Annotated in this window: 414 protein-coding genes, 6 tRNA genes, 3 rRNA genes, 1 other RNA gene and 1 pseudogene (2 of these 425 running past the window's edge); 198 read left to right on the top strand and 227 right to left on the bottom strand. The window is 49.6% G+C overall.

Annotation, left to right across the window (positions count from 1 at the left end):
• Positions 1 to 661 carry the 3' portion of a hypothetical protein gene (locus tag FEK30_RS03790; protein ID WP_065711545.1) on the top strand. The gene continues 323 nt to the left of window position 1, outside the view, so only the last 661 of its 984 coding nucleotides appear in the window; the start codon falls outside the window, past its left edge; it ends in the stop codon at positions 659 to 661.
• Here FEK30_RS03790 and nagA read toward each other — a convergent pair.
• Positions 658 to 1821 (bottom strand): N-acetylglucosamine-6-phosphate deacetylase, encoded by a 1164-nt coding sequence (nagA, locus tag FEK30_RS03785; protein WP_138071893.1) that lies wholly within the window; start codon positions 1819 to 1821, stop codon positions 658 to 660. The genes FEK30_RS03790 and nagA overlap by 4 nt on opposite strands.
• A 22-nt stretch (positions 1822 to 1843) precedes the next feature.
• Between nagA and purE the strand changes: the two genes are divergently transcribed.
• Positions 1844 to 2368, top strand: coding sequence for a 5-(carboxyamino)imidazole ribonucleotide mutase (purE, locus tag FEK30_RS03780; RefSeq protein WP_138071891.1), 525 nt, complete (start codon positions 1844 to 1846; stop codon positions 2366 to 2368).
• A 41-nt stretch (positions 2369 to 2409) separates the two neighbouring features.
• Positions 2410 to 2634, top strand: a complete 225-nt coding sequence (locus FEK30_RS03775; RefSeq protein WP_138071889.1) for a hypothetical protein — start codon at positions 2410 to 2412, stop codon at positions 2632 to 2634.
• 10 nt (positions 2635 to 2644) lie between these two features.
• Here FEK30_RS03775 and FEK30_RS03770 read toward each other — a convergent pair whose 3' ends face one another.
• From FEK30_RS03770 to FEK30_RS03750, 5 genes are all read right to left on the bottom strand, one after another.
• Complete coding sequence (locus tag FEK30_RS03770; RefSeq protein WP_255447940.1) at positions 2645 to 3346, bottom strand: YkvA family protein; 702 nt, start codon at positions 3344 to 3346, stop codon at positions 2645 to 2647.
• 40 nt (positions 3347 to 3386) lie between these two features.
• Entirely contained in the window at positions 3387 to 4121 is a 735-nt protein-coding gene (locus FEK30_RS03765) for an ABC transporter ATP-binding protein (RefSeq protein ID WP_062436324.1), read from the bottom strand.
• 107 nt (positions 4122 to 4228) lie between these two features.
• Positions 4229 to 4588 (bottom strand): phage holin family protein, encoded by a 360-nt coding sequence (locus FEK30_RS03760; protein ID WP_138071887.1) that lies wholly within the window; start codon positions 4586 to 4588, stop codon positions 4229 to 4231.
• Between the two features lie 80 nt (positions 4589 to 4668).
• Entirely contained in the window at positions 4669 to 5427 is a 759-nt protein-coding gene (locus FEK30_RS03755) for a hypothetical protein (protein ID WP_138071885.1), read from the bottom strand.
• 193 nt (positions 5428 to 5620) lie between these two features.
• On the bottom strand, positions 5621 to 7210 hold the full coding sequence (locus FEK30_RS03750; protein ID WP_065717201.1) for a glycoside hydrolase family 57 protein: 1590 nt from the start codon (positions 7208 to 7210) through the stop codon (positions 5621 to 5623).
• 271 nt (positions 7211 to 7481) lie between these two features.
• On the opposite strand from FEK30_RS03750, the gene FEK30_RS03745 reads away from it, so the two are divergent.
• On the top strand, positions 7482 to 8669 hold the full coding sequence (locus tag FEK30_RS03745) for a histidine kinase (protein WP_138073735.1): 1188 nt from the start codon (positions 7482 to 7484) through the stop codon (positions 8667 to 8669).
• Here FEK30_RS03745 and patD read toward each other — a convergent pair.
• Positions 8635 to 9006: a heterocyst frequency control protein PatD gene (patD, locus tag FEK30_RS03740; protein WP_138071883.1), complete on the bottom strand. Its 372-nt coding sequence runs from the start codon at positions 9004 to 9006 to the stop codon at positions 8635 to 8637. The two genes, FEK30_RS03745 and patD, sit on opposite strands and share 35 nt — an antisense overlap.
• A 307-nt stretch (positions 9007 to 9313) precedes the next feature.
• Here patD and FEK30_RS03735 point away from each other — a divergent pair, with 307 nt between their 5' ends.
• Both FEK30_RS03735 and FEK30_RS03730 read left to right on the top strand, forming a co-directional pair.
• A complete protein-coding gene (locus FEK30_RS03735) occupies positions 9314 to 11581 on the top strand; it encodes a RelA/SpoT family protein (RefSeq protein ID WP_138071881.1) in 2268 nt (755 codons plus the stop codon).
• A 119-nt stretch (positions 11582 to 11700) separates the two neighbouring features.
• Positions 11701 to 12771, top strand: a complete 1071-nt coding sequence (locus FEK30_RS03730) for a GGDEF domain-containing response regulator (RefSeq protein WP_138071879.1) — start codon at positions 11701 to 11703, stop codon at positions 12769 to 12771.
• Here the strand turns inward: FEK30_RS03730 and FEK30_RS03725 are convergent.
• The 4 genes from FEK30_RS03725 to FEK30_RS03710 all read right to left on the bottom strand — a co-directional run bounded on the left by FEK30_RS03725 (position 12749) and on the right by FEK30_RS03710 (position 18160).
• Positions 12749 to 13615, bottom strand: a complete 867-nt coding sequence (locus FEK30_RS03725) for an NAD(P)-dependent oxidoreductase (RefSeq protein ID WP_138071877.1) — start codon at positions 13613 to 13615, stop codon at positions 12749 to 12751. The two genes, FEK30_RS03730 and FEK30_RS03725, sit on opposite strands and share 23 nt — an antisense overlap.
• Positions 13616 to 13873: 258 nt before the next feature.
• Positions 13874 to 15631, bottom strand: coding sequence for an iron uptake porin (locus FEK30_RS03720; protein ID WP_138071875.1), 1758 nt, complete (start codon positions 15629 to 15631; stop codon positions 13874 to 13876).
• Positions 15632 to 15937: 306 nt separating this feature from the next.
• On the bottom strand, positions 15938 to 16216 hold the full coding sequence (locus FEK30_RS03715; protein WP_012308399.1) for a 4a-hydroxytetrahydrobiopterin dehydratase: 279 nt from the start codon (positions 16214 to 16216) through the stop codon (positions 15938 to 15940).
• A 558-nt stretch (positions 16217 to 16774) separates the two neighbouring features.
• Positions 16775 to 18160 carry a TldD/PmbA family protein gene (locus tag FEK30_RS03710; RefSeq protein ID WP_138071873.1) on the bottom strand — a complete coding sequence of 462 codons (1386 nt, stop codon included), beginning with the start codon at positions 18158 to 18160 and terminating at the stop codon, positions 16775 to 16777.
• 235 nt (positions 18161 to 18395) lie between these two features.
• Between FEK30_RS03710 and FEK30_RS03705 the strand changes: the two genes are divergently transcribed.
• From FEK30_RS03705 to frp, 3 genes are all read left to right on the top strand, one after another.
• The gene (locus FEK30_RS03705) at positions 18396 to 19358 is read left to right on the top strand and encodes an orange carotenoid protein N-terminal domain-containing protein (protein WP_138071871.1); all 963 of its coding nucleotides are present in this window, start codon (positions 18396 to 18398) and stop codon (positions 19356 to 19358) included.
• Between the two features lie 111 nt (positions 19359 to 19469).
• Positions 19470 to 20183, top strand: a complete 714-nt coding sequence (locus FEK30_RS03700) for a fatty acid desaturase (RefSeq protein WP_138071869.1) — start codon at positions 19470 to 19472, stop codon at positions 20181 to 20183.
• Positions 20184 to 20393: 210 nt separating this feature from the next.
• Positions 20394 to 20720 (top strand): fluorescence recovery protein, encoded by a 327-nt coding sequence (gene frp / locus FEK30_RS03695; protein WP_041444047.1) that lies wholly within the window; start codon positions 20394 to 20396, stop codon positions 20718 to 20720.
• Here the strand turns inward: frp and FEK30_RS03690 are convergent.
• The 3 genes from FEK30_RS03690 to FEK30_RS03680 form a co-directional block, all read right to left on the bottom strand.
• On the bottom strand, positions 20712 to 21665 hold the full coding sequence (locus tag FEK30_RS03690; RefSeq protein ID WP_138071867.1) for a ribonuclease Z: 954 nt from the start codon (positions 21663 to 21665) through the stop codon (positions 20712 to 20714). The two genes, frp and FEK30_RS03690, sit on opposite strands and share 9 nt — an antisense overlap.
• A gap of 230 nt (positions 21666 to 21895) precedes the next feature.
• Positions 21896 to 23095 (bottom strand): argininosuccinate synthase, encoded by a 1200-nt coding sequence (locus FEK30_RS03685; protein WP_030007671.1) that lies wholly within the window; start codon positions 23093 to 23095, stop codon positions 21896 to 21898.
• A gap of 181 nt (positions 23096 to 23276) precedes the next feature.
• On the bottom strand, positions 23277 to 23663 hold the full coding sequence (locus tag FEK30_RS03680; protein WP_138071865.1) for an endonuclease domain-containing protein: 387 nt from the start codon (positions 23661 to 23663) through the stop codon (positions 23277 to 23279).
• A gap of 368 nt (positions 23664 to 24031) precedes the next feature.
• Here FEK30_RS03680 and FEK30_RS03675 point away from each other — a divergent pair, with 368 nt between their 5' ends.
• Together FEK30_RS03675 and FEK30_RS03670 are read left to right on the top strand one after the other, a co-directional pair.
• On the top strand, positions 24032 to 24634 hold the full coding sequence (locus FEK30_RS03675) for a type IV pilin-like G/H family protein (protein ID WP_138071863.1): 603 nt from the start codon (positions 24032 to 24034) through the stop codon (positions 24632 to 24634).
• Positions 24635 to 24929: 295 nt separating this feature from the next.
• Positions 24930 to 25514, top strand: a complete 585-nt coding sequence (locus FEK30_RS03670; protein ID WP_138071861.1) for a type IV pilin protein — start codon at positions 24930 to 24932, stop codon at positions 25512 to 25514.
• Positions 25515 to 25526: 12 nt separating this feature from the next.
• Here the strand turns inward: FEK30_RS03670 and FEK30_RS03665 are convergent, their stop codons facing one another.
• Positions 25527 to 26813 (bottom strand): proton extrusion protein PcxA, encoded by a 1287-nt coding sequence (locus FEK30_RS03665; RefSeq protein ID WP_138071859.1) that lies wholly within the window; start codon positions 26811 to 26813, stop codon positions 25527 to 25529.
• A 207-nt stretch (positions 26814 to 27020) separates the two neighbouring features.
• Here FEK30_RS03665 and FEK30_RS03660 point away from each other — a divergent pair, with 207 nt between their 5' ends.
• From FEK30_RS03660 to FEK30_RS03640, 5 genes are all read left to right on the top strand, one after another.
• Positions 27021 to 29138 carry a hypothetical protein gene (locus tag FEK30_RS03660; protein WP_255447934.1) on the top strand — a complete coding sequence of 706 codons (2118 nt, stop codon included), beginning with the start codon at positions 27021 to 27023 and terminating at the stop codon, positions 29136 to 29138.
• A 306-nt stretch (positions 29139 to 29444) separates the two neighbouring features.
• On the top strand, positions 29445 to 31205 hold the full coding sequence (ilvB, locus tag FEK30_RS03655; protein ID WP_138071857.1) for a biosynthetic-type acetolactate synthase large subunit: 1761 nt from the start codon (positions 29445 to 29447) through the stop codon (positions 31203 to 31205).
• A 75-nt stretch (positions 31206 to 31280) separates the two neighbouring features.
• Entirely contained in the window at positions 31281 to 31556 is a 276-nt protein-coding gene (locus FEK30_RS03650; protein ID WP_138071854.1) for a BrnT family toxin, read from the top strand.
• Positions 31519 to 31794, top strand: a complete 276-nt coding sequence (locus FEK30_RS03645; RefSeq protein ID WP_138071852.1) for a BrnA antitoxin family protein — start codon at positions 31519 to 31521, stop codon at positions 31792 to 31794. Before FEK30_RS03650 ends, FEK30_RS03645 begins: the two co-directional genes overlap by 38 nt.
• A gap of 126 nt (positions 31795 to 31920) precedes the next feature.
• Positions 31921 to 33354, top strand: a complete 1434-nt coding sequence (locus tag FEK30_RS03640; RefSeq protein WP_138071850.1) for an FAD-binding domain-containing protein — start codon at positions 31921 to 31923, stop codon at positions 33352 to 33354.
• On the opposite strand, the gene FEK30_RS03635 is transcribed toward FEK30_RS03640, so the two are convergent.
• Positions 33351 to 34133 (bottom strand): photosystem II electron transport protein, Sll1252 family, encoded by a 783-nt coding sequence (locus tag FEK30_RS03635; protein ID WP_138071848.1) that lies wholly within the window; start codon positions 34131 to 34133, stop codon positions 33351 to 33353. The two genes, FEK30_RS03640 and FEK30_RS03635, sit on opposite strands and share 4 nt — an antisense overlap.
• 179 nt (positions 34134 to 34312) lie before the next feature.
• On the opposite strand from FEK30_RS03635, the gene ftsY reads away from it, so the two are divergent.
• Positions 34313 to 35932, top strand: coding sequence for a signal recognition particle-docking protein FtsY (ftsY, locus tag FEK30_RS03630; RefSeq protein ID WP_220094736.1), 1620 nt, complete (start codon positions 34313 to 34315; stop codon positions 35930 to 35932).
• 124 nt (positions 35933 to 36056) lie between these two features.
• Here ftsY and FEK30_RS03625 read toward each other — a convergent pair whose 3' ends face one another.
• Positions 36057 to 36401, bottom strand: a complete 345-nt coding sequence (locus FEK30_RS03625; protein ID WP_099240093.1) for a hypothetical protein — start codon at positions 36399 to 36401, stop codon at positions 36057 to 36059.
• A gap of 40 nt (positions 36402 to 36441) precedes the next feature.
• On the opposite strand from FEK30_RS03625, the gene FEK30_RS03620 reads away from it, so the two are divergent.
• Complete coding sequence (locus FEK30_RS03620; RefSeq protein WP_138071846.1) at positions 36442 to 37359, top strand: histone deacetylase family protein; 918 nt, start codon at positions 36442 to 36444, stop codon at positions 37357 to 37359.
• On the opposite strand, the gene FEK30_RS03615 is transcribed toward FEK30_RS03620, so the two are convergent.
• A complete protein-coding gene (locus tag FEK30_RS03615; protein ID WP_138073732.1) occupies positions 37353 to 38492 on the bottom strand; it encodes an anhydro-N-acetylmuramic acid kinase in 1140 nt (379 codons plus the stop codon). The genes FEK30_RS03620 and FEK30_RS03615 overlap by 7 nt on opposite strands.
• Positions 38493 to 38632: 140 nt before the next feature.
• Here FEK30_RS03615 and FEK30_RS03610 point away from each other — a divergent pair, with 140 nt between their 5' ends.
• From FEK30_RS03610 to FEK30_RS03580, 7 genes are all read left to right on the top strand, one after another.
• Positions 38633 to 40384 (top strand): ABC transporter ATP-binding protein, encoded by a 1752-nt coding sequence (locus FEK30_RS03610; RefSeq protein ID WP_138071844.1) that lies wholly within the window; start codon positions 38633 to 38635, stop codon positions 40382 to 40384.
• A gap of 415 nt (positions 40385 to 40799) precedes the next feature.
• Positions 40800 to 42288 (top strand): 16S ribosomal RNA (locus FEK30_RS03605).
• Between the two features lie 121 nt (positions 42289 to 42409).
• Positions 42410 to 42483 (top strand) — tRNA-Ile (locus FEK30_RS03600).
• A 39-nt stretch (positions 42484 to 42522) separates the two neighbouring features.
• Positions 42523 to 42598: transfer RNA gene (locus FEK30_RS03595), tRNA-Ala, on the top strand.
• Between the two features lie 205 nt (positions 42599 to 42803).
• A 23S ribosomal RNA gene (locus FEK30_RS03590) occupies positions 42804 to 45615 on the top strand.
• Between the two features lie 79 nt (positions 45616 to 45694).
• Positions 45695 to 45812: ribosomal RNA gene (gene rrf, locus FEK30_RS03585) — 5S ribosomal RNA — on the top strand.
• The 16S, 23S and 5S rRNA genes sit together here with 2 tRNA genes alongside, the layout of an rRNA operon.
• A gap of 191 nt (positions 45813 to 46003) precedes the next feature.
• Entirely contained in the window at positions 46004 to 46441 is a 438-nt protein-coding gene (locus tag FEK30_RS03580; protein ID WP_030008239.1) for a PPC domain-containing protein, read from the top strand.
• Here the strand turns inward: FEK30_RS03580 and cobS are convergent.
• A complete protein-coding gene (gene cobS / locus FEK30_RS03575) occupies positions 46421 to 47209 on the bottom strand; it encodes an adenosylcobinamide-GDP ribazoletransferase (RefSeq protein ID WP_138071842.1) in 789 nt (262 codons plus the stop codon). The genes FEK30_RS03580 and cobS overlap by 21 nt on opposite strands.
• Before the next feature lie 304 nt (positions 47210 to 47513).
• Here cobS and FEK30_RS03570 point away from each other — a divergent pair, with 304 nt between their 5' ends.
• The 3 genes from FEK30_RS03570 (at position 47514) to FEK30_RS03560 (ending at position 49351) form a co-directional block, all read left to right on the top strand.
• Positions 47514 to 47969 (top strand): hypothetical protein, encoded by a 456-nt coding sequence (locus FEK30_RS03570; protein ID WP_030008237.1) that lies wholly within the window; start codon positions 47514 to 47516, stop codon positions 47967 to 47969.
• A gap of 81 nt (positions 47970 to 48050) precedes the next feature.
• On the top strand, positions 48051 to 49187 hold the full coding sequence (gene tgt, locus FEK30_RS03565; RefSeq protein WP_138071840.1) for a tRNA guanosine(34) transglycosylase Tgt: 1137 nt from the start codon (positions 48051 to 48053) through the stop codon (positions 49185 to 49187).
• Positions 49188 to 49213: 26 nt separating this feature from the next.
• Entirely contained in the window at positions 49214 to 49351 is a 138-nt protein-coding gene (locus tag FEK30_RS03560) for a photosystem II reaction center protein K (protein ID WP_012308371.1), read from the top strand.
• Between the two features lie 100 nt (positions 49352 to 49451).
• Here the strand turns inward: FEK30_RS03560 and FEK30_RS03555 are convergent, their stop codons facing one another.
• Together FEK30_RS03555 and FEK30_RS03550 are read right to left on the bottom strand one after the other, a co-directional pair.
• On the bottom strand, positions 49452 to 50012 hold the full coding sequence (locus tag FEK30_RS03555) for a glutathione S-transferase family protein (RefSeq protein ID WP_138071838.1): 561 nt from the start codon (positions 50010 to 50012) through the stop codon (positions 49452 to 49454).
• A gap of 42 nt (positions 50013 to 50054) precedes the next feature.
• Positions 50055 to 50519 carry a hypothetical protein gene (locus FEK30_RS03550; RefSeq protein ID WP_030008234.1) on the bottom strand — a complete coding sequence of 155 codons (465 nt, stop codon included), beginning with the start codon at positions 50517 to 50519 and terminating at the stop codon, positions 50055 to 50057.
• A 203-nt stretch (positions 50520 to 50722) separates the two neighbouring features.
• Between FEK30_RS03550 and FEK30_RS03545 the strand changes: the two genes are divergently transcribed.
• From FEK30_RS03545 to FEK30_RS03535, 3 genes are all read left to right on the top strand, one after another.
• Positions 50723 to 51433 carry a hypothetical protein gene (locus FEK30_RS03545; protein ID WP_138071836.1) on the top strand — a complete coding sequence of 237 codons (711 nt, stop codon included), beginning with the start codon at positions 50723 to 50725 and terminating at the stop codon, positions 51431 to 51433.
• A 148-nt stretch (positions 51434 to 51581) separates the two neighbouring features.
• Complete coding sequence (locus FEK30_RS03540; protein ID WP_138071834.1) at positions 51582 to 52547, top strand: tyrosine-type recombinase/integrase; 966 nt, start codon at positions 51582 to 51584, stop codon at positions 52545 to 52547.
• 115 nt (positions 52548 to 52662) lie between these two features.
• Positions 52663 to 53505: a tetratricopeptide repeat protein gene (locus FEK30_RS03535; protein ID WP_065711483.1), complete on the top strand. Its 843-nt coding sequence runs from the start codon at positions 52663 to 52665 to the stop codon at positions 53503 to 53505.
• Positions 53506 to 53550: 45 nt separating this feature from the next.
• On the opposite strand, the gene ald is transcribed toward FEK30_RS03535, so the two are convergent.
• Positions 53551 to 54639, bottom strand: coding sequence for an alanine dehydrogenase (gene ald, locus FEK30_RS03530; protein ID WP_138071832.1), 1089 nt, complete (start codon positions 54637 to 54639; stop codon positions 53551 to 53553).
• A 233-nt stretch (positions 54640 to 54872) separates the two neighbouring features.
• On the opposite strand from ald, the gene FEK30_RS03525 reads away from it, so the two are divergent.
• The 5 genes from FEK30_RS03525 to FEK30_RS03500 all read left to right on the top strand — a co-directional run bounded on the left by FEK30_RS03525 (position 54873) and on the right by FEK30_RS03500 (position 60666).
• On the top strand, positions 54873 to 56420 hold the full coding sequence (locus tag FEK30_RS03525) for a bifunctional aminoglycoside phosphotransferase/ATP-binding protein (RefSeq protein WP_138071830.1): 1548 nt from the start codon (positions 54873 to 54875) through the stop codon (positions 56418 to 56420).
• Positions 56421 to 56607: 187 nt separating this feature from the next.
• A complete protein-coding gene (locus tag FEK30_RS03520; RefSeq protein WP_030008230.1) occupies positions 56608 to 56808 on the top strand; it encodes a hypothetical protein in 201 nt (66 codons plus the stop codon).
• A 111-nt stretch (positions 56809 to 56919) separates the two neighbouring features.
• Entirely contained in the window at positions 56920 to 57444 is a 525-nt protein-coding gene (locus FEK30_RS03515) for a phycobiliprotein lyase (protein WP_255447933.1), read from the top strand.
• A gap of 170 nt (positions 57445 to 57614) precedes the next feature.
• Positions 57615 to 58979 (top strand): NAD-dependent succinate-semialdehyde dehydrogenase, encoded by a 1365-nt coding sequence (locus tag FEK30_RS03505; protein ID WP_138071828.1) that lies wholly within the window; start codon positions 57615 to 57617, stop codon positions 58977 to 58979.
• A gap of 49 nt (positions 58980 to 59028) precedes the next feature.
• Positions 59029 to 60666, top strand: coding sequence for an acetolactate synthase large subunit (locus tag FEK30_RS03500; RefSeq protein ID WP_030007761.1), 1638 nt, complete (start codon positions 59029 to 59031; stop codon positions 60664 to 60666).
• Here FEK30_RS03500 and cobA read toward each other — a convergent pair.
• Together cobA and FEK30_RS16710 are read right to left on the bottom strand one after the other, a co-directional pair.
• Positions 60649 to 61419, bottom strand: a complete 771-nt coding sequence (cobA, locus tag FEK30_RS03495) for a uroporphyrinogen-III C-methyltransferase (protein WP_223209948.1) — start codon at positions 61417 to 61419, stop codon at positions 60649 to 60651. The genes FEK30_RS03500 and cobA overlap by 18 nt on opposite strands.
• A gap of 239 nt (positions 61420 to 61658) precedes the next feature.
• Positions 61659 to 61799 (bottom strand): hypothetical protein, encoded by a 141-nt coding sequence (locus FEK30_RS16710; RefSeq protein ID WP_012308359.1) that lies wholly within the window; start codon positions 61797 to 61799, stop codon positions 61659 to 61661.
• 178 nt (positions 61800 to 61977) lie between these two features.
• On the opposite strand from FEK30_RS16710, the gene gshA reads away from it, so the two are divergent.
• The 5 genes from gshA to FEK30_RS03470 all read left to right on the top strand — a co-directional run bounded on the left by gshA (position 61978) and on the right by FEK30_RS03470 (position 67468).
• On the top strand, positions 61978 to 63123 hold the full coding sequence (gene gshA / locus FEK30_RS03490) for a glutamate--cysteine ligase (RefSeq protein WP_138071826.1): 1146 nt from the start codon (positions 61978 to 61980) through the stop codon (positions 63121 to 63123).
• A gap of 56 nt (positions 63124 to 63179) precedes the next feature.
• Positions 63180 to 63635 carry a tRNA (cytidine(34)-2'-O)-methyltransferase gene (locus FEK30_RS03485; protein WP_065717169.1) on the top strand — a complete coding sequence of 152 codons (456 nt, stop codon included), beginning with the start codon at positions 63180 to 63182 and terminating at the stop codon, positions 63633 to 63635.
• A 749-nt stretch (positions 63636 to 64384) separates the two neighbouring features.
• Complete coding sequence (locus FEK30_RS03480) at positions 64385 to 66346, top strand: LysM peptidoglycan-binding domain-containing M23 family metallopeptidase (RefSeq protein WP_138071824.1); 1962 nt, start codon at positions 64385 to 64387, stop codon at positions 66344 to 66346.
• Positions 66347 to 66491: 145 nt separating this feature from the next.
• Entirely contained in the window at positions 66492 to 67229 is a 738-nt protein-coding gene (locus FEK30_RS03475) for a dienelactone hydrolase family protein (protein WP_138071822.1), read from the top strand.
• 23 nt (positions 67230 to 67252) lie between these two features.
• Positions 67253 to 67468, top strand: coding sequence for an RNA-binding S4 domain-containing protein (locus FEK30_RS03470; protein ID WP_138071820.1), 216 nt, complete (start codon positions 67253 to 67255; stop codon positions 67466 to 67468).
• A 16-nt stretch (positions 67469 to 67484) separates the two neighbouring features.
• Here FEK30_RS03470 and FEK30_RS03465 read toward each other — a convergent pair whose 3' ends face one another.
• The 7 genes from FEK30_RS03465 to FEK30_RS03435 form a co-directional block, all read right to left on the bottom strand.
• Entirely contained in the window at positions 67485 to 68729 is a 1245-nt protein-coding gene (locus FEK30_RS03465; RefSeq protein ID WP_138073730.1) for a vWA domain-containing protein, read from the bottom strand.
• A 138-nt stretch (positions 68730 to 68867) separates the two neighbouring features.
• A complete protein-coding gene (locus FEK30_RS03460; RefSeq protein WP_138071818.1) occupies positions 68868 to 70526 on the bottom strand; it encodes an EAL domain-containing protein in 1659 nt (552 codons plus the stop codon).
• 142 nt (positions 70527 to 70668) lie between these two features.
• Positions 70669 to 71319 carry a cupin domain-containing protein gene (locus tag FEK30_RS03455; RefSeq protein WP_138071816.1) on the bottom strand — a complete coding sequence of 217 codons (651 nt, stop codon included), beginning with the start codon at positions 71317 to 71319 and terminating at the stop codon, positions 70669 to 70671.
• A gap of 4 nt (positions 71320 to 71323) precedes the next feature.
• Entirely contained in the window at positions 71324 to 72535 is a 1212-nt protein-coding gene (locus FEK30_RS03450) for a M20 metallopeptidase family protein (protein WP_138071814.1), read from the bottom strand.
• A gap of 92 nt (positions 72536 to 72627) precedes the next feature.
• Complete coding sequence (locus FEK30_RS03445) at positions 72628 to 72915, bottom strand: TMEM165/GDT1 family protein (protein WP_138073729.1); 288 nt, start codon at positions 72913 to 72915, stop codon at positions 72628 to 72630.
• A gap of 79 nt (positions 72916 to 72994) precedes the next feature.
• On the bottom strand, positions 72995 to 73312 hold the full coding sequence (locus FEK30_RS03440; RefSeq protein WP_012308349.1) for a TMEM165/GDT1 family protein: 318 nt from the start codon (positions 73310 to 73312) through the stop codon (positions 72995 to 72997).
• Positions 73313 to 73401: 89 nt separating this feature from the next.
• Entirely contained in the window at positions 73402 to 73626 is a 225-nt protein-coding gene (locus FEK30_RS03435; protein ID WP_138071812.1) for a hypothetical protein, read from the bottom strand.
• A gap of 53 nt (positions 73627 to 73679) precedes the next feature.
• Between FEK30_RS03435 and FEK30_RS03430 the strand changes: the two genes are divergently transcribed.
• Positions 73680 to 74723, top strand: a complete 1044-nt coding sequence (locus tag FEK30_RS03430) for a fatty acid desaturase (protein WP_138071810.1) — start codon at positions 73680 to 73682, stop codon at positions 74721 to 74723.
• A 205-nt stretch (positions 74724 to 74928) separates the two neighbouring features.
• Here FEK30_RS03430 and FEK30_RS03425 read toward each other — a convergent pair whose 3' ends face one another.
• Positions 74929 to 76383, bottom strand: a complete 1455-nt coding sequence (locus FEK30_RS03425; protein ID WP_138071808.1) for an ammonium transporter — start codon at positions 76381 to 76383, stop codon at positions 74929 to 74931.
• A 296-nt stretch (positions 76384 to 76679) separates the two neighbouring features.
• Between FEK30_RS03425 and FEK30_RS03420 the strand changes: the two genes are divergently transcribed.
• Both FEK30_RS03420 and FEK30_RS03415 read left to right on the top strand, forming a co-directional pair.
• Complete coding sequence (locus FEK30_RS03420; protein ID WP_030007748.1) at positions 76680 to 77297, top strand: PleD family two-component system response regulator; 618 nt, start codon at positions 76680 to 76682, stop codon at positions 77295 to 77297.
• A gap of 63 nt (positions 77298 to 77360) precedes the next feature.
• Entirely contained in the window at positions 77361 to 77843 is a 483-nt protein-coding gene (locus FEK30_RS03415) for a GNAT family N-acetyltransferase (protein ID WP_138071806.1), read from the top strand.
• A 123-nt stretch (positions 77844 to 77966) separates the two neighbouring features.
• Here FEK30_RS03415 and FEK30_RS03410 read toward each other — a convergent pair whose 3' ends face one another.
• The 6 genes from FEK30_RS03410 to FEK30_RS03385 form a co-directional block, all read right to left on the bottom strand.
• Positions 77967 to 79964, bottom strand: a complete 1998-nt coding sequence (locus FEK30_RS03410; protein ID WP_339374193.1) for an iron uptake porin — start codon at positions 79962 to 79964, stop codon at positions 77967 to 77969.
• Between the two features lie 267 nt (positions 79965 to 80231).
• A complete protein-coding gene (locus FEK30_RS03405; protein WP_138071802.1) occupies positions 80232 to 81149 on the bottom strand; it encodes a hypothetical protein in 918 nt (305 codons plus the stop codon).
• Positions 81150 to 81321: 172 nt separating this feature from the next.
• Positions 81322 to 81846 carry an NAD(P)H-quinone oxidoreductase subunit J gene (locus FEK30_RS03400; protein ID WP_012308342.1) on the bottom strand — a complete coding sequence of 175 codons (525 nt, stop codon included), beginning with the start codon at positions 81844 to 81846 and terminating at the stop codon, positions 81322 to 81324.
• A gap of 3 nt (positions 81847 to 81849) precedes the next feature.
• Positions 81850 to 82581 carry a photosynthetic/respiratory NAD(P)H-quinone oxidoreductase subunit K gene (gene ndhK / locus FEK30_RS03395; protein WP_012308341.1) on the bottom strand — a complete coding sequence of 244 codons (732 nt, stop codon included), beginning with the start codon at positions 82579 to 82581 and terminating at the stop codon, positions 81850 to 81852.
• Positions 82572 to 82934: a photosynthetic/respiratory NAD(P)H-quinone oxidoreductase subunit C gene (gene ndhC / locus FEK30_RS03390; RefSeq protein ID WP_012308340.1), complete on the bottom strand. Its 363-nt coding sequence runs from the start codon at positions 82932 to 82934 to the stop codon at positions 82572 to 82574. The genes ndhK and ndhC overlap by 10 nt, the downstream gene beginning before the upstream one ends.
• Positions 82935 to 83157: 223 nt before the next feature.
• Entirely contained in the window at positions 83158 to 83472 is a 315-nt protein-coding gene (locus FEK30_RS03385; RefSeq protein ID WP_012308339.1) for a GIY-YIG nuclease family protein, read from the bottom strand.
• 69 nt (positions 83473 to 83541) lie between these two features.
• Here FEK30_RS03385 and FEK30_RS03380 point away from each other — a divergent pair, with 69 nt between their 5' ends.
• Positions 83542 to 83772, top strand: coding sequence for a hypothetical protein (locus FEK30_RS03380; protein ID WP_138071800.1), 231 nt, complete (start codon positions 83542 to 83544; stop codon positions 83770 to 83772).
• A 70-nt stretch (positions 83773 to 83842) separates the two neighbouring features.
• The gene (locus tag FEK30_RS03375; RefSeq protein ID WP_138071798.1) at positions 83843 to 85243 is read left to right on the top strand and encodes an ABC transporter substrate-binding protein; all 1401 of its coding nucleotides are present in this window, start codon (positions 83843 to 83845) and stop codon (positions 85241 to 85243) included.
• On the opposite strand, the gene selD is transcribed toward FEK30_RS03375, so the two are convergent.
• A complete protein-coding gene (gene selD, locus FEK30_RS03370; protein WP_138071796.1) occupies positions 85240 to 87435 on the bottom strand; it encodes a selenide, water dikinase SelD in 2196 nt (731 codons plus the stop codon). The two genes, FEK30_RS03375 and selD, sit on opposite strands and share 4 nt — an antisense overlap.
• Positions 87436 to 87545: 110 nt before the next feature.
• Between selD and FEK30_RS03365 the strand changes: the two genes are divergently transcribed.
• Both FEK30_RS03365 and FEK30_RS03360 read left to right on the top strand, forming a co-directional pair.
• Positions 87546 to 87995 (top strand): hypothetical protein, encoded by a 450-nt coding sequence (locus tag FEK30_RS03365; RefSeq protein WP_065711463.1) that lies wholly within the window; start codon positions 87546 to 87548, stop codon positions 87993 to 87995.
• Positions 87996 to 88051: 56 nt separating this feature from the next.
• Positions 88052 to 88549: a YchJ family protein gene (locus tag FEK30_RS03360; protein ID WP_255448007.1), complete on the top strand. Its 498-nt coding sequence runs from the start codon at positions 88052 to 88054 to the stop codon at positions 88547 to 88549.
• On the opposite strand, the gene mutY is transcribed toward FEK30_RS03360, so the two are convergent.
• From mutY to FEK30_RS03345, 3 genes are all read right to left on the bottom strand, one after another.
• Complete coding sequence (gene mutY, locus FEK30_RS03355) at positions 88546 to 89595, bottom strand: A/G-specific adenine glycosylase (RefSeq protein ID WP_138073728.1); 1050 nt, start codon at positions 89593 to 89595, stop codon at positions 88546 to 88548. The genes FEK30_RS03360 and mutY overlap by 4 nt on opposite strands.
• Positions 89596 to 89662: 67 nt before the next feature.
• Positions 89663 to 89735: transfer RNA gene (locus FEK30_RS03350), tRNA-Glu, on the bottom strand.
• A 116-nt stretch (positions 89736 to 89851) separates the two neighbouring features.
• Complete coding sequence (locus tag FEK30_RS03345) at positions 89852 to 90841, bottom strand: methyltransferase domain-containing protein (RefSeq protein ID WP_138071792.1); 990 nt, start codon at positions 90839 to 90841, stop codon at positions 89852 to 89854.
• A 238-nt stretch (positions 90842 to 91079) separates the two neighbouring features.
• Here FEK30_RS03345 and FEK30_RS03340 point away from each other — a divergent pair, with 238 nt between their 5' ends.
• Together FEK30_RS03340 and FEK30_RS03335 are read left to right on the top strand one after the other, a co-directional pair.
• Positions 91080 to 92177 carry a mechanosensitive ion channel family protein gene (locus FEK30_RS03340; protein WP_138071790.1) on the top strand — a complete coding sequence of 366 codons (1098 nt, stop codon included), beginning with the start codon at positions 91080 to 91082 and terminating at the stop codon, positions 92175 to 92177.
• A gap of 127 nt (positions 92178 to 92304) precedes the next feature.
• Positions 92305 to 93504: a glutathione S-transferase family protein gene (locus FEK30_RS03335; protein ID WP_138071788.1), complete on the top strand. Its 1200-nt coding sequence runs from the start codon at positions 92305 to 92307 to the stop codon at positions 93502 to 93504.
• On the opposite strand, the gene FEK30_RS03330 is transcribed toward FEK30_RS03335, so the two are convergent.
• From FEK30_RS03330 to FEK30_RS03310, 5 genes are all read right to left on the bottom strand, one after another.
• Positions 93501 to 95432: a S9 family peptidase gene (locus tag FEK30_RS03330; protein ID WP_138071786.1), complete on the bottom strand. Its 1932-nt coding sequence runs from the start codon at positions 95430 to 95432 to the stop codon at positions 93501 to 93503. The two genes, FEK30_RS03335 and FEK30_RS03330, sit on opposite strands and share 4 nt — an antisense overlap.
• A gap of 69 nt (positions 95433 to 95501) precedes the next feature.
• Positions 95502 to 97118, bottom strand: coding sequence for a protein kinase domain-containing protein (locus FEK30_RS03325; protein WP_138071784.1), 1617 nt, complete (start codon positions 97116 to 97118; stop codon positions 95502 to 95504).
• A gap of 172 nt (positions 97119 to 97290) precedes the next feature.
• Positions 97291 to 97731 (bottom strand): hypothetical protein, encoded by a 441-nt coding sequence (locus FEK30_RS03320; protein WP_065711458.1) that lies wholly within the window; start codon positions 97729 to 97731, stop codon positions 97291 to 97293.
• Positions 97728 to 99680 (bottom strand): FHA domain-containing protein, encoded by a 1953-nt coding sequence (locus FEK30_RS03315; protein WP_138071782.1) that lies wholly within the window; start codon positions 99678 to 99680, stop codon positions 97728 to 97730. The genes FEK30_RS03320 and FEK30_RS03315 overlap by 4 nt, the downstream gene beginning before the upstream one ends.
• 33 nt (positions 99681 to 99713) lie before the next feature.
• Positions 99714 to 100241 carry an FHA domain-containing protein gene (locus tag FEK30_RS03310; RefSeq protein WP_062436206.1) on the bottom strand — a complete coding sequence of 176 codons (528 nt, stop codon included), beginning with the start codon at positions 100239 to 100241 and terminating at the stop codon, positions 99714 to 99716.
• 408 nt (positions 100242 to 100649) lie between these two features.
• On the opposite strand from FEK30_RS03310, the gene FEK30_RS03305 reads away from it, so the two are divergent.
• The 3 genes from FEK30_RS03305 to FEK30_RS03295 all read left to right on the top strand — a co-directional run bounded on the left by FEK30_RS03305 (position 100650) and on the right by FEK30_RS03295 (position 103133).
• On the top strand, positions 100650 to 101150 hold the full coding sequence (locus FEK30_RS03305; RefSeq protein ID WP_065717150.1) for a pentapeptide repeat-containing protein: 501 nt from the start codon (positions 100650 to 100652) through the stop codon (positions 101148 to 101150).
• Between the two features lie 149 nt (positions 101151 to 101299).
• Positions 101300 to 101938 carry a cofactor assembly of complex C subunit B gene (locus FEK30_RS03300; protein ID WP_030007730.1) on the top strand — a complete coding sequence of 213 codons (639 nt, stop codon included), beginning with the start codon at positions 101300 to 101302 and terminating at the stop codon, positions 101936 to 101938.
• Positions 101939 to 102473: 535 nt separating this feature from the next.
• A complete protein-coding gene (locus FEK30_RS03295; RefSeq protein WP_138073727.1) occupies positions 102474 to 103133 on the top strand; it encodes an ABC transporter ATP-binding protein in 660 nt (219 codons plus the stop codon).
• Here FEK30_RS03295 and bioD read toward each other — a convergent pair.
• Entirely contained in the window at positions 103087 to 103800 is a 714-nt protein-coding gene (gene bioD, locus FEK30_RS03290) for a dethiobiotin synthase (protein WP_138071780.1), read from the bottom strand. The two genes, FEK30_RS03295 and bioD, sit on opposite strands and share 47 nt — an antisense overlap.
• Before the next feature lie 279 nt (positions 103801 to 104079).
• Here bioD and FEK30_RS03285 point away from each other — a divergent pair, with 279 nt between their 5' ends.
• Together FEK30_RS03285 and FEK30_RS03280 are read left to right on the top strand one after the other, a co-directional pair.
• Positions 104080 to 105072 carry a ribose-phosphate pyrophosphokinase gene (locus FEK30_RS03285; protein WP_012308319.1) on the top strand — a complete coding sequence of 331 codons (993 nt, stop codon included), beginning with the start codon at positions 104080 to 104082 and terminating at the stop codon, positions 105070 to 105072.
• A 165-nt stretch (positions 105073 to 105237) separates the two neighbouring features.
• On the top strand, positions 105238 to 106536 hold the full coding sequence (locus FEK30_RS03280) for a TldD/PmbA family protein (protein WP_062436707.1): 1299 nt from the start codon (positions 105238 to 105240) through the stop codon (positions 106534 to 106536).
• Positions 106537 to 106550: 14 nt separating this feature from the next.
• Here FEK30_RS03280 and FEK30_RS03275 read toward each other — a convergent pair whose 3' ends face one another.
• The gene (locus FEK30_RS03275) at positions 106551 to 107822 is read right to left on the bottom strand and encodes an RNA-guided endonuclease InsQ/TnpB family protein (protein ID WP_138071778.1); all 1272 of its coding nucleotides are present in this window, start codon (positions 107820 to 107822) and stop codon (positions 106551 to 106553) included.
• 117 nt (positions 107823 to 107939) lie between these two features.
• Between FEK30_RS03275 and FEK30_RS03270 the strand changes: the two genes are divergently transcribed.
• From FEK30_RS03270 to FEK30_RS03255, 4 genes are all read left to right on the top strand, one after another.
• Entirely contained in the window at positions 107940 to 108677 is a 738-nt protein-coding gene (locus FEK30_RS03270; protein ID WP_065711453.1) for a DUF3153 domain-containing protein, read from the top strand.
• Between the two features lie 52 nt (positions 108678 to 108729).
• Positions 108730 to 109524: an ABC transporter ATP-binding protein gene (locus FEK30_RS03265; protein WP_030007725.1), complete on the top strand. Its 795-nt coding sequence runs from the start codon at positions 108730 to 108732 to the stop codon at positions 109522 to 109524.
• 57 nt (positions 109525 to 109581) lie between these two features.
• Positions 109582 to 110835 carry an MlaD family protein gene (locus FEK30_RS03260; RefSeq protein ID WP_012308313.1) on the top strand — a complete coding sequence of 418 codons (1254 nt, stop codon included), beginning with the start codon at positions 109582 to 109584 and terminating at the stop codon, positions 110833 to 110835.
• A 127-nt stretch (positions 110836 to 110962) separates the two neighbouring features.
• Positions 110963 to 111044 (top strand) — tRNA-Leu (locus FEK30_RS03255).
• Between the two features lie 59 nt (positions 111045 to 111103).
• On the opposite strand, the gene FEK30_RS03250 is transcribed toward FEK30_RS03255, so the two are convergent.
• The gene (locus tag FEK30_RS03250) at positions 111104 to 112000 is read right to left on the bottom strand and encodes a LysR family transcriptional regulator (protein WP_138071776.1); all 897 of its coding nucleotides are present in this window, start codon (positions 111998 to 112000) and stop codon (positions 111104 to 111106) included.
• 122 nt (positions 112001 to 112122) lie between these two features.
• Here FEK30_RS03250 and FEK30_RS03245 point away from each other — a divergent pair, with 122 nt between their 5' ends.
• From FEK30_RS03245 to FEK30_RS03205, 9 genes are all read left to right on the top strand, one after another.
• Positions 112123 to 112824: a pirin family protein gene (locus FEK30_RS03245; RefSeq protein WP_138071774.1), complete on the top strand. Its 702-nt coding sequence runs from the start codon at positions 112123 to 112125 to the stop codon at positions 112822 to 112824.
• A gap of 44 nt (positions 112825 to 112868) precedes the next feature.
• Positions 112869 to 113105, top strand: coding sequence for a CDGSH iron-sulfur domain-containing protein (locus FEK30_RS03240; protein ID WP_065711449.1), 237 nt, complete (start codon positions 112869 to 112871; stop codon positions 113103 to 113105).
• A 544-nt stretch (positions 113106 to 113649) separates the two neighbouring features.
• Positions 113650 to 116553 (top strand): NERD domain-containing protein, encoded by a 2904-nt coding sequence (locus FEK30_RS03235; protein WP_138071772.1) that lies wholly within the window; start codon positions 113650 to 113652, stop codon positions 116551 to 116553.
• A complete protein-coding gene (locus tag FEK30_RS03230) occupies positions 116553 to 118094 on the top strand; it encodes a tetratricopeptide repeat protein (protein WP_138071770.1) in 1542 nt (513 codons plus the stop codon). The genes FEK30_RS03235 and FEK30_RS03230 overlap by 1 nt, the downstream gene beginning before the upstream one ends.
• A gap of 144 nt (positions 118095 to 118238) precedes the next feature.
• A complete protein-coding gene (locus FEK30_RS03225; protein WP_138071768.1) occupies positions 118239 to 118538 on the top strand; it encodes a hypothetical protein in 300 nt (99 codons plus the stop codon).
• The gene (coaE, locus tag FEK30_RS03220; protein ID WP_138071766.1) at positions 118525 to 119139 is read left to right on the top strand and encodes a dephospho-CoA kinase; all 615 of its coding nucleotides are present in this window, start codon (positions 118525 to 118527) and stop codon (positions 119137 to 119139) included. The genes FEK30_RS03225 and coaE overlap by 14 nt, the downstream gene beginning before the upstream one ends.
• 36 nt (positions 119140 to 119175) lie before the next feature.
• On the top strand, positions 119176 to 119385 hold the full coding sequence (locus tag FEK30_RS03215) for a hypothetical protein (RefSeq protein ID WP_012308307.1): 210 nt from the start codon (positions 119176 to 119178) through the stop codon (positions 119383 to 119385).
• Between the two features lie 71 nt (positions 119386 to 119456).
• Positions 119457 to 120332 carry a hypothetical protein gene (locus FEK30_RS03210; RefSeq protein ID WP_138071764.1) on the top strand — a complete coding sequence of 292 codons (876 nt, stop codon included), beginning with the start codon at positions 119457 to 119459 and terminating at the stop codon, positions 120330 to 120332.
• Positions 120333 to 120403: 71 nt separating this feature from the next.
• Positions 120404 to 121417, top strand: coding sequence for a VOC family protein (locus tag FEK30_RS03205; protein ID WP_138071762.1), 1014 nt, complete (start codon positions 120404 to 120406; stop codon positions 121415 to 121417).
• 17 nt (positions 121418 to 121434) lie between these two features.
• Here FEK30_RS03205 and mnmA read toward each other — a convergent pair whose 3' ends face one another.
• From mnmA to FEK30_RS03170, 7 genes are all read right to left on the bottom strand, one after another.
• Positions 121435 to 122496 (bottom strand): tRNA 2-thiouridine(34) synthase MnmA, encoded by a 1062-nt coding sequence (mnmA, locus tag FEK30_RS03200; RefSeq protein WP_138071760.1) that lies wholly within the window; start codon positions 122494 to 122496, stop codon positions 121435 to 121437.
• Positions 122497 to 122647: 151 nt separating this feature from the next.
• Positions 122648 to 123802: an LPS export ABC transporter periplasmic protein LptC gene (gene lptC / locus FEK30_RS03195; protein ID WP_255447932.1), complete on the bottom strand. Its 1155-nt coding sequence runs from the start codon at positions 123800 to 123802 to the stop codon at positions 122648 to 122650.
• Positions 123803 to 123811: 9 nt separating this feature from the next.
• Positions 123812 to 124426, bottom strand: a complete 615-nt coding sequence (locus FEK30_RS03190) for a LabA-like NYN domain-containing protein (protein WP_012308301.1) — start codon at positions 124424 to 124426, stop codon at positions 123812 to 123814.
• 167 nt (positions 124427 to 124593) lie between these two features.
• Positions 124594 to 126186: a methionine--tRNA ligase gene (gene metG, locus FEK30_RS03185; RefSeq protein ID WP_138071758.1), complete on the bottom strand. Its 1593-nt coding sequence runs from the start codon at positions 126184 to 126186 to the stop codon at positions 124594 to 124596.
• Between the two features lie 146 nt (positions 126187 to 126332).
• Complete coding sequence (locus tag FEK30_RS03180) at positions 126333 to 126764, bottom strand: YggT family protein (RefSeq protein ID WP_012308299.1); 432 nt, start codon at positions 126762 to 126764, stop codon at positions 126333 to 126335.
• A 186-nt stretch (positions 126765 to 126950) separates the two neighbouring features.
• A complete protein-coding gene (ilvN, locus tag FEK30_RS03175) occupies positions 126951 to 127469 on the bottom strand; it encodes an acetolactate synthase small subunit (protein WP_012308298.1) in 519 nt (172 codons plus the stop codon).
• A gap of 53 nt (positions 127470 to 127522) precedes the next feature.
• Positions 127523 to 128431 (bottom strand): alpha/beta fold hydrolase, encoded by a 909-nt coding sequence (locus FEK30_RS03170; RefSeq protein WP_138073725.1) that lies wholly within the window; start codon positions 128429 to 128431, stop codon positions 127523 to 127525.
• 208 nt (positions 128432 to 128639) lie between these two features.
• On the opposite strand from FEK30_RS03170, the gene infC reads away from it, so the two are divergent.
• The 3 genes from infC (at position 128640) to FEK30_RS03155 (ending at position 132084) form a co-directional block, all read left to right on the top strand.
• Positions 128640 to 129176 carry a translation initiation factor IF-3 gene (infC, locus tag FEK30_RS03165; RefSeq protein WP_012308296.1) on the top strand — a complete coding sequence of 179 codons (537 nt, stop codon included), beginning with the start codon at positions 128640 to 128642 and terminating at the stop codon, positions 129174 to 129176.
• A 230-nt stretch (positions 129177 to 129406) separates the two neighbouring features.
• Complete coding sequence (locus tag FEK30_RS03160) at positions 129407 to 131395, top strand: serine/threonine phosphatase (protein ID WP_138071756.1); 1989 nt, start codon at positions 129407 to 129409, stop codon at positions 131393 to 131395.
• A gap of 5 nt (positions 131396 to 131400) precedes the next feature.
• Entirely contained in the window at positions 131401 to 132084 is a 684-nt protein-coding gene (locus tag FEK30_RS03155; RefSeq protein WP_065711438.1) for a TIGR04283 family arsenosugar biosynthesis glycosyltransferase, read from the top strand.
• 6 nt (positions 132085 to 132090) lie between these two features.
• Here FEK30_RS03155 and FEK30_RS03150 read toward each other — a convergent pair whose 3' ends face one another.
• Positions 132091 to 133359: a hypothetical protein gene (locus FEK30_RS03150; protein ID WP_138071754.1), complete on the bottom strand. Its 1269-nt coding sequence runs from the start codon at positions 133357 to 133359 to the stop codon at positions 132091 to 132093.
• Positions 133360 to 133532: 173 nt separating this feature from the next.
• Between FEK30_RS03150 and FEK30_RS16705 the strand changes: the two genes are divergently transcribed.
• Together FEK30_RS16705 and gap are read left to right on the top strand one after the other, a co-directional pair.
• Complete coding sequence (locus FEK30_RS16705; protein WP_168191112.1) at positions 133533 to 133688, top strand: hypothetical protein; 156 nt, start codon at positions 133533 to 133535, stop codon at positions 133686 to 133688.
• Positions 133689 to 133792: 104 nt separating this feature from the next.
• Positions 133793 to 134836: a type I glyceraldehyde-3-phosphate dehydrogenase gene (gap, locus tag FEK30_RS03145; protein WP_138071752.1), complete on the top strand. Its 1044-nt coding sequence runs from the start codon at positions 133793 to 133795 to the stop codon at positions 134834 to 134836.
• A gap of 108 nt (positions 134837 to 134944) precedes the next feature.
• On the opposite strand, the gene FEK30_RS03140 is transcribed toward gap, so the two are convergent.
• Both FEK30_RS03140 and FEK30_RS03135 read right to left on the bottom strand, forming a co-directional pair.
• Positions 134945 to 135943 (bottom strand): SPFH domain-containing protein, encoded by a 999-nt coding sequence (locus FEK30_RS03140; protein ID WP_012308290.1) that lies wholly within the window; start codon positions 135941 to 135943, stop codon positions 134945 to 134947.
• Between the two features lie 191 nt (positions 135944 to 136134).
• Positions 136135 to 136701: a thylakoid membrane photosystem I accumulation factor gene (locus FEK30_RS03135; RefSeq protein WP_168191159.1), complete on the bottom strand. Its 567-nt coding sequence runs from the start codon at positions 136699 to 136701 to the stop codon at positions 136135 to 136137.
• 171 nt (positions 136702 to 136872) lie between these two features.
• Between FEK30_RS03135 and FEK30_RS03130 the strand changes: the two genes are divergently transcribed.
• Positions 136873 to 137799, top strand: a complete 927-nt coding sequence (locus FEK30_RS03130; RefSeq protein ID WP_138071750.1) for a type II secretion system F family protein — start codon at positions 136873 to 136875, stop codon at positions 137797 to 137799.
• A gap of 55 nt (positions 137800 to 137854) precedes the next feature.
• Here the strand turns inward: FEK30_RS03130 and FEK30_RS03125 are convergent, their stop codons facing one another.
• The gene (locus FEK30_RS03125) at positions 137855 to 139192 is read right to left on the bottom strand and encodes a UDP-N-acetylmuramoyl-tripeptide--D-alanyl-D-alanine ligase (protein WP_255447931.1); all 1338 of its coding nucleotides are present in this window, start codon (positions 139190 to 139192) and stop codon (positions 137855 to 137857) included.
• Positions 139193 to 139580: 388 nt separating this feature from the next.
• On the opposite strand from FEK30_RS03125, the gene FEK30_RS03120 reads away from it, so the two are divergent.
• Positions 139581 to 140882 carry a Sll1247 family protein gene (locus FEK30_RS03120; protein WP_030007381.1) on the top strand — a complete coding sequence of 434 codons (1302 nt, stop codon included), beginning with the start codon at positions 139581 to 139583 and terminating at the stop codon, positions 140880 to 140882.
• A 12-nt stretch (positions 140883 to 140894) separates the two neighbouring features.
• On the opposite strand, the gene FEK30_RS03115 is transcribed toward FEK30_RS03120, so the two are convergent.
• Positions 140895 to 141452: a universal stress protein gene (locus FEK30_RS03115; RefSeq protein WP_138071746.1), complete on the bottom strand. Its 558-nt coding sequence runs from the start codon at positions 141450 to 141452 to the stop codon at positions 140895 to 140897.
• A 94-nt stretch (positions 141453 to 141546) separates the two neighbouring features.
• The gene (locus FEK30_RS03110) at positions 141547 to 143265 is read right to left on the bottom strand and encodes an ABC-ATPase domain-containing protein (RefSeq protein ID WP_138071744.1); all 1719 of its coding nucleotides are present in this window, start codon (positions 143263 to 143265) and stop codon (positions 141547 to 141549) included.
• Between the two features lie 181 nt (positions 143266 to 143446).
• On the opposite strand from FEK30_RS03110, the gene FEK30_RS03105 reads away from it, so the two are divergent.
• Positions 143447 to 143899: an EVE domain-containing protein gene (locus FEK30_RS03105; RefSeq protein ID WP_030007384.1), complete on the top strand. Its 453-nt coding sequence runs from the start codon at positions 143447 to 143449 to the stop codon at positions 143897 to 143899.
• 100 nt (positions 143900 to 143999) lie between these two features.
• On the opposite strand, the gene FEK30_RS03100 is transcribed toward FEK30_RS03105, so the two are convergent.
• From FEK30_RS03100 to FEK30_RS03055, 10 genes are all read right to left on the bottom strand, one after another.
• Positions 144000 to 144818, bottom strand: coding sequence for a hypothetical protein (locus tag FEK30_RS03100; RefSeq protein ID WP_138071742.1), 819 nt, complete (start codon positions 144816 to 144818; stop codon positions 144000 to 144002).
• A 121-nt stretch (positions 144819 to 144939) separates the two neighbouring features.
• Positions 144940 to 146100, bottom strand: a complete 1161-nt coding sequence (locus tag FEK30_RS03095) for a TonB family protein (protein WP_138071740.1) — start codon at positions 146098 to 146100, stop codon at positions 144940 to 144942.
• Between the two features lie 6 nt (positions 146101 to 146106).
• On the bottom strand, positions 146107 to 147324 hold the full coding sequence (locus FEK30_RS03090; RefSeq protein WP_138071738.1) for a hypothetical protein: 1218 nt from the start codon (positions 147322 to 147324) through the stop codon (positions 146107 to 146109).
• Positions 147317 to 150640, bottom strand: coding sequence for an nSTAND1 domain-containing NTPase (locus FEK30_RS03085; RefSeq protein WP_138071736.1), 3324 nt, complete (start codon positions 150638 to 150640; stop codon positions 147317 to 147319). The genes FEK30_RS03090 and FEK30_RS03085 overlap by 8 nt, the downstream gene beginning before the upstream one ends.
• Positions 150606 to 151610, bottom strand: coding sequence for a DUF1822 family protein (locus FEK30_RS03080; protein WP_138071734.1), 1005 nt, complete (start codon positions 151608 to 151610; stop codon positions 150606 to 150608). Before FEK30_RS03080 ends, FEK30_RS03085 begins: the two co-directional genes overlap by 35 nt.
• 34 nt (positions 151611 to 151644) lie before the next feature.
• Positions 151645 to 153063, bottom strand: coding sequence for a hypothetical protein (locus FEK30_RS03075; RefSeq protein ID WP_138071732.1), 1419 nt, complete (start codon positions 153061 to 153063; stop codon positions 151645 to 151647).
• Between the two features lie 389 nt (positions 153064 to 153452).
• Entirely contained in the window at positions 153453 to 153866 is a 414-nt protein-coding gene (locus tag FEK30_RS03070; RefSeq protein ID WP_012308275.1) for a hypothetical protein, read from the bottom strand.
• A 41-nt stretch (positions 153867 to 153907) separates the two neighbouring features.
• The gene (locus FEK30_RS03065; protein WP_138071730.1) at positions 153908 to 154336 is read right to left on the bottom strand and encodes a hypothetical protein; all 429 of its coding nucleotides are present in this window, start codon (positions 154334 to 154336) and stop codon (positions 153908 to 153910) included.
• Between the two features lie 86 nt (positions 154337 to 154422).
• Positions 154423 to 154902, bottom strand: coding sequence for a hypothetical protein (locus FEK30_RS03060; protein WP_012308273.1), 480 nt, complete (start codon positions 154900 to 154902; stop codon positions 154423 to 154425).
• Positions 154903 to 155000: 98 nt separating this feature from the next.
• Positions 155001 to 156635, bottom strand: a complete 1635-nt coding sequence (locus FEK30_RS03055; RefSeq protein WP_138071728.1) for a hypothetical protein — start codon at positions 156633 to 156635, stop codon at positions 155001 to 155003.
• Positions 156636 to 156715: 80 nt separating this feature from the next.
• Here FEK30_RS03055 and FEK30_RS03050 point away from each other — a divergent pair, with 80 nt between their 5' ends.
• The 8 genes from FEK30_RS03050 (at position 156716) to FEK30_RS03015 (ending at position 162439) form a co-directional block, all read left to right on the top strand.
• Positions 156716 to 157225, top strand: a complete 510-nt coding sequence (locus tag FEK30_RS03050) for a 2Fe-2S iron-sulfur cluster-binding protein (RefSeq protein ID WP_138071726.1) — start codon at positions 156716 to 156718, stop codon at positions 157223 to 157225.
• Between the two features lie 390 nt (positions 157226 to 157615).
• Positions 157616 to 158431: an ANTAR domain-containing protein gene (locus FEK30_RS03045; RefSeq protein ID WP_138071724.1), complete on the top strand. Its 816-nt coding sequence runs from the start codon at positions 157616 to 157618 to the stop codon at positions 158429 to 158431.
• Between the two features lie 23 nt (positions 158432 to 158454).
• Complete coding sequence (locus FEK30_RS03040) at positions 158455 to 158967, top strand: 2Fe-2S iron-sulfur cluster-binding protein (protein WP_030007395.1); 513 nt, start codon at positions 158455 to 158457, stop codon at positions 158965 to 158967.
• 65 nt (positions 158968 to 159032) lie between these two features.
• The gene (locus tag FEK30_RS03035; RefSeq protein WP_030007396.1) at positions 159033 to 159740 is read left to right on the top strand and encodes a V4R domain-containing protein; all 708 of its coding nucleotides are present in this window, start codon (positions 159033 to 159035) and stop codon (positions 159738 to 159740) included.
• Between the two features lie 29 nt (positions 159741 to 159769).
• Positions 159770 to 160252 carry a hypothetical protein gene (locus FEK30_RS03030; RefSeq protein WP_065717118.1) on the top strand — a complete coding sequence of 161 codons (483 nt, stop codon included), beginning with the start codon at positions 159770 to 159772 and terminating at the stop codon, positions 160250 to 160252.
• Positions 160253 to 160386: 134 nt separating this feature from the next.
• A complete protein-coding gene (locus FEK30_RS03025) occupies positions 160387 to 160857 on the top strand; it encodes a globin family protein (protein ID WP_030007398.1) in 471 nt (156 codons plus the stop codon).
• A 2-nt stretch (positions 160858 to 160859) separates the two neighbouring features.
• Positions 160860 to 161537, top strand: coding sequence for a hypothetical protein (locus tag FEK30_RS03020; RefSeq protein WP_012308265.1), 678 nt, complete (start codon positions 160860 to 160862; stop codon positions 161535 to 161537).
• 98 nt (positions 161538 to 161635) lie between these two features.
• Positions 161636 to 162439, top strand: a complete 804-nt coding sequence (locus FEK30_RS03015; protein ID WP_138071722.1) for an alpha/beta fold hydrolase — start codon at positions 161636 to 161638, stop codon at positions 162437 to 162439.
• A gap of 48 nt (positions 162440 to 162487) precedes the next feature.
• On the opposite strand, the gene FEK30_RS03010 is transcribed toward FEK30_RS03015, so the two are convergent.
• Positions 162488 to 163066 carry a GAF domain-containing protein gene (locus tag FEK30_RS03010; protein ID WP_138073724.1) on the bottom strand — a complete coding sequence of 193 codons (579 nt, stop codon included), beginning with the start codon at positions 163064 to 163066 and terminating at the stop codon, positions 162488 to 162490.
• A 496-nt stretch (positions 163067 to 163562) separates the two neighbouring features.
• On the opposite strand from FEK30_RS03010, the gene FEK30_RS03005 reads away from it, so the two are divergent.
• The 3 genes from FEK30_RS03005 (at position 163563) to FEK30_RS02995 (ending at position 166647) form a co-directional block, all read left to right on the top strand.
• A complete protein-coding gene (locus FEK30_RS03005) occupies positions 163563 to 165107 on the top strand; it encodes a DASH family cryptochrome (RefSeq protein WP_138071720.1) in 1545 nt (514 codons plus the stop codon).
• Positions 165108 to 165193: 86 nt separating this feature from the next.
• A tRNA-Val gene (locus FEK30_RS03000) sits at positions 165194 to 165265 on the top strand.
• Between the two features lie 380 nt (positions 165266 to 165645).
• Positions 165646 to 166647, top strand: a complete 1002-nt coding sequence (locus FEK30_RS02995) for a phosphoribulokinase (RefSeq protein WP_012308260.1) — start codon at positions 165646 to 165648, stop codon at positions 166645 to 166647.
• Positions 166648 to 166732: 85 nt separating this feature from the next.
• Here FEK30_RS02995 and bfr (FEK30_RS02990) read toward each other — a convergent pair whose 3' ends face one another.
• Positions 166733 to 167200, bottom strand: coding sequence for a bacterioferritin (gene bfr, locus FEK30_RS02990; RefSeq protein ID WP_012308259.1), 468 nt, complete (start codon positions 167198 to 167200; stop codon positions 166733 to 166735).
• A gap of 67 nt (positions 167201 to 167267) precedes the next feature.
• On the bottom strand, positions 167268 to 167732 hold the full coding sequence (gene bfr, locus FEK30_RS02985; protein ID WP_099239611.1) for a bacterioferritin: 465 nt from the start codon (positions 167730 to 167732) through the stop codon (positions 167268 to 167270).
• A 226-nt stretch (positions 167733 to 167958) separates the two neighbouring features.
• Between bfr (FEK30_RS02985) and FEK30_RS02980 the strand changes: the two genes are divergently transcribed.
• The 6 genes from FEK30_RS02980 to FEK30_RS02960 all read left to right on the top strand — a co-directional run bounded on the left by FEK30_RS02980 (position 167959) and on the right by FEK30_RS02960 (position 172705).
• The gene (locus FEK30_RS02980) at positions 167959 to 168162 is read left to right on the top strand and encodes a (2Fe-2S)-binding protein (protein WP_012308257.1); all 204 of its coding nucleotides are present in this window, start codon (positions 167959 to 167961) and stop codon (positions 168160 to 168162) included.
• A gap of 177 nt (positions 168163 to 168339) precedes the next feature.
• The gene (locus FEK30_RS02975; protein WP_138071718.1) at positions 168340 to 169347 is read left to right on the top strand and encodes a multicopper oxidase domain-containing protein; all 1008 of its coding nucleotides are present in this window, start codon (positions 168340 to 168342) and stop codon (positions 169345 to 169347) included.
• Positions 169348 to 169426: 79 nt separating this feature from the next.
• Complete coding sequence (locus tag FEK30_RS02970) at positions 169427 to 170251, top strand: 4-helix bundle domain-containing protein (protein WP_138071716.1); 825 nt, start codon at positions 169427 to 169429, stop codon at positions 170249 to 170251.
• Between the two features lie 74 nt (positions 170252 to 170325).
• Positions 170326 to 170985, top strand: a complete 660-nt coding sequence (locus FEK30_RS02965) for a Fe2+-dependent dioxygenase (protein WP_138071714.1) — start codon at positions 170326 to 170328, stop codon at positions 170983 to 170985.
• A 113-nt stretch (positions 170986 to 171098) separates the two neighbouring features.
• Positions 171099 to 171263 carry a hypothetical protein gene (locus FEK30_RS16700; RefSeq protein ID WP_168191111.1) on the top strand — a complete coding sequence of 55 codons (165 nt, stop codon included), beginning with the start codon at positions 171099 to 171101 and terminating at the stop codon, positions 171261 to 171263.
• A gap of 665 nt (positions 171264 to 171928) precedes the next feature.
• Complete coding sequence (locus FEK30_RS02960; RefSeq protein ID WP_138071712.1) at positions 171929 to 172705, top strand: hypothetical protein; 777 nt, start codon at positions 171929 to 171931, stop codon at positions 172703 to 172705.
• 109 nt (positions 172706 to 172814) lie between these two features.
• Here FEK30_RS02960 and FEK30_RS02955 read toward each other — a convergent pair whose 3' ends face one another.
• The 4 genes from FEK30_RS02955 to purB form a co-directional block, all read right to left on the bottom strand.
• Positions 172815 to 173384 carry a tetratricopeptide repeat protein gene (locus tag FEK30_RS02955; RefSeq protein WP_138071710.1) on the bottom strand — a complete coding sequence of 190 codons (570 nt, stop codon included), beginning with the start codon at positions 173382 to 173384 and terminating at the stop codon, positions 172815 to 172817.
• Positions 173385 to 173559: 175 nt separating this feature from the next.
• The gene (locus tag FEK30_RS02950) at positions 173560 to 174705 is read right to left on the bottom strand and encodes a CobW family GTP-binding protein (RefSeq protein ID WP_012308250.1); all 1146 of its coding nucleotides are present in this window, start codon (positions 174703 to 174705) and stop codon (positions 173560 to 173562) included.
• A gap of 179 nt (positions 174706 to 174884) precedes the next feature.
• Positions 174885 to 175583, bottom strand: coding sequence for an EAL domain-containing protein (locus FEK30_RS02945; RefSeq protein ID WP_255447930.1), 699 nt, complete (start codon positions 175581 to 175583; stop codon positions 174885 to 174887).
• 231 nt (positions 175584 to 175814) lie between these two features.
• On the bottom strand, positions 175815 to 177110 hold the full coding sequence (gene purB, locus FEK30_RS02940; RefSeq protein WP_012308248.1) for an adenylosuccinate lyase: 1296 nt from the start codon (positions 177108 to 177110) through the stop codon (positions 175815 to 175817).
• Between the two features lie 267 nt (positions 177111 to 177377).
• On the opposite strand from purB, the gene FEK30_RS02935 reads away from it, so the two are divergent.
• Positions 177378 to 177722: a hypothetical protein gene (locus FEK30_RS02935; protein WP_138071706.1), complete on the top strand. Its 345-nt coding sequence runs from the start codon at positions 177378 to 177380 to the stop codon at positions 177720 to 177722.
• 24 nt (positions 177723 to 177746) lie between these two features.
• On the opposite strand, the gene FEK30_RS02930 is transcribed toward FEK30_RS02935, so the two are convergent.
• From FEK30_RS02930 to FEK30_RS02900, 7 genes are all read right to left on the bottom strand, one after another.
• Entirely contained in the window at positions 177747 to 177965 is a 219-nt protein-coding gene (locus FEK30_RS02930) for a hypothetical protein (protein ID WP_030007410.1), read from the bottom strand.
• Between the two features lie 64 nt (positions 177966 to 178029).
• On the bottom strand, positions 178030 to 178746 hold the full coding sequence (locus tag FEK30_RS02925) for an OB-fold-containig protein (RefSeq protein ID WP_138071704.1): 717 nt from the start codon (positions 178744 to 178746) through the stop codon (positions 178030 to 178032).
• Positions 178747 to 178847: 101 nt separating this feature from the next.
• Positions 178848 to 179033, bottom strand: a complete 186-nt coding sequence (locus FEK30_RS02920; RefSeq protein WP_012308243.1) for a PCP reductase family protein — start codon at positions 179031 to 179033, stop codon at positions 178848 to 178850.
• A gap of 239 nt (positions 179034 to 179272) precedes the next feature.
• Entirely contained in the window at positions 179273 to 179569 is a 297-nt protein-coding gene (locus tag FEK30_RS02915; protein WP_138071702.1) for a DUF4926 domain-containing protein, read from the bottom strand.
• Between the two features lie 5 nt (positions 179570 to 179574).
• Positions 179575 to 179913, bottom strand: coding sequence for a DUF6883 domain-containing protein (locus tag FEK30_RS02910; RefSeq protein WP_138071700.1), 339 nt, complete (start codon positions 179911 to 179913; stop codon positions 179575 to 179577).
• 16 nt (positions 179914 to 179929) lie between these two features.
• Entirely contained in the window at positions 179930 to 181951 is a 2022-nt protein-coding gene (gene ligA, locus FEK30_RS02905) for an NAD-dependent DNA ligase LigA (protein ID WP_138071698.1), read from the bottom strand.
• Between the two features lie 54 nt (positions 181952 to 182005).
• Positions 182006 to 182902 (bottom strand): tetratricopeptide repeat protein, encoded by an 897-nt coding sequence (locus tag FEK30_RS02900; RefSeq protein ID WP_255447929.1) that lies wholly within the window; start codon positions 182900 to 182902, stop codon positions 182006 to 182008.
• A 298-nt stretch (positions 182903 to 183200) separates the two neighbouring features.
• Here FEK30_RS02900 and patR point away from each other — a divergent pair, with 298 nt between their 5' ends.
• Positions 183201 to 184001 (top strand): heterocyst master regulator PatR, encoded by an 801-nt coding sequence (gene patR / locus FEK30_RS02895; RefSeq protein ID WP_255447928.1) that lies wholly within the window; start codon positions 183201 to 183203, stop codon positions 183999 to 184001.
• An 18-nt stretch (positions 184002 to 184019) separates the two neighbouring features.
• On the opposite strand, the gene FEK30_RS02890 is transcribed toward patR, so the two are convergent.
• A complete protein-coding gene (locus FEK30_RS02890; RefSeq protein ID WP_138071694.1) occupies positions 184020 to 188312 on the bottom strand; it encodes a PAS domain-containing protein in 4293 nt (1430 codons plus the stop codon).
• A gap of 111 nt (positions 188313 to 188423) precedes the next feature.
• On the opposite strand from FEK30_RS02890, the gene FEK30_RS02885 reads away from it, so the two are divergent.
• From FEK30_RS02885 to FEK30_RS02870, 4 genes are read left to right on the top strand one after another with little or no spacing between them, the layout of a single operon-like run.
• Positions 188424 to 189206 (top strand): peroxiredoxin-like family protein, encoded by a 783-nt coding sequence (locus tag FEK30_RS02885; RefSeq protein ID WP_138071692.1) that lies wholly within the window; start codon positions 188424 to 188426, stop codon positions 189204 to 189206.
• Positions 189207 to 190118, top strand: coding sequence for an o-succinylbenzoate synthase (locus tag FEK30_RS02880; protein ID WP_138071690.1), 912 nt, complete (start codon positions 189207 to 189209; stop codon positions 190116 to 190118).
• A gap of 42 nt (positions 190119 to 190160) precedes the next feature.
• Positions 190161 to 190364, top strand: coding sequence for a RelB antitoxin-like protein (locus FEK30_RS02875; RefSeq protein WP_223209935.1), 204 nt, complete (start codon positions 190161 to 190163; stop codon positions 190362 to 190364).
• Complete coding sequence (locus FEK30_RS02870) at positions 190345 to 190605, top strand: type II toxin-antitoxin system RelE family toxin (protein WP_030007420.1); 261 nt, start codon at positions 190345 to 190347, stop codon at positions 190603 to 190605. Before FEK30_RS02875 ends, FEK30_RS02870 begins: the two co-directional genes overlap by 20 nt.
• Before the next feature lie 28 nt (positions 190606 to 190633).
• Here FEK30_RS02870 and FEK30_RS02865 read toward each other — a convergent pair whose 3' ends face one another.
• A complete protein-coding gene (locus FEK30_RS02865) occupies positions 190634 to 191281 on the bottom strand; it encodes a hypothetical protein (RefSeq protein WP_168191110.1) in 648 nt (215 codons plus the stop codon).
• A 132-nt stretch (positions 191282 to 191413) separates the two neighbouring features.
• Here FEK30_RS02865 and FEK30_RS02860 point away from each other — a divergent pair, with 132 nt between their 5' ends.
• Together FEK30_RS02860 and FEK30_RS02855 are read left to right on the top strand one after the other, a co-directional pair.
• The gene (locus FEK30_RS02860) at positions 191414 to 192613 is read left to right on the top strand and encodes a Coenzyme F420 hydrogenase/dehydrogenase, beta subunit C-terminal domain (RefSeq protein ID WP_168191109.1); all 1200 of its coding nucleotides are present in this window, start codon (positions 191414 to 191416) and stop codon (positions 192611 to 192613) included.
• 84 nt (positions 192614 to 192697) lie between these two features.
• Complete coding sequence (locus FEK30_RS02855) at positions 192698 to 193156, top strand: SRPBCC family protein (protein WP_012308232.1); 459 nt, start codon at positions 192698 to 192700, stop codon at positions 193154 to 193156.
• 36 nt (positions 193157 to 193192) lie between these two features.
• On the opposite strand, the gene FEK30_RS02850 is transcribed toward FEK30_RS02855, so the two are convergent.
• Together FEK30_RS02850 and FEK30_RS02845 are read right to left on the bottom strand one after the other, a co-directional pair.
• Positions 193193 to 193654 carry a hypothetical protein gene (locus tag FEK30_RS02850; RefSeq protein ID WP_138071684.1) on the bottom strand — a complete coding sequence of 154 codons (462 nt, stop codon included), beginning with the start codon at positions 193652 to 193654 and terminating at the stop codon, positions 193193 to 193195.
• 52 nt (positions 193655 to 193706) lie between these two features.
• Positions 193707 to 194582 carry a nucleotide exchange factor GrpE gene (locus FEK30_RS02845; RefSeq protein WP_255447927.1) on the bottom strand — a complete coding sequence of 292 codons (876 nt, stop codon included), beginning with the start codon at positions 194580 to 194582 and terminating at the stop codon, positions 193707 to 193709.
• Between the two features lie 186 nt (positions 194583 to 194768).
• On the opposite strand from FEK30_RS02845, the gene FEK30_RS02840 reads away from it, so the two are divergent.
• Positions 194769 to 195569, top strand: a complete 801-nt coding sequence (locus FEK30_RS02840; protein ID WP_138071680.1) for an ABC transporter permease — start codon at positions 194769 to 194771, stop codon at positions 195567 to 195569.
• 35 nt (positions 195570 to 195604) lie between these two features.
• On the opposite strand, the gene glmU is transcribed toward FEK30_RS02840, so the two are convergent.
• Positions 195605 to 196954 carry a bifunctional UDP-N-acetylglucosamine diphosphorylase/glucosamine-1-phosphate N-acetyltransferase GlmU gene (gene glmU, locus FEK30_RS02835; RefSeq protein ID WP_062436083.1) on the bottom strand — a complete coding sequence of 450 codons (1350 nt, stop codon included), beginning with the start codon at positions 196952 to 196954 and terminating at the stop codon, positions 195605 to 195607.
• Between the two features lie 175 nt (positions 196955 to 197129).
• Between glmU and FEK30_RS02830 the strand changes: the two genes are divergently transcribed.
• Complete coding sequence (locus FEK30_RS02830; protein ID WP_138071678.1) at positions 197130 to 198203, top strand: DUF3326 domain-containing protein; 1074 nt, start codon at positions 197130 to 197132, stop codon at positions 198201 to 198203.
• 13 nt (positions 198204 to 198216) lie between these two features.
• The gene (locus FEK30_RS02825) at positions 198217 to 198798 is read left to right on the top strand and encodes a CPBP family intramembrane glutamic endopeptidase (RefSeq protein WP_181445676.1); all 582 of its coding nucleotides are present in this window, start codon (positions 198217 to 198219) and stop codon (positions 198796 to 198798) included.
• Positions 198799 to 198837: 39 nt separating this feature from the next.
• Here the strand turns inward: FEK30_RS02825 and ssrS are convergent.
• The 5 genes from ssrS to sbcC all read right to left on the bottom strand — a co-directional run bounded on the left by ssrS (position 198838) and on the right by sbcC (position 208378).
• Positions 198838 to 199020, bottom strand: a non-coding RNA gene (gene ssrS / locus FEK30_RS02820) — 6S RNA.
• Between the two features lie 36 nt (positions 199021 to 199056).
• Positions 199057 to 199623, bottom strand: coding sequence for a hypothetical protein (locus FEK30_RS02815; protein ID WP_138071674.1), 567 nt, complete (start codon positions 199621 to 199623; stop codon positions 199057 to 199059).
• A 139-nt stretch (positions 199624 to 199762) separates the two neighbouring features.
• A complete protein-coding gene (locus tag FEK30_RS02810; RefSeq protein WP_138071672.1) occupies positions 199763 to 202090 on the bottom strand; it encodes a nitrite/sulfite reductase in 2328 nt (775 codons plus the stop codon).
• Between the two features lie 159 nt (positions 202091 to 202249).
• Positions 202250 to 205288 (bottom strand): efflux RND transporter permease subunit, encoded by a 3039-nt coding sequence (locus FEK30_RS02805; protein ID WP_138071670.1) that lies wholly within the window; start codon positions 205286 to 205288, stop codon positions 202250 to 202252.
• A 66-nt stretch (positions 205289 to 205354) separates the two neighbouring features.
• Complete coding sequence (sbcC, locus tag FEK30_RS02800; RefSeq protein ID WP_138073722.1) at positions 205355 to 208378, bottom strand: exonuclease subunit SbcC; 3024 nt, start codon at positions 208376 to 208378, stop codon at positions 205355 to 205357.
• 195 nt (positions 208379 to 208573) lie between these two features.
• On the opposite strand from sbcC, the gene FEK30_RS02795 reads away from it, so the two are divergent.
• Positions 208574 to 209335: a pentapeptide repeat-containing protein gene (locus FEK30_RS02795; RefSeq protein WP_138071668.1), complete on the top strand. Its 762-nt coding sequence runs from the start codon at positions 208574 to 208576 to the stop codon at positions 209333 to 209335.
• 212 nt (positions 209336 to 209547) lie between these two features.
• On the opposite strand, the gene FEK30_RS02790 is transcribed toward FEK30_RS02795, so the two are convergent.
• From FEK30_RS02790 to FEK30_RS02770, 5 genes are all read right to left on the bottom strand, one after another.
• Positions 209548 to 210468: an NAD(+) kinase gene (locus tag FEK30_RS02790; protein WP_012308220.1), complete on the bottom strand. Its 921-nt coding sequence runs from the start codon at positions 210466 to 210468 to the stop codon at positions 209548 to 209550.
• 7 nt (positions 210469 to 210475) lie between these two features.
• Complete coding sequence (locus tag FEK30_RS02785) at positions 210476 to 211075, bottom strand: hypothetical protein (RefSeq protein ID WP_138071666.1); 600 nt, start codon at positions 211073 to 211075, stop codon at positions 210476 to 210478.
• Between the two features lie 16 nt (positions 211076 to 211091).
• Positions 211092 to 212234 (bottom strand): citrate synthase, encoded by a 1143-nt coding sequence (locus FEK30_RS02780; protein ID WP_012308218.1) that lies wholly within the window; start codon positions 212232 to 212234, stop codon positions 211092 to 211094.
• A gap of 82 nt (positions 212235 to 212316) precedes the next feature.
• Positions 212317 to 212814, bottom strand: coding sequence for a phosphohistidine phosphatase SixA (gene sixA / locus FEK30_RS02775; RefSeq protein ID WP_012308217.1), 498 nt, complete (start codon positions 212812 to 212814; stop codon positions 212317 to 212319).
• A 216-nt stretch (positions 212815 to 213030) separates the two neighbouring features.
• Entirely contained in the window at positions 213031 to 213147 is a 117-nt protein-coding gene (locus FEK30_RS02770) for a photosystem I reaction center subunit VIII (RefSeq protein ID WP_012308216.1), read from the bottom strand.
• 247 nt (positions 213148 to 213394) lie between these two features.
• On the opposite strand from FEK30_RS02770, the gene FEK30_RS02765 reads away from it, so the two are divergent.
• On the top strand, positions 213395 to 213853 hold the full coding sequence (locus FEK30_RS02765; protein ID WP_030007435.1) for a photosystem I reaction center subunit XI: 459 nt from the start codon (positions 213395 to 213397) through the stop codon (positions 213851 to 213853).
• A gap of 327 nt (positions 213854 to 214180) precedes the next feature.
• A complete protein-coding gene (gene psb32 / locus FEK30_RS02760; RefSeq protein WP_065711392.1) occupies positions 214181 to 214879 on the top strand; it encodes a photosystem II repair protein Psb32 in 699 nt (232 codons plus the stop codon).
• A 3-nt stretch (positions 214880 to 214882) separates the two neighbouring features.
• On the opposite strand, the gene FEK30_RS02755 is transcribed toward psb32, so the two are convergent.
• A complete protein-coding gene (locus tag FEK30_RS02755) occupies positions 214883 to 215356 on the bottom strand; it encodes a TspO/MBR family protein (RefSeq protein WP_138071664.1) in 474 nt (157 codons plus the stop codon).
• An 81-nt stretch (positions 215357 to 215437) separates the two neighbouring features.
• Here FEK30_RS02755 and FEK30_RS02750 point away from each other — a divergent pair, with 81 nt between their 5' ends.
• A complete protein-coding gene (locus FEK30_RS02750) occupies positions 215438 to 216760 on the top strand; it encodes a hypothetical protein (RefSeq protein ID WP_138071662.1) in 1323 nt (440 codons plus the stop codon).
• Between the two features lie 7 nt (positions 216761 to 216767).
• Here FEK30_RS02750 and FEK30_RS02745 read toward each other — a convergent pair whose 3' ends face one another.
• From FEK30_RS02745 to FEK30_RS02725, 5 genes are all read right to left on the bottom strand, one after another.
• Positions 216768 to 217889, bottom strand: a complete 1122-nt coding sequence (locus tag FEK30_RS02745; protein WP_065717093.1) for a CARDB domain-containing protein — start codon at positions 217887 to 217889, stop codon at positions 216768 to 216770.
• A gap of 41 nt (positions 217890 to 217930) precedes the next feature.
• Positions 217931 to 218947 (bottom strand): hypothetical protein, encoded by a 1017-nt coding sequence (locus tag FEK30_RS02740; RefSeq protein ID WP_138071660.1) that lies wholly within the window; start codon positions 218945 to 218947, stop codon positions 217931 to 217933.
• A 682-nt stretch (positions 218948 to 219629) separates the two neighbouring features.
• On the bottom strand, positions 219630 to 220916 hold the full coding sequence (gene proA, locus FEK30_RS02735) for a glutamate-5-semialdehyde dehydrogenase (RefSeq protein ID WP_138071658.1): 1287 nt from the start codon (positions 220914 to 220916) through the stop codon (positions 219630 to 219632).
• Positions 220917 to 221042: 126 nt separating this feature from the next.
• The gene (locus tag FEK30_RS02730) at positions 221043 to 221378 is read right to left on the bottom strand and encodes a carbon dioxide-concentrating mechanism protein CcmK (protein WP_062436058.1); all 336 of its coding nucleotides are present in this window, start codon (positions 221376 to 221378) and stop codon (positions 221043 to 221045) included.
• Between the two features lie 108 nt (positions 221379 to 221486).
• The gene (locus FEK30_RS02725) at positions 221487 to 221795 is read right to left on the bottom strand and encodes a carbon dioxide-concentrating mechanism protein CcmK (RefSeq protein WP_062436057.1); all 309 of its coding nucleotides are present in this window, start codon (positions 221793 to 221795) and stop codon (positions 221487 to 221489) included.
• 84 nt (positions 221796 to 221879) lie between these two features.
• Here FEK30_RS02725 and FEK30_RS02720 point away from each other — a divergent pair, with 84 nt between their 5' ends.
• From FEK30_RS02720 to FEK30_RS02700, 5 genes are all read left to right on the top strand, one after another.
• The gene (locus tag FEK30_RS02720) at positions 221880 to 222632 is read left to right on the top strand and encodes a serine/threonine protein kinase (RefSeq protein ID WP_138071656.1); all 753 of its coding nucleotides are present in this window, start codon (positions 221880 to 221882) and stop codon (positions 222630 to 222632) included.
• A 69-nt stretch (positions 222633 to 222701) separates the two neighbouring features.
• Positions 222702 to 225014: a heavy metal translocating P-type ATPase gene (locus tag FEK30_RS02715; protein WP_138071654.1), complete on the top strand. Its 2313-nt coding sequence runs from the start codon at positions 222702 to 222704 to the stop codon at positions 225012 to 225014.
• Between the two features lie 136 nt (positions 225015 to 225150).
• The gene (locus tag FEK30_RS02710) at positions 225151 to 225474 is read left to right on the top strand and encodes a serine hydrolase (protein ID WP_232321387.1); all 324 of its coding nucleotides are present in this window, start codon (positions 225151 to 225153) and stop codon (positions 225472 to 225474) included.
• Positions 225475 to 225815: 341 nt separating this feature from the next.
• Positions 225816 to 227039, top strand: coding sequence for an RNA-guided endonuclease InsQ/TnpB family protein (locus FEK30_RS02705; RefSeq protein WP_138071652.1), 1224 nt, complete (start codon positions 225816 to 225818; stop codon positions 227037 to 227039).
• A gap of 30 nt (positions 227040 to 227069) precedes the next feature.
• The gene (locus tag FEK30_RS02700) at positions 227070 to 227513 is read left to right on the top strand and encodes a serine hydrolase (protein WP_255447925.1); all 444 of its coding nucleotides are present in this window, start codon (positions 227070 to 227072) and stop codon (positions 227511 to 227513) included.
• A 204-nt stretch (positions 227514 to 227717) separates the two neighbouring features.
• Here the strand turns inward: FEK30_RS02700 and FEK30_RS02695 are convergent, their stop codons facing one another.
• Both FEK30_RS02695 and FEK30_RS02690 read right to left on the bottom strand, forming a co-directional pair.
• Positions 227718 to 228440: a hypothetical protein gene (locus FEK30_RS02695; protein WP_065711382.1), complete on the bottom strand. Its 723-nt coding sequence runs from the start codon at positions 228438 to 228440 to the stop codon at positions 227718 to 227720.
• A 228-nt stretch (positions 228441 to 228668) separates the two neighbouring features.
• Positions 228669 to 230027, bottom strand: coding sequence for an aromatic ring-hydroxylating dioxygenase subunit alpha (locus FEK30_RS02690; RefSeq protein WP_138071650.1), 1359 nt, complete (start codon positions 230025 to 230027; stop codon positions 228669 to 228671).
• Between the two features lie 175 nt (positions 230028 to 230202).
• Here FEK30_RS02690 and FEK30_RS02685 point away from each other — a divergent pair, with 175 nt between their 5' ends.
• The 3 genes from FEK30_RS02685 (at position 230203) to FEK30_RS02675 (ending at position 233556) form a co-directional block, all read left to right on the top strand.
• Positions 230203 to 231045, top strand: a complete 843-nt coding sequence (locus FEK30_RS02685) for a prohibitin family protein (protein ID WP_012308201.1) — start codon at positions 230203 to 230205, stop codon at positions 231043 to 231045.
• Between the two features lie 347 nt (positions 231046 to 231392).
• Positions 231393 to 232640: an S-layer homology domain-containing protein gene (locus FEK30_RS02680; protein ID WP_255447924.1), complete on the top strand. Its 1248-nt coding sequence runs from the start codon at positions 231393 to 231395 to the stop codon at positions 232638 to 232640.
• Between the two features lie 88 nt (positions 232641 to 232728).
• Entirely contained in the window at positions 232729 to 233556 is an 828-nt protein-coding gene (locus FEK30_RS02675) for a prepilin peptidase (RefSeq protein ID WP_138071646.1), read from the top strand.
• 130 nt (positions 233557 to 233686) lie between these two features.
• Here FEK30_RS02675 and FEK30_RS02670 read toward each other — a convergent pair whose 3' ends face one another.
• Positions 233687 to 234316, bottom strand: a complete 630-nt coding sequence (locus tag FEK30_RS02670; RefSeq protein ID WP_138071644.1) for a hypothetical protein — start codon at positions 234314 to 234316, stop codon at positions 233687 to 233689.
• A gap of 276 nt (positions 234317 to 234592) precedes the next feature.
• Between FEK30_RS02670 and FEK30_RS02665 the strand changes: the two genes are divergently transcribed.
• The 6 genes from FEK30_RS02665 (at position 234593) to FEK30_RS02640 (ending at position 244705) form a co-directional block, all read left to right on the top strand.
• Positions 234593 to 236260 (top strand): ABC1 kinase family protein, encoded by a 1668-nt coding sequence (locus FEK30_RS02665; RefSeq protein ID WP_138071642.1) that lies wholly within the window; start codon positions 234593 to 234595, stop codon positions 236258 to 236260.
• 489 nt (positions 236261 to 236749) lie between these two features.
• Positions 236750 to 237874, top strand: coding sequence for a response regulator (locus FEK30_RS02660; RefSeq protein WP_012308197.1), 1125 nt, complete (start codon positions 236750 to 236752; stop codon positions 237872 to 237874).
• Between the two features lie 77 nt (positions 237875 to 237951).
• Positions 237952 to 238317: a response regulator gene (locus FEK30_RS02655; protein WP_012308196.1), complete on the top strand. Its 366-nt coding sequence runs from the start codon at positions 237952 to 237954 to the stop codon at positions 238315 to 238317.
• A 39-nt stretch (positions 238318 to 238356) separates the two neighbouring features.
• The gene (locus FEK30_RS02650; protein ID WP_138071640.1) at positions 238357 to 238857 is read left to right on the top strand and encodes a chemotaxis protein CheW; all 501 of its coding nucleotides are present in this window, start codon (positions 238357 to 238359) and stop codon (positions 238855 to 238857) included.
• A gap of 42 nt (positions 238858 to 238899) precedes the next feature.
• Positions 238900 to 241905: a methyl-accepting chemotaxis protein gene (locus FEK30_RS02645; RefSeq protein ID WP_255447923.1), complete on the top strand. Its 3006-nt coding sequence runs from the start codon at positions 238900 to 238902 to the stop codon at positions 241903 to 241905.
• Positions 241906 to 241951: 46 nt separating this feature from the next.
• Positions 241952 to 244705, top strand: a complete 2754-nt coding sequence (locus FEK30_RS02640) for a hybrid sensor histidine kinase/response regulator (RefSeq protein ID WP_138071636.1) — start codon at positions 241952 to 241954, stop codon at positions 244703 to 244705.
• A gap of 13 nt (positions 244706 to 244718) precedes the next feature.
• Here FEK30_RS02640 and FEK30_RS02635 read toward each other — a convergent pair whose 3' ends face one another.
• The 5 genes from FEK30_RS02635 to FEK30_RS02615 form a co-directional block, all read right to left on the bottom strand.
• Positions 244719 to 247478, bottom strand: a complete 2760-nt coding sequence (locus FEK30_RS02635) for a carboxypeptidase-like regulatory domain-containing protein (RefSeq protein ID WP_138071634.1) — start codon at positions 247476 to 247478, stop codon at positions 244719 to 244721.
• A gap of 164 nt (positions 247479 to 247642) precedes the next feature.
• The gene (locus FEK30_RS02630; protein ID WP_138071632.1) at positions 247643 to 248446 is read right to left on the bottom strand and encodes a fimbrial biogenesis chaperone; all 804 of its coding nucleotides are present in this window, start codon (positions 248444 to 248446) and stop codon (positions 247643 to 247645) included.
• 95 nt (positions 248447 to 248541) lie between these two features.
• Positions 248542 to 249561 carry a hypothetical protein gene (locus tag FEK30_RS02625; protein WP_138071630.1) on the bottom strand — a complete coding sequence of 340 codons (1020 nt, stop codon included), beginning with the start codon at positions 249559 to 249561 and terminating at the stop codon, positions 248542 to 248544.
• 144 nt (positions 249562 to 249705) lie between these two features.
• Positions 249706 to 250290 carry a hypothetical protein gene (locus tag FEK30_RS02620; RefSeq protein WP_138071628.1) on the bottom strand — a complete coding sequence of 195 codons (585 nt, stop codon included), beginning with the start codon at positions 250288 to 250290 and terminating at the stop codon, positions 249706 to 249708.
• 1080 nt (positions 250291 to 251370) lie between these two features.
• A complete protein-coding gene (locus tag FEK30_RS02615; RefSeq protein ID WP_138071626.1) occupies positions 251371 to 251928 on the bottom strand; it encodes a J domain-containing protein in 558 nt (185 codons plus the stop codon).
• Positions 251929 to 252077: 149 nt separating this feature from the next.
• Between FEK30_RS02615 and FEK30_RS02610 the strand changes: the two genes are divergently transcribed.
• The 3 genes from FEK30_RS02610 (at position 252078) to FEK30_RS02600 (ending at position 255119) form a co-directional block, all read left to right on the top strand.
• Positions 252078 to 252335, top strand: coding sequence for a MoaD/ThiS family protein (locus FEK30_RS02610; RefSeq protein ID WP_012308187.1), 258 nt, complete (start codon positions 252078 to 252080; stop codon positions 252333 to 252335).
• Between the two features lie 98 nt (positions 252336 to 252433).
• Entirely contained in the window at positions 252434 to 253081 is a 648-nt protein-coding gene (pdxH, locus tag FEK30_RS02605) for a pyridoxamine 5'-phosphate oxidase (RefSeq protein ID WP_138071624.1), read from the top strand.
• A 64-nt stretch (positions 253082 to 253145) separates the two neighbouring features.
• A complete protein-coding gene (locus FEK30_RS02600; RefSeq protein WP_138071622.1) occupies positions 253146 to 255119 on the top strand; it encodes a bifunctional aldolase/short-chain dehydrogenase in 1974 nt (657 codons plus the stop codon).
• A gap of 70 nt (positions 255120 to 255189) precedes the next feature.
• On the opposite strand, the gene hemH is transcribed toward FEK30_RS02600, so the two are convergent.
• From hemH to FEK30_RS02585, 3 genes are all read right to left on the bottom strand, one after another.
• The gene (hemH, locus tag FEK30_RS02595; protein ID WP_138071620.1) at positions 255190 to 256350 is read right to left on the bottom strand and encodes a ferrochelatase; all 1161 of its coding nucleotides are present in this window, start codon (positions 256348 to 256350) and stop codon (positions 255190 to 255192) included.
• A 160-nt stretch (positions 256351 to 256510) separates the two neighbouring features.
• Positions 256511 to 259093: a bifunctional diguanylate cyclase/phosphodiesterase gene (locus FEK30_RS02590; protein ID WP_138071618.1), complete on the bottom strand. Its 2583-nt coding sequence runs from the start codon at positions 259091 to 259093 to the stop codon at positions 256511 to 256513.
• A gap of 144 nt (positions 259094 to 259237) precedes the next feature.
• Positions 259238 to 259675: an NfeD family protein gene (locus FEK30_RS02585; RefSeq protein ID WP_138071616.1), complete on the bottom strand. Its 438-nt coding sequence runs from the start codon at positions 259673 to 259675 to the stop codon at positions 259238 to 259240.
• Positions 259676 to 259821: 146 nt separating this feature from the next.
• Between FEK30_RS02585 and FEK30_RS02580 the strand changes: the two genes are divergently transcribed.
• The gene (locus tag FEK30_RS02580) at positions 259822 to 261627 is read left to right on the top strand and encodes a protein phosphatase 2C domain-containing protein (protein ID WP_138071614.1); all 1806 of its coding nucleotides are present in this window, start codon (positions 259822 to 259824) and stop codon (positions 261625 to 261627) included.
• On the opposite strand, the gene murG is transcribed toward FEK30_RS02580, so the two are convergent.
• Entirely contained in the window at positions 261611 to 262660 is a 1050-nt protein-coding gene (gene murG / locus FEK30_RS02575; RefSeq protein ID WP_138073721.1) for an undecaprenyldiphospho-muramoylpentapeptide beta-N-acetylglucosaminyltransferase, read from the bottom strand. The two genes, FEK30_RS02580 and murG, sit on opposite strands and share 17 nt — an antisense overlap.
• A 107-nt stretch (positions 262661 to 262767) precedes the next feature.
• Between murG and FEK30_RS02570 the strand changes: the two genes are divergently transcribed.
• Positions 262768 to 263574, top strand: a complete 807-nt coding sequence (locus FEK30_RS02570) for a DUF8623 domain-containing protein (RefSeq protein WP_138071612.1) — start codon at positions 262768 to 262770, stop codon at positions 263572 to 263574.
• A 76-nt stretch (positions 263575 to 263650) separates the two neighbouring features.
• Here the strand turns inward: FEK30_RS02570 and FEK30_RS02565 are convergent, their stop codons facing one another.
• From FEK30_RS02565 to FEK30_RS02530, 8 genes are all read right to left on the bottom strand, one after another.
• Positions 263651 to 264109: a phosphate-starvation-inducible PsiE family protein gene (locus FEK30_RS02565; protein ID WP_030007941.1), complete on the bottom strand. Its 459-nt coding sequence runs from the start codon at positions 264107 to 264109 to the stop codon at positions 263651 to 263653.
• A 72-nt stretch (positions 264110 to 264181) separates the two neighbouring features.
• Positions 264182 to 266581: an endonuclease MutS2 gene (locus FEK30_RS02560; RefSeq protein ID WP_138071609.1), complete on the bottom strand. Its 2400-nt coding sequence runs from the start codon at positions 266579 to 266581 to the stop codon at positions 264182 to 264184.
• 67 nt (positions 266582 to 266648) lie between these two features.
• Positions 266649 to 268334, bottom strand: a complete 1686-nt coding sequence (locus FEK30_RS02555; RefSeq protein WP_138071607.1) for a mechanosensitive ion channel family protein — start codon at positions 268332 to 268334, stop codon at positions 266649 to 266651.
• 69 nt (positions 268335 to 268403) lie between these two features.
• Entirely contained in the window at positions 268404 to 268892 is a 489-nt protein-coding gene (locus FEK30_RS02550) for a hypothetical protein (RefSeq protein ID WP_138071605.1), read from the bottom strand.
• 165 nt (positions 268893 to 269057) lie between these two features.
• Positions 269058 to 269648, bottom strand: a complete 591-nt coding sequence (locus FEK30_RS02545) for a TIGR02466 family protein (RefSeq protein ID WP_138071603.1) — start codon at positions 269646 to 269648, stop codon at positions 269058 to 269060.
• A gap of 180 nt (positions 269649 to 269828) precedes the next feature.
• Positions 269829 to 270284, bottom strand: a complete 456-nt coding sequence (locus FEK30_RS02540; protein ID WP_138071601.1) for a hypothetical protein — start codon at positions 270282 to 270284, stop codon at positions 269829 to 269831.
• A 496-nt stretch (positions 270285 to 270780) separates the two neighbouring features.
• A complete protein-coding gene (locus FEK30_RS02535; protein ID WP_138071599.1) occupies positions 270781 to 273240 on the bottom strand; it encodes a hypothetical protein in 2460 nt (819 codons plus the stop codon).
• 481 nt (positions 273241 to 273721) lie between these two features.
• The gene (locus FEK30_RS02530) at positions 273722 to 275269 is read right to left on the bottom strand and encodes a M16 family metallopeptidase (RefSeq protein WP_138071597.1); all 1548 of its coding nucleotides are present in this window, start codon (positions 275267 to 275269) and stop codon (positions 273722 to 273724) included.
• A 199-nt stretch (positions 275270 to 275468) separates the two neighbouring features.
• Here FEK30_RS02530 and FEK30_RS02525 point away from each other — a divergent pair, with 199 nt between their 5' ends.
• Both FEK30_RS02525 and FEK30_RS02520 read left to right on the top strand, forming a co-directional pair.
• A complete protein-coding gene (locus tag FEK30_RS02525) occupies positions 275469 to 275810 on the top strand; it encodes a hypothetical protein (protein WP_030007807.1) in 342 nt (113 codons plus the stop codon).
• Positions 275811 to 275839: 29 nt separating this feature from the next.
• Entirely contained in the window at positions 275840 to 277642 is a 1803-nt protein-coding gene (locus FEK30_RS02520; protein ID WP_138071595.1) for a GAF domain-containing sensor histidine kinase, read from the top strand.
• Between the two features lie 33 nt (positions 277643 to 277675).
• On the opposite strand, the gene FEK30_RS02515 is transcribed toward FEK30_RS02520, so the two are convergent.
• Together FEK30_RS02515 and FEK30_RS02510 are read right to left on the bottom strand one after the other, a co-directional pair.
• Positions 277676 to 278524, bottom strand: a complete 849-nt coding sequence (locus FEK30_RS02515; protein ID WP_255447922.1) for a mechanosensitive ion channel family protein — start codon at positions 278522 to 278524, stop codon at positions 277676 to 277678.
• Between the two features lie 24 nt (positions 278525 to 278548).
• Entirely contained in the window at positions 278549 to 279781 is a 1233-nt protein-coding gene (locus FEK30_RS02510) for a MarR family transcriptional regulator (protein WP_138071591.1), read from the bottom strand.
• A 280-nt stretch (positions 279782 to 280061) separates the two neighbouring features.
• Between FEK30_RS02510 and FEK30_RS02505 the strand changes: the two genes are divergently transcribed.
• Positions 280062 to 285794, top strand: coding sequence for an alpha-2-macroglobulin family protein (locus FEK30_RS02505; RefSeq protein WP_138071589.1), 5733 nt, complete (start codon positions 280062 to 280064; stop codon positions 285792 to 285794).
• Here FEK30_RS02505 and FEK30_RS02500 read toward each other — a convergent pair.
• Positions 285791 to 287566: a R3H domain-containing nucleic acid-binding protein gene (locus FEK30_RS02500; RefSeq protein WP_138071587.1), complete on the bottom strand. Its 1776-nt coding sequence runs from the start codon at positions 287564 to 287566 to the stop codon at positions 285791 to 285793. The genes FEK30_RS02505 and FEK30_RS02500 overlap by 4 nt on opposite strands.
• Positions 287563 to 288627: a circadian clock protein LdpA gene (gene ldpA, locus FEK30_RS02495; RefSeq protein ID WP_138073720.1), complete on the bottom strand. Its 1065-nt coding sequence runs from the start codon at positions 288625 to 288627 to the stop codon at positions 287563 to 287565. Before ldpA ends, FEK30_RS02500 begins: the two co-directional genes overlap by 4 nt.
• 138 nt (positions 288628 to 288765) lie before the next feature.
• Here ldpA and FEK30_RS02490 point away from each other — a divergent pair, with 138 nt between their 5' ends.
• Positions 288766 to 290493 carry a succinate dehydrogenase/fumarate reductase flavoprotein subunit gene (locus FEK30_RS02490; RefSeq protein WP_138071585.1) on the top strand — a complete coding sequence of 576 codons (1728 nt, stop codon included), beginning with the start codon at positions 288766 to 288768 and terminating at the stop codon, positions 290491 to 290493.
• A gap of 75 nt (positions 290494 to 290568) precedes the next feature.
• On the opposite strand, the gene FEK30_RS02485 is transcribed toward FEK30_RS02490, so the two are convergent.
• Together FEK30_RS02485 and FEK30_RS02480 are read right to left on the bottom strand one after the other, a co-directional pair.
• Positions 290569 to 292113, bottom strand: a complete 1545-nt coding sequence (locus FEK30_RS02485) for a peptide ligase PGM1-related protein (RefSeq protein WP_138071583.1) — start codon at positions 292111 to 292113, stop codon at positions 290569 to 290571.
• Between the two features lie 86 nt (positions 292114 to 292199).
• On the bottom strand, positions 292200 to 292406 hold the full coding sequence (locus FEK30_RS02480) for a DUF751 family protein (RefSeq protein ID WP_138071581.1): 207 nt from the start codon (positions 292404 to 292406) through the stop codon (positions 292200 to 292202).
• A 156-nt stretch (positions 292407 to 292562) separates the two neighbouring features.
• On the opposite strand from FEK30_RS02480, the gene FEK30_RS02475 reads away from it, so the two are divergent.
• Together FEK30_RS02475 and gmd are read left to right on the top strand one after the other, a co-directional pair.
• Positions 292563 to 293453, top strand: coding sequence for a branched-chain amino acid ABC transporter permease (locus FEK30_RS02475; RefSeq protein ID WP_138071579.1), 891 nt, complete (start codon positions 292563 to 292565; stop codon positions 293451 to 293453).
• A 76-nt stretch (positions 293454 to 293529) separates the two neighbouring features.
• Positions 293530 to 294609, top strand: coding sequence for a GDP-mannose 4,6-dehydratase (gene gmd / locus FEK30_RS02470; RefSeq protein ID WP_138071577.1), 1080 nt, complete (start codon positions 293530 to 293532; stop codon positions 294607 to 294609).
• On the opposite strand, the gene FEK30_RS02465 is transcribed toward gmd, so the two are convergent.
• Entirely contained in the window at positions 294606 to 294932 is a 327-nt protein-coding gene (locus FEK30_RS02465; protein ID WP_012308159.1) for an ArsR/SmtB family transcription factor, read from the bottom strand. The two genes, gmd and FEK30_RS02465, sit on opposite strands and share 4 nt — an antisense overlap.
• Before the next feature lie 102 nt (positions 294933 to 295034).
• Between FEK30_RS02465 and FEK30_RS02460 the strand changes: the two genes are divergently transcribed.
• Positions 295035 to 295205, top strand: a complete 171-nt coding sequence (locus FEK30_RS02460; protein ID WP_012308158.1) for a metallothionein — start codon at positions 295035 to 295037, stop codon at positions 295203 to 295205.
• A 100-nt stretch (positions 295206 to 295305) separates the two neighbouring features.
• Here the strand turns inward: FEK30_RS02460 and FEK30_RS02455 are convergent, their stop codons facing one another.
• Both FEK30_RS02455 and folK read right to left on the bottom strand, forming a co-directional pair.
• A complete protein-coding gene (locus FEK30_RS02455; RefSeq protein WP_138071575.1) occupies positions 295306 to 296118 on the bottom strand; it encodes a tetratricopeptide repeat protein in 813 nt (270 codons plus the stop codon).
• Between the two features lie 86 nt (positions 296119 to 296204).
• Positions 296205 to 296720: a 2-amino-4-hydroxy-6-hydroxymethyldihydropteridine diphosphokinase gene (folK, locus tag FEK30_RS02450; protein ID WP_255447920.1), complete on the bottom strand. Its 516-nt coding sequence runs from the start codon at positions 296718 to 296720 to the stop codon at positions 296205 to 296207.
• 139 nt (positions 296721 to 296859) lie between these two features.
• Here folK and FEK30_RS02445 point away from each other — a divergent pair, with 139 nt between their 5' ends.
• The 5 genes from FEK30_RS02445 (at position 296860) to FEK30_RS02425 (ending at position 302123) form a co-directional block, all read left to right on the top strand.
• Positions 296860 to 298194: a histidine phosphatase family protein gene (locus tag FEK30_RS02445; RefSeq protein ID WP_138071571.1), complete on the top strand. Its 1335-nt coding sequence runs from the start codon at positions 296860 to 296862 to the stop codon at positions 298192 to 298194.
• An 83-nt stretch (positions 298195 to 298277) separates the two neighbouring features.
• A complete protein-coding gene (fabD, locus tag FEK30_RS02440; protein WP_138071569.1) occupies positions 298278 to 299156 on the top strand; it encodes an ACP S-malonyltransferase in 879 nt (292 codons plus the stop codon).
• 38 nt (positions 299157 to 299194) lie between these two features.
• Positions 299195 to 299827 carry a transaldolase family protein gene (locus tag FEK30_RS02435; RefSeq protein ID WP_138071567.1) on the top strand — a complete coding sequence of 211 codons (633 nt, stop codon included), beginning with the start codon at positions 299195 to 299197 and terminating at the stop codon, positions 299825 to 299827.
• A 69-nt stretch (positions 299828 to 299896) separates the two neighbouring features.
• Complete coding sequence (locus FEK30_RS02430) at positions 299897 to 301321, top strand: folate/biopterin family MFS transporter (protein ID WP_138071565.1); 1425 nt, start codon at positions 299897 to 299899, stop codon at positions 301319 to 301321.
• A gap of 142 nt (positions 301322 to 301463) precedes the next feature.
• Positions 301464 to 302123 carry a M23 family metallopeptidase gene (locus FEK30_RS02425; RefSeq protein WP_030007788.1) on the top strand — a complete coding sequence of 220 codons (660 nt, stop codon included), beginning with the start codon at positions 301464 to 301466 and terminating at the stop codon, positions 302121 to 302123.
• A 13-nt stretch (positions 302124 to 302136) separates the two neighbouring features.
• Here the strand turns inward: FEK30_RS02425 and FEK30_RS02420 are convergent, their stop codons facing one another.
• The 3 genes from FEK30_RS02420 to FEK30_RS02410 are packed head-to-tail and all read right to left on the bottom strand — an operon-like array spanning position 302137 to position 305236.
• Entirely contained in the window at positions 302137 to 303024 is an 888-nt protein-coding gene (locus FEK30_RS02420; RefSeq protein WP_168191108.1) for an ATP adenylyltransferase family protein, read from the bottom strand.
• Positions 303025 to 303066: 42 nt separating this feature from the next.
• On the bottom strand, positions 303067 to 304293 hold the full coding sequence (locus tag FEK30_RS02415) for an ABC transporter ATP-binding protein (RefSeq protein WP_138071561.1): 1227 nt from the start codon (positions 304291 to 304293) through the stop codon (positions 303067 to 303069).
• Positions 304294 to 304351: 58 nt separating this feature from the next.
• A complete protein-coding gene (locus FEK30_RS02410) occupies positions 304352 to 305236 on the bottom strand; it encodes a tetratricopeptide repeat protein (protein ID WP_138071559.1) in 885 nt (294 codons plus the stop codon).
• Between the two features lie 171 nt (positions 305237 to 305407).
• Here FEK30_RS02410 and FEK30_RS02405 point away from each other — a divergent pair, with 171 nt between their 5' ends.
• Positions 305408 to 306832, top strand: coding sequence for an efflux RND transporter periplasmic adaptor subunit (locus FEK30_RS02405; protein ID WP_012308147.1), 1425 nt, complete (start codon positions 305408 to 305410; stop codon positions 306830 to 306832).
• Between the two features lie 8 nt (positions 306833 to 306840).
• On the opposite strand, the gene FEK30_RS02400 is transcribed toward FEK30_RS02405, so the two are convergent.
• The 5 genes from FEK30_RS02400 to FEK30_RS02380 all read right to left on the bottom strand — a co-directional run bounded on the left by FEK30_RS02400 (position 306841) and on the right by FEK30_RS02380 (position 311907).
• On the bottom strand, positions 306841 to 308070 hold the full coding sequence (locus FEK30_RS02400) for a zinc ribbon domain-containing protein (protein WP_138071557.1): 1230 nt from the start codon (positions 308068 to 308070) through the stop codon (positions 306841 to 306843).
• 108 nt (positions 308071 to 308178) lie between these two features.
• On the bottom strand, positions 308179 to 309198 hold the full coding sequence (locus tag FEK30_RS02395) for an ABC transporter permease (RefSeq protein WP_030007783.1): 1020 nt from the start codon (positions 309196 to 309198) through the stop codon (positions 308179 to 308181).
• Positions 309199 to 309229: 31 nt separating this feature from the next.
• The gene (locus tag FEK30_RS02390; protein ID WP_030007782.1) at positions 309230 to 309748 is read right to left on the bottom strand and encodes an adenine phosphoribosyltransferase; all 519 of its coding nucleotides are present in this window, start codon (positions 309746 to 309748) and stop codon (positions 309230 to 309232) included.
• Positions 309749 to 309849: 101 nt separating this feature from the next.
• Positions 309850 to 310224, bottom strand: a complete 375-nt coding sequence (locus FEK30_RS02385) for a (2Fe-2S) ferredoxin domain-containing protein (protein ID WP_181445675.1) — start codon at positions 310222 to 310224, stop codon at positions 309850 to 309852.
• Positions 310225 to 310326: 102 nt separating this feature from the next.
• Positions 310327 to 311907, bottom strand: coding sequence for an NAD(P)H-quinone oxidoreductase subunit N (locus FEK30_RS02380; RefSeq protein WP_062435973.1), 1581 nt, complete (start codon positions 311905 to 311907; stop codon positions 310327 to 310329).
• Between the two features lie 79 nt (positions 311908 to 311986).
• Between FEK30_RS02380 and FEK30_RS02375 the strand changes: the two genes are divergently transcribed.
• The 3 genes from FEK30_RS02375 to FEK30_RS02365 all read left to right on the top strand — a co-directional run bounded on the left by FEK30_RS02375 (position 311987) and on the right by FEK30_RS02365 (position 316549).
• Positions 311987 to 312211, top strand: a complete 225-nt coding sequence (locus FEK30_RS02375; RefSeq protein ID WP_138071555.1) for a hypothetical protein — start codon at positions 311987 to 311989, stop codon at positions 312209 to 312211.
• 130 nt (positions 312212 to 312341) lie between these two features.
• A complete protein-coding gene (topA, locus tag FEK30_RS02370; protein ID WP_065717054.1) occupies positions 312342 to 314984 on the top strand; it encodes a type I DNA topoisomerase in 2643 nt (880 codons plus the stop codon).
• On the top strand, positions 314981 to 316549 hold the full coding sequence (locus FEK30_RS02365) for an ArnT family glycosyltransferase (RefSeq protein WP_138071553.1): 1569 nt from the start codon (positions 314981 to 314983) through the stop codon (positions 316547 to 316549). The genes topA and FEK30_RS02365 overlap by 4 nt, the downstream gene beginning before the upstream one ends.
• A 48-nt stretch (positions 316550 to 316597) precedes the next feature.
• On the opposite strand, the gene FEK30_RS02360 is transcribed toward FEK30_RS02365, so the two are convergent.
• The 3 genes from FEK30_RS02360 to rnc all read right to left on the bottom strand — a co-directional run bounded on the left by FEK30_RS02360 (position 316598) and on the right by rnc (position 319649).
• Positions 316598 to 316987, bottom strand: a complete 390-nt coding sequence (locus FEK30_RS02360; RefSeq protein WP_030007777.1) for a hypothetical protein — start codon at positions 316985 to 316987, stop codon at positions 316598 to 316600.
• 35 nt (positions 316988 to 317022) lie between these two features.
• Positions 317023 to 318744: an ABC1 kinase family protein gene (locus FEK30_RS02355; protein WP_138071551.1), complete on the bottom strand. Its 1722-nt coding sequence runs from the start codon at positions 318742 to 318744 to the stop codon at positions 317023 to 317025.
• Between the two features lie 128 nt (positions 318745 to 318872).
• The gene (gene rnc / locus FEK30_RS02350) at positions 318873 to 319649 is read right to left on the bottom strand and encodes a ribonuclease III (RefSeq protein ID WP_138071549.1); all 777 of its coding nucleotides are present in this window, start codon (positions 319647 to 319649) and stop codon (positions 318873 to 318875) included.
• Positions 319650 to 319835: 186 nt separating this feature from the next.
• On the opposite strand from rnc, the gene FEK30_RS02345 reads away from it, so the two are divergent.
• Complete coding sequence (locus tag FEK30_RS02345) at positions 319836 to 321020, top strand: NAD(P)H-quinone oxidoreductase subunit H (RefSeq protein WP_012308136.1); 1185 nt, start codon at positions 319836 to 319838, stop codon at positions 321018 to 321020.
• A 94-nt stretch (positions 321021 to 321114) separates the two neighbouring features.
• The gene (locus FEK30_RS02340) at positions 321115 to 321750 is read left to right on the top strand and encodes an alpha/beta hydrolase (protein WP_138071547.1); all 636 of its coding nucleotides are present in this window, start codon (positions 321115 to 321117) and stop codon (positions 321748 to 321750) included.
• Here FEK30_RS02340 and FEK30_RS02335 read toward each other — a convergent pair.
• Positions 321747 to 322766: a DMT family transporter gene (locus tag FEK30_RS02335; protein ID WP_138071545.1), complete on the bottom strand. Its 1020-nt coding sequence runs from the start codon at positions 322764 to 322766 to the stop codon at positions 321747 to 321749. The genes FEK30_RS02340 and FEK30_RS02335 overlap by 4 nt on opposite strands.
• Before the next feature lie 242 nt (positions 322767 to 323008).
• Between FEK30_RS02335 and sppA the strand changes: the two genes are divergently transcribed.
• From sppA to FEK30_RS02320, 3 genes are all read left to right on the top strand, one after another.
• Positions 323009 to 323827 carry a signal peptide peptidase SppA gene (gene sppA, locus FEK30_RS02330; protein ID WP_012308133.1) on the top strand — a complete coding sequence of 273 codons (819 nt, stop codon included), beginning with the start codon at positions 323009 to 323011 and terminating at the stop codon, positions 323825 to 323827.
• Between the two features lie 15 nt (positions 323828 to 323842).
• Positions 323843 to 324256 (top strand): chorismate mutase, encoded by a 414-nt coding sequence (gene aroH / locus FEK30_RS02325; protein ID WP_065711329.1) that lies wholly within the window; start codon positions 323843 to 323845, stop codon positions 324254 to 324256.
• Between the two features lie 76 nt (positions 324257 to 324332).
• Positions 324333 to 324893: a Uma2 family endonuclease gene (locus tag FEK30_RS02320; RefSeq protein ID WP_138071543.1), complete on the top strand. Its 561-nt coding sequence runs from the start codon at positions 324333 to 324335 to the stop codon at positions 324891 to 324893.
• A 93-nt stretch (positions 324894 to 324986) separates the two neighbouring features.
• Here the strand turns inward: FEK30_RS02320 and FEK30_RS02315 are convergent, their stop codons facing one another.
• Positions 324987 to 326240 carry an RNA-guided endonuclease InsQ/TnpB family protein gene (locus FEK30_RS02315; RefSeq protein WP_138071541.1) on the bottom strand — a complete coding sequence of 418 codons (1254 nt, stop codon included), beginning with the start codon at positions 326238 to 326240 and terminating at the stop codon, positions 324987 to 324989.
• Positions 326241 to 326616: 376 nt separating this feature from the next.
• Here FEK30_RS02315 and gatB point away from each other — a divergent pair, with 376 nt between their 5' ends.
• A complete protein-coding gene (gene gatB, locus FEK30_RS02310; protein ID WP_030007769.1) occupies positions 326617 to 328107 on the top strand; it encodes an Asp-tRNA(Asn)/Glu-tRNA(Gln) amidotransferase subunit GatB in 1491 nt (496 codons plus the stop codon).
• Positions 328108 to 328237: 130 nt separating this feature from the next.
• Here the strand turns inward: gatB and FEK30_RS02305 are convergent, their stop codons facing one another.
• Positions 328238 to 328555 carry a DUF7734 family protein gene (locus FEK30_RS02305; protein WP_012308130.1) on the bottom strand — a complete coding sequence of 106 codons (318 nt, stop codon included), beginning with the start codon at positions 328553 to 328555 and terminating at the stop codon, positions 328238 to 328240.
• 120 nt (positions 328556 to 328675) lie between these two features.
• Between FEK30_RS02305 and FEK30_RS02300 the strand changes: the two genes are divergently transcribed.
• Complete coding sequence (locus FEK30_RS02300; protein WP_138071539.1) at positions 328676 to 329869, top strand: response regulator; 1194 nt, start codon at positions 328676 to 328678, stop codon at positions 329867 to 329869.
• A gap of 100 nt (positions 329870 to 329969) precedes the next feature.
• On the opposite strand, the gene psb27 is transcribed toward FEK30_RS02300, so the two are convergent.
• From psb27 to FEK30_RS02230, 15 genes and pseudogenes are all read right to left on the bottom strand, one after another.
• Positions 329970 to 330509 (bottom strand): photosystem II protein Psb27, encoded by a 540-nt coding sequence (gene psb27 / locus FEK30_RS02295; RefSeq protein WP_071884935.1) that lies wholly within the window; start codon positions 330507 to 330509, stop codon positions 329970 to 329972.
• Positions 330481 to 330993, bottom strand: coding sequence for a hypothetical protein (locus tag FEK30_RS02290; RefSeq protein ID WP_138071537.1), 513 nt, complete (start codon positions 330991 to 330993; stop codon positions 330481 to 330483). The genes psb27 and FEK30_RS02290 overlap by 29 nt, the downstream gene beginning before the upstream one ends.
• A 144-nt stretch (positions 330994 to 331137) precedes the next feature.
• Positions 331138 to 332406 carry a hypothetical protein gene (locus FEK30_RS02285; RefSeq protein ID WP_138071535.1) on the bottom strand — a complete coding sequence of 423 codons (1269 nt, stop codon included), beginning with the start codon at positions 332404 to 332406 and terminating at the stop codon, positions 331138 to 331140.
• A gap of 257 nt (positions 332407 to 332663) precedes the next feature.
• Positions 332664 to 332873 carry a hypothetical protein gene (locus tag FEK30_RS02280; RefSeq protein WP_181445674.1) on the bottom strand — a complete coding sequence of 70 codons (210 nt, stop codon included), beginning with the start codon at positions 332871 to 332873 and terminating at the stop codon, positions 332664 to 332666.
• 24 nt (positions 332874 to 332897) lie between these two features.
• A pseudogene (locus FEK30_RS02275) lies at positions 332898 to 333230 on the bottom strand (HEPN domain-containing protein); the annotation flags it as partial.
• Positions 333231 to 333270: 40 nt separating this feature from the next.
• On the bottom strand, positions 333271 to 333612 hold the full coding sequence (locus FEK30_RS02270) for a nucleotidyltransferase domain-containing protein (protein WP_138071533.1): 342 nt from the start codon (positions 333610 to 333612) through the stop codon (positions 333271 to 333273).
• Positions 333613 to 333692: 80 nt separating this feature from the next.
• Entirely contained in the window at positions 333693 to 334172 is a 480-nt protein-coding gene (gene panD / locus FEK30_RS02265) for an aspartate 1-decarboxylase (protein ID WP_138071531.1), read from the bottom strand.
• A gap of 125 nt (positions 334173 to 334297) precedes the next feature.
• A complete protein-coding gene (gene hisH / locus FEK30_RS02260; protein ID WP_138071529.1) occupies positions 334298 to 334924 on the bottom strand; it encodes an imidazole glycerol phosphate synthase subunit HisH in 627 nt (208 codons plus the stop codon).
• Between the two features lie 90 nt (positions 334925 to 335014).
• A complete protein-coding gene (locus tag FEK30_RS02255) occupies positions 335015 to 335566 on the bottom strand; it encodes a DUF4340 domain-containing protein (RefSeq protein ID WP_138071527.1) in 552 nt (183 codons plus the stop codon).
• Positions 335567 to 335574: 8 nt separating this feature from the next.
• A complete protein-coding gene (gene aroQ / locus FEK30_RS02250; protein WP_168191107.1) occupies positions 335575 to 336021 on the bottom strand; it encodes a type II 3-dehydroquinate dehydratase in 447 nt (148 codons plus the stop codon).
• 58 nt (positions 336022 to 336079) lie between these two features.
• Positions 336080 to 336223 carry a hypothetical protein gene (locus FEK30_RS16695; RefSeq protein WP_156785477.1) on the bottom strand — a complete coding sequence of 48 codons (144 nt, stop codon included), beginning with the start codon at positions 336221 to 336223 and terminating at the stop codon, positions 336080 to 336082.
• 185 nt (positions 336224 to 336408) lie between these two features.
• On the bottom strand, positions 336409 to 337668 hold the full coding sequence (locus FEK30_RS02245; protein ID WP_138071525.1) for a competence/damage-inducible protein A: 1260 nt from the start codon (positions 337666 to 337668) through the stop codon (positions 336409 to 336411).
• 63 nt (positions 337669 to 337731) lie between these two features.
• Positions 337732 to 337804: transfer RNA gene (locus tag FEK30_RS02240), tRNA-Thr, on the bottom strand.
• Positions 337805 to 337862: 58 nt separating this feature from the next.
• Positions 337863 to 338507, bottom strand: a complete 645-nt coding sequence (locus FEK30_RS02235) for a response regulator transcription factor (protein ID WP_030007607.1) — start codon at positions 338505 to 338507, stop codon at positions 337863 to 337865.
• 63 nt (positions 338508 to 338570) lie between these two features.
• Positions 338571 to 338987, bottom strand: a complete 417-nt coding sequence (locus FEK30_RS02230; RefSeq protein ID WP_012308118.1) for a (2Fe-2S) ferredoxin domain-containing protein — start codon at positions 338985 to 338987, stop codon at positions 338571 to 338573.
• Between the two features lie 121 nt (positions 338988 to 339108).
• On the opposite strand from FEK30_RS02230, the gene FEK30_RS02225 reads away from it, so the two are divergent.
• Complete coding sequence (locus tag FEK30_RS02225) at positions 339109 to 339849, top strand: DUF561 domain-containing protein (RefSeq protein ID WP_138071523.1); 741 nt, start codon at positions 339109 to 339111, stop codon at positions 339847 to 339849.
• 90 nt (positions 339850 to 339939) lie between these two features.
• On the opposite strand, the gene FEK30_RS02220 is transcribed toward FEK30_RS02225, so the two are convergent.
• Positions 339940 to 340128 carry a hypothetical protein gene (locus tag FEK30_RS02220; protein ID WP_030007610.1) on the bottom strand — a complete coding sequence of 63 codons (189 nt, stop codon included), beginning with the start codon at positions 340126 to 340128 and terminating at the stop codon, positions 339940 to 339942.
• Between the two features lie 352 nt (positions 340129 to 340480).
• Here FEK30_RS02220 and FEK30_RS02215 point away from each other — a divergent pair, with 352 nt between their 5' ends.
• From FEK30_RS02215 to argB, 4 genes are all read left to right on the top strand, one after another.
• Positions 340481 to 341707, top strand: a complete 1227-nt coding sequence (locus FEK30_RS02215) for a bifunctional sterol desaturase/short chain dehydrogenase (protein ID WP_138071521.1) — start codon at positions 340481 to 340483, stop codon at positions 341705 to 341707.
• Between the two features lie 3 nt (positions 341708 to 341710).
• The gene (locus tag FEK30_RS02210; RefSeq protein WP_012308114.1) at positions 341711 to 341920 is read left to right on the top strand and encodes a lipopolysaccharide assembly protein LapA domain-containing protein; all 210 of its coding nucleotides are present in this window, start codon (positions 341711 to 341713) and stop codon (positions 341918 to 341920) included.
• A 56-nt stretch (positions 341921 to 341976) separates the two neighbouring features.
• Positions 341977 to 342537, top strand: a complete 561-nt coding sequence (locus FEK30_RS02205) for a shikimate kinase (protein ID WP_012308113.1) — start codon at positions 341977 to 341979, stop codon at positions 342535 to 342537.
• Between the two features lie 135 nt (positions 342538 to 342672).
• Positions 342673 to 343584: an acetylglutamate kinase gene (gene argB / locus FEK30_RS02200; protein WP_012308112.1), complete on the top strand. Its 912-nt coding sequence runs from the start codon at positions 342673 to 342675 to the stop codon at positions 343582 to 343584.
• Here the strand turns inward: argB and FEK30_RS02195 are convergent.
• Positions 343581 to 344762: an RtcB family protein gene (locus FEK30_RS02195; RefSeq protein WP_138071519.1), complete on the bottom strand. Its 1182-nt coding sequence runs from the start codon at positions 344760 to 344762 to the stop codon at positions 343581 to 343583. The genes argB and FEK30_RS02195 overlap by 4 nt on opposite strands.
• Before the next feature lie 194 nt (positions 344763 to 344956).
• Between FEK30_RS02195 and FEK30_RS02190 the strand changes: the two genes are divergently transcribed.
• Positions 344957 to 346498, top strand: coding sequence for a pentapeptide repeat-containing protein (locus FEK30_RS02190; protein ID WP_138071518.1), 1542 nt, complete (start codon positions 344957 to 344959; stop codon positions 346496 to 346498).
• Here the strand turns inward: FEK30_RS02190 and FEK30_RS02185 are convergent.
• Positions 346495 to 350142, bottom strand: coding sequence for a hydantoinase B/oxoprolinase family protein (locus tag FEK30_RS02185; RefSeq protein WP_138071516.1), 3648 nt, complete (start codon positions 350140 to 350142; stop codon positions 346495 to 346497). The genes FEK30_RS02190 and FEK30_RS02185 overlap by 4 nt on opposite strands.
• 600 nt (positions 350143 to 350742) lie before the next feature.
• Here FEK30_RS02185 and FEK30_RS17200 point away from each other — a divergent pair.
• Positions 350743 to 351537, top strand: coding sequence for a YadA C-terminal domain-containing protein (locus FEK30_RS17200; RefSeq protein ID WP_138071514.1), 795 nt, complete (start codon positions 350743 to 350745; stop codon positions 351535 to 351537).
• A 126-nt stretch (positions 351538 to 351663) separates the two neighbouring features.
• Positions 351664 to 353586: a glycosyltransferase gene (locus FEK30_RS02175; protein ID WP_138071512.1), complete on the top strand. Its 1923-nt coding sequence runs from the start codon at positions 351664 to 351666 to the stop codon at positions 353584 to 353586.
• Between the two features lie 91 nt (positions 353587 to 353677).
• Here the strand turns inward: FEK30_RS02175 and FEK30_RS02170 are convergent, their stop codons facing one another.
• On the bottom strand, positions 353678 to 353887 hold the full coding sequence (locus FEK30_RS02170) for a ferredoxin-thioredoxin reductase variable chain (protein WP_012308107.1): 210 nt from the start codon (positions 353885 to 353887) through the stop codon (positions 353678 to 353680).
• A 231-nt stretch (positions 353888 to 354118) separates the two neighbouring features.
• On the opposite strand from FEK30_RS02170, the gene FEK30_RS02165 reads away from it, so the two are divergent.
• Positions 354119 to 356092: a flotillin family protein gene (locus tag FEK30_RS02165; RefSeq protein WP_138071510.1), complete on the top strand. Its 1974-nt coding sequence runs from the start codon at positions 354119 to 354121 to the stop codon at positions 356090 to 356092.
• Positions 356093 to 356197: 105 nt separating this feature from the next.
• Positions 356198 to 357403, top strand: a complete 1206-nt coding sequence (locus FEK30_RS02160; RefSeq protein WP_138071508.1) for an S-layer homology domain-containing protein — start codon at positions 356198 to 356200, stop codon at positions 357401 to 357403.
• A gap of 67 nt (positions 357404 to 357470) precedes the next feature.
• On the opposite strand, the gene FEK30_RS02155 is transcribed toward FEK30_RS02160, so the two are convergent.
• Both FEK30_RS02155 and FEK30_RS02150 read right to left on the bottom strand, forming a co-directional pair.
• Positions 357471 to 358193: a biliverdin-producing heme oxygenase gene (locus FEK30_RS02155; RefSeq protein ID WP_012308104.1), complete on the bottom strand. Its 723-nt coding sequence runs from the start codon at positions 358191 to 358193 to the stop codon at positions 357471 to 357473.
• A 493-nt stretch (positions 358194 to 358686) separates the two neighbouring features.
• On the bottom strand, positions 358687 to 359778 hold the full coding sequence (locus FEK30_RS02150) for a Fe(3+) ABC transporter substrate-binding protein (protein WP_138071506.1): 1092 nt from the start codon (positions 359776 to 359778) through the stop codon (positions 358687 to 358689).
• A 113-nt stretch (positions 359779 to 359891) separates the two neighbouring features.
• Between FEK30_RS02150 and dprA the strand changes: the two genes are divergently transcribed.
• Complete coding sequence (gene dprA, locus FEK30_RS02145) at positions 359892 to 361037, top strand: DNA-processing protein DprA (protein WP_181445673.1); 1146 nt, start codon at positions 359892 to 359894, stop codon at positions 361035 to 361037.
• On the opposite strand, the gene carA is transcribed toward dprA, so the two are convergent.
• The 3 genes from carA to FEK30_RS02130 all read right to left on the bottom strand — a co-directional run bounded on the left by carA (position 361034) and on the right by FEK30_RS02130 (position 367524).
• Positions 361034 to 362176 (bottom strand): glutamine-hydrolyzing carbamoyl-phosphate synthase small subunit, encoded by a 1143-nt coding sequence (gene carA / locus FEK30_RS02140; protein ID WP_138071502.1) that lies wholly within the window; start codon positions 362174 to 362176, stop codon positions 361034 to 361036. The two genes, dprA and carA, sit on opposite strands and share 4 nt — an antisense overlap.
• Before the next feature lie 155 nt (positions 362177 to 362331).
• Positions 362332 to 366615: a PAS domain S-box protein gene (locus tag FEK30_RS02135; protein WP_138071500.1), complete on the bottom strand. Its 4284-nt coding sequence runs from the start codon at positions 366613 to 366615 to the stop codon at positions 362332 to 362334.
• A 240-nt stretch (positions 366616 to 366855) separates the two neighbouring features.
• On the bottom strand, positions 366856 to 367524 hold the full coding sequence (locus FEK30_RS02130; protein WP_138071498.1) for a hypothetical protein: 669 nt from the start codon (positions 367522 to 367524) through the stop codon (positions 366856 to 366858).
• Positions 367525 to 367912: 388 nt separating this feature from the next.
• Here FEK30_RS02130 and FEK30_RS02125 point away from each other — a divergent pair, with 388 nt between their 5' ends.
• The 5 genes from FEK30_RS02125 to FEK30_RS02105 all read left to right on the top strand — a co-directional run bounded on the left by FEK30_RS02125 (position 367913) and on the right by FEK30_RS02105 (position 371630).
• The gene (locus FEK30_RS02125; RefSeq protein ID WP_138071496.1) at positions 367913 to 368527 is read left to right on the top strand and encodes a class I SAM-dependent methyltransferase; all 615 of its coding nucleotides are present in this window, start codon (positions 367913 to 367915) and stop codon (positions 368525 to 368527) included.
• A 120-nt stretch (positions 368528 to 368647) separates the two neighbouring features.
• Positions 368648 to 369577, top strand: a complete 930-nt coding sequence (locus FEK30_RS02120) for a metal ABC transporter solute-binding protein, Zn/Mn family (protein WP_065711727.1) — start codon at positions 368648 to 368650, stop codon at positions 369575 to 369577.
• 7 nt (positions 369578 to 369584) lie between these two features.
• The gene (locus FEK30_RS02115) at positions 369585 to 370388 is read left to right on the top strand and encodes a metal ABC transporter ATP-binding protein (RefSeq protein WP_138071494.1); all 804 of its coding nucleotides are present in this window, start codon (positions 369585 to 369587) and stop codon (positions 370386 to 370388) included.
• The gene (locus FEK30_RS02110) at positions 370381 to 371208 is read left to right on the top strand and encodes a metal ABC transporter permease (RefSeq protein WP_065711301.1); all 828 of its coding nucleotides are present in this window, start codon (positions 370381 to 370383) and stop codon (positions 371206 to 371208) included. Before FEK30_RS02115 ends, FEK30_RS02110 begins: the two co-directional genes overlap by 8 nt.
• Positions 371208 to 371630: a Fur family transcriptional regulator gene (locus tag FEK30_RS02105; RefSeq protein ID WP_012308094.1), complete on the top strand. Its 423-nt coding sequence runs from the start codon at positions 371208 to 371210 to the stop codon at positions 371628 to 371630. Before FEK30_RS02110 ends, FEK30_RS02105 begins: the two co-directional genes overlap by 1 nt.
• On the opposite strand, the gene FEK30_RS02100 is transcribed toward FEK30_RS02105, so the two are convergent.
• Entirely contained in the window at positions 371594 to 372106 is a 513-nt protein-coding gene (locus tag FEK30_RS02100; protein ID WP_138071492.1) for a gamma carbonic anhydrase family protein, read from the bottom strand. The two genes, FEK30_RS02105 and FEK30_RS02100, sit on opposite strands and share 37 nt — an antisense overlap.
• A 65-nt stretch (positions 372107 to 372171) precedes the next feature.
• Here FEK30_RS02100 and FEK30_RS02095 point away from each other — a divergent pair, with 65 nt between their 5' ends.
• On the top strand, positions 372172 to 372597 hold the full coding sequence (locus FEK30_RS02095; RefSeq protein WP_030007627.1) for a secondary thiamine-phosphate synthase enzyme YjbQ: 426 nt from the start codon (positions 372172 to 372174) through the stop codon (positions 372595 to 372597).
• Here FEK30_RS02095 and FEK30_RS02090 read toward each other — a convergent pair.
• Together FEK30_RS02090 and FEK30_RS02085 are read right to left on the bottom strand one after the other, a co-directional pair.
• Positions 372582 to 373124 (bottom strand): pyridoxamine 5'-phosphate oxidase family protein, encoded by a 543-nt coding sequence (locus FEK30_RS02090; protein ID WP_138071490.1) that lies wholly within the window; start codon positions 373122 to 373124, stop codon positions 372582 to 372584. The two genes, FEK30_RS02095 and FEK30_RS02090, sit on opposite strands and share 16 nt — an antisense overlap.
• A complete protein-coding gene (locus FEK30_RS02085) occupies positions 373125 to 374417 on the bottom strand; it encodes a M16 family metallopeptidase (RefSeq protein ID WP_181445672.1) in 1293 nt (430 codons plus the stop codon).
• Between the two features lie 205 nt (positions 374418 to 374622).
• On the opposite strand from FEK30_RS02085, the gene FEK30_RS02080 reads away from it, so the two are divergent.
• Together FEK30_RS02080 and FEK30_RS02075 are read left to right on the top strand one after the other, a co-directional pair.
• Entirely contained in the window at positions 374623 to 374952 is a 330-nt protein-coding gene (locus FEK30_RS02080; RefSeq protein WP_030007630.1) for a Mo-dependent nitrogenase C-terminal domain-containing protein, read from the top strand.
• A gap of 212 nt (positions 374953 to 375164) precedes the next feature.
• Entirely contained in the window at positions 375165 to 375683 is a 519-nt protein-coding gene (locus tag FEK30_RS02075; RefSeq protein ID WP_045442251.1) for a phosphate-starvation-inducible PsiE family protein, read from the top strand.
• Positions 375684 to 375710: 27 nt separating this feature from the next.
• Here the strand turns inward: FEK30_RS02075 and yqeK are convergent, their stop codons facing one another.
• Positions 375711 to 376310, bottom strand: coding sequence for a bis(5'-nucleosyl)-tetraphosphatase (symmetrical) YqeK (gene yqeK, locus FEK30_RS02070; protein WP_138071488.1), 600 nt, complete (start codon positions 376308 to 376310; stop codon positions 375711 to 375713).
• A gap of 87 nt (positions 376311 to 376397) precedes the next feature.
• Between yqeK and FEK30_RS02065 the strand changes: the two genes are divergently transcribed.
• Positions 376398 to 378101 carry a transglutaminase domain-containing protein gene (locus FEK30_RS02065; RefSeq protein WP_181445671.1) on the top strand — a complete coding sequence of 568 codons (1704 nt, stop codon included), beginning with the start codon at positions 376398 to 376400 and terminating at the stop codon, positions 378099 to 378101.
• A gap of 22 nt (positions 378102 to 378123) precedes the next feature.
• Here the strand turns inward: FEK30_RS02065 and alr are convergent, their stop codons facing one another.
• Complete coding sequence (gene alr, locus FEK30_RS02060) at positions 378124 to 379308, bottom strand: alanine racemase (protein ID WP_181445670.1); 1185 nt, start codon at positions 379306 to 379308, stop codon at positions 378124 to 378126.
• A 187-nt stretch (positions 379309 to 379495) separates the two neighbouring features.
• A complete protein-coding gene (gene carB / locus FEK30_RS02055) occupies positions 379496 to 382744 on the bottom strand; it encodes a carbamoyl-phosphate synthase large subunit (protein WP_030007634.1) in 3249 nt (1082 codons plus the stop codon).
• A 255-nt stretch (positions 382745 to 382999) separates the two neighbouring features.
• Between carB and argH the strand changes: the two genes are divergently transcribed.
• On the top strand, positions 383000 to 384391 hold the full coding sequence (gene argH, locus FEK30_RS02050; protein WP_138071486.1) for an argininosuccinate lyase: 1392 nt from the start codon (positions 383000 to 383002) through the stop codon (positions 384389 to 384391).
• A gap of 77 nt (positions 384392 to 384468) precedes the next feature.
• Here argH and FEK30_RS02045 read toward each other — a convergent pair whose 3' ends face one another.
• The 7 genes from FEK30_RS02045 to FEK30_RS02015 form a co-directional block, all read right to left on the bottom strand.
• Positions 384469 to 384852, bottom strand: coding sequence for a type II toxin-antitoxin system death-on-curing family toxin (locus tag FEK30_RS02045; protein ID WP_168191106.1), 384 nt, complete (start codon positions 384850 to 384852; stop codon positions 384469 to 384471).
• Entirely contained in the window at positions 384852 to 385049 is a 198-nt protein-coding gene (locus FEK30_RS02040; RefSeq protein ID WP_030007637.1) for a hypothetical protein, read from the bottom strand. Before FEK30_RS02040 ends, FEK30_RS02045 begins: the two co-directional genes overlap by 1 nt.
• 112 nt (positions 385050 to 385161) lie before the next feature.
• Complete coding sequence (locus tag FEK30_RS02035; RefSeq protein ID WP_138071482.1) at positions 385162 to 385590, bottom strand: type II toxin-antitoxin system VapC family toxin; 429 nt, start codon at positions 385588 to 385590, stop codon at positions 385162 to 385164.
• Positions 385587 to 385817 (bottom strand): hypothetical protein, encoded by a 231-nt coding sequence (locus tag FEK30_RS02030; RefSeq protein ID WP_138071480.1) that lies wholly within the window; start codon positions 385815 to 385817, stop codon positions 385587 to 385589. Before FEK30_RS02030 ends, FEK30_RS02035 begins: the two co-directional genes overlap by 4 nt.
• Positions 385818 to 385971: 154 nt before the next feature.
• Positions 385972 to 387366 carry an alpha/beta hydrolase family protein gene (locus FEK30_RS02025; protein WP_255447919.1) on the bottom strand — a complete coding sequence of 465 codons (1395 nt, stop codon included), beginning with the start codon at positions 387364 to 387366 and terminating at the stop codon, positions 385972 to 385974.
• A gap of 70 nt (positions 387367 to 387436) precedes the next feature.
• The gene (locus FEK30_RS02020; protein WP_138071478.1) at positions 387437 to 387781 is read right to left on the bottom strand and encodes a hypothetical protein; all 345 of its coding nucleotides are present in this window, start codon (positions 387779 to 387781) and stop codon (positions 387437 to 387439) included.
• Between the two features lie 12 nt (positions 387782 to 387793).
• Positions 387794 to 388261 carry an ABA4-like family protein gene (locus FEK30_RS02015; protein WP_030007642.1) on the bottom strand — a complete coding sequence of 156 codons (468 nt, stop codon included), beginning with the start codon at positions 388259 to 388261 and terminating at the stop codon, positions 387794 to 387796.
• 153 nt (positions 388262 to 388414) lie between these two features.
• Here FEK30_RS02015 and FEK30_RS02010 point away from each other — a divergent pair, with 153 nt between their 5' ends.
• Positions 388415 to 388777 carry a DUF1815 family protein gene (locus FEK30_RS02010; protein WP_012308076.1) on the top strand — a complete coding sequence of 121 codons (363 nt, stop codon included), beginning with the start codon at positions 388415 to 388417 and terminating at the stop codon, positions 388775 to 388777.
• Between the two features lie 131 nt (positions 388778 to 388908).
• Here the strand turns inward: FEK30_RS02010 and FEK30_RS02005 are convergent, their stop codons facing one another.
• From FEK30_RS02005 to chlP, 4 genes are all read right to left on the bottom strand, one after another.
• A complete protein-coding gene (locus FEK30_RS02005) occupies positions 388909 to 389787 on the bottom strand; it encodes a phosphatidate cytidylyltransferase (RefSeq protein WP_030007643.1) in 879 nt (292 codons plus the stop codon).
• A gap of 227 nt (positions 389788 to 390014) precedes the next feature.
• Positions 390015 to 390338 carry a divalent-cation tolerance protein CutA gene (gene cutA / locus FEK30_RS02000; RefSeq protein ID WP_099238666.1) on the bottom strand — a complete coding sequence of 108 codons (324 nt, stop codon included), beginning with the start codon at positions 390336 to 390338 and terminating at the stop codon, positions 390015 to 390017.
• 286 nt (positions 390339 to 390624) lie between these two features.
• On the bottom strand, positions 390625 to 392253 hold the full coding sequence (locus FEK30_RS01995) for a sensor domain-containing diguanylate cyclase (protein ID WP_138071476.1): 1629 nt from the start codon (positions 392251 to 392253) through the stop codon (positions 390625 to 390627).
• A gap of 189 nt (positions 392254 to 392442) precedes the next feature.
• Positions 392443 to 393666 carry a geranylgeranyl reductase gene (gene chlP / locus FEK30_RS01990; RefSeq protein ID WP_030007645.1) on the bottom strand — a complete coding sequence of 408 codons (1224 nt, stop codon included), beginning with the start codon at positions 393664 to 393666 and terminating at the stop codon, positions 392443 to 392445.
• Between the two features lie 21 nt (positions 393667 to 393687).
• Between chlP and FEK30_RS01985 the strand changes: the two genes are divergently transcribed.
• Complete coding sequence (locus FEK30_RS01985) at positions 393688 to 393867, top strand: hypothetical protein (protein ID WP_138071474.1); 180 nt, start codon at positions 393688 to 393690, stop codon at positions 393865 to 393867.
• 12 nt (positions 393868 to 393879) lie between these two features.
• Here FEK30_RS01985 and FEK30_RS01980 read toward each other — a convergent pair whose 3' ends face one another.
• From FEK30_RS01980 to FEK30_RS01960, 5 genes are all read right to left on the bottom strand, one after another.
• Entirely contained in the window at positions 393880 to 394611 is a 732-nt protein-coding gene (locus FEK30_RS01980; protein WP_062435882.1) for a hypothetical protein, read from the bottom strand.
• A gap of 87 nt (positions 394612 to 394698) precedes the next feature.
• Complete coding sequence (locus FEK30_RS01975; protein ID WP_138071472.1) at positions 394699 to 395838, bottom strand: glycosyltransferase family 4 protein; 1140 nt, start codon at positions 395836 to 395838, stop codon at positions 394699 to 394701.
• Positions 395839 to 395926: 88 nt separating this feature from the next.
• Complete coding sequence (gene scpB / locus FEK30_RS01970; RefSeq protein ID WP_012308069.1) at positions 395927 to 396421, bottom strand: SMC-Scp complex subunit ScpB; 495 nt, start codon at positions 396419 to 396421, stop codon at positions 395927 to 395929.
• 47 nt (positions 396422 to 396468) lie between these two features.
• A complete protein-coding gene (locus tag FEK30_RS01965; protein WP_138071470.1) occupies positions 396469 to 397071 on the bottom strand; it encodes a ribonuclease HII in 603 nt (200 codons plus the stop codon).
• Positions 397072 to 397074: 3 nt separating this feature from the next.
• Positions 397075 to 397953 carry a tetratricopeptide repeat protein gene (locus FEK30_RS01960; RefSeq protein ID WP_138071468.1) on the bottom strand — a complete coding sequence of 293 codons (879 nt, stop codon included), beginning with the start codon at positions 397951 to 397953 and terminating at the stop codon, positions 397075 to 397077.
• Positions 397954 to 398132: 179 nt separating this feature from the next.
• Between FEK30_RS01960 and FEK30_RS01955 the strand changes: the two genes are divergently transcribed.
• The 5 genes from FEK30_RS01955 to FEK30_RS01935 all read left to right on the top strand — a co-directional run bounded on the left by FEK30_RS01955 (position 398133) and on the right by FEK30_RS01935 (position 402641).
• Positions 398133 to 399347: a DUF790 family protein gene (locus FEK30_RS01955; RefSeq protein WP_138071466.1), complete on the top strand. Its 1215-nt coding sequence runs from the start codon at positions 398133 to 398135 to the stop codon at positions 399345 to 399347.
• A 155-nt stretch (positions 399348 to 399502) separates the two neighbouring features.
• Positions 399503 to 400036 carry an NADPH-dependent FMN reductase gene (locus FEK30_RS01950; protein WP_138071464.1) on the top strand — a complete coding sequence of 178 codons (534 nt, stop codon included), beginning with the start codon at positions 399503 to 399505 and terminating at the stop codon, positions 400034 to 400036.
• Between the two features lie 278 nt (positions 400037 to 400314).
• On the top strand, positions 400315 to 400659 hold the full coding sequence (locus FEK30_RS01945) for a hypothetical protein (protein WP_138071462.1): 345 nt from the start codon (positions 400315 to 400317) through the stop codon (positions 400657 to 400659).
• Positions 400660 to 400682: 23 nt separating this feature from the next.
• Entirely contained in the window at positions 400683 to 401660 is a 978-nt protein-coding gene (locus FEK30_RS01940; RefSeq protein ID WP_138071460.1) for an ATP-binding protein, read from the top strand.
• 9 nt (positions 401661 to 401669) lie between these two features.
• Positions 401670 to 402641 carry a hypothetical protein gene (locus tag FEK30_RS01935; RefSeq protein WP_138071458.1) on the top strand — a complete coding sequence of 324 codons (972 nt, stop codon included), beginning with the start codon at positions 401670 to 401672 and terminating at the stop codon, positions 402639 to 402641.
• Between the two features lie 76 nt (positions 402642 to 402717).
• Here the strand turns inward: FEK30_RS01935 and asnS are convergent, their stop codons facing one another.
• The 5 genes from asnS to FEK30_RS01910 all read right to left on the bottom strand — a co-directional run bounded on the left by asnS (position 402718) and on the right by FEK30_RS01910 (position 410566).
• Positions 402718 to 404100: an asparagine--tRNA ligase gene (gene asnS, locus FEK30_RS01930; RefSeq protein WP_012308064.1), complete on the bottom strand. Its 1383-nt coding sequence runs from the start codon at positions 404098 to 404100 to the stop codon at positions 402718 to 402720.
• Positions 404101 to 404171: 71 nt separating this feature from the next.
• Positions 404172 to 404573, bottom strand: a complete 402-nt coding sequence (locus tag FEK30_RS01925) for a thiol-disulfide oxidoreductase DCC family protein (protein WP_138071456.1) — start codon at positions 404571 to 404573, stop codon at positions 404172 to 404174.
• Positions 404566 to 408108, bottom strand: a complete 3543-nt coding sequence (gene metH / locus FEK30_RS01920) for a methionine synthase (protein WP_138071454.1) — start codon at positions 408106 to 408108, stop codon at positions 404566 to 404568. The genes FEK30_RS01925 and metH overlap by 8 nt, the downstream gene beginning before the upstream one ends.
• Before the next feature lie 122 nt (positions 408109 to 408230).
• The gene (locus tag FEK30_RS01915) at positions 408231 to 409190 is read right to left on the bottom strand and encodes a bifunctional heptose 7-phosphate kinase/heptose 1-phosphate adenyltransferase (RefSeq protein ID WP_255447918.1); all 960 of its coding nucleotides are present in this window, start codon (positions 409188 to 409190) and stop codon (positions 408231 to 408233) included.
• A 92-nt stretch (positions 409191 to 409282) separates the two neighbouring features.
• A complete protein-coding gene (locus tag FEK30_RS01910) occupies positions 409283 to 410566 on the bottom strand; it encodes a TonB family protein (RefSeq protein ID WP_138071450.1) in 1284 nt (427 codons plus the stop codon).
• Between the two features lie 135 nt (positions 410567 to 410701).
• Between FEK30_RS01910 and FEK30_RS01905 the strand changes: the two genes are divergently transcribed.
• Entirely contained in the window at positions 410702 to 412744 is a 2043-nt protein-coding gene (locus tag FEK30_RS01905; RefSeq protein WP_138071448.1) for a thioredoxin domain-containing protein, read from the top strand.
• Between the two features lie 69 nt (positions 412745 to 412813).
• A complete protein-coding gene (gene cdf31, locus FEK30_RS01900) occupies positions 412814 to 413773 on the top strand; it encodes a CDF family zinc efflux transporter Cdf31 (RefSeq protein WP_138071446.1) in 960 nt (319 codons plus the stop codon).
• Between the two features lie 55 nt (positions 413774 to 413828).
• Here cdf31 and mscL read toward each other — a convergent pair whose 3' ends face one another.
• Positions 413829 to 414266, bottom strand: coding sequence for a large conductance mechanosensitive channel protein MscL (gene mscL, locus FEK30_RS01895; protein WP_012308058.1), 438 nt, complete (start codon positions 414264 to 414266; stop codon positions 413829 to 413831).
• A gap of 418 nt (positions 414267 to 414684) precedes the next feature.
• Between mscL and FEK30_RS01890 the strand changes: the two genes are divergently transcribed.
• Together FEK30_RS01890 and FEK30_RS01885 are read left to right on the top strand one after the other, a co-directional pair.
• Positions 414685 to 417291, top strand: coding sequence for an EAL domain-containing protein (locus FEK30_RS01890; RefSeq protein WP_138071444.1), 2607 nt, complete (start codon positions 414685 to 414687; stop codon positions 417289 to 417291).
• An 80-nt stretch (positions 417292 to 417371) separates the two neighbouring features.
• Positions 417372 to 418847 (top strand): leucyl aminopeptidase, encoded by a 1476-nt coding sequence (locus FEK30_RS01885; protein WP_138071442.1) that lies wholly within the window; start codon positions 417372 to 417374, stop codon positions 418845 to 418847.
• Positions 418848 to 418919: 72 nt separating this feature from the next.
• Here FEK30_RS01885 and FEK30_RS01880 read toward each other — a convergent pair whose 3' ends face one another.
• Together FEK30_RS01880 and FEK30_RS01875 are read right to left on the bottom strand one after the other, a co-directional pair.
• Positions 418920 to 419384: a DUF4870 domain-containing protein gene (locus FEK30_RS01880; RefSeq protein WP_012308055.1), complete on the bottom strand. Its 465-nt coding sequence runs from the start codon at positions 419382 to 419384 to the stop codon at positions 418920 to 418922.
• A gap of 71 nt (positions 419385 to 419455) precedes the next feature.
• Positions 419456 to 419665 carry a DUF433 domain-containing protein gene (locus FEK30_RS01875; RefSeq protein ID WP_138071440.1) on the bottom strand — a complete coding sequence of 70 codons (210 nt, stop codon included), beginning with the start codon at positions 419663 to 419665 and terminating at the stop codon, positions 419456 to 419458.
• A gap of 236 nt (positions 419666 to 419901) precedes the next feature.
• Here FEK30_RS01875 and FEK30_RS01870 point away from each other — a divergent pair, with 236 nt between their 5' ends.
• Together FEK30_RS01870 and FEK30_RS01865 are read left to right on the top strand one after the other, a co-directional pair.
• Positions 419902 to 420189, top strand: coding sequence for a helix-turn-helix domain-containing protein (locus FEK30_RS01870; RefSeq protein WP_138071438.1), 288 nt, complete (start codon positions 419902 to 419904; stop codon positions 420187 to 420189).
• Positions 420190 to 420192: 3 nt separating this feature from the next.
• Complete coding sequence (locus FEK30_RS01865) at positions 420193 to 421083, top strand: Cfr10I/Bse634I family restriction endonuclease (RefSeq protein ID WP_138071436.1); 891 nt, start codon at positions 420193 to 420195, stop codon at positions 421081 to 421083.
• 5 nt (positions 421084 to 421088) lie between these two features.
• Here FEK30_RS01865 and FEK30_RS01860 read toward each other — a convergent pair whose 3' ends face one another.
• The 4 genes from FEK30_RS01860 to glyS form a co-directional block, all read right to left on the bottom strand.
• The gene (locus tag FEK30_RS01860; RefSeq protein WP_138071434.1) at positions 421089 to 422273 is read right to left on the bottom strand and encodes a DNA cytosine methyltransferase; all 1185 of its coding nucleotides are present in this window, start codon (positions 422271 to 422273) and stop codon (positions 421089 to 421091) included.
• A gap of 119 nt (positions 422274 to 422392) precedes the next feature.
• Complete coding sequence (gene groL, locus FEK30_RS01855; RefSeq protein ID WP_030006933.1) at positions 422393 to 424018, bottom strand: chaperonin GroEL; 1626 nt, start codon at positions 424016 to 424018, stop codon at positions 422393 to 422395.
• A gap of 83 nt (positions 424019 to 424101) precedes the next feature.
• On the bottom strand, positions 424102 to 424413 hold the full coding sequence (gene groES / locus FEK30_RS01850) for a co-chaperone GroES (RefSeq protein WP_012308053.1): 312 nt from the start codon (positions 424411 to 424413) through the stop codon (positions 424102 to 424104).
• Positions 424414 to 424643: 230 nt separating this feature from the next.
• The gene (gene glyS, locus FEK30_RS01845; protein WP_138071432.1) at positions 424644 to 426785 is read right to left on the bottom strand and encodes a glycine--tRNA ligase subunit beta; all 2142 of its coding nucleotides are present in this window, start codon (positions 426783 to 426785) and stop codon (positions 424644 to 424646) included.
• Positions 426786 to 426854: 69 nt separating this feature from the next.
• Here glyS and nth point away from each other — a divergent pair, with 69 nt between their 5' ends.
• Positions 426855 to 427517 carry an endonuclease III gene (gene nth, locus FEK30_RS01840; protein ID WP_138071430.1) on the top strand — a complete coding sequence of 221 codons (663 nt, stop codon included), beginning with the start codon at positions 426855 to 426857 and terminating at the stop codon, positions 427515 to 427517.
• A 14-nt stretch (positions 427518 to 427531) separates the two neighbouring features.
• On the opposite strand, the gene FEK30_RS01835 is transcribed toward nth, so the two are convergent.
• Positions 427532 to 427720, bottom strand: coding sequence for a hypothetical protein (locus FEK30_RS01835; protein ID WP_198158658.1), 189 nt, complete (start codon positions 427718 to 427720; stop codon positions 427532 to 427534).
• A 467-nt stretch (positions 427721 to 428187) separates the two neighbouring features.
• Between FEK30_RS01835 and FEK30_RS01830 the strand changes: the two genes are divergently transcribed.
• The 4 genes from FEK30_RS01830 to FEK30_RS01815 all read left to right on the top strand — a co-directional run bounded on the left by FEK30_RS01830 (position 428188) and on the right by FEK30_RS01815 (position 433713).
• The gene (locus FEK30_RS01830) at positions 428188 to 428529 is read left to right on the top strand and encodes an STAS domain-containing protein (protein WP_168191105.1); all 342 of its coding nucleotides are present in this window, start codon (positions 428188 to 428190) and stop codon (positions 428527 to 428529) included.
• Positions 428530 to 428600: 71 nt separating this feature from the next.
• Positions 428601 to 431210, top strand: coding sequence for a TIGR03960 family B12-binding radical SAM protein (locus FEK30_RS01825; protein ID WP_138071426.1), 2610 nt, complete (start codon positions 428601 to 428603; stop codon positions 431208 to 431210).
• A 68-nt stretch (positions 431211 to 431278) separates the two neighbouring features.
• Entirely contained in the window at positions 431279 to 432616 is a 1338-nt protein-coding gene (locus tag FEK30_RS01820; protein WP_138071424.1) for a flippase, read from the top strand.
• 14 nt (positions 432617 to 432630) lie between these two features.
• Positions 432631 to 433713 carry a glycosyltransferase family 4 protein gene (locus tag FEK30_RS01815; protein ID WP_065711271.1) on the top strand — a complete coding sequence of 361 codons (1083 nt, stop codon included), beginning with the start codon at positions 432631 to 432633 and terminating at the stop codon, positions 433711 to 433713.
• Between the two features lie 49 nt (positions 433714 to 433762).
• On the opposite strand, the gene FEK30_RS01810 is transcribed toward FEK30_RS01815, so the two are convergent.
• The 3 genes from FEK30_RS01810 to FEK30_RS01800 all read right to left on the bottom strand — a co-directional run bounded on the left by FEK30_RS01810 (position 433763) and on the right by FEK30_RS01800 (position 436534).
• Positions 433763 to 434614, bottom strand: coding sequence for a glycosyltransferase family 2 protein (locus tag FEK30_RS01810; RefSeq protein WP_012308045.1), 852 nt, complete (start codon positions 434612 to 434614; stop codon positions 433763 to 433765).
• 158 nt (positions 434615 to 434772) lie between these two features.
• Entirely contained in the window at positions 434773 to 435798 is a 1026-nt protein-coding gene (locus tag FEK30_RS01805) for an IS5 family transposase (protein ID WP_138071033.1), read from the bottom strand.
• A 328-nt stretch (positions 435799 to 436126) separates the two neighbouring features.
• On the bottom strand, positions 436127 to 436534 hold the full coding sequence (locus FEK30_RS01800; RefSeq protein WP_012308044.1) for a CAAD domain-containing protein: 408 nt from the start codon (positions 436532 to 436534) through the stop codon (positions 436127 to 436129).
• Positions 436535 to 436905: 371 nt separating this feature from the next.
• Here FEK30_RS01800 and FEK30_RS01795 point away from each other — a divergent pair, with 371 nt between their 5' ends.
• From FEK30_RS01795 to FEK30_RS01785, 3 genes are all read left to right on the top strand, one after another.
• Entirely contained in the window at positions 436906 to 438912 is a 2007-nt protein-coding gene (locus tag FEK30_RS01795; RefSeq protein WP_255447917.1) for a hypothetical protein, read from the top strand.
• A gap of 21 nt (positions 438913 to 438933) precedes the next feature.
• A complete protein-coding gene (locus FEK30_RS01790) occupies positions 438934 to 440601 on the top strand; it encodes a helicase HerA domain-containing protein (RefSeq protein ID WP_138071422.1) in 1668 nt (555 codons plus the stop codon).
• Between the two features lie 63 nt (positions 440602 to 440664).
• Positions 440665 to 441774, top strand: coding sequence for an alkene reductase (locus tag FEK30_RS01785; protein ID WP_315862727.1), 1110 nt, complete (start codon positions 440665 to 440667; stop codon positions 441772 to 441774).
• A 110-nt stretch (positions 441775 to 441884) separates the two neighbouring features.
• Here FEK30_RS01785 and folE read toward each other — a convergent pair whose 3' ends face one another.
• Both folE and accA read right to left on the bottom strand, forming a co-directional pair.
• Positions 441885 to 442604: a GTP cyclohydrolase I FolE gene (folE, locus tag FEK30_RS01780; protein WP_012308040.1), complete on the bottom strand. Its 720-nt coding sequence runs from the start codon at positions 442602 to 442604 to the stop codon at positions 441885 to 441887.
• 718 nt (positions 442605 to 443322) lie between these two features.
• Positions 443323 to 444300, bottom strand: coding sequence for an acetyl-CoA carboxylase carboxyl transferase subunit alpha (accA, locus tag FEK30_RS01775; protein ID WP_065711266.1), 978 nt, complete (start codon positions 444298 to 444300; stop codon positions 443323 to 443325).
• A 156-nt stretch (positions 444301 to 444456) separates the two neighbouring features.
• On the opposite strand from accA, the gene FEK30_RS01770 reads away from it, so the two are divergent.
• The gene (locus FEK30_RS01770; RefSeq protein WP_030006920.1) at positions 444457 to 445185 is read left to right on the top strand and encodes a Bax inhibitor-1/YccA family protein; all 729 of its coding nucleotides are present in this window, start codon (positions 444457 to 444459) and stop codon (positions 445183 to 445185) included.
• A 108-nt stretch (positions 445186 to 445293) separates the two neighbouring features.
• Here the strand turns inward: FEK30_RS01770 and FEK30_RS01765 are convergent, their stop codons facing one another.
• The 4 genes from FEK30_RS01765 to FEK30_RS01750 form a co-directional block, all read right to left on the bottom strand.
• Positions 445294 to 445881, bottom strand: a complete 588-nt coding sequence (locus FEK30_RS01765; RefSeq protein ID WP_030006919.1) for a TetR/AcrR family transcriptional regulator — start codon at positions 445879 to 445881, stop codon at positions 445294 to 445296.
• 78 nt (positions 445882 to 445959) lie between these two features.
• Positions 445960 to 446838, bottom strand: coding sequence for a hypothetical protein (locus FEK30_RS16875; protein ID WP_181445669.1), 879 nt, complete (start codon positions 446836 to 446838; stop codon positions 445960 to 445962).
• Between the two features lie 188 nt (positions 446839 to 447026).
• Entirely contained in the window at positions 447027 to 447926 is a 900-nt protein-coding gene (locus tag FEK30_RS01755) for an ROK family protein (RefSeq protein WP_138071418.1), read from the bottom strand.
• Positions 447927 to 448235 carry an urease subunit beta gene (locus FEK30_RS01750; protein WP_138073714.1) on the bottom strand — a complete coding sequence of 103 codons (309 nt, stop codon included), beginning with the start codon at positions 448233 to 448235 and terminating at the stop codon, positions 447927 to 447929.
• Positions 448236 to 448352: 117 nt separating this feature from the next.
• Between FEK30_RS01750 and FEK30_RS01745 the strand changes: the two genes are divergently transcribed.
• Positions 448353 to 449201, top strand: coding sequence for a GNAT family N-acetyltransferase (locus FEK30_RS01745; protein ID WP_138071416.1), 849 nt, complete (start codon positions 448353 to 448355; stop codon positions 449199 to 449201).
• Positions 449202 to 449278: 77 nt separating this feature from the next.
• On the opposite strand, the gene FEK30_RS16690 is transcribed toward FEK30_RS01745, so the two are convergent.
• Both FEK30_RS16690 and FEK30_RS01740 read right to left on the bottom strand, forming a co-directional pair.
• Positions 449279 to 449425, bottom strand: coding sequence for a hypothetical protein (locus tag FEK30_RS16690; protein WP_156785474.1), 147 nt, complete (start codon positions 449423 to 449425; stop codon positions 449279 to 449281).
• Positions 449426 to 449627: 202 nt separating this feature from the next.
• The gene (locus tag FEK30_RS01740; protein ID WP_012308031.1) at positions 449628 to 450413 is read right to left on the bottom strand and encodes a CsgG/HfaB family protein; all 786 of its coding nucleotides are present in this window, start codon (positions 450411 to 450413) and stop codon (positions 449628 to 449630) included.
• A 260-nt stretch (positions 450414 to 450673) separates the two neighbouring features.
• Here FEK30_RS01740 and FEK30_RS01735 point away from each other — a divergent pair, with 260 nt between their 5' ends.
• A complete protein-coding gene (locus tag FEK30_RS01735) occupies positions 450674 to 451831 on the top strand; it encodes a glycosyltransferase (protein ID WP_138071414.1) in 1158 nt (385 codons plus the stop codon).
• Between the two features lie 49 nt (positions 451832 to 451880).
• Positions 451881 to 452615 carry an undecaprenyl-phosphate galactose phosphotransferase family protein gene (locus FEK30_RS01730; RefSeq protein WP_138071412.1) on the top strand — a complete coding sequence of 245 codons (735 nt, stop codon included), beginning with the start codon at positions 451881 to 451883 and terminating at the stop codon, positions 452613 to 452615.
• Here the strand turns inward: FEK30_RS01730 and FEK30_RS01725 are convergent.
• The 3 genes from FEK30_RS01725 to glyA form a co-directional block, all read right to left on the bottom strand.
• Positions 452612 to 453373, bottom strand: coding sequence for a 5-formyltetrahydrofolate cyclo-ligase (locus FEK30_RS01725; protein WP_138071410.1), 762 nt, complete (start codon positions 453371 to 453373; stop codon positions 452612 to 452614). The genes FEK30_RS01730 and FEK30_RS01725 overlap by 4 nt on opposite strands.
• A gap of 5 nt (positions 453374 to 453378) precedes the next feature.
• Positions 453379 to 454440: a glycosyltransferase family 4 protein gene (locus FEK30_RS01720; RefSeq protein ID WP_012308027.1), complete on the bottom strand. Its 1062-nt coding sequence runs from the start codon at positions 454438 to 454440 to the stop codon at positions 453379 to 453381.
• A 113-nt stretch (positions 454441 to 454553) separates the two neighbouring features.
• The gene (gene glyA / locus FEK30_RS01715) at positions 454554 to 455837 is read right to left on the bottom strand and encodes a serine hydroxymethyltransferase (protein ID WP_065711720.1); all 1284 of its coding nucleotides are present in this window, start codon (positions 455835 to 455837) and stop codon (positions 454554 to 454556) included.
• Between the two features lie 240 nt (positions 455838 to 456077).
• On the opposite strand from glyA, the gene FEK30_RS01710 reads away from it, so the two are divergent.
• Positions 456078 to 456278 carry a hypothetical protein gene (locus tag FEK30_RS01710; RefSeq protein ID WP_012308025.1) on the top strand — a complete coding sequence of 67 codons (201 nt, stop codon included), beginning with the start codon at positions 456078 to 456080 and terminating at the stop codon, positions 456276 to 456278.
• 124 nt (positions 456279 to 456402) lie between these two features.
• Here FEK30_RS01710 and aqpZ read toward each other — a convergent pair whose 3' ends face one another.
• The 3 genes from aqpZ to FEK30_RS01695 all read right to left on the bottom strand — a co-directional run bounded on the left by aqpZ (position 456403) and on the right by FEK30_RS01695 (position 459552).
• Positions 456403 to 457158, bottom strand: coding sequence for an aquaporin Z (gene aqpZ / locus FEK30_RS01705; RefSeq protein WP_138071408.1), 756 nt, complete (start codon positions 457156 to 457158; stop codon positions 456403 to 456405).
• Positions 457159 to 457303: 145 nt separating this feature from the next.
• Positions 457304 to 458425, bottom strand: coding sequence for an LptF/LptG family permease (locus FEK30_RS01700; RefSeq protein ID WP_012308023.1), 1122 nt, complete (start codon positions 458423 to 458425; stop codon positions 457304 to 457306).
• Positions 458422 to 459552, bottom strand: a complete 1131-nt coding sequence (locus tag FEK30_RS01695) for a tetratricopeptide repeat protein (RefSeq protein WP_138071406.1) — start codon at positions 459550 to 459552, stop codon at positions 458422 to 458424. Before FEK30_RS01695 ends, FEK30_RS01700 begins: the two co-directional genes overlap by 4 nt.
• A 70-nt stretch (positions 459553 to 459622) precedes the next feature.
• On the opposite strand from FEK30_RS01695, the gene ppk1 reads away from it, so the two are divergent.
• Positions 459623 to 461373, top strand: partial view of a polyphosphate kinase 1 gene (gene ppk1 / locus FEK30_RS01690; protein ID WP_062435799.1) — the 5' portion only. The gene runs 406 nt beyond the window's last position; the window shows 1751 of its 2157 coding nt (coding positions 1-1751); the start codon lies at positions 459623 to 459625; its stop codon lies beyond the right edge, outside the window.

The raw sequence follows: 461373 nt of genomic DNA, 5'->3' as shown, positions 1-461373 counted from the left end.
TTTAGCGGCGAATCAAAAATTAATCACCCCGGATTTGGTGAAGTTTATGCAGGAGGTAGCCCGGCAGTTTGAAGACCAAGGTAAATCCCAAACGGCAGCTTACCTCCAGGATTTGGCCACTGCCGTTAATCGTACCTGGATTCAAACCCACGATTTTCAGCCGAACTTACAAAAAGCAAATCAATTAGCCCCAGATCCTTGGGATGATTCGCCATCAGCGACTTCCCCTGAACCTATGCCAACTGTTTCGTCATCTCAGCCTGGGACAATAGCAGGGCCAGAAGTTCTAGAAAAAGCAGATCCTCTGCCAACGGATACCCCGACGGTGACAACAATTGCTCTAGAGGAGGTCGTGCAAAATTTAAGTGATCAGCTAGGGGACATGAGAACAGAAATGGCGGCGATCGCCCAGAAGCTTGCCAGAGTAGAAGCGGCTCTTTCGGAATCCCGTCAAGCGTCTAATCCCCTCGCTTATCTCAGCGTTTTAGAACAGGCCGCCACGGCAGGTTGGATGATTTCGACGGACGAAGTGGCCCAATTGATCGGCGTTCAACCCAGTCCCAAAAAAGGGAAAAATAGCTTTGAGCGGGGCAATTGGCGGTTTGTCAAAGCGGGTAAGATTGGTGCCCAAACCGGTTGGCACGTGGAAAAAATTCACTAAAGTCGGCTAAATTCAACGGTGCCATCTACTCCTTGCCAACGCAAAAGGTTGATGGGTTTGCCCGTTGTCCAAGTCGCCATACCAAGGGCTTTTCGGGGGGCCAGAGTCCCTAAGGCGATCGCCTTTTCTAAATCACAAATACCCCACCGGACAAGGTTTTTGACCCCGGCAAACAGCGGTAACGTCGTGCCGGATAACGTGCCATTGTCCAAGCGAGCCGTGCCGTGGGTGACGGTAATTTGGCGATCGTCCCAGGGATATACCCCATCCGGGAGACCGATGGGGGCGAGGGCATCACTAACTAAAAAAGGTTGTTTGGCGGCCCGCAAAAAAATCTCCAACATCGTGGGATTGACGTGCTGGCCATCGGCGATCAGGCCGCAGTAAACGTCAGGATTCACCATTGCTGCTCCCAATAAACCCGCCTCCCGGTGATGCAAACTGGGCATCGCGTTAAAGGCATGGGTGATCATCGTTGCGCCATGGGCAAAGGCTTGATTGGCTTCTGTTTCTGTGGCGAGGGAGTGACCTAAACTAACAACAATCCCCAAAGAGCGCAGATATTCCACACATTTATGGCTGGGATCGAGTTCCGGGGCAAGGGTGATGATTTTGATCATTGGGGCAAATTCGCCGATTACCTGTTGCAGATTCTTCAGGGTCAACGGCTGCAAATGTTGGGCTGGGTGCGCCCCTCGTTTTTCGTAATTTAAAAATGGCCCCTCTAAATGTATCCCCAAAATTTTTGCTGTATTCGGTTGCGGGTCTCCCCAAAGCTCGGCAAAGACAGCCAGCGATCGCCGGATGTTTTCTAGAGAAGTGGTGACGATGGTCGGACAAAATGCGTCAATGCCCTGGCCCCAAAGATAATCACAAATTTCTTGAAGTTGCGGCAGATCCGTCTGGGTCACTTCCGGAAACGCTAAACCCAAACCACCGTTAATCTGTAAATCTACTCCCCCTAGGGACAATAAATCTCCGGCAATATCCAAGATATTTTCCTGAAATTCTAGTGGAATTTCGGTTTCCATTGACTCCAGATGCGTTAAACAACGATTTGCATCGAATCGCAACCAAAATTGACCTTCTAAACCAACAAGACGCGCCCTGATCAGGGTTTGTGCAGAGTTCTCCCTTTGTTTATGATGGTTAGTTGGCATGACATACATGAGCTAAAAACCTATGAGTGTAATTAATCCCCTGGTTGGCATCATTATGGGGAGCGATTCTGATCTTCCCACGATGGAAGCGGCGATCGCCATCTGTAGACAATTTAATATTCCCCACGAGGTTGGCATTGTGTCTGCCCATCGTACTCCGGAGCGCATGGTGGAATACGCCCAAACAGCCCATGAACGGGGTTTAAAGGTGATTATTGCTGGGGCAGGTGGGGCCGCGCATTTACCGGGGATGGTTGCTGCTCTGACGCCTTTGCCGGTGATTGGGGTGCCCGTCAAAACCAGTACCCTCAGCGGTGTGGATTCTCTCTATTCAATTGTGCAAATGCCCCGTGGTATTCCGGTGGCAACAGTGGCGATTGGCAATGCGACTAATGCTGGTTTGTTGGCAGTACAAATGTTGGGTGCTTTTGATCCAACACTTTTAAAACAAGTGCAAGCTTATCGCCAGAGCCTTAAGGATATGGTGCTCGATAAACAAACTCAATTAACGACGATTGGTTATGAGGATTACCTCAAACAGATGTAGTGTTTTGCAAAATGGAGGAAGTTGCTACAGGAAATTAGTAGATGAGCGATATTGTTTTTGAAGAAACTTTTGTTGATTCTTTTGTGACCTATTCTGTAGAAATTGCCGGGAAGATTTACGTTGTGGAAAATGTCCCGGCTAGGGTTTCTCAGGAAACGGGAGAAAAATTATTTGCGCCGGAAACGGTGGATCGGTTGCAGGAAATTATCTGGAGTCTACAACCGCCCCTCAAAGTTGTAGAAACGCCTGTGTATTCTTTTTCTTGAAACTTGTTGGTTAGGACGACAAAATATTCAGGATTATTTTGACGAGAATGGCGATCGCCGCTGCGGCAATACTGCCAAGAAGCGTAATTCTGACGTTGGTGGTGTGCTTTTTAATTTCGATTTCGGCCTTTTTTTCCGCCTGACGGGTCATGTATTTTTCTAACTCAAAGGCGAGGGTCGAACCCACTGCAATAATCACCGCTGCATCATCGGCTAACCCCGCAAAAGGAATCACATCCGGCACCGCATCGAGGGGCGAAACTAAATACAACAATGCGGCGATCGCCATGGTTTTTGACCGCCAGGCCACATTCGGATCCTTAATCAGTTGGGCGAGACCTTGCACCTTTTGCCAAATATCTTTGATTGGCCCCCGGCGCATCTCCCCTAAATGAGCTTTGATTTTTTCAATGTCCGCTGGCGTTACCCCCTGGGCAAACCGCTGAAATACCTGGGCAATGCGGGTTTTGTCCTGTTCCCGTAAATTGGCTTTAACTTGTTCTTCGAGATCGTCGTGGAGAGTTGTGACCGCTGGCTGGGCTTGGGCCGGGCGAAATCTCTCAATCACCCGTTGCCAAGGCTTGGGGGATGTTTTCTGGGGGGGCGTCTCGATGGGTTCTGCGGCCACATCAATAATTTCTGGAGTTTCTGCTTCCGGCGATCGCCGCCATTGCTGCCAAGAGGTTTTCAGATTGTCCAGAAACTTCACCACGACCGCGATTACCCAAGCTCTAGTTTTTACTGTAGCGAATCTAGGTCTCTTTGTAGGCGGCACCGAGGTAGAGTTCTCCGACCTTCGGGTTCGTTAGCAAATCTTGCCCTGTGCCCTCAAAGCGATCGCAGCCACTTTCTAAAACATAGCCCCGGTCAGCAAATTCCAACGCCTTTTTTGCATTTTGTTCCACGAGCATAATCGCTTTACCCAATTGATTCACCGCTTTGATTTGCTCAAAAACACTAGCCACCAGAATTGGTGAAAGAGCTGCTGACGGTTCATCAAGGACGAGAAGATCCGGGTCTAACATCAAAGCCCTGCCCATGGCTAACATTTGCCTTTCGCCCCCAGAGAGAGTACCCGCCCGTTGTTTGCGCCGTTGTTTCAGCACGGGGAACATCGTATAAATTTGTTCCTTGAGATTTTCGAGGGAGCCAGACCGCACAAAGGCCCCCATTTCTAAATTTTCTTCGATACTCAGGTTGGCAAAAACGTTTTGAATCTGGGGGACATAGCACATACCCCGTTGCACAATTTGGTTGGGACGCAGGCCAGTAATGGGTTTTCCTTTGAACGTAATGTTGCCTTGATTGGGGGTCAGGAGGCCAAAAATCGTTTTAGCGAGGGTCGATTTTCCTGCGCCATTGGGGCCAATGACCACCACTAATTCTCCGGGAGCAATCCGAAAGTTAATGCCCTGGAGAATGTTTAGATCTTTGATATATCCTGCATAGACGTCATTGACGACCAAGAGATTTTCCGCAGTTGCCATAGATTTTGGGTAAAGATTGCCGATTTTCTCCCTAGCATAAAAGCAAATTGCCCCCCGGTTCACTACTGGGAGGCAAAATTTTGGATAGAGTGAGTGACGAAAAAAGATTATTCGGTGAGTTCGTCGTCTTGGCCGAGGAGTTGATTGATCAAGCTGGAAATAAAGGTCAGCACCAGGGAACCAATCACCGCCGGGAAAAAGCCATTGACTTCTAAACCCGGTGTGAGGTAGCCGACTAACCCCAAGGTGATCGCATTGACAACCAGGAGAAATAGGCCGAGGGTCAAAATGGTCAGGGGCAGGGTAAAGAGGATCAAAATTGGTTTAACAATGGCATTCACAAACCCAAGGGCGATCGCCCCGATCAAGGCTGTGGTCAGGCCATTAATTTCTAAACCAGGGACAATCGTGGCCGTAAGAAAGAGGGAGCCAGCCGTCGCTAACCAAGTCAACAAAAACTGAGGCATAGTGAGTGCGGGGATGATATTTTGCTCCCATTCTATCGGGACTTTTTGACCATTAGGGCGTGACGGCGCAAACCTTAAACCTAAGCTTGTTTCCAGAAGTGAATAATTTCCCGCACATGGTTCAACACTTGGCTGTCTTCACTGAGTTGGGCGATCGCCGTTGTCGCTTCCCGGGCAAGTTGTCGGTGAGCCGCTTCATTGGTGGCTTCTAGTTGTTCGAGGGCGGCCCGCATTTTCGCTAAATCGCGTCGAAGGCTATGCCATTCTTCCTGGTGGGTTTGGCTATTTTTTTCGGTTGTTTCTTGTAGGTTTTTAACTCCTGCCTCTAGGGTCACAACCCGGTGACGCAATTCCACCACATCTTCCCGGGGATATTGAATTTGCTGGCGAATTGACATAAGACGCTGGGCAATAAATTGGTAAGCCCGCACCGCTGGCCGCAATGCCGTGAGCAATAACATTGCCCCGCCTGTCACATACCCCACCGGACTAATGCCCCAGGCCGCCAGACCATATAACCCCAAAGCTGAAAGCAGATGGAGGGCGATCGCCAACAGCAAACCAAACCGAGCAATTTTTGCCACATAGGCTAACTGTTGGGCGTCAACGGGGATATTTTTCTGGCGAGAAATTACCGCCTCTGCCTTTGTCTCTTCCGCCTCAAAATAAATATTCCACGGAATCGTCACCACCGCCAACAGCCACCAAAAACTGGCAATGCCCACTAGCCAATCGACTAAACTCCCCGCCGGAATCTGGAGCCACTGCAAAATGAAAAAGACCACTAGGGCGAGAAACCCCGACCCAAACCCAAAACTCACAAAACTGTAACTGACCATGACGAAAATCTCCTGGGGCGATCGCCTTTATTACCACCATTGTGGCGACCCAATCCCAGAAATTTTCTTGCCCTGTGCCACTTTTTGAACCGTCCAAAAAAAATCCTCCCTTGAGGGAGGTGGCCGATAGGCCGGAGGGTGCCATTCTCCCCTTGAGGGGAGCTAGAGGGATGTTTCTAGAAGTGTGTTCTGCCTACAAAGGCCGATACACCCGATAATCAATATTCGGGAAAATGTTATCCATCTTCTCAATCTTTTCGAGCCAACCCGCATCAATCTTGCCGACCTTTACATCCTCATAGATCTTCTCCAGGCGTAACACATGACTCTTTGTGCGTCGTTCCGCGTAGGGCACCATGGTACCTGTGCGCATAATAAATGCCCAATCCGATGACTGTGCCAACAGCAATTCCCTGGCTGCTTGATTCAAGGCCCGTTCTTCTAGTTCATCGGCTGGTTCCCGCGTCGAAAGCTCGATCATGCGTTCCGCAGCCTTATGGAGATAGGGATAAATCCAAGCATTCGTCTGGTTGAGCCAATATTCATGGAATCCTTTGTATCCCCAACTCGATTGGGACGGCACAGCCACCTGTTGCGTCGGCTCCATTTTTAGATAATCTGCCAAGTGGGTCATCTGGTAGGTATTTTGGTCGTACCAAGACTTGCGGAAAAAGTAATCCAAGAACCAGGGGCCTTCGTACCACCAGTGGCCAAACAATTCCGCATCATAGGGAGACACCACAATCGGGTGACGCCCCATCATCTTATTCAGACGACCAATCTGTTGCTCCCGGTTATACATGAAGTTGCCCGCATGTTCTGCCGCTTTTTCCCTCGCCCAGTAGGGATCATAAAGGCCTTTTTCGGATAAACCACCATCACGACTGGTGATCTTGTGGTACTTGATCCCCGTATTTTTCCGCTGGCCGTTGGGCATAATGTAGGGCTTGATATATTCATAGTCCGCTTCCCAACCGAGATCTTTATAAAACTCCCGGTAACAGACATCGCCCGGATAACCCACTTTCGATGACCAAACTTGCTGGGAAGACTCATGGTCTCGGCCAAAGGCAGCCACCCCTGTTTCGGTGAAAATCGGCGCATAGTTACCATAGCGGGGACGGGGGCGTGCATAGAGAATGCCGTGGCCATCGGTGAGGAAGTACCGCAGTCCCGCATCGGCGAGCATCCGCTCCAAACCTTCATAATAAGCACATTCAGGCAACCAAATGCCCTTGGGGGGACGCCCAAAATTTTCTTCGTAGCTTTCACAGGCCACCTGCAATTGTGCCCAAACTGCTTGGGGGTACATCTTCATCAGGGGGAGGTAGCCATGGGTGGCACCACAGGTGATGATTTCGAGGTTGTTACTGTCCTGGAACTGCTTAAAGGCCGTCACGAGATCCCGATCATAGCGTTCCCAGGTGTCGAGGATGGCGCTAAATTCTTTGTGGTAATACTCCGCTAAATATTTAATGTGACCGTTGTATTTGTTATGAACAATTTCCTTTTCGACCAGCTCCATTAACAGCTTCATGTGGGCGTCGTAGCGGTCTTGGAGAAGAGGATCCCGGAGCATCGCCACCAAAGGTGGGGTCATGCTCATCGTAATTTTAAAGTCGATCCCATCTTGCTTTAGCCCTTCAAATACGTGAAGCAAAGGGATATAGGTTTCGGTAATTGCTTCAAATAACCACTCTTCTTCAAGGACAAAATCACTTTCGGGGTGACGAACAAAGGGGAGGTGGGCATGGAGAACGAGGGCAACGTAGCCTAAAGCCATAGTGGTATTCCTTCCTTAAAAAGAGTCGCTTGCTGAACGATTTTGAGGCGTCGGTGTCAATTTCCATTAGATTCTAAAACGATTTGGTCAATGCACCGCATCTAACTCAAGTTTGAGGCTCTGGGAACATGGGGTAATTGGTCCTCTACGGATTACAATGGGTTTTGGAGTAAGCTCACCATAAACTGTTCTTTTCCCCTAGATTGTGCATGGTAGACAGATTGTGGATCACTTACTTTCTTGGGGCGAATTTGTCTTGTTTGAACTGCCTGTGTCTGCTGAAGATCAATCTCAACTTTCACCTGTTACGGCCGATATACAACTGCGATTGTTGTTGTTTACGGATGAGCGTTTGGCCCATCGGAGTGAGATCAAGCGGGTGCAAGATTATCTTGAGCGTTTGCGGCAAGAAACGGATTTTTCTTTGGAAATTATCAATATCAAAGATCAACCCCAACTGGTGGAATTGTATCGTTTGGTGGCGACGCCTTCTCTGGTCAAGGTTTTTCCGGAGCCGTTGCAGGTCTTTGCAGGCAGCAATATTTTGCCGGATCTAGAACGGTGGTGGGGTCAGTGGTTGGATACGGTGGCGTCACTCAGAAAACAGCTTGGCGATCGCCAATTGGCAGAGGTTGAACGATGCGATCGCCGCTTGGCTGCGTCCCAGACAGAACATTCTAAGGAAGTAATGCGCCTGTCCGACGAAATCTTCCAATTGCAACGGGAAAAAGAAGCTCTCCTCAAGCAAATTGAATTTAAAGATCAGATTTTGGCGATGCTGGCCCATGATTTGCGCAGTCCCCTCACCGGAACGTCCATCGCCATCGAAACCTTAGAAATCCTCTCAAAACGTCCGGAAACGGAAAAAACAGTTGGATTGCGGGGGCAGCTTTATCAGCAGGCGAAAAACCAACTCCAGATCATGAACCGGATGATCACAGAACTGCTCCAAGAGTCACGGCAACTGCTGACCAAATTAGATGTTAAGCCCCAGCCGATGGCCCTGAGTCCCCTATGCCAACAAATCACAGAGCAAATTCAGGAGCGGTTTCAACGTAAATCGATTCAATTGGTCTTGGATATCCCCCGGGATCTGCCAGAGGTTTATGGAGACCGGGAATTGATCCGGCAGGTCATTGTCAATTTGCTAGATAACGCCATCAAATACAGCCCTGAAGGGGGGCTTGTGCGGCTTGTGGGCCTCCATCGCACCCTCCAACAGGTACAGGTGAGTGTGATTGATACGGGCCATGGTATCCCGGAGGAGGAACAGGAAAAAATTTTCGAGGGGCATTTTCGTCTTAAGCGAGATGCCACCCAAGAGGGCTACGGTCTGGGCTTAGCCGTCTGTCGGCAAATTATTCAGGCCCACCAGGGCCGCATTTGGGTTGATAGTACCCCAGGCCAGGGCAGCGAGTTTCACTTTACGCTTCCGGTGTCAGGCGATCGCCAAGCTTAATGATTTCTGTGCAGTATTGATCGAGTTGGGTCAGGCGGGTTTGGATCTGCTGTTGTTTTTGGCTTTGGGTGTTGGGGCTACGACTACCCTGGAGAAAGATTAAATCGGTATTGAGGAGCCGCAACCCCCGATACAATTCCGTGTGGAGCGATCGCCAAGCGCTATAGATTTTTTCAGGAAGCTGTTCCCCAGTGAGGGGGGCTAACTGGGTTTCCCAAAAGCTGAGGAACCCTTGGCCCTGACGGACTAAAGCCCCCGATTCCTGTTGGAGGGGCGTTAAATCTGTGGCCAGGGTTTGCAAATCGATTTTTAATTGTTGATAGGCAGAAAAATTCATCGGGTAGATAGTGCAAATTTAGAGAACAAACAAGCCATCAAAACTGTATCAAAATTAATCTTTCCAAAAATATTTTGTGCAAATCTAAACTTTTAAGTAAGAATTAAGATACTTAAAGCAAATTTAATCTCTGTTTTAAGCTTTTTGTTCAAGTCTCCAGCTTCATCCTTTTGGTTTCAGGAGTCGGCCCCTCGCTTCCCCTTCGACCGAGGAATGCGGGTTAAGGTTGCCCCAAATATCGCCTTCTATTACAACCTTTTTAAGCTTGTCCGCTGTCGTTGTTGTTTTTCTTCTCCCCTGTGTTTCTATGACTGCTTCTCCCGTTCAATTAACTGCCGCATCCGAAACAGAAAAATTTGATGTGCCGCTACCTGCTTGGTTGAAAAATTACCTCTATCAGCCAGAGCAATTGGTCGGGGTCTCCGAAGGCGATCGCCAACTCATCAGTGAAGCCTTCCGCTTTGCCCATGCCCTCCACGAAGGTCAAACCCGTAAATCTGGTGAGCCTTATATTGCCCATCCCATTGCCGTGGCAGGATTATTGCTCGACTTGGGTGGTAATGGGGCGATGATTGCGGCGGGATTTCTCCATGATGTGGTCGAAGACACAGAAGTCAGTCCCGAAGAAATTGAAGAACGCTTTGGCGCTGAAACCCGCAAGCTTGTCGAAGGGGTAACCAAGCTCACCAAATTTACTTTTTCTAGCAAAACAGAACGCCAAGCAGAAAATTTCCGGCGGATGTTCCTTTCCATGGCCGAGGATATCCGCGTGATCGTCGTGAAACTCGCCGATCGCCTCCATAATATGCGCACCCTCGAACATCTGCGCCCCGACAAACAAGAACGCATTGCTCTGGAAACCCGCGAAATCTTTGCGCCCCTGGCCAATCGCTTAGGGATTTGGCGTTTTAAGTGGGAACTAGAAGACCTCTGTTTTAAGTATCTAGAGCGGGAAGCCTACCGTTCGATGCAAAAACACATTTCCGAAAAACGCACCGAGCGGGAAGCCAAACTCGAAGAGGCCATTGAAATTATCCGCGATCGCCTGCGTCACCTGGGCCTCCACGTCTGGGAAATCAAGGGTCGCCCGAAACACCTCTACAGCATCTATCACAAGATGCAACGACAGCACAAAGAATTTGACGAAATTTTTGACATCGCTGGGATTCGGATTATTGTCGAAACCAATGACGAATGTTACCGTGCCCTGGCGGTGATTCATGATGCCTTTAAACCGATTCCTGGACGCTTTAAAGACTACATTGGCCTGCCGAAGCCCAACCGCTACCAATCCCTCCACACCACCGTCGTCGGCTTAAATGGTCGCCCCCTCGAAGTGCAAATTCGCACCATGGAAATGCACCACATCGCCGAATACGGGATTGCCGCCCACTGGAAATACAAAGAAGCCGGTCATTCCGCCGCTAGTTTCACCTCCGAAGACGAAAAATTCACTTGGTTGCGGCAACTGATCGAATGGCAAAGCGACCTCAAGGATGCTGAAGAATACATTGATAACCTCAAGGACAATCTCTTTGAAGATGATGTGTATGTCTTTACCCCCAATGGGGATGTGGTGGCCCTGGCCAAAGGAGCCACTTCCATCGACTTCGCCTATCGCATTCACACCGAGGTGGGGAACCACATGAAAGGGGCGCGGATCAATGGCCGTTGGTCGGTGTTAGAAAAGAAGCTCCGCAATGGCGATATCGTCGAAATTATCACCCAAAAAAATGCCCACCCCAGCCTCGATTGGCTCAATTATGTGGTTACTCCCAGTGCCAAAAATAGAATTCGCCAATGGTTTAAGCGATCGCGGCGGGATGAAAACTTAGCACGGGGCCGTAGCTTACTCGAAAAAGAACTAGGGAAAACGGGCCTCGATTCGATCCTCAAATCCGAAGCGATGCAAACCGTTGCCCACAAGTGCAATTACCAAAATACCGAGGATCTGTTGGCGGCCCTGGGTTACGGCGAAGTCACCCTCAACCAAGTGGTTAACCGCTGGCGGGATCAAGTGCGCGACCAGGAAGAAGAACATCTCCCCCAACTGGAACTAGAAGCTTCTTTAAACACAGCGACGAAACCGGCCAAGCCCCTCCAAGATAGCCATAAATACCCCATTGCTGGCATTGAAGGGTTGGTTTATACCATCGCCAGTTGTTGTGCGCCCTTGCCCGGCGAACCAATTATCGGCATTGTCACCCGCAGCCATAAGGGGATTTCCATTCACCACCGCAGCTGCGCCAATGTGCAAAACTTCGATGGCGATCGCCTAATTCCTGTGAGTTGGAATCCCAGCATCGACCAAAAGCACGCCCCGGTCTACCCTGTGGATCTCCGCATTGAAGTCATTGACCGGGTGGGAGTCCTGCGAGATATCCTGTCACGCCTGAGCGATCAGCACATCAACGTGCGGAGTACCAATGTGAAAACGAGCCACGGCCAACCAGCGATTATTTCTTTGCGGATTGAAATTCGTAATGCCCAACAACTAGCCCACAGCATTAATCAAATTAAAAACATGAGCGATACTTTGAACGTGCGCCGCGTCACCCAAATCGAGCAGGAATAGCAACCTAGGTGATCATACTGAAAATCTCTGAAAGGTCGTCAAATTAACATCAGAGGGCCGATTGCCTAGGGCAGTAACCCGTTAGAATAACCATATAGTTCTTTTTGCGCCTAGAATCTATGACCGCTGATTCTGCCTCAATGCAGGATGATCAACCGTTAATTCTTGTCATTGATGACGATCCAATTTCGCGTCGCCTGATTCGTTTTTGGATGGAAAAAGAAGGTTATGCAGTCGCTGAAGCAACCAATGGTCAAGAGGGACTAGAAATATTCCAAAAAACCATGCCCGATATTATCCTGTTGGATTTTATGATGCCGGTCATGGATGGCTTGGAATTTTGCAATGCCTTTCGACAACTCCAAGCCAGCACTGAAATTTCTCCTGCAAAAAATACTGAATTTTCCCAGGAAACTTTCCTGCTTCGTCAAGACTTGGTGGCCTACCAACAAGCAGAAGATCTGCTGACAAAGATCGCCCGCACTCCCATCTTGATGATTACTGCCCGGGAGGATGACGAATCAGTCACCAAGGCCTTTACCGCCGGGGCAACGGATTTCATCACCAAACCAATCCACTGGACAATTTTGCGCCAACGGGTGCGCCATCTCATTTATCAGGCAAAGCTCTACCAACGTTTGGAAGCAACGAATGTGCAATTGCAACGGTTAGCGGCTTTGGATCCGTTGACCCAACTGGCGAATCGTCGGGTTTTTGATTTGGTTTTAGAGCGTCAATGGCGACTGATGCTCCGCAATCAAATACCTCTCTCGATTATTTTCATTGATGTGGATTTTTTTAAAAATTACAATGATACCTATGGTCACCAGGCTGGTGATCATTGTTTGTTTGAAGTAGCCCAGGCGATCACCAGCCAAGTGAAGCGACCCACAGATTTAGTTTCCCGTTATGGTGGCGAAGAGATCATCGTCATCTTGCCAGACACCCCCAGTGTTGGGGCGCAATTACTGGGAGAAAATATCATCGAGCAAGTCCGCAGTTTGCAAATTCCCCACCAGAGCTCTTTGGTCGCGCCGATTGTCACGGTCAGTTTGGGGATTGCCTCCATTGAACCAGGCTGTGTGACGACGAATCCAGAAAAATTTGTCGCCCTGGCGGATGTCGCGCTATACGAAGCCAAGGCCCGTGGTCGTAATCAAATGGTCGCTAAGGTGTGGGGCCAGGATTAATCACTTGATAAATAGCAGAGTAGTCTGCCTCGGCGAGATTCAAGGCGATCGCCTGCTCGATAATTTCTCGAATGCCTTCTAGCCCAGTCGTATCGAGGCCCACGGTTTTTGCGGCTGCCAAAAAGAGCCTAGTATCTTTGAGTAAATGCTTTGTGGGGAAGTTGGGATTTGCAAAGGTGCGATCGCCCATGCGCGGCAGTTTTTTATCAAAGGTGGGGGCATAGAGGGCACTATCGCGCAAAATCCCCATAAATTTATCAAGATCGACTTTTTCCCGTTGAATTAATCCTAAACTCAGGGAAAAACTAGCTGTTAAGCCCGCAATCAACTGATTTAAAGCCAATTTCAGGGCTGCTGCCTGACCTACCGTCCCAATATATTTCGGGTCTTGCCCCAGGGTTTTAAAAATTGGCAAACAGGCTTGGAATAATGTTTCTTCGCCCCCGACCATTACCAGCAATGTCCCTTTTTTCGCTTCGGGAATACTGCCGAGGACTGGTGCTTCTAAATATTGACCTTGACGTCGCTGAACTTCTTTGGCGATCGCCTTACTTTCTTCTGGGGCAATCGTCCCCATCTGGATAATTGTTTTCCCTGTAAAGGAAGTATCTGCGTTTTCTAATAAGACCGTTTGGATTGCCGCTGCATCACTGAGGGTCAAAATTAAATAATCACTGTTGGCGATCGCTGTTTGGGGATTCGTCGTTACCGTTAAACCTTGTTCTTCCAGAGGATTCAGTTTTTCTGCTGTCCGGTTGTAGGCGGTCACCAAAAAATTTTCCTGGGCTAATTTTAGGGCGATCGGTGTCCCCATTAGCCCCATCCCAAAAACACTAATTCTCATCAAATTCTGATTCCATAAACATCACTTACCATCTTCCCCTAATATCCTTCCTTAGAAAAACAGAGTATGAAGGGAATTAGAGAAGCATTAATCCTCCCTAGAGGGAGGTGGCCGACAGGCCGGAGGGTGTTTTCTCCCCTAGAGGGGAGTTAGAGGGGTGGGTGGGGGGTGTCCAAAAAGAAAACCCCACCCGGAGGTGAGGCTTTCTCAAAATCAAAAAGTGTGAGAATTAAATCTGTCTAAACAAAGTTAACTGACTTAGAAAGTGAAGGTAGTGCGGAGAGTACCGATGATGGCATCTTCTTCACCCAGCACACCCTGAGCCGCATCCTTCAACCAGATGACGCCAGGAGTGATGGAGATTCCGTCGGTGAGTTGGTACTTATAGAAACCTTCAACTTGCAGAGGAGTCTTGAGATCACCTTCTGCGAGGTAAGGAGGAGCACCAGCAAAGAGACCAAGAACGTTACCTTCTTTACCGAGGTCGTTGAAGGCTACACCAAGACCATAGCTCCAGATGTCGAACTCGTCGCTAGAACCAGCAACTTTGGCATCAGTGTACATCCCGTAAGCAGCGAGGGAAACACGGTCAGTGATGTCAAACTTACCTTGAACACCGTAGCTATTGGCTTCAGTGCCGAACAAGCCGAGAGCGTTCGCCCAAGCTGTACCATTTACTGCAGAACCACCACCGAAGTCATAGATAGCACCGCTGTCGTGGTAGCTGTTGACGTAGGTTACACCCAACTCAGCCCGATCGCCGAGGTTGAAAGCAATCTGAGCCAATGCACCGTATTCACCGTTGAAAAGGCCGTCACCTTCTGCAGAGGAGCTAGCTTCATCAGCGAGGTAACCCAAGGAGATATCAACGGGGCCGAGAGGCATGTTGAAACCTAAACCGGAGCCACCACCAATGGTGTAGATGGGGCTGGATGCAGCAAGTTGAGTTAGAGAACCACTACCACCGGTGAAGTCTTCAAGACCAGTTGCACCGAAGGTTGTGCTGGTGTAATCACTGTGGAGACCACCAAAGGCTGCGAGGTAAACATTCGCTCTGCGGAGAGGGAAGTAGTAGGCTAACCAGTCGATGACAACGTCGTTGCCAGTGTCGAGGTTAAAGGTTTGGAAACCCATACCAGAACCCAGATCGGGGCCATCTTCTTCAAAAGCTACACCAGAGGTAGGAGAGAAAGAGGCGGAGTTACCAGCAGTCAAGCGAGTGATTAAGGTATCTTTACCAGTGAAACTGGTTTCGAGGGTCAGGCGAACGCGGTCAGTGAAAGTCGTTTGAGTATCATCATCATCAATGCCAGTAAACTTAGCACCGCCAACAACTGCATCTAGCAAGCCACGGGGATCAATGGGAGCTGAGCCATATCCACTAGTACTGCTTTGACTCATTAAGCCACCATCGGGCTGTATTCTCGGAATATCATCGCTTTCCAAGATATTATCCAAAGAGTTGGTATCACCGAAGCTGTCGCCAATAGCGAAAACAACTTCACCTTTTAGCTTGGTGGTAGTGGAGAATTGATTATCTTCAAGGAATTCAACGCGACCTTCGAGGTCATCAACGCGAGCGCCTAGGGTAGCGAGTTCCGCTTCAAATTCGTTGATCAAGCGACGGAGTGCAGCGAGATCTTCGGGGGTTACTTCAGAACCACCGCTTTGAATCATCCGCTCGATCTGTTGTAAACAAGCGTTCAGACCAGCCGCAAACTCATAACGGCTAAGGGGACGGTTACCACGGAAAGTGCCATCGGGATAACCAACAATGCAGTTGTAGTTTTCGACTAGGTTACGAAGCGCATCAAAAGCCCAGTCAGAGGGAGAAACATCGCTGAGTTGGAAAACGCTGTTTACCTGAGCAATGTCACCTTGGCTGTAGGTGTTGATTTGGTTAAGGAGTTCGCTGTTATTTGCTTGGGCTTGGGCGGTGCCAGCAGTGGCAACGGAGACGCCGACAGCAGCCGAAGCAATGGATAGAGACTTCCAGAGAGATAAAGATGTTTTCATTTGTTTTTCCTCACACATTAGGCACTAGATTCTGAGATTTCAGATTAGGCCTTTGTATCAATCATATTAGCTCAAAATTTTGGATTGGGAATGGATTCGTCATAAGAATTTTTTGATGATTCCTTTACCTATCCATTAAGTAAAAGTTACCTGAGAAGTTTTGTCAGAAATGTTACAGCACAGCCTCCTGGATTTTGAATCGATAGAGTGCTTGCGCTTATTTTTTTTCTTCTAGATAGAAAATCTAAAAACTTCCCAGATGTTTTTCCTTAAGGTTTTGTTTGAGGTGTTGGCGGCTTTTGACGTTTACAGTTGATCGAAAGTTCCGGCGAGATCAAAATCTTTTTGGGTAAGGCCGCCAGCGTCGTGGGTGGTTAGGTTTACGGTGACTTTGTTGTAGGAAATTTCGATGTCGGGGTGATGGTCGGCGGCTTCGGCCGGTTCGACGAGTTTGTTCACAAAGTCAATTGCCTCAATAAAGTTTTTGAACTTAAATCGGCGTTGAATTTTGTTATCAACCTTTGACCATTCAGGAAATTGACTCAATTGTGCTTGGATTTCGGTGTCGGTCAATCGGGTTGCCATGGAGAAAACCTCCTCTAAAAAACTATCCGCCCTTACTAGGGTTATCTCTACGATAACGAAGCAAGGGCGGTCTAGTCGGGTCTCTTTAGTTAAAATCTGACTGCCGGAAGGAACTCCGACTCTCTTAACCTACTCAGCAGAGTAAGCAAAATTTTAGAGAACAGCCCCGGCACGCAGCCGATTTACTTTAACTGTGAGACCCATGTTGTTACTACTGTCATTCATGGGCATCACCTCCTATTCTCCGGCAGGTTTTATCCGGTAGAACCTCTTTATGCTGGCACAAGCATTTTGAAAATTCAACATTCTTTGTTGTAGCGGCACGCATGGCACCCTCCACCTACGGCACCTCCCTCAAGGGAGGATCTTTTGAGGGCTTTCCGGAACACCGGCCAATTATCCCCTCCTGGGAGGGGTAAGGGGTGGGTTAACCAGCAGCCTACTGAGGCTCCCCTCAAGGGGATACTACCCTCCGCCTACGGCACCTCCCTCAAGGGAGGATCTTTTAGGGGCCGGAACATCCTCCGGTCTTCGGCCACCTCTCTCTAGGGAGGATGTTTAGCCGACGACGACATCACGGATGCGCAGGGAGGGGCCGCCACAACCGACGGGTAAACCGCTTTGGCCTCCCTTGCCGCAACCACCGGATTCGTCCCAGTAAAAATCGTCGGCGATCGCCTCAATATTTTTCAAGGTTTTGAATACGTTGCCAGAGAGGGTGACATCCTTGACGGGTTCAGCAATTTTGCCATCGCGGATCATCCAAGCTTCCCCGGCGCTAAAGGTAAACATTTCGCCATTGGTCATGCCGCCGAGCCAATTTTTCGCGTACACTCCTTCTTTGATATCCGTGGGTAAGTCGGCAACGGGCGTTTTACCCCGTTCGATCCAGGTGTTGGTCATGCGGACAATGGGCGGATAGTGATAGTTCAAACAGCGGGCGTTGCCTGTCGGTTTTTCGTCAAGCTTGCCAGCGGTTTCGCGGGAATGGAGGCGGCCCACAAGTTTGCCATCTTGAATCAATTGGGTCGTGCTGGCCGGAACGCCTTCATCATCATATAGATAACTGCCGCGATGGCCGGCTGGGGCGGCTCCATCAAAAATCTGGAGATCTTCCCCACCAAATTGTCGGCCCATGCTCATGGTTTCGAGGAGATCGGGATTTTCATAGGCCATATCCGCTTCGGAAAGATGCCCAAAGGCTTCGTGGACAAATAGCCCGGTCAAAATGGGGTCAATGACAACGGTATAGGTGCCGCCTTTGGCTGCGGGGAGGGTCAATGAGTTAACGGCCCGCTGGGCTGCGCCTTTAACTTGCTCATCGAGGTTTTCTAGATCTTCGTAGGCTTTGCGGGAGCCAGTGGTTTCCCGCCCCGTTTGCACCGTTTCCCCATCACGGGCTGTGGCGGAAAAACGCATTTCTAGATCAACCCAGGACTGTTCGATCAGGGTGCCCTCTGAAGTCGCCAAGATGATGTGCTGGGTACTGTCGCCGTAACTGACCCTGGTGCTGGTAATCTTACCGCTCTGGCTCAAGAGCAAATCACTGTAGCGATCGCATAATTCTTTTTTCCGCTGTAAAGGAATGTGGCGTGGGTCGCTTCCGCTTAGGGGTAAAGAGCAAACCGCTTGGATTGGGTCAATGGGAGCCAAAAGTGTTTCATCATCACCGATTAAAATCGCGGCGGCGATCGCCTCTTCGATCCGGAGCTGCAGATTTTCGAGATTATTAAAGGCCGCAAACCCCCAACCGCCTCTGTGACAAACGCGCACCTGGCCCCCAAGGGATGTACTTTCACTGAGGGTCTCGATCTTATTTGACCGCAAGACAATACTGCTCCCCGCTGACTGTTCCAAACGAATCGCTAGAAAATCCACTTGATTTTTGTACCGTTGGATCAGATCCGTTAGCTGATCCTTGTACCCAGCCACAATTTTCTCCATTGCCTTCCCCTTAATCTGAGCGCTAAACATAAAACAATTTTGACATTAGCCTTAGATAATTGAGAAAGTGTCGATGAGATCCAAAAGGCTTGCCTTGTCTAAGTTTCCCACTTTGACTAATCAAAAGTAATGCCATTGCCAACATATTCTTATCCAAGATGTAAACAATTGTTAAGTTTTTGTGTGTTAACCTTGACTCAAGGACAAAAACTAAACTTTCACGGAGCACATTTGTATGCCTTATACTCTCGATGCAGCAAGAAACATCTTCCCCAGTACATTAACTGCGGATGTTGTGCCGGCTACCAGCGCTCGGTTTAGTCAGCTGAGTTCAGAGGATCAACTGGCATTAATCTGGTTCGCTTACCTGGAAATGGGTAAGTCAATCACTATTGCTGCTCCTGGTGCGGCAAATATGCAGTTTGCAGAATCTACCCTTTTGCAAATCAAGCAGCTCTCTTTTAAGGATCAAGCCCAGGTAATGTGCGACCTGGCGAACCGTATCGATACGCCTATCAACCGCACCTATGCGACTTGGTCTGTAAATATTAAGCTCGGTTTCTGGTACCGCCTCGGCGAATGGATGGAAGAAGGCAGTGTTGCACCGATTCCCGCTGGCTACAAGCTGTCTGCCAATGCTTCTGCGGTTTTAGATACGATCCGTAGCCTTGAACCCGGCCAACAAATTACGGTTTTGAGAAATGCCGTTGTGGATATGGGTTTTGACCCAGCCAAGATGGAAGGGTATCAGCGTGTTTCTGAGCCGGTTGTCGTGCCGACGGAAATTGCACAGCGGGAAAAAATCGAAATTGAAGGTGTCGATAACCCCACAATTAACCAGTACATGACCAACCTCAATGCTAATGATTTTCCGGCATTGATCAGCCTCTTTGCAGAAGATGGTGCTCTCCAACCGCCGTTCCAGCGTCCGATTGTCGGCAAAGATGCGGTATTACGCTTCTTCCAAGAGGAATGTCAAAATCTGAAGCTCAACCCGAAGAAAGGGGTTGTAGAACCTACTGATGATGGTTACACCCAAATTAAAGTCACTGGTACCTGTGAAACGCCCTGGTTTGGTGCGGCGGTAGGCATGAATGTGGCTTGGCGCTTCCTCCTCAATCCTGAAGGGAAAATCTTCTTTGTGGCCGTTGATTTGCTCGCGTCTGCAAAGGAACTCCTTAACCTTGTGCGTAAGTAGTGAATGCTTGGATGAATTGCCCTAATTCTCAATAAATTCATCCCTGGTAACGTCCCAATTGGGGCGTTTTTTTGTCAGTATGGCGTGGTTGGAGACAATATTTTGAAATTGATGCGGCAAGAAGAGGGTCTGGGACTACTGTGGGCGATCGCCATCTTCTCGGCTTGGCTGGGAAGTGCTGTGTATTGGTTGAGTCATCCGCTAATGGGGCTGTCCTGGCCTGGGATTGTTGCGGGAATTTTTGTGAGAACTTTTTTCCACACAGGTTTATTTATCCTGGCCCACGACGCCATGCACGGTAATTTGTTGCCGAGTTCTCCCCGTTGGAACCATCGCCTGGGCCGCTGGGGGGTCAGTTTGTACGCTTGCTTGTCCTACAAAGACTGTATCCGCAACCATGCTAAGCACCATCGCCACCCTGCCCAACCGGGAGACCCGGACTTTCATAATGGGCGGCATCGCCACCCGCTGCTGTGGTACTGGCATTTTATGGGGAAATATTTAGCGTGGCGGCAGTTTTGGGGATTTGTGCTAATTTTCGGGGCGATCGCCTTACCGTTAAATGTGCTGGGCCATGTGCCCTACGAAAATTTTTGTGTGTTTTGTCTGCTGCCGATTTTTTTGAGTTCTTGGCAACTGTTTTTCTTTGGGACTTATCTGCCCCACCGCGATCGCTCCTCTCTCCCTAAACGCATCAGTAAACAGTCAATTGGGTGGCGAATTTGGTCATTTTTAAGCTGCTACTACTTTGGCACATTTCACGAAGAACACCATCGTCATCCCCATAAACCTTGGTTTCAGCTACCGGATCACGGTGTTTCTTAACAAAATTGTAATAAAAACCTTAAATTCCTGTGAGCACTTCGCTTGAGCGGTATTCGTGTTTCGGCGATCGCCGCCAAATTGCGGAATTATGAGAATTTAGACTGCGCTTTTGATACATAACTTATTATAATCAAGCCCATTAGTTTGAACTTACTAAAGTCAAAACGATACTTATTTTAAAATTCACTTTTTTACTCACCCATGCTAACGATGCCCACTGCGAATACTCAATGGTCACTGCAAGAAAAAACAATCGCCAAAGAAGCGTTTGAATTATCCTACCGCCGAGAAATTGCCGCAGTGATGGCCGAAGCAAAACGCCAGGCAACCCTCGCCGCAGACCCCGCTGATCTCTGGCAGCTCAATGACTTTTTGAGTGCCCGGCGGCATTATCTAGATGGCAAATACGATTTCAGTCCCGAAAGCCTCGTCTTTACCTTCGCTCAACTCATTAAAGAGGGTTGGTTAGAACTGCAAGAATTAGACGGTTTAGCAGCCGAGAAACTCTCAAAAATCCGCATCCTCACCCTAATGTAAGCTCTGGGCTAGGGCCTTACGACGCGGAATCGCATAGTTTAAAAAGTCCTTCGCCATGATTGTGTTGGGAAAAATCGCCCGGGCCTCAGCCAAAAGATCATCTAACGTCAACTCATTTCCCGGCATATAACGGGGGCTAAAGTGGGTCATGATCAGTTGTTTCACCTGGGCTAAAAGGGCAACCTGGGCGGCCATCGTCGAGGTGGAATGGAGCCGATCAAAGGCCATCTCTGCATCCTTGTGGGCGAAAGTTGCCTCGTGAATTAAGACATCGGCATCCTGGGCTAACTCCACCGCCGCATCACAAAAAACAGTGTCGGTACAATAGACCATTTTTCGGCCAATTTCCGGTTGACCACAGAGGTCTGAGCCGTTGATTTTCCGGCCATCGTCGAGGGTAACGACTTTCCCTTTTTTGAGGTCGCCATAAATAGGGCCAGGGGGAATCCCCAATTTTTGCGCTTTAGCGAGGTTAAATCTGCCGGGACGATCCTTTTCAGTCACCCGATACCCAAAGGCTGTGACCCGGTGTTTGAGCGGTAAACAGGTCACTTGAAATTCTTTATCTTCGAAGACTAAGCCGGGTTTGACTAAATGTACTCGCAGGCGATCGCCAATGCGCATATAGGAATACTTTTCACAGGCCCGCAGATATTCTTCTAAACCAGGGGGGCCATAGATTTCTAAGGGATGTCCCGTCCCCGCAAGGCCCATGCTGGCGATCAGACCCATTAGCCCAAAGATATGATCGCCGTGCATATGGGTAATAAAAATGCGGCTAATTTGGGACGAACGGAGATCACTACGGAGAAGTTGATGCTGGGTTCCTTCGCCACAATCAAAGAGCCAAGCTTCGGCCCGCTGCGGTAATCGCAACGCCACACTTGATACATTGCGTGCCCGGGTCGGCACACCAGAACTGGTTCCTAAAAATGTGATTTCCATTCAGGTGATTTCCGTTGAGGCGATCGCCATAATCTACATCCTATCCATCATAAATCTTCCCCAGAAGCAAAGCCCCCCTAAATCCTCCCTTGAGGGAGGTGCCGTAGGCGGAGGGTGTCACTCCCCTAACCCCTCTCAAGAGGGGAAGAGTTGGCGGGTATGCTGGCAAGACCGATGAACTTCTCTCCTTGACGGGAGCTAGAGGGGTGGCCCCAGAGAGAGGGTGTCAATTACTTATTCGCCTGGGCCCAAACACGGGTGGGCAGACCCCAAATATAAATAAAGCCCTCCGCTGACTCATGATTAAACTTGTCATCGGCCCCGTAGGTTGCCAGATCCGGCGTGTAAATTGATTTCTCAGAACGACGACCGACGATCCGCGCTGTTCCTTTGTGAAGTTTGAGGCGCACAACGCCCGTAACCCGTTCCTGAGTTTGCTCGATAAACGCATCCACCGCTTGCTTCAGGGGCGAGAACCACAGACCCCGATAAATCAACTCGGAATAAGTCTGCTCCATGCCGCGCTTATATTGGGTCACATCGGCGGTGAGGGTTAAACTTTCCAAATCGCGGTGGGCATCCACCAGGACACACATCGCCGGAGATTCATAAATTTCGCGGGATTTAATCCCCACAACGCGGTTTTCGATCATGTCGATCCGGCCAATGCCATGGTTCCCGACGATCTCATTTAACTTAGAAATCAGAGCCACCGGGCCAAGGGCTTCGCCATTCACCGTCACTGGGACGCCTTTTTCAAAGCCAATCTCTAAATATTCCGGTTCATCGGGGGTGTCAGAAATAGCTTTCACCATTTCAAAAACCTCTTCGGGGGGTTCGCACATCGGGTCTTCGAGGGGGCCAGCCTCAATACTGCGACCGAGCAGGTTTTTATCAATACTAAACGGCGAAGATTTTTTCACGGGAAATGTCAGCCCATATTGTTCACCATAGGTAATCGCTTCTTCCCGGCTCATGCCCCATTCCCGCGCTGGGGCGAGCACTTTGATTTCTGGGTTTTGCGCCAAAATCCCCAGGTCGAAACGTACTTGGTCATTCCCTTTCGCAGTACAACCGTGGGCAACGGCATCAGCCCCATATTTTTCGGCGGCCCGGACGAGCATTTTTGCAATGAGGGGACGCGCTAAAGCGGTGGCGAGGGGATAGCGATTTTCGTAGAGGGCATTGGCTTTAATCGCTGGGAAAGCGTAATCGGTAATAAATTCTTCGCGGCCATCTTCAACGAGGGAAACTACAGCTCCAGAATTTAAGGCTTTTTGTTTAATTGGGCCTAGCTCCTCGCCTTGTCCTAAATCTGCGGCAAGGGTAATTACTTCCTTGACGCCCCATTCGTGCATGAGATAGGGAATACAAACGGATGTATCGACACCGCCGGAATAGGCGAGGACAACTTTTTCTGCGCGACCCATAGTTTAAATACCGTATATAGATGAATCAAGGCAGATTATAGCTTGACATTGCTCTGGAAAAAGCTTGAAAAAACCGGACTTTTGCTGCTATCACAAAATGCTGACAACCTTCTCCCTAAAGAGACACCCCTCTAGCTCCCCTCAAGGGGAGAGAACACCCTCCGGTCTTCGACCACCTCCCTCAAGGGAGGATCTTTGGGGGGTGGGTGAGGAGCCAGGTTTTGATGGTTTTGGCGATCGCCTCTGGGTGATTTTGGGCATCGTATTCGCTGAAGCGGAGAAAAGAAACGCCCAAGGCTTCGAGTTTGGCTTGGCGATAAGCATCTCGTTCTTGGGCGGCGAGGCTATAGTGGCTACTGCCGTCGATTTCGATGGCGAGCATCCAGTCCTTGCAATAAAAGTCAACGATAAATTGGTCAATGGGGCGTTGGCGCAGAAAGCTGACACCAAGGATTTGTTTTTTGCGGAGGTGTTGCCAGAGGATTATTTCGCCTTTGGTCATAGTTTTGCGGAGTTGGCGGGCGCGTCCGACGAGATGTTTGTTGTAGGGTAGAATTTTACGGCGCATGGGAAGGATGGTTTTTCTTTTAATCTTATGTTCTATTTTTTTGGGGACAGCCCTCTAGGGATACCACCCTCCGGTCTTCGACCACTTCCCTCAAGGGAGGATTTTTAGAACTTTCCGGAACACCGGCCAATTATCCCCTCCTGGGAGGGGTTGGGGTGGGTTAACCAGTAACCTATTGAGAACACCTCTCTAACTCCCCTGGGGGAATCCACCCTCCGCCTACGGCACCTCCCTCAAGGGACACCCCTCTAACTCCCCTATGAGGGGAGAACTTTGTGGGGGGGTGATAGGAAAAGAAAGTGGGTGGGTAATTTAGGGTTAACGGATACATGATTCCGGTTGAAGCCGGGATAAGGAGATGCCCCCAAATGAAAAATTTCACTTTTAAGCTTCTGCAACAACTCAACAAGAAGAAAGCTGACAAAGGTTTTACCCTGATCGAACTGCTCGTTGTAATCATCATCATCGGTATTTTGTCGGCTATTGCTCTACCTGCATTCTTGAATCAGGCCGCTAAAGCCAAGCAATCGGAAGCAAAACAGACTCTAGGTGCATTAAATCGTGGTCAGCAAGCTTATCGTCTTGAAGAACCTGCATTTGCACCTCGTATCGACTTATTGGCGCTAGGTGTTGATGATAGTACCAACAATTTCTCGTATGGTATTGGCACGAGTGCTCCTTTACCCGCTAGCGGATTGGCGTCCTTTAGCAGTGCTGACGGTACTAACATATCCACTACCCCCGGTAATGCTAGCGTTACAGTTGCTGCAATTAGAGCACTTGCAGTGGATCCTCAATCGGTAAGAAGCTATGCTGCAGCGGCTGCAACCTCTGTAGATGACGAAAGCAACTCAACTACAATCACTATTCTCTGTGAAGGAATAGATCCTGGCGACTCTCCCACTCTTCAATACAATGCAACTGCAACTCCTCCTTCACTAGCATGTGCTGGGGATTCCGAAGAACTTTAAATAGGTTACTGACGATGGTTGTGTGGCAATCCAATGAAGATACATTGAAAAAACTTGTAAATCTAGATATGTAGAGTCTTGTAAGAGCATTCAATCTCAAACCAAAACAATATCTAGTTGCCATAAAAATCAACAAGAAAATACAGTACTTCTCTTCTCAAGCCCATTTAAAGCGGTCAGATTTCTTGTAGTTACACGCTATAATCCTTCTGCATCCTAAGCATCTCATGGGGTTTAGGCAAGAGAGTAAAGTACTGTATTTTTTTATATATTTTTCAAGAATTAAGCACAATCCTTGAAAATCAAAAGCTTTTTAAATAGAGCATCCATACTCAATTTATCGCAGAAGATCCATGAAAAGATGCTGTGTTTTCTGTTAAAAAAAAAGAAAGACAATGCGCAAGGAATAAAAGGAATAACACTAATTGAGTTGCTAGTCGTAATCGTGATTATTGGTATTCTTTCTGCTATTTCCTTACCCGTTGTTTTAAATGTAGTAGCGAGAGCCCGCCAAAGTGAAGCCAAGGCAACTTTATCCGTACTTAATCGTGCACAACAAGTTTATTTTTTAGAAAAAAGATCTTTTTCTTCTAATATTCTCAACTTAGGTGTATTGACAAGTCTAGAAACATCTAATTTTAGTTATGGCAATGCTGGTTCACTAATCGACTATAAATTAGGAGCTGCTTATGATGCGGCAGCCAAAGATCCTGGGAGGGTTCAAGACTATTCCGCTGGTGTAACTTCCTTGGCTGCTTCGGGTATCCCTTCAATTATTTGTGAAGAAGATGGCTCTAATGTGATTGGTCCACTACCTCCTCTATTAGACAGTAGTACTGGTACCCTAGATTGTGCAGCAGGCTATATTAAACTCAGGTAGAAAGTTTTCTCTTTATTCATTCATGTTGCGGTACGTGGCGACGGCAGAAGGCGAAATACGATTCAGATAACGGAAAATCCAATACTTTAAGACTGTATCCAGAATTACAGGGAAGGTTGCAATAAAAAGGAAATTAAAATCTCGGCTCTCCGCAATACCAAAATGTTTTGCCACATTTTCGAGGATAATTTCCCAGCCATGGGGGGAGTGATAGCCCACAAAAATATCCGTAAACAAAATAATAAGAAATGCCTTTGCCGAGTCACTGAGGCCATAGACAATTTCATCTAAAAAGCCCTTTAACATCGCAATTTCGCGCTTGCTAATTAATAAAATCCCCACAAAAGCAAAGAAACTAAAAATATCTGAAAAAATGTTTTCGTAGGCGTTGTAACTTTCGGCGCGATAATCCTGGGCAATTTCTGTCGCTTTTTCTTGGATTTTTTCAGTGATTTCTGCCTCTGTGAGAGCTGGCGCTAACCCTACCAACTGCCGCATTTCTAAAGTTGCTCGGTAATGCTCTAACTCTTCAAAAGCTTCATTTTCAAGGTCGGAATTTACAAACAATGCCGGGCTTGCCTCTGTGAAAAAATGCTCCTCTACGAAGGGCGTAATTGCAATTTTCGCGAGCTGATGCACCAACAAGGGCACAATCACGAGGGTGAGAAGAAACCGAATCGAAACAGCAGTTTTGTTGCGCGATCGCCGAAATTTTGTGACGACTTCTGCTTCTGCTTCGTTGGACTTGGGATCGATCTCCTGCTGGATTCGGGAGAATGTCCGCATGATGGAGCGGGGCACGAGACCAGTTTTGTCCGATACCGTTTCCACCTTGGGTTTGTCATCGGGGCGATCGCCATTGGTTTGGGCAGTCTCGTCATTGAGGGGAACAAGGGCAACGGATTGTTTTGACAGACCACGGCCATAGCGTCCGGTGATTTCGTCAATAAAGCGTAGTTTTTCGATAATCAGGGTAGGCTTGTCGGCGGCATCGGGGTAGTAGATATTGCTCGCTTTTTTTTGGATTGTTTCCTCGGAGACGGGCACGACAGTATTAAAGGAGCGAAATTCCCGCAGGCGCACTTCGATAATTTTGAGTTGTTTGCGCACTTCCCCTTGGAAATAGCGGATCACACTGTCGCTGTAGTCGGCATTGCGGCCAGAAACGGGTTTACCACCGAAGTGTTCGAGTTCAATGGCCTGGATATTGAGGGCGGCACGGTAGGCTTGCTCCAGGGCACGGTCTGGGGTGTCGTAAAACCAGCGGCGGGCTTTTTTGATGAAAGTGCTTAGATTCATTGGGTTCAGATTTGCTTGTATGGCCTGGGCAGACACCCACAAACTATTTTTTGGGATTCCTTAATAAGGGCCACCTCTCTAACTTTCCTGAAGGGGCCACCCCTCTAACTCCCCTCAAGGGGAGAAAGTCTTTCGCCTGACGGCCACCTCCCTCTAGGGAGGATTTTGGGGAGGTTTTGTGTTAGTTGGTTATTGTAATCGAAGTAGATGGGATTGTTTGGGGGTCTGATGGGGGCAATTTGGTTACGGGGTCAGTCGCGCTCTGGGAAAACGACGGCATTGGTGGCGCGGCTAAAAGCTTGGGTAGCAGGGCAGGATCCCCAGGCGGTATTGGTGCCGGGATTATTGGTCTTGGCGGCAAATAATCAAAATCAGCGGCTGCTGGCGGACTTGATTCACCAAGAAATTCGCGGCAGCTATCCTTTTGTGAGTAAAACCCCAGTGGCGTTCATGGCCGATGAGGTAGAGCTATTTTTCCCATTAATCTGTGAACAGTTGGCGATCGCCCCTCCATTTCCCCTGCGGTTGCGGCCAGAGATGGAACAAAAGTTAGCGCGGGAACTGTGGGCCGACACCCTAGCTACCTGGGAATTACTGCCCAATGAGCGGTTTCAAAATCGTCTGGTGCGACGGCTATTGGATATTTTGCTGCTGGCGGGGGCGGCGGGCATTGCCCTAGAAGAGATTCCCCAGCGGCTGATAGCTGGACAGTTATCCCTACTGACAGGCACGGTGGCCATTGGTGCAGAGACAAACCTCCAAGAATTTACAGAAACGGCAGGAAAACTGATCCAACAGTGGCGGGATTGGTGCTTAGGACGAGGTTTTCTCACCTATGGCATTATTTACAATCTCTACGGGCAATATTTACTCAAAAATGAACAATATCAAGCTTCCCTAGGGCAACGGTTTGGGGCAATTTTCGCCGATGATGGCCAAGATTATCCGGCGATCGCCAAGGATTTAGCGGACATTTTATTAGATCAAGGTTGCACTGGGGTCTTTACAGAAAATCCCGTTGGGAGAATTCGCCTCGGTTTGAGCGGTGATCCTGATTATTGGAGCCAATTGGCGCAACGGTGCAAGGTGGTTCACCTAGAACGACCAGCGGGCCTGGGGGCGACCCTCACAGCGCAAATTCAAAAGACCGTGACCCAACCCCAGTTTGGGGGACAACTACCCGCCACCATCCAATCCATTCAAACGGTTGCCCGCGCCCAACTGCTGACACGGGTCAGTGAGCAGATTCAATTTTTAGTAAAAAATCAAGGAGTTGCGCCAGCAGACATCGCGATTATTGCGCCCGGCCTCGATGAAGTCGCTCGCTATACCCTGATGGAAAGCCTGGCCATTGCCGAAATTCCCCTAGAACCCTTGCGGGAACAGCGGCCCATTGCAAGTTCTCCCTGGGGGCGATCGCTGCTGACTTTGTTGGCGTTAATTTATCCCGGTAGTGGACGGCTAATCCAGAACCAAGCTGTAGCGGAAATGCTCATGATGCTGTCCCAGACCGCCAGCGAAAAGCCATTAATCGATCCCGTGCGGGCTGGTTTGTTGGTGGATTATTGTTTCCAGCCCGACCCGGAGCGGCCCCAACTGCTCCCAGCAACGACGATGCCCAGGGGCGATCGCCTCGGTTATCAAACCACCCAAGCCTACGAAGCCATCCGCCAGTGGATCGAGCAAACCCAAGCAACCCATCAAATTACGCCCCAGGGCATTTTGCAGACCCTAAACCAGGCAATCCAAACCTTTTATCTCCAAAAACTCGCCCCCAGCTATGGCCAACTGGCAACCCTGCGGGAACTCAGCGAGACCGCCCAACACTTTTGGCAATGTGGCGATCGCATAGGGAGTCAAGACACAACGGCAGCCCAGCTCGCTGACCTGCTGCAACTAATCCAAGCAGAAACCATTACCGCCAATCCGCGCCCCCAGTACAACTTTAACCACCAACCCCCCAATTCCATTACCCTCGCCACCATCTTTCAATACCGCTCCGCCCGTCGCCATCACCCCTATCAGTTTTGGCTGGATGCGGGATCACGTCTCTGGGAAAAAGGTGGTGCCGCAACTTTGTTTGGCTATGGCGTTTTTCAACGCAATTGGCAAGGGGAGCCTTGGTCTCTGGCGCTCGAACAACAAGGCGATCGCCAACGGCTTCAGGATATTATCCAAGACCTCCTGGCCCGCGCTGATACCCAAATTTATCTGTGCCACAGTGATTTTGGCACCAATGGCAGTGAACAGCTTGGCCCCCTCTATCCCCTCATCCAAGCCACCCAAGAATGCCTCCAATCCTCCCTTGAGGGAGGTGGCCGCTAGGCCGGAGGGTGCCATTCTCCCCTCATAGGGGAGCTAGAGAGGTGTCATTCATGATTGTTCGCTGACATCCATGTAACAAACCCTTTACAGGGGATTGCTTCTCAAAAATAAGCTGATCTAAGTTAAAAGCAAAAGCAGCCTATGATACAGTATCTCGACAGTCTGCATGAATTCTTTTAAAATGTAGGCTTCAATACAACAAAACGCCAAAATAATCTATCCCCCTATCGGAAAAAATTATAGGGAAGCAGAGATCTTATTTCTGGTGTATTCTTCGTCCTTTAAGTTATTCCTTAGGTAACTCCCGTGGTTTCAACAACTTCCCCCGCAGCAACTGAGACTGCTGTCCGTTCAGAGGTTCGTTCCGGTGCATACATTTTGATCGATAGCCTCAAGCGCCATGGTGTCGAATACATTTTTGGCTATCCCGGTGGTGCGATCCTGCCCATCTACGATGCCCTACACCCAGTGGAAGAACGGGGAGAAATTAAGCACATCCTTGTGCGCCACGAACAGGGAGCTTCCCATGCCGCCGATGGCTATGCCCGCGCGACTGGCAAAGTGGGGGTTTGTTTTGGTACCTCTGGCCCTGGGGCAACAAACCTCGTCACAGGGATTGCCACAGCCCATATGGACTCAATTCCGATGGTAGTGATTACAGGCCAAGTCACCCGCGCGGCGATCGGTACAGATGCCTTCCAGGAGACAGATATTTTTGGCATTACCCTACCCGTAGTGAAACATTCCTACGTAGTGCGGGATCCGAAAGATATGGCCCGGATCGTTGCCGAAGCCTTTTACATTGCAAGCACGGGTCGGCCCGGCCCTGTATTAGTGGATGTCCCCAAGGATGTCGGCCTGGAACTATGTGAATATATTCCCGTTGAACCCGGTGATGTGGATATCCCTGGTTACAAACCCCGCACCGAAGGAGATACCTCCAAAATTGGGGAAGCGGTACGTCTGATTTCTGAATCCCGTAAGCCGTTACTTTACGTCGGGGGCGGTGCCATTACCTCTGGTGCCCACGCAGAAATTAAAGAATTAGCCGAACAGTTCCAAATTCCAGTGACTACAACCCTAATGGGCTTGGGCGCTTTTGATGAACATAATCCCCTCTCCGTTGGGATGTTAGGGATGCATGGTTCGGCCTATGCTAATTTCGCCGTGAGTGAATGTGATCTTTTGATTGCGGTGGGTGCCCGTTTCGATGACCGGGTGACTGGCAAATTAGACGAGTTTGCCTCGGAAGCGAAGGTGATTCACATTGATATTGACCCCGCTGAGGTAGGCAAAAACCGCTTACCGGAAGTCGCCATTGTTGGTGATGTGCGCCATGTGTTGATTGAGATGTTGCAACAGCTAGGCGGCAAGGGTTTACCCCTCGGTAATAAGCCCACGGAAGAATGGCTCAATAAAATTCAAGGTTGGAAAGAAAAACATCCTTTGGTCGCGCCTCGCTTTGCGGATTCGATCTCGCCCCAGTCGGTGATTGTGGAGTTAGACCGCCAGGCTCCCCATGCCTACTACACGACGGATGTGGGTCAGCACCAGATGTGGGCGGCTCAGTTCCTGAAGAATGGCCCCCGCCGCTGGATTTCTAGTGCGGGCTTGGGCACCATGGGCTTTGGTCTCCCGGCGGCCCTAGGAGCAAAGGTGGCGATCGCCGACGAAGAGGTGATTTGTATTAGTGGGGATGCAAGCTTTCAGATGTGTTTGCAAGAGTTGGCGACCCTGGCCCAATACCAAATTAAAGTAAAGACAGTCATCCTCAACAACGGCTGGCAGGGGATGGTGCGCCAGTGGCAGCAAAACTTCTACGGTCAGCGCTATTCTTCCTCCAATATGGAAGCGGGGATGCCGAACTTTGAGCTACTCGCCCAGGCCTTTGGGGTGAAGGGGATGGTGGTGGATCATCCGGATGATCTGTCGGGGGCGATCGCTGAAATGTTGGCCCACGATGGCCCTGTGTTGTTGGACGTGCGGGTGAAAAAGGACGAAAACTGTTATCCGATGGTCATCCCCGGCAAGAGCAACGCCCACATGATGGGTTTGAATGAAGCATAACCTTTCTGAGAGTAGGTTGTTGTAGCGAAGCGATATTTAATTACTACAGCCACCTACTTTAAGGAGTGCTCCGGTGTGAAATATGAATGGGATCCAACAAAACGACTAACCAATCTGCGTAAGCATGGCATCGACTTTATAGACGTCCCGGCTATATTTGAGGGTCAGATCATAACGGTTGAAGATACTCGTTATGATTATGGAGAGCAGCGCTTTGTTACATTCGGTTTGTTGCAAGGTCGGGTTATGGCGATTGTTCATACAGAGCGCGAAAATCTCATTCGGATTATTTCTGCAAGAAAAGCCACGAAATATGAACAACAAACCTACTTCGAGCGACTCTCAAACTGACTGGCAACGCTTGGATGCTATGGACGATGCAGATCTTGATTTATCAGATTGTCCAGAAGTTACACCAGAAATGTTTGCTAAAGCCGTAGTTCGACAGGGATTAGCGGCGACGAAAAATCAGCCCCAAGGAAAACTTTATATTGATAATGATGTGTTGCAGTGGTTCCAGTCCCAAGGACAAGGCTATCAACAACAAATCAATCAATTGTTACGGGCTTATATGGAAACCCATCAGTAGCTAAGTAAAAACTAGATTTAACAGTAGAAACGATAAGCATAAATGCCAGGAGTAGGGTTTCACCTTGCTCCTTTTTTGTGGCTCGATTAGGATATAAGCCGCAGCGAATGGGGCAATTTTTTAAGGATGGCTGAACTGGTTTTACATTGGCATCGGCGAGATTTGCGGCTACAGGATAATGTCGCCTTGGCAGAAGCACGGCAACAGTCGGCCAAGGTGGTCGGCATTTTCTGCCTCGATCCGGCCATTTTAGAAAAAGAAGATGTGGCTCCGGCGCGGGTGAAGTATCTGTTAGCGTGCCTGGCAGAATTGGCAGAAAATTACCAAAAAGCGGGCAGTCAACTGCTGATTTTCCAGGGGAATCCCTTAGAGGTCTTGCCCAAAGTTGCAGAATCTCTCAAAGTCCATACGGTCTACTGGAATCTGGACGTGGAACCCTATGCCCAACAGCGGGATCACCAAATGGCGATCGCCTTGCGTGAGGTGGGAGCCAAGGTAGAAACTTTTTGGGATCAGCTCCTCCATGCCCCAGGGAAAGTCTTCACCCAGTCGAAAAAGCCCTACAGCGTGTATTCGCCGTTCTGGAAAAATTGGTCACAAAAGCCCAAAGCCGCCCCCGTTACTGCCCTCAAAGATTGCCAAGGACTGAGTGATGCAGAACAGAAATCAGCGAAAGACCTGGGGGCGATCGCCTTACCGAGTTTGGCCGATCTGGGTTTCAGTTGGGATAAACCATTTACTGTGCCCGTGGGGGAAGCTGCCAGCCTGGAGCAATTAGATAGATTTACCGAGAATTGTATTGAGAAATATGATGGCGATCGCAACTTCCCGGCGATCGATGGCACCTCTCGCCTTAGTGCCGCGTTGAAATTTGGGGCGATCGGCATTCGGACGGTTTGGCAAGCCACAGAAACGGCCCTAAAACATTGCCGCAGTAAAGAAGCAGAAGCTGGCGTCACCACCTGGCAGCAGGAATTAGCTTGGCGAGAATTTTATCAACACTGTCTCTTTTTCTTTCCGGAACTTGCCCAGGGGCCATACCGGGAAGAGTTTAAAGACTTTCCCTGGGAAAATGACGAGCAGAAATTTCAAGCTTGGTGCACTGGTCAAACGGGCTATCCGATTATTGATGCAGCGATGCGCCAACTCAACGAAACGGGCTGGATGCATAACCGCTGTCGGATGATTGTTGCCAGTTTTCTCACCAAGGATTTGATTATCGATTGGCGTTGGGGCGAAAAATATTTTATGCAAACCCTCGTTGATGGTGATCTCTCGGCCAATAATGGCGGTTGGCAGTGGAGTGCTTCCAGTGGCATGGATCCTAAACCCCTGCGAATTTTTAACCCTTATACCCAAGCTCAAAAATTTGACCCCGAAGCAGACTACATTCGCCACTGGTTGCCAGAGCTAAGCAGTTTGGATACTCAGGTTTTACTCACCGGCCAAATTCCCCGTTTACTCTGTCAGCAGCATGATTACCCAGAGCCGATTGTGGAACACCGGGTACGCCAGCGGGAATTTAAGCGGCTCTACAAATTAGTCAAAGACAAAGCCTAAACAAAACGGGTGAGATTAACGCGATAGCGTTCTTTTTTGGTCATGTTGATCTCGCCAACTTCGACGCGGCCTTTGCCCCTGAGGGAAATCAGATCGCCTGCTTTGACGTTGTAGCTGCTTTGGGTAATGGTTTTCCAGTTAACCCGCACATTCCCGCTGGTGATCGCCTCGGCCATTTTTGCCCGGGACATCCCTAAACCAGCCGAACCAATGGCATCCAAACGGAGAGAGGCTTCAACGGTGGTGAGTTCTTTCTTTTTCGGGGGGCGTACTTTTAATTCTTCGAGGGGAATCGGCCGCGTTTTCACTGGTACGGAGCGCACCTGCACTAGGGATGTTTCTAAAAAGGGCACGAGTTCCGGAATGACCAAAGCCTGGGCACCGCGATCGCCTAAGATGAGGATGTCACCGACTTTGTCCCGCACGAGCCCAGTACCGAGGAGCGAACCCAAGAAATCCCGGTGGGTCGCCGTATCAAACAAAAAATTACCGGCAATGTCCAAGGCGGCAATTTCTACATGGCTGGCATCGAGGGGAATTTCTTCGCGGGCGATCGCCAACCGTTGCCGTTCTGCTTGGGGGTAGCCACCCCCATGGACAACCTGGACTTCCGTGAGCTTGCCAAAAATTTCTAAGGCTTCGTAGAGTACCGGCGGCGAGAGAAAATCCGTCTGGACAATTTCCCAAGTGCGAATCGCTTGATCCGCTTGGTCGAGCAGCCGACTGAGTTCTGCACGGTTTTCAACGCCCTTGAGCAAATCATCCTTCGGTAAATTCATAGGCTGGGAAAAGGCGATCGCCAAATAACAAAATAGAATTTCTAGTGGAAAAACACCATCGCTCGATCATACCAAACCACCCCGTCGCCAATGCCTAAACGGTCGGGAAACCCTCCGTTTACAAACCCCAACCAAGCCATAATAATGAAAACAGTTCATTTACTCTCCTAGGAATTTCTGTGGCTATTTTTGATTGGTTTCGGCGCAAGACAACTGACAAATCCCAAGACACCTCTGAACCAACCGTTACAGAAAAACAGGTGCCAGAATCCCCCACGGAGGAAGCTGCTGCCCCCGAACCTGAGACGCCATCAACCCCAGAAATTGACTACCTAAACTGGGCGAAATCCGCTTACAAAAATATCCAAGCAAAAAAGGGTATTGAAACAACTGAGACCCCTCAACCTGAAGCCACAGAACCCCAGGAGCCAGAACTAGAATCAACGCCTGCTGAAACTGAACCAGAAACACCAGCCCCCGAACCAACGGCAGAAGCTCCAGAAACGGCTCCAGAAACAATCGAAGCAATTACTCCTCAACCGGAAGCCCCAGCAGAAGCAGTTTCCCCAGAACCAGACAGTGAACCAACCGAGATTGAAGCCGCCGCAACCGTCGCGCCCGTTGCCCCAGAACCAGAGCCGGAAGTAATTGCTGCCGAAGTAGAGAGTACCCCAGATAGCGAGACAGTAGCGGAACCAGAACCGGAAACTACCCCAGCAACACCCGCTTGGATGCAAAAGTCCGACGGCCTCGAAAAGCTTAAAGAAACGGCGATTGATACGGAAGGGCTAGAGTTTGACGAGAATTTCCTCTGGTCTGCCAAGGTGCTTGCTGATCAAGGCCGTGATGCCAGTGATATTTCCCTCGAAGAAATTGAATGGCTCAAAAAGCTCCGGGATGGTCTCGGTAAAACCCGCCGTAGTTTGGTCAATCAACTCAAGGCTGTGGTGGGTCAAGGGCCGCTCAATGACGAAGCAGTCTTAGAAATTGAATCGCTCCTACTCCAGGCTGATGTGGGCATTGAGGCCACCGATTACATCATCGAAACCCTCCAGGAACGACTCCGCCAGGAAGCGCTGCCCCCCGAAGCGGCGATCGCCTATCTCAAAGAAATCCTCCGGGATATCCTCGACAAACCCCTGGCGAAATTACCCAGTACCGAATTTGCTCCCGAAGCCGACAAGCTCAATGTCTGGATGCTCACTGGCGTCAACGGTGCCGGTAAAACCACCACCATCGGTAAACTGGCCCACCTTGCCAACCAATCGGGTTATCGCTGCGTCATTGCTGCTGCTGATACCTTCCGGGCCGCTGCCGTCGAACAGGTAAAAGTCTGGGGCGAAAGAACTGACACTCCTGTAATCGCCAACCCCGGTAAAAATACTGATCCCGCAGCGGTGGTTTTTGATGGTATTACCGCCGCCCAAGCACGGCAGGCACAAATTTTGCTCGTGGATACGGCTGGCCGCTTACAAAATAAGAAAAACTTGATGGATGAACTGGCGAAAATCCGGCGGATTGTCGATAAAAAAGCTCCCGATGCCCAGGTGGAATCCCTCTTAGTCCTAGATGCAACCCTCGGCCAAAATGGTCTACGGCAAGCCCAAGTTTTCTCGGAAGCGGCAAAACTCAGTGGCGTTGTCCTGACAAAATTAGATGGTACGGCCCGGGGTGGTGTTGCTCTAGCGGTGAGCCAACAACTCGGTTTACCAATTCGCTTTATCGGCGCTGGGGAAGGGATTGAAGATCTCCGACCCTTCTCTAGTTATGAATTTGTTGAAGCGCTGCTGGATGGCTAGACTCCAGTAAAATCAAAAATCTTGAGAGGCGGCTATTTGCATTAAGCAACCGCCTTTTTTTGTGGCTTGCAGAATCCTTCGCTTTTGTCACAAAGGATTTAGGCAGATGAAAAATCCCAGTATGCTAAAGGTTAATTCGGCCAGTGCGCAGCAGTTGGTAACCGGAGGTCATGGAGGCAAGGGAAATAAAGAGTTGCCAGAGACTGACAGGGGTGAGAATCGCGCGTCCCCCTGCAAAGATCAAAAGAATTGAGGCCCCAATTAAAATCCAACCCAAGACACGGTTATCTTTTGGGAGGGTGAAGAGGGAAACGACGCCACCAGCCAGGGTCATGACGGCAAGATCGGCAGAAATACCACGCCAAAAAGAATAGCGATAGCCGCCGGTTGTGAAAAAGATATTTTTACCCAGAAAATAAATGCCCAAAAGAATCAAGCCAAGGCCGATTAATTTACCGAGAAATTTCATTGTTTTTTGTTCCTAGCAATGCTTTAGTGTAGCGAATACCATGATTCATCTGATTTATTCTGATCAATTTCTTGACCATGACACGGGGCGCTCCCACCCAGAAAGTCCGCGACGGTTAATGGCGATCGCCCAAGCCCTGAGAACAGTTTCCTGGGCGAACCAAATTCAGTGGCACGAACCAACGGCGATCGCCTCACGGGATCCGTTGCCCTGGGTGCGCCAATTACATGATGACTATTACCTAAAACAACTGGAAAAATTAGCGGCATCCGGGGGCGGCTATTGGGATCCAGATACCCCCGTTTCACCCCAAAGTTTTAACGTGGCACTTTTGGCGGTCAATGCTTGTTTAGATGGGGTGAATTTAGCGCTTCAAACCAAGGAGCCTGTATTTGCCTTGGTGCGGCCTCCCGGTCATCACGCCACCCGCAGCACAGGGATGGGATTTTGCCTGTTGGGAAATGTGGCGATCGCCGCCCATTATGCCTTGGGTTTAGCGGGCGTTAAAAAAGTGGCGATCCTCGATTGGGATGTCCACCACGGCAACGGCACAGAATATTTAGTCGAGGAAAATCCCCAGATTATTTATTGTTCTCTCCATCAGGATCCTGCGTATCCCGGCACCGGCCAGGCGCACCATCACGGTAGCCACCAAAATATTTTAAATATTCCCCTCAAGCCCGGTGCAGACCAAAGGATCTATGTCCAAAAATTCCAGGACGTGGTTTTGCCCTACCTGCAAAAGTTTCAACCAGATCTATTAATCGTCAGTGCAGGCTACGATGCCACCGCCAAAGATCCCTTAGCGGGAATGAATCTCCAGCCCCAGGATTACAAAGTTTTTAGCGAATTTTGCCAGCAGTTACCTTGTCCAATGGTGTTTGCCCTAGAAGGGGGCTATCATCTCCAAACCTTGGCGGAATCAGTAGTAGCCACCTTGGAACCTTTCGTTCAATAGGGCAGATGAATTTCACCAAGGAGCGCCGGACATTTTGCCCCTGTTACCTTTGGCAGATTTCCTGGAAATTCTTTCATGCGCCAGTAGGCTAATACCGCAAAGGCGATCGCCTCTTTGGCATCGTGGTTTAACCCAAGCTCATCGGTACTTCTGACGGGAATCTGATTTCCGAACGCAACTTGTAGACGTTTTTTGAGATAACTATTGCGGCACCCGCCCCCACACAGAAAAATTTCGTCGGGCAGTTGGGGTAAAAAGAGTTCATAGTTTCGCTGAACCGTTAACGCCGTGAATTCCGTCAAACTTGCGAGCCAATCCGCCTCTGTAAGTTGGAACTCTTGAGCATCCTGCCAACATTTTTCCAAGAAGGCAATCCCGAAATATTCTCGACCCGTGGACTTGGGCGGTAACTGCTCCACAAAAGGATCGCCCAGCCAGCGCTGCACTAAATCTACATGGGGGGTGCCCTGGGATGCCCAAATTCCATCCTGGTCGTAGGCTTGGGCACCGTTGGTTAATTTTTGAATCGCTAAATCCAACAGCACATTGCCGGGGCCAGTATCCCAACCGATCACGTAATTTTCCCAATCGGCCTGGTTTTTGGGTGGCAAATAGGTGACATTGCCGATGCCACCCAAGTTTTGAATACAGCGGTGTTTCGTCGAGTCAGCCAAAAGATAGGCATCGACCTTCGGCACAAGCGGCGCGCCCTGTCCCCCGGCTGCCAGATCTGCCCGGCGAAAATTACTCACCGTTGGCAAGTTTGTTTGTTGGGCGATCGCCTCACCACGACCCAGTTGCCAACTCAAACCCAAGTTGCCGTTGGGAGGACGATGGAAAATAGTTTGTCCGTGGGAACCGATTAATTCTGCTTTGCTGTAACGTTCCTGGAGTTGTATCGCCGCAGTAGCAAAACTGTGGGCAATTTCGTCATCAAGGGCCGCAAATTCCAAGGCACTTAATTTTTCTCCGGCACACACTGCGAGGATTTTTTCCCGGAGTTCAGACGGATAAGAATAGGTCGTAAAGCCGAGTAATTCAATTTCAATAGCGTCGGCTTCCCCCTGAATCTCTACCAGGGCTGCATCAATGCCATCCACCGAAGTGCCGCTCATTAAACCAATTACTCGCATAGATTCTTTCCCCCAAAAGGCGATCGCCACTTTATTATCACCCAACCTTTAAGATGCAGAAATTCTTCATTTCGATGAAGCGTTGGAGCCGATCCGTCACAATAGAAGAATTGTCCATGTTTTAGAATCACACACCTGCTATGGCTGCTCCCTCTCGCTTGCGCCGACTTCTGGCCTACCTCAAACCCTATCAACGGGACATTTGGCTAGGGATTGGCGCCCTCATTCTTGTCAATGGCCTGGGCGTTTATCTGCCGATTATCCTCAGTAATACAGTAGATTCCCTCCAAACAGATGTCGGCCTAGGTAATTTAACCCGTGCTGTTTTGTTAATGTTGCTCCTCGCCTCGGTCATGTGGGGAATTCGGATGCTCTCTCGCATTGCGATTTTTGGTGTTGGTCGGCAAGTGGAGTTTGATCTAAAGCAAAAAATCTTCCAACATCTCCTCACCCTAGAGCCTGCATACTTCGCCAATCAGTCCTCTGGAGATTTAATCAACCGGGCCACCAGTGATGTGGATAATGTGCGCCGTCTCCTGGGTTTTTCCGTGCTCAGTCTAGCCAATACGGTGTTTGCCTATGCGATGACCTTACCCGTGATGTTGTCGCTCCATGGCAAGCTCAGTGTGATGGCGATCGCCGTTTATCCAGCCATGTTACTCACGGTGCAACTGTTTAGTGGTCGGTTGCGGGACGAACAAAAAGAAGTCCAAGAGGAGCTTTCAGAACTCAGTCAACTGATCCAAGAAGACATGAGTGGCATTTCTTTGATCAAAATCTATGCCCAAGAAGCCAACGAACGCCAAGCCTTTGACAAGCAAAATCAGAAGTTGCTACAAGCCAATCTTGGCCTCGCCCGGATTCGGAATTTACTCTTTCCGATTATCGAAGGAATTTCTTATATCAGCCTATTGATCCTGCTGATCTTTGGGACGAGGGCCATTACCGCTGATGAACTGACGGTGGGGAATTTTATCGCCCTCATTTTATTAGTCGAACGCTTGGTGGTGCCTACGGCTCTACTGGGCTTCACGATTACGTCCTATCAACGGGGTGAAGTGAGCATTGATCGCATTGAAGCCATCCTCGACAATCAACCACTCATTCAAGACCGCACTACGGCCCATTCTCTGGATCGTCATCAGGTCGAAGGCCAAATTGTTGCCAAGCATCTTTCTTTTACTTACCCCGGCGACAATCGTCCGGCCCTAGACGACCTCAATTTCACAATTAACCCCGGTGAAATCATCGCCATTGTGGGATCTATTGGTGCAGGCAAATCGACCCTTGCCAATGCTCTGCCCCGTCTAATTGATATCGAACCCGGTCAATTATTCCTTGATGGGCAAGATCTCACTAATATTCGTCTCCAAGATTTACGCCAGGCGATCGCCTATGTTCCCCAAGAAAGTTTTCTCTTCAGCAGTCAAATCCGTGACAACATCGCCTACGGATTACCTGGTAGCGACCAACCCGAAATTGAATCCTCCGCCCAACAGGCACAAATCCACCACGAAATCTTGAACTTCCCCCGGCAATACAACACCCTTGTCGGTGAACGCGGCATCACCCTTTCCGGTGGACAGCGCCAGCGTAGTTCCCTGGCCCGGGCTTTTATGATCGATGCCCCTGTCCTCATCCTCGATGATGCTCTCTCTAGCGTCGATAACAAAACAGCCACCGAAATTCTCGACTACCTCTCCCACTCCCCACAAAACAAAACCGTCATCTTCATCACCCACCAGCTCTCCGCCGCCGCCAAAGGCGATCGTATTTTCGTCATGGATCACGGCAAAATCGTCCAAACCGGCATTCACGAAGAGTTAATTAACCAAGACGGACTATACAAACAACTCTGGGAGCAAAACCAACTCGCGGCAATCCTCACCTAATTGAGAGCGATACAAAAATGTAGGGAGGTGGTTGTCAAATCCAGATTGAGGGGCTTAAGGACTTAAAGTTCCAAATTTTTCTCATCCCAAACCCCTTGTTCTGAGGGCATTCCAGGGATTTTTCATTCAAACACCGAAAAAAGATTGAAAAAAGGTGTTGACATCTCCGGGTTGTGTGGTTAATATAGTTAAGCGCGGTTGAGAGAGACGCACTGAACCGCCGCCCCGAACCGAGACAAAAGAATAGAATTTGAAAGTGACTATCCACCCCCTTGTTTTGAACAAGATTATAACAAGTGAGCTGGTTGAGATTGAAACAATCGATACCAAGGAACTTAGTTAAGGATAAAGAGAGCCTTAAAAAACATCTCTTGCTAAAGACGAGTGAAAATTCTAAGGAATGAGTAAGGAGTCTAATATGGAGAGTTTGATCCTGGCTCAGGATGAACGCTGGCGGTATGCCTAACACATGCAAGTCGAACGAAGCCTTCGGGCTTAGTGGCGGACGGGTGAGTAACGCGTGAGAATCTGCCTTCAGGACGGGGACAACAGTTGGAAACGACTGCTAATACCCGATATGCCGAGAGGTGAAATCTTTTTTGGCCTGAAGATGAGCTCGCGTCTGATTAGCTAGTTGGTGGTGTAAGGGACCACCAAGGCGACGATCAGTAGCTGGTCTGAGAGGATGAGCAGCCACACTGGGACTGAGACACGGCCCAGACTCCTACGGGAGGCAGCAGTGGGGAATTTTCCGCAATGGGCGAAAGCCTGACGGAGCAATACCGCGTGAGGGAGGAAGGTCTTTGGATTGTAAACCTCTTTTCTCAGGGAAGAATATTGACGGTACCTGAGGAATAAGCACCGGCTAACTCCGTGCCAGCAGCCGCGGTAATACGGAGGGTGCAAGCGTTATCCGGAATTATTGGGCGTAAAGAGTCCGTAGGTGGTCATGCAAGTCTGCTGTCAAAGCCCACAGCTTAACTGTGGATCGGCGGTGGAAACTGTGTGACTTGAGTACGGTAGGGGTAGAGGGAATTCCCAGTGTAGCGGTGAAATGCGTAGATATTGGGAAGAACACCGGTGGCGAAAGCGCTCTACTGGACCGTAACTGACACTGAGGGACGAAAGCTAAGGTAGCGAAAGGGATTAGATACCCCTGTAGTCTTAGCCGTAAACGATGGATACTAGGCGTTGTCTGTATCGACCCGGACAGTGCCGAAGCTAACGCGTTAAGTATCCCGCCTGGGGAGTACGCACGCAAGTGTGAAACTCAAAGGAATTGACGGGGGCCCGCACAAGCGGTGGAGTATGTGGTTTAATTCGATGCAACGCGAAGAACCTTACCAAGATTTGACATCCCGTGAATCTTGCAGAGATGCGAGAGTGCCTTCGGGAGCACGGAGACAGGTGGTGCATGGCTGTCGTCAGCTCGTGTCGTGAGATGTTGGGTTAAGTCCCGCAACGAGCGCAACCCTCGTCCTTAGTTGCCAGCATTAAGTTGGGCACTCTAGGGAGACTGCCGGGGACAACTCGGAGGAAGGTGGGGATGACGTCAAGTCATCATGCCCCTTACATTTTGGGCTACACACGTACTACAATGGTCGGGACAAAGGGCAGCAACCCCGCGAGGGCAAGCGAATCTCATCAAACCCGGCCTCAGTTCAGATTGCAGGCTGCAACTCGCCTGCATGAAGGAGGAATCGCTAGTAATCGCAGGTCAGCATACTGCGGTGAATCCGTTCCCGGGCCTTGTACACACCGCCCGTCACACCATGGAAGCTGGCAACGCCCGAAGTCGTTACTCTAACCGTTCGCGGAGGAGGGCGCCGAAGGCAGTGCTAGTGACTGGGGTGAAGTCGTAACAAGGTAGCCGTACCGGAAGGTGTGGCTGGATCACCTCCTTTTAGGGAGACCTAACCTACTGAAGTTTGAAAGCAATCAGCAAATAGAACGCAGTAAGGTCATCTCGAAGGTCGTGCGAGGGGGAGAAACGGGAGTCACTTTCAAATTTAGGTTCGTGGACATGGGCTATTAGCTCAGGTGGTTAGAGCGCACCCCTGATAAGGGTGAGGTCCCTGGTTCAAGTCCAGGATGGCCCACTTATCAACCGTTGATAATCATCAATTGTTGATATCAATGGGGGTATAGCTCAGTTGGTAGAGCGCCTGCTTTGCAAGCAGGATGTCAGCGGTTCGAGTCCGCTTACCTCCACCAAAACCACGAAATAATGAAACGAACTCAGCATCAACACCATAGTCTAAGAAAAAGACAAAAGATGTTGTTGAATGCTGGAAGAGATTTCAGCAAAGCACCTTGAAAACTGCACAAAAAAATATTAGATAGTCGAAATAATAGCTAGGTAGGAAAGTACGAAAGTACAAACAATCCAAAAATAGCCAAGAGTCTGACCTCGAAAAAAGGTCAAGCTACAAAGGGCTAACGGTGGATACCTAGGCACACAGAGGCGATGAAGGACGTGGTTACCGACGATATACTCCGGGGAGCTGGAAGCAAGCATTGAGCCGGAGGTTTCCGAATGGGGCAACCCTAAATACAGCCATCTGAATATATAGGATGGTATGAGCCAACTCAGCGAATTGAAACATCTTATTAGCTGAAGGAAGAGAAAGAAAAATCGATTCCCTTAGTAGCGGCGAGCGAAGCGGGAAGAGCCTAAACCAACTGCTTAGGCGGTTGGGGTTGTGGGACAGTGATGTGGACTATAGAGGTTAGACGAAGTAGTTGAAAGCTACACCAAAGAAGGTGAAAGTCCTGTAGTCGAAAATCAAAGTAGCCTAACTGTATCCCGAGTAGGCCGGAGCACGTGAAATTCCGGTTGAATCAGCGAGGACCACCTCGTAAGGCTAAATACTACTGTGTGACCGATAGTGTAAAAGTACCGCGAGGGAAAGGTGAAAAGAACCCCGGGAGGGGAGTGAAATAGAACATGAAACCGTTAGCCTACAAGCAATGGGAGGACGATTTAACGTCTGACCGTGTGCCTGTTGAAGAATGAGCCGGCGACTTACAGGCTGTGGCAGGTTAAGGTGAAAAGCCGAAGCCAAAGTGAAAACGAGTCTGAAAAGGGCGTTAGTCACAGTTTGTAGACCCGAACCCGGGTGATCTAACCATGGCCAGGATGAAGCTTGGGTAATACCAAGTGGAGGTCCGAACCGACTTCTGTTGAAAAAGGAGCGGATGAGCTGTGGTTAGGGGTGAAATGCCAATCGAACCCGGAGCTAGCTGGTTCTCCCCGAAATGTGTTTAGGCGCAGCGGTTGGTTTCCTTGCATGGGGGTAAAGCACTGTTTCGCTGCGGGCTGCGAGAGCGGTACCAAAGTGAGACAAACTAAGAATACCATGTAAAATTCAGCCAGTAAGACGGTGGGGGATAAGCTTCATCGTCGAGAGGGAAACAGCCCAGACCGCCAGCTAAGGTCCCAAAATACTTGCTAAGTGATAAAGGAGGTGGGAGTGCATAGACAACCAGGAGGTTTGCCTAGAAGCAGCAATCCTTGAAAGAGTGCGTAATAGCTCACTGGTCAAGCGCTCCTGCGCCGAAAATGAACGGGGCTAAGCAAGTTACCGAAGCTGCGGACTCGAAAGAGTGGTAGGGGAGCGTTCTATATGGTGTGAAGCATTAGCGGTGAGCAGATGTGGACTGTATAGAAGTGAGAATGTCGGCTTAAGTAGCGAAAATATGTGTGAGAATCACATACCCCGAAACCCTAAGGGTTCCTCCGGAAGGCTCGTCCGCGGAGGGTTAGTCGGGACCTAAGGCGAGGCCGAAAGGCGTAGTCGATGGACATGAGGTTAATATTCCTCAACTCCTGTGTGGGAGCATAACTATGACGCATGAAAGATAGCTACACCCTGAATGGATTGGGAGGAGACTACGGTCTCCGCGTAGTAAAGGATAGTGCCTAGAAAAGCTAGTTATGTGTTGAAAGCACAGGACCCGTACCCGAAACCGACACAGGTAGGGTGGTAGAGTATACCGAGGGGCGCGAGGTAACTCTCTCTAAGGAACTCGGCAAAATTGCTCCGTAACTTTGGGAGAAGGAGTGCCAGCGAGAGCTGGTCGCAGTGAAGAGGCCCAGGCGACTGTTTACCAAAAACACAGGTCTCTGCAAACTCGTAAGAGGACGTATAGGGGCTGACGCCTGCCCAGTGCCGGAAGGTTAAGGAAGTTGGTTAGCTTAGGCGAAGCTGACGACCGAAGCCCCGGTGAACGGCGGCCGTAACTATAACGGTCCTAAGGTAGCGAAATTCCTTGTCGGGTAAGTTCCGACCCGCACGAAAGGCGTAACGATCTGGGCACTGTCTCGGAGAGAGGCTCGGCGAAATAGGATTGTCTGTGAAGATACGGACTACCTGCACCTGGACAGAAAGACCCTATGAAGCTTTACTGTAGCTTGGTATTGGGTTCGGGCTTTGTTTGCGCAGGATAGGTGGGAGACGTTGAGATTACTCTTGTGGGAGTAATGGAGTCACTGGTGAGATACCACTCTAACAAGGCTAGAATTCTAACTTTAAACCGTGAAGCCGGTGAAAGGACAGTATCAGGTGGGCAGTTTGACTGGGGCGGTCGCCTCCTAAATGATAACGGAGGCGCACAAAGGTTCCCTCAGGCTGGTTGGAAATCAGCCATCGAGTGCAAAAGCAGAAGGGAGCTTGACTGCGAGACCTACAAGTCAAGCAGGGACGAAAGTCGGTTTTAGTGATCCGACGGCGCTGCGTGGAAGGGCCGTCGCTCAACGGATAAAAGTTACTCTAGGGATAACAGGCTGATCTCCCCCAAGAGTTCACATCGACGGGGAGGTTTGGCACCTCGATGTCGGCTCATCGCAACCTGGGGCTGAAGTAGGTCCCAAGGGTTGGGCTGTTCGCCCATTAAAGCGGTACGTGAGCTGGGTTCAGAACGTCGTGAGACAGTTCGGTCCATATCCGGTGCAGGCGTAAGAGCATTGAGAGGAGTCTTCCTTAGTACGAGAGGACCGGGAAGGACGCACCGCTGGTGTACCTGTTATCGTGCCAACGGTAAACGCAGGGTAGCCAAGTGCGGAGCGGATAACCGCTGAAAGCATCTAAGTGGGAAGCCCACCTCAAGATGAGTGCTCTCATGGAGTTAATCCAGTAAGGTCACGGGAAGAACACCCGTTAATAGGCATTAGGTGGAAGTGTGGCAACATATGGAGCCGAGATGTCCTAACAGACCGAGGGCTTGTCCTTAAACAGATGGTTAGACTAAGTATTTCGATGAACTAATAAGTATTTTGTGCAGTCTTGAGGGTGTGAGACCACACCACTGCTTGGTGTTTCTAGCATAGTGGAACCACACTGATTCCATCCCGAACTCAGATGTGAAACGCTATAGCGGCGACGATACCTGTGGGGTAGCCTACCGGGAAAATAGCTCAATGCCAAGCTTCTCTCTTTTATGAAAAACTGAATATCTTATTCTTCAACTTTATATTCTAATCAAAGCACTCAATCTACAGATTGAGTGCTTTATTTTATTTTGCTGTCTTTCTCCTTTGTCGTGAGTGAAGTCCCATTCTGTTGCTTGGGTAGTGTTGTAGAGTATGAAGAGTAAGCCAATAAGTTGATAGGTATTTGAATGAATCGGATTTACTGGGGTTGTATATTCGGATTTTTTAGTGTTTTAGGGCTGGCAAATCAAGCGATCGCCAATGAGATGATGTATCGACCCCTTGGAATTCGCTCTGGTCAAGAGATTAACCAGCGGCTTTCGGATCAGGATATCCCCACGGGGGAAGGGGGATTTGCCAGGGATTATGCGATTACTCTCCAAGAGGGCGATCAAGTCGCCATTGACTTGCTTTCGGACGATTTTGATACGATTGTGTTGCTGCTGGCGGCGGATGGTTCGACGATTGCGGAAAATGACGATGCCGCCGACGGTTCAACGAATTCATTACTATTTGTGCGCATCAACGAAACGGGACGCTATATTGTGCGGGTACGGGCCTTTGGGGAAACGGGAAATGGTGATTTTTCGCTCAAAGTAACGCGCCTACAGCCTATTCGCGAGTAAAACGATGCTGACGAGACAAGCGACTTCAGTCCATTCCACAGTGGCACCGTAGGTATCGCCTGTATGACCTTGGAATTTATGACCAAACCAAGTGCTGACAGCGATCGCCACTGCCATAAACCAAAGATTACTGAGTATCACACTCAACCATTGGCTAATCGGTAGGAAAAAGTAGCTCAAAAATACGAATAAGAGCATGGGGCAGATACTCCAGCACAAATCTGGATATAACTGGAACTGCTGCTTGTGGAATGCCCCTTTGCCTTCAGCTTTCAGGTAGGGATAAAAGGCGATCGCCACCACCTGAGACCATCGTCCCCAAGCCGGTATCAACACAAAAAAATACCAAGACTCTAATCCTAAGCCTTCGAGGGCAGCGACCTTGAGCAATAGGATTAAGATCCCTGTCATCACCCCAAATGCACCAGAAACACTATCAGCCATCACCGCTAAACGGCGTTTCGGTTCCGTCACTGCTAAGCCATCGGCCGCATCCATTGCCCCATCTAAATGTAAGCCTCCCGTCAAACCCAACCAAAAGGCAACTAAAATCGCACTCCTGAGTAAAGCGGGAACCTTTAAACTCTCTAAACCCCAAAAACTTCCCAGCAATATGCCCCCAATAATCAAGCCCACCCAAGGACACCAACGGGCAATGCGAATAAAACTAGGCTGTACTCCCTTGGGCAGTGGTAGCAGCGTGTAAAAAAGAATGGCCCCCAATAGCGATCGCCAAAGCTGTAGCAAGCCTGATAAAAAACGAACCATAAATTGATTGAGATGCTCAGAATTGGATAGATTGTGGGTTTTCAGATGTCAAAATTCAAACCTTAAGTTAAGATTATGGCGAGGCATTGGAAACCGTTAATAAACATCCTCCGCCATAACACCAAGACAATACTGTAAAACCACAGCCTTTGTCCTTGGGTGCTAGCTTTTGTACAAGTAAAATGACAATCGCATAGGCTCATCCTGATGTGGTGGCGCTCATTTGCTTGCCATGTCTAGACAGTGTTATGGATGATTTACCTTCAGTCTGTCATATTTTTTTGTTTACCCTTAGTCAATTCCCATGAGTCATCAATGTCATCCCACTTCCTTACCCGCTCCTTGTGTGGTCTCTACCGGTATTCTTGTCAATAAAAGTGACATGAAACGTCTACTCCAAGATCTCGCATGGGTCCGCTATTCCCATTACCTTGATGGCGAAGTGCAAAAACAGGGCGAAGGTTGGATTGTAGAAGTCTTTGATGATGAACAACAGGCTACTTTGGTGGTCAATCAGTCTTTATATCTAAATTTACATAGCTTCGATTACCTTGCCCTGAAACAGGCTGAAACCGATAAGACTTATTTTGAACTCGTCCAGGATAATCGTGTCTTACGGTTGGAAGTGGCAGAAAATCCCCAAGCCAATCCTTTCAATACCAAAGCAGTTCCCGAAAGTACCTTAGAAGAGATGGTGACTCAGGTTTTATCGGCCCGCTGGGATGTCCACATGGATGACGATGAAAATTTCAATTTCTAGGTTCTGTTTCCTGAACTCGGTAGAATAAGCGGTGGCTTTTGCTGCCGTTTTTATTTTTTAGTGATCTTCGGAACATCATCTGTGAGCCATTTTCATTTTTCGCTACATAAGGAATGTCGCCATACAAATGCCCGGGTCGGCGTGTTTCATACCCCCCACGGAATTGTGGAAACACCCCGATTTATGCCTGTGGGTACCCTTGCGAATGTGAAAGGCATCACGCCGGATCATTTAGTCCAGGCCCAGGCCCAGATGGTTTTATCAAATACTTACCACCTCCACTTACAACCGGGAGAGGAGATTGTCCAGAAAGCCGGAGGACTGCATCGGTTTATGGCTTGGGAGGGGCCGATCCTCACGGATTCCGGGGGATTCCAGGTTTTTAGTCTCAGTGAAATGCGTAAGATTCGTGAGGAAGGGGTGGTGTTCCGTTCGCCGAAGGATGGACGTTTGATTGATATGACCCCGGAGCGGTCAATCCAGATTCAAAATGCCCTGGGTGCTGATGTGATCATGGCCTTTGATGAATGTCCACCAGGAGATGCGGGCCGGGAGGCGGTGGCGGCGGCAACAGCACGAACCTATCGTTGGCTAGAGCGATGTATTGAAGCCCATGAACGGGACGATCAAGCATTGTTTGGGATTGTCCAGGGGGGCATTTTCTTAGATTTACGCTCCCAAGCGGTGGCGAATTTAACGAAATTAGACCTACCGGGCTATGCCATCGGGGGCGTTAGTGTGGGGGAATCACCGGAAAATATTCGCCAAGTAGTACAGCATACAGCGCCGCTCCTGCCGAAAAACAAGATTCGGTATTTGATGGGGGTGGGCACCTATCGGGAAATGGCCCAGGCGATCGCCGCGGGGATTGATGTGTTTGATTGTGTGATTCCGACGCGGTTGGGGCGCCATGGTGCGGCCCTGGTTAAAGGCGATCGCTGGAATTTAAAAAATGCCCAGTTTAAAGAAGATTTTCGCTCCTTGGATGAAACTTGTCCTTGTTATACCTGCCAGAATTTCACGCGGGCCTATTTGCACCATTTAATCAAAGCGAAAGAAATGTTAGCCTACATGCTACTTTCTTTACATAACGTTACAGAATTAATTCAATTTACCGTGAGAATTCGTGAATCAATCCTTAGCGATCGCTTCGTGGAAGAATTCGGCGAATGGCTAGAACCCGAACCAACTCATGCTAGGATTGACTGCAAACCATAAGAAAAATCAGTTCAACAAGGAAATATATGGAAGCGGCATTATTACTTGCGAAATTACCTGAGGCCTACTCAATTTTCGATCCCCTCGTGGATGTTTTGCCTCTAATTCCTTTGTTCTTCTTGCTGTTGGCATTTGTATGGCAAGCGGCAGTGGGCTTCAAATAAACACCATTTTTGAATTATTTAAAAAAGAAATTGATTAAGCATCCTTGCGGGGATGCTTTTTTGTTTTTTGCGACTAATTTGTAACTAAATGTAACGAGAATTAACCGCGATTCATAATTGCTTTTTGGAAAGCGGGGCGATCGCCTAATCGTTTTAAGTAGGCTTGTAGGGCTGGGTAGGCGTTGAGATCCACATCTTGGAACATTAAAGGAATGTAGGCGAGGATCGAACCGACGGCCACATCCGCCACCGTAAATGCTTCTCCTAAAAGAAAAGATGTGTTTTGCAAAATATCGTTTAGGGGCTGCAAATAACGGGCCATAACTTCATTGCGATTTTCAGCCGGGGTGAGTCCCATAGAAAAAGTCGAGTTGGCAAATAACACCCATTGGTAGGCGATCGCCTTATCTGCCGGGGAAGGGCCGAGGTGACCAAATTTTTCTGCGAGGTAGAGCAAAATGGCACCGGATTCAAACAAAGTAACCTCGTCATCGGTTAGGACGGGCACTTTCCCAAAGGGATTTAAGGCAAGGAAATCCGGTTGTTTATGTTCGCCCGCCTGCATATCGAGAAGGACAAATTCATAGTCAGCACCGAGCTCTTCGAGGTACCAACGCACAATTGAGGCACGGCTACGCGCCCCACCGTAGAGTTTTAGCATAGTGTGAGTTTTGTTAGGCCAAAAATGTGTCTACAAATTCATTTAGAGAACTTTGTGGGTATGGGCATGTTGCTTCACATTGTCCTCTGTGTTGACGATATTAACCTGATTGAGGACGCGCTTTTTCGCAGTGGAATGGTTGAACTCCTGGTGGAGTGTCCCTAGGGGGATATGGCCCTGGGCTTCGGGGCGGCGTTTGTAGGTGCGGGCGGCGGCGGCGGTGCGTTCTAAAAAGTCATCGGGAATTTGCAGGCGATCGCCTAGGGCTGTGGGTAAGGTGATTTGATCCGCTTGGATAACATCCCCAAGGGGCAGGGCTTGGGCAACCCGATAAGATGTGGGAATTCCTTTTAACAGTGCTTCGAGAGCCGCTGAGGGAATTGGTTCTAGGATAGAAACCGCCTGGGTTTCGCCCTCCTCCCGGACAAAACAACTGGCGACGCCAAAAACACAATAATCGTCACTCGCTAAATGATGGGTCTGAAAAAAATCTTGTAATGTAGGCATAAGAATTTTTACTTACTGAAACTAAATATAAGGATTGAATTTTCCGTTTTGATCCTAACGAGCTTTTGGGGCGTACGAGACAGAAAGAAAGGATTCTTTAATTGCAGCGAATGATCTCTAATACCCAACCTTTACCTCTGACCATATTCAAGCCTGGGCCAGTATTCTAAGGTGAAACACAAAAAAGTCATGTCTTGATGGTAATGAATCTAAAATTAAACTTTTTTTGGGGATTTTGGCTGCTTTATGTAGGGACTTTACTCCTTGCCCCCAGTCATTTCCCCTTCGGCGGAGAACCTTTGTGGCAACTGCAACCTGAGACTTTGACAGAGGTGAAACAAGCATCGCTTAATTTCTTTTTTGTGCTGCCGATTTTAAATTATTTGGGTTGGCGATCGCCTTTAGCCCCAGTGCTCAATCCTGTAGATGAGGCCCTCTTTAATTTTGCTGTCGCCTGGATGTGGCTTTTTCTGCCAGTAATGGCGAGCGATCGCAAGGGTCAACATCTGCCATACCTCGCCTTCTGGGGTTGCGGGATGTTTCTTACTAATGTTTTTTTGCTGCCCTACATGGCGCTCCGGCGAGCCATTGCCCCTCAGCCTTTTTTACCTAAACCGTGGTTTACGCGCCTTTTCGCGTGGGTCGGAATCTGCGTCGGCATTATTGCCATTGGTTGGTTTGGTCTAGCTCGTCCTGAATTTGGTCTCCTCGGCGATCGCCTTGATTACTTTCTCTTGCGTCTGGGAGATAGCCGCCTCACCGTCGCCTTCATGGTGGATCTCCTTTGTTTTTGGTTTATCCAAATTTTCCTCATGGGTGATCTCACCGCCAAAGATAGCTTCTGGCAAACCCTACGTTTTGTGCCATTTTTTGGTGTGGCCTGTTGGTTGCTCTTTGACCACCGTTCTTCCTAAAACCTCTTTACTCAGCCCCAATTTGAACGCTTAAGTTGGGGTTGAGACCGCTAATCAATGCTTTTAAAACAAGCTATCGAAAACTGTGATTATCATAAGCTAAACCGCTAAAATGTAGATTAAATAAAGATTTAAGCGATCGCCGATTATGGAAACATCCCTGGCTAGCCTTGGCCCTTTTTCCGTCCCCGCGGACAATCCGGACATCCTGAGCCAACTCCTTGAAAACCAAAAATCGCCCCACACCTGGCGAGCCTACAAAAAAGATATTCGTGATTTTTTTCGGTTTGTGGCCGATGCCAACGAACCCGCACCGCTCCTGGTCGAAGCCTTTCTGAATCTGGAGCAACCCCAGGCCCTCGCCCTCGTCCTGCGCTACAAAAATCATCTACGGGATGTCCGCTGTCTAAAAGAAGCCACTATTAATCGTCGTCTTGCCGCCCTCAAAGCATTGGTTCGTTTGGCGAATCAGTTGGGGCAATGTCGCTATACCCTCGGTGGCATTAAAGGAGAAAAGGTCAGTCGCTATCGAGATACCACGGGGATTTCACAAACTGTTTATCGACAAATTTTAAAAATCCCTAACCAGAAGACCATTAAGGGCAAACGTGATTACGCTATTTTGAGATTGCTTTGGGATAATGCGCTGCGGCGTAATGAAATTGTCCAAACCAACTTAGAAGATTTAGACCTCGAACGGCGATCGCTCGCAATTTTAGGGAAGGGAAAAGGCCGCCAAAAACAATGGGTCACACTCTCTGCCGCAACAGTGACAGCCCTTAAAGCTTGGTTAGCCGTCCGTCCCGGATCTAAAAATAAAATTCAGCCATTATTTGTTGCCCTTGATCGCGCTCACCTGGGCCACCGTCTCACGGGGACAGCTATTTACCAGTTAGTCCGGAACACAGCCAAGGCCGCAGGCGTCACAAAATTATTATCACCCCACCGCATTCGTCACTCTGGGATTACGGCGGCCCTTGATGCGACCAATGGAGACGTGCGTAAGGTACAAAAATTTTCTCGTCATGCCGACCTCAATACCTTGATGATTTATGATGACAACCGCAGGGATGTCCAAGGGGAAATTACAGATCTCTTGGCGAATTTGATCTAGGGGCTTTTTGATCCAGAAAAGCAAAAACAAACCCATTGCGCTGTGATGAATATCAGTATCTATCGTACTCAAAGAGCTTTGACTCAACATGGTTAGAAGATTTAATTTGAAGATTATGAATCAGGCTCATTTTTTGCGTTTTTGTTTCGCTAACCGACTGATCTTGAAGGTCTTTGTGGGGTTAGCCATTGGTGCTTCGAGTTTATTGCTCGTGGAAATTCCCCTGGGACGAGCCCAAAGCGCTGCTGATTTGCTGCCTGATGTACCCCAAGAACAGCCATTGAGTGAGGCTGAAAAATCTCTAGAGGAAGGTCTTATCGCCCTTGCCCAAGGTCAATATGAGCAGGCGATCGCCGCTTTTGATCAAGCGATTCAACGGGATCCAAATTTTGTTGAAGCTTACAATAACCGGGGGATTGCCTACGGAGAATTAGAGCAATACGAACAGGCGATCGCTGACTTTAATCGTGCCCTTGTTTTAGATCCAAATTCTGCAGCCTCTTATTTTGGTCGGGGAACCGTCTCCCATAAACTTGGCCAGGCACAACAAGCCTATGACGACCTGACCCAGGCGATTACGCTCATGCCTGAGTGGGTTGATCCTTACATCAACCGTGGCTTGATCTTAACCAATGCCGGCCTACGGGAAGAAGCGCTTCAGGATTTTAGCCAAGCACTCCGCCTCAATCCCCAAAACGTCATTGCTTTAATCAACCGGTCTAGTTTGTATGTGCGGACGGGCGAATATGAAAAAGCACTCCAGGATGCGAATGTTCTTATTGATCTCAATGAGGGACTTGCCGTTGCTTACAACAATCGCGGTATTGCCTTGGCCGGTCTGGGGCAAAATCAAGAGGCCCGTCAAGATCTAGAGAAGGCGATCGCGATGTTTGATGCCCAAGGAGATATGGAGGGCAAACGACGGGCAGAAACTTTTGTGCGGGTGTTATTCCAGTAAACAAAGAGCGAGCTTCATTTGCGAAAATTTAAGTATGGCTTAACTTTAGTCGGCTAAATCGGGAAAGACTTCTCGCACCGAAGGGTGGACTAAACGCCGCTCGGCAATATTTAATCCTTGGGCGATCGCCGGATTTTGTTTAATCGCTCCCAGACTTTGATTAGCCAGTTGGAGAACGTAGGGCAAAGTGCTGTTATTGAGGGCTTGGGTTGCTGTCCAGGGTACGGCCCCCGGCATATTGGGCACCCCAAAATGGACAACTCCTTCTTCGAGATAGGTGGGGGCACTGTGACTGGTGGGCCGCAGGGTTTCGATGCAGCCCCCTTGGTCTACAGCCACGTCAATAATGACAGAACCCCGTTTCATCTGTCTGACTGCGGCACGGGACACTAAAATTGGTGCACGTTTGCCCGGTAAAAGCACGGCCCCAATCACCAGATCGGCGAGGGGTAACCAGCGTTGAATTTGGGTCGGTGTGCTGTAGAGTAGCTCCACTCGGGAGCCAAATAGCGCTTCTAAATCACTGAGGCGATCGACGTTAATGTCGAGGATCTGTACCTGGGCCCCAAGACCCACGGCCATTTTTGCCGCTTCGGTGCCGACAGTCCCCCCACCAAGAATCATCACCCGACCCGGCCCAACGCCAGGGACACCTCCGAGTAAAACGCCTCTGCCGCCCTGCTGTTTTTCGAGATAGCGCGCCCCAAACTGCACGGCCAAGCGCCCAGCAATGACACTCATCGGCGCAAGGAGTGGTAAATGACCTTTGCCGTCGGTGACCGTTTCGTAGGCGATCGCCGTCACGCCCGATTGCATTAAATTTTCTGTGAGCTGGCGATCAGCCGCTAAATGGAGATAGGTAAATAGGATTTGGCCAGGGCGCAACGAGCCATATTCTGAGGGAAGCGGTTCTTTGACTTTAACGACCATGTCTTGTTCCCAGGCGATCGCCGCCGTAGAAACAATTTCGGCTCCGGCCTGTTGGTATTCCGCATCCGTAAATCCAGAACCGAGGCCCGCCCCCGTTTCAATCAAAATATGATGACCCGCACTGGCGAGGACTTGCACACTGCTCGGTGACAAACCAACCCGAAATTCTTGGTCTTTGATTTCCTTGGGGACACCGATTTTCATCCTCAACGCCTCTATGTTTTGTCTTAGGATCTGTGCTTTTTATTTAAGGACTTTTTTGAGGCTCTGTCAGCACCTCCTCCCCAAACGACACAAATTTAACTTTTCTCTTGCCCCATTACATAAAACTACTAAATTAACTTAGACAAAATGGCATTGATTCAGACTCTGGGCAAAGGGAACCAGAGCAAGATGGCACAATAAACCTCAATATCTTCTACAGTGAAATTTTTTAGATGTCCCATTCGATCTCGGCCTTGATTGAAGCGCTACAACAGCCAGCGATATATCCCCACCCGACCCAGGAGGCGATCGCCTTAGTGCAAACCCATGTGTCCTACGTATTTTTGACCGGGGACTATGCCTACAAACTAAAAAAAGCGGTTAATTTCGGCTTCCTGGATTTTTCGACCCTAGACAAGCGTCAACATTTCTGCAAAGTAGAACTGGAGCTAAATCGTGCCCTGGCTGCTGACCTGTACCTAGAAGTGCTGCCCATTACCTATGACGGCCAAACCTATGCTTTTAATGGGGCAGGGGAAGTGGTGGAATATGCCGTGAAAATGCGTCAATTCCCCCAGGAAAATCTGTTGAGTGAGATGTTTACAGCGGGCACTCTCACCGAAGATCACATGGTGCAACTGGGAAAAGCCGTCGCTGATTTCCATCAACGGGCAACCACCAACGACCATATCCTGAGCTTTGGGGAAATTGCCAAAATCCGCCAAGCCATCGATGAAAACTACGCCCAAACGGCCAAATATATCGGTACTGTCCAGACCCAAGAGCGCTTCGAGCAAACCAAACAATTTACAGATAATTTCTTTGCTAGCCGGGAGGAAATTTTTGCCAAACGCCGCCGCGAAGCAAAAATCAAAGAATGCCATGGCGATCTGCACCTGCGCAATATTTGTTTTTGGCGAGATCAGATTCAACTATTTGACCGCATCGAATTCAATGAGCCTTTCCGGTTCGTAGATACCATGTATGACGTGGCTTTTACGGTGATGGATTTAGATGCGCGGGGGGCCAGGGAGCAGGGGAATGCTTTTCTCAATACCTATGTCGAACGTACCGGAGATTGGGAAGGGCTCCAGGTTTTGCCCCTCTACCTGAGTCGCCAGGCCTATGTACGGGCAAAAGTGACTTCATTTCTTTTGGATGATCCGGCGATCGCCCCAGAAGCAAAAATCCAGGCTGCGGCGATCGCTTCAGATTACTACGATCTAGCTTGGCGCTATACCCAACGCCCCCAGGGAAAAGTGATTGTGATGTGTGGTTTATCCGGTGCTGGCAAGTCAACGGTGGCCCGGGCGGCAGCTCGCCAATGGAATGGAATTCAACTGCGCTCCGATGCTGTGCGTAAACATTTAGCAGGCTTATCTTTAGAAGCAAAAGGCGATGACCACCTCTACAGTGAAGCGATGAATGAGCAAACTTACGCCCGTCTACAAGAGCTGGGTTTACTACTCGCCAAACAGGGCTTTACAGTGATTCTCGATGCCAAGTATGACAAACTTGTCTACCGTAAAAATGTGGTTAAAGCCTGTACCAACCAGGGCATTCCCCTAGAAATCTTCCACTGCCAAGCACCGTTGCCGATTTTGGCCCAACGGTTAACAACCCGCACCAACGATATTTCCGATGCAACGGCAGATCTGCTTACTAGCCAGCAGGAGCAGTTTGACTCTTTTGCCCCAGAGGAGCGACCCCTGGTTAAAACCCTGGATACCACCCAGGCTCCCGCCGCAATCATGGCCCAACTTACGGAGGAGTCGATTTAAGCCAAATTAATTTCTCAGAGAAAAGAAAAAGGCGATCGCCAACTTGGGTGGAAATATTACAAAAAGTTAACACTTGCGCATATTTCTCCCCGATCCCGTAACAAATCCCACGGAAACTCTGGGTCATTTCTCCAAAATAAATAGTTATAAATACTCATTGACTATTTCAATTGAAGGAGTAAAAACCATGCAAACAGCTGGCCAAATGACCTGGAGTCCCAACGGTGGTGCGTCTGAAGGGGTACTACATCTTAGGTTAAAAGCCTTTGACCCTTGGCGTCCCTATACGGAGTTTCCGGAATTTTACAAACCTGATTTTCCGTCTACCTCTGCGGGGTATGCCACTTTTCTTTCCCTCATTCGCAATCAGTGGCAGTACGTAAAGTAGGGTCTCTGCTGGGTAAGGCGATCGCCCTTGCCTTGCCCAGAATCACCATAGAATGTAACAATATATAAACTAAGCATTGACATTTGCAGCAGCTCTCGAAGCTCTTCGCCCATGAATTTACTTGCGACTTCGCCCAGTGCCAGCACCGCCTTTTTTCAGCGCTCCGCCGGTCGGTGGCATTCCCAGCGCCGCTACTACACCCTCAACAGTGACCAGGAGCCCCTGGAGGCCATTTCAGAAATCGAAGTCGTCTTTTTGCCCGCCGAGCACCCCCACCTGAAACCCTTGGCGATCGCTCACAAATTATCCCCTGATCAAGCCTTTCAATGTGGGGCGAAAGTAACCTGGGAAAGCACCTACACCAATGTGCAACGCAAACCCCTAAAAGGAGAAACGATCTTTGGGATTCGGGATCAGTTCATGTACCGCGACCGTGGTTTTTCGACCACTGCACCGATTGTGGCCGAATTTGAATTGATTCAACCCCACGTTATGCGACTCCAGACCGCCTATGACGGCGCCAGTTTTGAAGAAGAAATCAAATTTGTTGGGGATAAGCACCGCACCCGCCAAACCATTACTTCTCGTGCAGGCCAAGAACTGATGATCGCGCAATATTTAGAAACACGCCTCTAGGGCTCCGGGCTAAATTTGCTGCCTTTAAAAACTCCCTTGCATAAGGAAATCTGTGTTGGACGTATGTCACGGATTGTTTAGGTTTATCTGTCTCGCCAAAAATTGCCAAAATTCCCGCTTACACTGAGAAGAGTGGAGGCCTCAAGCCCGCAGCGGCAAAGGAGAGAGTTATGGCGATCGCCACGATCAATCCCACAACCGGAGAAATCTGTCAGCGTTTTAAAGCCCTGACCCCAGCAGAAATTGACGCAAAATTAGCCAAGGCCCAGGATGCATTTCAAGCATATCGGCGCACCAGTTTTAGCCAACGGCGACAGTGGCTCGAAAATGCGGCGGCGATCCTCGAGCGGGATGCCAGTAAATTTGCCGAAATTATCACCACGGAAATGGGAAAAACCCATAAAAGTGCGATCGCCGAAGCCGAAAAATGCGCTTTGGTATGTCGTTACTATGCCGAACACGGCGAACAGTTTTTGGCCAACGAATATAGAGAAACCCAGGCCACAGAAAGTTATGTTTGCTATCAGCCCTTGGGACTCCTGCTTGCAGTAATGCCGTGGAATTTTCCCTTCTGGCAAGTCTTTCGCTTTGCCGCCCCAGCCTTAATGGCGGGGAATGTGGCGGTGTTAAAGCATGCGTCCAATGTGCCCCAGTGCGCCCTCGCCGTGGAAGCGATTTTAGAGGCGGCGGGGTTTCCGGAAGGGGTGTTTCAAACCTTGTTAATTGGCGCAGCCCAGGTAGAGCAGGTCATCAAAGATCCCCGGGTGAAGGCCGCCACCTTAACGGGGAGCGAACCCGCTGGGGCGAGTTTAGCCAGTCTCGCGGGCCAAGAAATTAAACCGACGCTCTTGGAACTTGGTGGCAGTGATCCCTTTGTGGTCTTTCCGTCGGCGGATCTCGATGAGGCTGTGGCTGTGGGCACCGTGGCCCGCACCATGAATAATGGCCAATCTTGCATTGCGGCAAAACGGTTTATTCTCCACGAGGCGATCGCCGCCGAATTTCTCGAAAAACTCCACCTCAAATTTGCCAGTCTCAAGATCGGCAATCCCATGGAACCAGAGACGGATATCGGCCCCCTGGCAACGGAGAGCATTTTGCAGGACATCAGCCGCCAAGTAGATCAAGCTGTGGCCGCTGGTGCCAAGGTTTTGCTCGGTGGGCAACCCCTCGATCGCGCCGGTCATTTTTATCCGCCGACCATTTTGACGGAGATTCCCCCAGGAGCGAAGATTCTCCGGGAGGAACTGTTTGCACCGGTGGCGATGGTGTTTACGGTTAAAGATCTTGATCAGGCGATCGCCCTCGCCAATGATATTCCCTTTGGTTTAGGGGCCAGCGCCTGGACAAATGATCCAGCAGAACAACAACGCTTTATTCAAGAGCTCGATGCTGGGGCCGTCTTTATCAATGGCATGGTGAAATCTGACCCCCGCCTCCCCTTTGGTGGGACGAAACGCTCTGGTTATGGGCGAGAATTGGGCCTCGCTGGGATTCGCACCTTTGTGAATGCCAAAACGGTGTGGCTAAAATAACCCCCCGACTTTATCCCAACGATTTTGGTGCCTGAGGAGGCGATCGCCCGTGAATACTGCAGAATTATTGATCCGATGTCTAGAAAATGAAGGGGTGGAGTATATTTTTGGGCTGCCGGGGGAAGAAAATCTCCATATCCTCGAAGCCCTTAAGGAGTCTCCCATCCGCTTTATCACCGTCCGCCATGAACAAGGTGCCGCTTTTATGGCCGATGTATACGGTCGTTTAACCGGAAAAGCGGGGGTTTGTCTGTCTACCCTGGGGCCTGGGGCTACCAATCTAATGACCGGGGTTGCCGATGCGAACCTCGATGGGGCTCCCCTGATTGCGATTACAGGGCAGGTGGGTACCGACCGCATGCACATTGAATCCCACCAATATCTTGATCTGGTGGCGATGTTTGCCCCCGTCACCAAGTGGAATAAACAAATTGTCCGGCCGAACACGACCCCGGAGGTGGTACGTCGTGCCTTTAAAATTGCCCAGCAGGAAAAACCAGGGGCCGTACACATCGACCTCCCTGAAAATATTGCGGCGATGCCCGTAGAAGGTCAGCCCCTCCAGCGGGATGGTCGTGAAAAAATCTATGCTTCAAGCCGGAGTTTAAACCGGGCTGCCGAGGCGATCGCCCATGCCAAGAGTCCTTTAATTCTGGTGGGTAATGGCATTATTCGCGCCGATGCCGCCGAAGCCCTCACCGATTTTGCCACCCAGCTGAATATTCCCGTGGTCAACACCTTTATGGGCAAAGGGGCAATTCCCTACACCCATCCCCTGTCCCTGTGGACGGTGGGACTCCAACAGCGGGATTTTGTCACCTGTGCTTTTGAACAGAGCGATTTGGTGATTGCAGTGGGCTACGATCTGATCGAATATTCCCCCAAACGCTGGAACCCAGAGGGAACGACCCCAATTATCCACATTGGTGAAGTGGCTGCCGAAATTGATAGTAGTTATATTCCCCTCACAGAAGTTGTCGGTGACATTGGTGATGCATTAAATGAAATTCGTAAACGCACAGACCGTGAGGGCAAAACCGCGCCAAAATTTCTCAATGTCCGGGCTGAGATTCGGGAGGACTATGAACGCCACGGCACCGATGCTAGTTTTCCGGTCAAACCCCAAAAAATCATCTACGATCTCCGCCAAGTGATGGCCCCAGAGGACATCGTTATTTCCGATGTGGGGGCCCACAAAATGTGGATGGCCCGCCATTACCATTGCGATCGCCCAAATACTTGCCTGATTTCCAATGGATTTGCGGCGATGGGCATTGCGATTCCCGGTGCTGTAGCAGCCAAATTAGTTCACCCAGAAAAAAATGTTGTGGCTGTCACAGGGGACGGGGGATTTATGATGAACTGCCAGGAGCTAGAAACGGCCCTGCGCATTGGGGCGAATTTTGTCACCCTAATTTTTAACGACGGTGGCTATGGCTTGATCGGTTGGAAACAGATTAACCAGTTCGGCGCACCAGCTTTTGTGGAGTTTGGCAATCCCGATTTTGTGCAGTTTGCCGAAAGTATGGGCCTCAAGGGTTATCGGATTACCGCCGCCGCCGACCTTGTGCCGACCTTAAAAGAAGCCCTAGCCCAGGATGTGCCAGCGGTGATCGATTGCCCCGTAGACTACAGCGAAAATGTGAAATTCTCCCAAAAATCAGGGGATTTAATCTGTCGCATGTAACAGGGTGTCGTACTGGGGATGGAGTTCTACCACGCGACCCACAATGGCGATCGCCGGCGCAGAAAAGCCCGTTGCTTCGACTTTTTGGACAATGTCCCCAAGATTACCCAGAAGTTCTTCTTGATCCGGGCGCGTTCCCCAACGAATTAGAGCAATAGGAGTGTCTGTGGTTAAGCCCCCTGCGAGGAGCTGGGGAATAATTTGGGGCAGATTGTGGATGCCCATGTAGATCACGAGGGTCTCAGAACCCTGGGCGATTGCCTGCCAATTAACCTGGGGTCGATACTTGCCAGCGGCCTCATGGCCTGTGACAAAGGTTGCCGAACAACTATAACCACGGCTGGTGAGGGGAATGCCACAGTAGGCGGGAGCGGCAATGCCAGAGGTAATGCCTGGGACAATTTCGACGGGAATATTTGCGGCTTGGAGATCGGCCATTTCTTCGCCGCCTCGCCCAAAAACAAACGGATCGCCCCCTTTCAAGCGCACCACAATGGCAAATTCCTGGGCTTTTTCGATCAAAATTTTTGTGGTTTCTTCCTGGGGGAGTGAATGTCTACCCCGGCGTTTCCCCGCATGGATCCGTTCGGCCTGGGGATTGATCATCGCCAAAATTGGCTCACTGACCAAGGCATCATAAACAACCACATCAGCCATTTCGAGGAGGGTTTTGCCCTTTAGGGTAAAGAGGCCAGGATCACCGGGGCCTGCCCCAACAAGGTAAACTTTGCCGACTGGAGTGCTAGGGGTCATGGAATTTGCCATGGAGGAGGGGTTCAGGGAGAAAATAAATTTAAGGGAAATGGCTGAGGAGCCGTAAGGTATCCCAGATTAACACGGGCAATTTTTTTTTCTGTATCTTTGGTTGCCCTTTCTAAAGAAATACTTAATTTTTCTCTTGACAAGGCGATCGCCCCTTTTGTTTTCTGCCAAGAAATCCCTAAAAATAAGGAGCCATGGCCCCAATGAAAAACCATGACGCCCCATTTACCCTAGGCTCGCTCCTGCTTCTGGGGATTAGACCGGATTTGCTGGAGCAATAGTTCCAATTCCGCTTGGATCGAGAGATATTTTACCCGGGTATCTAGGGGTAATGTATTGGCGGCTTTATCCTGGACTGTACATTGACTCATGGTTTGATCTAAAGCAATTTTAAAATGGCATTTATTAAGAGAATGAGTATATTAACTTAAAATTCCCCACTGTCAGGGAGAAATTTTCGCACAAGGAGAGAGAAGGGCAGCATAAAATAGTGTATTGCTGGATAATCTGCATGATTCATCCCCCATTGCCAGGATTTGAGGATACATTTTGCTGCTATCAAAAGGTTTAGAGATTGAAATCTACACAGGCACTCCCACCGGAGAAATTATCGGCCTCTCCGATCAAGTGGTAAAGGCCCTCGAAGGCTTTGTGCGGGAACCCGATAATCGCAATGTCGAATACACCACGCCCCCTTGTTGCAGCTATGAAAGTTTGCTCTGTGCAATTTTGCAGCCCCGATTGCAACTGCGTCAGTTTTTGAAAACCCTGGGGAACTACACCCTCATTCCTGGCAGTACCCTCTCTTTGGGCGATGCGAGTCGCTTTTTTCGCTCGGATCCTCAAAATCCCTACCATGCCTATATTGAACAGACCTATGGCACCGATGTGGTGACGGCCAGTGTCCACATTAATATTGGCATTGAAGATCCAGAAATTTTGATGCGGGCCTGTCGGTTAATGCGCCTCGAAGCCCCGTTGATCCTGGCGCTAAGTGCGGCCTCGCCGTTTCTAGATGGTCGCGTGACGGGTTCCCATTCCCGCCGCTGGCAAGTATTCCCGAAAACTCCGGCCCAGGTGCCCCTATTTACCAGCCATCAATATTTTATTGATTGGACTAATGAGCAACTCCGCCTGGGGACGATGCAGAATGTCCGACATTTGTGGTCTTCGGTGCGTCCCAATGGCGATCGCCGTCCCTACTCCTTAAACCGCTTGGAATTGAGAATTTGTGATTTGGTGATCCATCCCCTGCAATTGCTGGCCATTGTCGCCTTCGTCGAAGCAAGAATCCAGCAGCTTTTGGCCCAGCCCCACCTCGACCCCCTCAAGTCCAGTCAGCTAAATCCAGCCCGCCTTTTGGAAATTACCGATGCCAATGAGCAACTGGCGGCCCAATCTAGCCTAGAGGCGACCCTCTATCACTGGCGCACAGGCCAGCCGATTCAAGCGGTGGATTGGATCCAAGAAATTTATACAGAAGTCTATCCCTTTGCGAAACAGGCGGGATTTGCTTGTTTTCTCAGCCCCTTGCAAAAGTTACTCCGGGAGGGGAATCAGGCTCAACAATGGCTCCAGGCCCATCGTCAAGGTCAACCTTTAGAGATGATTATCCAAAAGGCGATCGCCGAAGCCGAAACCCTCGATCAAGAATTAGCCCAATATTTGTGCGAACCTGCTGCCCTTGTGGCCTAGGTGCTTGAATGGGTATCTTTAACTGTTTGTAAGACTTTGTTTATTAATCTGCGCCGATGCCCCAACTGGTTCTTGTTCACCCCCAAATTCCCCCCAATACAGGTAATATTGCCCGCACCTGTGCGGCGACCGATACGGAATTACACCTCGTCGGCCCCCTAGGTTTTGAAATTAGCGATCGCCACCTAAAACGCGCCGGCCTAGATTACTGGCCCCATGTCAAACTTTCTTTCTATCCCGACCTTGAGCATTTCCTCCAGGCCCAGGCCACCAGAGGGGGGCGTCTCCTGGGTTACAGCGTCCGGGGCACGAGCCAATACACAGAATTCACCTACCAAGATGATGACTGGTTGCTATTTGGTAGCGAAACCCAAGGCCTCCCCGCAGAACTGCTCCAACGCTGCGATGCAACCCTAACTATTCCTATCAATAAGACCCATGTTCGGAGCCTTAATCTTTCCGTGAGTGCAGCGGTGGGTCTCTTTGAAGTGCGGCGTCAATTAGGGCTTTAGTTTTCCTCGATAAGATATTTCTATCACCGCCCCCCCGTAGTGCGCCGAAAACATTAACAGATCCCCCCTGAATCGGTGGAGATTTTATTCTTTTAAAACAAAAATACTATCGCTAAATGTGCACTTAGAAAGCCTAAAAAGCTTATGCAATAGGTGTCTGGGCTAGAGAAGCTGTCAAAACCTAAAAAATATGCTAGGCGATCGCCAGTGGGGAAAAGTGCAACTAAATATTAACTGAAATCACCCTTGTTCTGTATCCTGGACTACCCATTGATCCCAGTGTTTTTCCCCCAGAAAAATCAAAATATATCAACCCAGACTTGTTAAAAAGAAGAAACCAGGGTAACCTTTCCTAGACATTCACCAAATGTCCAATTCAAGTGATCTCAATCACGAGAAGTCGGTAGAATTGTTACTTCAATTGTTTCAGTTGAAGCAGAATGAAACCACTGCTCGACACAAGTAGGAGGTTGTTTTTGAAGGACGTATCCCAAAAGCACCGCATTGTATCCCCTGAAGGTACTGCAGCTTTGGCAACGTCGGTAAAGTCGAACCAAGCGTCTGTTTTCCCATCAGCCTGCTCCCCCTGGAGTCTTGTTGGTTTTCTGGAAAACGTGCCTCACTTCTCACATTTTTTGTCTTCCCATTGAGGGCTACGAAAAATTTCACCGATTTCGGTGTTGACCACGGAAGTAACGGCTTTGCCCAATTCACGAACAGACCGTCTTTTTTCCCAAGGAGAAACATTTATGATTCCTGCTCCAGTTACTTTAGCAACGGCTCCGGAGGTCGAATCCCCCCAACTCGTCGCTGCTGTAAGTTCAAATTCTGTCAGTAGGGTTGAGCCTGAACTACCCGCCATCAAGCACATTGTTGCTGAAGCTGATACGTTTTGGTCCATTGCTCAACGGTATGGCGTGGCCCCTGAGGCGATCGCCACCTTAAACGATCTCACTGTCGAAAGTACTCTAGTGGTTGGGCAAGCACTAAAAATTCCGGCCCCTTCCCAACAACCGATCGCCCGTTATGAGATTGACTCTCCGGCGATCGCCCCCAGCGAGCAACCCACGCTCCCCAAGCCCAGCGTCGAAGTTGCCGCCCTTGAGCTTCCTTCCCAAGCCCTCATGGATGCCGATTCTGCCCGCCTTGAGGCCGACGCACCTACCGCTACATTACGCGCCGAACAGGACAAACTCGTCGAAAGTATTCAAGCCCTCAAAAGCCAGCCTGTGGAAAAGGTGATTTTTGAGGCCAAAACAGAGGCGCCTCAACCCGAAACCTTGGTTAGCTCCACTGCTTTGACTCCCCAGGCACCCACCGCTGCCCCCAAGGGCGTTGTCACGATTCCTGTACCGAAACCCCAGGACTTTAGTGCGCCCACGGCCAAGGTAGAGCCCACACCGGAAACCTTAATCGCTAATAATGCGGTTTCTAGCCCCCAGCGTTTACCGGAACCCCCCCAGCTCCAATCTCCTACCCCTGAATTGGTATTGGAAGCGAAAAAAGAAGAAAAAGCAGAACAGGCCCGCTCTGTCACCCTGACTGTTCCGCCAGCCCAGAGCAATGCCTCGACGCCTCTGGTGCGTCCCCAAGAAAAGGCCGCTACTCTAGCAGCCCCAGCGGAAGTCTTGGTTGCAGCAAACACCAATGCCGTGCCCAAAACCCATGTGGTTCGTCCCGGGGAAACTTTATATGCGATCGCCCGTCGTTATGGCATCTCAGGGCGTGAATTGATTGCCGCTAATAAGCTGCTCAATCCCAACGTAATCTACGTCAACCAAAAGCTAGCGATTCCGGCTCGCGCCCAGCAACCCCAGCCCCAAAAAGAATTTGTGGCCCTTGTTCCCCAAATGGAGGTAACCCAAGGCGTGAATCGTAATAGTGCAACCCTAGCGAATGCCGTTTCTCTGCCGCAGCCCAAATTACAGGCAGAAACTGGTTCTGTAACCGCACCGGACAGCGACAGAATCACCACGGAAGCCGCCGTAGAAAAGCTTAAAACTGACATCGCGCGGCTACGTCGGGAATATCAACAGCAATCAACGCCCATTGCCCTCAAGGTTCCGGCTCCCAATGTCGAATTCACCAGCAATGAGCGCGCTGCGGCCCCGGCCCCGGTAGTTAACCCAGAATGGCAAGGACAACCTGAGCCTTCTGCTACGGCCCCCCGCACCGTGGAAGTGCCCGAAGCACCCCAGGAAATTGCAGCGGCTTCTCCTGGCAACGTCGCCAACTACAACGCGCTTCTGCGTCTCTCTGTTGGTGAAACCGTGAGCCCGGATCTGCCTCCCCTGGCCTCTCCCGATGAATATTTACCGGGCGCTGAAATCTTCAATGGTTATATTTGGCCGGCGAAAGGAACCTTTACCTCTGGTTATGGCCCCCGCTGGGGTCGGATGCACCGGGGGATTGATATCGCTGCTCCCACAGGCACCCCCATTTTTGCGGCGGCCAGTGGTGAAGTGATTACGGCTGGCTGGAACTCTGGTGGTTATGGCAACCTCGTCAAGATCCGCCACGGTGATGGCAGTGTCACGCTATATGCCCACAATAGCCGGATCATGGTACGCAAAGGCCAACAGGTCAAGCAAGGCCAACAAATTGCAGCCATGGGTAGCACTGGTTTTAGCACTGGCCCACACCTCCATTTTGAGATTCATCCGAAGGGTCAGGGAGCAGTTAACCCGATGGCCTTCTTGCCGAAGCGTTAGGGCAAAATATTTAACTTTTAAGTTCAATACATTGATTTAAGAGAGGGAGTCTTTCCCTCTTTTTTTGTGACTATGGGCAAAGCAATCTCGCAGGAAGCACCTTTTAAAATGGGAACGACGAAGTTATTTATCCAGTGTTTTTGTGATGTCCCCACTCCAAACAGAAACGGTTCAAATTCCCAATGGTGATCTGCAGATTGCGGCTTACTTGAGCTATCCAGTTAGTGCGGAACCCTTGCCCGCTGTGATTGTGGTGCAGGAAATTTTTGGGGTTAATGGCCACATTCGTGATGTCACTGACCGCATTGCCCGCTTGGGTTATGTGGCGATCGCCCCGGCGATTTATCAACGCTTGGCCCCAGGATTTGAAACAGGGTACACCCCAGAAGACGTGAAAGTCGGACGGCAATATAAAGAACAAACTAAGGCCACAGAACTGCTTAGTGATCTCCAGGCAACCATTGATTATCTTTATGATCTGCCCCAGGTGAAGCCCACGGGGGTTGGTAGCATTGGTTTTTGCTTTGGTGGTCATGTGGTCTATTTGGGGGCCAGTTTGCCGGAGATTAAGGCAACAGCGTCTTTTTATGGTGCTGGGATTACCACCTGGTGTCCTGGGGAAGCAACCCAGACAACCCTTGATTACACCTCTGAAATCCAAGGCAAACTCTACGGTTTCTTTGGGATGGCCGATGCGTCGATTCCGGCGACTCAAGTAGATCAGATCGAGACGACTTTAAAAATGCACCAAGTCGAGCACAAGATTTTTCGCTATGAAGGGGCAGGCCATGGCTTCTTTTGCGATCGCCGTGCCAGTTACAATGAACAGGCCGCCCAAGCAGCATGGCAAGAGGTACAGACCCTCTTTGCTGAAACCCTCTAAATTTTTATTTTTGTCTAACTTCGATGACCCAGATACCGACCGACGACCCCACAATTCAGCTTGATCAATTTCTGAAAATTATGAACCTTGTGGCGACGGGGGGCCAGGCCAAAATGGTCATCCAGGGGGGCTTCGTGGAGGTCAATGGAGAAACAGAAACCCGCCGCAAACGGAAATTACGCCACGGGGATTTGGTCAGTTTTGAAGGGACAACGCTCCAAGTTGAATTTGACGAGTAGGGTGGTTTCCTAAAGCTCAAGGTTGAATCATTGTTTTTGCGGCGATGCGGGTGCGTTTTCGATCGCCTTCGGAGAGGTCTTGGCCCCCTTGGAGTTGGGTCGCATTTTGCTGGAGGACAGTGGCCGCATTGGTATCACCCAGTTGAATCGCCGTTTTTGCTGCCGTTTGGAGGAGAGTCGCGGCCCCTTGGCGATCGCCTGCCTTGAGCTTGTCTTCGGCCAGTTGGGTTTGTCGGTATTTAGCAAGGGCGAGAATCGATTGTTGCACCACCGGATTCGGGGCTGGTTGATAGTTTTCTTGGACGTCTACGGTGATCGGAATCGCTTCTGAAATGAGCCGAGTTTGGCCCGTGGCCGGGTCATCGTAGCGGACTTGGGCCTGGGCGATGGCTTGGTGGCCGGGGGGCAGTTGGTCGATGTAGAGATTGGCCAAAATGATCCGGGGCGCTTCGGTTAAGAGATCCCCAAGGCGGACACCGTAAAAATCGCCTTCTTTGACCACGGGCAACTCGATGGTTTCTGGGGCCACCTGGGCGAGGGGTTTGAGATCTGCCAAGCGACTACCGGGAGAAAGTTGTAAAAGCAGTTGAGCATTGGTTAAACCAACCGATTGGGCCCGCTGGAGGAGTCGTTCAAATTCGGTGAGGGCCTGATTGGGGGTTTCAATATAAGCTAGGCTGCCATTGGCCGCATCAGCAATTTTTTCGAGGACATCCTGGTTCCAATTTTCGCCAAAACCGAGACTATTGAGGGTGACACCATGTTCGGCAGCGACGGCGGCAATTTCCAAACAGCGGCCATTGTCGCCATGTTCATTTTCACCATCGGTGAGCATAAACACCTGGGCGGCGCGTTTACCGGGACTACTGGCCAGCTCCTGTAACCCAAGCTTAATGCCATCGTCGATACAGGTGCCCCCGGCGGCCTCAAGGCGATCAATCTGGGCTTTGATGTGGGCTTTGTCCGTGACATCTTGGTTGGGGACAATCACCTTTGCTTTGTGATCAAAGGCAATCACCGAGAGGCGATCGCCTTCCCGCAGTTGGTCAACCAGTTGTATTGCGGCTTCTTTAACGGTGCGGAGGGGTTGCCCAGCCATTGAACCACTGTGATCGAGCACTAAACAAAGATTGAGCGGCAGGGTGGCGTCTTGAAAATCACTGGCGATCGCCCCAATGGAGAGGGAGAGTTGCCGTTGACTTTGGGCCTGGGTGGCATCCAAATGGGCATCACTAAGGAGCGCTTGCAGTCCGACTTGCATCATGGCTATTTCTTGATAAGGCGTGAATTATTGGGGGGCAAACCCCGTAGACAGAGGCAAATATGTTCGCAATTTCAGCATAACTGTTTCCCTCGGGGAACGGGCAACGACGACTGGGTTTCGTAATGATTCGGAGTTTTAGGCTGGATAATTTGCTAAAAATGTTTCGAAGGCCGCCGTCGGCAGGGGGCGACTAATGAAAAACCCCTGGAATGTGTAACAGTGATGTTGGCGCAGAAATTCCATTTCTTCAGCCGTTTCTACCCCTTCAGCGACGACCGAAAAGTTAAGCTGCTGGGCCATGTTGATTAAGGCTTTGGTGATGGCGGCATTTTTAGGGTTTTGGTGAATATTTTCCACAAAGCAGCGATCAATTTTGAGGGTATCAAAGGGAAAATGCTGCAGGTATCCCAGGGAGGCATAACCCGTCCCAAAGTCGTCAATGGCGATCGCCACGCCTAGTTCTTTAATCAGCCGAAATTGGGCCATCGTAAAATCAACATTCTCCACTAGGGCACTTTCGGTCAGTTCTAGTTTGAGCCAGCGGGCCTCAAGCCCCGTTTCCGCCAAAATTGCCTTGAGGCAGGGCACCAGTTGGGGACTTTGTAGTTGCTTACTCGAAAGATTGACCGAAATTTGCAAGGGAGTCAGGCCCCGTTGTTGCCATTGGACGGCTTGGGTACAGGCTGCTTTGAGGATCCATTCCCCCAGGGGCACAATAAAGCCTGTCATTTCGGCGAGGGGGATAAACTCCCCCGGTGAAACCAAACCCTGTTCCGGTGATTGCCAGCGCACCAACACTTCCGCCCCAATGATCCGCTGGCTTTCGATGTCGAGTTGGGGCTGGTAATAGAGTAGAAATTCGCCGTTTTTCAGGGCCTGCTGGAGGTGAAGATTTTTGTGGGGTAAGAGGCGATCGCGGTCTTCGCTCAGTTGTTTGACTCGATGCTGCAAAATTTCCAACATCCCGAACAGTTCTAGGGGATCGAGAATTTGGGAGAGATTACTTTCTGTCAAAATACCCCGTAATTCCCCGTCTTTTCCGGTAACAACGATCCGCCGCACCCGATGCCGTTGGAGTTTTTCTTGGGCGATCGCCAAGGAATCCCCAGGATGTAACTGGATGAGGGGCGCACTCATCACTTCCCCAACGCTCAAGGCCTCTAAATCAGCACCAGAGCCTTGTAATTTGACGATATCTCTTTCTGTGACAATACCAATAGGCTTGATGAAATATCCAGCTTCGATGGCCACCACTATGCAGCTAATCCGCCGCCTTGCCATCAATTGCGCAACTTCGAGGACAGAGGTTTCTGGTGGGGCGGAAATCACTTGACTAGACATCACCTCCCGCACTTCCCGAAACCGGAGAAAATAGCCCAAATGTAACGCCTGCCGCAACAGACTAAGGGTTGTAACCCCAATCACACGCTGCTGTTCATCCACGACGGGCAAATGGCGGATCTGATGCCGTTGCATTAAGTTATAGGCCGAAAAAACGTCGATTAAATTTTTCTGCTCAATGGTCACCACCGGGCTAGTCATAATTTCCCGCACCAAGGTTTGGTGGAGCGCTTTCGGTGAAAGGGACAGCCGCACCAAGCCCCGCTCCGTTAAAATTCCCACCATTTGTTCCCCCTCCGTAATGATTAAACAACTTTGGGGAGAATCTTTTTCCTGGCCCGTCATGAGGGCGATCGCCTCGGTGAGAGGCATCTGGCCATCGAGGAAAATCGGCTGCTCAAAGCTGATCCCTTGACCCGTAGCCAGGTCATCATTCTGCCAAAAAAAAGTCATATGGCTCCGGGGAAAATTACCTACGGTTTTATGGGTTAACGCTACTCAATGATAGTGTCTGCACCTATGTTGGGTTTTAGCACAGATTTTCAAAGCGAGATCCCACAAAAACGCAAAAACCCCCTGGTATTTGATGAATGCCTTACAAATGGCCCGTTTTCACATAAATAATGCAGCCTGCTCGACTAAAGGGAGTATGAATACTATCGGGGGGATTGCGTAACCAACTGCCGGCGGGGTAGCTGCCCTGTTCGTCCTCAAAAGTTCCTTCCAGGACAAAAATTTCCTCACCCCCCCAATGGCGATGGGTTTGGAAATAAGTACCCGGTTCCCACCGCACCAGGGCAACATTTTCCCCCTGGAAATTATGCAACGGCAACACCGATAAACCTTTCACTAAGCCGGGTACCCAGGGCTGCACTTGGGTATTCACCCGCACAAAAGTTTGATCCGCCGGATCCATTTGCCAGAGCTTCACGAAAATCGTACAACCCGTTTTACTGTGGGGACGGTGACTGGAACCCACGGGATTACGCACATAGGTGCCGGGAGGATATTCCCCATGTTCATCGGCAAAGGTGCCTTCGAGGACAAAAAATTCTTCGCCGCCGCCGTGGGTATGTTCCGAAAAATAACTATCGGGGGCATAGCGTACCAGGGAAGTCGCGCGGGCAACTTCGGCCCCATCCCGGTCTAACATTCGCCGTTCGACCCCGGCCATGGGTGAGGCTTGCCAGGGTAAAGCGTTGGTATCGAGGACAACCCGTTCTTGTAAATCGGCGCGGAGTTTCATGGGGTTAGGCTAAAAATTTTTCAACGCAACGGACAAACATTTCTACCCCCATTCCCAGGGCTGTTTCATCGAAGTTAAAGCGGGGATGGTGGTGGGGATAGGCCAGATCAAAGTAGGGATTGGCCGAACCAAGGAAGAAGTAACAGCCGGGCACTTCCCGCAGGAAAAAGGACATATCTTCGCTGCCCATGGTTTGGCATTCGGGCATCACGCCTAGGGGCGTTTCGATGGTTGCCTCGGCGACGGAACGCACCAACTCGGCCATGGCGGGATCGTTGATCGTCGGCGGGTAAAGATGTACATGGTCTAATTTGTAGCTGGCTCCGTAGCTTTGGCAAATGCCACTGACGATGGTTTCGAGGCGATCGCCAATGGTTTTTTCCAGTTGGGGATTAAAGTAGCGGATGGTGCCCTTGAGATCTGCATAATCGGCGATCACATTCATGGCGTGGCCCGCCTTAAACTCGCCCACCGTGACTACTGCTGCATCGAGGGGATTCACAATACGGGACACAAGGGTTTGCAGTGCGCCGACAATTTGCGCCCCAACCACGATCGCATCGACAGTCTGGTGGGGGAGAGCACCATGGCCCCCTTTCCCCTGTACCCGCAGGTCAAAGCTTTCGACCGCCGCCATCAAGGCCCCTGGTCGTACCCCCACCGTGCCGAGGGGAAGGTTATTCCACAGGTGCAGGCCAATAATCGCATCCACATCGGGATTGTGGAGCACTCCCGCCTGGATCATTGGTTTCGCGCCACCGGGACTTTCTTCAGCAGGTTGGAAAATAATTTTCACAGATCCCCGGAAACTGTCGCGGTTTTCCTGGAGATATTTGGCCGTCCCCAAGGCGATCGCCACATGGCCATCGTGACCACAGGCGTGCATTACTCCCGGATGCTGGGAACGGTAATCCACCTCATTTTCCTCTTGGATCGGTAGGGCGTCCATATCGGCGCGAATGCCCAGCACTTTACCCTTTTGGTGACCTTCGATGAGGGCGACAATGCCGGTTTCAGCGATGCCCGTTTGGTGGGGGATGCCCCATGCCGTGAGCTTATGGGCAATAAATTCTGCTGTCAGATTTTCTCGAAATGCCAGTTCCGGTTTCTGGTGGATCTGGCGACGCCACTGGACAATTTCTGATTGGAGCGCTTGGATCGTGGGACGAATCCGGTGTTTGTGGAGAACGGCATCTAAGCTAACGGTGGCAACCATGGGAAACCCAACGCAAGGACGTAAAAATCTGCCCTTCTAGTGTAGAAGATTCTTTTTTCTCCCGTCGATCTGCGGACTGGGGAAATAGAGGCCTAATCTTCGTCTGCTGGGGTCGGATGCCACAGTAACCGTACGGCGAGGGTCGCAAAACCGATGGCCGCTAGACCCTTGAGAATCTGGGCAGGGATAAACGCAGCGAAAGCTCCCCCGGCAATGACACCCAAAAGACTGGTGGTAACTAGGGCCGTCACGGAGCCAAAAAATACGGCAATGGGTGATTTGGAACTGCCCCCTAAGGCGATCGCCGCCAGTTGACTCTTGTCACCAATCTCCGCCAAGAAGACGGTAATAAAAGTGAGACTTAGTAATTGCCAATCGATATCTACCATGGGTGAGAAAACTGTTTTATCGGTGAATCACGTTAATCAAAAACCAGGAACGGCTGCCCGGGGAAAGGCATTAGGCTGCCAGCATATCCACAATCAGTAGACCCGCAATCACGAGCAGCAGCACGCCAACAAACATATCTAAAATATCGGGGGCCAGCTTCCGGGCGAGCCAATAGCCAATGATTACCCCCAGTAAGCTCGTACTGACCAGGGCAAGGGCGGCCCCCAGAAAGACCACCCAGGGAGAAGCCGCTTGAGCCGAAATCAAGAGGGTGGCTAACTGGGTTTTGTCCCCCATTTCTGCAATGAAAATCGTCAAAAAAGTGGAGCCGAAAACAGTCCAAATACTCCAGGGTCTTTCCTGTTTGGGGGGGTGACTGGCCGTCATATTACTTGGGGAAAATCTCGCTTAAAACCATGGCTTAGTTTATCAGGTATGTTTCGTGAATATGAAACAAAAGTGAAAGTCTAGGGAAGCTAAAGGGGATGGTTCGGCGGACTTTTCTCAGGATCGGTGGGTGAATTATGAGGCGATCGCCCCAGGGCAAAAATGAGCGTTGGTGTCCCTCCCAAAAGGCCCCAACCCAACCAACACCGGAAGCTGTAACCCTTACGCCAAGAGACCAATGCCGCCATCACCCCCATCAAACAATGGAGACTCGCCAAGAGCCAGACCCGGTAATCGAAAAAAAACGCTTGCATAGTGATCGTGGTATAACCTTTAGAAACCATGTTACATTTCGCAAACAATATCAATGACATCAGTTACTGTGCGCCCTAGTGCCACAACTCTTTTAGAAAAGCATCCAAATCTACGGCTCCGGGATATCCTCGATACATTGCCCCGTTCCGTCTACGAAATAAATCCGCTAAAAGCTTGGTCTAGGGTGCTGTTAAGTGTGGCGGCGGTGGTGGGTTGTTATGCCCTCTTGGCGATCGCCCCTTGGTATTTACTTTTACCCGTTTGGTTTTTAACTGGAACTGCCCTAACGGGTTTTTTTGTGATTGGCCATGATTGCGGCCACCGTTCCTTTTCCCGCAAAAATTGGGTCAATAATTTAGTCGGTCACCTGGCTTTCTTGCCGCTCATTTATCCTTTCCATAGCTGGCGCATTCTCCATAATCATCACCACCGCTACACCAACAATATGGATGAGGACAATGCCTGGGCTCCCTTTACCCCTGAGCTATACGATGACTCTCCGGCGTTTATCAAAGCTGTTTACCGGGCGATCCGGGGTAAACTCTGGTGGCTTGCTTCGGTGATTCACCAACTGAAACTCCACTTCAATTGGTTCGCCTTTGAAGGAAAACAACGGGAACAAGTTCGTTTTTCGGCCCTATTTGTGATTATTGCTGGGGCGATCGCCTTTCCGGTTATGTTCTACACCCTCGGCGTTTGGGGCGTCGTGAAATTCTGGCTGATGCCTTGGCTTGGCTATCATTTCTGGATGAGCACCTTTACCCTTGTCCACCACACCGTACCGGAAATTCCCTTTAGCTACCGGGACAAATGGAATGAGGCGATCGCCCAACTGTCTGGAACCGTCCATTGCGACTATCCCAAGTGGGTTGAAGTCCTTTGCCACGACATCAATGTCCATGTGCCCCACCACCTTTCTACAGGCATTCCCTCCTACAATCTCCGCAAAGCCTACGCCAGCATCAAGCAAAATTGGGGTGAATATCTCTACGAAACCAAATTTTCTTGGGAGTTGATGAAAGCGATTACCGAGCAATGTCACCTCTACGACGCTGAGCACAATTACATTTCTTTTGCGCAACATCAAAAACGCTAATTTCAGTAAAACAATTTTTTAAAAAACGAAAATATTGCCGACTGAGCTTTTGTTTCGACACCCTAGGTTTTAGGGTGTTTTTTATGTAAAAAAAATCCCCTCTAAAGGAGATTTTGTTGGTGATGCTAAAGAGCCTCCTAACATTCTCCCTGGAGGGAGGTGCCGAAGGCGGCGGGTGAGTCCCTAAGGAAAGGAGGTGCTGAGATTATTCCCGGAAGAAGCGGTGGTACGCTTCCATGCCATGTTCACCAATGTCGAGACCTTCTAGTTCCTCTTCTTTGCTCACCCGGAGGCCCATACTCAGTTCTAGGACTAACCAGATGGCAAAGCTAAAGCCAGCGGTAAACATACCCACCACGACAACGCCAATAAATTGACTGAGCAGTTGGGCAACACCACCCCCGAATAATAATCCGGCGCTGGGGCCAGCATCGGCGGCATACCAAGGGTAAATATCACCCCCCACACTAAATAAGCCCACGGCCAGGGTGCCCCAAATACCACAGACGAGATGCACCGAGAGAGCACCAACGGGGTCATCAAAGCGTAAACCCTCGAAGGTCAGCACCGAAAAAACCACGATCACCCCGGCGATCGCCCCGATCACAATGGCCGAAGGAACATTTACATAGGCACAGGCGGCAGTAATCCCCACCAACCCAGCCAGGACACCGTTAATGATCATCGAAAGGTCTGGTTTACCAAATTGAATCCAGGAGGTAATGGTCGCGGCGATCGCCCCAGCGGCAGCAGCCATATTGGTCGTAACGATGATATGGCTAATGGCATCGGGATCAGCGGCCATCGTCGAACCTGGATTAAACCCAAACCAACCCAACCAGAGGATTAATCCCCCTAAAGTGGCGGTACTCATGTTGTGACCCGGAATGGCATTGATGCGATCGCCAGCAAATTTTTCGAGGCGTGGCCCCAAGAGGATCACCCCCATCAAAGCAGCCCAACCGCCCACCGAATGCACCACCGTTGATCCGGCAAAATCATAGAAACCGAGGGTCGCTAACCAACCGCCCCCCCAAACCCAGTGGCCGGTAATACCATAGGAAAATCCCACTAAGAACAGGCTAAAAATCACGAAAGAAGCAAACTTAATCCGTTCCGCCACGGCCCCAGAAACGATGGTGGCTGCCGTTCCTGCAAAGGCCAATTGGAAGAAAAACTTGGTGTAAAGGGGAATTCCCGCCCAGCTTAGGGACGAAAAAATCCCACTGTAGGCCGAATCCGTGAGGGGACTATTATCTGCTCCAGTAAGAAAAAAGCCATTCCAGCCTAAAACGGCATTGCCATCGCCAAACATCAGGGCAAAACCGATCGCCCAAAAAGCAAGGCTCGAAAGGGCAAAGACAATTAGGTTTTTCGCCAAAATATTGACGGTATTTTTCGCCCGACAAAAGCCGCTTTCTAACATTGCAAATCCCGCATTCATAAAGAACACGAGCATCGCCGCGAAAACCACCCAGAGGGTATCTAGGGTAACCTGAACGGCTGGGGGAATTTCACCAACGCTACCCTGGGCGATCGCCACCCCTTGCCAAAGGAGCGGTAACACACAGGCCAAAAGCAATAAGCGGCCCTGGCGGCGAAATGAGTAGCCAAGCCGAGGGGAAGGCCCCCGAAACCACGAATCAAATGAAAAAGTCATAGCAAAATAAAAATGAAGAACCCATAATTATGGTCTATAAGTGTATTGCCGTAATAATCTTGTATTACGTCATTAAAGCCGCGCAAAATGTAGCTTTCGTCACCAAGAAAAAAATTTATACTCCTTAAGATGAACCTTGGACTCAAGGATAATTTTTAATGAGCTGTATCTCCCCAGGGGATGTTGTTACCCACCAAGCCCTCAGCGGCCGTTGAGTCATATCCGTTGCATCACTTGGGTTTCTACCCTGTGGCGATCGCCCCTCCGCACACCCCTATGGATATTCATAAAAACCAATGCTGATGAACATTGCCGATAAAATCGTGATTCTCCATCAAGCGGAGTTGCAGGGGAACATCTGGGAAAAAATCCTCCATTCCCAAGGGCTACAGTCTGTGATCTTGCCCTTCAGCGTTGATCTGCAGGGAGAGCTCCTGGATTTGGCGGCGGCCCAACAATCTTTACCCAACTTGATTTTATTAGAGCAACAACTACCCAGCTTTGATACGGCGAAATTTTGCCAGTGGATGCAAAGCTTCGAGCAACCGATTCCGGTGATTTTAATTGCGGCCCAAACCCGTAAGGTGGCCCCGGCTGATCGAGAAACGGCGATCGCCAATGGAGCAGCGGATCTTCTACCTCAATTTGATCTCAATAGCATTGCGATCGAAGCCGTCAGTGGCCTCAAAACCGTTGCCAAGGTGCTGGGAAATATCAACATCGTCAACAATACCCTCGTCACCTGCATCATGGAACTGAAACGGGAGCTAGAAGCGGGTCAAGAATTTCCCGTTGCTCCCCCTGTCGTGTCTTCAAATACACCTGAACTAAAACCGCCCGCGCCGACCGTTGCCTCACCACCACCGGAAGCCCCTGCCCCCAAAACCCGTAAATATCGAGGCCGCGATTATTAAACTCCAGAGCGATCAATAAAAACCATGGCATAATAGCTTCGCCTCAGGTTAAGGCTTTGCACCATGGATCAAGCTTGGCGAGATAAATTTTGGGTACGGGATTGGCAACCAGGCGATCGCGCCGATGCGGCCAAGGTCATTGAACAGGTTTTAAAAGAGTACGGTTTACCCTGGGAACCGGAAGGAGCCGACGAGGAATTATTTAATATCGACAAGTATTATTGGCAGCAGGGTGGTGAATTTTGGGTTATCGAGCAGGCCGGAACCATTGTTGGCACCGCCGCCTACTACCCCATTCCCAAAGGCAATAAGGCCGTCGAAATCCGCAAGATGTACCTTCTGCCTGAAGTGCGGGGCCAGGGTTTAGGAAAATATCTCCTGGAAGAACTCGAAAAGGCGATCGCCAACCGGGGCTTTGCAGAAATCTGGATCGAAACTGTCACTGTTCTCAAGGAAGCGGTTCAACTCTATGAAAGCCAAGGCTATCAACCGATTACCGATGTCGAAACCGCCCGCTGTGACCTCGCTTATATAAAAAAACTTTGATCTCAAAAATAAATACCTGTGCGCTTCTGGAACAAGAAAAAAGCCCCACCAACCAAAGATGAGGCCCAGAATTTAAGTCAATGTGTTCGGAAAAACTTGAGTCGTACTGCTCCGATCAGAACCTTAGAAGGTAAACGTTGTTCTAAGGGTACCGATCCAGGCACTATCTTCACCAAAAGCGCCTTCAGCAGAATTATTCAACCAAATCACGCCCGGTGTAATCGAGATATTGTCGTTGATTTGGTACTTATAAAATCCTTCAATGTGAAGCGGCGTTTTATTGTCGCTCAGTAGTCCGCCAGATTCGCCATCACTATAGGGAGGTGCCCCCGCAAAAATACCAAGCACATTCCCTTCTTTACCCAGGTCGGCAAATGCGAGTCCTCCACCATAACTGTAAATCTCTACATCATTAGCATCGGTGTACATCCCAAAGCCACTAAGAGAGATTTTGTCAGAAATCTGGAAGGCAACCTGTGCTCCGTAGCTGTTCGCCTCAACGGTGGTATCGACATAGTTTCCGAATAAAGTACCGACAACTGGGGTACCGCCGCCTGCATCAAAGATGGCATTTCCCCCTGTGTGGTAGCTATTGACATAGGTCAAACCTAAACCTAGGCGATCGCCAAGATTAAAATCTAATTGAGCCAGAGCTGCATATTCACCATTGAATAAACCATTGCCTTCCGTCGGATCTGCCGCATTGTCTGCCAGATAGCCAAGACTTGCACCAATACTGTCAGAGAAATTAAAGCTTAGAGCGGCCCCAGCGCCACCACCGATACGATAAATCGGGCTTTCCGAAGCAAAGGTAGATAGGGCACCATTGCCACCATCAAAGTCTTCAAAGTAGGGATTATAGGTACTGTTTACATAATCACTATGGATCCCACCAGTCGCCGCAATGTAAAGATTGCCTTTTTCACCCAACGGTCTATAGTAAGCGAGCCAATCGACAATAACATCATTCCCGCCAGTATTACCAAGGTTAAATGTCTGTAGACCCATACCCCCCGCAGAAGAATCCAGCAAGGCCTCTGCATTGCCTGCCGCAAGACGCGTAATGAGTTTATCTTTGCCAGTGAAACTGGTTTCTAGGGTCAGACGAACTCGGTCTTGGAAAACCGTTTGGGTGTCATCATCATCAACGGTCTGCTCACTAAAATAGTCTTTGAATTGTGTCTTGACGAGATCAAGTTCTTCCTCGGTGAGCGGGTCAGGGCCGCCAACATTTTGAGCGACATCATTGACACGGGGATCAGTTAAGAGATTTTCCACATCATTCAGGAAAGCAATTACGCCCCCTGTACCTTGGTAGGCATCGATTCCCTTGAAAAATGGATTACCCGTTTCGTCAAAATCTCTAATGAGCTCACTCTCTTCGATCAAAAGCAGATTAATCCGAGAACGAACCGCCCTTGCCAACTGACCCTCGCCAATAATTGCGCCCCAACGGGGGTTAGTGGGGGGATTGGCATCTACAGGAAGAACAAGTTCACCGAGGCGTAGGGGGATCGAATCAGGATTACCACCTTGTTGTGACTCAGTGTCTCCATTTTCACCGCCGTCTTCGCCTTCACCGCCTTCGTCTCCGACTCGTTCCGTGTAAAAAGTTAGAGAATCATCAAGGGGGTTAGTATCGCCAAAAGCATCGGTCACTGCAAAAATGACTTCTCCTTTGAGCTTCGTGGTTGTGGAAAACTGGTGATCTTCGAGAAATTCAACGCGACCTTCGAGATCATCAACGCGGGCACCGAGGGTAGCCAGTTCCGCTTCAAATTTATTAATCAAACGACGGAGTACAGCAAGATCTTCGGGGGTTACTTCAGAGCCACCACTTTGAATCATCCGCTCGATTTGTTGTAAACAAGCGTTTAGACCAGCCGCAAATTCATAACGACTGAGGGGACGGCTACCGCGAAATGTACCATCAGGATAACCAACGATACAGTTGTAGTTTTCAACGAGATTACGCAGTGCATCAAAGGCCCAGTCAGAGGGAGAGACATCACTAAGCTGGAAAACGCTATTAACCTGGGCAAGGTCATCTTGAGTGTAGTGATTGATTTGATCAAGAAGCGCTGTGTTTGCTTGGACTGTACTGGGACTGGCCCAAGACATCCCGGCTATCGCCGCAGCAATAGGTAATGCACGCCAAAGGGCGATAGATGTTTTCATAGAGGACTCCTCACACAAATTGTCACATGAATCTTGAATAACAATGTGTTGCGCACATATTACACATAACAACTGAGTGCTTCATCACTCCATAGGAAGATTTGATTTTTTGAATAAAGTGATGTCCTGTCGTCAAGTTTGAATCAGCAGAAATTCACGATGGCGATCGCCAAAATTGTGAAATCTGAAGTTTTAATCATTGTTCTATCGCTAGAGCGGTGTGGATAAATAATTCGCTTCTTCTAGAAATGCTTTGAGGGCTGCGGGGAAAGAATCATAGGTCAATAAGCCCCCCTCGCAATTGCCCTGATCGTCAAAATTGCCCCGGCATTCTTCGAGGCCCCAATCACTAGTTCTGTCGTAGCGATTGAGCATTAAATTCCAGCCCGCTTGGGTTTCACCGAGGATGGCCTTTGTCGCCACATAGCCCGCCAGCATCCCATTCACTTCATAGCCTTCTGTTTCTGCATTTTGAATCGCGGCCCACATCGCTTGGAGTCGTTCCCGGTGGAGGGGGTAAAACCGTTCTTCTTGGGAGACATCCTGTAAAGTTAAACCGTCTAGCTGCCAAACTTGCACGGGCGGAAAACTGCCAGCATAGCTGCTGTAGCGATAGAGAAACCGATTATCACTGGTGACATATTCATAAATACCATTGCCATCGGGATCTTCGACGGGAATTGGCCCCCCATCAAAGGCCCCTAAATCGACCACTTCCCAGGTATTGTTGTCGGAATTTTGGGTGAAAATTTGCACCATGGCACAGCAATGGGCACCACCGGAATATTGGGAAAAAATCACTTCTGGGAAGTCATTCTTAGGATCCATCTCCGCGATTTGCACCAGGCTGTACATCATAAAGGAACTGTCTTCTGTCCGCCGTAACACTTCTCGCTCATCCACCTGAATGGTCAAAGTCGGGACATAGTTGCTCCAGCCCTCTGGATTGGTTTGTTCGGCATAGCTGAGATTCGCCGTTACTCCCTGGCTGGTAATACTTCCAGAGTGATCGGGGGTTTCGTAATCAAATTCTAGGGTTGCGACCTCGGCCTGGGCACCACTGCTGAAGCCTAGGGGAAAAAGTGCTGTGCTAATAAAAAAAGTGGCGATCGCCTTTTTGATACCCATTGCTATCTCTAAATTCTCAGGAGTTTTCTTTCAAATGGTAGGCAACGTCGTTGGGCCACTGACCCAAAAGTTCAGAAAATGTTGTAGTCTCCCCCAAGCTACAAAATAAAAAAACACCCCCATCTAGGAGGTGCCACCATAAATTCCAAGCCGTCAATGCGTTCGGTAGACCTTAATAAGCGTCCTGGAGTTCGTAAAAATCAGGGGAAACATAGTCTTTCCGCAGCGGCCAGCCGATCCAATCTTCCGGCATCAAAATCCGCTTAAGGTTGGGGTGTCCTTCATAGACAATGCCGTACATGTCATAGCTTTCCCGCTCTTGCCAGTCGGCCCCTTTCCAAATCCAATACACCGAAGGTACCACTGGATTTTCTCTCGGTAGAAATACCTTAACGCGGACTTCTTCCGGGTCGGTCACGTTGTCTCCGACCTTCAGCAAATGGTAAAAACTCACCAATTCTTTGCCTGGCCCCAAATCATAGGCCCCTTGACATTGGAGATAATTAAACCCAAAAGCATAGAGGGCAGTGCAGAGGGGAATTAGGAGATCAGCATCGACTTTAATAATCTCGATACCGGAGTGATCTCGCTCTAAGGATTCGTGGCTAAAACCGTTTTCTGTCAACAATTGGGAGACAGCACCCGCCTCAACAATGGCGGCTTCTTCGGGGGTGGGGTTTTGATTTTCTTCTGCCATCGCTTAGGCCTCCTCTCTTTGTTTCGCGGTCAGCAGTGCAGGGGGAACAGGCATTCCCATCGCTTCGGTGAGTTCTTTCGGCGGGTTATTCCAGGTATCCATACCCAAATATTTCCCAGTGAGAATTGGCTCTACCACTTTCATGCTGTGGGCGGTGCTGTAGTAGCGGTGAGTCTGTTCTGTTTTTAAAGACCGCTCTTGAATGGTTTCGTTAGAAACTTTTTTGCGCAATTTGATAATGGCATCAATGATGGCTTCTGGTCTGGGGGGACAACCGGGAATATATAGATCCACCGGAATCAGCTTATCAACGCCCCGGACAGCGGTGGTGGAGTCGCTACTGAACATCCCGCCGGTGATCGTGCAAGCACCCATAGCGATCACATATTTCGGTTCGGGCATTTCTTCGTAAAGACGCACTAAAGCTGGGGCCATTTTCATGGTGACGGTACCAGCGACCAAAATTAGATCTGCCTGACGAGGACTAGAACGGGGCACGAGGCCAAAGCGGTCGAAGTCAAAGCGGGAGCCAAGGAGGGCGGCAAATTCGATAAAACAGCAGGCTGTCCCGTACAGGAGCGGCCACAGACTAGAGAGGCGCGCCCAGTTGTAGAGGTCATCAACGGTGGTGAGGATGACATTCTCCGAGAGATCTTGGGTGACCTGCGATCGCCCCATGGGGTTGAGCAGTTTTTCGGTTTGCTGTTGTTCAAAGGATGTCGGATTCATGACCATTCAAGGGCTCCTTTTCTCCAGGCGTACACAAGGGCAATCACGAGGATTGCGATAAAAATGAGGGCTTCAACAAAGGCAAGGAGGCCGAGTTGGTTAAAGGCCACCGCCCATGGGTAAAGGAAAACGGTTTCCACATCGAAGACAACGAATACCAAGGCGAACATATAGTAGCGGATGTTGAATTGAATCCACGCGCCGCCGATGGGTTCCATCCCTGATTCGTAGGTGGTTTTGCGTTCAGGCCCGCCCCCTTTAGGACGCAGCAGTTTCGATGCGGTGAGGGCAAGGATCGGGACTAGGCTACTGACGATGAGAAAGCCTAGGAAATATTCATAGCCGGAGAGGACAAACACTGGTGTTGTAATACCTCGCAGTTTTTTGACTTGGAATTTTTATGTCCTATCCAGTATAAAACCTATCCCGGCGGGATCATAGGTAGATGCTCCTAATCAATGACATAAGTGAGAGTTGAGGATTGGCATACTCTTGCTTGCACTGGAGGCGATCGCCTTTACTGGCTAAGCGGAGCCAAAACCAGCGACCGGGCTTCGACAATGCTCAGCCCTCATTAATTTGTCAGCCCTCGCTAATTCTTCGTTTTTGGTAATGCGACTCGTTTTGACATTCCGCCAAAACATGAAGACGATCCCAATCGCTATTCATCAAAGCTAACTTTTTCGCCCGACTCCAACCCTGCACCTGCTTCTCCCGATAAAAAGCATTTGCCACATGATCATAATATTCCGCATAAACCAATTTAACAGGCAAACGTTTCTTCGTATGATTAGCCCCCTGCCCATTTTGATGCTGCCATAAACGCCGCTCCAAATCCTTCGTACTACCCGTATAAAACGATCCATCGGCACATTCCAAAATGTACATATGGGGCATAGTTGAACTCCTTGTTGTCAAAAGATCGGGCTTCGACAATGCTCAGCCCTCATCCGTCTTAAAAGCTGGTTGAGCGAAGCCGAAACCAGCGACAAACCCAACATCGACCCAATACTAGCCAAATTTTCTGCACTCTCTTGGTCAAGCTCCGCGATCGCCTTTAAAGTATCCTCTGGTTTTCGTAATGGTTCTTCCTCCGGTGCATTGGAATTTTTGCCGACAGATCAAACGATTCCAGATCAACTGGATAAGAGGCAAAAAGAAGTCATTCAAAAAGATTTATGGTTTCTTCGGCTATAAAGCAACGTTTTGAGGGAATTTTTCGGCACAATCACAGTAGAGGCATTCGGCAGTAGAGGAGAAAAAAGCCATGGCGAAAAAGAATGATACGGCGGCATTATTGGGAGCCTTGGTGATCACCTTGGGGTTATTGGGCGCTGGTGGCTGGTGGTTTCTCCAACAAAATCAATCTCTCCAGTTGCCGACTTCCCTGGGAGATGTAATTGGCCAGGGGGAAACCGCAAATCGCCTTAGTCGAGGGGAAAGGTTACTGCTCCAAGGCGATCGCCAACCGGAAAAAGAACAGGGAATTGCGGCCTATGGAACAGGAGATTTCCCGGAAGCAATTCGGCTCTTTCAAGCTTCTCTCCAGGCGAGCCCCAACGATCCTGAAACTTTGATTTATCTGAATAACGCCAAAATCCGCCAGCAAACTGCCAATCCCCAGGCGATCGCCGTAGTGGTTTCTTTACCAGTGGATACCGATACAAGCGGCGCAAAGGAAATTTTGCGGGGTGTAGCCCAGGCCCAGAAGGAAGCCCTTGATGGGGGTCGCGGATTTTTGGTGGTACTTGCTGATGATGATGGCGATCCGGCGATCTCCGCTGAGGTGGCCCAAGCCCTCGCGGATCAAGCAGACATTTTAGGGGTGGTGGGTCATTTTAGTAGTGATACCAGTTTGGCGGCGGCCCAAATCTATGAAGCCGAGAACCTGGTGATGATTTCCCCCACGAGTACGGCGGTGTCCCTCTCTACAGCAGGGGACTACATTTTTCGGACAGTGCCGAGCGATCGCTTCACGGGGACAGCCCTGGCCAACTATCTTTTGGAGCGTCTGAATCAGCGGCAGGTAGTGGTGTTTTTTAACAGTGCCAGTGGCTATAGTAATTCCCTCAAGGACAGCCTCACCACAGAACTCTTTACCCGTGGTGGCACCGTGGTGGCCGAGGTGGATGTGAGCCCAGGGGGATTTAATGGTGCCCAAGCTCTCACGGACGCGAAAAATAAAGGGGCAACGGCGATCGCCCTCGTCACCGATACCCCGACCCTCAACCAAGCGCTCCAGATCATCCAGGTGAATGAAAATCAGCTTCCCATCGTCGCTGGGGATAGTCTCTATAAGCCGGAAACCCTACAAATTGGTGGGCGCGATGCCGTGGATATGGTGGTGGCGATTCCTTGGCACATTTTGAACCATACCAATGGCACCTTTTCCCAGGTGTCCCGCGCTCTGTGGGGGGGTGATGTGAACTGGCGCACGGCCCTAAGTTACGATGCGGTGATCGCCCTCGTGACCGGGATTCAACAAAGCCCCACACCCGATCGTCAAGGTTTGCAACAAATTCTCGCTAATCCAAATTTTTCCGCAGCGGGGGCGGCCCAAACGATTCAATTTTTGCCGTCGGGCGATCGCAACCAGGCCCTAGAAATGGTCACCGTCCAACCAGGGGAACGGTCGGGCTTTGGCTATGATTTTGTGCCAGTGCCTTAGGAAATACTGATCTGGGCTTGGCTTGCTGGGGACTTAACAATCCGACCAATGATCGCGCTTTGGGGATGACCTCCACTTTGTAATGTTTTTAGGCAAGTGTGGGCATTTTCTGGGGCGATCGCCGCCAAGAGTCCGCCGGAGGTCTGGGGGTCAAAAAGTAATTCATAGTCTGGCCGTTGCCGTTGGGCTGGGGTGACTTGAATAAACTGTTCGGCGGTGTGGTTTTGGGGCGCGAGGGAACTGGTTAAACCCCGTTGTAGAGTCTCCCTGGCCCCCTCCAAAATAGGCAATTGATCAAGGTGGATTTCAGCTCCTAAACCGCTGGGTTGCAACATTTCCAGAAGATGGCCTGCTAGTCCAAACCCGGTTACATCGGTACAGGCAGTGGCTCCATACTTACGTAAAATTTCCGCCGCTGTTTTATTGGACTGCTCCATCGAGGCGATCACCCCATCGATCCAATGTCCTTTTGTTTTTCCTTGCATTTCTGCGGCGAAAAGAGTGCCTGTCCCTAAAGGTTTCGTTAGAATTAATACTTGACCTTGCTTTAGCTCAGTTTTGCGCCAAATTGCGTCTTTTTGCAACAAACCATTGCAGGTCAAGCCCAGCCCCAGCTGATCTGCTTCGTTGGTGTGGCCGCCAATTAAAGCAATGTTGTCCCGATTTAAAATTTCGACAACCCCTGCGAGCAATTGTTGCAATATTCCCTGTTGTACCCTCGCTTTCCCGTGGGACAATGTGGCAAGGACGAGAACACTGTGGGGAGTTGCGCCCATACTGTAAAGATCGCTCAAGCAATGATGGGTGACAATTTGGCCGAGTAGAAAGGGATCGTTGATTAAGCTCGGAAAATAATCAATGGTTTGAACAAGGAGTTGATCCCTCGGAATTTGAATAATCGCCGCATCATCGGGTTGATCTAGACCGACGATCACATCGGCATGGGTAGGTAAGTTTAAGCCCTTTAAGCTGCTCGCCAAGATATCTTTGCCGACCTTAGCACCGCAACCAGCACAATACATTTTGGGTTGTTCTTGGGCTGGAAATTCGCTTGTCTGGGACATCTGAGGTAGATCGGCAAATTGCGCCATAAATTTGCGGTCGATGTGGTCTTTCCAGCGCCACAACAGAGGCGATCGCCAACTCAATTTTCCCCAGGTTGCAAAAGCCTGTTTGTCCCCCGTGCCAATGAGCGCAAGATAACGTTTTTGGGGATGGTAGGCTTCTAATGTTTTGCCCAGGATAACCCGCTGTAAATTCCGCAGTAATGGTTTCCCCTGGCGCACCGCAAAAACCCCCGCTTTGGGTCGCGGTTCGTCGCGCATGGTGGCAATATCACCAGCGGCAAAGACAAAAGGATGGGAAGGCGATCGCAGGGTTTGATTCACCAGTACAAAACCTCGGTTATCAGTTTGGAGGCCACTTGCTCTGAGCCAAGAGGGGGCTGCTGCCTGGGTCACCCAAATCACTTTGCCCGTCAGCACTAATCCCGACTGACACCGTACCCCCGTAGGCGTCACTTCAACGACCGTTTCCTGGAGATGGACTTGGACATTTCGATGTTGCAGCAGCTTTTGCGCTTGGCGACTGACCCCAGGATTTTGGTTGGTGCCCATAAGTTGCTGGCCCCGGTGGACGAGGTGCAACTCTAATAATTCGGGAGAAGCTAAACGTTGGCTGAGGGCATGGTGAATATTGAAGGCGAGTTCTGTGCCCCCAGCCCCGCCCCCGACAATGATGATCCGTTGGGGTTGATCGGGCGCTTGGTTTGCTGTGTCGAGAATTCGTTGCCAAGCGTCGAGAAATTGGGGGACAGGTTTCGCGGCGATCGCATAGGCTTTTACCCCAGGGATCGTTTCTGTTGCCGGGGTACTGCCAATATCCAGGGAAAGGTAATCAAAGCGTACTGGCGGCCGATTGGTGCAATGGACAACTTTTTGGTCAAGATCAAGGCCAATTACTTGATCTTTTAAAAAATCTGCCTGGGCGAAGTGGGCCAAGCGCCGTAGATCGATGTGGGTTTCTTCGTAGCCATAAAAACCCGCCACATAGCCCGGCAACATCCCGGAGTAGGGCGTATAGGTGACATCACTGATCAAGGTTAACCGCGCCTTTGCCTGCGGCTGCATGCCCCACATTTTTAAGGCGATCGCATGGCTATGACCTCCCCCAACAAAAACAACATCACTCATTTTTTTGATTCTCAGGCCCCGGAAATGATGAAAAAGCTGCTGCTTGCTACCCTACCGCAAGCCAAGGTCAGAAAGCTTAAAATCAATAAAAATCACCGCCATTGACCCCCATGACAACTTCTTCTCGTTTTTCTGCTGCCGAACGCATTGCCTCTTTGAAAACGGCGATCGCCGGTGGTGTGACTGCCGGATTGCTGAGCTTCGGACTTTTATTGCTCCATCGTTTCGCAGGTTCTGAAGGATTGCCCCTAAATTTTGGTGGCGGCCTTGGCACTCTCACCTTGCTGGTTAATCTGGGTACTTCCGCCTTATCCGGTGCCCTGTTTGCCCTGACTTACCGCTATGCGGTGCGCACCGATGATAATCCCCAATTGAATGCTGGGGTGATTGCGGCGTTTGCCCTGGTGCGGGGGGTGGCTCTGGTGGATGCGGGATCGGCGATCGCCCAAAAGGGTTGGCCCTTTGTGGCGGCCTGTGGCGAAAATTTTGTGGTCTTTGGTTTGACGGCTTTGGCGTTGAATTTCGGGAGGCAACAGGGCTGGCTTACACCGTTTAAATAAACTTTTAGAATTCGGTAGCTCGGTAAAATAAGACCGTTCTTTCCCATTGTTTGCCTGTGTTAATTTCTGGCGATCGCCCGTCCCGTCTTTGTCCCTGCGGCAGTCAAAAGCCTTTAGCCCAATGTTGTGCCCCTTATCTTCAAGGTCAACTGGCTGCCCCCACCGCCGAAGCCCTGATGCGATCGCGCTACACTGCCTACTGTTTTCGGGATGTGGATTACCTGCTGAAAACCGAGTACCCCAGCCGCCACACCGCCGATAGTCGCCAATTGATTACAGCAACGGCGAATAGCGTTTCTTGGTTGAGCTTAACTGTTCTCGCGACGGCAGCGGGACGCCCCCAGGACGAAACGGGTATGGTGGAATTTGTCGCCGTTTACCAGGAAGGAAAAATCATGGGACAACTCCACGAGCGATCGCAATTCATTAAAGAAAAAGGCCGCTGGTTTTACCTTGAAGGGGACATTCTGCCGCCCTTACAACCGAAAAAGAATGAACCCTGTTGGTGTAACAGTGGTAAAAAATTTAAACAATGCCATGGCAAAAAACGTTAGATCGGCAAGCTTAATTGAGGATCTTGCAACTGTTCAATGATTTTCAAATGGGCTTTTGAGAAAGGATAGTCCTTGAGGCTTTGGAGCGAGACCCAACCCGACCCTGATAAATTTACCCGATAAATTTGCGGTTCCACCTGGATTTTAAAATGGGTGTAGGCATGGAAAACCGTGTTTAAACTGCGTTCGTATTGCGCCCCTGGAAATAAATCCGTGAGTAAGGGCTGAATATTGCCTTCCTGGTTCGGAAATTCCCACAAGCCTCCCAAAAGTCCATCCTGGGGCCGCTGTTGAATAAAAACTTGATTCTCCAGATTAAAGGCGATCGCCGCTACTATTTTTTTCGTGGGAATTTGTTTTTTCGGGGCCTTGCGGGGAAAATCCGTCGGTTGATGCTTGAGATAAGCAGTGCAATGATTTTGCCAAGGACAGCGGGGACAAGCTGGGGTTTTCACCGTGCAGAGGGTCGCCCCCAAATCCATCAAAGCTTGGTTAAAATCCCTGGGATTTTCTGGATCGAGCAAGGTCTCTGAAACATCCCATAGTTCATCCAACGCTTTAGCAGGCGGAACTTCTAGGGCGATGAGCCGCGCCAAAACCCGTTTCACATTGCCATCGAGGATTGCTAACGGTAAATTGCGAGCCGAACTGAGAATGCCTCCAGCCGTCGTCCGCCCGATTCCCTTGAGGCGCAGAATCTTGTCTAAATCTTCGGGAAACTGCCCTGCAAAATCCGTCACCACCTGTTGCGCGGCCTGGTGGAGATTCCGCGCCCGGGCGTAATATCCCAACCCTTCCCACTGCTTTAAAACAGCCTGTAAATCCGCTGCGGCTAGGGCTTCCACCGTCGGGAACTGTGCTAACCACCGTTCGTAATAGGGAATCACCGTTTTTACCTGGGTTTGCTGGAGCATGATCTCCGAAATCCAGACCCGATAAATGTCCGATTCATTACGCCAGGGCAATGTGCGGCCCGCCCGCTGGTACCAATCCAAAAGCGATCGCCGCATCACTGTTAGATTTTCTGGTGTCCACAGGGCTACCATGGTCAAAAAAATTCTCCCTTAATGCAAAAAGAGCCTCAGCCAAAACTGAAGCTCTTTTTACGTTTAGTACCCCCAAGGGAATTCGAATCCCTGTCGCCTCCGTGAAAGGGAGGTGTCCTAGGCCACTAGACGATGGGGGCTTGCGGACTGAGCAGAAGCGCTTTTGCTTGTTTCGCTTGCGACTCACAGTTATACAATCTAACTGAAGAATTTTGAGATGTCAACCCTTTTCCCAAAACTTTTTGGGAGGATTCATCTAACGGGAAATGGCCTGCTGGGTTGTCCGATTTTCAGCCACTGGGTTGCCCTCGCCCCGCACCGCCTGGAACATCCCAAACCGACACAGGCCTGTACCAAAGGCTAGGCGCATCAGCAGAATGGTCGGAATTTCCCGTACTGACTTGATAAAACCGGGTAGACCGTATTGCAGCCAACCCCAGGGCCGAATTGCACCGACCCAAATTGTGTGTAACCAGGAGGGAAGGGTTGCTTGGCTCCAATCGGCGTTAATTACGTGATCTTGAACAAGACCTGTCTCCTCTAGCAGTTCCGAAAAGCCTTCGATGCTCGAAAATTTCGGGTGAGCCCATTGGTCAAGGAGTTGGGTCATCACGGGTTTTTCCCACCAGTTGAGGGGAATTTGGCGATCGTCCCGCTGGTTCCAGTCGGCGACAACTAATTTTCCGCCGGGCTTGAGGACTCGCAGCAGTTCCTGGGCAAAAATCGCCTTATCGGGCATGTGGGGGCCAGCTTCTACAGACCAAACCACATCAAAGCTACCATCGGCGAAGGATAAATTCATCGCATCATCAACGGCAAATTTGGCGCTGATTCCTGGAGGCGTAAGTTGGGTTGCCCGCTCCACTTGCTTGGGACTGATGGTGATCCCAGTTACGTCAAAGCCATAGTCTCGCGCGAGGATGCGGCTACTGCCACCGATGCCACAGCCCACATCCAGCACTTTAGTTTCAGGGGGTAATTGATCCAAACCGCCCCAGCGCACCATTTCATGGACAAAATCAGCCTTAGCTTTGAGGAAATTTTTCGCCCTCGGGGGGTTGCCATAGTGACCAAGGTGAATGTGTTCGCCCCAGTAATATTCCAGGATGCCGTCCTCTGTCCATTCGTCGTAGGAGTCGGCGACGGTGTCGGCAGATTGGTAACGGCGGGCTGTCAGGAGATAGCTAATGAGGGCGATCGCCAAAATTGTGGCACTAATCCCCAGGGCAAGGAGCAAGATATTCATGGGTTGAGTTTGCGTGAACTGCGGCAAAAAGGGCTCAAATTATCCTAACTGATCCGCGCCGGGAGACAGGCGATCGCCTTTTTTAAAGCTTTGAGAATCGAAAAATCTATCCCAGGGAAGATTGCTTTTACATCGTTGACTAGAAGCGGGTTCTATATATTTTTGTTAAGTTGGACGGGCATCTACTGCAAAATATTCACTTTTTTTGATTTTTACGCAGCTTCAAGCATCTTTTTTTATGAATTTAGATTTTCTTACCCGAAGTATTTTGGGGAATACCCTCGCCGCCTATGCCATGGCGATCGCCGTGCTGGTGGTGGGCTTTCTCCTGATCAATGGGTTCAGGGCGCTCATTCTCAGTTCACTGCGGCGCTGGGCGAAAAAGACCCAAACGACCCTCGATCCGCGCATCACAAAAATTCTCAGTCAATCCCTAGTGCGTCTCCTCTATGTGGGGAACGTTTTTTTGGCGATTGGGAATCTCAACTTGCACCCCATTTTGAACCAAGCGGTGCGGGCTTTGACGGTTATTGCGACGACGGTGATCGGCATTCAGCTCATTTCCCAATTGGCAGAATATGCGATTCGCTCCTACCTCCTGCGTAAAGGCGACATTGAGCTAGAACAGAGTTTTAGTGCGCTGATGCCCATTTTGCGGGCCATACTCTGGGCTATCGGTGCGGTCTTCCTCCTGGATAACCTCGGCTTTGATATCTCTGCTGTGGTCGCCAGTCTGGGGATTGGGGGTTTGGCGATCGCCTTTGCGGCCCAGGGGATTTTAACGGATTTATTCAGTTACTTTTCCATTGTCCTCGACCGTCCCTTTGCCCTGGGAGACTTTATTATCGTTGGTGATTTTATCGGTACCGTGGAATATATCGGCATCAAAACCACGAGGCTCAAGAGTCTCAGCGGCGAAGAAATCGTCATGGCCAACACCGACCTCACGGGCTCGCGCATCCGCAACTTTAAGCACATGAAGCGGCGACGGATTGTCTTTAGTCTCGGTGTGCTTTACGAAACGCCTAAAGAAAAATTAGAAATTATTCCGGCCCTCATCCAGGACATTATTAGCGCCCAGGAACAGGTTAGTTTCGACCGGGCTCACTTTGCCAACTATGGCGATTTTAGTTTGAACTACGAAATTGTCTACTACGTTGAAAGTAGTGACTACGCCCTCTACATGGACACCCAACAGAAAATTAATCTAGCCATCTTTGAGGCGTTCAGTCAGCGGAACATTGAATTCGCTTACCCGACGAATGTGACCTATGTCCAAGGTTTAAATGCCGACGCCGAAAAGGCGATCGCCCCAGAAACTGCCACGAACAGTTAATTCCTTGAATTATTGATCACAGTGCTGCCCCCAAGTTTTAAATTTGGGGGTTTTTTCTGACCAGATATCGCTCTCACCCCTAAAATTTCGTCATAATAATCAACTGTTGCGTATTTCCCCAAAAGCGATGCCCCTTGCCCCCCTCAGTTGGCCAGAACTCGAAGCCCTCACCAATTTTCAGCTTGACTACGAAAACGGCCCGACCAACGCCCAATCCTGTTTACGGCTCTTTGGTCAGTCAGAAAGCGATATTCGGGTCACTCTCTACCGGGATAACCATGCCTGGTGTCCCTACTGCCAAAAGGTCTGGCTCTGGCTCGAAGAAATGCGCATCCCCTACCGCATCAAGAAAGTAACCATGTTTTGCTACGGCGAAAAAGAAGCCTGGTACAAACAAAAAGTCCCCTCTGGCATGCTGCCAGCCCTGGAACTCGATGGACGCATGATCACCGAGAGCGACGATATTTTGCTCGCCTTAGAACAGGCATTTGGGCCGCTCACCTTTAGCCTGACAGATCCTAGGGTTTTGCCCCTACGCCGCCTAGAGAGATTGTTATTTCGTGCCTGGTGCAATTGGCTCTGTCGGCCCCCGTTATTTCCCGGACAAGATAAAGAAGGTCGCCGCAAGTTTATCCAGGTGGTGCAACAGGTAGAAGAAGCCTTAGCCGCCACCCCAGGCCCTTACTTCCTCCAAGAATTTAGCGTGGTCGATGTGATTTTCACGCCCTATGTAGAGCGGATGAATGCCAGCCTCTACTACTACAAAGGCTATTCCCTGCGGGAGGAAAATCCTGGGTTTGCCGCCTGGTTTGATGCCATGGAAACTCGCCTAACTTACCGGGGTACCCAGAGTGATTTCCATACCCATGTCCATGACCTACCGCCCCAGATGGGGGGTTGTTATGCCAACGGGGAACCCCAAGCTTTAGAGAATCAGCTCAAAGTTGATGAAGGGGATTGGTTTGGGCTGCCGGATGTCGCTTACCCTGAGCCAGCCAACGCCAAACAAGAAGCCCTTTACCGGGTGATTAAACATCGCCGCAATATTGTTAAGGTTAATCCCGCCAATGATCAATTTTTTGACCAAGCGTTGCGTTGTGCCCTAACCGCCATGATCACCGGAGAAGTTTGTGAGCCACCTAAGGATGCCGACAAAGCCTTGCGGTATCTGCGCGATCGCCTGAATGTACCGAGAGATATGTCGATCTATGCGGCGAAACATCTTCGCACTGCCCTAGAAAAGACGGCGCAACTGGCAGGTGAAAGACAGGGGGAACCGATCCCGGTGCGCCACCGCCGCGACCAAGATCCGGCCAATTTTCGTTAGAGGTTGATAATTTCCACAGGGTCGAGGGCATCGGCCGGAGTAAAGCCAAAGATTTGACTGTAGAAATAAAATTCACTGTCGAGGGCTTTTTTGATATTTTCAGCCTGGCGAAAACCGTGCTGTTCCCCTTCAAAGGGAACATAGGCGACGGGTAAACCCTTAGTTTTAATCGCTTCTACCATCATCTCCGCTTGGTTGGGGGGGACGACTTTATCTTCTAAACCCTGGAAGAAGATCACGGGACAGGCGAGTTTTTCGGTGAAATGGATCGGCGATCGCCTAATGTATTTTTCCTTTTCTGCGGGATATTTCCCGATGAGGCGGTCGAGGTAGCGGGCCTCGAATTTGTGGGTATCGGTGGCGAGTACCTCCAGGTCAGAAATGCCGTAATAGCTGGCCCCGGCTTTAAAGACATCATGGAACGTGAGGGCGGCTAAAGTGGTGTATCCTCCCGCACTGCCCCCGGCGATCGCCAATTTTTCCCCGTCAGCTAACCCCTTTGCCACGAGATATTTCGCGACATTGACACAATCCTGCACATCGACAATGCCCCAATTCCCATCAAGGCGTTGGTGATATTCCCGACCGTAGCCGGTGCTGCCGCCGTAGTTCACATCCACAAAGGCAAAACCCCGACTCGTCCAATATTGAATCCGCAGATTTAAGCTCGCTGCAGCCATCGCTGTGGGGCCACCGTGACTTTTCACCAAGAGAGGTGGTGCTGTGTCGGTGGGAGCTTGGAAATCTTGATTGGTGGGTGGGTAATACCAGGCGTGGGCAGTGAGGCCATTTTCTGTGGGAAAGGCGATCGCCTGGGGTTGGGACAGATAGCCAGGATCAATTTTTAACGTGCTGGCTTCCTTGACCCGCACCGTTTCCCCCGTAAATAGATTCAGGGTAACAATGGCGGTGGGTTGGGTGGCGGCACCGCCGATAAAGGCAATCATTTCCCCCTGCACCTGGAGGTCACTAATGCTGCTGTAGGGGACGGGGATCGGCGTAAGGGCACGGCGGTCGGGGTTGAGGGTCGCCAGCTTCCAAGTGCCGTGGTCGTTGTAAGTGCACACCAGAGTTGTTTCATCGACAAAGCCGAGGATCGATTCCCCAAAAACCCAGTGGGGATAGCCAAATTCTGCTTCGGCAGGATAGACCGCTTGGGCAGTTCCCTCAACGTAGCGATAGAGGTTCCAATAGCCGCTGCGATCGCCACTGAAATACAACACACCACCGGGCGACCAACGGGGTTCAACGACGGATTCACCATTGCCCCCAGCTACGAGCGTTTTTTCTCCTAAGGTGCCATCCCCTTGAATCGCGGCGATCCAAAGTTGGCTGTTGTCCCAGGGCATATCGGGGTGATCCCAACTAACCCAGGCGAGGGTTTTCCCATCGGGGGAAAGACGGGGTGAAGTGTAGAAATCATTGCCTTCAACAAGGACTTGAAGGTCGCCGGAATCGAGGGTGATCGCCACTAGATCGTTTTTGGGTTCGTGGCCTGGGACGCTGTGGTCTTCGCTAACACAAATTAAACGGTTGCGGGCTGCATCAAGAATGAAATCAGCATAGCGGCGTTGATTTTCTGGGGTTAAGGCTTGGGGTTCCTGGTTTGGCGCTTGGACATAGACGCGGCGATCGCCATCGTTGGAAAAATAAACGGTGCCAGCTTCCGTAATTAAAAAAGCACCACCACCATACTCATGGACACGACTACGCACATTAAAATCCGGCGGCGTAATATCAACTGTCGTTCCGTCGCTATTGCGTTTTACCAGGACATTGCGCCCCTTTTCCTGGGGTCTGCCCTCAAGCCAGTAAAGATCTGTGCCAGCCCAGGCCACTGCCCCCAAACCAATGCTGCTCGAAACAATCAGGTCAGAGGTAATCGGCGATCGCCAAGTGCCGTAGGGGGCGGTTTGCGGAGTGGCCATGGTAGAAAAAACCCAAGAAAATTCAAACTGATTATTACTCTACCCCTTGGGAAGCCAGGCCCACAATGGTTATTGGCTCGTACAAATGGAATCGACCACCTCACAGCCGGAGCCAAAATCACTACACACATCGAGGGCTGCTGCCTCGGCGCTCTCAATATCAGCCCCCCAGCCGCTGCCATAGGCCTCTGGCCCCATGGCGATCGCCCCACAGGCATTGCGGAACCAGACCAGGGCTTGGCAATCCCCGGACGCAGCAAAAAATTCACAATCTTCCACAGCAGCTTGCTCGGCCTCTGCTTGGGTGGGTACATCAATCACATAGCCATATTCCCCGGTGGCCTCCGAAAAGGCGATCGCCCCAAAAAAGACGCCATCAGTCGGGGCGGTAATAACCGGATCGGGTGTTGTTGGTGTGGGGGTTGTCGGGGTTGCTGGCGTGGTCGGATTAGTGGGGTTAGGATTTGGGTTTTCTCCATTTCCCGGTGGCGTTGTCCCCGGATCCGGATTGCTGGGCGTTACCCCTGGTTGGACTTCCCCAGCAATTTGACGTTGTTGCACCACTTGATAAAGTTGGTAGCCACCCAGTCCCAGTAGCCCTAAACCCAGGAGTAATCCCCAGGGAGCGCCGCGTTTTTTGGAACTGTTCTGTTGTAGATCTGCCGCCGAAAAAGAAAGCTCTTCGGCCACGTGATAGGTCGGTGGGGCTTGGCCTCCCCCGGTAATCTCTGTTGGCGGTGTGACCGGCGTACCAGCCGCAGCATTAGCATTGGAACCCGTGCCAACTGGTGCTGTGGCAATGGTAGAGGCAACGATGGTCGGTAAAATTTCTGGCATGACCTCCGTGGCTTGATTGTTAGGCATCGCCGCTGTAAGGGCCGCCCGCATTGCCTTAGCCGTCATAAACCGTTCTTTCGGATTGGGCTTAATGGCAAAATTCAGCACCGCCACCAGATGTTGATCCGCGATATTTTGACTGGGCCAGGTTAATTCGCCGGTGATGGGATCATGTTGAAAATCTTGGGGCATCATTCCGGTGAGGAGATAGACCATCGTCAGGGCGAGAGCATACAAGTCACTCGAAAAAACGGGCCGACCGGACGCCTGTTCCGGGGGCATAAATCCAGGGGTACCGATCACGATGGAGCTTTTTGGGGTGGCACCACTGCTCATCATTTGGGTGCCCATAATTTCCCGGACTGCACCAAAGTCAATGAGCACAGGTTTTTTGTCCGCTGCGCGCAGAATGATATTTTCTGGCTTGATGTCCCGGTGGATAATTTGTTTGGTTTCAATAAATTCCAAAATATCGAGGGTATCCACCAAGATTTGCCGGACGGTGGCGGCGGACTGGGGCCCTTCATTTTTTAAAAGTGCTTCTAGGGTTTGACCTTCGATGTACTCCTGGACGAGGTAAAATTTGCCATCTTCTTCGAAATAGGCATAGAGGCTCGGAATTTGGGGATTGCTGCCGAGTTCTTCTAGTAATACGGCTTCCCGTTGGAAACGTTCCTGCACCAGACGATAGATTTCGGATTGATCCTCAATGGGCCGAAGCTGTTTTGCGACCCGGATGGGCTGGGAGGGCATGTAGCTGTCTTTTACGAGGTATGTGACGCCAAATCCTCCACTACCCAACTCACGGAGAATTTGATATCGACCAGAACCGATTGTCTGTTTCGTCATGGCTTCAGGTTATATTTCGCGATGTCAAAGGAGTACTTGGGGCCTTTGATGCTTTCATCATAAACGGAGAATCTCAAAAGTCTGGTTAGAGGTGAGAAATTCCCACTGCAAAAAGGCGATCGCCCTCTACTTACCGTCAAATATCAAGGCCGCCTCTGGGAAAATTTCGTTTCTAAAACCAACGTCCACCATGGAAACGCCACAGGGGAAATAAGATGCGCATCAAACTCTGGGACACCACAAAGATCCCCAGCCAAACCGAGCCGTAGTGAATCACAAACCAGGTTAAAGACAGATCTGCGGTTAGGGGTAAGGCGACGCCCGCAAAATTCGGTAAGCCAGCCCACAAAAGCAAAAAGAATATCCCTTCCCAGAGGGCCGCCAGCCATTGTAGAATCGCCGGCCAATCTTGATCCCAACGGTAATTTTGTAAATAGATGTAAAGACAGTCCCAGCCAAGGCCAAAAACAGTGATGTAACCCCAAACCGCCCAATAGACAGCACCAACGGGATTACCCCAGAGTCCCTCTGCAAAGCAGACTGTGAGGAGGGCACCCACCGTACCCATCAAAAGAAGTCGAGTTTGCCAGCGGCCAAGGAGTGTTGGGGTCATGGGGCTTGATTGTTAATCCACTTAAACCATTGGGATAGGGAAGCCAAGGGATGCAAAGGGCGCACCTGGGAAGCATTTTCCTGGGCCAAGGCTTCTACTGATTTTAGGGCACAGTATTGCAACCCCAAAAAGCTATCGACGGCGGCATGGGGGCCACCAAAGGTAATGGCGCCGGCGGCGTACATTCGTCCTGAGCGGTTACGCATTTCCGGCATTTCAAAATCATTATTGACTTGGAAGCGGCCAAGGGCATTCAGGGTTAGTTGGTAGTGGGTCACGAGGTCATTGAGCAGGGGGGTGGATTTGACTTTACCATCGAGACCTGTGGCGTCAATGATGTAGTTGGCGGTGAGGGTGAGTTCCCCTGTGATGCCTTTTTCGCGAATCCGCGTCACCGGACGTCCTTGGGCATCGGGTTCGACGGCTACGACATCCCCAAAAACGATTCGATACCAGCCTTTATCTAAACCCGTTTGGATAATATCGCGCCAGTCGTGGCGATCGGCGGTGGTGGTGCCGCCCCAATCGGCCAGGAGGTTAGTGCGTTCCCTGGGGGCAGCGTTTTCTAATTGTTCGCGCAGGGTGCCGCCCCAACAGGCCTTAGGCCAATTAAACGGTTGCAGTTCAAAATGGTTGCTCACGGGTCGCTGGGCCAGGCCAAATTTATTTCCCACGGGTTTTGGCGATCGCATTAGGTGCAAAATCGAAATGTTGGGGTTACGGCGGCGGGCTTCGTAAATGCGCTGGATCACCCTAGAGGCGACAATCCCTCGACCCCTAATCAAGACTGTCCCCCCCTGGCGTTCGAGGGTGCTATAGACGTGGTCATGTTCTTCGTAGGCATTGACGACCGTTTTAAAATCCCCTGTTTTTTCGCGGTAGTCCTGGAGATCTGGCAAAAATTGGATCACCGGATATCCGGTACACAGATGAACATAACGGCCAATGACAAAGGCATGGCGCCCCCGTCCCGCAGAATAGGCGATCGCATAACGACCATCATCGGTTTTCCGAATTGCCCGCACCCGCCCAAAGCGATAAATATGGTGCCACCCAATCCGTGCCGCCTCCCGGTCGATAGATTTGAAGACATTGCCAGAACGAGGCGTATAGGTTTCCGTCAAAATCGGTTCCGTGAAGACCTGCCAGAGATGCCGTAGAGCTGCCTGGAAATGTCCCCGCAGAAAGTCTCCGTAGGCTTCCCGTAGCGCATAGCTCGGCCAACCCCAGAGATTGTCCGGACAAGAATCCGAGTTCGACCGCAACCGCTCGTGGGCAGGAATTTGCGAGTTTAAGCAGAGCCGTTGGTAGCGGCCATAGGGTTTTCCTTCTAGGCCCAAAGCACGAACTTGCTGGGCCTGCACCCCGTAAACCCGTAAAAAATCAACCCAAATATAACTGCCAAGCCCGGCCCCAATGGCCACATAGTCTATCTCTTCGACGGGCAATCCGGTGGCATATAACTGTTGGGGGCTGACATACTGCGCTTGAAATTCTGCGGGGGGAAAGGTTTCTAATGGGGAACTGCTGCTGGGGGGATCCGGCAGTTGTTGGTCTGGCACCTGAATAAAAGAATCGCTGGAGCGGCGCTGGGTCGCAGGTTGGTTGGGGGCGGTGGTGGTAATCGAAATTTCATAGGGGCCAATCCGCACCACATCCCCAGATTTCAAGCTCCTTTGGGTTTGGCGCTGGCCATTCACAAACACGCCATTGCTACTATTTTGATCCCCAATCCACAGTTGATCGGCCTGGAGAGAAATGAGGGCATGGTACCGAGAAACTTGGGAGCTATTGAGGGTTAATTTGGCGACAGGTTGTCCATTGGCGATCGCCGTCGGCATACTGTTGGCATCACGACCAATGGCAATGGGTAACCCCAGGGCTAAGGTTTGCACGTCACTTGTGAGGGGATCTTTCCAGCTTAACCAGACCTGCTGCAATGTTGTCATATCAATGAATTCTGAGGAGAAACAAGAGAAACCCTAGGACTGTGGCCGCACCATCATCACCGTATTTGCGGCGGCTAAGGAAAATCCACACCAAGGACATCCTTGTTTAAGCACTTGCTCATCATACCGAGAAACCTTGCCACAGGACGGATTAGGGCATTTTAAACCGTAGGCTGAGGCCGTATTGGGGACTTGGGGTTGGGGCGGGGCTGCCACCTGAACTTGGCCTGGTAGGACTAACTGGGATACCTGCAATTGAATGCGACCCAGTTGAATCTGGCTGCCCTGGGATAGATTGGCTGTTCCTTGGGTCAGTTGGAAGCCATCAATGAGGGGAGGATTAGAGGGACGCAGATTCTGAATGAGCGCAGCATCTAAGGCCGCACTAAAAAATAGCTCAACATGGAGGGAAGAAACACTGCGGTCAGCAAAGATAATGTCACACTGGGCTGGGTCTCGGCCAATCCGCAATTTTTGGGCAACTTTTGTGGTTGCAGCTTGGTGGAATGTGTAGTGGTGTAGATGATTTTGTAACGACCACGCTAGGGTTAATTTTTCCATTGTCCTCAAGACTGACTGCGCGTAGCTGTCTAAGTATAGATTGGCTTTGTCTTCTGTCAAATTATAATAATCATCCGCTAAAAAGAAGCAGAAACTTTATGGTTTTTAATGGCCAGATGTTAGCTTTATTCATGCCGATTTAGTGATGCTCTTTGTCAAAAATTTAGTTTTTAAATCAATAGTTTTTTGAACAAATCAACTCTTTTCTATGGGAAATTGATCGACATTTAAAGGTGAATCTATTTTTCAACGACTGTCCTCAAGGATTTCTAAAAAGCGAATTATTTTTTTGGAGAAAAGACACTTTTTTTGATCCAGGCCAATGCTGCGGACGTATTTTGTTGGGGTCGATTCCCGATAAAATAGGCTTGAGTGAATTTTACGAAAAGAGCTTGGGAGCTGACTGGTATGCTAGCAATGTGCAAACGGCTAATGGCGATCGCCTTGGTTATGGGGATTATAAGTTTCGCCTGGGGCAATTTTGACCCACCAAAGGCCTGGGCCGTAGACTACAACAAGCGCACCTTTATTCAAGAGGATTTTTCCCACCAGGACTTGCGGGACAATAGTTATGATCTCTCCAGTCTCCGGGGCTGCGATTTTAGTTACTCAGACCTGCGGGGGGTGCGTTTTTTCTCGGCTAATCTCGAATTCGTCAACTTTGAAGGGGCTGATCTCCGGGGTGCCGTCTTAGATTCTGCCCGCATTGGCCACGCGAACTTTAAAAATGCCAACCTAGAGGGGGCTTTCCTCGCCAGCGTCAAAATTACGCCATCCACAGTCATTGAAGGGGCCGATTTTACTGATGCCCTGATCTTGGCGCGGGAAAATGACAAGCTTTGCGAACTGGCCAGCGGCACCAATCCCACCACAGGCCGTGACACCGCAGCAACCCTATACTGCCCCTAGGTTTTCTGCGCGATCAAGTTTCATCAAAATATTGAATCACTGCCCATTGACCACCTGAGCGACCCTGGCGAGGTGGTTTTTGTTTGGGGTTTTATTGACTTTCAACGATAAATTCAGGGAAGCTGAAACAAAATATCTTGGGGTTTACCATGGCTGATTCTGGGCGCAATCCGTTGCAATATCTACCGCTTACCGTCGGGATGATCGGGGGAACTATGTTGATGGTGAACCGTTTACTGACTCCCGCCCTTAGTGATTCCCAGGCCCGTTCCGACGTGGTGGGGGTGATTCTCAGTGCTGTTTTGATTTTGACCACCTTGCTGTGGGAACAGATCCAGCCCAAGGCTCCAGAAGCGGTGATTCTAGAAGGAGAAGAGCAGTTTGAGCTGGCCGAAGATCTGCCGGACGCTGTCAAAACAGAACTGGCTTGGGCATCCCACCTACTCTTGACCAATACGGTGACGAAATCGGTGGTGGTTTACCGTGATGGCGAGACAATTCTGCGGCGGGGCATTTTTGGGGCGAAAAAAGATTTTAATGTTGGGGCGATCGCCAAACGGGTTCTTGAAACCCAAAAGGCAGTGTATCTGGTGACCTTAAAAATGTATCCGGGGCGGGTTGAATTTGATTATTTACCAGAAAATACCCAGGGCATTATTTGTCAGCCCCTCGGTGAAACAGGTCTCTTGGTTTTGGGGACAAATATTCCCCGCAGCTATACAAAACAAGATGAAAATTGGGTCGCAGCTCTTGCTGAGAAATTGGCGATCGCCCTTGCGGAGGTTTAGGGATTTTCGGGTGAAGAGTTTCCCATACAAATTAAATCTTAATAGAACAAAACCACCCAGAACCTACTTTCCTGAGAACTTCCGGAACCCTTTAACTAAGACTCTCTGGAGACATTAACTGAATCATCTTGCTGCCCGACTTGACAGTTTATTCAGTTAGGTTGCTCCCTGTTGCTACAGGTGGTTGGAAGTATGGATTTCGCGCTTGAGTGGTTTTGCTTCGTTCGACGAGACAGATATGCAAAGAAACAGCTTGGTTTATCTCCTTAACTAACTTTACTTTACTCAGACAGTGGCTGTTTTATCTGCCAGGGAAGTTAAGTTCTATCTAACTTCAATTCTTAATTTAACAGGGTTTCTTGACCAAAACAATTACTTTCAATGAAAGTTTATTCTTCACTGAGTAAAAACAATTTTTTCTGTGAAGAAAAGTAAATACTTGGCCTCAAGTTTACCCGGTCGATTTTCCAGGCGATCGCCCCCTTACACAAACGGCTATGGTAGCTTGGGAAAAGATTTCTCTTTGGGCCTGTCAATGCTCTACATCCAAGATTTGGTGTACCATCCTGCGGCAACGCCTGAGCCGATTTTGCAGCAGGTGAACCTTAAGTTAGCTCCCCAGGAAATGGGAATGATTGTGGGGCCGAGTGGCTCTGGGAAAACGACGTTACTCGAAATTTTGGCGGGCTTGGCCCAGCAGACCCAGGGGCAGATCCGCTGGCAAGAACAAACCTTAACAAATCTCCATTTGCAACAGTTGGCGGGCCTCGTGTTTCAATTTCCGGAGCGTCACTTTTGCGCCTCGACGATTTTAGAGGAAGTCCGGTTTGGCCATCCAGAATTACGCCTAGAACAAATCCAAGATGCTTTGGCGGAGGTGGGTCTCGAAAATTTGGATCTCAAGGCTTCACCCCATGCCCTGAGTGGCGGCCAGCAACGGCGTTTATCCCTCGCGGTGCAATTAATTCGCCAGCCAAACCTGTTGATGTTGGATGAACCGACGGCGGGCTTGGATTGGTCGATGCGATCGCAGTTGGCAAGATTACTGGCGAAACTCAAACAACATTGGACGTTGCTCATCGTCACCCATGATCCCCACGAGCTAGAGGCGATCGCCGACCGTTGTTGGCACATTGATCGGGGTCAAGTTACTGTAACAAAGGAGCCTGGGGTCGCAAATACGTCGGCGGAATAAACTGCTCCAGGTGCCAAGGGGCGACAACTTTGGCAAGGGCTTGGGCATCCAACAAATTTTCTACGTAGGGCATGACCCCAAGCACCGGGATTTGGGTGAACTGTTGCACCATGGTCGGTGGCGTCAAAGCCTCAATTTGTCCCATGGCTTCGGGGGTACCGCAACTGAGGATAATTCCCTTGAGATTAATCTTCCGTTCCCGCGCCAAACTCACCTGGGCGATCGCCTGACCAATAGAACCCAATTTCACCGGCACCACCAACAGCGTCGGTAACTTCCACTGCCCTGCCAAATCTGCCACCGTCAACTCGTCAGTTACAGGCGATCCCAAGCTCCCCAGGGACTCAGCAATGACAAAATCTTGAGCATTACTCAAATCCTGGAGCTCCTGCCAGACGATCCCCAGATCAATGGCTTTTCCCTCTAGGCGAGCGGCCACCGGGGGCGCAACCGGGGTTTCATACTCCAAAGGCACCTTGAGAACTGTTCCCCCATCACAGAATTTTTCGTACCATTGGCGATCGCCGATCCCTGTCTGGAGTAGTTTGATTACCCCTAGCCGAGAAAAAGGAAGAAAATGACGCCAATAGGCAATTAGGGCCGAGCTGACCACTGTTTTCCCCACTTCCGTGTCTGTTCCCGCGATTAACAAGCAATTTTGCAGCATAGAAAAATTTCAAATTGAATTTAAAGGTTTATTGAGTACAATAGACCCTGAAGATCAGCACCTTCCTTAACAATTTTTTTATTTTCTATTAACCCTAATCCTTTCCAGTGGCGATGATTGCCCCCAATGGTTTTACCGTACCTATCCAGTCTAAAAAATGGGGCTAAGTAATTGTACTTTGGTAACACATATCATCGAAACGACCAAAAGGAGGATTATGGTGTCTGCACTGATCCCTTGGATGTCCTTTATCAAACCGAAAGAGAGGTTTATTCTGCTGTGAGCCACTCCGCCACCCTCGCCTTACAATCTGTTCTGCAAACCCCCACCGATAGCAACCGTCTCCGGATTTTTTCGGGATCGGCGAATTTGCCCCTAGCCAACGAAGTGGCCCGTTATCTGGGCATGGATCTTGGCCCCATGATCCGGAAGCAGTTTGCCGACGGTGAAATGTACATCCAGGTGCAAGAGTCGATCCGGGGTTGCGATGTTTACCTCATTCAACCCTCCTGCCGTCCGGTCAACGATCACCTGATGGAACTGTTGATCATGATCGATGCCTGTCGTCGGGCTTCGGCACGCCAAATCACAGCGGTGATCCCCTACTATGGCTATGCTCGCGCTGACCGCAAAACCGCTGGTCGCGAATCCATTACAGCGAAACTGGTGGCTAACTTGATTACCCAGGCAGGGGCCGGTCGGGTGCTGGCGATGGATCTCCATTCGGCGCAAATCCAAGGGTATTTTGACATTCCCTGTGACCATGTCTACGGTTCCCCGGTGATCATTGACTATCTCAAAAGCAAAAATTTAGAGGATATTGTGGTGGTCTCTCCCGATGTGGGCGGGGTGGCGCGGGCGCGGGCCTTTGCGAAAAAGTTAGATGATGCGCCCCTGGCCATTATTGATAAACGTCGCCAGGCCCACAATGTCGCCGAAGTGATGAACGTCATTGGGGAAGTTAAAGGAAAAACCGCGATTCTCGTCGATGACATGATCGACACCGCTGGGACGCTCCAGGAAGGGGCCAGATTACTGAAGAAGGAAGGGGCCAAGGAAGTGTATGCTTGTGCGACCCATCCAGTCTTCTCTGGGCCTGCGGTGGAACGGCTCTCCAGTGGTCTGTTTGAGGAAGTTATCGTAACCAATACGATTCCGGTGCCTGCCGACAAGCAATTTGAAGAACTGACGGTGCTGACGGTGGCCAATCTCCTCGGTGAAACCATTTGGCGCATCCACGAAGAAAGTTCTGTGAGCAGTATGTTTCGGTAAATTTTGGCTTGGCTAGAACAATTAATTGATTTTGGGGAGGGAAAGATCATTTGTCCCTCTTTTTTTTAGGCAATTTTCAGCCAAAGGCGATCGCCCCCGGTGATCCAAAAGAATCTTCTACAATGGGGAGCGGCCGTTATTCTCAAATTGTGTTTAGAAAGTTTTATGGTAGTTGAGCAAATCCTGGATCTCGCCAAACAAAAGGGTATCGAAGCGGAGGTGTACTACCGCAGTAGCCGTGATACTCCCATCGATTTTGAGAATAATCGCCTCAAGTCCCTCGAAACCAAAGCGAGCCAGGGGGTTGCCCTGCGGGTGGTCGTCGATGGGAAATTGGGCTTTGCCAGTGCCACGGATTTAACGCGCCTCGAAGATGTCGTTGATGCGGCGATCGCCACGGCAGAAATCGGTGATCCCGTGGATTTTGAGTTTGCCAAGGATTTTCAAGGGGTTGTCCCCGAAAGCGATTATGTGCTGCCAGAAACCGCAAAACTGGTAAAAATTGGCGAAACCCTCATCGAAAAAGTACGGGCTTACAACGACGATATTCTCGTCAGTGCGGGGTTCCATATCCGCTCCGGTCAGACCAAACTGGCCACTACCAGCGGCGTCTACGGCGAGCGCAACAGCAAAATTGTTAGTGCCAGCCTGGGGGGAAATCTTGTCCAGGGGGAAGATTTCCTCAATGCCTACGGTTACGATGTCGCCAAGGATGGGGAACCGGATTATGACAAAATCCTCGCTACCCTCATCGAAAAATATACCAATGCCGAAAAAGCGGCCCAAATTTCCAGCGGCCAATACCCGGTGCTGTTTACCCCCAGGGCGGCCCTCAGCGCCATCGGCGGCCTGTTTGATACGATTCTCTCCGGTCAAGTGGTCGTGCAAAAAGCCTCACCCCTCGCCGGAAAAATTGGCGAACAACTCTTTGGCGATCGCCTAAGTATTTACGAAGATCCCACCATTGGCGTTTCTGCCTGTCCCTTTGACGACGAAGGCACCCCCACCCAGAAAAAAACCTTTATCGAAAACGGCATTGTCCAGCAATTCTATTGGGATCGCCAGTGGGCCGCCCGGGGCAACGCCGAGGCCCAGGGGAACGGTTTCCGGGGCGGTCTTTCTCGTCCCAGTCCCGACATGGTGAATTTCTGCATGGGGGCCGGGAAAACCCCGTTAACGGAGCTGATCAAGGGCATGAAGGAAGGCGTGATCGTTGATCAAGTGTTAGGAGCGGGTCAATCTAATCAGCTAGCTGGAGAATTTTCCGTGAACCTCGACCTCGGTTACAAAGTCGAAAACGGCGAAATTGTTGGTCGCCTGAAAAATACCATGGTGGCGGGCAGCATCTTTGAAGCCTTTGCAGATTTAGTTGATTTTAGTGACACCTGCGAATGGGTTGGTGGTAGTGCCTATATGCCAGCGATTCTGTTCGGCAAGTTGGGGGTTGCGTCCAGGGCGGTGTGACATCCTCCCGACGCTCACCCGAAGCGGGTAGAGCGCGGGCTTCCCAAGATCGCTCTTGAGATTTCCTGCTTCATCGGGGTTCCCAGGCAACCTTCCTCCACAGGCAGTATCACCGTCTGTCCAACGGCTACACTTCGACATTGCTCAGTGCTAGCAAGACCTCGTTGTTCTACCACTTGAGCGGCAGCAACATCTCGGTCAGTTACATATCCACATTCATCGCAATGATGTACTCGTTCGCTCAGTTCTTTCTTGCCAGTGTGCGCTCCACATTGAGGGCAAGTTTGACTTGTCCCATTGGGGTCAACCTTAGCAAAATAGACTCCACGCTTCCAAGCAACCCACTTGAGAATTTCCAAGAAACTCCCCCAAGCAGCATCCAAACAATACTTTGCCAACATACCGCGACTGGTCATTTTGAGGTTCAAATCCTCAGCAAAAATCATGCCAGCACCATCGCAAAGTTTGTGAGCCGTCAGAAAGTGGAACTCGCGGCGAACGTTGTGAATGTGTTCATGCAGTTTGCGAATCTTGGCTTGAATCTTGCGGTAATTAGCAGAACCCTTTTTCTTGTTTCTCAATTTGCGTTGCAGCCATCGAAGCTTGCTTTGCAAATCCACGAAAAAGCGAGGGCGCTCCACCAACTCACCCGTCGATACAGTCAAGAATTTCTCCAGTCCCAAGTCAATGCCAATGGGTTCGCCATGGGGCGTGACATCAGGAATAGAAACATCGGCTTGCAGAATCAGTTGAGCATACCAACCCGATGCCTTGAACAGGATCCGCACCTGTTTAACCTCAAATCCTTCTGGAATCGGTCGATGCAGCTTGATGGGCATGGCTCCAATTTTCGGCAGCTTTATTTCAAATCCGTTGACTGGATTCGATTTGAACTGCGGAAATACAAACGAGCGGTACTGACCGAGCTTTTTGAAACGAGGGAATCCAAACCCTCTCTCTTGCATAAACTTGAACGACTTATCCAGCCGCTTCAAAGCATCTTGCAAGACTTGAGAATGAACTGCCTTCAGTTCTGGGATAACCCCTTTTGCCTTGGTCAGCGCGTTTTGCTGTTTGTAGTAGTCGGGATATGGCGCGTCAGCAAGGATGATGTATTCCTGTCTGATACTGCAAGCATTGACCGGACATTTACGCGAATTTATCCAGTCCTTGCGCTCTGCTAAAGCGTAGTTATACACGCGACGGCATTGCTCCAACCAATCAAGCATCTGTGCTTCTTGGTCAACTTCTGGATAGATTCGGTAGCTGTAGGTCAAATTCAACATAGCTACATTCTAACAGATTTGCACTTCCTGTTAGAATCGATAAATAGTGTGTCAATTTTTGGGGTATCGAACTCCTCATTAGTTAAAATTGCCATACTTGCCCCTGCATTGTGAGCGATGATGCCTGTGAAATCTTTGATCCGACTGCTGAGTCTCTGTTGTGTGTGTGTCCTCTGCCTGGCGGGTTGTGTGGACTATGATGTGGAGATCGCCTTCGACCACCAGCACCATGGCGAAATTCACCAGCATCTCCAGTTGGGGGATGAGTTTACGAACTTTAATCAGCAAGAAGCAAAGCACTGGCTCAAAAGTGTGGAAAAACGCGCTAGGGGGCTCCATGGTTCTGCCCAGCGGCTCTCGACCCAGGAGTTGGATGTACGAATTCCCTTCCACAATGGGGCAGATTTAGTAGAAAAGTTCAATGACTTTTTTAACCCGGAAGGACAAAATCTCCAGGCCACGGATCTCGATTTGGTACAACTCAAATCGGCGATCGCCCTTGAACAAAAAAACTGGCTTTTGTTTGAACGTAACCGAGCCACTTTGGATGTGGATTTGCGGGCCTTGGGCGTTTTGTCCCAGCGGGGCAGTTTGATCCTCAGTCCCGGTTCCCTCCTGGATTTAGACGTCAGCCTAAAAACGCCTTTGGGAGCACGGGTGATTAATCGCAACACGACGGCGGCGCCCGTCACCCGCAAGGAAGGCGATCGCCTAATTTGGACATTACAACCGGGGCAGCTCAATCATCTGGAAGTGGCCTTTTGGGTGCCCAGTTGGGTAGGCCTTGGCTCCGGGGGCCTAGTGGCGTTGTTATTTCTGGGTTATTACCTAAAATATCGCCGTTTGCCGGTGTAGTTGCGGATCTATCGCTATTGTTAAAATCAATTGCCCTCATCTTTTGCGTCCTATGGTTGCCACCCAAGCCGAACCCTTAATTGAATTGCGGGGAATTTCCAAGGCCTTCGGGTCAAATGTCATTCTCGATGATGTTGACTTGAGCATTTATCGGGGAGAAGCCCTCGTGATTATTGGCCCCTCTGGTACGGGGAAATCCACCATCCTGCGAATTATTGCGGGACTACTGGCAGCAGATGCAGGGGAAATTTATATCAATGGCATCAAACGCCGGGGACTGATCGAGGATGGCAACGATCCCATTGGGATCAGCATGGTCTTCCAGCAGGCGGCCCTCTTCGACTCCCTCACTGTGGCGGAAAATGTTGGTTTTTTGCTCTATCAACATTCAAACCTGTCTGCGAGAACCATTCGCGAATTGGTAGAAGAACGGTTGGATATGGTGGGGTTGTCGGGGGTCGGCGATCGCTACCCATCCCAACTCTCTGGGGGGATGCGCAAACGAGTTAGCTTTGCCCGGGCAATCATGGCCAACCCCGATAATCCGAAGGACAATCCCGAAATTATTTTGTACGATGAACCCACCGCTGGCCTTGATCCCATTGCCTCAACGGTGATTGAAGATCTCGTGCGCCATCTCCAGCAAATGCAAGGGGTTTGTGGCACCTACGTGATGGTCAGCCACCAGGACAGCACGATTCGTCGCACCGCTGACCGAGTTATTTTTCTCTATGGCGGTAAGATCCAATGGACGGGGACAGTGGCAGAAATTGACCAGACCGATAATCCCCTCGTGCGCCAGTTTTTTGACGCGGCGGTGGAAGGCCCGATTAAAGTTATCGGCTAAAATTCATCCTCCCCCATACAATAAAACGTAAATTTATCCCCCCTACTGACGAATCCAATGCGATCGCGTACCCTCAAAGAAGGCTCCCTCGGTTTATTTATTTTCGCTGGACTTTCCCTGCTCGGCGTCGTGCTCATCTGGCTGACAGGGGCAACCCTGGGGAAACGCACCTATTCGATTAATGTCCGCTTTGACAATGCCAATGCGATGCAAGAGGGGGCGATCGTCCGCTACCGGGGCCTGGAGGTGGGGCGCATCATTGACGTACAACCTTCCAGCAATGGCGTTGAGATCCAAATTCAAATCCAAACCCCCGATCTGATCATGCCGCGAGAGGTCGTGGTCGAGGCAAACCAAGGGGGACTTATCGGAGAAACCTCCCTCGAAATTATTCCCCAAACAGAATTAACCCAAGCAGAAATGGCCCAGAGTCCCTTCGCAGCGGACTGCCCGGAAAAAGGAGCAATTCTCTGTGATGGTACAACCCTAGAGGGGGTGATCGGGGTGAGCTTCGAGCAGGTGCTCCGCAACACCACTAAATTTAGTGAACTGTATGGTGATCCAGAGTTCTTTGAAATTGTGCGTACCTTGGCAGACAATTCCAGTGATGCGGCGGCCCAGGTGGCGATCCTTACCGAAGAATTAGCGCTGTTATCTCAGGAAGTGCGGGGGGAAGTGGATAATTTTGCCGAGAATGCCCAAGCCATTAGTGATGCGGCAGTGACCAGTTCCAATCAACTCAACCGCACCCTCGAACAGGTGAATACGCTAACAGGGAATTTTAATAGCCTTGTGGTCGAAAATCGCCAGGCCCTGGTGGGTACCCTCAATAGCATTGGGCGCACCAGTGATCAAATGCAGCGTACTTTGGCTTCCTTTGATACAACCCTCGATACGGTCAATCAAAATCTCAGTGCAGCAAATACCGAGGAAATTTTGGATAATCTCACGGTGCTAACGGCCAACGCGGCAACGGCTTCGGAAAATCTCAAGGATGTCTCAACGGCTCTGAACGATCCAACCAATGTGTTGATGTTGCAAAAAACCCTTGATGCAGCCCGGGTCACCTTTGAAAATACTCAAAAAATCACCTCAGACCTGGATGAGCTAACCGGAGATCCGCAGTTTCGGAAAAATCTGATTGATTTGGTGAATGGTCTCAGTCAGTTGGTTTCCTCGACGGATCAACTGCAACAACAGATTCAGGTGGCTAATCGCATCGAGCAACAACGTCCTATTTATAACCAGCAACGACAAATCTCGTTACGCTCCAAGTCCCAAAACCCAGACCAAGGTCAGTCCAGAAATTAACCAGACAGAAATCGGCTGGAGACTTTCGGCAAAGACAAGAACCATTTTCAGAGATTGGATAATTTTTTTCTCAAAAACTCTTGGCGATCGCCAAATGAGTATGCTATATTCGTTCAAGTCAAAACGAGCGGATGTGGTGGAATTGGTAGACACGCACGCTTGAGGGGCGTGTGGAGCGATCCTTGCGAGTTCGAGTCTCGCCATCCGCATACCATAAAAAACAGAAAGCCTTCCCAAACCTCAGGGGAAGGTTTTTTTGTGTTTCAAGTTAGCCTGAAGGATCAGCAGCAGCAAGGTGTTGCTGGAGAAATTCGCACAGGAGTTTTACCTTGATAGAAAGATGGCGATTGATCGGATAGAGGACATAGGTACTGAGGGTGCGGTGATTGTATTCAGGCAAGACCACCGTGAGTTGTTCTGTCCAGGGGGCTGCATCGAGGATAAATTGGGGTAACTGGGCAATGCCTAAGCCCGCTGCCGCGGCGATCGCCAATGCTTCACCGTTGTTCGCACAAAAAGAGCCGGACACGTTAACAGAAACTTCCCCTTGGGGGCCGACCAAATGCCAGGTATTGCCTGTGGGGCCGTAGCGCAAACAGTTGTGGTGAGCCAGATCCCCAGGACTTTGGGGGATACCATGGCGTTCCAGGTAGCTGGGGGCCGCACAGAGGCTTAGTTTTGTCTCACAGAGGGGATGACTAATGAGACTGGCCGATTCGACGGGTTCAGCGATCCGAATCACAAGGTCATAACCTTCGGCGATCGCCTCCACAAACCGATCCTCTAGGGTGAGTTGGATTTGCACCTGGGGATATTGGGCCATAAATTTTGCCACGAGGGGGGCCACCTGCATCCGGCCAAAGGTCATCGGCGCATTTACCCGTAACAAGCCTTTGGGTTCCCCGTGTAGTTGCGAAGCTGATAGCTCTGCCTCCTCTAGATCCGCCAAAATCTGGACGCATTTTTCATAGAAGGCGAGGCCCGTGGGGGTCGGTGTCACCTTGCGGGTACTGCGGTGGAGGAGTTGAACTTGGAGGTGATTTTCGAGGGCAATCACTAGCTTATTCACCGCCGATCGCCCCACATTCATCTGCCGTGCCGCCGCCGCAAATCCTCCCGCTTCCACCACCTGGGTAAAGGCATACAAACTGGCTAACTTATCCATGGCCTATTGTTTCTTTTTAAGATACATTCTGTATATAAAAATAGCTTATTGTCTTTTATTTGGCGGCAATCTACAATAGAAGCAATCACCTAAACCCGCTAAAAAACGCCTCGGAGGTTTTTATGATTCAACTCCGTCCCTCTGCTGAAAGGGGTCGTGGCAAACTAGATTGGCTAGAGAGCTACTTTAGTTTTTCGTTTTCCCAGTACTACGATCCAGCCCACATGAATTTTTCTAACCTGCGGGTGATCAATGAAGATTACATCGCCCCAGGCAAAGGATTCGCCACCCACGGTCACCGCGATATGGAAATCGTCACCTATGTCCTCGAAGGGGAATTGGCCCACAAAGACAACATTGGCAATGGTTCGATTATTCGTCCTGGGGATGTGCAACGCATGAGCGCGGGTACTGGCATTTTGCACAGCGAATTTAATCCTTCGTCAGAACAGCCTGTGCATTTATTGCAGATTTGGATTACCCCTGATCAACTGAATGTAGAACCCAGCTACGAGCAAACCTACTTCGCCCCGGAAGAAAAAGAAAATCAGTTACGGCTTGTTGCTTCTCCCGATGGGCGCGATCGCTCCGTAAAAATTCACCAGAATGCCTCGATTTATGCGGCGCTGTTGTCTTCTGGAGCCACAGTCACCCATCCATTGGCAGAGGGTCGTCGGGCTTGGCTACAGATTGTCAAAGGAAGCCTCACGGTGAATGGCGTTACGATGGAAGCGGGCGATGGGGCTGGCATCAGTGGCGAAACAGAACTCATTTTTGCAGGTCAAGGGGCCGAGACGGAATTTCTATTGTTTGATTTGCCCTAGGTCAGTCAAGTTTATTGCCCAAAGTTTATAGAGGAAAAATGAATATGGCTAAACCAACAATTGCGGCGAAAAAGCCCATGACGCTAGAACTTGAGGCCGGCGATTATTTCTGGTGTGCCTGTGGTAAATCTGCGGATCAACCCTTTTGTGATGGCAGCCACAAAGGCACGGAATTCAAGCCCCAAAAGTTCACCCTAGAAGAGAAGAAAAAAGTGACATTGTGTCTTTGTAAGCACACCCAGGATGCGCCGTTTTGTGATGGCAGCCATGCCAAACTATAAGCTGATCCGCGTACGGTGACGCAGCCGGGAATCATCGGTTTGATGGGGGGCATTGCGACGGGAAAAAGTATAGCAAGACTTACTTGACCCAACGCGATCAGCTCTCCATTTTTGATGCCGATATTTATGTCCGTAAGGCGATCGCCAAAAATCGCCAAAATGAAAAACAATCAGCATACCGGTTTTTTCTTGGAGGTTAACGATTTACCCCTTAAGCGGGTATTGGCTTGATAACTGATTCAGGCCATGGAAGGAAAAGGCTTGGGCCGTTCTGCCTGACAAACAATGCTTGAGCCTGAAAATACCTCAGTGGCACTAAAGAAAATGGAAAAGGCAGTGGTGATCAATTGGTAAATAACTGTAATTTGTCTCCTGACCGCTATTCTGTAGCTATAATCTGCGGTAATATTCTGGTAGATTTGAGTTGTTATGTCGCAGGTGCAGTATAGCCCTTAATTATAAAGCGGAAAATACTTTTGCCTTACTTAAGCATCAATCTAAAAAAACGGTACGTCGATTCTATCGAATCTGAAAATGAAATAAAATGCTTGAAATAAGAAAAGGAACAGCAGCCAAGAATTATGAAAACACTTTCTTTAGGGAGTTTGCAGAAAACCTAAAAAACTTATTTGACAAGTATTCACTTGACGGACTTCTAATTGCAAACTCTGAATGTGAAGCTGAAAAAAGACTTCAAATTGATGCGTTTCTGATTACTGAAAAAGCAGTATGCATCATTGACTTTAAAAATTTTGGTGGCAAAATAACCCTACCTAAAAATGCAAAGTCAGAATTTGATTTTGGCAAGTGGACCAATGAAAAAGGCGAGATAATTAAGGGTGGGAGTTCTATCAATCCATTCATTCAACTAAAAAATCAAAAAGAACGATTTATAAAAGTTGTAGAAAATCAAATATTAGACAAATTGCCAACGTCAGACTGTTTCAATCCTTATCACACGGTGCGAATGGTTTGTTTTCAGAAACCTATAGAATTAATTGGAAGCATTCCACCAAAGGAAGAGCTCAACTTCTTTATAATTGACAAATCCAATTACCTTGAAAAAATCAAGGATGTTATTGACATTACTGATAAAGAAGTTTCTCTTACAAAAGAATCCTATGATGTGTTCAAAGAAGTTTTCAGAGCAGACGCCTTTGACCTTTCCGAGAATTACGGAGGAACAGCCGATTATACAACATATGAAACGGAATTAGATTTTGAAAACCTTTACCCTGACCAAAAGTCTGCACTTCAAGAAATCGAAACTTTCATAAAATCACAAGACGATCGTTTTTTTGTGCTTCAAGGAACATCTTTAAGTGGAAAGACACATTTGATTCCATTCATACAGGATGTAGCATATAATAATCAAATTCCAGAAGCAAAGCTATTTGCTTCATCTGGACGAGTAGCCAAAAACTTATTGAAGAATACGAACTTAGAATTTGACAGCATCTATTCTTACATATACGGTGGTAAGATTACCAATTCAGGAACTGAAGAAAAAGAAGAAACTGAAATCCAAGACGAAGACAAAATTGGGGGAACCTCGAAAAATTCAAAATTTCGCCAGATCGGCAACGTATCCTCGTTGTTTCAGGCTCAAAAAATCGTCAAAAAAGCAATTAATCGAGGTTCCCTTGGCTTAGAAGTCGTTCCACTCAAAAAATCTGACGACACGGAAGAAGCGATATTCATAGTGGATGAATCTCATCTAATTTCAGATAATTACCATCAATCTATTGACTTGAGATTTGGCTCTGGTAAGTTATTGAAGGACTTTATTGAATTTGCAGACCTAAAAAACTCAAAACGAAAAATTATTTTCGTGGGGGATAGCTTTCAACTTTCGATAGGTAAAAAAGAAGAATCTGCACTAAATCCTAAATATTTAAGTGACGAATACGGATTTGAAGCTAAAGCATTTCAACTTGTTGATAAAGAAAAGAAATCTCCGATTGTTGCAGAAGGATTAAAAGCTGTTAACTGCATTCGGAATCAGTCGTTTAACAACTTAAAATTTGACCTTGGCGATTCTTTGGAAATATCATCCAAGGGTGAATTAAAAGATGCAATTGAAAAGTCTTTGAACTCAACTTCAAGTTCACATATTCTTTGTTACTCAAATTTTGATGCACAGAAAGTAAATTTCTGGATAAAGAACTCAATCCTTAAAAACGGGAATGACTTAACAAAATGGGATTTAGTCATTTTTGGAAACAACATAAGAGTTGAAGATGAAAACGACCCTTTTGCTGAACCGAAAAAGATTTTCAATGGACAATTTGGAAAAGTTGTATCTGTATCAAATACGATTACCAAAACGAAAAAACTAATCACCCCTTTAAATTTCCGTGAAGTAATCATCAACTTACAGGAATCAAATCATACGCTTAGTTTTCTCAGCTTAGAAAATTTCAGACTAAGTGGTAAAGGAGAACTTTCAAAGGAAGAAATCATATCCTACAAAATTCTTTTGGCTCAATTGGCAGATGGTAAGCGAGTAAAAACTAAAGTTTCCCGCAAAATTCAACGTGCACTAAGCAATATGCCAGCAACGGATTATTACAAATTTAAAAATGCTGCACAGTTGAGATTTGGATGGGCTTTAACGGTTCATAAATCAATGTCCTATAAATGGGATGAAATATTTTTCAATTTAACCCCAGGAGCTGGATTAGAAGGTAAAACCAACGAAAAATACTTTCAGTGGGTTTATACGGGACTAATAAGAGCTACAAACAAAGTAAATTTTATTAATTACGAACCAATCACGCCATTTCATAAAATTGGTAACGATGACCTTAAAGACCATAATAAAGGAATTGCACCAGATGACAGAATTTTATTCAAAGCCAATATTGAAGTTGAAATTCAGAACAAGGATTTATCAACCGTTGAGAAATACAGGTTCGATGAAGCAAATGCAAGTCAGTTACTTCAAATATTTCATTTTGTAACCAGTAAATTGAGTGATAATGGGTTAATTATTAACACAATATCTCATAACAGGAACCAAGAAACCTATGAAATCAAGAAATTAAACAACATATGCAAGATTTCAATTTATTATCGGGATAACGGTAGAGTGAATCTACCTACAGTAATGAAATCTGAACCAAAATCATTTGGGGATGAAATTATAGAGATATTAACGTCTCCATTAAGTGTCGAAAATAATCTATCTTTCATAAATGACAACTGGAGAAAATTAGCGTATCAGAAAATAATCAAAGAACTTAAAGCATTGGGACTATCTGTAAACTATATAGTTCAATCAAACAAATTGGATTCTTTAAAAGTATCAAGTGAATCAGCAAAATTAATTGTATTGGTCGATTATGATCTTGGTGGATTTTTTACTGGATTCAGAGCAAACTACTATTCTGATGAGAGTATCTGGGCAGAATTTAAATCTGCCTTAAACAAATTAATGGAATTTTAATGGCATCAATGTTTGATTTCAGCAGGCACATTGCAGACCTTAAAAAAGAGAAAAAGTATTCAGATGCCCTTTCTTATTTTAAGAAAAACAAAACCAGTTTCTCTAAAGAACAAATTTCAAATAATGAATATATCGTATCTGATATTGTTTCTTGCCTCAGATTCACTAATCAATTTGATGCTGGATTTCAGTTTTTAAAAATATATGGCATTGAAATTACAGATAGCCAAAAAGAAAGAATCCTAACTGCGTATGGTTGGCTTTTGTGGTCAAAGTATAAAGCAGAAAATGAGAACGTAAGTAACTTTGATGATGAAACGCAATTATTTGATGAAGACGAAGACGATTTTCAGCAACAGAATTTTCACTACGACAAAAATGAACTCATTGAAAGAATAGAAACGCTAATTCCCATTCTTCTGGGGTTGAATAGTGATTTTTCAAAAACGCTTGTTTCAAATCTATTTTCTATTGTTCTTAAATCGGAGAAGAAAAAATCTGCTCCTAACTGGAAACTTATAAATAATTTTTGCAACCAGATTGATCCTACTTTGCTTTCAACCGACTGTTCAACTATTCAGGTCGAACGAAAAGGACGCACCCAGCATATCGAATTGGCATCCGACTTTGAAAATTGGTATGCGTATAAAACTAAAGCTTTAATGAAATTGGGTGAATGGCGAGAGTGTTTTGACACATCCAAAGAAGCCCTTGAAAAGATTGAAAATTTCCACTATTCTAATGATGTTTGGTTCTCAAGACGAGTAGCTCTGTCAAAGAAAAATCTTGGGAATACAGAAGATACAATTGAAGAACTTGAAACAATCCTTAAAAAGAAACGTGAATGGTTCATTCAAAAAGAGTTAGCAGAACTCTATTATGAGAAAGACGATTTAGATTCGGCATTTAAAATGGCAATTGATGCCATTAATAATTTCGGCTCCCTTGAATTCAAAGTTGACCTACTTTACTTAATTGGAAAGATTTTAAAAAAGCAAGGTAAATCCGATTTAGCATTCAAGCATTTTACACTCTCCAAACTTGTTCGAGAAGACGAAGAATGGAAAGTCCCACAAAAGATAATTGATGAATTGCATCAATTTGAACAAAGACAAATTCCTTTTAATGAGTTAAAAACCCTCAAATCAGAGCTAAAGAACTATTGGAATGGTTTTAGGGAACCTCGAAAAATTCAAAATTTCGCCAGATCGGCAACGTATCCTCGTTGTTTCAGGCTCAAAAAATCGTCAAAAAAGCAATTAATCGAGGTTCCCTTTAACAAAAGTGACAATAAATGTAGAACATCAAAACCTAGAAACGGCTCTGATAATTTGCAAGGCGCAATAATAAAAATACTACATGACAATGAACGTGGGAAAGACGGCTTTATCAAGTCAGAAGGTGATGAATACTATTTCACAGCTTCATCAAACTGGCATTTAACTACTGAATTAAATGTGGGAACAAAAGTGATTTTTAAAGTCTTGCCTGCTAAAGATGGGAAAAAAGAACGAACAAGAATATTAAAGCTCGGTGAATAATGAATCTCAAAATCCATACTAATCAAAATCCAAGCCCCGCTTTGTAACAATGCAAATTAAGCGGACGCGTTTGCGTTTAATTGCTTACATTCAAGAACTTAGCCGCGCCGCTTATTTGCCAAACTTTTATGGTGCTGACAGAAAATGAAAATATCTGAAATATTCAAAGACGAACCCAAACAATGGGGATTCCGAGGTGATCCATACCTTTGGCGTGAGTTGAAAGAAAGACTGGATAATGTTGATATGCCAGACACACCCGAACAACTCAAAAGCATCCTTGAGAAGGAATACGAAGTAGCGACAGGTCACTCCATCAATCATAGAGAACATTTCACCGTCGAAAGATTTATGCATGGCGGCATGTCTAGCGGCGGGATAAGCCCTGAATTTTGGTATGACTGCGGGATTCCACTGTTGGTGAAACGTCATGTCGCACCATAAAGTGACAAAACCAAGAATCATTGGTCTGACGGGGGGGATTGCGACGGGAAAAAGTACGGTAACGACTTACTTGGCCCAACGCTACCAGTTCCCCATTCTTGATGCTGATATTTATGCCCGTGAGGCGATCGCCCCGCCCTCGGCAATATTGACGCAAATTTTTACCCGCTACGGGGCGGGAGTACAAAACGCCGATGGTTCCCTCAATCGCCAAGCTTTAGGGGACATTGTTTTTAACGATCCCGACGAAAAACTGTGGCTCGAAGCCCAAATTCATCCCTACGTGCGCCAGCGATTCCGTGAAACCTTAGCAACCATTCAGGAGACACAAGCGACGGTAATTTGCGCGATCCCACTGCTGTTTGAGGCGCAGTTAACGGATTTTGTCACAGAAATTTGGGTGGTTACCTGTACCCTTGAGCAGCAGTTGGCGAGGCTCCAGCAACGTAACCAGTTAAGCATTGCCCAGGCCCAAGCGCGGATTGCCAGCCAGATGCCCCTCGCCGAAAAAATCCAGCGGGCTGATGTGGTGCTTGATAATTCTTTGGATCTTGCAACACTCCATCACCAAGTTGATCGAGCCCTCAAAAGAGGTTGCTAGAATGAGCGGTGAAATCATCATTTTAAGGTAGCTGCGATGACCATTTGGGTAAATGAACAAATTGATCCGACGGGCATTCTTCAAGCTTGCATTGCTTGTCAAAACGAAGAAGCCGCGAAGGATTGCCATGAGCAATGGAAACAAAAACTCGCCACGGATAAAACCACCATCGGCTGGGAAGCAAAGATCCGCACCGTTGATTCTTGGGATGATGTGCCCGTTAATGCCCTGAAGCTCAGTTTTTAAAATGTATTTCAAAGGCGATTGCCCTGAATTTTTCGTGACAAATTTTTCGTTGTAACCCGCCCCGAAAAGCCATGAGCCCAAAACGACGGATGCGCTGGAGTTGGTGGAAGGACGCACCGCGCAATGTCAGTGAAAATGAATATGCCAAATTTGAATTCCTCGTGCTGGGGGCGATCGCCAGTGGTGGCTTAGCGGTGATCTCTTTATTTATGGGGCTAACGGGCCAAGCCCTCAAAACATCCCAGGAACTTGCCCAGGTGGAGTCGCTTTCGGTACAGGCCGCCAGTGAAGCAACGACGAATCGCGATCTTATTAAGCTCGAAGGCTACCTTGTGGCGGACAATCCCCCAACGCTGCCCGATGATCCCGCCCTACAGATCATTCAGGGCAAAATTGAACTGGTCGCCCGCAATGGCCCCAGCACTGCCGAAGACACAATTCAAAAGGTGCTGTTTACTTGGGAAGCCGCCGTTGAGCAGGTTTTTTTGAGTGATGGGGAGACTCGCATTCCCTTGGCGATCGCCCTGGAGCAATTTCCCCTCCCGGCGGCGCAACCAGAGCCTGACCAGCGTCCCAAGATCGAACGCACCGGAGAATCGGCCCGCTTAAGTAAACCCAAAGCCATTACCTATGCCGATCAAACCTTCCCTCTCACCGCCGCAGATTGGGGCAGACTTGATTACATTACGACAGATTTAGATCGTCGCGTCCTGCCCCACGGCCAAACAGTCACGGTGGTGGCGGCCCTGCGGGATCAACAATTGGTTGATCCACTGGGAGGTCGCTTAAAAATTGCCCTCGGCACCGAAGCAGACATTCGCCGCACTGGGGAACGCTTTGGTCGGCTGCTGACAGTGATTTGGCTGCCCTTGGCGATCGCCAGTTACCTCTGTGGCAAAAAAGCAGCCCAACTCAACCAAGACTTTCTCGAACGCTCCCAGCAATAACCCAAGCCATCGGTCAATCCTGAGAAAGTACGCTAAGTTGAATAGGAGCTGTTGTTTATCTTTCCCGACACATGGCAAACCAGAGCCCCCCAAATTTGGCGATCGCCTATGTCCATTTCTATGTAGACGATCTGGATTATTGGCAGACCTGGTTTCAAACAAAATTTCAACTCAACATCACCGCTCCCCAAGCAACATTTCCGTTTTTACCTCAAAACACCGTCCAACTCAGTCGCCCAGAGTTAACCCTGATGCTCTCGGCGCCCCAAGCCCCTGCTGATCCCGTCGCCCAGTATTTAACCCATCATCCCTGTGGTGTTGCGGATGTTGCCTTTTATATTGACCAAAAAGTTTTTTTTCAGCCAAAAAATACTGATCAATCTGTTACTGTACTACGCAATAATGTCGGGTTTCAACACACCCTTATTTATCGAGATACAGTCCCGAAAACGAATACCCAAATCGATCATTTAGTGCTCAATGTACCAGTAGGAAAACTCCAAGAAACGGTGCAATGGTACGAAGATAAATTTGGGTTTAACCGTCAGCAAACTTTTACGATCAAAACCAATTATTCTGGTCTCGCTTCCCAGGTTCTTTCCCATCCCAGCGGAATTCAACTACCCATTAATCAACCGGGAGACTGCTGTGAAAATCCGGAAACGGCACAGCGTTCCCAAATCCAAGAATTTATCGAGTTTAATCGTGGTGCTGGGATTCAACATATTGCCCTGAAATACAAAAACTTACCGGAGCAAATCGGGCACTTTCGCCGGACAAATATGGCATTTCTCGACGTTCCGGCCACCTATTACAAGAATCTCTGTGATCGCTATCCCCACCTAGAAACATTACCCCATTGGCCCCAAATTCAACAGGAAAAAATCCTCGTGGATGTGGTGCGATCGCCCAAGGAAATGCTCCTACAAATTTTCACCCAGCCCATTTTTAAAGAGCCGACATTTTTCTGGGAATTTATCGAACGCAAACAACAGGCCCAGGGCTTTGGCGAAGGGAATTTTCAAGCGTTATTTGAAGCCATTGAACAGGCCCAACGGCAACGGCTGGTTTCCCCTCGCCCCTAAATGTCCGGCCAATAGAACTAAGCCGCTTCGGGATGCTTGATAATGCCGCCCCCCAGCACCCGATCGCCGTCATAGAGCACAGCCGCTTGGCCAGGGGTAATGCCAAATTGGGGTTCCTCGAAAACCAGTTTGAGGCGATCGCCTTCTAGCGGAATCACCGTCACAGGCACCGCACCACTGCGATAACGCACCTGCACCTCTGCGCGGATGGGGCTTGTAATGCCTGGGAGTGCCAACCAATTCATGCGCTGCACCGTACATTCAGACTGACCAGCGCGATCGCGGGTACTCACCACCACCCGATTCATCACATTATCTAGCTTCACCACATAGAGGGGTTCCGGGGCGGCAATGCCCAAGCCCTTTCGTTGGCCGATGGTGTAATGATGGATACCCGTATGGTGTCCCAGCACTTTCCCATCGAGATCGACGATCTCCCCTTCCCGCTGTTCAATGTATTTATCTAAAAAGGTTTTCATCGAGCCATGGGCTTCAATGAGACAGAGGTCTTGGCTTTCTGGTTTTTTCGCCGTCGAAAGCTGCATTTCCGCCGCAATTTGCCGGGTTTCGCCCTTGGTCATTTCCCCCAAAGGAAACAGCGTCCCCGCCAGCATTTCCTGGGTGAGATCATAGAGAAAATAGGATTGATCCTTATGGCGATCCACCGCCCGCAACAGTTCATAGCGTCCGGTTTGATCGTTGTAACGAATTCTGGCATAGTGACCCGTCGCAATCTGATCAATGCCCAGCTCTGCCTTGGCCCATTGCAACATTGGCCCAAATTTCACCATCCGATTGCATTGGGAGCAGGGTAAAGGTGTCACCCCCGCTTCATACCCAGACACAACATAGTCAACAATGTATTTCTGAAACAAATCGCGGCTATCCACGATGTGGTGGGGAATGCCTAATTGCTCACAAATATCAGCGGCATCCACCATCCCCTCCGAGCAACATTGACCTTTGCCTTTCATCAGCCAGAGGGTGACCCCTTCGACGGTATAGCCCTGGCGATGGAGAATCCCTGCGGTGACGGAACTGTCTACGCCCCCTGATAACCCAACTGCAACTTTACCCATGGCCTTGTCTAATCTCAATATCCTTTTTGGTGAATTGCCTACAACTAGATAAATGCACTGCCTGATGTGCCTAGCGATTTACCATTGTACTGGTATCCCCTCGCTGCTGGGCTGTGTCGTCCCCTAAGGATGTGCTGAACTTGTTGATCACTTAGGGGATGACTTCTGTGGTGACTTGTTTTTGGGCCGACCCTGTCACCACCAATTGATTTTGTTTGAATTTGCCCACGGCGCGATCGCCATTGAGTTTGACCCGTGGGTTGGTCTGTTCATAAACCACATTGCCTACGGCCACCACTTCCTCGGCGGTGAGATTCCAATCCACTTGGTTGGCCTTGAGGGAGGTGGGGGGATCTTCGCCCGTTCCCCTAACCGCACCGCTCAATTGTGCCTGTTGGGTCTTGAGATTGTAGCGTCCTTGGTTGCCCCGAAATTGGACTCGTTCGGCGGTTTGGGTGAGTTGTACAGAATCTTGGCCTGTAATGATACCCGCTTGGATATCCCAGGTGGCGGCTCCGCTGGCAAACTGAATCTCTGGGTCAAGGCTATTTAACAAGACATTGCCACTGACAATAATTTTCTGGGCTTTGAGTTGGGCTTCACCTTGATCTGCCCGGAGGCGATCGGTGATCGTTTCTGCGGTGTAACGCTGGACAGTGAGGCCCTCGGCGGCGGTAATTTTATCTTCGGCCACGAGCCAATTGAGCCTGCTGCCTTGGAGTTGCAAGGGGGGCTCCACAATGACCACTTCGACGGTATCGGCGAGTTCTAAATCCTGGCGATCGATAAAATATTTACCCTGGTTGGCGCTGAGTGTGCCGTTGGGATATTTGGCTTGGAGACCCGTGGTGATCTGGAGGATGAAATTGGCGGGTTCCCACTCGGCTTTCTCGGTTTCAAAGACGGCCCCCTGACGATTATCCGTAACCAAAACCCCTGATTCGAGGATAATGCGATCGCCGTCGTTAATCACCTGGCCCTTGTTCGCCTGGAGACTGAGGATCACTTCCCCATCTTGGTAGAGGTTCCCCACGAGCTTGGTGAGGGTGGCGGCTTTGCGGTCTTGGCTATAGATGGCTTCTTCGGCCTGGATTTTCCAGAGAATATTTCCCGCCGCATCGGATTGTTCGAGGAGGGCATCTTCGACGATGAGGCGATTTTCAGAATTTTGGCTTTGGGGTTCTGTTTCCGTCGCTGGCGGGCTATTGCGACAGGCCGTTATTCCTCCAAGATTCCCCATCAAGAGTAGTGCTAAGGCGAATATTTTTGGCGATCGCCCCCATTTCCATCGACACAAACGCACCATCACCTTTACTTACTCATGACTGGGTAACTCAATTGTGCCACCACCACGATCTTCCATCAGCCTCGGTTCCGAAAACTGGCCCCGATGGAGCTTTTGGATATCCGTCTGGATTTGCTCTAGGTCAATGTAACGGTCTGCCACATTAATCAAACTATCGCTAGTCATCGATCGCAGGCTAACCACCTCAACCCGTGCCCCCCGATAGCTGACCGCATCCACCGCATAGGCCAGATCCCCGTCACCACTGACGAGCACCGCCGTATCATAGGAGCCCACGAGGGCCATCATATCCACCGCAATTTCCACGTCCAAATTGGCTTTTTTCGAACCATCCGGCAGTTGCACCAAATCCTTGGCAATGACCCGATAACCATTGCGGCGCATCCACAACAAAAAGCCTTGCTGTTTTTCGTTCGCCCGGTCAACCCCTGTGTAGAAAAAAGACCGCAGTAGCCGTGACCCGCCCGTTAAACGATAAAGAAGTTTGCTGTAGTCGATTTCGATGCCTAATTGCAACGCTGCATAGAATAGATTAGAACCATCGATAAAGATCGCAACACGACCTCGATTTTCAAGTACCTGTTCAGGCGAGAAAACCGGATCGCTACCAAAGTGATCCAGCATTGTGATTATGCCTCTTGAGATTTTATTAAAACGAAAATATTTATGAAACAGTTTTTATAAAAAAATAGATGCCCCATTGTAAAAAAGGGAAACCCAATAACTAAGCTTACTGAGAAAGCTGGAACTTCGTCAAAACTTTTATCATTCCCTCGGTTTTGGGGCTGCGCTTAAGCAGAGGCTTCAGGGACTTCAAGGCGGGCAAAGATAGGCTGGGCTTTCGTTAGGGTTCGTTCAGACCAAGGCAGACCCCAGCGGCTATGGCTGGCAAAGGGAGCCAGATTGACAAGGTCTTCAGGACGATTAAAGTCCCCAGGGAAACCTAATTGACGATAAATTTGATTGCTGAGATTGGGGATCACCGGGGAGAGTAAATAGGCCGCCAGACGTACGGATTCTAGGATCGTCAAGAGAATTTCTTCGACTTGGGCTTGTTCTCCCGCTTTAAATAAGGCCCAGGGGGCGCGGTCATCGATGTATTTGTTGCTGGCTTGGATGAGTGCTAATACCTGCTGACAGGCGGCGGTAAAGTTGAGATTGTCGTAGGCGGCACAGGTGCGATCGCCAAGGGTTTCCCCTAGGGCTTTGAGGGGGTGGTCGGCGGAAATGGTGGCGAGATCTAGAGCCGGGATTTCGCTTTTGCAGTATTTTTTCAGCATGCCTAGGGTGCGGTTCAACAAATTCCCCAGGTCATTGGCCAAGTCAGCATTGACCACATTCACGAAGCGAGTTTCGTTAAAATCACCATCTTTCCCCAGTTCCACTTCCTTGAGGAAGTAGTAGCGCAGGGCATCGGCACCATATTGATTGACCAGGGCGATAGGGTCGATGGTATTGCCGAGGCTTTTACCCATCTTGAGGCCATTTTTGGTGAGAAAGCCGTGGCCAAATACTTTATCGGGCAGGGGCAGGTTTGCCGACATGAGCATCGCTGGCCAGTAGACCGCATGGAAGCGCAGAATATCTTTACCAATTAAATGGAGGTTGATGGGCCACCATTTTTTCAGGGCATTTTCGAGGCTGACTTCCTCCCCGTCTTCTAGCAGAGCCGTAACATAACCCAACAGCGCATCAAACCAAACATAGATCGTGTGGTTCTCGTCGGTGGGCACCGGGAAACCCCAGTCGAGATTGACGCGGGAAATTGAAAAATCCTGCAACCCCTGTTTTACAAAATTGATCACTTCGTTGCGACGGCTGGCGGGCTGGATGAAGTCGGGATTTTCCTGGTAGAGGGCTTCGAGTTGGGCCTGGTATTTAGACAGACGGAAAAAGTAGTTTTCTTCGTCCCGCCACTCGGCCTGCTTGTTGGTGTGGATCGCGCAGTGGTGGTCTTCGATCAGGTCTTTTTCTTCTTTAAATTCTTCGCAGGCAACACAATACCAACCCTGCTGTTGGGCGAGGTAAATATCGCCGTTGTCCCAGACCCGCTGGAAAAATTCAGCAACAATTTTCGCGTGGTTAGGGGCGGTGGTGCGGCTAAAGCGGTCGTATTGGATGTTGTAGTGCTGCCAGAGATCCTTGAAGCTGCCGATAATTTCGTCGCAGTGTACCTGGGGAACAACGCCTTTTTCCTGGGCGGTGCGCTGGATTTTTTGGCCATGTTCGTCGGTGCCTGTAATGAAGAGCACGTCATCCCCCTTAAGGCGATGGAAACGGGCGATCGCATCGGCTACCATCGTTGTGTAGGCACTGCCAATGTGGGGCACGTCATTGACGTAATAGAGGGGAGTTGTCAGGGCAAAACGAACGGGAGAAGTCATACAGGGGCGATCGCCTAGGAATAGATTCAATACAAACTTTTTGTCGCTACTGTGTCAAACCAAGGGCAAGACAGCAGGCACATTCGCCCTATTTTACAAGGTTCTCGCCCGGCTCCCAATGAAAATTTTTTTAGGCTCACCGCTCCCTAGAAATCTGTCGGGGCAACTTGTCGATAGATGTAACGAACAATCCAACTGGCAAGGAAGCCCAACAGCGCGTAGATCACAATCGCAATGAGAAGATTGACATCAAAAATATTCGTGCCGAGGGTTGCATCGGTGCGTTCTACCGGGCTGATAAACAGCGTTGAAAAGGGTGAAACAAAAGGCCCCGAAAGGGCATAGATAAATTTTGCAAAAGTATTTTCTGGGTTGGCGCCGGATAGCCGCAGGAAAAACCGCAAGACTAAGAGCACTTCCAGTAAACCCACGAGAATGTAAATACTATTTTCGATGCGCCTAAACAAAACCCTTTTCCGAATCGCATCCACTTTTTGCTGTTCTTGGCGCAGTTTCGCGACTTCATTCACAGAGCCATCATCCTCAGGCTGAGGATTTGGGTTGGGGTACTGATTCATAGCTAGACTATCCCTGATCAAAATGTGTCACCCCCTGATCTTAGCCACACAAAGGCGGGCTTAGATGTTAAGAAACATCAAGTCAGTCCCAGGAAAATCAAGAAAAATTTTGTGGAATTCAGAAGAGTTAGGACAGTTTCATCAATGCTGTAATGCACTGTCTGTCCCTAGCACTCATGGGGGAAATTAGGCCTTTCTACCCGCAGATTTTAGATATTCTGTGTTTACACCAGATTCCCGGACGAGGGCTAATTTTCCAGTCCGCGCCACTTCGATGATGCCGAATTTTTCAAGCATTTGAAGGATAGCGACCATTTTGCCGGGATCACCCACTACCTGCACCGTCACGGTTCTGTCAGAAATATCGACGATCCGCGCCCGGAAAACCTGTACCAATTGCATCACTTCGGAGCGTTGGCTCGCATCGGCATTGACCTTGACCAACATCAGTTCCCGTTCCACACAGGGTTTGGCGGTGACATCGTCCACTTCCCGCACGTGGATGAGCTTGTCGAGTTGGGCAGAAACCTGTTCAATTTCTTTTTCGTCGCAGGGAACAACCATGGTAATCCGAGAAATACCCTCTTTTTCGGCGGGGCCAACGGCGAGGCTTTCGATGTTAAAACCACGACGGGCAAAGAGTCCGGCAATGCGGGTGAGGACTCCGGCTTCGTCTTCAACAAGAACTGAGAGGGTGTGTTTCATCATGGTCTGGGGATTGGGGCGGCGCTACGTACTAAAACCAAGGGGATATATTACTATAGCTCGCTGGCACCTTCTAGCCATTGGGAAAATAATTCATAGATTAGGGCCGGGGCTTCGTCGTGGGGGCAGTGGCCAAGGCCGGGCAAAATCTTGAGGGTGATCCGGGGATTAACGGCGGCAAGTTGGGGGGCGATCGCCACGGGGACAAAGCGATCCTGTTCGCCCCAGAGCAGCAACATTGGGCAAGGCATTTTCGCAAAAACCGTGGCCATGGGCGGCGCAAAACCTGGCTGACCAACGCGGCGACTCAGGGCAACAAATGCTTGAGCAGCATCTTGATCCAGGGTCGGGGCCTGCACAATTGCTAACAGTTCAGCATCAATATCTGGCCAGGAAGGATAGGCTAATTTCAGCCAATTTTTCAGGACAAAAGGACGGCGCGCCACCCGAAAGATGAGTTTCAGGAGCCAGGGTTGCATGGCACTGCGCTCCAAACCATTGACAATCGGGCGCAGAGGTTTGGGGAGCATCGCTTGGCGTTGGGCGACATCCGGCACACTCATCAGGGCGATCGCCTCGACCCGATTTTTTGGATCTTGGCCCAGGTTGGCACAGACCAAAGAACCAAGGGAATTTCCCAACAAAATTACCGGACGCCGCACCACAAGGTTTAAAAAGTCGCTCAGTTGCGCTGTCCAGAGGGGGACGCCAAACTCTGCGCTGCCTTTCCGCGAACCCCCAAACCCCAATAAATCCAAAGCATACACATCGCGATCCTGGGCGAGCAAGGGCATTAAATGACGCCAATGCTCTAGGGCCGCCCCAAATCCATGGAGGAGGACAAGGGGCGATCGCCCCCTGTTTTCCGGAACCGTGCGCCAAAAACTGTAACGAATCTGCCAGCCCCGCCAAATCCAGCACCGTTGTGACCCGATCCGTTGTGACCAAGGTTGAAGCGCCATTGCAGCATTTATTCCCCTAGGGTGTTGGGCGATCGCCATAACTTAAATTGAGCATCCTCGCTTGAAAAATCATCACAAATTGTCCCTAAAATCTGCCCCAGGACGTAACGAAAAGTCCGCCAATGAGTAAAATGGGCATAGTTCTCAATTTTTTATTGACTGTAATAAACCTACCTACCAAATCGTAACAACATTCAACGCATAGCCTGTGAAAGATAAAAGACGCGTAAAACGTGACCTCCCGAAAATTAACGAAAGAATTCGTTTTCCAAATATCAGAGTCATCAGTGGAGACGGGGAACAACTTGGCATCATGACCCCCGCCGAGGCCCTGGCGATCGCCGAAGAAGAAGACCTCGATCTTGTCCTCGTCAGCGAAACCGCCAAGCCGCCAGTATGCCGGATTATGGACTACGGGAAGTACAAATTCGAGCAGGAAAAACGCGCCCGAGAAGCCAAAAAGAAACAGCACAATGCGGATCTCAAAGAGGTCAAAATGCGTTACAAAATTGAGGAACATGACTACCAAGTCCGGGTAAACAGTGCCCAACGCTTCCTCAAATCAGGCGACAAAGTCAAAGCAACGATCACCTTCCGGGGCCGGGAGATCCAACACTCCAACCTCGCCCAAAAACTGCTAGATCGCATGGCCAAAGACCTCGAAGAAGTCGGTGAAATTCAACAGCGACCCAAACGAGAAGGGCGTAACATGATGATGATTCTCGCCCCGAAAAAATCCACCTAGGCGCGATTGAGGCGGCCAACATGAAAATGTAGCTATTTATCGCTGGGGAGTCAGTTGTGCTTGCGGGCAAAGGCTACTCCCCAATGTTGTTTCTATAACGTTAGCCAACCATGGCCCGTCGCTGCTCAAAAGTTCCTAAAACACCCAGACTGTTTGCAAATTTAGGTTTCTCCCCCACAAGCTTAGGTTAAGCTTCGCGGGTCACCCCCATCCAGAAGGCCCCTGTGACCATGGTTGTTTGTCCCCAATGTACCCAAGAAAACCCGCCAGAAAATCGTTTCTGTCAGTATTGTGGAAGCTCTCTGACGAGGCCCTGTCCCCACTGTGAAACGCCCGTACGGTTACAGCAAGAGCAATGTGAATCTTGCCAAGGGTGGGTCAGTCGGCCTCTCACAGCCTTGATCCTGGACGCTGAAGCGGCATCTTGCCAAGCACGAGAAACCCTTGATGAAGCTGGTCGTTATCGCCTGGGCGATCGCCCAACGGTACGGGCCGAAACATTTCCTTGGCTCGCGGTGATCGATACAACCCCAGAAACCCCAACAATTTTAGAAACTGCCCTCCAAGAGTTAGAAATAACCGATCCCGCCCAGCTCGCTGATCCCGACCTCTGGCAAGATAAAGAAATTCCGGCGATCGCCCGTCAGTATCTCAGCCTGCAAGATGATTTTTCTGCGGTGCCAAAACTCCTGGAAGCTTGGCGTCAGCCAGAATATCAAGTGCTGCTGTTTGAGCAACGCCCACAGCCCATCACGCCCTTAAAAACCTACTGCCAAGTACAAACCCCCCTCTACGAACAACTGCTGCAATGGTGTTTTCAGATGGTGCAGCTATGGCGAGAATTGGTGCCCCTCCAATGTTGCCAAACTATCCTTGAACCAACAAATTTATACCTCGACGAAGACCAAAGCCTCGTGGTGCGACAACTCCTCCAGGATGATCCAGACCATCTCCCGGCACTGCAGCGACTGCCTCAACTATGGCAAGATTTGTTTCACCTATCTACCCAACCAGCGTGGCAACCCCTCTATGAGCTGACTGAAACGGCCCAAATTGGTGGTTTGGATACGGTCTCCCGCCTAAAAAAAGCCCTCCGTGCCCTCGCCCCAGAAGATACCGATGATTTTTATGGGGAAGTGGAGGGAGAGTTAGAAGCCATCGAATTACAGCTAGAGGATTTAACCACCCTGGATGATGTTTTGTTGTCGGCTGATTTAGGCCCAGAAGATCTCGCAGAAACCCCGGACGGAGAAACAGCAACGGCTAATCCTGAATCAGAAGCCGAGGACTCACCCCAGATTGAACATTCTGGAGGGAGCATTGCTTCGGGGGACTTTGAACCCTTGGCTTTCCCAGAGGAAGAGGAAGCCTCAACGGTAGTCTTACCGATGAATTTGGTGAGTTTAGACGATGCAGGCTGCACGGATATTGGTCAAGAGCGGGATCACAACGAGGACTATTTTGGTATGCGTACCCGCATCGAAAAGCAGGAAAATCTCCTGGGGAGACAAATTCAAGGGCGCGGCTTCTATGTGGTCTGTGATGGTATGGGCGGCCATGCGGCGGGGGAAGTGGCCAGTGCCCTTTCTGTGGAAACGATTCAGGCTTTTTTCCAGGAGCATTGGCAGGACAAGTTACCGGATGAGGCCGTGATCCGCCAGGCCATTTGGGAGACCAATGAGGCGGTTTACAATATCAACTTGAAAAATTCCCGTTCTGGGAGCGGGCGCATGGGCACGACCTTAGTTTTGATGTTGGTTCAAGACAATCAGGTGGCGATCGCCCATGTGGGAGACAGTCGCATCTATCGTGTGAGCCGCAAAGGAAATCTCGAACAACTCACCGTTGACCATGAGGTGGGTCAGCGGGAATTACATCGGGGCGTCACCCCAGAGATTGCCTATGGGAGGCCCGATGCCTACCAACTGACCCAGGCCATTGGCCCCCGGGAAAATAGTTTTGTGGAGCCGGATATTAATTTTTTCCAGGTGAACGAAGATAGTCTGTTTTTGCTCTGTTCCGATGGCTTATCGGACAATGACTTAATTGAAACGACCTGGGAAGAAATGCTCCTCCCCCTCCTGAGTGCCCGGGCCAATTTAGATGAAGGGGTGCATCGCTTAATTGCCCTGGCTAATGAACGCAATGGTCATGACAACATTACGGCGGTGCTTGTGCGGTTACGGGTGCGTCCTAATATTGGGGCCTCAAGTTTTTAGAAATCATGATTTCAGTGATTATGCCTGTTTTAAATGAGGCAGCCGGTATTGTCCCTTGTTTACAATCCTTGCTCCAAGTTCCTACTCCTTTAGAAATTATTGTTGTGGATGGGGGCAGTCAGGATCCGACTTGTGATCTAGTACGTCAGTTTCCGGTGACCCTTTGTCAAACCACTGGGGGGCGCGGCCAACAAATGAATCGAGGGGCGGCGATCGCCCAGGGAGACATTTTTCTGTTTCTCCATGGCGATACCCAATTACCCCAGGACTTTGCGGCCCTTGTGACAGAGACCTTGGCGGATTCCCAGGTGGTGGCTGGAGCCTTTCCTTTAGGAATTGCCGATTCTCGGTGGCGATTTCGTGCTTTAGAAAAGTTAGTCCAATGGCGATCGCAACTTTTGGCTTTGCCCTACGGTGACCAGGCCATTTTTTTGCGGCGTCAGGATTTTGAAGCCCTGGGGGGTTATGCCGAAATTCCCATTATGGAAGACTATGAGCTAATGCAACGGCTGAGAAAACGGGGCAAGATTCGCCTGACAAGCCAACCTGTACAAACTTCAGCTCGCAGATGGCAGCGACTGGGTCTGTGGCGCACCACTTGGATTAACCAAAAAATGCTCCTCGGTTATCATCTCGGCATTGATCCAGAGATTCTCCGTCAATGGTATCGTCAACAAATCCGTAATTGAAGATCGTTATTGGTGGGGCTTGTTCAGATTATCAAGTTGTTCTCGGAGGCGATCGCAAAAACCATACAGTTCATCCAAAGCATTAAGGGGAGCCGGATTAATTTGGCTCCGCAGATAAATATGGCGCAATTTCCGCTCTAGACGTTGGGCCGCTTCAATGGCCTCTTGTCCAAGTTCATCCATCTGCTGCTGTTGATAAAACGCCAGTGCTTGACCCCGTAAGACTTGCAAGGTGCCCTCTTCACCGTACTGTCCCGGCATGACCCGCAGCCGCAGTAAAATTCGCTCACCCTGATAGTATTGTTCCATTTCCACTTTTTTCGGTCGGTCGATGGGCCCTGGGGGCAGGTGAGCGAGGCGCTTAAATTCATCGAGGATGCCGTGGAATGTTTCCTGGGGAATACCGGACAATGACCCTTTCATCAAACCACTTTCACTGAGAAAAATGCGGCCTGCCCGGGCGTGGTTTTCAAAATAGAGGCGGCCAATGCCCTCCGTTAAAATGCGGCCCAACAGTTCTTGGTATAGTTGCGACGCGGATAAGTGGTTGAGTTCTTCGAGGGGAGTGTTGAGATATTGCGGTGAAATTTGCAATTCCCCTGCATCATTCGCCGTAGCAGACGGTGACGCTTGCAGTTGTACTGGCCCCTTGGGAATCACCACCGCTGGCACATGTCGAAAAAATTCGGACAGTTCATTATTCACCGGCATCTGTAGAGCCGTTGTCTCCCCAGAAAACACGGCAGTGTCTTGATCCGCATCATTAGAAACAGACGACGGCATGGGTGGCGGCCCATTTTCCATGACTAAAGTCGCCCGTTCTGAGATTGGTGGGGTGGCGTTTTTTTGGCCAGGGACTGGGGACGTTTTGGGTTGGGGCGGAGATTTTTGCTTGCTTTGATGGTAATTCAGGTAAGAAGACAGAATTAGCTGGTAGGTTTTGAGATCAAGCTTTTGGGCTTTGAGTTGCAGTCCGCCGCGACTGAGCAGTTTATTGACGATGGCCGCGACGCTTGAGCGTTGGGGATCGACAATGCCCAGGGTGAGACAGCGATCTTGGAGGGTGAGGGGCAGAATTTCGTGATTACGGCAAAGATTCAGGGGCAAATAGCGATCAATCAACTGAAAGGTCTGCTGCAAGTCGAGATTAGACCAAGTAAAGGGCTCAATGGTGATGGGCAAGGGGGCTGGCATATTAGCGTCGGGGGAGACAAAATAGTTTTTAACGGCGGGAATAATTAATATAGAAAAATTTTTAAAATCGAGGACTAGCACCACCAAAGCTCAGTAAGCAGTCCAGCAAGATTGCCCTCTAGTGTAACCCCTTGGTTCAGGGGCCAGACATGATTTCTCGAAGAAGCTTTACAGAATTTTAAGCGATCGCCCCCTTTGTCGAGATTTTCGGGCAGCCTTTACGTTTCGCAACTTCTGGATGTCATGAACTGGCGATGACAACACCGGATCTCAGGGCGGCATTGCTTTTTTCTGGAGCGATCCCCGAAACATATCGCAGCAAAAAAGGCGATCGCCACGGCAATCTCCCCACTAGTGTTACTAAAGTTTATCTGCCCATACCCTTCGTAAAAGAAGAAAATTTTTCGTAACTTTATACTTCTTTGAGCTGTCTCAGCCGACCCAAATTCACTGCCTAGAATGGGGCCGTAACCAACCTACCCAGTTCTATCCAGTTGGACTGACGCACAAATATATGGCTTCTCTCAATCTCGCAATCAATGGTTTTGGCCGCATTGGCCGCCTCGTTTTTCGTGCTGCCCTCCACAACCCCAATCTCAATTTTGTTTGCATCAATGATCTGATTTCCCCGGAAAAGATTGCCTATCTCCTCAGATATGACTCTACCCATGGTCGTTTTCCAGGCACCATCGAAGCCACCGCCGATGGTATTTATGTGAATGGCCAGTTTATCCGCTGCACGATGGTCAAAGACCCCAGTATATTGCCCTGGGAAGAACTGAACGTTGACTATGTGATTGAATCTACTGGATGTTTCCGGGATTTTGTCGGCGTCTCCAAGCACCTAGAAGCCGGAGCGAAACGGGTAATTGTTTCTGCGCCTACCAGCGAACCCCAGCGCATTCCCACCTTTGTGGTTGGGGTAAATCACCATGATTATTCCCCGGCCTATGACCGCATTGTGTCCAACGCCAGTTGTACGACTAATTGTCTCGCCCCCATTGCCAAGGTAATCCACGATAACTTTGGCCTAGCAGAGGGGTTGATGACGACAATCCACGCGATGACAGCGACCCAGCCCACTGTGGATGGAGCCAATAAAAAAGACAATCGGAGTGGTCGCGGCGCAGGTCAAAATATTATTCCGGCTTCCACTGGCGCGGCGAAGGCAGTGACCTTGGTCTTACCGGAGTTGGCCGGACGTTTAACCGGGATGGCAATGCGGGTGCCGACCCCTGATGTTTCGGTGGTTGATCTGACCTTCCGCACCGAAAAACCCACTTCCTATGGGGAAATTTGTGCCGCGATGCGTGAGGCGGCCAATGGTGAGCTAAAAGGCGTTTTGGCCTACACCGAAGATGATGTGGTTTCTACAGACTTCACCAGCGATCCCCATTCCAGCATTTTCGATGCCGGGGCTGGGATGGCGCTGAATGAGCACTTTTTTAAGGTAGTGGCCTGGTATGACAACGAATGGGGCTATGCCAATCGCGTTTTAGATTTGCTCCTGAGTATGGCTGCTAAGGAAAAAGAAACAGAAATGGCGATCGCCGCCTAAGAGAACCTCACTTAAGATCTCTTAGAAACACAAAATCCCCTTGTGGATGCAGGGGGATTTTCAGCATGATTTTTAGGTTTTTATTTTTTATCTCAAACCGCAATGCATCTAACCGGCCTGGTGGCGATCCAGTTGGTCTAAATCCAAGTCTAAAGCGGCAATATCTGCATTATTACCAATCACCGATTTCATCCCCTCTAGGGTAGACATCATATTGCGGGGGTCAAGGAACATCACCTTACTACTGCCGCTACTACCAATGGTTTGCCCCATTTCGAGGTATTGCTGGGCCAAGATAAACTGCAACGCTTCACCGGCGGCAGGATTGGTTTTGAGCTGTTGGGCGACAATTTGCATCGCTTGGGCAGAAGCCTGGGCGCGCATCACTTCTTCCTGGCGTTTCGCCTCCGCCCGCATGATAATCGCTTCTTTTTCTGCTTCTGCCTGGAGAATAGCTGCTTTTTTCTGGGATTCGGCCTCTAACACCTGGGACTCAGCACGACCCTGGGCAGAGTTGACCGCCGATTCTCGTTCCCCTTCAGAGGTGAGGATTGCGGCCCGTTTTTTCCGCTCAGCGGCCATTTGCAGCTCCATGGAGTCCAGCACCGCCTTTGAGGGTACAATGTCGCGCAGTTCGACCCGGGTGACTTTTACGCCCCAAGGATCCGTGGAAATATCCAATTCCCGCAGCAAGAGCTCGTTAATTTCGGTGCGGGCGGTGAAGGTTTCATCAAGTTCTAGCTTGCCCATTTCCGAGCGGATTTGGGTGAGAACCAAGTTCACCATGGCCGATTGGAGATTTTCTACCTTGTAATAGGCTTTGTACATATCGACAATGCGCCAGTAAACCACCGCATCCACGCTAATGGAAACGTTGTCACGGGTGATGCAAGATTGGGGGGGGACATCTAAAACTTTTTCCCGGATGGTCTCGCGATAAACGATTTTATCGATAAAAGGGGTGACGAAATTTAAGCCCGGTTCAAGGGTTTTTTTATAGCTACCGAGGCTTTCGACTAAATATTGATTTTTTTCATTGACAATCTTGACGGAACCAAAAACAGCGGAACCACCCAGGGCCAAAATGATAAATACTAAAGGGTTCATTGGAATCTGCCTCAATGGTTGTTGGGTAAATATAAGCAGGATTTGTTTTCAGGCTAGCGCAGGTCGTTTGTCTTGATGGGCTTCTGTTGTGGAAAAGTTACCTGGGCTGGGGAGGTGAAACCAGGACATAAAAAAAGAGAATCAGCACTTGGCTCATTCTCTAGGAACTGGATTATGGGAAAAAGTAGTGGTTATTGGGCGAAACCGGAGTTGTATTCGTTAAAGGATTGGATCGGTTTTTTGAGGTTCTCGCCTTCCCGTAGTGGTAAGTCAAAGAGCTTCCGGAAGGTATTGTCGATGTCGTTAAAGTCGCTTTGGCCGACTTCATTAAAAATGACTTTGCCCTTGGCATCGAGAATGACGGTTTGGGGGATTTTTCCGCCGTAGTAATAACCGACTTCGTCTTTGCTGTAGCGTTTTTTCTGGGGAATGGAGTCGATCGCCACGGGGATAATGCTGATCACTTTTTCGTAGTAGGACTGGATTTCGGAGACAATGGGGGCAAAACGCTTACTGTCGCTACTGTCGTCGGCGTAGAACACCAACATGGCAGGGAGTTTCCGTTCTCTAGTTTCTTGGAGAGAGAGGCGGGGCGGTACGAGGGAACCATTGCCTGCGTAAAGAACAAAAACATTGCCATCGTAGCGATCATCGTTGAGGCTCGCCCAGGCGGGGGTGACACATAGGGATAGCGTTGTTATGAGAATAACGAGGAGGCTAAGAAGAATGTGCTTGGGGGAAAGGTGCCGGGCTTGCATCATGGAATTTTTGTTTTACTTAAAGGGTTATGAACTTGGCTGGCGTCACTATGGTGAATTATCGCATTAGCCTACAAGCATGGGTAGAGCGATCGCCAGAAAACCTAAGAAGAAATACTTATCGGTACTGGGAGGTTAGATTGCGATGGTGCAGCAGAGAGATAATTTGCGATGAAAGAACAGCAACAGGCGTTATTTTTTCGGCAGTTGGGGGCAACCCTCAAAGCAGGCATGGGCTTGGGTCAGGCGGTAGCCTTGGCCATGGGGGAAATTCCCCGGCGGCAACGGGAGCCTTGGCAAGGGGTAATTTTGCAATTGGAACGGGGCCATAGTCTCCGGGAAAGTTGGCTACCGGTGCGATCGCAGTTTTCGGCCTGGGCGATCGCCCTCCTGGAGATTGCCGAAACCAGTGGGGCTTTGGTGAGCGTTTGCCGGGATGTGTCAGATACCTTGGTGGAGATGGCAGAACGGCGGCGCTTAATCCGAGGGATGCTCCTGCGGGGGCTGGTCATGGTCTGGTCTTGGGTGATGGTTATCTATCTGCTGCTGGGGGGCTCACTCCTGGCGGGAGACTTCGGGGCGACGGCCTTGACCACGGCGATCGCCTTAATGGTTTTTCTGTATGGGGCGATCACTTGGGAACCGCTGCGCCTCGGTTTACGGCGGGTGCCGCCGCTGCGGAACATTACTCGGTTGCAGATGCTGATTCATCTGGGTTATCTCCAGTTGCCCCTGGATTGTGGTTTGCCCCTAACGGCAGCGATCGCCTGGTTAGCCGAGGGATTTCCAGATCCAGATCTCCAAACCATTTGCCGACGCATTGAACCCCAGGTGCGCCGGGGCACAGACTTAACGACGGCGATCGCCCCCTATTTTTCGCCGATGGTGCGCCAAATCATTCGTTCTGGGGAAACAGCCGGCACCTTGCCCCTCAGCTTTAGTCAAATTCGCCAATATTACCAACGGGAACTGTTCCGCCGTTTTACGTTGTTGCGGGTGCAAATTTTGCTGTTAAGTCTGTTGAGCTTTGGGGTATTTGTGGCGCTGTTGGGGGCCGATGTGATTCAGTCGATGCAACAGCAATTTGAGGCTTTTTAACTTTCCCGAACGGCAGAGGTCTGCCAAACCTCCACTCTACCCTACGTTCAGCTGATTAGACAGAATAGGCCTGTTGGAGCGCTTCCACCACGCGACTGAGACCCACGGAATTGGAGGCTTTAAACAAAAGGCGATCGCCGGGTTGCATAGTTGCCTGTAAATGCTCGATTAAACTCCTATGGTCGGGGAAACAAAGACTCGGCACCCCTGGGGCACCATCGGCGATCGCCTGGGCTTCCGGGTCATCCACCAGCACATAGAGCTGATCGAGACCGAGGGCCTGGGCCTTTTCGCCCACTTGGATATGGAGCGCCTCGGAAAATTCCCCTAGTTCCTTCATTGTCCCAAGCACGGCAATGTGGCGATCGCCGGGGGTTTGTTTGAGCAGATCAAGGGCCGCCAACATCGACTCTAGCCCCGCATTGTAGGTTTCATCTAATAAGACAATGTCATTGGGGAGCACCAGGCGCTGCGATCGCCCCTTGGGCATGGCCAGGAAAATTTCTGTCGTTAAACCCTGCCAACCAAAACCCAGCACTTGCATCACGCCCAGGGCCGCCAGGTAATTGAGGGCATTGTGCTGACCCGCCAGGGGCACCGGAAATACTTGATCGGCCACTTTGACTTGATCCGGCGCGATGTATTCCCCGGTTAAATCCCCCTGGTTAAAGCCATAACTGAGGGTTTCCCCAGACCAAACCGTTGCTGCCGTCGCCATCAGTAACTCATTATCGGCGTTGAGCATCGCCACGCTGTCCTTGGGCATAAATTCGAGCAGTTCGCATTTGGCCTTGGCGATCGCCTCCCGTGATCCGAGGCGACCAATGTGGGCTGTCCCGACGTTGGTAATAATGCCGATCGTTGGCTGGGCAATTTCTGCGAGTCGGGCAATTTCCCCTGGCCCCCGCATCGCCATTTCAATCACAGCAAAATCATGGTCTGGGGTCAGGTTTAACAAGGTCTTGGGGACGCCGATTTCATTGTTAAAATTGGCCTCGGTTTTGAGAACGTTTCCCTGGGTGCCCAAAACCCCCGCAATCAGTTCCTTGGTGCTGGTTTTCCCGACAGAACCCGTAATCCCAATCACCGGAATGTTGACCTGTTGCCGCCACCACGCCCCTAAATCTTGGTAAGCCCGGAGGGTATCGTTGACGATCCACTGGGGTAAATCCGTCTCTAGGGGCCGACTGGTAATGAGGGCGATCGCCCCGGCCTGGTGTGCTTGGTCAACATAATCGTGGCCATCAAATTTCTCGCCCACGAGGGCCACAAACACATTGCCCGGCTGTAAATCTCTAGTGTCCGTCGAAACGCCGGTGGCGGGTTCAGGGGAAATCTGCTGGGGCGATCGCCGTAAATTTTCCCCCAAGATTGCCGTCAATTGAGACAACATCAACACAATCCCCATGACTTGAGTAACCCCACAACAAACTTTCCTAGGCAATCTTACGGGATTTTGGGTAGCCCCTAGTGATATTTGTCACCATCGTCGGGGCGGCGATCGCCTACATTATAAAGAGATGCCCTGTGACAAAATTAGCAACCAAACCCCAGAAGCCTAGTAAAATCAGAGAAAATAGCCGCAGCAAAGCTCAACCCTCCCAAGACCCGTTTTTACAACCGTAGCCTTGATCTTTACCAAGAAAACACAAAAGGCTGCGCCTTTTCCTCTCAGTCGCCACTTAAAATAGAAAAAATCAGTCTCCCCTAAATCTAATAGCTCTTCTCTGTCGTCCCTCGCCTTGTAATCAGCCTATCCCTTACCCAGTTCCTCGATTAGCGTGACGAAAGTAACTCCCATCGCCTCTTATCTCCGGCAAACCAATTCCGCCGAACAAGAGCTATATGACTATTTGATGCACGCCGTCCAGAGCCATACCCCCGATGAGCTGCTCCAAGAATTCAAGCAATTTCTCCTTGAAGGACGCCAAGCGCCGACCCCCGAACTACACCAGGCCCTGATCACTATCCTCAAAACCCCTGGTGTCGAAGAAGATTTTAAATTCATTCTGAACCGCTGCTGCCACATCATTATCAACCGCTGGCAAATCCACCCCCAGCTCCAAAAATCGATCCCTCGGTTGGTTGAACTATTTGACTCTATCCCGCCGCCGAGCCTTTCGACGCCCCGCCTGACGAAATTACATCGCCAATTAGTGGCGGACTTTAGTACCTCCGAACAATATCTCACCCTGCAACGTTTGGCGCGGGTGGTAGAAGACGACGACAGTAAAAAGAAATTCACCTGGAATGACCAAAGCGTTTCGGTGGGTCAGTTAATTCAACGCTATCCCTATCTGTATGAACACTGCCTGCTCAGTGAAGATAGCAGCTTTGAACACCAGCAGACCGTCCGTCAGGTGCAAGCGAGAATTCAACGGGCCTTTGAGTTAGACCTTTCCAAATATGTCATGTATCAGGTGCGTTTGGCTCAACTGGCTCGCCGTAAGCATTCGATTCAGGATGCTAAACAAATGCTCCAGGGGGTGCAAAATCCCACTCTACTGACGGAGCGAGAGTTGGGAACTGCCTTGAAATATTTTGTGGGAAAACCGGAGCGGGGCCACAGCTACCGGGACTTATCCCAATATTTTTTACGCCGGACGACGGAAATTCTCTCCTACGAAGACTTTAAGCATGAGCTATTTAGTTACTTAATTTCTAGCGTCGATCAAAAGTATGGCAAGTTGCAGTTTAACCAGAGGCTCTACCAAAAGCTGCAAACCATGTTGCCGAACTACGATCACCAAAAACCCAATGAGTTGTTGATGATGCGCACGGCCAGTCAACTGCTCAATTATCTCATTGTGGAAAGTCCCCAGCGGCCAGAGCATTACGTTTTTGTAGATATGATCACGAACCTTGGCCCGACGGTGACGGTGGCATTGCTCCTGAAGTTGGTCTTGATGTGCGGTAAGGCGAAACCCCACCTCGAAAGGCGCTTTTCAATTCTCTTCAGCCACTACGAATCCCAATCCCAAGAGGGGGTACCTTGGCTGATCAAATCCTTAGAAAACCTCCACATTGCCCTCAGTGTGCATTTTGGTGATGCGGATGTGTCGTTTCTCAAGCAAATTATGTAAAGGGATTTACGATTACTTGCGGTGTTTAGGGGATTTTTCCGGAGTTTGGGGATGTTGGACGACCAAAACGGAACAGGGGGCATGGTGGAGTACGTAGCTGCTGACACTCCCTAAAAAGACTTCCCCTAGGCCCGTTAAACCCCGGCGTCCGAGGATAATTAGGTCGGTTTGTTGGTCTTTGGCGATCGCACAAATGGTTTCGCTGGGATCACCAATTTGTTGGTGGATGGTGGTTGCAATGCCTTGGGTGCGGGCTTGGTGAGCGAGGCTTTGGAGCCAATGATCGACATTGGTGAGGTGCTGCTGGAATTGTTCTTCTTGGAGGGCGATCGCCGTTGAATCGATCATCCCTCCGTAGGCCGCGAGGGAGCCGATTTCAGGCATCGCCACAGGTTGGGGCTGGACGCAGTGAAAAATGGTGAGGGCCGCTTGGAATTTTTCGGCGAAATTGAGGGCCTGGGCAAAGATGCTGGGATCTTCGGTGCGATAGTCGAGGGCCACGAGAATTTTTTGAATCGCCGTCGTCTGTGGCCCAGGGGTAGCGGTTTGGGCAGATGGGGTCGGTAACATAGCAGCGTCCTCCGACAGTGACAACAAAAGCAGTGCCTTTCTACTTCCAGTGTGTCATTCCATCGGGGAAATCCCAGGGCTTTGAGAGAAAAATTTATGTTGTCACCGGGGGGACAATGGCTAGTGATCGCAGACGGTTGAGGGCCGCCACCAGTTCAAATTTGCGGAAATAGCTCAAATCGGCCTGGGGATATTCACTGAGAATATCAAGTCCTTCCGCTTCGATATCGCCTAAAACCCGGTTCAACATTTCTGTAAGGGTGAGATTATCTTGGCCATACCGATCACGACCGTAGAGAATACCAAGGGCGATCGCCCGCAGTTGGGTCGTTTCAACTAACTGTTCCACGGCACTGAGGTCAATGTCTTCGGTACCAAACCCAAGGCGACTGGTATCGCGCACTTTAATGGTGACGGCCCGTTTTCCCCGACTGGCATCAATGCTCTCGGCCGCAGGAACACGGGGGGTAATGGTGCCAAATTGTGTACCTCCTTCTAGGCGTCTTTCGGTTTTGTGGTTGGCGGCAATGTGTTTAGCGGTGGCGGTGACATCCTGGGGTTGAAAATTATCCATGGCGATCACCGTATCGGCCACATCGAAATAATCGCCACTGCCCCCCATCACGAGAATTGTCGAAACCCCATGATCTTGGTAGAGTTGGCGCACCTTATCCACAAAGGGGGTAATCGGTTCTTTGTCCTTGTGGATGAGCTGTTGCATGCGGCGATCGCGGATCATAAAATTCGTGGCGGATGTGTCTTCGTCTAGCAGTAAAGCCGTTGCTCCCACTTCTAATGCTTCGATAATGTTGGTGGCCTGGGAGGTACTACCACTGGCATTATTGCTCGAAAAAGTCTGGGTCGATTGGCCCTGGGGCAATTGGTTAATGAACGGTGAAATATCGACACTGGCGATGCTGCGTCCGTCCTCGGCCCGAATTTTTACAGCGTTAGCATCGGTGATCACCCATTCCCGCCCGTCCCCCGGCAGATGGTTATACACCCCCAATTCAATTCCTTTGAGCAGGGTTGATTTACCATGGTAGCCGCCCCCAACGATGAGGGTAATGCCCTGTTTGATCCCCATCCCTGTGATTGGGCCATGGTTTGGGCAGTCAAAGCTCACCGCAAGTTCTGGGGGACTCTGGAAGGGAATTACATTTTCTGTTAAAGGATGGGCATCGACACCGCTCTGTCTGGGTAAAATCGCCCCATTGGCAATGAAGGCAACAAGACCCCGTTTCGCCAGTTCACTGCGGATCCAGTCGGCATCTTCGCTAGTTTCGACGTGGGTTTTTAGGGCAGCGGCGTTGAGATTCTGGAAAAGCAAGGACTTTTGCACAATCTGGGGTAGGTCGTAGCACAGCATTTCCTCTGCTTGGCGACCTAAAATCGACCGTCCCTTAGCGGGTAAACCCACCCAAAAACGTACTTCTAAGTCCTGGTCATCAATAAATACAGCAGTGCGTTCTAATATTTCCTGGGCGGGTTCTACCCCTTGGATCAAGCCGCTTTTGCCCGTCCCCCGGAAGCCACTAAAGTCTTTGGCCACTTGATAAAACTGCCTGGTGAGGTAATCCCGTAGGGCAATTTCTCGACTGAGGCTGTTGTAGAGGGCAGAGGGAAACTGGGCGATCGCCTGGGGGACAATCACACTGCACTGGGTCGGAGCGGCAAAGGGATCTCCCTGGACGTAATCAATGATCAGTGTGAAGTCTGGGAAGCTGTACTCCCCTTTTATCTGTTTGTAGGCCTTATATCCCCGGCTATCGAGTGCAAACAGGAGCGCGGAAAGATCGGCTTGGCTTTTCATAGATCAACTGGCAAACGCACTAAAATCAAGTGGCTGAGAAACGGATGATGTGCTCTCCAGATTACACTTTAGGGCCGATGCAACCCAAATTTTCCTTCTAGAAATTGTCCTTCTGCCTGACCAAAACACGCTACAGTAAATGTGATTCTTGCCATTGTTTTTTCGTGTCATCATTGCATCCATGCGCTATTGGTTGATCAAATCAGAACCCAGTGAATATAGTTTGGCGGATTTGGCTGCCGATGGGACAGAACTCTGGGATGGGGTGCGGAACTATCAAGCCCGGAATTTTTTACAGCAAATGGAAAAAGGCGATCGCCTCTTTTTTTACCACTCCAACACCAAACCCCCCGGTATCATCGGCCTTGCTAGCGTCACCCAAGCGAATCTGGTTGATCCGAGCCAATTTAACCCGGAAAGTAAATATTTTGACCCCAAGGCGACCCCAGAAAAACCCCGCTGGTACACCGTCGAAGTGGGCTACCAAGAAACCTTTGCCGAGATCATCACCCTGGATCAACTCAAGACCAGCTTTACCCCCGAAGAATTTGCCGTGGTGCGGCGGGGTAATCGTCTTTCTGTGATGCCCGTTCCTGAAACCGTTGCTGAACGACTCCTGGCGATGGTGTCTTAGCTAAAGCTTGTTTGTGACCATAGAAAAAGGTAAAAGGTGATTCCCAAACCCTTTACCCATTAAAGCTTTAAATTTTGTCTTGCTGGAAGTGATACCAGAGTTAATTCTGGGCTTGGACTTGCAGGAGGTGGACAGAGCCAGCCGGAATTTCGACGATCCGGAGGTCATCAGGGGAACCCATGCCGGAGAGAATCCCTACCGCCGCGCCGAGGAAGCCAAACTGTTGTTGGGTACCAATACTTGTGCCAGCAGCCCCAGCCAAAGAGGTGGTGAGATTTCCCCAAACGGCACTGTTTTGCTTGGCCATTTCTTGGGCGGTGCGCTGGGTGACGGTGCGGCCAGGAATCATCGTACTACTTTGGGCTTGAATATTCACCACTTGGCCATTGACGATAATCGAATCAGCAACGAGGATTGCGCCATCTTTATGGGGTTTAACCCGTAGGGTAATGGGGGTATTTGCTGGGGCAAGCAGTTCTCCCGATGCACTCCGGAGGTCTTGGAATAACGGCAGGGTCAAAGGATAGTCATCTTTTTGGCCGACATCGACAACGACAGCACTGGGAAAGTTCACCAAAATGGCACTGGCGGGGCTGAGTTTTGCCATCAGGGAAGTGGGGGCAGCGGGGGTGACGGAAGGCGTTGCAAGGGTCGTCGGCGTAGGTGAGTGATGATTCGGGGAAGAGTTAATCGGTGCTGCGGCAACGGTTTGGGTAGTGGTATCGGTGCTGCCAGTGCGGGCTTCGAGACCAGCAAGGCGGGCTTTGAGTTGTTGCAATTGGACTTCAAGGGAAGGCTCGGCGATCGCCCCTTGGGGGTTGGCAAAAGCGGGGGCCGGGGTACCCATTACCAAGAGAGACAGAAAAGGAATCGTTGCAGACTTGAGGAGGCGTTGGTAGAGAGAGGATTGAAACAACATGACAGGTTCTTCCAGTAAAAATAGCGGCTTCGAGGGGTGCGGGAGAATCATCACCTTGGCTCGATGCTGGGTAGTAGTTACTGGCTTAGGGAACTGATGCAGTTTTTTAGGATCAATGCCTCTATTGATAACGGACGGTGAAGTTGTTATCGACGGGCAAAGCTTCGTAGGGATAGCAACTAGGGAACGGCTCGAATCGCTGTTCGAGGGTACGCACATGGCTTAGGGCCGCCTGATCAATAATGTTGGCACCGCTGGACTGGGCTACCTGGAGATTTTGGACGCGACCATCTTTCGTGAGGAGATAGTTAACTTCGGTGCGCCAGACCCCTGGGGACGGCGGATAGGGGGGCCGCCAGGTATTGCCCATGGTGGCTTTGAGGTTGGCTAGATAAAAATCCACCTCAGCTTGACAGGCTAAACTCAGGTCGGCCATGTCCGGGGTATCGGTGGCGGCCGTATTTTGATTGAGATCCCGAAACGCGATTAGGTGATTATCGATGTCCTGGGAAACGGGAGCCGGTAACTGGGACTCGCGCCAGATCTCAGGGTTTAAAAATTCCTGTAAGTCTGGGGAATTGGCGATCGCCTCGGTGGGGTTAAAAGGCTCCACTTGATCTTGACCGTCACCCAAATTGAAATAACGCTCACCACTACGGAGCCGCAAACCCTCTGGATATTGGGCTGAAATAATCAAAATTTCCCCTTGGAGCGTTTCAATGGCCTGGAGATTATCGTCAACAACAGCCCTGAGCAAAATTGGGTCAGTTCCCAGGGGCTGAATCGTGAGAGAGGCTTCCTTGCTCTCCGAAGAATCCTGGGATAGTTGTTTGCTGGCAGCACCGGATTTCTGCTGTTGTTTAGGGGCCGCTGAACTCCGTCCTGGACTGAGATGGACACCATATTTACAGCCGCGATTGTTCCCCTGACGCCAACTGAGGGTCACTTTGCCGCCGACAATGACGCAGGGAAAGCGGTACTCTGTTTGCTGTTGGTCTGGCCCCGCCTGTAACAGGAGGCCATCATAACTTTGGCCACCGCCCACGAACGCAAGGCGCGCTAGGGAACGGTTATTGCCGGGGACGATTAAGGCTTGACTTTGGTTGGTCAGACGATTGCCCACGCGGGCCGGGTTGGGGCGTTGGTTGCCATTTTGGAGTAAGAGGCGATCGCCCTGGAGAGAAGCAATTTGACTGGCATTGGGGGTGCTGGCCTGGAGGAAGGGGGTAAAACCCAGAAGCCCCAGAAGCGCAACATTCAATAACGTAATGGGCTTAAACATAGTTTTTTAGTAGAACGAAGGACTATCGGGATAAATTTCCGGGGATGAATTTGGATTTTCGGGGGGGAGATCGTTGGAATTGTTTTCAGGTTCGGGATCAGTCGGTAAATCCGGTAAGGCAAACTGACACCGCTCAAACTCACGGATAAAGTCCTCGGCCCGTTGCTGGAGTCGCGTCAGTTGTGGCCCCTCAGGAGCATTGACATCGTTTAGCCAACTGGCCTCCGGTTGCGCCAAAAAAACATAGGGGTTGTTGGTAAAGTCCCAGGCCCCCGGCGCGATTGTTTGGGCTTCCTGGAGAAAACTTTGGAGAGCGGTGAAGTAGTTTTCGCAAAAACCGCCATTATTTGTCCCAGCGGTATTTCCGGTCGGCGGTTGCTGGACGGGGGGACGGATCGGCCAGCCGGAGTCGGGGGTAGTCGGAGCATTGGCCAGGGTTTCTTCTTGGGGAAGCCAACTACTGGGGGCGAGAAATTCTTGCAATTCGGGGGAATTGAGAATGGCCGTCGCATTAATCGGTTCCACCTGGGGGCTGGCGTTAGGGTTCGTCCCATCGAGGCTGTAGCGTTGGCCAGGCTGGAGCGTAAATCCCCTGGGGTGAGCCGCCGAAGTGAGGGTGATTTCGCCAACTAGGGCATCAACAATCTGGCGATCGCCTAGGGTGCGGGCCTGGAGGATCACTTCATTGCTGTCCTTGGGCTGGATGACGATCCCCTCGATAACCTTTGTCGTCGCCTTTTCTTTTTCTGTTTGTTTCAAGCCTTTTTTATTGCTGCGGTTGGGGCTGAGATAAATCCCTTCTTCACAACCGCGATTATTGCCCTGACGCCAACTGAGGGTGACTTTACCCCGACTGACGACACAGGGAAATTGATAATGGGTTTGTTGGAGATCGGGGCCAGCTTGCACCGCTAAACCAGCATAATTTTGGCCGCCCCCCACAAAGGACAACCGCGCCAGGGAGTAGTTATTGCCGGGGACAAGGAGAGTTTGACTACGATTTTCGAGGCGATCGCCGATCCGGGCAAAGCTGGGCCGTTGATTCCCCCGTTGGATCATGAGGTAATTTCCCCGCACGGAAACAATTTGGCTGGCTTGGGGCAAGGTCGCCACGGCCAAGGACGTAAAACCGAGGCAACAAAGGCTACTCAGGAGGGCAATTTTTGGGGGCTTCACGGTATTTTTCCTCAATGGTTTGGCTAAATAATGCGTCAAATTATTCATAGGGATCAGCGGATTCTGGGGCCACTTGGCAAGCTTTCAGTTGCGTGGCGATCGCCTCGTAATCCCCCACAAAAATTGTTTCTGTCAATGTTCTGCCTTGGAGGGGCGCACAGGTCGGGGCGGCATAAAAGGAGCGATCGCCGTAGAAACCACATTGTTGATCGGTGTGGTCACGCCAGAGGGCTTCAAGGTCTTGGAGAAGCTGACAGGGGAGTTGCTGGGCTTCCGTCGGGTTATTGATTTCCCCGTCCTGGTTGAGGTCAGCGTTTGTTCCCTGGGGACGTAAAAGGAGGCCATAAGTTTCCCGTAATGCCCCAGGGGTATATTGATCTTCATAATCCAAAAGGTTAGTTTCGGGCTTGAGACTGCCAAATTCTCCCTGGGCGAGGGCGGTTTCGAGGGTAGGCAATTTTTGCTGTTGGATCAGCGCAACCAATTGTTGTTCTGTTTGGCTGGCAAGGTCTTGTAATTCCTGCTGCTGGGCCGCCGCTAAATCAGGTCGTGCCTGGAGTTTGGTGATCTCCTGCAAAATTTTCTGGTAATAGGCGATCGCCAAATCAAAGTCCCCCGTATTTTGTCGCCGTTGGGCAATGGTCAGGAACCGGGGTAAATCCCGGAGGAGGGTCGGGGTTGTGGCCGAGCTATTAATCGAAATCGTCTCGATAATTTTGAGCGATCGTTGGCGTTCCCACCAAGTCCAGCCCCCCGCTAAACCTAGCAATACCAAAGCCACAGAAGAAAGCACCGCCAGTTTTTGGGCACCACGCCGAATTTTCCGTTCCTGGTCGAGTTCCCGTTGTTGCCGTAGGGCGATCGCCGTTTCCTCTTGGGTACGCAAATCCAGACCCAAGTTGATAAAAAACCGTTGGGCATCACTGAGGCGATCGGGACTTTTATCCAGCCAAAACTCTGCCTCCACCAAGGGCGCTTGTCGCAACAGATAACCGTCGCTGTTGTTGTGACTTTCCCATTGCTCAATGGCGTTATTTAAACGGGTTTGCCACCGTAGGAAATCAGCATTGTCGGCAATCCAACCCTGGAGACGTTGCCAGTGACGAATTAACGCTTCATGGACAATTTCGACAGTTTCAGTGTTGCGGATCGGGTCACGGTTCGTCGTCAACAGCCGTTCTGAAGCTAATTGCAACGCGAGAGGCCAGGCTTTAATTTCTGTTTGCGGCAGAATCCGTCGGGTAGCCTCCGCCCCTTCCCGCACTTGGATCAGTTGCAAAAAGAGGGCTTGCACCTGGGGCCGCTGGTCAGCGGAGAGTTTTCCATAAACCTGTTCCGCATAATCCCGGAGCGCGGCGGTAATTCCCCCCAGATTTTCGTAGGCGGTATGGGTAAGCCAACCTTTCTCTTGGTGGGGCCACAGTTGGGTCAGGGCAAATTCAAGGAGGGGTAAATTCCCCACCTGGTCTTGTACTTCTGTGATTATTTTTTCTACTAAACCCGGCTCAAACCTTACTCCCATCAGGGCTGCGGGTTGGGCGATCGCCGCCTGGAGCTCCGTACGGGAAAGGGGCAGCAAAAATTCTGGTTCATGGCGTTGCCAGAGTTTCCCCAGGCCGGGATGTTCTAGCACTGGCCCGACACAATCAGCCCGCAGAGTAAGCAGCACCACAAACTGGGGCGCTTCTTGGATGGCAGCCACCAACAGATCTAAAAATTGCCGCTGTGCCTCTGGGTGATTAAGGGTAAAAAGTTCCTCGAATTGATCGATAATCAGCAGTCGGCGGGTTTGCCTTGGTTGGGTTTGCTGAATTTGTCCTAACGCTGTCCCTAAACTTTGAGTATCCCCTCGGAAGGATTGCAACAATTTTGTTTCTGAAATATCGGGCTGCCACATTGCCACGGCATGGGCCAACCTTGCTACGGGATCATTTTCGGGACGCATCACCTGGATCGCCCAGTTGTACCTAGCATCCTGTCGCAACTGGGGCACAATCCCCGCAAACACCAGGGACGATTTCCCACTACCGGACGCCCCCACCAACGGTAACAGCGGTTGGCTTTGGAGCTTTTCTATCAACTTTTCTCGCAAACTTTCCCGCCCGAAATAAACCGCCGCATCCTGTTCCTGGAAGGTATTTAAACCGCGATAGGGACAGGGGGGCAAACCACCGAGTTGCAACCAAGTGGGGGGAAGGAGAGCACTATTTTGGCAAATGATTGGTAGCCAAGCCGCCCCAGGATAATCATTTTCTAGGCCTTGCAGTTGGCGGCGAGCCTGTTTCACTGCTTGATAAAGGGGCAGTTGGGCGATCGCATAACCTTCGAGAAAACGCTGAAAAAAGTCCTGGGCGACTCGATTCGGCACCGGTTCGCGCATCACAATGGTCACGGGAATCTGGAGATTACCTAAACTATTCGCCAAACCCAACCCATCACAGGAGTTGAAAATTGCCAACTGCAACCCCCGTGCCAAGGCTGTGCGGAGGCCTTCCTGTAAATGCTCCAGGGTCAAGCTGCGGTGTTCTGGCCCGTCGTGGAGATAGAGGCGGCCCGTTTGTTGTTCTGTTTGACTGTGGCCCGCAAAAAATAAAATATCCCAGCCCTGGTCATCCCAGAGGGCCGCATCAAATTCCTGGCGGGTGGGCTGCGTTAAAAATTGCACCTCCGCATCGGGAATTTCAGAGAGTTGTTGTTGTTCCGCCGTCAGATCGATGCCCTGGCTACTACCGAGGATCGCCAAAATGCGTACCTGTTGCCGTTTTTTCTGGGGGGTGATTTCTTTTAAACGGTAGAACTGGGGCTGACTGAGGGCCACTTCCGCCAGGGGATAATCCACCAAAAATTGCCAACCCTGCCAGGGCAAGTGGTGCAAGTGCGGGTCATCCGTCTGCAAAATTAACCGCAGGGGCATCTCTGGGGAAAGATGCGATCGCAGTGCCTGGACAATGGGCGTAAATCCGGGGCTGAGGAGCCATTCATTCAGTTGTCGTTGGAGCCGTTGGGACAAGTCCTCAAAGCTGACCTGGGACACATGGGTAACGGCGTCTTCTTCGATTTCAAAATCATCATCATCATCGTCAAAACTGCGCATTCCCTCGGCCTGTCGCTGCCGTCCCAATTGCAGCCGCTGGGCGAGGGCGAGATAAACCGTTTGCCATTGCTGCAGACTATTGAGCAGGTCTGGGAAAGCGGGCAGTTGCCCAACAAATTGCTGGGGTAAAGGGACATCCATCTCCCAAATCTGGGCTGTGATTGTCGGAAACCCTTCAGTGAGGTTCCCTCGACCAAAGGCCAGGGAAATGGTGACGCTAGCATCACTGAGCCAATTAAATTTCAAAGGTTTCGTTGACGGTGCAACCATCGCCGCTTACCTCCACTTGAAATACTTTACCGGGAACACCCTTGAATGGTTTGAGTTGGATGTAGCTGTCCTGTTGGCGACTGGTGATTGTTTGCAGCACCTTGCCGGATTTTGACTTGAGGGAAATACTTAAGTCTGCCGGGAGATACTCTGCCTCAAAGGGGAGGAGTCGTGCCTGGATGCGAACTTTATCGTCTTCGTCGGTGGGGGCGAGGGTAACGAGGAGAACCACCTGTTCATTGCCCAGGCTCAAACCAAGATCGAGAAGCTTTCCGGCTTGGATATCTTCGCTGAGGTTACGGGTGGCAAAGGCGAGCTGGGCTTCAGGCAGCATCAACTGATCGAGGGCCTGCCAACCTTGATCGAGGACATTATCAAACCAGTTGCCGAGTTTGGTAGCGGTTTCGGTGACTTGGGCTTTCAGTTCCGCGAAGGCATTCACGGGGAGGGGAATGGCGGCGGGGGAAAAGTAACGGCAGTCAGCGAGGAAATGATTCAGTTCGGCATCAAAGTGATCGAGGCTGAGGCAATAATGGCCATCCCGTTTGGGGGCAGTTTGCAGGCGATCGCTCCGGCTGATCCCCCTGAGAATGACAGTTTCTGCTTCTTCATCCACTTCGACAATGCCGTAGAAATGGGCGGCGAGTTCCGGTTGTTCAAGATATTCCTGGGGCCAGAGTACCTGTTCGTCGAGGTAGTCACTCTGGGCTAAAAGACAAACTTTAAAACCTCCTACGGTCACATAGGCCACCTGGGGCAGATGGGTCAGATCCCGTTGGCGACGTTTTTCTGGGAGGCGATCGCCAAGCCAATTTTCAAAGGCCACTAACCCCAGCCCGTTTAAATAAGCCTGCCACTGGTCAGCTTCTGGCAAATTTCCAGCAGGCCAGGTTTGGACGAGGGCATAGTCAAGCTCGCTGAGGGTAATTTCTTCGGGGATCAGTAGGCGGAATTCAGATTGGGTGAACATTTTGGGGCTCCTCGGCGTCAAGCAAGATTAGGGGTTAGTTTGGGGTGGCATTCGTTAAGTAATGCTTTAGTTTTTGGGCGTAGGCACTGTCGAAGCGACGGTTCTTGCCACTGCGGATTTCGGCGGCGGCCTCCGTAAACAGTTCTTGGTCTACAAATTGTTCTAGTTGCTGGCAAAGGGAACTTAGGTAGTTTGGGTCGGGTTCCGGGCCAGTGAGTCCCTTTTGGCGAGCGAGATCGAGGAGTTTGGCGAGCAATTTTTCCGTGGTTTGGCGGCGCACTTGATTCAGCAGATCGCCGGGGTTGAGGATACGGCGGGCTTGATCCCAGCTACTCATGCCCAGTTGGGGGGCAATTTCGGCGAGGGATTGGGCCTCGATGTAATAGAGAGAAAGACCTTGCAAATAGCGATCAGCAAAAGGTTTGTAGCGTTTGCTCTTGGCAAGTTTTTGTTGTTTTTGTTTGAGGTTGTCCTGGAGGCTCTCGTCAAAGGCGATCGCCAATTGGTCATGCAAAAATTGGATTAGCTCCCGTTGTTCGAGGTTCCCTTCATCGAGGCTTTCGTGGGGGAGATCCCGCCGGGGAGCATAGTCACCACTGTCGGCGTCGTAGGTTTCTAAACTTTCCCGCGATCGCCAAATATCATACTGCCGCAACTGTTCCGCAAGGCGATGCAAATCCCCCAGGAGTAACTTCGGGGCGCGGCTCGGATAACCCTGGTCAACGCAGTAGGCATCCATTTCCAAAAGTTGTGCTTCCGTGGGGGTTTGGCACTTGGTGCGTTGTTTCGTCTGTTGGCGGCGATCGCGACGATACACCCCATGGAAAGCCTTCAGCAGACATTGATCCGCAGGCGCTAACTGCTCAAACTGACTTTTGCGGGCGCGGTTTAACAAGGCCCAATCCGTGAGGTGCTGAAACCCAAATTCCGCTAAAAAAGCCCGAATCTCTGGATGTTGTTTCGTTTTCAAAAAAGCCCAATTTTTCAAACTGAGTTTGTTTTCCCGTTGAGCCCCATAGGAGCGGAGAATTTCCACCGCAAAAATCTGAAACTGACAGGGGCTAAGTTGGGCCGCTTCGTTGAGTTGGACTTGATTGCTGTCCGTGGCCTCATCAATCAAAATTAACCTCTGGCCGTCGTCGTGGAGCACCAGAGGCAAAAGGTCTTGGTAAGAAAAATTCTGTTGGGCACTAAATAAACTCGCGAGGCGTTGGCAACTTTGGAGAATCGGTTGGGAGACGTAACACCGTAAACATAGCCCTGCTAATGCCTGATAATATGATTCCCCTTGGTTGCCTTGAAAGACCTGGAGGAGCTGCTCTGGTAAAGTGTTAGCCGAAAAAGTTGTGGTCTCTAACCAAGTTTGGGCGGTCGGGAGCGGTGCCCAGTGGTATCCTTGGCGATGCTGGAGACTGATGCGGTATAGGTGCCAGTACTGCTTCGGATAACTCATGATCTCCCCTTGGGTTCCCCATTCAAGCAAAAATGCATAGCGGTGTTTTTGTAAGTATCATTATCCTGTCGCTATACATCTTAATTGAGCTTTTTCTTAACTGATACAAGCGGGAATTCGTCTTCCTCGCACACAGTTTATTGTGACGAGCAGGGAGGGGATGAAAGCGAGTTAGACTCATGCTACTATAAGTTTGTCTTGACCACTTCTCCCTAAGCGAAAACCAAGCTAAACGGGCAGTGTTGCAAGAAAAGAATTTTGGCCTTCGGAACGAGGGTTTTCCGCCTATCGCCAGAATGTAAGACTCGCTATTTTTCGGAGTAGAAAGCAGTTCTTTGGGTAGGAAGCTTCTTTATGCTAAAGCGAGGAAGGAGTAGTTCACCAACCGGTTACCAAGCCAACATATTCCCCAAAAGACCTTGGCGCAAATTGGAATCATTTACATAGCGCACGTTTTCTAGCTGTTGGTAGGTGGCGTAACGGTGGGCTTCTGCTTGGATAACGGCGGAGCAATCCTTGGCACTCATGGAACCGATGGTTTGCATGCCCCAACCGGTATTTTGGGCATCGATATGCTGGGTCGTGGTACTGTCCGGGGTGCTGGTGCTATCGGTCACTGTGGCCTCGTTATGGAAACTGTTCACCTGGGTCATGTCTTCCATTTCCTGGGTATTACAGAATTCTTTGGCCTCTTCTACGCTTAGCCAGGGTTGATAGTCGTCGGCGATCGCCCCAGGGACAAAACTAAGGGGCAGTAACATTGTTAAGCCAAAAACAGCGAGCTTGTGAGTTGTGTTAAACATGGTTGGTTTCTCCGGGGGCGAGTAAAAAGTAAGTGGTCGATTTAAGGGCTGAGGGGTAATCCCAGGGACTCCATGAAATTTGGATCATGGGCAGGACTATAGATATCAATGGGAACACTAATTTGGGTGCCAATGGTCGGACTTTGGATGCCGTAGGGAGCCAGGGGACTTGCGCCATTGCCATCAACAAAGTGACTACTGGTGCGTTGTTGGGTGGCGTTACCGGAGCCGACATAAAGCTGGCTGCTCGTGTTGGTCGTGGTATTGCCCCAGCAGGGTTGGTTGCCTGTGCCCATAAAGACTTGGTTACTTTGGTTAGCGGGAGTTTGAGAACCGTGGATTGCCACTTGGAGGGACACATCGGTCATCACACAGGCGGCCTGGGCAGGCATCCCGATAGAAGTCACGGGTACAAGCAAGGAAGGGGTAAAGATAATCCAGAAGGGGGAACCAGCAAAGAGAATTTTCATTGATTTGGCCTCGGTGAAGGGAACAGGGGAAAAACAGGGCAGTTGTGAACGGAGAGTTGGGTTAAACCACTGCCCTGGTGTTGGTCTTAGAAAGAAAAAATAGAGCTTTGGTTTTGGAAGCTGTTCTGGAAACTGCTGTTGTTGACGCTGTTGCCGAAACCAATCCCCGCGCCTGTTTGGCTGGCACCCACCTGGGCAACGCTGGCATTATTGCCAAACCCAAAGGCGTCGGATTGGAGTTGGGTGCTGGATTGACCGAGGTTGTTGTTGACGTTGTTGAAAAAGCCATCAGCCACGGCAGTTTGGGAACCGACGATTGTAGACTGGGCGCCGTTGTTACCACCACTAAAGAAGCCGCTTTGGTTTTGGAAATTTGATTGGCCCATGGTATTAGAAGTGGAGTTCCCCACACCGACGGCGGCACTAGTTTGATTAGAAATCATTGTGCTGCTAGAAACATTATCAGCTTTAGCGGGTTGAGCGATACTTAGAACACCGAGAGCGAGGAAAGCACCAGCGGTAGCCAGTTTGAGGGATTGGGGACGAGAGAAAGTGAAAGTAGTCATGGGTCAGTTACCTGTTGATTGATTGTTGTGTGTTGCCAGGTGATAGTGACCAGAAATTTTGCTTATGCAGTTTTTTATCTTTCGCCCCAGAAAATTTTCTAGAAAAGTTCAGCGGCGATCGCCTTGAGGGGGGATTCCGTTGTGATCGGTTTTTTCTCAGAAGGAACAAGGGTAAAGTCGGGTTCGAGGAGAGCATCGTCCACCCAGCCGGAAAAATAATCCACGGTGGTACTGTCTAGGTCGAGGGCAAAAAGTGTTAAGTCTCCCCGCAGGGCATTGAGATCTTGAATCCCTTCAGGGTTATAGCCCTGCTCACTAATGCCCACTGGCCCCAGGCCCACCTGTTGCCCCATCACTTCATCAAAACTCCGCCCAAAGCGATCGCCTGCCCAATGCCATTCTTCGCCGGGCCAGTAGAGACGATCTTCCCAAGGCAACAAATCCGCACCGGGTTCACTGTCCCACTGGAAAGCCCCTTCCGGTACCGTCACCCGAAAACCCGTGGGATAAGCAACTTCAAAACGCCCTTTTTTCGGCTGTTCATGGGCAATGCCAAAGGGGACGGTACTCGCCCACCAGAGCACTTCGGCGGTATCTGTGGTTAGGGTGGTGCTGGGAGTTTCTGCCAACAGACTGCGATAAATAGGTAAACCTGACTCTGGCACTTGTGCTTCTAGGGCAAAGCGCCAACAATTCCACGCGTCCCACTGGTCAATATTGCGCCACTGAATGTTGCAAATGCCGTTCCCCGTCGCCGCCCAGAGCACATCGCCCTCAGCGTGGAGTTGGGTGGGAATCGCCCCGATCAAGGGACTGTTGTGAATCGTGTGAAACGAGATTTTGCTATCACGCCAATCTTGATTAAATTCATAGGCCACCAAGCCCCGTGCGGGAATGAGGCTTGAACCTTCGGCGGCATATTTTGTCCCCAACCAAAGAGTTGTTTGATCGTCGTTGGTTGTGGCCTGGAGGTCAGTAATTTGGGTGGCGATCAGTTCGTCCGGCTGCTGTAATTCGAGGCTGCCGGTGCTTGGTTCATAACGAATCAGGCTACTCAAACCGCTAAAACCTTCCCCTTGCTCTGAGGAAACCGCAAAAAATAACGTGTCTTCGACAGGAATGGCCGCTGTCACCGTGGGAATGCCTAGATCCGCGCCAATGCCACTGGCCCGCAACTGTTCGAGGGTATAAAGATCTAAGGCGATCGCCTCGGTTTCCCCTGGGGGAATCAGTTCAAAAATTGCCTTTTCGGGGGGATTCTCAAAATCTAAAAAAGGATTTGGCCGTAAGAGGACACGGTATTGATAGGCTTCTCCCGCTAGCTCGACCGTTTGAAACGCCGGATCTTCCCCTGCTAAAAGCAACTCCTGATCCTGAACGGCATTAGAGGTGTTGTCCGTGGTTGGTGGCAGAATTGCCCAACTCTGGGTTTCCCGACAAAAAACCAATTGATGATGCCGAGTTTGCACCGTCACAGTATCTGAATCGGCTTGAATGTCCCACGCCGTAAAATCGAACTGATCTGCCACTGACAGATCCGCTTGGATCGTTAATCGCTGGGCTGCTCCATCGGTGCTGGGACAATTGGCCGGGGTAGATGGCGCTGTTACGTCCCCTGGCTGTTCCTCCAAACTAATAGACTGTCCATTACAAGCACCAAGGCAAATTAACCCAACCCAAACCCAAGGCGATCGCCCCAACCCATTTTGTCTAGCCCATAAACTTTGTCGCATCACCTTTACTGACTCCCTAAAACTATTGAAATAAATTTCCCTGCCGTTTTCACCTGAGAAAGTTTGCCAGGGGAAAGCTTGTGGCTTATTTTGATAAAGATTTCTTGTTTGTTCCCTTACCTAATCCCAATTCTGAGCCGAATTTAACCATGGCGCAAATCCGCATCGACCCCCTGGCGATCCAACTCCAAACCCTCGAAACCGAAACTCTCCTCAAGGCGCTCCTGCGGGCCAAAGTTCACCTCGATGCCATCTGTGGCGGCAAAGGCTATTGCGGTACCTGTGTCGTTCATGTTGTTAGTGGTGCGACCCAACTTAGTCCGGTGACGGCCCAAGAACAAACCATCCTCAACAATCTAAAAAAATCTAGCGACACCTATCGCCTCAGTTGCCAAGCCTATGTGCGTGACGGAGAAACCGTTGTTTGTGACCTACCATCCCGCACCCTCACAAAGTTACAACAAATTCTCGATCGTCTGAAAAATCGCTATGCCCCGAAAGATATCCGCCACCCCCGCACCGGAGAACTGCTTGTTAAGCAGGGGGGCATTGTGACTCAGGATATTCTCGAACGCCTGTTGAGTGCCTGAAGTCCTTTTCTAGAAAAAAATATAAATTTTCATTAAGAAACAATTAAGTTTTGTTGATTGATTGTGGGTTCCGCCGGGGGTCTGAGATTTCCATGCTATGTTTGGTTTCCATAACAAAGTCCTAGTCTTATAACTCTCGTTTTTTAAGGGGTTTCTTAGATATCGTCCAAAATCCAGGACTTTCAAAGGGTTCTAGTCCCCTTTGAGAATGTGTAATGAGTTAACTCGATTTTTAGCCATGCTAACCAAACAAATTGCGGACTTGGACGTTTGAATTGCTTGGTTCCAGTGGTGCCCCCTAAAAAATTAGATTTAGACATCGACAATGTTGTCGCCAATGACAATTTGTTGAGTTTTGTATCGTCGTTTGCTTGTTCCAAGCTACCGCCTATGGTTGGTACATCTACTTTGCACAACCAGATCATTCTCATCGCGGAAATGAATGAGCGCGTGTATAAGCCCATTGCCACGCAGCTCACCCGCGCTGGAGCCGTTGTTTGCGTCTCTGAGACAAGGCAGGCTTTACTCGAAGAATGCGACCGTCGTCATCCCCAGTTACTGTTACTGGGCACGCTCCCCCATACCAACAGTCTCGATTTATTTCGGCAATGTCGAGATTTTTGGCAAGATTTACCCGTGGTACTCCTCGCCCACCAACCCCTAGTCAATGATTACTTTCGTGATTGGGCGCTGAAACAGGGGGTGCGAGCGGTACTCAGCAGCTATGTGCAACATCTCGCCCAGTTACAAGCTACGGTCCAAGATATTTTGTTTCCTCTGTTAGAGCCCGTTGCCGCCACGGCCAAGCGCACCATGCCGCCCACCCCAATCCCAGTGGTCACAAATCCAGCTAAGGGTACGGATATTTCTCGGGCCAGGGCCATTATTGCTTTGAATCAAATTAGTGAATTTAGTCAAAAGTATTTTGGGAACCTTGCCATCGGTAATTATTGGCGAAAAGCCCAGCAAACGCTCCAGTCAGAACATCCCCTTTTGGACTGTTGGGTGGTGGATCACTGGGGCAGTTTTGATCCAGAGCAAGGGGCGATCGCCTCTCCCGAACCGCACCTCAGTCAGGCCGAACTACAGAGCCTCAAAGTATGGGTAGCGACCTTTACCCAAGAGTGCGAACGCATTGTTGTAGACTTTGCCCAATTGCTCCGCCAATATGCCCTCAGCGAAGCTGATTGTCGCTTTCTCCTTTAAATTTTTTACCCCCCCAATTCCCCGTGAATAAAATCTCAATCCAACCCCTCGATAAAACCGTTCCCGTCCAGGGCCAAGAGACCTTGCTTGATGTGCTACTCCGGGAAGACATGAGTGTCATGCAGGCCTGTGGAGCCCAAGGGCGCTGTGCCACTTGTCATATTTACGTCAAATCTGGGGGGGAAGCCCTCAGCCCGATGAATGACCAAGAACGACTGACCCTCAGTTTTATTGCCACCGCCCAAGCCAATTCTCGCCTTGCCTGTCAAACGAAGATCTGTGGTGATGGGGCCGTTATCGAAGTGCCCAGGGGGATGTACATCGGTTCCATGGGCGAGCTCAAATCCCTCGTTGGCACCCGCGCTAATCAAAATATTATTCACCCTTTGACCGGAGAAATTCTTGTCGAAGAAAACAAATTAATTCTGCGCTCGGCCCTCGAAAAAATGGCCAATATTGATGCGGCTTTAGAAACCAATCTTTTGGATGTGTTCCAACCCTCTTCTGTGTCAAATATTGCCAACTACTTTGATTAGTTTTGGCTTTTCTCGCTTTTTTAAGCTTGTCTTTCTAACTGTTGTGATTGCGATTTATTGATCCTATGGTTTCTTCTGCCCGTTCCCAAACTCTCCCATACCACCGTTCCTGGCAAAAAGCCTGCCACTATAGTCGTCATACCTTCTTTCAGTTTGATCCCACCCAAGGCACCGTGAGCGATCGCCATGGTCAACGGAATCTCCTCACCACAGAAGATTTTATTATCGGGTTGCAAAAGGGCCTTGAGCATGAAGTCGGTGAAGCTTCCGGTTGGTTAATGTACCTGATCGGCCAGGAGTGGGGCGTCGAAGATGCGGCCCAATTTAAGGTTTGGTTCCAGGATGAGTTCGGCCTGTATTTTAAAGATGCGGCGCTCCGGTTTGCCCTCGAAACCTGGTGGTGGCCCCTGACGGCCCAGGGGTGGGGGAAATGGCAGGTGGATTTGTCTTCGATTAAGGAAGGCTTTTTATTTATTGATCTATTTGACTCGGCGGTGGCGAAAACCCTCGGTGATGTCGGTAAGCCCGTGTGCTTCCTCTATGCAGGGCTATTTGCGGGGTTCTTTTCGAGCTTTTTTGACCGGGCCTTGAGTAGCACCGAAATTCAGTGTTATTCCATGGGGAATGATTTTTGTCGGTTCCTAATCGGTTCGGAAAAACGGGTGAAGGCGGCGGAATTTTGGCTGACATCTGGGGCAACGGCGGCGGATATTGAAGCTCGCTTCCAGGCGCTCAAAACGGAAGCGGCACTTGATGCGGTTGGGCGCGAATAAAGCAAAGGCACACTTCGAGGACAAATCACATGGCACAAGATGATTCTCTACTCCGGCGCTGGTTTCCGACTTTTGTGGGACTTTTTGAAAAACTCAAGCCTCCTACGGCAGCCCCTGTCCCTACCCGTGGAGTGACCCCTGCCCCGACCCTCGTCCGGCGATCGCCTCGACCGGATGGCCCTTTTTTTCTCAAGGGGTTTGAGGAGGCAGCTTTTCTCTCCCGGGATGATCTGCTGTTAGCCCTACAGTGGAGTGCGCCGCCTTCCGAATTGGATCAATATGCTGCCACTCTCCAAGGGACTTCGCCGAGGCGATCGCCCGTTGTTGAAACCGAGGAATCTGATACCGACTTTTTCATTCGGGGCCTACAGAATATCGAAACCGTCGATGGCCTCAAAAATTTAGATCTTGTCGCCCTCCTCACCTGGGAAGAGCAAGGTCAAACTCTCCGAGAAGTTGACCCCGATGACTACGACTTACTCGACGATTTATTAGATGTCGCCGATATTTAGGGCGTTAGGTGGCTAAAACTCCTTACAAAAACGGAATTATTAAAAAATAAAACAATTTACCGTCCCTTTTCGAGAAAAACCTAGAATTTTTCCAGCGTAAATTTTGCCTACTTTTTTCATCAGGATAAATTTTTATGATCACCCTCTTAGAAACCCTCCTTGAACGTTCCGACGGGGCTTATATCGAACCCCAAGATCTTGATCAAGTCGATCAGACTCTCCAATCCTGGGGCGATCGCCGGATCACCTATCAATTGATCCAAGAAAAAGAAGAAAAAATTGTTGACGAGACCCTCCGGCGCTTCCAAACCGAAAACGAAGTGTTATTGCGCTCGGCCCCGGAGACGGTTCTCAAAAAATGTAAAGGTGATCTCATCTCAGTCCTCCGCAACTGCGCCACAGCGATGCTCCTCCAGGACGAAGAACTCCTCAAAGATCGCTTCCTGTACTGGATGCAAAATATTATGCGGGCCTTGAAAAATCAAAAATACAACAACGAAGTTTACCGCATTATCCAAGAGGTCATCCAAGAAGAACTCCCCGCCCCATACGCCCAACTGATGCTGCCCTATCTCCAAGTCACCCACCAATACCTGAGCGAATAACCATGACTTTGTCCCCTGTCCCTGGGAATTACTTTACCCCCCGCACCTATATCCAATGCCAACCGGAAACGGGCCTTTTAAAAACACGCCACGGGAATCGCCTTTTGGCCGTACCAGAAGTGTTGCTCCGGAGCATTCATAAAGCCCTACGAGAAGAAACAGGTGAAGCAACCCCTTTCGCCCTCTATACCTTTGGTTTTTGGTGGGGAGGGGCTTTTTATGACCGCTTGAAAACAGAAATTGAAGCATACTACCAACGCACGATCCCCCAGATGAATGCCCTAGAATTTTTGGTGATGATGCGGCAAATTTGGGAAACCCACGGTTTTGGGCATTTAAATTTAGATTTTACCCACCGTGATTTGGGCCTAATCAAGGTACAGGTAGAGGCCTCGATGATGCAGTTGGGTACGGAAATTGGCCTGAAACCAGAACAAACACCGTCCTATCATTTGGAAGCGGGTTTTATTGCAGCTTGGTTTTCCCGTTGGGCTGGGAAAGGCATTCGGGCCTGTGCAGTGGATTTACCAAAGGATGCGGCAACGTTAATGGCGAATCCGCCACAATTTGCCAACTTCTTGGTGGGCTTAGGGCCAAAAATTGAACAGACGGAAATGTGGGTCAAACAAGGTCTTTCTAGCGCCGAGATTATCGAAAAATTTGCAGTGACCGATGCCTAAATTGACGTAGGTTTTGCTAAACCCTGGGCGCTGCGGCCTAGAGCGTTTCTTGGCATGATGGAAGTAAGTTCAACAAGTGTTTTGCTTACATAATCGATATGACAACTGATGTTCTGACCAAACATAACGTTCAAATCCTCGGCAATGCCAGTTCAGACAAGGTACTCCTCTTCGCCCACGGCTTTGGCAGTGATCAAACCAGTTGGCGTTTAGTGGCCCCGGCCTTTGCGGCGGACTACCGTTTGGTGCTTTTTGATTTGCCGGGTTGTGGGCGATCGCAGGCAGACGAAAACGAGACATTACATCACACACGCCTCGAAAGTTACGCCCAGGATATTCTCGACATTTGTGAGGCCCTCGACCTGGAGGAAGTGCAACTGGTTGCCCATTCAGTCAGTAGTATGACCGCCACCCTGGTGGCTCTCAAGCACCCCAATCTCATTACCCGTTTAGTGTTCATCAGTGCCTCACCTCGGTATATCCATGACCAAGATTATGTGGGGAGTTTTGATCAGGTCACAGCCGATGAAATCTTGGCGGAAATGTCCCAGAACTATTTCCAATGGGTGCATAAATATGCGCCATCGATCATGAATACCCCGAAGCAACCATTACTCTCGGCGGAATTTTCAAAAACCCTCCTCCGTCTACGGCCTGATTATGCTTTTTTGACCTTTTCGCTGATCCTCAAATCTGATTATCGTCGCGAGGTGAGTCAACTGAAGCTCCCAACGTTAATTTTGCAAGCCGAGAATGATCCTTTTGTGGCTAAAGCTGTAAGCGAATATCTCCACCAAGCCATTCGCAGTAGTCAGCTCCACTGGATTGACGCCAAGGGGCATTTTCCCCAATTGAGTAATCCCCAAGCGGTGATCGCTGCCCTCAAAGATTTTCTCCATTAAACTCACAGCAAAAGGCGATCGCCATCCCATGACAAATTTGCCACAGCGCTAAACAACGGAAAGACTACAGTGGGGGCCTTGATGAGCCGCTTCCTTCGGAGAGACCAATGTTTGGGAGTCAGGATACTGGGCCAAAAACGCGGTGCGCCAATGGATATGTCGTTCCACTTGTTTTGCCAAGCCCAGTAAATGGTGGCGCTGTCTGTCAGAAAGAGTTTGGGGGCGATCATCGATCGCACAAAGGGTACCCAAACAATAACCATCGGCTGTATACAGAGGAACACCCACATAGAAACGAATCTTGGGCGCTTGAACCACGAGGGGGTTGTCCCAAAAACGCTTATCCAGGCTGGCGTCAGGAATTTCAAAAAGCTCAGTATCCTCGATCGCGTGGGCACAAAAAGAAATAACCCTGGAGGTTTCTTCGAGGGTGAAACCATAGCGTGATTTAAACCACTGGCGATCGCGATCCACCAGAGAGATTGCCGCGATCTTAGTGTGACAGAGCCGCGCCACCAACCGCGTGATGAGATCAAAGGCTGCTTCCTGGGGGGTATCCAGTAAATAAGTACGGTGTAGTGCCGCAAGACGATGTTCTTCGTTAGTCAGGATTGGGGGCGCAATCATAGAATCCACGGACAATCATTAAAAAATGATGGGGGTATATTGTGGTGTGGCTTAACCAAAAATTAACTTTATTGGAGTGTTTACCCCAATAATGATGAGCAAAAGAATGACATCAGCTACTCAAATTAAATCTTAGCAATAAATAGGACAAGTTATACATATTTCTGACAGTTTTTTGTGTTTAATCTTAACTTCTGAAAAAGGCATAAATCGCCCAAAATCTCTTGGTAGACTAGCTTGGAAGAATTTTATGACGATTAGTAAGATACGCCAAAATGCCGAAAAATCACCTTGGGGACTAGCATTTGAATTGCCTCTTATCGATTTGTTTTTGGGATATTTCAAGTGATTTTCAGCAAAAACTATGACAGTTTTATTTTGAGTTGAGAGGACAATTTTTAAAACTCATAAAAATCATGCGTCCCCGAATCAATTGAATCTCCATGGCAATTAACGTTACCTTATGAGCCTCTACTTTATCGTTCGCTAGATCACAATGTCTTCTGTCAATATTCTCCTGTGGTATCGCCGTGATCTCCGGCTCCATGACCACCAGCCACTCCAGGAAGCCCTAGCACAACAGGCCCAGATTTTTCCCTTCTACTGTTTTGACCCCCGGGAGTTTGGCTCAATTGGGCTAGATTTCCCAAAAACAGGTGCCTTTCGGGGTCAGTTTCTCCGGGAAACCATCCAGGATCTCCGGCAAAATCTCCGTGCCAAGGGCAGTGATTTGATTGTGCGTCAGGATATCCCAGAAAAGTTAATCCCTGATTTATGTCAGCAATGGCAGATTGATGTTGTGTATTGGCACAGGGAGGTAACGGCAGAGGAAACCCGCGTTGAACGAAAACTGCGCCAAGCCCTAAAGCAACAGGGAATCATAATCAAAACGTTTTGGGGAACGACCCTCCACGATCCAGGGGATTTGCCCTTTGGCATTAATGAAGTGCCGGAGGTTTTTACGCAATTTCGTAAGGATGTGGAAAAGTATGCGGCGATCGCCTCCCCAGTACCCACACCAACCCAATTGCCCCCCCTCCCCGAAACCGCTGATCCAGGTGAGATTCCCAGCCTCCAGGATTTGGGTTTGCCGGAACCAACCATTGATTCCCGTGGTGTACTCCCGTTCAAAGGTGGTGAAACGACTGCTTTGCAACGACTCCAGGCTTATTTTTGGGCAGGCGATCGCCTCAAGGTCTACAAAGAAACCCGCAATGGTTTGTTGGGAGCCAATTATTCCTCAAAATTTTCACCCTGGCTCGCCCTGGGCTGCCTCTCGGCCCGCTACATTGCCGCCCAAGTCGCCGAATACGAACAAAAACGGATCGCCAACAATTCCACCTACTGGCTGATTTTTGAGCTGCTCTGGCGGGATTATTTCCGCTGGATCTGTGCCAAACATGGCAACCAAATTTTCCAACCCGAAGGTTTACAGGGGGTAAAAATTCCTTGGAAAGAGGATCAAGATGCTTTTGAACGCTGGCGGATGGGGCAAACGGGGATCCCCTTCGTCGATGCCAATATGCGCGAACTCCTGTATACGGGCTTTATGTCCAACCGGGGCCGGCAAAATGTTGGTAGCTTTCTGACGAAAAATCTGGGGATTGATTGGCGCTGGGGCGCCGCTTGGTTTGAGTCGCAACTCATTGACTACGATGTGTGCAGCAACTGGGGCAACTGGAACTACACCGCTGGCGTGGGGAATGATGCGCGGGGTTTTCGCTATTTCAACATTCCCAAACAGGCCAAGGACTACGATCCCCAAGGGGACTATGTGCGCCACTGGCTTCCAGAATTGGCGGCCCTCCCCGGTGAACAGATCCATCAACCCTGGCGTTTACCTGTGCAAGCGTTAGGCGATCGCCAAATTATTTTGGGGGAAACCTACCCGAAACCGATGGTTGATCTGCAAACCTCTGTCCAAGAAAACGAACGCATTTACCAAAAAGCCCTGGGTCTGGCCCCTAAGTCCAAATCCCGAAAGCCCCGTAAAAATTTCAAACGCAATCAAGATACTCCCAAAGCCCGTTGGCGGCGTTAATCAACCTAAAACGGGGCCGTTCAAAAAAACTTTTGCCTCTCCCCTTGCGTTTTGAAAAATCCCCTGTTATAGTTGTTAAGGCTTAAGGGCGTTTAGCTCAGCGGTAGAGCGCCTGCCTTACAAGCAGGATGCCACTGGTTCAAATCCAGTAACGCCCATCCTTAAGAAGAATATGCCAAGGTCACCTTCTGGGGTGGCTTTTTATTTTCCCGTGACCCATTAGGCGCAAACGGGGCCTTAACAGGGATTTAAGAAAATTTGTGTTTCCCCACGAACGGCAAACAAACTCCATATTTGTTCGCTTCTGGGGGAGCACCATGGTTAAATGTTAGTGCCGTTGTATAATAAGCGGCGAAATTAATAAAAGCAATTATTTTCGTACCGAGTTTATCTGGGCGATCGCCTTCGGGGTGACAGTGTGGCAAAGCTAAGGTTATTTACACGCCTGAGCCTCGCGAATAAACCGATTCGTCACGAGTTCCCGCCATAGATAACGGATGAGTTTAAAACATAAAATTTGCAGATCCAGAGGAAATTTATGACCAGTCAGACAGACCGTGTAGTTATTATTGGTGTTGCCGGGGACTCCGGCTGCGGAAAATCTACCTTTTTACGCCGGCTTACCGATCTGTTCGGCGAAGAGTTCATGACGGTAATCTGCCTTGATGACTACCATAGCCTTGACCGCAAAGGCCGCAAAGAAGCTGGGGTAACTGCCCTCAATCCCAAGGCCAACAACTTCGATCTCATGGCAGAGCAAATCCGTGATCTAAAGAACGGAAAGGCCATTGATAAGCCCATCTACAACCACGAAACCGGGGAAATTGACCCGCCCGAACGCATTGAACCCAACAAAGTCGTTGTGATCGAAGGTCTACATCCCCTCTACGATGCCCGGGTGCGGGAATTAGTCGATTTCGGCGTGTACCTCGACATCAGCGATGAAGTCAAAATCCAGTGGAAGATTCAACGGGACATGGCAGAACGGGGCCACACCTACGAGGATGTTCTCGCTTCAATTAATGCCCGGAAACCGGATTTCAGCGCCTATATCGAACCCCAACGGGAATTCGCCGATGTGGTGATCCAGGTGCTCCCCACTGAACTTGTCGATGACAAAGAAGGGAAATACCTCCGGGTACGTCTCGTCCAAAAAGAAGGAGTTGCGGGCTTCGAACCAGCCTATCTCTTTGATGAAGGCTCTACGATTAACTGGCGTCCCTGTGGCCGGAAGCTCACCTGTAACTATCCTGGCATCAAGATGTACTATGGTCCCGATAACTACTTCGGCAATGAGGTTTCTGTCCTGGAAGTAGACGGGAAATTCGATAATCTCGAAGAAATGATTTACATCGAAAGCCACCTCAGCAAAACGGGCACTAAGTATTACGGTGAAATGACTGAGCTGCTTCTGAAGCACAAGGACTACCCCGGTTCTGACAATGGCACAGGTCTGTTCCAAGTGCTCGTGGGCCTCAAGATGCGCCAAACCTATGAATATCTCACCACTGGGAAAGGGGCGATCGCCGCAAGCGTATAGAAAAAATCAACACCAATAAATAGTTGTGGGGGCCTGCCATGGCAAGCCCCTACATTTTTTTATGGCAATGACGATATATGGCGCTTTACATCTGGGATTGCAGATAATTTTGCAGGCCAATTTTCTCGATCAGTCCCAACTGTTGCTCTAACCAGTGGGCATGGTCTTCCTCGGTGTCGGCCAGCATCTGCCGGAGGATATCGCGGGTTTGGTAGTCTTGTTCTGTCTCACAAATGGCGATCGCCCCTTTGAGATCCCCAATGACTTTGTACTCATAATCGAGGTCATTTTGGAGCATCTCAGGCACAGTCTTACCAATGTTCAACCCATCCTGTTGGGACAGATCAGGAGTGCTTTCGAGGAACAAAATCCGCTCAATCAATCGAGATGCGTGGCCCGTCTCATCCTGCATCTCGTGGTTAATGCGTTCATAGAGCTTCGTCAGGCCCCAGTCTAGGTACATCCGGGAATGGGTAAAATACTGATCCCGGGCTGCTAGCTCATTGCGCAGCAGCTTGTGGAGTTGTTCTAAAACGTTTTGATTACCTTTCATCGGAATTGTCTCAATACTCTAAGTGAATAAAAACATGGCCATAGCGTGGCCCATACCCTTGCCCTATCTACATCATCGACTGTAAATAGTTTTCTAAACCAGAATTTTCGATCAGCCACTGCTGGGACTCGAACCAGTCGATCTGTTCTTCGGTTTCTTCAAGAATTTCGTCCAAAAGATCACGACTGACATAATCTTGTTCTGTCTCACACAATTGGATCGCCGCTAGTAACTCATTGCGGATTGTTGTGGCGGTCGCTAGCTCATTGGCCAACATTTCTGGCACATCTTCACCAATCATCAATTTGCCAAGGCTCTGGAGGTTGGGCAAGGCCTCTAAAAACAAGATCCGTTCAATAAGACTGTCGGCCTGCTTCATGGCCTTGATGGAGTACTTATATTCTTGATCATTCAATGTCCCCAAGCCCCAATTCTTGGCCATTCTCGCGTGGAGAAAGAACTGGTTAATTGCAGTCAACTGGGACTTTAAGACTGCATTAAGCTGGGTGTTAATGCCGGATTTTCCTTGCATTTCGCCTTATTTCACTCCAAATCGGCCACCTTTACTCTAAAAAGGTGTCATAAATACTTCGGTATGTCTAGCTTAGAGCAGTTCCCAACATTGGGGGGCTTTACTCACAAAATTTTATTTTCTGATCAACTTTAGGAGAAAGAATGAGAATCTATTGCAATAATTTTCAGAATAGGGCATAGTAGGGGATGACAGTTAAATCAAGCATTTTCCCCTTGAGGTCACCATGTACGTTTGCCTTTGCCGTGGCATTACCGAAAAGCAAATCCGCCAAGCTGCGGAACAACAAAGCTGCTCTATGAAAGAGCTTTCGAGTGTGATGGGCGTCGGAATGGATTGTGGCACTTGCCTAGAATATGCCGCCCAGCTATTGCAGGATCACCATGAACAAGGCTGTGTGAAGCAACCCTGTACTTCGAGCATTGCCTAAGATAGACAAAATTTTATTTGCAAGTCTTTCTGTTTAGATCCTTTTGTTTTAGAGAAGGTTTTGGATTTACTAAGGTATTGGATTATTAAAAAAGCCCAGTTCAGGATCAATGGCGTTTCAAGTTAGGGTGGTCAACTGCTGATAACGGGCGACGAATTGGGTAGTAGAAATTAGTTTATGGACAGTTTAAGGCGTGGTGGGGTTTTCTCTCGCTGGAGTCGGCGGCAAATTTTACAGACAGGATTAGTCGGTTTGGGAACAGGGGCGATCGCCACCTATGCCTGGCGTAAAAAAAACTCTCTTGCCCAAGCTGAAGTCAAAATTCCTCCGGTGACCTTCGACCAAGACAGCATTACCCGCAATGGCTTTGACCCGATGCAAATTTTGCGAGATTTTGACTACGGGGAAGTGAGCGAAGAAAAGGGGCAACGGGTGCGAGAATTTCACCTAGAAGCCAACAGCAGCACTATTTACCTCAATGCCGCCCTTGAATATGTGAGTTGGAATATTAATCAACGGGTGCCGGGGCCAACCCTACGGGCAACGGCGGGCGATCGCGTCCGAATTATTTTTCATAATGCCGATGGACACTCCCACACCCTCCACTTTCATGGGACTCACCCCGATACGATGGATGGGGTCAAACCAGTGCGCCATGGTCAAACCACTATCTATGAATTTGACGCAACACCCTACGGTGTCCACCTGTACCATTGCCACATTGCCCCGGTGACGCGCCACATCGGTAAAGGCTTATTCGGACTTTTTATTATTGATCCCCCTGAACCAAGACCGCCCGCTGACGAAATGGTGTTGGTGCTAGGGGGCTACGATATTAATGATGATGAAAAAAACGAATTGTATGCTTTTAACGGCATTCCCAACGTGTTCCGCGATCGCCCCATCCCCATCGTGCAAAATCAACTGGTACGACTTTATGTCTTGAATATGATCGAGTTTGATCCGGCGATTACCTTCCATATCCACGCCAACTTTTTTCAGCTTTATCGCACTGGCATGGCGATGACGCCCCACGAAGCAAGCGATGTGGTCACCATGGGCACCGCCGAACGGCACATCCTAGAGTTTGCCTATCCTTTCCCTGGTAAATATATGTTCCATCCCCATCAAGATTACATCGCTGAACATGGTTGCATGGGCTTTTTTGAAGTGCTCCCAGCCTAAATCCAAGCTTCTATTGACAATAGTCAGCAAAAACTTTAGCGTATTGCAATATTTAATTTGAAAATTATTCTTAATTAGTATGAAACCTGTAAAGCCCGTTGAATTGTTCCTAACCTTGGGTTTAGCTGTTAGCCTTGGAGCTTGTGGCACCTCCGTCCCAGACAATGGTGGGGAAGGGGGAGAAAATGCTGCCACGACAGAAACTGTAGAACAGAATAGTGCTGACCACGGGGGCGAAGGCGGAGAAGGTGGTGAAGGGGGCGAAGGTGCGAGTTCCGGCAATCCCGATGAAGACTATGCCACGACCCTCTCGTTAATGTTGGGTCATTTGATGGTGGCAGAGGAACTGATTGCGGCTGGGGAATATGAACAGGCAGAACCGCATATTGGCCACCCTGTAGAAGAATTGTATGGTGCCATTGAGGGTCAATTGGGTGATCGCGGCGTGGTCAATTTTAAAGATGTCCTCAACAGTGCCCATGATTTGATTAAGACAGCACCGGAATCTCCCGAATTACAAACCCAACTCGACGCTTCCATTGAGGCTATTGATACAGCGCTTGCGGCTTTGGGCGAAGCAGAATTGCAGTCCCCTGAGTTTGTCCTTGGGGTCATGAATAATCTCCTCCAGGTGGCCGGGGAAGAATACGCGGCGGCGATCGCCAATAATCAGATCGTCGAAGCGGTGGAATACCAAGATTCCCGTGGTTTCGTTTTCCATAGCGAGATGCTTTATGAACAAGTTGCGGATCAACTCAGCCCGGAGACCAGAGAGGCGATCGCCACGGCTTTAGCCGATCTCAAAACCGCTTGGCCCACGGTGGAACCACCCCAAACCCCCGTGAAAACGCCCCAGGAAGTATTGAGTCGTATTGTTGAGATTGAAGCCGCCAGCAACAGCTAATCCCCAGCTTCTGTGAATATCATTGACAGTAACCCCGGTAAAACTGGGGTTTTTTAGATTTTTTGGTAAGACAAATGTTCTTTAAAATTCCCCAGGTGTTGACACCAGAGGCCCTCGAAAAAATAACCACAACTTTGACCGAAGCCGAATTTGTCGATGGCAAACTTACGGCAGGTTGGTATGCCAAACTGGTCAAAGAAAATCAACAATTGGCCAAGGCAACCCCCACGGCCCAAGCCCTAGAAGAGCAAGTGCGCCAAGCCCTCCAGAACAATGCCCTGTTTCAAACGGCGATCCGTCCCAAAACTGTTCACACCCTGCTATTTAGCCGTTACGGCCCCGGCATGGCCTATGGTCGCCACACCGACAATGCCCTGATGAATGGGATGCGCTCAGACGTTTCATTTACCCTGTTTCTCAATGAACCTAGTGACTATGAAGGGGGCGAACTTGTCATTGAAGGGGCAGATTCTGAACAAAGCTATAAACTGCCTGCTGGAACGGCGATCGCCTATCCTTCTACCTCGTTGCATCGGGTGAATGTAGTGACAAAAGGAACGCGCTTGGTGGCAGTGGGTTGGGTACAAAGTTGGATTCGGGATGCCCAAAAGCGGGAAATTGTATTTGATCTCGATGTCAGTCGCCGTAGCCTGTTTGCCCAGAGCGGTAAAAGCACAGAATTTGATCTCCTCTCGAAAAGTGTGGCGAATCTCCTACGGCTCTGGAGTGAGTAAACAAACTCACCCAGGATTTTATTGAAAATAAGTATCAATACTATTGACGAGCTGTCCAAGTATCGATACACTTTATCTAGTTTAAATAAGAATTATTTTCATTAAAATATCCCATGAAAATTGTCCACTCCTGCGGTACGACCGATATTACCCAGCAGCTCCGCCAAGATAGCCAAGCCCCAGAGCAATCCCAGGGGAGACCGCCCCATATGGCTCCTGATCTTGCCCAATATTATTTAGCGACCCTCAGTTTAGACCATGCTTTAGCGGAGTCCTGAGGTTAGACCAGATATTTCGTTAAAACAACTTTATTTTCTCGGTATAAAAAAATGATTGATTTCTTTTACTTTATGTTTGCGGCTTGCCTCGGTTTTTCGCCAGTTGATGCGGAATCACCCCGCTAGCATTCTTGCCAACTAGACTCCACAAAAGACGATCTCTCTTGTAGACTTTTACGAAAACGATTATCATTATTGTTTTCGTAAATTTAGTGTGTGGAGAATTTTGTAATGCACTCAACCCAAGGATTCGCTGCAGCGAGTTTAAGGTCTCTCATGGGACGTACCCAGCGGCGAACACACTCAGCCTGCCCGTGTTTGCGTTAGATAAACCATTGTTGTAGAAGGATGCGATCCCCAATTGAGATGAAAGCTTGATCGACACTGTTTCTTAACTTGCACAGCATACTCATCTCTTTTTATTCCGGTATATCCCAAGGGAGTAGCGTGTCAGTCTGCTCTTATCACCTTGATATTCTCATTTCTACAAGTATGGCGATCGCCGCCAGTCTACTTTCTCCACAGAAGTTTATCTCCTCTTAGTTTGCTTATAGTGAACTGATAATCAAACAAAAATGATTATGATTATCATTCTGGGTTTGATTTCACTGTATACTCTTGTCCCTATCTGAATCCTTTTATCTAATCCTTGAGGTCTTTTGATAATGCTTTCACTAAAAAAAATATTTTTGCCGGGTCTATTCCTATGGGCATTCCAGGCTACTTCCGCACAGGCACAAGTCTTTGAAATCATTCATCCTGATGTAGATAAAGGTAAGTTCAAGCTTGAAGTACTGTCAGGGGTTACCCTTAGCGAAGTAGAAGACGATGAAGAAGCAGCTGCCTTTGAATTTGCTCTTGGCTATGGAGTCACTGATTTCTGGAAACCCACTTTTGCTATTGAGTTAGCAGATATCGAAGGCGGGAACTTAGAGGTTGAAGGCATTGAGTTCACTAACGTGTTCTTGTTTACGACAGGTGAAGAAGAGTATGGCCATGACGACGATGATGAAGAGCATGGCCATGGACATGGCGGTGCCTTTGGCCTTTTTGCAGGGCTTGAAATTCCCAATGAAGGTGGTATTGATGAAGGTGCCCTTGAAATTGGCCCTATTGGAGAAGTCACTATTGGAGACGTTAACCTTATTGGCAATCTCATAGTTGAGATTCCTTTCAAAGACGAAGATGCAGGGTTGGCTTATGCTCTCGGTGTTTCTACCCCTGTCAGTGAATCAGTTGCATTAGGAATCGAAGCCTATGGCGAATTAGAAGGATTTTTCGGTGGAACAGAAGAGCAATCCCACTTTATTGGCCCTGCGGCTTATTTTGAGACTAGCCTCGGTAAAGACCGTGTGCTTGAACCAAGAGTTGCTTTGTTGTTTGGACTGAGTGAAGATGCACCGGATGCAGTGTTATCGTTCAACCTTGAAATGAAGTTTTAGGCGGCAATCATATATTCAATCTTTGAATATGGGGTTCGTATTCCCTCGCTAAAAACCTTGGACTCATCCACTTAACCTAAAAAACTTTTCCTCACCCTTGATATAGTGGCTAGAATTTATGGCTAGCCGCTTTTTTTGTTTGAAATTCATTTACGATGGTCGGAATTTTGCCTGTGGTCGATCCAGCGGCGATCGCCTGGGCATCGGCAAAAATAGCCGCCGCAACTTGGGGTTGGGCCTGGCTTTCAAGGAGATGGCCGAGTTGATTGAGCACCACAACTTGGGTCTGTACGTCCTGGCGATCGCGGGCCAGATGGAGTTGTTGCCGCAGGACGGTTTCTGCTGCCTGGAGATTATCCTGAGTCAAATAGGTATCAGCTAAGGCTGTGAGGGTTAAATTCAGCTGATCCCAAGTGCGAAACTGTCGATAAATCGCCTCGGCCCGGTGCCAGTGAAACAGTGCTGTTTCTAGGTTGCCTTCGCTGTGGGCCTGGCGAGCAAGTTCAAAATGACGATCCGCATCTTTACGCTGGAGTAATTTTTGTTCGGCGTTTTGTTTGCGCCCCTGACCAAAGGCTGGCACTGTCCCTAAAACCCCTACAGTGCCTAAACTTAAGAGTAAGCAGAGAGTCAGCCAAAAGGGGAAGGTTACAGTCCGGGAAGGAGCGGGCGATCGCATAAAAAATTAAACCCAAAAAATAGCGCGCTTAAAAAACCAAAGTCCTTCCATCTTAGCGGTAAATCTCGATCATCTTGCCGAGACGAAAAAGAGGTAAAGAAATTGACTTTCCTTACCCCAGGCGTTGTGTAGATTGGTCGTTCAGCGGTTAATGCCGTTGGAAAATGAAATGATATTACGAAAAACCCTGACCACGATTTTTGGAGGGCATGCAGAAACAGTTCTCTATCTGTTGTCGTAACGTTGCCTCATCTAAATCTTGGCCGATCAGCACCAACTGATTTTTTTTCGTTTCCCCAGGTTTCCATTCCGAATCATCAATCGTAAACCGCTTTCCACTCAGGTGAAACACATGGCGCAGCGGGCTTTCATCAAACCACAGAATTCCCTTCGCCCGGAAGACATTCACGGGTAACTGATTATCTAGGAAATATTGAAACTTGCGGATTGCAAAGGGTTTGTCACTTTGGAAAGAAATTGATGTAAATCCATCGTTTTCTAAATGGTTTGAGTGGTGATGATGGTGTTCGTGGTCGTGGTCATGGTCGCACTCTGGGGTGCAAACATGGTCATGATCGTGGTGGTCATGGTTATGCCCATGGTCATGGTCGTGGTGATCATGGCTGTGGTGGTGATGCACATGGGTATCTGCCGCATCAAAATACTTATCCGACTCAAAAAGACCCACACTGAGTAGCAACGGCAATGGCACTTCAGACTTTTGGGTGCGCAGGAGTCTAGCCCCTTCTTTAATGTCGCGGATTCTGACTTCTAGGGCGTCAACGTCTGACTCCTCAACCAAATCCGTTTTATTCAACACGATGATGTCACCGTAGGCGATTTGGCTGTAGGCCGCTTCACTATTAAATAAATCCAAACTAAAGTTGGCACAATCCACCATGGTCACAATGGAATCTAGGCGGGTTAAGTCTCGTAACTCTGTCCCCAGGAAGGTCAAGGCCACAGGTAATGGATCTGCCAGCCCCGTTGTTTCAACGACGAGATAATCAATTTTGTCACCCCGATCAAGGATTTTATGCACCGCATTCACCAGATCTTCGTTGATGGTGCAGCAGACACAGCCGTTGCTGAGTTCCACCATGTTGTCTTCGGTGGTGACAATTAGCTCATTATCAATGCCGATTTCCCCAAATTCGTTCACGAGGACAGCGGTTTTTAGTCCCTCTTGGTTGCTGAGGATGTGGTTTAGTAGTGTCGTTTTGCCGCTGCCGAGAAATCCGGTGATAATCGTTACGGGAAGGCCACTTTTACTGGCATCTAAGGTATCGGCACCTGGAGCTTGGCTACTGACTGTGGGCATAATATTTTTCACTTTCAATTAGAAAACAACTTCTTCTTATCTTACACAGTATTTTTGGCGTCTAGAGTCGGGGCGATGCTTCGGGAAAAGTTAGGAATGCGCAGATGTGAAAGCCACGGTCAACTTGGAAAAAATGCGTCAGAGGAGAAGGGCGATATTGACCATGGCGATCGCCAAAATTAAGCGACATTGGCAAACCTATCTGACGGAATTTGGGCCAGGGATTGAAATGTGGGTTTAGCAAAATAAAAGCCTTGAAAAAGGTTAATACCCAGCCCTTGGAGGGTGCTTAATTCTGCTTGGGTTTCAATGCCTTCGGCAATGACAAGACTTGAGAGTTCCCCGGCAACTTGTAGTACACCTTTGACGATCGCTTGCCGCACTTTATCTCGGTCAATGCCGCGAATTAAGGCCATGTCAAGTTTGATCAAATCAGTCTGAATTTCTGATAGAAGATTTAACCCGGCATAGCCTGCCCCAAAATCATCAATGGCTGTTTTAAAACCACGGGCTCGATAATATTCAACGATTTTTCGGAGGTGGACTAAATCTGTGATTTGTTCACTTTCGGTAATCTCAAAAATAATTTGCTCAATGGGAAATCCGTAGGTTTCCGCCGCTTCTAGGGTTGTGCGAATGCAGCGTTCTGGTTCATAAACGGCATTGGGTAAGAAATTAATACTCAAAAAACAGGGAATATGCAGTTCTGCGGCAAGACGAATTGCTGTGGTGCGACAGGACTGGTCAAATAAGTAGCGGTTACTGTCATTAATGTGTTGAAAAATTGCTTGGGCTGACTCATTATTTAAACCCCGCACCAGGGCTTCATGGGCAAAAATTGTTTGGGTTTCTAGGTTGACAATGGGTTGAAAGGCCATTGTGAATTCAAAATCGAGTTTATTTCGATTCGTGCATTCTCTACATTCCATGGTGCACCTAATTTGTAGGGTCTCTTAACTATCCTGGCGATGATCAATATTGAACATCAACATATTCAGCGGTTAGGGTTTGTTTCCATGAAGATCAATATTTATCCATAAAAAATCGCCTCTCTTGGATCTTAGTTCAAAAAAGGCGATCGCCAAATTGACGTCGGTTAAACGAAAGGTTTAGATACCGAGGCGTTGGTAGACTTGATCGAGGTGACGCAGTTGGAATTGTGGATCAAAACAGGCTGCAATCTCCTCGCCAGAGAGGTGTTGGGTGATTTCTGCATCTTGCTCGACGTTGGCGCGGAAGTTCCCTCCTTCGGTGTTCCAAGCAGTGTGGGCGCAACCTTGCACTAAACGGTAGGCATCTTCACGGGTTAAGCCCTTCTCGACGAGGGCCAACAGTACCCGCTGACTGAAGATCACACCGCCGTAGACATTCATATTGCGCTTCATGTTTTCGGGGTACACCAAAAGATTCTTCACGAGGCTAATGGTTTCCCGCAGCATAAAATGCACGAGGATGCAGCTATCGGGCACGGCGACCCGCTCGACGGAACTGTGGGAAATGTCCCGCTCATGCCAGAGGGCAACGTTTTCGAGGGCGGCCATCGCATTACCCCGCACCAAGCGTGCCATCCCGGTTAAGCGTTCAGAACGAATCGGGTTGCGTTTGTGGGGCATCGCCGAAGAGCCTTTTTGGCCCTTGGAGAAATATTCTTCGACTTCTAATACATCGGTGCGTTGGAGGTTGCGAATTTCCACGGCAAAGCGTTCGATGCTGGCGGCCAACACAGCCAGTTGGTTCATGTAGTTGGCGTGGCGATCGCGGGAAATCACCTGGGTCGAAGCAGTATCGGGATCCAGGCCGAGTTTTTGACAAGCTAAAGCTTCAACACGGGGTTCAATGTTCGCATAGGTTCCCACAGCGCCAGAGATTTGTCCCACGGCAATTTCTTTGCGCACAGCGACTAGGCGATCGCGGTTCCGGAGCATTTCCGCCAGCCAACCCGCCAGCTTAAACCCAAAGGTCATCGGTTCGGCATGGATACCGTGGGAACGACCCACCATGACGGTGTAACGGTGTTGTTGGGCTTGGTAGCGAATCGCTTGGATCAGTTCTTCGACACAGGTCAGGATCAGATCGAGGCTATCCACCATCTGCAGAGCAAGGGCCGTATCCAGAACATCGGAACTGGTCATGCCGAGGTGAATATAGCGTCCCGCATCGCCGACATATTCATTGACGTTGGTGAGAAAAGCAATTACATCATGGCGCACTTCTTTCTCAATTTCTAAAACCCGTGCTTCGTCAAACTGGGCTTTGGCTTTGATTTCTTCTACGGCTTCTGTGGGGATATACCCTAACTCTGCTTGGGCTTCACAGACGGCAACTTCAACTTTCAGCCAAGCCTTGAGTTTTGCTTCATTTGTCCAGAGATTCCCCATTTCGGGGAGGGTATAACGTTCAATCACGAGATGTGCCGCAGAATACAACCTAGCTATTTTACAAGGGGTTGTTCAAATTTTGGCAATGTTTTTACGGGGGTTTACGGGGGAGGCGATCGCCTTTGGGACAGAAGTCTCTCGTCGGCATTGCCCTAAAGTTCGGTTTAGACCATAAAGCGCCACCAAGCTCAAGATATGTACAGTTTCCGGCCTGCCCCCAAAGGAGGGAGTTAAGCTAAAAGTAGCCGATGTTGTTCTAAATTATCGTTGGCGATCGCCGCAGGAGTTTGTACCATGACAAACAAACTATTCACCACAGAAATCACCACGGGCGACATCACCCTCACCAGTAATGTGACCAGCGTGACGGCACGGGCCAATCGCATCTCTCGCGTGGAAGAAAAACAAGACGATCCCCGCAAAAACCCTGCTGCCATCTACATTGACCTAAGCGTTGATCACCCAGAAAAATTCCATGATGTCCTCGAAGCTACCGAAGCCGTTGATCTAGCCTTGAGCCTAAATGATGCGGTGGAAATGGGCCTATTGATGGTGGCCATGGGCCTAGAGCATAAAACCGATGCGCAAATTAAGCAGGTACTCGACCGTCTGGCGGATTTAATTGAACAGTACCGTTAGCCAAAGGTCTTTAATATCTATGCCTTAGCGGTTATTGAAAAAGTCCCAGATGATGCGGGGGAGTTCAATAATCTGTGTAATCACCTGCCCCGACTGAATCCCGAAGACCAGTTGCAACACCAGCACAATGGCCGCAATGGTCACAGCGGTTTGCACGCTGGTTTTCACGATTTTGATAAACGCGGTAAAAACTAACCAAGAAATAATTAAAGCGGCGACGATCACAATAATTTCGATCGGCATCGGTGCTCACTCTCCACAAGGTGCGATTTGGCCTGGCCTTATCCTAGGGCAAAAGGGGAAAAGATTATTGGGGAAGCTGTTTCACTTCAGCGAGCCAGCGGTCTTCGTCGGAACTATCTTTGGCGATCGCCAGATAGCTATGTTCGGTGCGATCAACGATCAAAATTTTGTCGCCCCGTCGGGGAATCACTTCGGCCCAGTGGGGTAAACTCACCGGGACAGTCATCAGGTTCCGAGCCGAATCGTACACATCCGCTTGGCCAATTTTGCCAGCGACGTAATGGGGGAGAGTTTTAGAAGAGACCACCCCCAGGCACCCAATCAGGCGATCGCTGCTGACATCTTCCCCAAAGGCGGCAAACACTTTCCCTAGGGGGTAAGCCAACAGTTTCCCGATCCAGAAGGCGATCGCCCCACTCCCAAAAAAGACCACAATCCCCAAAAATCCCGTCGGTGTCCTTAGGCCCACGTTGAACATCCACCCCAACAGACCCCATAGACTCAAATCTGTGGCCAAAAGCAACATCAACGGCGCTTGCCCAAAGCCAAACCAAGACAACACCGACCAGAGACCAAACCCTTCGCCCTCAACCTCGGTATCCCCATCGAGATCACCATCAATGTCGGCATCTAAGTCCATATCGGCGTCAATGTCCGCATCAAAATCGGCCTCCATATCGAGGTCATCGTCCCCACCCCCAGAGAAAATGACAAACAAATACAACAGGATGCCACTCCCCAGAAGCACCCAGTAGCCTAAGTTTGACGCATCAAAAATCATGGATGCACCGTATCCGGGACAGAGTAAAAAATTCGCACGGGTCGCCCCCCAAATCTAGGAATTTTTTTGGCGATCGCCACCACCATAATCTAGCTCTAGACTTATTTCCCAAATTTTTGTTGCGCGCGCATCACCAGTTCCGCCGTAATTTCTTCGACTTCTTCTTCACGGGCAAGTTCTTCGATGGTTTGTCGCGCCTGGGAACGGGCATAAAAAGGAATATTTTTGTATTTAGTTTTCGCTTCTTCCGTCCAGGGGATTTCGTCAGGAAAATTAGGATAAGTCATCGTTTCAGTACCTTAGGGGGAGTTTTCTGAATCATAGCAAGGATTTCCGGGGGTTAAAAGCGCGGTTTCGTTAAATTTCTTGATATTTTTTTAGTGCAAATGTTTTTATCTCCACGGCAAATCCCAAGTCACCCGTCATAAGTCTTCCAGCACAATGCTAGAGCAGTGATTAGCACTGACAGATTAAAGATTCGAACAAACGGTCATCATCTAAAATTTATATTTTTAAGTGGTTAAATCTAGGCAATTAGTTGATTGATATATTGATCTAATTCCTGTAATTTTTCGAGAGAAAGTTTGTGAATCTTTTGGAAAATCTCTTGTTCTTTCTGCCATTGAGCAATTGACATAATTTGTGAATGTGCCACTTCTAACGTAATTTCTGGAATGTTAAATCCTTCTAAGCTATAGCCGTCTTCTTGATCTGTCATTTGATAATATTCAACCACCGTTGCAGTGTCGCCCCGACGCAGGTTGTATTCAGGGAAGTCTTGGGATAGGACAACTTGACTAAAAAGAGGATAATGTTTGTGCATAATTATTATTCTCCTTTATCTGGGATCAAAGTGACAAATTTAGCAATTTCATCGGTAACCATCCAAATTGTAACAACCTTAAGAGTTTTGTGACCCACCCCTTGCAGCTCTCCTTTGATTTTATATTTTTTGCCATACGGTGTCTGCTGTAAAAACTCAGATTTTCCTCTCATTGCTAGTGTTTTTAATTGATCGTGCAAGTCCTGCCAATTGTCAAGAGTATATCCGGCTTGGGATAGGAACTTTGATTTATCATTTTTGGGCAGAAGGATGAGTAGATATTGTGTCAACTTAGCTTGAGAAATTAAAAACTGTGTAGCAATTGGCGGTTGAGATTGCGTCATATTAAAAAGATTTTTTCTATACCAACAACTCTAAAAGCTGATTTTCATTCAGTTCTTGAATTCCCAATTGTCGGGCTTTGTCTAGTTTAGATCCGGCATTTTCGCCCGCCACAAGATAGTCAGTATTTTTGCTGACAGAACTCGTGACTTTGCCGCCGGCTGCTTTGATTTTTTCGGCAGCTTCAGTGCGTTTGAGGGTCGGTAATGTCCCTGTGATCACAAAGGTTTTACCGGAAATCTGACGATTGGTCTGGGTTTGGGCCGTCTGGGTTTGGGCAAAGGTCAAGCCCGCTTGTTGCAGCTTTTCGATCAACTGTTGATTCGCATCCACCCGGAACCAATCGACGACGGACTGGGCAATTTCTTCACCAATGCCATAAACCCCCTGTAATTGGGCGAAGCTGGCTTTTTGGAGTTGTTCTAAAGTTGGGAAGTTTTGCGCCAAAATTTCTGCATTGACTTTCCCCACAAAGCGAATCCCCAGACCATACAAAACACGGGCATAATCTTGATTTTTTGAGTGGGCGATCGCCTGGATCAAATTTGCCGCTGACTTTTGCCCCATACGGGGAAGAGACTGCAACTGTTCGCTGGTTAGGTCATAAATGTCGGCGATGGATTGCACTAGACCATGCTCAATCAAAAGAATCACATTTTTTTCGCCTAAACCCTGGATATCGAGGGCGTCGCGGCCAGCCCAATGGACGAGGGAACCCCGCAAAATCGCCGGGCAAGAACTATTCACACAGCGGGCGACGGCTTCCCCAGGGGGACGTACTAAGGCTGAGTTGCATTCGGGGCAATGGCTAGGAAATTGATAGGGAATAGTAGCTTCTGGGCGTAAATCAACTAAAACTCGCAAAACTTCCGGAATAATTTCCCCTGCTTTACGAATGACGACCGTATCACCGATTCTAAGATCTAATTCTTTAATGCGGTCTTCGTTGTGGAGGGTGGCCCGTTGTACCGTTGTTCCTGCCAGTTGCACCGGTTCCATGACGGCCATGGGAGTGACAGCCCCCGTTCTGCCCACGTTGACGATGATGTCTTTGACGGTGGTGGGGGCTTCCTCGGCGGCATATTTCAAGGCGATCGCCCAGCGGGGAAATTTTTGGGTGAAGCCCAACTCAGCCTGGAGGGAAAAGTCATTGAGTTTAACGACAACTCCATCGGTCAGGTAAGGGAGTTTTTTGCGGCCTTCATCCCATTTTTCAAAATAATTTTTTACGGCAGTTAAATTAGGGCAAAGCTCACGGTTTGGATTGACCCGAAACCCCATTTTTTTTAAAAATTCGAGGGCCTCCCATTGGCTATTTAACTGAGGGGAATTATGCGATTCTGGGAGGTGGAGGGTGTAGGCAAAAAAGTCTAACTTCCGGGCCGCAACAATCCGGGAATCAAGTTGTCGTAGGGTGCCAGCGGCGGCATTTCGCGGATTAGCAAATAGATTTTCGCCCGCTTTTTCCCGCTCTTGGTTAATCTTTTCAAAGGTCTCTAGGGGTAAAAAGGCTTCCCCCCGCACCTCCACTAAAGGGGGCGGATTGTCGAGGTTTAAACGCAAGGGAATGGTGCGAATGGTACGCAAATTTTGGGTGATTTCTTCCCCTGTCACGCCGTCGCCCCTGGTGGCTCCGCGCACTAAAATCCCGTTTTCGTAGGTTAAGGCGATCGCCGAGCCATCGATTTTAAGTTCGCACACATAACCGGAGTGGCTGGGGATTTCTCCGGCCAACGCCCGCTGCCACCGTTGTTCCCACTGGGTCAGTTCCCCAAAGTCAAAGGCATTTTCCAGACTGTAGAGGGGGATATTATGTTTGACGCTGGTGAATTGGGTGGCGGGCTGGTCGCCGATCCGTTGAGTGGGACTGTCGGGGGTGATGAGTTGGGGATGTGCCGTTTCCAGGGCCACCAGTTCCCGATAGAGCTGGTCATAGACAGCATCCTCCATGAACGGCGCATCGAGGACATAGTAGGCATAGGCTGCTTTTTGCAGTTGCGATCGCAGTTGGGCCAGGCGGGTTTGGGGGGCGTCGGACATGGGTTCGGGGGAAAGATTTTCAAGCCGCCATTATAGGCGATCGCCCCAGGGAAATTATTCCGTTGCCTCTGCTTCTGGGTCGGTTTCGGTGGGGACGGCTTCGAGGGCCTTAAGATCTGCGGCACCGAGCACGGCCATTTCCTTAATTTGGTCTTTGTAAGTGGCAGGCGCGAGGTTGATCGCGGTCATGAAAAAGGGTTTGGCGGCGGCTTCATTCCCTTGATTTTTTAAGACCATGGCCTTGGCGAGGACTGGCCGAAAGTCTGTTTTATTCACCGTGGCGGCTTGGTCATAGATGGCGATCGCCTCCCCGAAGCGTTTTTGGGCGACGTAAATTTGCCCCAGCATCAGTTGGATAGACGTCACCTTTTCTGGATCAATTTCAATGGTTTCGTCTTCTGTTAATTGCCCCATGTCTTTGAGGGTGGTTTGGAGCAGTTCGATTGCCCCCTCTGGCCGATTTTGCACCAGGAGCAGATCCACCATGCCCTGGAGAGCGTTGATGTGGGTCGGATCTGTCAACAGCACTTTTTTGTAAGTGGCCGCCGCTCCTTCGTAATCCTTGGCCTCCTGTTCCACCTGGCCCAGCAGGACGAGGTAATCGGGATTATCACTGTGGATTTGCGCCAGACCATCGAGGGCAGTGGCCGTTTTTTCTAAATCATTAAGCTTGAGGCTGGTATCCAAGAGACCCCGCAGCGCTTTTTCGTTATTGGGTTCTTTTTCTAACCAGATTTCATAACTTTGTTGGTCTTTTTCGAGGAGGGCGATCGCCGGATCGGGAGTTGTTTCGGGTTGCACTTTTGCCGCCGCTGCCGTCTGCCGGGCCAACATCCACTGGTCGAAGCGGGGCATCACCAAAAGTCCCCCAGCCAGCAGAAACAGAAGCCCAGAAAGACCATAGACCCAGGGACGGGGACGATAGTATTTTTCGATGATGTGACTCGCCATGGCTATAGATAGTGGGGAAAACTAGAGGGATAAAAACCAGACCTAAAAGACCGGAAAAGTCAGAAGGTTGGCAAAATTTTATCTAAATTTTACTGATTTATCACCTCTGACACCCCATTGAGTACAATAGGCAGGCGCTAAACGTCTTCGTCCGTCCTATATGATCGAAGGCAGAATGCTAATTTTTATCGTGATGGCGATCGCCTACCGATGATGTTGATGTCTGATAGTTGACTATCTGGTATCGAAAACGATCTGTATTTTTTGTTAGCCCACCTAGAAAGCATTGGATAAGCCCGTGTCTGAATCTAACCATCGTCTATCGTCTCCACCAGCGCCGAATCCCCATGAGGACCAGACGACCTCCCAAAAACTACGGCAACATCCCATTCCCCCCGCGAGCCATCCCCGTCAATATCGGGCCATTGGCATTGTGCGCGGCAAATATACCCCCGAAGATCCAGAGCAAATTAGTAAGGGGGCGATCGCCACAGCAGATGGCAGCATTGAGGCCGTTTTATTGGGTCGTGTGATTAGCCTGATCAAAAATCACATTGACCTCAACCAAGAGCACGTTTGGGTCGTCTATCCCCGCACCCGCCAGGATGATAACCATCTCCACCTCCAGATTCTCGGCATTTGGGAGCCCGAAAACCTTGATGATCCAGAGGCACTCACGGAGTCTATTCCCACCAGTGACCAAGTCGAAGACGGCTATTTTTCCATTCGCGGCCAGGTGGTTTTCTATGATGCCGAATCCAAAAAAGTCATCGTTAAAATTCGCCAATCCCCGAAGAAGCAAGGGGACAAGCCCAAGTTTTTCAAGATTCAACTGATCGGTGCTCTGCCGGATCGCCCCGTTAACCATTTCTACGATCTCCAGGCGAAGCTCCTCGATAATATGCTGATGATTCAAACCTGCGAAGATATTGGCTATATCAGCAGTCGTCGCAAAGGCCCCAAGCCAGGCGGAAAACCCTTTAACCGCGACAAGAGCAAGCCCAGACCCGTCGCCGATCATCACGCCAGTGACAGCCATGGAGCAACTGCCAGAGCGAGACCGGTGCCTCGACCCAAACCAAAGGATAGTGAGGGCTAAATCACGGTCGTTTTTAGGCTAACTTCCAGTTTCCCCCTTTGATGAAGAAAAGTCATTGGGGGTTCTTTGTTGGCTGAGTTTGGCCAGGGTATCAAAGGCGAATTTTTGCACTAGGATTTCTAGGGCACGGGCGATCGCCGTTGCCTGGGGCGGCAGTTGATCGATGAGGGCTTTGAGGTGCTGGGCCCTAGCAGCGATCGCTGCTTGGTGAAAGGCCGTTAACCATTCCGTTGAAAAGTGTCGGAGCATTTCTGGTGTTAAAGTGGGCAGCTTTTCGTCCCGTACTTGGGGAGGATAGAGGGTCAGATGCATGAGGTTGGCTGGGGTCGCACTGGTTAATTCAAAGGAAAAACAAGAACCGATCCCTGGTTGGCTACTGACAACGATTTCACTCCCCATGAGGTTGACAAATTTTTGACTGAGAGCCAAGCCTAAACCACTGCCTTGGCCAAGGCGATCGCCAGCTTCTAATTTCACAAAATTATCAAAGAGTCTGGTGAAATCTGTTTCGGCAATGCCAATTCCTGTATCCGTGACGCTAAACCGGAGACGGAGGGGATTTTGCGCCAGGGTTTTGACCGTCAGTTGAACGCAGCCACTGTCGGTAAATTTGAGGGCGTTATTCAAAAGATGGAGCAGCACGGAGTGGAGTTTTGCTTGGTCGGCGTTGATATAGCGGGGCACTTGTTCGTCCCAATGGATATCAAGCTGGATATTTTTGTGCTGGATTTCGAGGGCGTACATTTGGGCGAGATCATCCAGGAGATCATGGAGATTAAACAGGTTGGGGTTTAGTTGTAGGGTGCCCTTTTCAAATTTGGCCAGGTTAAGAATATCGTTGAGCAACGCAAGGAGGTGCTTCCCCGACCGATGAATGATGCTGAGGTATTCCTGGTGATCTGTTGAGAGATCAGGCGATCGCTCCATAATTTGCGTAAAGCCTAGGACCGCATTCAGGGGCGTTCTCAGTTCATGGCTCATGCTCGTGAGGAACTGATTTTTAGCATGGTTTGCAGCCTCCGCCAATTCCTTCGCCAGTTCGAGTTGCTTATTGGCCTGCTGCCGCTGGTAATAGTTGTAGATTAAGTTCCCGGCGATCGCCAAAATATCCGCATCTTCCTTTGACCACAGCAGATGATCTACCGCTGTCGAAGAGCAAGCAATGTAACCCCAGGGTTGCCCGGTTGCATCCTGAATCGGCACCCACAATACCGCCTTAAGATCCAAGTAAGCGACCAATGTCTGTTCCGGTTTTGCCGTTTCCGGGAGGGGATGTTGGCGATCAAAGAGAATGACTTTTTGTTGCTGCCAATGGTCTAACCACCAAGGATAGGCACTGAGATCGATGGTGTTAAAGTTTTCGTCGAGGTCGAGGTGAGGGCCGGCATTCCAGTTCACTAGGCGTTTGACAGAGTTGGCTTCCATTTGACTAAGCATCACCGAAACCCGGTCTGCCTGGAAAGTACGCCCTAGTAACGCTAAAACTTCCTCTAAATTTAGCTCAGCTTCAACGACCATCAGATGGGACATATCGGCCAACATCGTTTCAAGTTTTAGGCGATGGCGGAGTGCTTCTTCAAAGTTTTTCCGCTCCGTGATGTCCAGGACAAAACCATTAATCACCAGATATCCACCATCCATTTCATGGATATTAAAAGAGCAATCATAGAACCAGTGCCAATTGCCGGCGGCATCACAGATCCGGTATTCCACTTCAAATTTTGCGCCACTGTGTAATTCGCCAAGGGCTTGATCGACATCGATGAGATCCTCTGGGTGGATCGATTGATGCCAGAGTTCCGGTTCATTGAGCAAACGTTGCACTTTATAGCCAAGGATCTGCTCCACCTGGGGAGAATAAAACAAACCACCCCGTTGGGGCGAATATTGGTAGATGATCGCGGGGATGCCATCGACCATTTTTTGGTAGCGATGCTGGCTTTCGACCAGGGCGATCGCCGCTTGTTTGTATGCACTAATGTCTTCGATAATGGTCAAAAGATATTCTGGTTGGCCCTGGTCATCGTAAATATAAGAGCAAATCACCTTCACCCAAATAAAATGTCCCAGGCGGTGACGGTAACGCTTTTCTAAAACAGCACTGGCAGCTTGGCGGCGGTCGAGCTTTGCCCGTGCCTCATGACAGATACAAATATCTTCAGGATGGGTGAGTTCTTGCCAGGTGAACTGCTGTAATTCTGCTTCACTATAGCCGCAGATCTCACAGAAGGCTTGATTGACCAGAGAGAAATGATTGGTGCGGTCGATTTGCACAATCCCCAGGGCGGCCTGGTCGAAGATTGTTCGTAGGCGCGCTTCCTGGGACTGTAGTTTGAGTTCTGCTTCTTTGCGTTCGGTAACATCGGTCATGACCCCCACATGGCGCAACAGTTGCTTGGTGTTTGGGTCGTAGATTTTGAAAGAGCGGGCATAGATCCAACGCACAACCCCATCGGGGCGGATAATCCGGTATTCTTCATCGAAGTTTTGGCCCTGCTGCATCTGGGCGATCGCCCGTTGGATTTGCTCTTCGTGGTCTGGGTGTACTACTTTTACCCAAGAAGTACCGTCATCAAGGAGGCTTTGACAGCTAAGGCCCCAAATTTTTTCGTAATTCGGACTGACATAAATCACTTCGGTGGGGTCAGGGGAATTGATCCAGAACGCTTCGTCGATATGTTCAACTAGTTCACGGAAGCGCGTTTCACTTTTTTGCAGGGCATTGAGGGTCTGCTGCATTTTCGTAATATCTTGAACGGCTCCCCATAGAAAACTGGGTTGTCCCTGCTTATCCAGCTTTAGCTCATGATAGTCCTTGAGATAACGCACTTCGCCGTCGGGCGTAATAATGCGATATTCAGAACTTGGGAGGGATTGACCCGTAAAAATGCGTTCGATATTTGCTCGAATGCGATCGCGGTCGTCGGGATGCACCCGTGCAAAAAAAGTTTCCGCATTGGGTTGAATTTCACCGGGAGCAAAGCCAAAGATTTGAAATGTTTCTGGAGACCAGTAGGTTTGATCTGCTTGGACATCCCATTCCCAAACGCCAATCTGGGCGATCGCCTGGGCTTGGGCAAGGCGGGCTTGACTCGCGGCGAGAGCTTGGGTGCGTTGCTCGATGAGATCTTCGAGGTGGGTTTGATAACGGTTTACCTGTTGGGCTAAGTGATTACGGGCGGTCACATCCGTCAAGACGACTAATAGCCGAGAGTGATGGTTTGTCTGTTCGCAGACAGCCGCCAACTCCACTTCTAGAATGTCGCCATTTTTCTTGATGAACTGATAGGCATCATCTTCTACGGAGCCTTGGGTCGTTAAGGTGGGCAGGAGGATTTGTTGGGCTTTCTGGCGGGAAACTGGTGTCAAAAAATCAGTTACATTGCAGCCAATAACTTGCCGCCGTTCATAACCCAGCACCTGCAACCAACGATCGCTAACCGCAAGGATTTGCCCCGTTGCATCCATCGAATGCAACATTGCCGGCGTTTTTTCGTAATAGTGGATGGCCTGTTGGTTTAATTCGAGGGCGATCGCCTTTTTCTCGGAAATATCAATGATCACCCCATCGAGCCACAGCAAATTTCCCTGGTCATCAAAGACCCCTTGTCCCCGTTCATCGACCCATCGCACTGTGCCGTCGCGATGTTTGAGGCGATATTCAAGGGCGAAGGGTTTTTTCTCCTGCACTTTACGCTCAATAATCTGGCGCACAAAGGCCTGGTCATTGGGGTGGATTAGGCTCGCATAATGGCGATCGCCCCCTGGGAGAAAGTCCGCAGCAGGATAACCCACCAATTGTTCAATGGTTTCGCTGAAATAAATCCCATGCCATTCCGCCGTGTTTAAACAGCGATACACGGTGCCCGGAATATTTTGAATCAACGTTTGGAGGCGATCGCCTTGGAAATCACCTAAAGGTGCAGGCGAAAGTGTCCCCTGGCCATGGCCCAACATCGTCCGTAGGGCAACCCGCAGCGTATGAACCAGCAGCGGCCCCGTCAGTTCAGACCACAAAAAACAATCCAAAACCCCAAGGCGCAACATTTCATCCTGTAGCGCGACCTCATTCGCCAACCCAATCCAAGGCCACCGTTGCAGCACTTCAGCATGGTCAATCAAATAAGGCAGTGGTGCATCACTGAGATAAAGATCATGGCGGCCCAAACTTTGCAGGGCAGACTCCGTCGTCAAATCAAGCCAAACCAGTTGTAAATCTTCAGCCTGTTCCCCTACCAAAAGCGTTTGCAGCCGTTGGTAAACGCTGATATCCGTTGATAAAACCGCAACACTATAATGAGTAGCAACCATAGGGCGACAGGCACTGTAGCATTTTTAAAAGAAATCTGTTTATCCTGACGAAGGCGAGGCTATGGCTCCATAGCAACCCTTGTTCTCTATCCTAAATGTTTCCCAATAACCGTGGATTATCTTCAGTTTTTTCAACACACAGAACGGCAGCGGGTGAGCGATGGTCAACTGACACCGTTGGTACCGTCTGGTTTGACTCGACCCCTTATGGTGCTGATCCTATCCCAACTCGGCGATTTTGACAGTCTTGAGTATGCTTGGTGGCTCCAAAAAGATGCCGATCTCTGTCGCCGGGTAGATTATGTCGCGGTGGGCATTGGCGATCGCCGTTCTGGTCAAAAATTTTGTGACTATACGGGTTTCCCGGCCGAGAAATTATTCATCGATCCCAAGGCAACGATTCATCAGGAACTGGGTCTATATCGCGGTCTAACCTGGAAAATTCCCGGACTCAAAGCGGGCCAAAATGCTTGGGTGAATCTGATGTTGATGTGTGCTGGCATTGGCAGTCCGGGCACCCTCAAGGAAGTTTTGCGGGGTTATACAGGGGATAAAAAAGCACCCCAACTGTTTGCCGATGATGAAGTCGTTAAAGCGGCTCCTTTACCAGCCCTAAAAGGAGAATTTTTTGCGGCGGCTGGCGGAAAAGGGTTTCAGCGGCCCTTAGAATTGGCGACCCTCCGCCTGCGAAATATGGCCGAAGTCCTGGGGAATTGGTCTACCTACGTGCCCGATGCCCAGTATATGACCCAAAGAGGAGCAACATTCTTATTTGATGCCGATGGCATGTTGCAATATCAGCACTGCGACCAAAACATTTTAGGGTTTGCGGCAAATATGAGTCGGCCTTTGACCTTCCTGGAAAATCTTCCTGATGTGCAGCGGGTCGCGTAGGTGAATTATCAATTTCGCTTTGCCCCCTACCGCCGCCCCTTTAAAACGCCTCTGCAAACTCACCATGGTTTGTGGACGGTGCGGGAGGGCATTATTCTGTCGCTCCGGGATGAAATGGGACAGATTACCCAGGGGGAAATAGCGCCTTTGCCGTGGTTTGGGACAGAAACCCTTGAGCAGGCGATCGCCTTTTGTGCTGCCTTTGGGGAAAACATTACTGATGGGCAAATTGCGGCGATTCCCGATGCCCTGCCAGCCTGTCAATTCGGTTTTGAAACGGCCCAACTTAATCTTGCCAGTACCGAAAATTTAGCCCCTCTACACCCTATAAAATTCTGTCAGTTAATCCGGCGATCGCCCACCCTGTTCCAAGACCTACAAACTTTACTACAAAAAGGATTTCGCACCTTTAAACTGAAAATTGCCCTGGATACACCCGCAACAGAAATCGCCCTCTGCCAGCAGATCCTGGAAACCTTGCCCGCCGATGGTCGGTTGCGCCTTGATGCCAATGGTGGTTTAACCTTAGAACAAGCGAAACAATGGTTAGATTGGGGGGAATCTCAAGTAAAACTAGACTTTATCGAGCAACCTTTAGCTCCTGGGCATTTTTCAGATTTATTGCAGCTAAACGCAGCATTTCAGACCCAAATCGCCCTGGATGAGTCCGTTTCCCAGATCGCTTCTTTAAAACATTGTTATGGCCAAGGGTGGCGCGGTGTCTTTGTGATCAAATTGGCGATCGCCGGCTTTCCGTCCCGTCTTCAAGATGTCTGTCAAACTAAAAAGCTGGATTTTGTACTCTCTACTGTTTTTGAAACGGCAGTCGGCCAACGGGCACTTTTAAATTTTTCTCAGGATTTTGTCCAGTCCCGACGAGCCTTGGGTATGGGCGGCACCCAGTGGATTTGATGTTACGATGCTGAATATCCGTTTCCAACACCTGTAATGATTATGAATATTGCAGATTTGCATCCGAAATATGTCACAGATTCAAGCGGGAAACAAACAGAAGTCATTTTACCCATCCGAGAATTTGAAGCGCTACTTGAAGAGCTTGAAGACCTTGCCATCGTCATTCAGCGGCAACAAGAAGAAACAACAGAACATCAAGTATTTATCGAAGAATTAAAAGCTGATGGACTCCTACCAAATTAGCTGGAAAGCTTCAGCAAAAAAAGAACTTCGAAAAATTCAACCTCAGATTATTCCAGAAATTATTAAAGCTGTTGAATCTTTAGCGGCTGATCCCTATCCTAATGGTTGTAAAAAAATGGCTGGGATGTCTTCAACTTATCGTATTCGCAAAGGCAATTACCGCATTATTTATTCTGTCTTAAAAAATGCATTAATCATTGAAATTATTCGTGTTGGTCATCGCCAAAATGTTTATGAATAAGTAGAAACGACTCTTTGTTGATAAAAACTTAGGCGATCGCCTCTGGTTCTAGTTCAATCTGGTGGGCTTGGCAAAACTGATAAATCTCTTGTTTGGCTCGTTTTGCCCGTTCAACCTGAAGACGGTGTTTAAACTGCCGATTGATATCTGCCAAAATATTTTCGGTGATGGTTTGTTTTGGCTGGAGTTGAGCGATAACCGTTGCTCCGAGACCTTTGTGCCAAGTCGTTTGCTGGGAAGATAGGGGCAAACCATGGAGAATATAGTTCGCAAAATGTTCACAGTTATGGAGAGCGATGTTGTAGCGGGCTGTCTCGACAAACTGTTGCACTCGCGTTACCTGCGTTTGGGTAATTTTGACTTGGCCCCGCAACTCGATGCCCTTTGGCCCCCACCCCAGGGAATTAGATAAACCCGGTGTTTCACTGAGAAAGTAGTGATCGGCTAAGCCCCCAAGAACGGCAATACTTTCCTTGAACACGGACAATTGATTTTCAGGCACCAATTCAAAATAGTCCACTAAGATTAAGGCCTGGTTGAGTTGGCCCAATAATCGTTCCATTGCCCGTTGAATCGCTAAATCTGGATTAGGGGCGATCGCCTTTTCCCAGAAGCCCTCACAGGTTACTGTCGCCTGGGTCAAGTTGTTAATAATTGACTTGGTTTGAATCTCCATGGTCATCTGCTTGATTTTTGGTCTTCAATCATCTTGACAGCGATCGCGTTACAGTTCGTCACAAAAGCTCCCTTTCCGGTAATCCTTTCCATTACGCTGACAAATACTGTTCTTTGATCGACTCTGCTGCCCATGACTGCCCAAATTCCTGCCCACAAGAAAGCGAAAGGTTTACCCCGGGGAAGTGTCCGTCCGGCCAAGGCCCTGTGTAGTGATTGTGGTCTCTGTGACACCCATTTTATCCACTATGTCAAAGAAGCCTGTGCTTTTCTGAACCAGCAGTTTGACAAGCTCGAAACCAAAGTCCATGGCCGCAAGCGGGATCTAGACCAAGAGCAGGAAATGTATTTTGGCGTGCATCAAAAAATGGTCGCCGCCCGGAAAACGGAACCCATCGAAGGGGCGCAGTGGACGGGGATTGTCAGTTCCCTCGCCTGTAAAATGCTCGAAGAAAAACTGGTAGAAGGCGTGGTCTGTGTGCAGAGTTCCCCGGATGATCGTTTTCAGCCGATGCCGATCATCGCCACTACCCCAGAGGAAATCCTCGCCGCCCGGGTCAACAAGCCAACCCTCTCGCCTAACTTGACGATCCTAGAGCAGATTGAACAGGGGGGATTTAAGAAATTATTGGTGATCGGTGTCGGGTGCCAGATCCAAGCTTTGCGGGCAGTACAGGATAAATTGGGCCTCGAAAAACTTTATGTTTTGGGTTTGCCCTGTGTGGATAATGTTACTCGCGCGGGTTTGCAGAAATTCCTCGATACCACCAGTCGCTCCCCGGAAACGGTGGTTTACTACGAGTTCATGCAGGATTTTAAGGTGCATTTTAAGCATGAGGATGGTTCGACGGAAACAGTCCCCTTCTTTGGCTTAAAAACCAATCAACTGAAGGATGTGTTTGCACCGTCTTGTATGAGTTGCTTTGACTATACCAATGGTTTAGCGGATCTCGTGGTGGGTTATATGGGCGCTCCCTTCGGTTGGCAGTGGATGGTGGTGCGCAACGAAACAGGCCAGGAAATGTTTGATCTCGTCGCCGATCAAATTGAAACGCAGCCGGTTAGTTCTAAAGGCGATCGCCGGGCCGCTGTGCAAAATAGTATTCCTGCTTACGATAAGGGCGTTACTCTACCAATGTGGGCCGCGAAACTGATGGGAGTCGTAATCGAAAAAATTGGCCCGAAGGGTTTAGAGTACGCAAAATTTTCCATTGATTCTCACTTTACGCGGAACTATCTCTATATCCGCCGCAATTACCCAGGCAAGCTGGAAGCCCATGTGCCAGAGTTTGCGAAAAAAATCGTCGCCCAGTACGAACTGCCTAAAGACTAGGGGCTATTTCCCCCTCCAGAAGCGGTACCAATTCATTCGGGAATTCTGTTACAGTGAGGGGGATGTTTTGTTTTATAAAGTTTTATGTCAGGTTGGCTAGAGCACAGCGTACAGGTAGAAGTTGACGCCCCCATCGATCTCGTTTGGGAACTCTGGTCAGATCTCGAACAAATGCCCCAGTGGATGAAATGGATTGATTCTGTCGCCATCCTCAAGGACGACCCAGATCTGTCCCGCTGGAAATTGGCCAGTGGCTCCTTTGAATTTACCTGGCTCTCTCGGATCACAAAGGTTGTTAAGCACCAAATTATTCAGTGGGAATCCGTTGATGGCCTGCCAAATCGGGGGGCGATCCGTTTCTATGACCGCCATGGCAAAACCATTGTTCGCCTCAGCATCGCCTACGATATCCCTGGTATTTTAGGGCAGGTAATGGATAATCTTTTCTTAGGCCGGGTCGTGGAATCAACCATTCAAGCCGATCTCCACCGTTTCCGGGACTATGTTAAAAATCTTCAGGAACAATCGCCCACCTCTGTCTAGATCCCTGGAGTGTTTCATCAATTCAGCCAGATGTAGCTATGGGTTTTGCAAGAAAGTTGTGATTCGATCTGCAACTTGGTGCTGAGCGGCACAGGATTGGTAGGACATTAGCCGCGATCGCCCACCTGACTTCAAGCAAACATTGGTGCTACAAGGCCGCCCTCGGCGCACATTTCGGATTACGGTTACAGTGTCGATGTCGTTGATGGAGTAGATGAGGGACTGCTGCTGACCTAAACTATTGCGACGAAGAATGCTTAGCTGTGCTGCGGTGCGGTCTATTAAGCAGGCGTAGGGAATTTTTTCTAAAAAGCAATAAACTGCGACCACTATTGACAGTACTAGAAAAAAAAGACTTTCGCCCCCTCCTGCCATCAGTACTAATCCTAGGGAAAGTAACGCCGTAATGACAAATACGATTCCTAAGGTTGCTTGGGCCGTACATTCTTCTGGAAATTCGATATGTAGTTGGCGGGGAGTGCTTTTTAGGATGCGCATGGTGGATTTGTCATCTCACTAGGGCTTGGAGATTAGGATTCAATGACAAACCTTAGTTTTCTGTCCCTTTGGGTTCTTCCTGATGGATCACTTTCGCCCGATGCAAAAGGCGATCGCCTTGGCGGTAGCCCGCATTTTGAATTACCACCGCATCCCCTGGGCCGACATCACCGTGATTTTTCACCAATTGATGGTGCTGGGGGTCGTAATCGACGATTTCACCAACGATACCGATGGGGGTTACGTCCCAGCTCGCGAGGAGTTGCTCAAAGGGCTGCGTGAGGGCCACCAGGGTTCTAGCGGGGAACTGGGCATTGTCTTGGGCGGCCTTGGCAGCAGCAGACCATTGCAACAGCCAAGCTTCGAGGATATCCAGGGCTTCCTGTTGCCAGCGTTGCTCATTTTGCGCTTGTTGGCTGTCGAGTTGGGTTTCTAGGCGGGCATACTCGGCTTTGAGGGTTTCTTCTTGCTGGGTCTGGGCTTCGGCTTGGTCGGTTAATTGTTGTTGGAGGTGATCGATTTTGTCGGTATATTCCTGCTGCTGGGCTTGGAGATGGTGTTGGAGCTGCTCGATTTCCTCGGCGTGGTTGATGGCCTGGGTTTCTAGTTGGGCGCGGAGGCGATCGCCTTCTGCCTGGAGCGCTTCGAGTTCGGCGGGGTCAATCCCAGTTGCTTGGGTCGTTTTGGGGGTAAATTCTAACGGCTGAATACCCGTGGGCAGAAATAGAGCGAGAAATTCATCCACCGATTGATCGAAATATTGAGCCAATTTCACCACGGCTTCGACGGGGATGCTATGAATGAGCCCAGCTTGCAGTCGGTAAATTTGCCGCGCTGCGACCCGCGAATAGGCCGCCAGTTGAATGACATCGCTCACATTGGCTTGGGCCATGAGGGTTTGGAGTTGGGCAGCGTGGGGATGGCTCATGGGGAGGGACAGTTTTGTCTGTAGGGATACTCTGGCATTCTCACCCATGGCTGAGAAGGGATGCAGCCTTTTTTATTAAATCGTTAAAAAATCACGATTTTGGGGTGTTTGTCGGGGCATTTTCGCTGCGGGATGAAAAAATCTTGATATGCTGTTTCCTTGATGCTTGTCCTGTTGAGAAAAGCGATGAATCTTAAGCGCATTTGGGCGATCGCCAGTAATTGTTTTCGAGAAGTGATCCGCGATCGCATTTTGTATTTTTTGGGGTTTTATGGTCTGGTGTTTGCCCTGGCGGTACGAATCTTACCCGATGTGTCGGCGACAGCAGGGGCGAAGATCGTCGTAGATTTTGGCCTGGGGATGATCGGTATCTTGAGTGTGCTGGTGGCTGTTTTTGTCGGCACAGGCTTGGTCAACAAAGAAATTGAAAAACGCACAATCCTGGTGCTGATCCCCAAACCGATTAGCCGCGCTGAACTGATCGTCGGGAAGCATCTGGGGCTATCGGCGGTGGTGGCGGTGATGTTAGTTGCCATGGGAATTATTTATTTCGCGCTTTTGGCCTGGTCACAAAGTATGATGCCGCTGTTGTGGCAAGGGTCAACGGTGCCGCTGGGGCCAATCTCCCTTTCCCTCGGTTATTTATTTATTGAGCTAATGCTGATCATTGCCGTGGCGATCGCCTTTGGGGTATTTACCAGTTCTCTGTTGGCGACCTTGTTCTCCTTTGGGATTTACCTGATGGGCCACTTCAGCACCGATTTAGTGAAATTAGGGGAATTGAGCCAAAATGCGGGCGTCCAATGGCTCACCGAAAATCTCTATAAAGTTCTGCCGGATTTATCGCGTCTCAATTTCCGTAATGAGGTGGTCTATGGGGTGGTTCCCGATGGCCAAACTCTACTACTCAGCGCAATCTATGGCCTTGTCTATGTGATTCTGCTCCAGGCGATCGCCATCTTTATTTTCAGTCGGCGGCAATTTTAATCAGGTTTGATTCCCCATTACGCCTGCTTCCCCGTTCAAGACTGTAAACGCCACCCTTTAATTTCCTTCTGGCGAGCCCGGGCGACAACAAGGCAATCATTATCCACATCCTTGGTGATTGTTGAGCCTGCCGCAATGGTCACATCTTCGCCGATGGTGATGGGCGCAACCAGGACGCTATTGGCTCCGGTTTTACTGCGATCGCCAATCACTGTTTGATGCTTATTCACACCGTCATAGTTCGCTGTAATCGTCCCAGCGCCGATATTGACCTTTGCTCCTAGGGTGGCATCGCCGATATAGGAGAGGTGGGCCATGTTGGTATTGTTGCCGATGGTCGATTTTTTGACCTCCACGAAATTCCCGATCCGGCATTGCTCCCCAACCTTAGCCTGGCCACGAATGTGCGTATAGGGGCCAATTTGAGCATTTTCTCCCACCTGGCTATCACTCACCACGCTGTAGAGAATTGTTGTATTGGCTTCAATGACGCTATTTTCAATCAAGCTGCCCGGCCCTAGGCGGCAACCAGTCTTGATCAAACTATTGCCCCGCAGATGGGTTTGGGGTTCGATCATCACATCTGGTTCGAGCTGCACGGTGTCGTCAATGGTGACTGTATCGGGCTGGTGGATCATGACCCCGGCCTTCATCCATTTTTCCTTGATGCGGTCTTGCAAAATTTCGTAGGCTGCCGAAAGCTGAAAACGGTCATTAATACCGCTAATTTCCTGGAAATCCGCCACATCCATCGCCATCACTTTATCGCAATGGAGAATAACGTCCGTGAGGTAATATTCCTGTTGATCGTTGTTGGTGGTTAATTTGGGTAGCGCCTCGGCCAATACTTCCCACTTGAAACAGTAGACACCCGCATTGATCCGATTATTCTTGCGCTGGGCATCGTTGCAGTCGCGATGTTCGACAATTTGGGTGACTAGGTTGTCGCCATCGCAAAATACACGACCATAACCCGTGGGATTCGGCAGTTGGGCCGTTAATAGGGTTGCGTCATTATTATTTTTCTGGTGGGTACTCACGAGATCTGCGATGGTTTCAGGGCGCAGGAGAGGCACATCGCCGTTGAGAATTACGACATCGCCCACAAAATCTTTGAGAGGTTCGAGGAGCTGTTGGACAGCGTGACCGGTGCCGAGTTGTTCTGTTTGTTCAACAAATTCTAGGTGGGGCAAATGGGCCAGGGCTGTTTTTACCTCAGCCGCGCGGTAACCGACAATGGTGCAAATTCGTTCTGGTTTAATGAGGGCACAACTTTCAATCACTCGTTCCACGAGCGATCGCCCGCCGAGGGGATGAAGGACTTTCGGGAGATCCGACTTCATCCGTGTACCTTTGCCTGCTGCTAAAATTGCTACCGCTACCATTGCCTTTGCTGTGTTCGATTGACTGACATCGTTTCAGTGTGGAGTATATCGTATTGTTTGGGACTTCCGGCATCGGTGCCGGAGAAGATTCTTGTTTACACCCAAAAACCTGGGGGCTGAAGCGGTTACCGGATTAGTGCTAAATTTCTCAAACGTTCTTTTCCAGTGAATTTTTATGTTCCTCGCACCGACCCCAAGCCGCACTGCTCCCTACACCTCAATGCTGATCATCCCCACGGGGATCGGCGCGAAAATTGGTGGCTATGCGGGGGACGGGATTCCCATTGCACGGCTGATGGCCCAGGTGTGCGATCGTCTGATTACCCACCCCAATGTTTTAAACGGGGCGCAACTGTTTTGGCCCATGGCGAATACGTTCTATGTAGAAGGCTATGGCCTCGATCAATTCGCTGCGGGGAACTGGGGGTTACGACCCGTGCGACAAAATAGAGTGGGATTACTCCTCGATCAAGGCATTGAAGCAGAATTAAAAACCCGTCACATCCAGGGAGCCGAAGCTTGCCGCGCGACCTTAGGTTTGCCGATCACAGATTATGTTGTGACGGATGCGCCCTTGAATGTCACCCTCAAAGTTTCGGAAACGGGGGTCAGTTGGGGGACGATTGAAAATGTGGGCAGTTTGTTGCGGGCGGCGGAAAAACTAATTACCCAGGCCAAAGTGGAGGCGATCGCCGTTGTGGCTCGCTTTCCTGACGACGAAGATAGTGAGTTACTCGCCCAGTATCGCCAGGGATCTGGGGTCGATGCCCTCGCGGGTGCTGAAGCAGTGATTTCTCACCTGCTCGTGAAAAAATTTCAAATTCCCTGCGCCCATGCCCCGGCATTAGCACCGTTACCCATTGAACCGGAACTTTCCCCAAAAGCCGCTGCCGAGGAATTAGGCTACACTTTTTTGCCCTGTATCCTGGCCGGGTTGAGCTATGCACCCCAATTTGTCACCAAAGGCGATCGCCAAGCCGGAGAGATCTGGGCGGATCAGGTCGATAGCCTGGTGATCCCCGCCAGTGCCTGCGGCGGTAGTGCCGTTTTGAGCCTCGCCCAGACCCAAACATTGATCATTGCTGTAAACGAAAATGACACTGCATTAAGCATTTTTCCAGAATCCGTTGGGATTAAAGCCCGTCGGGTAGACTCATACTTGGAGGCAATTGGGATCATGGTCGCCCACCGTGCTGGATTAGATTTTTCGAGTCTGCGACCCACTGTGCCCCCCCTCAATGCAATCTAGATCGATATTTATTGTGAATCAATCCAACCAACCGCCCTTAGAACCGTTATCCCGCCAACAGGTGCTCCTTCTTATGGGGATCACTGCGCTGTTGCTGTTTATTGTGGGAAATCTCTGGCGGTTAATCGGCAATGTAGAACTTTTGGCCTGGGAATTTTCGGGGCTGGCTCTTATCCAGGGGGTGGCGATCGCCTTGGGGATCATTGGCGCCAGCAGTCTCCTCTACGCTGTCTGGGCGGAATACCGTCGCAGTGTCGATACTTACCTTGAATTTGTCCTCAAACCTCTGGCCGTGCCCGATGCCATTTGGTTGGGACTGTTGCCGGGGCTGAGTGAAGAATTTCTGTTTCGGGGGATTATGCTACCGGGCTTGGGCTTGGGATGGGGCGCCCTCTGTTTATCGAGCTTGATTTTTGGGGTACTCCACATCAGCGGTGCCCAGCAATGGTCCTATGCTGTTTGGGCGACGGTAATTGGGTTTATTCTCGGTTACAGTGCGATCGCCACCGGAAATTTACTTGTGCCTGTGATTGCCCATATTGTGACAAACTTCACCTCAAGCCTGATTTGGAAGCTCCGCCACGAAGCACCCTAGCCTTGGGCGGCAAAAATTGAGCAAAAAAAATACAGGACTTGCACCCGCCACGCCGTCTTACCTCAGCTTCTGACCTGGAAAATCCAGGGGGGAAGAACAGCTCTCAGCTTTCGTTTCCGAGTACAAGCTCGGTTTACTGCCGCGAGAACTTAATCGGCTTCCCAATTAGCTCAAGCATAGATCAACAAACAATATTGGTAGTCACCAACGCGGTAGGCTTGATCCTGTTAGAAGTCATCTTAAAGGATTTTTTTATCCTTATGCAACCGTACAAAGTTCGGCGATCGCCACCGGACTATCCACCTTGACAGAAAGGGTCAGACGCTCTTTGGGATTGTTTTGTACCCGCTCAATGGTGAAGGCTTTCCCACCATAGATTTGGGTTAAGGCAGTGGCGAGATCCGCTTTCACCGCCGCAAATCCTTCATCGGTATTTGGCCCGTTCAGGCGGTCATTGCTGATGTAGAGAAATTCATTGCCCTTGAGGGTGATCTCTGTTTCCTGTTCAAGCAAGCTCCCAAATTTAGCCGCCGACTGGACTAAATCGGCGATCGCCTCGGTGTGGGGTTGATTTTCCACGCTACTCCAGCGCCGCTGGGCATATAGGCCATAACCCCCTTGGTGCTCCATCATGTAGTTAATTTCGTAGGTGACGAGCATAATCCCTGGGCCGTCGGGCACATGGCGATAGTCCACCACATCAATTAAGGTGCCCCCAATTTTTTCGTCCCGGATCCATCCTTGAAAAACGCCAATTAACGATGCCTCATCAAAACCAGCGGGCATTTGGGCCGGGAATTTTACACAAAAACGTTCAATATACACAAGCTTTTTTACTTTTCAGTGACGACTTAGACAATAATTGCTTCGAGCAACATTAAAGCAGATCAAGGCGGACATAAATGGGGTGAGCAACTTTGCCCACCCGATTTTTTCTGAGGAACCTAACGCAGCATTGTGCCGTTTAGTTGATGCCAAATCCTTGCTTCAGGAGCCATTGCTTAAAGCTCACTGGGCTGGTGATCCCTGCCTCGATCATCCGACCGTTGCAAGCGTGGGCCGCTTCAATAAAGAGACGGGATTCTTCCACCAAGCGCTGGGACTGTTCAAGGCTGGCGGCTTTGTCTTTATGCTTCAGGGCGGAGAAGAAGAACTGGGCAAATTTCCCCTTCGCAAAGGGATCAAAGAACAGTTCCGTATCGTAGAAATACTTGCGGAACTCGGCACTCACCACTTCTGGATCATCGCTGATGTCGATGTTCTGGAATTTCAACAGGGCCTGAGCAGCACTAACCATGGCGGCGATCGCCTTATCCGCCGCCAGTTGAACATCCCCATTTTGCGGATTGTCAAGCAGCACCGTTGCATCAAAGTGGAGGCTTTCTGCATCAGCCATACTAAAGTCCGTGAGAGTGACCACTTCTCCAGCACATTCACCGACACCAATATCCCCAAGGGTAAATTCACGCGTGTCCGCCCAGTCAGAATAGAACGAAGGATCTTCTTCGTAGCTAGGCACTTCCGTGAAGGGCTGGAGTCGCTCTTTCATTTCCTTACGGCCAATGCGGTTGAAAAATTCTGTAAATTTCTCATTCTCCAGGCGTTCCTGCATGAACGTATCAATGAGAAATTCCACCACATCGGGAATCCGCTTCGAGGGCAAAACCCCCATGGATTTGCCGTAGGTAGAGGCATTATTTGCCCATTCCCCACCGAGTACCAAGTTAAAGTGGGGCACCCGTCGCCGTTGTACCTGACGACTAGAACCATAGAAACCAATTTCTGCCACCATGTGTTGGGAGCAAGAGTTGAAACAGCCACTGATTTTGACGCGGATATCCTTGACCGCCTGGTCATATTGCCAACCCTTGAGGGCCATGCGACGCCGTAATTCCCCAGCTAAACCGCGAGAACTACCGATCCCCAATTTGCAGGTATCTGTACCCGGGCAAGCGGTAATGTCAATGATCGAATGGGCACCACCACTATGGAGGTTAATCGCCTTGAGATCCGCATAGAGGGCAGGAAGATCTGCTTCATGTACCCAACGGATCAAGATATTCTGCTCAACGGTTGTCCGTACCGTGTCATTGGTATATTTGCGGACGATATCAGCCAGCCCCCGGAACTGAGGCGAGGTGGCATCTCCTAGGGGCAAAGAAACCGCGACCGTATAGAAGCCTGCTTGCCGTTGGGAATAGAGATTGGTGGTTTTCCACTTGGTGAATTCTTCCCCATGGTCGAAGGTTTGATCCGCAGCGACAGGAGCGGGTTTACCTTTTTCTGCGTAGGCAGTGAGGCGCTCCACCCAGGCTGTCCAACCGGGATCAGCTTCGAGAGTCGCCCGTTCTTCGGTAACCAGACGTTTAAATTCTTCTAGGCCCAGTTTCTGCACGAGGAATTTAATCCGGGCTTTGTTGCGGTTTTTCTTTTCCCCAAGGCGAGCAAAGACCCGGAAAATGGCCTGGGAGAGGGGAAAAATTTCCTCAAGGGGCACAAAATCTTCAAAGAGTTTCGCCAGGAACGGTACAGAACCTAAGCCGCCACCGACATAAACTTTGAACCCTTTGACAATTTCACCATCAATTTCTTTGGTTTTAGCGATGAACCCAAGGTCATGCATCGAAGTCAGACCACAGGGATGATCTTCACAACCAGAGAAGGCGATCTTTAGTTTGCGGCCAAAATCCTGGATATCCCGGTGACCGAGGAAAAAGTCCGTTAGTTCTTGGGCATGGCCTGTGACATCAAAGACTTCGTCATGGCAAACACCAGCGAGGGGACAAGCGGTAACGTTGCGTACGGAGTTACCACAGGCTTCCCGTACCGTAATGCCCACTGCCGCTAAGCGACGGTGCATATCCGGGACATTATCGAGGGAAATGAAGTGAAGTTGGATGTCCTGACGGGTGGTGATATGGAGAATGTTGTCGGAATATTCTTCGCAGATGTCAGCGAGAACATCCATTTGTTCGGCGGTCATCCCCCCATAGGGAATTTTGATCCGCTGCATGCCTGGGGCCTGCCATTTGGTATCGGGGCCTTTGGTGAGTTCTGTTTTGGGAAAAGGAATTGCTTTGGCTTTGACCCCATCATTCCGGAAGCCGTTATCGTAACGCTGACCGTAGGCGCCCCGACGAAGACGCAGTTCGGCAAACACTTTTTCGTCGAGTTTGTCCTGGCAGCGGAGGGCCATTTGGTTTTCAAAGGTGTCAATTTCTTCGGCCATCTGGGGCGGAATGCGATCGCCAAGGACCTCTTTCCAAGTTTTGGGAGTTGTCGTCGTGGTCATAGGGTGTTCTTCTTCTGTAGGAGCTAATTCGGATTGGCCTGGAATGGTTTAAGGGTCAGGCCTGCAATATCGATAAAAATTACTCGGATGTACTATGGTGACACAAAATTTCGGTGATCCGAGCAAGTCCGATAAAATCTGTAATTTTGTGGCAGGAAATCATAGGGGCGCAGATTGGGCATTTTGGAAGGGTTTAACGAGCCAGCGGACAAAGCGATAAATGTAGGTAAAGATCACCGGTACGACGATCAGGGTCAAAACGGTGGAGGTACTAAAGCCCCCAATCACGGCGATCGCCATCGGACTCCGGGTCGCACCATCGGCCCCCAACTCCAGGGCAATGGGCAACATCCCGGCAATGGTCGAGAGGGATGTCATACAGATGGGCCGTAACCGGGAGACCCCAGCTTCAACGAGGGATTTTTTCAGGGTTTTGCCTTCCCGTAGGCCAGAGAGGGTAAAGTCCACCAGTAAGATTGCGTTTTTTGTCACCAGACCCATCAACAACACAATGCCAATCAGGGCAAATAAACCCAGTTCCTTTTGGGTAATCATCAGCCCCAACAAAGCCCCCCCAATGGAGAGAGGCAAAGCGGTTAGAATCCCAAAGGGATAGAGGAAGTTGTTGTAAAGCAGCACCAGAATTGCATAGATGCACAGGACAGCCGCCCCCAACGCCGTGAGGAAACGGCTAAAAATATCGCGCATAATTTCTGCGTCGCCCGCGGGTTCAATGGTCACGCCAGAAGGTAAGGGGCTCATCACGGGCAAGGCATTCACGGCAGCAAAGGCATCCCCTAGGGATGTTCCTTCTAGGTTAGCCCCCACTTCCACTTGACGGAAGCGATTAAAGCGGTCGATCTGGGCCGAACCACTACCGAGCTTTAATTCAGCTACAGCAGCTAGGGGGACTAATTCACCGGTGTTACTCGGTACCTGGAGATTTTTCAGGGTTTCAATGTTGCTGCGTTGGGCGGGATCGAGTTGAACGCGGATCGGGATTTGGCGATCGCTTAAATTAAATTTGGGCAAATTAAAATCGTTATCGCCAATTAACGCCAGGGAAGCGGTGCGAGAGATAGCCGCCACAGAAACACCAAGATCGGCGGCCCGTTGGGGATCAGGCTGAATGATTAGTTCGGGTTTAACCAAGCTTGCGCTCGACGAAATGTCCACTAACCCCGGTACGCTGCCCATCTGTTGCTCTAGGGTCGTCGCTGTTTCTAATAGAAGCGGGGCATTTTCACTTTTGAGCACAATGGAGAGATCTTTAGAGTTGCCTGTCCCGCCCGTACTTTGGAAGGAGACCCTTGCCCCCGGAATCGTTTGGAAATCACGCCGTAGGGTTTGTTCAAATTCTGCCTGGGAAACCCGTTCCGCTTGGGGCACAAGGTTGACATAAATGGTGCCGCTGTTGATGTTGGTCGCCGTTGCCAAAACACTACTCACGGCGGGATTGGCCTGGAGGCGATCGCTCACTTCCGTCATCACTTGCTCGCTATCGGCCAAGGTGGCACCGGGGGGCAGATCAAAGGCGATCGTACTAATGCCCGTGTCGCTACTGCTAAAAAGTCCTGTAGGAATAAAGGGGATCAGCTGGAGGCTACCGATAAAAAAGGCTAGGGCAACGAGGAGGGTCGTGAGACGATGGCGCAGCGCCCAGCCGAGCAGATTCCGGTAAAAACCCGGTTGTTTCTGGCCATTAAAAGCCCCTAGTTTTGATTTTAATAGGTAGGCACTCAGCATCGGCGTCATGGTGGTGGCCACCAGGGTCGAGAACATCGTTGAGACGGCGACGGTGACCCCAAAGGGTTGGAAGAATTGTCCCGGCACGCCCCCCATAAAGGCCACGGGCAGAAATACAGCCACAATGGTTGCGGTGGTTGCCACTACGGCGAGGCCAATTTCCCTGGCGCCATCGATGGCAGCCTGGAAAGGTCTTTTGCCCATTTGCAGGTGTTGGTCGATATTTTCAATCATGCAGATCGCATCATCGACTAAGTTACCGATCGCCAGGGCCAAGGCGAGGAGGGTCATCCCGTTCAGGGTATAGTCGAGGGCCTGCATCACAAAGAACGTCGGCACAATGGAGAGGGGCAAGGCGGCAGCGGTGATCAAGGTGGCGCGCCAGTCCTTGAGGAAAAAGCCCACGGTAATCACCGTTAAAATGCAGCCCGCCCACAGGGCCATAATGGTGCCGTCATAGGAGGCTTGAATCTCTGTGGCGCGGGTAAAAATCAAATCGAAACGGAGATCCTCTGGGAGGGTGGTTTGCAACTCGGCGATCGCCTTTCGGATCCCTTGATCAACGCCGACAACGGTACTCCCAGGACTCCGAAGTACGGAGAATGCCACCACCGGCTCATTATTGAGGGTCGCCGCCACCCTGGGTTCCCGGAAGCTATCTTCCACGCGGCCCAGATTTTCTAAGGACACTAGATCTCCGTTGGGTAACGTGATCGGGTATTGCTGCAATTCTTGAATGCTTTCTGCACTACCAAGAGTCCGGACATTTTGCTCATTGCCCCCCAGTTCGAGGCGGCCCCCCGGACGGTTGAGATTAAATTGAGCAATCTGGTCATTAACTTGGGTTGCGGTGATCCCCAAGCTCTGTAACAAATCAGGATCGAGATCGACGCGAATCTCCCGGTCAACACCACCCAGCCGTTGAATTTCGGCCACCCCTTCTACATTGGTCAGTTCTCGGCCAATGCGACGATCGATGAGATCACTGAGTTCTTCGACGGTGCGCTCCCCAGAGGAGAGGGCATAGGTCATCACGGCTCCCCCAGCAAAATCAAGTTTTTGGACAATGGGATCGGTGATGTCCTGGGGTAGAGATGAGCGAATTTGGGCGATCGCATTGCGCACATCATTGGTCGCCTGGTCGGTGTCGGTGCCTAATTCGAAATTCACGACCGTCTGGGAATTGCCATCGGTCACGGTGGAGGTGATTTGATCAATATTGGCGAGGCTCGCGACGGAATCTTCAATTTTTTTGGTAATTTCCGTTTCAATCTCTTCTGGGGCGGCCCCTGGCTGGCTGACGCTCACGGTCACGGCAGAAATATCGATGTTTGGCGTATTATCAATGCCAAGATTCAAAAACGAATAGATCCCCACGATGGTCATAATCATGAAGGCCACGAGGGTCGGCACTGGATTTTTGATGGACCAGGCAGAGAGGTGAAAGGACATACCAGGGGCAACTGTTGCGATTTGTTACGGTTTCTATTCTAGGCACAGTTGTTGGCAATATGGGGGTTAGTTGTTGACCTGGAGTTGGGAGCCCTGCTGATCTTTGTAGACTTCGATGCGGCTTTGAAAGGCTTCCTTGAACTGGGGAATGTGGGTCACAGCGAGGATACAAGCAAAGTCAGCGGCGATCGCATTGATCGCCCCGATTAAGCGGTTACAGCCTTCGGTGTCCTGGGTGCCAAAGCCTTCATCAATGACCAGCATTTGCAAGGTGGTGCCCGAACGGTAGGCTAAGAGTTTTGCGAGGGCGAGGCGGATTGAAAAGTTGATCCGGAATGCTTCCCCCCCGGAATAGGTTTCGTAGGCGCGGGTGCCCCGGACGTCGGCAATGACAATATCGAGGGTATCGATCATCTGGGCGGCAGTTTTTTTGCTGCCTTTCTTAGCTTTTTGGGTGAGGAACTGCACATGGAATTGGTGCTCTGTGAGGCGACCGAGGATTTGGTTGGTTTCGGCCTCTAGTTGGGGCAGGGCATTTTCGATCATCAGGGCCTGAATCCCATTTTTACCGAAGGCTTGACCGAGTTCATGGTGAATTCGGTATTGGCGTCGCAGTTCCTTGAGTTCCGTTTTGCTATTTTTCTGGGCGGTGGCGATCGCCTGGAGATTTTCTAAGGATTGTTGCCGTTGGCCGCGTTGGGTAATTGCTGTTTCTAGGGCTTGGCGACAGGTTTGCAATTGACTCTCTAGGTGGTTAATCTCCCCTTGATCAGCGTGAAGATTGTCTAAATTTTCCTGCAATTGCGTAATTTGTTGTTCGAGTTGCGCCAGCTCCGTTTGGGCGACCGTTTGACGTTGGTTTAAATCCTGTAGTTGCGCTTCGAGGCTGGTTTGTTGCCGTTGGGCTTGGCCCAGTTCGAGGTAACGCTGTTGCCAAATTTGCCCCTGCTGGAGTGCTTGGCGGAGTTGTTGGTGGGCGTTGCGGTCGTAGTTGAGGGCGTTTAACTGTTCCTGGAGTTGCGTGAGGCGGACTTGCCAGGGAGATGTTTGTCTATTTTGGTCGAGTTGATGGCGCTGGGTTTCAAGTGCTGCTTCCCGTTCGGGCAGTTCCCGCTGGAGGGTATCCAGGCGTTGGCGCGCTTGGTTTAATTCCACCTCTTTGAGTTCTGCCCAACGGTATTCTTTTTCCGTTTCCCTGGCGATCGCCAATTGGGATTCATCATATTCCAGGGTCTCTAACTGGTGCTGCACTTCCGCCAATTCTGCCTGCAGATCCTCGGCGTAGGCTTCCAGGCGGAGGGCGCGCTCTAGGCTGAGTAATTCTTGTTCTACCTGTTTCAATTCCTTTTCGAGGGCTTGGTTCGTTTCAATGGCCTGCTCCAGGCGGATCATCTGTTGGTCATAGCTTTCATAGCTACTCCGGACTTGGTCGAGGGCCGTCAGTTCCTGGTTGTAGTCGCGCAGCAGTTGATCGCAACGTTTAAGTTCATTTTGGAAGGTGAGAATTTCTGCTTCAGTGACACTGTACTGGGCCTGGGTTTTGGCCATCACATTTTGGTGGTGGTCATGGTCGAGGTTTTGTTCGCAGAGGGGACAAGTCGCCCCCGGTTGTTGCAGCAGGGCAAGTTTTTGTTGGAGTTCCTGGAGTTGCGTTTGGCAGTTGCGCTCGGCGTCCTGGAGACGGGCTTGTTGGGTGGAAATATCAAGGCGTTGTTGCTGAATCTGATCTAGATGTTTTTTCTGGCGGTCCAGATCGGCCATGGTTTGATCGAGGCGCTGCAATTCCGCCCGCTGTTGGGGAATTTGGGCAACTTTTTCTGCAAGGTTTTGCTGTTGCTGTCGGGATGCGGCCAATTGTAACTTCAGTTTTTCGGCGGCCTGACTAATTTGGTTTTCTAGCTGTTGCCGTTGCTGGAGGAGGGGTTGGGCTTGGTGGTGGGCGGCTTCGAGGCGATTGATCTGGTTTCGAGTACGTTTTAGTTGGTCTAGGGCGGTGGTCAAGTCGGGGGCGATCGCCAACGTTTCTTCGACTGCTGCTTGCTGTTGGGTGAGGGTTTGGATTTGCACTTCTAGCTGCTGAATCTGCCGTTGCCCCTCGTTTTCCTCTGCCTGGATAGTTTGCTGAATGGTTTGTTGTTCCTGCTGGAGGTCTTGGTATTGCTGGGATATTTGGTTGAGCTGTTCTTCCTGCTGCTGGAGGGTTTGCCAACGTTGGTATTCGGCTTCGATGGTGTCGGTCTGGTGCAGAATCGCTGTATTTTGCGCTAAATCCTGCTGAATCTGTTGAGCCTGGGTGCTGAGGCGCGTCAGGTCTTGGTGGCGGCGCTGGTACTGTTGCTGGGACGTATCGACTTGGTTTTTCAGGAATTGCCGTTGTTGGGCGATCGCCTGAATTTTTTGGAGCTGATCCTGGAGTTGGTTTTCCCGTTGCTTGCCTTCGCTAATGGTCTGTTCGATGGCGGCGAGTTCTGCTTCTAGCTGCGGTTTTGCCCGGAGTTGTTCAGTTTGAGGCGCGAGGCTTTCTTCGAGAAGATCGGCCTTGAGTTTAAAAGATCTCGCTTTGTCCTTAGCGAGTTGGGCGAGGCTTTCGTAACGGTCAAGCTTGAGGAGATCACTCAAAATCTTTTTGCGGTCTGCGGGCTTGGCCACCATAAATTCATCGGCGTGGCCCTGACGTAGATAGGCGGAATTGATAAACGTGTCGTAGTCTAGTTTGATCTCTTGGTCGATGAGCTCTTGGGTTTCCCGGATCCCCTTACCTGTGATGGTGGTAAAGTCCCCCGTTGGCGATCGCACTTGGAATTGTAAAGTCGCCCCTCGCCCCCGCGATCGCATTCGAATGATTCGATAAACCTGTTGGTGACAAAGTAGCTCAAAATCAACCCGTACATCCATTTCGCCCATGTGGATCACGTCATCGGCACTGCTGGTGCGACTTTTGCCCCAGATGACCCAAGTCACCGCTTCTAACAGGGATGATTTCCCGGCTCCATTTGGCCCACAAATACAGGCCGTGTGAAAGCCCGTGAAATCTAGAACAGCATCACGGTAACTGAGGAAATTTTTCAGGGTAAGTTTTAGGGGCGTCATGGGCAGACTGTCGGCAACAAACACTAATCCCCATCATATCCCCGTTGTTTCGTCCCCCAACCCCAAAGAATTTTATGGATCTGTCATCTCGCGAGAACCTGACTGTTACCATGGACGCAGAAAAATCGGTGGTAGCCGGAAACGTTTTGCCCTGATTGATGGTCTACAGTTCCAGTCCTCCCTCCCCAATTCCCGATGAAAAAGCTACTCTTTACCGCCTGTTGTTTTTTGCCTTTGGCGATCGCCCCCCAGGTACGGGCCGAAAACCTAACCCACCTGAGCCAACTGCTATCGAGTCGTCAATGTCAGAACTGCCAACTGACCCGGAGCGGCCTTGCCAATGCCCGCTTAGATGGGGCTGACCTGCGGGGGGCGGATTTACGTCAAGCGAACCTGAGCCGGGCGGATCTGAGCCTTGCGGATCTGCGGGGGGCCAATTTGACGGGAGCTTCCCTGGTAGGGGCCAATTTAGCCGGGGCTGATCTAGAAGGGGCCAATTTAGACGGCGCGGATCTCCGGGAAGCCTATTTAGCCGGGGCGAATTTTACCAATACTTCCCTGCGGACGTTCTACATTGCGCGGGCGGTGGGGCTGTTGGATGCTCCCGTTTCGGCGGAGCAACTTTATCAATGGGGCTTTGTGGAAGGGGAAAATAAAAATTACCGCATGGCGATCGCCTACTATGATGCCGCCGCCAACCAAGAACCCGACAATGGGGCCATTTATCTATCCCGGGCAATCGCCCGCTACCAACTGCGCGATTTTGCCCAGGCCCAACAAGATGCCACCTTTGCCCAAACCCTGTTCACCAGCCAAGGATCGACCGTAGGAGTAGATGCCAGCCAGAGATTACTCGATGAAATTGACCTCGCCCTCAACCCGAAACAAGATTCTGGAAATACTGCTGGCAATATCCTCAGCGCCATTAGCTCCGTGCTGTTGCGTTTCTTCTTTTAAAACTTCTAGGCTGTTCCCAAACTTTTTCGCCATCTCTTTTGCCTGGGCGAGGCTATTTATAAGCTATTTATAAAGTAAATGAATTTCTTAATTTGTCCCGTTCGACTGAGCGTTCGACTGAGCTCACGCCGAAGTCTCACGCCGAAGTCTCACGTCGAAGCCTAAATCTCCCCAAATTCGGGGCTTAGGGGCTTCATAAATGGACTCTAAGCTCAATTGCGGTGATTATTCTGGTAGCGGATCCGCGATCCGGCCCACTGGAGCTTATCGCGAATGGTTTGGTAAAACGAATAGGTTTCCCGCAGGATAATGAATTTGCAGTAACAATGGGCCTTTTGGACATTGACCCACTGGCCCGGCCAAACTGAAGTAGCCAAGGCCCCATCCATCCAGAGCTTGTTATTCAGGTCGTAGTCTCCGAGGGGCCAGATATCCACATTAGAGCGGGCGGGCAAGACAATCGGGCGACTCGACAGACTCAAAGGACAGATGGGCGTTACCACAATCGCCTCTAGGCCAGGGTGCATAATCGGCCCATTTGCAGAAGCGGTGTAACAGGTTGACCCAGTGGAAGTCGCCACCAATAGCCCGTCCCCGTGGTACTGATCCACAATGGTGCAATCGACTTCCATTTCAAAGACGGCTGTGGGCATCCGGTCAACGGCAGCGGGTTTGACACACATTTCATTGAGGGCATAGAAGGTTTCGCTGACAATTTCTGGATCTTGGCGATCACCTTCACAGATTTTGGCCTCTAACATCATCCGGGTTTCCACCGCGTAGGTGTCGTTGCGGAGTCGCTCCCAAAGGGCCTGACTATTTTCAAGCTGCTCAAAAGGTTCAGTCAAAAAGCCCAGGTGGCCGCCGACATTCACCGCCAAAATCGGAATATTTTCCTTAGAGAGGTGGCGGGCTGCTGCTAAAACGGTGCCATCTCCCCCCAGGACAATGGCGAGATCAATCGGTTCACTGACCGAGGCCAAAAACACAGGGTAAGGATTATCCTTAAAGCCGCTGGGGCCGAGCAAAATCCGACTCCCCTGGGCTTCTAATTCATGGGCACAGCGTTCGGCCCATTTTTTGGCAAAGGGGTCACCCGCTTTATAGGCAATGATTACTTGATCAAGGTTCACGGCATTTCTAAGATGACTCGGGGCGCACCTGAAAACTTTGTTGGCTTTGCTCGACCCCAGCCGTAAAGGCAGCGGTGGGTCTATCACTACTATAGGTAATTACCCAAAAGGTGGTCGTTTCTGGATAGACATAACTCACCTGGGTGAGGTCGCCTCGGTTCAATTCTAAGCGCCCTTGATCCGCCGTTTGGGTGAGGCTCACCGTAATGCCAGCGGCCTGGAGTGTCGCCACCTGTTGTTGGAGATAATCCTCTAAGGTCAGGGCTTCCGGGCGTTCTTCTTGGACGATGGTGATGCTGTTCAGGCGATCGCCCTCTGCTTGGAAAGCAAGCAATTCTAGGGTTTCGGCATTTTGATTAAGCCATTCAAGGCGATCGCCTTTATCCCAGGCCTCTAAGGTGGCTGCCAGAGCGGGGAGATCTGAGCCTGGATTGCCGCCCACATAGCCCGGTGGAACGTCCAACTGCACCTGTTCTGTAGTGAGGGTTTGCCATTGATTGCTGGGGGTCAGGATTTCGGTTTCCAGGCCAGGGGGATTTGCCCCACAGCCCCACAGAAAGAGCAGCAATACCCCCAGTCCTAAGCTGCGCCATCGGCATAATTTCATCGTGAACACTGTCCCTTTAGCCGCGTTTTTCTACTGGAATATAGATTTGATTATGCACACCGGTATAGACCTGGGTCGGCCGGAAAATCCGGTTGACACCCAGTTGTTCTTTCCAGTGGGCGAGCCAACCCGCAACCCTGGCGATCGCAAACAGGGGCGTGAATAGATCGCTCGGAATCCCTAACTTGCGGTAAACCAAGCCCGAATAGAAATCAACGTTGGCGAAAATCCCCTTGTGGCCGTATTTTTCCTCAACAATTTTTTCTAATTCCAGGGCAATCTTGTAGTACGGGTCTTCCCCTTCGAGTTCAAACAGTTCTTCTGCTAACCTCTGGAGGATCACCGCCCGGGGATCTTTGACCTTATAAACCCGGTGGCCGAAGCCCATGATCTTTTGTTTATTCGCGACACAGGTCTCGACATACCCACGAACATTTTCGACGGAGCCAATTTCTTCGAGCATCAAAAGCACTTCTTCGTTCGCCCCTCCATGCAACGGCCCGGCCAAGGTGCCAACGGCAGACGCAATTACCGCGTAGGGATCCGTCAAGGTAGAAGCCGTCACCATCGCCGAAAAAGTGGAAGCATTGATCGTGTGTTCGGCGTGGAGCATCAAGCAAATGTCAAAAATCTTTGCCTGGAGATCGTAGGGGCGACGCTCGGTCATCATGTAGAGAAAATTCGCCGCGTAATCAAGGCTATCGTTGGGCTGAACCGGATCATTTCCCTTGCGCATCGAATTGGCCGCCGCAACCATGGTGGGGATTTTGGCTAACAGACGAACAACGGCGTGGCGAATGTACTCTGGATCATCCAAGGCACGCCGGGAATAAAATAGCCCCAGGGCCGCCGCCGATGTTTGCAAAGAATCCATCGGGTGACCGGTTTCGGGAAAACATTTCATCATGTCCCGGATGCGGTATTTGATCCGACGGTGATAGAGAATATCGTTTTTAAAATCTTCAAGTTCCTGGTAGGTCGGCAGTTCACCCCAGATCAGGAGGTAGGCAACTTCGAGGAAAGAACTTTTTTCGGCCAATTCTTGAATCGGGATCCCCCGGTATTCGAGGATGCCATTTTTTCCATCGACGAAGCTAATGCTGGATTGGGCTGCAGGAATTCCTTCTAAGCCGGGTTTAAATTCGCAACCAGTCGTCATACTGTGTACCTTGATTAGATCCTAAAAATAATATTGAGGCTAATTTCTTGATGCCCGTGGCTAACTTAGCCTATCACGGGGATTATGGCAGTAGCCATTTTGGCGAGGTCAACAAAAATAGCTCATTATCGGTGTGGGCTTGGATCCGGGCGGCACCGGAACGAAGGCCAATGATGCCTGCTTTTTTGAGGTTGAGGTGGTGGCCTGTCTGACCAAAGGCGATCGCCTCAGCCCATTCGCCCAAGTCTGGTTGATGGCCCACAAGGACTAATTTTGCATCCGGAGCCGCTTCCCAGCGTTCTAGCCAGGCTAAAAATGCTCCCAGGGAACCCCTCGGTGCTAAACCTTGGAAAACCTGGGGATGGGGGCCTAGTTCTGCGGCGGCCAAAATTTCTGCGGTTTGTCTGGCCCGTAATAAAGGACTGGTTAAAATCCCCTCAAAGTGGAGACCAAGCTGCTGTAATCGTTGGGCCACAAGTTTTGTTCGGGTTTCGCCTTTGGTCGTCAAAGGGCGATCGCCATCCTCTGCATAATCAGCCCGGTCAGCGGCGATGCCATGGCGAAAAAAATATAATTCCATTACTTTTCCTCCTGGGAGATGATGGTGCTAAAACACGCAGCAGCCATTTTCTATTCTTAACGACAATGGCCAGCAATGGGCCAAGCTTGCCCTGATCCCAGGGTGCCACACCCCAAAAACAATTCCCCACACAACCTCTGGTTACGGTGCATGGGGAAATGAGAACAATCTTAGATGTGAGGTAAATTCCTGAGGCGATCGCCCAGAATTTTTTACTTAAGCGTCAGATTCGATGTAGTTAAACAGAAGTCCCATCGCTAAAGCCGGGAAAACAACACCCGCCAAGGGGACAAGGATTACAGGCAGAAAAGAAGCTGCGTAGGCGCCGTTCATATTAAATCTTTCCTAAATGCTATTAACAAACTGGTTTTCACAATACCTTGGATATTACTGCCAGAGGTCTTGGGAGGGAACAGACATTACGATTCTTAACATAAATGGCCGAAATTCCCAGGACTTGCCCTAAATGTTGCCAAATACTAAGAAAGCCAGTAAATCTAGCAATATCTCTTATAATCCGTAACAAGTGTTTATCTGAACTTAAATTGTAAGTTTGTTTTGAGAGGAGCTTAAACATTAAATGGACATTATTCAACATGGTGGAGATCCTCAAGTAGGAAACCTCGCGACTCCGATTAATGCTTCTGCATTTAGTAAAGCTTTCATTAATAATCTACCGGGTTATCGTCAAGGACTTTCGGCACAGCGCCGTGGTCTAGAAATTGGCATGGCCCATGGTTATTTCCTCTATGGCCCCTTTGCTCTCCTCGGCCCGCTGCGGAATGCAGACTTTGCTGGAGTTGCTGGCCTATTAGGAACCGTTGGCTTGATTTCCCTGTTGACCCTTGCCCTTTCCCTCTACGGAAGTGTCGGCGTTAGCACACCCACCGCAACCCTAACCACGCCCAATCCTCCTGAAAATCTAGGAACCAAAGAAGGCTGGAGCGAGTTTGCGGCTGGCTTCTTGATTGGCGGCTGTGGTGGTGCCCTGGTTGCCTATGGTCTCTGTATTGCTTTACCGATGATGTACACCATCTAGGGATTGGTTGATAAGTTTTTATACAAGGTGTTCTGTAGGATAATCTAATGTTCTATTTGGTTATTCGACGGCCGCCACAATATATGACTTTAAAAATTACAAATTAGTAGATCTGGTCAATTGAGTTTGTTGTTTGTAAAGCCCGGTGAAAGTTCACTGGGTTTTTTTGTGTCTGACAGAATTCAATGTTTAAAATTTAAGGGGCTTAAGGAAAAGCGCGACTGGGCTAATCGGCGCGGCTCAAAGGCCAGTTAGTTTCGGTGGCGATCGCCCTTGGTTTATTCTAGAACCTAAAAGATACGCACAATTTTTGGACTAGTTTTTAAGATGATATCTCAACCCAAAAGCTTGCAATGGTGGCAAAAACTGGGGGTGTGGCTCGCAACGGTATTGTTTACCTTTGGGAGTTTTGTTTCGGCAGCCCAGGCCACTGGTGTTTATGATGTGCCCTACGCCACGGGGGATCAACCGATCTGGATTGTGGATCAAGCAGAAGCAATTAGTCGTGCCAACGAAGGGCGTTTAAATCGAGAGCTCAGCGAGTTAGCTGAAACAACGGGCAAGGGTCTGCATTTTGTCGCGATTCGTCGCCTTGATTATGGTCAGACCATGGAAGAATTTACCGACAAGGTCTTTGCCAAGTGGTTTCCGACACCAGAAGCGGGGGCTGATGAAATCGTGGTGGCGATGGATGTGCTGACGAATAATGTGGCGATCGCCCTGGGAAATAATATCCAGGAGTTGATTCCACCGGAGACAGCCGAGAGTATTACCGGAGAAACCATCGGTTACCCTCTGCGCAGCAGTTCCTATAACCAAGCCTTCCTGGATGCTGAGGCCCGCATTGGCACCATTTTGAATGGGGAAGCAGATCCTGGCCCCCCAGACATTGCCGAAATTAACATCGAAAGCACTTTCACCAAGGCCGAAGACACAAAAACAACCAGTTCAACCATTTGGGTCGTGGTGTTGCTTCTCTTGGCGACAATCATTCCCATGGCTACTTACTGGTGGTACGTGCGCTAGGGATTAACTTTTGCCAGGATTAAGCCAAATCATTTCCCAGGTGATGTAGGTGCCGACTGGACTCCACAGCAAAAAAGGCAACAAAAGCCAAAAACTCGTTTTCGAGACGGGAAAAACGGCGATCGCCAACAATAAACCCACTACGAAACCCGCAGCCCCAATAATGGTTCCCACCGTTAGGCTGCGGGTTTTGCACATCACAGGGGTATAGGCCAAGATCACCAACTCCAACAGACCATAGCCCGCCATCAACAGCCAGGTGCGAAACCCCTGGGGATCTGCATGCCAGACATAAGTGGCGGAAATAATCCCACAAATAAAAATACTCGTCCACACCACCGGGATAATGCCTTCAAAGGTGAGCCAGACCGGACGGCGCAATTGGAAAAACCAGCGTTGATCGGCGCGAATCGCTCGGTTGAGCAACACCCCAAGGGCGATCGCCACCAAGGTGATCAATAATCCCGTTCCCAGCATTTCTCTGTCCCCCAGAATTTCAACCCAATTCTATACTGGTAACAGAAGCCCCCCAGATTATTTCTAACGATCCAAAGAGCCATGACCTTCTCGCCCCAACTAATGCGCGCCGTCGAAACCCTCCAATATCGAGCGACTGTCGGGGAAGTGGCGACCCAGGCTGGCCTAGAACTCAATGTGGCCCAAAACGGTCTTTATAATCTCGCGGCCGATGCCGGTGGGCACCTCCAGGTGGCAGAAACCGGGGATGTTGTCTTTGAGTTTCCCAAAAATTTCCGGACGATCCTCCGCAATAAATATTTCAAAATTCGGCTCCAGGAATGGCTCGATAAAACCTGGCGAGTTGTCTTTTTCCTGATTCGGATCTCCTTTGGCATCGCCCTGATCCTCTCGATTCTTTTGATGACGATCGCCATTCTGGCTCTAGTGACAGCCGCTAGCAGTCAGGATAATAACAATTCCTCCCGTCGTCGTAGTTCTTCTTTTAATCTGCCCTGGCTCGTTTGGTGGGGGCCTAATCCGTTTCGCGTCTTTAGTCCCAACTACTACGGCCCCCGACGCTATGGTTCTGCAACATCTTCAAAAAGCACAACGAGCAACACCGAGAAGGGGGGAATGAATTTCCTCGAAGCCGTTTTTTCGTTTCTATTCGGCGATGGTGATCCCAATCCAAACCTGGAGGAACGTCGCTGGCAAACCATCGGTCAAGTCATCCAAAACAACGATGGAGCCGTGATCGCCGAACAACTTTCCCCCTATTTCGATAAGCTATCATCCACGGAACAGACGGAAGAAAGTTATATGTTACCGGTCTTGGCCCGGTTCAATGGCTACCCGGAAGTGTCCCCCACGGGAGACTTGGTTTATTATTTCCCAGAACTCCAGGTCAAAGCCCAGGAACGCCGTCAGAAATCCGTCCCCAACTATTTAGAAGAACAGCGTTGGACGTTTACCCTTGCTCCTACAGGTCAGAAATTTTTGGCGATCGCCCTTGGGGGTGTCAATTTAGTCTTGGCCCTGATGCTAGGGGTTTTGTTACAGGATTCAGCCCTGGTGGCCGAACTCGGCGGCTTGGTGGGTCTTGCCCAGGCCCTCTATCCCATCTTGTTCGCCTATGCGATCGCCTTTTTGGCGGTTCCCCTCGGCCGCTACTTTTGGCTCCAGCGCCGCAACCAAACCATCGAAAATCGCAACGCCCAGCGGCAAGAACGAGCGGCCCTACTCAACACTGGCGAGCCTGAACTGCAACAAAAACTAGCCTATGCCCAGCAATTTGCAACCCAGAAAATTCTCACCGGCGAAACCATCACCTATGGCACTGATCAAGATCTTCTCGATCAACAACTGCAAGGGCGTGATGACCTCGCCAAAGATTGGGAACGACGCCTAGAAGAAGGTCAATAACGCTTTTTTAGTCCACGCGAATTGGAATGTAAGCTCGGTTATTAGAACCACTGACCTCAGAGATGGTGTTGTTCTCATCCACGATGATCCCAAGCCAGTAATTTTGACCAGGATTCAGATTACTCGGAATCGTGACTGGAATTGTCGTCGTATAAACGTCCGCCGGATGGATCGACCCAAACGACCCACCGCCAATGCGGGTATCACCATAACTAATATAGTCATTGGTTGAAATGTAGATCCCATAGGAAACATTATTATGGGTCTGCTTACCATTATTCTCAATCGTAAATTCAGGACGAACTGTACTGCCACGATTGACGCGATAGCCCGGCTCCCCCGCAATCGTAATCCCACTTAAAGTGGCCGTATTAGAAGCATTACGAATCCTTACCCGCCCATGACTTGAATACTCACCACTTGCACCCGTTCTGCGCCAGTGGGATGCAGAAACATCATTAAACGTAGAATTTTGACTGCCGTAAAGAACACGGGAACCATGGGAAGCATCTTCCCCAAAATAAGTACGTGCTGTGGCACCATTGGTATGGTGATGCCGCCAAGAGTCTCCCATCACGTTGTATTCCCAATTAACGTGCATCAAGCCGAGGTAATGCCCCGCTTCATGGTTAATTACTGCATCAATCGGCAAACGAGACCCCGTGTAGACCGTATTAGAGCTCTTATTCTGGGAAGTCGTCCAAGAACGGCCCGATGAATCAAGGACAATATCCACTTCATCTAAACCATAGTGCCAACCAAATAACCAGTAGCAGTGGTACCGCATCCGGGCGACCCCAGGTGGAGAAATACTACTCGCGTAAATCTCATTTTGTCCATTGCCACTACCAACTCCTCCTGTTTCCGTTGTTGTGTTGATCACAAAGGGAGAAGGGTTGGTATTGGTCGCGTTAATGCCCCGCTCCACCGATTGCAGTAAACTACCGGGCGGAAAACTAATGGTATTGATACGGGCTGTTGTCGAATTGCCACTCCACCGTAATTTCTTACCGCTATCACCATTACACTCCAGCCAGGAAGCTGCCTGGGCGGGTTTTGGCAGGATAAAACAAGCAGAGATAATGGCTGAGGCCGCAAGTAGATAGGGATTAAACAAGTTGAACTTCATAGCAAAAGTCCCTGTAATAATTGGTTGTGATTCTGGCTGAATTAGGGGTTTATCCGTCTTAAGTCGGGTCTTAGCTCAGGTGAAATGGGTTGCGGTGAAAGGTCTCTCAAATTAGGCGAAAGATCACGAATTTGTCCTTCTCCTTCCCGGGCCTGAACATCATTCTTTTCTTCTTCGGTAATCTGATCCGGAACTGTGACAGCCCTGACTTCTTCTAACCTTGGATCAGCCACATTGAATGGTTTGTTCGGATCAGCCGATGGGATTGAAGACTGGGGTGGTTGTACCCGGTTGTTCCACTGACGCACAGCTTCAAAAAACGCAGACAAACTGAGGGGCGGCCCAAAGGTTTCTATGGGAGCTGCTTCAGGAGAATCGAAATTATCACCAGCTGCCACTGCCGCCTGAAAACCATAACCCACCCGATAAGCCGCAGGTGCTTCTGTTTCGTAGCGTCGTTGTAGCTCGGCAATGCTTTGACCCGTTCTCTGGCTTTCTTGCTGAATAATTCTTTGGGTTTCTGGTTGTTTCAATAACAGCTCAAAAGAAGGCCTTGGTAATTCGATCACATTAAGATCAAAGCGGGGTTTTCCCCCAATCCTTAGTCTTTCTGTCGCTTCAACCACGGGAATGCCCCAACCATTAAACACACGATTGTCTACAACCCTAAAGCGACCGTCAACGCAATTTACCAAGGGACATTCCGTTACGGCGTCCCCGGTTAGAAATAAAATATCTGCCTGGTTGCGAGCAAATATCGGTGCAGTCGTCTCCATGTAGATGCCACCACTGCCATCGGCGCCACCGGGCACTCGCAAGGTAATCGTTTCCCCTGACGTTCTGCCCCGTAAGGTTTCACGAATTTTGTAAGTTACAAAAGTATGGGGTAATCCTTGGGGTTGTTCCCGTGTGGGTTGGGAGTTGCGATATTGAATGTCAATAACTTCGCCGAAAATAATTAGATCTGACTCGCCGACGAGAAATTCAAGCCCAGATGTTTTGGTAGAGGCCGGGTCATTTTGCAAATTAGTCGGACTGTGGGCAAGACTAGACTGCATAGGAGAAATACAGCACAATCCTAAGGTTATTAGTTTGAGAAAAGTCAGCCTTAAATAATTTTTCATGTATTTAAACAGACCTCCAATAAATTTAATGGCGTAGAATCAGATTTTGAAATCAATTAAAAAGTCATTGCTTACTTGAATTTGATGCATTAAGATTTTCTTTTGTAATTCGTTTTTTTCTTGAAAATTAAGCAATAAAAGAATTGTGTTTATCTGCTTCAACTTTGACAAATCCCAACAACAAATTTCGTCTTTAAAATTTACTTGGAATTCTCAACAAAGACCCTCTATAAAAGCTTTAAACAAACGATTCTTTATTTTCGACGAAAGTATTTTACATATTTAATATGGATTTTAAAGCATGAATTTAAAGGATTCAAAGATACGATCAGTGCCGCAACAAAAAACAAAACAAATTCAAATAAATTTAGAGTAAAAATAATTGCAATCAGTTTTGATGAAGTTGTTTTTACAAAACGATCTATGATCTATATCTAAAGAAATATTTTATATTCTTAAATCACTATTAAATTGACAATGACCACTGATGCTTCACAAAAAATCAAGAAGTTGCTTATAAAGTCAATTAATCCCACTGATCACAAAAAAAATGCCCCAAAGCTAGGGGCAAATTGGAATTTCATCTATCCGGCGATCGCCATAATCGCCATAATCGCTAGAGATCTCGGTGGGTAAAAGGCTTGGCATCGGGGCCACTATAGGTCGCGGCGATTTGACCATTGCCGACGAGATGATATTTGTAGGTCACAAGTCCTTCTAAACCCACGGGGCCACGGGGTGGCAGGGTTTGGGTGCTGATGCCTACTTCTGCACCGAAGCCGTAGCGGAAACCATCGGCAAACCGGGTCGAGCAATTATGGTAAACGCCCGCTGCTTTCACTTCATTGAGGAAAATCTGGGCCGTGGCAGCATCTTCTGTGATAATCCCGTCGGTATGCTTGGAGCCGTAGGTATTGATGTGGGCGATCGCCGCTTCGACATCGGGCACAATTTTAATTGCCAGGACTAAATCGCTATATTCTGTACGCCAATCTTCTGCCGTCGCAGGTTGGACAGGAATGATCTTTTGGGTTGCCGCATCGCCGCGTAAAGTGACCTGTTTCGCCGTTAAAGCTGCGGCAATCTGGGGTAAAAATTCTGGGGCAATTTTTTCGTGAATTAACAGCGTTTCCACCGCATTACAAGCCGCCGGATACTGGGTTTTCGCATCGACGACAATCGGAATAGTTTTGCTTAAATCTGCCGCCACATCAACATATAGGTGACAAATGCCGTCGGCGTGGCCCAGCACGGGGATATTCGTATTTTGCTGCACATATTGCACAAAGGCATTGGAACCGCGCGGGATGATCAAATCCACATATTCATCGAGGGACAGGAGGGTTTTAATTTCTTCGCGGGTGGTCAAGAGGGTGACAGCCTGGGGGGAAACAGCCGTGTCCTGGAGGGCAGTTTGGATGATTTCTGTCAACACAGTGCAGGATTGGATCGCTTCTTTGCCCCCTTTGAGAATCACACCATTACCCGATTTAATTGCGAGGCTGGTGATCTGAATTAGGGCTTCCGGGCGGGCCTCAAAAATAATCCCTAAAACCCCCAGGGGACAGGTGACCCGCTTCAGCACTAAATCTTGGTCTAATTCTCGGTGTAGCTGGAGATGGCCGACGGGATCGGGGAGATTAATCACATCCTGGATACCGGCGATCGCCCCTTGTAATTTGCTCTCTCCCAACTTCAGACGGGCATAGAGGGCTGGCGCAATCCCCTCTCGCTGGGCCGCTTCACAATCTGCCTGGTTTGCCGCGACGATCTTCGCCTGATTAGCCGTGAGAGCCTGGGCCACTTTTGCCAAAGCATCATTGCGCTGGGCCAGGCTTAAGGTGCCTAGTTTTTGAGCCGCCGCCCGCGTTTGTTGCGCCAAGTCAATTAGCTGAGTTGCCATGATTCCCTCCAAATTTATCCAGTCCTATGGTTCTATTTAACATCACCCGTAGCCCGACCCAACAACGAAAAAAGCCCATCAAAATAGGCTTTTCTGTAATGAATCTGCGGTTTTGAGAAGGTTGATTTAAACGCGGGTTCCTTCTACGGCAGCCCGGTAGGGTTCAACTTCTTCGCTGTAGTCGATGGGCAGTACCGCACAGACGTTGGGATGGGGACGGGGAATAATCACCCAGGATTCTAAAACGCCACCATGGGCTTTCTCAACGGCTTCAATACCCGCAGCCATTGCCGTTTTGACTTCCGAAACGTCGCCACGAATGTTGATATTGAAGCGGGCACTACCAACCCGAATGTAACCCACCAGGGTTACACGACCGGCTTTAACCATCGCATCGGCAGCGGCAAGTACTCCGGGAAAGCCTTTTGTTTCAAGTGATCCAACCGCAGCTTGAGCGGGCATAGGGGGTCTCCTTTATCTTTGTGATTAGTAAAACTTATTCATATTTGGTTCTTCACCCAAGCACATATTATTCTCTAAACTGGGCAAAACACCAAGATCTTCGCTGCACTAGGAGCGAAATTCGAGGGAGGCCTGGGTATATTCCAGGGGTAAAATCCCGACAACATTATCGGGGGGATTGGGCACGGTGTAATGGCTCATCACTTGACCACCGACAGTTTCCTCGGCGGCCCGTAGACCGGCTTCCATGGCAGGGCGCACTTCTGAGGTACGACCCCGAATGACAACGATAAAATTACCTCTTTCGGCTTTGTCAAAAAACACAATGGTGACACGGCCCGCTTTGACCATGGCATCAGCGGCGGCAAGGACGGCGGGAAAACCTAGGGTTTCGATGACTCCCACGGCTTCTTGCATAATCTCGACTCCTGGGGGCAAGGGATAGGGCTATATTCTCCCACATTGGTTCCCTTCTGCTATAGGAAATTTTTTGGAATGGTCTTGACTGGTTCTTTGCTGCCACTGCCCCCGGAGATTTTGGGTTATCCCCAGGCGACAACACCGGAGATCGAACGGCGGCGATCGCATTTGAAACAGTGGGGCATTGAGGCGATGGTTGCGGTAGGGACGAAAAACCTCGGTACTCTACCGATTCTGGGGTTGGGTTACGTGGGGGTTGTGGTCATGGTGCTTTGGCGGGGGCAGCCCCGTGCGCTGAAAATTCGCCGTTTGGATAGTAACCACGATAGCCTTTTGCCAGAAATTGATTGTTTAGCAAAAGCCAATCAGATCGGCATTGGCCCCCGTTTGCTCAAGGGTGCAGCGGATTTCCTCTTAATGGAATTTGTGGTGGGGCGATCGCTCCTGGCTTGGTTGCAGGCCCACCAAGGTCAAGTACATCAAACCTTGAGGCGGACGGTGATGGAAAATATCCTCTCCCAAGCCTTTGCCCTCGATCAGGTGGGGTTAGATCGCGGGGACATGGGGCGTTTGACCCAGGATGTGATTGTTAATGATCAATGCCAGCCCGTGCTCTTAGATTTTAGTGGTGCTAGCCTGAACCGCCGCCCCCAAAACCTAACCAGTGCGATCCAGGGACTGCTGTGGGGGAGTGCTTTAGCAGACTATTTTGCCCCGGATTTTCCGGCGAATCAGCGACAAAGATTAATGCCGCACCTGAGACTTTACAAACAAAAACCCCATTCTGAACAGTTTCAAGCGATTATGGCGACCCTATGCTGCAAACAACGGTAATAATCAGCCCTGGGACGAAAAATTTTTGGCATACTCAGGGGACAGCCTGTTGCAGTTGGGGCCTTTGGTATGACTTCCCGTTCTCTTTCTCCCGAATCGCGCCTTGCGCCACAAACCACGACGACTTTTGATGTCCGGGGGATGCGTTGTGCGGGTTGTGTCAAGGCCGTAGAACGCCAGTTAACGCGACAGTCTGGGGTGCTTTCGGCGGTGGTGAATCTGATTACGGAGGTGGCGGTGGTCACCTATGAGCCAGAAAAAATTCAACCAGAGGCGATCGCCAACCGTTTATCCCAAGCGGGCTTTCCGAGCGAACCCCGAACCACAGAAGTCGAAACCTTTAACCAATACCAAGAAAAACGCGCCCAATCCCAGCGGGAACAATACTGGCGTTTGGGGGCGGCGATTGTCTTGCTCCTCGCGTCGAGCCTGGGCCATTTGCATCACCTGACGGGCCTGAAAATTCCCCTGCTTCATTTGATGGGTGTCCATTGGGCGATCGCCACCTTGGCCTTATTCATTCCGGGGTTGCCGATTTTGCGGGACGGCTGGACAGGACTGATTAAAGGCCATGCCAATATGAATACTCTGGTGGGTTTAGGCACATTGAGCGCCTACCTGACAAGCTGTGTGGCTTGGCTGATGCCCCAGTTGGGTTGGGAATGTTTCTTTGATGAACCGGTGATGTTACTGGGTTTTATCTTCCTTGGCCGCACCCTCGAAGGTAATGCCAGACTCAAGGCGATCGCCGCCCTCGAATCCCTCCTCGCTCTGCAACCCCAGGGGGCGCGCCTGATGGGTCGAGAACGAAAGGGCGAAACCGAAGAAATTACAATTCCCGTGGCCCAGGTACAGATTGGTGAATGGGTGCGCATTTTACCCGGCGAAAAAATTCCCGTGGATGGAGCGATTATTCGTGGTGAAACCACTGTGGATGAATCGATGTTGACAGGGGAAGCGCTGCCCCAGGAAAAAACGGTCGGCGCATCGGTGAAGGCTGGCACCCTCAATCAACTGGGGGTGATCATTGTGCAAGCCACCCAAACGGCCCAAAATACGATGCTCGCCCAGATTATTCGTACCGTAGAAGCGGCCCAGACCCGTAAAGCGCCCGTGCAAAAAATGGCGGATACCATTGCGGGATATTTTGCCTATGGGGTGATGGCTTTAGCGGTGTTGGTCTTTTTATTTTGGGAGCTGATCGGTAGCCAACTCTGGTTAGATCCAGGGGCGACGAACCCAGAAATCTTAAGTCTCAAATTGGCGATCGCCGTTTTGGTGGTGGCCTGTCCCTGTGCCTTGGGGTTAGCAACGCCCACGGCTCTCCTGGTGGGGACAAGTCTTGGGGCTGAGCAGGGCATTTTGATCAAAGGGGGGGATATCCTCGAACGCCTCAATCAACTGACCACCGTTGTTTTTGATAAAACGGGCACCCTCACCCAGGGCAAACCGCAGATTGTCGAGTGGGTTAGCTTTGCCCCTTGGTCGCAAGATTCCCTGCTGCAATGGGCCGCGAGCCTGGAACAGCGCAGCACCCATCCCTATGGCCAAGCCTTTGTGGCGATCGCCCAACAGCAAAACCAAGAACTCTTTGCCCCTGATCAGGTTGAAACCGCTTTGGGAAAAGGCATTGTCGGTCAAGTGAATGACCAGTCGGTACATATTGGCAACCAAGCCTGGCTTGAGACCGCCCAAATTACAATCCCGGAAGCCTGCCATCACCATCTCGAAACTTGGTCAGCCACGGGCAAAACCACCATTTTTATTGCCATCGATCACCAGGTGGCTGGTTTAGTGGCGATCGCCGATCCAATTCGTCCCGATGCCGCCGCTCTAATCGAAAATCTACGCGCCAGAAATTTAGAGGTAATCCTCCTCAGTGGCGATCAAGCACCCGTCGTCAAAAATCTTGCTCAAACTCTCCAGCTTGATCATTATCAAGGTGCCCTTTCCCCCATCGAAAAAGCCGCCACACTCCGTACCCTCCAGGCTCAACAAAAAGTAGTCGCGATGATCGGTGATGGCATTAACGACGCGCCAGCCCTCGCCACCGCCGATATTGGCATTTCTCTCCAGGGGAGTACTGACGTTGCCCTCGCCACCGCCGACATTATCCTCATGGGCGATCGCCTGATGGATTTTGCCCAAACCCTCCATCTGAGCCAAGCGACCGTCAAAGTGATCCGCCAAAATTTAATCTGGGCCTTTGGCTATAACCTCATCGCAATTCCCCTCGCCGCAGGGATTCTCTTGCCGCAATTTAACTTCACCCTCAGTCCCGCTGTGGCCGCAGGCTTAATGGCCATGAGTTCTGTATTAGTTGTGACGAATTCCCTCACCTTAAAAAAATCGTTCCAAAAAACAAATCAAAATCCCCAATAAAGCCTCACATCAATATTTTTAAACCACTGCACTCGCCTCTAAATATTCATTCCATAATGAATGCGGCGTCAAATAGAATTAAATATTTATCATGCTTAAAATGCTGGCTTTAGCCTTCTTGGGAATTACCACTTCCATGACCTTTCCAACCATTGCTAAAGCGCTACCCGATCAAAAAATTAATCAATATTTAACAGAACACTACACCCAATACCAAACACGAGAAAATTTCTCTGGGATTCAATTATCCGTTAAAGTTAACGAAGCCCCAACCCAAACCTACGTCATCGGTCGGGAAAGTCATGACCCCAACAGTGCGCCCATTACAGCCGAAAGCCTCTTTCACATCGGCAGCATCACGAAATCTTTTACGGCGGCTTTACTGCTTCAAAATGACCGTAACCAAGCCCTTGATCTAAATGCTGACTTTACCCAATATTTACCTGAATATTCCCACTGATCTGGCATTACAACCACGCAGCTTTTGAATATGACATCTGGCTTGCCAAATTATCGGAAAGTCGGCGTAAAACCCTGCCTCTTTTAGAGCGGGGATATAAGCCGAGCGACGACTCGACTGCCTTCGACTCAAGCTCAGGCCGAGAGTAGCTCGCCGAAGTCTGACCAAAGGAAAGAAGCAAGCTACACCTTCTATTTTATTTTAAAATATCCAGCATAAACATTGGAATGATCGAACTAATGGGAACCTCGATTAATTGCTTTTTTGACGATTTTTTGAGCCTGAAACAACGAGGATACGTTGCCGATCTGGCGAAATTTTGAATTTTTCGAGGTTCCCTAATGCTGATTCTTGAGTTTAAAGTTAAGGGTAAACCTGCTCAATACAGCGCCATTGACGAGGCTATTCGGACAACTCAGTTCATCCGGAATAAGTCTATCCGCTATTGGATGGATAACCCCAATGTCACGAAGTACGACCTCAATAAACAATGCGCAGTATTGGCTAAGGAGTTTCCTTTTGCCAATGACTTGAACTCTCAGGCTAGACAATCTGCCGCTGAACGGGCTTGGTCGGCCATCAGTCGTTTCTACGAAGCCGTTCGGCTGAGCGCTCACGTCGAAGCCTGCAAGAAGAAAGTCTCAGGGAAGAAAGGCTATCCCAAATTCCAAAAGAACTGTCGCTCTGTGGAATATAAAACCTCAGGCTGGAAGTTAGAGGACAATCGTAAATACATCGTCTTCACTGACAAAAATAAGATTGGTCGATTGAAACTCTTGGGAAGCCGTGACCTGAACTTTTACCAACCAGAGCAAATTAAGCGGGTGCGATTAGTGCGCCGGGCTGATGGCTACTATGCTCAGTTTCCGGTAAGTGTAGACCGTCAAGAATCAATAATGCCATCCGGTAAAGCGATTGGGTTAGATGTGGGCTTAAAGGAGTTCTACACTGACTCCAATGGCTTTGCCGTGGAAAATCCCCGCTTTTTACGGAAAGGGGAGCAGCGTCTCAAACGAGCGCATCGTCTTGTTTCTCGCAAGCAAAAAGGAGGCAGTAATCGACGCAAGGCAATCAATAAACTAGGAAGAGTTCACCTGAAGATAAGTAGGCAACGTAAAGACCATGCGGTGAAGTTGGCACGGTGCGTAATCACATCTAACGATGTAGTGGCCTATGAAGACTTACGGGTGAAAAATCTAGTGAAAAACCATTGCCTAGCGAAATCGATTAACGATGCAAGTTGGTATCAGTTTCGGGTGTGGTTGGAGTATTTCGGTAAGGTGTTTGGGAAAATCACCATTGCTGTGCCACCCCACTACACCAGCCAGAACTGTAGCGCCTGTGGTCAAACGGTGCAGAAGTCTCTTTCAGTGCGGACTCATGTGTGTGAGTGTGGCTGTGAGCTAGACCGTGACCATAATGCAGCGATAAACATCTTGCGTTTAGGATTGAGTACGGTGGGGCACACCGGAATGTACGCTTTGGGAGATTTGACCACTACTCTGGCTGAATCCGTTCTGTCAGGGCAAGTTGAATCGTTGAGCAAAGAATCCCCTCGCCTTTAGGCAGGGGAGTGTCAAACCAACCCAGAACTTGTGGGAAAAGATGTTAGCCGTAACAACCTGTCTTGGACAGGGGCGGCGGGGGCCTTAGTTTCAAATACAGAAGACATTATCCACTGGGTACGAACATTATTCGTTGAAGACAATTTGCTGTCCGCTGAAGAAAAAGAAGAAATGCAGCAAATCGTTTCTTTACAGACAGGAGAGGCGATCGCCCAAACAACAGCGACAGATCCCTATGGTTTTGGTTTGGGGATTATCCAGGGTTACGACGAACGTTGGGGCAATTATTGGTTTTATCAAGGCGAAACACTGGGCTATCGTTCATTTTATGTGTATTTCCCTTGTAATCAAGTGATTATTTCTGCTCTATTTAATAGCTCTGTAGATGCTCAGAATAACCACGCCCGAAGTTTAATCCAGCAGGTCTACGGTACTCTTTTAGAAGATGATCCTGCGTTGATATGTCAGACTTGAGTGTTGGAAAACGAATTTGCTCATCCTAGACAAGCAAATTTAGTCTAAAGTTTAGACCCAAGTCGATTTTATTTGTTCGATACCGTCTTCATAAGCAAGGATTAAAAAAATCTTCCGCTGCTTAAGCTTGGTGAACGTTTCTATCGGGGAGCTTAAGCATTGGAAGACAAGAATCAATTAAATTTGGCCTAGATTGGTTGCTGACTAGCGCACCGTAAAGGCGTAACGATCTTGGACGACATAACCACCCGCAGACCAGTTGTAGTAGACACGTACTTCATAATTGCCTGGGGTGAGACCTCTGAATTGACGGGAACCCGAACGCTGCCCTTGGGTATAAAACCATTCACCGTAGCTATCGTCTGGGGCATTGGCCGCAACAATGGTGATCCAATCCTGGCGATTACCAGGGAGATTAGCGTAGTTCACCATAATCGGTTCATTAGCTTGGTAGACCGTTTTATTGGTAGAAATATGACGGTTGTTAATTGGTGTTGCCGCTTGTGTCCCGACAGTGAAACGATACCGATCCTGGACGACATAACCGCCATTGGGCCAGTTGTGGTAAACCCGTACTTCGTAGCTGCCAGCAGCGAGACCTTTGAATTGACGAGAGCCAGAGCGTTGACCATCGGTATAAAACCATTCTTCGTAGCTATTGTCGGGGGCATTGGCCGGAACGATGGTAATCCAATCTCCAGAGTTGCCCGGTAGATTGGCGTAGTTCACCATAATTGGCTCACTGGGGGCGTAGGTTGTTTTTTGGGTGGCAACTTGTCGTCCAACTGGAACTTGACTCACCAGCACCGGGTAGGCGTTAGGGATAGTGGTGGGAACCGTGGGACTGGGATTGGCGATCGCCCCCTCAACCCAAAAGCCGAGGAGGACGGGTAAACAAGAGAGCAGGGGCCGTAAGGTGGATTTCATGGGGATTTTTAGAGGGAAAAGATAGGGAAAAAGTAGTGCGCGAAGTAAATTTCAGTTGGGTCTTGGGCAAACAAGTCCGTTAGATAGAGATAGTTGCTGAGGCCAAGAACTGATGCAGATTTTCTCGGAATAGCCGACTCTAGCTGAATTATAGGCAGCTCTTGGGGAGGTGACCTAGGTTTTCTGGCTGATTACAAGAAATTTTTCCCTAAAGAGAGTACGTCCTGATCACTGCTGATAGTTTCGCGTTGGGGGATATTCCCCTTCAAAAAATCGACATTCTAGGCGATGGAGTTGCCACCAGAGTCCCGCTAAGACAATGATCACCGTGGCGATCGCCCCAAGGCTCCAAGTGGGCAAGCCAGAAAAAATCGCGAAGGGCAAACCCAACCACAGGAGAAATCCCAAACCAATGACACCTTTTTTCCCTTTCTGAATTCGATGAAGAGCCTGGGTACAACTGGCGCAATTTTTGGTGTGGGAATGGTACCGCTCTAACAATTGGCTTTGTTGTGGTTCTGCGGGCGAAAAATCTTCGTCTGGGAAAGGTTCGCCATACCGTTCTACCCATTGGCGATAGGCCAGCACAAACAAATCTGAACTGGTCGGCAAATAACAGGTTTTGGCGTAGTTTTGGGTCGATTTTGCCAGTTCCCGTTCCTGGAGATGCAAAAAGATTTGATCATCTTCAAGGATGCCCATTTGATTGAGATGGGAAAACCACCGGGGAGTAAATTTAAACGCGAGTCGGGGTATGGCCGCTTTAAAACGGAAGGGGAGCCGCACAATCGCCCGGCAGCGTCCTTTTTCGGTGGGAGTCGCGTAAACAACGGTCATCACCTGGCCAAAGGGACTTTCGGGAATGTCGTGCCACATGGCAGCCGGCGCAAAAAAAGTTGTTTTCTGGGCGCCGAGGGTGCCGCGTCGGGGGCCTTCTTCCCAATTGCCCGTGAAGCCTGTTTTTTCTACTTCAGAAACATCGAGGATAAATTCCTTGGCATTTTTACGGTTACCGACCCGGGGGTGGTGGGTAAAGGCCACATGACTCGTATCCAGGACATTTTCTAAGAGGGTTGTGGCGTCGTAGGGAATATCACGAAATACATTAGCCATCACCCATTCCCCTGGATGTTGGTCTAACTGGGGTACTGTCGGGATCGGCGTTTGGGCTGCCTCGTGGCGATCGCCCCCATAGACGAACAGCAACCCTTGTTTAACGCAACTGGCATAGGTTTTTACCTGGGCTCTGGGACTGTGGTGGGCCTCACCGTCTGGGGCTTGGAAAGGAATTTTAGTACAGGCGCCCGTCTCCGCAAATTGCCAACCGTGGTAAGGACATTCTAAACAGCCATCGACAATGCGACCTTCGGATAGGGGCGCGAGGCGGTGGGGACACACATCGCCAAAGACTTGCCATTGCTGGGTTTTGGGCTGCCACCAAATCACGAGGGGTTCCCCCAGCAGGACGAAGCGGGTGGGTTTGGTTTTGTCGAGATCCTGCACGAAATGGATCGGATACCAGGCTGCGTGCCAATCAAAGGCAGGCGTCGTTTCGGCAGTGGGTTCAGGGAGGGGCGTTGCAACCATAGATTAGAAAAGGAAATTTCAGACAGAATGATTGGGGTCAGTGCTTTTAGCTTAACGAATTGTTACATTTCCTTGGGGCGATCGCCTTTGGGTTTTGCCCTTTGCCTCCTGGTCGTCTTCACTACAATGGGATGGAAAACCGAGCCGCTAGAACTGATTTGGAGACCAAAACCGCGTGCGTAACATTACTCCCAACCAAAATTTTCCCCTCTCACTGATTGGGGTGGCGATCGCCCTGTTATTTTTCATCGTGCTCAATGCGTTTGTCATCATTAATCCTGGCCAAGCCGGTGTCTTGAGCGTTCTTGGGAAAGCCCAGGACGGCGCTCTCCTAGAAGGAATTCATTTCAAACCACCTCTGATTGCCAGCGTGGATGTCTATGACGTGACCGTCCAAAAATTTGAAGTCCCAGCCCAAAGCTCGACCAAGGATTTGCAAGATTTGACCGCCCGTTTCGCCATTAACTTCCGCCTCGATCCCGTGAAAGTCGTCGAAATTCGACGTACCCAGGGCACCCTACAAAATATCGTCTCGAAAATTATTGCCCCCCAAACCCAAGAATCCTTTAAGGTTGCCGCCGCCAAGCGCACCGTCGAAGAAGCGATCACCAAACGCACCGAACTTAAGGATGACTTTGATACCGCCCTCGAAACCCGCCTCGAAAAATATGGCATCCTTGTCCTCGACACCAGCGTCGTTGATTTAAACTTCTCCGCAGAATTTTCCCGCGCCGTCGAAGAAAAACAAATCGCCGAACAGCGGGCGCAACGGGCCATCTACGTCGCCCAAGAAGCCGAACAGCAGGCCCAGGCAGATATCAACCGAGCCAAGGGGAAAGCCGAAGCCCAACGCTTGCTCGCGGAAACCCTCAAGGCCCAGGGGGGAGACCTCGTGCTCAAAAAAGAAGCCATTGAAGCCTGGAAAGAAGGAGGCGCACAAATGCCGAAGGTGCTCGTCATGGGTGATCAACGCTCCAGCGCCCCCTTTATCTTTGATCTCAACGACATGCCGAAATAGCCCCACAACAATCAAAATTTTCACAAAATTACCATCGGGCGATCCAAAGGCGATCGCCTTTTTATGTTGTTTTTGACTAGCTGGAAACATTTTTTAAGTAGGGCTAGTCTTCAATAATCCCTGCATAAATTTAGCAATCCCCATTATTGTTCAGAACATTTCCAAGCAATTGAAAACGAAAAAATCAACGGAACATTTACGGGAATAAGTCGTCTAAAAACCTAGTAAATTTAGCTTAAATAATTCGAATTTAAGCATTTTTTAAGTGAGAAGTGACGGTAACAACGCTAACCTGAAATCAAGCAGTCACCCTAATCTGAAACGCAAGGAAAAATAATATGCCTTCTATGAAGCGAACCCAGCAATCCACCGCTCTTCTTTTGGCCTTATCCCTCGGACTAGGAAGTACATTACCCTTCCAAGGATCATTGTTGCAACCCGCAGCGGTGGTGGCCCAAACAAGCCAATTTCCAGATGTTCCGAGTAACTACTGGGCCACAGGCTTTATTAATGAATTGGTGAACCGGGGGATCATTGCCGGTTTTCCTGATGGTTCTTTTCGGCCCGATGCGCCTGTGACCCGTGCTCAATTTGCGGCCATGGTGCAGAAAGCCCTCCCCAAGAGCCAAGACCGCAGTGCGATTAATTTTGTGGATGTCCCCAGCAGCTATTGGGCTTTTAATGCGATTAATAATGCCTATGAGATGGGCTTTCTTTCGGGATATCCAGGTCAGGTTTTCCGACCCGAACAAAATATTCCCCGGGAGCAGGTTTTAGTCGCCCTAGCCAATGGTTTAAATTATTCAGCCCGTAACAACATCAATACCACCCTCGGCTATTACCAGGATGCGGCGAATATTGCTGATTTTGCCCGGAGCCCCATTGCCGCCGCGACAGAACAAAAAATGGTGGTGAACTATGCCAATTTGCAACAACTCAATCCCAAGCGCAATGCCACACGGGCTGAGGTGGCCGCATTTATTTATCAGGCTCTCTTTTCCCAGGGTCAGGTACAGGCACTAAATTCCCCTTATATCGTTACCCAGGATGTGGTGGCCGTGGACTATCGCATCACAGCGGGCACGATTATTCCAATTAGTTACACCGCTGACAAAATCCTCTTAACCCAGGATGAAATTTTACCAGTAACCCTCACGGTGGATGCCAATATTGTCAATACCCAGGGGATAGTGCTGATTCCCCAGGGCAGTGAAATTCAAGGGGAGTTCCGACCGTCAGGGAATGGGACGCGCTTTGTCGCCCAACGCCTAGAGTTACCCAACGGCCAAATGTACAATATCAACGCGGCCTCCCAGGTGATCACAGATACGGAAAGTGTGCGTCGGGGCACTGATGTGGGTAATCTGTTGAGAAATGCGGCTTTAGGTACGGGGGCCGCCGCCGCGATCGCCGCCATTACCGGAGACCGGGCGATCGCCACAGAGGAACTCTTAATTGGCGCTGGTGCTGGCATCCTTGCCACCTTGATTCCCCAATTTTTGGGCCTTGATCGCGTGGATCTGTTGGTGGTAGAAACCAATACGGATCTTGATCTCACCTTGGCCAATGACCTGATTCTTCAGGTCAATCCCTAGGAAAAAGATTGTTTTAGAGTTTTTGAAAATTTGGCGATCGCCTAAGGGGATAATGGGGCTGGTTGGCTAGGGTTTGAGAGACATCACCATGCTCGCGCTTTTACAACAGTCCGGTTTGTTGGCGATCGCCTTTATTTTTCTATTCATCTGGGGAGCCTGTTTCGGCAGTTTCCTCAACGTGGTGGTTTATCGGCTGCCAGCGGGTTTATCCCTGGCACATCCCCCCTCCCGCTGTCCCCACTGCGGCCACCAACTGGGCGCACGGGAAAATATTCCGGTGTTGGGTTGGCTCCTGTTGGGGGGCAAATGTCGCTGGTGCAAAACGCCCATTGCCGCCCGGTATCCCCTCGTTGAAGCGCTGATGGGTTTGCTCTGTGTCGCCACGGTGGTTCAATTTGGGTTGACCCTAGAGGCGATCGCCGCCTTTACCCTGCTGTTTTGGTTGGTGGCCTTGGCCCTCATTGATTACGACACTTTTACCCTGCCCAACCCCTTAACCCAATCGGGCCTCGTACTCGGTCTCCTCTTCCAGATGGGGCTAGGCTTCCAGGCGAATGGCTTCCCTGGCGCGATCTATGGGTTAATGGGTGGCATTGGGGCCGCAGTATTGGGACTGTGGTTACTAGATGGCATTGGTGTCATTGGTTCGGCGGTGCTGGGCCAAGAGGCCATGGGGGGCGGTGATCCGAAACTTTTGGCGATGATTGGCGCCTGGCTGGGGTGGCAAAACGTCCTCTTAACAGTAATTTTGGCCTGCGCCCTGGGCACAATGATTATCGGCGGGGCCATGGGCCTCGGTAAACACCAACGGGGACAACATTTACCCTTTGGGCCGTTTCTTGCTCTGGGGGCGATTAGTAGTCTCTTTTGGGGCGATCGCCTGATCGAACTCTATCTCGAAATGTTCCTAGGCTAAAACAGTGAGATCATCCGCTCCATCACTCTTGCCGCTAAAAAAGTATGACCCAACAGATGTAGATAGTAGTCACAAAAAAGCGACTGATTAAGATAGCCAAGTTATACACCAATAGTTTTGGCTTTTATGACTAAAAGTTACAGTTATTTCTGATGATTGTTTCGGCGACAGCCACTTCAGTTAGGTTATCGACAGTATCTCCGGCAATCTCCTTAAATTGGCGTTCAATTGCTGCACTGTCGCAGCCAGATGGATAGTCAGACGAATTGTAGTCGTCGTAAGTTGTATATTTGCTGTCATAGTCAGATCTGTACGTTGAGTTTCTTGGCTCGTATATAGGTACCGTAGGATTTGAATAGCTTTCTGTGGTGTTGGTTTCTAGACTAGGTAAAATTACCATGACTAAAAAAAGCGCACCCAAGTAGACGCCAACTACAGCGCCAACACCCAATGCTGCTCTTTCGAATCGTTTTTGAATAGGTTCTAAATATGGATATTTCTTAGTTTTACTCCAAACAATTTGTTTGGACTGATTGCGCCCATGAAACTGCACCAACTTGATCCCGATCAATGCCTGCTTTTTCAGCTCTACAATGATTAGTTCCGTCGCCATTGAATACTCTGGATCACCATTATCAATAGAATCAAGGAATATCGTCAGCACCGCATTTGAGGGAGAAAGCTCACAAGTTAAATCAGTGCTATCGATTAGACTGTTTAACTCCTCAGCAAAACTCTTGAGGATATTTTGTTTGTCCATTGTTTTGTCCTAGAGATAGTCCTATTTTAACACCAAAAGCTTAGCCCTGATTTCTGTCAGTCTATCGACGCGGTGTAATAGCTGCTATTGTCTAAACCCTATATTGTTGATTCTTCCTGTGGAAGAAGATTGTCCGGGCAAAAGAACTTCAATAAAGAGGAAATCTCAATCATGAAAAAGGGAAAACTACGCTTGACTCATTAGGATAAGCATCAGGATGATGTCACAGCTTTTCTGTATGATGATGGATGGTCGAAATCTAGGGCAAAATCAATCGTGAAAACTCCCCGCTGGCAACGGCGCAAACTGAGTCTCAGGCAACGGCAACTAGAAATCTTTACCGTGGCCGCCCAGTTTATCCTCCGGCTCGGCAAAGACCGACTCCCCGGTGGCAACCCCGCCCGCAAACGCCATCGCCAAGCCCGCTGGCTCGTCAATCATCTCCTGGATTTGGGGCCGACTTTCATCAAAATTGGCCAGGCCATGTCAACCCGCCCGGATCTATTTCCCATCGAATACATCGAGGAACTGAGCCAACTCCAAGACCGGGTGCCGCCATTTAAGGGTCAGGCGGCGATCGCCGTCATCGAGCAAGAATTTAACAAATCTATCTACGCCCTCTTTAAGGATTTTGAACTAGAGCCCCTCGCCTCCGCTAGCCTGGGCCAAGTGCACCGGGCCACCCTCTACAGCGGCGAAGAAGTAGCCGTAAAAGTCCAGCGTCCCGGCCTGAGTCGTCTGTTCCAAGTGGATATGCAAGTCCTCGAAAAACTCTTGCATTGGGCCAGTTATTTTTTAAAAGACCTCAAAAAATACAATCTCAATCAGATTTACCGGGAATTTTTCGAGCTTCTCTACCAAGAAATTGACTACATCCATGAAGGGAAAAATGGCGATCATTTCCGGCAAAATTTCGCTGACGATCAGCAAATTCTCGTACCCAAGGTTTATTGGCAATACACTACCCGCAAGGTCTTAACCCTCGAATATCTACCGGGCATTAAAATTGACGACCGGGCCGCCCTCGAAGCGAGCAATATTGACCCAGACCACGTGATCAGCCTCGGCATTTCTTCTTATCTCAAACAACTGCTCCAGGATGGCTTTTTTCAGTCCGATCCCCACCCCGGCAATATGGCCGTCGATGCCACAGGGAAGCTGATTTTTTATGATTTCGGCACGATGACCGAAGTCAAATCCATGGAAAAAACCCAGATGATGCGTACCTTTTTTGCGGTGCTGCGCAAGGATACGGACGAGGTGGTCGAAACTCTGGTTTACATGGGCCTCATCGAGCCGATGGCAGATATGACCCCGGTGAAACGGATGATTGCGTTTCTTTTGGATCGGTTCCGCGATCGCCCCATTGATCTCCAGGAATTTGAGCAGATTAGTAACGAGCTCTACCTGATGTTTGAGCAGCAACCGTTTCGCCTGCCGCCCCAAATGACTTTTATCATCAAGGCCCTCACCACCCTCGATGGCATTGCCCGCGCCCTCGACCCCCAATACAATCTCATGGCGGCGGCCCAACCGTTTATTCGTAGCTTGGCCGTGAGTCACAAACCTGGGGAAAATCGCCTGGGGAGCCTCGCTCAACAGACTAAAGAATTTGTCCTGTACCAATTCCAGAAACCCAGCCGCACCGAAATGGCCATTAAACGCCTCGAATCACGCATTGAGTTAGGGGAACTGCAATTTCGCGTTAAATCCGTTGAAGGCGATCGCCAATTGCGCCGCATCTACCTCGCGATCAAAACCATGATGTACGGCATCCTCTGGGGCTTTAGTAGCGTGGTCGGTATTTTAGTCTGGAGCCAGGCGGCCTCTCTCTTCCTCATCGGGGCGATCGCCCTCACCGTATTTTTCTTTGGCCTCCAAACCCTCCGCGCCCTCCTCCAACTGCTCATCCAAGAACGTCTCGATCACTTAATCCGTCGTTAAGAGGCTCCCCCGATTTCAATTTAGACACCACTAGAACAGCACGGGGTAAAAGTCCTAAAATTCCTTGCTATATCTGGCTTTGAAGTATATTAATGGGGCGTCAAGATCGGTGGGGTCAAAGTCTTTTCGTAGCTAAACATACTACTTTTAACCAAGTCTTTATGGTAAGAAAATAATCTCTTTCTGTAGCATTAGTATTGCTCAGATTAACTAATAGAGTTGCCCCCAAGCACCATGAATTTTCAATCTTGCCCTAGCCCCATTTATTCAAGCTTTTTGTACTGCGGTTTGAGCCTAGTCACCAGGCAACCCGATAAAACTATGAAATCCATATTTTTCAGGCGATAAAGTCGATCTAGAATAAATTGCCCCTGACATAATTCTGTCGCTGCGCTTACCCACTACCCTCCCGATCCATTTTTCCCAGCCACGGGTAAAGACCAAAGGCGCTAAACCCTCTTCAAATCAATTCCCGCTAGTGTGTTTCATATGAAAGTGCAAGATGCCATCACCAAAAACGTTGTGATTCCGGGCCAAGTCCTCCAATCCCTGATCCAACGGCAAATGTCGGGGACAATGACCATTTACGATCCCTTAGATGAATCGGTATTTTGGCAGCTTTATTTTGGGGGCGGGAAGCTGCATTTTGCCACCAGTGGTATGGGTAAACGGGAGCGCTTAACGTATCTTTTGGGGCAACTGTTTCCGAAAGCAAAATTTCCCATGGGAGATAGCTTTTCCCAAGATTACGATTACATTTGTCAAATTTGGAAAGCTGGAAAATTATCCCTCCAGCAAGTCCGCCAAGTTTTATTTTTTACGACCCAAGAGGCGATCGCCCAGTTTTTATCCCTGCCCCGCGCTGCCATTAAATTTGAACGCGCCCTTAATCTAGATCCCCTGTTGCTGTCCCTGTCCCTCAAAGAAATGGTGCGCCCGATCCAGCCGACCGTTCGTCAATGGGTACAACTCCGCCCCGAAATCGCTTCCCCTTTCCAGCGCCTACAAGTCAAAGACTTCCGTGAAATCCGGAGCCGCTCCTGGCTAAACCTCCAGGACTATCAATTTATGGAAAGCCTCCGGGAGCCCCTCGACCAACAAGTCACCCTCTATGAGCTGAGTCACCACACCCGCCGTTCTACCCTCGAACTTAGCCAACTCTTCCATCCCCTTGTCAAAACAGGCTTGATTGAAGTTATTCCCTATGCGGGCGTTCCCCAAAAACCCAAACCCCGCATTGCCTGTATTGATGACAGCAAATCAATACAACGGGTCGTCAAAATGACCCTAGAAGCCAGTGGCTTTGAGGTTATCGGGGTCACTGAACCTGCTTTATCTCTGAGTACCTTTGCTCGCCAACGACCAGAACTAATTCTGATGGATATCAACATGCCCGAAATCGATGGTTACGAGCTTTGTCGCCTGTTTAACCAATCCGAAATGCTTAGGGATATTCCCGTGGTGATGCTTACGGGGCGCGATGGAATTATTGATCGCCTCCGTGCCAAGATGGTGGGGGCTTCTGACTACATCGCTAAACCGTTCAATCCCCAGGATTTGATACGGATGGTGCAGTCCTATGTGGAGCAAACATCAGCGCAATCTACGCCCTAGAGGTTGTATTTCATAATCTCTAAACTCAATTTTCAGAATAAATTGCGCCAAGTTCTAACACTGATCAAGAAAATAAGATGAAAAAAGTTTTAGTTGTTGATGATTCTAAATCGGAACAAACCCTTGTCCGGGCACTCCTGGAAAAAATGAGCCTAGAGGTCAGCCTTGCAGACAATGGCGATGAAGCCTTAACTTGGCTGCGCAACCATGACCAACCGGATCTAATTTTCCTCGATATTGTGATGCCTGGGCTCAATGGCCTCGATTTATGCCGAGAAATTCGCGAAAGCCTGGGTTACGAGGAAGTGCCAATTATTTTTTGTTCTAACAAAAGCCAGGACTTCGACCGTTTTTGGGCGTTACGTCAAGGGGGCAATGCTTATTTAACAAAACCCTACAGTCCGATGGAATTCATGAAAACAGTCAAAGAGTATTTGGCTTAGATAGTGCTGTTTTTTCTTCGATAAAGGTCTGATTTTGCCATGGTCGCTCCCCCTACCCAAACCGATTTCTTCCGGGTTCAACTGTATCCTGCTGGGGCTGACCCCCTTGCCCAAACGCGCTTGTTGATTCCCCTAGAAAATATGTTGGAAGTGATGACCCTGCCCCGCCAAGACATTTGCCCGGTACCAGGGGTCGCTCCAGGGGTGTTGGGGGTGACGAACCAACGGGGGCAGTTGATTTGGGTGGTGGATCGGCGATCGCCTTCGGGATTAGGAACATCCGCAGCGCGGCCCAATCCCCAGGAAAAGCTAACGGTGGTGCTCCTGGGCCAGGGGGATGCAGGGCAAGTGGGCTTTGTGGTAACCCAGCTTGAGGGCATTGCGCCGTTTGACTTGGGGGAGGCGGCTCCGGTGGCGGCGGCTTGGCAGAGATTTTATCCCCATTGCGATCGCCAACTGGTCAAGGGGCCAGAGACGGGATTTACATTGGCCATGGGCCATTTATCCCGCCACCTACAGGGCGTCCCGGTCAATCAGTAAGTTTTGAGTTTTTTCAACGTCAATTTCACAGAATCACTACCTATGGGCACAACAGAACAGACCATGAACACGGCAACTTCTCCGGCTTTTTCTGAGGAAATCAAAGAACTCCAGGCGGCGATCGCCCTTGATCCGACAGATATCGTGATGAAAATCAGTCTGGCGAGTCAACTGGAAACCGAAGGCTTTTTGCCGGAGGCGGCGGAAGTTTACCGCGACATTGTAGCTTCGGATCAAGACGGCGTCTTTGCCGCCAGTGCCCAACAGGCGCTCCTTGCCCTAGGGGAAGCGATGGATTTCCTAGAGGTAAAGAATGGCAATGGTAACAATGGCGATCGCCCAGCAGCATCAACCAACGGGAACGGAACAACGGCTACGGCCCACCCGCCGGAATCTCCCATTGTCCTAGAAGTCTCAGAAACGAAAGAATACAGCCCAGAGATTGTGGCATTGCAAGCAGCGATCGCCGCTGACCCCACGGACATGGTGGCTCAAATTAGCCTCGCCAGTGCCCTCGAAAGTGAAGGCTTTTTTCCAGAGGCGATCGCCAGCTATCAGCAAATTATTGACCAAGATCCCGAAGGCATTTTTGCCGCCAGTGCCGCCAAAGCCCTTGGAGATCTCCAGGCACAGTTGCCCCAGCCCGATCCAGAGACCGATGACCCCTCGGCGATCGCGCTTCCAGACCAAACTCCCAAACCCGTTGCCCTGGTTTACGACGATGTTGACTATACCGATGTCGATGTCACCTCCCCTCCCCTAAAGCGACTACAAAACCTTTCCATTGCCCAGAAACAATTCATCGGTATTTTTGCTTCCAGTGCCATTGCGATCGCCGGAGTGGTGGCAGCAGGGGCGGTGATTATTGTTACTTCTGGGCGATCGCAGCTCCGGGAACAGGCCACCTCAGAGCTCGCGGTCAACGACATTAACTACAACGTCAAAATTGACCAGATGGGTTTTGGGTTCCGGGGCCAATCGGATAACGCCGCAATCATCGCCGCCGCAGCGGCCTACCAAAGTACAGGTACCGTTCCCCCTGAGCAGCTCGCCCAGGTGCAGGCCATTCTCCAAAACGAAATCCAAGCCCGTAATATCGAATATGCCACCCTGGTCAGTACGAATCTCCGGATTATCACCAACGGCAACGGCGATCGCCAAGGGGAAGTGTTTGACCCCAATGGCCTCGTCACCCAAGCCCTCCAAACGAGACAGCAACTCAAAACCAGCGAACTGCTCTCTTGGGATGACCTGAATCGAGAAGTAACCAGATTCCCCATTGGCACCAAAAAAGGCGAATTTGCCCTCGTCCGCTACACTGTCACCCCCGTGATCGGCAGTAACGATAATCTTCTTGGAGCCTTGGTTTCCGGCGATGTGATTTTCAATGCCAAATTGGATATTGCCGCGAATACTGTTAGCGCGTTCAATGGCGGTTACAGTGCGATTTACCAAGTCAACCCCGATGGTGGTTTCCAGCTCGCCAGTGCCCTCTACCAACAGGATGCCCAGGAAGAAGGGGAAGACAGTACCCGTAAGGTGATCCAGACCTCCCTTAATGCCCCTGATCTACTCACGCTACCGGATTTCTCTTTCCTGACGGCCGCCGTTAACGCTAGGGGGGAAACCGTGGTCGATACCCAGGTGATCGATGGCATCTCCTACACCCTCGCGGCGGAATCCATTCTCAATAGCGCCGGGGAACCTGTGGCGATCATTGTCCGGGGCACCGATGAAAATACCCTCAATGCCCTAATCCAGGACAGCTTACTGCTTCAGACAACGGTGGGTTTAATTGGGGTCTTTGTGGCGGCTGGTCTAGCGTGGCTCCTGGGACGCACGATCACAAGACCGATCAAGCGCCTCCAAAAAGTAACCACCGAGTTTGGGGCCGGGAACCTTGATGCGAGGGCCGAAGTTTTTGCCAAGGATGAAGTGGGACAGTTAGCCACCACGTTTAATAATATGGCAGCGCAAATTCGCTCCATTACCGATGCCGTCGAAGCCCAAGCTCAAGCTAAAGATCAAGAGGCGGCCTTCCAGCGTCAGGAGCGGGAACGTCTCCAGGAAGGGGTGATTCGGTTGCTGCTCCAAATTGAAGAGGTGCGCCAGGGGAACCTCACGGTACAGGCGATGGTAGACGAAGGGGAAGTGGGTTCCATTGCCGATGCGTTCAACGCCACCCTCCGGAGTCTGCGGGCCTTGGTTTCCCAGGTGAAATCTTCGGCAGACGAGGTGTATGATTTGGCGATCGTCAACAATGACCTAATCACGCGCCTCTCCACGGAAGCCACAGTCCAGGAACAGGCGATCCAATCGGCGGAACGTTCGGTACAAGGCATTGCCCAATCCATTCAAGCGGTAGCGAAATCGGCCCAGGGGGCAGCCCAAATTGCCCGAAAATCCCGTTTGGCGGCCCAGGAAGGCCAGGCAACCATGGACGAAACGGTGACAAGTATTGATCTAATTCGGGGTTCAGTGGCAGATACCTCGAAGAAAGCGAAACGTCTAGCAGAATCTTCCCAGGAAATTTCGAAGATCGTTAACATCATTTCTGACATTTCCGAAAAGACGAACCTCCTGGCCTTTAATGCTTCCATTGAGGCAACGCGAGCCGGGGAAAATGGCCAGGGTTTCCGGGTGGTCGCTGATGAAGTACGTCGCTTGGCAGAACAGGTCACCACAGCAGCCCAGGAAGTGGAGCAGTTGATCGGCGGGATTCAAGAAGAAACGGCCCAGATGATGCAGATGATGGAGGAAAGTACTTCCCAAGTAGTCACGGGAACAGAATTGGTGAAAAAGACAAAAACGACGCTCCAGAGTGTGTCCCGCATTAGTGAGGAAATTGACAAAGTGCTGGCGCGGATCTCGAAGGCAATGGTCTCCCAGCGGGATGTGTCTGGGAAGGTCACGAAAATTATGCAATCGGCGGCGGAGGTGGCCCAAAAGACGGCGGCAGAATCCCAAACGATGTCTGGTCAGTTGGATGCGCTAACCCAGGTGGCGATCGCCCTGAAGGATTCTTCGTCCCGCTTTGAGATTGAGTAACGTTTGTATTTTTCGGCTGTTTTAATGTTCTTTTACTATCTTTGCCATGTTGGATGCTGCTAGTTTAAAGGCGATCGCCCTCGAAGCCCGCCACTGCTTTTTGCTGGAAGATGCCCCGGATTTTGTTGAGTTGTTCCACCAAAGTATGGGGCTGTTGCAAGCAGAACTCCAACAACCCGCAGGCCACGATCAGGCAAAGCTATACCAAGATCTGGTGCGCGCTGCCCATTCCATCAAAGGGGGCGCTGGCATCGCAGAATTATCGACCCTGCACAACCTAGCCCACCAGATGGAGGATCTCTTAGAGGCGATCGCCGCCGGCCGGATTAAAGAAGAACAGACTGCACTCGATTTGATCAGCCTCGCCATGGAGGAGGTGCAACATTGCCTCGACTTGGCAGCCCGGGACGACGATCACCCAGGGGACAGTCCGGGGGCCGCACAAATGGCGATCGCCCTCCAAGAATTTCTCGGTCAGGCCCAGACCCCTGCACCCGAAGCCATTGCTCCTGCTGGTAATGCCCCCAGTAAATTTGTCGCCACCGCCCTCAAGGTGGATCTCGAAGCCTGTGTGCAGCGCCTCGAAAAACTCCTCACCCACGATCCCACCCCCCGCAGTGCCGCCCGCCAACTCAAAACCCTCGAAGAAGAATGCCGCCTCCTAGGGGATGCCCTTGGGGTTCCCTGGCTGAAGGCCATTGCCACCCTGATCCAAACGGCCCTAGATAGTGCGGCCATTGATTTCGTTACCCTCAGCCAAGGGGCGATCGCTGAAATCCGTCGTCTGACCCAGGCATACCTAGCCAACCCTGATGAGGCCAAGATTAGCGAATCATTCCAAGCTCTCCTAAGCGTTCCAGAACCACCAAAACTTGAGATCCCAGCCGAGGCTGACCCCAGTCCCGATCCAGTTCCTGCCACGCCAAAACCTGCTCCCAAACAAACCTCTAGCCTGCAAATTCGGATGCCGATCCAGCAACTCAACCGCATGGGGAATGCCGTTGGAGAACTCTTTATTGGCTATGAAAAACTCACCCGGCACCAAGATCAACTCCTCCGGGCTAGCCGCAATCTTAAAAAAAGAACCCAGCAACTCAACCCGATCCGCGATGAAGTAACGGCCCTCTACGATAAATTGGCTGTGGCTACCGCTGGTTCTGGCCAAAATGGTGGCAGCCAGAAACCGTCCTTAGAATTGGCCACTGCGACCCATACGGAATTTGACACCCTCCACTTTGACCAATACACCCAGGCCCATTCCCAACTCCAGCAGTTCCAGGAACTGATGGTACAGGTGCAGGAGATCCAGGAAGATTTGGAACTAATGCGGTGGGAGTTCCAAGAATCTTTAGAAGGGGTGCGGCAACAGCTAGAGTATCTCAACCAGGATCTGACCCAATCGCGCTTGATGCCCTTTGGCAACTTGGCACGCCGTTTCCGTCAGTCCTTGGAGACCTTGAGTAAACGCTACCCCCAGATGGCACAGCTAGCCATTGAGGGGGAACAGGTTTTGGTAGACCAAGCAATTTTGGAACAATTGCGCACGCCCCTGACCCACTTAATCCGAAATGCCTTTGACCATGGCATTGAACCGCCCCAGGAACGCCGCCAAGCCCAAAAAACCGAGACGGGAACCATTCGCCTCAGTGCGCAATTGCGGGGCAATATGGTGGAAATTTTGGTGCAGGATGATGGCCGGGGCATTGATCTAAACCGGGTGCAACAAAAGGCGATCGCCAAGGGACTTTGTGCGCCCAATCACCAACCGACCGAAGCCGAAATCCTTGAATATCTATTTGCCCCAGGCTTTTCGACGAGGGACACCGTCAGCGATCTCTCTGGTCGGGGTCTAGGTCTTGATATTGTCCGCCTCGAACTGGCCCAACTCAAGGGCACCATTACCGCCAGTAGTGAGCGGCACCAGGGGACAAAATTTACGATCCGCATTCCCCTGAGCTTTAATATTTTGCCGTTGCTCCTCTGCCGCTGCCAGCAACAGGCGATCGCCTTTCCTTCGGTGACTGTCCAGGCTGTGCTCTCGCTGGTTAACAAAGACAATTTAGAGTATCCAGAATTTCTCGATTGGCAGGGCACCCCCCTTAAACTCCATGCCCTCGATCAACTGCTGCCCTATCCCCAAAGCAATCTCCTCTTGCCCCCGGAACAGCGGCCAGCCCCCACCATCGGTCTGATCGTACGCCAGGGGAAAAAATCTTTGGCGATCGCCGTGGATGAAATCCTTGGGGAACGGGAACTGGTGCTGAAATCTCTGGATAATACTGTGGCCTATCCTTCCTACGTTGCGGGGTGTACCGTGTTGGGTTCCGGGGAAGTGATTCCGGTGCTTTTACCCGATGCCTTTGAGCAACTCTTAGTCAGCCCAGAGCAACCCCAAGCGTCCAGTCCCGCCCCTGAGCAACCCAAGCGCCAACCGACGATTTTGGTCATTGATGACTCTGTTGCTGTCCGCCGTACCCTCAATAAACTGTTGAATCAAGTCGGCTATCAGGTGCAGCAGTGCCGGGATGGCAAAGAGGCCTGGAACCTCCTCAACCGCTCAAAACAGACCTTTGATCTCGCAATTTGTGACCTGGAAATGCCTGGTTATGATGGCTTTACCCTGTTGCAAATGGTGCGGGGCCAAAGCCAATGGGATCACTTACCCTTCGTAATGCTCACCTCCCGCGATAACGATCTCCACCGCCAGAAAGCCCAGGATCTCGGTGCCAATGATTACTTCACAAAACCGTTTCACCCGGTGCGCTTCCTGAAGGCGATCGCCCAATATGTCGAGGCTTAACCGCAAACCAAGATTACAGGCGCAAATCCAATTCTGTAAATTCTTCAGCATCTATCTCAATGCGGAGCTGGCCCGGTTTAGCGGGTTTGCCATCGATGAATAGGTCATAGACACCAGTTCCTACAGATTCTAGATAGTAGATACCTGCGCCATTGGTCACCGACAATGATCGCTCCTGGGGGTTGTTTTGGTTGACTGCTTCGACCCTTACCCCACCCAGTGGTTTCCCTTGGGCATTGACCACCGTGCCCGCGACAATGTAGGCACGGGTAAGGGGCACATAAATAGGCGTGTAACTACCAGCACTCACTTCTACTGCAAAGGCCGACTGCGTTGTCTGCCAGCCCAGGGGCAAGCCCGCCGGATCTACATCGAAGCGATAGGTATCCGGTGGCAGTCGCACAAAGATTCCTCTCCGTCGCAAATCCGGCTCATATTCACTAAAGCGGTTAATGGGCTGTTCGTTAATCAAGAATAAAAAGTCTGCGGTTTCCGCCTCAATCCCTTGCAAATAGGCCGTTTCTGTTTCATCTTGGACACCATTCCGATTGGCATCGATAAAAGGGATCACCACAATGCCACCCTCTGTTCGTAAACGTTCAAAGCGACTGGGTTTTAGGCTGAAATTAGGTGAAAGGATTGCATCGGAACCAATGAGGAGGCTGAAGCTTGACTCATTACCCGTAAGAGAAATATCTTGGTACCGCGCGGTTAGATTCAGGCCCAAGAGCTGATTGGTGGTTACAGCAATTTGCCATCCTGCTCCCTGGGTGCCAACGCCATAGCCAAGATCGACGATCCAGTCGGAAAGGCGATCGCCCACCGTCGAATTCATTTCATAGCGCCACCCTGCCACGAGCAGCTCGTTCGTCCGGGCCTCGTTGTCCTCGTTGGGGCTACTTTGGTAGCGCGCAAAGACCGAGTGACCCGTATCCACCAGGGCTTCAGGATTACGGAAAAAATACTCTACTTCCGTTGCAATCTGACGGTCACGCAGCCGGTGGTCTAGGGTGAGGTTTTGATAGCGGGAAAACAATCGCCAATCAGGGCTTTGGTCGGCACTAAAGGTCACGCTATTGCGAATTAAAAGATCCCCAAGGGCACCACTGAGGTCGAATCCACCTTCCAGGGCTTTATTGTTAAAGCTCCAACCAACCCGCGTACTAAAACCCGGAAAAAGCCGCCAAGTGGCCTGGGCGATTTGATCGCTGCTGTTACTGTTGAAGGCAAGACGAAAATTGTCACTGACATCCCAGCGGGTGCGAATGCGCTCAGACAGTTCATCTTTGTCAAACTCAAAATCAAACCTCTGGCCTGGATTGAAGCGGACATTGAGATCGTAGCGGAGATCAGATTGTTGTTCTCCCCGTTGTTCGTCGCTATTAAAGGTTGCTGCTCCCGTGATCCGCAGGGGCAATCGACCGGGCTGAAAGAAAAATTCCCCTAGACCTTTAAGTTGACCATCGTAAAAAAGACCCGTACCGAGGGTGAGATTGTCCGTGGCGCCCCAACGGTAGGCGAATCCTCCCTGGAGATCATCCGAGAGGGAGCCAAAAAAAGTATCTGCTTGTCGAAGCCGTTCAAAGCCAGCAGAGAGGAGGAGGGCTGAGGTACCTTTACTCAGCTGCCCAGGCAGAGAAGAAAATTCAGCGGCCCGAATTTCTGGGAAGGCACTCAGTTGACCATTGGGATAAAGTCGAAGTTCGTAGCGATTACCGGCTATGCCGCCTCTGCCTTTATTGGTAGAAGCACTGGGAATATTTTCAAAGCGATAGATGCCAGACTGATCAACGAGTTGTTCCCCAACAATTAAATTGCCATTTTTATTGACCAGTTGAACAAGAGTCCCTGGTTCGGCGCGGCCTCGGATATCACGCTCTAGGCGATCGCTATTGAGACGTTGTTGGGGATTAAAGCCATCGCTGGCATTGGTAAATTCGGTGGGAGGTTGAAAGCCAAAGCGGCGCACGATACTGACACCTGTATAGCGACCACTGCCCTCTGGCCAAAAGGTACGCTGATCGCCGATGACATAGTCGGTACTAGGGGTTTGGCGTAGGTATTGAAATTCTTCGAGTTGCCAACTGCGGGGATCGGTTAAATCGCGTTGATCAATCTTGCTGTACCAACTTCCCCCAAAAAATGTCCCGATGCCAACCAGATCGCCTTCGTATTCTGTGGGGCGATCGCCTCCTCCTGTCACACGAATTTCTTGACCAATGGCACTAAAAGACAAATTCGGGGCTTCAATGCGGGGTAAACCCTCCAACACAATGGGCCGCTCCGGGAGGGAATATCGCCCAGTTAATCCCAAAGAACCTGATGCCCTCAGCCACTCAGGGGTCAGAACAATAGCATATTCAGAAATATCAAACTCCACCGGAATTTGTAGCAGATCGCGGATCTGGGTGATGGTGAATACCAAGCCCAATTGTGGATCTGTATCGAGAAGGCCGGGATCGAGCCTGATGACTGCTCCCGGAGACCGCAATTCTATGGTGCCAGCGGCAAGGGGGGTTGCCGTAAATTGGAGCGCTTTGAGGACATCATTGTAGGCGATCGCCCAGTTGGAAAAATCAATAGCTTGAATGCCATTTTCTGAACCCCGAACCAAGGTGCCAGGATTGGCCGTGCGATCGCCAAGCTTAATCCCCACCGGAATCAAATCAAAGGATACAGGGAAAGTCTCCGACGTGGTTTCCGTTGCACCATTATCAGCAGGCTCGCTGTCCTGTTGGGCATCAACAACCTCAGCACCCAATAGGAAAAGCATGAAAAAGCTGAATAGTAGTAGCCGAAAGGTCAAGGGTAAATACTCTAAACGACGGGGAAAATGTGAGACCTTTTCAGGTTAGAGTGCGCCACAGTTTCTTACAACAAGATAAGTCATCTGGCTGAATTTATTTTTCCCATTGGTGAGGGTCGGGTTAAGGCACGCTACCGTGCGGCAGGCACCGTGACATCAAAGGAAAATGGCGTTGTGGTCACTGCTCCAGATTCGCTCCATTGCAACTGCCCTGCTACTTGATAGGTTCCCGCTGGTAAGTTAGTCCGGTCTGGGGGCAGCTCTAGGGGGAAAAGGCGATCGCCTCCGGCAATTACAGTACGTTGATCAATATCTGCCTGGAGCAAAGGCTGATCATTTTGTGACAATGTCCAGGTGCCTTTTGATTGCACCGTACCATTGCTGGGGTTACTCACCAAAAGTTGAAATTCTTGTTTCGTTGGATCGTAGCTCGCCTCAACGGGAGTCAAGGCAAAATTGACCTGGCCATGTTTCACGTAAACTGTCACCCCCACACGGGCCCGAATACTCAAACCGCCCCCCGCTTCATCTCGTTCTCGCAGGGGTTCAGCAAAGATCACCGACCGATATTCACCATTTGCCGTCGAAGGCAACATTCGCGTAATCAGTCGCACTCGTCTCGTTTGGCCGGGTTCTAGAACCAACTCCCTAGGGGAAAACATCAAATAAGGACTGAGGTCATAGGGATCGGACTCTGCGGTGGAAAAACCAGTGCGCGTGTAGGTAAAAGATTCCGCCGAGAGGCGTACCCGCTGGGATTGGGTTCCCTGGTTTGTTAGACTGATCACCCCATTCGCCATCCCCTGGCTGGTTTCTGTTTTGATCACCATGGGAGAGACTTGCACCTGGGCGTTGAGGGGGAGTGGCAAAAGTAAAGCCAAAGAACAGAGCGCCCAGCTAAGGTTTTTGCGCCAAGACACAACAGGATAAGCCATAGGACAAGGAAGAAAAGAAGTAATGGATAATGAAAAGATGATGGCCTAGAAGCAATCTACGGAGAAAGGCTGCTTACAAATTGCTTATGTGTGTATTATTTAGCCGTAATGGTGACAGTGGTTTGGGCGTTGTATTCTGAAGCGAACAGTTGATCACTATTCGGCGTCCAGGTGGAGCGAATCGTTAAGGTTGCATCACCATTGTCATCTGTATTTTGGTTTTCAATAAGCTCTGGGCCACTGTAATTGTTGAAGCCGTTGCCATTGAGTTCATAGGCGAATTGATGGGTTGCGGTCAGGTTGGTTGCCCCCCCTGTTGGCGGCGTGTAGGTCGCGCTGTCTGCACTAAAGTTGATATCGACGGTGGTGGCATTACAGTCAAACTTCGCTGTATCGCTGGCTTGAAGCTGGGAAACATTGGGCTCACTGCCTGTTTTGATATAGGGGGTGGCTGTTTCCCGGAAGCGAATCACATTATCGAGTACACAACTAGGGCTGACTGTATTACTGATCGTGGTAGTTTCATTAGCAATGGTGCCCCCACCAACCGGGGTTGCATCAACTTCAAACTGGGTGGTGTAGGTGCCGGCGGCAAATTCGGAGGTGCTCCCCTGGAGGGCAAAGCGGGATTGGATATTCACCGTGATCGTTCCGGTACCATCGAGGGAGAGATTTTCGCCTTTACCACCAGCAGTTGACACGACTAAATTGGTTGAGCCACTGGTATTTACGGTGGTTTGAGTATCGACCAGATTTGTAAAAGAAGCCCCTGTGCCGACAGAAACTGTATGAGTAACGCCATTCGGGGAACCGAGATCCAGATTAGCCGGGCCAGTGGTCGGTGCCGTAAGCGGCAGTAGCGTCACATCCAGATCGACATTGCTGAGGTTGTTTCCTCCGGTCGTGCCATCATCGGTACAGCGAAATGTCACGGCGTAGCTTTCGGTTTGGGTTGTGCTGGTGACATCGTAGCTGAGGGGGGAAGGGGGGACGTTCGTCGTAAAGCATCCTGGGGTTTGGGCGGAGGCTTGCTTTGGTTGGAGTCCCCCCAAAAAAAGAGAGAGGAAGATGATCTGAAACCACCACTTGGGAGATGGAACGGCTTGAGAATGCATTACCTGAAGTGTGATCCGATGATATGACTGCTTGATATTTTAGAAGCTGCCGAAGAGAACAGATTGAGCAAAGGCACAAATAATTTGAGAATGAAAAGAAATTCCCCCAATAATCCCGATAGAGGGGGAGATTCCAATAGAGAATTAGTCAGGAGTCACTGTAACAGTGATATCAGCAGAATATTCCCCGGCTAACATTCCATCAGCTCCGCTCCATTTAGATTCAATACCCACTCTAAATAAGCCAGTTGCATTTACTGCTTGAGAAAATCCAGTAACACCATTAGTTGCATCAATGGTCGTACCAGACGTTAGATCTGGATTGCCAAGAGTATCATTATCGTCTACCGCATATTTAGCAACATGAGTGGCAACTAAGCCACTTGCATTTATAGGAGCCATTGGTTTTGAAGTAACAGGTGCATCGATCGCAACAGTAGCAGTATCGGTATTACATTCAAAATCAACATACTGAGTTGCAGAAAGCGCAGTGACATCTACGCCACTACCTGTGGCTGTATAAGCTTTATCGTTGGCATCAAATGCAACTGCACCACCATCGTCGGAGAGTGCACAAGCTGAATCGACTGTACCCGAAAAAGAAGCGGTGTCATCAACTGCGTAGGCTGACAGCATTGCGAAGTTAGCAGCGGTAATGGCCGAAACAAAGATCGTACCACCAACAATAAGCTTGGCAGATTTGGTGCTAAAAACGTTGTGAAATTTCATGGCTTTTCCTCAGTTTTAAAACAAAAAACTTCTGACCTGTAAAGCATTTTTGAATTTGAGGCAGTGATCGTCTGGCTTGACAAATTTCTTTTTGCTTTATACTCCTAATCATACCCAAAAGAGATCCAAAACCTAATAGCAAAAAAAACAAAAATACAAAAGTCCATAAAGTCCATTGTTTTCAGGTAAAAACACAAGAAAAAGCAGTTATTTTCACTGATTTATATGTTTTAAAAGATATTAATTGCACCTAAGTACAGTGGTTTTAAGGGCATTTTTAGGTATTTTTACGGTCAAAACAGTACCAAGCAAGAATACCTAATTGATATTACGGATATCAAGTTAAATCGATTAAATATTTTGTATTTGCACACAAAATCGTCGGTAAAAATCGAGCAATCTGTGGGTTACTTTTGATTTTTTTACCACAAAGAGGGCATCTCCTTGATCAAAAAAAGACACCTAAGGGAACCTCGAAAAATTCAAAATTTCGCCAGATCGGCAACGTATCCTCGTTGTTTCAGGCTCAAAAAATCGTCAAAAAAGCAATTAATCGAGGTTCCCCTAAGTCAGTTTCTTTTAAAGAAGTTCTCTAAAAAAATAAACTTTGTCTTATTTGGTTTTTTGAATCTTGTTGGGTCAGTTGGCACAACAACTGGCCGATAACAGCGCAGAAAAAATGTTTTTGTTAACGACAAGCTCTAGCGGCGATCTCCTTTTTTTAAGAGCTACTTTTGCCAGTAAGTATATGTACTTTATTTTTCCATTACAAAAAGATGGTTTTTCTTTACTGTTCTTTCATCATATCTGCATTTCTTAACGATGTCTATCTAGCGATCTGCCTTTGGACAGATGACGCACTCAGGATTACAAAACTTAATTGTCAGCCTTTGGCAGCAGATGTCTTTGGCTGAGCCGATCCAGGGTTAAGATTCGTCTTAAAACAAGGCTAAACCTATTTTGTGGTACTCATTAAGCGATCGCCACCAGTTTTCGTCAAATATGTCCAAGTCCCCAACAGCACCCCACCCACCAGAAAAGGTGCAATGACGGCGGTTACTACACTTTTTGCGGCCTCGATTAAATCGCAGGAATCAAAATAGTTTGCAAGAGTTCCTCTACCCGTTGCCGGAGTTTACGGTTGTGGGGGTCAGCCAGGAGTGCTTTGTGGAGATAGGTGCGGGCTTTGTGGTTTTGTCCCTGTTGGAGTAAATGGCGGCCCCAACTGAGATAAGTGATCCCTTGCCATTGGCGCACCTCTAGATCCTGGGGGAGGCGCTGGGCTAAACCTTCCATTAAGGCGATCGCCCTGGCATAGCGTTGTTGTTGTAGGCAGTCCTGGAGCCGTTGGTAGCTCTGCCACTTCAGCCGCTGATCTAGAGGAGAAAGGATCGCCCTCCCCGTGGGCTGCTGTGGTTCTGGGGATGGGAGCCAAGTTTGTTTGTCCGGAGAACGGTGGATTTCTGCCAGGACTTTGTAGGCTTGGGTAATCTGGATGAATTTGTATTCCGCTTGGCGATCACCACGATTTACATCCGGGTGACATTGCCGCGCCAAACGACGATAGGCCGCTTTTACTGCTTCCAGCTCTGCATCAACCCGTAACCCTAAAATTTTGTAGCACTCAAGGAGATTCATCGATGGTTGTTATCTGGAAGGAGGCGAAATTTAACCCAAGGATACCCCAAAAAAATCCTGTCAGCGTGATTCCTTTGGCGAAACCCCAACAACACCGCTATGATCCTCTGAAAATGTCCTCACAACTCCCCCTCACCCGAAAACATTCAATGTCTGCCCCGCTCCAAATCACCATTAAGCTCTTCGCAATCTACCAGGAAACCTACGGCACCGAAGTTTTACATTGGCAAGTTGCCCCTGGCAGTACGGTTATGGACGTTTTCCAGCGCATTCTCAGTGAACATCCCAGTTTGGCAGAATGGCAGGCCGTCACCCGCTTTGGCGTGAATTTAGAATTTGTCTCCCCGGAAACAGTTCTCCAGGAGGGCGATGAGGTGGTTTTGATTCCTCCCGTCAGTGGTGGTTAGTTTTTAGGGCCAACATCCGCAAAAAAATTCCACTACAATACAAAGCGACTTTTATTCTGCTTTTTGAGTCCATTACCGTTAGTTCGTTGGTGCCGCCGATGATTATGCACGTTGCCAATCTCCGCCAAAATTACACCAAAGCGGGTCTCCATGAAGATGATGTGAGCGATGACCCCATGGTGCAATTTGCCACTTGGTTCCAACAGGCAACGGAAACCGACGAAATTCGTGAGCCCAATGCGATGGTACTTAGCTCCGTCGGCCCTGACCGGAAGCCGAGTTCACGGGTTGTGCTCCTAAAGGATTTTAGTGAGGCAGGGTTTACATTTTTTACGAACTACACCAGCCAAAAGGGTTTGGAACTAACAGGAACCCAATATGCGGCTTTGGTCTTTTGGTGGGAACCCCTAGAAAGACAAGTACGCATCGAAGGCACCGTCGAAAAACTGCCTCCTGAACGCTCCGATGAATATTTCGCCAGCCGCCCCCGTAAATCCCAAATTGGGGCCTGGGCCTCTGCCCAAAGTCAGGCGATCGCCAACCGGGAAGTTCTCGAACAGCGCTTCAAAGACCTCGAAGCCGAGTACGCCGATAAAGAGATTCCCCGGCCAGACCATTGGGGCGGCTTTTTGGTGAAGCCCGAAAAAATTGAATTTTGGCAAGGACGTCCCAGTCGGCTCCATGACCGGCTTGTGTTTACCTTACAAGGCGATCGCACCTGGCAACGGCAACGCTTAGCGCCGTAAATTTTAGCTCTGCAACCCGAAGCGGCCTAAGATTTGTACTGTGTAATTTAGCGGAACTCAGTACATGAAAAGCCTTTGGAATGATCAAGAAGCAGCCACCTACCAGGGGGATTTGGCCCTGCGGGTTTACACGTCGCGTTTGTTAGGGCGAGATCCCTCTTTGGTACTCCATGGCGGTGGTAATACCTCTGTCAAGGTCACGGAAACGAACCTAGTTGGCGAAACAGAAGAAATTCTCTACGTCAAAGGGAGCGGTTGGGATTTGGCGACCATCGAAACAGCCGGTTTTGCCCCGGTGCGGCTGCAGCATTTGTTGAAATTGGCTCAATTACCCAGCCTAAGTGACCCCCAGATGGTCAACGAACTAAAGACCCAAATGACCGTCGCCACTGCCCCGACCCCTTCGGTGGAAACGATTTTGCACGCGATTTTGCCCTACAAATATGTCGATCACACCCATGCCGACGCGATTGTGACAATTACCAACACACCGGAGGGACTGGAGCGAATCAAAGAAATTTATGGCGATCGCCTGGTGATTATTCCCTACATCATGCCGGGATTTGATCTCGCTCGCCTTTGCGCCGAAAGGTTTGCCGCCGAAGCCCATGGCCAAACCGAGGGGATGATTTTGTTAAACCACGGGATTTTCTCCTTTGGGGCGACGGCTAAAGAATCCTATGAACGGATGATTACTCTCGTCCAGGAAGCAGAAACCTATCTCCAGCAGCAAGGGGCTTGGCAGATTCCCCAACGTTCTGTAAAAACCAGTGATACTCCCATCGCGAAAACCCTAGCGCAGCTCCGTTACGATGTTTCCCAGGTGGCAGGTTTCCCCGTGATTCTCAAAGGCGATCGCCGCCCGGAAATTTTGAACTTTACCCAACGGGAAGACTTAGGGCGCATTTCCCAACAAAATCCTGCCACCCCCGACCATGTGATCCGCACCAAACCTGTGCCCCTAATTGGTCGCGATGTGCATGGATTTGCCACAGCTTACAAAGCCTATTTCGCCAGCCAAGCACCCCAGGCAAAGGAACCCAAGACGATGCTCGATCCAGCCCCACGGGTGATCCTCGATCCGGAATTGGGTTTAATTACCGTCGGCCAAACCGCCAAATCCGCCAACATTGTCGCCGATATTTATCGCCACACCATCGAGATTATTTCCCGCGCTGAACAGCTCAGTCGTTACCAAGCCCTGTCCCAAAAGGACATTTTTGACATGGAATATTGGGATCTAGAGCAAGCCAAACTGAAAAAAGGCGGCAATCCACCAGAATTCACCGGCGAAATTGCCCTGGTGACGGGGGCCGCCTCTGGCATTGGCAAAGCCTGCGTTGAATCTCTCCTCAAACGAGGTGCAGCGGTGGTAGCTCTGGATATTAACCCCGCCATTGAAACCCTCTGCGATCGCCCTGATTTTCTTGGCCTGACCTGTGACCTGACGGACGAAACCCAAATTAAAAATGCCCTAGAGCAAGCAGTCCAATATTTTGGCGGTTTGGATCTGGTAATCCTCAACGCCGGGATTTTCCCCCCCAGCCAGGCGATCGCCAATCTCCCCACCGACCACTGGCGACAGGTACTCGACATTAATCTCGACAGCAATTTGGTTCTGCTGCGGGAATGTCATCCTTTCCTGAAACTGGCACCAAAAGGGGGGCGGGTCGCGATCATTGGCTCGAAAAATGTTGCTGCCCCAGGTCAAGGCGTCGCTGCCTATTCCGTTTCCAAAGCGGCCCTCAACCAACTGGCACGGGTGGCCGCCCTCGAATGGGGTTCAGACGAGATTCGGATCAATACCATCCATCCCAATGCCGTCTTCGATACAGGGATTTGGACGCCCGAAGTGCTCGAAAAACGCGCCAAAGCCTACGGCCTAACCATTGAGGATTACAAGAAAAACAATCTCCTCCAGGTGGAAATCACTAGCCAGGACGTCGCTGAATGTGCCGTAATCCTTTGCAGTGATCTATTCGCTAAAACAACCGCCGCCCAAATTCCCCTTGATGGCGGCAACGAGCGCGTCATTTAACAAAAATCCCCCTTTGAAAGGGGGAGCTAGGGGGATGTCACTTCCGAAGGGGGAGCTAGGGGGATGTTATTTACATAATGCCAACAAAATGGAGCGGGCCTTGGCCACTAATCAACTCCAACAACAACGCCAAAAAGCCGATCATGGCGAGGCGGCCATTTAAGACCTCGGCGCTGGTATTCATGCCCCAGGACAATTCTTGGGGATACATTTTCATATTTTCTTTGGGGTGGGTGACCTGACCAAAGGTGCGAGGACATTGTTCGAGGGAATCGGTGACCAAGTTCGCCAAGGATTCGATGAATAGCGGGTGAGTATTCAGAGCCGGAACGCGGCGGAAATTTTCAATGCCAGCTTCCTCGGCAACTTCCCGATACTCAATATCGATTTCCTGGAGGGTTTCGATGTGCTCAGACACGAAACTAATGGGAATCACCACCAAATCCTTCACGCCTTTTTCGCCCAGGGCAATGAGGGAATCTTCGGTGTAGGGTTGGAGCCATTCTACGGGGCCAACACGACTTTGGTAGGCCAGGGTGTAGTCATTGGGACGACCAAGGGCTTCCATGATTAATTTGGTGCATTCTTCGATTTCTCGCTGGTAGGGATCTCCTGCTTCTTCGACATAGCTTTGGGGGACGCCATGGGCACTAAAGAAAATATGGGCCTGGTCTGGGTTATCAAATTGATCCAGCTCTTGGCGAATGAGATCGACCATCGCAGCAATGTATTGGGGATGGTCATACCAGGAGGGAATGAGGGTGTAATCGAGTTGATTGAGGTCTTTGTCGGTGCGCCACATTTCTTCGAGCACCCGGAAGCTAGACCCGCTAGTACTAATAGAAAACTGGGGATAGAGTGGCAATACCACAAGCTGATCAAGGTTATCTTGTTTAATTTCGGCGATCGCCTCTTCGGTGAAGGGGTGCCAGTAGCGCATCCCCACATAAACTTTGACCTCTTGACCCCACTCCGCCAACTTTTGGGCGAGGGCTGTCCCCTGGGCCTCGGTGATTTGTCGGAGGGGCGAACCACCGCCAATTTCTTTATAGTTTTCTTGGGATTTGCCGGCCCGGAGCGTGGAAATGAGCCAAGCAAGCGGCTTTTGCATCCATGGCGCGGGTAAACGAATAATTTCGGGGTCAGCAAACAAATTAAATAAAAAAGGACGGACATCCTCTAATTTGTCTGGCCCACCTAGGTTAAGTAATAAGACCCCAACACGACCCATAGCTGATACAAATTAAATTTACTGGTATTTTCTTTAAGTTATTGTAACAATATATCTCTTTGGGACGGCGTGCCTGTCGTGGTGGCTACAAGAAAGTCGAAAAAGTTTACATTTCACCACTTTATTTTTCAGGTTTTCGGCAAGCCCAAGTAGTGTCTTTCTAAACAACTCGCTTCAGGCCTTCGGCGGAGAAGCGATGTACCTGTTCGGCCCTTTGGGGACGCCCGAGAAAATATCCTTGGGCAATGTCGCACCCCATTTCTTTGAGTAAATCCAGGATGGCCTGATTCTCGACCCCTTCTGCCACCACTTCTAGGCCGAGGCTATGGGCTAAATTAATCGTCGAGCGGACAATCACCAGGCTTTGTTCGTTGGTGAGCATATCCACCACAAAGGATTGATCAATTTTTAGGGCATGAACCGGAAACCGCTGTAAATAGCTCAGAGAAGAATATCCGGTACCAAAGTCATCAATGGATAAATGTACTCCCAGATTAGCGAAGCATTGTAATAGCTCTAGGGCATAGCGCGGGTCACTCATGAGGGCGGTTTCTGTAATTTCGAGTTCAACCTGTGCAGGGATGATTTCATATTGCTGGAGGAGCGACTCAAAGGTGGTTAGGCAGTTTGGATCGAGCAAGCTACAGGCCGATAGATTAAGGGCGATCGCCAAATCAAGACCTTGGTTTTGCCAGGCTTTTTTTTGTTGAAAAGCTTCTTCCCAAATCCAGTAGGTCAGCGCGTGGATTGCATCACTTTGTTCCGCGAGGGGGACAAATTCGGCGGGGGAAATAAGCCCAAACGTAGGGTGGTGCCAACGGGCCAAAGCCTCTACGCCGATCAGTCTTTTTTGCCGGAGATCAAACTTCGGTTGGTAGCATAAAAAGAATTGTTGGCGGGCGCTCGGCTTTCCGAGGCTAGAGAGAATGGCGAGGCGACGCGGGGTGTAGTGGTCAATATCTTCGTGGTAAATCTCATAGGCCGTGCGTTTTTGTTTTGCCGCATACATTGCCACTTCGGCACTGCGGAGGGCGGCGTGGCTGTCTGTCCCGTGGTTGGGGAACATCGCAATCCCCAGGCTCGCCGTAATATGAATCACATTGCCCGCTGTGACAAAGGGTTGTTGGATCGCTGCCTGCAAAATATCGGCCAGCTCCACCGCATGCTGGCAAGCTTCTTCCCATTCACTGTGCATCATCGGACAGGCAACGGCAAATTCGTCTCCCCCCAAACGACAGACAATCCCCTGGTAGGGACTGAGGGCCGAGAGTAAGCGCAGGGCAATTTGTTGCAGAAAGGTATTCCCAAGCTTGTGGCCCAGGGTGTCATTGAGATCCTTGAAACGGTCTAGGTCAATGAGCATCACAATGATTAACTCGTACCCCAAGGAGGGCGCATTTAACCATTCCTGAATCGTGTCATGGAATAGATTGCGATTGCCGATGGTCGTCAAACTATCGTAGCGGGCTTGGTAGCGCAGTTCTTTGAAATGGTGCGCATTGGCGATCGCCAAAGAAATCGACTGACCCAGGGCGCGGAGGGTATCAATTTCATAGGAAGCTAAGGTTTTATCCTCTTGGAATAGCATCAACAGCAAGCCAAACTGTTGTTCATGGAAAATCAAAGGAATCGTTAAAACCTTCGCCGCATTGCTCAGGGCGACACTTTGGGGACTGAGATCATCACAAAAACAAGCTAACTCCGCAGCGTCTAAAATTTGGAGCGTTTTATCCTGCAAAGCATAGCGAAAAAGACGATGGCTGGCGGTGAGTTGATTGAGGGCAACGCGCCTTTCCGACGAAAAACCCGCATGGCTCTGGAGCTTGAGTAGGCCATCCTCAAAAGTTGCACCTTCTAATAAATAAAAACCAATACAAGTTTCCCCATAATATTGATGTAGCGTTGTCGTGGTTTCCCGGGCGATATCTTCAATTTCTAGGGAGCCATGTAACCGCTGGGTAAGGGCATGGGCCAAGGTCAAGAAGCAATTGTGCATCTGCAAAGACCGTTGGGAACGTCGCAGTTCCGCTTCGACCTGTTTGAGAGCAGAAATATCAATGGCAATGCCCGTAAATCCCGAAGCATTTTGATCGAGATCAAGCTCAACCCGCGACGCAAAGCCATACAACCTTAACGTGTCGCCCTGTTTTGTCCGGACTCGAAATTCCCCTTCTGCATAGCCTTGACTAAAAACTTCTAGTAACTGTTGCTGCACAAACTCTCGATCTTCAGGCACAACCGTCTCGATCGCCTTGAGGTGAGACATCTCCGCATCACTAAAACCGAGCACTTCTTGATAAAAACGATTCCAACGGATAAAGTTACCCGCACCATCACAGACGAACAACGCGCCTTGGAGACTATTAAATAATCCTTGCAGAATATTGCGTTCGGATTCTAAGGCTTCACTGGTCTGTCTGTAGGCAGAGGCTCGACGCTGGAACGTCGTTAAAGTTGGCAACCACCGCACCAGTCCAACGCCAACGAAGATCAGCCCAACACCTTCACTAATAAATCGCTCACTGAACTGCCAGACCGTTCCTAAAGATTGCCACTGGGTACCGAGGTATTGGGAGAATTGCAAAAAAGATAACCAACGTCCTAAAGCTAACAGGATGCAACCAAAAATAATGTAGCGATAGTCCTGTTGCCGCATCGCGATTTTTTGATCATGTTTTACGAGGACATAGACAATGCCCGTTAACATCAAAGCGGCACATAGGGCAGCAAGGGACTGGTACATAGATATGGCTAGAGCGATAAGAAATGGTGTCGGAAAAAAGCTGCAATCTAAATGTATTTTATCGGTGAAAAACGTCTCAAATTATAGAATTGCTTACAGGTTAACTGAGCTTAACTAAACCTCTTCTGAGTTGGGGACATGGGCCTAGGGTTCAAGGAGATGCCGGGGCATGACAATCAAGGTTGTGCCTTCCCGACGTAGCACATAAACGGTCTGGTGGGGATCAATGGTGACGGTTTCGTCGGCGCAGCGGGCGCGCCAGGAGTTGCCTTCGTACAAAACGCGGCCAGCTTCACCGGGGGCGATCGCCGTTAGGGTTTCGGCATCGGCAGCATCACTGAGGGTTCGAATGGAAGTTTTGGGGGTAAAAAAACGGCGGGAACTCACAATGGCGATGGTCGAAAACAGCAACCACAAAAAAATCTGCACATTGGGATCTAGGCTCGGAATGAGATACACAATGACAGCCACGGCCACGGCCCCAAGCCCTAGCATAAACTCCATGAAGGCGGTGGGAAAAATAAACTCTAGGGAGCAAAGCACCGCGCCAATAATTAACCAGACCATTAAAGGATTGAGCATTCACCGAGACCCTAATACTGGGGATTTTTCGCCATATAATTCGATCAGGGATGGCCTCCGTGGGTCAGCACCATTGACCGCTGACTTCATCATAGCTTGACTACTGGGCCTGGGCTGTTTGTGCGCTGTACTGTTTTTTAAAGTTTATGTCTATTACTCTTCCTTATCTCCGAGCATCGGGTTCCTTGGCGTTAACCTTTCAGGCAGCGGATCTTGTTGGCGATCGCTACTGGGTGGTTGCGCCGCAAATTTGGCAAGACACCAAGCCCGAAGCACCACCGGACTGCACAGCCCCCAATGACTTGGCCCAACGCTATGGCAAATTATATTCCCGTCAACTGCACCTGCCCCGTATTTACGATATTTTGTCTCTCCCAGAAGGAGAAATTTTACTCCTCGACAACATCCCAATTAACAATCAAGGGGAACTGCTACCTGCCCTAGGATCGGTCTGGGCCGATGCTTCCCCGCTGCAACAGTTAAATTGGCTGTGGCAAATGCTCGATCTTTGGGAAGATTTGGCAGCCGTGGCCATGGGCACTAGCCTTTTGCCGTTAGAAAATATCCGGGTCGATGGTTGGCGACTCCGACTGATGGAATTATTGGCCGATCCCCCTGGTGCCCCTGTCACCTTAGGGGCCTTAGTAACGCCCTGGCGATCGCTCCTGCCTGAAAGCACGCCGCCACTTCAAGCAATGCTGACGGAAATGATTGAGAGTTTCAGCGAACCGGATGCAGATCTAGAGATTATTTTGCCCCGGTTAAATCAGCTCCTTTTAGAGCAGTCTAGCCAGCAACATCTGCAAATGGCGATCGCCAGTGCCACCGACCAGGGAAAACTCCCCACAAGCAACCAAGATGCCCACTACCCCACGACCCAGGATTTAGCCGCTCCCCCTACGGCAACCCTGGCCTTGAGTGATCATTTACTAATGGTGTGTGACGGTGTTGAAGGCCATGGCCAGGGAGATGTGGCGAGTCAGTTGGCAATTCAATCCCTCAAGTTGCAATTGACAGGTTTTTTCCAAGGGCTATTTGATACCGATGAAGTGGTTCCCCCGGCGGTCATCGAACAACAGCTAGCGGCCTACATTCGCATTACAAATAACTTGATCGCCGAACGTAACGATCAAGAAGGACGCACAGGGGGCGATCGCATGGCTACAACCTTAACCCTTGCCCTCCAGGTACCCCAAAGACCCAAGGCCGACGAACTCCAGGATAGCCACAGCCACGAACTCTACATTGCCCAGGTGGGGGACAGCCGGGCCTATTGGCTCACCAGGGAACAATGCGTTTGCTTAACGGTGGACGATGATGTGCTCAGTCGGGAAGTCCAGGCGGGCCGGGCCATTTATCGTCAAGGGTCACAGCGCCCCGATCACATGGCCCTCACCCAAGCCCTAGGGATTAAAGGGGGCGATCGCCTCCATCCTGTGATTCGCCGCTTCGTGTTTGCTGAAGATGGGGTGTTGGTGGTCTGTTCCGATGGCCTGAGTGACCAGCAATTTTTAGAGTCCCATTGGCAGACCTTCGCCCCGGTGATTATCCAGGGTCATTTGCCCCCGGCGGCTCTGCTCCAGAGCTTGATTGAGAAGGCGATCGCCAAAAATCCTGAAGATAACATTACGGCGGCGATCGCCTTCTACCGCTTCACAACGGACACCTTCACCCAGGCCCCAGAACTTGAAACGGCTCCCGCCCCTGAAGACTTTGAGCCGGAATTTGTCCCTCCGGATCTGGCCCTAGACACAACCCTTGAGGCGGAACTGGCGTCGGAACCAGAGGCGGAAAATAGTCTGTCCCAGTTCACCTTAATTTTGGTGAGTTTAGTGGCGATTCTTCTGATGTTAGTCCTGGCGGCCTTTGGTTTGAACTGGCTGTTAAACCGTGAACCTCTACCGACGCAACCGGGTGATCCGAATCTTGAAACCCCTACAAACGCAGAGTAGTACGCAGGAAATAGGCGATTTTTTCGGCACTTTCTGGCATCCCTAGGGCAGCGACATTGGTGGCGATCGCCTCCCGTTTTCCCGGTGCTTCCAATAGACCCAAGACCATCGCTGTGAGGGATTCAGGGGTTAATTCAGCCTGGGGCGCTAACAGTGCGGCTTCGTGTTTCGCAAAAACCTGGGCATTGAGGGTTTGGTGATCCTCGGCGGCGTAGGGATAGGGAATCAGAATGGCCGGCGTTTTGGTAATAGTTAATTCCGTCAGGGCGCTGGCCCCAGAGCGACTAATCACCACGTCCGCCCGTTGCAGGAGGGGAGCAATATTCTCAACAAAGGGTAAGGTGAGATAGTTTTCGGCTTGGAACTGGCCAACGTCAGGGTCGTTTTTCCCGGTGATGTGAACGATCGAGGCTCCGGCTTCGAGCCAGCGGCCCGCACATTGACGCACCAATTGATTAATCCCCACGGCCCCCTGGGAACCCCCCATCGCCAAAATCAAAGGGCGATCGCCTGGAAGATCCAACTCTAGAGGTTGGGGCGTGAGAAATTCGGCTCGCACTGGGGTGCCGAGGTGAATGGTTTTTGCCTTGGGTAAATATTGGGCCGACTCCTGAAAGCCCACAATCACAGCGGTGGCATATTGCCCCAACAGGCGGGTCACTTTACCAGGAAGCACATTGGACTCGTGGAGGATCACCGGAATTCGTCGCAGTCGCGCTGCCAGGATTGCTGGAGCGGCGATATATCCCCCGGTGGTAAAAACTAGATCAATCTGGCGATCGCCCAAAATTTTGTAGGTTTGAAAAATAGACGCGAGTAACTGCAAACCATTGACTAGCTTTTGGAGGGGGTTGCCCTGGAGTCCCTTGGCCGTGACCGCGTGACGGCGATATTGATTCGGCACTAAATCCGTTTCGAGGCGATCGCGTACTCCCAACCATTCAATCTCACAGTCCGTTAATTTTTCTGCCACCGCCAGGGCCGGAAAGAGATGCCCCCCGGTGCCGCTGGCCGCCATCAAGATTCGGGTCACTGCCTTTGCCACAATTTCAGTCGTTTTTCGTCTCAGGTTCTAGAATAGATTACACGTTCTGATCAACTGATGGGAACTTGTCCGCTTGAAGGAGTGATCGAAAATTTATGGGCTACTGGCAATCTTGGCAACGGTTTTTTGGCATGGCGATCGCCACGGGAGTTTTAACCCTGGGATTTGGTTTACGCAGCGAGGCCCGCACTCCGGCCACTGCCCCAGCCTCCCTCACGGATCTTTTGGTAGACATTGACCAAGCCGCCAATGACCAACAATTAGAGCAACTCTTAAATTTTTATGGTGAGAATTTTACCCACAGCGACGGACTCTCCAAAACGGATCTCCAGGACTTGTTAACCCAACTCTGGGAAGAATATCCCCGCCTGAGCTACAACACCAAGCTACTCAATTGGGAACAAACGGGCGATCGCCTCGTGGCTGAAACCGAAACCCAGGTGCGGGGCCTCAAGAAACAAGCAGGCCGCTGGGTTCATTATGAAAGTACAATCCGTTCCCAACAGACATTCCAAGGGGACAAACTGATTAGCCAAGATATTTTATCTGAAGCATCAACCCTCACCAGTGGCGACAATCCCCCCGCCTTGAAAGTCTTGATCCCAGAAACCGTTGCCCCTGCCGCTGATTTTGGCTTTGATGTGATTGTGCAGGATCCCTTGGGAGAAGAAATTTTATTGGGGGGTGCCCTCGAAGAACCGATTACCAGTAGCACCTACACGAATCCGGAGGCCTTTGACCTGGATATTCTGCCTGCTGGCGGCATTTTTAAACGGGTAGAAGCCCCCACCGAAGCGGGAGATATGTGGTACTCGGCCCTGGTGGTACGCAGTGATGGCATGGTGCTCACCACCCACCGAGTCAAGGTTGAAGAAGCGCCTCTCCAGGCCAACGGTCTATAGTTTGTCCGGCTAACTTTGTTTGAGTGAAATCTCTAAATAGCGTCAATTACCGCTCCGTGTTCAATGTTTGAGAACGCTACTGGGGCGGTTTTTGGTCTTTGGTCGGATCTAGGTCGGGGGAATACCCATCTTCGGGGTGGCTTTGTTTCATGAAGTAATAGCCCACCGTCAGGGAAAGAATAATTGCGGCAATGCCAAATAAACTCACGCTATCGGTGGTTTTGATGTCTAGGATAATTACCTTCCGGGCGATCGCAATAATGGCGACGGATAAAACCACCTCAAAATGGGGGCGTCCCTTAGAAAGATAGGTATTGATAATGCTCTCTAAAAGTTCGATGCCGATAATGATCAGCATAAAGAGACTAAAAACTTCTAGCAGTTGGTCGGCGTTTAACAACAGTATTGGGGGGGCGGCGATACTTTGGAACAGGAACCAGCCAAAATCCAGGGTTGCTAAGCCAATGGCGATCGCCATCATCGCCAGCAAGATTTGAATCATTAATTTTTCGTAGCGTTTAAAGAGCTTGAGCATTGAGTCCCTGGGGCTAGAGTGGTGTTCTGGTACAAAAGGATTCCCAGGGAAATATTGTAGTATGCGGCCTTCTTAGGAAAAATAGGCCAGGGTGACGCCAGCCCCCCCTTCTTTTTGATCGGCGAGTTCGTAGCGCTGAATTTGGGGATGGTATTTCAAAAATTCATGGACGCCTTCCCGGAGCTTGCCGGTACCTTTGCCGTGGATAATCCAAATGACCTGGGAACCCGCAGCGGTGGCATTGGCGATCGCCTGTTCGAGGCTACTTTCTGCTTGGTGCATCCGTTGTCCCCGGATGTCGATAGTATTACGGGTGGTGCGCACCGTCACGGTTTCGGGGGTTTTTGCTTTGGGGGGCGCTTGTTTTTTCGGGGTTTTTGGCTTGGGTTCTGCTTCGACTTTCTGGCCCTGGAGCGATTCAATTTCTGTCCAATCGAGGGACATTTTCATCACCCCAAAACGGGCGACGAGGGTTTTATTGTCAGGGTCTAGTTCAATGACCTCGGCGGTTTGCCCCAGTTTAGAAATGCGAATTTTTTCCCCCAGTTGTGGTTGGTAGCCTGGTTTTTTCCGTTTGGGTTGGCTCATTTTGCTGGCGGCGATGTCCCCCAGGGCTTCGGTGGCGGCCTGGGCTTTTTGGGCGGTGGGTTGGCCCTTTTGTAGAGTACGGATCACCTGGGCAATCTCGGCTTTGGCTTCGGCGATCGCCGCTTGCACCTGTTGGTCTTGGGCGAGTTTGAGTTCAGCTTCCCGGCGTTGGAGATCGGCGGCTTTACTGGAAACTTCCGTATAAAAACGTTCGGTCTGTTTGAGGAGAGCTTCGGCTTCCTTGGCTTTTTGTTCTTGTTCCCGGCGCTGGGCTTCGAGGGCGGCAATCACCTCGTTGACATTGGTATTGGTATTCCCCAACAGATCCTGGGCCGTTTCCACAATTTCCGCATCTAAACCTAAACGCTGGGCGATCGCCAAGGCATTGGAACGTCCCGGAATCCCCCAGAGCAACTTGTAAGTAGGCCGGAGGGAATATTCGTCAAATTCTACCGAGGCATTTTCAAAGCGCTCATCCTCGTACTTCAGGGCCTTCAGTTCCCCGTAATGGGTGGTAGCCACCGTGAGCTGGGTCTGGTCTGCCAAATATTTCAACAGGGCGATCGCCAGGGCACTACCTTCGGTGGGATCGGTTCCGGCCCCTACCTCATCGAGGAGCACAAGATTATTTTGATTATCCTGGTCTAAGGCCTCGATAATCCGGCCCACACGGCGAATATGACCGGAAAAAGTCGATAAACTTTGCTGGAGAGATTGTTCATCGCCAATGTCAGCTAAAACTTGGTCAAACCATGGAATTTCCACCGGGGCGATCGCCGGGATAAAAAGGCCCACCTTCGCCATGAGCGCGGCCATTCCCAGAGTCTTTAAGGTGACAGTTTTGCCGCCAGTATTGGGGCCCGTGATCGCCACGACGCGGATTTCTGGGCGAATTTGCACATTGATCGGGATAACTTCCAGGCTTTCTTCTTGTTTCTCCTGCCACACCAGCAAAGGATGGCGCAACTGCCGCAGTACCGTCGGTTGATCGGGGGCGATAAATTTGGGCGGGTGTCCATCGAGCCAAAGACTGTAACGAGCACGGGTCATGGCAAGATCGAGGGTGGTGGCGATCGCCAGGAGTTTTTCGAGATCCTCGACTACCTCGGCCACTTTTTCGGTGAGCTGACGCAGGACAATTTCAATTTCCCGCTCCTCTTGTTTCACGGCCTGGCGGAGGCGATTACCCAACTCCACAATCCCCTTGGGTTCGATGTAAAGGGTTGAGCCTGTGCTGGAAATATCGTGGACGATGCCAGGAATTTGTTCCTTTTGCCCTGCCTTAACGGGTAACACAAAGCGATCGCCCCGCTGGGTAATGACCGCTTCCTGAATCGAGCCGCTGTGCCGCTGCATGATCCGCTGCAAGGTTTGGTAAATCTGCTCCCTGGCTCCTTTAATTTTGACGCGAATTCCTTCGAGCTTCGGGCTGGCTCGGTCTGTAACATCCCCCCGGTCATCGATGCAATGGTGAATATCTTGTTCCAATTCCGGGTAGGTGCGCACCTGCTCCACCAGGCGCGTCAGTTGGGGGAGTTCTAGTTCCGCATTTTCCACTAAGCGCCGCAAACGACGCACTCCGGCCAGGGTGGTGGCAATGAGCAATAAATCTTTCCCCGCGATCAGCCCGCCCACGGTGGCCCGTTCCAAAGCATCACTGATATCGCCAATCCCCTCAAAGGAAACGCCGTTGTCCACCGCTCCATCTAAGGCCTGCATTTCGACGGTTTGGGCGAGGAGAATTTCACTGTCTGCTTGGCTCTGGGGAAAAACCAAATGCTGCGCGGCGATCGCCCCTAACTTTGTTGCGGCAAAGGTCGATAAATGTTGGCACAGGCGTTGCCATTCGAGAAGTTTAAGGGTTTCGGCTTGGATCTCAGTCAAGGACGGTTAAAAGGAAATACAGCAGAGTTCAATTATATAGAAAATGAATTGAGCAAGGCGATCGCCCTTAATGGGGAGGCTCTGATGGCTGATCTGTACCGTGGAGCCACACATCACTCTGGAAGACAGGAATAATGATTCCCGCTTTTTCAAAGGCAATTTTGACCCGTCGCCGGAATTCCCGTGACACTTCCCACTGTTTTAGGGGCAAAGTTTTGATCCACAGCTTGATCACCATGCCCCGCTCATTAAAATTATCCACCCCCAGGACTAAGGGCGCTTCAATAATGCGCGATCGCCAATTTCGATCCGTATACATCTGTTCGGCCACTTCCCCCAACACCTTGAGGGCAAAATCGACATCAGTTTCATAGGGCACCGGAATATTAAGATCGGCCCGTGACCATTGATTTGAAAGGTTAGCGACGATCCGCACTTCTCCATTGGGAATCGTAATCAAGCGGCCTTCTGCATCCCGAATTTGGGTAATGCGGAGGTTGATATTTTCGACTAAACCCGTCACCGACCCCACATTAATCACATCGCCAACGGCATATTGGTCTTCGAGGATAATCGAAAAACCATTGATAATATCCTTGAGTAAATTTTGGGCCGCAAAAGACACCGCCAAACCAATGATCCCGGCCCCGGCAAGGAGGGGCGCGATATTGATATTAATCGACCAAAAAAAGACCAGCAGGGCAATCACTAAAATAATCAGGGTGACAACGCTGCGCATCACCTGGGAAAAGGTTTGTACCCGCAGTTCTAGCCGCTGGTTCGACTCTTGGGTGATAAACGTAAACGCTTCGAGGGCACCATCGGCCAGGAGTTGGTTGAATTTGGCAATCAACGCATAACTCAGCCGGATCAGTAAGTAACTCACTAGGGCGATCAAGGCGAGCCAAAGAGGATATCTAAAAATGCCCAACAGCCAAACCTGGGCAATCCGCGTTTGGGGAAATAAGCCCAAGTTAATAAAAATGGCTGCGGTAATCGCGCCTCCCTGAAGCAGTTGGCTCAAACGGACTTTGACTTCCCGGAGGTTGTTGCTTTGCCGTTGGCTCAGTTGAATTGAAATGAGGGTCGTATTACCTTGGGGAAATTCTGCTTCCCGCTCCTGTTGTTTGTGGAGTTTACGCTGCCAGCGCCGCCCAAAAATTTCTAGGATTAAGGCCACCACGGCAACACCAATGGCGATCGCCACCCGCTGTTTTAAAAATGTGTCCGTTCGTTCAAGCTGAGCCCGGTCTAAGGCACTTTCAATCTGACCAATAATCTGCTCGGTGCGTCCTTCAATATCTTCGCCACTCAGTTGTGCGTCCCAGCGGGTCACGGTCATCAAGCGGATGGATTCATCATCTCCCACCTGGATCTGAATATTATTTTCTAGATCACCGTTCGCTTCCCCCTCAGACCCAACAGGTATCACTTGAATGTTTGGGGCATTTTCCGCGTCATACACCCGTTTAATTCGGTTGAGCTGGGTTTGGATATAGTTCAGCCGTGTCGAAAGTTCCGAACGGGGAGCCGCCACCTTAAAAATACAGTGGCCATCCAAATACACACACCGATCGACGATTAGCTCCTGACCATTGTTCGGCAACACCTCCCCTAGATCTGCTTCCGGTAAGGGTAGGCCAAAAATTGCCCCCGCTGGTTGCTGCAATCCAAGGCTGAGGCTGATCACCAGCAGGCAGGAGGAGAGGAAAAGGAGAAAAGGCGATCGCCTTTTTTTGTGAAATAAATTCATTTACAGGGTGAATTTACGATAGCGACACTTGCCTATAGAACGATATTCAAGTTCATTATGGTTAGTCAACTACAGTGCCGCTCCCCATTCAGGTGTTCCCACATTGTTGCGACATTCTTGAACATTTTCTTGAATTCTCCCTCGCACGTTTTGAGATGCGGCTAGTAAATCTTCCCTTCCCCAGTCTTCATCTTGAACATTTTTGTGCGCCAACCAGCTCAATTCAGCTTGAGTACAGGCCCTATCCATTGTTGCTGTACCGTCTATTTCTTCAAAAATACTCTGCAAGCTAGCATGGATAATTGCCAAATTACCCCAGAACAAATTTTTTTCCAATGGACTGTTGACTTGTTCTACATTTTCTTTGTGAGCTTCTAACGCAGCATTGCACAGACGCAACTGTACAGTTGGAGGCTGATCTGAACTTAGAGCTTCCCGACATTTCCCCAAAGGTTGGATCAAGGGCACAAATCTATTCGCATTACTCTGTGCTGCCACAGAATTATGGACTATTAGCAAACAGAGAGTTGCCAATCCATTAAATAAGTAACATTTCATTGCTTTTTCTCAGAATAAAGACAGATCATAAAAAATGTATTTTGTTGAAGGGAATCCAGATGATTCAACTGACTCAAAATAAAAGTTAAAGTTCCACTCCGAAAAGTAGAACTTTTGATCATCGCGCCATGATTCCTAAAAATGTCTGATGGAACTAGGCTTATTTTAGCCGAGCTTTAAGGGTAAATCCGTAAATCTCATGTTAAAAGCCATCGAAATGCGGTCTTCTTCAGAGTGATTGACATCCACATAATGGGGCAAGCGACTATTAAAAAGTAACCCCATTCCTTTTTTAGGAACTACTGTATAAGTATCTTCCGCAGCACAAAAGTATGAATAAGGATTAACAAAACTAATATTGCCGCAATTTTCAGGGGCCTGGAGATAAATCACGCCAGAGATATTCGCCCCCGGATGTATATGTATTTTATTATAGGCACCAGGGGGGCTATGGTTAATCCAAGCATCCGTCAACAAAAAAGTGATTTTTTTTTCTCTAAGACCACCTTCCTTGTGGCCCTCTAGCCAGGCGGGTGCAGCCTGGTAAATTGATTTTAGACCTGGCCCTAGGATAGATAAAAACTCTTGATTTGTATTGAGCTCTCTAAGTTGTTGGCCCTTACGCATTGATCTCTTCTTACCACTGTGCTTTTCAATATTTGCCAGTGTGAATTCGACTAATTTATCTACGGTCGCTAAATCAAATTCAAACGTTAGAATTTTCTCAAAAAAGCAGAAGGTTTGATAGTCAGTCATTTTTCAGTAAAAAATGTTTTGTATTTTGATATCAATCAGAAAAAACAAGCTTTTTCCCAAAAGAAGATCATTTAATTTGTTGATCATAAATACTTGAGTACTTATTTCCATAATAAAAAGGGAATAAAAAAATTTTATTCCCTTTCTAATCAACATCAAAAATTAATTTAGATCCTGCAATTAGTCAACAAAATCAAGAAAATCAGCGTTGTCTTGATCGGCATAATCATAGTACTGAGGTTCATACTCAGTCTCGTTTTCAGTTGCAAAAGCGATAGATTGAATGATTACTGCATCATCAAAGGCATCGCCTTCTTCATCTTCGTCAATATCAAAAGCGAGGATCTGGGATACGGTAGATGCAGTTTCACCGAACGCAACACCAGCAGTAAAGGCATTATTCGCAGTTGCATCACCGTTGTCGCCACTGATTTCATCTGCGTAGGCAACGGTTGCTGCTACTGCACCATATTCACCAGTGTCAAACTCGTCGAGATCGACACTACCTTCTTCACCATCGATGTCGAGATCCTCAACATCTGCGTCTTGAGCAATCACCGGCTGGCTGACTACAGCACCAAAACCAACGGTAGCCACAGAGGCTAGTATGACAGGTAAAAGTTTAATAGGTTTCATTGTTAATATTCTCTCCATGGAAGAGTAATGTTTGTACAAATTACCAACTCTAAATTTCTTTAGAATTAATGGGCTCGAAAATGTTCTATTTTTTACAACCCGTAGTTGAATTTTATTCATAGACATTTTATTTTTCTAGCCCTACCGACAATTATACTTAGATTTTCAAAAATCAATAAGAAATTTTATTGTTTATTTATATTTTTAAGAGTGTCAAAGATAAGGTCTTCTAATCAAGACTTGTCTGCGTTGAATTACTGGCATTGATCACAGAAATTGCTACTTTCTTTTTGGCTTTTGCCAAGGCTTTTTCAAAGCTAAAAATGCAGAATTTATTTTAACAAAAAGTAAATTTTTCTGAGTATTTAGCATAAGCAAAAAGACCTAAATTGGTAGATAAAAACAGTAGTTTAGATCCCAAGCTATCTAAGCCTAAAAATCTAACTACTGCATTCTAGTTCTGCTTCAATAATCCATTAACAGGTCTAATGAATCACTACTCTGGCACTTCACTATTGGGCATCATGTCATCATTCATTGCAGAAGAATCGACATTTTGCATTCTTCGGAAAGGATTACTCGGCTGTCCCACCCGGAAGGAAATCCCCAATCGATTGTCAATAAAATCATTTGTACTGTATTCATATTTATTTTGACTGAAGCCAAGTACAAGTCTGGGACTATTCGGATCGGGGCCAAATTTCAAGTCTAAATTGGCTCCATATACTCTCTCACTAGTCCCTTCATCGTAGGGAGTATAGAATGCACTGAATGTCACATTATCTGAAAGTTTTGAAATTAAATTCAGCGTAATATAGTTTTCGTCAGCATTATCCAAAAAACCGCCAATGTTACTCGCAACCCCAAGCACTAAATCTTCAATGCGAGCTGCCGCACTAATGACCCAATTGCTACCTCTGGCTTCGCTGAAAGTATCATCATCAAAACGATCAGGTTGGTCGAAAGCATACTTGAAACTTGATGCCAAGGTGAAGCTTGTATTAATTTGATTTGGATCCTCCTCATCTGCTTTAAACATTTTTAGAGCATTGAACCAGGCGTGGCTATAGTAATCTCGATCTGGGTTGAAATACCCCATCACACCGACAGAAGTCCGTCCATCTTTTTCTTGATTAATAAAGCTATGATCAAGTCCTGCATAGGGTTTGAACGCTTGACCAGACTCCCCGCCGGTATAGTCAAATAAAGCGCCTGTGTAATATCTAAAACGGTTTTGGACTTCAGTAACATTACCCGTGTAACTAATGTGCGGGACGTAATTTACTTCTTCGCTGTACCGAACAACATTACTCGCAATGGCTTCTCGCTCCACAACAGCGAGACGAATTTGAGCATAGACATCCGGAATATTGTTAAAGTTAAAGTTCTCTAGATTCTCGATACCAAAATCATCAAGAATACCCTCAGGAATTTGTGCTTCAACAAAGATGTTTTCATCGATACCTCCTTCAACTTCGAGGTCTAGTCCATCAATAATGCGGGGTTCACCGACATTCTCAAATCTTTCCCCTGGTCTCTCAATGATTTCAATACTCCGCTTGGTGATTGGCGATAAACCAATCCAGAGACCGTTGTAGATCCCGGCTGGCACGTCGGAGACTTCTAGGCCATCTGCAATGCGGGGAACATGTCTTGCCCTAGCAACACCTGCCTGATACCAAGTAAAGCTGTCATCCGGCAAGCGTGCTTCATTAGCGGCTCGAAACAGGTTTCTATTAATATACGGGCTGGCTGGCTGATCACTGGCATCCATGCTGGGTACAGCATCAGGTAACCATACAGTCGCCAACTGGGCCACAGCGTCTAAGTCATTATCTTTGTCATTGGGGATAAAGGTAAAAGCACGAATTGTTCTCCCTAAGGCCGCCTCTTCGCTATTTTGTTTAATGACTTGCCTGACATTCGCAAGTCCCACAGTGAAAACATTGTCTAATTCTTCGAAACGATTTGTGAAGCGATCACGCGAAAAATCTTCACTAAAGCCAGTGTTCCGTACATCGATGTCTAGGGCTGTGTCACCATTAAAAAAGCCGGGCTCGGTGATGGTATCAAAGGTTTCTTGGGGAATGACTTCGCCAAATCCGATTCCATAAAGCTCGAATCCGGTCGGAATAAGTCGCTCGTCATACCCTGAGAATCTTAAAGGAATTAAATAGTTACATTTTGTTTCAGCTGGTTCTTGGGGTTGTAACTGACCGCAATCACCGGCAAGGGTTAACTGAAATTCAAAGCCATTGACAAGCACTGGGATATTGAGATCTGTATCAACAGTACGACTTGTCCTTGCTGTTTTAAGTTGGAGATAGTTGCCACGAAAATCAGTTGTGACAATATTATCTTCGTTGATTTCACTCGTTAAGCTAGAACTTAGCTTTTTAAAAGCGTTAAAGCCAATATCACTAACTGTCGCATCCGCAGTCAATGCAGCTGTGGTGATCTGCCAGTCAGACAAATGAGTGATCGTTGTGCCATTGAGAATGAATGCTGTTCTCCGGGGACTATAGCCCGATGTATCGAGGGGACGGGAAGCTTTTTCTCCTGTATCGTCACTTTCGGCAGGCTGAGACAAAATTTCTTCAAGTTGTCCCTCTATATCTTCATCGTCTTCTGCAACCTCCTGGAGAGGCTCATCTTCATCTAAACCTAAATCTTCACTAACGCCTTCTGGTTCATTGAGTAGTTCCTCTAATTCAGATTCTACAGAACCCGCTGGGTCAGACACTGAATCAATTACGGAGTCAATGATTTCTTGTGATTGAGCAATAAGAAGGGGGGCTGTCTCTTTCTCAAGAATCACCGATTGGGAAGAAGAAACTGCCTCAAGAGTGTCTCGATTCGATACTGCTTGTCCTCCTGAAGCCAAGGCGGTTCCCGGCAATGACAGAAATCCCAAAACCCAAAGCGCTTGAATTAGAAGCTTTCTATTGTTGGACATGACACCTACACACCAAAAGAATGATTGCTTTCATTTTATGCAAGAGTTTTACAAACTTCTAGAAAACCCAAACATATTTAACGACCATCACAACATTCTTTACATAATAGGTATTTCTTTACTTTTTTCAACTACTTTTGTACTGCTGTAAAATCACAATAAATATCTCTTTTGGGAGATTGATTTTTGTTTTTTTTATGGTACTCAAAATAGACAGTAAACTTCTTTTTTAATTACGAAGTTATTGTGAAGTTTTTGTAAAGCGAATCCAGATATCTGAAAAGCATCTTGATAATTTCCCAGTCCTAGGCAATTATCGAGATGTTTCTTGTGTCGATGAAGTTCCCAAAATGTGGAGGCTTAGGGGTAACCCAAAAGCATTAGCTACGGTTGTCCAGGATGAGATCTTGACAGCGTATTCTCACTCCGCATCCTTATGCATCCTTATGATGATCAAGAGGCGATCGCCTTTATTCCGTCTCTATTCCGTCGGTGCCGACAACAACTTCCCAACGGTGCGATTTTCTGGGGTGAAGGTTTCCTGGGCAACCCGTTGCACATCTTCTGCGGTAATCGCAGCAATGCGGTCTAGCTCCGTGAACAACTCCCGCCAGTCTCCCGTTTGCACTTCATAGGTCGCCAACAGACGGGCCATCCCCATATTGGAATCCAGCGATCGCAACAGACTGGCCCGGGCTTGGGTTTTTACCCGCTCTAGCTCCTCAAGGCTTACCGGCTCTGTTCTCAAGCGTTCCAATTCCGCCGCAAAGGCCGCAGCCACATCATCTACGGTTTTTCCTGGAGCTGTGAGGGCATAGAGCAACATAATATTCGGATATTTTTCGCCGGGAAAACCATTAAACCCCTCCGCATTCAGGGCCACCTGTTGTTCTTCCACGAGGGACTTGTACAAACGGGATGTGCGGCCATTACTAAGAATCGAAGCGATAATTTGGTACACCACATAGTCTGGATCCGTTAACTGGGGCGCATGGTAGCCTTCCAAGTACCACGGTTGGCTGGGCAGTTCGAGGGTGACAGAACGGGTTTCTGTTTGGGGCGGCTCCACGGGAATTGGCGGTTCCTCCAAGGCCGCAGCTTTGGGGAAACGACCAAAGTAAACCTCTGCCATGGCTTTGACCTGGGTGGGGTCTACATCTCCCACGATGGCGATGGTGAGGTTATCGGGGGTGTAGTGTTCCGCAAAGAAATCCTTAATGTCTTGGCGAGTCAGGTTACGAATATCTTCGTCATAACCGATTACCGGACGACGGTAGGGGTGAGTCGAAAAGGCCGTATCAAGAAAGACTTCGACCATTTTGCCGATGGGGGAATTATCCGTGCGCATCCGCCGTTCTTCGAGGATCACTTCCCGCTCTTTATAAAATTCCCGAAAAACAGGATCTAAAAAGCGTTCCGACTCGAGGGACATCCACAGTTCTAATTTGTTGCTAGGAAAACTGTAAAAGTATTGGGTATAGTCGGCGGACGTGGCGGCATTTAACCCAACCCCCCCAGCGGCTTCAACCACTTGGCCAAAGGCATTTTGGATGACATATTCGTTGGCTTCTGCTTGCACCTGCTGAAATTCGGTTTCAAGGGTCTCGAACTGGGCCATGTCGCCAGCTTCCTTGGCCTGCTGCATTTGGTCAAAGAGTCGATCAAGGCGATCTAATAGGACTTGTTCGGCCTCGTAGTTGGTGGTGCCGAGGTTTGTGCTGCCCTTAAAGGCGAGGTGTTCGAGGAAGTGGGCCACCCCTGTTTTGCCGTCGGGTTCATCGACGCCGCCCACATCGGCATAGGTGACAAAGGAAACGACGGGGGCGCTCCGGTCTTCGAGCACGATAAATTGCAGGCCATTGTCGAGGGTAAATTCGGTGATATTTTCAATGACTTGGTCGAGGTAGGGTTGAATCGAGGGGGTCACACCAGGAACCTGGGCCCAACTGATGGCGGGGGAAAGTTGCCAACTGATCACGGCGATTAAGCAACTGGCGAGTAATCTACGACGGAACAACCCTTTAAACATGGAGATTTTTGGTGATGATCTTGAAGAAAATATTCTCGTCCTATTCTAAAGGAAAGTTTTTGGAATGCCCGACGGGTTAGATCGGAAAATAGCGGCATTGATCCCCTGAAAACCGGAGAAATGGGCGACTCCTTGGCAAATTTTGGCGGGAATAAATAGTAAGATCGACGGGTCTACTTTGTCCTATCTTTGATTTTCGATGCCCATGGTTTCCCCTGATTCTGCCGCTAATCTCTCTGAACAACTTGACCGTATCCAGCAGGAATTATTAGCGATCGCCGCCCAATATGAAGGCAACGGGGAAAGGCTCCTGGAGATTTTGCGCGAACTAGAATTCACCCATCGTCAAATTTCTGAAGATTATTTTTATCCGAGTCTCCCGGAACGGCGACGGGATCTGTACAACATCCTGCGGGACATGGAAACGGAAGGGGGATGGCCCTACATTGCGCGGCCGAAGTTACAGTTTATTTTGGAAAAGTTCTTGGCGGTGGAGTCAGAAGCCCTAGAGAATGATTCTGAGGATGACGGGGAAGAATAAAAATAGAGCAAGATATTTCAGGCGAAACCATGGTCTCCGCTGCCCTCTACGACTGCTTAGAATTTGGCATCTCATCCCCGCGCCTTTTAACCCGCCTAACGGCGGCGATCGCCCAGCAGTTACAGGTAGATTGGGTTTGTTTGAGGGTCGATTTAAGCCCATCCCAAAGCCTGACCGAGACCTGGCCCACGAACCTAGCCGATGTCAATCTTGTTCTACCCCAAGAATTTCACCCTGACATTTGCACCTATACCGATTTACGTCACACGCCTTATCACGCTCTGATGGCCCAGGGTCTGGAGGCGATCGCCACTGTGCCCCTCCCCGCACAGCAGGCCCAGGGTTATCTATGGCTCGGTTGTCAGTCCCAAACCTTACCCCAGATAAATACCCTTGAGGCACTCCGTCCACCGCTCCAGTTGGCCCTTGGAATCTTGGCCCAGCAAAACCGCATCGTCAATTGCCAACAGTACCAACAGGCCCAGCGGGAAATTCAGCAGCTCATTGATGAAATTCAGGACACACCAAAATTATTTCAGGCCGCCAGTACCCAACTCCAAACAATTTTCGGCGTCGAGCAGGGAGGCATTCTTTTACTCAAATCGGCGAATCCCCTCCGTCAACGACAGGAACCTGATCCGACGGATACTTTGGAGCTTAAGTCTAGCTGGTCTGAGCTGCCGACCCAATGGTCGCTCCAGGACTGTGAACTCTGTCAGGTGGCTTGGCAAAAAGCGCCTCTGGTGTGGGCGATCGCCGATACCACAACCCATCCCTGGCAATCTCCTCTCCTGGGATCCCCAGTTCGTAGCCTACTCTTTGCTCCGTTAATGGGTGGGCAACTGTCTCCCCAGCACAGTCAACCGGTCTTAGGTTTTGTGATTTTGGCCCAGCGATCGCCCCGACCATGGCTCCCCGAAGAAATTCAAACCATGGCCAGCATTGCTCACCAATTGGGCCGCACGATGATCCACCACCAGGCCCTCCGGCAGGTGCAATCCCTGGTCGAAGAACGCACGAGTCAATTGAAATGGAGCCTTGAAGTCCAGGCGAAACTTAGTCAACAGATGCGGCACCAAATTCAACAACTGCGGCACCTTAATCGCTTGAAGGATGATTTTTTGAGCACCGTTAGTCACGAACTCAATACTCCCCTGGCAACGATGAAGCTGGCGATTAAAATGCTCAAACAACCGGGGCGATCGCCAGAAAAACAACGAACTTATTTAAACATTCTCGATCAAGAACTCAACCGAGAAAGCAAACTCATCCACGACCTGCTCCAGCTTCAACAGGCAGAGGCCAGTGAATTTGCCCTCAAACCCCAACGCCTCGCCCTCGGCCCGGCCCTCTCAGAGCTTGTGCAAAAATTCCAAGATCGCTGGACTCCCCTCAAACAACTCCAGTTTCACCTCCGGTTTAAGCCCAAGGCTCTCAGCACAAAATTGCAATTTGAGACGGATCCCGAACAGTTTCTCAATGCCATGAGTGAACTCCTCACCAATGCCGGGAAATATGCCACCCCCAAGAGTAACGTTACCCTCAGCGTTGAATATTTGGGGCGATCGCCAGCCCGGATTCAAATTCGCCTTTGTAACGATGGGGCCGCCATCCACACCGAAGAACAATCCCAGATTTTTGATAAATTTCGTCGGGGCACCGGGGCCACGGCCCAGGCCATTCCTGGTACTGGTCTTGGTCTCGCCCTCGTGAAAACCATTGTTGAACATTTAGAAGGTAGCATTACCGTTTCTAGTGACCCCAATCCTCACCGTAATGATTACCGCACGTGCTTTCTATTGGATTTTCCCCAGGCGATCGCCGGGTTTTAACGGGCGAATTTTTAAATCAATATAATTAACGACTTACTCCTCGGCATCCACGGTTTGGGGCACAAGCCTCGGATAAGGCAGACCTTGGTGGGCGAAGGCTTGTTTCGCGCGACGGATTAAATCCGTTTTATAGATAAATTCGTCCCTCGCATCCATAGGATAGCAACGGAGTTTGAATTGGGTGCCCCACATTTTTTCTTGCATTACCACCACAATCGGTAGCTTAAGCTGGGTGTATTTGCTGCTATAGGCCGCTTGGTAGAGAATTTGGATCACCTGCTCCACATCAACGCCATGGCCAAAGAAAAAGTCCGTGGCGACCTGGGCTTCGAGTTGGCCGCTATTGGCATTGGAAACGGCCTCTGTCCAGGTTTTGTTATGGGGAATGGTGACGAGGTTATCGTCGGGGGTCTGGAGCTGAATCCCCCGCAATCCATAGCCAACGACTTCGCCATAATGTTCGCCAATTTTAATGCGATCGCCAACACGGTAGGGCGCTTCAAATAAGGCCACGGCTCCGGCAATGATCGAACTGACATAATCCTTAAAGGCAAAACCCAAGGCCACAGCGATGGTACCAGTTAGGGCGATGAGATTGTTTTGGGAGAGATTAAAAAATAAATTCAGCAGATAAGCGAGGATTAAAATTAGGATCAAGCCTTTCCAGAAGGGGATTGATTGTTTAATCAAGAGCCGCAAGCGCCGGGGCACCCGTTCCGACAACCAGTTAATGGTGCCTTGGATTAGGGCCATCGTGCCATAGGCGGCGGCGATCGCCAGCACAGCCCGGAGGATTTTTTGGATCGTGAAATCCGTTAAAAGTCTTTGGGGTAAATTTTCAGGCGGGTCAACCTGGGCCAAGAGGGTGAACCATTCAGACATCGGCACAAAGGATACTCCCATCGATTAATCTTCCCCCACGAAAAAATTGTTATTGGCCAGCTCACTTTTGAGGCGGATATAGTGGGCCGCTTGGATGGAGAGGGCCCCTTGATTTTCCCGCAACACCCCCTGGCGAAGGAGCCACTGGATCCGTGCTTGGATGCGATTCCGGGATTCCCCCAAACTCAAGGCTAGGTGGGCGCGGCTAATTTGGCCATGGATCAAGACGGAATGGAGAATGTAGAGATCGCCACTGGCTAAGCTGGGCAGACTGGGTAGAGCTGGTTTAACGCTCTCAAGGGTGAGGGGTTGTTGGTGCGGATCTGTTGCGTCGAAATCAAATTGGAGGTTTGGGTGTTGCTCGATTTGCTCTTGGTGAATCCGTAAGCTTTGGAGCCAAAGATTTGCGGCGATTTGACCTGTGCCGTCGGCTTGACTAGCGAGATTTTGCCAATCATCGAGACGCTCGCCTTTAGGGGAATCTGATTCAGCCGTATCCTCTGGCAGTTCTTCGGGGACGTTAGGGGGCGGCAAAACCACCTGGGCAATGGGTTCTAACCAAGTCTGAAGCATTTCCCCTTTTAACTTAGGCAGGGTGTCCACATGGCTAAAATAGGCGCTAATTTGTCCCACAAAATCCAGAAAGTCCCAGGCCCAATGGTTACAGCTCATGATCCAGAAACAGTGGCGATTTTGAATGGTGATATCCCGGAGGGTCTCAATGCCTTCCCAACCGCCAATACACCGGAGAAAACATTGCTCTAGACAGGGAATAATCACCAGGGTTTGCCGTTGTTCTAGCTGATCCACAGTGGGCTGATCTTGGCGATCGCCTGGGCTGAGATCAATCTGGGGATAGAGCTCTAGGGCCTTTTGGATCTGTTGACTAATGTGCCTGGGGTGGAGGGGGCGCTGCAAACAGGCGAGGGGAGTGAGGATTTCCAGATCAGGGAAAGTTTGGCGGGGAATACTCTCACTCAAAATTTTCGGGAGCGGCTCCACGGGATTGCCCAGGAGCACAAAACTATTGGGGGCTTCTAAATTGGTTTGCCAAGTTTCAATGGCCTCGGTAATGGAGGTTTTGACAGGCGCACAATAGCCCTCTGGACTCGCCAGGGTTTCCAGTTGACGCGCCAACTGGAGGGACAGGGTATCGGGGAGTTCTACCAAGTCGGCAGCTTCTTCCGTGGTCGCCTGCTGCTGGGTAAACCAGGTGTGGAACTGCTGTTTGAGGGAGTCAACAAAAAGAGGTGCCATGGCATCGGTAGGGGAAAGCTGCGGGGCGATCGCCAATCCATTCCCGGAGGAATCATCGTTATCAAGCCCATTTGCTCACAATTTGTCCGCCATTTTAGGGGATATTTGCAGAGCAGCCGACTTTTTCATCAAGATTGCGTCATTTTACCCAATGGCTCCCCCGGCGATCGCCACAATTTTGTCGCAAATTAATATCTTTGTCGTTTTTAAGAAATATACAAAAAATCGTTTATTGCCAGGGTGATTCGTTATCACAGAAGAGAGAATCAGAGGGCATTGTATGGGGTTTCCACGTCGCTTTGTTAAATTTCTCTTACTCGCCTGTTTAAGCTGTCTGTTGGCGATCGCCGGATTGTCTGGGTGCCAACAAATCCTCCAAATTAGCCAGGTCACCAACCAAGCCGCGCCTTTTCCCGCCGTTGCTGCGCTCCCTTTACCAGAACTACCCGACTGGATCACCGAAATTAGCCCCACCGGAGAAGCCGCCGATCTCGCCCAAATCAGGATTCTGTTTAAACATCCCCTGATTCCCGTCGCCCAACTCGAAAGCCCCCAGGAAACGGCCCTCCTCCAAAAGATTGAATTGATTCCCGCCATTTCTGGACAATTTCGCTTTCTCACGCCGAAAATGATTGGTTTTCAAGCCGACCAACCCCTGCCCAAAGCCACCCGTTTCCAAGTCACCCTCAAGTCCGGTTTAGGGGATCTCGAAAATAATCAACTCACGGAAGATTTAGCTTGGACATTCCAAACGGCCCAAATTCGTCTCAGCAATTTACCTGGGGTTGTCGGCACTTTGCCCGAAGATGCAGAACCCTTGGGTCTTGAGGAAGAAAGCACAGTGACTAGCAACACCCGACTCGACCTCGACTCCCTCAAGCAACATACTGTTTTTGTCAGCGGCCAGAGCAAAGTTAAGGCAACTGTTACGATGCAGGAACCGCCAGCAGATATTCTTTCAGACGGTCAATTCGATCCAGAAAAAACTTGGCAATACATTGTTAAACCCCGTCAGCCTTTACAGAAAGCGAGTCAATACACCCTGGAATTTCAACCGGGAATCGCCCCAGACCAAGGCAACTTGCCCACCGAAAAAAGCTTTCGCTCCGTCTTTAAAACCTATGCCCCCTTGCGATATGAGGAAATGACTTTCTACGGGCAACCGGATGCGGGGGGAGCCTATGGTCGCTTTGTGAAAGGGAGTGCCCAACTGGTTTTTAATAATGGTTTAGATGCGGATGCGGCGGTGGAAAATATTACGATTAGTCCGAAACCGGAGGGGGATGATCTCGCCGTTCGTACCTATCCCGGTAGCCGCTCGGTGGATCTGAATCCGTGGGTGCTCCAACCGAATACCGATTACACGATTACCATCGGCAAAAATCTTAAGGATCAATACGGGCAAACCCTCGGCAAGGATCAAAGCATTACCTACAACCCCGGTGATGTGGCGGCGGATATTTGGGCGCAGCGGGATCTGAATATTTTTCCGGCGGGGACGGATCTGAATCTTGATATTGAAACGATTAATTTACCTGAAAGCAAGTTTCAGGCGGGTTATCGGGTGGTGCAACCGACGGATTTGGTTTATGCGGAAACGGCTTATCCGCAAAATAACAGCACCGATTTAGTACCGTCCGAAAGCGGTTGGGAAAGTATTACGGTTAAACAACCGAAAAATCAGTTGGTGAAAACGCCGATTCCGATTCGGGAAAAATTGGGCGGGAATACGGGTTTACTCGCCTACGGGATTACGGCAAAAACCAATACCTATAAGGATCAGAATAATCAAACCCAATGGCGATCGCCGCAATATCATGGCTTGGTGCAACTCACGAATTTAGGGGTTTTTGCCCAGTGGTTTCCGGAGTCGGGCATTGTGCGGGTACACCATCTGGATACAGGGGAGGCGGTTTCTAATGCCCAGATCGAAATTTATCAATCCAAGTTAGATCAAAAAACGAAGGGAAATCCCCAAGCTTGTTTTACTGGGCGAACTGATGGGGGTGGTAATTTACTCGTTGCGGGAAATGGCTGGTGGAGTTGTTTACAGGGTCAGGATTATGCGCCGCAATTGCTGGTGATTGCCCGCGAAAATTCGGATTGGGCTTTTACGCGCACCGATGAGTACAGCGGTTCCTACGGTTACGGGATTTATGCCGATTGGGATAATGGGGAAACCCAAGGGCGGGGCACAATTTTTAGCGATCGCCAACTGTATCAACCGGGCGAAAAAGCTTATTTTACGGGGGTTGCCTATTATTTGAAAAATGGGAAATTGCGGCAGGATATTAACCAAAATTACAAGGTGATCCTGAGTAACCCAGAGGGGAAAGAGACCACTTTAGGCAACTTCCAAACGAATCGCTACGGCACGTTTACGGTGGAATGGGATGTGCCGAAAACGCAGGATTTGGGGAATTATTACCTCCGCGCCGAAGCTGCCAATGGGGTGAATATTTACGGGGATTTTCGGGTGGCTGAATTCCGGCCGCCCAATTTCAAAGTGGATCTCAAGCTCGATCAAAAATTTGCAAAGATGGGCGATCGCCTGACGGCTACGACCCAGAGCGATTATTTGTTTGGTGCGCCCGTGAGCAATAGCAAGGTGAATTATTACGTCACCCGCAGTCGCGGTTATTTTCAACCGGAGGGGTGGGACGAATTCCAGTTTGGGCGGCAGTGGCATTGGTCGGAAACGGAGCCGTCCATTAGTAGCGATGTGTTGCAAACAGAAGAAACCTTAAACGATGCGGGGCAAAGTTCCCAGGAAATTGAAGTGGCGCAAGATCTACCCTATCCAGTAACCTATCGCGTCGAGGCGGAAGTCACCGATGCGGCGAATCTGTCCGTGTCCAATACCCAAACCTTTACCGCGTTGCCCGGCGATCGCCTGATTGGGATCAACCATGATTTCGTTGCCGATGCGGAAAAACCCTTTAAAACCCAAGTGATTGTCACCAGTCCCGACGGGAAAGCGATGGAAGGGCAAACTGTCAAATTAGAATTGCAGAAGGTCAATTACAGCGAAGTTTCCCAAATTATCGAGGGATCTCAGGTTAAACGCCCGCAGGTGGAATACGAGGCGATCGCCAGCCAAACTATTAAATCTGCCGCCAAACCCCAAACCGTTGAACTGACTGTCCCCGACAGTGGTTCCTATCGCCTCCATGCCACCATTAGCGGGCAACCCGATGCCGCCGCCACCGATAGTTTCATTTGGGTCAGCGGTGCGGGCTGGTTTAATTGGGGCGATCGCTTCGACAATAACCGCGTAGAAGTGACCCTCGACAAAGATGAATACAAAATTGGCGACACCGCGACAGCATTAATTCAATCCCCCTACCCCGAAGCAGAACTGTATTTTTCCGTGATTCGCCACGGCGTACTATACGAAACCCAGCAAACCGTGACCGGAGCCGCCCCCCAAGTGCAATTTACCGTGACACCGGAGATGTTGCCCAATGCGGCGGTGGAAGCCGTTTTAATTCATAGGGGAGAATCCATCGAAGCTGCCCGCAAAAATGGCGTGGATAAGCTGATGAAAATTGGCTTTGACGATTTCAGCACGAGCCTCGCCGAGAAAAAATTAACCGTCGCCATTCAGCCGCAACAGGATCAGGTGATGCCCGGTGACGCACAAACCTTAAATCTGCAACTCAAGGATCAAGGGGAGCAACCCGTTGCCGGACAGTTAACGGTGATGGTGGTCAATGAAGCGATTTTGCAATTGACGGGCTATCGTCCCCCCGATCTGCTGGATGAAATTTATCGCTACCAACCGATCACCACCCGCTGGGCAGACAATCGCCCCGATGTGACCATTGCGCCGCTGGATTCGACCGAAGCAAAAGGTTGGGGTTATGGCGGTGGCGCATCCTCGGCTTTAGCAAATACCCGCACCCGCACCGATTTTAAGGCGATCGCCTACTATAACGGGGCTGTTTTAACCGATGAACAGGGTCAAGCCGAAGTCTCCTTTACGCTGCCCGATGACCTGACCACATGGCGTGTCTTAGTCGTCGCGACGGACGCTCAAATGCGCTTTGGCAATGGCGATGAAACTTTTATCGCCACCCAACCTCTATTAACCAATCCTGTGTTACCCCAATTTGCGCGGGTGGGCGATCGCCTTGAGGGGGGCGTAATGGTGACGAATACGACGGGTGCCAAAGGTCGCTTAAACATCGAAGCCCAAGTACAGGGGGCGATGGAATTTGTCCAAGGGAATAAACAACGGCAAACGCAAACCGCCGAAATTGGCAATAATACCGAGGTGTACCGTTTCCCGATGGTCGCCAACGAAGCCGGAACCGCCACCTTTAAATTTACAACCCAGAAAAATGGGGTCGCCGATGCCGTGGAAGTGCCCCTCGACGTGAAGCAATTAGCGGTCAAAGAACAGGCGATCGCCACGGGGATTTTGACCGAGGACGAAGTAAAAATTCCCCTGAACATCGATCGGCAGGTGGTTCCCAACCAAGGTGGCTTAACCGTAACCGTTGCCAGTACCCTAATCCCAGAATTAACTGCCCCTGCCCAAGATACGTTTAACGACGACGATTTCCCATTCCTCGAACCCACCGCCAGCCAGGTGCTCATTGCCGCGAATTTAGAAATCCTCAAACAGCGGTATAGTCAAGCCTTTGTCAATTTCGACAGCCAAGCCGAAGCCAGCCAAGCGTTGACCCACTTAACCCAATTACAGTTAACCAGTGGTGGCTTTGCCTCTTTCCCCGGAGACGACACCCCCGATCCCTACGTTACCCCCTACGCCGCCGAGGCGATCGCCCTTGCCCAGCAAGCCGGATTATCCGTTGATGAAAATGTGGTGAATAAGCTTAGACAATACCTCGATCAAACCCTTGCCAATCCTGCCCAATTTAGCGAATGCAGCACCACCAACTGCAAAAATACCGTCCGCCTCGAAACCCTCTTAGCCCTTGATCAATTCGGGGATGTGCGCGGCGATTTTGCGGCAACCCTGTACGATGCCCGCGAGGAGTTTGATGCCGTCGGCAAAATTAAATTAGCCCGCCACCTCTCCCAACTGCTCGATTGGCAAATCCAAGCTCAGGAGTTAGCGGATGAAGTCAACGAGTTAATTTATCAAACCGGACGCACCGCCCAGATTAATTTGCCCCAACGCTGGTTTTGGTATCACTCCAACACCACCGCCCAATCCCAAGTCCTCCGCCTATTTACCGAGATCAAACAAACCCCCGCTACCCTTAGCCAAGTCTTGCAAGGATTGCTCGATCAACGGCGCGATGGCACCTGGCAAACCAGTTATGACAATGCCCAAGCCCTCACCGCCTTAACCGCCTACAGCAAAACCGAAGCTACGCCGCCCAGTTTTACGAGCACCGTCAAACTCGACCGTAAGCAACTGGGTCAATTCAACTTCCAAGGCTACGAAAACCCCAGTGCCACCGTCGATGTGCCGATGCAGGATCTCCCCGAAGGCAATAGGGATCTGATTATCCAAAAAGACGGCGACGGCAAACTCCATTACCTGAGTGAATTTAACTACCGTCTCCCAGGCAGCCAACCCGGCAAACTAAACGGATTGCGCATTACCCGCTATATCCGCCCCGCTAACCAAACCGAAGTTATTCGTAAATACGGACTGTACAACCTCAAAGAACCCTTTAGCGTCGAAGCCGGACAAGTCTTTGACATTGGCTTAGAAGTAATTACCGATCACCCCGTCGATCATGTGCTGATTAGCGATCCCCTCCCCGCCGGCTTCGAGGCGATTGATACCGCCTTCCAAACCGCCACCACCTATTACCAACCCCAGCAGGACGCATGGCAATTGCGTTACCAGAAAATCTATAAAGATAAAGTCGTTGCCTATGGCGATCGCCTGAATGCGGGCGTTTACAATTTGCACTATTTAGTCCGCGCCATCACCCCCGGCAGCTTTGACTATCCTGGGGCTGAAGTATCACTGCAATACAACGCCGAAACCTTCGGCAGAAGTACTTCTTCGACGTTAGAGGTGAATTAGGCGGGGAAAATCCGCAAACGGCGATTGGGTTCTTCCCCAAAGCTCGATGATTGCAAACGGTAATGCTCAATCAGTTCGTGTTGCATCTTACGGATTTTGGCCGAACGGGGCAGCAGTTCCACGGGTTGACCCTGGGGAATGACGATTTGCTCCACCGCCAGGCGGGCTTCTTCGAGGGCATCGATTTCATCATCGCTATTGCTTTGGGCAAATAACCGTAAATCTGTCGGTTCCTGGTTTTGGGGATCATCTAAATTCAAAATGCGCCGCAAACCCCGCGTGATTTGGGGGATTGTATTGGACTTCACCGCATGGATCGGCACATGGCAAGTTTGGGCGATTTGACGCAATTTGGAATGATTTTTCAACTGCGATCGCAACGCTAAAACCGCATCGGCTCCTTCGAGATCTTTGGTGAGTTCGATGGGCAGCCGCAAAATTTCGATCACCTGCTCTAGCTGCGATCGCCCCACGCCATAGGGATAGACATACACGGGGTAATCTTCACCGTTGGGGCCAGGCACCCGCACTTTCTCCTGCTGTTGCGGATCACGGGCAACCCAAGATTGATCAATGAGGGGATCAAGGGAGGCGCTTCTAGGGGAAACTAATTTTTTTTTCTGGCTACCGAAGGGTAGAGGGGCCATTTTTCCAGAAGCACGCAGTCCCCGTGGGCGACTGGGTTCAGGGGCCATCTTTGTTTGGGGGTTCCAGTTAGGAATCTCAACGGGGTGCTCCATTTCCTCGGTGATCTTCACATTGCCTTGATCATCGACGGTGCGTACTTCCAGTAACGGTTGGTGACCCCGCAAGAGGGTATCAATGGTGATCGACACATCGCTATGAACCACCCACCGTTGCCGTTCTAACATTTCTACGGCCACATCAAAGGTTGGGGGCGCTTTTCGTTCGAGGACGGTTTTTTGCGATCGCCGTTTGCGAGCCTCCTCATCCCCCAGGGTAACGGCTTGGATGCCGCCGACAAGATCCGAGAGGGTGGGGTTTTTAATCAAGTTTTCAATGCGATTGCCGTGGGCTGTCCCGACAAGTTGAACACCCCGTTCGGCAATGGTTCTGGCGGCCTGGGCTTCAAGTTCGGTGCCAATTTCATCGATGATAATCACTTCAGGCATATGGTTTTCCACCGCCTCGATCATCACCTTATGTTGCAATTCCGGGGTGGCCACCTGCATCCGGCGGGCGCGACCAATGGCGGAATGGGGAATATCACCATCCCCGGCAATTTCATTGGACGTATCGATAATCACGACCCGTTTGCCAAAGTCATCGGCGAGAACCCGCGCAATTTCCCGCAGCGCCGTAGTTTTACCGACCCCAGGCCGTCCCAACAGGAGAATCGATTTACCGCTTTCAACGAGTTCCTGGATCATCAAAATCGTGCCAAACACGGCGCGACCGATGCGACAGGTTAAACCAACGATGTCCCCCTGGCGGTTACGCATAGCACTGATCCGGTGCAGGGTGCGTTCGATACCCGCCCGGTTGTCGCCACTAAACATCCCCACCCGCTCCACGGAATATTGCAAATCTTCGCGGCTAATGGGGCGATCGCCTAGGTCTTCGGTGCTATTTTCAAAGCGAGCTTCGGGGATGCGACCGAGATCCATCACCACTTCGATCAGGGCGTTTTTATTGGGGTGGTCGGCGAGGCGATCGCGGATCGCATCGGGCAAAATTGTCAGCAGTTTTTCGAGATCGTCCGTCACGAGGCGACGGTGGGCCGGAAAAGCGGGGGATTGGGGTGCAGTCATAGACTAAGGCTTGGGTTTAACGAAGATTTTAATGGATTTATCAACTGGGTGGCGTGGGCGATCGCCTGGTCAAACCGTTCGGGATCGCTTTCGAGGGGTTGCGGCTGCATTTCAACGGCATTTTCAAGGATCGGTTGGAGTATTTTTCGGGCATAACCGCCAAAGGCAACCCCAGCAATAAAAGGCGATCGCCCTTCATTCAATAGACCAAGATGTCGCAATTTATCGAAGGTGTGATTATTCGTACCGCCCGCCAGTTGCACATATCCCGGTAAACCGCTCTGGAGTACCTTCTGGGCAAACTGAATACTGGCATGGATTGTCCCTTTACCAATGTCGCCACTCATCGGTCGTCCGTCGGTCTGCCAAAGGAGGAGACAGTCGAGGGGCTGAATTTCTATGAGCAATTGTTCGAGATAAGACAACACATCGGGATGATCCTGGCAGCTAATCGCAAGTAATTTGAGGTGATGGTGGACGGGTTTGAGGGTCTGCCAGAGTCGCTGAAAATCGGCAAAATGGCCCGCTTGGGTATGGATTTCCACCGCATCGATCGCCATGGTTGTGATCATTTCCGCCGCAATGTGGGGACTGGAAATATAATTTTTCGCTTCGATTAAACCCAAAGGACAGATAGGCAAACAGCGGCCGCAACCATAACAGCGATCGCCAATTACGCCCGTGTGATCAATCGCGAGGGCAGGACAAACGGTTTCGCAGGGGCGTGGGCAATCGGCGGGACAACGATTTGGATTAAAAAACGCTTTGCGGAAATGGGGATCTTCGGCGTCATTGAGGCTAATCATCAACCAGGGTTTGCCCTGCCATTGGGGAAATTTTGCTGGATTTTGACGGGCGATCGCCTCCGCCTGGATGAGCGATTCCTGGGCCATGGTCACCACCGCCGGATCCGCCGCTACATCGATGCAATCGGCACCCACTAAGCTATAGACGAGGGTCAAATCACGGATGGCGGGGAGATGCTGAAAACTCGCACCACAGATGAGTTTGAACCAGTGGCCAGCGGTGAGGGATTGGGCAGGAAAAAGAGATTGCTTCACCCCTTTATCGTAACGCTCTAATTTTCCCTTTGGAAAGTCTTGATCAGGAGAGAAAGATGTAAAAAACCGTAAGGGCGATCGCCTTTCTTCCCGACCTCTAACCCACAATAGAAAGAATAACCCCTGATCTTTGTGGATATGTTGCAACACGACGTCATTATTGTCGGTGGTGGTTTGGCTGGCTGCCGCGCTGCCCTTGAGATTAAAAAGAAAAATCCAAACTTTGATGTGGGACTCGTCGCGAAAACCCACCCGATCCGCTCCCATTCCGTGGCGGCCCAAGGGGGGATTGCTGCCAGCTTGAAAAATGTTGATCCAGAAGATAATTGGGAAGCCCACGCCTTCGATACGGTCAAAGGTTCTGATTACCTCGCCGATCAAGATGCCGTCGAAATTTTGACGAAAGAAGCCCCCGACGTAATCATTGAGTTGGAACATTTAGGGGTTTTGTTTTCGCGCCTAGAGGATGGCCGCATTGCCCAGCGCGCCTTCGGGGGTCATTCCCACAAACGGACTTGTTATGCTGCCGATAAAACAGGTCACGCGATCCTCCATGAACTGGTGAATAACCTACGGCGCAATGGGGTCACAATCTACGACGAATGGTACGTGATGAACCTGATCTTTGAGGAGAATCAGGCGAAGGGCATTGTCATGTATCACATCGAAACTGGACATTTAGAAATTGTCCAAACGAAGGCCGTGATGTTTGCAACGGGGGGCTATGGCCGGGTATTTAATACAACGTCCAATGATTTTGCTTCCACCGGAGACGGTTTAGCGATGACGGCGGCGGTGGGGTTGCCCTTAGAAGATATGGAATTTGTGCAGTTCCATCCGACCGGACTTTTTCCCGTCGGTGTTTTAATCTCGGAGGCAGTGCGTGGTGAAGGAGCTTATCTGAGAAATAGTGATGGCGATCGCTTTATGGAAAAATACGCCCCGAAGCAGATGGAATTGGCCCCACGGGATATTACTTCCCGGGCGATTACCCTAGAAATTCGGGCCGGACGGGGCATTCATCCCGATGGTAGTGCGGGCGGCAATTTTGTCCATCTCGATCTCACCCACATGGGTAAGGAAAAAATTATGGAGCGGGTGCCCTTTTGTTGGGAAGAAGCCCACCGTCTTGTCGGCGTGGATGCCATTAATGAACCGATGCCTGTGCGTCCCACGGCTCACTATTCCATGGGCGGCATCCCCGTGAATACCGATGGTCGGGTGCGGCGCAATGGTACTGAATTAACCGAGGGCTTTTTTGCGGCGGGGGAATGCGCCTGTGTTTCTGTCCATGGGGCCAACCGTCTCGGCAGTAATTCCCTTTTAGAATGTGTGGTCTATGGCCAGCGGGTCGGTGGCAAGATTGCCGATTATATTGGCGATCGCCCTTTCCCAGAGATTAACGAACAACAATATTTAGACGAAGCCAAAAATCGCATCGGGCAACTTCTCAATCAATCCGGCAATCTGCGCATCCATAATCTCAGGCAGCAGTTTCAAGACGCCATGAGCGACCATTGTGGTGTCTTTAGAACTGAGGCAACCATGGCGGCAGGGCTAGAACAAATTCAACATCTTAAGGATCAATACAATCATCTTTTTCTCGATGACAAAGATATCCATTGGAATACGGAACTGATTGAAGCCCTAGAGTTACAGAGCATTTTAAAAGTCGGAGAAGCTATTCTTACCTCTGCTTACCACCGCAAAGAAAGTCGGGGGGCGCACTCCAGGGAAGATTTTCCCACCAGGGATGATCAAACCTATCTAGCTCATACCCTAAGTTTCTGCAACGACACAGGTGTAACGATTGAGTATATGCCCGTCGTCATTAATCGTTTTGAACCCAAAGAGCGCAAGTATTGAAGCCCTCAGCCCTTCTCAAAGGTGGTGCTGTGGCATCTTGCCCAAGAATACGGATTGAGGTTCCTTAGAAAAGACTTACCATGTTAGGGGAAGCGTCACCGTTGCAGGGCGTTGACTGGTCGTTTCTAAATCTAAAGCTTGCTCGACCTGTTGATAAATTTGGGCGGCTTCTTCAGGAGAATTCCCAATGCTGGTCAGCCCTAATTTGCCAAATTCTGAAAGGGTACCCATCAGGTGAAACACGCTCCCTGTTTTCGTACTGCTGTCGAAATGGAGGCCATGGGCGGCGATGATATCCATCAAATCACTGGGCAGGAGGCCTTGGTATTGGGGTTTCTGGAGATTGTCGGAGGCAATGTAGTATTTTTTCTGGTGTTGGGGGGTGAAGAATGACCCTGTAGCGCAGTCATAGAAGCCGTTGGTTAACAGTTGCAATGTCATCAGCGGATGGGTGGTGCCCCCTTTGCGGAGGTTAATTTCAATGGCCTGGAGATCCCAACTGTGGTCGGGGTTTTCGGTGGCGATAAAATCAACGCCATAGCGTTCCATCGCTCCCTTTTCAGCGAGAATCTTGCCGACTTTTAGGCCCAGTTCCTGTAACTGTAGGCGATATTCGCTGGCGGCTGGAAAATGGCATCCTAAGTAAATTTGGCCATCCTGTCCCCCCAGAATTTGGTCGTGGGTCGAGAGGATTTGGACTTCGCCACTGGGCGTAATTAACCCTTGGACACTGGGCGATCGCTTTGGATCTCCTTCGATAAAGGCTTCGGCGATCGTCCCTAGTTCGGGAATGCGCGAGGCAAAATTATCCCAGGTTTCGTCGCTGGCCTGGAAACTGAGCTTGGGCAAAGCCGCCGCAATCTGTTCACAACGTTCCGTAAAACTTGCACTTTGTGGCAGAGCAGGCAACTTCAACACTGCATTCCCTTCCCCTGAAAACCCCTCGTTTAGTTTGATCACAATCCGTTTGAGGTGGGGTTGCCGCTCCCACAGTTGCGCCGTAACCTGGATCAATTCCGGCACCGTTTTCACCAAAGCACTGCCATCGGGAAAAGGAACACCCGCCGTCTGAAAGATCTCGCGACTGCCACTTTTCGAGCCCCAATAGTTCAGGCTGGGGCTGGCGGCAAAGAGGGGAATTTGCAGTTTTTCTGACAGTTCCTGTTCTAGGGGCGTTGAGTTGTAACACACCATATAGGACTGGTTGGGGCGCAGGGCGCGGCGAATTCTTTCCACCAGCCGGGGCCGCTCCAAAATCTTTTGGGTTAAAGGTTTGTAGGAATTATCATAGGTGGTCACCAACAACAGGCGATCGCGGGCATGGGAAAACGGAATTCCCGATAGGAGCTGGAGATAATAGTCAATAATTAAGGGAGCGAGGGGTTGGGCGGTAACGTAAATCAAGCGCGTGTGGGGATTGCGCAGGCGAATCAGTGAGAACAGTAACCGCTCTTCATAGTGCAAAAATCCAGGCACCTTCTGGCCGACCCGCTGATCCACACTAAAAGAAGGCACCACTAAAATATCTTGATCGTCCGCCTCAAAATCAGCAGAATCTTGCCAACGCTGGCGCAGTTGCTGTTGTAATGCCGCAAAGGTCTGGAAAGAAGGATTATGCACCGTTTTTTGCCCAGATCGAACTCATAGGATTGTTTTTGACTACCCTACGTTTGATCTTAAATTTTTCTGTCCAGCTTACAAAAAAGCTAAACAACACTTAAACCAAGCATTGCCCGCAGGGTGAAGTAAAGAAACGCAAAGACACCCACCAAAAGCCCAATCGTGGCGGTGGCCGTCGCTTTATTTTTAAAAAATAGCGGCTTCAGCCATTCAAATACACTGATAAAAATCCCCAGGATCAAACTGATCATGTAACGGGGGTAGCGGAGGACGTTCTCAAAAAACTCTTGCATAGCACCGGAGGGGGAATTTTATGGGTTTAAATAGGGAAGATTTTATGGCTTCAAATTGTAGCATTCCCTTCTGCGTTCCCAGTTTTCCCCTGCCAAGGTAGGCTTGGTAAGATTAATTCATTTTTTATTTCCTTAGCCCTTACCTTCACCTTCGCCATGGACACCCTGCAACTCGTTCTCAATGGTCTGTCGGTCGGGAGTATCCTGGCCCTTGCTGCCGTGGGACTGACCCTAACCTACGGGATTCTGCGCTTATCCAATTTTGCCCACGGGGACTATATGACCCTGGGAGCTTACATTACCTGGTTGAGTAATTCCCTGGGGTTAAATATTTGGCTGTCGATGGTAGTAGGGGCCTTTGGCACCATTGGTGGGATGCTCGTGGCAGAAAAATCACTCTGGCAGCCGATGCGGGATAAGCGGGCGACACCGACAACTTTGATCATTATCTCCATTGGTTTGGCACTGTTTATCCGTAGTGCAGTGCTGTTTATTTGGGGCAGTGGCAATCAACAATATGATCTCCCGGTGGTGCGGGCCATTAACTTGACCGAACTTGTAGGACTCCCGGAAACGGTGCCAGATTTGCGCATTGCCTACTATCGGGTCGTGGTGATGGTGCTGACAGTTTTAGTAATTTTAGGGCTGCATTTTATCCTGCAAAATAGCAAGATTGGCAAAGCGATGCGGGCAGTGGCTGACAATATTGACCTGGCACGGGTGTCTGGCATTGATGTGGAACGGGTGGTGCTCTGGACTTGGATTATTACAGGAACTTTAACGGCGATCGCCGGTAGTATGTACGGGCTGATCACCACGGTGCGGCCGAATATGGGCTGGTTTTTAATTTTGCCGATGTTTGCTTCTGTGATCTTGGGGGGCATTGGCAATCCCTACGGGGCGATCGCCGGTGCTTTTGTGATTGGCATTGCCCAAGAACTCAGTGTGGCTTGGCTCGGCCCAGACTACAAGCTGGGGGTGGCGCTGTTTATTATGGTGGTCTTGCTGTTGGTACGGCCCCAGGGTCTTTTTAAGGGCACCATGTAAATGGCGTCTTAAAGTCCATATCGGTGAATACTGTTCTAAAATTGCTTAATTGATATGTTGAGTAAACACGAGCGCCATGGGTAATCGAAAAGCACTGGTAACAGGGATCACCGGACAAGATGGCTCTTATTTGGCGGAGTTACTCCTCGAAAAGGGTTACGAAGTTCATGGCATTATCCGTCGCGCTTCTACCTTCAATACCGACCGCATTGACCATCTCTATGTCGATCCCCATACCCCCGACGCTCGATTCTTTCTTCATTACGGGGATCTCACCGATGGCACATCCCTAGGAAAATTAATCGAAAAAATCCAGCCCCATGAAGTTTACAATCTGGGTGCCCAGTCCCATGTGCGGGTGAGCTTTGATTCGCCAGAATATACCGTAGATACCGTGGCGATGGGGACACTGCGTATTTTAGAAGCGATTCGGGACTACCAGGAACGGACGGGCAATGAGGTGCGCTTTTACCAGGCCGGTTCGTCGGAAATGTTTGGCCTTGTGCAAGAGGTGCCTCAAAAGGAAACGACCCCCTTTTATCCCCGCAGTCCCTACGCCTGTGCCAAGGTCTATGGCTACTGGCAAACGGTGAACTACCGCGAATCCTATGATCTGTTTGCTTGCAATGGCATTTTGTTTAACCATGAAGGGCCGCGCCGGGGGGAAACCTTCGTTACCCGGAAAATCACCAGGGCGATCGCCAGAATTATCGCCGGACAGCAGGACAAACTGTACCTCGGCAACCTCGATTCCAAGCGGGACTGGGGTTATGCAAAAGACTATGTGCGGGCGATGTGGCTGATGTTGCAGCAGGACAAACCCGACGACTATGTCATTGCCACAGGGGAAACCTATTCAGTCCGCCAATTTTTAGAAACAGCCTTCGCCTACGTCAATCTGAACTGGGAAGATTATGTCGCCTTTGACCGCCGTTATCTCCGCCCTGCCGAGGTGGACTTACTCATTGGCGATCCTACAAAAGCTAAAAAACAACTGAACTGGGAGCCGAGTATTGATTTTCCGACCCTCGTCGGGATCATGGTCGAAGCAGATCTTGCCATTCTGGGTTTACCGCCCCACAATCCAGCGATGGGCAAACTCTACGAGGCAGATCAAGCCTATATCCGCCAAGCAACCGGCAGCCGCGTTGATTAGTGGGTGTGTCCATCCTCTGGTTCGTCTAGGTGCTCCGAAGCGTCACGATAAAGATTAAGAATGTGGTGATCCTTGAGGCGATAAATCACATTCCGCCCTTCCTTGCGATAGCTCACTAAGCGTGCCGTGCGCAGGGTTCTTAGTTGGTGGGAGACAGCCGATTCACTCATTTCAACGGCGGCGGCGAGTTCCCCCACCCGCATCTCTCCGGTGGCCAGGGCCGAAAGAATACGCCAGCGGTTGGCATCCCCCAAGACACCAAAAAATTCGGCCATCCGTTGGGCCTTGGCTTGGTTCAAGATTTTGCCACTGTGGTCTGTCATGGTTCGCTGATCTAAACAATACCTGAATAGTTGTTCATGTGTTAATCTAAAAATGTGAACAATCGTTCAACTATTTAAGACAATACCTTGGAGGTTTAAATCATGGTAACTGTGACCCAAATGAAGTGTGCCTGTGAATCTTGCCTTTGCATCGTGGATCTCAATAGCGCTATCCAAAAGGAAGGTAAGAGCTATTGCAGCCAAGCCTGTGCCGATGGCCATCCCGCAGGGAGTGAAGGCTGTGGCCATGGGGGCTGTACTTGTCACCAATAGAGCCACCAATAGAAAGAAATTGAGCCAAATTTATAAGCTGAAGCAATACCCATCACCGAAGCTGGGTATTTTTTTTGATAAAGATTGATTTAGTTGAAGTTTAAAGTTGCTCTAGGGCAGCCTGGGCAATTTCTCGGTTGATCAAAGCGTCTTCGTAGTCTGGGTCAATGGCGAGGGCTTGGTCATAGCTGGCGATCGCCTCGGTATAGCGCCCCAGTGCTTCGAGGGAAATACCGTGATTATTCCAGGCTTCGGCGTCGTCGGGATCGAGTTCTAGGAGGGCGGCATAGGTGGCGATCGCTTCTTCATGGCGACCTAAATCGGCCAGAACATAGCCTTTATTAAACCAAGCATCCACATCTGCGGGATCTAACGCTAGTACTTGATCGTAGCTGGCTAATTCTTCTTCATAGCGTTCCAGAAAGCCCAGGGCAATACCCCGGTTATACCAAGCGTCCACATCCCCCGGATCCAGTTCCAGGGCGCGGTCATAGCTGGCCAGTTCTTCTTCGTAGCGCTCTAAAGCTCCTAACACAACGCCCCGGTTGTACCACACCAGGTTTTGATCGGGGTCAAGGGCGATCGCCTGATCATAGCTGGCCAATTCCTCTTCGTGCTGCCCCAAGGCCCCTAGGGTAACGCCCCGCCAGATCCAAAGCTCTGCATCGTTCGCATTCAAAATCAAGGCGGCATCGTAGGCCGCGAGGGCCAGTTCATATTGCCCTTGGTCGTAATATTCATTGCCCTGGAATACCAATTCATCCACTGAATCGGCGGTCATGCCAGCACCTTGGGCGAAGAGGCAAGGAGTCGAACCACAGGGGCGCGCTTGGGCGATCGCCGGCGTCAATGTTCCTCCCAAAACCAAGGCTAGACCCATACCACCCAACAGCCTAGAAAAAATACGCACCATGGGAACACTCCACCAAATATTGCCGTTCTTCCATCATAGTCAGAATTACCGTTGCCGCTGCTTTTCCTAGGGGGAGATGTTTACAATCAACAACGGTTCCCCGTAGTTTCGCTGTCTAATCTCTGAATTCCAGTGAGGGAAAGCCGTTCCTTGAGGGCTTGGATCGTTCGTTGGGTCCGGGGTTCACACCAATGGGGCGCAATCTCTGCTAGAGGCACCAACACAAAGGCCCGTTCCTGCATCCGGGGGTGGGGCACTTGCAAATGGGGCAGATAAATTATGTCCTGGCCATACAAAAGCAAATCCAAATCCAACGTCCGCGCCCCCCAACGTTCCCGCCGCTCCCGCCCAAATACTTGCTCGATCGCCAACAGGATTTCGAGGAGAGCTTCGGGACTGAGATTGCGCACCTGACCAGTCACGCAACCATTGATGTAGTCCGGTTGTGGCGGGCCGACCGGGGCTGTGCGGTACCAAGTAGACCGAGCTGTTAGGGCGATCGCCGGATGTTCGCTCAAATGTTGAATGGCATTTTCTAAAATTTCTAAGGAGTTACCCAAGTTACTTCCGAGGGCGATCGCCACATCCACAGCCCGTTCCATTGCAAAAAATTTCCCCGTATTCATGCCCCAAAATCATAGCCCGAACTTCACCTTTTCCCCTGACCCCGAACCAGATACTATGGTGTAGGCAAAAATCCCCCCCTCGCAACACCACACCCAAATAATGGAGGAAACCAAGGTGGCAACCCGCGTCATAATCGTGCGTCACGGACAAAGTAGCTATAACGCCCTCAAAATGATCCAGGGCCGTTGTGATGAATCAGTACTCACCGACAAAGGCTGTGCCGACGCCGCCACCGTAGGCCAAACCCTCCAGGGCATCGACTTTGCTGCGATCTATTGCAGCCCTCTCCAACGGGCAAAGCAAACCGCTGAAATTATCCACCAGCACCTCGACAAAGCCCCCGCCCCCATCACCAGTGAGGGTCTGCTAGAAATTAATTTGCCCCAGTGGGAAAAACTCCTCAAAAGTGACGTCAAAGAACAATATCCAGAAGCCTATCGCCTCTGGCACGACAATCCCGCCGAATTTGTGATGACCCACGCCGATGGGAGCGAACATTCCCCCGTCAAAGACCTCTATGACCAAGCCCGACAATTTTGGCAGGAAATCCTTGCCAAACACCAAGGGGAGAATATTCTAATCGTCGCCCACAATGGCATCAACCGCTGTTTACTGATGAGTGCGGCGGGCATCCCCCCCAGTAAATATCAGAGCATTCAACAATCCAACTGCTGCATCAATGTGCTGAATTTTGTCGGCCAGTTGGGAGACATTGTTCAATTTGAATCGATTAACCAAACGGCCCACCTCGGCCTATCCCTCCCTAGCTACCGTCCGGGCCACAAAGGTCTCCGTTTGCTGCTGGTGCGCCACGGGGAAACCAACTGGAATAAAGAAGGGCGTTTCCAAGGCACCATGGATATTCCGTTAAATGAGAATGGCCAAGCCCAAGCCGCTAAAGCCCGTGAATTTCTCAAGGATGTGACCCTGCATTTCGGCATGACCAGCCCCATGAGTCGGCCCAAAGAAACCGCTGAAATCATTCTGCAAGCCCACCCTGGGGTGGTGTTGGGTGCCCACCCTAAATTAGAAGAAATTGGCCATGGTCTCTGGGAAGGCAAACTAGAAGCTGACATTGAAGCGGGCTTTCCCGGCATGCTGGCCCAGTGGAAAACCAAGCCAGAAACCGTCCAGATGCCAGAGGGGGAAAATCTCCAACAGGTGTGGGACCGGGCCAACGAAGCTTGGGATGAGATTGTGGCGCAGTACAGCCAAACCCCAAATCAAGTGGGTTTAGTTGTTGCCCATGATGCCATTAACAAGGTGATTCTCTGTCGCTTGATGGGACTACAGCCCCAGGATATTTGGGCGGTGAAACAGGGGAACTGTGCAGTGACGGTGATTGACTACCTCCAGGGGGCAGACAGTGAACCGGTACTCCAGGCGCTGAATATTACGTCGCACCTCGGCTTTGGGGTGATTGATCAAACGGCAGCCGGAGCTTTGTAAGCCTGGGAAAAAATGAGGGGCGATCGCCATCCCCTATAATCAAGTCTGGAAAATTTTTGTAGCAACAATAACGAGCGTGTGTAATGGGTAAAATTGCGTGGGTCTTTCCGGGCCAGGGATCTCAAACGGTGGGCATGGGCGTTGATCTTGCCGAACATCCCGTCGCCAAAGCAAGATTTGCTGAAGCAGAGGCAATCCTCGGTTGGTCAATTCTCGAAAAATGCCAGGGGGATGAAGCGACCCTCTCCCGCACCCTTTACACCCAACCCTGTCTCTACGTGCTAGAGGCGATTCTCTGCGATCGCTACCGGGAAAAAGCGCCCCAGGTGGACTTTATGGCGGGCCACAGCCTCGGTGAATATTCCGCCCTCTATGCGGCTGGGGTCTATGATTTTGCCGCTGGTTTGCAATTAGTGCAAAAGCGCGCCCAACTGATGGATCAAGCGTCTGGGGGGAAAATGGCGGCCCTGATGAAGTTTGACCGTACTGAATTAATAGAAAAAATTGCGGCAACCGAGGGAGTGACCCTCGCCAACGACAACAGCGAACAACAAGTTGTCATCTCTGGTACCCCAGAAGCCGTTGATGCGATTATGAATGGTGTTAAAACCAAGCGGGCGATCGCCTTGAATGTTTCTGGTGCGTTCCATTCCCCGTTTATGGCCGAAGCCGCCGCCCAATTTGAAGCGATTCTCGATGCCGTTACCTTTGCCGATGCCCAGGTACCCGTACTGTCCAATGTCGATCCCCAACCGGAAACCCAAGCAGCCGCCCTCAAGGAGCGCCTCAAGGCCCAAATGACCGGTTCTGTCCGTTGGCTCGAAATCATGCAGCAACTGAGCGCCCTAGAAGTTGCTGAGGCCGTAGAAATTGGCCCAGGTAAAGTGTTAACGGGTTTAATTAAGCGCACCTGCAAAGACATGGCCACGGCAAACATTGATACCCTCGCCAGTATTGGCTAGGCTCAAGGCATACCAAACCACTGCGCCCAAAGGGAACGATGATTTATTTAGATTCGGCGATCACCACCGAAGCCACCGAAGCCGTGGCCTGGGGTTGGGTCAAGGGCATTACCACCAATCCCACCCTCCTGGCCAAAAGCGACGCGCCCCCGGAAGTGACCCTAAAAACCTTGGCGGCCATCACGCCTGGAGAACTCTATTACCAGTTAGTCAGTGAAGACTGTGAGGGGATGATCCGCGAGGCCCACCGGGCACGGGAAATCATTGGCGATCAGCTCGTGCTTAAAATTCCCGCCACTTTCAACGGCTTTCAGGCTTTGCCCAAACTCTCTCCAGAAATAAGCTGCTCTGTCACCGCCATCTATCAGCCGACCCAAGCGTTAATCGCTGCAGAAGGCGGCGCCAAATATGCGATCGCCTACGTGAACCGCGCCACAAACCTCCAGGGGGATGGTGGCAGCCTCCTCCGCTCTATGAAAGCTCTGTTACAAGGAAGTGAAACCACGATTCTGGCCGCCAGCCTTAAATCCGCCGCCGAAGTCACCCATGCCATAATTGCTGGGGCAGACCACATTACCGTTCCTTTGGCTCTGCTCAAAACCCTGACTACACATCCCTTATCGGAAGAAACCAAAGCCGAATTTAATCACTTAGGGTGTGGTTTACGCTAAACAGATTTCAGAAAAGGTTGTCTATACTGAGAAAAGACTTTACAAAACTTCATCATAAGCGTTCCCTTGATGACCTTTCTCGACAATCTCAAAAAACCAACCCTCTTCGGCCATGCTGTCACCCCAGAGTTGTTTGCTCTGTTGACGGTGTATTTCGTCCAGGGGATTCTCAATCTCTCGCGGCTTGCGGTGAGCTTTTTCCTCAAAGACGATCTCGGCCTAACCCCGGCAGAAGTGGCAGCCCTTACGGGACTCGCGGCATTTCCCTGGGTCGTCAAGCCCCTTTTCGGCTTTTTGTCGGATGGCTTTCCGATCTTTGGGTATCGACGACGCTCTTACCTAATTTTGGCGGGCTTACTCGGTTGTGGCGCTTGGGCAGCAATGGCCACCATTGTCCAAGCACCCTGGTTGGCAGCAACGATGATTGTCTTGAGTTCGATTTCCGTGGCGATTAGTGATGTGATTGTCGATTCGGTGGTGGTCGAACGCGCCCGGGCTGAATCTTTGGATAAAGTCGGGTCACTCCAATCCTTGACCTGGGCAGTGGCGGCGGTGGGGAGTTTAACAACGGCCTATTTGAGCGGTTGGTTACTGGAGCAATTTAGTACCAGGGTTGTGTTTGGGATTACGGCCATTTTTCCGCTGTTGGTATCGGCGATCGCCTTGTTAATTATTGAGCAACCCCGTGAAGCCATATCCCTAAAAGCCACCACCGATAACATTGGCAACCAGATGAAAACCCTCTGGGGAGCAGTACGGCAGAAAAAAATTCTGTTGCCCACGGCCTTTGTTTTCCTCTGGCAGGCAACCCCCAGTGCCGATTCAGCCTTTTTCTTTTTTGTCACCAACGAGCTAGACTTTAACCCGGAATTTTTAGGGCGGGTGCGCCTAGTCACTAGCTTTGCGGCCCTGGCGGGGATTGCCATCTACCAAAAATATCTCAAGCAAGTTTCGTTCCGGAAAATGTTGGGGTGGAGTACCGTCATTTCCGCCGTGCTTGGTTTTACAACCCTCATTCTTGTGACCCACGCCAACCGTGCCCTCGGTATTGATGATCGCTGGTTTAGCTTGGGAGACAACTTAATTCTGACCGTTACCGGCGAAATTGCCCTGATGCCCATTCTGGTGTTGTCAGCGCGTCTGTGTCCGCCTGGCGTCGAGGCAACGATGTTTGCCCTGTTGATGTCGAGTTGGAACCTGGCGGGTTTGCTGTCCCATGAGTTGGGGGCTCTTCTCACCCAGTGGCTCGGAGTGACAGAAACCAATTTTGACCGGCTCTGGCTTTTGGTAACCATCACGAACCTGACGACCCTATTGCCCTTGGTGTTTTTGAAATGGCTCCCGGCAGGCGATCCCCAGGCTGATCTTGAAGAACACACCACGTCCCCTGTAGAACTTTACGAACACCACGCGGCGATTTCAGGAACAGAATCGGCCCTTTTCCCGACGGTAGAACCGAATTTGGTGGGTTCCCAGTCGGAAAAACAATCTTAGAAATGTCGTGCCAGCAATGGTGCGGGTCAAAAATCTGTGAAACAAAAGTGCGCAGACTAAAGACTAGACTTACAATGGTTTGTCAACATGATCTTTTTTGTCTGGGACATCCCCTTACCATGGATTTTAGGCTTTGATGTAAATGCTTAACCTACAGTTTTATCTCCGTCGTGCTCGCCGCTGGATTAAACCAATCCTGCTGGGGGCTGTGACCTTGGCCCTTGTGTTGGGGTTTAATCTCCTGCCCCAGCCACAATCAACACCCCTGGCGATCGCCCAAGCCCAAACCCGCGTTAGTATCAACAACAGTTGGCGACAGGCTTCTTTTCCCGTCGAAAATTTTCAAAGTTACACATCTGGGTTTGGCTATCGCACTTCGCCCACCAGTGGTCAACGCCAATTTCACCAAGGCTTAGACATTGCTGCTCCCCTCGGTAGCTATATTCGTAACTGGTGGAGTGGTAAAGTTGTGGGCCTTTCGGATAACACCGCCTGCGGCACAATGATCCAGATTAAATCCGGTGATTGGGAACATATCTACTGTCACCTCAGTGGCTATGTTTCTTCCTCTGGTCAAGGGACTTTCCTCATGGATCGCAACGGTGGCATTCAGCTTTGGCTTGGTCAGGAAGTGAGCGCTGGCACTCGCATTGGTCGCGTTGGCATGACCGGACGCACCACTGGCCCCCACCTCCACTGGGGCTTGAAATATTCCGGGAACTATGTCGATCCGGCCCTTGTGCTCCAGGCAATGTACAACCAACCCACGGCTTCCCTGGATGATTTGGTACAGCCCACGTAGTCAGTTTTTTGGCTTATTCAAAGGGGGCGATCGCCCTTTGGGATAAATCCCCCTGTGCCGCCACTGAGGCTAATAGTTGCAGGGGGGTTAATTTTTTGAGCAAGCTTAACTGCATCTGATTACGCACCAAAAGAGCCCCCGCAAACCCCAGGGAATTCACTGGAATTTTTTCATACTGATCCTGGGCCCGTTGCACCAGCAACATCCAACGGCGGGTAACGAGGAGATTATAGGCTTGGGTTTGCCAACCGGGGTTGAGCGGCCCGTCAATAAAGCGGAGAAAACGCAGCAGGGCAAGGTAACAATCGAACAAAATTTTGCCGTCGTAATCCTGGGGTAGGGAGATAATCCCGTGCAGGAAAGGAAATAAAGGAATCTGCTGGGGCTGCATCCGATCATTGAGCTGGGACAACACTTGGTCGATGGGCACTGAAAAGGTTTCCCCATTGCTCTGGAAAGGGATCAATTGCAAATGTTTGTGGGGTTGACTCGCCCCGGCGATCGCCCCAGCGTTATAAAAGGCCAAGCCATCGAGACGTTGAAGACAATGGGCCAGGGCAGTAAAATCAGCTTCCATTAACCAGGTTTCCTGGGGCTGAAACTCCCGGGTGATGATCAAAATATGGTGATCGACGACGTTAAATTTATTCAGCAGACAGACATGGTGGGGCGTCAGATCACAAACAAATAAATCCTGTTCGTAGGGCAAAAAAGGATTCACCTTCGCTTTTTCTTGCTTCGCTTGATAATTTTCCTTGCGGTCGAGTTGCTCTAAAATGCGCACCACAAAGGGAATCCCATGGTCAACAATCACTTCCTGGGCCGTGGTCAAAGAATGCAGCGCCCCTACCTGTTTGGCGTGGCGCGTGGTGTGTTGAATTTTGGTCAGCAATTCATTCATAGGGTGCTGGGGCGATCGCCACACGACTCAACATCCCAAAGTTTAACGGATCAGTTGTTCCGCTTCACCCTTGGGGTGGGGTTGACCGAGGCTAAATTCCGTCTCTGGATCAAAAAAGTGGAGTTGCTCTAAATCAAAGGCCAACCAGACTTTTTCCTGGGGGGCAACCTTAGCCTTGGGGGGAATGCGCACCTTGAGATTGTGTAGCGGCAAGTCAACGGGGTGAGCCGAGAGGAAGGTTTCATTGCCCAGGGCTTCGACAAGATTGATCGCCACTTCAAGATTTTCGGGGGCGGCAGTACTGAGGCTGAGGTGTTCGGGCCGGATGCCCAGGAGGAGCGATCGCCCCTGGTAGGGCTGGAGTAATGGTCGCCAACCTTCTGGGACGGGAAAGCGAAATTGGGGATGTTCAACGATGCCAGCGACGGTCAACTGCACTGACAGAAAGTTCATCGGTGGCGAGCCAATAAATTCCGCCACGAAGCGGTTTACCGGACGATTATAAACTTCAAGGGGCGGGGCCACCTGGAGAATTTCCCCTTGGTGCATCACCGCAATGCGATCGCCCATGGTCATTGCTTCGGTTTGATCATGGGTCACGTAAATTGTTGTAATCCCCAGTTGACGCTGGAGTTGGACGATCTGGGCGCGGGTTTCACTGCGCAGGGCCGCATCCAAATTAGAAAGGGGTTCGTCCATCAGAAAAACCTGGGGATTGCGGGCGATCGCCCGCCCCAAAGCAACCCGTTGTTTTTGGCCGCCGGACAATTGTTTCGGGAGTCGTGTGAGGAGATGGTCAATCTGCAACAGTTGGGCGACCTGCTGCACCTTTTGGCGGATCTGTAATTCGGCAGTCGGTTGATAACGCAGGGATTTTGGGAGTGGTCTGGTGACGCCCCGCCAAGTATTTTGCAGCCAATGGCTTTTCGTTTCTGCCGTGGGCATCCGCCGCAACCCAAAGGCAATGTTGTCATAGACATTGAGGTGGGGATACAGGGCGTAATTTTGGAACACCATGGCAATGTCTCGCTGTTTAGACGGGAGATCATTCACCGGGCGATCGCCAATGGCAATTTGTCCCGTTGTCACCGTTTCGAGGCCCGCGATGAGGCGCAATAACGTACTCTTACCACACCCAGAAGCTCCCACCAGCACCATAAATTCCCCCGCCTGGATCTGGAGGTTAATCCCCCGCAAGACGGCGGTCATTTTTCCGGTGGAGCGATCCGCGAAAGATTTGTGAATATCGTTGAGTACAACCTGGGCCACGGCAATGTTTTCCCATCAACAGAGAAGCAGTGATGCTTATGGTATCGCACCCTTGTCCCTAGGGTTCCATCTCCGGTTGAAATGCCCGGCGGTCGAGTTCTGTGAAGAAAGCCTGGACGGTTGGCGTATCAAATACAGCTTGGGTGGCCTGGATCAACTTTTCGCCCCAGAGGTTTTCCACGAGGAAATCAATTTCGCCGTAACGACCATCGAGATCTAGGGCGGTACGGGTCAGTTCTAAGCCCTTCGCGCGATCGCCCTTGGTGTAGGTGGCCACGGCAACGGCGAGTTGGGGCTCTGCGGCGGTGGGGTCGAGGGCGATCGCCTTTTGCCAACTGGTAATGGCGGCATCAACCTTGCCTTGTTCGTACTGAATCAAGCCAATATTATTAATCCCCGGCCAAAAGGTGGCATCGAGGGCAACGGCTTGGTTGTAGGTGGCGATCGCCGCATCATATTGCTTGAGTTTGTACTGGGTATTGCCGAGATCAAAGAGGGTTTCGATGGAATTGTCCCCAAGCTGGGTAGCCGTTTTCAGCGACCGTAGTGCCCCTTCGTAATCTCCCTGTTGGAAATAGGCCGACCCCAAAATACTATGGACACCACTTTCACGGGGATTGAGTCGTTTTGCTGTGGTGAGAGCCTGAATCCCGGCATCAAGTTCCCGCTCTTGCACGAGGAGAGTGCCCAAAATGTACCAAGCTTCAAAACGTTCTGGCACCAGTTGGGTCGCGAGTTTGGCCCGGGGAATCGCCCATTCATATTGTTGGAAGCGAGAAAGTTGAATTGCATCTTCGATGAGCATCAGCCCCTGTTGTTCCATTTGGGCCTGGTCAAAATCCCGCCTCAGGGGCAGTACCGCCTGCGATCGCACAGGACTATTTCCCATCCACAACACACTAACACAGGCTCCAAGGGCAACTAACCAACGATGTTTAGGCACGGTTCAACTCTTCACGAAATAACGATTCTTAAAACCAAGTCTAGCGACTTTCCCCCGCAATTGACGTAAAACCATTGTAAAAAGATTCCCCACGGGGGACTATTTCAATTTTGAAGGATTACAGTAGACTACGGATTAGTCCTGTTCACGCAACCCCCCGCAAAAATTCCTATGATTGGTGCCCTTGTCACCCCCAAAAAAGTTGTTTTGTCCTTGGCGGCCTTAGCTGGTGGGGTGCTACTCATTGGTCTGCCGGTGGCGAGAATGTTTGGCGATCGCCAGGCAGGGGTGAATGAAGAACAACTGGCAGCCCTGACCGTTCCCGTTGAAGTGGAAAATTTAGCGGTGCGCATCGAGGCCAACGGCATTGTCGAACCGATCCAGAGCGTCAACATCAGTCCCAAAACCCCCGGTCGCCTCGCCCAACTGCTGGTGGAACAGGGAGATGTTGTCACCGAAGGCCAAGAACTGGCAATTATGGACAATAGTGAATTGTATGCCGAGGGGATTCGTGCTGAATCTCTGACGAAACAACGCATTGCCGAACTCCGGGCCACAGAAACCCGTATCCAGGGAGAAATTGAAGAAGCCCGCGCCCGCTACATTCGCACCCAAGCCCAACTGCAACAGGCGGAACAACGCATTCCCAAAGAAATTGATCAAGCCAACGCGCAACTAGCGGCAGCCCAAGCCAATCTCCAGCGCACCCAGGACAAGGTTGAACGCTTTGAAACACTCCTCGACAGTGGGGCGATCGCCCAGGAAACCTATGACGATGTCCGCAACGAATTTGACAATGCTAGCGCCCGCTTTTTTGAAGCCCAGCAACGGTTAGCCCAGGTCAGAAATACCGCCAATCCCGAACTCGAAGCCCTTACCGCTGCCACCGTCGAGGCCAGAGCGAGCCTAGATCGCCTCGAACGCAACGCTGAACCCCAGCTGACTCAACTGACAGCGGCCCTCGAACAGGCCCAGGCCCAGCGACAAATTGCGGCGGTACAGTTCCAAGACAGCATTATTCGGGCGCCCTTTGATGGGGTAATCACCCAAAAATTCGCCACCGAAGGGGCATTTGTAACGCCAACAACTGCCGCTTCGAGTACGGCCTCGGCCACCTCTTCATCCATTTTGGCCCTAGCGCGGGGTTTAGAAGTGGTCGCCAGGGTGCCGGAGGTAGATATTCAGCAAATTGAACCGGGCCAAGATGTGGAAATTGTTGCCGATGCGGATCCCGCCCAGGTGTTTCGGGGACGGGTGTTGTTGGTGGCCCCGGAAGCGATTGTCGAAAATAATGTGACTTCCTTTGAGGTGCGCATTGCCCTGTTATCGGGTCGGGAATTTCTCCGCTCGAAGATGAATACTGACGTTACTTTCGTCGGCCAAAACTTAACTAATGTGATGACAGTGCCCACGGTGGCGATCGCCACAGAAAATGGCGAAACCGGAGTTCTCATTCCTGATGCGAATAACACCCCCCAATTTAAGCCTGTGATCATCGGGGCGACCGTCGGCGATCGCACCCAGATTGTCCGGGGCGTCACCCCAGAAGACCGGGTCTTTATTGACCTCCCAGAAAACCTAGAGCGGCCTGAATAATTTTAGATTTACTGGGGCAGAGAATCCGATAAATCCACCCCGCACTGGCGACAAAACTCTGTATATTTGTAGGTTTTTGCCGCACAGTTTGGGCAACTAATCCATTGTTCAAATCCACAAAAAGGACAAAATTGATCGTCTTTACGGAGCCGACTACTACATTGAATGCAGCGCTGTTTTTGAATGCGACTTTTTGCCTGGACTTTGGGATTAAAAACAAACCGCTGGAGAAATTTAATCAAGCCAAAGCCCAACAGCGGAATAATCAAGATCAGCAGATAGCTAGAAATAAAAACTAAGCCGCCAAAAATTGCGATCAAGACATCAAAAATTGCCCGCACTAGATTCCCAAACTGGATAAATTGGAGAATTTTAATGAGCAGGGGGATCAGAAAAATAAGTAATAAATGCCAACTTAAAAGCGCCTGGGTTCCCCGGTGCCGCTCCACGGCCTGACGATGCCAAAAATAGCTAATCAAAATCAGCGGTAAGAGGAAAAGGGTCTGCAAAAAGAATTGCCGATTGGGGTGCCAAAATTCAGCCCGTTCAAAATCCTGTTTCAAAGTGGCAAAAAATTGGCGATCGCCAATGGCCGTTAAATAAGCCTGTACCTCTGATTGATTAAGAAGCTCGGCTTTTTTACGATCTAGGGTCTCGGTCAGGGTCGCTTTTTGGGCTTCGGCGGTCTCAATGTCCGCCTTCGTTTGGGCTGCCGTTGTTTCGTTGATCGATTGATTCGGATCTTGGCCTGCAATTTCTTCTAAAAGCGTCGAATCATATTGCTCTTTGTAGGTGGCAATGCGTTGGTTGACTTCATTAATTTGGGTTTGTAAATTCTGAATCTCTTTGGATAAAGCCAGGGTTTCCGGATTTTTTACCGTTGGTGTGAGGGTCAAAAGGCGATCGCACTGGCTAGAAACTTCCCCCAAGCGCCCTTCTGTTTCAACGGGCTGAATATCTTGGGAAGGATAATCCCCCAACATTTCCATTACCCAGGTGAAGTCTTTATCGGAGTGATCGCTATTTTGATAGGTCTGATAAACCCGGTAGCAAGGATACTGTTCCTGGGGCGAAAGGGGCCAGTTACCAACACTATCAAGACCCTGAAACACGTTGATCAACACAAAAATGTCGATCAAAATCAGGATTACAATACTCACTTTATTGAGTGGTTCCTGGCGGACATGGGTCGATTTACGGACAAGATTCCGCCAAAGACGCTTCAGCCAACGCACCATAAAATAAGTCCCCCGTCGTTTTCTCTACTCTAGGAAAAGAAGCTCCAACGGGGGAACCTTGGTTATAAATCTTTGCTGCTGTGGCGCTTTTTGGAGGCCATGATGCAATTACTTCAAATCGTCTAATTTAATGCGGGGATCAGCAAACTTTAACATCAAATCTGCCAAAAGATTCCCCACAATGAGCATGGTTGCACTCATCATCAGGGCCGCCATGACTAAATACAAATCCTGGGATTGCACCGCTTGTAACGTCAAAGTTCCCAGGCCCGGCCAGTTAAAGAAAAATTCAGAAATAAACGAGCCACTCAACAGACTGGCAAATTCAAAGCCAAGCAGGGTAATGAGGGGATTGATCGCATTGCGGAGGGCGTGGACATAGATCACACGATTTTCTGGTAAGCCCTTGGCCCGCGCCGTTTGGATATAATCTTGCCGCAACACATCCAAGAGTTGACCCCGGGTGAGCCGTTGCAGCCCCGCAAAGCCCGTTAAGCTCAAGGCAATAGTGGGTAGGATCATGTGCCAGCCGATGTCGAGAATTTTGCCGTACCAGGGGAGATCCACGAAATTAATACTGGTCATGCCCCCCACCGGGAGTAACGGGGAAACCTGTTGGGCCACCATCAGCAAGGCGAGGGCCGTAATAAAGCTGGGCAAACCCTGGCCGAGGTAACTAATCACCCGCAAAAATTTATCGAGGACGGTATTTTGCTTCACGGCACTGAGAATCCCCAAAGGAATGGCGATCGCCCAGGTGCCGATAATTGACGTGAGCGCCAGGAGTAGAGTCGCGGGCATCCGTTCTAGGAGTAGCTCGTGGACAGGCCGGAAGGATTCAAAACTAATGCCAAAATCAAAGTAGCGCACCACCCGCCATAGCCAGCGGCCATATTGGGTCAGAATCGGTTGATCGAGGCCAAAACGACTTTGGAGATCTAAGAGCGTCTCCTCGGTCATCTTCGGGTTCTGCCGGAGGGCATCAAGGTAATCCCCTGGAGCCAGTTGGATAATCACAAAGCTCAGGATCGAAGCCAAAAATAGGGTAAAAATCGCCTGGAGTAGGCGCTTTAAGATATAAAAAATCGTTTCTCGGTCAAAGATCGTCAGGGGATTACGAATGCTCATTGGGGATTAAATCGGGTGTTCCAAATCCTGCCTAGTATTGTATGAGGGAAAGCACGGGGGCGTCTGGCAGGCGATCGCGGCCCTTGAGATCTAGGAGTTCGACGATAAACACAAAACCAATGATGTCACAGCCAATTTTTGTAAGCAGTTCTGCGGTGGCTTTGGCGGTCCCCCCGGTGGCGATCAGGTCATCGACGATGACAATTTTGTCCCCAGACCCCACGGCATCCTGGTGAATTTCAAGGGTATCGGTGCCGTATTCGAGTTCGTATTCGACGGTGTGGACGGCGGCGGGGAGTTTACCGGGTTTACGCACGGGGACAAAACCAGCATTGAGGTTATAGGCGAGGGTCGGCCCAAAGATAAACCCCCTAGACTCCATCCCCACCACATGATCGGGTTTGAGGTTGGCTTCAAGGCAGAGTTGCACTAGGGCATCCATGGTGTAGCGCATGCCTTCGGGGTGATTGAGGAGGGTGGTAATGTCGCGGAAGAGAATGCCGGGCTTGGGGAAATCAGGGATGTCACGAATCAGGGATTTTAGATCCATAGTTTGTAAAGCAGTTTAACGGGAATAAAAGGCGATCGCCCCTCATCTTAGCGAGTTCTGGCACGTAAACATCACTGGCGGCCAGCTTATTTTCATGATTTTCAAAAGACTTCCGTGTGACTAGCCAAGAGCCAACATAGCCCGATCAGAAAGCCGAAAAAGGAAAAAAATAAAAAGAGAGCGGCGATCGCCCCGTGATTGGGTTGGTGAAATTTGCCATAGAGCTTCTGTTTGACGGGTCGGTTTTGGCGCAAATGCTGTTTAACAATTGCTGGAATATCGGCTTGTTGCACATGGGCATACCACACTTCATCGGGCAGCACGCGCACCAGGGGGCCATTGCCACATTCCCCAAAACACCCAGTCTGTCGCACTTCAACATCAGCAGGCGCTTGAGCTTGGAAGGCGGCCAAAATCGCCGTTGAACCCTGTTTTGGACAGGTATGGTGACAACAGATCAACACTGTACGGGTCATGTCGTTTGCTCAGTCGAACTCTGCTCCCATGCTAATCAAAACCCCCTACCAATTGCGGCAGAGGGTCATCATCTTGAACTGAAAATATTGTTTTACCGTTGTCTAGTGATCGGCGATCGCCACTCCAACCAGCTCGCTGTCTACTTGGGCAACGACCTGTTCTGTAGGATGATTTGCCGCCTGCAACATCGGTGTACTGGTGACAGATTGATCCGCAATCACAAACAACGGATTCGAGAGAATCCCCGCCAAAGACGTGATGATCACCGACAGCACCAGACCCACTTGTAAAGGTTTCATCCCCACAGCCGTCCAGGTGACCGCTGGATAATTGCGCACAGAATCAGACATTTCCTGGGGTTCCTTGACCACCATCATCTTAATCACGCGGATGTAGTAGTAGATCGAAATCACACTGGTGATCAAACCCAACAGCACTAAGCCATAGAGGCCCGCTTGCCAGCCTGCCCAGAACAGATAAATTTTCCCGAAGAACCCAGCTAATGGCGGAATGCCCCCAAGGGAGAGTAGGCAAACACTGAGGCCGAGGGTCAGTAACGGATCTTTTTGGTATAAACCCGCATACTCCGCGATTTGGTCTGTGCCCGTCCGGAGAGAGAAAAGAATCACACAGGTAAACGCACCCAGGTTCATGAACAAATACACCAGCAGATAGAAAATTACGCTGGAATATCCTGCATCAGTGCCCGCAACGAGGCCAATCATCACAAAACCCGCCTGGGCAATGGAGGAGTAGGCCAGCATCCGTTTCATGCTGGTTTGCGCCAGAGCCACCACGTTCCCCAAGACCATACTGAGGATTGCCAAAGCTGTGAAAATGAAGTGCCATTCTTCGCTCACGGGGTTAAAGACCGTTACCAACAAACGGATCGCCAGGGCGAAACCAGCGGCCTTAGAACCCACCGAAAGAAAGGCAACAACGGGGGTCGGCGAACCTTCGTAAACGTCAGGCGTCCATTGGTGGAAGGGCACCGCTGAAATCTTGAAGGCGATCCCGGCGATCGCAAAGACCAGGGCGATCGCCAACGCCAGGGATTGGCCCCCCTGGGGATCCGTAAATCCAAGGGCAATCTCACTGAGAATTGTCTTGCCACCCGATAGGCCGTAGAGCAAAGACACACCATAGAGGAAAATCGCCGAACTCGCGGCCCCAATTAACAAATACTTGAGGGCGGCCTCATTGGAACGGGGGTCTCGCTTCATGTAGCCCGTCAGTAGATAAGACGAGATACTAAGCATTTCGAGGGAGACAAAAATCATCACCAACTCATTCGCCCCAGAGAGGAACATCCCCCCCAGGGTGGCCGTGAGCAAGATGCAGATAAATTCAGAGAGGGCGGTGCCGGAACGTTCCACATAGCGCACCGACATCATGATCGTGAAGGCCGTAGACAGGACAATGATGCCCCGGAATAAAATACTGAGGTTATCGCTGTTAAATGCCCCCAAAAAGGCAACGGGATGGGGATTATCCCAACCGAGGTACAAGGCGAATACTGACCCCAACAGTCCGGCGATCGCCGCGTAGGGAATCCAACCCGAACGAGCGCGTCCGACAATTAAATCCCCCACCAAAACAACGATGAGGGTCAAAATAACGATACTTTCCGGCAGAATTGCCCCAGTGTACAACTGGCTTGCCACAGTGCTTGAAAAATCCATCTTTGCTCTTCGGCTTAGTGAACCAACTTCCAGTGAACTACCCCACCACAGACGGGCAGAGCTTCCTGATTCGACAGCAATGGCCTCTAGATCTCAGTCGTTCTTTTGGTCTTACATTGCCTCCACAGGCAGGCGTCCGGGTTCCCCAGACCCAATACTTTTTCTTGCGACACGACCCGCTGGGCTTAAGTTTGCGCTGCGGGATGCAGTGGTCAAGATGTATCAACCCATGGTACGCCCCAAAGGACGGGGATTTCAACCCGTTGCCGTGCAACAAAACCTTAAAAACAGGGTAAACGCCTGAATTCTCAGTTCTATGCCGGAGACTTAGAAAAATTTAATCCTTGACGAAACAGGGGCTTATGGGCCATTGATTAGATATGTAAGGTATATCAGAAGCCTAAACACCTAAACCCTCACTTTTTTGACAGCCCATGTCTACCCTTGTCATCGTTGAATCCCCGACCAAAGCCCGTACCATTCGGAACTATCTACCGAAGGGATATCATGTGACGGCATCCATGGGCCATATCCGCGATTTACCCTCCTCTGCCGAGGAAATCCCCAAGGAACAAAAAGGGCAGCCCTGGTCTCAGCTTGGGGTCAATGTGGAAAACAACTTCGCGCCCCTCTACATCGTGCCGAAGAAAAAGAAGAAAGTTGTCACCGAACTCAAGCAAGCCCTCAAAGAAGCCGATGAGTTAATCCTGGCGACGGACGAAGACCGCGAAGGGGAAAGTATTAGCTGGCATTTGCTCGAAGTGCTCAAGCCCAAGGTGCCGATTAAACGGATGGTCTTCCATGAAATTACCCAAGAAGCCATCCAAAAAGCTTTAACCAATTGCCGGGAAATTGACGAAAACCTCGTCCATGCCCAGGAAACCCGCCGGATTTTAGACCGTTTGGTGGGCTACACCCTCTCGCCTTTACTCTGGCGCAAAATTGCCAAGGGCCTCTCGGCGGGACGGGTACAATCGGTGTCTGTACGCCTGTTGGTGCAACGGGAGCGGGAACGACAGGCATTTCAATCGGCTAATTATTGGGACCTCAAGGCAGAATTACTCCAGAAGAAATCAAAATTTGAGGCCAAGCTGATCACCCTCGGCGGCAAGAAATTAGCGTCCGGGAGTGATTTTGATGCGGCCACAGGGAAACTCAGCAAGGGTAAAAAAGTTGTCGTCCTCTCCCAAGCAGAGGCGATCGCCCTCAAGGAGCGTTTACAAGATCAACCTTGGACGGTCAGCAAAACCGAAGAAAAACCCAGTACCCGCCGCCCGTCGCCCCCCTTTACCACCTCCACTCTGCAACAGGAAGCCAACCGCAAACTCGGTATTTCGGCGCGGGATACCATGCGTACCGCCCAGAAGCTCTACGAAGAGGGCTACATTACCTATATGCGGACGGACTCGGTGCATCTTTCCGAGCAGGCGATCGCCGCAGCCCGTAGTTGCGTTGCAGAAAAATACGGCACAGAATACCTCAGCCCCAAGGTGCGCCAATACAAAACGAAAAGTAAAGGAGCCCAGGAAGCCCATGAAGCGATCCGGCCTGCGGGTAACACCTTTCGCACGCCCCAGGAAACCGGCCTCAGTGGTCGAGAGTTAGCCCTTTATGACCTTATTTGGAAACGCACCGTCGCCTGTCAGATGGCCGATGCTCGTCTCACTCAACTGTCGGTTATTCTCAAGGTCGATGATGCCGAGTTCCGCTCTGCTGGTAAACGCATTGATTTTCCGGGTTTTTTCCGGGCCTATGTGGAAGGCTCTGATGATCCCGATGCTGCCCTCGAAAACCAAGAAGTGGTGCTCCCCGATCTCAAGGAAGGAGACCAACCCACCTGCAAAAAATTAGAAGAAGTCGATCACAATACTCAACCCCCGGCCCGTTATACCGAGGCCAGTTTGGTCAAAGCCCTCGAAAGTAAAGGCATTGGTCGCCCCAGCACCTACGCCACAATCATCGGCACCATCGTTGATCGCGGTTATGTGCAAATTCGCGATAAAGCCTTGACCCCCACCTTTACGGCCTTTGCGGTGACGGCCCTCCTGGAGGAACATTTCCCCAATCTGGTGGATACAGATTTCACCTCCCAAATGGAACAGACCCTCGATGAGATTGCCACCGGCAAAGCCCAATGGTTACCCTATCTAAAAAATTTCTACCTCGGAGATGATGGCCTGGGTACCCAAGTAAAAGTGCGCGAGGAAAATATTGATCCGGCCACTGCGAAGGCGATCGCCATCGAAAACCTCCCCGTGAAAGTCAAAATTGGTCGCTTTGGCCCCTACATTGAAGCTGCTAACGGCGAAGAAACGATCACTGCATCCCTACCAGCGGACTTAACCCCCGCCGATCTCGATCCGGAGCAGGTTGAAACCATCCTCAAACAAAAAACCGAAGGCCCCGAACAATTGGGGACGCACCCTGAAACAGGCGATCCCATCTACTTACTTGTGGGTAGCTATGGCCCCTACGTTCAACTGGGCGAAGTCACCGAAGAGAAGAAAAAGCCCAAGCGTGCTTCCCTTCCCAAAACCGTTAAGCCTGAAGAGCTCACCCTACAGATGGCTGTGGATCTGTTAGCGTTGCCGCGCTTATTGGGAGAACATCCCGAAACCAACAAACCCGTCAAAGTGGGTCTCGGTCGCTTTGGCCCCTATGTTGTCCACGACCAAGGAAAAGAAGGTAAAGATTATCGGTCTCTCAAAAAAGAAGACAATCTCTTTACGATCGATTTTGAACGGGCCATGGAACTATTAGCGCAACCAAAGCGTTCCCGTGGCCGGGGCAAAACAAAGACGCCCCTGAAGGAACTAGGGAAACATCCCGCTGATAACGAACCAGTCAATGTTTATGAAGGCCCCTATGGTATCTACGTGAATCACCTAAAAGTGAATGCAGGTTTGCCAGAAGGAGAAACCGTAGAAACAATTACCCTCGAAAAGGCCCTCGAACTAATCGCCGAAAAAGCGGGTAGCAAAGCAACCAAGAAGCGTTCGACGACAAAAAAGAAAACGACGACGAAAAAAACAACAGCAAAAAAAACCACCAGCCGTAAAACAAAAACTTCTTCATGAGCCACAGTAAGCGTCGGTGGGAAGATTGGGGCCAAACCCTTGGCGATCGCCAAATTATCTTAGGTTTAAGCCTAGCGGCCCTTTTTTTGTTTTGCCTGAATCTGGGAAATATGCCCCTCCGGGATTGGGATGAAGGCACCAGGGCACTGGTGGCGCGGGAAATTTTCCGTACTGGCAACTGGTTGCATCCCACCCAATTCGGCGATCCTTACCTGCTGAAACCCCCCTTAATGGATTGGCTCGTGGCCAGTAGCTATACCCTCGGTGGCGTGAATGAATGGACAAGTCGCTTACCGGGGGCTCTCGGCAGTGCCCTGGGAGTGCCTCTCCTCTACTGCCTCGGACGGCAATTATTCCAGGGGCGATCGCCTGCCCTGTGGAGTGCCTTGGTCTATCTCACCCTCTTGCCAGTGGTGCGCCATGGTCGTCTGCTGATGCTTGATGGTCTGGTTTTAACGGCCCTCATCTTCAGTCTCTGGTGTTTACTCAAGGTGCAAAAATCTCCCATCTGGGGACTGGGCTTCGGTCTGGGCTTGGGCATCATTGCCTTTGTCAAGGGGTTATTAATGCTTCCCCTGGGGGCGATCGCCCTGTTGTTTGTGATTTGGGATCGTCGCTGGTTTGTTTTTAAAAATTCCTATATTTGGCTGGGGTTGGGTCTCGGCGCTTGCCCGGTGCTTCTCTGGTATGGGGCGCAAATTCAGCATTATGGTGCGACTTTTATTCAGGTCCATTTTTTCAACCAAGGGTTTGACCGGGTCGCCAGTACTGTTGAAAGTCACCAAGAGCCCCCCTGGTTTTATTTATTAGAAATAGCCAAATACACGGCCCCTTGGTTATTTTTTCTACCCCAAAGTTATCAATATCTTTGGCAGACCCGCCAAATATCCAGCAGCAAATTAATTTTGACGGGCAGCATCTTTTATCTGGGTTTAATTTCTGTGATGGGGACAAAATTGCCCTGGTATGTGATGCCGGTTTACCCGTTTTTGGCCCTTGCGCTGGGACATTACTTAGCGAAACTCTGGGATGCACCACCACGCAAGGCGATGTTTCTGCGGGGGCTATTTGGGTTGTTGGCGATCGCCGCTTCGGGGGGAGGTATTTATCTCTACTTCACAGATCCCCAGGTTCCCTTGATTTTGATGGCCCTGACCCTGGGAGGCATGTTTGCCGTGACTACCTGGCTTTGGCCCCGGCCCCAGGCTCTTTATATTTTGGTGGGAGGCATGTACTGCGGTTTGGCTCTGTTGTTTTGCTCCCAGGCTTGGGTCTGGGAAATTAACGAAGCCTTTCCTGTCAAACCCATTGCCGCCATTATTCGGGCGGAAACCCCAGCCGATGCGATTATTTTCACCACCTTCGATTACAGTCGGCCCAGCTTAGATTTCTATGGCGATCGCCCTGTGCGTCCCCAGCCCCTCGAAGCGCCCGTTGGCGAGCAATATTGGCTCATTCACCAAGATTTGTTGACAGAACAACCGGCCCTAAAAGAAGCATTGCCTCCCTTTGAACTGCTGGGACGGGCCTCAGGGTTTAACCTGGTGCATTTTTTCCCGGACTAAAGGAGGCGATTGAGCGATAATTCGGTTGTGTTGGACGCTAAATTGGCCTTAAAAAATATTGAAAGAATCAACTTCTAAGGCTTTTGATCCACCTTCCCGGAGAATGGCAAAGACTCGCTCCAATTGTTTCCATAAAAGACCCACAGTGCCGATAGTTAAAGGTAAAGACAAGCTGTAGGCAAACCAAGCGGGGATAAAAAAGACTTCTAAACCACTGGCGAGAAAAATACTCATGCCCATACCAATGCCAAAGAGAGGCAGTTGTAAATCAATGGTGGATAACTGTTTGCGAATATCGTCGTTATTGGCAACAATCCCCCGTGCTTTGAGCTTCAGGGTACTCTGGAACGCAAAGCCGCTAGTTAGGGCAATAAACAAGCCAAGGCCCACCAACAAAAACGGCGGCTGGGGAATGTAATAGTAATAATATTCTTCCATGGATTTTTTAACAAAACTTTATTAACTAGCCTTCATTATGACCGAGATTGGGCGAAACTCGGCAAAACAGCCGTTAAACGCTCACCGGAAAATTGACGGAGGTTTGACCAGGCGGCCCCCAGTAATTTTTGGGGTTGAAATTCGTCTTTCAGGAGCGCCCAGAGTCGTTGTACTTCTTCGGTATGGAGGCGATCGTCTTCCGTTAAGGCCAGGAGAATCATCCGCCGAATTTCTGCACCCTCTTCGGACATTAAATATTGGAAACCCATTTGGGCCGTGGGTAAAATATCAAACTGATTATCGGCCTGGGCGATCGCCAACATATTTTCGAGGCGATGCCATTGGAATTTTCCGTCTTTAAAGAGTACTTCTAGGAGCTTGCGGCGTAGCTCTGGGGTCTCAGCAGTTAACAAGCGTCGGGAAACATAAGGATAGGAAATTTCGACGATCTTGAAATCCGGATTCAGACTCAGGGCCAGACCCTCCTGGGTCACAAGGGAGCGGATAATCAGCGCAAACTTGGCCGGTACCCGGAACGGATATTCATACATCAGCGCCGAAAATTCATCGGTAATCGTCTTAAAGTTAAAATCACCAACACTTTCCCCCACCGCTTTCCCTAATACTTTTTCTAGGGCCGGAATAATCGGACGGATATCTGTTTTAGGGGCGAGAAAACCCAATTCCACAAAATCCTTCGCCAGAGTTTGATAATCCTGATTAATCAGCTGCACAACGGAACTAGCAATGGTCTCCTTGGTGGTGTTATCCAATTGATCCATCATGCCGAAATCAATGTAGGCCATGCGTCCATCAAAGGTGGCAAACAGATTACCTGGGTGGGGATCAGCATGGAAGAAACCATGTTCAAGCAATTGTCGCAGTCCCGTGGTTACGCCAATTTCAATAATTTTGTCAGGGTCTAAACCAGCGGCGCGGATGCGGTCTAATTCGTTGAGCTTATAACCTTGAATCCATTCCAGGGTGAGAAGGCGATGGCTTGTATATTCCCAATAAATGGCAGGAACTTTAACGGTGGGATCATCGCGAAAATTAGCGGCAAATTTCTCGGCGTTGCGACCTTCGTTAATGTAATCAATTTCTTCAAAAAGCTTGGTGCCAAATTCATCAACAATTAACGTCAAGTCATGGCCCAAGTTGAGGGGAAGATAGGGGGCAAACAGGCTTGCCCCTAAACGCATCAGGTACAAATCAAGGGTCAGCAGCGGGAGTAATTTGGGACGTTGTACCTTAACGGCAACTTCTTCGCCACTATACAAACGTGCTCGATAGACCTGGGCGAGGCTGGCTGCCGCGACGGGATGGGGGGAAATTTCTTGGTAAATGTCATCGACGGGGCGACCGAGATCTTTTTCAATAATCGCAAAGGCAATCTCGTTATCAAAAGAAGGCAGTTGATCCTGGAGCTTGATTAATTCTTCGAGAAAGTCGGGACGAATCAAGTCTGGCCGGGTTGAAAGGGCTTGCCCCACTTTGATAAATGTCGGCCCCAAGCGGGTCAGAATTTCACGCAGTTCATTGGCGCGACGGGCGCGGGTTTCGGGGTCTTCTTCGCGTTTACTATCTAGCCACAATTTGAAGGAAAACCACCCAAATAACCAAATGATCGTAAAGGCCCGCCACAGGGATTGCCAGGGTCGCCAACGGTAATGTTTGGCGATCGCCTTGGCGTCATAGCGGGTCAAGGTGGTAGAACCAAGTTTGTGGTCGGGGGCAACGGAAGGATACTGGGTCACAGTGGTTTCGCCGTCAATGAATTGTGTGGTTTTGTAAAGTAAATCACACTATATTGTATCGAAATTTTTCGCAGCGACACCAAACCAAGCCTGCATCGGGGATCAAGCACAGCCATTTTCTCGCCCAATTAAAGGGATTGGCGCGGGGTGATTTGGGTGGCAAGGGCTTGGAGGAGGGCAAAACGATCATCTGTTGCAGGTGGTTTAGGAGACGGCTCGGTGGGCACTAATGAAGGGGTTAATTTTTGTAAAGCAACCTGGGCTGCGGCTTTTTGGGCTTGCTTCTTCGAGGCCGCTTGACCCCGGCCCCATTCCTGTCCTTGGAGATAAACCGCCACCGTAAAGGTTTTTGCATGGTCGGCCCCGGATTCATCTAGGGTTTTGTATTTTGGGATTTCACCGTGGTTTGCTAAGGCCCACTCTTGCAATTGGCCTTTGAAATTTTGGGCGAGGGAATTGCTTGGTTGTTGCACGAGGCGATCGGCCACGGGAATGACTAAGGTTTCGACAAAGGCGATCGCCGCTTCGATCCCCGCATCTAGAAAGTAAGCCCCGACGACCGCCTCAAAGGTATTACTTAAAATCTCTGGGTTTTGCCTGGCCCCTTCCTTTTCGGCCCCTTTGCCGAGGCGCAAGATCTGATCGAGACCCAAGGCCTGGGCAAATTCAGCGAGCTGGTGGCGATTATTTTCTAAACTGGCCCGCAACCGGCTCAGTTCCCCTTCCTGAAAGTCAGGATAACGCTCATACAGCAGCTTTCCCATGATGAACTTGAGCACCGCATCGCCTAAAAATTCCAGGCGCTCATTGTCTTGGATTGTCTCTGGTTGTTCGTTGGCAAAGGAGCGGTGGGTCAACGCCTGTAACAGAAGAGGCGATCGCCGAAAAGTGGGCAAGCTTGTCATGGTTAAGCGAAACTTTATAATGTTCAGAGAGTAAATAAACCTAGCGTCAAACCATCTAAAAGCCAATCACTGCAACTCATAAGCAACGGTGATTCAGGAGATTGGAAAAACGCAATGCACAAACAAACCATCTCACCCCATCACCAGATTTAATTTAAATAAGCATAACGGAAGACCTGCGGATCCATGACAAGAATTGAAACTCGTACCGAACCTATGGTGATTAACATGGGGCCTCACCACCCCTCCATGCACGGCGTATTACGCTTGATCGTCACCCTTGACGGGGAAGACGTCGTTGATTGCGAACCCGTCATCGGCTATCTGCACCGGGGTATGGAAAAAATTGCCGAAAATCGCACCAATGTCATGTATGTCCCCTATGTGAGTCGTTGGGACTACGCCGCAGGGATGTTTAACGAAGCGATCACCGTTAATGCCCCCGAAAAACTCGCCGATATCGAAGTGCCGAAGCGCGCCCAATATATCCGCGTGATTATGCTGGAGCTGAACCGCATTGCCAATCACCTCCTTTGGCTTGGCCCCTTCCTCGCGGATGTCGGTGCCCAGACGCCTTTCTTCTACATCTTCCGGGAACGGGAAATGATCTATGACCTGTGGGAAGCCGCCACCGGGATGCGCCTAATCAACAACAACTATTTCCGCATTGGTGGTGTAGCCGTCGATCTGCCCTACGGTTGGAACGATAAATGTTTAGATTTTTGCGATTATTTCGATCCCAAAGTCGATGAGTACGAAAAACTAATCACCAATAACCCCATTTTCCGCCGCCGGGTTGAAGGGGTCGGCACGATCACCCGCGATGAAGCGATCAACTGGAGTCTGTCAGGGCCAATGTTGCGCGCTTCTGGAGTGAAGTGGGATCTCCGTAAAGTGGATCACTACGAGTGCTACGACGATTTTGACTGGGATGTGCAGTGGGAAACTGCAGGGGACTGTTTTGCCCGTTATCTGGTGCGGATTCGGGAAATGCGCGAGTCAGTGAAAATTATTCGCCAAGCCCTGAAAGGAATGCCCGGCGGTGCCTACGAAAACCTCGAAGCCAAGCGGATGTTAGAAGGGAAAAAATCCGAATGGAACGACTTCGATTACCAATACATCGCGAAAAAAGTTGCGCCGACGTTCAAAATCCCCGATGGCGAACATTATGTCCGTCTCGAAAGTGGCAAGGGAGAAGTGGGAATTTTCATCCAGGGCAATAACAATGTGTTCCCCTGGCGCTGGAAAATTCGTTCGGCAGACTTCAATAACCTCCAAATTTTGCCCCACCTGCTAAAGGGCGTGAAAGTAGCGGACATTATGGCGATCCTCGGTAGCATTGATGTGATTATGGGTTCCGTTGACCGTTAATTGTTCTGAGTGAGAAATGTGAAAGAGGGCTATGGCGGCTCTCTTTTTTTGTTTGCGGTATTTAATAGTTTTGAAAATTTGGAGAACGAAAAAAATGGCGATCGCCCCGTTAGAAAGTCTAGAATTTGCCAACTGCCCACCGGAGACCGCGCAATATTTGGTGGTGATGCTCCACGGTTGGGGGGCCAACTACCATGACCTCAAGCCCTTGGCCCGGATGCTGGATCTTCCCCACTGTCACTTTCTTTTCCCCAATGCACCTTTTCCCCATTTCCAGAGTCCCCAGGGGCGGGCTTGGTACGCCTTGGAGCGAGAAGATTTTCAGGGTTTGCCAGAGGCGCGCGATCGCCTTTTTCAGTGGCTGCAAATCCTACCAGAAAATACGGGCATTCCTCCGGAACGAACCGCGATGATTGGCTTTTCCCAGGGAGGCGCGATGACCCTCGATGTCGGTTTACAGTTCAATTTCGCGGCCCTTTGTAGTTGCAGCGGCTATCTCCATTACGAACCCCAAAGACGGCCAGGGGATTTTTCGCCGACGTTACTAATCCACGGCACCCAAGATCCCGTGGTGCCGATCCAAGCAGCCCACCAAGCCAAAACCCAACTGGGTCAAGTGGGCGTTCCCCTCGACTATTTTGAATTTTCTGGGGGCCACGAAATTCCGGTGATCGCCTTGGCCCGAATATCTCAGTTTCTAAACCAGCATTTGCTTCAGAAAGAAATCTAATTTTGTTTGCTGCTTTCGACGGGAATTTTACTGTCCTGGGGCGTGCCTACCCCTGCCGCAGCTTCAGCTTGGGAAAACCAAGCGGCAATTTTTTCCCGTTGGTTAATTAAATAAATGCTCACCAGGGTCAAGCCCACACCGACCCATTGCAGGGGGCTTAATTTTTCGTTGAGGAGGACATTGCCGAAAATTAGAGCAAAAACAGGGGTGAGAAACGTCAGGGCGCTAAGACTGGTTAAATTCCCCTCGGATGCAAGGTAGAAAAATAAACCATAGGCGATCGCACTGCCAAAAATCGTTGCATAGGCCAAGGCCCACCAGCCTGACGTGCTAATAAATTGCCATTGCAGGGTTTCTAGTTGATCCGAAGCGATAAAAAGTGGAATGCCGCCGAGAATCATGTGCCAGCCCGTTGCCATCACCGGATCCGCATGGCGACTGACATAACGGATCAAAATCGTGCCCACTGCCATCGATAGGGAAGCTCCCAGCATCAACACTTCACCACTGATCCCCAGGTTTTCCCACTGAAAAAAAGAAAGATCTCCCTGGAACAGCGCCAAAATCCACGCATCGGGAATGCCAATTAAGCTGATTCCCAAAATCCCGAAACCTAACCCTAGCCAACCCCAGAGGCCGATCACTTCCCCAAATAGCCAGCTGGATAAAAGGGCCACGGCGAGGGGTTGCGAATCAATCATCACGGAACCCAATCCTGCTCCTGTTTTCACGAGTCCCTCTGCTAAAAAGCCTTGAAACATGAGGCCATCGACTAGGGCAAAGAGGCCAATCCAGAGCCAACCCTGCCAAGAAATGTGGCGATCGCGTCCCGATAGGAGTCCGAACAGTAATACCAAGAGTCCTGCTGGCACTAGGCGCAACCCTCCTAGAAAAAGAGGTGTGGTCTGGGGAATCACGCCCTTCATCGCGACCATGGCCGTACCCCACAGGAAAAAGGGTGCAATCAGTACCAAGGGAAATTGACTAAAGTTCGACTTCGAGAGATTGAGGGCCATAAATTCAGGGCAACTATAAAGACTCGCGGTAATGTGTAGTAATGTTAAGCATAGGGGAAATTTATAATTTTTGTTGTTCTTTCCCGTACAGTCCCCCCGCCACTGGCCCCCAAAACTTGCCCACTACCGCCGAAAAAACCACGGTAAAACCCAGCGGATCAGTTAGCATAGGGGATTAGTGCCCTCAACGTCTAATCTGCAGGGCCTGCTAACATTTCATTATTTATTTTTGACAAATCCCTATGGTGTGGCCGTTTCCTCCGAAAACCCGTAAACAAGTTGCGCGTATTGAAATCACCGGGGCGATCGCCGCTGATACCCGAAAACGAGTCCTAAAAGCCCTCGAAGAAGTCGAAGAGAAAAAATATCCGGCCCTGCTGTTGCGGATCGATTCCCCTGGGGGCACCGTGGGCGACTCCCAAGAAATTTATTACGCCCTCAAAAAACTCCAAGAAAAAACAAAGATTGTCGCCAGCTTCGGCAATATTTCGGCTTCCGGGGGCGTTTACATCGGCATGGGAGCGCAGCACATCGTTGCAAATCCGGGGACAATTACAGGCAGCATCGGCGTTATTTTGCGGGGCAATAACCTAGAGCGGCTCCTCGAAAAGGTTGGTGTTTCTTTTAAGGTGATTAAGTCTGGCCCCTACAAGGATATTTTGTCCTTTGACCGGGAGTTGACCGAGGCGGAAGAAAATATTCTCCAGGAAATGATCGACGTCAGCTACGGCCAGTTTGTCAAAACTGTCGCCGAAGCCCGCAATCTGGATGTGGAAACAGTGAAAACCTTTGCCGATGGTCGCATTTTTACCGGAGAGCAAGCGCAGGAACTTGGTGTCGTTGATCGCCTCGGCACCGAAGAAGATGCACGCATTTGGGCCGCAAAATTAGCGGGCTTAGATCCAGATAAGGCAGAATGTCGCACCATTGAGGAACCCAAACCCCTGATTACTCGCCTTTTGAGTCGCAATCAACTGAGTTCGCCCGTGGGGAACGCCCTTAATTGGGTAGAATTTGAACTGGCAACGGCGGGACAACCCCTGTGGCTCTATCGACCCTAATTTCGAAAATTTTTGATGCTTGAGGCGGAGGAAACCAACGTGGACTGGAAGGTGCGGGCTATTCGAGGCGCAATTACAGCAACGGCCAATACCAAGGAGGCGATCGCCGATGCGGTGCGGGAACTACTCGATGACATTGAAGTCCGCAACCAACTAGACCCCGAAGAAATTATCAGTGTGGTGTTCACTGCCACTGCCGATTTGGACGCTATTTTTCCGGCGGCGATCGCCCGACAACGACCCAACTGGGATAATGTGCCCCTTCTCGATGTGCAGCAAATGGCTGTCCAAGGGAGCCTAGAGCGTTGTATTCGCGTCTTAATTCACCTCAATACCCCCAAACCCCAGGCGGAGATTTACCATTCTTACCTGCGCCACGCCCAAAACCTCCGCCCCGATTGGCACCTCGCCCAAATTGCGAGCCGTTAATGTTTAACGATGCCTGGAAAAACAGTCCAGTACAATGGGAAGCAATGAAGTTATTTCTCTAAAGAAACTTCCGCCCATGGTTGCCACCTCGACAAACCGTTATAGCTTTGAAGCGTATTGCCAATATGATGACGGCACCGATACCCGCTACGAACTTGAAGATGGCAATTTAGTTGCAATGACGCCCCCCACCTTTCGCCATATTTTACTTGCGGAAAAATTAGGCGATCGCCTGAAACAAGAAATCACGCGCTTAAATCTCCCCCTGTATTGCCTCCGGGAAACAGGGTTGCGGGTCGGTTACGCAAAATCACGGATTGCCGATTTGATGGTGGTTGATCAACAAAAGGTTGCCGCTGCGGTGGATCAAGCTGGCATCTATCAATCGACACCCAACTTGGTCGTGGAAATTGTCAGTCCAGAGTCGGTGATTCGAGATTACCGTTATAAGCGCTCTGAATATGCGGCGATCGCCGTTCCGGAATATTGGCTCATTGATCCGAGCGCCGAAAAAATTACGATTCTGACTTTTAATGAAGGTCTATACGATGAAAGGATTTTCACACAAGAAGAGAAGCTGGTTTCACAACAGTTTCCTGAATTGACCCTGACCCCACAGGATCTCTTTGCTCTCTGAGCTTTAATAACAATGCTTTTTCCTTGGTATCACCCTAACCGAGTACAGTAACTCAGCCAGCCAAGGATAGATTGACACACTCTCCCGACAACCCTAATGGGTACGCAGAGAGAGCCTTTGGGTCACCCCAAAGATTTCCTGCTTCACAGCCAGCCAGCTAGACCGAGTGACCCCGGCCCCCGCCGCCTCGACTCCACAGGCATTTTCTACTCCCCGTTGCCCACGGGTACAAATTACTTGCCCTGCTGCCACATCTCTAGGTTTAATTGACCCACAATTGTGACAGTGATGGATTCTAACGCTTAAGTCCTTGCGCACCTCTACACCACAATCAGGACATTCCTGGGATGTGCGCCGCGGATCAACCTTACCGTAATACACATCCCGCTTCCAGCAAACCCAAGGCAGAATTTGATTCACAAATTGTCCCAACCCAGCGTCGAGCACATGCTTTCCTAACATTCCCTTCGCTAAACCTCGAAAATCGAGGTCTTCCACAAAAATCATGCCAGCATGGTCACAAAGATGGTGAGCCAACTTAAAATGCCAATCCTTACGGGTGTCTGCAATACGTTGATGCACTCTTCCTATCTTCCGTTGGAGCTCTAGCGAATTGGACGACCCCTTTTGCTTTTTCTTGAGCCTACGTTGCAGCAATTTCAGCTTGCGATGTAGCTTGTTGAAAAAGCGAGGCCGCTTGACCTGTTCCCTATCCGATGTTGAGAGAAAGTATTCTATGCCTACATCAATGCCGATTGGATGTCCGTGGGCAGGGACATCAGGAATATCAATATCTGCTTGGAGACTTAACAGGACAAAGTATCCTGAAGCCCTGCGAACCACACGTGATTGCTTCACCTGAAACAGTTCAGGAATCTCTCGTGACCAACGCACTTTTACGAAGCCCAATTGAGGCAGTTTTATCCCCTCGCTTGAGAGACAATTTTTGAGCATTTGAGGGAAGACAAAGCTTCTCATGCGAGCCTGATTCTTAAAACGCGGCAATCCCGAACGCTTTAGTCGCCAAGACTCCCAAGCAACTTCCAGCTTCCTCAAGGTTTGCTGGAGTACTTGAGCATTGACAGACGCTAACTCAGGAACTTGTTTCTTGGCCTTGGTGAGAGCTTTCGCCTGTTTCACATAATTAGGAAAGGGTGCATCAGTAGGGATAATGTATTCTCGACTAATGGCGCAGGCATTGACAGGAGACTTCCGAGAACTCAGCCAGTCCTTACGTTCTGCCAAGGCAAAATTCCAGACATTACGACACACAGTTAGGATGCGCTCAATCTCTGCAATCTGCTCGGCAGTTGGTTCTAGCTTAAATTCCCAGGTCATATTCAGCATGCCTACACTATAGCTAATCAAATGTAGATTTTGTATCTGCCGCTCCCGTAGACTGTCAGGCTCTCTTGAATTCTTAACTAAATGCGACGTACCCAAAACTGATGCTTTGCGCACAGTACGGGATTTTTGTTTCATTGGTTGCAGCGAGCAACTTTGACTTTACACAGCCTCCAGAGATTTTGGTCATCCTCGCAGTGCAACGACCTATAATGTTGTAGTCTTACAGGAAGATAATTGTCGATTTTTAGGGTATTGAATTCTTGAATTGACGCAGAGAGTCTCCGTATCCTGACGCTGATCTTGTTTCAGGAACATTGCGGGACTCATAACTCCCTGAAACCCTCTAAAGTTAAACAGAGAAAAAAGTCCTAGTCCTATGGCAGTTGCAGCACCCCGCAAAACCGAGTATGAAGCGATTATTGGGCTCGAAACCCATTGTCAGCTCAATACCGCCAGCAAAATTTTTTGTCATTGTTCTACTAAATTTGACAGCGACCCCAACAGCAATGTCTGTCCCGTCTGCCTAGGCTATCCTGGAGTTTTGCCCGTTTTAAACGAAAAGGTGCTGGAATCGGCGGTGAAAATGGGCCTGGCCCTCAAAGCAAAAATCAGCCCCTACAGCAAATTTGACCGGAAACAATATTTTTATCCAGACCTACCCAAAAACTATCAAATCTCCCAATTCGATCTGCCCATTGTTGAGCATGGTCACCTAGAAATTGAAATCGCCGACAAACCCAGTGACCCCCCCGTCAAAAAAACCATTGGCGTGACCCGCCTCCACATGGAAGAAGACGCCGGAAAATTAGTCCATGCCGGGAGCGATCGCCTCGCGGGTTCTACCTACTCTAAAGTGGATTTCAATCGTACCGGGATTCCGCTCCTGGAGATTGTCTCCGAACCCGATATTCGTTCTGGCAAAGAAGCCGCTGAATACGCCCAAGAATTGCGCCGCCTCGTCCGCTATCTCGGCATCGGCGATGGCAACATGCAAGAAGGCTCTCTCCGCTGTGACGTAAATATTTCCATTCGACCCGTCGGCCAGGAAGAATTCGGCACCAAAGTCGAAATCAAAAACATGAACTCTTTCAGTGCGATCCAAAAGGCGATCGACTACGAAATCGAGCGACAAATCAAAGCCGTCGAAACAGGGGAACCCATCTACCAAGAAACGCGCCTCTGGGATGAAAGCAGCCAGCGCACCTTTAGTATGCGGAAAAAAGAGGGCTCCAGCGATTATCGTTATTTCCCAGAACCGGATTTACCCCCCATCGAAGTGACCCCAGCACAACTAGAAAAATGGGCTGCCGAACTCCCCGAAACCCCCGCCCAAAAACGAGAGCGCTACGAAACCGAGTATGGTCTGTCTTCCTATGACACGAGGGTTTTAACCGACGACCGCGACGTAGCTGAATACTTTGAAGCGGCTGTGGCGGCTGGGGCAGATCCCAAACAAGTGACCAACTGGGTGACCCAAGACATCGCTGCCCACCTGAATAAAAATGTCGGTCTAACGATTGTTGAGCTTCCCCTAAAGGCAACGCAATTAGCTGAACTTGTCAATTTAATTCACGATGGCACCATTAGCGGCAAAATTGCCAAGGAAATTCTCCCGGAACTGTTAGAGCAAGGCGGTTCGCCCAAGGCAATTGTTGATAGTCGCGGCTTGACCCAAATTTCAGACACAGGTGCCCTAGAGGCCATGGTGGATGAAGTTTTGGCCGCCAATCCTGAGAAAGTGGAACAATTCCGCGCCGGAAAAACAAAGTTACAGGGCTTTTTTGTGGGGCAACTGATGAAGAAAACCAGCGGCCGTGCTGATCCGAAACTGCTCAACCAAATCCTGGCCCAGAAACTGCGGGGCTAGAAATTTTCTTGGGGTGAGGGGATTGTCCCCCCAGGTAGACTGGGCTATATTAAAGATAGTAGATGCACCCTGATGATTGGGGGAGTCACAAGGTGGCTCTCCTTTTTTTGTCGGTTAGAGAAATTAGTCTTTAACAGATGTCGGCATCGCTCAGGTATTGCTGCATCTGTTCTAGGGAAAGGTTTTGTTCGAGGAAAATAGGCTGGTTTGGATTGTAGGGACTTTGGAGACGATCAATCCTGAGAATTGGCATCTCTGCTAGAACTGGGTTATCGGGATTATAGTCTGTTGGCTGCATCAAAGAACTAGAAAAGCCTTTAAAAATAATAATTTGGTCTTCTATTTCCCCGTGGCCTAGGTGAAGTAGCAGCACTTCATGGGCATACTTACGGGTATAGGCTTCGAGGTGTTTGGCTAAACGGGAAAAATCTGTACTTTGGTGTGTCATGGTGATGATAGGAACAGAATAAATGACTTAGTATTGAGTATTAGTGTAGGCAATCACTGCGGTTTGTTCGTCAATTAATGTTGCAGTGGTGTTTCTATTTTGAAGCTTAAGGGTTATGCGATGACAAATGCCAACTTGCCCCCGGAAATTCCGATTCGCAATTTTGATGCAGCGAAGCAAACAACCCTTTTTCAGACCCTCAAAATGCCCCAGTTTACGGGTCGCTTGATCTTGACGGACCCGCGATCGCATCAATGGTCTTTTTTCTTGTATTTTGGTCGTCTGGTCTATGCTTCGGGGGGAACCCACTCGGTACGGCGTTGGCGGCGTCATCTGACGGCTCAAATGCCCCACATCGCGGCCAATACGCAACTATTGCAACAGGGTTTATCGGCCATTACATCCCAGGCGATTAAACTGCATTGGGAATATGATTTGATTCAAACTTGGCATGGGCAACAACGGATTACGCGGGATCAAATTCGTCGCATGATTGAGGCGATCGCCACCGAGATTTTTTTTGAAGTCAGCCAGAGTACACAAGTCACCTACCATTTCGACCCCGTCACAGAGCAGCAGGAAGATCCGCTGATTTTAATTGACCCAGCCCAAAGTATTTTGCGAGCTTGGCGACTCTTTGAACAGTGGAATAATCTAGAGATTGCCCACCTGTCGCCCCAGGTTGCTCCCGTCATTGTTAAACCAGATCTGTTACAGGCGCGCTCTTCGGAAGCCAATTACCAGTTACTAACGAGTTTGGTCACGGGACGGCGAACTTTTTGGGATTTATCGATCCGTCTCAAACAGGATGTGCCCCAGGTCGCCCGACTCTTGGTGCCCTACATGAAGTTAGGGTTTATTGATGTCAAGATGTTAGATGATCTGTCGTCACCGCTGACGAATGCTCCCCCCCAGCCGACGGCTTCAAAGCCAGTGATTGCTGAGAATCAGCCACTCATCGCCTATCTAAGCTTAGACTCCAAACAACATCAGCACCTCCGTCAAATCCTCAAGCAACAGCGTTATCGTTATTTGGCGATCGCCGATCTCACCAAGGCACTACCGGATCTCTTAACAGAAAAACCAAACTTAATTCTTTTAGATCTAGAGCTTGATGGCAACAATAACGGTCTTGAATTTTGCACCCAATTGAAAAAACTATCACTATTTCGTCAAACACCAGTCTTGCTCATGACCGATAACAATCGTCTTTTTGATCGCGTTAAAGGGCGCTTAACTGGGGTCACAGACTTTATTTCAAAGACAAGTACACCAGACGAATTACTTAAAGCACTACAAAAATATCTCCGCTAGGATCAGTGCTTTTGACCTGCTGAAATAAAAAAACCTCCCCAAGCTTTTCAAGGAGAGATTACAAAATATTAGTTCAACAATGTAAGGCTTAATTAAAAGATTAGATACCACGCTTCACAGCAATATTGGCTTTTTCAAATTCTGTCGCTAAACGTGTTTTTAATTTTTCAGGTAAGGGGCGACTACCAAAGGAACTGTAGTAACCAGCCAAAGCATTCAACGCAGTTTGCATGGTAGTGAAAGAACGTAGCCCAGAGGTTTTCGGATCACGGCGGTAGCGGGACATATATTCATTCATCTGCAAGCGGGCCGCTGCCTGCACTTCGCTGCGGTTAGGGGCATCGGCAGGTAGTTGAATGGCTTCAGTCAGATTTTCGACGACGAGTAAAGTATCATCTACATATTTCCCGGTTAGGCCACTGGCACTGGTGCCGCTACAGGCTGTTAGTCCAGTTACGCTCACCATAATCACCAGGGCGATCGCCACAAGGCGAGATAAAAATTTCTTTAACATAGTTTTTCGGTATAAAAAAGCACGCTTAGAACTAACTGTTATCCTACCGCGAAAATTTAGCCTTGTCTGCGTTGCAGTTTGGTATAGGTTTTGAAAATTATTGCTCTTCCGGCAAAATATCAACATAGAGACTGACAAGGCGATAGCGACCATCGATTTGGGCATAGGCAAGATTGAATACAGTATTGGGGTTAGTCGGGAATGCGCCTCTCATGCGTAAAATACCTTGTTCATCAAGGGTGGGTTGTTCAGAAAAAACAGGTTCCAGCTGGGTGATCACCGCAATGTTTGAATCTCGACGACGCATTGGCGCAAAAACATCGGCTAAGTTTGTTAGGCTAAATTGGGCTTGAAAAGCAGGTGCGGCTAATTCTTTCAATACACTGTAATTTCCGGTGAGGTTGGCATTATTAACCGCAATTAATGTGCTTTTAAGGAGAGACAATAATAAAAGGCGATCGCCTTCAGTCTGTACAGCAGGACGCAGTTGAGGTTGAGATTCGTTCTGAGCATAAGTAGGAGTGATGGCCATTGTCACACTAGACAGGCTCACCACAATAAATCCCACAATACGAGCAAGAGTGATTGGGGAATATTGGTTCATTGTCATTGATGGTAAGAAAGTTCTTTAAAAGAATAGCCCCAAATTCTACTAATGACATGAATTAGGAGAACTCAGGGCTATATCCACTATATTTTTGAAGTGATTTACTGTAGCTAGCGAACTACGCGCATCCTTCGAGTCATAAATCGCTTAGAAGCTCAAGCCAAGACCTGCACCAGCGGAGAAGGTATCAGCATTCAATCCCCAACCAGCGCTGACTTTGAAAGTCGCGGCTGTGCCAGTGCTGTTGGGATCAGTGAAGAGGAACTTGGCAGCAGTACCAATTGCGGTTTCATCTTCGAAGGTACCAAAACCTAAACCAATAGCATAGCGGTGGCCAGGACGAAGCTCAGGTTCTGCATTTTCCATGGCGATACTGGAAGCGATCCCTGTTCTGAGCTCTTTTCTGAGCTCACCGATAACATTTCTGTTTACACCAACACTGTTATCACTGTTGATGACGAGGAGATCCTCAGAGCTACTGTCGGAGAGACCATTAAGAATCGTTGGACCATTGAGAGTAGTTACACCATCTACCTCAAGCGTACCTGCCACATCCAGAGTATCAGTCGTAATGGCACCGGTATTAGCAATTCCGTTGGTTGTGGCCAGACCATTGAGAGTCGTTGCGCCAAGAACTTCCAGAGTATCAGTCGTTAAGGCTCCAGTGTTCGAGATTCCAGTGGTTGTAGTAAAACCAGAAACGTTTACAGGACCGCTAAAGTTCGCAGTATTGCCGTTCTGGACATTAAACGTACCATCAACATTAGTGTCATCGAGCTGAGAAACGCCATCGACAATTAGATTTCTGTTAATGAAAGCATCTTGGGTAACGTTTAGATTATTACCAACGTTGACGTTGTTGCCAGCATTGACGTTGTTAACTGCGCTGACATTGCGACCAGCAGTCACATCTTGACCTGCATTAACGTTAACTCCTGCATTGACGCTTTGGTTGGTGTTGATGTTGCCGCCATTTACAGCGATGTTGTTTCCATTAACAGTGAGGGGACCGTTATTGACAGTGACTTGCCCGGTAAAGGTAGAATCACCGGTAACGTTTAGGATGTCACTTCCCTCATCACCAATATTTGTAGTGACGGATAATGGTGTCCCGCTGTTTTCACCAATGTTGATAGTCGTATCATCAACGTCATCGCCAATAGTGATTGTGTCTGGGCCATCATTGGCATCCCCACCCGCAGTCGGGCTTTGGCATCGTATGATTAGAGTATTTGTACCAGCAGGAGCATCTGTTATGAACTGGGTATCTTGTGTGCCTGCATTAACCTGGCCAGTCTCGCATGTATCCGCTTGTTGTGCACCAACAGGATTACTAACAGTAAAAGCTCCGAGGGTAATTACGGGAATTAGAGAGAGCTTAGAATATTTTGCGATATTGGAAAAGTAGGATTTCATCGAATTTTAAACCTCACACATGTTAATTAGCCGACAAAAAATCTTTCTCAGAGAAAAAAGTATTTCAATGATTGATTTTTTTGTTTTAGTAGCTTGGTTGTCTGGATTGTATCAACATAATTTGGAAAAATCCACATCCTAATGATTACAAAAAATGATTTTTAGCAACAAATCCGATGGAATGTGCGTCTTTAAAGCATTGTCATAATACGAAAATACCAAAAGCCATAAAACCTTAAGGGAATTTAAAGAAAAAATTAGAAAATTGATTGCATGATGTTGTTGTGGGTGGAAGCACCGACCGATGTTGCAGTGGTAACAGCTGAATTCTCACCAATGGCACCCTGGGGATCGAGGCATTGCTCAAAAAACGTCTGGCAGCGGTTTTGCTCGTCGGCTAGGATCACTTTTGCCGTATGACCTTGCGCTAAAACATCGTGGCGATCGCGCAATTCATAGGCCGCCACGATCAGGCGATCGCCGATCGACTCTTAAAGATGTTCAAGAATGGGAATCAGGCTTAGAAAATCCTCGGCTTGTTGCAGATAATCATTCACCTCTGCTTCTGAAAATTCGATGCTGGTGTTGTAATCGGCTTGCGATCGCGCTTTTTGGGCATCGATGAAATAACGGTGATATTTGGGGTTGACGATCTGGGTTTTGGCAAAGTGTTTCCCAAAGGCGGCAATCACAGCAGAATGCTTCGAAAAGTTGAGTTCTTGGGATTCGAGGAAAGCAGAAGCAAGATAAAATATGCTGTAGTAGGCACGGGAAATGGCAAAATCATAGTAACCAAGCGCTTTTAGTTCCTTGGCAGCATCAAGGCTTGTTTTGCTTTTCGGATGAGGCTAATTTGTTCTTTTTTCACAGGCTCACCCCTTCCTGGCGTACGTTGCGGATAAAGGCATTATTCGTATTTTGCCAGGTCTCGAAGTTCATCAAAAAGCAACTAATGACAGTATCGTATTGGAGGCACAGGTCGGCGATAAACTGACTGTTTGCCTTGTTCTCTTGGTAAGAGTCAAATTGATTTTTAAGCAGTACCAAAATGTCAATGTCAGAGTCGGGGGCAGCATCACCACGGGCTTGGGAACCAAAGAGAATTATATCAACGAGGTTATCTTGATAGTTTTTCTGGAAGTGGTCACGGAGTTGTTCAAGGATGCGAGAGAGGTTCGGGTTAGGGGAGGAGAGGGCTTGTTTCATGGCTTTGTTAGAGTTTGGAGAGCAAAAGTTTCGCTCGGTGCCGTGTGGTGCCCTTGCTCCATTTCCTAGGACAGTGTGAGCTAACAGCTTAACTCTTGGGGAAAGTATAAATGGGGTGACTGGGCTTCGTGCACGGAGTTGGGCGTTGTCACCGATAAATTTTCGCCAATAGTACCTTGGGGATCAAGGCGTTGCTCAAAAAACGTCTGGCAGCGGTTTTGTTCATCGGCTAGGATCACTTTTGCTGTATGACCTTGCGCTAAAACACTGGCGCGATCGCGTAATTCATAGGCAGCGACAATCAGGCGATCGCCGGGAGTACAAAGATGGGCCGCCGCACCATTTAAACAGACAACACCACTGTCTCGCTCACCAGGTAAAACGTAGGTGGTCAGGCGGTTGCCATTTTCGACGTTCCAAATATTCACTTCTTCAAGGGGCAAAATACCTACTTTTTCGATCAGGGCTTGGTCGATGGTGATGCTGCCCACATAATCTAGCTCAGCCTGGGTCACCCGCAAATGGTGGAGTTTCGCGTGCATCAGTTTGATTTGGGCCATGGTAAAGGAGAACGGTAAAGGTAAAGAAAGTTGATTGGGAACGGGGACATCCCTCTAAATCTCCCTTCGGAAGGGAGACTTTAATAAATCTCTAAATCATTTTTCTGCAGGAGACTTGAAGAATTTCATTGCTGCTTAACCCAGTGCACAAAATTTTCGAGGATTTTTAAGCCAATCGCTGAGGATTTTTCGGGGTGAAATTGCATTGCAACTAAATTATCTTTGGCGATCGCCGCTGTGACGGTTTGCTGGCCGTGGGTGACGGTGGCGGCATTTACTTCAGGATCTGTCGGGGCCACATAAAAAGAATGCACAAAATAAACGAAGGGATCTTTGGGTAAATCTTGCCAAATGGGATGATCCGGTTGGGTTAGTTGCAGTTGGTTCCAGCCCATGTGGGGAATGGTAATCTCTGGCTCTGGCTGAAATCGTTTCACGCTGCCAGGGATAATGCCTAAACCTTTTTCTGTGCCTTCGGCGGAACTGTCAAATAAAATTTGCATCCCCAAACAAATGCCGAGGAAGGGTTTGCCACTGGCGATCGCCTGGTGAATGGAAGCTTCGAGGTGGCGATCACGGAGATGTTGCATCGCCGGATCAAAGGCCCCAACCCCCGGTAAAACGACCGCATCGGCCCCCAGGATTTGTTCCGGTTGATCCGTGATTGTGGGGCTGGCCCCTGCTTTTTCTAGGGCTTTGCAGGCGGAGTGGAGATTCCCCATGTCGTAGTCAACAACCGCAATATTCACCATCTTCTCATTGCCCGAACGTTCACGTTAGAAACCCCTAACATACACCACAAAAGGAATTTGATCCTAACAATTTCTTTAGAATGTTGACGCTTAACTTTCATTCACCCATTCCGACAACTGCCGGGTTACAGCATGACGAAATTCCAGCGGCAAGACTAAAACAATATTTTCATCATTCAGGCGACCATAGATTTTGGTTTGGTCAAAATTTTCAGTGCCGAGGCTCAGTTGATAGGGTCGTGCTGCCGATGTTTGAAGCGTGATCACAGCCTTGGGTTCCAGCAAGCCATAATCGGCGAGTTCCTCAGAGGCCACAGAAAAACTAGCGTAACCCTGGGGTTCGATGAGTAAATTCAGCAAATAGGCGATCGCCCCCCGATTTGCCGGTTTTTCAACGGGACTGGTCAGCCACCATTGAGGGACGGGTGCAAAGCGTTGTTCAAAGTTGAGGGTTTCCCCCTGAATTTCTAAAGACAAAGAACGGATCTCCGCTTCCTGAATGGGAAAAAGCACCTCAGCATTTGCGGCAACGAAACCTGATTCTGAGGGTGTTAAGGTATTTTGTCGGTGCGTAACAGCCCAGGTGATTCCCCCAAGTCCTAAGGCGATCGCCAACCAAATTCCTGTACTCCGCTGCACCATGGCGATTTTTATCTAGCGCGGATATGGTTTACCAAAGCCCGTAAACCGAGATAGTAACTATCCGCCCCAAAGCCGCAGATTTGACCCACTGCAATGGGCGCGATATAGGAATGGTGGCGGAAGGTTTCGCGCTGGTGAATATTGCTGAGATGCACCTCTACGGTAGGTAAATTTACCGCCGCTAAAGCATCCCTAAGGGCGACACTGGTGTGGGTGTAGGCCGCCGGATTAATCAAAATGCCAGAAAATTTACCGAGGGCAGCTTGGATCTGATCGACTAACGTACCCTCATGGTTGGACTGAAAGCAGTGCAGAGAAGCATCAAGAGTTTCTGCCTCCTTTTCGAGGCGGGCGTTGATGTCTTTGAGGGTTGTAGCGCCGTAGATTTCAGGCTCCCGTAAGCCCAACAAATTTAAATTGGGCCCGTGGAGCACAAGGATATTCAGGGTGGACAACGGTGGTGAACCTAACGCAGATTAACTAATAAGGTTAGCATCCCAACGTCCGAGGCCTTTAGTAGCGGCGACGTTGACGGTCGTGGACAGGGATCGGGATGAGTTCAGGCTCAGGTTCGGCCGCTGGCCCAAGGAGGGTTTCAATGACTTTGCCCGCCCACTCTCTGAGTTTTTCCAGTACTTTTTCGATATAGCCCATCAAAAAGACGACTCCTGTAAACTCGATGTACCACGCTCTAATTTATTCATCATAAATCTTGGCGTCTTTGGTACGTTGTTCTTATAGATATATTAAGAATAACACAAGCTTTTCGGGGGGCGATCGCCGAATCCTTAGTTAGGGCCGAGACTTTTTCCTCAGAAACCATAATATTTCGTAACAAAACTTTAAGATTTGTCGCTCTTTAAATATCGCCTGAGGCCATCGAGGGCATCACAAGCACTCAGGTAACGAATCAATTCCCGGTCTCGGTCTGTGCCGTAGCGGTAGGTGTGGCTAAATACGTGATTTTGGGGATCGGCCCAGGCGATACAAACCAAGCCGATGGGTTTGGCGGAGTCATCACTCTTCGGGCCAGCAATGCCGGTAATGCCAATACCCCAATCGCTACCGAGGGCTTGTTTGGCTCCCAGCGCCATTTGTTGGGCCACGGTTTCACTGACGGCTCCCTGGTTTTGCAGGTCGGCAGAATTCACGCTGAGAAGGTTAATCTTTACCGCATTGGCGTAGGCAGTAATACCCCCCAAAAAGTAGTCGGAGCTGCCGGAAACGCTTGTAATTAGTGCGCCTAGGTCGCCGCCAGTGCAAGATTCGGCAACGGCTAGGGTTTCCTGGCGCGTCCGTAGTAAGTCGCCGATGACTAGGGGGAGACTGGCCCCATCGGAACCGAAATAATCCAATCCGGCGATCGCCTTAATTTCTGCAACCACCGGATCCATTAATTTTTTAGCTGCGGCAACGGATTCTGCCCGGGCCGCCACCCGGAGCTTGACTTCTCCCTTAGAGGCATAGGGAGCCACGGTCGGGTTCGTCAACGCAAAAAGATGATTCACTTTAGCAGCCAGACTCGATTCACCAATACCCCGGAAGCGCATCATTTCACTGTGAATCACAATCTGACCGTAGCCTTGGGCCTTGAGGTAGGGGACAGCAGTTTCTTGCCACATCCGCTTCATTTCCCCAGGGACGCCCGGAAAGGTAAAAATTGTTAGTCCCTCAATGGGTTGCCAAATCAGACCAGGGGCAGTTCCCGTTGGATTCGGGAGAATCTCCGCTCCCTCCGGTAAAAGGGCTTGTTTACGGTTGTTGGGGGTCATGATGCGCCCCCGTTGGGCAAATTTTGTGGTGATATCGGCGACAATCTCTGGTCGCTCGACGAGGGGCGTTTGGAAATAGGCGGCGATCGCCTCGGTGGTGAGATCGTCGGGGGTGGGGCCAAGGCCACCCGTAAAGACGATAATTTCTGTCCCCCGTTGCACGGCAATCTCTAGGAGGGAATGGATGCGAGCAATATTGTCTCCCACCACAGACTGAAAATAATGGCTGATGCCAAGCTTTGCGAACTCCTGGGCAAGGTACTGGCTATTGCTATTGACGATATCTCCCAAGAGAATCTCGGTGCCGACACAAATAATTTCCGCCGCCATGGTGCTCCTTCAGTCAAAGGCGATCGCCTTTCCTCATTTGTTTGGTAAACATTTAATTTTAGAAGCCCACAACAGGACTTGAACCTGCGACCGGCTGATTACAAATCAGCTGCTCTACCAACTGAGCTACGTGGGCATTGGTCTCTAAACCGTATGCAAGTATAGCAAAAGCGCACCGGAAATTGTCAAGCCTTTTACACCAATCGACTGTCCATGGCCCACCGCGCCAGTTCCGTGCGGTTATTTAAGCTGGTTTTGTTCAACATATTCGACACATGGCTTTCGATGGTGCGCTGGCTTACATTGAGCTTTTCGGCAATTTCTCGATTAGAAAGTCCCTGGGCCACAAAGCTCACAACCTTAGTTTCCGTGGGGGTAAGCTCCACATGACTCGGCACCTGAAAGGCCATGGACGAGGTTGTCGCCCCAGAATGACTCAGGATACGCCGGGCCTGGTTTAACGACGATTCCACCTGGGCGACTAATTCTTCTGGTTCAAAAGGCTTCACAAGGTACACATCCGCCCCTTGGTTCAGGCCCTCAATGCGATCGCGGGTTTGCCCTTTTGCCGAGAGGAAAATTACAGGGATCCAGCTAATTTGCGAATTTTGACGGACATTTTGGATAAAGGTATAACCATCCATTTCTGGCATCATCACATCACAAATGATTAAGTCAGGGGTTGTCTCTTCGAGGATTTGCAGGCCTTCGACACCATTGGCCGCGGTCAACATGTCGTAGCCGCGAAATTCGAGATAATCGCGCACTAACAAAATGAGATTGGGATCGTCATCAATCAGGAGTAGAGTCGTACCTTGGGGATTAGGAAAATCGCTCATGGCAGGAATAGGGTCGCAAAGATCAGGGTTAGCCAAATCTTAGCAAAGGAATTTTGGCTGAGATTAGGGATTTGGGACGGGGTTTACTGGTGATGGTTTGGGTAGGGGGTGGGCCATAAATACATAATCCTGGACGGGGCGATCGCCGATTAAATGCTCCTGAATAATCCGTTCAATGACCGCTGGTGTGGCACTGTGATACCAAATGCCATCGGGATAGACCACCAAAATCGGCCCCTGACTACAGACCCGGAGGCAGTTCGCTTTCGTGCGGAAAATGTGGGGTGAAGCGTCACTAGGAGCATCTAATCCCAATTCTTTGAGGCGTTTTTTGAGATAATTCCAAGCGTCGATGCTGGCCTGCTTATCACAACATTTGGGCTTCGTTTGATCGGCACAGATAAACACATGGCGATCAATTCGGTCGAGGCCAAGATTTTGCGCACAGACTTTCAAACTTGCATCACATTGTTCTGCCATTACCGAGATTCTCTAGGGGGACGCGAACAATTTTAGCGAGTCAGGCGATCCAGCGGCGAAGGAAGGAACATTGAAGGATACACTAGAGGGAAGCAAAAATTTTGAATAACTGTTTGATTCTATGGATCCCATGCTCAAAGATGCCTTTGCTCAACGTCGGGCATTAAAAGTCATTAGTGGTTTGAATAACTTTGATGCGACCAATGTTCTCGCTGTGGCCCGGGCAGCCGAAGCCGGTGGCGCAACCTTTGTCGATATTGCCGCCGATGCAGATTTGATTCGTCAGGTGAAAGAAGTCATTTCTCTGCCTGTATGCGTGTCTGGGGTTGATGCTCAAGTTTTAGCTGATGCGGTTGAAGCGGGGGCTGATCTTGTGGAAATTGGAAACTTTGATGCATTCTACGCCCAGGGGATTCGCTTTGAGGCAGAAGAAGTGCTGGCAATCACTAAAGCAACCCGTGCGTTATTACCCAACGTAACCCTTTCGGTAACGGTTCCCCATATTCTCGCCCTCGATGAGCAGGTTGCCCTTGCCGAACAACTCGTGGCAGCGGGTGCAGATATTATCCAAACAGAAGGGGGCACTTCCAGCCGTCCCACCAGCGCTGGAACCCTCGGTTTAATCGAAAAGGCAGCGCCCACCTTGGCTGCAGCCCATGCCATTTCCCGCGCGGTAGGTGTCCCTGTGATGTGTGCGTCTGGGTTGTCTGATGTGACAGCTCCCATGGCGATCGCCGCTGGTGCTGCTGGGATTGGCGTCGGCTCTGCAATCAACAAACTCAATGATCCCCTGGCGATGGTGGCAACGGTGCGCCAATTAGTCGAGGCCCTCGATGGTGCCGTTGTGGGCGTAGAAGCTTAAAATTTCGTGCCAACAGTTTCGGTTAAGGCCAAAATAAAACCCTCCATCGTGCATGGGGGGCTTTATGTTAGGAGTTTTATTGCTTGCTTCTCAGGACAATAACAAATGATGGAGACAGTTGTTCATCAAAAAGTACACAACCATCATGGCAGCGGCGGCGGCGGCAACTAAGGTTCCTGCCAACATCAGAGAAAACTCCTGTTGGTCAAATGCCTGTTGCATCAGGTGGAGTGACCACGCAACTAAGGCAACATCAAAGATGAGAATTGGAACCAGCATATTTTAATTTTTGTTAACTTGGCTCCATTCTAATACATTGTCTTGCAAATCAGCGGGAAAAATTCAGGGTGTTTTAAGATTTGCGGGGCTGCCTAAAGCCTTATTTTGTCGAAGCTTGCGGGGATCGCCATCAAAAACAACTTTAAAATCCACTGATTTTTATTTTTGTCAAGTACAAATTGGCAGACATCAAGTTTAGGGTGTGGTGGGGTTTAAGGCGATCGCCAAAGGGGGGGATTGGGTTGTTAGCCTGGGAAGGTTGGGCAACGTCTGAAGTTCCCAAGAAAAAGAAACAATGCTACAACAATTGGGTAGCAAAAACTCTCGATAATTCTTTTGTAATTCTTTGGGCATGATCAGCAGTAGCCAACTTGTTCTCGGTAGTGGTCTGGTTTTTGGGTCTGTCTTTTGGGTGGAACTGGTGCGGGATTTGTACCATGTCCTTGCCCATGTTTGGGAACCAGTGGGCCGCCTCCATGGATGGCACCATCGGGTTTTCCGGCGGGATCTAACGCCAGTCAACGCAGAAATTTACCGAAAAGCCCATTGGTACAATGATGTGCCAGAGGCGCTGGTGATGCTCAGTTTTGGGTTACTGCTTTGGGGGCTGTTGGCTGCACTGGCAGTGCCGACGGCTTGGCTGGGATTGGCGGGCTGCTTGTATACGCTCTCGTTTTTGGGGGCGGCGATCGCCAGGGGTTTGGGTTTACCCTACGTGGATGAACTAACGGATCTGACCCACCGTCCCGGAGACTTTACCGAGTTACCAGGGGATTGGTTTGTGAATCGCCCCTACCACTGGCGACACCATTTTGATAACCAGGAGGCCTATTACTGTGGCACCTTTACCCTCGTGGATAAACTAATGGGCACGGCACTTTCTCTCAAAGGTAAACGCATCGCTGTAACCGGCGCTTCGGGGACCCTGGGCCATGCCCTCCTCACGGAACTGCACCAGGCTGGAGCCAAGGCGATCGCCCTCACTTCGAGTCAAGAAACCATTTCCCTAACAATTAAGAATCAAGAAATCCCCCTGCAAACGGTGCCTTGGCAGATCGGCGCAGAAGCAGATTTATTAGAAACCTTAAAAAAAGTTGACATTCTTGTCCTTAACCACGGGATCAATGTCCATGGCGATCGCACCCCCGCAGCAATCCACAAATCCTACGCGATCAATACCTTTTCCCAGCAGCGTTTAATTGAGCTGTTCCTTAGCACCGTGGAAACCAACCAAGACCGGGTACGCAAAGAAATTTGGGTAAACACCTCCGAAGCGGAAGTCAGCTCCGCAGTTAGTCCTCTCTATGAACTGAGTAAGCGGGCCTTAGGCGATCTCGTTACTTTACAGCGGTTGGATTCTCCCATCGTGATCCGCAAGCTAATTTTGGGGCCATTCAAGAGTGCCTTAAATCCAGTGGGCGTGATGTCAGCCCACTGGGTCGCGAAGGGGATCGTCGGTGGGGCTAGGCGAGATTTTCGCAACATTATTGTCACCATCAACCCCTTCACCTATCTGTTGTTTCCCATCAAGGAATTTTTTGTGGCAAGCTATTTCAAGCTGTTTAGTCACGGAGCATAACCCATGCAGACCCTAGGCCGCTTGATTGCTATGTCTCTCCTTGCCGCTGTGATGGTGGTGGTGGCGGTGGTGTCAATCCAAAATATTGAATTGGTGTCGATCCGCTTTCTTCTGTGGCAATCGGTGCGCTTACCCTTCGGCATCTTACTCGCCATTGGGGTCGGGCTGGGTCTGATTTTGGGCAGTTTAATTCCCCTCGGCTCCCGTCGTTAGGGCAGTGGGAAAAAACCCTTTATGATGGTTGTCTGTCGGTTTGGACTCGCTAATCCATGGATGATTTGCTCAAAGGTTTAAATATTTATCTCATCGGCATGATGGGCACGGGGAAAAGTACCCTCGCAGAAATTATTGCGGAGTTGATGAATTACCGCAGTTTGGATTCGGACAGCATCATTGAAACCCTGGCAAAGCAGTCGATCAGTGAGATTTTTGCCGAGATGGGAGAGGCAGAATTCCGCAAACTCGAAACCCAAGTCCTCAAGCAAATCGCGGTACAAACCCGGACGGTGGTGGCGACGGGGGGCGGTATTGTGGTGTCCCAGGCCAATTGGTATTATCTGCGCCAGGGTTTGACCATTTGGCTGGATGTGCCAGTGCCAATCTTGGTAGAACGGCTGCGGAGTGATACGTCGCGCCCCCTTTTGCAAAATGTTGATCTTGAGCGCAAATTAACGCAACTGCTCCAACAGCGGCGATCGCGTTATGCGGAGGCAGATTTACATATCCAAATTCCCGGCAATCGTCCCCCCCGGGCCGTGGCAGAGGACATCATCGCCCAAATTCCTTCGGTGCTGCGAAAACCGCCAGAATTTATTGGCGATCGCCCTTGAATTAAGACCCAAACCTAAAAATTCGTTAAAAATGCTAATCGGGAACAAATGGGGCGATCGCCGATCCCGTACAATACCGACCCATGTCGAGCCACATCACCGGGCTCAGTCCATCCTTAGAAACGACAACAATTCATGGAAAGCGAATACATCAGAGAAGTCGAAGCCACCCGCGTCCGCATCCTCAGCGAAGCCCTCCCTTATATGCAACAATTTGCGGGGCGTACCATTGTGGTGAAATATGGTGGCGCAGCGATGAAAGACAGCACCCTCAAAGATAAAGTGATTCGCGACATTGTCTTTCTCTCCTGTATCGGTATGCGGCCGATTGTTGTCCATGGCGGTGGCCCAGAGATTAATACCTGGCTGGCTAAATTAAACATCGAACCCCAGTTTAAAGATGGCCTGCGGGTTACCGATGCCGACACCATGGATGTGGTGGAAATGGTGCTCGTCGGTCGGGTGAATAAAGAAATTGTTTCCTTAATCAACCAAGAAGGCGGCGCTGCCGTGGGCCTCTGTGGTAAAGATGGCAATATGATCCAAGCCCGCCATGTCGGAAAAGAAGGGGTTGGCTTCGTCGGAGAAGTGACCACCATTGATACCAAATTGATTCAATCCCTCGTGGAAAATGGCTATGTGCCTGTCATTTCCAGCGTGGCCGCCGATGAAACAGGTCAAGCCCACAATATCAATGCCGATACCGTCGCCGGGGAATTAGCCGCCGCCCTTAGTGCTGAAAAACTGATCCTACTCACCGATACCCCTGGCATTTTGGAGGATTACCATAATCCCGCAACCCTGATTCCCCGCTTGAATCTGCAGCAGGCGCGGGAGTTAATTGATCAAGGTGTTGTATCCGGGGGGATGATTCCCAAGGTGACTTGTTGTGTGCGATCGCTGGCCCAAGGCGTTAAAGCCGCCCACATTATCGACGGACGGATCCCCCATGCTCTGTTGCTCGAAATCTTTACCAACGATGGCATTGGCTCGATGATCGTCGCGTCGGACTACCTCAGCCAGTTCCCGATGTCGCCTTTTCACTAGCCCTTGATGCAAAGCACTTGTTTCAGGGTGGCGACGACTTCCACTAAATCTGCCTGTTGCGCCATCACTTGTTCGATGGGTTTGTAGGCAGCGGGAATTTCGTCGATAATGCCGGTATCTTTGCGACATTCAACCCCAGCCGTTTGGGCCACCAAGTCATCTAAGGTAAAGGTTTTTTTGGCTTTGGCCCGCGACATTAAACGGCCCACACCGTGGCTACAGGAACAATAGCTCATCGCATTGCCTTTGCCCTTAACGATGTAGGATTTTGCGCCCATGGAACCGGGAATAATACCGTAGTCCTCCTGGCGTGCCCGCACTGCCCCTTTGCGGGTGACGTAAATTTCTTCGTCGAAATGGGTTTCTTGTTCGGCATAGTTGTGATGGCAATTCACAAACATTAGGGCTTTTGTTGGTTTGCCACCAGCGAGATGTTTTTCGATGACCTTTTTAAACCGCGCCAGCATCACATCGCGATTGAAATGAGCATAATTTTGAGCCCATTGGAGATCGCGCCAATAGGCTTCAAATTCCGGCGTACCGTTCACGAAATAAGCGAGATCGGGATCTGGTACTTTAGTTTCCGCGAGTTTCAGAAGATCCTTGGCGGTGCCAATGTGACATTGAGCAAGTTTGTTGCCAATATGCCGCGAACCGGAGTGGAGCATTAACCACACATTATTTTCTTCATCGAGGCACACCTCAATGAAATGATTGCCGCCACCGAGGGAACCCATTTGTTTGAGGGCTTTGCTTTCGAGGTTTTTCACGCCCCGGTGGAGATCTTTAAAGTTTTGCCAGCCGCCCCAATTGCTCACCGTTTTATCAACGTCTTTGTTTTCTTCAAAACCAACGGGAATAATGGCTTCGAGGTCTTTACGGATTTGCTTGAGTTTGCCGTCGAGGCGATCGCCTTTAAAGGGCAATTTGAGGGCGGCCATTCCACAGCCAATATCGACTCCCACCGCCGCAGGAATGATGGCATCTTTTGTGGCAATGACAGAACCCACCAAGGCTCCTTTTCCTAGGTGAACATCGGGCATCAGGGAAACGTGTTTAAACACAAACGGCAGCGAGGCCACATTTTTCGCCATTTGCAGTTCCTGGGAGGCTAAATCATGGCCAGCCCAAGAATAAACGGGTTTTTCGGTTTGGATCGGTAGGGGTTGGTGGGGCATCAGGGGCTACGGAACAGCAGTAAAAATGAGGTGATTCAAAAAGAAATTGGGTTATTTGTCACTCCTTCAGATCATAACGATTGCGTATCCAAGCATAAATATTTTTAACGTTTAGTTGATAAATCACGGCACCCTTGCGACGGGTTAAAGGGTGGGCACTAGGATAGAAAATCATCGGTCGCAGCAGGGCACTTATGAATTATTACGAGATTTTGGGGATTCAGATTACGGCCAACCAACGGGAAATTAAAACGGCCTACCGACGCAAGGCGATCGCCCTCCACCCAGACACCCTGACGATCAATACCCCCGCCGACCAACGGAAACAAGCGGAGGAAGACTTTAAGGAACTCAATCAGATTTACGAAATTTTGTCTAATCCAGAACAGCGACAAAAATATAACCAAGACCTCCAAGGCACTGAAAAAGCAGATCGATTGCGCACCGTCCGGCAACTCCGGGATCAACAAAATTTTCAGGCGGCGATCGCCCAGGCCCAGAGCCTCTACGGGCAATTTCCCACCGATCCCCAATGCGCCGATCTCTATGGCGAAGTTTTAATGCTCTACAGCCGCCAGTTGCTCGACAACAATCCGGTGGCGATCGCCCCAGAAATCAAAACCTATCTGGAATTAGCCCTATCGGTGGTTCACTCACCCCAGATCAAACAACAGATCCAACAGCTCCTTGCCCACTTTGAAAAAACAGCCAAACAAAAAAAGACTACCCAACATCCGCCCGATAGTGAACCTTCCCAAGAGTCATCTAACCTGATCAGCACCAAGCGCGCGATCCAACTCCTCAAAGCCGGGGAAGCTGGCATCAAAGCCTGGAACCAATTCCGGGAATATGAAACCTATTTACCCGACCTCGCCGGTGCTGATTTGAGCGGCATGGATCTCAGTCAGACCAATTTGCAGGGGGTGAATTTACGAGGGGCCGATCTGAGTCAGGCGAACCTAGGAGGGACGAATTTAAGTCAGGCCCAACTGATGCAAGCGAATTTAACAGGTATCAACGGTGAGTTGGCTAACTTTAGCCAGGCGGATCTGACGGAGGCTAATTTAACCGATAGCTGTCTAGTGAACGCTGATTTTAATCAGGCCAATTTAACCGCTGCAACTCTGAATCAAGCCAATGCCTACCGCGCCAACTTTCAGGGGGCAAATCTCCAGAATGTGCATTGGTGCGGGGGCAATCTGGGAGAAACCAACTGTCTCCAGGCGAGCTTTGCAGGGGCGATCCTGAACCAAACCAACGGCAAAAAAGGCAACTTTACGGCAACAACCTTTACTAACAGTCAGTGGGAGGGGGCGGTGTTGGTCGATGCGGACTTTTCCCAGGGGAATCTGGAGCGGATGGAGTTGGCCAATGCCAATTTGTCGAACGTTAAATTTATCGGCGCGCGGCTCTGCGGCACGAACCTCAATGGCAGCGCCACCCAAGGCAGCAAAAAATATCCCTATTATCAGGGCAGCATTGATTTTTCTGGGGCAGATTTGTCCTGTGCCACCTGCATCGAAACGGTTTTTCCCAAGTCAAATTTCGGCAATACCCGCCTGCAAAATACCAATTTCGACCAGGCAGATCTCAGTGGCAGCAATTTCCAGGATGCGGTGCTCCACAACACCAGCTTTCTGGGGAGTAACCTACGCGAAACCGATCTCAGTGGCACAAAGTTTTATTTTGCCTACGTGAACGATCAGACGAAAATTACCGGGGCGAAGGGCATTTAACCAGGGGAGCCATAGCCACCCCCCCCAGGGGTCTGGATTTCTAGGCGATCGCCTTTTTCCATCGCCACTTCAACGGTACTGGGCAATATTGTTTCAGTGCCATCGCTGCGGATCACTTTATTTTCCCCACAAGCGCCCGGTAAGCCCCCCTCTAGCCCAAAGGGTTCTACTAATCGCCGACTGGACAAGATCGCGGCGGTCATTGGTTCCCGAAATTGCAAACGACGGATCACGCCATTGCCGCCATGAAATTGCCCTGGGCCACTACTATTTTTACGGATGGAAAATTCTTCTAGGAGCACCGGGAAACGCCATTCCAAGACCTCTGGATCCGTCAGGCGAGAATTGGTCATGTGGGTTTGCACCGCATCCGTCCCGTGGAAATTTGGGCCAGCGCCGGAGCCGCCGCAGATGGTTTCGTAATATTGATACTGGGCATTCCCAAAGGTGAAGTTGTTCATTGTCCCCTGGGAGGCCGCCATCACCCCCAAAGCACCATACAAACAATCGGTAATATTTTGGGATACCTCCACATTGCCCGCCACCACCGCTGCCGGATATTGGGGGTTGAGCAGACAGCCTGCGGGAACAATCACTTTGATGGGCTTGAGGCAACCATAATTTAGCGGGATGTCGTCCTGTACCAAACTCCGAAAAACGTACAACACCGCTGCTTGGGTCACGGCTTTGGGGGCGTTAAAGTTCGTCTTTGATTGGGGAGCAGTCCCCGTAAAATCCACCGTGGCCGTTTGCTGCTCGCGATTAATTTTGATGCTGACCTGGAGGCGATCGCCATTGTCTAGATTGACGGTAAATTCCCCGTCTTGGAGTCGTTGAAGCTGCTGTTTGACCGCTTGTTCGGCATTATCTTGCACGTGCTGCATATAGGCCAAAACCATCCCCTGACCGTAATGGCGCACCAGTCGTTGCAGTTCCTGGAGTCCTTTTTCGTTGGCGGCAATTTGCGCCTGGAGATCCGCTAAATTCTGCGTTAAATTGCGCACGGGATAGGCAGCGTCAGTAAACAATTGCGCCACAGTTTCCGTTTGGAATTTCCCCTGTTTCACAAGGCAAACATTGTCGATTAAAATCCCTTCTTCCTGGATCTGGGTGCTTTGGGGAGGCATGGAACCGGGGGTAATGCCCCCTAGATCGGCATGGTGACCGCGAGACGCAACGAAAAATAAGGGTTTAGCCTGAGTATTTTTCCCTTGTCCCGGCGCGAAAACAGGCGTAATCACCGTCACATCAGGTAAATGGGTACCGCCATTGTAGGGATTATTTGACATATACACATCTCCGGGTTGGAGGTGCGTTCCGTGGGCCTGGATCAAGCTGTAAACGCTCTCACTCATGGAGCCGAGGTGGACGGGAATGTGGGGGGCGTTGGCGACGAGGTGACCCTGGGGATCGAAAATCGCACAGGAAAAATCGAGGCGTTCTTTGATATTGACCGAGTAACTGGTGTTTTGCAGGGTCACGCCCATCTGTTCGGCGATCGCCCGAAAGAGATTATTAAAAATTTCGAGGGTGACGGGATCTGGTTGACTGAAATCTGTGGGTACAGGTGTCATTTCCTGAGAGATGTCACTGACTTTTTCGAGGATCAAGTGATTGTATTCATTTAAGCGGCCTTGCCATCCGGGTTCGATCACGTTTGTGCCAGTTTTTTCGATGATTAGGGCAGGACTGGGAATAACATCACCGGGCTGGAGGGTCGCGCGGTCATAAACGGGGGTTTGCTGCCATTGGCCACCGCTATACATGGCGACGGTTTCAATGGGGGCTAAATTGCTTTCGGTGCGTTGGGGTTGTCGGGGCGTTTCCGTCGCGGCTTGGGTTTCGCAAATGAGCTCCAGGCTAATGGATTCGACGATCAACGCCTTGTCGGGCAGAGTAAACCCATAGCGTTGTTGGTGGAGGGCGGAAAACTCTGCCACCATGGTTTTTTGATCAGCGAAGGTGACGATTAACGTCGAGTCGGTGCCCTGGTATTTGAGATGGGCTTTTCGTTCCTCAAAAATTTCGGCTTCGCTTGGGGGATGTTGCTGACTAAGTTCCCCGGTGGCCTGGTGCTTAAGTTGCTGGAATTCTGCTTCTAGTTCAGGGAAAAGATCTACTTCTAAAACCTTTTCAATGGCTTTTTCTTTCAAAATGCGAATTTCGGCCAAACCAATGCCATAGGCGGACAGTACCCCCGCAAAGGGATGGATCACGATGGTTTTAATCCCCAAGGTGTCGGCGATCGCACAGGCATGTTGTCCCCCAGCCCCCCCAAAACAGCAGAGCGCATAGTCACTCACATCGTGGCCCCGTTGCAGGGAAATTTGCTTGATTGCGTTACTCATATTCTCCACGGCGATCGCCAAAAAACCAGCGGCAATCTCGGCAGGCTCTTGCGCTAAATTTTCAGCGAGAGCTTGGAACTTCTCTGTAACAATGACGCGATCTAGGGGGGCTTTGCCGTCTGAGCCAAAAACCTGCGGAAAGAAAGCTGGCTGAATTTTTCCCAACAGCACATTGCAGTCGGTGACTGTCAGTGGCCCTCCTTTGCCGTAACAGGCTGGCCCCGGATGCGCCCCGGCAGATTCTGGCCCGACCCGAAATCGCGCGCCGTCGTATTGCACTAGGGAACCGCCCCCTGCCGCGACAGTGTGGATCGCCATCATCGGTGTTTTCAAGCGTACCCCGGCAATTTCCGTTTCAAAGCTGCGTTCGTAGCTACCGTCGTAGTGGGCGACATCGGTGGAGGTGCCTCCCATGTCAAAGGTGACAATTTTCTCAAAGCCGGCGATCGCACAGGTTTTTACCGCGCCGACAATGCCCCCCGCTGGCCCGGAGAGAATGCTGTCTTTCCCTTGAAATTGCGTCGCCTCGGCTAATCCCCCATTGGACTGCATAAACATCAGCTTTGGCCCCTGGCTCTCGGCTTGGAGATAACTCGCCACTTGATCCACATAGCGGCGCAAAATTGGCGATAAATAACCATCTACCATCGTCGTATCGCCCCGACTGACGAGCTTCATCAACGGGCTGACTGCATGGGATAGGGAAATTTGCGTAAACCCGATTTCTTTGGCGATCGCCCCAATTTGTCGTTCGTGGTCAGGGTAACGGTAGCCATGCATCAACACCACGCCACAACTGCGAATCCCGGCATCAAAAGCGTTTTGTAAATCCTGTTTAACCTGGACTAAATTCAGGGGCTGCAAAATATTGCCTTGGGCATCGACTCGTTCCGCCGCCTCGATCACCTGTTCATAGAGCATCTCCGGCAGCTTAATCTCTAGGGCAAAAATATCCGGGCGATGTTGATACCCAATACGCAACGCATCCCGAAAGCCCTGGGTGATCACGAGAACTAGGCGATCGCCTTTGCGTTCTAGGAGGGCGTTGGTCGCCACCGTCGTCCCCATTTTGATCACTTCAATATTTTCAGTGGGGATCGATTGATCCGGACTGAGACCCAATAAATTCCGGATACCCTGCACCGGCGCATCGGGGTAACATTCTGGATTTTCTGACAGCAACTTATGGGTGACTAGCCCGCCATCGGGGCGTTTTGCGACGATATCCGTAAAGGTGCCACCTCGATCAATCCAAAATTGCCAGCGCGATTGTTGTGGAAGGTTACTTGCGCCCATAATTTCCGTGAAATAGCTGAAGCCTTTCTATTAAACCTGATTTCAAGCTTGGGGTACGCGAAATGACTTTGTCATATCACATCGTAGATATTGGCCAGTAAATAGCAAAACTGTATGCATGAGATCAAAAATTGACAATTTAAAGCTTACACTGAGCACCCTAAAATCGCGACAAATAACGCATTGACAAAATGCATTTAGAAAAAAAACTCCGTTTTTTTGCCATGTACCATAATTTTTAATCCCAGAAGTCATAAAGTCCATAAAGTCTCTATCAGTTTTCTTGACTATATAAAAAACACATAAAGCTTATATGAAGAAACCATGAAGAATTCGGGCATTATCGTGTTTTATGGAGTGCTTTATATAAATTTACACAGGGTTGCAATATTGATTTAAATTAATATTATTTAGAGGATTTAAAAGCACGAGAACTTAAGCAGTTTTGCCAAACCATTAAAGCCATAAACACTTTTAGATAATATGCAGTCTACAAAAAAATCTAAGCTTTCATTAATTGTTTTATATGCCTCTGCAGGTGTAGTTTTAAACTTTGTACAGTCATTGCTTCCTGGAACGTTTCGAGAAAGATCCTCAATAATGGCACAGATAATAGGTCAAGAAGCAACGTGTTTCGATGTCGCAGATACAGATAATGATGGGGTTTTTGAAGTAACTCAAGTTGAACAACCCAATCAAGCTGGGAATATTCAAGGACAAGCTTTTTGTGATCTCGATGGTGCTACGGGTGCGACCGGTGCCACTGGCGATACTGGCCCCACTGGCCCCCAGGGTCAACAAGGTGAACAGGGTATTCAAGGTGCTACGGGTGCGACCGGTGCCACTGGCGATACTGGCCCCACTGGCCCCCAGGGTCAACAAGGTGAACAGGGTATTCAAGGTGCTACGGGTGCGACCGGTGCCACTGGCGATACTGGCCCCACTGGCCCCCAGGGTCAACAAGGTGAACAGGGTATTCAAGGTGCTACGGGTGCGACCGGTGCCACTGGCGATACTGGCCCCACTGGCCCTACAGGTGCGACTGGTGCAGTCGATCAAGAAACACTTAACAACATCTATGGCAAGATTGAAAACAACAGAGACCAAATTGAGCAGAACAGACAGGAAATCCTGGATAATCGTTCCGGTATTGCCATGGGTTATGCCATGATCAATGCTACTCGTGGTTTAAGTTATGGCAAGAAATATTCTTTCGGCATGGGATTTGGTAATTTTGAAGGAGAGTCTGCTGTTGCGGCTGGCGCAATCTTTCGTTTTACAGATCCCGACGAAGCGCTAGAAAAAACAGTTATTGATTTTAGTGTTACGGCAGGTTGGGGGATCAATCGAAATACCTTTGGTTTTGGTGCTGGCTTACAACTTGAATTCGATTAAAAGTCTAAATTTTTACGAACTCAGCAAGTCTGTCTTTGAAGGACAGGCTTTTTTATTTGATAATTGACAAATGGTAGCTTTGAAATAATATATAGAAATATCTAAAAGTATTCTGAGGAGCTTCTGATGGCGACAATATGTTTAAATATGATCGTTAAAAATGAATCAGAAAACATTGAACGCTGCTTAAATTCAATGTTATCTTGGATTGACTCATATGTTATCTGTGATACAGGATCGACCGACGATACAATACAAAAAATCCAAAATATTTTCAACAGTAACAAAATACCTGGAACAATACATGAATTCCCCTTTATTAATTGGGAACAGGCACGAAATGAAGCACTAAAAAAGGCAAAAAACTCTCACGTTATTCAAGATTATATTTTATTTGCTGATGCAGATATGGAGCTGGTTGTTGACGATATAAATTTCAAGTCTAGACTCTGCGAGCCAGCTTACAGTATCCAACAAAGAAACCAACTATGGTATTACAATACAAGACTAATACAAGCCAATTTAGAAGCTCAATATATAGGTGTAACCCATGAATATTTGTCAATATCGTGTCTGCCAAAACAACTAAAGGAATTGTGGTTTATCGATCATGCATCAGGTTTTAACCGGGCTGGAAAATTCCAGAGAGATATTGACTTATTGCTCGAAGATCTAAAACAAAATCCTAATAATTCGAGGAGTTTATTTTATCTGGCTCAAAGTTATAGAGACAATAATAATTTATTAAAATCTAGAGAAACATACAGAAAACGTATAGAAATTGGCGGATGGAACGAAGAAATCTGGTATTCGCTATATCAAATTGCAAAATTAAATGAGCGCCTAGATGAGCCAGAAGAGAAAATATGTAATGCTTATTTAGCTGCTTATCAGTTTAGACCCAGTCGCGCAGAACCATTAGTAGAGTTAGCTCGATTTTATCGAGAAAAACAAAAATATCACCTCGCAAATATCTTTGCTCAACAAGCGCTAAAAATCAAGAAACCAAATGATACTTTGTTTCTCGAAAACTCGGTTTATCGTTATAGAGCAATGGATGAAGCGGCCATTGCTGCATTTTGGACTGGTGATAAAAAACAATCATTTAATCTTTGTCAGAAACTTTTACTGGGGGATTTATTGCCAGAAAAAGATAGGCAACGAGTTAAAAAAAATGCCTCATTTTGTGTTGATGTTATTGCAGAAATCAAAACAAAATATCCCGAAGATATTATTGAATCACTTCTACTTAATAGTCTTAGTCAAGCAATTCAATTTAATAAATCAAGTACAGTAACTTTGACTGTTACTTCATGTAAAAGACTTGATTTATTTAAAAGAACAATAAATTCGTTTCTAAACTGCTGTCAAGATTTATATAAAATCAATAAATTCATATGCATTGATGATAATTCATCTCCTGAAAATAGAAACGAAATGCAAAAGCTATATCCTTTTTTTGAATTTATCTTCAAGGACGAAAAGCAAAAAGGTCATGCCCAAAGTATGAATCTTTTATTTGACTTGATAGATAGTAACTATTGGTTACACCTCGAAGATGACTGGGAATTTATAGTATCCATGCCTTATATAGAAAAAGCGATTTCAATCTTAGAAAGCCAAGAGAATCTTGCCCAAGTCATGTTTAATCGAAACTATACGGAATTACTAAATGAACAACATATTGTAGGAGGAATCTTAAACAAAGAACCAATCAGGCATATTATCCATGAATATGTTCCTGGCGGCAGAAACTCAATAAATGTCAATTATTTTTTACAAAAATATCCTAAAGGTTCACTAACTAACTGCTTTTGGCCTCACTTTTCTTTTCGGCCTTTCATGATGAAAACAAAAGTTTTACAGCACATTGGAAAGTTTATAGAACAGCCAGGAAACTTTGAGCTAGAGTATGGTGAACGATTTGTTGAACACGGTTACTTTGCGGCTTTTTTCGATGCTATTGTATGTAGACATATAGGCAGACTTAGCACAGAAATTGGAAAAATTAAAAATGCCTATGATCTAAATGGTATTAAGCAGTTTTAGGATTTGGTTTAAAGAAAAAAACACCAAGAATCTTCTTGATGTTTTTGGATAATGATAGTTGCTCGTCATGGCGATCGCCCCTGACTGAGTTTTAGATGACTTCGATTTCCTCTTCCCGGAGGTGGGCCGCATATTTCGGGTCGAACCGGACTTTGATTGGTAACGTTGCGGTGATCGGGCGGCCGATAATCGTTTCGATGGTCCCTTCCATACCTTTTAGATCAAAGGCTTTTTTCCGGTTTTGGGGGTGGTTGTACACAATGACAGATGCCGTAACACGGATGCGATCGCCAACGTTCATAAACCTTTCTTGTCCTCTCTCGTACAAATATCTCTAAAGCTCTCTGGAGAGCAAACAGTTTTTCCATTGTACATAGCCATGGGCTCCCTACCGCACTGTTTTTTTGGAACTGGCGATTGCAAAAAGCCCATTCATCGGACAGATGTAAATATTGTTGCGTGAATCGCTTGATTCCCAGGGGACACGGGCAAAATAAAAACAGAATGCCCGTTACCAAAGGATGCGTGCCCCATGAAGTTTTGGTTTACCCTGCTCCAATCTCTGCCTGAACTGAGCACCATGGATGTAGAGTTACTCGATTCCACAATCGACGCCCAGGCACTGCGGCTTGATCCGCATCCCACCTCCCCGGCCTCGGCCACCCTGACCCCCGCCCAACTCCCTGTTAGTGGCGCGTTGATCTTTCCAGGCATTATCGTCACCCTGATTGTGCTCTTTTTGATGAGCATTTGGGCCTACACCAGGGTCTATGTCATTACCCCCAACAACGAAGCCTTTGTCCGTACCGGGGGCGTGATTCGCAAAAAGAAAACGGTCATTCTCAACGGAGGTTGCATTGTTTTACCGGGATTCCACGAGTTAACTCGCGTACCGCTGCGGGAAATTTCCATCGATGTCGAACGTACTGGAAACCTCGCTGTCCGCACCCAAGATTACCTGCGGGCAAATATGCGAGTCACATTTTACGTTTGTATCAACGCCAATGAAGAAGATGTTTTAGTCGCCGCCGCCCGGTTATCCAAGCAGGGACGCATTTCTGAAGCAGATATCAAAGAAGCCCTGGAGAAACGAGCCGATGACGCGATTCGGGCCGCCGCTAAACGCAAAAGCATCGCCGAAATTGATTCTGACAAACTGGGATTTGCTGACGAGGTTTTAAATCTAATTCAGCAGGATCTCAAGAAAGTAGGTTTGACCCTTAACAATATTGCCATTTCTGAAATCGAAGAAAGCGACACCTACGATGAAAATAATTTCTTCGATGCCCAAGGCGTCCGCCTCCGCACAGAAACAATCCAAAAATCCATTAAACAAAAACTCGATGTTGAGTTAACGGTGCTGAAGGAAAAGCGGGAGCTAGAACTCAACACCAAGGTAGAAATCGAAGAACAGGAACTGGCCGCCGAACAAAAATCCCTGAAGCTGGCTAAGGCGAAGGAAGAGGCCAAGCTCAATCAAGCGAAGGAAATTGAGTTTCTTAAGGCACAACAGGCCCAGGAAATTCAGGCATCCCAGGATCAAGAATTAGCCAAGATTGAACGCAATCGTATTCTTCAGGAAAAGGCCGTCGAAGAGGAAAAAATTCAACAGAAACTTTCGATTCAGCAAAATCAAATTGCCGCCGATATTTCCCTCGAACAGCAAAATAAAGCCCTCAAAATTGCCATGGCGGAGGCAGAAGAGGAAGCCAAAATCGCCCAACAACAGGCGGCGATCGCCATTGCCAATAAAGAAAAAGAACGCCTCGCCGCCGAGGCCGAACGCACCCGGGCCGAAGAAGCTGTGGCCACCTCCAAGGCCGTCGAACAGGCCAACCGGGAACAACGCCTGGCAATTATTGATGCCGAAAAAGAAGCCGATCAAAAACGCATTGCCGACCAAAACGTGGTGGAAATTGATGTGTTCCGGCGGCGGCGTCAAGCAGAAATTGCCCGTCAAGCGGCGGAATTAGAGGCCGAATCGATCCGCACCCTGGCCGATGCCAACCGCTACCAAGCCCTCGCTGAAGCCCAGGGGAAACAAGCTCTAATCGAAGCAGAAAATGCCCTGAGCAATGCCAACCGCACTGCTGAATTGATGAAGCTCTTTTTACCGACCCTCGCCGACCAACTGCCAGACATTATGAAGTCCCTCGCTCCCCAACCCGGCGTCCTGGGCGATGCAAAAGTATTTGCTTTTCCGGGCACCAATGGCGACGGGGCTGGCCTGGGGGAGATTAATAAATTATTGCTCTCGACGAGCGGTTTGTCGTTGGTCAATGGTCTTTTAGAAGATGGTAAATTGGGGACGCTGTTGGCCCAGGTGAAAGGCTTGTTGCAGGATAACGATGCAGACACCAGCAATAACGAGGTGTTGCAAAATGTGGAAACTCTCCTGGCTGAGTTAAAAGAGAAAAAGACAACGACAACATCCTCTGAAACCTCGTCGCTACCCACTACTTTTGTCCCGCTGCCCAAGGAGGCAAAAGATTCTGAAGGGGCGTAATTTTTTCAGGGATTTGTAAACTCGATTTTCCAAAAAGGCGATCGCCAACCGAGCGAGGGAATACGCTACGATCACAAACGATGTGAATTTAGCGACAAACCAGGCGTGCAGTACAGTTGGCAGAAATTTGGACTTTTGGGTGGGTTATTGGTGCTCTTGGGGGGCTGTGCCCAGTTGGGCAATTTAGAAGAGAGTCTAGCTCCCGATCCGCGCCTCGTAGAACAACAGGAACAGGCCGCTGAAACCGACCCCCCAGCAGATTCGTCCTTACCGGCTGATTTTCCGGCAGAAATTCCCCTCTATCCCGAAGCAACCCTCATTCAAGCAGAAGACAAGACCACCGTCTGGGCGATCGCCGATAATGTCCAGAGCCTCGAAGCCTTTTACCGTAAAGCCTTTGGCGAAGCTCCCTGGGAAATTGTCGCGTCTCCCACTGCCGCGACGGATAATCTCTTAGAAATTGTCGCCCGCACCGGCGACCTAGAAGTGACTCTGTCTTTGTCGGAAGCTGCTTCTCCAACTACCAATGACTCCGACCAGGCCGTCGTGGGCACCACCTTTGTCCTCAGCTACCGAACCTTAAACACCACCGGGACTGGCAATCCTGCACCGACCGATAACGCAAATGCGGAACTTCCTACCCAGGTACAAGATCTCGTTGCCCTCCAGGTTTTTACCGCTGCGGATTTTCAGGCTGATACGGTGATTACGAGACGCCAATTTGCCCGCTGGCTCCTCAAGGCCCACAACGCGATCTATGGCGATCGCCAAAACCAACAAATTCGCCGCGCCAATGCCAGCAGTAAACCCATCTTCACCGATGTACCGGCCAATGATCCCGACTTTCCGTTCATTCAAGGCTTGGCCGAAGCCGGAATTATTCCCTCAACCCTGACCAACGACACCATTACCACCTTTCGCCCCGATGCTCCCCTCACCCGGGAAAGCCTGATCGCCTGGAAAGTGCCCCTCGACCGTCGCCAGGCTCTGCCCCAAACCAGCCTCGATAATATCGCCGAAACCTGGGGCTTTCAGGATGCCGCCCAAATTGACACCAGAGCCCTCCAAGCCCTCTACGTGGACTTTCAAAACGGTGACCAAGCCAATGTGCGGCGGGTATTTGGCTATACCACCCTCTTCCAACCCCAAAAAACGGTCACCCAACAGGAAGCGGCGATCGCCCTGTGGTATTTCGGCTACCAAGGCGAGGGTCTATCCGCTGCTGCTGCCCGTGGCGATCGCCAAACCTCGAACCAAAGTAACCAAACCACTGATACAGAGACCAATCCCCCTGCTTCCCAAAACCCATAGCTAAAAAAAATTCCCCAATCACAACCGCGACTGAGGAATTCATTGTTTGAGGTTTAGACGAAACTTGTTAGTTGCTCGCCGGGGATAGATCAGCGTCGGTGCTGCCCTTGGTGCGGCGACGGGTCAAGGTATTGAAAAGCATTACACCAATGGCCTTAACGAGGTTTCCTTCTAGCTCTTTGAACATATTCATATTCATGCCAAAGGCATCATTGGCTTCCTGCACAATTTGCTCTGCCGTTTCTTCCGGCACATCCAAGCTGTTCATTGCCGCCCGGTACTTGTCTTTAAAGGCCTTTTCATCAGAGATATTCTCAAACTCATAGAAGGCCGTCCCTTCGCCGTCGAGGTTCATCGCGTTTTGGGCAATTTTCTTGAGGATTTGTCCCCCGGAGAGATCGCCAAGATAGCGGGTGTAGGAATGGCTGACTAAGAGTTCCGGTGCGGTCTGGGCCACTTCATGGATGCGATCCACATAAGCCTGACCAGCAGGAGTGATTTTTGCTTCGGCCTGCCAATTGGGGCCAAAATAATAGCGTAGATCCGTTTCGAGACTTTGTTTACGGTTTAACTCAGGGAAATAAATTTGGGAGACGACGGGATGATCCTTGAGGCGCTCCATCTCCTCTTCCATCGCTGAGTAAACATAGTAAAGGTCTGCCACAAGCTTCCGGTAGGATTTTTTCTCCACGACTCCCTTCAGGAAGCATTTCACGAAGCCAACGTTTTCCGCCATCGTGTGGGAAGTTTTCGTTCCCTCTCTCAACATTGTTGCTAGGTTAGCGACCATAGAAATAAGTCCCTTGTTCTTACTGAAAATGAATAGATATTAAAAGGTTTGTTAAAGAAAGTTAACAAAATTAAAAGACTGCTCAGTTTCGTAGGTTAACTGGTTTTACGGGTTTATGCTATTAAGTTTTTTTACGGGAAAATCGATGTGTTTTTTGTCAGACTTGCGCGGGCTTGGCGTTGGGATAAGACGGGCTTTTGGGCGGCTCGGCCCTGGAGATTGGGGGCAATTTTCGCCGGGGATAGCTAATGTTTGTGACCCTGAATAATCTGCTGAGGAACTGATTCGGTTTTGGTTTCCTTTCGGTGGCGATCGCCATCAAATCTTCGCCTCATTGCGGTTATGGGAAAAAGTCAATCTCCTGAAAAATAACAGAAATGAACGGGCCTCGATGGAGCCTCTTGCAAAAAAAATCTTCCCCCAAAGATCTTGAAGGAAGATTACAGCTATGTACATCAATAAGAGGAAAAACAAATGGTGCAGGGGGCCGGATCTATTTCCAACCAGCGCGATCCATCAACATGACGGCTTCGGCATTTTGCTCACCAAAACTTTCGAGGGGTAGATCCGAAGCTGTCCAGTCGCCAAACTGGGCCACCACATCATTGGGGGCAACACTATCCACCACGGGGTATTCATTATTATTGTTGGCGAAAATTTCCTGGGCTTCTGGGGTCACCATAAACTCCAAAAATTCTTGGGCTGCTTCGACGTTCGGTGCATTGGCGATAATGCCAGCCCCACTGATGTTGATGTGGGTGCCACCTTCGCCTTCGTTTTGGTTCGGGAAAAATGCCCCAATATTTGCCACGATTTCCTGATCTTGGGGATCTTCAGAGGCACGCAGACGGGCGACATAGTAGCTATTGACCAGGGCGACATCACAAACCCCAGAGGCGACGGCTTGAATTTGGGCGGTATCGTTCCCTTCCGGCTCGCGGGCGAAGTTCGCCACTAAACCTTGTACCCATTCTTCGGTGGCTTCAGCGCCTTTTTCGACAATTTTCGCCGCCACGAGGGACTGGTTATAGGTGTTGCTGGAGCTGCGGACACAAACCCGGCCTTCCCATTTCGGATCAGCGAGGTCTTCGTAGGTGGACAGTTCAGCCGGATCAACGGTTTCGGTGTTGTACACGATAATCCGTGCCCGTTTTGTCAGACCAAACCAGGTATTGTCGCTACTGCGCAGGTTTTCGGGAATGGCACTGGTCAGCACTTCGGACTCTGTGGGTTGCAGTAAACCATCCTGTTGGGCGCGCCAAAGTCTGGCCACGTCTACTGTGATCAGGACATCGGCGGGACTATTTTCGCCCTCGGTTCTGATGCGTTCTAGGAGTTCGTCGTCACTGCCTTCGATGAGATTCACCTCAATGCCGGTGGCTTCGGAAAATGCTTCGTATAATTCTGCGTCGCTGTCGTAGTGCCGCGAAGAGTAAAGGTTAATTTCACCGGTTGCTTCGGTTGAGGGGGTACCAGGATCCGTGGTGGTATCGGTGGCACCATTGTTATCGGTGGTTGGGGTACAACCGGTGGCGATCGCCAAGCCAAGAAAAAGTCCGCAGAGGGACAGGGAACGGGATTTCATAAAACGTTGTAATTGAGAGATGATGTTATGTTTTCCAAGGTAATGGTGATTTTAGCAGCTACTGCAACTCCTTCTCAATACATTTTTGTTTTTTAATTAAATTAGTCATCAAGATGGAACAGCATTACTGGGTGGCCTGGTCACAAATCAAGGGGGTCGGCCCAAGTCGCCTCAAAAAAATTTGGCACTGTTTCGGCTCCATGGAACGAGCTTGGCAGGCTTCTGGCCAGGAACTGGGGGCAGTAGATGGTTTAGGGGATAAGTTGATTCGTCTGATTTTGGCTGGGCGATCGCCCCTTGATCCAGAGCGTATTTACCGTGAACACCTTGAGAAAAATCCGCAATTTTGGACGCCAGCGGATCCAGAGTACCCAAAGCTATTGTTAGAAATTCCCAGTCCGCCACCGTTGCTCTATTACCAAGGCCAAGTCAAGCTGTTAGAAAACCAAGGCCAAATTCCGGCGATCGCCATGGTGGGCACCCGGCATCCTTCGGAGCATGGTAAACGTTGGACAGCGCGCATTAGCCAGGCCCTTGCCCAGGTGGGCTTTTCGATTGTGTCGGGTATGGCCCAAGGCGTTGATGGTGTTGCCCACAGTGCCTGCCTCAGAACGGGGGGACGCACCATTGCCGTCCTAGGAACTGGCATTGATCAAATCTATCCCGCGAGCCACCGCAATTTATACAACGAGATCCTGGCCCAGGGCTTAATTTTGAGTGAATATCCGGCGGGGACGCGACCAGACCGGAGCCATTTTCCCGCCCGAAACCGCATTATTGCCGGGTTAACCAGAGCGACCCTGGTCATGGAAGCACCCAGCCGTTCGGGTTCCCTCATTACGGCCCACTACGCGATGGATTTTAACCGTGAGGTTTATGCCCTGCCCAATTCCCCCGAACAGCAAGCGGCCACGGGGTGTTTGGACTTGATTCGGCGGGGAGCGGGCATGATTTTAGGGGAGACACAACTGATCGAGGAGTTGGGCGGACTGCCCCAGTTGGATGCAGCTTCCCCCCAGCTTAGTTTGTCATTCCCAGAGCCAACGGTTGAGCCGACCCCACAGCCCAGCACAGATTTTCGGCAAATTTCCCCAGAGTTACTTCCCCTTTGGCAGGCGATCGCCCCTGAACCCACGGCCTTTGATTTGATCGTTGTCCAGTCTGGCATGGGGGCAGATCAGGTTTCGGCGACCCTATTGCAATGGGAACTCGAAGGATTCATTACCCAACTGCCAGGGATGCGGTACCGTCGCCTTTAGGCATTTTTGTGGGCTTTCATGGAACGCACAAATTTTTCAAAGAGGTAGTCGGCATCGTGGGGGCCGGGGCTCGCTTCAGGGTGATACTGCACCGAGAAGAAAGGCAAGGTTTTATGTTCTAAGCCGGCAACGGTGCGGTCATTGAGGTTAAGGTGGGTAATGGCGACATCCTCCGCGAGGGAGGCTTCGGCGATCGCAAACCCATGGTTTTGGCTGGTAATTTCAATCTGCTTTTGTTTGAGACCAGCGGGTTGATTGAGACCCCGGTGGCCAAATTTGAGCTTAAAGGTTTCAGCCCCCAATGAAAGCCCCAAAATTTGGTGTCCCATGCAAATGCCGAAGGTGGGTTTTTCAGCCTTAAGAATATCTTTAACCGTGGCGATGCCTTCGGTGACGGCGGCTGGATCCCCAGGGCCATTGGAAAGGAAAATGCCATCGGGATTATAGGCAAGGATTTCTTCGGCGGGGGTGTCGGCGGGAACAACGATCACCCGGCAGCCATAACTCGCCAAACGGCGCAGAATATTGCGTTTCACACCAAAGTCAATGGCAACGACGGTGAGTTCCTGGGCTTCGGTTGCGCCACTGCTAAATTCCCAATGGCGATCGGTAATTTCAGTCCATTCGTAAACGCTAGCGGTGGTGACATCCTTGACGAGGTTTTGGCCTTCCATAGAGGGGACGTCTTGGAGTTGGCGGAGGAGTTCTTCGGGGTCGAGGATTTCTGTAGAGATCGCGCCATTCATCGCCCCAGATACCCGCAGGCGACGGGTTAGATCCCGCGTATCAATGCCATAGATGCCCACAACTTGGTGCTCTTTGAGATAATCGGGTAGGGCTTGGGTAGAACGCCAGTTACTCGGTCGGGGAGCAATGTTCCGGGCGATCGCCCCTTTTACTTGGGGACGGCTGGATTCTTCATCCTCAGGAGTTACGCCAGTATTGCCCAGCTCCGGATAGGTAAAAGTCACAATCTGACCACGATAACTGGGATCGGTGAGGACTTCTTGGTAGCCCGTCATGCCTGTATTAAAAACGACTTCCCCAAAAGTGGTACCTGTCGCGCCAAATGACCGTCCGTGGTAAGTGGTGCCATCGGCTAAAACAAGGAGGGCGGGTTTTGCTTTCACAAGAGACATGGGCGGATTGACCTTTGATATATGCGTAACTTCTGCTGCTCAATCTTACTTGATCCGTTCCCTTCTCTACCGCTCCCAGGGGCGATCGCCGTTAATTTTTCTTGACCTAAGCATTCTATTCTCCTGCTTGAAACTGGATCGACTGGGAAACTTGCTCAGTTTCTGGCTGTTTCAGGGCTGTCCTCGGCGAGGGGAATAGTTACCGTAAACTGACTGCCTTTGCTGAGTTGGCTCGTGAGTTCGATCTGGCCGCCGTGGAGTTGCACATATTCTTTCACGATATTGAGGCCGAGACCTGTGCCGGGGATATTTTGGGTATTACTGGCCCGGTAGAAAGATTCAAAAATGTGGGGTTGGTCTTCTGGGGGAATGCCGACCCCTTGGTCAATGATAGTTAAGGTCAACGCTTCGGCACTGCTGCCTAACTGGACGGTCACCGTGGTGCCGGGGGCTGAATATTTACAGGCATTACCGAGAAGATTATTTAGGATGTGTTGCAACAAATTGGGGTCGAGGGCCAGGGGAGCGGCGATCGCCCCGGTGGTCTCAAGGTTGAAATGATGCTGCTTCCCAAGGCCAATTTTGAGTTCGGCGATGAGATCTTGGCAGAGGGTCACAATATCCACCGCTTGGCGTTGGCAACCCAGTTTTCCGGCTTCGAGGCGACTCATGGTCAGTAGATCGTCGATCAGTTGTCGCAGTCGGATCACGCTATCTTCAATGTTGTTGAGATATTGCGATCGCCGCGCTTCAGGGAGATGGTCGTGGTAAGCACTGAGGATTTGAGCCGCACCGAGGATCACCGTTAGGGGCGTGCGGAACTCGTGGGAGGCGGTATCAATGAAGCGGGTTTTCAGGTGGTTGAGTTCCCGTTCCTGGGTGAGGGCTTTTTCGAGCTCCCGTTTGGCCCGGCGCTGTTGGGTAATTTCTGAAGCCACGCCCAACACTTGATATTGGGGGCGATCGCCAGGGAGTTGGAGGGGCAGTTTCACCGTCCGAAAATAACGGGTTGCCCCCAGGAAATCCGTCGCCTTCGCCTCGTCAATGACCACGATTTTTTGTTCCCGGAGCACCTGCTGATCGGCCTGAATAAAACAGTCCGCTTCCTCAGAGTCGGGATGTAGATCACATTCTCGTTTCCCGACTAATTCATTGACTGTGGTGCCATAGAAATTCGCCATCGCCTGATTCACCAACAAGAAGCGGCCATCTTTATCTTTGACAAAAATTAAGTTGGGATTGTTATCGATGACCAGACGCAAAAAGATTTGACTCTGTTGTAGATCCCGTTCGGCCCGTTTGCGCTCCGTGAGGTCTTGGGTATGTACCATCACCAGATCCGGTTGGATGTAGATGTAGGTGGCCAGAAAATAGCGTTGAAATGCCTCAGGGTCATCGGGAGAGGGAATTTGCAGCGCCTCTTCAAAGGTCGTTTTAAAGTCGAAACAGCGGCGAATATTCTGATGAATCGCGTGGTCTGCGCCGTAAATGGCGTGGCTGGGGCAATGGAGAAAATCCTGGAGGGAGCCATCGTTGGCGATCTCGGCGGCACTGTTGTAGTCAATGAGGTAAAAGTTTCCCTGACGGTACTGCCAGGTATAGGTGGGAATGGGAAAGTTGCGATATTGGGAACGGAGGAGGGCTTCGGTCTCACGGATTTTGAGGGCGGCGCGATTCCGGGCGGTGATGTCTCGACAGACACAGATATAGTCGCCGTCACTGGTGATGGTCAGGGAAATTTCTTGGGTAAAAATCTGACCATTTTGCCGTTGGGCGATCGCCTCCCCTTGCCAAGATTTGTGGCGATTGAGGTGGGGAAGAATGTCTTTTTCTAGGCGTTTTTGCTCACTGGGGGCAAACAGCACTTCTTTCCAGGAATGCCCTGTCAAACTCAAGCGGTGGGGATAGTCAAACAGTTCCAAAAAAGCGGGATTGACTGAGATGAATTCTTCTCGCTGCAAAATGGCGATCGCATCCACTGCCGCATCCACCGCCGCCAACTGACGCCGCAGATTTTGTTCGATATTTTCTAGCACACGGGTGCGCTGTTCCACCCGGAACTCTAGCTCTTGGTTGAGGGTTTTGAGGGTGGTTTCAAAGGCTTGGCGATCGCTCATATCCATCCCCGTGGCGATCACATAATGGACGTTCCCTTGTTTATCCAAAAGAACGCCATGGGACCAACGCAGGTGGTGAACTTTCCCCGATTTAGCGCGCCAATCTACCTCGTAGGTACGGGGCTTTTTTTGTTGGAGGAGGCGTTGAAATTCCTGGACAATCTCCGCGACATCATAACGATCCCATAACAACAGATCCCAGAGGTACTGGTGGGCCACCTCGGTAAATTGATAGCCCGTAAGTTGCTCACAGGCCGGGTTAAACCGGATAATGCGCCCCTCCCGGTTCAGCACCATGAATAGGGCCGGGGTGAGGTCAAATAGGGTTTCGAGGAAATCCTGTTCCTGGCGGAGTTCCATCTCAGTCAGTTTCCGTTGCTGAATTTCGGTGTTGAGGCTCGCATTGAGGGCCTTGAGCTCCCTGGTGCGTTCTTGGATGATGGTGGTGAGGTTTTCTTGATCGGTGATCAGCTTTTGTTGGGAGAGTTTAAAGGGGGTGACATCATGGGCCGCCCAAACCACTTGCTGCTGGTTAATGGCGACGATTTTGGCGACAAACCACACGGGGGAAAGGTGGGGATCTGGCTGCAGGGAATATTCATACTTCACGCTTTCCCCTGACAAGGGTTCATGGTCTGGGGTGGTGCCTTTGGCGATCGCCTGATGAAGGTACGGCATGAGGCGGCCTTGGTGCGCTTGCAAAAACTGGTAGGTCCCTTGGCAGAGGTTAATGGGGCCATGGCAATGGTTGTTCTGGGGAGCGGTCACCTGTTTGATTTCCCAGGTTTGGGGATTGATCACAAAGACAATGTCGGTGATCGCTTCAAACAGAGCTTTCATCTGGACATCAGTCAGCTTCAGTTGTTGGGCGATCGCCTGTTTAGCAGTCTTTTCTTCCTTTAGTTGTTGATTTAAATTTTGCAGTCGTTGATCCTGCTGCTGGAGAGAACGTTTGGCCCCTGCTGTTTCGAGGACATAGCGCACCGAACGCATCAAAATTTCCCGCTCCGTTTGGGATTCTCCCGCGCACAGACTCCGCAGGAGGTAATCTTGGGCACCCAGCTCGATGCATTGGTGGGCCAGTTGGATATCTTCTTGGCGATCATCGGTGAGTAACAAAATAGGTCGTTGGGCGGCGCTGTTTTGTAAGCGCATAAAGGCTTCTAATTTGCCAGAAGAAACGATGTTGACATCGAAAATAATCAGGTCGTAGGTGTCCGTTTTTAATTGGGCGATCGCCTGGGGCAGACTGTCCACCTGGGTCACTTGAAAGGTTAGGGTACTGCCCAGGGGGGGATGCAACAGATGCTGGAGGATCACCGACTCGGTGGCAAGGCCTTCGACCAAGAGCACCCGTTGGGGCAATCCTTGTGGGTGGGGTTCTAGGGCCGCAACCTGGACGATCGCCCTTTGGGGACGCCGGGCCACTTGGTCTAAGCGTTGTTGAAGGCTGTGGGTTTGCCAATGGAGGGCAACGGGATCTAAGACCTGCAAAATTTCTCGCCAAGAAACCTTCCCCAACAATTGTTCTTCTTCGTCAACTACAGCGGCCCAACTGCCATTGGTTTCGACTAAATGGGCCGCCACTGACCAGAGAGAGTCCGTGGGTTTGACCCGCTGAAAATCATGGCTCCCCTCCGTGGCGATCGCCGTTGTGAGACCTTCTTTCCCTTTACCATAGCCCCGTAAAACATCCCATAGGGTCACCGCCCACAAGCCATTGGATGAGGGGGCTGTCATGGCACTGGCTTTTTCCATGACCATCAGGAGGGACTGTTGTTTTTGGTGTAAACGATGGGCCGCCATCAACAGAGTGCTATGGGAAGGCATCAAGGACAAATCCGTCACCATCACATCCTGGACTTGTCGCATTTGCAGGAGAGGCTCCGACCACAGGAGGCGCTGGAGGGAAAGACGTTCCACAAAACCAAGCCAAAATCCGTTCTCTCCCTGCACTGGCAGGAGATCCCGCTGCTCCTGGTGCATACGGTTGAGGCCCACCCAGGGATGCTCTAGATCTGCCAGGGCGATCGCCTTGGGGAGAGCCGTCATCACATCCCGTGCCAGGGTCTGCCCCAAATCAACATCTTCCGTAATCAGCTTCAAAACCGTTTGGGGCGAAACCAAACCCTGCAATTGATCTGCCTGCACAATCGGCACACAGGGGGCCACCATCTGCAACCCGACGCACTGGGGCACTGTCCACGGTCGAAATCCCGCCAACACATCGGCGATCGCCGCCGTCGGCGGAAAAGTTGGCATTCGACTCGGATCAATAATCTGGGCCTTGAGGGCAGCAAAGTTCACTGGAATATTGACCATGCGTTGCAGCTCGTAATTTCTGGGCTAGGGTTGGATGACAAACAAGAACTTTGACGATTTACACCAAATCAGACCGCACTGTATCTATCCCACTAAACTCAACCCTCTGTTGCCAGAAAAATTAACTTCATCGTAACCTTTGCTAAGGTTTTACTCCCACAACCATTACGGAATTTAGCAATCTCCCACCGTGGTCTGATTTTGATGCTGGCGTAGGGGGCATTGGCTGAGACGACTGTTTTAAAGCTGTTTGGGGTCAAAGTCTTCGGCATTCATCAAATCAAAACTGGTCGCAAAGGCTTCCTCCGGATTAAAGGCGGGCTTTTTCGGTGAGTTGAGTTGGGGGTTTGTTTTTTTCGCTGCCTGGCGGTTCAAAAGTTTTTTGGAAGGCTTGGGGGGAGCCTGCTTCGGTGGTTTTTGGGGCAGGGTTTCTTTTGATGTTGCTGTGTTCCGTGGCGGCGTAGGCTTTTTTGTAGGACGAGAGGTCAAGGAAGTCCGAGCGAAGGGGGTTTTGTTGGTGGCGTGCAACTGATCCGGGAACAAATGTTCAATGAAAAAATGAATCGTATGTTGATTGACATAGCCCTTTAATACCGCAATTTCCCCGAAGCGCAGAGAGCGTCCCCAGGCATCATGTTTTTGGGCTGCCAGAATATCCTCTAGCTGTTCTTCGTCAATGAGGTGGGCTTCCAGCAGATATTGACCAATATTTTTCCGTTCGGGCTGTGTGTGACGCATTTCCCAAAGCAGTTCAAAAAAATCAATGGTTTCTTCGACTGCCCAACCCCGGAGCGCGAGAATTTCGCCGAGGGACATTTCTGGATGCAACTCTCGGTCATATCGCACCACTTGGGCCTGGGTATCACTTAAAAGCCCCGCCTGAATTAGGGTTTGAATGAGAGTTTCCATAAATACCGGGTTTAGATGCAGTGGTCAGGAGCCTAGGTTAAGGCTCACTTTAAGAAATCGATGGGGAATAGGTAATGCTGCTTTTGATTGCTTGGAGATGTCTACATTTTAAGACAGTGGAGTTTTAGAATTATAGAACTTAATTTACATTTTAAAAAATAGAGAGTTTAGCGGCCGATGACTCAAAAATCAGCCGTTTTCTCAGATGGTGACCATGAAAATGTTGGCGTTTAGGGTATGACTTTTCTCAATTTTTTAAAAGTCATATTGTTCATATTTTTAATCATGGCATCATCAAAAAAGAAAATATTTCTTAAGTAAAAATACTGATCATCACCCCACCTCACAATAAAATCATGGCGGTGTGGCCAAGGCTACGGAAAAAAATATGCATATTTACAACCGCTTTATTCTTCCCTCTTTGCTGGATTATGTGATGCATCGCCAGGCGATCGCCCAACAACGGCAAACATTACTCCAGGCGGCCCGGGGCAACGTCCTAGAAATTGGCTTTGGTACCGGGGCCAATCTTCCCCATTACCCAGGGGGAGTAGAAACGTTGCATGTCGTAGAGCCGGAGAGAATGTTACAAAAACGGGTCGAGGCGCGGATTCGTCAATCGGGTTTACGGGTCGAGTGGCACGGCCTGCGGGGGGAGGCGCTGCCTTTTGAAGACCGCTATTTTGATACAGTAGTGAGCACTTTTACACTTTGCACGGTGCAGGAACCCGCCCAAGTGCTCCGGGAAATTCGTCGTGTCCTGAAAAAAGATGGCTACTTTTTGACCCTAGAACATGGCTTGAGTCCGGACGGGGCGATCGCCCAATGGCAACATCGGCTAAATGGCGTAATGAACTGTTGCGGCGGCGGCTGTAATTTAAACCGACCGATGGGGGCGCTCCTCAAGGCGGCGGGCTTTCAGGTGGAGACTCTCCGGGAGTTTTATTTACCGGCTCTGCCCCGTATTGGTGGCTATCTCACCATGGCGAAACTTGCTCCTTAGGGCCTGGGGGTTTACGGGGCGATCGCCTTTCTCTTAAAATTAAGAACGATTATCATTTCAAGAAAGCGAGAAACGAACGTGCGATCGCCAATAACTTTTTCCCTCGCGGCCCTAAGCTGTCTGGGGCTCCTCTTTGGTTGTGGTGCAGACCCCGCCACCCAGACGGAAACGTCCACTTCTAGCCCCGTAACCCCAGAGGCAACGACCCCCCAGCAGGAACCCCTGAAGATTACCGTTAGTGTTCTACCCCAGCAGTATTTCGTCGAAAAAATTGGTGGCGATCGCGTCCAGGTTTCGACCTTGGTTGGCCCTGGGATCGAAGCAGAAAATTATGAACCTAAACCCCAGCAGTTAAAGGATCTCAGTGAGGCCGACGCCTACATTGGCATTGGCATCTTTTTTGAAGAAGTGTGGGGCGATCGCCTCCGCTCCGCCAACCGAGAAATGACTTGGTTAGACACTGCCGAGGGCATCGAAAAATTACCCCTCGCCGATCACCACCACCATGGCGACGACGGTCACAGCCACAGCCATGACCACGAAGGCGAACTACTCGATCCCCACATTTGGCTGTCTCCCCAGCGGGTTAAACAGCAGGCCGAAAGTATTTATCAACTGCTCGTCCAACTCGACCCCGACGGCGAAACCATCTATGCTGATAATCTCAATCAATTTTTAGGGGAACTGGATCAACTCGACCAAACCATCCGCGAGCGGTTAGCACCCCTAGAAAATCGCACCTTCTTGGTCTTTCATCCTGCCTGGGGCTATTTTGCAGCGGACTACGACCTAGAGCAAATCTCCATCGAAGTCGAAGGCCAGGAACCCAGTGCCGCAGAACTTGCCCAACTTGTCCAAACCGCGAAGGAAAAGCAAATCCGCACCATTTTCGTGCAATATCAATTTAATGTCCAAGCTGCCGAGGCGATCGCCCAGGAAATTAACGCCGAGGTGGTGCCCCTCGATCCCCTCGCCCCCAACTGGTCAGAAAATATGTTGGCCATGACCGATGAATTTGTCCAAGCCAGTCGCCCCAATCCCACGGAGTAGTTCCCCCATGGAAACGGTCATTTCCCTCGAACGGGTCTGGGCGGGCTATCCGAAGACCCCTGTCCTCGAAGACATTAACCTCCAGGTACAGGCCTTGGATTTTATTGGTCTGATTGGCCCCAATGGTGGCGGGAAAACCACCCTGCTGAAAGTGCTGCTTGGTTTGGTGCAACCCCAACGGGGGACGATCAAAATTTTAGAGCGTCCCGTCACCCAGGGCCGCCGCTACATCGGCTACGTGCCCCAGATCCTAGAACTTGACCGGGATTTCCCGATCCAAGTCCGGGATGTGGTAAACATGGGGCGTTTGGGGAAACGGAAATTATTCCACCGTTACAACCGCAAGGACCGGGAAATTGTCCAGCGTTCCCTCGTCCAAGTGGGTATGGCTGATAAAGGCGATCGCCCCATTGGGGAGTTGTCTGGGGGGGAAAGGCAACGGGTTTATATTGCGCGGGCCTTGGCTTCAGAACCGAAAATTCTGCTCCTCGATGAACCCACCGCTAACGTTGATTCCCAGGTGCAGAATAGTATTTACGAACTGCTCAAAGAGCTTAATCAATCCATGACGATTATGATGATCTCCCACGACCTTGGCGCGATTTCTACCTATGTCAAAACCGTGGGTTGTCTGAATCGCCGCTTGCATTATCATCATGATCGCCTGATCACCCCCACCATGATCGAGGAAACTTACCAATGCCCCGTGGATCTGATCGCCCACGGCATTCCCCACCGGGTTTTTCCGGATCATGGTGATGGTTCTTCTTCGCCAACCCACCACCATTCTTCATCCTGCGACCATGCTTGACGCCCTCCAGTTCGACTTTATGCAAAATGCCCTCATGGCGGGAATCCTCGTCAGCATCGCCTGTGGTATTATTGGGACTTTTGTCGTCGTCAACCGCATTGTTTTTATTAGTGGAGGCATTGCCCACGCTGCCTATGGGGGTATTGGTCTGGGCTATTTTTTCCAATTTAATCCCATCTGGGGAGCGATCGCCTTTGGCCTGATTTCTGCCCTGGGGATGGGCTGGGTTGAACAACAAACCAAACAACGGGGTGATACCCTGATCGGCGTAATGTGGGCGATTGGCATGGCGATCGGCATTATTTTGATCGACTTTACCGAGGGTTATAAAGCGGGTTTAGAGAGTTATTTATTTGGCAGTATCCTGGCGGTGCCCCGGTCGGATCTGTGGCTAATGTTTGGCGTTGACTGTGTGATTATTGCCCTGATTGCCTTACTTTACAAAGAACTCCTCGCCATTTCCTTCGACCCGGTGTTTGCCACGACCCGCAATTTGCCCGTGCGGAGTCTGTATCTCGTCCTTGTGGGTTTAATTGCCCTGACGGTGGTGATGGTGATGCAAATCGTTGGTTTGATCATGGTGATTGCCCTCTTAACGATTCCGGCGGCGATCGCCAGCCAATGGCAGAAAAAAATCACGACGATGATGGGTTTGGCCAGTCTTTTAGGGATTAGCTTTACGACGACGGGCCTCTGGCTCTCGTATCGCTTTAATCTGACTTCGGGGGCAACGATTATCCTAGTTTCAGGGATTGCCTATCTCCTGAGCCTCGGACTCAAAGCCTACGGCGATCGCCAATCTACCCAACCAGAAGCCTAATGTCCAAGAAACTCACCAAAAACCAACGCACCATTCTCCAGCTCATCCAAGCCAAAGAAACCGAAACCAGCGCCCAAAATCTCCATTTCGAGATGCAGCAAACGGGCCTAAAAATCGGTCTAGCCACCGTTTATCGCGCCCTGAAATTACTGAAAGTCGAGGGCAAAATCCAAGAGCGGGTCACCCCAGAGGGAGAATCGTTCTATAGCAAAATTGGCATGACCGAACACCACCACCATCATTTAAACTGCGTCAACTGCGGCCAATCTTATCCCCTCGATAGTTGTCCCATTAGTCAAAAAATTACCGACTGGTGCCAAACCCAGAAGTTCAAGGTCTATTACCACACCCTCGAATTCTTTGGCCTCTGCGCCGACTGCCAGACTCAGGCCGATAATGCTGAATGTTTTAACGCCAACTGATAATAGGCTTCAGCATGGTCAATTAATTCTGCCGCTTGGGTCTCCCCCACATCCTTGAGGCGTTTGGCAGGAATGCCCACCATTAGCGATCGCCCTGGGACATCTTTTGTGACGACACAACCCGCGCCGATAATACTGCCAGCGCCGACCCGTACCCCATCTAGAACAATCGCCCCAATACCGATTAAACAGCCTTTCTCAATGTGGGCACTGTGGATGACCGCTTTATGGCCGATGGTGACGTAATCTTCGAGTACCGTCTGTTTACCCGGATCACCATGGAGTACCGCCCCATCCTGGATATTGCTAAAACGACCAATCTGAATCGCCTCTAGGTCACCCCGCACCACCGCCCCGTACCAAATGCTTGATCCCTCGGCGAGGCTGACATTGCCGATCACGGTGGCATTAGAAGCCACAAAGGCCGCTTGGCTCAGATCAGGGGTGGCAAGGGAAATATTAGACCAGGTGGACATGGTGGCTGTTGGCTCATTTTTCCCTATTCTAAAATGAGTTAGCCCGCATTTTTTTACTGCCCCCTATGCTGCACCAACATCAACGCGCCTTACAAATCCAAACCCAAGGAAAATCTCTCCACAAAATTACGGCCAAAATCGAGTCTTATGTGGCCGAATCGGGCATTAGAGCAGGATTATGTGTTGTGTTTGTGCGTCATACTTCGGCTTCGTTAATCATTCAAGAGAATGCGGACCCGGATGTGCTGTTAGATTTAGAAAATTTCATGGCGAAATTGGTACCAGAAGATGGCCGCTCCTATATTCACAGCGCCGAAGGCCCCGATGATATGCCTGCCCATATTCGTTCAGTGCTAACCAAAACCTCTGAACAAATTCCCATTGCCAATGGTCGCTTGGTTTTGGGAACTTGGCAGGGCATTTATCTCTGGGAACACCGCAGTTATCGCCATACCAGGGAAGTGGTGGTGCATATCTACGGGGAAAAATAATCCTTGAGGCCGTCGAGATCTAACTGAATTTTGGTGTCAATCAGTTGCCCTTGGGATAACAGGCGATCGCCACTGACCCAGGCTTGCTGCACGGTGAATTGGTACATCCGCCGGGGGGAAGCACTGAGGTAATCTGCGGCTTGTCGGGGTGTGGGTCGTTTGGCTCGCTGGTCGAATCCGCTTAAAACTTGTCGCAGGGGTTCTAATGCGGTTAATTCTGTGGCTGTTCCTGCAAAAAAGGCGGCTTTAATGCGACGAGGATCATAAACTGTGACCATCGCCCGGCCTTGGTTTTGGTAAAGATTTTGGGAATGTTGGGCGGCGATCGCCGATGACCAATAGAGGTTTAAGCTCTGATCCCAAACGAAAAGTAACGGGCTACTCCAGGGCAAGCCAGTCGGCGAACAGGTGCTGAGGTTGCAATAAATTTGTGTTTCGAGTAACTCTTTGACGAGGGCGATCGCCTCTGGGTCGGTGGCTTTGGTCGTATCCACCCAGCCGTTTTCTGCCGTTGCGAGTTGTGCCATTTAGGTGCCGGTTAAAGTGACGATACCGTAATGTTCCGGAGAAAGATATTGTCGCACTAAACGCTGGAGTGATTCAATCGTAAAGGTTTCGACCATCTGGGGATAGTGGTGGGCATAATCAAGGTTACCGAGGGTTTGGTAATAGCCGTAGAGCCCGGCCAACTGACTGGCGCTTTCCGTCGAAAAAATATGCTCATTACACAACATGCGTTTCGCCCGGCGTAGTTCAGCTTCCGTCACACATTGGGTCTGCAGATCAGCGAGGCGATCGCCAATCACCTGTTCCACATCGTCTAAATGTTCTGGATCGAGCCAGGCCTGAATCGTAAATAAACTAGAATCCCGTTGCAAAGAGAAACCACTGTTAATATCCAGAACCCACTGGCGTTTTTCCCGCAGCTCTTGCACCAGCCAAGCGGAAGTTGTCCCGGCCAGGATCACCGACAGCAAATCTAGACCAACTGCGTCATTAAATTGTTCGACCCCCGTCCCCAGCCAACCGAAGATTAAGCGCGCCATTTCCACATTGGGCACTTGAATTTCATTGCGACGAATCTCGATCAGAGGGGGTTCTGCCTCCACCTCAAAGGGGGGACATTCAGAGGGCACCTGAAAATCGCTAAAGTTGCTTTGAATGAGATCCAAGGCCTGGGCGACTTGAATATTACCAACCATGCTGATGATCAAGTTTTGGGGTTGATAATGGGTCCGGTGAAAACAGCGCATTTGGTTGGGGGTATAGCCACACAGTTGTTCGGCATTGCCCAAAATCGAGCGGCCATAGGGGTGATTTTCGTACAAAAGACGACTCAGGGCTTGGAAGGCGAGCCAGTCGGGATCATCTTGGCTGATGCTAATTTCTTCGAGTACCACCTGGCGTTCCCGGATAAATTCGGCGTCGGGAATGGTGGCATTGCGTAAAATATCGCTCAGATAGGGCAGGGTTTCTGGTAGGCGATCGCCTGTAGTGCTGAGGTAGAAATGGGCGTAATCGTAACTGGTGGCGGCATTACTCAGCCCACCACAGGTTTCGACAATTTGATCAAACTCACCGGGACAGACTTGGTGCGATCCCTTAAAGATCATGTGCTCTAAAAAATGGGCCATTCCTTCCCATTCTGTCGGTTCGGCGATCGCCCCCGCTTTAACCCACACATCGGTGACCACCACAGGCGTCCCCGGCAAATACTGATGCACCACCTGGAGGCCATTGGGGAGCGTAAACAATTGCACCGGATCGGGTTGGAGAGAGTAGGGCAAGGGGATAACCGAGGCTAAACTTACCCCCATCATAACCGCTTCTTTTCTGGGGCTTAAAGGAACATGAACTTAGCTAAACAACAACTTTTTTTTGCGACGCCCCGATACAGGCTTTAGTTAAGCAGACATTATTAAACATAAACAAGATTTATATGATTTTAGGGTTTATATTCTTTGGGCTTATTACTAGACTGTAGAAGAACAAGGTTTTGCGCCTACTTCCCAAAAAATACTTGCCATGATTATTTTTTCCCGCCGACCCTCTCTCAAAAATCCCAATCAGCAACTGCGGTTTTTGCCCACGACATCTTTCGATCTGCTCCAACCCCTCCGTCAATGGCTCAATGGCCTAGAAATTTGTGATCCAGATCGGGCCCGATTGATTTGTCAACTGGTGCCCGCCCAGTGCCCCTTTGCCCAAGAAATTTCCTTCGCTGGTCTGATTCACTTCAAAATTCCGCCACTGTGTAAGCTCAATCCCCTTTACGAAGAAGTCATCGACCTACGATTTAGAGCCCTTTGTTACCTCGCCGAAAAATGTCCGAGCGAAGTTTGTCGCTATTGCTAACGCTTTAGGTTGGCCAAATTGCCAATCTTGAAAGTCCAACTCTGGGTTTGCTCCTTAGGATGATGAACTGCCCCAGGATTTCTGAATAGTGAAGACGAGAAAAATCAATGGTCAAACTGAAACCAATCAGAGCGTATTCCACCTTATTTCGCTGCACGGCCCAAGCGACGCGGGTTCATCCAGCAACGTAGTTTTTAATTAATTTAATGCCAATGAAAACGCCTCAAACTTTTTCCCTCCCTTGGTACCGCTGGCTCAATAGCCAATATGTTGTGCGGTTGTTAGAAACGGTTCAAGATTTGATTGTGATTGGTCTGTGTGTTGGGCTGTTTAGCTTTATGGTGTTGCAACTGCGGGAGATGGTGCTTTCGTTGTTGCCGCCTCTGCAATTTCAGACGGTTACTTCTGATATTCTCTTTTTACTGATTTTGGTAGAGTTGTTTCGCTTGCTGATTATCTACCTGCAAGAACACCGGGTTTCTATCGGTGTGGCGGTGGAAGTGTCGATTGTTTCTGTGCTCCGGGAAATTATTGTGCGCGGTGTTTTAGAAACGCCTTGGACACAGGTTTTGGTCGCTTGTATTTTTCTGTTGGTTTTAGGGGCGCTGTTGGTGATTCGGGTTTGGTTGCCGCCCACCTTTGACGGGATTGATCCGGAGCAAGTCGTCTCACAGCGGCACCGTTCTCGGCGTCATCCCCAAGAAAAAGAGAATCACACGCTGATTTCCTAGAGAAATATTTTATCGGCAGCACCGGGTTTAAGTAATAGATGACTCGGTGCGATCGCCTTTGGTTTGCAGAGCCCAATTGCGGGTCAAGATCATCCGGGGATGGATGATTTTGTGCTGTTTAATGAGGTGTTTCAATATATAGTCACAAACCCCCGCCACCGCTCGATAAAGATTTTTTTCGCTCAATTGCCGCAGTTTTTGCAGTTTTTTACTATCGCCTCGATTGGGTTCTAGGGCATCAGCCACGAAAATAATGCAACTTAATTGATCCATGCCAGGGTGGCCGAGGGTGTGGTTGGCGATCGCCTGTAGGATCTGCGCATCCTGAATCCCAAACTCCGTCCGCGCCACAATTGCACTCACATCTGCATGGAGGAGGTGGGGCACATGGGCACAAATCGAATCAATTTCTAAACCGTGCTGTCGGGCGATTTGCAGCAATTTGGGTGGCGGAAAAAACTTAGCGAGATCATGTAATAATCCCGCCTGGGCCGCTTGGTCTGGGTCTGTTCCGTGGCGTTGGGCCAAGGCTTGGGCCATTTGTTCGACTCCAAGGATATGCTCGAGGCGATCGCGCGAAACATTGTCTTGCAACCAACTGATCACCTGTCCTCGATCTAGTGTCATGCAGCCCCACTCCTCCGACGAAACATCAAGATCTTTGTACAAAACCCCCTAAATCTCCCTTACTAAAACGATAACGAAAGGAGTTTCATGGGTGATAATCCTAGTGAAGAATACAACCTACGACCGGAAATTGGGATTTTGAGTACTGCCACCCCGACAAACCACCGCACCATTCGCCCCATTTCAACCTATGCCCTCCACGGTGTGGCATTCCACGACGGCTATTTTTGGGCCATTGAAAATATTAATGGCTATCTGATGCGGATCGATCCCCAAACCGATGCAACACAAATTATCAACTCCCGCACTTGGTCGGCTTTTATTGGGGCGACGGGCCTCGCGATCCAAGACGAGATTCTTTGGTTTACCAGCGGCGATCGCCTCTACAAATGCGCCATGACCGACGGCCAATGGAACCCCGAACTGTTTACCCGCTTTCCCGATACCGTTAATGGCGTCGCAATTTCTGGCAATAGCCTTTATATTTCCTGCCAAAAACGGGGTGAAATTTTTATCTACGATGCCACCAATGGCCGCTCCATCACTAGCCTTTATGCCCCCGGCATTGGCGTTGAAAATCTTGTAATTCGCGGCGAAGATCTCTGGGTTTCCGATAGCCTCGAACAAACCGTTTATTGCCTGGAACGGGCCACTGGCGAAGTAAAATTCAGTCTACTGACCCCCTTTGAATCCCCCACGGGTCTGACATTCTACCCGAATCCGGAAGGAGGCCCAGACATTCTCTATGTCGCCTATGCCTCCCAGGAACCCTACATTCGCGATAATCCCAACGCCGACCCCAACTACGAGCTCCAATACCGCGACGTTACCTTTCTGCATCCCCTCTATTTCCGCTACGATCCAGAGGCAAAATATGCCCTCTCCAATGGCTTTCTCCTGGAGATGAGCTACGTCGAAGAATTATCGCCCCTCGATCCCGTTGAATTGCAGGATCTCGAATGGAAAATTGCTCTCCCTGCCGAGACCGATCGCCAGCAAGTAGTCAGCATCGAACCCGTCGGTCTCCCCTTCACCATTGAAGAAAAAGAAGGCCAAAAGATCGCCGTCTTTAAATTCGACCAACTCAATGACCGACATCGTCATATCTTTGGCTGGCGGGCCATCCTCCAAGTGTGGGGCATTAAATATCAATTTACGCCGCCGGACTGCGAAAACCTCGCGCCGATTCCAGAAGCACTCCAAGCAAAATATTTGGTGGATAACGAAAATTTGGCCATGGAAACAGAGATTATCCAGCGGGCCGCAACCGATGCCGTGGGGAGCGAAACCAATCTGCTCCGCCAAATGTACAACATCCGCAACTATGTCTATGACCATCTCTCCTACGGCATTAAGCCCCACATCGACACCCCAGATATTGCCCTCCGGCGGGGGGTCGGCTCCTGTGGTGAATATTTAGGTGTCCTCTTGGCTTTGGCTCGGCTCAATGGCATTGCCAGCCGGACGGTGGGCCGCTACAAATGTCCAGCCCACGCCCACCTGAGAAATCTCCCTCTCCAACCCGATTACAACCATGTCTGGATGGAATTTTATCTACCGGGTTATGGTTGGCTGCCCATGGAATCGAACCCCGATGATCTGTGCGAGGGAGGGCCATACCCAGCGCGCTTTTTTATGGGACTCGCTTGGTACCACGCAGAAATGGCGAAGGGCGTCCCCTTTGAAAAGTTGTACCGCCAGGGGGAAATTGTCCCAAAAGAGCAAGTTTCCCTAGGGGATCTGGCCCTGAACCATGTGCGGTTTACGATCCTTGAGGAATTACAACCTTAATACTGAAGAACATCATCTGATTTTAGAGGTTAATCCGGGGTAGGCGATGCTTAAAACCACAGAGAATTTCCCAAGAAATCGTGCCCAATTGATTTGCCCATTGGTCAACGGTTAACTGCTGGTCATGATCAGTACCAATGAGCGTCACCACATCACCGACTTGGACGTCCGGAAGATGACTAACGTCAAGCATTAGTTGATCCATCGTAATCGCCCCAATTTGGGGGGCAAAGGCACCATTAACCAAGACTTTTAAGTTATTGGAGAGGCGACGGGGCACACCATCGGCGTAACCAATACCCACCACGGCCGTTTTTGTGTCTGTGGCGGTAATAAAACGGTGACCGTAGCTGACACCGGTATCGGGGGGCAAGGTTTTAAGTTGAGTAATGCGGGCTTTGACCTGGAGCACGGGTTTGAGGCGGACTTTGGGGCTGAGGTGGGGCGCTGGATAGACACCGTAAATAGAAAGGCCCAAGCGCACTAGATCGTAGTGGAGATCGCGGCTGTGGAGGGTGGCAGCGGAATTACTGATATGTCGTTTTGGGATCGGTATTCCCTGTTGTTCGAGCTTGGCGATCGCCGTTTGGAAGCGTTGGTGTTGCTGATCCATCGTCATGGGGTCTGGGTCGTCAGCGGTGGCAAAGTGAGAGTAGATGCTGGCAATGTTGAGGTGCGGAGCTTGGTGAACTGCCGCAACGAAGGGTAGCGCTTCCTCCCAGCGGGTGCCGAGACGGGACATTCCGGTGTCGATTTTGAGGTGTACAGGAAGTATTTTCCCTAATCGGGCGAGGGCTTCATTAAAAATAGTCACCTGGGACAGGTTACAGAGGGTGGGTTGCAAATCCCAATGGGCGATCGCCTCAATTTCTTCGGTGGTATTGGTGGCCCCCAAAACGAGGATCGGCGCGGTAATCCCAGCTTCGCGCAGTTCGACCCCTTCTCCTAAGGTGGCGATCGCCAACCAACTGGCCCCCGCCTTGAGTACCGTTTCAGCGACCTTGACCGCACCATGGCCGTAGGCATCGGCTTTTACCACCGCCATCAATGCCGTTTGGGGCGCGAGAATGTCCTTGAGGGCACGGATATTAGCCGCCAGCGCTTGATGGTCAATTTCTACCCAGGCCCGTTGGCGAATCGCTTTAGAAAACTGATAATGACGGCACGCTTGGGACACGATATGGGATAGCTGTTCTCCATCTAACACAGGCGATCGCTCCAATTTTGATAAGAATTTTTTGCTTATTTTATCGAGTGTAGAGTCTAGGCTCGTATTTTGGGGCCACAAAAGCAGCAATTACGCTCCATGGAAACAGGCTGATTCCTCCAAACAGAAGGACAAAAAATCGCCCCTTGAATGAACGAGAGGCGATCGCAATTCAGAACTGGAAAAATTAAGCGTTGATGTATTCCTGGAGCGGTTTCACATCGAGGGGATGCTCTTGGAGAGACCGAATTGCTGCCACCGTTGCTCTAGCTCCTGCCAAAGTCGTGATAATCGGCAGTTTGTAATCGAGGGCTGTGCGACGAATCATCCGCCCGTCCGCTTGGGATTCTTCCCCAGAGGGGGTGTTAATGATGAACTGAATCCAGCCATTTTTCATCCAATCCACCACGTGGGGCCGCCCTTCATGGAGCTTTAATACCAATTCCACATCTTCAATACCGTTCTCTAGGAGCACTTGGCGGGTGCCGGAAGTGGCCACAATCCGGAATCCCAATTCCATGAGATCCTTAACCACAGGCACGGCGGCTTCTTTATTACGGTCATTCATCGAGACAAAGACCGTTCCTTCTGTCGCCAGTTCAACCCCAGCCCCAATCTCCGCTTTAGCAAAAGCCTTACCGAAATCAACATCGATGCCCATCACTTCCCCGGTCGAGCGCATTTCGGGGCCGAGGAGAGTGTCGGTTCCTTCAAATTTGTTAAAGGGTAAGACGGCTTCTTTGACAGCAACATGTTTCGGGGTAATTTCACCGTCAATGCCTAATTCATCAAGGGTTTTACCGGACATCACCAAGGAAGCAATTTTCGCTAGGGGCCGTCCAGTGGCTTTGGAGACGTAGGGAACGGTACGGGAGGCGCGGGGATTCGCTTCGAGGATGTAGACTTGGTTATCCTTGACGGCGTACTGAATATTCATCAAGCCGACCACTTTTAGGGTTTGGGCCAATTTCACCGTCCACTCGCGGATCGTATTGATGACTTCATCGGGTAGGGAAGTGTGGGGGATGGAACAGGCGGAATCCCCGGAGTGAATACCCGCTTCTTCGATGTGTTCCATGATGCCGCCGATGACGACTTTTCCGGTGTGGTCACAGAGGGCATCCACATCGACTTCGATGGCGTTTTCGAGGAATTTATCGACAAGGATCGGGTGATCGGGTTCGACCTGGACGGCGTATTTCATGTAGTGGTCGAGTTCTTCATCGGAATAGACAATCTCCATTGCCCGTCCACCAAGCACGTAGGAGGGACGCACGACTACCGGATAACCGACGCGATTGGCAATCTTTTGGGCTTCTTTGTAGTCGCGGGCAATGCCGTTGGCGGGTTGGAGAATTTCAAGGTCGTGGAGGATTTTTTCAAAGCGCTCCCGGTCTTCGGCGGTGTCGATCGCATCGGGCTGGGTTCCCCAGATTTTGGTATCGACGGGACAGTCGCCTGCGTTAAGGTAATTGTCGAGGGGGACGGCTAATTTTAACGGGGTTTGGCCGCCGAATTGGATGATCACGCCTGCGGGGTTTTCGGCTTCGATAATGTTTAAAACGTCCTCTTTGGTGAGGGGTTCAAAATACAGGCGATCGCTGGTGTCGTAGTCGGTGGAAACGGTTTCGGGGTTGGAGTTGACCATGATCGTTTCGTAGCCCGCATCACTGAGGGAGAACGCCGCATGGCAACAGCAATAGTCAAATTCGATCCCCTGGCCAATGCGGTTCGGGCCACCGCCGAGGATCATCGCTTTGGGTTTGTCGGAGGGGACTACCTCAGACTCCGTACCGTCGTAGGTGGAGTAGTAGTAGGGCGTAAAGGCTTCAAATTCTGCCGCACAGGTGTCCACGAGTTTATACACGGGCAAGACACCGATAGACTTCCGGTAGGCGCGCACCGCATCTTCGTTGGTTTTGGTGGCGTAGGCAATTTGGCGATCGCTGAACCCTTGTTGCTTAATCACCCGCATATCCGCCGCCGAAATTTCCGTCAGGGGCGTTTGTTTCATAAAGCGTTCCGTGACCAGCAATTCTGCCATTTTGTCGAGGAACCAGATATCAATCGCCGTCAAATCATGAATTTCTTCGACGGTCATCCCTAGTTTCAACGCCTGATAAATGGTGAAAATCCGGTCGGGATTCGGTGTCCGTAAGCTCGTCGAAATGTGGCTTAGGCTGGGTAATGTTTCCTGGCGATCGCAGCCAAAACCATACCGTCCCGTTTCAAGGGAGCGTAACGCCTTTTGGAAAGACTCCTGGAAAGTGCGCCCGATCGCCATCGCTTCGCCCACGGATTTCATTTGGGTGGTGAGAATCGGTTCTGAACCGGGGAATTTTTCAAAGGCAAAGCGCGGAATTTTCGTGACCACATAGTCAATGGTCGGCTCAAAGGATGCGGGAGTTTGCTTTGTAATGTCGTTGGGGATTTCGTCGAGGGTGTAGCCTACCGCCAACTTCGCTGCAAATTTGGCGATCGGGAAGCCCGTTGCTTTCGAGGCTAGGGCAGAAGAACGGGACACGCGGGGGTTCATCTCGATGACAATCACTTCGCCGTTGAGGGGGTTCACCGAAAACTGAATGTTCGAGCCACCCGTTTCGACACCAATTTCACGAATAATTTTGAGGGAGTAGTCTCGCAACCGCTGATATTCCTTATCGGTCAAAGTTTGGGCCGGGGCCACGGTAATCGAATCGCCCGTATGTACCCCCATCGGGTCAATATTTTCAATGGAGCAAATAATCACGACGTTATCGGCGAGATCCCGCATCACCTCCAGTTCGTATTCTTTCCAACCGAGGAGGGATTTTTCCACGAGAATCTGGGATACAGGGGAGGCTTCTAAACCGGACTTGCAGATTTTTTCGTATTCTTCTTGGTTATAGGCGATGCCGCCGCCACTACCGCCCATGGTGAAGGCTGGCCGAATAATGAGGGGGTAACTACCGATTTCGATAGCGACTTCCCGTGCTTCTTCCATTGTGCTGGCAATGCCGGAAGGACAAACGGGGACACCGATCCGGGCCATGGCTTCTTTAAAGAGGTTGCGATCCTCGGCCATCTCAATCGCTTCTAATTTCGCACCGATCAGCTCGACGTTGAATTTTTCGAGGGTGCCGTTCTTCGCCAGGGAAACCGCTGTGTTTAAGGCCGTTTGGCCGCCCATGGTGGGGAGCAGGGCATCGGGCCGTTCTTTTTCGATGACTTTAGCGACAATTTCGGGGGTGATTGGCTCAACGTAGGTGCGGTCGGCGGTTTCTGGATCCGTCATAATCGTGGCTGGGTTGGAGTTGACCAAGACCACTTCATAGCCTTCCTCCCGCAACGCCTTACAGGATTGGGTGCCGGAGTAGTCAAACTCACAGGCTTGTCCAATCACAATGGGGCCAGAACCAAGGATTAGAATTTTTTTGATATCGTCGCGGCGAGGCATAGGGCTACTACGTTCACTTTCGAAATTGTCTCAATCATTCTATCTGCTCTGATGCCGATTCTTAACGCGATCTGGGGCGGAACGGCAAGCCAAGTTAGATTTAGCTGACATCCGTGGTTTTGTGGCGATCGCCTTGGGGAAAATATCGTCAGTTCCTCACCGCTTTGGGGAAGATCGGCGTTTAGGGGAATGGCTTGATGCCGTAAGATTTACCGAGAGAATTGATTGTGATTTCCTGCGAGGGCTAGTGCCGTTATGACAGAAGCTAAAAAAACCTGGAGCGATCGCTTTGATACATCGCTACATCCGGCGATCGCCGTGTTTAATGCCAGTATCGGCTTTGATATTGAACTGATCGAATATGACATTACGGGTTCAGTGGCCCATGCCCAGATGCTCGCCCACACGGGGATTATTTCCGCCGAAGAAGGGGCAACCCTCGTCCAAGGTTTAGAACAAGTCCGCCAGGAATATCGCGAGGGCAACTTTCACCCCGGCGTCGAAGATGAAGATGTGCATTTTGCTGTCGAGAAAAGATTGACGGCAATTGTTGGCGATGTGGGCAAAAAACTCCACACCGGGCGATCGCGCAATGATCAGGTAGGCACGGATATTCGTCTCTATCTGCGGGACAAAATTCGCGGCATTCAACAGCAATTGCGAGACTTTCAACAGGTTTTATTGAATCACGCGGAAAACCATATAGAAACTTTAATCCCCGGTTATACTCATCTACAACGGGCGCAACCGATTAGTTTGGCGCATCACTTGATGGCCTATTTCCAGATGGCCCAACGGGATTATGAACGGCTTGAAGATGTCTACAAGCGCACCAATACTTCTCCCCTTGGCTGTGGCGCTTTGGCGGGGACAACTTTTCCCATTGATCGCCATTTCAGCGCGAATTTACTCGGCTTTGAACGCCTCTATCAAAACAGTCTCGATGGGGTCAGCGATCGCGATTTTGCGATTGAGTTTTCCGCCGCCGCCAGCTTGATCATGGTGCATCTGAGCCGCTTGTCGGAGGAAATGATTTTTTGGGCCTCGAAGGAATTTAGTTTTATTACCCTAAGAGACAGTTGCGCGACGGGGTCGAGCATTATGCCCCAAAAGAAAAACCCGGATATTCCGGAATTGGTGCGCGGCAAAACGGGTCGCGTGTTTGGACATCTCCAAGGGTTACTCGTGCTGATGAAAGGTTTACCCCTCGCCTATAACAAGGATTTGCAAGACGATAAAGAAGGCCTTTTCGATACGGTAAAAACGGTGCAGGGTTGCCTCGAAGCGATGACCATTTTGCTCGGTGAAGGGATTGAATTCCGCACCCAACGCCTTGAGGAAGCAGTAAACGAAGACTTTTCTAACGCGACCGATGTGGCTGATTATTTAGCGAGTAAAGGGGTGCCGTTCCGGGAAGCCTATAACCTCGTGGGCAAAGTAGTGAAAACCAGTCTTGCCGCTGACAAATTGCTCAAGGATTTGACGATGGACGAATGGAAAGCGCTGCATCCTGCCTTTGAAGAAGATATTTATCAGGCGATCGCCCCCAAACAGGTGGTTGCCGCCCGGAATAGTTATGGGGGTACAGGGTTTGAACAGGTGAAATTGGCGATCGCTGAAGCCCAAAATCTTCTGACCAATCCCTAGCATTTCGCTGGAGAGGGTATCGAGAGGATACTTTCTTTGTAATGGATAGTGGCGATCGTTATTGCACTAATGACTTGTTAGCGAGCTATAGTGTTTTCTCTCAACCATTCTACTAATGCTTCTCGTCCTAGCTCACCCGATGCGATCGCCAACACCACATATTCTTGTTCATCCACAGAGGCGTTAATTTCCATACCATTCAGGACAAGAAAAGTTTCCATCACAGCATGACCTGTGCGTTTGTTTCCATCGACGAATGGATGATTCATGATGATCGAAAATCCTAGTGCTGTGGCTTTTTCAAACAAACTTGGGTATAGATCTTCTCCACTAAACGTCATACGAGGTTGGGCGATCGCCGACTCCAACAAGCCTAAATCTCGAATGCCAAATGCCCCACCGGATTGCTCAATGACTCTGTGGTGTAATGCCAGTACCTCGATTAACGTCAGAAAACGCACTATGCTAACCGCTGATACAACTCAGTATTTTTTGTGAGAACATAATCGGCTGCATCAACAAACCCCGTTTTTTGAGAATTAAGCCAATCCTCTAGGCTTGCCTTCAGTAAAACTTCAATCTCAATCCCATGCATGGTTGCTAAATCTTGCAGCTTTTGGAATTGGGTATCTGAAAGGTCAAGGGTAATAGAAGCCACGGCAATCGCCCTCCTAATATTTTTGTGCTAAGTCTAGCATCGACTCCAAACATTTAAGGATATCGAGAGAGTATTCCCTTAGTGATGGATGGTGGCGATCGCCCCGACTAACCTAGCCACCATTTTGCTGCCTGACTTGCTGCAACAACTCTTGAATGGATAAAACGGGTATGGGTGAATTCAAAAAACCTTGAGAGTCACGGGTCACAATTGCTTCTAATCCTTGGTTGACGGCGCTAAAGATTTGAACAGCGTCTTCAAAATCAGCCAAGCCAGAATTAAAAGCTGATTCCAGAACGTCTCGATCAACTGGACAAATCATCATGGCAGTCAGTATTTCTGAGACTGCTTGCCGCGCTTGCTCAACATTACGAGTATGTCTGCGTGAGATATAAAAAATGTCTGTTAGTGTTGTTGCTGTGACATAGCCAACAATCTCACCTACATCAATTGCCTGAAACAGCAGTTCTGCATCCTGGAAAAATGGCTCTCGTTGCAGTAAAAAATCTAAAATAATATTGGTATCAACTAAGACTTTCACTGAAGATACTTCTCCGCCCGTCTCTCTTCCAGCATCACTGCCACTTCGTCATCTGTTGGCGCGGGTTGTTCCGTTTTTAACAATCCTTTCATTCGCCGAATTGCCCTAGAGCGGTCTGCTTGAACAGCGGTCGTATTTTGTAAGGACTCAACGATAGCGGCGATTAGCGCGAGGCGATCGCTAGGTGGCAACTTGAAGATTTGCGCTTTTAGTTCTTGTGACAACATAGATTACTCCCAGGTTCAACGGGATTTCCCATTCAGTATGAGTGATCCTATTCTGAATGACCAAGGTGATGCTCGGTGCTTTGTCGGAGATTTTGATCTGGCGATCGCCCCTCAACAGATGATTACTGCCTTGATTTGCTGAATCTCTAAAAACTTATCCAACTGTTTTCCAAAGCCAAAAGCCAACGCCAAGAACTAGAATAATCCCAGCAATCCACGCAAATTTCGTCCAATTTGAAGCAGGCTTCACCGGGGGAATGGGTTCTACTTGAAATTTTGGTGTATTGAGATGTGAAAGTAGATTTTCCGGCGTGGCAATATTCTGGAAAATCTTTGTGACCCCAGGCCAAACATAATCAGTATTGTAAGCATTGGGGCCATCTTTAACGCCGCCAAAATCCTTAAATAAAGCATCGTCATAATATTGGGTCGAAGTTACGGCTTGATTATGAAAGGCGACCAGGGGCGGATCGTTTTCTGGGTTGGAATAGGAAAAATAAATCGCCTTATTTTCACTGGCGATCGCCTCATAGTTAGAAACAGCTTGCCCCCGCATCGGATCGACCCATTGGCTGGGCGGCACCAAGGTATCAGAACCACCATGTAAGATGGCCACGGGCTGCTTTAGATCTTGTCCCGTATCCTGAATCAAAATCGGGGCTGCCGTGAAAGGAGACCGGAACAACTTCAAAATCCAAATCGCAATTTTGGGGATGCCCATTTCCGTGCTAACGGCGGGATCGGCTGTGACGATTTGCTTCGGGAAAAAGCGATTGCTAGGCGAATTTTTCAGCACAGAGGGGAGACTTAAGGCAATTAATCCCCCCAGAGAATGACCAAAGGCAAAGGTCTCTAAGCTTTCCTGATTCCAGTGGGCATAGCGTTCTTGGGTCGTTAAATATTCCCAAGCATCTTCTGGGAGGGCGATCGCATTACTCAGCCATTCCGTTGGTGAATGCACTAGGCTCAAACCCACCGTAGACAAAAGATGAATCAAATTTTTCCCATACTCCCGCCGAAACCAGCTACACACAGTCAACAGCAAAATAATCACGACCAAGGCCCAGGCCACGCGGCGCAAGTCTCCCGTCGTAAAGGCAGATAGGCCACGGCTTAAACCCGTATCATTCTGTTCGTAAATTTCTGAAAATAGAGGGTGAATATCTTCTGTTGCTAAGGTCTTCTGGGCTGACTTTTGAGTTTGCGTCGCAGCCGCTAGCCATTGCTGAATATGGGGCTGAGATTGTCGGGGTGGCGTTGGCGTTTGGGGTGCTATATTTGGATAAAAACTCCGTTGAAAGTCAGGAAAAAAGACAATGTACCCCTGCTTTACCAACTCAAGCAGATGGGCCTCATAAAAAGAAGGCATACAGAGGGCAAACCCATGGAGATAAAGAATGGCATTCAGCTTTGTGCCAGGATTTGAGGCGGACTCTGGGACATACACGCGAATAAATGTCCCGTCTGCATGGCTGCCGCCCTGGTACACATAACATTTCCCCTCCGGCACATGCTCGCACATCCAAGATTCAGAAGCCGCCAGTGACATAGCCTGTAGATCCCCCTAATGAGATGGTGTAAACGCAGATTTATATAGTGTTTTGGCGCTAGTCATACTTTTAACGCTTTTCCTCAGTTTTGTGGTTGAGTTTATAATCAGCCGCTGGCCAAATTTTATTAATCTCATCGGCCTGGTGCTGGGCATTAAATCCCTCCCAGATAATGCCATTCACATCCACTTCTTGGGTAAATTCCGTTGCCGTAGGATCTTCCCAACCCAAATGTCTCAGGGAACCTGGAGGGCAGGTAGAATCTTGGCGCACTGAGAGGTTTAAACTGCTGGTTCTCCAGAGGGCATATTCCCCCGGAATAAATAAGCAAGGCGCTGTCCCTAAACGGGCTGTATAGTCCGCAACGGTTGCTGCAATTTTGTCGGTAGAAAGGGCGAGGTGTAGTTTCTTCATCGCTATTTATTTTTAAGATTCTGGGGCATCGGTCGCCGCGACCTTACTTTGGTTTCGCCAAATACCAGTGATCCCAGCCGTCACAATATGAGACAACAACCCAGCCGGCCCCGCAAAAAGACATAGGGCGAGGGAATGGCGGGTGAAAATGCCTTTTTCTAACCCCTGTTGATAAATCCAGCGCCCGACAAACAAATCCATCACGAGAAAATGCGTCCAGCCAGTGGCCATCACCGGCGGTAACGAAAATAAAGCCGCTAAATCACTCAAGGTGGGATTTGACCAGATTGCGGCTTGGTCTGGATCGAGGGAAAGGGCGAACAAACCGACATATACAACGGCCAGAATCCCAAAGGGCACCAGGGAATCCATGAGTTTTTGGGTGCCTTGCCATTGGGGGGCAATGATCATTAATCCCCAAAAGGGCAATACAAATAAGTTTGTAAGATTAAATACAATGTCTAAGTTTTCTAACGTCATATTACTGATAAGTAACGGTATAGACAGGGTTTGCGGCCCATTTGGGTATGATAACCGTAGCGTATCAATCTTGCTGACTTTACACGGTAAATTTAAATCTTAAAAAAGTATTAATAAGGTTTAGAATAGGTGTGTCACTATGGAGACAATAAGGTGTTTATTCGACTGGCTCAACAACATCGTGATTTCGTAAAAGACCTCGTCATGAGTCTACAGGCCCTGGCGATCGCCCTTGAGAACCGTGGTTACCTCGCGTCCTGCTATACCTGCGGCACCGAACTCAATAGCGCTTCCTTTATGGTGAGTCTAGGCGAAAATCATCTCATTCGTTTTCTCGTTTCCGATTATGGCATCACCTGGACAGAAATGCGTGATGAGCGGGAGCTGATGAAGCTAGAAGGCGCAGAAGCGATCAGCCAACTCCAGGAGCTCGCCAACATGATCAAGTACGAGCGGGAACTGCCCAAAGAATTTTCTTACCAGCGTCCTGAATCTGACTCTTTGGTCACCCTCTAGGCCCTGGTTCAATTGCTTCGTCTAGAAACGATTTTTTAATTTCTCCTCAATTTTCGGACTGACTGCCATGGATCTCCCGAATGGGTGGAGATCTCTTTTGCTTGGCGACTCATATTTTTAAGGGTTGCTGTTTAGGAGCCAAAAATCGGCAGAAAAATGGTCACAAACAGATAAACAACTGGCGCAGTAAAGACATAGCTATCGGTGCGGTCGAGGATGCCGCCGTGGCCCGGAATCAACTGTCCAGAATCCTTAAAGCCCGCATCCCGTTTCATGATGGATTCGGTTAAATCTCCGAGCAGGGTGGTGACGCTAATGAGCAGCCCCAGGAGTGCGCCTGTAATGGGCCACCATGACCAATCCAAATACCAAGCACCGGCGATCGCCACGAAGATAGTCCCCAAGGCTCCAAATACAGCCCCTTCGACGGTCTTTTTAGGGCTAATAGCCGAGAGTTTCGTTTTCCCTAGCCATTTACCCATGAAGTAAGCCCCAATGTCGGCGGCCCAAATACAAACCATCACGACAAAGGTCAACTTGAGGGCCTGGGGCAAATTAAACCACTCTCCCCAGGAAGCTGGAAGATAGCCATAGAAGGGTAAATTACTGACTGCTTCCGTTTCTGCGAGGCTGCCCATCCTCAGTCGTACCCAGTAGCTGGGCATATAACCGCCGTAAAAGAGTCCCAAAATTGAGGTGGAGAGATCGGCAATGGTTGCCATTTTGGGCTGGAATAGAAGATAAAAGCAGATAAACGTCCCGGCGAGGGGAAAAAGGGCGTCAGCAAGGCTCGGACTCAAGGTCGCAATCACAAGCAACAATTGAGACACGACTAGGGTGGTTTTTACCGCTGGTGCTAATCCCTTTGCCCGAACCATCCGGAAGTATTCCTGTTGGCCGAGAAAGACGAGGATGCCCATCCCCAAGGTAAAGTACCATCCCCCCAAGACAATGAGGGTCAAGGCCAGGGCGATCGCCACTACACCACTAATGATTCGCGACAAAGACATAAAACTGCAAGCTCACGGCTGGGGGCTTCAATAAAAGAATTAAAGCGGGTTCCCCAGGGTTGTTAAAGAAAATTTTATCAAACGTTAACAAGATTCACGGTACAGACGCGATGAATTCACCCGGTGGGCGCGTCCCTAGTGTTTCCTGTGACGAAGTACAGTACCCAAAAAATGCTAACACAACTCCTTTGGTCGCGGCTAAAGACCATGGCCTAGAAGTGATTTGGTTAGGCATGCTCGGAGGTGACATTGGCATCGATCCAATGGCCATAGGCGGTTTCTACTTGATCAAGGGCGATCACGTAAATGGCGGGCAGTTCATAGGGGTGGTGGGCTTTGATCGCGGTTTCTAAAGCAGCATATTGGGCCGCAGTGGTCTTAAACAGGAGTCGAAATTCTGGTTCCTGCTGTAGTTGGCCTTCCCAATAATAAAAGCTTTCAACTTCACTAATGTGGATACAAGCCGCGAGACGGAGATCCATAATTTGTTTGGCGATCGCCTGGGCTTCCTGGCGACTGCTGACGGTGGTAACGGCCATGAGATATTGCATCGACTTGATGAATCAACGAATGCTAAAATTCAAGTCTAAGCGGATTTAACGACAAAGGGTTGAAATCCCGCCCCTTGGGGCGTAATTAATGCTCTATAATCATATCGTTGACACGGCAACGGATAGCGAAAACCAAGCTAAACACATACAAAGTATTTTTTGTAACCGTGATTTTTGTCCCCGGGAACCGGGGAGTCCGCCTATCGCCAGAATATAAGACTCGCTATTCCTCGGAATAGAAAGCTATTCTTTGGGTAGGAAGCCTCGCTGCTTGCGGCGGGGGAGTTCACACGGCCTTCCAACGGATATAGCGGCGCTTGCCAGCCTGTTTAGCCTGATAAAGCGCTTTATCCGCGAAGTCTAAAACCAGCAACACATCTTCATGGTCAATGGGCCAGATTGCTAAACCGATGCTCGTGCCAATTTCGACGGTATGGTGACTCAGTTCAAAGGGCTGGGTTAGGGCGAATAAAACTTTTTGGGCAATGATCCTCGCAATATTTTCAGCTTGCGCCATGGGCAGAGGCAATAACAATAAAAACTCATCGCCCCCAAGTCGAACCCCGGCTTGGCCAACCCGCAATTCCATACGCAACCGATTGGCCACCGCTTTTAAAAGCTCATCCCCCACGCCGTGGCCGTGGTGATCATTGACCTGCTTAAACCCATCAAGATCGAGGGCCAGCACTGCCAGGGCTTGATCATTGGGAATCGCCCCTTCTGGGTAATCCGCGAGAAACAACCGTAAACCTTCGCGATTGGTGAGACCTGTGAGGGGGTCACGGCGGGAGGCTTGTTCTGCCAACTGCCGGGCTTTTTTTTGCTGTTCGCCTTCGTAATGAAGCTGGCGCATGGTCTGCTCTACGGTCTGGAGCTCATCTTTAGCACGATGCGGAGTAGAAACGGACGTTTCTGGCGTAGACCATAGTTGTTGGCTCATGCGACTCAGACGGCGCAAGGGACGACTCAGCCAACCGGATAAATACCAAATCCCCACAATGGATAAACTGCCAATCAGCAAGGAATACACCCAGATATTGCGGGCTAAGCTGCGGGCTGGGGCGAGGGCGATCGCCTCTGGTTGTCTGGCTACCGTAAACCAGCCTAAACCAGGGTAATTTTGATAACCTTGGGTGCGACGAATATCCGTTAAATAACGGGTGCCGCCGGGCCAACGCAACACGAGGGAACGGGATTCACCTGGGGCGAGCTCCTCAAGGGGCAAAAAACCCATCAATGTTCCATCACTCCATTCCTCTGGGCCAAGCAATTTATTTCCCTCAGCAGAAATGATGAAGAGTTCTTTTTGCCTTTCCCCAGCAATGGGCTCCATTAAAGTTGACTGGGTATTATCGGCCCATTCCCAGCTTAAGTGGGCGGCGAGGACTCCCTGGAACACCCCATCAATGCTCTCGACTGGTATTGCAATATCGACAAATTGAATTGGTTCTCCGTTGGGTAAACGGGGGAATTTATTGGCCAATAACACTGCGTCATGGACATCCCCGATAAATTCTCCTTGGCGGCCCTCCTGAAAAACTGGGCGGCTGGCAATGGACTGGCCTTCGAGGATTTGGTCGGTGGCAATGCTGACGGTTCCCTGGGGATCGAGAAAGCCGATCCAGGTAAACATGGGTACGAATTCTTGGGCTTGTTCCAAGAGCCGTCTGGCTTCAGGATCCCGTTGGCGATCGCCAAATACAGGAATCACCGCGAGGGTTTTGACTTCATTGAGCCTTGCCCACATTCGCAGATCCAGCAGACTCGCAAACTGACGATTAATGTCTCCCAGATGTTCGGCGGCGGCGGCTTTATTGCTAACAATCGCCTGTTGACCCACCAGGGCACTCACTAGCCCCCCCACAAACAATAGGGCAAATCCATAGAAAATAGTGAGACGTTGCCGATAATTCATCTCGTGGCAAAGCGATCAATGCACCCTAAATGATAATGCTAGGGGATGCTGTTGTTTAGCCTAGGGACACCAAAGATAGAAATCAAGGTTTACTTGTTTTTTATTTACAACAAAAAATAGGGGGTCATAAAAATGCTCCCCCCGAAAAGTCAACTATTTAATCTGTTAATTTGAGATCCACAGGCACAACTAGGGTGCTAAAGCATTACCCCGCAGCAGACTACCAATGGTTTTCGCGGTAATCTTCATCTGTTTCAGGGGATTAGCGGGGACAACGGTTTTATACAAGTAGCTGTCAAAGGTGAGCTTCTGTACATCGATGTCGGCACACATTTCCACAAAGGCTTCGCGGGTGGCATCGGAACGGTAGAAAACCCGCTGGAGAATGTCCAGGACGAGGTAAGTCGCACCGTACTGCTTATCCCAACGCTTCAGGTATTGCTTGAGATCGGCTTCGGTGGGAACGCGCTGACCATTGTTGGAAGCTTCGACGATCACCTCGGCACACATCCGTGCTGATTTGGCCGCAAAGTAAATGCCTTCACCGGAGGACTTGGTGACAGTACCGGCTGCATCACCAACGAGGGCGACACGACCAACAACGCGCCGGGGTCTGGGGTGTTCGGGAATGGGGTGGGCTTCTACTTTGATGATTTCGCCACCTTCGAGGCGTTTCGCCGCGCGGGCCCGAATGCCAGCTTGTAATTGCTTGATTTTGGCTTGGTTGACTTTCATGGTGCCTGTCCCGACGGCCACGTGGTCATATTTCGGGAAGACCCAAGCGTAGAAGTCAGGGGAGACATCGTCACCGACATACATTTCGGCCAGTTCTTCGTAGTAGGCCATTTTGTCTTCGGGGAGACGGATCCGTTCTTGGAAGGCGATCGCATAGTTATAATCACCAGCATCGATAGCTTTGGCGACACGGGAGTTGGCCCCATCAGCACCAATCACCAGATCCACTTTCAGGGTTTTCATTTCCCCTTTCACTTCGCCGTTGGAGTGGTCGGAGTAGTGGAGAACGTAGGGATCGGTATTGTTGTTGGGAATTTCAAGCTTAAAGACGGTGCCGTTGATCAGCGTTGCGCCGAGGTCAGCGGCTCGGTTGCGCATGAAGCTATCCATCACTTCGCGGCGACACATCCCGATGTATTCGTCGTCCTTGAGGGTTTGACCAATGTTGACTTCGATATTGGAAGGGGAAATCATCTTCATTTTCCGCACGCGACGGTCGATGATCTCTGGGGGTAAGTCAAATTCGTCAACCATACAGAGGGGAATCGCCCCACCGCAGGGTTTGGCATTGTCCAGTTTGCGCTCGAAAATGTAGGTTTCGATGCCAGCTTTAGCTAAGATTTCGGCGGCGGAAGAACCGGCTGGCCCTCCTCCCACAACAGCGACCCGTAGTACCAAGGCTTTGCTCCTCGTCTCGTGATGAACTATACGTTGGGCATGGTATCACGGACTATCTGGGGCGTGCAGGCGATCGCCAAGGTTTCAGAAAATCTCGCAATAGACCTTAACAAGTTTGTTAAAAAAGTTAATGTTGATCGCCCTAAAAGCAATCTTGATCCTAGGGAATCCTCTATCTTGGTGCTCCGGTTGCCCCGTTGAAAAATTTCAGGTTCAAAAATTTGGGGTTTCTTGGGCGTCTTGGGGGAGTTTACGGCCCGTCACCCGAAAAGCAGCCACAAGGGTCGAGAGGGCGATCGCCCCCAGGGCAAAGGCATTCAGTCCTACCATGATCCTTGGCCCCCAGATCCGCCGCTGTAGATCCTGTAAAAAGGCTTGGTGGGAGCCGGCAAAAATTAAGATCCCCTCAACGCTGTGGGTAACTTCACCTTTTTGGGGGCCAGTGACCCGCGTAAATTCTTCTTTTTCGCCAATAATCACCACCTGTTGCCGAGGATTGAGAAAACGTAGATTTCGGTCTAGGGGCCAATTGCGCACTTTATAGGCGTCATCGTCCATGGCAATCTGAGCATCATCGAGATCGAACAGAATCCTTTGGGGCGTCCAAAGACCATTGTCATCTACATAGGCCAGATATTCATTGTTTCGACCCCGCACCGGGTTATCAGGGCTGGCCACCGCCACCACCGCCACAGGTTGACCTGCTTCAATTTCCCGGAGAGTTGCTAAGGTCGTAATCGGCGGTAAATCAGCAGTGAATTGTAAGGTTTGCTTTGCTTGGTAAGCCCCTAGTAAATTAGCGCCCAAGAGGAGAATCAAAACACCAATTGCGGGCAAAAAACGCTGGGCAAAATTTTTAAACGTTTTGAAGCGCGGCAGACCGACCCGGAACAAACCAAAGGCGATCGCCACCACCCCACAGAAAATCAGAAGATTAATAAACATTGCAATCGAAACCACCTGCAATCACAGCTAAATGCCTTTAGGGTAGCGGCAAACGCTTTTTGGGGCTAAAAATGTCGGCAGTCTGGCCTAGGCAGCTAGGGAAAGGGGCTTACTTTTTTCTAAAATTTGCTGATAGTAACTCTGTAATTGTGCCGTTGCTGCTGCCCAACCCCATTTTTCCGCTTCCTGGCGGGCTTGTACCCGGAGCATTTCCCGTTGGGTTGCATCCATCGCGAGGAGTTTTTGGGTTGCTTTTACGGCTCCGTCAGGATCCTGGGGGTCAAACATATAACCATTTTCGCCATCGGTGACGATATCAGGAATGCCACCGGAATTAGCTGCCACCACCGGACAACCTGCCGCCATCGCTTCAAGGAGGACTAAGCCAAGGGTTTCTGTGCGGGATGGGAACACAAAAGCATCAGCAGAAGCAAAAGCAGACGCCAGTTCTAAACCCTGCAGATAACCGACAAAGTGGGAATTAGTGCCCGCAAAATGGGCTTCTAGTTCAGCGCGGTAGGGGCCATCGCCAACGATCGCCAAGCGCGATCCAGGGATCGCTTCGAGGACGGGTTTAATTTGATCAATTTGTTTCTCCGCAGACACCCGCCCAACATAGAGCAGTAAGGGCGCTTCCGGGTGTCCCTGGGAAAGGCGATCGCGCATCTTCTCAGACTTCAAACTGGGCTGGAACATCTCTGTATCTACGCCCCGCTGCCACAGATCCAGGTTTTTAATGCCATGGCTGCGGAGTTCTTCGACCATTGCCGTAGAGGTACAGAGGTTTAACTCCGCCTGGTTATGGGCCGCTTTGAGGAGTTCCCAGAGCAAGCCTTCGAGGGCACCGAGGCCGTAATGCTGGAGATATTGGGGCAGGTGGGTATGGTAGGAGGCGATCAGGGGAATGTGGAGTTTTTTCGCGAAGAAAATCCCCCCCAAACCAAGAATTGCTGGGTTGACCACATGAATGAGATCCGGCTGAAATTCCTCTAGGGCACGGCCCACCGAAGGCCCAGGAAATGCCATTTTTAGTTCGGGATATAAGGGGAGAGGATTGCCTTTAACGCCGTAGACCACGGCTCCTTTATGTTCCCGCAGGCCACCGTCGGGACAAAATACCATTACTTGATCTCCGCTGCGTTGGAGATGATCTACGGTGTGGCGCAGTCTGGTGACAATCCCATCGACTTTCGGCAAAAAGGTTTCGGTAAACAGAGCTATACGCATGGCGATCGCAAACGAAGAAAATAGTTTGTCTGTAGGGTATCAGACGGGGTGACATTTCTTGACAATGGATCGCGGTTTTAAGGGGAGATTAAGGGGTTTCTGGAAGGTTGGGGGATAGCCCTAGATCCTCAGCATCAAATTCAAAGTATTGGTGAAATTTCGCGCTCACTTCGAGCCAATAGGAACGCCCCTCCTGCTGCCGTCGCCGTTTAATAAAGCCCTGGGCCAAAAGATCTTGGATATGTTGGTAGGCACCACTACCCCGCAATTCGATTAGTTCCGTTTGCAGAATTGGTGATTTTAAGGCGATCGCCGCCAGGGTTCTTTGGGCACCAATGCTTAACTCTGTGGGGATGAGATTCGTCACGAGGGCTTGAAAGCTTTCCCGCAGTTGCAGGCTAAATCCGGTGGGGGTTTCTACCACTTCAAGGGCGCTGTCCCGGTGGGCATAATCATCCATCAATTCCAAAAGGGCATCGGCCACCAGGTGCCGGGGTTGTCCAGCGGTATCGGCCAATTCTTCCAGGCTCAGGGGTTGGGCTTTGATGTAGAGAATCGCCTCTAGGGTCGTCGCAAGCTTCATGGGGGCAGATCAAACGGGGTGGGGTTTAGCCTCCCACTGTATCGGCTTTATTCCTGCTCCGGCAAGAGTTCGAGCTGTTGGGGCGGCGGCTGAATTTTAAAACTTTGGCGGTGATGGGGCGTCAGTCCGTATTGCCAGATGGCTTGGCGATGTTTTTGGGTGCCATAGCCTTTGTTATTGGCCAAATCGTATTCAGGATAATGCTCTGCCAGTTGGATAATGTCTTGATCCCGCTGCACTTTGGCGAGGATACTGGCGGCGGCGATCGCCTTTACTTTACTGTCCCCTTGAATAATCGCCTGTTGGGGGTAAGGCAGTTTAGGAATAGTTTGGCGGCCATCAACAAAAATTTCCGTGGGTTTAATCTGTAATTTTTCAACAGCACGGGTCATCGCGAGAAACGTCGCCTGCAAAATATTAAGCTGGTCAATTTCAGCCACCGACGCCGAGGCGATCGCCCAGTCCGTTACCAGAGCCTGAATTTGGGGTACGAGGGTTTCTCGCCGTTTGGCCGACAGCTTTTTACTATCAGTAACGCCCAGCTCCCCCAGGGCTTTTTCCTGGGTTGTATTAACCACCACCACCGCGGCCACCACCGGCCCAAACAAACAACCCCGGCCCACTTCATCAACGCCCGCCAGTAAAACCATGGTCTAGGCTTGGGTGGACTGAGCTAATTGTTGGAGATTTTCCCAAGGAGCTAAAGACCGCATGAATGCAAAACAGGGAGCCGTTTCTGCTTGGGGGAAATAGGTCAGCGGGTCGAGGGCGATCGCCTTTTCTAAACTCCGAAAAGCCCCTTGGTCATCACCGATCTGGGCCAAACAACGGGCTTGGGCATACCAAGTTTCCGCATCGTCGGGGGCATCAATTAGGGCTTGGGTAAAGGCGGCGATCGCCGCTGGGTAATCCCCCAAACTTGCGAGGGTGTTTCCCCGTTGGTACCAGGCCCAAAAATCATTGGGTTTCGCGTTGAGGGCTTGGTCGTAGCTGGTCAGGGCCGCTTCTGGTTTTCCCCAGGCTTGGAGGGCATCGCCTCGACGATACCAACACCAATAATCTCCAGGGCGAAATTCGAGGGCACGGTCATAGGCAGTCACAGCACGATCCTGACGGCCCAGGAGTCGCCAACATTCCCCTTGACGATAAATCGCCCAATAGTCGTTGGGTTGGGCGGCGAGGGCTTTTTCAAAACAGGCGATCGCCTGGGTGTAAACCTGGAGGACTTCCATGTAGAGGCAACCCTGGTCATACCAAGACCAATAGTTTTCTGGGCCAATGGCACAGGCCCGTTGGTAGGCGGCGATCGCCTCATCCACATGGCCTAATTTTTCGTGGGCGATCGCCAGGTGATACCAGGCCCAATAGTCATTGGGATAATATTCCAGAGCGCGATGGTAGCAGAGCAACGCTTCATCGACATTGCCTTCGAGCCAGCGGAGTTGTCCCTGCTGATACCAACCTCTGTAACTGTCGGGACGGCATTCTAGGGGGCGATAGGTTGTGCGGGCTACGGTGAGTAAGTCTTCCATCCCAGGCGGTAATCTTGCGTTTTTTGGCAGATTAATAATTTTTCTATATCTAAGATAACGGATTTGTTAAGGTAATCTGAAGTCTAGATTTGACCTGCTTTGGGCGATTTTGCCCGGTTGAACGGGCCATTGGGACGGATTATTCGCGCCGACGTTTTGTTACAAATTTTACGATTTTTATGCTGCCCACGGATTTACTCATGCACCGTCGCCAGGGGGAGAGCCTCATCCCGAAATATTTAGCTCCCAACAAGCAGGCGATCGCCTTAGCCGAAACCTTAATTGACTGTTTTCAACGGTGTCAGGGGGAACAGAAAAAAGTCCTCCAGGCGGAACTCCAGGAAATCGAAGGAGATAGCACCGATTTTAAAGTGCAGCGGGGTTTAGCCCACCTGTTGAAAAATCATTTCAGCACCTTTGAAATTGTCAGTCCCCTCGAACCCCAGATGTTGCGGGAAAAGGTGTTTGCCCAGGCCGCCGCAACGATGCCAATTCCCGAACAACAATTCAAAATCCTGGAGGCGATCGCCACCGAACTTAGCCAAACCCCGGATCAATCCGTCACCCCCGCAGCCGTTGCCACGGGTCTCTATGCCGATTTGCCTGAAAATCACATTCTCACGGAGTTTTCGGCTCCCACCCCCCAAACGTTAATCGACCGCTACAACCTCTCCCAAGTCCAGGGCATTTTTTACAAAGCGAGCCAGCTCGTCATCCACGCCCACCGCAACGATCCAGGGGAATACAAACTGCTGTTCCGCTACCTAAAGCTTTTTCAACTAATGACCTATATCGAAGGGGATGCGGACACGGGCTTTACGATCACCATCGACGGCCCCACCAGCTTATTTAAAACCAGTACTCGCTATGGCTTGGCGATCGCCAAAATGATTCCGGCCCTACTCCATGTGAGCAAATGGCAACTAGAAGCCCACCTGCAATACAAAGACACCTACAGCAACACCATGCGCCAGGGACAATTTAGCCTTGATGACAGTTGTAATCTCGTGAGCCACTATCCTCCCGGTAAACCCTATGACAGCATGCTCGAAGCATCTTTTGTGAAAGGCTGGCAAAAACTGAAAACCGAATGGCAACTTGAACGGGAAGTTGATTTGATTCCGTTGCCGGGGAGTGTAATGATTCCCGATTTTCGTTTGGTGCATCCCGATGGCCAGGAATATCTTTTAGAAATTGTCGGTTATTGGCGACCGGAATATCTTCAGAAAAAATTCGCTCAGATTCGTCGCGCTGAACAACCCAATCTAATCATTGCCATTTCAGACCGTCTCAACCTTCAAAAAGCGGGCGTAAAATTCGACGATTTACCGAACCCAATTATTTGGTTTAAAAACAAACTGCCAGCTAAAAATATTTTGCAAATTATCGCATAAATTTCTATGTTGCTGACGCAATAAAAATGTCTAAATTCCTGACCTAATGAGCCTCTCAATAAATTATCGCCGCACGCGCCGTCCCCAATCATAGAGTTTTAGAAGCTATATTAGAAACGTTGTCATCTATGTCATAAAAATCAGCAAGATCACAAATGAGTTATTTAATTATTGGTGCGAGTCTTAATCCTGAAAGCCGCAGTCAAATTCTCGCAGAACAGGCACAATTACTGCTGCAAAATCAAGGAAAATCTGCCCAATGGCTAGATCTTAGAAAGCTTGATTTACCTTTTTGTGCCGGGAGAAGCACCTACGATCACCCAAGCCTGCCTCCATTGAATGAAATGGTGGCCGAAGCGGAGGGCATCATCGTCGCTACTCCTATTTACAATTACGATGTGAATGCTGCTCTCAAAAATTTCTTGGAACTCACTGGTCAGTCTTGGCAAGAAAAAACGGTGGGTTTTCTCTGTGCTGCGGGAGGCAAATCTAGTTATATGTCTGTGATGTCCTTTGCGAACAATTTGATGTTAGATTTCCGCTGTTTAATCGTGCCACGTTTTGTTTACGCGACGCGGGAAGCTTTTGCGGAAGGGAAAATTGTAGATGAAACAATTGAAACCCGGTTAGCAGAATTGGTACATGATTTGGTGCGAATCACAGAAGCCTTAAATGGCCAACAAAAATAGTCCCAAACGACTGGAATATAGCTAAAGGTTGAGGTTTATTTTTGACACAACAATACCTTTGGCTAACCAAATTGTTTAGTTTTAAAATAAATTGCCTACTAAAAACACTTTTAAAGTAATTGAGTAAGAGATCAATTCAATATGACTAAATCTATTAAATTTACAGACAAAATATGAGTTTTATGACTTTTTGTTTTGCGAAATGTTAATAATTTTTGGTTGTTGCAGGTAGAGAAGATAATTTGGAATCAGCATGAATTCACAATTCGCTTGGTGCAATGGATAAAATCGTAGATAAAATTGCTGCTTTGGGTGTGCCAGGCTTAATTCTTTTAGTGGCTATGGCCATTTCTGGTTGGGCTGGTGCTGCGGCAATTACTAGTGCTTTGGCGATGTTGGGAGGGCCATTTGGGATGCTGGGTGGCATCGCTATGTTAGGCATTCTCAGTTTGATTTCTAAAGGCATTGCTCAGTATGGATTTGAAACCCTTTTTAAAAATGTTGTTTTTGAACTGCGTAAAAAAGGAAAGACAAAAGCAGACATTGAAAGGGAAGTCTCTCGCTATCCGATCTCGAAAGACTTAAAATTAAAAATCAAGGAATATTTACAAGCAATCAATTAAAATTAACAAGGTAGAGGATTATAATGCCCTGGATTTCTCCCAAGTATGAATTTGATGTTTTGATGATTGGCAATACAGGCGTAGGAAAGACTTCACTCCTTGCTTCGATGGCTGACCAATTACAAAAATCAGATAATCAACATATAGAAATATTTTATCCCGAGTATCGAACAAGTTTTTGGTTAGGCGAAGCATTAACCCAGCTAAAGTATATGTGTCAAACAGATGGCATTATTCCTGGTTTGGGAGTCGAAGGGACCATAGAGCCCAGGCAATTTGTATTTGACATTCGACAGAAAGATCAAGAGAAAGCGGCTTTTTCGATTCGTATCCATGACTATCCAGGTTCTGCTTTTAATCCTAGCAGCGAGCATAATGAAAGTGTCAATTCTTTGATTGAAAGGGCTTTTCTTATTCTAGTGTTCATTGACATGCCCGCCCTTATGGAGAACGGAGGAAAATTCAACAATATAAGAAATAATCCTGGGGCATTTAATCAAATTTTATGTCAACAAATGGAAGCACACAAAAAAGCGCTGCCAATTCTTTTGACAGGGTTAAGAGGAGAGAAGTATATCAGATTTGGTGATTATAATCCAGCAGTAAACAAAATCTACGATCTCTATGAGAATGTAATTAAGACTGCTCAAAAATTCGATACACAATACGACAATGTATTCACCTGTTTCCCTCAGACTATTGGTAGTATTATTTTTGATGAATTTGAAGAACGCGTGACTGACCAAGGAAAAATTGTTCCTGTTTATAAATTCAAAAAAGTCAGTCAATACATTTCTTATAGTCCTAAAGATTGTGACTTGCCCTTAAAGTTTTTGATCACTCGAGCATTGGCTGCCTCTGTGGTGCAAAGACGACAGTATCATGAAGGATTCAACTGGTTAAGAGACTTCTTTGGCCGAGACATTGAGACATATAAAGCTCTTGAATTGGTTTCACAAGAAATAAAAAATACCAACTTATTCACTTTTAAAAGATTTTAAATTATTCTCATGAACTCTAAACAAATCATCTTTACTTTGACAACAAGAGGAGAAGATTCTAACTCTGATTACTCACCCTATACATATGTTGTAAAAAAAGTATATGATAGCGAAGAAGTCATTATTTCATCAGTTAAAAATAAACAAAATCATTTACCCTTTACCGAAGGTTATTTTTTAAAGTCTGCAGTTCTTGACTATCATACTCCTTGCTATAAAAAAGAATCAGGAGTAATAATATATAACCCCAATGGTCCAGACAGCTTCAATTTCTTTGTCAAAACTCCTCGCATTCGCTCAAAAAGTCGAATAGATTTTACTGGCAGGGTTATCAGTGATGTAATTCAAATTGCTACCAAAGGGCTAACTCATGAAGAATCACTAATTTTTCTTTTCTGGACATATAAGAATTTCTTCGTACAATTCACTCCCCTAGATGACTGGTATGAAAATCCTTTTTTTAAAGAAGGAAAACCGAATTTAAATAAAGACAAAATTCGAGATTTTGTATCCGCCTTACTAGAGCATGAAATTTCTTATGAGAACAACTTTCAGGAAAGCACTTTTGACACTTCTCAAACTTTGATCAGAGAGCTTTTGTTCAAAAAATACAAACCGGTTCAAACTAAACGATCTAAAGAACCTCCCTTGGCACAGATAAGAGAAATCAAAAGCTCACTCGATGAAAATATCACTAATAAGATCCCTCATGTTGGACGTCAATTGGTCAATTTCACTGATCAACTTTTCAATATATGTACTGGTGAATTAAACTTTCAAATCCCCGTTTTCCCTATTGCTACTGATTCATTTGTTAGTTATTTACAAGAACATACTTTTCAAGTCTTAGATATTTTAAACAATCCAGTCAATGACCAAGACTGTGTGATTGTATATTTTAATCCTGATTTAAAAGAAGTCAAAAAAATCAGTTCACAATTTAAGCAGGAAATAGACTGCATTATTTGTCTTCATTCATAAACCCTTACAGTAAACTTAGATTTTTTCTAAACTGAATTAGATTTAGGAAAAATCTAGGGGGCGACATTTGATAGTTTTAAAATTCAGCGTTTAGAGGGGTACGGGGGAAAGGAATCACATCGCGGATATTGCCCATCCCGGTCATAAATTGAACTAAGCGCTCAAAACCAAGACCAAAGCCCGCATGGGGAACAGTGCCAAACCGCCGTAGATCGAGATACCACCACAGATCTGCTGCTTCGATGTTCATCTCCTGAATGCGTCGTTCCAGCACATCGAGCCGTTCTTCCCGTTGGGAGCCACCAATAATTTCGCCAATTTTTGGCGCGAGCACATCCATGGCCGCCACGGTTTTCTGGTCATCATTGAGGCGCATATAAAAAGCCTTAATATCTTTTGGATAGTTGCTCACGATCAAGGGCTTTTTGAATAGGTCTTCGGCGAGATAACGCTCATGTTCTGACTGGAGATCGATCCCCCATTCCACTGGAAATTCAAAGGTTTTATTGCTTTTTTCTAAAAGGGCGATCGCCTCGGTGTAGGTAATGCGGGCGAACTCATTCTCGATAATATTTTGAGCCGTGGCGAGGACAGAATTATCAATGCGCTTGTTGAAAAATTCCATGTCTTCAGGACAAGCTTCCAGCACATACTTGAAGATGTAGCGCAAAAATTCCTCGGCCAAATCCTGGTCGCCGACAATATCGCAAAAGGCCATCTCCGGTTCGACCATCCAAAACTCCGCCAAGTGCCTGGAGGTATTGGAGTTTTCTGCCCGGAAGGTCGGCCCAAACGTATACACATCTTTGAAAGCCATTGCCATCACTTCCGCTTCCAACTGACCGCTGACGGTGAGATAAGCCGGTCGCCCAAAGAAGTCTTCGGCATAGTCAACGGCTCCCTCTTTTGTCCGCTTTGGGTTAGCCAAATCAAAATTGGTGACCGCAAACATTTCCCCGGCCCCTTCACAATCGCTGGCGGTAATAATCGGCGTGTGGGCCCAGATAAAGCCCCGTTCCTGGAAAAATTGGTGAATCGCGGTGGCACAGGCATTCCGCACCCGCATCACTGCCCCCATGGTATTGGTTTTGCCGCGCAGGTGGCCGATGGTGCGCAAAAATTCAAAGCTATGGCGTTTTTTCTGGAGGGGATAGGTTTCCGGATCTGCTTCCCCGTGAACAGTCACCGCTTTGGCCTGGAGTTCGATGCGTTGCCCCTTACCCGGAGATTCCACCACTAACCCCGTCGCTGTAACCGCAGCCCCTGTATTGAGCTTTTTAATGATGGCTTCGTAGTCGGCCAGATTGCCATCGATAATCACCTGGAGGCCATTCATCGTGGAGCCGTCGCTAATTTCAATGAAAGAAAATCCCTTCAATTCCCGTTTGGTTTTGACCCATCCTTCGGCGGTGATGGTGCTGTTGATGGCGGCGGTGTTGAGGATTTCCTTAATGCGCATGGTCGTTGATCGAGTCTGAGGTAGAGGAACTGAAAACAAGTGCGCCCTTTATCTTACCGAGTTTGAGGGGTTCAGGGCAGAAATGGGGACGGTTTCGTCAAATCCATGGTGCGACAGGTGCGTTGGCCAAACCAGCGGTAACGGTTAGTCGCCACTAGCCGATAGAGCCAATCCCGGAAGTTTTGCGGTAAAGGTCGGGCAAAAGTGAACAGTTGCCAGGGGCCGCCCAGCCTTTGACAGATAGCCAAGCAAGCATCGGAGGCATAGTAGGTATTCACCCCATCAAAATAGGCGATCGCCCAGTCTTCTGGATTTTCGGGGAGGGGTGGTAAATATTGCTGGGCCGTTTTTCCTTGGAGGGGAGCGAGATAAAACTTTTGGTCTGGGTCGATTTTGAGCATCAAATCCACAAAACCATTGCAAAGATTGCATTCCCCATCAAAGAAAATAATTGGCTTTGCTTGATCAAACATTGAAGTATTTCGCGACAGGGTGGTAGGTAATGATCGCCGAGGTGGATTGTTCGGGATAGATTTGCTCACTTTCGTCCATGTACATGCCAATGCGGTCAGTTTTCAGGAGGTCTAACTGGGTGTATTGATCCAAAATATTCGGACAAGCCGGATAACCAAAACTATAGCGAGAGCCTTGGTAGCGCTGTTTCAACATATCTTTAATATTGTCGGGTTCAGCATCCCCAAAGCCCAATTCCCGTCGAATCCGGGCGTGACACCATTCTGCAAGGGCTTCTGCCGTTTGGACAGCGATACCGTGGTAGTAGAGATAATCGGTGTATTCGTCGGCGGCAAAGAGTTTTCGGGCGTATTCCGTCGCAATTTCCCCCACGGTCACCGCCTGCATGGGAAATACATCTAAAACTCCCGATTCAGTGGACGCAAAGAAATCAGCAATGCACAGGCGTTTGCCGGATTTTTGCCGGGGAAATTCAAAGCGAGCCACTTCGCTAAGGGTCTGTTCGCTGACATATTCGTCGGGATCATAAATGATCAAGGTGTTGCCTTCCGATTGGCAGGGGAAATAACCATAAATCACTGTCGGATCAAGGATTTTTTCGGCGATCGCCTTTTGTTTCCATTGTTCTAAAAGCGGATGGACGGTGTCTTGAATGAACTGGTCATATTCCTCTTTAGATTGTTCTTTGGTTTTGCGGAATTGCCACTGACCGACAAACAACGCCTGAAGATCGAGATGCCAAAAAATTTCTTCTAGATCAATGTCTTCCGCCCGGAGAATTTTTGTCCCCCAGAAGGGAGGCCGGGGACGGGCGATATTATCCTCGACAAATTCAGAACGACGGGTATCGACAACTTCTGGTTCTTGGGATTTGGTTTCTTCGACGGCAATTTCTTCACCATCGCCGCTATAGGTGCGCTGGTTCGCCTCGGCATAGTCCCCTAGGAAACCATCAAAATCGTCCCATTGCTGCTCGGCCTTGGCGGGCATGAGTTTATCCATAAAATGCAGATCCGCGAAGGCATCTTTCCCGTAAATCACTTGTCCTTTGTAGGTATTTTGACAGTCTTGATAAACAAATTTGGGCGTTAAAGCAGCTCCCCCTAAAATCACGGGAACGGTAATCCCTTTTTCGTTAAAGGCTTCTAAATTGTCCTTCATAAAGGCAGTGGATTTTACCAACAACCCACTCATGGCAATACAATCTGCACCATTTTCTTCGTAGGCTTGGATAATGTTTTCAACGGGTTGCTTAATACCCAAATTAATTACTTTATAGCCATTGTTAGACAGAATAATATCAACTAAATTCTTACCGATATCGTGGACATCGCCCTTCACGGTGGCAATGATAAATGTGCCTTTGCCGCTATCATCGCCTTCTTCTTTATCCATGTAGGGTTCGAGGAAAGCCACGGCAGCTTTCATGGTTTGGGCTGACTGCAAAACAAAGGGTAATTGCATTTGGCCAGAGCCGAACAGTTCACCCACAACTTTCATGCCGTCGAGCAGGAAAATATTAATAATATCAAGGGGTGGATATTGCTCCAGAGCTTCAGTTAAAGCCTCTTCTAAACCGAGTCTTTCACCATCAATAATGTGCTGTTTTAAGCGTTCATTAACAGGCAGATTTTTATCAATGGCTTCGGATTTTTTCGCTTTTTTCCCAGCAAATAATTCAGTGAGTTTCGTTAGCGGATCGTAGGTGCAAACTTCCCCCTCAAATTCGCGGCGATCGCCAATCAAATCGCGACAAATTTTGATATGCTCTGGATCAATTTTTGCCATCGGTAAAATCTTACTGGCACTCACAATCGCTGAATCCATTCCCAACTGCATCGCATCATGCAAAAAGACAGAGTTCAACACCTGGCGCGCTGCCGGATTTAGGCCGAAGGAAATATTAGAAACCCCAAGGATAATGTGACATCCTGGCAATTCGTTATGAATTCTTTCAATCGCGTCGAGGGTCGCCTGTCCGTTATTTCTGTCTTCCTCAATCCCCGTGGAAATCGGTAAAGCCAAGGGATCAAAGAACACTTCATGGGCGGGAAGGCCATAGGCGATCGCCGCATCATAGGCACGTTTGGCAATCTCAAATTTCTTCTCGGCGGTGCGGGCCATTCCTTCTTCGTCGATGGTGCCGATCACCACCCCGGCCCCGTATTTTTTCGCCAAGGAAAGCACCTGATAAAAGCGTTCTTCGCCATCCTCGTAGTTAGTGGAATTAAGGATACATTTTCCGCCAGCCACCTTTAGCCCGGCCTCCATTTTTTCCCATTCGGTGGAATCAAGCATCAAAGGCAGCGTGACGTTATTCACCAAGCGGGAAGCCAATTCATGCATATCACGCACGCCGTCCCGCCCGACATAATCGACGTTCACATCGAGGACATGGGCACCTTCTTTTACCTGGGATTTGGCGAGGGACACCAGGCTATCCCAATCCTCTTCGTTTAATAACGTACGGCATTTTTTCGAACCACTGGCATTTAAGCGTTCGCCGACAATTAAAAAGGAGTTGTCTTGGAGATAGGGTTGGGGACTATAGATCGAGGCCGCAGCGGGTTCATATTCAGGGTGACGCTCTTTTGGCGTGAGTTCAGCCGCAATTTCGGCGAGGGCTTGAATATGTTCGGGGCGCGTCCCGCAACAACCGCCGATCACCTGAACACCGAGATCCTCGACGAAGTGCATCATTGCCATCTTCATTTCGAGGGGGGTGAGCTTGTAGTGGGCCTGGCCGCCAACGTTTTCGGGCAATCCAGCGTTCGGGATACAAGACACGATGAAGGGGGAATGCTCCGACAAATATTTAACGTGTTCCTTCATCAGGTCGGGGCCAGTGGCACAGTTCAACCCTAAAATGTCGATCTTGTAGGGTTCGAGAATGGCAACGGCAGCGGCAATCTCAGTGCCCACCAGCATTGTGCCCATGGTTTCCATCGTCACCGAGACCATGATCGGCAGGCGATCGCCTTTTTTCGTGAAGGTGCGTTCAATGCCATTGAGGGCCGCTTTAATTTGCAGCACATCCTGGCAGGTTTCCACGAGCATCAGATCCGCGCCGCCATCATAGAGACCTTCGGCCTGTTCCGCAAAGGCATTTTCCAGAGTATCGTAATCAATGTGGCCCAAGCTCGGTAATTTTGTCCCTGGCCCAATAGATCCGGCAACAAAACGCGGTTTTTCGGGAGTCGAAAATTCTGCCGTGACGCTTTTGGCGAGTTCTGCGGCTGTTTTATTCAGTTCATAGGCTTGGTCGGCGAGGTCATATTCTGCGAGCACCACCGATGTACCACCAAAGGTATCCGTTTCGATCACATCGGCCCCAGCCGCCAGGAAAGCGCGATGTACCGTCGCCACGGCTTCCGGCTTGGTTTTGACTAAATATTCATTACAGCCCTCATATTCGGCCCCTCCAAAATCTGCCGCCGTCAAATTCTGTACTTGCAGATTGGTGCCCATTGCCCCATCAAACACAAGGACAGGACGCTCAGGACTATGTAGGCGATCGAGGAAGGCACTTTTCATGGAGAAATGTTTCGGCGGTATTAGGATAAGAATAGATAATGGCGTCCTATATTTTAACCTGATTGCCCGGCCTGGGTTTGCTCATTTTCTCCAATTAATTGCGCAAAAGAGCTGCTGGAAGACTAATTTTCCAGACCTTCATCCAGCAACAATTGCAAAGTTTCCTGCATCTCTGTTACGGAAGTCGTCGCTGTGCCAAAAGTTCTCACAACAATACTCGCACCAAGGTTGCCCAAAACCGTTGCTTCCCAAGGTGTTGCCCCAGCACAAAAACCTAGAACCCAAGCGGCAACCACCGTGTCCCCAGCGCCTGTAACATCAAAAACGTCAGTCTGATTGAAGGCTGGAATATATTCTTCCTGTAGTTGATTATCTACAGAATGGAAAAGGCTCATGCCATCTTCCCCACGGGTAATTAACATAAATTTCGCTTGAGTTTGCTCTAGAAGCGTTTGAGCCGCTTGATTGAGGGCAGTGGGGGTTTCGATGAGTTGTCCAACGGCCTGTTCTGCTTCTGGTAAGTTTGGTGTAAAAACCATCGCTCCCCGAAAACGGTGTAAATCCCTTTGGGCATCGACAATCACATGGGGGTGCTCAAGGGCAGCTTCAATAACAGCTGCGTTGAAAACACCATCCCCATAGTCAGAGCAGACCACCGCATCAACGTGGGGAATTTGACTGCGTATATAAGCGACTAATTGGCTTTGAATTTTGTGACTGGGGAGGGCGTCGGATTTACGGTCAATGCGGACAATTTGCTGGGTGACAGACTGGCGGGCATGGCCTGAGATTCGGGTTTTGGTAACGGTTGGACGCTGGGCTTCATGGATAATACCAGTGGTATCGATACCCGCAGCAGCAAAAATTCGGCAAAGGGCTTCTCCCTGGGAATCCTGGCCGACAATCCCAGCTACTTTAACCTGAGCACCAAGTTTTGCAAGATTGTAGGCAGCGTTGGCCCCACCGCCTGGAATTTGTTGGGTATGCTCATGGCGAAGGATTAACACTGGAGCTTCTCGGGATAGTCGCTCCACGGCACCTACCAAAAATTCATCGAGGGTTAAGTCGCCGATGACGAGCACTTTAACCCGCTGAAAATCAGCCAGATGGTATTAAGGCGATCCTGGTGCGCTTGTAGTTTTTGGAAAAAAGCTGGGGTCATTGCAGGCATAAGTTAGGGAGTTTCATCGGGGGCGATCGCCTCAGTTTCAGTTGAAGCCTCCGGTGCTTTCGGGGTCGTACGCGCTGGAGCTGGCGGATTAGCCGGAGTCGAGTTTGTTGAATTGGTGGGGGCAGGTTGGGGTTTCGGCATAAACGCCGCACAAAAAGCGGGTTCGTATCTATAGTTCACGCTAACCCGGTAGTTGCTATTTTTCCCATCAAAACGGGCGTTACGAATATCTTGACTCGCTTGGTTATCCAAGGCATTTGTCCCAGAGCTTTGCACCAGGTTCCATTGGGAAGGACTGCCTTCTGGGGACACGGTGACATTGTAAGTCGCGGTACCGCTAGCTTGGCTACTACAGGCCCCCTTGGGATAGTTTCCTGTCAGGCTACGATTGACTGCGGCTGTATTGCGGGCCGCCGTTTGGCTTGGGGGCGGCGTGTTGGCGCTGGGTGTGGGAGGGCGGTTATTCGTATTATTCGTGCCACTATTACCGTTACTATTGCTACTGCCATTGTTATTGCGCAGTTCCCGTGGCTTGAGCAAATCGGCATCAAAGTACACTTCACCCCTGTTTGGGTTATTAGTACGGGGTTGGAGGGCGATCGCCGCTTCTTCTTCGAGTCGCCGTTGCCGTTCCACTAATTCCGGGTCGGGTTTGGTGGGAATCGTGAACTGTTGCTGTTGGCCAGAATTTCCATTGGGTCTGGGGGGTGTCAAGGTCGGTAAAGCGCCCCGCTCTGTCTCTGTTGGTGCATTAGGAAGCTGGGAACTGGTCTGGTTCGGAACGTTCGGTGGTGGCGGTAAAAAGCTCATATTCCGGGGGGGCGGCGGCGGTGCAAACCCGGTATAGCTACTGGAGATTGGGGGCGGACTGAGGGGAATAAAGGAAAAACTATCTTGCCCTAAACTGGGGGCCATGGGGGTTGGTAGGGTATTGAGGCCAGTAATGTAGGTCCCGTTGGGATCCATTCCCTGACCATTCAAGCCAGACAAGTCCAAATTAAAATCTGGGCTCGCCTCGAAAATTGATAAATCTAAGGACGCTGTTGTCGAAGGGAGACGATTTTGCACCTCCGGGGGTAAATCCACCACCCTCACTACCGAACGCTCCTGGGACTCTGGGGGCGCATTGTCAAAGCTGGCCCACAGGGGAATCGTCGCTGCCGCCAACCCATGCAAGGCAATGGAACCGATGACGGCTGCTCCCTGGGGACGCCGGGCATAATCACCCAAATTTCTGAAGCTTTGGAAGAATTGGTCTCTGGGACTAGCGAGGCTTTTGTCTAACATGAATCCAAAGGGGGCCGAGGGCAGATAGATGGCAAAAGATTGCTGTTCGATTCTAACTGATCACCCTGGCAAATTTGGCACAGAATCCATTCGCTAGAATGCCTTTAGAAATTCTTTCCAGGAGCAGCACTTTCCATGGCGAATCGCTTGGCCGACACCAAAAGTCTCTATCTCCGTAAACACGCGGATAATCCCATCGACTGGTGGTATTGGTGTGATGAGGCTTTGGCCCAGGCAAAGGCAGAAAATAAGCCCATTTTTCTCTCCATTGGTTATTCTTCCTGCCATTGGTGCACTGTGATGGAAGGGGAAGCGTTTTCTGATCCAGAAGTTGCCACCTATTTAAACGAAAATTTTTTACCAATCAAAGTGGATCGCGAGGAACGGCCAGACATCGACAGCATCTATATGCAAGCGTTGCAACTGATGACGGGGCAAGGAGGCTGGCCACTGAATATTTTCCTGACGCCGACTGATTTGATGCCATTTTATGGGGGTACCTATTTTCCTGTTTCCCCCCGGTATAATCGCCCTGGATTTTTGGATGTGCTGACGTCCCTGCGACGGTTCTTTGATGAGGAGCCGGAGAAACTCCAGGAGATTAAAACTGAAATTTTCACAATTTTAGACCGTTCTGCTCAACTGCCCCAGGGCCAAGCGCCCCTCGATCAAAATCTGTTTCTCAAAGGCCTAGAGCCTTGCACTGCCATTGTGGGCCGGGGTGATGCGGGGCCAAGTTTTCCGATGATTCCCTATGGGGCGATCGCCTTACAGGGAAGTCGTTTTACCTCGAATGCGCGCCACAACGGTTTGTTAGTGAGTACCAAACGGGGTTTAGACCTTGCCCTGGGGGGAATTTATGACCATGTGGGGGGCGGCTTCCATCGCTATACCGTCGATCCCCATTGGACGGTGCCCCATTTTGAAAAAATGCTCTATGACAACGGGCAAATCACTGAGTTTCTCGCCAATCTGTGGGCGGAGGGGGTGACGGAGCCGGCCTTTAAAACGGCCCTAGAGGGAACCGCCGCTTGGCTCGCCCGGGAAATGACAGCCCCCCAAGGCTATTTTTACGCGGCCCAGGATGCCGATAGTTTTCTCGATGCCGGGCACCCAGAACCAGAAGAAGGCGCTTTCTATGTCTGGGATTACGACGAACTCCAGACGCAACTCACGGCGGCACAATTTGCTGAATTAGAACAGGTGTTTTTTATTGCGCCGGACGGTAATTTTGAGGGGAAAATTGTTTTAAAACGACGGCAGTCCACAGAAATTTCGGAGAGCTTGCAAGGCATTCTTGATCAATTATTTACAGAGCGCTACGGTACGCCCCGGGAAGCCCTCGACCAGTTTCCCCCCGCCCACGATAACACCACAGCAAAGGCAATATCTTGGCCCGGCAGAATTCCGGCGGTTACAGATACGAAATTAATTGTGGCTTGGAATAGTTTGATGATTTCGGGATTGGCACGGATTTATGGGGTTTTGGGCCTCGAAAAAGCCTGGGAACTAGCCGTCAACTGTATCAATTTTATCCTCGAACACCAATGGCAAGGGGGGCGTTTATATCGGCTAAATTTTGATGGGGAAGCTGATGGGATGGCCCAGTCGGAAGACTATGCCTTTCTTATTAAAGCCCTACTGGATTTGCAGACCAATCACCCTGAGCAGACGCATTGGCTCGAAAAGGCGATCGCCCTCCAGACAGAATTCGATCAGCAGTTTTGGTCAACGGATTTGAAGGGGTATTTTAACAACCGCCAAAGTCCCGAACTCTTGATCCAAGAACGCAGTTACCAAGACAATGCCACCCCTGCGGCCAACGGCGTTGCCATCTGTAATTTGATGCGTCTTTTCTTGCTTACAGAAAATACCCAGTACCTCGACCGCGCCACGGATGCATTGCTGGCCTTTGGGTCTGTGCTCGAAAAATCCCCACAACAGTGCCCCACATTACTTTTAGCCTTGGATTGGTACTTACATGGCACCGTCGTAAAAGCGAAGCCGCAGCAATTGTTGAAACTCAGAAAAACCCTGTTAAATACGGTGGTGCTTAAACCCACCCAGGAATTGCCTGCGGATAGTATTGCTCTCGTCTGTCAAGGGTTAAATTGTTTAGAACCTTGTCGCAGCGAAAGTCAATTGGCGACTCAGCTTCAAACAAGTTTACAGCGGTGAGGGGTGTGAATTAAGCAACTTCGGTTACGCTGGATTTGCGATTCAATCCGTCTTCTCCCCATAAGCACCATGCCAGAGCATAGTCATTCCTCGCACCACTTGCCCCAAGATAATCGTCGGGAGGTACGGCGGGTGTTGTGGTTAACGCTGTGGCTGAACTTGCTCGTGATGACGTTAAAGGCTGTGGTGGGCTTGATCACGGGTTCCCTGAGTCTCCAGGCGGATGCTCTCCATAGTTTTACGGATAGCGCCAATAATGTGCTGGGCTTATTTGTCAATAAGTTCTCTTCACCGGAACCCGACCGGGATCACCCCTATGGCCACCAAAAGTTTGAAGCAGTCGGCGCTTTGGGGATTGGGATGTTTCTGGGGATTGCTTGCTTTGAAATTTTACAGGGGGCGATCGCCAAATTAATTGCTGGCCAGAGTGAGATCAGCATCAGCCTGGGGGAACTAAGTTGGCTCATTGTCGTGCTGGGAATTAATATTTTTGTGGCGTTCTACGAGCGGCGGGCAGGCCAACGGGTAGGCAGTGCGATTTTACTCGCCGATGCCAAACACACCATGAGCGATATTTGGGTGACGATCCTCGTGATGTTGGGTCTCTTAGGGGTCTGGCAAGCGAAGATTTGGGGGCTACCACAACTGCAATGGTTAGATGTGGTGCTGGCATTTCCCGTGGCCGCTTTAGTATTTAAAAGTGCCTGGGAAGTGCTCACCGATAATTTGCCCTGGTTAGTCGATGAAATGGCGATCGCCCCCGAAGCAATCCACAAACAAGTGATGACAATTCCTGGGGTGATTAACTGCCATGACATTGCGTCACGGGGTTTGCGCGGTCGGCAAGTCTTTATTGAAATGCACCTCATTGCCGCCGCCGAGGATGTGGCCACTGCCCATGCCATTAGCGAAAAAGTTGAACGTCACCTAGAGCAAATTTTCGCCCCAGCGAGGGTCACCGTTCACATCGAACCCAAAGCCTATAGCTCCGATCACATCGGCTTTGATGGCACCTCTTCTCACTCATAAAAAAGCCCCCACCAAAGGAGGCAATCCTTCCGTCAGGTATTGTGAGAATTCAGCTCTATTGCTGACGATTTTCCATTAAATTAGCCAGACGTTCGATGGCCGCCGTGAGGTTTTCTTGGGCCACAACTGCTGGATCGGGGGCTGGGGGCGGCGCGTCTATTTCTTCCATGGCTTTTGCTCGGTTAAATCGCCGTTGCATTTTTTCGATGGCCCGAATAACCAAGAAAATCGCAAATGCAATCACCAAAAAGTTAATTACAGCCGCCAAAAAAAGACCGTATTTAATGCCATTAAAAGACAATTCACCCAGGGCATCTAAATTAGCTGCACTTAAGGCGGGTTGTAAGATCGCCGGCGTAATAATATCTGCAACTAAAGAATTGACAATTTGACCAAAGGCCCCGCCGATCACGACGGCCACTGCCAAATCAATTACATTTCCCCTCATGATGAAGGCTTGGAAATCACTCCAAAAACTACTTTTTTTTGCCATAAATGCTCATTCCTTAGTGATGGATTAAAAACGATAAACAAAGATAAAAATGTCATCGCCCCTATAAAGATAAGCGACCCGATCCAGTAAATCAATTTTCTTAACCAATTCTTAAAAAGAACCGGGGCAAAAAATCAAAATCTAGCTGAAAACAAACCTTTAAATCAGCGCCGTCAACCGTCAAACAGTCGAAAATAAAGTTGCAAATTTTGTGCCCAACTTTACTTTAGGGCCAACGATTAATCACTTGTTGGCTATTTAGCCACCACTCCATAAACAATATGCTTCACTGGCAAAAATTCACGAATAATGGTGTTGTAATATTTGTGTTACTTAATAGTGTTGCCGTTAATTTTTTATCTTAATTATACTTAAGAAGCCTGTTCCCTCAGTTGCCATCTACTAACTTCCTAATTTAATGAATAAAAGCACTGTGCTCTTGGCTCTAGGTCTTGCCGCGATGCTCTCTGGCACAGAGGCGATCGCCCAAAATCAGCCAGCAAAAACGATTACCGTGGGGGTTTACCAAAATGATCCCAAGGTTTTTATCGATTCAGGTGGGCGGCCCCGGGGCTTTTGGGTAGATATTACGAGTGACATTGGGCGTGTGGAAAATTGGGCAGTGACCTATGTTCCCTGTGAATGGAATCAATGTCTCCAACAAATTGAACAGGGGCAACTCGATCTGATGGTGGATGTCGCCTATTCCGACACGCGAGATGAAGTCTTTGATTTTAATACCATCATCGTTTTGTCAAGTTGGTCACAAATTTATGCGCGACGGGGTGTTCATTTAGAGACGATTTTAGACCTCGACCAACGGAGAGTCAGCATCCTCGCCTCTGGGATTCAACAGGAAGTCCTCCGAGAAAGAATTAAAGCCTATGGCATTCAGCCGGAACTGGTGCCTATCGATAGTTATCCTGGGATGTTTGAACAGTTAGAGACAGGGGAAGTTGATGCTGCCATTGTCAATAATTTCTTTGGGAATAAATTTAGTCCCGACTATCAAGTTAATAAAACCAATATTCTGTTTAATCCGGCCCGGTTACATTATGTCGTTCCCGAAGGCGATCCTAAGCAGCTCCTGCCTGGCATTGATCGGCAAATGAGTCGCCTCTTACAAGATCGTGATTCTGTCTATTATCAGGCGATCGCCCAATGGTTAGAGCCGCCCGAAAAATTTAATTGGATCAGCTTACAAAATTTTTTCTTTAGCCTAATTGTCTATCTACCATTTCTCTTTTTAGGATGGTTTATTCTCCGTAACTATAGCCTGAAAAAAGAAATTAAACGACGCAATCAAATTGAGACTAATCTCCTTGAAAGTCAACAGCGATACGCCAACCTCGCTAATACCGTTCCCATTGGGATCTTTCGCACTAATTTGCGTCATGAATGTATTTATGTCAACGATTACTATTGTAAACTGCTGGCAATTCAACCCGAAGAGGCTCTCCATAAAGGCTGGTTAGAAAAAGTCTATCCCGACGACATTGACTACGTTCGAGAACAATGGCTAAAATCTATTACTAACCAAGAACTATTTACCCTAGAATATCGATTTCAGCGCTCTGACGGTTCGATACTTTGGGTATATGGCCAGGGCACCGCTGAGCTTGATAGTAAGGGTGAACCCCAAGGCTATGTTGCGACCATTACCGACATCAGTACCCGGATCAAAATGGAGCAACAACTCAAACATGACGCCCTCCATGATCGTCTTACTGGCCTCGCCAATCGTAACCTACTAATTGAACGGCTCAACCTAGCCCTAAAACGTTATAAGCGATATCCCATCCATGAATTTGCAGCCCTGTTTTTAGACCTGGATAATTTCAAAGTAGTCAATGATAGTCTGGGCCATGTTGTTGGGGACGAATTACTCATCGAAGTCGCCCATTTACTCAAATCTTTTATTCGCGATACAGATTTAGCCGCCCGCCTAGGGGGAGATGAATTTGTCATTCTCCTAGAGGAAATTCACGGGGTAGAAGATGCTGTGCATATTGCCGATCGCATCCTCAATACATTGAATATGCCTTTCCAGATTTCTAACTACGGCGTTTTTATCACGACGAGTATTGGAATTATCATCGGTGACTCTCGCCATGAATCAGCCCAGGATCTGCTCCGGGATGCCGATATTGCCATGTACCGGGCCAAACAAAATGGGAAGTCACAGTACGCAATTTTTGATCCCCAGATGCACCTACAGGCGATGAAGCGTCTCCAATTAGAAGGGGAAATCAGATCTGCCATTGAAGAAAAGCAATTTGTTTTGTACTATCAGCCGATTATTAATTTAGAACAAGGCAACATTGAAGGGTTTGAAGCATTAATTCGGTGGCAACATCCCCAACGGGGTTTGTTATCCCCCTATGAATTTATTGATGTTGCCGAAGAAACAGGGCTCATTATTCCCCTTGGTGAATGGATTTTAGACGCGGCATGTCGTCAATTATTTGAGTGGCAACAAGCGTTTAAAACGCCCCTGAAAGTCCATGTCAATTTATCGGTTAAACAACTCCAAGATTCGCTGTTATTTTCACTGGATCGATTATTAGAACGCTATCCGGTTTTTCCTAACACCTTAGGATTAGAAATTACTGAGAGTATGCTAATTCAAAATATCGACATCACTTGTCGTTTGTTAAACCAAATTCGCCTCAAGGGAGTTTTTATTAGCGTTGATGATTTTGGCACGGGGTATTCTTGTTTAAGCTATTTACACCAGCTCCCCATTGATGCGCTAAAAATTGACCGGAGCTTTGTAAATATTTCTGAGTTGAATGACCGCAACCGGGTAATTGCAGAATCGATTCTCGCCCTTTCTAAATCCATTGGGATTAAAACTGTGGCAGAAGGTATCGAAACGAAACAGCAATACCAGTGGTTAAAGAGCCAGGATTGCCAGTTTGGTCAGGGTTATTTATTTTCTCGGCCTGTTTCTTTGGATCAAGCAACAGATTTGCTACAGGGTCACTCCTTCGAGGTGCTAGAGAAGTTGCGCTCTTCCTCGTAATGTTGCTCTGGGCAATTTCTTGGACAGGGTTTGCCGGAAATGTCAGACTAAAGGACAGTAACAAGTTTTGAGGTTTAGTTATGGAAATTCGCGGTAGTTCGCAAACGGCAGCGGCTTGGGCTGGTGAGGCGATCGCCTTGGGTTTTTTTGAAAGTGAAACGGTACTCACGGTACCCGAAAGTTTGACGGCCCTGGACGAACGCTTGTCGGGGGTGATCGCGGAAGTGATCGTTGAAACGGAATTTAAAGGTAAATCCGGCGAGCTATCGGTGACCCGTCTTGGGAGTGGTGCGCCGATCAAAAAGTTGATCTTGGTGGGTCTGGGCAATGCCGAAAAATGGAGTAGTGCCGCCTTACGGAGTACTGCAGCGGCGATCGCCCGGGCCGTGAAAGGGGACAAAGCCATCACAACTCTGGGTTTGCAGTTACCTGTGGCCGAGACTGAGGCGATCACAGCGCAAATGGTTACAGAAGGGATGTATCTGGGCTTTTATGAAGATAATCGCTTCAAATCAGAACAAAAAGACCCCCCAGCCCTCGAAACTGTTGAAATTCTTGGCATTGGCGACCAAGCAGCGGCGATCGCCTTGGGCACAAGTCTCTGTGAAGGGGTGATCTATGCGCGGGAATTGGTTAACGCTCCGGCTAACATTATTAATCCTGTGACCCTGGCCGCTTCCGTGGAAAGCCTCGCCAGCACCTACGGTATGGAACTGAATATCCTCGAAGAAGCAGACTGCGAAGCAGCAGGTATGGGATCTTTCCTAGGGGTGGCGGCGGCCTCGGATTTACCCCCGAAATTTATCCACCTCGTTTATAAACCCCCAGGCACACCCCGGAAGAAGGTAGCGATTGTCGGCAAAGGGTTAACCTTTGATTCTGGCGGTTACAATATCAAACCCTCCGGCCCCAGTATCGCGATGATGAAAATGGACATGGGGGGCGCAGCGGCAACCTTTGGGGCGGCAAAGGCGATCGCCGAACTGAAACCCGATGTGGAAGTGCATTTCATTAGTGCGGCCACCGAAAATATGATCAGTGGTCGGGGAATGCGTCCGGGGGATATTCTCACGGCCTCCAACGGTAAAACCATCGAAGTGAACAACACCGATGCCGAAGGTCGCCTCACCCTCGCCGATGCCCTCGTTTATGCCGAAAAACTGGGGGTCGAGGCGATTGTGGACATTGCCACCTTGACCGGAGCCTGTGTCATTGCCTTGGGTGACGATATTTGTGGTCTGTGGAGTGACAATGATGATTTGGCCCAGGCGATCGCCACCGCATCAGAGAAAGCGGGCGAAAAATTCTGGCAGATGCCCCTCGAAGAAAAATACTTTGAAGGCTTAAAATCTCCCATCGCCGACATGAAAAACACCGGGCCACGGGAAGGCGGTTCGATTACGGCGGCGTTGTTCCTCAAGGAATTTGTCGAAAAAACGCCCTGGGCACACCTCGATATTGCTGGGCCAGCCTGGTCAGAAAAAGACGCCGATATTTACAGCAAAGGCGGTACAGGGTTCCCGGTGCGTACCCTTGTGCATTGGGTACTGAGCTAATCTTTGCATCTAAAGTTTAATTAAAAACCCCCTTGGCCAATCATTCCAGGGGGGCTGTTTTATGGAAATTATCTATTTCAGTAGTCTGAGATTAAAGGGATAACGATACATTTGCCCTTCTTGAACCTTGGTCGCCGCCAAGATTACGACTGCAATCTGAAAAATGGCGATCGCCACAATCAGCGCCAAAAAGATAAAGAAACCAATCCCCGTCACAATTGCCACCAGGGCCGCAAAGGGATTATTGCTGCCACCAATGCCCAACAGGATCATCAAAACAACTCCGGCGATGATCAAAATACTAAGAATAATTCCCGCCGCCAAACCATAAATGGTCATCGAAATCTGGAAATTAACCGATTCCTTTCCGTGGGCATCGATCAGCTCGGACTCCTCTTTTTTGAGATACCAGACCACCGCCGGCGCAATCACATTGACAAAGGGAATCGCCCCAATGCCGACAAAGGCTAAGACAATCCAAGCCAAACTCGACAGATGGCAGGCGATCGCCCAATTTCTTTCCTGTTCTGCATCCATAAATTTATAGTCCCTCCATATCTACCCCAAATATATAGCAGGCTCCAGCTTAACTGACACCAAAAGCAACATTAAGCAATTTTTATGTATTCAGCAGTAAAAGCAAAGACTTCACGAATTGATTCTGATGTGAGGGATGGATAATTTTCTAATATTTCAGCTTCAGACCATCCATTTGCAAAAAGACTTAAAAGGGATTCAACAGAAATTCTGTTTCCTTTAATTACGGGCTTACCGACTAAAATATTAGGATCTGAATGAATATAATTTTGCCAATTCATTGATAAGATAACTCTCTCTAATTTGCTTTAAAAAAATGTAGCTAATTGTGTGATCATCTGATTTCGTTTCTGTTTGGTATCCATCGTAAAGAGTGCCGACAACCTCCTTTATGTCAACTATAGCAACAATTAAAAATGCCAACCAAAATCTCCCCCGATTTGAATGAGTAGAAATTTCATAGCTACTTAACACTACAAGCAAGCTACGAACCTATCGTTAGACTAGCAAGCCTCAAATGTCACTTATAGTCTGTAGACAACTTTGGGGCTTGGGTAAAACAATTGCGTATGTGAACAGTAATTTCTCAGAAAACAGGCTTACAAAGCAATTCGGATACGTAGTAAAAAAGCGCAGAATAGAGCTTTCTTTATCACAAGAAGAACTTGCTTTTCGAGCGAATTTACACCGAACCTACATTTCAGATATCGAACGAGGTTCAAGAAATCCATCTCTCAAGAATATTTTTAGAATCGCACAAGCTCTGGAGATTTCTGTTTCACAGCTTTTTTCAGAGATAGAGTAATAAATGCTAAATAATAATATTCGCGATGTTGAAAAAGAGTGGTTTACTAAAAGTGGAGGAATTCAAGGAAAAGAAGTTTATAAAGACTTAGCTGAAAAAATCATCCAATTACTTGATCAAGAATCTAATATTATTGATGTAATTAATTGGATGAAACAAGAAGTATGTGAAAAATACAAGAAAAATAGTTCTAAAAAGTTAACTGATGGCGCACTCAATAATTGTAGTGGAGCATGGAATGAGTATATTGCAGCAAGTTATTTGACACATTTTTGCTTAAAATTCAATGAATCTTCTAAAGATAAGATTATAGTTATAACCAATCTACCTCCAACGAGAATTAAAAATGGAGAGACAGCTACTTTTTTAAAGTTATTTCAGAGCGAAGAATTCGAGGCAGGGAAACCTTTATCGATGCTCAATGATATCCGAAATAGGATTTTCTTTCCTAGTCCAGACTTAGTAGTCTTGAGTGTAAATGAACACTTTTACACATCATTCGACATCGATTCTTTATTAAAAAAGCAAGAAAAAGCACCATATGAGTCAAGCCTATATAAGAAAATTGAGGGAACAATCCAGTCTTCAAATGTACGTTCGATAGCTTCGCTTAAAACGTCTTATAGACCTGATAGAAGATATCAGCCTCTTTTTGAAACCGCAATGCTAAAAGCTATCACATATGGTTTAGAACAAAATTGGAGATATTATATGATTGCATCTAAAGTCAGCAAGTCTGATGAAATATTATTTGAAAATCTTATTTCACCTCATGGAATTGTATTGAAATATTTGGACATAAAAAATACCCAATCTAGATTTGTTGATAACACTTATATTTATAGTGATAAAAAATCCTTGCTTGAAATTTTTAGTGAATTGGCAAAAAGATGATTTTATTAAAATAATACAAGTTGGTGATTATGGCTATTAACTTGATGGTTAATGATTTTATTGTCAAATTTTAGAAAATCATAAATGCTTTTTGCCAGTGATTCAGACAACAGAAACGGGACACCATTTCCGATAGTTTTAAACATGGCTGTTAAACTCATTGTTCCTGGCAACTGAAAATCTTTAGGTAAAGACTGAATCGCCAATGCCTCTGCTACAGATATTCTTCTTGCTAAATATGGATGTAAATGCACTTCATTATTTCCATAACAAGCTGTCGGAGAATATCTCCAGCGATGTAGACGTTTGTATGACTTTTTAGAATCATCACCTTCTTTAATTATTTTAAACTTAGGTAATCCTGCACGAGGTTTGAAATAATATGAGGCATTAGGATGAGTCTCTACTTCATTTTTTTTAAACCAATAATTGACAGTTAGCTCTTCCGGAATACCATTTGGACATGGTCTAATGGATTTTTCGACAAACTCTTCAGTTGTTTTCCATGGATAACTGACAATTTGCTGTAGAGAGTATTTTGCATATTTTTTCCATGGGAAATAAAGAGTTAAACAATCTTCAAGATTGAGATGAGTAGAATTAAACTTGCTTTCCAGTAATTTTTTTCTAAACCCAATCAAAAAGATACGTTCCCTTTGTTGAGGTACAGCATATTCCAATGAGTTCAATAAATTTTCTGTGATTAAATAATTGTTCGTCCTTAGTTTTTGTTTTAAATACTCAAAAAAAATTCGATGTTTTTTTGTTCGATATAATCCTTTCACATTTTCAAAGATAAAAAAATCAGGTTGATGTTGAATGATTAAATCAATGTATGATTCACTCAATTTACCATGATCTCCTTGTCTACCTCTATTTTTACCTCCGATAGAAAAATCTGGACAAGGAGGGCCACCTATGAAGCCAACAACATTTGATTGATTTTTCAATAAATCTACAGAATGCCATAGTTCAAGAGATTTTTCTCCATGAGAAAAATCTTCAATATTACACATTGAATAGTTAAATAAAGGCTTTTTAATTCCTAGTTTTTGTCTTGAGTATTGATATCCCTCTAGAAAAGAACTTTGAATTTCATTTACATGGACAACATCGAAACCATTTAATTCAAATCCTAAATCAAGAAATCCAGCCCCCGAAAAAAAGGAAAATAGCTTAAGGTCACTCATCTGAAATTTTATAAACTTTATCGTGGACTATTAGAATAACAAAAATCCCTCTGCAATGAATCAGAGGGATTAAGTTAAATTAAATTAGTTGTGCAGACTTTGGAGTTGAGACTTAAGTCTTAGTAGTCGAAGTCACCGGCACCAGGAGCCGCACCAGCCTTATCTTTTTCGGGCTTGTCAACAACGATGCACTCGGTAGTGAGAACCATACCAGCGATGGAAGCCGCGTTCTGGGTTGCAGAACGAGTTACCTTAGCAGGGTCAACGATACCAGCAGCGAGCATATCAACGAATTCGTTGGTTGCTGCGTTAAAACCAGTATTGAAGTCTTTTTCCTTCACACGCTCAGCGATTACCGCACCGTTTTGGCCAGCGTTTTCAGCAATGCGCTTCAGGGGGGCAGTCAGGGCACGGGCCACGATCAAAGCACCAGTGAGTTGCTCAGCAGTGAGGTTATCATTCGCCCAAGCTTCCAATTCGGGAGCGAGGTGCGCCAGAGTTGTACCACCACCGGGAACAATCCCTTCTTCAACGGCTGCTTTGGTCGCGTTGATCGCATCTTCGAGACGAAGCTTACGGTCTTTCATCTCAGTTTCGGTTGCTGCACCGACTTTGATCACAGCGACACCACCGGAGAGTTTCGCGAGACGTTCTTGGAGTTTTTCTTTGTCGTAGGAAGAATCAGATTCTTCGATTTGACGGCGGATCTGCTCACAACGGGTCTTAACTGCCTGCTCATTACCATCGGCCACAATGGTGGTGTTGTCCTTGGTGATGGTGATGCGGCGGGCTTTACCGAGCATATCAACGCTGGTGTTGTCGAGCTTGAGGCCTGCATCTTCGGTGATCAGTTGGCCACCGGTGAGTACAGCGATATCTTCGAGCATTTGCTTACGGCGATCGCCAAAACCAGGCGCTTTAACCGCAGCAACGTTGAGGACACCCCGGAGACGGTTCACCACGAGGGTAGCAAGGGCTTCTTTCTCGATATCTTCAGCGATGATTACGAGGGGCTTACCTTGGCGAGCAACCTGTTCGAGGATTGGGACGAGGTCTTGTACCAAGGTGATTTTCTTGTCAGTGATGAGGATGAAGGGATCTTCAAGAACCGCTTCCATGCGCTCGGTGTCGGTGACGAAGTAGGGGGAAGTGTAACCCTTGTCGAAACGCATCCCTTCGGTGATTTCGAGTTCGGTTTCCATGGATTTCCCTTCTTCGAGGGAGATCACACCTTCTTTACCGACTTTGTCCATGGCTTTGGCGATCATGTCACCAACTTCCTTGTCGTTCCCCGCAGAGATGGCACCGACTTGGGCGATCGCCGTCGAATCTTCTACCGGACGAGCTTGATCTTTGATGCGACCAACGAGGAATTCAGTCGCTTTATCAATACCGCGCTTGAGGGCGATGGGGTTGGCACCAGCCGCAACGTTGCGGAGACCTTCTTTGACCATGGCATGGGCGAGAACCGTTGCTGTAGTGGTTCCGTCACCGGCCACGTCATTAGTTTTAGAAGCCGCTTGGCGAATCAAAGAAACACCGGTGTTTTCGATGTGGTCTTCGAGCTCGATTTCCTTGGCAATGGTCACACCGTCATTCACGATCTGGGGTGCGCCAAATTTCTTTTCGAGCACAACGTTCCGACCTTTGGGGCCGAGGGTTACCGCAACAGCTTCAGCGAGGAGGTCGATCCCTTTTTCGAGGGCGCGGCGAGCATCTTCGTTGTAAATAATAGATTTAGCCATAATGATTGAATTTCTAGGTTGAGCGTTTTACGAGAAAAAATAGAAAAATCTGAAACGATTGCTTAGGTCAAACCTAAAAATAATTACGCAACGGTTGCGAGGATATCTTTCTCAGAAAGAAGCACGTAGTCATCACCACTGAGTTTGATATCAGTACCAGCGTACTTGGAGTAGAGAACTTTATCGCCAACTTTGACATCAACGGCGGAACGGCTACCGTCATCATTGCGCTTCCCTTCACCAACAGCCACAACTTCACCGATTTGGGGCTTTTCTTTGGCGCTATCGGGGAGGAGGATCCCACCAGCAGTTTTCTCTTCAGATTCGCTGACCTTTACAAAAACGCGATCGCCGAGGGGCTTGAGGGTAGAAACATTGATGCTAATTGCTGCCATGGATAATTTCTCCAGATCAATAAACGACTAAATTTAGCTAGATTGAAGTTTAGCACTCTCAATCTCTGAGTGCTAATTTAGCGGAGAAAATTAAATCCAGACAACTCCTGATAATGTACGGGTTCCCGAACTTTAGATCGCTCCAAAAATTGAACTGTATTGCTTCTCAGGGGAAACCCTGACAGAGACAGCTTTATGTCCCTGCCATGACTCTAAAAATAAACAAGGATCTACTGTTTGACGATCGCCCCGAAATCCGCCAGAACCCGCGCGTGGTTCCGCAACAGCCCAAGGAGATTAAGGCGATTTTCCCGCACAGCAGGATCCTCTGCCATCACCAAAACACTATCCTCCCCATCAAAGAACCGCTCAACTGTGGGCGCCAGGGCCGCTAACCCATCGATCAGTTTTTGGTAATCCCGTTCGGTGCGGGCCGCTTCGGTGGTAGGTACGAGTTCCACTAAGCCGGTATAGAGATCGCGCTCGGAATTTTGCGCAAATTTCTCCGGGTTAATTACCCCTGTCGGATCGAGACTATCCGTGCTGAGGTTCCCCTTGGCGGCCAACTTTGCAGAACGGTTCACGGTGGCGTAGATTTTTGCGAGTTGACCATCGTCACGAATGTTCTGTAAAAAGGCAGCGCGATCGCCGACATCCAGTAAATCCGTTAAGGCCCGTTCAGTGTATTCTGTATCATCACCGAGCACCGCATTCACCAGGTCATAATCAATACCTTTTTCATCTTGGAGCAGAGTCTGAATCCGCTGAATAAAGAAGCTTTGCAGGGCTTCGAGGGGAGACGTTTTATCGGGGTGAGCCGTAACAAAATCCTTCGCCCCCTGGGCTAACAGTTCTCCAAGGTCAATTTCCAGACCCGCGTCCCAAGCGACGGTAATAATTGCATTGGCCGCCCGTCGCAGTGCAAAAGGATCCGAGGAACCAGAAGGAATCATCCCCAGACCAAAAATACTAAGCAACGTATCCAGGCGATCGCCCATGCCCACCACTTGACCCGCAAGGGTTTGGGGCAAAATATCATCGGCATTGCGGGGCAGATAATGCTCGAAAATCCCTTCGGCCACGGCGGGCGCTTCCCCACTGACCAGGGCATACTTTTGACCCATGATGCCTTGGAGTTCTGGGAATTCATAGACCATCTGTGTTACCAAATCCGCCTTACAGAGCATGGCGGTGCTGGCAATAATTTCTTTGTCCGCCTCAGACAGGCCAAGCTGTTCCGCGATCTGCTGGGAAATTTCCATAATGCGGTCTACCTTGTCCCGCATCGTCCCTAGTTCTTCCTGGAAGGTGACGGCTTCTAGTTGGGGCAGATAGGTTTCTAAATGTTCATCGCAATCAGCCCGGTAGAAAAACTGACCATCCGCTAACCGCGCCCGGATCACCCGACCATTCCCCGCAGCGATGATCTCTGATTTCTTGGGATCACCATTGGAAATCGTAATAAATTTCGGGAGGAGCTTCGTTTTATCTTGGCGATCGCGCACCGCAAAATACCGCTGGTGGGTTACCATCACCGTCGTAATTACCTCTGTGGGTAGCTCTAAAAATTCCGCTTCAATGTCGCCGACTACCGCTGTGGGATATTCCACCAAATTCACCACTTCAGCGAGGAGATCAGCGGGCATTTCTGCTTCACCACCAATCTCTGCCGCCGCCGCTTTTACACCAGCAACAATTTTTTCTTCCCGCACCTGGGAATTAACTTCCACGAAGGCTTGTTGCAAGGTCGCCACATAATCAGCCGCATTGTTCAGGGTCACCTCCCCTTGATGTAAAATCCGGTGCCCACGAGAAATACAACCCGCTTCCAACTTACCGGAGCCGTTCACCAATTCCAGGGGCAAAACAGCATCATTCCAAAGGGAAACCAGCCAGCGGATCGGCCGCGGAAAGCGCAGATCACCATCGGCCCACCGCATAAAGCGCCGCCCTTCGAGGGCCGTAAACCAACCTAAAACCAGTTCCTGCAAAATTTCTGGCGTCGGGCGACCGAGGGTTTTCTTTTGGACAAAAACAAAGTCTCCTTTTTCCGTGGGGCGCACCTCCAGGGCGGAGAGTTCAACCCCCTGTTTGCGGGCAAAGCCTTCAGCGGCCTTGGTGGGTTGACCCTCTTTAAATGCGGCGGCAGCGGGGGGGCCTTTAATTTCTTCTTCCCGATCAGCCTGCTGGTCTGGCAACCCTTGGATTAACACAGCCAGGCGTCGGGGGGTTCCGTAGACTTCGATTCCGTCTGGGGTGAGAAAATACTCCGTGAGGCTATGGGAAACGCGGTCTTTTAATTGGGCGATCGCCGCCGCGACAAAATCAGCAGGGAGTTCTTCTGTACCAACTTCAATGAGGTAGGTTGCCATGGGAAACGAAATCAGGTCAATAATGAATCTTGATTAGTTTACCGTGAAGCCACAGGAAAAATAGTGCCCATGGCAATTCATTACCCGCGTAGTAAGAAAAAACGGGCGATCGCCGTTCTCGAAAAACTCCACGAACTCTATCCCGATGCCACCTGTAGTTTGGACTATGAAACCCCCGTGCAACTCATGGTGGCAACCATTCTTTCGGCCCAATGCACCGACGAGCGAGTGAATAAAGTCACACCAGCACTCTTTGCCCGATTTCCTGATGCGGCGGCCTTCGCGGGGGCGGATGTGACAGACATTGAACAGCTAGTGCGCTCAACGGGATTTTATCGAAATAAAGCGAAAAATATTCAGGGAGCTTGCCAGCGGATCATGGCGGTTTTCAATGGGGAAGTGCCGCAAACCATGGAAGAACTTCTGACTTTACCCGGTGTGGCGCGGAAAACGGCCAATGTGGTTTTGGCCCATGCTTTTGGGATTTGTGCGGGGGTGACGGTGGATACCCATGTCAAGCGTTTGAGTAATCGTTTGCGCCTGACAAAATCTGAGAATCCGGTACAAATTGAACGGGATTTGATGAAATTAATTCCCCAGCCGGAGTGGGAAAACTGGTCGATCCGTCTGATTTACCATGGTCGCGCCGTCTGTAATGCCAGAAAACCTCAATGTGAGGTCTGTGCGATCGCCAACCTTTGTCCCTCAGCCCCCAAACCCCAGCCAGCTTAAGGGTCTTGTCAAAATCAAAAGATAAAGCGACTGGGCACAAGCTGAATCCGGCCCGCATCCATTTCTGCCATCAAAAGTTCGAGGGCTTCATAATCCGCATCGGAAACATGGCCAAGGCGTGTCAACTCGGAGTTGATCGCGTTTTCAATTTCGGGGGTCATCTGTTTAATGAAAAGGGCTTTTTCCACTAAACGACGAATCATAAATGGCGTACTCACAATAGTAATGTTTCCCTAAATGAGGAACTGATTTCATTACAAAAGAAAGATTCTCTTATTGTCGCTGATTAAGGGTAAATAATGAATGGTCTAAATAGCGTAAAGTGGTGGAATTTGTTTAGGTCATGGTTCCATTTTCGAGGTGTTTACACAATTTCTCCCCGGTCTTAAATAATTTTTAAACTTCGGGCTTCTTTTTTTAGAAAAAATGTAAACAAACATACCGTTCTCGAAGCAATAAAGGATCTTTTGGTAACGAGATGTTTTTGTTCAGGATAAGTTATCATCACACCTGATTTTTGAGTCTCCCCCATACAATGGTTCTATCCCAAATCAAATGTTTAGCAGCCTTTTCAGGGTTTTCTCAACCGAAAAAGTTGTTTGATTTTTGTATAAAAGTTGTGACTAAGACGATGGGTAAACAGGGAAGTTCCCCTGAGGAGAGTCTACCGATGGATAAAAACCAACAGCCTGTTATTCTGCGCCCAAATTGTGCTTTGACAACCTCAAATCTTGACGTATTTTGGCGATCGCTCCATGGGGCCATTAACGACGAATTCAGTCGAGAAATTTTAGTCGATCTCCAGCAGGTAGAATTCATCGACAGTACGGCGGCGGTGGTGCTCAGTCAGGGCACAAAATTGGCAGAATCCCATGGTAAACGCCTCGGCTGTTGTGGGATCAATTCCCAGGTGCGCATGGTATTGGAGCTGACCCAAATGGAGCAGTTTGTGCGCATTTTCAAAGATGAAGCCGCATTTTTGACACAGACATCCCAGTTACTCGCGGCCTAGCATCTCGAAAGCTCTCCGGTATAATGGGGGACTGAATTGTTTCCCTCGACTCCCTTGGAGGTTCATCACCTGTGGCAACGGCTCCCTGTCTTCCTCAACCGGCTGATTACGAAGCGCTGATTACGACGGATATTTTCAAACCAGCGCGCTACTTGGGTAATGAACTGGGGGCAATCCATAAGCCTTGGCAAGGGGCGGTGGTGCGTTGGGTGCTGACCTATCCGGAAGTCTATGAGGTGGGTTCCTCGAATTTGGGCCATATTCTGCTCTACAACGTGATTAATGCCCAACCTCGACAATTGTGCGATCGCACTTATCTACCCGCCGCTGACCTGAGCGAGAAGTTAAAGGGAAAAAATCTGCCGCTGTTTGCCCTCGAATCCAGGCGATCGCTGTTGGAATTCGACATTCTCGGCTTTAGCTTGAGCTATGAACTGGGAGCGACCAATATTCTGGAAATGCTTACCCTTGCCCAGATTCCCCTCACTTGGCAGGAACGAGAGCAAGGAAATTATCCGTTCATTTTTGCGGGGGGACAAACAGCCACCTCTAACCCAGAACCCTACGCTGACTTTTTTGACTTTATCGTTCTGGGCGATGGCGAAGAACTTTTGCCCGAAGTGGGTTTCATCCTCGAAGAAGCCAAGGTTAACGGTCTGAGTAAGGAAGAAACTCTGCTGGATTTAGCCCAGGTACCGGGGGTTTATGTGCCTCGCTTCTACGCAATGGCGGCGGATGGTTCTGTGCATCCAACCCGTGACGAAGTACCCAAGCGAATTTTGCGCCGTGTCGCCACGCCAATTCCCGCCTATTCCATCGGCCTCGTGCCCTATGTAGAAACAGTTCATGATCGCCTGACGGTGGAAATTCGCCGGGGTTGTACCCGGGGCTGCCGCTTCTGCCAACCGGGAATGTTAACGCGGCCTGCAACGGATGTCGAACCAGAGAAAGTCGTCGATGCCATTGAAAAAGGAATGCGGGCGACGGGTTACAACGAATTTTCTCTACTTTCCCTCAGTTGTTCTGACTATCTCTCGTTGCCAGCGGTAGGGGTCGAGATTAAAAATCGCCTCAAGGACGAAAATATTTCCCTATCTCTGCCCAGCCAACGGGTGGATCGTTTTGATGAAAACATTGCCAATATTGTCGGTGGGACGCGTAAAGCGGGTTTGACCTTTGCCCCAGAAGCGGGCACCCAACGAATGCGGGATGTGATTAATAAGGGTTTGACGAACGAAGAACTGCTACGGGGTATCCAAACGGCGGTAAGAGAGGGTTGGGATAAGGTCAAACTTTATTTCATGATCGGTCTCCCTGGAGAAACGGATCTCGATGTGTTGGGCATCGCGGAAACGGTGCAATGGCTGCGGCGGGAATGTGCGTCCCTGAGCAATCGCCGTTTAAACTTCAACATCACCATTTCTAATTTCACCCCAAAACCCCACACGCCTTTCCAATGGCATTCGGTTTCAACGACGGAATTTAAGCGTAAACAGGAACTGTTGCGGGAAGCTTTTCGACCGATTCGCGGCGTGAAGGTAAACTATACCGATGTGCGCATTTCAGCCATGGAGGATTTCGTTGGCCGGGGCGATCGCCGTTTGGGTAAAGTCGTCCGCCGAGCCTGGGAACTGGGGGCTGGCATGGATTCCTGGTGGGAGAATTTAGACAAAGCCTATGGCGCTTGGGAACAGGCGATCGCCGAATCCGACCTCACCTGGAAATACCGCAAAGTCGAAAGCGGTGAATGGAACATCTTTGAAACGACTGATAACGACCCCCTCGATGCCCCCTTGCCCTGGGATCACCTCAACACAGGTATTGATAAGCAGTGGCTCAAGGACGATCTAAAGCGAGCCCTCGAAGCGGCAACCATTCCCGACTGTGCCTTTGATGGTTGTTCCCATTGTGGCGTCTGCAGCACCGATTTTGGCCATAATGTCGTCTATCAACCGCCCGAAATTCCCGAATTTGTCGGCCAATTCCAAAAGGATCAAGAACGCCTACAACGGTTCCGGGTTTGGTTTGGTAAGCAAGGGGATATGCGTCTAGTGAGCCACCTCGATTTAGTCCGTTTATTTGACCGAGCCGTGCGCCGTGCCTCAATTCCCGTGGCTTTTACCAACGGCTTTCATCCGAGCCCCCGTATTTCCATCGCCAATGCCCTATCATTAGGAGCCACCAGCTCAGGAGAAATTATTGATTTTGAGTTGCGCCAAGTCTTGGATTTAGAGGATTTTCGGCAACGACTCGCTGAACAATTGCCCCTTGATATGCCGATCTATCGGGTAGAAGAAGTGCCCGTTCGTTCTAAGGCCGCCACTGCGCTCCTCACGGAAGCAGAATATCTGATTGATCTTGAAACCGAAGAACCCGTTTCTGCGGCACAATGGGAAGCCTGGCTCGAAACCATCCGTCAGACTCCGGAAATTCTCCTCGAAAAGAAAACGAAGTCTGGCAAAACTAAGCAACTGAATCTCCGAGAAATGTTAACGGCGATCGCCCTCGAAAAAGTCATTAGCCCCACCCAAGTCCAACTCCGTTATCGAGGTAGTTGCCGCAATGATGGCACTTTATTACAAGCAGATCATGTTCTTTATATGATGCATACTATGAGTCAGCAAAATATAAAATTGCTTAAGGTACACCGCTTTACTCTGTACTTATCTGAAGATATTTAATCTAGCTTAATTGATATTATCATTTCGCTTAAATATAACACCATCATCTGACTCGACTTCTCTCATTTATGTTCAAAAGACTGTCGTTATTCAAAAAGCAGTTGATAGGTGAACAAAAAGCCATTTTAAGTAATATTTCTTGGTTGTCATTTGAATATGCTGTTCGGATGATAATCGGTTTTTTTATGAGTGCTTGGATGGCAAGATATCTAGGAGCTGCTCGATTAGGTACATTGAATTATGCCGGGGCAATTATTGTTTTACTTCACCCCCTATCCAAGCTTGGATTAGATACTTTAGTTATTCGTTCTCTAGTTAATTTTCCTCAAGAAAAAAATAAAATTTTAGGCACTGTATTTTGGCTCAAACTTGTGATATCTAGCATTATTTCACTTGGGCTTATTGCTACAGGAGTTTATCTTTTTTTGAGAACAGACAATACTGAATTTAGCTTGATTTTTCTAATACTAAGTTCAAGTATTTTATTTCAAGCTTTTGAAGTCGTTAATTTTTGGTTTTCTGCTCAAGTTCAATCTAAATATATAGTTGCCATTAAAATTCTTGTATTCATAGTTGTCACTCTCAGTAAAGTTGCGCTCTTAATTCTACAAGTTCCATTGATTTATTTTGCCTGGATTATATTTGGAGAAGCTGCTCTGGAAGCAAGTGGTTTTGTCTTAGTTTATCAATTAAAAAAATGCCCATTCAAACTTGAATGGAATACTGAAATTGCAAAATCATTACTTCATGAAAGCTGGCCCTTAATCTTATCTGGTTTGAGCATCATCTTATATATGAAGACAGACTTAGTCATGTTGGGGAGCATCGTTGGAGAAGAAGCAGTTGGCATTTATTCATCCGCAACTAAAATATCTGAAATATGGTATTTTATTCCTAATATAATTATTGCTTCAGTTTCCCCTTCAATTTACACAGCAAAAGAAAAAAACAAAAAACAATATTACGAAAAAATCAAAGACTTACTATCCTTTTTGATTCGTCTATCTTTGATAATTTCACTTCCCATTTTGTTCACTGCATCTCCTCTTATTTTGATGATTTATGGGCCAGAATATCTTGCTGCAGGGACAATCTTGAAAATTCATATCTGGGCAACATTATTTGTATTTATGGGAACAGGAATTTCTCCATGGTTTATTGCAGAGAAATTAAGCAATTATTCCTTCTGGATAACTTTTTCTGGTGCGTTACTTAATATTATTCTAAATATCTTTTTGATTCCTAAATATTCTGGCGTCGGTGCAGCAATTTCTACAGTTATTTCTCAGTTATTTTCTGGATTTTTAATCAACGCTTTTTTTTCACAGACAAGAATTGTATTTCGTCTTCAATTAAATACTTTAAATCCATTAAAATTTCCAAAAAAAATCAATAAAAACACCTAAGATGCATCTTTAATATGATACTCGTCAACTTATCTATCTTATCTAAAAAGCCGACAGGGATTAGTATTTATGCTCGCAATATATCACCATACCTTTCTCAACTAAATTCTAAATTTCTTGTTTGTAATTTTGATGATCAATTTACAACTTTTAATTCTTATCTAATTCCAAAAGAACTTAGTCCAGATTTTGGCTTAAAGGGGCATCTTAAACGGCTATATTGGACTCAGCTTACTTTGCCAAAGATTTATCAAAAACTAGAATCAAACTTGATTTTTTCTCCTTTACCAGAATCACCTATTTATACCACTGCTAAAACTGTTGTTATGGTTCATGATTTAATTCCATTACGCCATCCAGACAAGCGATCTCCATTACACTATTATCAGAAATTTGTTTTACCTATTGTGTTAGATCAAAGTAAGCATATTATTTGTAACTCCCAAGCAACTGCAGATGACTTGATGAGTTTTTTCAATATTTCTGCTACTAAAATTACACCTATTCATCTTGCTTATAATCCTAAAAAATTTTACATGCAATCAAATAAGTCAAAATCTAAAAAGCCTTATTTTTTATACTTGGGTCGCCATAACCCACACAAAAATCTCCCTAGAATGATTAAAGCATTTTCTCTGCTTAAGGATAAAGAAGATTATGAATTTTGGCTTATTGGGCCTAAAGATAAACGTTACACGCCACAGTTAATTGATTTGGTGAAAAATCTAGAATTAGAAAATCAAGTCTTGTTTAAAGATTATGTTTCCTTTCAAGACTTGCCTATGATTCTTAATCAAGCATTTTGTTTAATGTTTGTAAGCCTTTGGGAAGGCTTTGGTCTCCCTTTATTGGAAGCAATGGCTTGCGGATTACCTGTCATCACATCTAATCAATCTTCATTAGTCGAAGTGGCAAAAGATTCTGCCATCTTAGTAGACCCAAAAAATGTTCAAGAAATACGTAGTGCGATGGAACGCATCACCAAAGACGATAATCTTTATGCTGATCTAATGCAAAAAGGACTCCAAAGAGCAAGTATGTTTTCATGGGAAAAAACAGGACAAGAAACCAGACAAATTCTCCGGAATTTAAGTTGATTTTCAGGCTTGTTTTTTGATCTACTTTTTTAAGAGGCTTTAGGAGTAATTATTTAGAAGAAAGCCAACCATTTAATCTACCTTGAAAAATAAGCCAGTGGAATTTAGCCCGCCATCCCTGCATTTTAGTTGCATAATATAAAGTTCCCAAAATTGGTCTTAATAAAGCGATTGCAACAAACCAAAATGGATAACTATGCTTTTTTAATACGCGGCCCGTTCCTGGAGCATACCTTTTTGCGCGTGCCAATGCTTGTTGGTCATACTGGGTAATTGGTTCAAGATGGTAGACTTTTACTTCTGGATCATAATATAGTTTCTTATTTTGTGATAGCAAGTTTAGAAGATAATCAGTCTCATCTGAGCATTGCCAAGGAGAGTCTGCACCTGGTCCAAGTGTCTCATCAAAACCTTGGGCGTTTGCAAGTGCATAGGTTCGCAAAAAAATGGATGAAGTAATTCCTCTACGCCAGACATTAAACTTATGAATTTCTCCTGGATTCTTATCCCATCTGCTTGTTGTCAAATTTTCTTTTAGATCAATAGTACAACCACTTAAAGCATCCCAATTAATATTATTTAAAAACCAAGTATTGACTGACATTAAAAGTATATCTGGATACCAGCAATCGTCATCAGGAAAACTGACAATTTCACCAGATACATACCTAAATCCAAAATTCCTCCCCGCTGACACCCCCCTTTGATCATGCTTCAGGTAAATCAAATTAATCTCATTAAAATAACTTTCTAATGTTACTTTGAGTTTTGAAGTCTCATTTTGATCGACAATAATCAATTCAAAATCCTGATGTTTTTGTTTTATTAAAGAGTGAATTAGGCGCACGATTTTATTATGCCTATCTTCACCTAATGTGCTGGTGATTAAGGAGAATTTCATTTTCTAGAGAACACTTATAAAAAAGGAGTTAAGGGAACCTCGAAATTTTCAAAAAATGGATAGGCTTTGAGAAAAACTATCAGTCACAGCATAAAAGCAAAAATATTTGCTCATATGATGTTGTCAATTCACCCTATTTGCCTCCATTTTTTTTGATTTTAGGCACAAGATTGCTGCAAGTAGACGTACCGTCGGAAGTTGTAGGCTAAGTTCTTCAGGGCAATTTGTGTCTCAATACGAGCATGACCAATCACCCTTTCCATCTTGCCCCCCATAGAGGTCACAAAAGTACCAAAGATATGCTCCACTCTCGAACGGACATGAGAGCGTTCTTTATTTCTGGCTTTTTGTGTCTCACTTAGGGGATGATTACGGTTCCCCTTCTCATGAATATGACTGTCCATACCCATCAGTGCTAATACTCTTTCCCGTACTTGGATTTGGTAAGCACTGTCTGCCCAGATGCCATCCCCTCTATTACTGCCATCCAAGACTGCCGCAAACATTTGACTGTCATGCACTGAAGCTGCTGTCACTGCATATTTTCTGATGAGTTTATATTTCACATCGACATTGATGTGGTTCTTGTAGCCAAAGTGATTCTCCTGATTTTTCTTTGTCCAGCGAGCATCACAATCCTTCTGTCGCTTTTTCCTGGGCTTATCTTTCCAGTCTTCGGGAATTTTGCCTGATTTCACTACTTCATTCTCTTCCCGACGATTGCGCTGTCTCGGTACTGGGATGAGTGTTGCATCAATTATTTGTCCTTCTTCTGCTTGATATCCTTGTTTTTGCAAATAGCCTTCAAATTTCTCAAACAGTGCTGCCGCTAGCTTTTGCTCTACTAGCTTTTGTCTAAATAGCCAGACTGTTGTCGCATCTGGTACTTTATCTTCGATGCCCAAACCGACAAACTTCATGAATGATAGCCTGTCATTGACTTGATATTCTAGAGCTTCATCACTAATACCGTAGAGCCTTTGCAGTATCAGCAATTTGAACATTCGTACGGGATCTATTGCTTTCCTGCCCGCCTTACTTTTTCTCTCTTTTGGTTGAACCTGATTGAGAATCTCTCTAAATTCTTCCCAAGGAATCCATTCATTGAGCTTGACGAGGATATCTTGTTTCTCCTCCAAATACTGATGTCGTTTTTCCCAATCCCAGAATCCTAATTGACTCATCTTGAGACACTGCTTTGGCGATACTTTGGTATCTATGATCTCATATTCTTGCTTCGCTTCAAGCTATTTTTCGAGATCCCCTTAAAATATAGCGGTTCCAAATAAAATATAAGAGTATTGCGACTTTATTTTCAGAACTACATGTAATGAAGATTCTTTTATAAGAATTTATTTAATCCAACAAAACTTTCAACAGAGCATAGTTGAATTTTTGATTTTATAATTCTATTTTCACGATTAGAGAAAGCTGTTACTGATTATCTCTCTTAAAAATTAAAATTCCTCGGCACATGCCGAGGAGAGTCAAGTCCAGACGAGAAATTCAGGTTTATTTTTTACCCAACACTTGAGACTTAAGAGAATTGAATTCTGCCAGCAATTCATCACGGTTTGAAGCTTTAAGCAAATAGCGATAGACAAACCATGCTGTGTAAGAGATACCAATCAGCTCAAAGGTGGGTGCTAATAGGGGAATATCGTTAATGGCACCGATTAGTGCAAAGGTCAGCTTGACGGTAATCAAAGCTGCCACGATCAAACCGACGGTGATCAGGGGTTGTTTGTAGTCGGCGAAAAATTTCCCTAGCTCCTCAGGCAGTTCAGACAGAAAATCCGTGATGGGTTTGACTGCTTCTTGCCAAGGCTGCTCGGTTTGGGGGGAGGTCATGGGACCGGGTGCTTCGTTGTTAAACGGAGTTGTACCAGTTTCTACTTGGGTTTCAGGCTGTTGTTCCATCTTTCAAACCTATCCTTAACGATTTATATAGTACAGAGTGGTGATGGGGCAGTCTCACTAGGATGCAGCGGAGGTGCCTTTCAGATTTTGAGTAAGGGACGAATGATGCCCATATTATCAGACATATCTATAAATCTCTGTCTACATCCTACTGAGAGAATCAAGAATAGCTGATATAAAACGGCCTTGGCGATATCTCTTCCTTAATTTATTGGAAAAGAACTTTGGAAAGGCTGTCAATTTTTTGGTTTGTACTGCGCCCAAACGCTTAAGATGCCTATGCTATGATGATGCCAATTTTTATGAAATCGCGTAGAACGTATCATAGATCTTAGCTATCCATGTCTGCAAAATTTTAGCCTCCGGTTTATATGAGCCAGAAACCTGATCCCTCGCAAGTGCAATCCGTTTCTTCCGTTGGCACCCAATCGCAGCCAGTGTTATCGACTGAAGCAGGTTTATCGGAAGCGTCTGGGACGCAAGATTTAAGCATGGAAACGACGGCGATCGCCAATGGGGATCCAGAGCAAGCAACGGCAGAGACAGAGACAGAAATCCTTGAGGTTCCGCGTAAACGCCAATTTCTTCTCCCCAATTGGCAATGGTTAGGGTTGCTCTTAATTTTTCTGTCAGGGGGGGTCGGTTTTCTGGCGACATCGGTTCTCCTGAGCTTTAATGGCAGCAACAATTGCAGTGCCCTGTTCTTGCCTTTAGCCTCCGCCACAACCCGCTTATACTGCGCCCAGATTGAGGCGGAGAAACAAACCCTTGCCAGCTACCTAAAGGCGATTCGGATGGTGAGTGGTTTTTCGGAGAATCACCCCCTCCGGGCGGATATTGACCGCAACATTGAGGTGTGGGTTTCGCAAATTATTGCCCTTGCTGAGGTGGAATTCCAGGCGGGAAAGTTAGATGAGGCGATCGCCATGGTGCGCGATATTCCCGAAAAGGCCGGTTTTCAAGCAGAAATTGAGGCCCAAATCACGGCCTGGGAAGACATTTGGCAAGAGGGAGAAGCGATTCTAGCTAGCCTGCAACGGCAACTCGAAGCCGGGGATTTAAGCCAGGCGATGCGGACAGTCGTCCAACTCAGTTATTTAGACAATCGCTACTGGGCTACGGTGAAGTACGATGAGGCCATGGCGCAAATTCAGTTGGCCCGCAAGGAAACGGAGCAGCTAGAAGGGGCCTATGCAGCCCTGCGTCGGGGCGGTTTAGAAAATTGGCTCCAGGCGATCACCCAGGCGAGCAACATTAGCCAAGATAGCTATGCTTACCCCCAGGCCCAACGTTTAATTAGTGACGCCCGCGAAAAAATCATTGATTACACCGACAACATTATTGATGAACGCCGCTGGGATGACTTACTGGCCCTCTGCGATCGCCTACCGGATCAACTGAACCTCGACAACGTGGTGGTCGATTGGCGAATTCTGGCCCAAGCTGGCCTTAGGGCGAACCAAGGAACCGTTAAGGATCTCGAAACAGCCCTGGTGCAAATCCAAAGTATTCAGCCCGCCAGTGCTGTCTATGACCAGGCCCAAGGTCTGATTAGTCGTTGGCAACGGGAAATTGAGGACGTGGCGCTCCTAGAACAGGCTGAGGAATTGGCCCAGGGGGGAAATATCGCCGACTATGAACGGGCGATCGCCCAGCTCAACCGTGTCCCCTCAGGCAACCCCCGTTACGATGAAGCCCGCCAAAAAATTCGCCAATGGCGTCGCCAAATTGAAATCGCCGAAGACTCTCCCACCCTGGCCTATGCAAAAGATTTAGCGGCGACCAATCGTCTCCAGGAGGCGATCGCCGAAGCCCGCACGATCCAATCCGGTCGCGCCCTCTACAACGAAGCCCAAGAAAATATTCGTCAGTGGCGCAACACCATTGAACGGACTGAAGATCAGCCGATCTTTGACCGAGCTGTGGCCCTTGGCCAACAAAAACGCTTCGATGAGGCGATCGCCGTTGCCAATCAAATTGCCCCGAACCGTGTCCTTTATGACGAAATGCAAGCCAGGGTCAGGAGTTGGCGTCAAGAACAAACGGCGATCAATAATCTCAATCGCGCCTACCAAGTGGCCAATGGCAACTCCGTCTCTGCCTGGGTAGAAGCCATCAACCTTACCCAAGAAATTCCCAGCAGCGCTAGCCAACTGCGGGCCGAAGGAAAACAGGCCGCTGACCAATGGAGCTATCGGATTCTCTCCGTGGCCCAGAGCCAAGCCAATATCTCAATCCCCCAGGCGATCGCCACCGCTCGTCAAATCCCCCGCAATACCGCTGCCTACGACGCCGCCCAAACCCAAATCAACACCTGGCAACGTCTCACCACCCCCAGCCCTAGTCCCCAAACCATCGACGTTCCGACCAACCTCTAAGCCCCCCTTCTTCAGTTGCCCATGACCACCGAACACCCCCTTGGCTCCGTAATTCAAGGTTCCCTAAGCCAAGGCCTCGAAGTCCGTCTCCATGGCGATGTGTCCGTCGAAGAAATGCGCGTCGGTAAATTTCTCGTCGTCAAAGGGAGCCGCTCCCAATTTTTCTGTCTTCTCACCGATGTTTCCCTGGGCACCTCTAGCCCCCGCATCCTCGCCGATCCGCCCAATCCCAACGACGATTTCCTCCAAGCCGTCCTCGCCGGAACCAGCACCTATGGCACCGTCGAACTCGCACCGATGCTAATGTTTACCCCCAGCCAAACAGAAGAGCACGAAACAGAAAACTTTGAGACCCTTGAGCTACTGCCCGTAAAAACGATCCCCAGTCACTTCAGTCAAGTTTACGAAGCCAACGAACAAGACTTTCGACGAGTATTTGGTTGGGAGGACGACCCCCACCACAAAAAATTTGCCATTGGCCGTCCCCTCGATATGGATGTGCCCATTTGCCTCGACCTTGACCGCTTTGTGGAACGAAGTAACGGCATTTTTGGTAAGTCTGGCACCGGCAAATCCTTCCTGACCCGGTTATTGCTGTCTGGCATTATCAAGCGACGGGCCGCCGTAAACCTGATGTTTGATATGCATTCTGAATACGGTTGGGAAGCGATTGAAGAGGGCAAAGGCGTCAGTACCGTTAAAGGTCTCCGGCAGCTTTTCCCCGGTCAAGTTGAAATCTATACCCTCGATTCAGAATCCACCCAACGACGGGGGGTGCGCGATGCCCAGGAACTTTACCTCAGCTTCGATCAAATTGAAATTGAAGATATTCGGCTCGTTGGTTTTGAACTAGGGCTATCTGAGGCGAGTCTCGATAATGCCAATGTCCTCTATTCTGAGTTTGGTCGTACCTGGATTGTCAAACTTCTGGAGATGAGCAATGAAGATATCCGCCTCTTTTGCGAAGAACGCCAAGGCCATGCTGGTTCTATTATGGCTCTGCAACGGAAATTAAAACGACTCGAAAACCTTAAATATATCCGCCAAACTTGCCCCTTTAACTACATCGACCAACTGCTCCAGAGCCTAGATGCCGGGAAACACGTAATCATTGAGTTTGGTTCTCAATCTAATATGTTGTCGTATATGTTGGCGACAAATATGATTACCCGACGCATTCACGCCGCCTATGTGAAAAAAGCAGATCTGTACCTGCAAACCAAAAACGTCCAGAATAAACCGACGCCCCTGGTGATCACCATTGAAGAAGCCCACCGATTTTTAGACTCTAAGATTGTCCACCAAACCATTTTTGGCACGATCGCCAGGGAAATGCGGAAGTATTTTGTCACCCTCCTGGTCGTCGATCAACGTCCCTCCGGTATCGACAACGAAGTCATGTCCCAAATTGGCACGCGGGTAACTTGCTTGCTCAATGACGAAAAAGATATTGATGCGATTTTTACGGGGGTCTCTGGGGGCGGCAACCTACGCTCTGTCCTGGCCAAATTAGATTCCAAACAACAGGCTCTCGTGCTGGGTCACGCTCTCCCGATGCCGGTAGTGATGCGGACGCGCTCCTATGACCAGGCGTTTTACCAAGAAATTGGCTGCCATGACTGGCAAACGATGGCGGATGAAACCTTGTTTGTCGAGGCAGATTTGGCTAAGACAGATCTCGGTTTTTAGGAAGATTGTTAAAAAAGTTTACAATGAACAAATATTTTGTTGACCAAGTAGTCAAAAAGAACAATTAAATCTATGACAACGACTTTTGCAACGCTTTTAGAGCCCTTTCACCTCTGGGATCTCCCTTTGACAAACCGTGTAGTAATGGCTCCCATGACCAGGGCACGGGCTGGCCAAGATCGCATTCCCAACGCGCTCATGGCGGAATACTATGGCCAACGGGCTTCGGCGGGTCTAATTATTGCAGAGGCCACAACCATTTCAGAACAGGCCAATGGTTGGAATGAATCGCCAGGTGTTTACACGGACGCCATGGTTGAAGGATGGCAACTCACCACCCAAGCCGTCCACGCCAAAGGCGGCAAGATTTTCTTGCAATTGTGGCACATGGGCCGCGCTTCCCATAGCAGTTTCCATGGGGGTCAATTGCCGATCGCCCCTTCTGCAATCAAAATTAATAACGGCGAAGAAATTCATACGCCCCTTGGCAAACAGCCCTATGAAGTCCCCAGGGCCATTGAAACAGAAGAAATCCCTGGGATTATTGAGGAGTATCGCCAGGCGGCAATCAGGGCAAAAGCAGCGGGCTTTGATGGTATTGAGATTCACGCCGCCAACGGCTATTTACTCGATACATTCCTCCAATCGAAAACGAATCATCGTACGGATGCCTATGGTGGCAGCGCCACGAATCGTTGTCGTTTACTCCTCGAAATTTTAGATGCGGTAACAACGGTCTGGGATTCCCGTCGGGTGGGTGTTCGTTTTTCCCCCAATGGTTCCTTTAATGATATGGGCTCGCCCGATTTCCGGGAGCAGTTTACCTATGCTGCCAGTCAACTCAATCGGTACAATTTGGCCTATCTTCATGTGATGGATGGTTTGGCCTTTGGCTTCCATGAACTGGGAGAGCCGCTGACCTTGGCTGATTTCCGGGCCGTTTATGATGGTGTTCTCATGGGTAATTGTGGCTATGATCGAAGCAGTGCAGAAACGGCGATCGCCACTGGGCAAGCGGACCTAATTGCCATTGGCCGTCCTTTTATTAGTAACCCCGACCTCGTTGAACGTTACACCAATAACTGGGCCTTAAATCCCGATGCAGATATGGCTACTTGGTATGCCCCCACAGGCGCGGAAGGCTATACCGATTTTCCGACCTATGCCGCCTAGGATGCTGGTCGATTTCCATTGCTGATAGGCAATTTAGCAAAAAAGACAGCCCTAGGGCTGTCCTTCTCTTACTTATGTTTTAGATTGCGACGCTACAATCCCAAATTGCCTTAAATAAAGCTGGGTTGGTGACGAATCAAGTTGAGAAACTCTTCACGGGTTTTTTGTTCTTTCTGGAAGCACCCAATCATGGCACTGGTAACAGTCCAAGAACCGGGCTTTTGGACACCCCGCATAGACATACACATGTGAATCCCTTCCATCACCACCGCAACCCCTTGGGGGTCAAGGATTTCTTGGACCGCTTCTGCAATTTGTCGGGTCAGGCGTTCTTGCACCTGGAGACGGCGAGAATACATCTCAACGATCCGCGCTAATTTGCTGAGGCCCACAACTTTCTGATTCGGGATATAGGCCACGTGGGCACGACCCATAAAGGGCAACATATGGTGTTCGCAGAGGCTAAAGAAATCGATGTCCCGCACCAATACCATTTCATTGTGCCCTTCATCGAAAATTGCACCATTGACGATGTCTTCAAGGGACTGGTTATAGCCTTGGGTCAGAAACTGCATGGCTTTTGCCACCCGCAGCGGCGTCTTTAGAAGACCTTCACGGTCAGGATCTTCGCCAACGGCTTCTAGCATCGTATGCACAGCCTCTGCCATTTTCTGCTGGCTTTCTTCTGTGGCAGGGCGGATACTTGCTGCTTTGCCATTGTGGCTATTGCGGTCTGGCCGAGTCACCAGATCATTAAGGTCACGACCTAGAGCATCAGTCGCCATGGTTTTTGTAGAACCATTGAAGCCGCTTGAAGAAGATGTTGTCATAATTCGGTATGGAATGAAGAAGTAAAAGGAACTGGGGCAGGGGAGAGTAGATCCTCGCTAACAATAAACTGTTGGATTCCCTGCTTTAGAGATCATGGTCAATTCTTCAATACTGGGCTCAACGGATGGTCGAATCCCTTGAAGAATACTTTGGGGACGCTTTCGGAAATAAAAATCCTGGAGCGGCCAAAACTTTAGCCAGACATGACTAAGCTGCGTCATTCGATGACGGCACAGCCAGGTGGGTCTGGGGATCAGGAGTTGCGGAATGGCAATGGATGAGGCGTTAAACAAAATCCCGAACCTGCCATGCTGTTGAACATTGAGCTTGGATATCAGGGGGGCTGCCATCGCAAAGGTAAGGAAGAAGGGCCAAGGGTTTGCAAGAATTTAGGGGCAGAGGCGATCGCCAAAGGTGGACAAGAGAGATCATGGGCAGGGAACTGCACTCAACATAGCGCGATGGGTGGGCAAAAAAATTTAGCTTAGTCCATAGAAAATCCCAGAAAAAATGTCCACGACCTAAACTCTGTTTACCAATGGAGACGAAAGGATATTGGTGATTTCACTGCCTTGCAAAGGAACAAAATTGGGGGAAAGTCCCATAGTTCACATTAGGGCTCAGCGGCTTCTTATCCTAGCAAAATTTCGGAAATGTTACAAAATATTGCTAAATGATTAGAATCAGTACCCATGAATGCCAAACCAGATCCTAAAGTTAGGAACTTTCTAAAAACACACCAATTTTCCGGAACCGCTGGTAGCGCAATTCACGGCGGCGTTCTGGCGTCAGCTTCAGCAGGGTTTGGAGGTTATCTTGGATCGCTGCTTTCAGGAGTTGGGCGGCCCCAATGGGATCGGCGTGGGCGCAGGAGGCTGGCTCTGGGACAATTTCATCGATAATCTCAAGGCTTTTCAGGTCCTCTGCTGTAATCTTGAGGGCGGCGGCGGCCTGCTCTGATTTCCCGGCATCTTTCCAGAGAATGGCGGCACAGGCCTCTGGGGTCGCCACTGTGTAAACGGAATTTTTTAACATCAAGACGCGATCGCCGACGCCAATCCCCAAGGCCCCACCGGAACCGCCTTCGCCAATGACTGTGCAAATAATCGGCACATCGAGGCTAAACATTTCCCGGAGGTTAAAGGCGATCGCTTCCCCTTGGCCCAACTTTTCCGCTTCTAAACCCGCCCAAGCCCCAGGAGTATCAATAAACGTTAAAATCGGCATCCCAAAACGGTTGGCATGGTCCATCAGCCGCATCGCCTTACGGTAGCCCCCAGGAGCTGGCATGCCAAAATTCCGGGCGACATTATCCTTTGTGTCGCGCCCCTTTTGGTGCCCTAGCATCATCACCGGTTGACCATCGAAGCGGGCCACCCCACCGATGAGAGCCGGATCATCAGAACCACCGCGATCGCCATGGAGTTCAAACCACTCGTCCGCCATCATTTGAACATAGTCAAGGGTGCTGGGACGCCGGGGATGCCGCGCCAATTGCAGCCGTTGGGCCGGGGTGAGGGTACTAAAAATTTCTTCCCGGAGCTGGTCTGCCCGCGCCTCTAGCTGCTGAATCTGTTCGGAAACATCAACATTATTCTCCGCAGCAAGATCACGAATTTGATGGATGCGTGATTCTAATTCCGAAAGAGGTTTTTCAAAATCAAGCAGAAACGTCCGGCGCTCCGTTTTCGGCATGGTGAGTTCAATTCACTGACGACAGTTCACAAATCAAAGTTTATTATCCCCGGAAGCCTCCCCAACAGTAAAGGAATCCGTACTGCCACCCCCGAAAAGTTTTGTCAAAATAGAAAGTAAGCAGTTTTAACTTTTCAAGCATCAAATCACTTATTTATGAGCAACACCAGTAATTTTCGTGACGCCATTCGGCAGGCCAAAGGTCAAGCCCTGGTTGGCCCAGAAGTCATTAAAAATGCCCTGCCCTACTTGGGGGGTGGCCTACTCCTGACAGCCCTCGGAACCTATGGTGGTTTGGGAGTAATCCAAACCAATCCCAGCATCTTTATGCCCACCTTCTGGGTTGCCCTGATCGCTGAATTGGCCCTCTTCTTCGTTGCCCGTGGAGTCGCTGAAAAGGGAAATAATAGCGTCGCCCTCCCTCTTTTGGCCGGCTACAGTCTACTTTCTGGGTACACCCTCACAGGGATTGTTGCCCTCGCCATCGGTACTGCGGGAGTTGGGATCCAAGGGGTTGGGATCGCAGCCCTCGGCTGTGGTATTACCTTCATTATTGGGCGCAATATTGGCTCAAACCTCTCCGATGAAGATGGTTTAGCCCTGGCCCAAACAGTACGCCTCGGAATTATTGCCTTGTTTGTGGTGCTGTTGGCCCAGCTTGGTTTTGCTTTCTTTGGAGTTTACACGCCCAGTTGGTTAGAGGTCGGGATCTCTGGCTTAGGGACGTTACTATTCGCTGGTTCGGCGGTAGTTGACTTCTATGTGTTGCCTCGTGCCTACCGTAATGAGCAATATCTCTCGGCTGCTCTGTCGATGTATTTGACCTATATCAACCTATTTGTGTTTATTCTGCGCTTGTTGATTGCCATCAATAGCCGCGACTAACCCCCACTGTCTTCGACATCTCCCCCAAGGGGAAGTTAGCCCCCACTGTCTTCGACATCTCCCCCAAGGGGAGAATGGGCTCTCTGGTTCATCGGCCAGGGGGCTTTTTTATTGGGGTTGCAGCACCATCAGGGCGAGGTCGAGGGTTTCTCTAAGGTGTTCGGGGTTAGGCAAGCCTTTAATGCGGGTATTTAATCCTAGAAGGACGTGGTAGAGGTAACGGGCAGTTTTCGGGCTGTCAAAATTGGGGGGCAGTTCTCCTTTGGCGATCGCCTGATTGAGGGTACTCGTAAAAATTTGTTCGACATTGGTGGCAATATCTTCCACAAGGACGGCCACCTGGGGATCGTGGGGCGCGAGTTCAATCATTGCATTGACGACAAAACAGCCCCGACAACCGAGGAGCTTGGCATTGTCTGCGGTTTGATAAAACAAATTTCGGAGATTTTCGAGGGGGGAAGCGGAATAATTGAGCCGCTCTTCTAGCTGGCGCACTGCGATTTTGCCGTAGTAGGCGATCGCCTCCAGGAACAAATCATGTTTATTGCCAAAGGTGTTGTACAGACTTTGCCGCTGGATCCCCATGTAGTCCAAAAGTTCCGCAAGGCTTGTGGCGCTATAGCCCTTTTCCCAGAACAATTCCATTGCCTTTTCAAGGGCAGCATTACGGTTAAAAGCAAGCTTTCGGCCCACCATGGCACAACCTAGATACAGTGCAGAAAAACTGGTTTTATCCTAAAGGAAATTTCTCTGCACCGTCAAAAAATCTCGTGATCAGGGGCAAGTGCCAGACCAGGGTATTGGTCGGTTTAGGGAGTTGCCATAGACCCCTTCAAACTGACAAGGCGTCGTAAAAGTCATCTCAAAATCTCTCACAGGGCCACCCAAAGGGGCACCCAGGAGTCCTAGTTGAACAGTTCCTTTGATTACATAGGCATTTTGATTTGCGTCCCAACCCTCTGTGGTGATAGTCATGAAATCAGTGCTATCCGGCCCCCCAACCGTCGACAATCCCCAATCGATATAGCCCTGCAGTTCTCCATCGGTATAGCTGTAAGTAGTATCCCAAATTCCCCTTAAAGCAGGCCGGAATTGCCCAGAACTAGAAGGATTTCCGCTGGTAAATGAACCATTCCCAGTATTTCCCGTATTTGCGGTATTAGACGAGTTGTTATTGTTATTCGTATTCTGCGTCGCTGGGTTTGTGTTTGGCGTGCCAGGATTACGGGGTCGATCATTAGTGTTGCTGGTGGTAGGGGGTACCGGAGCCGCGCCTAAGCCAACGACTTGCATACAGCCTTGAGTATTATCGTTAAACACTCGGAGTGTCGTAGATTCGCTACTTTGCATGAGCTTGGGGAGATACTGGGCAGCACGGACACCAGTATCACAAATCACATTGGGTTCTCCGGAGCGAAAGGCACGATCTTGCCAACTACATTCTCCCGGTTGTAAACCTTGGGAAGCACTGCCAGCGGCTGGCCGGAAGACAATTTTCACCTTGTTACCGCTGGTATTGGTAATGCTTAAATTCCCGCCACCCCGACAGGTCAGGGGATAGTTTTGTTGGGCTTGGGCCGGGGCGATCGCCAGGGGAATTGTCAACAAAGAAGCGGCACTGCAAAAAGCAGATATTTGTTTGTAGAAAGCCATGGTTTAGGGATTCCAGGAGGATAACTAAGGGACGAGATTACTTTAGTTGTAGTTCCCCTAAACAGATGCAAATATCTCGTTTTCTAACTCATTGCAGTGAATTTCTATGACGTTTATGGTGTTTTCCGTATTTTGGCGGAGGCTTTTTAAAAAGATCAAGCTAGCAGAGATGGCATCAATAATTCTCCCTAATTGTCCAGGGTATTTGAGATTTTTTCGAGGGCGAGTTTTGCTGCACCCACCATACCTGCATTGTTGCCTAACTGGGCCTTGGTCAGTTTTAAATCCACCCGCGAAGAAGGCAGCACCCGCCGTTCAATTTCGGCGATCGCCGCTGGGAGGAAAAAGTCACTGCTGGCACTGATGCCGCCCCCCAGGATAATCATTTCGGGGGTGAAAATATAAATTAAGCTCGTTAGCCCGGCCCCCAACAGTTTGCCGTAGGTTTGCCAATGGGCGATCGCTTCAGCATCTCCCGCCTCGGCCAGCTCTCCTAATTCCCCAGGATCTTTGCCAGAAATTCGTTTAACGCCATTAATTGAACAATACTGCTCGAAGGAGCCATTGTTGCCGCTATTGCAGGGGGGGCCATCGGGATTGAGGGTAATCAGCCCCAACTCGCCAGCGGCACCGTAATGGCCCGTAAAAAGTTGCCCGTTGAGGATTACCGCCCCACCGACTCCCGTACCTAGGGTAATAAGCAGCAGATTTTGGCGATCGCGCCCCGCCCCCAACCATGCTTCTCCCAGACCGGCACAGTTGGCATCATTATTTAACGTGGTGGGTAAACCAGTTTTTGCTTCCACCCAATCGGCGAGGGGGACATCCTGCCAACCACTGAGATTGATCGCAACTTTGGCAATGCGCGCTGTACCATCCACCGGGCCAGGAATGCCGATCCCCACCGCTTTACAGGTGTGATCTTGATTTAACGCATTCACTAAATTGGCGATCGCCTCGGCGACGGCGGTTGGGGTACTGGGTTGGGGCGTAGGTACTGCTTTTTCCGCTAAACAAAGACCATCAGGGCTAAATTTTCCCCCTTTGATGGCCGTCCCCCCCAGATCAATCCCAATCACTGTGCTCATCTAGTCCAATGCTCCATCTACCAAATTATTCAGACCATACACATGGCGACGACCCGCCAAGGCCACTAATTCTACGTCCTTTTCGTCACCGGGTTCAAAGCGTACTGCTGTGCCCGCCGGGATATTTAAACGCATTCCTTTTGTAGCCGCCCGGTCAAACCGCAGGGCACGATTGACTTCAAAAAAATGGAAATGAGATCCCACTTGAATGGGGCGATCGCCGCTGTTAGCAACCGTAACTATCTTTGTTTCTCGGCCAGCATTCAGTTCAATTTCCCCGGCTTGGGGGCGTAGTTCGCCTGGAATCATCGCCATGTCGCTCCAAAAACTGTTTTTATCCTACGCAATTATCAGGAAATGCAACAGAGCAAAAAGTCGCCAAAATATCCAAGCTAGACTGAAAAAAATTTACGGGGGCGATCGCCGATGAGCGGAACCTACACCATCAGAACCATGACCCGGACGGAACTAGATTTAGCGATTGAGTGGGCCGCCCAGGAAGGTTGGAATCCCGGCCTACAGGATGCTGCCAGTTTCTATGCCGCCGATCCCACGGGATTTCTGGTGGGCTTGCTGGATGGGGTGGCGATCGCCAGTATTTCGGCGGTGAAATATGCCCCAAATTTTGCGTTCATTGGTTTCTATATCGTCAAACCAGAGTACCGTGGCCAGGGTTATGGTTGGCAAATTTGGCAGGCGGCGATCGCCTCCGTGGCCAGTCGCAATGTCGGTCTCGATGGGGTCGTCGCCCAGCAGGAAAATTACAAAAAATCGGGCTTTAATCTGGCCTACAACAACGTGCGCTACAGTGGCCTCGGTGGTGGCCAGGTTCCGGAATCTCCTGGTTTAAAGCCCTTGGCAGTGGTCAATTTTGAAAGCATTGATGAGTATGATCGGCGATTTTTTCCGGGCGATCGCCGCACCTTTTTAAAATCGTGGCTACAGCAACCGGACAGCACCACCTGGGTGATGGTCAATAAGACTGAAATTACAGGCTATGGCATGGTGCGTCCCTGTCGTCGGGGTTATAAAATTGGCCCCCTCTTTGCTGACAATGCCGAAATCGCGGCAGTTCTCTTTCTCGCCCTCAAAAGCAGTCTTCCTGCTGGCAGTGAACTTTTTCTCGATGTGCCCATGGTTAATCCAGAGGCGATCGCCCTGGCCCAACGCTACCAACTACAGCCCGTGTTTGAAACAGCACGGATGTATACCCAAGCGCCCCCAACAATTCCTGTCCAAAACATTTTTGGGGTGACCAGTTTTGAGTTAGGCTAGCCCATTCTGGAGTTTCAGGTCATGAAAAAAGCATATGTTTGAACACATATGCCTACCGTAAAAATTATTTAACTGACTTATTCGCCGTATTCGTTAAGAATTTCCTTTGCTTCCCGGACTGCATCCGCATTTTTGTTCTGGGCATCTTGCTGCTTGAGCATATGTCTCGCCCAAACCCGTTCCATCGCCCGGAGGGTTTCATTTTTTTCTTTACGCATCCGCATAGCCTTAAACTCCCTTTAAGAAAAACTTGATTTAGTTACTTTTGATACAGAAACTATCTTTTCTATATTATATGTAGCCGCCGTCAAAGATTCAAGGGCTTTTTTGGGGTACAAGTCTTCTGAAAATGGGCAAAAAAAATCAGCGGCGATCGCTGACTTGTATGTTGATTGTCCCTAAAGGAAGGGGAACGAGCTCAACGGTCTAGAAAAGATCAAGAACACTCCGGGTATTTTCCCGGCGGCGCTCGTCCTTCGCTTCATATTCAGCCATGCAGCCATTTTGTTCGACCATTACACAACTGAGATAATCAGTGGCTTCAATCAATGCCGCCCGGAGCGCTTGGCCAACGGGAGCGCGATTTGTTTCGGTGCGATCGCCACCAAGATTAATCCCTGCAAAACTAGCCGTTGCACCCCCGGAAGTCGAATCAGATTTTGCCTTTCCTTCAACGGTACGCGCATAGAGCACTTCCCCAGTGGTCGAGTCAACAACCCGTAGATCCACGGCAACGTAGGCCTCTTCACTAGAGCCACGGCCACCACCGCCGAGCCGGACGCCACCGATCCGAATGCCACTGAGCCCAAAGCCAGTCGATTCTTCCTTGACCCCTTCTTCGTAGGAGGTGATCTGACCGAGCACGATGTATTGCGCCCCTGTGACTTGGCCCCGTTGGGCTCCCGTTTCTGGGCGAACAATTCCCAATTCAGCTAATTCCTGTTCTGACAGGACGGCCCCTAGGTTTTGTCGTTCAACGACGCGGAAGTTGCCAGTGGCAGTAAGCTCATTGCTGAGGGCATCGGCCAGCTCTTGGGAGGTGCTGCTGTTCCACCACCAATAGCTGCCATTGGTTTCGTTTTTAAATTCTGGGACAGAAATAGTCGGTTGCCACTGAGCCAGCGCTTTTTCGCCCCCAAGTCCTAGGGTGAGTGCGAGAAAGGCCAGGGCAGTAGAGCGACTCACGGATGTTAAAAGCTGATTGGTTTTCATGGGTTTCTTTCAGATGCTACAGAATAAGGACAAAATTTTGGATGGTGCCGTATGCTTGCCCTTATATTTATACGCTTGTATGTATATGCCGCATACTGACACTGATGCACTTCACTGCACTTAAACATATATTGACGCTTTTGTCCCCTGCTGGGGTTCCCGGTTTGAGGATTTTGTGGGGTGAAATATACTAAAAGGTCTGGAATTCGCTAGAAGCTGGCATTTTCGGTTTGACCACTGCTTTGGAGAAGGGAGTCCCCATGACCCGTTACGCGCTTGTTCATGAATGGTTGACGCCCTACGCCACGGGGGGTTCAGAGCTGGTGGTGCGAGAAATGCTCCAGGACATTGAGGCGGATCTTTTTGCTCTGATTGATTTTGAGTCGTCTAACCCTGATAACTATCTCTATGGTCGGGCGATCGCCACCAGTTTTTTACAAAAATTTCCCCGGGCAAAATATGGTTTACAAAACTATCTGCCGCTGATGCCCCTGGCGATTGAGCAATTTAACCTTGAAGCTTATGACGTAATTTTGTCGTCGTCCCATGCGGTGGCTAAAGGGGTTTTGGCGCGGCCCCACCAGCTACACATTTGCTACTGCCACACACCGATGCGCTATGCCTGGGATTTAACCTTTGATTATTTAGATAATTCTGGCCTCGGCAAGGGCATTAAAGGGATTTTGGCGCGGTATTTTCTCCATCGACTGCGGCAATGGGATGTGATCAGTGCCAACCAGGTGGATTATTTTATTGCCAATTCCCACTGGACAGCCCAACGGATCTGGCGCTGCTATCGGCGACGGGCAGCGGTGATTTATCCCCCGGTCAATTTAGAGCGCTTTGCCTACCGAGAGGAAAAGGATGATTTTTATGTGACGGTGTCGCGGTTGGTGCCCTACAAAAAAGTGGCGTTAATCGTAGAAGCGTTTAACCAGTTGGGCAAAAATTTGGTGGTCATTGGTGGCGGGCCAGAATTAGAAAAGCTCCAAAAGATGGCAAAACCCAATGTGCAAATCCTGGGGCGGCAACCGGATGAAGTGGTGGAAGATTACCTGGCGCGGGCAAAGGCCTATGTTTATGCAGGCTGTGAAGATTTTGGCATTGTTTTGGTCGAAGCCCAGGCCTGCGGGACGCCTGTGATTGCCTTCAATCGCGGGGGGGCTGCCGAAATTGTCGCCGATGGCAAAACGGGGATTTTGTTTCCTCAACAATCGGCCCAGGCGATCGCCAATGGAGTCGAGCGTTTTGAGGCCCAGGCCCAAGATATTCAGCCGGAAGCTTGTTTTGTGAGAGCTCAGCAATTCGCCGCTAACATTTTTCGGCAAAGCTATGTAGAATTTGTAGACAACTGTCAAGAAAAATGGCGCAAATGGCGATCGCCCCGCTCCATTTTCCCAGGGTTTGACCAGTGGTGAGGCGTGACCCTAACAGCCAGGCAGTTTTTGGTGTGTGGAGAGGATCGTAATGGCAGTTTATCGGCAGTTTGATGCGCTGAAATTCGTGGCTGGGCTAGCACGACAAAGCTCAGAGTTTTTGTTTGCCCCCAGCGATCACCGCTCCCTGTCCCTGCGGCGCTGGCTCGATGGGGCGGTGGCGAAGCGGAGCTTTGACATTTGTTTTTCCCTCGGCGTTCTGGTGCTATTTTCTCCCCTCTATTTGGTGATCGCCCTAATCATTAAACTCACCTCTCCCGGCCCTGTTTTTTATGTACAACGGCGGGTTGGCAAAGATTTTCGTCCCTTTGGCTGCATCAAATTTCGGACGATGGTTATGAATGCTGACGCCGTACTCGAAGAAATGTTGCGGCGATCGCCAGAGTTGCGCGCCGAATTTGAACAGGATTTCAAGCTCAAAAAAGACCCAAGAATTACTGGCATTGGCCATATTTTGCGCCTCACCAGCCTCGATGAATTCCCCCAGTTTTGGAATGTTTTAAAAGGCGATATGAGCATTGTTGGCCCCCGGCCCCTTGTCCCCAAAGAACTTTATAAATACGGTCGCCACATCGACAAAGTTTTGACCATTCGTCCGGGTCTCACGGGGCTATGGCAGGTGTCTGGGCGCAACGATATTCCCTACGGCACAAGGGTACGGATGGATTCTTACTATGTGCACCATCGCCATTGGTTTATGGATTTGTGGATTGTCTGTAAAACTGTTTTTGTGATGCTGTTCCCGAAAAATAACGGTGCCTACTAGGGCGACTTTTCCGAATTTTCTGCATAAAGCTTTTTGAGAATCGGGATTGTTTCCCACTGCTGGGGGCGAATCTGCTGCCAATCAAGGCCTTGGGGTTGCGGCTGGTTGTGGTGCGTTTGATAAATAGTTGTGGGGGTACAAAGCCAATCCAGGGGCCAGTCGTGGGCTTCTAGGGGTAACGCTGCGGGGGGCACCACCTGCAAATCGTGCACCGTGGTCACAATGGTCGTTTTTTCGTTCATCAGGCCAAAGTGCTGAAGCATCGCTAGTTCTAAATCGGCGAAACCTGCTCCTTTCCCCGTACGTCCGCCGGCCACACTCACCGCTACACAGCCCACCACCGCTAAATCAATGGTTTTCATTTCCACGAAACTAACGGGACGGCCATATTTGAGGATGTTGTTTTTTTCAGCGGCGATCGCCAAATCGAGGCCTTGGGGTAGCTGCTCCCGCGTAATGGCGACAAAGCAAGATTCATTCACCAACTGCGGCACCGCCATATACAAGGTTTTTCCCGCAGCCAAGGCTTGGTGACGTACAGGGGCCTGGGGCTGATCGGGATTGCACTTAATCACCGTTGCCTGTCGCCAAATATCCAAAGTAGTTAATTTCTCAGCGGCGGCGATCGCCCCGACGAAATTCGGAATGTGGCCGTGGGGAGGCGTTACCGTTGCTCCAGCCGTTGCCAAGCAGTCCCAAATGGTTTGCCTAAGGCGTGCTTTTGTGGGGTTGTAATGCTGCCAAGGGGAATGTGCCATTGGTGCTATTTGCGGTGGACGGGAAAATCGCGCCTGCGCCACAGTTGCCACCCCCAAACCCCGACAATTAGGGACGTAATCCCCGCATAGAGGGTGCCGCTGGGGAGACCCGAAAAGGCGATCGCCAAACTCCCTGCCCAGAGGGTAAGGCCATAGATAAATAGAACCGTAGTGCGATGGGAAAAACCCGCCGCCAAAAGTCGGTGGTGCAGGTGCCGTTTATCCGGTTTGAAGGGGGAAGAGCCGCTACTAATCCGCGAAAAAACCACCGTGGTCATATCGATCAAGGGCACCGCCAAAATCACATAGGGCAAGAGCACCGCTGCCGCCGCCGTCGTTTTCACGAGGCCCACCACCCCCATCGCCGCCAGGGTAAAGCCCATAAAATAAGAGCCACCATCCCCCATGAAAATTTGGGCGGGGTTGAAGTTGTAGCGCAAAAAGCCGAGGGCCGATCCCGCTAAGGCCGCCGCAATAAAAGCCACCATGGGTTCGTTGAGATAGAGGGTCGTCACCAATAACACCGCCGCCGCAATCCCCGAAACCCCCGCCGCTAGACCATCAAGGCCGTCAATCCAGTTGATCGCGTTGGCCATGCCCACAAGCCAAATTAGGGTCAAAGGTAGGCTCAACCAGCCCACAGAAAACACTTCCCCGGTAAACGGAATCGTCAAAAATTCGATTTGTACCCCCATTAACCAGGCAATTCCCGCTGCGACGAATTGCATCAACAGTCGCGATAAGGCGCTTAATTCAAATAAATCGTCCCCAAAGCCAATTCCAAAAAAGGCGATCGCCCCGAAAAGCACCCCTAAGATCGGCCATTGTTCCCCAGGGAACAATGGGGGGAACCAATCCATCTGCCAAGCCGTCCCTAGGGAGACGAGGGTGCCCATAAAAATCGCCACGCCACCCAAGCGCACCATCGGTCGGTCATGGACTTTCCGCTCGTTGGGTCGGTCTACCCGGCCACTCCGTAAGCCAATCGCTTTCACAATGGGGGTACTAATCAGCACCACAACCAGGGCGATTAGACTCGTGACTAAATACAACAATTCCTTCGGCATATTGGCGTTGGCTAAGAACAGAGAGAGTAGAGCAAAACCGAAATAAGAAAAAACCCAGGTTACCTTTTTCATTAAACCTGAGCTTTCCATTATTTAAAAAGATATTAAAGAATTTAGGCGATCGCCGCTACCGGAATCTGCAAATGGGGGTAGAGGGGGAACTTTTCACAAAGATCCGCAACGCGACCCAGACAATCCTGTTTCACCGCTTCATCATCGGGATTTAACAGACGATCCGCAATGATGTTGGCAATTTCGGCAAAGTCTACTTCCTTGAGGCCCCGGGTGGTCATCGCTGGCGAACCGAGACGGATGCCGCTCCCAATCCAAGGCTTCTCAGGATCGAAGGGAACGGTGTTTTTGTTGGCGGTGATGTTGATCTCACTGATCAAAGCATCAGCCCGCTTCCCGTTCATGCCAATGGAGCGCATATCCACAAGCATCAGGTGGTTATCTGTCCCGTTAGAAACGAGTTTGAAGCCACGGCTGACGAGGGTATTGGCCATCGCCTGGGCATTAGCAATTACCTGGGCAGAATAGGCTTTAAATTCCGGCTTGAGGGCTTCGCCGAAGGCCACCGCTTTACCCGCAATGACATGCTCAAGGGGGCCGCCTTGGCTACCGGGGAACACCGACTTATCAAATTTCTTGCCCAGTTCGGCGTCGCGGGTCATGATCAGACCACCCCGGGGGCCACGGAGCGTTTTATGGGTAGTAGTGGTAACCACATCGCAGTGGGGAATTGGGTTGGGGTGATGGCCTGTTGCGACTAATCCCGCAATGTGGGCAATGTCCGCCATCAGATAGGCACCTACTTCATCGGCGATCGCCCGGAATTTATCAAACTCAATAATGCGCGGATAAGCAGAATAACCACAGATGATCAGCTTCGGTTTTTCCCGCAGGGCAATTTCGCGGATTTCATCATAATCGAGGCGTTCTGTTTCTTTGTTCACGCCATACTGCACCACTTCAAACCATTTCCCCGACACATTCACCGGCGAACCGTGGGTCAAGTGGCCCCCATGGGACAAGTCCATCCCCATAATTTTGTCACCGGGTTCCAGGAGCGTTAGGAACACCGCAAAGTTGGCCTGGGCGCCGGAGTGGGGTTGAACATTGGCGTGGGCTGCCCCAAACAATTCCTTGACGCGATCAATGGCAATTTGCTCTACTTGATCGACAAATTCGCAGCCACCGTAATAACGCTTATTGGGAAGACCTTCGGCATACTTATTCGTGAGGACAGAACCCTGGGCCGCCATCACCGCTGGGGAGGTGAAGTTTTCGCTGGCGATGAGTTCGAGGTGTACCCGCTGGCGGTTGAGTTCACTGGCAATCATCCCAGCAACAACGCTATCGGTTTGGGCTAAAAAATCAAGGTTAGTTTGGGTCACGGTGAGGTCTTCCTTTCGCAATCGCAAATAAAATTTAAAAATACTTCCTGCGGATGGCGCATTATACCATCGGCATCGCTAAAATTTTAACAAACATTCCTCGGCGGGCCGGGCTAGGTAAATGGCGCTATGGCTCCCAAGGTTAAGCAGTGTAGCAAGTTTAACGAATTTATCAGCAGTTCCCTTTACAATAAAAATTAAGCAAGAGTGGTTGTTGGGTCCCATGGGAGGCAAGCGCAGATGTTGATGATCCTTACGGATGGACAGATCTTACCCACTGATCAAGTGTGCCAGGGCTGTTTAATGGCCGATCAAAGTGGCACCCCCCGCGTACGCCAGGGCAAATTATGTTGCGGCCATCTCATCAATGGCAATTTTCCCAAGGTGGCGACGACCTATGAGTGCCAGATGGGTTTTCGGATTGCGGATGTTGGCGATTAGGTTCCCTGTCTCCAGCGAACTTAATTCAAATTCAATTCCAGAGATTGACCATAAAAAATCCCCCAGGTTTTGAAAAATCAAGCGATGGGGGAAATATCAGGTAAAGATTATGTCTGGTACAGGCCTAAGCGATCGTCGGCGCCCCAGTACCCGTTGTATCTTTTGTTTCGCTAAAGAAAGCATTATAGGCATATCCTGCGGCGATCGCCCCAAAAATAGGTGCCACCCAAAAGAGCCATAGCTGACCGATTAATTCGACGTTGCCACAAAAGAGAGCGACGCCCGTACTCCGAGCCGGATTGACCGAGGTATTGGTGATTGGAATACTAATCAAGTGAATCAACGTTAAACCAAGACCAATGGCAACTGGGGCAAAACCGGCGGGGGCACGGCGATCTGTGGAACCCAAAATAATCATCAAAAACATAAAGGTCATGACAATTTCGGTAATCAAAGCCGCCAGTAAGCCATAGCCACCTGGAGAATGACTCCCAAAGCCGTTGGTAGCCAGGGGATTCGAGCCGGATAAGTCTAAGGCTCCATTGCCACTGCCGACCACCAAAATGACAAGGCCAGCTAAAGCTCCTCCCAACACCTGGGCCACGATATAGGGAAGTAGTTCATGCCCAGGAAAGCGTTTGGCGGCCCAGAGGCCAAAGGAAACTGCCGGGTTAAAATGGCCACCAGAAATATGCCCGAAAGCATAGGCGCCAGTCACAACTGTTAAACCAAAGGCCAGGGAAACCCCCAGAAAACCCAGACCTAAGCCGTTGGAAAGGTCAGCGTCGGATAGGGCAACGACGGCGGCAAAAACAGCACTGCCACATCCCCCCAGAACCAACCAGAATGTCCCTAGAAATTCTGCAATGTATTTCTTCATGTATGTCGCCAATTACAAATAGACTACATACATAATTTTCTTTTCAACTCCAATGAAGAGGCGCTTTTTTGTCATAAGAGTTCACTAAAGATATTTGCGTTTAGGCCTAGCCAATCAGCCCAGGATAAATTGCTATGCAATGGGCTTACTTTGCACTTTGCAGCACAAGACCAGAGGCGATCGCCATCACGATCAAGTTGGGTAACCAAGCCGCCAAAATAGGGTGCAGATACCCGGCTACGCCCACGGAACTGATCATAAAGGCGAGAAAATAATACCCAAAGATTAACCCCACACAGAGACCAAACCCGGTGGCTTTCCCGGCACTCTGGGGCCGTAAACCAATGGCGGCTCCCACCACACCCAGGGCAAGACAAATGAAAGGAAACGAAATTTTTTCTTGGAACCGCACCCGCAACTTCCGCAACCAAGCCTCATCCCGGTCAGGGTCGGCGGCAACGGTCTGCATATATTGCTGGAGTTGGGCCAGGCTCATGTCTTCGTGTTTGGGTAATTCTTCGTCCACCCGTAGTTCGTTGCTGAGTTGGATTTGGTGGCGATCAAAGCGCAGCACATTACGGTAGGAGCCGTCGATATCAATGAAGTAGATAATGCCATTTTGAAAATTCCACTGATTACGGGCGAGATCCCAGCCAGCGGCATCGGCGGTGACAATTTGATTCAGGCTGCCGTTGGAGCGGTCGATGATCGTCAGATCTTTCATCTGTTGCCCATCAAATTCGGCGGCATAGAAAAGGCGCTTGAGGACATTATCTTCGCCATATTCGGGATAAATAATTTTCTCATCTCGAAAGGGCGCTTGTTTTTGTAAAAAGGCTTGTTCCAGGGTTTGGGTGGCCTGGGCATTGGCGAGGGGGATCACTTGGTCTTTAAAAACGAAGGTGATTGCTGTGGCCAGGATGCTGAAAATGAGGGCCGGTAAAACGAGGCGATAAACACTAATCCCCAGGCTGCGGAGGGCAATAATTTCACTATCTCCAGAGAGGCGACTGTAAACAATGAGGGTCGCCAGCAAAACGGCCATCGGCAGGGCAAAACCGATAAATTCCGGCATTTTCAGGGCCATGACCTTCAGAGCCACATCAAAGAGCAACCGAGATTCTCGCACCTGGGCCAAAAGATCAAAGAGACTACCGACGGCGATTCCCAGGGCAGAAAATAGCCCCAAGCCAAATGCAAAGGCTAGATTGAGTTCACCGATGATGTAGCGGTCTAAAACGGCAAGATTTTTAAGCAAAGATTTCATTGAAGCGGCAGAGTGGCAATGGCTTGGGTGAAGTCGTTGATATTGTGGTTCAATTCTTTGGCGATCGCCAATCCCCTTTGGAGCGCAACGAGGGCATCGGGGTAGCGGCCCGCCTGTTCATAGAGGGTGCCGAGGGTGCGGTAGGTTTCCATCATCCCAAAGCGGTTATAGCTCGCTTCTTGGACGGTAATCAGTTGTTCATAGACTTGGAGGCCAGAGGCGTTTTTCTCTTGGGCCAGGTAAAGGGTCGCCAACTGGGTGAGGGCACTTTCGGCGGCGTCAAAATACTCCAGTTCCCAGGCGAGGGTAAAGGCATCGCGGCTAAAGCTTACGGCCTGGGGATAATCCTGGAGTTGCCTGTAATTTTCGGCGATTTGTTGGTAGGTGCGGATCAGTCGGGGCAAGTTTTGTGCTTGGAAATAAACAGCGGTGAGTTGCCGTTGCTGGGCGATCGCCTTTTCGGGCTGCTGGGTTTGCTCGTAGAGGGCGGCGAGTTGTTCCCGGTCTGCGTCCGTGAGGGCGTTGAGGGTTGCGATTTCTTCTAGGGCATTGAGGGCGGCCTTGGTGTTAAACCAATCTAGGGCCAATTGGGTAATTAGGCGCAAAATTTCTGGTTTGTAGGGATCTTCGAGGGTCTCTAGGTGCTGCCGATAGAGGGCGATCGCCCGTTGGGAATCCCGAATTTGTTCATAGGCCGTGGCCAGGGGCAGCAGGAGATTATAGTCTTGGGGGAAATTTTGTTGTTCGATGGCCACCAAACGTTCGGTGATGATCTGTACTGGCTCTGTTTGGTTATCTTCCCAGGCGATCGCCCCGATTCGTCCCAGGCTTTCCACTTCGGCTTGGCGATCCGGTAAAACTTGCCGTAACCGCAGTTGTCGCCACCACCGAGAAAAAGCCGCCTCTTTATTTCCCGCGGCCCATTGCTCGAACCCCTCAGCCTCTAGGGTGATAATTGTCTGGGTTAGTTGGGCCACCTGGGACTCACTCAAGGGGCGATCGCCCTGCTGGGTTGGGAGTAAAGGATCCTGAATTGGCCCTACCAGAGATGCCGCCGAAACCTGCCCGGCCCCCATCATTAAGCTGAGGCTAAGAAAAAGCAAAAGTTTGCGATAACAATTGGTCATGGGGTTTACTCTATTAACAATGGCGAGAAAGGCTTCCCGTCACAGTTTCGATCCTCTGCATAAAAAGTATATGTCCTCTGCGAAAACCGCCAGTAAACTCAAAACTGACCTCGATAATCCGCAATATTATTTTAATCGGGAACTCAGTTGGCTTGAATTTAACCGCCGCGTTCTCAGTGAGGGATTGGACGACCGCAACGTACTGCTAGAGCGCCTCAAATTTCTCGCCATTTTTAGCAATAACCTCGACGAATTTTTCATGGTGCGGGTTGCCGGACTGAAGCAACAAGTGGAGGCCGGGGTCAGCAAACTCTCCTTTGATGGGCGCAATCCAGCCGAACAACTCCAAGACATTTACGAACGCCTCAAACCCCTCGTCCAACTCCAGGATCAGCATTTTCAACACACCCTTAAGCCCCTCCTCGCCCAGGAAGGAATTCACCTCGTTGACTACCTCGACCTCAACCGGGAACAACGGAACTATTTCCATGACTTTTACCAGGAGCATATTTTCCCTGTCTTGACGCCCCTCGCCGTTGATCCGAGTCACCCATTTCCCCACATTTCTAACCTCAGCCTAAACCTTGCGGTGGTGATCAAAGAACCAGAAAACGAAGAACAAGAAAGATTTGCCCGGGTCAAGGTGCCAGGGAACTTTCCCCGGTTTGTCACATTACCCCCAGAGCTTTGCTATTACCCCGATCAAGAAAAAGTGATTTGGGTGGGGGTACCCATCGAACAGGTGATCGCCCATAATCTGGATACCCTCTTTCCCCAGATGAATATCCAGGAGTGCTATGCCTTTCGGGTCACTCGCAATGCGTCTCTTTCGGTGGAAGAGGACGAAGCCGACGATTTGATGATTGCCATCGAGGAACAGTTACACAAGCGGCGGTTTAGCGGTTCTGTGGTGCGCCTCGAAATTCACCATTCCATGCCGGAAGATGTGCGGCAAATGCTCATCAAGGAAATGGATCTCCAGGACATTGATGTCTATGAAGTAGAGGGTTTAATTGGTCTAGATTCTTTGTTTACATTCCTCGGTTTGCCCCTCAAGCACCTCAAGGACAAACCCTGGTCACCCACTGCCCCGGCTTGGCTCGATGCGGGGAAAGGGAGCCGTTCTTCGGAAGATTTTGAGTCGGATTTTTTTGAGTTGATTCGCCAGGGCGATCGCCTTTTGCACCATCCATACCATTCTTTTTCTGCCACCGTTCAGGCTTTCATTACCCAAGCGGCGAAGGATCCCGACGTGCTGGCGATTAAAATGACCCTCTACCGGACTTCCGGTGATTCACCGATTATTCAATCCCTCATCGAAGCCGCCCAAAATGGCAAACAGGTGGCGGTATTGGTTGAGTTAAAAGCCCGCTTTGACGAAGAAAATAATATTAACTGGGCCAGAACCCTCGAACAAAAAGGCGTTCATGTGGTCTATGGCCTGGCTGGGCTAAAAACCCACACCAAAATTGTCCTGGTGGTGCGCCAAGAAAAAGAGAAAAAAATTCGCCGCTACGTGCACATTGGCACCGGCAACTACAACCCGAAAACCGCCCGCCTCTATACGGATCTAGGCTTACTGAGTTGTCGTGAGGATTTGGGGGCAGATCTCACGGATTTGTTTAACTTCCTCACGGGTTATTCCCGCCAAAGTTCCTACCGTAAGTTATTGGTGGCCCCCGTCACCCTCCGGTCTCGCATGGTGGCAATGATCGAGCGGGAGATTGCCCATGTCAAAAATGGCGGCAGTGGACGGATCGTCGCGAAAATGAACTCCCTAGTCGATCTAGAAATGATCCAAACCCTTTATCGGGCATCCCA

The organism is Picosynechococcus sp. PCC 11901, assembly GCF_005577135.1.
GTDB lineage: Bacteria > Cyanobacteriota > Cyanobacteriia > Cyanobacteriales > MRBY01 > MRBY01.
The sequence above is the reverse complement of the archived record's forward strand: the minus strand, read 5'-3'. Positions and strand labels throughout refer to the sequence as shown.

Bases quoted from the DNA above. Each gene is read 5' to 3' on its own strand.
- nagA (WP_138071893.1), bottom strand. From the start codon at position 1,821: ATGCCAACTAACCATCATAAACAAAGGGAGAACTCTGCACAAACCCTG.
- purE (WP_138071891.1), top strand. From the start codon at position 1,844: ATGAGTGTAATTAATCCCCTGGTTGGCATCATTATGGGGAGCGATTCT.
- FEK30_RS03775 (WP_138071889.1), top strand. From the start codon at position 2,410: ATGAGCGATATTGTTTTTGAAGAAACTTTTGTTGATTCTTTTGTGACC.
- FEK30_RS03765 (WP_062436324.1), bottom strand. From the start codon at position 4,121: ATGGCAACTGCGGAAAATCTCTTGGTCGTCAATGACGTCTATGCAGGA.
- FEK30_RS03760 (WP_138071887.1), bottom strand. From the start codon at position 4,588: ATGCCTCAGTTTTTGTTGACTTGGTTAGCGACGGCTGGCTCCCTCTTT.
- FEK30_RS03755 (WP_138071885.1), bottom strand. From the start codon at position 5,427: ATGGTCAGTTACAGTTTTGTGAGTTTTGGGTTTGGGTCGGGGTTTCTC.
- FEK30_RS03750 (WP_065717201.1), bottom strand. From the start codon at position 7,210: ATGGCTTTAGGCTACGTTGCCCTCGTTCTCCATGCCCACCTCCCCTTT.
- patD (WP_138071883.1), bottom strand. From the start codon at position 9,006: ATGAATTTTTCTGCCTATCAACAATTAAAAATCGATTTGCAAACCCTG.
- FEK30_RS03735 (WP_138071881.1), top strand. From the start codon at position 9,314: ATGACTGCTTCTCCCGTTCAATTAACTGCCGCATCCGAAACAGAAAAA.
- FEK30_RS03730 (WP_138071879.1), top strand. From the start codon at position 11,701: ATGACCGCTGATTCTGCCTCAATGCAGGATGATCAACCGTTAATTCTT.
- FEK30_RS03725 (WP_138071877.1), bottom strand. From the start codon at position 13,615: ATGAGAATTAGTGTTTTTGGGATGGGGCTAATGGGGACACCGATCGCC.
- FEK30_RS03720 (WP_138071875.1), bottom strand. From the start codon at position 15,631: ATGAAAACATCTTTATCTCTCTGGAAGTCTCTATCCATTGCTTCGGCT.
- FEK30_RS03715 (WP_012308399.1), bottom strand. From the start codon at position 16,216: ATGGCAACCCGATTGACCGACACCGAAATCCAAGCACAATTGAGTCAA.
- FEK30_RS03710 (WP_138071873.1), bottom strand. From the start codon at position 18,160: ATGGAGAAAATTGTGGCTGGGTACAAGGATCAGCTAACGGATCTGATC.
- FEK30_RS03705 (WP_138071871.1), top strand. From the start codon at position 18,396: ATGCCTTATACTCTCGATGCAGCAAGAAACATCTTCCCCAGTACATTA.
- FEK30_RS03700 (WP_138071869.1), top strand. From the start codon at position 19,470: ATGCGGCAAGAAGAGGGTCTGGGACTACTGTGGGCGATCGCCATCTTC.
- frp (WP_041444047.1), top strand. From the start codon at position 20,394: ATGCCCACTGCGAATACTCAATGGTCACTGCAAGAAAAAACAATCGCC.
- FEK30_RS03690 (WP_138071867.1), bottom strand. From the start codon at position 21,665: ATGGAAATCACATTTTTAGGAACCAGTTCTGGTGTGCCGACCCGGGCA.
- FEK30_RS03685 (WP_030007671.1), bottom strand. From the start codon at position 23,095: ATGGGTCGCGCAGAAAAAGTTGTCCTCGCCTATTCCGGCGGTGTCGAT.
- FEK30_RS03680 (WP_138071865.1), bottom strand. From the start codon at position 23,663: ATGCGCCGTAAAATTCTACCCTACAACAAACATCTCGTCGGACGCGCC.
- FEK30_RS03675 (WP_138071863.1), top strand. From the start codon at position 24,032: ATGAAAAATTTCACTTTTAAGCTTCTGCAACAACTCAACAAGAAGAAA.
- FEK30_RS03665 (WP_138071859.1), bottom strand. From the start codon at position 26,813: ATGAATCTAAGCACTTTCATCAAAAAAGCCCGCCGCTGGTTTTACGAC.
- FEK30_RS03660 (WP_255447934.1), top strand. From the start codon at position 27,021: ATGGGATTGTTTGGGGGTCTGATGGGGGCAATTTGGTTACGGGGTCAG.
- FEK30_RS03645 (WP_138071852.1), top strand. From the start codon at position 31,519: ATGAACAACAAACCTACTTCGAGCGACTCTCAAACTGACTGGCAACGC.
- FEK30_RS03640 (WP_138071850.1), top strand. From the start codon at position 31,921: ATGGCTGAACTGGTTTTACATTGGCATCGGCGAGATTTGCGGCTACAG.
- FEK30_RS03635 (WP_138071848.1), bottom strand. From the start codon at position 34,133: ATGAATTTACCGAAGGATGATTTGCTCAAGGGCGTTGAAAACCGTGCA.
- FEK30_RS03625 (WP_099240093.1), bottom strand. From the start codon at position 36,401: ATGAAATTTCTCGGTAAATTAATCGGCCTTGGCTTGATTCTTTTGGGC.
- FEK30_RS03620 (WP_138071846.1), top strand. From the start codon at position 36,442: ATGATTCATCTGATTTATTCTGATCAATTTCTTGACCATGACACGGGG.
- FEK30_RS03615 (WP_138073732.1), bottom strand. From the start codon at position 38,492: ATGCGAGTAATTGGTTTAATGAGCGGCACTTCGGTGGATGGCATTGAT.
- FEK30_RS03610 (WP_138071844.1), top strand. From the start codon at position 38,633: ATGGCTGCTCCCTCTCGCTTGCGCCGACTTCTGGCCTACCTCAAACCC.
- FEK30_RS03580 (WP_030008239.1), top strand. From the start codon at position 46,004: ATGAATCGGATTTACTGGGGTTGTATATTCGGATTTTTTAGTGTTTTA.
- cobS (WP_138071842.1), bottom strand. From the start codon at position 47,209: ATGGTTCGTTTTTTATCAGGCTTGCTACAGCTTTGGCGATCGCTATTG.
- FEK30_RS03570 (WP_030008237.1), top strand. From the start codon at position 47,514: ATGAGTCATCAATGTCATCCCACTTCCTTACCCGCTCCTTGTGTGGTC.
- FEK30_RS03560 (WP_012308371.1), top strand. From the start codon at position 49,214: ATGGAAGCGGCATTATTACTTGCGAAATTACCTGAGGCCTACTCAATT.
- FEK30_RS03555 (WP_138071838.1), bottom strand. From the start codon at position 50,012: ATGCTAAAACTCTACGGTGGGGCGCGTAGCCGTGCCTCAATTGTGCGT.
- FEK30_RS03550 (WP_030008234.1), bottom strand. From the start codon at position 50,519: ATGCCTACATTACAAGATTTTTTTCAGACCCATCATTTAGCGAGTGAC.
- FEK30_RS03545 (WP_138071836.1), top strand. From the start codon at position 50,723: ATGAATCTAAAATTAAACTTTTTTTGGGGATTTTGGCTGCTTTATGTA.
- FEK30_RS03540 (WP_138071834.1), top strand. From the start codon at position 51,582: ATGGAAACATCCCTGGCTAGCCTTGGCCCTTTTTCCGTCCCCGCGGAC.
- FEK30_RS03535 (WP_065711483.1), top strand. From the start codon at position 52,663: ATGAATCAGGCTCATTTTTTGCGTTTTTGTTTCGCTAACCGACTGATC.
- ald (WP_138071832.1), bottom strand. From the start codon at position 54,639: ATGAAAATCGGTGTCCCCAAGGAAATCAAAGACCAAGAATTTCGGGTT.
- FEK30_RS03525 (WP_138071830.1), top strand. From the start codon at position 54,873: ATGTCCCATTCGATCTCGGCCTTGATTGAAGCGCTACAACAGCCAGCG.
- FEK30_RS03520 (WP_030008230.1), top strand. From the start codon at position 56,608: ATGCAAACAGCTGGCCAAATGACCTGGAGTCCCAACGGTGGTGCGTCT.
- FEK30_RS03515 (WP_255447933.1), top strand. From the start codon at position 56,920: ATGAATTTACTTGCGACTTCGCCCAGTGCCAGCACCGCCTTTTTTCAG.
- FEK30_RS03505 (WP_138071828.1), top strand. From the start codon at position 57,615: ATGGCGATCGCCACGATCAATCCCACAACCGGAGAAATCTGTCAGCGT.
- cobA (WP_223209948.1), bottom strand. From the start codon at position 61,419: ATGACCCCTAGCACTCCAGTCGGCAAAGTTTACCTTGTTGGGGCAGGC.
- FEK30_RS16710 (WP_012308359.1), bottom strand. From the start codon at position 61,799: ATGAGTCAATGTACAGTCCAGGATAAAGCCGCCAATACATTACCCCTA.
- FEK30_RS03485 (WP_065717169.1), top strand. From the start codon at position 63,180: ATGCCCCAACTGGTTCTTGTTCACCCCCAAATTCCCCCCAATACAGGT.
- FEK30_RS03480 (WP_138071824.1), top strand. From the start codon at position 64,385: ATGATTCCTGCTCCAGTTACTTTAGCAACGGCTCCGGAGGTCGAATCC.
- FEK30_RS03475 (WP_138071822.1), top strand. From the start codon at position 66,492: ATGTCCCCACTCCAAACAGAAACGGTTCAAATTCCCAATGGTGATCTG.
- FEK30_RS03470 (WP_138071820.1), top strand. From the start codon at position 67,253: ATGACCCAGATACCGACCGACGACCCCACAATTCAGCTTGATCAATTT.
- FEK30_RS03465 (WP_138073730.1), bottom strand. From the start codon at position 68,729: ATGCAAGTCGGACTGCAAGCGCTCCTTAGTGATGCCCATTTGGATGCC.
- FEK30_RS03460 (WP_138071818.1), bottom strand. From the start codon at position 70,526: ATGACTTTTTTTTGGCAGAATGATGACCTGGCTACGGGTCAAGGGATC.
- FEK30_RS03455 (WP_138071816.1), bottom strand. From the start codon at position 71,319: ATGAAACTCCGCGCCGATTTACAAGAACGGGTTGTCCTCGATACCAAC.
- FEK30_RS03450 (WP_138071814.1), bottom strand. From the start codon at position 72,535: ATGGTTGCCACCGTTAGCTTAGATGCCGTTCTCCACAAACACCGGATT.
- FEK30_RS03440 (WP_012308349.1), bottom strand. From the start codon at position 73,312: ATGACGGCCAGTCACCCCCCCAAACAGGAAAGACCCTGGAGTATTTGG.
- FEK30_RS03435 (WP_138071812.1), bottom strand. From the start codon at position 73,626: ATGCAAGCGTTTTTTTTCGATTACCGGGTCTGGCTCTTGGCGAGTCTC.
- FEK30_RS03430 (WP_138071810.1), top strand. From the start codon at position 73,680: ATGACATCAGTTACTGTGCGCCCTAGTGCCACAACTCTTTTAGAAAAG.
- FEK30_RS03425 (WP_138071808.1), bottom strand. From the start codon at position 76,383: ATGACTTTTTCATTTGATTCGTGGTTTCGGGGGCCTTCCCCTCGGCTT.
- FEK30_RS03420 (WP_030007748.1), top strand. From the start codon at position 76,680: ATGCTGATGAACATTGCCGATAAAATCGTGATTCTCCATCAAGCGGAG.
- FEK30_RS03415 (WP_138071806.1), top strand. From the start codon at position 77,361: ATGGATCAAGCTTGGCGAGATAAATTTTGGGTACGGGATTGGCAACCA.
- FEK30_RS03410 (WP_339374193.1), bottom strand. From the start codon at position 79,964: ATGTCTTGGGCCAGTCCCAGTACAGTCCAAGCAAACACAGCGCTTCTT.
- FEK30_RS03405 (WP_138071802.1), bottom strand. From the start codon at position 81,149: ATGGGTATCAAAAAGGCGATCGCCACTTTTTTTATTAGCACAGCACTT.
- FEK30_RS03400 (WP_012308342.1), bottom strand. From the start codon at position 81,846: ATGGCAGAAGAAAATCAAAACCCCACCCCCGAAGAAGCCGCCATTGTT.
- ndhK (WP_012308341.1), bottom strand. From the start codon at position 82,581: ATGGTCATGAATCCGACATCCTTTGAACAACAGCAAACCGAAAAACTG.
- FEK30_RS03385 (WP_012308339.1), bottom strand. From the start codon at position 83,472: ATGCCCCATATGTACATTTTGGAATGTGCCGATGGATCGTTTTATACG.
- FEK30_RS03375 (WP_138071798.1), top strand. From the start codon at position 83,843: ATGGCGAAAAAGAATGATACGGCGGCATTATTGGGAGCCTTGGTGATC.
- selD (WP_138071796.1), bottom strand. From the start codon at position 87,435: ATGAGTGATGTTGTTTTTGTTGGGGGAGGTCATAGCCATGCGATCGCC.
- FEK30_RS03365 (WP_065711463.1), top strand. From the start codon at position 87,546: ATGACAACTTCTTCTCGTTTTTCTGCTGCCGAACGCATTGCCTCTTTG.
- mutY (WP_138073728.1), bottom strand. From the start codon at position 89,595: ATGGTAGCCCTGTGGACACCAGAAAATCTAACAGTGATGCGGCGATCG.
- FEK30_RS03345 (WP_138071792.1), bottom strand. From the start codon at position 90,841: ATGAATATCTTGCTCCTTGCCCTGGGGATTAGTGCCACAATTTTGGCG.
- FEK30_RS03340 (WP_138071790.1), top strand. From the start codon at position 91,080: ATGAATTTAGATTTTCTTACCCGAAGTATTTTGGGGAATACCCTCGCC.
- FEK30_RS03335 (WP_138071788.1), top strand. From the start codon at position 92,305: ATGCCCCTTGCCCCCCTCAGTTGGCCAGAACTCGAAGCCCTCACCAAT.
- FEK30_RS03330 (WP_138071786.1), bottom strand. From the start codon at position 95,432: ATGGCCACTCCGCAAACCGCCCCCTACGGCACTTGGCGATCGCCGATT.
- FEK30_RS03325 (WP_138071784.1), bottom strand. From the start codon at position 97,118: ATGACGAAACAGACAATCGGTTCTGGTCGATATCAAATTCTCCGTGAG.
- FEK30_RS03320 (WP_065711458.1), bottom strand. From the start codon at position 97,731: ATGACCCCAACACTCCTTGGCCGCTGGCAAACTCGACTTCTTTTGATG.
- FEK30_RS03315 (WP_138071782.1), bottom strand. From the start codon at position 99,680: ATGACAACATTGCAGCAGGTCTGGTTAAGCTGGAAAGATCCCCTCACA.
- FEK30_RS03310 (WP_062436206.1), bottom strand. From the start codon at position 100,241: ATGGAAAAATTAACCCTAGCGTGGTCGTTACAAAATCATCTACACCAC.
- FEK30_RS03305 (WP_065717150.1), top strand. From the start codon at position 100,650: ATGCTAGCAATGTGCAAACGGCTAATGGCGATCGCCTTGGTTATGGGG.
- FEK30_RS03300 (WP_030007730.1), top strand. From the start codon at position 101,300: ATGGCTGATTCTGGGCGCAATCCGTTGCAATATCTACCGCTTACCGTC.
- FEK30_RS03295 (WP_138073727.1), top strand. From the start codon at position 102,474: ATGCTCTACATCCAAGATTTGGTGTACCATCCTGCGGCAACGCCTGAG.
- bioD (WP_138071780.1), bottom strand. From the start codon at position 103,800: ATGCTGCAAAATTGCTTGTTAATCGCGGGAACAGACACGGAAGTGGGG.
- FEK30_RS03280 (WP_062436707.1), top strand. From the start codon at position 105,238: ATGGTAGTTGAGCAAATCCTGGATCTCGCCAAACAAAAGGGTATCGAA.
- FEK30_RS03275 (WP_138071778.1), bottom strand. From the start codon at position 107,822: ATGTTGAATTTGACCTACAGCTACCGAATCTATCCAGAAGTTGACCAA.
- FEK30_RS03270 (WP_065711453.1), top strand. From the start codon at position 107,940: ATGATGCCTGTGAAATCTTTGATCCGACTGCTGAGTCTCTGTTGTGTG.
- FEK30_RS03265 (WP_030007725.1), top strand. From the start codon at position 108,730: ATGGTTGCCACCCAAGCCGAACCCTTAATTGAATTGCGGGGAATTTCC.
- FEK30_RS03260 (WP_012308313.1), top strand. From the start codon at position 109,582: ATGCGATCGCGTACCCTCAAAGAAGGCTCCCTCGGTTTATTTATTTTC.
- FEK30_RS03250 (WP_138071776.1), bottom strand. From the start codon at position 112,000: ATGGATAAGTTAGCCAGTTTGTATGCCTTTACCCAGGTGGTGGAAGCG.
- FEK30_RS03245 (WP_138071774.1), top strand. From the start codon at position 112,123: ATGATTCAACTCCGTCCCTCTGCTGAAAGGGGTCGTGGCAAACTAGAT.
- FEK30_RS03240 (WP_065711449.1), top strand. From the start codon at position 112,869: ATGGCTAAACCAACAATTGCGGCGAAAAAGCCCATGACGCTAGAACTT.
- FEK30_RS03235 (WP_138071772.1), top strand. From the start codon at position 113,650: ATGCTTGAAATAAGAAAAGGAACAGCAGCCAAGAATTATGAAAACACT.
- FEK30_RS03230 (WP_138071770.1), top strand. From the start codon at position 116,553: ATGGCATCAATGTTTGATTTCAGCAGGCACATTGCAGACCTTAAAAAA.
- FEK30_RS03225 (WP_138071768.1), top strand. From the start codon at position 118,239: ATGAAAATATCTGAAATATTCAAAGACGAACCCAAACAATGGGGATTC.
- coaE (WP_138071766.1), top strand. From the start codon at position 118,525: ATGTCGCACCATAAAGTGACAAAACCAAGAATCATTGGTCTGACGGGG.
- FEK30_RS03215 (WP_012308307.1), top strand. From the start codon at position 119,176: ATGACCATTTGGGTAAATGAACAAATTGATCCGACGGGCATTCTTCAA.
- FEK30_RS03210 (WP_138071764.1), top strand. From the start codon at position 119,457: ATGAGCCCAAAACGACGGATGCGCTGGAGTTGGTGGAAGGACGCACCG.
- FEK30_RS03205 (WP_138071762.1), top strand. From the start codon at position 120,404: ATGGCAAACCAGAGCCCCCCAAATTTGGCGATCGCCTATGTCCATTTC.
- mnmA (WP_138071760.1), bottom strand. From the start codon at position 122,496: ATGGGTAAAGTTGCAGTTGGGTTATCAGGGGGCGTAGACAGTTCCGTC.
- lptC (WP_255447932.1), bottom strand. From the start codon at position 123,802: ATGGTGCGTTTGTGTCGATGGAAATGGGGGCGATCGCCAAAAATATTC.
- FEK30_RS03190 (WP_012308301.1), bottom strand. From the start codon at position 124,426: ATGCTGGATCACTTTGGTAGCGATCCGGTTTTCTCGCCTGAACAGGTA.
- metG (WP_138071758.1), bottom strand. From the start codon at position 126,186: ATGACTTCTCCCGTTCGTTTTGCCCTGACAACTCCCCTCTATTACGTC.
- FEK30_RS03180 (WP_012308299.1), bottom strand. From the start codon at position 126,764: ATGAATCAGTACCCCAACCCAAATCCTCAGCCTGAGGATGATGGCTCT.
- ilvN (WP_012308298.1), bottom strand. From the start codon at position 127,469: ATGAAACACACCCTCTCAGTTCTTGTTGAAGACGAAGCCGGAGTCCTC.
- FEK30_RS03170 (WP_138073725.1), bottom strand. From the start codon at position 128,431: ATGGCGCTTCAACCTTGGTCACAACGGATCGGGTCACAACGGTGCTGG.
- FEK30_RS03160 (WP_138071756.1), top strand. From the start codon at position 129,407: ATGGTTGTTTGTCCCCAATGTACCCAAGAAAACCCGCCAGAAAATCGT.
- FEK30_RS03155 (WP_065711438.1), top strand. From the start codon at position 131,401: ATGATTTCAGTGATTATGCCTGTTTTAAATGAGGCAGCCGGTATTGTC.
- FEK30_RS16705 (WP_168191112.1), top strand. From the start codon at position 133,533: ATGACAACACCGGATCTCAGGGCGGCATTGCTTTTTTCTGGAGCGATC.
- gap (WP_138071752.1), top strand. From the start codon at position 133,793: ATGGCTTCTCTCAATCTCGCAATCAATGGTTTTGGCCGCATTGGCCGC.
- FEK30_RS03140 (WP_012308290.1), bottom strand. From the start codon at position 135,943: ATGAACCCTTTAGTATTTATCATTTTGGCCCTGGGTGGTTCCGCTGTT.
- FEK30_RS03135 (WP_168191159.1), bottom strand. From the start codon at position 136,701: ATGCAAGCCCGGCACCTTTCCCCCAAGCACATTCTTCTTAGCCTCCTC.
- FEK30_RS03130 (WP_138071750.1), top strand. From the start codon at position 136,873: ATGAAAGAACAGCAACAGGCGTTATTTTTTCGGCAGTTGGGGGCAACC.
- FEK30_RS03125 (WP_255447931.1), bottom strand. From the start codon at position 139,192: ATGTTGTCTCAATTGACGGCAATCTTGGGGGAAAATTTACGGCGATCG.
- FEK30_RS03115 (WP_138071746.1), bottom strand. From the start codon at position 141,452: ATGTTACCGACCCCATCTGCCCAAACCGCTACCCCTGGGCCACAGACG.
- FEK30_RS03110 (WP_138071744.1), bottom strand. From the start codon at position 143,265: ATGAAAAGCCAAGCCGATCTTTCCGCGCTCCTGTTTGCACTCGATAGC.
- FEK30_RS03105 (WP_030007384.1), top strand. From the start codon at position 143,447: ATGCGCTATTGGTTGATCAAATCAGAACCCAGTGAATATAGTTTGGCG.
- FEK30_RS03100 (WP_138071742.1), bottom strand. From the start codon at position 144,818: ATGTTGTTTCAATCCTCTCTCTACCAACGCCTCCTCAAGTCTGCAACG.
- FEK30_RS03095 (WP_138071740.1), bottom strand. From the start codon at position 146,100: ATGTTTAAGCCCATTACGTTATTGAATGTTGCGCTTCTGGGGCTTCTG.
- FEK30_RS03090 (WP_138071738.1), bottom strand. From the start codon at position 147,324: ATGAATAATTTGACGCATTATTTAGCCAAACCATTGAGGAAAAATACC.
- FEK30_RS03085 (WP_138071736.1), bottom strand. From the start codon at position 150,640: ATGGTTGCACCGTCAACGAAACCTTTGAAATTTAATTGGCTCAGTGAT.
- FEK30_RS03080 (WP_138071734.1), bottom strand. From the start codon at position 151,610: ATGTTCACCCAATCTGAATTCCGCCTACTGATCCCCGAAGAAATTACC.
- FEK30_RS03075 (WP_138071732.1), bottom strand. From the start codon at position 153,063: ATGAGTTATCCGAAGCAGTACTGGCACCTATACCGCATCAGTCTCCAG.
- FEK30_RS03070 (WP_012308275.1), bottom strand. From the start codon at position 153,866: ATGTTTAACACAACTCACAAGCTCGCTGTTTTTGGCTTAACAATGTTA.
- FEK30_RS03065 (WP_138071730.1), bottom strand. From the start codon at position 154,336: ATGAAAATTCTCTTTGCTGGTTCCCCCTTCTGGATTATCTTTACCCCT.
- FEK30_RS03060 (WP_012308273.1), bottom strand. From the start codon at position 154,902: ATGACTACTTTCACTTTCTCTCGTCCCCAATCCCTCAAACTGGCTACC.
- FEK30_RS03055 (WP_138071728.1), bottom strand. From the start codon at position 156,635: ATGCGACAAAGTTTATGGGCTAGACAAAATGGGTTGGGGCGATCGCCT.
- FEK30_RS03045 (WP_138071724.1), top strand. From the start codon at position 157,616: ATGGTTGGTACATCTACTTTGCACAACCAGATCATTCTCATCGCGGAA.
- FEK30_RS03035 (WP_030007396.1), top strand. From the start codon at position 159,033: ATGGTTTCTTCTGCCCGTTCCCAAACTCTCCCATACCACCGTTCCTGG.
- FEK30_RS03030 (WP_065717118.1), top strand. From the start codon at position 159,770: ATGGCACAAGATGATTCTCTACTCCGGCGCTGGTTTCCGACTTTTGTG.
- FEK30_RS03025 (WP_030007398.1), top strand. From the start codon at position 160,387: ATGATCACCCTCTTAGAAACCCTCCTTGAACGTTCCGACGGGGCTTAT.
- FEK30_RS03020 (WP_012308265.1), top strand. From the start codon at position 160,860: ATGACTTTGTCCCCTGTCCCTGGGAATTACTTTACCCCCCGCACCTAT.
- FEK30_RS03015 (WP_138071722.1), top strand. From the start codon at position 161,636: ATGACAACTGATGTTCTGACCAAACATAACGTTCAAATCCTCGGCAAT.
- FEK30_RS03010 (WP_138073724.1), bottom strand. From the start codon at position 163,066: ATGATTGCGCCCCCAATCCTGACTAACGAAGAACATCGTCTTGCGGCA.
- FEK30_RS03005 (WP_138071720.1), top strand. From the start codon at position 163,563: ATGTCTTCTGTCAATATTCTCCTGTGGTATCGCCGTGATCTCCGGCTC.
- FEK30_RS02995 (WP_012308260.1), top strand. From the start codon at position 165,646: ATGACCAGTCAGACAGACCGTGTAGTTATTATTGGTGTTGCCGGGGAC.
- bfr (WP_012308259.1), bottom strand. From the start codon at position 167,200: ATGAAAGGTAATCAAAACGTTTTAGAACAACTCCACAAGCTGCTGCGC.
- bfr (WP_099239611.1), bottom strand. From the start codon at position 167,732: ATGCAAGGAAAATCCGGCATTAACACCCAGCTTAATGCAGTCTTAAAG.
- FEK30_RS02980 (WP_012308257.1), top strand. From the start codon at position 167,959: ATGTACGTTTGCCTTTGCCGTGGCATTACCGAAAAGCAAATCCGCCAA.
- FEK30_RS02975 (WP_138071718.1), top strand. From the start codon at position 168,340: ATGGACAGTTTAAGGCGTGGTGGGGTTTTCTCTCGCTGGAGTCGGCGG.
- FEK30_RS02970 (WP_138071716.1), top strand. From the start codon at position 169,427: ATGAAACCTGTAAAGCCCGTTGAATTGTTCCTAACCTTGGGTTTAGCT.
- FEK30_RS02965 (WP_138071714.1), top strand. From the start codon at position 170,326: ATGTTCTTTAAAATTCCCCAGGTGTTGACACCAGAGGCCCTCGAAAAA.
- FEK30_RS16700 (WP_168191111.1), top strand. From the start codon at position 171,099: ATGAAAATTGTCCACTCCTGCGGTACGACCGATATTACCCAGCAGCTC.
- FEK30_RS02960 (WP_138071712.1), top strand. From the start codon at position 171,929: ATGCTTTCACTAAAAAAAATATTTTTGCCGGGTCTATTCCTATGGGCA.
- FEK30_RS02955 (WP_138071710.1), bottom strand. From the start codon at position 173,384: ATGCGATCGCCCGCTCCTTCCCGGACTGTAACCTTCCCCTTTTGGCTG.
- FEK30_RS02950 (WP_012308250.1), bottom strand. From the start codon at position 174,705: ATGCCCACAGTCAGTAGCCAAGCTCCAGGTGCCGATACCTTAGATGCC.
- FEK30_RS02945 (WP_255447930.1), bottom strand. From the start codon at position 175,583: ATGGCCTTTCAACCCATTGTCAACCTAGAAACCCAAACAATTTTTGCC.
- FEK30_RS02935 (WP_138071706.1), top strand. From the start codon at position 177,378: ATGACAAACAAACTATTCACCACAGAAATCACCACGGGCGACATCACC.
- FEK30_RS02930 (WP_030007410.1), bottom strand. From the start codon at position 177,965: ATGCCGATCGAAATTATTGTGATCGTCGCCGCTTTAATTATTTCTTGG.
- FEK30_RS02925 (WP_138071704.1), bottom strand. From the start codon at position 178,746: ATGATTTTTGATGCGTCAAACTTAGGCTACTGGGTGCTTCTGGGGAGT.
- FEK30_RS02920 (WP_012308243.1), bottom strand. From the start codon at position 179,033: ATGACTTATCCTAATTTTCCTGACGAAATCCCCTGGACGGAAGAAGCG.
- FEK30_RS02915 (WP_138071702.1), bottom strand. From the start codon at position 179,569: ATGCACAAACATTATCCTCTTTTTAGTCAAGTTGTCCTATCCCAAGAC.
- FEK30_RS02910 (WP_138071700.1), bottom strand. From the start codon at position 179,913: ATGACGCAATCTCAACCGCCAATTGCTACACAGTTTTTAATTTCTCAA.
- ligA (WP_138071698.1), bottom strand. From the start codon at position 181,951: ATGTCCGACGCCCCCCAAACCCGCCTGGCCCAACTGCGATCGCAACTG.
- FEK30_RS02900 (WP_255447929.1), bottom strand. From the start codon at position 182,902: ATGGCGAGTCACATCATCGAAAAATACTATCGTCCCCGTCCCTGGGTC.
- FEK30_RS02890 (WP_138071694.1), bottom strand. From the start codon at position 188,312: ATGGTTGCTACTCATTATAGTGTTGCGGTTTTATCAACGGATATCAGC.
- FEK30_RS02875 (WP_223209935.1), top strand. From the start codon at position 190,161: ATGAATATTGCAGATTTGCATCCGAAATATGTCACAGATTCAAGCGGG.
- FEK30_RS02870 (WP_030007420.1), top strand. From the start codon at position 190,345: ATGGACTCCTACCAAATTAGCTGGAAAGCTTCAGCAAAAAAAGAACTT.
- FEK30_RS02865 (WP_168191110.1), bottom strand. From the start codon at position 191,281: ATGGAGATTCAAACCAAGTCAATTATTAACAACTTGACCCAGGCGACA.
- FEK30_RS02860 (WP_168191109.1), top strand. From the start codon at position 191,414: ATGACTGCCCAAATTCCTGCCCACAAGAAAGCGAAAGGTTTACCCCGG.
- FEK30_RS02855 (WP_012308232.1), top strand. From the start codon at position 192,698: ATGTCAGGTTGGCTAGAGCACAGCGTACAGGTAGAAGTTGACGCCCCC.
- FEK30_RS02850 (WP_138071684.1), bottom strand. From the start codon at position 193,654: ATGCGCATCCTAAAAAGCACTCCCCGCCAACTACATATCGAATTTCCA.
- FEK30_RS02845 (WP_255447927.1), bottom strand. From the start codon at position 194,582: ATGAGCCATCCCCACGCTGCCCAACTCCAAACCCTCATGGCCCAAGCC.
- FEK30_RS02840 (WP_138071680.1), top strand. From the start codon at position 194,769: ATGAATCTTAAGCGCATTTGGGCGATCGCCAGTAATTGTTTTCGAGAA.
- glmU (WP_062436083.1), bottom strand. From the start codon at position 196,954: ATGGTAGCGGTAGCAATTTTAGCAGCAGGCAAAGGTACACGGATGAAG.
- FEK30_RS02830 (WP_138071678.1), top strand. From the start codon at position 197,130: ATGTTCCTCGCACCGACCCCAAGCCGCACTGCTCCCTACACCTCAATG.
- FEK30_RS02810 (WP_138071672.1), bottom strand. From the start codon at position 202,090: ATGACCACGACGACAACTCCCAAAACTTGGAAAGAGGTCCTTGGCGAT.
- FEK30_RS02805 (WP_138071670.1), bottom strand. From the start codon at position 205,288: ATGTCCTTTCACCTCTCTGCCTGGTCCATCAAAAATCCAGTGCCGACC.
- sbcC (WP_138073722.1), bottom strand. From the start codon at position 208,378: ATGACGCCCCTAAAACTTACCCTGAAAAATTTCCTCAGTTACCGTGAT.
- FEK30_RS02795 (WP_138071668.1), top strand. From the start codon at position 208,574: ATGAAAAAGCTACTCTTTACCGCCTGTTGTTTTTTGCCTTTGGCGATC.
- FEK30_RS02785 (WP_138071666.1), bottom strand. From the start codon at position 211,075: ATGAAATTATGCCGATGGCGCAGCTTAGGACTGGGGGTATTGCTGCTC.
- FEK30_RS02780 (WP_012308218.1), bottom strand. From the start codon at position 212,234: ATGACGACTGGTTGCGAATTTAAACCCGGCTTAGAAGGAATTCCTGCA.
- sixA (WP_012308217.1), bottom strand. From the start codon at position 212,814: ATGGAATTATATTTTTTTCGCCATGGCATCGCCGCTGACCGGGCTGAT.
- FEK30_RS02770 (WP_012308216.1), bottom strand. From the start codon at position 213,147: ATGAACGGCGCCTACGCAGCTTCTTTTCTGCCTGTAATCCTTGTCCCC.
- FEK30_RS02765 (WP_030007435.1), top strand. From the start codon at position 213,395: ATGGACATTATTCAACATGGTGGAGATCCTCAAGTAGGAAACCTCGCG.
- psb32 (WP_065711392.1), top strand. From the start codon at position 214,181: ATGATATCTCAACCCAAAAGCTTGCAATGGTGGCAAAAACTGGGGGTG.
- FEK30_RS02755 (WP_138071664.1), bottom strand. From the start codon at position 215,356: ATGCTGGGAACGGGATTATTGATCACCTTGGTGGCGATCGCCCTTGGG.
- FEK30_RS02750 (WP_138071662.1), top strand. From the start codon at position 215,438: ATGACCTTCTCGCCCCAACTAATGCGCGCCGTCGAAACCCTCCAATAT.
- FEK30_RS02745 (WP_065717093.1), bottom strand. From the start codon at position 217,889: ATGAAGTTCAACTTGTTTAATCCCTATCTACTTGCGGCCTCAGCCATT.
- FEK30_RS02740 (WP_138071660.1), bottom strand. From the start codon at position 218,947: ATGCAGTCTAGTCTTGCCCACAGTCCGACTAATTTGCAAAATGACCCG.
- proA (WP_138071658.1), bottom strand. From the start codon at position 220,916: ATGGCAACTCAGCTAATTGACTTGGCGCAACAAACGCGGGCGGCGGCT.
- FEK30_RS02730 (WP_062436058.1), bottom strand. From the start codon at position 221,378: ATGCCCGCTCAAGCTGCGGTTGGATCACTTGAAACAAAAGGCTTTCCC.
- FEK30_RS02725 (WP_062436057.1), bottom strand. From the start codon at position 221,795: ATGCAAGAAGCCGTGGGAGTCATCGAAACCCTAGGTTTTCCCGCCGTC.
- FEK30_RS02715 (WP_138071654.1), top strand. From the start codon at position 222,702: ATGACTTCCCGTTCTCTTTCTCCCGAATCGCGCCTTGCGCCACAAACC.
- FEK30_RS02710 (WP_232321387.1), top strand. From the start codon at position 225,151: ATGACCTTTCCAACCATTGCTAAAGCGCTACCCGATCAAAAAATTAAT.
- FEK30_RS02705 (WP_138071652.1), top strand. From the start codon at position 225,816: ATGCTGATTCTTGAGTTTAAAGTTAAGGGTAAACCTGCTCAATACAGC.
- FEK30_RS02695 (WP_065711382.1), bottom strand. From the start codon at position 228,440: ATGAAATCCACCTTACGGCCCCTGCTCTCTTGTTTACCCGTCCTCCTC.
- FEK30_RS02690 (WP_138071650.1), bottom strand. From the start codon at position 230,027: ATGGTTGCAACGCCCCTCCCTGAACCCACTGCCGAAACGACGCCTGCC.
- FEK30_RS02680 (WP_255447924.1), top strand. From the start codon at position 231,393: ATGAAGCGAACCCAGCAATCCACCGCTCTTCTTTTGGCCTTATCCCTC.
- FEK30_RS02675 (WP_138071646.1), top strand. From the start codon at position 232,729: ATGCTCGCGCTTTTACAACAGTCCGGTTTGTTGGCGATCGCCTTTATT.
- FEK30_RS02670 (WP_138071644.1), bottom strand. From the start codon at position 234,316: ATGGACAAACAAAATATCCTCAAGAGTTTTGCTGAGGAGTTAAACAGT.
- FEK30_RS02660 (WP_012308197.1), top strand. From the start codon at position 236,750: ATGAAAGTGCAAGATGCCATCACCAAAAACGTTGTGATTCCGGGCCAA.
- FEK30_RS02655 (WP_012308196.1), top strand. From the start codon at position 237,952: ATGAAAAAAGTTTTAGTTGTTGATGATTCTAAATCGGAACAAACCCTT.
- FEK30_RS02650 (WP_138071640.1), top strand. From the start codon at position 238,357: ATGGTCGCTCCCCCTACCCAAACCGATTTCTTCCGGGTTCAACTGTAT.
- FEK30_RS02645 (WP_255447923.1), top strand. From the start codon at position 238,900: ATGGGCACAACAGAACAGACCATGAACACGGCAACTTCTCCGGCTTTT.
- FEK30_RS02640 (WP_138071636.1), top strand. From the start codon at position 241,952: ATGTTGGATGCTGCTAGTTTAAAGGCGATCGCCCTCGAAGCCCGCCAC.
- FEK30_RS02635 (WP_138071634.1), bottom strand. From the start codon at position 247,478: ATGCTTTTCCTATTGGGTGCTGAGGTTGTTGATGCCCAACAGGACAGC.
- FEK30_RS02630 (WP_138071632.1), bottom strand. From the start codon at position 248,446: ATGGCTTATCCTGTTGTGTCTTGGCGCAAAAACCTTAGCTGGGCGCTC.
- FEK30_RS02625 (WP_138071630.1), bottom strand. From the start codon at position 249,561: ATGCATTCTCAAGCCGTTCCATCTCCCAAGTGGTGGTTTCAGATCATC.
- FEK30_RS02620 (WP_138071628.1), bottom strand. From the start codon at position 250,290: ATGAAATTTCACAACGTTTTTAGCACCAAATCTGCCAAGCTTATTGTT.
- FEK30_RS02615 (WP_138071626.1), bottom strand. From the start codon at position 251,928: ATGAATCTCCTTGAGTGCTACAAAATTTTAGGGTTACGGGTTGATGCA.
- FEK30_RS02610 (WP_012308187.1), top strand. From the start codon at position 252,078: ATGTCTGCCCCGCTCCAAATCACCATTAAGCTCTTCGCAATCTACCAG.
- pdxH (WP_138071624.1), top strand. From the start codon at position 252,434: ATGATTATGCACGTTGCCAATCTCCGCCAAAATTACACCAAAGCGGGT.
- FEK30_RS02600 (WP_138071622.1), top strand. From the start codon at position 253,146: ATGAAAAGCCTTTGGAATGATCAAGAAGCAGCCACCTACCAGGGGGAT.
- hemH (WP_138071620.1), bottom strand. From the start codon at position 256,350: ATGGGTCGTGTTGGGGTCTTATTACTTAACCTAGGTGGGCCAGACAAA.
- FEK30_RS02590 (WP_138071618.1), bottom strand. From the start codon at position 259,093: ATGTACCAGTCCCTTGCTGCCCTATGTGCCGCTTTGATGTTAACGGGC.
- FEK30_RS02585 (WP_138071616.1), bottom strand. From the start codon at position 259,675: ATGCTCAATCCTTTAATGGTCTGGTTAATTATTGGCGCGGTGCTTTGC.
- FEK30_RS02580 (WP_138071614.1), top strand. From the start codon at position 259,822: ATGTCTATTACTCTTCCTTATCTCCGAGCATCGGGTTCCTTGGCGTTA.
- FEK30_RS02570 (WP_138071612.1), top strand. From the start codon at position 262,768: ATGGGCTACTGGCAATCTTGGCAACGGTTTTTTGGCATGGCGATCGCC.
- FEK30_RS02565 (WP_030007941.1), bottom strand. From the start codon at position 264,109: ATGCTCAAGCTCTTTAAACGCTACGAAAAATTAATGATTCAAATCTTG.
- FEK30_RS02555 (WP_138071607.1), bottom strand. From the start codon at position 268,334: ATGAATTTATTTCACAAAAAAAGGCGATCGCCTTTTCTCCTTTTCCTC.
- FEK30_RS02550 (WP_138071605.1), bottom strand. From the start codon at position 268,892: ATGAAATGTTACTTATTTAATGGATTGGCAACTCTCTGTTTGCTAATA.
- FEK30_RS02545 (WP_138071603.1), bottom strand. From the start codon at position 269,648: ATGACTGACTATCAAACCTTCTGCTTTTTTGAGAAAATTCTAACGTTT.
- FEK30_RS02540 (WP_138071601.1), bottom strand. From the start codon at position 270,284: ATGAAACCTATTAAACTTTTACCTGTCATACTAGCCTCTGTGGCTACC.
- FEK30_RS02535 (WP_138071599.1), bottom strand. From the start codon at position 273,240: ATGTCCAACAATAGAAAGCTTCTAATTCAAGCGCTTTGGGTTTTGGGA.
- FEK30_RS02530 (WP_138071597.1), bottom strand. From the start codon at position 275,269: ATGTTTAAAGGGTTGTTCCGTCGTAGATTACTCGCCAGTTGCTTAATC.
- FEK30_RS02525 (WP_030007807.1), top strand. From the start codon at position 275,469: ATGCCCATGGTTTCCCCTGATTCTGCCGCTAATCTCTCTGAACAACTT.
- FEK30_RS02520 (WP_138071595.1), top strand. From the start codon at position 275,840: ATGGTCTCCGCTGCCCTCTACGACTGCTTAGAATTTGGCATCTCATCC.
- FEK30_RS02515 (WP_255447922.1), bottom strand. From the start codon at position 278,524: ATGTCTGAATGGTTCACCCTCTTGGCCCAGGTTGACCCGCCTGAAAAT.
- FEK30_RS02510 (WP_138071591.1), bottom strand. From the start codon at position 279,781: ATGGCACCTCTTTTTGTTGACTCCCTCAAACAGCAGTTCCACACCTGG.
- FEK30_RS02505 (WP_138071589.1), top strand. From the start codon at position 280,062: ATGGGGTTTCCACGTCGCTTTGTTAAATTTCTCTTACTCGCCTGTTTA.
- FEK30_RS02500 (WP_138071587.1), bottom strand. From the start codon at position 287,566: ATGACTGCACCCCAATCCCCCGCTTTTCCGGCCCACCGTCGCCTCGTG.
- FEK30_RS02490 (WP_138071585.1), top strand. From the start codon at position 288,766: ATGTTGCAACACGACGTCATTATTGTCGGTGGTGGTTTGGCTGGCTGC.
- FEK30_RS02480 (WP_138071581.1), bottom strand. From the start codon at position 292,406: ATGCAAGAGTTTTTTGAGAACGTCCTCCGCTACCCCCGTTACATGATC.
- FEK30_RS02475 (WP_138071579.1), top strand. From the start codon at position 292,563: ATGGACACCCTGCAACTCGTTCTCAATGGTCTGTCGGTCGGGAGTATC.
- gmd (WP_138071577.1), top strand. From the start codon at position 293,530: ATGGGTAATCGAAAAGCACTGGTAACAGGGATCACCGGACAAGATGGC.
- FEK30_RS02465 (WP_012308159.1), bottom strand. From the start codon at position 294,932: ATGACAGACCACAGTGGCAAAATCTTGAACCAAGCCAAGGCCCAACGG.
- FEK30_RS02460 (WP_012308158.1), top strand. From the start codon at position 295,035: ATGGTAACTGTGACCCAAATGAAGTGTGCCTGTGAATCTTGCCTTTGC.
- FEK30_RS02455 (WP_138071575.1), bottom strand. From the start codon at position 296,118: ATGGTGCGTATTTTTTCTAGGCTGTTGGGTGGTATGGGTCTAGCCTTG.
- folK (WP_255447920.1), bottom strand. From the start codon at position 296,720: ATGGAACGGGCTGTGGATGTGGCGATCGCCCTCGGAAGTAACTTGGGT.
- fabD (WP_138071569.1), top strand. From the start codon at position 298,278: ATGGGTAAAATTGCGTGGGTCTTTCCGGGCCAGGGATCTCAAACGGTG.
- FEK30_RS02435 (WP_138071567.1), top strand. From the start codon at position 299,195: ATGATTTATTTAGATTCGGCGATCACCACCGAAGCCACCGAAGCCGTG.
- FEK30_RS02430 (WP_138071565.1), top strand. From the start codon at position 299,897: ATGACCTTTCTCGACAATCTCAAAAAACCAACCCTCTTCGGCCATGCT.
- FEK30_RS02425 (WP_030007788.1), top strand. From the start codon at position 301,464: ATGCTTAACCTACAGTTTTATCTCCGTCGTGCTCGCCGCTGGATTAAA.
- FEK30_RS02420 (WP_168191108.1), bottom strand. From the start codon at position 303,024: ATGAATGAATTGCTGACCAAAATTCAACACACCACGCGCCACGCCAAA.
- FEK30_RS02405 (WP_012308147.1), top strand. From the start codon at position 305,408: ATGATTGGTGCCCTTGTCACCCCCAAAAAAGTTGTTTTGTCCTTGGCG.
- FEK30_RS02400 (WP_138071557.1), bottom strand. From the start codon at position 308,070: ATGGTGCGTTGGCTGAAGCGTCTTTGGCGGAATCTTGTCCGTAAATCG.
- FEK30_RS02395 (WP_030007783.1), bottom strand. From the start codon at position 309,198: ATGAGCATTCGTAATCCCCTGACGATCTTTGACCGAGAAACGATTTTT.
- FEK30_RS02390 (WP_030007782.1), bottom strand. From the start codon at position 309,748: ATGGATCTAAAATCCCTGATTCGTGACATCCCTGATTTCCCCAAGCCC.
- FEK30_RS02385 (WP_181445675.1), bottom strand. From the start codon at position 310,224: ATGACCCGTACAGTGTTGATCTGTTGTCACCATACCTGTCCAAAACAG.
- FEK30_RS02380 (WP_062435973.1), bottom strand. From the start codon at position 311,907: ATGGATTTTTCAAGCACTGTGGCAAGCCAGTTGTACACTGGGGCAATT.
- FEK30_RS02375 (WP_138071555.1), top strand. From the start codon at position 311,987: ATGGCCTCTAGATCTCAGTCGTTCTTTTGGTCTTACATTGCCTCCACA.
- topA (WP_065717054.1), top strand. From the start codon at position 312,342: ATGTCTACCCTTGTCATCGTTGAATCCCCGACCAAAGCCCGTACCATT.
- FEK30_RS02365 (WP_138071553.1), top strand. From the start codon at position 314,981: ATGAGCCACAGTAAGCGTCGGTGGGAAGATTGGGGCCAAACCCTTGGC.
- FEK30_RS02360 (WP_030007777.1), bottom strand. From the start codon at position 316,987: ATGGAAGAATATTATTACTATTACATTCCCCAGCCGCCGTTTTTGTTG.
- rnc (WP_138071549.1), bottom strand. From the start codon at position 319,649: ATGACAAGCTTGCCCACTTTTCGGCGATCGCCTCTTCTGTTACAGGCG.
- FEK30_RS02345 (WP_012308136.1), top strand. From the start codon at position 319,836: ATGACAAGAATTGAAACTCGTACCGAACCTATGGTGATTAACATGGGG.
- FEK30_RS02340 (WP_138071547.1), top strand. From the start codon at position 321,115: ATGGCGATCGCCCCGTTAGAAAGTCTAGAATTTGCCAACTGCCCACCG.
- FEK30_RS02335 (WP_138071545.1), bottom strand. From the start codon at position 322,766: ATGGCCCTCAATCTCTCGAAGTCGAACTTTAGTCAATTTCCCTTGGTA.
- sppA (WP_012308133.1), top strand. From the start codon at position 323,009: ATGGTGTGGCCGTTTCCTCCGAAAACCCGTAAACAAGTTGCGCGTATT.
- aroH (WP_065711329.1), top strand. From the start codon at position 323,843: ATGCTTGAGGCGGAGGAAACCAACGTGGACTGGAAGGTGCGGGCTATT.
- FEK30_RS02320 (WP_138071543.1), top strand. From the start codon at position 324,333: ATGGTTGCCACCTCGACAAACCGTTATAGCTTTGAAGCGTATTGCCAA.
- FEK30_RS02315 (WP_138071541.1), bottom strand. From the start codon at position 326,240: ATGCTGAATATGACCTGGGAATTTAAGCTAGAACCAACTGCCGAGCAG.
- gatB (WP_030007769.1), top strand. From the start codon at position 326,617: ATGGCAGTTGCAGCACCCCGCAAAACCGAGTATGAAGCGATTATTGGG.
- FEK30_RS02305 (WP_012308130.1), bottom strand. From the start codon at position 328,555: ATGACACACCAAAGTACAGATTTTTCCCGTTTAGCCAAACACCTCGAA.
- FEK30_RS02300 (WP_138071539.1), top strand. From the start codon at position 328,676: ATGACAAATGCCAACTTGCCCCCGGAAATTCCGATTCGCAATTTTGAT.
- psb27 (WP_071884935.1), bottom strand. From the start codon at position 330,509: ATGTTGATATTTTGCCGGAAGAGCAATAATTTTCAAAACCTATACCAA.
- FEK30_RS02290 (WP_138071537.1), bottom strand. From the start codon at position 330,993: ATGACAATGAACCAATATTCCCCAATCACTCTTGCTCGTATTGTGGGA.
- FEK30_RS02285 (WP_138071535.1), bottom strand. From the start codon at position 332,406: ATGAAATCCTACTTTTCCAATATCGCAAAATATTCTAAGCTCTCTCTA.
- FEK30_RS02270 (WP_138071533.1), bottom strand. From the start codon at position 333,612: ATGAAACAAGCCCTCTCCTCCCCTAACCCGAACCTCTCTCGCATCCTT.
- panD (WP_138071531.1), bottom strand. From the start codon at position 334,172: ATGGCCCAAATCAAACTGATGCACGCGAAACTCCACCATTTGCGGGTG.
- hisH (WP_138071529.1), bottom strand. From the start codon at position 334,924: ATGGTGAATATTGCGGTTGTTGACTACGACATGGGGAATCTCCACTCC.
- FEK30_RS02255 (WP_138071527.1), bottom strand. From the start codon at position 335,566: ATGGTGCAGCGGAGTACAGGAATTTGGTTGGCGATCGCCTTAGGACTT.
- FEK30_RS02245 (WP_138071525.1), bottom strand. From the start codon at position 337,668: ATGGCGGCGGAAATTATTTGTGTCGGCACCGAGATTCTCTTGGGAGAT.
- FEK30_RS02235 (WP_030007607.1), bottom strand. From the start codon at position 338,507: ATGAGCGATTTTCCTAATCCCCAAGGTACGACTCTACTCCTGATTGAT.
- FEK30_RS02230 (WP_012308118.1), bottom strand. From the start codon at position 338,987: ATGGCAGAACAATGTGATGCAAGTTTGAAAGTCTGTGCGCAAAATCTT.
- FEK30_RS02225 (WP_138071523.1), top strand. From the start codon at position 339,109: ATGGATCCCATGCTCAAAGATGCCTTTGCTCAACGTCGGGCATTAAAA.
- FEK30_RS02220 (WP_030007610.1), bottom strand. From the start codon at position 340,128: ATGCTGGTTCCAATTCTCATCTTTGATGTTGCCTTAGTTGCGTGGTCA.
- FEK30_RS02215 (WP_138071521.1), top strand. From the start codon at position 340,481: ATGATCAGCAGTAGCCAACTTGTTCTCGGTAGTGGTCTGGTTTTTGGG.
- FEK30_RS02210 (WP_012308114.1), top strand. From the start codon at position 341,711: ATGCAGACCCTAGGCCGCTTGATTGCTATGTCTCTCCTTGCCGCTGTG.
- FEK30_RS02205 (WP_012308113.1), top strand. From the start codon at position 341,977: ATGGATGATTTGCTCAAAGGTTTAAATATTTATCTCATCGGCATGATG.
- argB (WP_012308112.1), top strand. From the start codon at position 342,673: ATGGAAAGCGAATACATCAGAGAAGTCGAAGCCACCCGCGTCCGCATC.
- FEK30_RS02195 (WP_138071519.1), bottom strand. From the start codon at position 344,762: ATGCCCCACCAACCCCTACCGATCCAAACCGAAAAACCCGTTTATTCT.
- FEK30_RS02190 (WP_138071518.1), top strand. From the start codon at position 344,957: ATGAATTATTACGAGATTTTGGGGATTCAGATTACGGCCAACCAACGG.
- FEK30_RS02185 (WP_138071516.1), bottom strand. From the start codon at position 350,142: ATGGGCGCAAGTAACCTTCCACAACAATCGCGCTGGCAATTTTGGATT.
- FEK30_RS17200 (WP_138071514.1), top strand. From the start codon at position 350,743: ATGGCACAGATAATAGGTCAAGAAGCAACGTGTTTCGATGTCGCAGAT.
- FEK30_RS02175 (WP_138071512.1), top strand. From the start codon at position 351,664: ATGGCGACAATATGTTTAAATATGATCGTTAAAAATGAATCAGAAAAC.
- FEK30_RS02170 (WP_012308107.1), bottom strand. From the start codon at position 353,887: ATGAACGTTGGCGATCGCATCCGTGTTACGGCATCTGTCATTGTGTAC.
- FEK30_RS02165 (WP_138071510.1), top strand. From the start codon at position 354,119: ATGAAGTTTTGGTTTACCCTGCTCCAATCTCTGCCTGAACTGAGCACC.
- FEK30_RS02155 (WP_012308104.1), bottom strand. From the start codon at position 358,193: ATGGTCGCTAACCTAGCAACAATGTTGAGAGAGGGAACGAAAACTTCC.
- FEK30_RS02150 (WP_138071506.1), bottom strand. From the start codon at position 359,778: ATGAAATCCCGTTCCCTGTCCCTCTGCGGACTTTTTCTTGGCTTGGCG.
- dprA (WP_181445673.1), top strand. From the start codon at position 359,892: ATGGAACAGCATTACTGGGTGGCCTGGTCACAAATCAAGGGGGTCGGC.
- carA (WP_138071502.1), bottom strand. From the start codon at position 362,176: ATGTCTCTTGTGAAAGCAAAACCCGCCCTCCTTGTTTTAGCCGATGGC.
- FEK30_RS02135 (WP_138071500.1), bottom strand. From the start codon at position 366,615: ATGGTCAATATTCCAGTGAACTTTGCTGCCCTCAAGGCCCAGATTATT.
- FEK30_RS02130 (WP_138071498.1), bottom strand. From the start codon at position 367,524: ATGGAAACTCTCATTCAAACCCTAATTCAGGCGGGGCTTTTAAGTGAT.
- FEK30_RS02125 (WP_138071496.1), top strand. From the start codon at position 367,913: ATGCATATTTACAACCGCTTTATTCTTCCCTCTTTGCTGGATTATGTG.
- FEK30_RS02115 (WP_138071494.1), top strand. From the start codon at position 369,585: ATGGAAACGGTCATTTCCCTCGAACGGGTCTGGGCGGGCTATCCGAAG.
- FEK30_RS02110 (WP_065711301.1), top strand. From the start codon at position 370,381: ATGCTTGACGCCCTCCAGTTCGACTTTATGCAAAATGCCCTCATGGCG.
- FEK30_RS02105 (WP_012308094.1), top strand. From the start codon at position 371,208: ATGTCCAAGAAACTCACCAAAAACCAACGCACCATTCTCCAGCTCATC.
- FEK30_RS02100 (WP_138071492.1), bottom strand. From the start codon at position 372,106: ATGTCCACCTGGTCTAATATTTCCCTTGCCACCCCTGATCTGAGCCAA.
- FEK30_RS02095 (WP_030007627.1), top strand. From the start codon at position 372,172: ATGCTGCACCAACATCAACGCGCCTTACAAATCCAAACCCAAGGAAAA.
- FEK30_RS02090 (WP_138071490.1), bottom strand. From the start codon at position 373,124: ATGGCACAACTCGCAACGGCAGAAAACGGCTGGGTGGATACGACCAAA.
- FEK30_RS02085 (WP_181445672.1), bottom strand. From the start codon at position 374,417: ATGATGGGGGTAAGTTTAGCCTCGGTTATCCCCTTGCCCTACTCTCTC.
- FEK30_RS02080 (WP_030007630.1), top strand. From the start codon at position 374,623: ATGATTATTTTTTCCCGCCGACCCTCTCTCAAAAATCCCAATCAGCAA.
- FEK30_RS02075 (WP_045442251.1), top strand. From the start codon at position 375,165: ATGAAAACGCCTCAAACTTTTTCCCTCCCTTGGTACCGCTGGCTCAAT.
- yqeK (WP_138071488.1), bottom strand. From the start codon at position 376,310: ATGACACTAGATCGAGGACAGGTGATCAGTTGGTTGCAAGACAATGTT.
- FEK30_RS02065 (WP_181445671.1), top strand. From the start codon at position 376,398: ATGGGTGATAATCCTAGTGAAGAATACAACCTACGACCGGAAATTGGG.
- carB (WP_030007634.1), bottom strand. From the start codon at position 382,744: ATGCCTCGCCGCGACGATATCAAAAAAATTCTAATCCTTGGTTCTGGC.
- argH (WP_138071486.1), top strand. From the start codon at position 383,000: ATGACAGAAGCTAAAAAAACCTGGAGCGATCGCTTTGATACATCGCTA.
- FEK30_RS02030 (WP_138071480.1), bottom strand. From the start codon at position 385,817: ATGTTGTCACAAGAACTAAAAGCGCAAATCTTCAAGTTGCCACCTAGC.
- FEK30_RS02025 (WP_255447919.1), bottom strand. From the start codon at position 387,366: ATGTCACTGGCGGCTTCTGAATCTTGGATGTGCGAGCATGTGCCGGAG.
- FEK30_RS02020 (WP_138071478.1), bottom strand. From the start codon at position 387,781: ATGAAGAAACTACACCTCGCCCTTTCTACCGACAAAATTGCAGCAACC.
- FEK30_RS02015 (WP_030007642.1), bottom strand. From the start codon at position 388,261: ATGACGTTAGAAAACTTAGACATTGTATTTAATCTTACAAACTTATTT.
- FEK30_RS02005 (WP_030007643.1), bottom strand. From the start codon at position 389,787: ATGTCTTTGTCGCGAATCATTAGTGGTGTAGTGGCGATCGCCCTGGCC.
- cutA (WP_099238666.1), bottom strand. From the start codon at position 390,338: ATGCAATATCTCATGGCCGTTACCACCGTCAGCAGTCGCCAGGAAGCC.
- FEK30_RS01995 (WP_138071476.1), bottom strand. From the start codon at position 392,253: ATGAATTATCGGCAACGTCTCACTATTTTCTATGGATTTGCCCTATTG.
- FEK30_RS01985 (WP_138071474.1), top strand. From the start codon at position 393,688: ATGAACTATACGTTGGGCATGGTATCACGGACTATCTGGGGCGTGCAG.
- FEK30_RS01980 (WP_062435882.1), bottom strand. From the start codon at position 394,611: ATGTTTATTAATCTTCTGATTTTCTGTGGGGTGGTGGCGATCGCCTTT.
- FEK30_RS01975 (WP_138071472.1), bottom strand. From the start codon at position 395,838: ATGCGTATAGCTCTGTTTACCGAAACCTTTTTGCCGAAAGTCGATGGG.
- scpB (WP_012308069.1), bottom strand. From the start codon at position 396,421: ATGAAGCTTGCGACGACCCTAGAGGCGATTCTCTACATCAAAGCCCAA.
- FEK30_RS01965 (WP_138071470.1), bottom strand. From the start codon at position 397,071: ATGGTTTTACTGGCGGGCGTTGATGAAGTGGGCCGGGGTTGTTTGTTT.
- FEK30_RS01960 (WP_138071468.1), bottom strand. From the start codon at position 397,953: ATGGAAGACTTACTCACCGTAGCCCGCACAACCTATCGCCCCCTAGAA.
- FEK30_RS01955 (WP_138071466.1), top strand. From the start codon at position 398,133: ATGCTGCCCACGGATTTACTCATGCACCGTCGCCAGGGGGAGAGCCTC.
- FEK30_RS01950 (WP_138071464.1), top strand. From the start codon at position 399,503: ATGAGTTATTTAATTATTGGTGCGAGTCTTAATCCTGAAAGCCGCAGT.
- FEK30_RS01945 (WP_138071462.1), top strand. From the start codon at position 400,315: ATGGATAAAATCGTAGATAAAATTGCTGCTTTGGGTGTGCCAGGCTTA.
- FEK30_RS01940 (WP_138071460.1), top strand. From the start codon at position 400,683: ATGCCCTGGATTTCTCCCAAGTATGAATTTGATGTTTTGATGATTGGC.
- FEK30_RS01935 (WP_138071458.1), top strand. From the start codon at position 401,670: ATGAACTCTAAACAAATCATCTTTACTTTGACAACAAGAGGAGAAGAT.
- asnS (WP_012308064.1), bottom strand. From the start codon at position 404,100: ATGCGCATTAAGGAAATCCTCAACACCGCCGCCATCAACAGCACCATC.
- FEK30_RS01925 (WP_138071456.1), bottom strand. From the start codon at position 404,573: ATGTTTGATCAAGCAAAGCCAATTATTTTCTTTGATGGGGAATGCAAT.
- metH (WP_138071454.1), bottom strand. From the start codon at position 408,108: ATGAAAAGTGCCTTCCTCGATCGCCTACATAGTCCTGAGCGTCCTGTC.
- FEK30_RS01910 (WP_138071450.1), bottom strand. From the start codon at position 410,566: ATGTTAGACAAAAGCCTCGCTAGTCCCAGAGACCAATTCTTCCAAAGC.
- FEK30_RS01905 (WP_138071448.1), top strand. From the start codon at position 410,702: ATGGCGAATCGCTTGGCCGACACCAAAAGTCTCTATCTCCGTAAACAC.
- cdf31 (WP_138071446.1), top strand. From the start codon at position 412,814: ATGCCAGAGCATAGTCATTCCTCGCACCACTTGCCCCAAGATAATCGT.
- mscL (WP_012308058.1), bottom strand. From the start codon at position 414,266: ATGGCAAAAAAAAGTAGTTTTTGGAGTGATTTCCAAGCCTTCATCATG.
- FEK30_RS01890 (WP_138071444.1), top strand. From the start codon at position 414,685: ATGAATAAAAGCACTGTGCTCTTGGCTCTAGGTCTTGCCGCGATGCTC.
- FEK30_RS01885 (WP_138071442.1), top strand. From the start codon at position 417,372: ATGGAAATTCGCGGTAGTTCGCAAACGGCAGCGGCTTGGGCTGGTGAG.
- FEK30_RS01880 (WP_012308055.1), bottom strand. From the start codon at position 419,384: ATGGATGCAGAACAGGAAAGAAATTGGGCGATCGCCTGCCATCTGTCG.
- FEK30_RS01875 (WP_138071440.1), bottom strand. From the start codon at position 419,665: ATGAATTGGCAAAATTATATTCATTCAGATCCTAATATTTTAGTCGGT.
- FEK30_RS01870 (WP_138071438.1), top strand. From the start codon at position 419,902: ATGTCACTTATAGTCTGTAGACAACTTTGGGGCTTGGGTAAAACAATT.
- FEK30_RS01865 (WP_138071436.1), top strand. From the start codon at position 420,193: ATGCTAAATAATAATATTCGCGATGTTGAAAAAGAGTGGTTTACTAAA.
- FEK30_RS01860 (WP_138071434.1), bottom strand. From the start codon at position 422,273: ATGAGTGACCTTAAGCTATTTTCCTTTTTTTCGGGGGCTGGATTTCTT.
- groL (WP_030006933.1), bottom strand. From the start codon at position 424,018: ATGGCTAAATCTATTATTTACAACGAAGATGCTCGCCGCGCCCTCGAA.
- groES (WP_012308053.1), bottom strand. From the start codon at position 424,413: ATGGCAGCAATTAGCATCAATGTTTCTACCCTCAAGCCCCTCGGCGAT.
- glyS (WP_138071432.1), bottom strand. From the start codon at position 426,785: ATGGCAACCTACCTCATTGAAGTTGGTACAGAAGAACTCCCTGCTGAT.
- nth (WP_138071430.1), top strand. From the start codon at position 426,855: ATGGCAATTCATTACCCGCGTAGTAAGAAAAAACGGGCGATCGCCGTT.
- FEK30_RS01835 (WP_198158658.1), bottom strand. From the start codon at position 427,720: ATGATTCGTCGTTTAGTGGAAAAAGCCCTTTTCATTAAACAGATGACC.
- FEK30_RS01830 (WP_168191105.1), top strand. From the start codon at position 428,188: ATGGATAAAAACCAACAGCCTGTTATTCTGCGCCCAAATTGTGCTTTG.
- FEK30_RS01820 (WP_138071424.1), top strand. From the start codon at position 431,279: ATGTTCAAAAGACTGTCGTTATTCAAAAAGCAGTTGATAGGTGAACAA.
- FEK30_RS01815 (WP_065711271.1), top strand. From the start codon at position 432,631: ATGATACTCGTCAACTTATCTATCTTATCTAAAAAGCCGACAGGGATT.
- FEK30_RS01810 (WP_012308045.1), bottom strand. From the start codon at position 434,614: ATGAAATTCTCCTTAATCACCAGCACATTAGGTGAAGATAGGCATAAT.
- FEK30_RS01805 (WP_138071033.1), bottom strand. From the start codon at position 435,798: ATGAGTCAATTAGGATTCTGGGATTGGGAAAAACGACATCAGTATTTG.
- FEK30_RS01800 (WP_012308044.1), bottom strand. From the start codon at position 436,534: ATGGAACAACAGCCTGAAACCCAAGTAGAAACTGGTACAACTCCGTTT.
- FEK30_RS01795 (WP_255447917.1), top strand. From the start codon at position 436,906: ATGAGCCAGAAACCTGATCCCTCGCAAGTGCAATCCGTTTCTTCCGTT.
- FEK30_RS01790 (WP_138071422.1), top strand. From the start codon at position 438,934: ATGACCACCGAACACCCCCTTGGCTCCGTAATTCAAGGTTCCCTAAGC.
- folE (WP_012308040.1), bottom strand. From the start codon at position 442,604: ATGACAACATCTTCTTCAAGCGGCTTCAATGGTTCTACAAAAACCATG.
- accA (WP_065711266.1), bottom strand. From the start codon at position 444,300: ATGCCGAAAACGGAGCGCCGGACGTTTCTGCTTGATTTTGAAAAACCT.
- FEK30_RS01770 (WP_030006920.1), top strand. From the start codon at position 444,457: ATGAGCAACACCAGTAATTTTCGTGACGCCATTCGGCAGGCCAAAGGT.
- FEK30_RS01765 (WP_030006919.1), bottom strand. From the start codon at position 445,881: ATGGTGGGCCGAAAGCTTGCTTTTAACCGTAATGCTGCCCTTGAAAAG.
- FEK30_RS16875 (WP_181445669.1), bottom strand. From the start codon at position 446,838: ATGGCTTTCTACAAACAAATATCTGCTTTTTGCAGTGCCGCTTCTTTG.
- FEK30_RS01755 (WP_138071418.1), bottom strand. From the start codon at position 447,926: ATGAGCACAGTGATTGGGATTGATCTGGGGGGGACGGCCATCAAAGGG.
- FEK30_RS01750 (WP_138073714.1), bottom strand. From the start codon at position 448,235: ATGATTCCAGGCGAACTACGCCCCCAAGCCGGGGAAATTGAACTGAAT.
- FEK30_RS01745 (WP_138071416.1), top strand. From the start codon at position 448,353: ATGAGCGGAACCTACACCATCAGAACCATGACCCGGACGGAACTAGAT.
- FEK30_RS16690 (WP_156785474.1), bottom strand. From the start codon at position 449,425: ATGCGGATGCGTAAAGAAAAAAATGAAACCCTCCGGGCGATGGAACGG.
- FEK30_RS01740 (WP_012308031.1), bottom strand. From the start codon at position 450,413: ATGAAAACCAATCAGCTTTTAACATCCGTGAGTCGCTCTACTGCCCTG.
- FEK30_RS01735 (WP_138071414.1), top strand. From the start codon at position 450,674: ATGACCCGTTACGCGCTTGTTCATGAATGGTTGACGCCCTACGCCACG.
- FEK30_RS01730 (WP_138071412.1), top strand. From the start codon at position 451,881: ATGGCAGTTTATCGGCAGTTTGATGCGCTGAAATTCGTGGCTGGGCTA.
- FEK30_RS01725 (WP_138071410.1), bottom strand. From the start codon at position 453,373: ATGGCACATTCCCCTTGGCAGCATTACAACCCCACAAAAGCACGCCTT.
- FEK30_RS01720 (WP_012308027.1), bottom strand. From the start codon at position 454,440: ATGCCGAAGGAATTGTTGTATTTAGTCACGAGTCTAATCGCCCTGGTT.
- FEK30_RS01710 (WP_012308025.1), top strand. From the start codon at position 456,078: ATGTTGATGATCCTTACGGATGGACAGATCTTACCCACTGATCAAGTG.
- aqpZ (WP_138071408.1), bottom strand. From the start codon at position 457,158: ATGAAGAAATACATTGCAGAATTTCTAGGGACATTCTGGTTGGTTCTG.
- FEK30_RS01700 (WP_012308023.1), bottom strand. From the start codon at position 458,425: ATGAAATCTTTGCTTAAAAATCTTGCCGTTTTAGACCGCTACATCATC.
- FEK30_RS01695 (WP_138071406.1), bottom strand. From the start codon at position 459,552: ATGACCAATTGTTATCGCAAACTTTTGCTTTTTCTTAGCCTCAGCTTA.